Source organism: Hymenobacter mucosus, from assembly GCF_900188255.1.
Classification (GTDB): Bacteria; Bacteroidota; Bacteroidia; order Cytophagales; family Hymenobacteraceae; genus Hymenobacter; species Hymenobacter mucosus.
The window spans coordinates 1-461,373 of record NZ_FZNS01000005.1; the positions used below are offsets into that span (position 1 = coordinate 1).

At 54.9% G+C, this 461,373-nt stretch carries 367 protein-coding genes, 5 tRNA genes, 1 other RNA gene, 4 pseudogenes and 1 riboswitch (1 of these 378 only partly in view); of the genes and pseudogenes, 201 read left to right on the forward strand and 176 right to left on the reverse strand.

All coding sequences use genetic code 11. The features are described 5' to 3' along the window. The first annotated feature begins 214 nt into the window (after positions 1-214). Positions 215-1,255: an NAD(P)-dependent alcohol dehydrogenase gene (locus tag CHB83_RS12770; protein WP_045690221.1), complete on the forward strand. Its 1,041-nt coding sequence runs from the start codon at positions 215-217 to the stop codon at positions 1,253-1,255. Positions 1,256-1,313: 58 nt separating this feature from the next. On the opposite strand, the gene CHB83_RS12775 is transcribed toward CHB83_RS12770, so the two are convergent. From CHB83_RS12775 to CHB83_RS12785, 3 genes are all read right to left on the reverse strand, one after another. Next, on the reverse strand, positions 1,314-1,970 hold the full coding sequence (locus tag CHB83_RS12775; RefSeq protein ID WP_089332918.1) for a hypothetical protein: 657 nt from the start codon (positions 1,968-1,970) through the stop codon (positions 1,314-1,316). Positions 1,971-2,011: 41 nt separating this feature from the next. Beyond that, positions 2,012-2,500 (reverse strand): hypothetical protein, encoded by a 489-nt coding sequence (locus CHB83_RS12780; RefSeq protein ID WP_045690126.1) that lies wholly within the window; start codon positions 2,498-2,500, stop codon positions 2,012-2,014. Between the two features lie 174 nt (positions 2,501-2,674). Next, positions 2,675-3,871 (reverse strand): pyridoxal phosphate-dependent aminotransferase, encoded by a 1,197-nt coding sequence (locus CHB83_RS12785; RefSeq protein WP_089332919.1) that lies wholly within the window; start codon positions 3,869-3,871, stop codon positions 2,675-2,677. Between the two features lie 238 nt (positions 3,872-4,109). On the opposite strand from CHB83_RS12785, the gene CHB83_RS12790 reads away from it, so the two are divergent. Together CHB83_RS12790 and CHB83_RS12795 are read left to right on the forward strand one after the other, a co-directional pair. Further along, on the forward strand, positions 4,110-4,646 hold the full coding sequence (locus CHB83_RS12790; RefSeq protein WP_089332920.1) for a DinB family protein: 537 nt from the start codon (positions 4,110-4,112) through the stop codon (positions 4,644-4,646). Positions 4,647-4,943: 297 nt separating this feature from the next. Beyond that, positions 4,944-5,807 (forward strand): SDR family oxidoreductase, encoded by an 864-nt coding sequence (locus tag CHB83_RS12795; RefSeq protein WP_089332921.1) that lies wholly within the window; start codon positions 4,944-4,946, stop codon positions 5,805-5,807. 68 nt (positions 5,808-5,875) lie between these two features. Here the strand turns inward: CHB83_RS12795 and CHB83_RS12800 are convergent, their stop codons facing one another. The 6 genes from CHB83_RS12800 to dnaX all read right to left on the reverse strand — a co-directional run bounded on the left by CHB83_RS12800 (position 5,876) and on the right by dnaX (position 14,260). After that, complete coding sequence (locus CHB83_RS12800; protein ID WP_089332922.1) at positions 5,876-6,250, reverse strand: hypothetical protein; 375 nt, start codon at positions 6,248-6,250, stop codon at positions 5,876-5,878. Positions 6,251-6,468: 218 nt separating this feature from the next. Next, complete coding sequence (locus tag CHB83_RS12805; protein WP_218823177.1) at positions 6,469-6,774, reverse strand: DUF202 domain-containing protein; 306 nt, start codon at positions 6,772-6,774, stop codon at positions 6,469-6,471. A gap of 68 nt (positions 6,775-6,842) precedes the next feature. Continuing rightward, positions 6,843-7,139 carry a DUF3817 domain-containing protein gene (locus CHB83_RS12810; RefSeq protein WP_089332924.1) on the reverse strand — a complete coding sequence of 99 codons (297 nt, stop codon included), beginning with the start codon at positions 7,137-7,139 and terminating at the stop codon, positions 6,843-6,845. A 207-nt stretch (positions 7,140-7,346) separates the two neighbouring features. After that, complete coding sequence (gene icd / locus CHB83_RS12815; protein WP_089332925.1) at positions 7,347-8,609, reverse strand: NADP-dependent isocitrate dehydrogenase; 1,263 nt, start codon at positions 8,607-8,609, stop codon at positions 7,347-7,349. 194 nt (positions 8,610-8,803) lie between these two features. Further along, on the reverse strand, positions 8,804-11,776 hold the full coding sequence (locus tag CHB83_RS12820; RefSeq protein ID WP_245855349.1) for a M16 family metallopeptidase: 2,973 nt from the start codon (positions 11,774-11,776) through the stop codon (positions 8,804-8,806). 312 nt (positions 11,777-12,088) lie between these two features. After that, positions 12,089-14,260, reverse strand: a complete 2,172-nt coding sequence (gene dnaX / locus CHB83_RS12825; protein WP_089332926.1) for a DNA polymerase III subunit gamma/tau — start codon at positions 14,258-14,260, stop codon at positions 12,089-12,091. A gap of 357 nt (positions 14,261-14,617) precedes the next feature. Here dnaX and ssrA point away from each other — a divergent pair. Then, positions 14,618-14,987: a transfer-messenger RNA gene (ssrA, locus tag CHB83_RS12830) on the forward strand. A gap of 186 nt (positions 14,988-15,173) precedes the next feature. Here ssrA and CHB83_RS23835 read toward each other — a convergent pair. Both CHB83_RS23835 and CHB83_RS12835 read right to left on the reverse strand, forming a co-directional pair. Then, on the reverse strand, positions 15,174-15,326 hold the full coding sequence (locus CHB83_RS23835) for a hypothetical protein (RefSeq protein WP_179225527.1): 153 nt from the start codon (positions 15,324-15,326) through the stop codon (positions 15,174-15,176). A gap of 281 nt (positions 15,327-15,607) precedes the next feature. After that, positions 15,608-16,786, reverse strand: coding sequence for a LacI family DNA-binding transcriptional regulator (locus CHB83_RS12835; protein WP_089332927.1), 1,179 nt, complete (start codon positions 16,784-16,786; stop codon positions 15,608-15,610). A 336-nt stretch (positions 16,787-17,122) separates the two neighbouring features. Between CHB83_RS12835 and uxuA the strand changes: the two genes are divergently transcribed. The 20 genes from uxuA to CHB83_RS12935 all read left to right on the forward strand — a co-directional run bounded on the left by uxuA (position 17,123) and on the right by CHB83_RS12935 (position 54,183). Further along, positions 17,123-18,370 carry a mannonate dehydratase gene (uxuA, locus tag CHB83_RS12840; RefSeq protein WP_245855350.1) on the forward strand — a complete coding sequence of 416 codons (1,248 nt, stop codon included), beginning with the start codon at positions 17,123-17,125 and terminating at the stop codon, positions 18,368-18,370. A 28-nt stretch (positions 18,371-18,398) separates the two neighbouring features. Continuing rightward, positions 18,399-20,507: an alpha-glucuronidase family glycosyl hydrolase gene (locus CHB83_RS12845; protein ID WP_089332928.1), complete on the forward strand. Its 2,109-nt coding sequence runs from the start codon at positions 18,399-18,401 to the stop codon at positions 20,505-20,507. 26 nt (positions 20,508-20,533) lie between these two features. Then, on the forward strand, positions 20,534-21,346 hold the full coding sequence (locus CHB83_RS12850; RefSeq protein ID WP_045689786.1) for an SDR family NAD(P)-dependent oxidoreductase: 813 nt from the start codon (positions 20,534-20,536) through the stop codon (positions 21,344-21,346). A gap of 51 nt (positions 21,347-21,397) precedes the next feature. Next, the gene (locus tag CHB83_RS12855; RefSeq protein ID WP_089332929.1) at positions 21,398-24,502 is read left to right on the forward strand and encodes a SusC/RagA family TonB-linked outer membrane protein; all 3,105 of its coding nucleotides are present in this window, start codon (positions 21,398-21,400) and stop codon (positions 24,500-24,502) included. A 59-nt stretch (positions 24,503-24,561) separates the two neighbouring features. Then, positions 24,562-26,463 carry a RagB/SusD family nutrient uptake outer membrane protein gene (locus CHB83_RS12860; protein WP_245855364.1) on the forward strand — a complete coding sequence of 634 codons (1,902 nt, stop codon included), beginning with the start codon at positions 24,562-24,564 and terminating at the stop codon, positions 26,461-26,463. A gap of 537 nt (positions 26,464-27,000) precedes the next feature. Beyond that, a complete protein-coding gene (locus CHB83_RS12865) occupies positions 27,001-28,689 on the forward strand; it encodes a glycoside hydrolase family 43 protein (RefSeq protein WP_245855351.1) in 1,689 nt (562 codons plus the stop codon). A 36-nt stretch (positions 28,690-28,725) separates the two neighbouring features. Beyond that, entirely contained in the window at positions 28,726-30,654 is a 1,929-nt protein-coding gene (locus tag CHB83_RS12870; protein WP_089332932.1) for a glycoside hydrolase family 97 protein, read from the forward strand. A gap of 90 nt (positions 30,655-30,744) precedes the next feature. Continuing rightward, complete coding sequence (locus CHB83_RS12875; protein WP_089332933.1) at positions 30,745-32,052, forward strand: glycosyl hydrolase family 8; 1,308 nt, start codon at positions 30,745-30,747, stop codon at positions 32,050-32,052. 25 nt (positions 32,053-32,077) lie between these two features. Beyond that, positions 32,078-33,667 carry a glycoside hydrolase family 43 protein gene (locus CHB83_RS12880; protein WP_089332934.1) on the forward strand — a complete coding sequence of 530 codons (1,590 nt, stop codon included), beginning with the start codon at positions 32,078-32,080 and terminating at the stop codon, positions 33,665-33,667. 35 nt (positions 33,668-33,702) lie between these two features. Further along, positions 33,703-35,025 carry a family 43 glycosylhydrolase gene (locus tag CHB83_RS12885; RefSeq protein WP_245855352.1) on the forward strand — a complete coding sequence of 441 codons (1,323 nt, stop codon included), beginning with the start codon at positions 33,703-33,705 and terminating at the stop codon, positions 35,023-35,025. Positions 35,026-35,103: 78 nt separating this feature from the next. Next, positions 35,104-37,032 (forward strand): alpha/beta hydrolase-fold protein, encoded by a 1,929-nt coding sequence (locus CHB83_RS12890; protein WP_089332936.1) that lies wholly within the window; start codon positions 35,104-35,106, stop codon positions 37,030-37,032. A gap of 63 nt (positions 37,033-37,095) precedes the next feature. After that, on the forward strand, positions 37,096-38,052 hold the full coding sequence (locus CHB83_RS12895; RefSeq protein ID WP_089332937.1) for a glycoside hydrolase family 43 protein: 957 nt from the start codon (positions 37,096-37,098) through the stop codon (positions 38,050-38,052). Between the two features lie 57 nt (positions 38,053-38,109). Beyond that, positions 38,110-40,188, forward strand: a complete 2,079-nt coding sequence (locus tag CHB83_RS12900) for an alpha-glucuronidase (RefSeq protein ID WP_089332938.1) — start codon at positions 38,110-38,112, stop codon at positions 40,186-40,188. A 181-nt stretch (positions 40,189-40,369) separates the two neighbouring features. After that, entirely contained in the window at positions 40,370-42,382 is a 2,013-nt protein-coding gene (locus tag CHB83_RS12905; protein WP_245855353.1) for a sialate O-acetylesterase, read from the forward strand. A 170-nt stretch (positions 42,383-42,552) separates the two neighbouring features. Further along, positions 42,553-44,736, forward strand: a complete 2,184-nt coding sequence (locus CHB83_RS12910; protein WP_089332939.1) for a glycoside hydrolase family 3 N-terminal domain-containing protein — start codon at positions 42,553-42,555, stop codon at positions 44,734-44,736. 782 nt (positions 44,737-45,518) lie between these two features. After that, positions 45,519-47,042 (forward strand): xylulokinase, encoded by a 1,524-nt coding sequence (locus CHB83_RS12915; RefSeq protein ID WP_089332940.1) that lies wholly within the window; start codon positions 45,519-45,521, stop codon positions 47,040-47,042. After that, positions 47,020-48,351 (forward strand): xylose isomerase, encoded by a 1,332-nt coding sequence (gene xylA, locus CHB83_RS12920; RefSeq protein ID WP_045689571.1) that lies wholly within the window; start codon positions 47,020-47,022, stop codon positions 48,349-48,351. Before CHB83_RS12915 ends, xylA begins: the two co-directional genes overlap by 23 nt. A 225-nt stretch (positions 48,352-48,576) precedes the next feature. Beyond that, positions 48,577-49,671 (forward strand): endo-1,4-beta-xylanase, encoded by a 1,095-nt coding sequence (locus CHB83_RS12925; RefSeq protein ID WP_055562180.1) that lies wholly within the window; start codon positions 48,577-48,579, stop codon positions 49,669-49,671. A gap of 276 nt (positions 49,672-49,947) precedes the next feature. Further along, positions 49,948-52,608, forward strand: coding sequence for a glycosyl hydrolase 115 family protein (locus CHB83_RS12930; RefSeq protein WP_089332941.1), 2,661 nt, complete (start codon positions 49,948-49,950; stop codon positions 52,606-52,608). Between the two features lie 411 nt (positions 52,609-53,019). After that, a complete protein-coding gene (locus CHB83_RS12935) occupies positions 53,020-54,183 on the forward strand; it encodes a serine hydrolase domain-containing protein (protein ID WP_089332942.1) in 1,164 nt (387 codons plus the stop codon). A gap of 106 nt (positions 54,184-54,289) precedes the next feature. On the opposite strand, the gene CHB83_RS12940 is transcribed toward CHB83_RS12935, so the two are convergent. Then, positions 54,290-55,315, reverse strand: coding sequence for an LLM class flavin-dependent oxidoreductase (locus CHB83_RS12940; RefSeq protein WP_055562287.1), 1,026 nt, complete (start codon positions 55,313-55,315; stop codon positions 54,290-54,292). Continuing rightward, a complete protein-coding gene (locus tag CHB83_RS12945; protein ID WP_045687580.1) occupies positions 55,312-56,316 on the reverse strand; it encodes an ATP-grasp domain-containing protein in 1,005 nt (334 codons plus the stop codon). Before CHB83_RS12945 ends, CHB83_RS12940 begins: the two co-directional genes overlap by 4 nt. Positions 56,317-56,693: 377 nt before the next feature. Continuing rightward, a riboswitch (SAM riboswitch) is annotated at positions 56,694-56,785 on the reverse strand. 313 nt (positions 56,786-57,098) lie between these two features. Here CHB83_RS12945 and CHB83_RS12950 point away from each other — a divergent pair. Then, complete coding sequence (locus CHB83_RS12950) at positions 57,099-57,488, forward strand: hypothetical protein (protein ID WP_089332943.1); 390 nt, start codon at positions 57,099-57,101, stop codon at positions 57,486-57,488. 72 nt (positions 57,489-57,560) lie between these two features. Here CHB83_RS12950 and CHB83_RS12955 read toward each other — a convergent pair whose 3' ends face one another. From CHB83_RS12955 to CHB83_RS12975, 5 genes are all read right to left on the reverse strand, one after another. Further along, positions 57,561-57,908 carry a hypothetical protein gene (locus CHB83_RS12955; RefSeq protein WP_052695028.1) on the reverse strand — a complete coding sequence of 116 codons (348 nt, stop codon included), beginning with the start codon at positions 57,906-57,908 and terminating at the stop codon, positions 57,561-57,563. 45 nt (positions 57,909-57,953) lie between these two features. Then, positions 57,954-58,871, reverse strand: a complete 918-nt coding sequence (uvsE, locus tag CHB83_RS12960; protein WP_045687578.1) for a UV DNA damage repair endonuclease UvsE — start codon at positions 58,869-58,871, stop codon at positions 57,954-57,956. A 124-nt stretch (positions 58,872-58,995) separates the two neighbouring features. After that, entirely contained in the window at positions 58,996-59,661 is a 666-nt protein-coding gene (locus tag CHB83_RS12965) for a carboxypeptidase-like regulatory domain-containing protein (protein ID WP_089332944.1), read from the reverse strand. A gap of 160 nt (positions 59,662-59,821) precedes the next feature. Beyond that, entirely contained in the window at positions 59,822-60,505 is a 684-nt protein-coding gene (locus CHB83_RS12970) for a hypothetical protein (RefSeq protein ID WP_089332945.1), read from the reverse strand. A 156-nt stretch (positions 60,506-60,661) separates the two neighbouring features. Continuing rightward, the gene (locus CHB83_RS12975) at positions 60,662-61,909 is read right to left on the reverse strand and encodes a metallophosphoesterase (RefSeq protein WP_045687576.1); all 1,248 of its coding nucleotides are present in this window, start codon (positions 61,907-61,909) and stop codon (positions 60,662-60,664) included. 113 nt (positions 61,910-62,022) lie between these two features. Between CHB83_RS12975 and radC the strand changes: the two genes are divergently transcribed. From radC to rny, 7 genes are all read left to right on the forward strand, one after another. Further along, entirely contained in the window at positions 62,023-62,784 is a 762-nt protein-coding gene (gene radC / locus CHB83_RS12980; RefSeq protein ID WP_082455386.1) for a RadC family protein, read from the forward strand. An 82-nt stretch (positions 62,785-62,866) separates the two neighbouring features. Continuing rightward, positions 62,867-63,484 carry a DUF1684 domain-containing protein gene (locus CHB83_RS12985; RefSeq protein WP_089332946.1) on the forward strand — a complete coding sequence of 206 codons (618 nt, stop codon included), beginning with the start codon at positions 62,867-62,869 and terminating at the stop codon, positions 63,482-63,484. A 174-nt stretch (positions 63,485-63,658) separates the two neighbouring features. Continuing rightward, positions 63,659-66,091 (forward strand): phenylalanine--tRNA ligase subunit beta, encoded by a 2,433-nt coding sequence (pheT, locus tag CHB83_RS12990; RefSeq protein ID WP_089332947.1) that lies wholly within the window; start codon positions 63,659-63,661, stop codon positions 66,089-66,091. 115 nt (positions 66,092-66,206) lie between these two features. Further along, positions 66,207-69,206: a M16 family metallopeptidase gene (locus CHB83_RS12995; RefSeq protein WP_089332948.1), complete on the forward strand. Its 3,000-nt coding sequence runs from the start codon at positions 66,207-66,209 to the stop codon at positions 69,204-69,206. A gap of 126 nt (positions 69,207-69,332) precedes the next feature. Continuing rightward, positions 69,333-69,629 (forward strand): hypothetical protein, encoded by a 297-nt coding sequence (locus tag CHB83_RS13000; protein ID WP_045687575.1) that lies wholly within the window; start codon positions 69,333-69,335, stop codon positions 69,627-69,629. Positions 69,630-69,662: 33 nt separating this feature from the next. Then, positions 69,663-69,953, forward strand: a complete 291-nt coding sequence (locus CHB83_RS13005; protein WP_045687574.1) for a cell division protein ZapA — start codon at positions 69,663-69,665, stop codon at positions 69,951-69,953. A gap of 129 nt (positions 69,954-70,082) precedes the next feature. Next, a complete protein-coding gene (gene rny / locus CHB83_RS13010) occupies positions 70,083-71,780 on the forward strand; it encodes a ribonuclease Y (RefSeq protein ID WP_089332949.1) in 1,698 nt (565 codons plus the stop codon). 165 nt (positions 71,781-71,945) lie between these two features. Here rny and CHB83_RS13015 read toward each other — a convergent pair whose 3' ends face one another. Continuing rightward, on the reverse strand, positions 71,946-73,343 hold the full coding sequence (locus CHB83_RS13015) for a mercuric reductase (RefSeq protein WP_089332950.1): 1,398 nt from the start codon (positions 73,341-73,343) through the stop codon (positions 71,946-71,948). Between the two features lie 151 nt (positions 73,344-73,494). On the opposite strand from CHB83_RS13015, the gene CHB83_RS13020 reads away from it, so the two are divergent. Next, positions 73,495-74,235 (forward strand): hypothetical protein, encoded by a 741-nt coding sequence (locus CHB83_RS13020; RefSeq protein WP_045687572.1) that lies wholly within the window; start codon positions 73,495-73,497, stop codon positions 74,233-74,235. Positions 74,236-74,342: 107 nt separating this feature from the next. Here CHB83_RS13020 and CHB83_RS13025 read toward each other — a convergent pair whose 3' ends face one another. Both CHB83_RS13025 and sucD read right to left on the reverse strand, forming a co-directional pair. After that, positions 74,343-75,062, reverse strand: coding sequence for an HAD family hydrolase (locus CHB83_RS13025; RefSeq protein WP_089332951.1), 720 nt, complete (start codon positions 75,060-75,062; stop codon positions 74,343-74,345). 149 nt (positions 75,063-75,211) lie between these two features. Further along, positions 75,212-76,093 (reverse strand): succinate--CoA ligase subunit alpha, encoded by an 882-nt coding sequence (gene sucD, locus CHB83_RS13030; protein ID WP_089332952.1) that lies wholly within the window; start codon positions 76,091-76,093, stop codon positions 75,212-75,214. Positions 76,094-76,334: 241 nt separating this feature from the next. Between sucD and CHB83_RS13035 the strand changes: the two are divergent. Continuing rightward, positions 76,335-77,309, forward strand: a pseudogene (locus CHB83_RS13035) (PLP-dependent cysteine synthase family protein); the annotation flags it as partial. Between the two features lie 44 nt (positions 77,310-77,353). Continuing rightward, positions 77,354-77,764, forward strand: coding sequence for a response regulator (locus CHB83_RS13040; protein WP_045687570.1), 411 nt, complete (start codon positions 77,354-77,356; stop codon positions 77,762-77,764). A 99-nt stretch (positions 77,765-77,863) separates the two neighbouring features. On the opposite strand, the gene ade is transcribed toward CHB83_RS13040, so the two are convergent. Then, positions 77,864-79,519, reverse strand: a complete 1,656-nt coding sequence (gene ade, locus CHB83_RS13045) for an adenine deaminase (RefSeq protein ID WP_089332953.1) — start codon at positions 79,517-79,519, stop codon at positions 77,864-77,866. Positions 79,520-79,946: 427 nt separating this feature from the next. On the opposite strand from ade, the gene CHB83_RS13050 reads away from it, so the two are divergent. The 5 genes from CHB83_RS13050 to CHB83_RS13070 all read left to right on the forward strand — a co-directional run bounded on the left by CHB83_RS13050 (position 79,947) and on the right by CHB83_RS13070 (position 83,767). Beyond that, positions 79,947-80,339, forward strand: a complete 393-nt coding sequence (locus tag CHB83_RS13050) for a hypothetical protein (RefSeq protein WP_045688870.1) — start codon at positions 79,947-79,949, stop codon at positions 80,337-80,339. Positions 80,340-80,374: 35 nt separating this feature from the next. Beyond that, complete coding sequence (cmk, locus tag CHB83_RS13055) at positions 80,375-81,100, forward strand: (d)CMP kinase (RefSeq protein WP_089332954.1); 726 nt, start codon at positions 80,375-80,377, stop codon at positions 81,098-81,100. Between the two features lie 115 nt (positions 81,101-81,215). Next, complete coding sequence (locus CHB83_RS13060; RefSeq protein ID WP_045688868.1) at positions 81,216-82,100, forward strand: 4-hydroxy-3-methylbut-2-enyl diphosphate reductase; 885 nt, start codon at positions 81,216-81,218, stop codon at positions 82,098-82,100. 173 nt (positions 82,101-82,273) lie between these two features. Next, on the forward strand, positions 82,274-82,828 hold the full coding sequence (locus CHB83_RS13065) for a DUF502 domain-containing protein (protein ID WP_089332955.1): 555 nt from the start codon (positions 82,274-82,276) through the stop codon (positions 82,826-82,828). 147 nt (positions 82,829-82,975) lie between these two features. Further along, positions 82,976-83,767, forward strand: coding sequence for an alpha/beta fold hydrolase (locus tag CHB83_RS13070; protein ID WP_089332956.1), 792 nt, complete (start codon positions 82,976-82,978; stop codon positions 83,765-83,767). 18 nt (positions 83,768-83,785) lie between these two features. Here the strand turns inward: CHB83_RS13070 and CHB83_RS13075 are convergent, their stop codons facing one another. Then, on the reverse strand, positions 83,786-84,358 hold the full coding sequence (locus tag CHB83_RS13075) for an O-acetyl-ADP-ribose deacetylase (RefSeq protein ID WP_089332957.1): 573 nt from the start codon (positions 84,356-84,358) through the stop codon (positions 83,786-83,788). Positions 84,359-84,562: 204 nt separating this feature from the next. On the opposite strand from CHB83_RS13075, the gene CHB83_RS13080 reads away from it, so the two are divergent. The 7 genes from CHB83_RS13080 to CHB83_RS23540 all read left to right on the forward strand — a co-directional run bounded on the left by CHB83_RS13080 (position 84,563) and on the right by CHB83_RS23540 (position 90,243). Next, complete coding sequence (locus CHB83_RS13080) at positions 84,563-84,844, forward strand: 2TM domain-containing protein (protein WP_045688865.1); 282 nt, start codon at positions 84,563-84,565, stop codon at positions 84,842-84,844. Between the two features lie 62 nt (positions 84,845-84,906). Next, a complete protein-coding gene (locus CHB83_RS13085) occupies positions 84,907-86,034 on the forward strand; it encodes a PQQ-dependent sugar dehydrogenase (RefSeq protein WP_089332958.1) in 1,128 nt (375 codons plus the stop codon). 116 nt (positions 86,035-86,150) lie between these two features. Further along, complete coding sequence (locus CHB83_RS13090; protein ID WP_055562282.1) at positions 86,151-86,615, forward strand: ATP-dependent zinc protease family protein; 465 nt, start codon at positions 86,151-86,153, stop codon at positions 86,613-86,615. A 67-nt stretch (positions 86,616-86,682) separates the two neighbouring features. Beyond that, entirely contained in the window at positions 86,683-87,627 is a 945-nt protein-coding gene (gene rimK / locus CHB83_RS13095; protein WP_055562281.1) for a 30S ribosomal protein S6--L-glutamate ligase, read from the forward strand. Between the two features lie 272 nt (positions 87,628-87,899). After that, positions 87,900-89,000 carry a succinylglutamate desuccinylase/aspartoacylase family protein gene (locus tag CHB83_RS13100; RefSeq protein ID WP_245855354.1) on the forward strand — a complete coding sequence of 367 codons (1,101 nt, stop codon included), beginning with the start codon at positions 87,900-87,902 and terminating at the stop codon, positions 88,998-89,000. 123 nt (positions 89,001-89,123) lie between these two features. Next, complete coding sequence (locus CHB83_RS13105; protein WP_089332959.1) at positions 89,124-89,783, forward strand: OmpH family outer membrane protein; 660 nt, start codon at positions 89,124-89,126, stop codon at positions 89,781-89,783. Positions 89,784-89,937: 154 nt separating this feature from the next. Next, positions 89,938-90,243, forward strand: coding sequence for a hypothetical protein (locus CHB83_RS23540; RefSeq protein ID WP_143437131.1), 306 nt, complete (start codon positions 89,938-89,940; stop codon positions 90,241-90,243). An 80-nt stretch (positions 90,244-90,323) separates the two neighbouring features. Here CHB83_RS23540 and CHB83_RS13110 read toward each other — a convergent pair whose 3' ends face one another. The 4 genes from CHB83_RS13110 to CHB83_RS13125 all read right to left on the reverse strand — a co-directional run bounded on the left by CHB83_RS13110 (position 90,324) and on the right by CHB83_RS13125 (position 94,762). Continuing rightward, positions 90,324-90,893: a hypothetical protein gene (locus tag CHB83_RS13110; protein WP_089332960.1), complete on the reverse strand. Its 570-nt coding sequence runs from the start codon at positions 90,891-90,893 to the stop codon at positions 90,324-90,326. A 72-nt stretch (positions 90,894-90,965) separates the two neighbouring features. Next, complete coding sequence (locus CHB83_RS13115) at positions 90,966-91,631, reverse strand: NAD-dependent epimerase/dehydratase family protein (protein WP_089332961.1); 666 nt, start codon at positions 91,629-91,631, stop codon at positions 90,966-90,968. Between the two features lie 227 nt (positions 91,632-91,858). Continuing rightward, on the reverse strand, positions 91,859-92,695 hold the full coding sequence (locus CHB83_RS13120) for a CvfB family protein (protein ID WP_089332962.1): 837 nt from the start codon (positions 92,693-92,695) through the stop codon (positions 91,859-91,861). 180 nt (positions 92,696-92,875) lie between these two features. Continuing rightward, positions 92,876-94,762, reverse strand: coding sequence for a BamA/TamA family outer membrane protein (locus tag CHB83_RS13125; RefSeq protein WP_089332963.1), 1,887 nt, complete (start codon positions 94,760-94,762; stop codon positions 92,876-92,878). A 234-nt stretch (positions 94,763-94,996) separates the two neighbouring features. Here CHB83_RS13125 and CHB83_RS13130 point away from each other — a divergent pair, with 234 nt between their 5' ends. The 6 genes from CHB83_RS13130 (at position 94,997) to CHB83_RS13155 (ending at position 100,299) form a co-directional block, all read left to right on the forward strand. Further along, positions 94,997-96,265 (forward strand): putative DNA modification/repair radical SAM protein, encoded by a 1,269-nt coding sequence (locus CHB83_RS13130; RefSeq protein ID WP_089332964.1) that lies wholly within the window; start codon positions 94,997-94,999, stop codon positions 96,263-96,265. Positions 96,266-96,323: 58 nt separating this feature from the next. Then, positions 96,324-96,509, forward strand: coding sequence for a hypothetical protein (locus tag CHB83_RS13135; protein WP_045688950.1), 186 nt, complete (start codon positions 96,324-96,326; stop codon positions 96,507-96,509). Between the two features lie 49 nt (positions 96,510-96,558). Then, positions 96,559-97,443, forward strand: coding sequence for an alpha/beta fold hydrolase (locus tag CHB83_RS13140; RefSeq protein ID WP_089332965.1), 885 nt, complete (start codon positions 96,559-96,561; stop codon positions 97,441-97,443). A 9-nt stretch (positions 97,444-97,452) separates the two neighbouring features. After that, the gene (locus CHB83_RS13145) at positions 97,453-98,358 is read left to right on the forward strand and encodes a TIGR03915 family putative DNA repair protein (RefSeq protein WP_089332966.1); all 906 of its coding nucleotides are present in this window, start codon (positions 97,453-97,455) and stop codon (positions 98,356-98,358) included. Between the two features lie 88 nt (positions 98,359-98,446). Beyond that, positions 98,447-99,304, forward strand: coding sequence for a dTDP-4-dehydrorhamnose reductase (gene rfbD / locus CHB83_RS13150; RefSeq protein WP_089333156.1), 858 nt, complete (start codon positions 98,447-98,449; stop codon positions 99,302-99,304). A gap of 272 nt (positions 99,305-99,576) precedes the next feature. After that, positions 99,577-100,299: a hypothetical protein gene (locus tag CHB83_RS13155; RefSeq protein ID WP_089332967.1), complete on the forward strand. Its 723-nt coding sequence runs from the start codon at positions 99,577-99,579 to the stop codon at positions 100,297-100,299. A 49-nt stretch (positions 100,300-100,348) separates the two neighbouring features. On the opposite strand, the gene CHB83_RS13160 is transcribed toward CHB83_RS13155, so the two are convergent. Together CHB83_RS13160 and CHB83_RS13165 are read right to left on the reverse strand one after the other, a co-directional pair. Then, positions 100,349-101,563 (reverse strand): MFS transporter, encoded by a 1,215-nt coding sequence (locus CHB83_RS13160; RefSeq protein ID WP_218823178.1) that lies wholly within the window; start codon positions 101,561-101,563, stop codon positions 100,349-100,351. A gap of 180 nt (positions 101,564-101,743) precedes the next feature. Beyond that, a complete protein-coding gene (locus CHB83_RS13165; RefSeq protein ID WP_089332969.1) occupies positions 101,744-102,667 on the reverse strand; it encodes an AraC family transcriptional regulator in 924 nt (307 codons plus the stop codon). A gap of 264 nt (positions 102,668-102,931) precedes the next feature. Between CHB83_RS13165 and CHB83_RS13170 the strand changes: the two genes are divergently transcribed. The 3 genes from CHB83_RS13170 to CHB83_RS13180 all read left to right on the forward strand — a co-directional run bounded on the left by CHB83_RS13170 (position 102,932) and on the right by CHB83_RS13180 (position 106,100). Next, positions 102,932-104,458, forward strand: coding sequence for an aldehyde dehydrogenase family protein (locus CHB83_RS13170; RefSeq protein ID WP_089332970.1), 1,527 nt, complete (start codon positions 102,932-102,934; stop codon positions 104,456-104,458). Between the two features lie 140 nt (positions 104,459-104,598). Further along, positions 104,599-105,012, forward strand: a complete 414-nt coding sequence (locus CHB83_RS13175; protein WP_045688954.1) for a DUF779 domain-containing protein — start codon at positions 104,599-104,601, stop codon at positions 105,010-105,012. Positions 105,013-105,200: 188 nt separating this feature from the next. After that, positions 105,201-106,100 carry a manganese catalase family protein gene (locus CHB83_RS13180; RefSeq protein WP_045688955.1) on the forward strand — a complete coding sequence of 300 codons (900 nt, stop codon included), beginning with the start codon at positions 105,201-105,203 and terminating at the stop codon, positions 106,098-106,100. 85 nt (positions 106,101-106,185) lie between these two features. Here the strand turns inward: CHB83_RS13180 and CHB83_RS13185 are convergent, their stop codons facing one another. Beyond that, positions 106,186-106,653, reverse strand: a complete 468-nt coding sequence (locus tag CHB83_RS13185; protein ID WP_089333157.1) for a YybH family protein — start codon at positions 106,651-106,653, stop codon at positions 106,186-106,188. A 109-nt stretch (positions 106,654-106,762) separates the two neighbouring features. Continuing rightward, on the reverse strand, positions 106,763-107,296 hold the full coding sequence (locus CHB83_RS13190; protein WP_045688957.1) for a YMGG-like glycine zipper-containing protein: 534 nt from the start codon (positions 107,294-107,296) through the stop codon (positions 106,763-106,765). A 196-nt stretch (positions 107,297-107,492) separates the two neighbouring features. On the opposite strand from CHB83_RS13190, the gene CHB83_RS13195 reads away from it, so the two are divergent. Beyond that, on the forward strand, positions 107,493-107,798 hold the full coding sequence (locus CHB83_RS13195; RefSeq protein WP_143437132.1) for a hypothetical protein: 306 nt from the start codon (positions 107,493-107,495) through the stop codon (positions 107,796-107,798). Here the strand turns inward: CHB83_RS13195 and CHB83_RS13200 are convergent. The 6 genes and pseudogenes from CHB83_RS13200 to pbpC all read right to left on the reverse strand — a co-directional run bounded on the left by CHB83_RS13200 (position 107,795) and on the right by pbpC (position 118,308). Then, positions 107,795-108,709 (reverse strand): alpha/beta hydrolase, encoded by a 915-nt coding sequence (locus CHB83_RS13200; RefSeq protein ID WP_089332972.1) that lies wholly within the window; start codon positions 108,707-108,709, stop codon positions 107,795-107,797. The genes CHB83_RS13195 and CHB83_RS13200 overlap by 4 nt on opposite strands. 27 nt (positions 108,710-108,736) lie before the next feature. Then, a pseudogene (locus CHB83_RS24460) lies at positions 108,737-109,519 on the reverse strand (DUF7825 domain-containing protein). A gap of 272 nt (positions 109,520-109,791) precedes the next feature. After that, positions 109,792-113,013 (reverse strand): efflux RND transporter permease subunit, encoded by a 3,222-nt coding sequence (locus CHB83_RS13215; protein ID WP_089332975.1) that lies wholly within the window; start codon positions 113,011-113,013, stop codon positions 109,792-109,794. 102 nt (positions 113,014-113,115) lie between these two features. Further along, a complete protein-coding gene (locus CHB83_RS13220; protein ID WP_089332976.1) occupies positions 113,116-114,270 on the reverse strand; it encodes an efflux RND transporter periplasmic adaptor subunit in 1,155 nt (384 codons plus the stop codon). A gap of 25 nt (positions 114,271-114,295) precedes the next feature. After that, a complete protein-coding gene (locus CHB83_RS13225; protein ID WP_179225528.1) occupies positions 114,296-115,645 on the reverse strand; it encodes a TolC family protein in 1,350 nt (449 codons plus the stop codon). 356 nt (positions 115,646-116,001) lie between these two features. Continuing rightward, positions 116,002-118,308 carry a penicillin-binding protein 1C gene (gene pbpC, locus CHB83_RS13230; protein WP_089332978.1) on the reverse strand — a complete coding sequence of 769 codons (2,307 nt, stop codon included), beginning with the start codon at positions 118,306-118,308 and terminating at the stop codon, positions 116,002-116,004. A gap of 357 nt (positions 118,309-118,665) precedes the next feature. Here pbpC and CHB83_RS13235 point away from each other — a divergent pair, with 357 nt between their 5' ends. Then, entirely contained in the window at positions 118,666-121,425 is a 2,760-nt protein-coding gene (locus CHB83_RS13235; protein ID WP_089332979.1) for a S8 family serine peptidase, read from the forward strand. A gap of 94 nt (positions 121,426-121,519) precedes the next feature. Here the strand turns inward: CHB83_RS13235 and CHB83_RS13240 are convergent, their stop codons facing one another. Together CHB83_RS13240 and CHB83_RS13250 are read right to left on the reverse strand one after the other, a co-directional pair. After that, positions 121,520-122,311, reverse strand: coding sequence for a protease inhibitor I42 family protein (locus tag CHB83_RS13240; protein ID WP_089332980.1), 792 nt, complete (start codon positions 122,309-122,311; stop codon positions 121,520-121,522). Positions 122,312-123,057: 746 nt separating this feature from the next. Next, positions 123,058-128,637 (reverse strand): alpha-2-macroglobulin family protein, encoded by a 5,580-nt coding sequence (locus CHB83_RS13250; RefSeq protein WP_089332982.1) that lies wholly within the window; start codon positions 128,635-128,637, stop codon positions 123,058-123,060. Positions 128,638-128,969: 332 nt separating this feature from the next. Between CHB83_RS13250 and CHB83_RS13255 the strand changes: the two genes are divergently transcribed. Continuing rightward, positions 128,970-130,457: a serine hydrolase gene (locus CHB83_RS13255; RefSeq protein WP_089332983.1), complete on the forward strand. Its 1,488-nt coding sequence runs from the start codon at positions 128,970-128,972 to the stop codon at positions 130,455-130,457. A 228-nt stretch (positions 130,458-130,685) separates the two neighbouring features. Here the strand turns inward: CHB83_RS13255 and CHB83_RS13260 are convergent, their stop codons facing one another. Further along, positions 130,686-131,297 (reverse strand): hypothetical protein, encoded by a 612-nt coding sequence (locus tag CHB83_RS13260; RefSeq protein WP_089332984.1) that lies wholly within the window; start codon positions 131,295-131,297, stop codon positions 130,686-130,688. A 164-nt stretch (positions 131,298-131,461) separates the two neighbouring features. On the opposite strand from CHB83_RS13260, the gene CHB83_RS13265 reads away from it, so the two are divergent. Next, the gene (locus CHB83_RS13265) at positions 131,462-131,992 is read left to right on the forward strand and encodes an RBBP9/YdeN family alpha/beta hydrolase (protein ID WP_089332985.1); all 531 of its coding nucleotides are present in this window, start codon (positions 131,462-131,464) and stop codon (positions 131,990-131,992) included. Positions 131,993-132,149: 157 nt separating this feature from the next. On the opposite strand, the gene CHB83_RS13270 is transcribed toward CHB83_RS13265, so the two are convergent. Both CHB83_RS13270 and proB read right to left on the reverse strand, forming a co-directional pair. Next, entirely contained in the window at positions 132,150-133,400 is a 1,251-nt protein-coding gene (locus tag CHB83_RS13270; RefSeq protein ID WP_089332986.1) for a glutamate-5-semialdehyde dehydrogenase, read from the reverse strand. A 115-nt stretch (positions 133,401-133,515) separates the two neighbouring features. Next, positions 133,516-134,664, reverse strand: a complete 1,149-nt coding sequence (gene proB, locus CHB83_RS13275) for a glutamate 5-kinase (protein WP_245855355.1) — start codon at positions 134,662-134,664, stop codon at positions 133,516-133,518. A 140-nt stretch (positions 134,665-134,804) separates the two neighbouring features. Here proB and CHB83_RS13280 point away from each other — a divergent pair, with 140 nt between their 5' ends. The 4 genes from CHB83_RS13280 to CHB83_RS13295 all read left to right on the forward strand — a co-directional run bounded on the left by CHB83_RS13280 (position 134,805) and on the right by CHB83_RS13295 (position 139,759). Beyond that, the gene (locus CHB83_RS13280; RefSeq protein WP_245855356.1) at positions 134,805-135,782 is read left to right on the forward strand and encodes a M28 family peptidase; all 978 of its coding nucleotides are present in this window, start codon (positions 134,805-134,807) and stop codon (positions 135,780-135,782) included. Positions 135,783-135,884: 102 nt separating this feature from the next. Next, entirely contained in the window at positions 135,885-136,790 is a 906-nt protein-coding gene (locus CHB83_RS13285) for a LysR family transcriptional regulator (protein ID WP_045687398.1), read from the forward strand. A 65-nt stretch (positions 136,791-136,855) separates the two neighbouring features. After that, positions 136,856-138,052, forward strand: coding sequence for a threonine synthase (locus CHB83_RS13290; RefSeq protein ID WP_089332988.1), 1,197 nt, complete (start codon positions 136,856-136,858; stop codon positions 138,050-138,052). Positions 138,053-138,376: 324 nt separating this feature from the next. Further along, complete coding sequence (locus CHB83_RS13295) at positions 138,377-139,759, forward strand: ammonium transporter (RefSeq protein ID WP_089332989.1); 1,383 nt, start codon at positions 138,377-138,379, stop codon at positions 139,757-139,759. A 159-nt stretch (positions 139,760-139,918) separates the two neighbouring features. Here CHB83_RS13295 and CHB83_RS13300 read toward each other — a convergent pair whose 3' ends face one another. The 7 genes from CHB83_RS13300 to CHB83_RS13330 form a co-directional block, all read right to left on the reverse strand. Next, positions 139,919-140,713, reverse strand: a complete 795-nt coding sequence (locus CHB83_RS13300) for a ZIP family metal transporter (protein WP_045687396.1) — start codon at positions 140,711-140,713, stop codon at positions 139,919-139,921. An 83-nt stretch (positions 140,714-140,796) separates the two neighbouring features. Continuing rightward, entirely contained in the window at positions 140,797-141,066 is a 270-nt protein-coding gene (locus tag CHB83_RS13305; RefSeq protein ID WP_179225529.1) for a DUF167 domain-containing protein, read from the reverse strand. A gap of 73 nt (positions 141,067-141,139) precedes the next feature. Next, positions 141,140-141,880, reverse strand: a complete 741-nt coding sequence (locus tag CHB83_RS13310) for an endonuclease III domain-containing protein (protein WP_089332991.1) — start codon at positions 141,878-141,880, stop codon at positions 141,140-141,142. 115 nt (positions 141,881-141,995) lie between these two features. Further along, positions 141,996-142,967 carry a hypothetical protein gene (locus CHB83_RS13315; RefSeq protein ID WP_089332992.1) on the reverse strand — a complete coding sequence of 324 codons (972 nt, stop codon included), beginning with the start codon at positions 142,965-142,967 and terminating at the stop codon, positions 141,996-141,998. 77 nt (positions 142,968-143,044) lie between these two features. After that, positions 143,045-146,746 (reverse strand): DUF2339 domain-containing protein, encoded by a 3,702-nt coding sequence (locus CHB83_RS13320; RefSeq protein WP_089332993.1) that lies wholly within the window; start codon positions 146,744-146,746, stop codon positions 143,045-143,047. 80 nt (positions 146,747-146,826) lie between these two features. Next, positions 146,827-147,237, reverse strand: coding sequence for a response regulator (locus CHB83_RS13325; RefSeq protein ID WP_045687392.1), 411 nt, complete (start codon positions 147,235-147,237; stop codon positions 146,827-146,829). A 45-nt stretch (positions 147,238-147,282) separates the two neighbouring features. After that, positions 147,283-148,782 carry a sensor histidine kinase gene (locus CHB83_RS13330; protein ID WP_052694988.1) on the reverse strand — a complete coding sequence of 500 codons (1,500 nt, stop codon included), beginning with the start codon at positions 148,780-148,782 and terminating at the stop codon, positions 147,283-147,285. A 206-nt stretch (positions 148,783-148,988) separates the two neighbouring features. Between CHB83_RS13330 and CHB83_RS13335 the strand changes: the two genes are divergently transcribed. Continuing rightward, a complete protein-coding gene (locus CHB83_RS13335) occupies positions 148,989-149,795 on the forward strand; it encodes a TrmH family RNA methyltransferase (RefSeq protein ID WP_089332995.1) in 807 nt (268 codons plus the stop codon). Positions 149,796-149,816: 21 nt separating this feature from the next. On the opposite strand, the gene CHB83_RS13340 is transcribed toward CHB83_RS13335, so the two are convergent. Together CHB83_RS13340 and CHB83_RS24215 are read right to left on the reverse strand one after the other, a co-directional pair. Further along, a complete protein-coding gene (locus CHB83_RS13340) occupies positions 149,817-150,551 on the reverse strand; it encodes a YqjF family protein (protein WP_179225530.1) in 735 nt (244 codons plus the stop codon). A 26-nt stretch (positions 150,552-150,577) separates the two neighbouring features. Further along, the gene (locus tag CHB83_RS24215; RefSeq protein ID WP_262490733.1) at positions 150,578-150,709 is read right to left on the reverse strand and encodes a hypothetical protein; all 132 of its coding nucleotides are present in this window, start codon (positions 150,707-150,709) and stop codon (positions 150,578-150,580) included. 144 nt (positions 150,710-150,853) lie between these two features. Between CHB83_RS24215 and CHB83_RS13345 the strand changes: the two genes are divergently transcribed. From CHB83_RS13345 to CHB83_RS13365, 5 genes are all read left to right on the forward strand, one after another. Continuing rightward, on the forward strand, positions 150,854-151,135 hold the full coding sequence (locus CHB83_RS13345) for an acylphosphatase (RefSeq protein ID WP_179225531.1): 282 nt from the start codon (positions 150,854-150,856) through the stop codon (positions 151,133-151,135). 3 nt (positions 151,136-151,138) lie between these two features. Next, a complete protein-coding gene (locus CHB83_RS13350; RefSeq protein ID WP_045687389.1) occupies positions 151,139-151,471 on the forward strand; it encodes a DMT family transporter in 333 nt (110 codons plus the stop codon). A gap of 19 nt (positions 151,472-151,490) precedes the next feature. Beyond that, positions 151,491-152,471 carry a hypothetical protein gene (locus CHB83_RS13355; protein WP_089332997.1) on the forward strand — a complete coding sequence of 327 codons (981 nt, stop codon included), beginning with the start codon at positions 151,491-151,493 and terminating at the stop codon, positions 152,469-152,471. Positions 152,472-152,617: 146 nt separating this feature from the next. Then, entirely contained in the window at positions 152,618-153,949 is a 1,332-nt protein-coding gene (locus CHB83_RS13360; RefSeq protein WP_089332998.1) for a cytochrome ubiquinol oxidase subunit I, read from the forward strand. 84 nt (positions 153,950-154,033) lie between these two features. Beyond that, positions 154,034-155,062, forward strand: coding sequence for a cytochrome d ubiquinol oxidase subunit II (locus CHB83_RS13365; RefSeq protein WP_089332999.1), 1,029 nt, complete (start codon positions 154,034-154,036; stop codon positions 155,060-155,062). A gap of 5 nt (positions 155,063-155,067) precedes the next feature. On the opposite strand, the gene CHB83_RS13370 is transcribed toward CHB83_RS13365, so the two are convergent. Beyond that, positions 155,068-155,619: an HAD family hydrolase gene (locus tag CHB83_RS13370; protein ID WP_089333000.1), complete on the reverse strand. Its 552-nt coding sequence runs from the start codon at positions 155,617-155,619 to the stop codon at positions 155,068-155,070. A 78-nt stretch (positions 155,620-155,697) separates the two neighbouring features. Further along, positions 155,698-157,506 carry a translational GTPase TypA gene (typA, locus tag CHB83_RS13375; RefSeq protein WP_045687385.1) on the reverse strand — a complete coding sequence of 603 codons (1,809 nt, stop codon included), beginning with the start codon at positions 157,504-157,506 and terminating at the stop codon, positions 155,698-155,700. 255 nt (positions 157,507-157,761) lie between these two features. On the opposite strand from typA, the gene msrB reads away from it, so the two are divergent. The 3 genes from msrB to CHB83_RS13390 all read left to right on the forward strand — a co-directional run bounded on the left by msrB (position 157,762) and on the right by CHB83_RS13390 (position 159,726). Beyond that, positions 157,762-158,337 carry a peptide-methionine (R)-S-oxide reductase MsrB gene (gene msrB, locus CHB83_RS13380; RefSeq protein WP_045687384.1) on the forward strand — a complete coding sequence of 192 codons (576 nt, stop codon included), beginning with the start codon at positions 157,762-157,764 and terminating at the stop codon, positions 158,335-158,337. Positions 158,338-158,519: 182 nt separating this feature from the next. After that, positions 158,520-159,308, forward strand: a complete 789-nt coding sequence (locus CHB83_RS13385; RefSeq protein WP_089333001.1) for a DUF3050 domain-containing protein — start codon at positions 158,520-158,522, stop codon at positions 159,306-159,308. A gap of 79 nt (positions 159,309-159,387) precedes the next feature. Continuing rightward, complete coding sequence (locus CHB83_RS13390; protein WP_045687382.1) at positions 159,388-159,726, forward strand: hypothetical protein; 339 nt, start codon at positions 159,388-159,390, stop codon at positions 159,724-159,726. An 89-nt stretch (positions 159,727-159,815) separates the two neighbouring features. Here CHB83_RS13390 and CHB83_RS13395 read toward each other — a convergent pair whose 3' ends face one another. Continuing rightward, a complete protein-coding gene (locus CHB83_RS13395; protein WP_089333002.1) occupies positions 159,816-160,436 on the reverse strand; it encodes a hypothetical protein in 621 nt (206 codons plus the stop codon). A gap of 212 nt (positions 160,437-160,648) precedes the next feature. Here CHB83_RS13395 and metG point away from each other — a divergent pair, with 212 nt between their 5' ends. After that, positions 160,649-162,697 carry a methionine--tRNA ligase gene (gene metG, locus CHB83_RS13400; RefSeq protein WP_089333003.1) on the forward strand — a complete coding sequence of 683 codons (2,049 nt, stop codon included), beginning with the start codon at positions 160,649-160,651 and terminating at the stop codon, positions 162,695-162,697. 100 nt (positions 162,698-162,797) lie between these two features. Here metG and pth read toward each other — a convergent pair whose 3' ends face one another. The 4 genes from pth to CHB83_RS13420 all read right to left on the reverse strand — a co-directional run bounded on the left by pth (position 162,798) and on the right by CHB83_RS13420 (position 165,372). Next, a complete protein-coding gene (pth, locus tag CHB83_RS13405) occupies positions 162,798-163,361 on the reverse strand; it encodes an aminoacyl-tRNA hydrolase (protein WP_045687380.1) in 564 nt (187 codons plus the stop codon). A 192-nt stretch (positions 163,362-163,553) separates the two neighbouring features. Further along, positions 163,554-164,126, reverse strand: coding sequence for a 50S ribosomal protein L25/general stress protein Ctc (locus CHB83_RS13410; RefSeq protein ID WP_045687379.1), 573 nt, complete (start codon positions 164,124-164,126; stop codon positions 163,554-163,556). Between the two features lie 152 nt (positions 164,127-164,278). Further along, entirely contained in the window at positions 164,279-165,208 is a 930-nt protein-coding gene (locus tag CHB83_RS13415; RefSeq protein WP_045687378.1) for a ribose-phosphate pyrophosphokinase, read from the reverse strand. An 88-nt stretch (positions 165,209-165,296) separates the two neighbouring features. Continuing rightward, a tRNA-Gln gene (locus CHB83_RS13420) sits at positions 165,297-165,372 on the reverse strand. 266 nt (positions 165,373-165,638) lie between these two features. On the opposite strand from CHB83_RS13420, the gene atpD reads away from it, so the two are divergent. The 4 genes from atpD to CHB83_RS13440 all read left to right on the forward strand — a co-directional run bounded on the left by atpD (position 165,639) and on the right by CHB83_RS13440 (position 170,327). Further along, positions 165,639-167,144 carry a F0F1 ATP synthase subunit beta gene (gene atpD, locus CHB83_RS13425; protein WP_045687377.1) on the forward strand — a complete coding sequence of 502 codons (1,506 nt, stop codon included), beginning with the start codon at positions 165,639-165,641 and terminating at the stop codon, positions 167,142-167,144. 107 nt (positions 167,145-167,251) lie between these two features. Next, positions 167,252-167,491: an ATP synthase F1 subunit epsilon gene (atpC, locus tag CHB83_RS13430; RefSeq protein WP_089333004.1), complete on the forward strand. Its 240-nt coding sequence runs from the start codon at positions 167,252-167,254 to the stop codon at positions 167,489-167,491. 301 nt (positions 167,492-167,792) lie between these two features. Beyond that, a complete protein-coding gene (locus CHB83_RS13435) occupies positions 167,793-168,914 on the forward strand; it encodes a trans-sulfuration enzyme family protein (RefSeq protein WP_089333005.1) in 1,122 nt (373 codons plus the stop codon). 714 nt (positions 168,915-169,628) lie between these two features. Continuing rightward, positions 169,629-170,327 (forward strand): hypothetical protein, encoded by a 699-nt coding sequence (locus tag CHB83_RS13440; RefSeq protein WP_143437134.1) that lies wholly within the window; start codon positions 169,629-169,631, stop codon positions 170,325-170,327. Positions 170,328-170,485: 158 nt separating this feature from the next. Here the strand turns inward: CHB83_RS13440 and CHB83_RS13445 are convergent, their stop codons facing one another. From CHB83_RS13445 to CHB83_RS13455, 3 genes are all read right to left on the reverse strand, one after another. Next, positions 170,486-171,625, reverse strand: coding sequence for an aminotransferase class I/II-fold pyridoxal phosphate-dependent enzyme (locus CHB83_RS13445; RefSeq protein WP_089333007.1), 1,140 nt, complete (start codon positions 171,623-171,625; stop codon positions 170,486-170,488). 103 nt (positions 171,626-171,728) lie between these two features. Next, positions 171,729-172,415: an acetyltransferase gene (locus tag CHB83_RS13450; protein ID WP_089333008.1), complete on the reverse strand. Its 687-nt coding sequence runs from the start codon at positions 172,413-172,415 to the stop codon at positions 171,729-171,731. Beyond that, positions 172,412-173,065, reverse strand: a complete 654-nt coding sequence (locus tag CHB83_RS13455; protein WP_089333009.1) for a sugar transferase — start codon at positions 173,063-173,065, stop codon at positions 172,412-172,414. Before CHB83_RS13455 ends, CHB83_RS13450 begins: the two co-directional genes overlap by 4 nt. 83 nt (positions 173,066-173,148) lie before the next feature. On the opposite strand from CHB83_RS13455, the gene ispE reads away from it, so the two are divergent. Further along, positions 173,149-173,961, forward strand: a complete 813-nt coding sequence (gene ispE, locus CHB83_RS13460; RefSeq protein ID WP_089333160.1) for a 4-(cytidine 5'-diphospho)-2-C-methyl-D-erythritol kinase — start codon at positions 173,149-173,151, stop codon at positions 173,959-173,961. Positions 173,962-174,034: 73 nt separating this feature from the next. On the opposite strand, the gene CHB83_RS13465 is transcribed toward ispE, so the two are convergent. The 3 genes from CHB83_RS13465 to tgt all read right to left on the reverse strand — a co-directional run bounded on the left by CHB83_RS13465 (position 174,035) and on the right by tgt (position 177,440). Beyond that, positions 174,035-174,970 (reverse strand): DMT family transporter, encoded by a 936-nt coding sequence (locus CHB83_RS13465; RefSeq protein ID WP_089333010.1) that lies wholly within the window; start codon positions 174,968-174,970, stop codon positions 174,035-174,037. A 108-nt stretch (positions 174,971-175,078) separates the two neighbouring features. Then, the gene (locus CHB83_RS13470; protein ID WP_045687372.1) at positions 175,079-176,155 is read right to left on the reverse strand and encodes an LptF/LptG family permease; all 1,077 of its coding nucleotides are present in this window, start codon (positions 176,153-176,155) and stop codon (positions 175,079-175,081) included. Between the two features lie 154 nt (positions 176,156-176,309). Next, the gene (gene tgt / locus CHB83_RS13475; RefSeq protein ID WP_089333011.1) at positions 176,310-177,440 is read right to left on the reverse strand and encodes a tRNA guanosine(34) transglycosylase Tgt; all 1,131 of its coding nucleotides are present in this window, start codon (positions 177,438-177,440) and stop codon (positions 176,310-176,312) included. A gap of 201 nt (positions 177,441-177,641) precedes the next feature. Between tgt and CHB83_RS13480 the strand changes: the two genes are divergently transcribed. From CHB83_RS13480 to rsmG, 3 genes are all read left to right on the forward strand, one after another. Then, positions 177,642-178,742, forward strand: a complete 1,101-nt coding sequence (locus CHB83_RS13480; protein WP_052694983.1) for a glycosyltransferase — start codon at positions 177,642-177,644, stop codon at positions 178,740-178,742. Beyond that, a complete protein-coding gene (locus CHB83_RS13485; protein ID WP_045687369.1) occupies positions 178,733-179,356 on the forward strand; it encodes an RNA polymerase sigma factor in 624 nt (207 codons plus the stop codon). Before CHB83_RS13480 ends, CHB83_RS13485 begins: the two co-directional genes overlap by 10 nt. A gap of 466 nt (positions 179,357-179,822) precedes the next feature. Further along, positions 179,823-180,449, forward strand: a complete 627-nt coding sequence (gene rsmG, locus CHB83_RS13490; RefSeq protein WP_045687368.1) for a 16S rRNA (guanine(527)-N(7))-methyltransferase RsmG — start codon at positions 179,823-179,825, stop codon at positions 180,447-180,449. A 22-nt stretch (positions 180,450-180,471) separates the two neighbouring features. Here rsmG and CHB83_RS13495 read toward each other — a convergent pair whose 3' ends face one another. Continuing rightward, positions 180,472-181,455 carry a YheT family hydrolase gene (locus CHB83_RS13495; RefSeq protein WP_089333012.1) on the reverse strand — a complete coding sequence of 328 codons (984 nt, stop codon included), beginning with the start codon at positions 181,453-181,455 and terminating at the stop codon, positions 180,472-180,474. A 459-nt stretch (positions 181,456-181,914) separates the two neighbouring features. Between CHB83_RS13495 and CHB83_RS13500 the strand changes: the two are divergent. Further along, positions 181,915-182,088: pseudogene (locus tag CHB83_RS13500) on the forward strand (DUF4142 domain-containing protein); the annotation flags it as partial. Positions 182,089-182,283: 195 nt separating this feature from the next. Continuing rightward, the gene (rpsT, locus tag CHB83_RS13505; protein WP_045687367.1) at positions 182,284-182,541 is read left to right on the forward strand and encodes a 30S ribosomal protein S20; all 258 of its coding nucleotides are present in this window, start codon (positions 182,284-182,286) and stop codon (positions 182,539-182,541) included. 180 nt (positions 182,542-182,721) lie between these two features. Here rpsT and pyk read toward each other — a convergent pair whose 3' ends face one another. Both pyk and CHB83_RS13515 read right to left on the reverse strand, forming a co-directional pair. Next, positions 182,722-184,161, reverse strand: a complete 1,440-nt coding sequence (gene pyk / locus CHB83_RS13510) for a pyruvate kinase (RefSeq protein WP_045688384.1) — start codon at positions 184,159-184,161, stop codon at positions 182,722-182,724. Between the two features lie 182 nt (positions 184,162-184,343). Next, a complete protein-coding gene (locus CHB83_RS13515) occupies positions 184,344-184,772 on the reverse strand; it encodes an IPExxxVDY family protein (RefSeq protein WP_045688383.1) in 429 nt (142 codons plus the stop codon). Positions 184,773-184,933: 161 nt separating this feature from the next. Here CHB83_RS13515 and CHB83_RS13520 point away from each other — a divergent pair, with 161 nt between their 5' ends. The 5 genes from CHB83_RS13520 (at position 184,934) to lgt (ending at position 190,426) form a co-directional block, all read left to right on the forward strand. Next, on the forward strand, positions 184,934-185,170 hold the full coding sequence (locus CHB83_RS13520) for an acyl carrier protein (protein WP_019948606.1): 237 nt from the start codon (positions 184,934-184,936) through the stop codon (positions 185,168-185,170). Positions 185,171-185,269: 99 nt separating this feature from the next. Further along, a complete protein-coding gene (gene fabF / locus CHB83_RS13525) occupies positions 185,270-186,517 on the forward strand; it encodes a beta-ketoacyl-ACP synthase II (protein ID WP_045688382.1) in 1,248 nt (415 codons plus the stop codon). Next, positions 186,517-187,266: a ribonuclease III gene (rnc, locus tag CHB83_RS13530; RefSeq protein WP_045688381.1), complete on the forward strand. Its 750-nt coding sequence runs from the start codon at positions 186,517-186,519 to the stop codon at positions 187,264-187,266. Before fabF ends, rnc begins: the two co-directional genes overlap by 1 nt. 165 nt (positions 187,267-187,431) lie before the next feature. Then, positions 187,432-189,366 (forward strand): NAD(+) synthase, encoded by a 1,935-nt coding sequence (nadE, locus tag CHB83_RS13535; protein WP_089333161.1) that lies wholly within the window; start codon positions 187,432-187,434, stop codon positions 189,364-189,366. Positions 189,367-189,421: 55 nt separating this feature from the next. After that, positions 189,422-190,426 (forward strand): prolipoprotein diacylglyceryl transferase, encoded by a 1,005-nt coding sequence (gene lgt, locus CHB83_RS13540; protein WP_089333014.1) that lies wholly within the window; start codon positions 189,422-189,424, stop codon positions 190,424-190,426. An 84-nt stretch (positions 190,427-190,510) separates the two neighbouring features. On the opposite strand, the gene fbaA is transcribed toward lgt, so the two are convergent. From fbaA to yidD, 3 genes are all read right to left on the reverse strand, one after another. Beyond that, complete coding sequence (gene fbaA / locus CHB83_RS13545) at positions 190,511-191,599, reverse strand: class II fructose-bisphosphate aldolase (RefSeq protein WP_045688380.1); 1,089 nt, start codon at positions 191,597-191,599, stop codon at positions 190,511-190,513. A gap of 173 nt (positions 191,600-191,772) precedes the next feature. Then, positions 191,773-192,657: a hypothetical protein gene (locus tag CHB83_RS13550; protein WP_052695184.1), complete on the reverse strand. Its 885-nt coding sequence runs from the start codon at positions 192,655-192,657 to the stop codon at positions 191,773-191,775. Between the two features lie 165 nt (positions 192,658-192,822). After that, positions 192,823-193,044 (reverse strand): membrane protein insertion efficiency factor YidD, encoded by a 222-nt coding sequence (gene yidD, locus CHB83_RS13555; protein ID WP_089333015.1) that lies wholly within the window; start codon positions 193,042-193,044, stop codon positions 192,823-192,825. A 167-nt stretch (positions 193,045-193,211) separates the two neighbouring features. Here yidD and CHB83_RS13560 point away from each other — a divergent pair, with 167 nt between their 5' ends. From CHB83_RS13560 to CHB83_RS13570, 3 genes are all read left to right on the forward strand, one after another. Beyond that, positions 193,212-195,512, forward strand: coding sequence for a S46 family peptidase (locus CHB83_RS13560; protein ID WP_089333016.1), 2,301 nt, complete (start codon positions 193,212-193,214; stop codon positions 195,510-195,512). Positions 195,513-195,789: 277 nt separating this feature from the next. Next, positions 195,790-196,701 carry a hypothetical protein gene (locus CHB83_RS13565; RefSeq protein ID WP_143437135.1) on the forward strand — a complete coding sequence of 304 codons (912 nt, stop codon included), beginning with the start codon at positions 195,790-195,792 and terminating at the stop codon, positions 196,699-196,701. Further along, entirely contained in the window at positions 196,698-198,794 is a 2,097-nt protein-coding gene (locus CHB83_RS13570) for a ComEA family DNA-binding protein (protein ID WP_089333017.1), read from the forward strand. The genes CHB83_RS13565 and CHB83_RS13570 overlap by 4 nt, the downstream gene beginning before the upstream one ends. A gap of 107 nt (positions 198,795-198,901) precedes the next feature. Here CHB83_RS13570 and CHB83_RS13575 read toward each other — a convergent pair whose 3' ends face one another. The 5 genes from CHB83_RS13575 to CHB83_RS13595 form a co-directional block, all read right to left on the reverse strand. Continuing rightward, positions 198,902-202,489 carry a reprolysin-like metallopeptidase gene (locus CHB83_RS13575; protein WP_089333018.1) on the reverse strand — a complete coding sequence of 1,196 codons (3,588 nt, stop codon included), beginning with the start codon at positions 202,487-202,489 and terminating at the stop codon, positions 198,902-198,904. 219 nt (positions 202,490-202,708) lie between these two features. Beyond that, the gene (locus tag CHB83_RS13580) at positions 202,709-204,661 is read right to left on the reverse strand and encodes a DUF3857 domain-containing protein (RefSeq protein ID WP_089333019.1); all 1,953 of its coding nucleotides are present in this window, start codon (positions 204,659-204,661) and stop codon (positions 202,709-202,711) included. Beyond that, on the reverse strand, positions 204,658-206,712 hold the full coding sequence (locus tag CHB83_RS13585; RefSeq protein ID WP_089333020.1) for a DUF3857 domain-containing protein: 2,055 nt from the start codon (positions 206,710-206,712) through the stop codon (positions 204,658-204,660). The genes CHB83_RS13580 and CHB83_RS13585 overlap by 4 nt, the downstream gene beginning before the upstream one ends. 166 nt (positions 206,713-206,878) lie before the next feature. Continuing rightward, the gene (locus tag CHB83_RS13590; RefSeq protein WP_143437136.1) at positions 206,879-208,915 is read right to left on the reverse strand and encodes a hypothetical protein; all 2,037 of its coding nucleotides are present in this window, start codon (positions 208,913-208,915) and stop codon (positions 206,879-206,881) included. Positions 208,916-209,068: 153 nt separating this feature from the next. Then, positions 209,069-210,271 carry an MFS transporter gene (locus CHB83_RS13595; RefSeq protein ID WP_089333022.1) on the reverse strand — a complete coding sequence of 401 codons (1,203 nt, stop codon included), beginning with the start codon at positions 210,269-210,271 and terminating at the stop codon, positions 209,069-209,071. Positions 210,272-210,495: 224 nt separating this feature from the next. Between CHB83_RS13595 and CHB83_RS13600 the strand changes: the two genes are divergently transcribed. Further along, complete coding sequence (locus CHB83_RS13600; RefSeq protein ID WP_045688373.1) at positions 210,496-212,163, forward strand: catalase; 1,668 nt, start codon at positions 210,496-210,498, stop codon at positions 212,161-212,163. Between the two features lie 129 nt (positions 212,164-212,292). Here the strand turns inward: CHB83_RS13600 and CHB83_RS13605 are convergent, their stop codons facing one another. Further along, positions 212,293-213,849, reverse strand: coding sequence for a hypothetical protein (locus tag CHB83_RS13605; RefSeq protein WP_089333023.1), 1,557 nt, complete (start codon positions 213,847-213,849; stop codon positions 212,293-212,295). 350 nt (positions 213,850-214,199) lie between these two features. On the opposite strand from CHB83_RS13605, the gene CHB83_RS13610 reads away from it, so the two are divergent. The 6 genes from CHB83_RS13610 (at position 214,200) to CHB83_RS13635 (ending at position 222,142) form a co-directional block, all read left to right on the forward strand. Then, the gene (locus CHB83_RS13610; RefSeq protein ID WP_045690268.1) at positions 214,200-214,460 is read left to right on the forward strand and encodes a hypothetical protein; all 261 of its coding nucleotides are present in this window, start codon (positions 214,200-214,202) and stop codon (positions 214,458-214,460) included. Between the two features lie 235 nt (positions 214,461-214,695). Continuing rightward, a complete protein-coding gene (locus CHB83_RS13615; RefSeq protein ID WP_089333024.1) occupies positions 214,696-216,573 on the forward strand; it encodes an ABC transporter ATP-binding protein in 1,878 nt (625 codons plus the stop codon). Between the two features lie 363 nt (positions 216,574-216,936). After that, on the forward strand, positions 216,937-217,524 hold the full coding sequence (locus tag CHB83_RS13620) for a DUF4136 domain-containing protein (protein WP_045690270.1): 588 nt from the start codon (positions 216,937-216,939) through the stop codon (positions 217,522-217,524). Between the two features lie 405 nt (positions 217,525-217,929). Next, entirely contained in the window at positions 217,930-218,856 is a 927-nt protein-coding gene (locus tag CHB83_RS13625; protein ID WP_045690271.1) for a hypothetical protein, read from the forward strand. A 91-nt stretch (positions 218,857-218,947) separates the two neighbouring features. Beyond that, positions 218,948-220,015 carry an MJ1255/VC2487 family glycosyltransferase gene (locus CHB83_RS13630; RefSeq protein ID WP_089333025.1) on the forward strand — a complete coding sequence of 356 codons (1,068 nt, stop codon included), beginning with the start codon at positions 218,948-218,950 and terminating at the stop codon, positions 220,013-220,015. Positions 220,016-220,153: 138 nt separating this feature from the next. Continuing rightward, positions 220,154-222,142 carry a peptidylprolyl isomerase gene (locus CHB83_RS13635; protein ID WP_089333026.1) on the forward strand — a complete coding sequence of 663 codons (1,989 nt, stop codon included), beginning with the start codon at positions 220,154-220,156 and terminating at the stop codon, positions 222,140-222,142. A 135-nt stretch (positions 222,143-222,277) separates the two neighbouring features. Here the strand turns inward: CHB83_RS13635 and CHB83_RS13640 are convergent, their stop codons facing one another. Then, entirely contained in the window at positions 222,278-222,619 is a 342-nt protein-coding gene (locus tag CHB83_RS13640; RefSeq protein ID WP_045689761.1) for a cupin domain-containing protein, read from the reverse strand. A 135-nt stretch (positions 222,620-222,754) separates the two neighbouring features. On the opposite strand from CHB83_RS13640, the gene CHB83_RS13645 reads away from it, so the two are divergent. Further along, the gene (locus tag CHB83_RS13645; RefSeq protein WP_089333027.1) at positions 222,755-223,501 is read left to right on the forward strand and encodes a hypothetical protein; all 747 of its coding nucleotides are present in this window, start codon (positions 222,755-222,757) and stop codon (positions 223,499-223,501) included. A 109-nt stretch (positions 223,502-223,610) separates the two neighbouring features. Here CHB83_RS13645 and CHB83_RS13650 read toward each other — a convergent pair whose 3' ends face one another. Further along, the gene (locus CHB83_RS13650) at positions 223,611-226,571 is read right to left on the reverse strand and encodes a right-handed parallel beta-helix repeat-containing protein (protein WP_089333028.1); all 2,961 of its coding nucleotides are present in this window, start codon (positions 226,569-226,571) and stop codon (positions 223,611-223,613) included. 407 nt (positions 226,572-226,978) lie between these two features. Between CHB83_RS13650 and CHB83_RS13655 the strand changes: the two genes are divergently transcribed. Next, the gene (locus tag CHB83_RS13655; protein ID WP_045689763.1) at positions 226,979-227,821 is read left to right on the forward strand and encodes a serine O-acetyltransferase; all 843 of its coding nucleotides are present in this window, start codon (positions 226,979-226,981) and stop codon (positions 227,819-227,821) included. 82 nt (positions 227,822-227,903) lie between these two features. Further along, positions 227,904-228,824 carry a cysteine synthase A gene (gene cysK / locus CHB83_RS13660; protein ID WP_045689764.1) on the forward strand — a complete coding sequence of 307 codons (921 nt, stop codon included), beginning with the start codon at positions 227,904-227,906 and terminating at the stop codon, positions 228,822-228,824. Positions 228,825-228,941: 117 nt separating this feature from the next. Here the strand turns inward: cysK and CHB83_RS13665 are convergent. The 5 genes from CHB83_RS13665 to CHB83_RS13685 form a co-directional block, all read right to left on the reverse strand. Then, positions 228,942-229,015: transfer RNA gene (locus CHB83_RS13665), tRNA-Ala, on the reverse strand. A 167-nt stretch (positions 229,016-229,182) separates the two neighbouring features. Continuing rightward, positions 229,183-232,749: a TonB-dependent receptor gene (locus tag CHB83_RS13670; protein ID WP_089333029.1), complete on the reverse strand. Its 3,567-nt coding sequence runs from the start codon at positions 232,747-232,749 to the stop codon at positions 229,183-229,185. 255 nt (positions 232,750-233,004) lie between these two features. Further along, positions 233,005-233,802, reverse strand: coding sequence for a DUF4397 domain-containing protein (locus CHB83_RS13675; RefSeq protein WP_045687106.1), 798 nt, complete (start codon positions 233,800-233,802; stop codon positions 233,005-233,007). Positions 233,803-233,835: 33 nt separating this feature from the next. Continuing rightward, entirely contained in the window at positions 233,836-237,081 is a 3,246-nt protein-coding gene (locus CHB83_RS13680) for a TonB-dependent receptor (protein WP_089333030.1), read from the reverse strand. 149 nt (positions 237,082-237,230) lie between these two features. Beyond that, the gene (locus CHB83_RS13685) at positions 237,231-237,761 is read right to left on the reverse strand and encodes a C40 family peptidase (RefSeq protein ID WP_089333162.1); all 531 of its coding nucleotides are present in this window, start codon (positions 237,759-237,761) and stop codon (positions 237,231-237,233) included. A 195-nt stretch (positions 237,762-237,956) separates the two neighbouring features. Here CHB83_RS13685 and CHB83_RS13690 point away from each other — a divergent pair, with 195 nt between their 5' ends. Then, positions 237,957-239,366 (forward strand): FAD-binding oxidoreductase, encoded by a 1,410-nt coding sequence (locus tag CHB83_RS13690; RefSeq protein ID WP_089333031.1) that lies wholly within the window; start codon positions 237,957-237,959, stop codon positions 239,364-239,366. A 106-nt stretch (positions 239,367-239,472) separates the two neighbouring features. On the opposite strand, the gene CHB83_RS13695 is transcribed toward CHB83_RS13690, so the two are convergent. After that, positions 239,473-239,970 carry an acyl-CoA-binding protein gene (locus tag CHB83_RS13695; RefSeq protein WP_052694920.1) on the reverse strand — a complete coding sequence of 166 codons (498 nt, stop codon included), beginning with the start codon at positions 239,968-239,970 and terminating at the stop codon, positions 239,473-239,475. 122 nt (positions 239,971-240,092) lie between these two features. Between CHB83_RS13695 and asnB (CHB83_RS13700) the strand changes: the two genes are divergently transcribed. From asnB (CHB83_RS13700) to CHB83_RS13820, 25 genes are all read left to right on the forward strand, one after another. Further along, complete coding sequence (gene asnB / locus CHB83_RS13700; RefSeq protein WP_089333032.1) at positions 240,093-242,000, forward strand: asparagine synthase (glutamine-hydrolyzing); 1,908 nt, start codon at positions 240,093-240,095, stop codon at positions 241,998-242,000. 91 nt (positions 242,001-242,091) lie between these two features. Further along, entirely contained in the window at positions 242,092-242,823 is a 732-nt protein-coding gene (locus CHB83_RS13705; RefSeq protein ID WP_089333033.1) for a glycosyltransferase family 2 protein, read from the forward strand. A 55-nt stretch (positions 242,824-242,878) separates the two neighbouring features. Continuing rightward, positions 242,879-244,216, forward strand: coding sequence for a UDP-glucose dehydrogenase family protein (locus tag CHB83_RS13710; RefSeq protein WP_045687110.1), 1,338 nt, complete (start codon positions 242,879-242,881; stop codon positions 244,214-244,216). A gap of 84 nt (positions 244,217-244,300) precedes the next feature. Beyond that, positions 244,301-245,245: a UDP-glucuronic acid decarboxylase family protein gene (locus CHB83_RS13715; protein ID WP_045687111.1), complete on the forward strand. Its 945-nt coding sequence runs from the start codon at positions 244,301-244,303 to the stop codon at positions 245,243-245,245. Positions 245,246-245,348: 103 nt separating this feature from the next. Beyond that, the gene (locus tag CHB83_RS13720) at positions 245,349-245,759 is read left to right on the forward strand and encodes a sugar 3,4-ketoisomerase (RefSeq protein ID WP_045687112.1); all 411 of its coding nucleotides are present in this window, start codon (positions 245,349-245,351) and stop codon (positions 245,757-245,759) included. Beyond that, positions 245,756-246,691, forward strand: coding sequence for a hypothetical protein (locus tag CHB83_RS13725; RefSeq protein ID WP_089333034.1), 936 nt, complete (start codon positions 245,756-245,758; stop codon positions 246,689-246,691). The genes CHB83_RS13720 and CHB83_RS13725 overlap by 4 nt, the downstream gene beginning before the upstream one ends. Positions 246,692-246,763: 72 nt before the next feature. Continuing rightward, complete coding sequence (locus CHB83_RS13730; protein ID WP_089333035.1) at positions 246,764-247,705, forward strand: glycosyltransferase family 2 protein; 942 nt, start codon at positions 246,764-246,766, stop codon at positions 247,703-247,705. A 17-nt stretch (positions 247,706-247,722) separates the two neighbouring features. Continuing rightward, on the forward strand, positions 247,723-248,835 hold the full coding sequence (locus CHB83_RS13735; RefSeq protein WP_089333036.1) for a DegT/DnrJ/EryC1/StrS family aminotransferase: 1,113 nt from the start codon (positions 247,723-247,725) through the stop codon (positions 248,833-248,835). 163 nt (positions 248,836-248,998) lie between these two features. After that, entirely contained in the window at positions 248,999-249,769 is a 771-nt protein-coding gene (rfbF, locus tag CHB83_RS13740) for a glucose-1-phosphate cytidylyltransferase (RefSeq protein WP_089333037.1), read from the forward strand. A gap of 2 nt (positions 249,770-249,771) precedes the next feature. Continuing rightward, a complete protein-coding gene (gene rfbG / locus CHB83_RS13745) occupies positions 249,772-250,845 on the forward strand; it encodes a CDP-glucose 4,6-dehydratase (protein ID WP_089333038.1) in 1,074 nt (357 codons plus the stop codon). Then, entirely contained in the window at positions 250,842-251,741 is a 900-nt protein-coding gene (locus tag CHB83_RS13750) for an NAD-dependent epimerase/dehydratase family protein (RefSeq protein ID WP_089333039.1), read from the forward strand. Before rfbG ends, CHB83_RS13750 begins: the two co-directional genes overlap by 4 nt. Positions 251,742-251,743: 2 nt before the next feature. Next, entirely contained in the window at positions 251,744-252,148 is a 405-nt protein-coding gene (locus CHB83_RS13755; protein WP_089333040.1) for a polysaccharide biosynthesis C-terminal domain-containing protein, read from the forward strand. 66 nt (positions 252,149-252,214) lie between these two features. Next, entirely contained in the window at positions 252,215-253,162 is a 948-nt protein-coding gene (locus CHB83_RS13760) for a glycosyltransferase family 2 protein (RefSeq protein ID WP_179225532.1), read from the forward strand. A 67-nt stretch (positions 253,163-253,229) separates the two neighbouring features. Further along, positions 253,230-254,006, forward strand: coding sequence for a glycosyltransferase family 2 protein (locus tag CHB83_RS13765; protein ID WP_089333042.1), 777 nt, complete (start codon positions 253,230-253,232; stop codon positions 254,004-254,006). Positions 254,007-254,038: 32 nt separating this feature from the next. Further along, complete coding sequence (locus CHB83_RS13770; RefSeq protein ID WP_089333043.1) at positions 254,039-255,040, forward strand: glycosyltransferase family 2 protein; 1,002 nt, start codon at positions 254,039-254,041, stop codon at positions 255,038-255,040. A gap of 85 nt (positions 255,041-255,125) precedes the next feature. After that, entirely contained in the window at positions 255,126-256,112 is a 987-nt protein-coding gene (locus CHB83_RS13775) for a glycosyltransferase family 2 protein (RefSeq protein WP_089333044.1), read from the forward strand. A 53-nt stretch (positions 256,113-256,165) separates the two neighbouring features. After that, the gene (locus CHB83_RS13780; protein WP_089333045.1) at positions 256,166-257,110 is read left to right on the forward strand and encodes a glycosyltransferase family 2 protein; all 945 of its coding nucleotides are present in this window, start codon (positions 256,166-256,168) and stop codon (positions 257,108-257,110) included. Between the two features lie 186 nt (positions 257,111-257,296). Continuing rightward, positions 257,297-259,072, forward strand: coding sequence for an ABC transporter ATP-binding protein (locus tag CHB83_RS13785; protein WP_089333046.1), 1,776 nt, complete (start codon positions 257,297-257,299; stop codon positions 259,070-259,072). Positions 259,073-259,121: 49 nt separating this feature from the next. Beyond that, positions 259,122-260,264 carry a glycosyltransferase family 4 protein gene (locus CHB83_RS13790; RefSeq protein WP_089333047.1) on the forward strand — a complete coding sequence of 381 codons (1,143 nt, stop codon included), beginning with the start codon at positions 259,122-259,124 and terminating at the stop codon, positions 260,262-260,264. 128 nt (positions 260,265-260,392) lie between these two features. Then, positions 260,393-261,388, forward strand: a complete 996-nt coding sequence (locus CHB83_RS13795; protein WP_089333048.1) for a hypothetical protein — start codon at positions 260,393-260,395, stop codon at positions 261,386-261,388. Beyond that, positions 261,385-262,269, forward strand: a complete 885-nt coding sequence (locus CHB83_RS13800) for a hypothetical protein (RefSeq protein ID WP_089333049.1) — start codon at positions 261,385-261,387, stop codon at positions 262,267-262,269. The genes CHB83_RS13795 and CHB83_RS13800 overlap by 4 nt, the downstream gene beginning before the upstream one ends. A gap of 32 nt (positions 262,270-262,301) precedes the next feature. Further along, positions 262,302-263,228 (forward strand): glycosyltransferase family 8 protein, encoded by a 927-nt coding sequence (locus tag CHB83_RS13805; RefSeq protein ID WP_089333050.1) that lies wholly within the window; start codon positions 262,302-262,304, stop codon positions 263,226-263,228. A gap of 35 nt (positions 263,229-263,263) precedes the next feature. Further along, complete coding sequence (locus CHB83_RS13810; RefSeq protein ID WP_089333051.1) at positions 263,264-264,151, forward strand: glycosyltransferase; 888 nt, start codon at positions 263,264-263,266, stop codon at positions 264,149-264,151. 66 nt (positions 264,152-264,217) lie between these two features. Continuing rightward, positions 264,218-266,074 (forward strand): asparagine synthase (glutamine-hydrolyzing), encoded by a 1,857-nt coding sequence (asnB, locus tag CHB83_RS13815; protein ID WP_089333052.1) that lies wholly within the window; start codon positions 264,218-264,220, stop codon positions 266,072-266,074. A 19-nt stretch (positions 266,075-266,093) separates the two neighbouring features. Continuing rightward, complete coding sequence (locus tag CHB83_RS13820; protein ID WP_089333053.1) at positions 266,094-267,329, forward strand: glycosyltransferase; 1,236 nt, start codon at positions 266,094-266,096, stop codon at positions 267,327-267,329. A gap of 16 nt (positions 267,330-267,345) precedes the next feature. On the opposite strand, the gene rffA is transcribed toward CHB83_RS13820, so the two are convergent. Both rffA and CHB83_RS13830 read right to left on the reverse strand, forming a co-directional pair. Beyond that, complete coding sequence (rffA, locus tag CHB83_RS13825; protein WP_179225533.1) at positions 267,346-268,491, reverse strand: dTDP-4-amino-4,6-dideoxygalactose transaminase; 1,146 nt, start codon at positions 268,489-268,491, stop codon at positions 267,346-267,348. Then, positions 268,488-269,420, reverse strand: a complete 933-nt coding sequence (locus tag CHB83_RS13830; protein ID WP_089333054.1) for a glycosyltransferase family 2 protein — start codon at positions 269,418-269,420, stop codon at positions 268,488-268,490. Before CHB83_RS13830 ends, rffA begins: the two co-directional genes overlap by 4 nt. A 158-nt stretch (positions 269,421-269,578) precedes the next feature. Between CHB83_RS13830 and CHB83_RS13835 the strand changes: the two genes are divergently transcribed. Further along, positions 269,579-270,646, forward strand: a complete 1,068-nt coding sequence (locus tag CHB83_RS13835) for a glycosyltransferase family 4 protein (protein WP_089333055.1) — start codon at positions 269,579-269,581, stop codon at positions 270,644-270,646. Here the strand turns inward: CHB83_RS13835 and CHB83_RS13840 are convergent. Beyond that, on the reverse strand, positions 270,598-271,965 hold the full coding sequence (locus CHB83_RS13840; protein ID WP_089333056.1) for an LTA synthase family protein: 1,368 nt from the start codon (positions 271,963-271,965) through the stop codon (positions 270,598-270,600). The two genes, CHB83_RS13835 and CHB83_RS13840, sit on opposite strands and share 49 nt — an antisense overlap. A gap of 16 nt (positions 271,966-271,981) precedes the next feature. Next, the gene (locus CHB83_RS13845) at positions 271,982-273,235 is read right to left on the reverse strand and encodes a tol-pal system protein YbgF (RefSeq protein WP_089333164.1); all 1,254 of its coding nucleotides are present in this window, start codon (positions 273,233-273,235) and stop codon (positions 271,982-271,984) included. Positions 273,236-273,345: 110 nt separating this feature from the next. Between CHB83_RS13845 and CHB83_RS13850 the strand changes: the two genes are divergently transcribed. The 8 genes from CHB83_RS13850 to dnaJ all read left to right on the forward strand — a co-directional run bounded on the left by CHB83_RS13850 (position 273,346) and on the right by dnaJ (position 282,514). Further along, complete coding sequence (locus CHB83_RS13850) at positions 273,346-274,260, forward strand: M20/M25/M40 family metallo-hydrolase (protein ID WP_055562548.1); 915 nt, start codon at positions 273,346-273,348, stop codon at positions 274,258-274,260. A gap of 52 nt (positions 274,261-274,312) precedes the next feature. Next, positions 274,313-275,491 (forward strand): acyltransferase family protein, encoded by a 1,179-nt coding sequence (locus tag CHB83_RS13855; protein WP_089333057.1) that lies wholly within the window; start codon positions 274,313-274,315, stop codon positions 275,489-275,491. Positions 275,492-275,602: 111 nt separating this feature from the next. Next, a complete protein-coding gene (locus CHB83_RS13860; RefSeq protein ID WP_089333058.1) occupies positions 275,603-277,840 on the forward strand; it encodes a sodium-translocating pyrophosphatase in 2,238 nt (745 codons plus the stop codon). Positions 277,841-277,997: 157 nt separating this feature from the next. Continuing rightward, the gene (locus tag CHB83_RS13865) at positions 277,998-278,537 is read left to right on the forward strand and encodes a phosphoribosyltransferase (RefSeq protein ID WP_089333059.1); all 540 of its coding nucleotides are present in this window, start codon (positions 277,998-278,000) and stop codon (positions 278,535-278,537) included. 122 nt (positions 278,538-278,659) lie between these two features. Next, positions 278,660-279,283, forward strand: coding sequence for an adenylate kinase (locus CHB83_RS13870; RefSeq protein WP_045687134.1), 624 nt, complete (start codon positions 278,660-278,662; stop codon positions 279,281-279,283). Positions 279,284-279,463: 180 nt separating this feature from the next. Further along, the gene (gene obgE / locus CHB83_RS13875) at positions 279,464-280,459 is read left to right on the forward strand and encodes a GTPase ObgE (RefSeq protein ID WP_045687135.1); all 996 of its coding nucleotides are present in this window, start codon (positions 279,464-279,466) and stop codon (positions 280,457-280,459) included. A gap of 175 nt (positions 280,460-280,634) precedes the next feature. Next, on the forward strand, positions 280,635-281,267 hold the full coding sequence (locus CHB83_RS13880; protein WP_236705039.1) for a nucleotide exchange factor GrpE: 633 nt from the start codon (positions 280,635-280,637) through the stop codon (positions 281,265-281,267). 107 nt (positions 281,268-281,374) lie between these two features. Then, on the forward strand, positions 281,375-282,514 hold the full coding sequence (gene dnaJ, locus CHB83_RS13885) for a molecular chaperone DnaJ (RefSeq protein WP_045687433.1): 1,140 nt from the start codon (positions 281,375-281,377) through the stop codon (positions 282,512-282,514). Between the two features lie 107 nt (positions 282,515-282,621). On the opposite strand, the gene CHB83_RS13890 is transcribed toward dnaJ, so the two are convergent. Then, on the reverse strand, positions 282,622-284,889 hold the full coding sequence (locus tag CHB83_RS13890; RefSeq protein WP_179225534.1) for a S41 family peptidase: 2,268 nt from the start codon (positions 284,887-284,889) through the stop codon (positions 282,622-282,624). Between the two features lie 184 nt (positions 284,890-285,073). On the opposite strand from CHB83_RS13890, the gene CHB83_RS13895 reads away from it, so the two are divergent. From CHB83_RS13895 to CHB83_RS13925, 7 genes are all read left to right on the forward strand, one after another. Beyond that, the gene (locus CHB83_RS13895) at positions 285,074-285,577 is read left to right on the forward strand and encodes an RNA polymerase sigma factor (protein ID WP_045687434.1); all 504 of its coding nucleotides are present in this window, start codon (positions 285,074-285,076) and stop codon (positions 285,575-285,577) included. Then, entirely contained in the window at positions 285,577-286,206 is a 630-nt protein-coding gene (locus CHB83_RS13900) for a hypothetical protein (RefSeq protein WP_089333061.1), read from the forward strand. Before CHB83_RS13895 ends, CHB83_RS13900 begins: the two co-directional genes overlap by 1 nt. Before the next feature lie 82 nt (positions 286,207-286,288). Then, positions 286,289-287,236, forward strand: coding sequence for an ABC transporter ATP-binding protein (locus CHB83_RS13905; protein ID WP_089333165.1), 948 nt, complete (start codon positions 286,289-286,291; stop codon positions 287,234-287,236). Between the two features lie 91 nt (positions 287,237-287,327). Next, positions 287,328-288,665 carry an ABC transporter permease gene (locus CHB83_RS13910; protein WP_089333062.1) on the forward strand — a complete coding sequence of 446 codons (1,338 nt, stop codon included), beginning with the start codon at positions 287,328-287,330 and terminating at the stop codon, positions 288,663-288,665. Positions 288,666-288,675: 10 nt separating this feature from the next. After that, positions 288,676-289,422 carry a hypothetical protein gene (locus CHB83_RS13915; RefSeq protein ID WP_089333063.1) on the forward strand — a complete coding sequence of 249 codons (747 nt, stop codon included), beginning with the start codon at positions 288,676-288,678 and terminating at the stop codon, positions 289,420-289,422. A gap of 190 nt (positions 289,423-289,612) precedes the next feature. Further along, complete coding sequence (locus CHB83_RS13920) at positions 289,613-290,491, forward strand: ChaN family lipoprotein (protein ID WP_089333064.1); 879 nt, start codon at positions 289,613-289,615, stop codon at positions 290,489-290,491. A gap of 141 nt (positions 290,492-290,632) precedes the next feature. Beyond that, positions 290,633-291,271 (forward strand): hypothetical protein, encoded by a 639-nt coding sequence (locus CHB83_RS13925; protein ID WP_089333065.1) that lies wholly within the window; start codon positions 290,633-290,635, stop codon positions 291,269-291,271. Between the two features lie 84 nt (positions 291,272-291,355). On the opposite strand, the gene CHB83_RS13930 is transcribed toward CHB83_RS13925, so the two are convergent. From CHB83_RS13930 to CHB83_RS13940, 3 genes are all read right to left on the reverse strand, one after another. Further along, on the reverse strand, positions 291,356-292,084 hold the full coding sequence (locus tag CHB83_RS13930) for an MIP/aquaporin family protein (RefSeq protein ID WP_055562544.1): 729 nt from the start codon (positions 292,082-292,084) through the stop codon (positions 291,356-291,358). Beyond that, complete coding sequence (glpK, locus tag CHB83_RS13935; RefSeq protein ID WP_089333066.1) at positions 292,081-293,631, reverse strand: glycerol kinase GlpK; 1,551 nt, start codon at positions 293,629-293,631, stop codon at positions 292,081-292,083. The genes CHB83_RS13930 and glpK overlap by 4 nt, the downstream gene beginning before the upstream one ends. A gap of 166 nt (positions 293,632-293,797) precedes the next feature. Continuing rightward, a complete protein-coding gene (locus tag CHB83_RS13940) occupies positions 293,798-295,420 on the reverse strand; it encodes a glycerol-3-phosphate dehydrogenase/oxidase (RefSeq protein WP_089333067.1) in 1,623 nt (540 codons plus the stop codon). Between the two features lie 252 nt (positions 295,421-295,672). On the opposite strand from CHB83_RS13940, the gene CHB83_RS13945 reads away from it, so the two are divergent. The 4 genes from CHB83_RS13945 to CHB83_RS13960 all read left to right on the forward strand — a co-directional run bounded on the left by CHB83_RS13945 (position 295,673) and on the right by CHB83_RS13960 (position 301,211). Next, on the forward strand, positions 295,673-296,437 hold the full coding sequence (locus CHB83_RS13945; protein ID WP_089333068.1) for a DeoR/GlpR family DNA-binding transcription regulator: 765 nt from the start codon (positions 295,673-295,675) through the stop codon (positions 296,435-296,437). Between the two features lie 78 nt (positions 296,438-296,515). Then, positions 296,516-297,466, forward strand: a complete 951-nt coding sequence (locus tag CHB83_RS13950; protein WP_089333069.1) for an MBL fold metallo-hydrolase — start codon at positions 296,516-296,518, stop codon at positions 297,464-297,466. Between the two features lie 126 nt (positions 297,467-297,592). After that, the gene (locus tag CHB83_RS13955; RefSeq protein WP_089333070.1) at positions 297,593-299,695 is read left to right on the forward strand and encodes a glycoside hydrolase family 97 protein; all 2,103 of its coding nucleotides are present in this window, start codon (positions 297,593-297,595) and stop codon (positions 299,693-299,695) included. A gap of 121 nt (positions 299,696-299,816) precedes the next feature. Next, on the forward strand, positions 299,817-301,211 hold the full coding sequence (locus CHB83_RS13960; RefSeq protein WP_089333071.1) for an alpha-amylase family glycosyl hydrolase: 1,395 nt from the start codon (positions 299,817-299,819) through the stop codon (positions 301,209-301,211). Positions 301,212-301,302: 91 nt separating this feature from the next. Here the strand turns inward: CHB83_RS13960 and CHB83_RS13965 are convergent, their stop codons facing one another. Next, positions 301,303-303,498, reverse strand: coding sequence for a penicillin acylase family protein (locus CHB83_RS13965; RefSeq protein WP_089333072.1), 2,196 nt, complete (start codon positions 303,496-303,498; stop codon positions 301,303-301,305). A gap of 184 nt (positions 303,499-303,682) precedes the next feature. Next, positions 303,683-304,036: a HesB/IscA family protein gene (locus tag CHB83_RS13970; protein ID WP_045687449.1), complete on the reverse strand. Its 354-nt coding sequence runs from the start codon at positions 304,034-304,036 to the stop codon at positions 303,683-303,685. Between the two features lie 269 nt (positions 304,037-304,305). Here CHB83_RS13970 and CHB83_RS13975 point away from each other — a divergent pair, with 269 nt between their 5' ends. Further along, complete coding sequence (locus CHB83_RS13975) at positions 304,306-304,842, forward strand: DUF7935 family protein (protein ID WP_045687445.1); 537 nt, start codon at positions 304,306-304,308, stop codon at positions 304,840-304,842. 87 nt (positions 304,843-304,929) lie between these two features. Further along, positions 304,930-305,460 (forward strand): 5' nucleotidase, NT5C type, encoded by a 531-nt coding sequence (locus tag CHB83_RS13980; protein WP_089333073.1) that lies wholly within the window; start codon positions 304,930-304,932, stop codon positions 305,458-305,460. An 80-nt stretch (positions 305,461-305,540) separates the two neighbouring features. On the opposite strand, the gene bshA is transcribed toward CHB83_RS13980, so the two are convergent. Continuing rightward, a complete protein-coding gene (gene bshA, locus CHB83_RS13985; RefSeq protein WP_045687653.1) occupies positions 305,541-306,680 on the reverse strand; it encodes an N-acetyl-alpha-D-glucosaminyl L-malate synthase BshA in 1,140 nt (379 codons plus the stop codon). Positions 306,681-306,946: 266 nt separating this feature from the next. Continuing rightward, the gene (locus CHB83_RS13990) at positions 306,947-309,898 is read right to left on the reverse strand and encodes a glycoside hydrolase family 3 N-terminal domain-containing protein (protein ID WP_089333074.1); all 2,952 of its coding nucleotides are present in this window, start codon (positions 309,896-309,898) and stop codon (positions 306,947-306,949) included. A 307-nt stretch (positions 309,899-310,205) separates the two neighbouring features. Between CHB83_RS13990 and mutL the strand changes: the two genes are divergently transcribed. The 3 genes from mutL to CHB83_RS14005 all read left to right on the forward strand — a co-directional run bounded on the left by mutL (position 310,206) and on the right by CHB83_RS14005 (position 314,142). Next, on the forward strand, positions 310,206-312,272 hold the full coding sequence (gene mutL / locus CHB83_RS13995; protein ID WP_089333075.1) for a DNA mismatch repair endonuclease MutL: 2,067 nt from the start codon (positions 310,206-310,208) through the stop codon (positions 312,270-312,272). An 80-nt stretch (positions 312,273-312,352) separates the two neighbouring features. Continuing rightward, positions 312,353-313,138, forward strand: coding sequence for a rhomboid family intramembrane serine protease (locus CHB83_RS14000; protein WP_089333076.1), 786 nt, complete (start codon positions 312,353-312,355; stop codon positions 313,136-313,138). 107 nt (positions 313,139-313,245) lie between these two features. Continuing rightward, entirely contained in the window at positions 313,246-314,142 is an 897-nt protein-coding gene (locus CHB83_RS14005) for a rhomboid family intramembrane serine protease (RefSeq protein ID WP_045687619.1), read from the forward strand. A gap of 72 nt (positions 314,143-314,214) precedes the next feature. On the opposite strand, the gene mdh is transcribed toward CHB83_RS14005, so the two are convergent. Both mdh and tilS read right to left on the reverse strand, forming a co-directional pair. Then, positions 314,215-315,156, reverse strand: a complete 942-nt coding sequence (gene mdh, locus CHB83_RS14010) for a malate dehydrogenase (RefSeq protein ID WP_089333077.1) — start codon at positions 315,154-315,156, stop codon at positions 314,215-314,217. A gap of 192 nt (positions 315,157-315,348) precedes the next feature. Next, positions 315,349-316,677: a tRNA lysidine(34) synthetase TilS gene (gene tilS, locus CHB83_RS14015; RefSeq protein WP_089333078.1), complete on the reverse strand. Its 1,329-nt coding sequence runs from the start codon at positions 316,675-316,677 to the stop codon at positions 315,349-315,351. A gap of 186 nt (positions 316,678-316,863) precedes the next feature. Between tilS and CHB83_RS14020 the strand changes: the two genes are divergently transcribed. The 10 genes from CHB83_RS14020 to CHB83_RS14065 all read left to right on the forward strand — a co-directional run bounded on the left by CHB83_RS14020 (position 316,864) and on the right by CHB83_RS14065 (position 327,901). Next, complete coding sequence (locus CHB83_RS14020; RefSeq protein ID WP_089333079.1) at positions 316,864-318,537, forward strand: OstA-like protein; 1,674 nt, start codon at positions 316,864-316,866, stop codon at positions 318,535-318,537. A 67-nt stretch (positions 318,538-318,604) separates the two neighbouring features. After that, on the forward strand, positions 318,605-319,432 hold the full coding sequence (locus tag CHB83_RS14025) for an outer membrane protein assembly factor BamD (protein WP_045687622.1): 828 nt from the start codon (positions 318,605-318,607) through the stop codon (positions 319,430-319,432). 121 nt (positions 319,433-319,553) lie between these two features. Next, entirely contained in the window at positions 319,554-319,898 is a 345-nt protein-coding gene (locus CHB83_RS14030) for a DNA-directed RNA polymerase subunit omega (RefSeq protein WP_045687623.1), read from the forward strand. A gap of 132 nt (positions 319,899-320,030) precedes the next feature. Then, complete coding sequence (locus tag CHB83_RS24300; RefSeq protein WP_089333080.1) at positions 320,031-320,612, forward strand: flavoprotein; 582 nt, start codon at positions 320,031-320,033, stop codon at positions 320,610-320,612. Between the two features lie 74 nt (positions 320,613-320,686). Then, entirely contained in the window at positions 320,687-321,346 is a 660-nt protein-coding gene (locus tag CHB83_RS24305) for a phosphopantothenoylcysteine decarboxylase (RefSeq protein ID WP_317044791.1), read from the forward strand. Then, positions 321,339-322,262, forward strand: coding sequence for a type IX secretion system protein PorD (porD, locus tag CHB83_RS14045; protein WP_179225535.1), 924 nt, complete (start codon positions 321,339-321,341; stop codon positions 322,260-322,262). The genes CHB83_RS24305 and porD overlap by 8 nt, the downstream gene beginning before the upstream one ends. Before the next feature lie 164 nt (positions 322,263-322,426). Further along, positions 322,427-324,100, forward strand: a complete 1,674-nt coding sequence (recN, locus tag CHB83_RS14050; protein ID WP_089333082.1) for a DNA repair protein RecN — start codon at positions 322,427-322,429, stop codon at positions 324,098-324,100. 139 nt (positions 324,101-324,239) lie between these two features. Beyond that, on the forward strand, positions 324,240-325,070 hold the full coding sequence (locus CHB83_RS14055) for an enoyl-ACP reductase FabI (protein ID WP_045687625.1): 831 nt from the start codon (positions 324,240-324,242) through the stop codon (positions 325,068-325,070). Between the two features lie 361 nt (positions 325,071-325,431). Beyond that, entirely contained in the window at positions 325,432-326,763 is a 1,332-nt protein-coding gene (locus CHB83_RS14060; RefSeq protein ID WP_089333083.1) for a cytochrome P450, read from the forward strand. 187 nt (positions 326,764-326,950) lie between these two features. Beyond that, complete coding sequence (locus tag CHB83_RS14065; protein ID WP_089333084.1) at positions 326,951-327,901, forward strand: pectinesterase family protein; 951 nt, start codon at positions 326,951-326,953, stop codon at positions 327,899-327,901. Positions 327,902-327,919: 18 nt separating this feature from the next. On the opposite strand, the gene CHB83_RS14070 is transcribed toward CHB83_RS14065, so the two are convergent. Then, positions 327,920-329,128 carry a porin gene (locus CHB83_RS14070; RefSeq protein WP_045687627.1) on the reverse strand — a complete coding sequence of 403 codons (1,209 nt, stop codon included), beginning with the start codon at positions 329,126-329,128 and terminating at the stop codon, positions 327,920-327,922. Between the two features lie 72 nt (positions 329,129-329,200). On the opposite strand from CHB83_RS14070, the gene CHB83_RS14075 reads away from it, so the two are divergent. Further along, a complete protein-coding gene (locus CHB83_RS14075) occupies positions 329,201-330,331 on the forward strand; it encodes a pectinesterase family protein (RefSeq protein WP_089333085.1) in 1,131 nt (376 codons plus the stop codon). 24 nt (positions 330,332-330,355) lie between these two features. On the opposite strand, the gene CHB83_RS14080 is transcribed toward CHB83_RS14075, so the two are convergent. After that, positions 330,356-330,763 (reverse strand): hypothetical protein, encoded by a 408-nt coding sequence (locus CHB83_RS14080; protein WP_045687628.1) that lies wholly within the window; start codon positions 330,761-330,763, stop codon positions 330,356-330,358. Positions 330,764-330,954: 191 nt separating this feature from the next. Between CHB83_RS14080 and CHB83_RS14085 the strand changes: the two genes are divergently transcribed. Then, the gene (locus tag CHB83_RS14085) at positions 330,955-331,371 is read left to right on the forward strand and encodes a tellurite resistance TerB family protein (protein WP_089333086.1); all 417 of its coding nucleotides are present in this window, start codon (positions 330,955-330,957) and stop codon (positions 331,369-331,371) included. A 147-nt stretch (positions 331,372-331,518) separates the two neighbouring features. Here CHB83_RS14085 and CHB83_RS14090 read toward each other — a convergent pair whose 3' ends face one another. From CHB83_RS14090 to CHB83_RS14135, 10 genes are all read right to left on the reverse strand, one after another. Next, positions 331,519-332,214 carry a hypothetical protein gene (locus CHB83_RS14090; protein ID WP_089333087.1) on the reverse strand — a complete coding sequence of 232 codons (696 nt, stop codon included), beginning with the start codon at positions 332,212-332,214 and terminating at the stop codon, positions 331,519-331,521. Positions 332,215-332,361: 147 nt separating this feature from the next. Beyond that, entirely contained in the window at positions 332,362-332,763 is a 402-nt protein-coding gene (locus CHB83_RS14095) for an ACT domain-containing protein (RefSeq protein WP_089333088.1), read from the reverse strand. A 45-nt stretch (positions 332,764-332,808) separates the two neighbouring features. Beyond that, the gene (locus CHB83_RS14100) at positions 332,809-333,630 is read right to left on the reverse strand and encodes an alpha/beta fold hydrolase (protein ID WP_089333089.1); all 822 of its coding nucleotides are present in this window, start codon (positions 333,628-333,630) and stop codon (positions 332,809-332,811) included. Between the two features lie 86 nt (positions 333,631-333,716). Then, positions 333,717-334,718: a hypothetical protein gene (locus CHB83_RS14105; RefSeq protein WP_089333090.1), complete on the reverse strand. Its 1,002-nt coding sequence runs from the start codon at positions 334,716-334,718 to the stop codon at positions 333,717-333,719. 48 nt (positions 334,719-334,766) lie between these two features. After that, positions 334,767-335,030 carry a barstar family protein gene (locus CHB83_RS14110; protein WP_045687635.1) on the reverse strand — a complete coding sequence of 88 codons (264 nt, stop codon included), beginning with the start codon at positions 335,028-335,030 and terminating at the stop codon, positions 334,767-334,769. A 196-nt stretch (positions 335,031-335,226) separates the two neighbouring features. Continuing rightward, positions 335,227-336,042, reverse strand: coding sequence for a hypothetical protein (locus CHB83_RS14115; protein ID WP_089333091.1), 816 nt, complete (start codon positions 336,040-336,042; stop codon positions 335,227-335,229). Between the two features lie 62 nt (positions 336,043-336,104). Then, the gene (locus tag CHB83_RS14120; RefSeq protein WP_089333092.1) at positions 336,105-337,916 is read right to left on the reverse strand and encodes an ABC transporter ATP-binding protein; all 1,812 of its coding nucleotides are present in this window, start codon (positions 337,914-337,916) and stop codon (positions 336,105-336,107) included. 167 nt (positions 337,917-338,083) lie between these two features. Next, on the reverse strand, positions 338,084-339,283 hold the full coding sequence (locus CHB83_RS14125; RefSeq protein ID WP_089333093.1) for an acyltransferase family protein: 1,200 nt from the start codon (positions 339,281-339,283) through the stop codon (positions 338,084-338,086). Positions 339,284-339,815: 532 nt separating this feature from the next. Next, a complete protein-coding gene (locus tag CHB83_RS14130) occupies positions 339,816-340,784 on the reverse strand; it encodes a proline iminopeptidase-family hydrolase (protein WP_089333094.1) in 969 nt (322 codons plus the stop codon). A 180-nt stretch (positions 340,785-340,964) separates the two neighbouring features. After that, the gene (locus CHB83_RS14135) at positions 340,965-341,768 is read right to left on the reverse strand and encodes an alpha/beta fold hydrolase (RefSeq protein WP_045687639.1); all 804 of its coding nucleotides are present in this window, start codon (positions 341,766-341,768) and stop codon (positions 340,965-340,967) included. Between the two features lie 398 nt (positions 341,769-342,166). Between CHB83_RS14135 and CHB83_RS14140 the strand changes: the two genes are divergently transcribed. Continuing rightward, entirely contained in the window at positions 342,167-344,392 is a 2,226-nt protein-coding gene (locus CHB83_RS14140) for a xanthine dehydrogenase family protein molybdopterin-binding subunit (protein ID WP_089333095.1), read from the forward strand. Between the two features lie 131 nt (positions 344,393-344,523). Here CHB83_RS14140 and CHB83_RS14145 read toward each other — a convergent pair whose 3' ends face one another. Together CHB83_RS14145 and CHB83_RS14150 are read right to left on the reverse strand one after the other, a co-directional pair. After that, entirely contained in the window at positions 344,524-346,092 is a 1,569-nt protein-coding gene (locus tag CHB83_RS14145; RefSeq protein ID WP_089333096.1) for a SusD/RagB family nutrient-binding outer membrane lipoprotein, read from the reverse strand. 12 nt (positions 346,093-346,104) lie between these two features. Then, a complete protein-coding gene (locus tag CHB83_RS14150; RefSeq protein ID WP_089333097.1) occupies positions 346,105-349,269 on the reverse strand; it encodes a SusC/RagA family TonB-linked outer membrane protein in 3,165 nt (1,054 codons plus the stop codon). A 553-nt stretch (positions 349,270-349,822) separates the two neighbouring features. On the opposite strand from CHB83_RS14150, the gene CHB83_RS14155 reads away from it, so the two are divergent. Continuing rightward, positions 349,823-351,397, forward strand: a complete 1,575-nt coding sequence (locus CHB83_RS14155; protein WP_089333098.1) for a M28 family metallopeptidase — start codon at positions 349,823-349,825, stop codon at positions 351,395-351,397. Between the two features lie 72 nt (positions 351,398-351,469). Here CHB83_RS14155 and CHB83_RS14160 read toward each other — a convergent pair whose 3' ends face one another. The 5 genes from CHB83_RS14160 to CHB83_RS14180 all read right to left on the reverse strand — a co-directional run bounded on the left by CHB83_RS14160 (position 351,470) and on the right by CHB83_RS14180 (position 355,343). Then, the gene (locus tag CHB83_RS14160) at positions 351,470-352,381 is read right to left on the reverse strand and encodes a hypothetical protein (RefSeq protein WP_089333099.1); all 912 of its coding nucleotides are present in this window, start codon (positions 352,379-352,381) and stop codon (positions 351,470-351,472) included. A 292-nt stretch (positions 352,382-352,673) separates the two neighbouring features. Further along, positions 352,674-353,534 carry a dienelactone hydrolase family protein gene (locus CHB83_RS14165; RefSeq protein ID WP_089333100.1) on the reverse strand — a complete coding sequence of 287 codons (861 nt, stop codon included), beginning with the start codon at positions 353,532-353,534 and terminating at the stop codon, positions 352,674-352,676. A gap of 193 nt (positions 353,535-353,727) precedes the next feature. Beyond that, complete coding sequence (locus tag CHB83_RS14170; protein ID WP_045687646.1) at positions 353,728-354,600, reverse strand: hypothetical protein; 873 nt, start codon at positions 354,598-354,600, stop codon at positions 353,728-353,730. A gap of 33 nt (positions 354,601-354,633) precedes the next feature. After that, the gene (locus CHB83_RS14175; RefSeq protein WP_089333167.1) at positions 354,634-355,005 is read right to left on the reverse strand and encodes a cupin domain-containing protein; all 372 of its coding nucleotides are present in this window, start codon (positions 355,003-355,005) and stop codon (positions 354,634-354,636) included. Positions 355,006-355,109: 104 nt separating this feature from the next. Next, the gene (locus CHB83_RS14180) at positions 355,110-355,343 is read right to left on the reverse strand and encodes a Kazal-type serine protease inhibitor domain-containing protein (protein ID WP_045687647.1); all 234 of its coding nucleotides are present in this window, start codon (positions 355,341-355,343) and stop codon (positions 355,110-355,112) included. 266 nt (positions 355,344-355,609) lie between these two features. Here CHB83_RS14180 and CHB83_RS24310 point away from each other — a divergent pair, with 266 nt between their 5' ends. Together CHB83_RS24310 and CHB83_RS14190 are read left to right on the forward strand one after the other, a co-directional pair. Then, positions 355,610-356,044, forward strand: coding sequence for a CsbD family protein (locus CHB83_RS24310; protein ID WP_072144786.1), 435 nt, complete (start codon positions 355,610-355,612; stop codon positions 356,042-356,044). A gap of 146 nt (positions 356,045-356,190) precedes the next feature. Then, on the forward strand, positions 356,191-356,559 hold the full coding sequence (locus CHB83_RS14190; RefSeq protein ID WP_089333101.1) for a YtxH domain-containing protein: 369 nt from the start codon (positions 356,191-356,193) through the stop codon (positions 356,557-356,559). Between the two features lie 558 nt (positions 356,560-357,117). Here CHB83_RS14190 and lysS read toward each other — a convergent pair. The 7 genes from lysS to CHB83_RS14225 all read right to left on the reverse strand — a co-directional run bounded on the left by lysS (position 357,118) and on the right by CHB83_RS14225 (position 365,955). Further along, a complete protein-coding gene (lysS, locus tag CHB83_RS14195; RefSeq protein ID WP_089333102.1) occupies positions 357,118-358,680 on the reverse strand; it encodes a lysine--tRNA ligase in 1,563 nt (520 codons plus the stop codon). 227 nt (positions 358,681-358,907) lie between these two features. Continuing rightward, complete coding sequence (locus tag CHB83_RS14200; RefSeq protein WP_245855357.1) at positions 358,908-359,945, reverse strand: hypothetical protein; 1,038 nt, start codon at positions 359,943-359,945, stop codon at positions 358,908-358,910. A 230-nt stretch (positions 359,946-360,175) separates the two neighbouring features. Beyond that, positions 360,176-362,323 carry a carboxy terminal-processing peptidase gene (locus tag CHB83_RS14205; protein ID WP_052695043.1) on the reverse strand — a complete coding sequence of 716 codons (2,148 nt, stop codon included), beginning with the start codon at positions 362,321-362,323 and terminating at the stop codon, positions 360,176-360,178. Between the two features lie 318 nt (positions 362,324-362,641). After that, positions 362,642-363,466 (reverse strand): hypothetical protein, encoded by an 825-nt coding sequence (locus CHB83_RS24315; RefSeq protein WP_317044792.1) that lies wholly within the window; start codon positions 363,464-363,466, stop codon positions 362,642-362,644. Positions 363,467-363,656: 190 nt separating this feature from the next. Continuing rightward, positions 363,657-364,025 carry a hypothetical protein gene (locus CHB83_RS14215; RefSeq protein ID WP_045687650.1) on the reverse strand — a complete coding sequence of 123 codons (369 nt, stop codon included), beginning with the start codon at positions 364,023-364,025 and terminating at the stop codon, positions 363,657-363,659. 111 nt (positions 364,026-364,136) lie between these two features. Next, positions 364,137-365,333 (reverse strand): proline dehydrogenase family protein, encoded by a 1,197-nt coding sequence (locus CHB83_RS14220; RefSeq protein WP_089333104.1) that lies wholly within the window; start codon positions 365,331-365,333, stop codon positions 364,137-364,139. A 175-nt stretch (positions 365,334-365,508) separates the two neighbouring features. After that, positions 365,509-365,955, reverse strand: coding sequence for a hypothetical protein (locus tag CHB83_RS14225; protein WP_143437137.1), 447 nt, complete (start codon positions 365,953-365,955; stop codon positions 365,509-365,511). Positions 365,956-366,082: 127 nt separating this feature from the next. On the opposite strand from CHB83_RS14225, the gene aroB reads away from it, so the two are divergent. Continuing rightward, positions 366,083-367,123 carry a 3-dehydroquinate synthase gene (aroB, locus tag CHB83_RS14230; protein ID WP_089333168.1) on the forward strand — a complete coding sequence of 347 codons (1,041 nt, stop codon included), beginning with the start codon at positions 366,083-366,085 and terminating at the stop codon, positions 367,121-367,123. 88 nt (positions 367,124-367,211) lie between these two features. After that, positions 367,212-368,474, forward strand: coding sequence for a 3-phosphoshikimate 1-carboxyvinyltransferase (locus CHB83_RS14235; RefSeq protein WP_245855358.1), 1,263 nt, complete (start codon positions 367,212-367,214; stop codon positions 368,472-368,474). 107 nt (positions 368,475-368,581) lie between these two features. Here CHB83_RS14235 and CHB83_RS14240 read toward each other — a convergent pair whose 3' ends face one another. The 5 genes from CHB83_RS14240 to CHB83_RS14260 form a co-directional block, all read right to left on the reverse strand. Beyond that, positions 368,582-369,370 (reverse strand): ABC transporter substrate-binding protein, encoded by a 789-nt coding sequence (locus CHB83_RS14240; protein WP_089333106.1) that lies wholly within the window; start codon positions 369,368-369,370, stop codon positions 368,582-368,584. A 105-nt stretch (positions 369,371-369,475) separates the two neighbouring features. Continuing rightward, the gene (locus tag CHB83_RS14245; RefSeq protein ID WP_055562455.1) at positions 369,476-370,546 is read right to left on the reverse strand and encodes a M42 family metallopeptidase; all 1,071 of its coding nucleotides are present in this window, start codon (positions 370,544-370,546) and stop codon (positions 369,476-369,478) included. Between the two features lie 121 nt (positions 370,547-370,667). After that, positions 370,668-372,236, reverse strand: coding sequence for an acyl-CoA carboxylase subunit beta (locus CHB83_RS14250; protein WP_089333107.1), 1,569 nt, complete (start codon positions 372,234-372,236; stop codon positions 370,668-370,670). A 256-nt stretch (positions 372,237-372,492) separates the two neighbouring features. Next, the gene (locus CHB83_RS14255; protein WP_045689918.1) at positions 372,493-375,111 is read right to left on the reverse strand and encodes an ATP-dependent Clp protease ATP-binding subunit; all 2,619 of its coding nucleotides are present in this window, start codon (positions 375,109-375,111) and stop codon (positions 372,493-372,495) included. 124 nt (positions 375,112-375,235) lie between these two features. Beyond that, entirely contained in the window at positions 375,236-375,868 is a 633-nt protein-coding gene (locus CHB83_RS14260) for a WbqC family protein (protein ID WP_089333108.1), read from the reverse strand. 130 nt (positions 375,869-375,998) lie between these two features. Here CHB83_RS14260 and CHB83_RS14265 point away from each other — a divergent pair, with 130 nt between their 5' ends. Beyond that, entirely contained in the window at positions 375,999-376,874 is an 876-nt protein-coding gene (locus tag CHB83_RS14265; protein ID WP_089333109.1) for a hypothetical protein, read from the forward strand. 3 nt (positions 376,875-376,877) lie between these two features. Then, positions 376,878-377,771 (forward strand): lysophospholipid acyltransferase family protein, encoded by an 894-nt coding sequence (locus CHB83_RS14270; RefSeq protein WP_262490734.1) that lies wholly within the window; start codon positions 376,878-376,880, stop codon positions 377,769-377,771. A gap of 43 nt (positions 377,772-377,814) precedes the next feature. On the opposite strand, the gene CHB83_RS14275 is transcribed toward CHB83_RS14270, so the two are convergent. Both CHB83_RS14275 and CHB83_RS14280 read right to left on the reverse strand, forming a co-directional pair. After that, entirely contained in the window at positions 377,815-378,444 is a 630-nt protein-coding gene (locus tag CHB83_RS14275; RefSeq protein ID WP_045689922.1) for an L-threonylcarbamoyladenylate synthase, read from the reverse strand. A gap of 196 nt (positions 378,445-378,640) precedes the next feature. Then, positions 378,641-380,470, reverse strand: coding sequence for a T9SS type A sorting domain-containing protein (locus tag CHB83_RS14280; RefSeq protein WP_089333110.1), 1,830 nt, complete (start codon positions 380,468-380,470; stop codon positions 378,641-378,643). Between the two features lie 194 nt (positions 380,471-380,664). Here CHB83_RS14280 and mltG point away from each other — a divergent pair, with 194 nt between their 5' ends. The 9 genes from mltG (at position 380,665) to CHB83_RS14325 (ending at position 388,555) form a co-directional block, all read left to right on the forward strand. Further along, the gene (mltG, locus tag CHB83_RS14285; RefSeq protein WP_082455468.1) at positions 380,665-381,741 is read left to right on the forward strand and encodes an endolytic transglycosylase MltG; all 1,077 of its coding nucleotides are present in this window, start codon (positions 380,665-380,667) and stop codon (positions 381,739-381,741) included. Between the two features lie 120 nt (positions 381,742-381,861). Continuing rightward, positions 381,862-382,377: an acyl-CoA thioesterase gene (locus CHB83_RS14290; protein WP_089333111.1), complete on the forward strand. Its 516-nt coding sequence runs from the start codon at positions 381,862-381,864 to the stop codon at positions 382,375-382,377. A 95-nt stretch (positions 382,378-382,472) separates the two neighbouring features. Continuing rightward, on the forward strand, positions 382,473-383,423 hold the full coding sequence (locus CHB83_RS14295; RefSeq protein WP_236704990.1) for a YihY/virulence factor BrkB family protein: 951 nt from the start codon (positions 382,473-382,475) through the stop codon (positions 383,421-383,423). Positions 383,424-383,559: 136 nt separating this feature from the next. After that, a tRNA-Ser gene (locus tag CHB83_RS14300) sits at positions 383,560-383,646 on the forward strand. A gap of 74 nt (positions 383,647-383,720) precedes the next feature. After that, positions 383,721-383,805, forward strand: a tRNA-Ser gene (locus CHB83_RS14305). Between the two features lie 211 nt (positions 383,806-384,016). Then, positions 384,017-384,376, forward strand: a complete 360-nt coding sequence (locus tag CHB83_RS14310; RefSeq protein WP_045689923.1) for a hypothetical protein — start codon at positions 384,017-384,019, stop codon at positions 384,374-384,376. A 31-nt stretch (positions 384,377-384,407) separates the two neighbouring features. Beyond that, on the forward strand, positions 384,408-385,655 hold the full coding sequence (locus CHB83_RS14315) for a PAS domain-containing protein (RefSeq protein WP_089333112.1): 1,248 nt from the start codon (positions 384,408-384,410) through the stop codon (positions 385,653-385,655). A 194-nt stretch (positions 385,656-385,849) separates the two neighbouring features. Beyond that, positions 385,850-388,144 (forward strand): heavy metal translocating P-type ATPase, encoded by a 2,295-nt coding sequence (locus CHB83_RS14320; protein WP_245855359.1) that lies wholly within the window; start codon positions 385,850-385,852, stop codon positions 388,142-388,144. 33 nt (positions 388,145-388,177) lie between these two features. Then, positions 388,178-388,555, forward strand: a complete 378-nt coding sequence (locus tag CHB83_RS14325) for a cupredoxin domain-containing protein (RefSeq protein WP_089333114.1) — start codon at positions 388,178-388,180, stop codon at positions 388,553-388,555. 68 nt (positions 388,556-388,623) lie between these two features. Here CHB83_RS14325 and CHB83_RS14330 read toward each other — a convergent pair whose 3' ends face one another. From CHB83_RS14330 to CHB83_RS14345, 4 genes are all read right to left on the reverse strand, one after another. After that, the gene (locus CHB83_RS14330; RefSeq protein WP_045689926.1) at positions 388,624-389,793 is read right to left on the reverse strand and encodes an efflux RND transporter periplasmic adaptor subunit; all 1,170 of its coding nucleotides are present in this window, start codon (positions 389,791-389,793) and stop codon (positions 388,624-388,626) included. 114 nt (positions 389,794-389,907) lie between these two features. Beyond that, complete coding sequence (locus tag CHB83_RS14335) at positions 389,908-391,044, reverse strand: TolC family protein (RefSeq protein WP_179225536.1); 1,137 nt, start codon at positions 391,042-391,044, stop codon at positions 389,908-389,910. A 190-nt stretch (positions 391,045-391,234) separates the two neighbouring features. Beyond that, positions 391,235-394,396, reverse strand: a complete 3,162-nt coding sequence (locus CHB83_RS14340; protein WP_089333116.1) for an efflux RND transporter permease subunit — start codon at positions 394,394-394,396, stop codon at positions 391,235-391,237. A 285-nt stretch (positions 394,397-394,681) separates the two neighbouring features. Further along, entirely contained in the window at positions 394,682-395,098 is a 417-nt protein-coding gene (locus tag CHB83_RS14345) for a hypothetical protein (RefSeq protein WP_052695473.1), read from the reverse strand. A gap of 312 nt (positions 395,099-395,410) precedes the next feature. Here CHB83_RS14345 and CHB83_RS14350 point away from each other — a divergent pair, with 312 nt between their 5' ends. Further along, entirely contained in the window at positions 395,411-396,682 is a 1,272-nt protein-coding gene (locus CHB83_RS14350; RefSeq protein ID WP_045689943.1) for a zinc dependent phospholipase C family protein, read from the forward strand. Between the two features lie 87 nt (positions 396,683-396,769). On the opposite strand, the gene CHB83_RS14355 is transcribed toward CHB83_RS14350, so the two are convergent. The 5 genes from CHB83_RS14355 to CHB83_RS14375 all read right to left on the reverse strand — a co-directional run bounded on the left by CHB83_RS14355 (position 396,770) and on the right by CHB83_RS14375 (position 403,810). After that, positions 396,770-396,958, reverse strand: coding sequence for a hypothetical protein (locus CHB83_RS14355; protein ID WP_089333117.1), 189 nt, complete (start codon positions 396,956-396,958; stop codon positions 396,770-396,772). Between the two features lie 275 nt (positions 396,959-397,233). Next, positions 397,234-398,661: a TolC family protein gene (locus tag CHB83_RS14360; RefSeq protein WP_089333118.1), complete on the reverse strand. Its 1,428-nt coding sequence runs from the start codon at positions 398,659-398,661 to the stop codon at positions 397,234-397,236. Between the two features lie 51 nt (positions 398,662-398,712). Continuing rightward, positions 398,713-401,796, reverse strand: coding sequence for an efflux RND transporter permease subunit (locus tag CHB83_RS14365; RefSeq protein ID WP_089333119.1), 3,084 nt, complete (start codon positions 401,794-401,796; stop codon positions 398,713-398,715). Between the two features lie 110 nt (positions 401,797-401,906). After that, positions 401,907-403,082 (reverse strand): efflux RND transporter periplasmic adaptor subunit, encoded by a 1,176-nt coding sequence (locus CHB83_RS14370; protein WP_089333120.1) that lies wholly within the window; start codon positions 403,080-403,082, stop codon positions 401,907-401,909. 233 nt (positions 403,083-403,315) lie between these two features. Then, positions 403,316-403,810 carry a YciE/YciF ferroxidase family protein gene (locus CHB83_RS14375; RefSeq protein WP_045689931.1) on the reverse strand — a complete coding sequence of 165 codons (495 nt, stop codon included), beginning with the start codon at positions 403,808-403,810 and terminating at the stop codon, positions 403,316-403,318. 171 nt (positions 403,811-403,981) lie between these two features. Here CHB83_RS14375 and CHB83_RS14380 point away from each other — a divergent pair, with 171 nt between their 5' ends. Next, positions 403,982-404,344 carry an MGMT family protein gene (locus CHB83_RS14380; protein ID WP_089333121.1) on the forward strand — a complete coding sequence of 121 codons (363 nt, stop codon included), beginning with the start codon at positions 403,982-403,984 and terminating at the stop codon, positions 404,342-404,344. 144 nt (positions 404,345-404,488) lie between these two features. Here CHB83_RS14380 and CHB83_RS14385 read toward each other — a convergent pair whose 3' ends face one another. From CHB83_RS14385 to xseA, 4 genes are all read right to left on the reverse strand, one after another. Continuing rightward, the gene (locus CHB83_RS14385) at positions 404,489-404,905 is read right to left on the reverse strand and encodes a response regulator (protein WP_045689933.1); all 417 of its coding nucleotides are present in this window, start codon (positions 404,903-404,905) and stop codon (positions 404,489-404,491) included. Then, entirely contained in the window at positions 404,902-405,714 is an 813-nt protein-coding gene (locus CHB83_RS14390; protein ID WP_089333122.1) for a sensor histidine kinase, read from the reverse strand. The genes CHB83_RS14385 and CHB83_RS14390 overlap by 4 nt, the downstream gene beginning before the upstream one ends. A 413-nt stretch (positions 405,715-406,127) precedes the next feature. After that, positions 406,128-406,355: an exodeoxyribonuclease VII small subunit gene (xseB, locus tag CHB83_RS14395; RefSeq protein ID WP_045689935.1), complete on the reverse strand. Its 228-nt coding sequence runs from the start codon at positions 406,353-406,355 to the stop codon at positions 406,128-406,130. A gap of 17 nt (positions 406,356-406,372) precedes the next feature. Continuing rightward, on the reverse strand, positions 406,373-407,857 hold the full coding sequence (gene xseA / locus CHB83_RS14400) for an exodeoxyribonuclease VII large subunit (protein ID WP_179225537.1): 1,485 nt from the start codon (positions 407,855-407,857) through the stop codon (positions 406,373-406,375). Positions 407,858-408,138: 281 nt separating this feature from the next. On the opposite strand from xseA, the gene CHB83_RS14405 reads away from it, so the two are divergent. Beyond that, entirely contained in the window at positions 408,139-410,253 is a 2,115-nt protein-coding gene (locus CHB83_RS14405; RefSeq protein WP_089333124.1) for a M13 family metallopeptidase, read from the forward strand. A gap of 102 nt (positions 410,254-410,355) precedes the next feature. Next, positions 410,356-410,724, forward strand: coding sequence for a hypothetical protein (locus CHB83_RS14410; RefSeq protein ID WP_045686995.1), 369 nt, complete (start codon positions 410,356-410,358; stop codon positions 410,722-410,724). Positions 410,725-410,741: 17 nt separating this feature from the next. Here CHB83_RS14410 and CHB83_RS14415 read toward each other — a convergent pair whose 3' ends face one another. The 3 genes from CHB83_RS14415 to CHB83_RS14425 all read right to left on the reverse strand — a co-directional run bounded on the left by CHB83_RS14415 (position 410,742) and on the right by CHB83_RS14425 (position 414,102). Further along, positions 410,742-411,491: a peptidylprolyl isomerase gene (locus CHB83_RS14415; protein WP_089333125.1), complete on the reverse strand. Its 750-nt coding sequence runs from the start codon at positions 411,489-411,491 to the stop codon at positions 410,742-410,744. Positions 411,492-411,618: 127 nt separating this feature from the next. After that, entirely contained in the window at positions 411,619-412,524 is a 906-nt protein-coding gene (locus CHB83_RS14420) for a manganese catalase family protein (protein WP_045686996.1), read from the reverse strand. A 348-nt stretch (positions 412,525-412,872) separates the two neighbouring features. After that, positions 412,873-414,102 (reverse strand): zinc dependent phospholipase C family protein, encoded by a 1,230-nt coding sequence (locus CHB83_RS14425; RefSeq protein WP_055562489.1) that lies wholly within the window; start codon positions 414,100-414,102, stop codon positions 412,873-412,875. Positions 414,103-414,351: 249 nt separating this feature from the next. Here CHB83_RS14425 and CHB83_RS14430 point away from each other — a divergent pair, with 249 nt between their 5' ends. Further along, positions 414,352-415,392: a hypothetical protein gene (locus tag CHB83_RS14430; protein ID WP_045686997.1), complete on the forward strand. Its 1,041-nt coding sequence runs from the start codon at positions 414,352-414,354 to the stop codon at positions 415,390-415,392. A gap of 9 nt (positions 415,393-415,401) precedes the next feature. Here the strand turns inward: CHB83_RS14430 and CHB83_RS14435 are convergent, their stop codons facing one another. Further along, on the reverse strand, positions 415,402-415,908 hold the full coding sequence (locus CHB83_RS14435) for a CinA family protein (protein WP_055562488.1): 507 nt from the start codon (positions 415,906-415,908) through the stop codon (positions 415,402-415,404). A gap of 177 nt (positions 415,909-416,085) precedes the next feature. Beyond that, the gene (locus tag CHB83_RS14440; protein WP_245855360.1) at positions 416,086-417,396 is read right to left on the reverse strand and encodes an amidohydrolase family protein; all 1,311 of its coding nucleotides are present in this window, start codon (positions 417,394-417,396) and stop codon (positions 416,086-416,088) included. A gap of 147 nt (positions 417,397-417,543) precedes the next feature. Here CHB83_RS14440 and CHB83_RS14445 point away from each other — a divergent pair, with 147 nt between their 5' ends. Then, positions 417,544-417,804: an acyl-CoA-binding protein gene (locus tag CHB83_RS14445; protein WP_045686999.1), complete on the forward strand. Its 261-nt coding sequence runs from the start codon at positions 417,544-417,546 to the stop codon at positions 417,802-417,804. Between the two features lie 78 nt (positions 417,805-417,882). On the opposite strand, the gene CHB83_RS14450 is transcribed toward CHB83_RS14445, so the two are convergent. Both CHB83_RS14450 and CHB83_RS14455 read right to left on the reverse strand, forming a co-directional pair. Beyond that, a complete protein-coding gene (locus tag CHB83_RS14450; protein ID WP_236705006.1) occupies positions 417,883-418,164 on the reverse strand; it encodes a CDGSH iron-sulfur domain-containing protein in 282 nt (93 codons plus the stop codon). Positions 418,165-418,274: 110 nt separating this feature from the next. After that, the gene (locus CHB83_RS14455) at positions 418,275-418,793 is read right to left on the reverse strand and encodes a GNAT family N-acetyltransferase (RefSeq protein WP_089333126.1); all 519 of its coding nucleotides are present in this window, start codon (positions 418,791-418,793) and stop codon (positions 418,275-418,277) included. Between the two features lie 140 nt (positions 418,794-418,933). Between CHB83_RS14455 and CHB83_RS14460 the strand changes: the two genes are divergently transcribed. Next, entirely contained in the window at positions 418,934-419,611 is a 678-nt protein-coding gene (locus CHB83_RS14460) for a DUF6565 domain-containing protein (RefSeq protein WP_045687001.1), read from the forward strand. A 96-nt stretch (positions 419,612-419,707) separates the two neighbouring features. Here the strand turns inward: CHB83_RS14460 and CHB83_RS14465 are convergent, their stop codons facing one another. Then, a complete protein-coding gene (locus tag CHB83_RS14465) occupies positions 419,708-420,163 on the reverse strand; it encodes a hypothetical protein (RefSeq protein ID WP_052694897.1) in 456 nt (151 codons plus the stop codon). Positions 420,164-420,323: 160 nt separating this feature from the next. On the opposite strand from CHB83_RS14465, the gene CHB83_RS14470 reads away from it, so the two are divergent. Next, complete coding sequence (locus CHB83_RS14470) at positions 420,324-420,947, forward strand: deoxynucleoside kinase (RefSeq protein WP_045687002.1); 624 nt, start codon at positions 420,324-420,326, stop codon at positions 420,945-420,947. Between the two features lie 124 nt (positions 420,948-421,071). Here the strand turns inward: CHB83_RS14470 and CHB83_RS14475 are convergent, their stop codons facing one another. Together CHB83_RS14475 and CHB83_RS14480 are read right to left on the reverse strand one after the other, a co-directional pair. Then, a complete protein-coding gene (locus tag CHB83_RS14475) occupies positions 421,072-421,743 on the reverse strand; it encodes a DUF2461 domain-containing protein (RefSeq protein WP_089333127.1) in 672 nt (223 codons plus the stop codon). A gap of 102 nt (positions 421,744-421,845) precedes the next feature. Continuing rightward, a complete protein-coding gene (locus CHB83_RS14480; protein WP_143437139.1) occupies positions 421,846-422,655 on the reverse strand; it encodes a DUF547 domain-containing protein in 810 nt (269 codons plus the stop codon). Between the two features lie 494 nt (positions 422,656-423,149). Between CHB83_RS14480 and CHB83_RS14485 the strand changes: the two genes are divergently transcribed. Then, positions 423,150-425,072 (forward strand): PAS domain-containing hybrid sensor histidine kinase/response regulator, encoded by a 1,923-nt coding sequence (locus CHB83_RS14485; protein ID WP_089333129.1) that lies wholly within the window; start codon positions 423,150-423,152, stop codon positions 425,070-425,072. 106 nt (positions 425,073-425,178) lie between these two features. On the opposite strand, the gene CHB83_RS14490 is transcribed toward CHB83_RS14485, so the two are convergent. Both CHB83_RS14490 and CHB83_RS14495 read right to left on the reverse strand, forming a co-directional pair. Next, a complete protein-coding gene (locus CHB83_RS14490) occupies positions 425,179-426,039 on the reverse strand; it encodes an MOSC domain-containing protein (RefSeq protein WP_218823179.1) in 861 nt (286 codons plus the stop codon). A gap of 40 nt (positions 426,040-426,079) precedes the next feature. Then, the gene (locus CHB83_RS14495; protein WP_089333130.1) at positions 426,080-427,051 is read right to left on the reverse strand and encodes a YitT family protein; all 972 of its coding nucleotides are present in this window, start codon (positions 427,049-427,051) and stop codon (positions 426,080-426,082) included. A gap of 173 nt (positions 427,052-427,224) precedes the next feature. On the opposite strand from CHB83_RS14495, the gene CHB83_RS14500 reads away from it, so the two are divergent. Next, positions 427,225-427,632 carry a DUF805 domain-containing protein gene (locus CHB83_RS14500; protein WP_089333131.1) on the forward strand — a complete coding sequence of 136 codons (408 nt, stop codon included), beginning with the start codon at positions 427,225-427,227 and terminating at the stop codon, positions 427,630-427,632. A gap of 113 nt (positions 427,633-427,745) precedes the next feature. Here CHB83_RS14500 and CHB83_RS14505 read toward each other — a convergent pair whose 3' ends face one another. Further along, complete coding sequence (locus CHB83_RS14505; RefSeq protein ID WP_089333132.1) at positions 427,746-429,371, reverse strand: S8 family peptidase; 1,626 nt, start codon at positions 429,369-429,371, stop codon at positions 427,746-427,748. Positions 429,372-429,758: 387 nt separating this feature from the next. On the opposite strand from CHB83_RS14505, the gene CHB83_RS14510 reads away from it, so the two are divergent. From CHB83_RS14510 to CHB83_RS14515, 3 genes are all read left to right on the forward strand, one after another. Then, positions 429,759-432,422, forward strand: a complete 2,664-nt coding sequence (locus tag CHB83_RS14510) for a PIG-L family deacetylase (RefSeq protein WP_089333133.1) — start codon at positions 429,759-429,761, stop codon at positions 432,420-432,422. A 140-nt stretch (positions 432,423-432,562) separates the two neighbouring features. Beyond that, positions 432,563-432,694, forward strand: a complete 132-nt coding sequence (locus tag CHB83_RS24220; RefSeq protein ID WP_262489942.1) for a hypothetical protein — start codon at positions 432,563-432,565, stop codon at positions 432,692-432,694. After that, positions 432,691-434,379, forward strand: a complete 1,689-nt coding sequence (locus CHB83_RS14515; protein WP_089333134.1) for a sodium:solute symporter — start codon at positions 432,691-432,693, stop codon at positions 434,377-434,379. Before CHB83_RS24220 ends, CHB83_RS14515 begins: the two co-directional genes overlap by 4 nt. Before the next feature lie 90 nt (positions 434,380-434,469). Here CHB83_RS14515 and CHB83_RS14520 read toward each other — a convergent pair whose 3' ends face one another. The 10 genes from CHB83_RS14520 to CHB83_RS14565 form a co-directional block, all read right to left on the reverse strand. Then, positions 434,470-435,381 (reverse strand): DUF2911 domain-containing protein, encoded by a 912-nt coding sequence (locus CHB83_RS14520; RefSeq protein ID WP_045690182.1) that lies wholly within the window; start codon positions 435,379-435,381, stop codon positions 434,470-434,472. Positions 435,382-435,489: 108 nt separating this feature from the next. Next, a complete protein-coding gene (locus CHB83_RS14525; RefSeq protein WP_089333135.1) occupies positions 435,490-436,038 on the reverse strand; it encodes a hypothetical protein in 549 nt (182 codons plus the stop codon). A 529-nt stretch (positions 436,039-436,567) separates the two neighbouring features. Further along, positions 436,568-438,418, reverse strand: a complete 1,851-nt coding sequence (locus CHB83_RS14530) for an ABC transporter ATP-binding protein (protein ID WP_245855361.1) — start codon at positions 438,416-438,418, stop codon at positions 436,568-436,570. Between the two features lie 138 nt (positions 438,419-438,556). Continuing rightward, positions 438,557-439,045, reverse strand: a complete 489-nt coding sequence (locus tag CHB83_RS14535; RefSeq protein WP_089333137.1) for an energy transducer TonB — start codon at positions 439,043-439,045, stop codon at positions 438,557-438,559. A 73-nt stretch (positions 439,046-439,118) separates the two neighbouring features. Further along, positions 439,119-440,600 carry a sodium:solute symporter gene (locus CHB83_RS14540; protein ID WP_045690185.1) on the reverse strand — a complete coding sequence of 494 codons (1,482 nt, stop codon included), beginning with the start codon at positions 440,598-440,600 and terminating at the stop codon, positions 439,119-439,121. Between the two features lie 142 nt (positions 440,601-440,742). After that, positions 440,743-442,257 carry a TolC family protein gene (locus CHB83_RS14545; protein WP_089333138.1) on the reverse strand — a complete coding sequence of 505 codons (1,515 nt, stop codon included), beginning with the start codon at positions 442,255-442,257 and terminating at the stop codon, positions 440,743-440,745. 7 nt (positions 442,258-442,264) lie between these two features. Further along, positions 442,265-443,638, reverse strand: coding sequence for an HlyD family secretion protein (locus CHB83_RS14550; protein WP_045690186.1), 1,374 nt, complete (start codon positions 443,636-443,638; stop codon positions 442,265-442,267). Then, the gene (locus CHB83_RS14555; RefSeq protein ID WP_089333139.1) at positions 443,631-444,644 is read right to left on the reverse strand and encodes an ABC transporter transmembrane domain-containing protein; all 1,014 of its coding nucleotides are present in this window, start codon (positions 444,642-444,644) and stop codon (positions 443,631-443,633) included. The genes CHB83_RS14550 and CHB83_RS14555 overlap by 8 nt, the downstream gene beginning before the upstream one ends. 307 nt (positions 444,645-444,951) lie before the next feature. Then, on the reverse strand, positions 444,952-445,965 hold the full coding sequence (locus tag CHB83_RS14560; protein WP_089333140.1) for an MBL fold metallo-hydrolase: 1,014 nt from the start codon (positions 445,963-445,965) through the stop codon (positions 444,952-444,954). Between the two features lie 91 nt (positions 445,966-446,056). Then, positions 446,057-446,620 carry a hypothetical protein gene (locus tag CHB83_RS14565; protein WP_055562483.1) on the reverse strand — a complete coding sequence of 188 codons (564 nt, stop codon included), beginning with the start codon at positions 446,618-446,620 and terminating at the stop codon, positions 446,057-446,059. A 142-nt stretch (positions 446,621-446,762) separates the two neighbouring features. Between CHB83_RS14565 and CHB83_RS14570 the strand changes: the two genes are divergently transcribed. The 3 genes and pseudogenes from CHB83_RS14570 (at position 446,763) to CHB83_RS14575 (ending at position 448,243) form a co-directional block, all read left to right on the forward strand. Beyond that, a complete protein-coding gene (locus CHB83_RS14570; RefSeq protein WP_089333141.1) occupies positions 446,763-447,416 on the forward strand; it encodes a hypothetical protein in 654 nt (217 codons plus the stop codon). A gap of 186 nt (positions 447,417-447,602) precedes the next feature. Next, positions 447,603-447,827, forward strand: a complete 225-nt coding sequence (locus tag CHB83_RS24130) for a Bax inhibitor 1 family protein (protein ID WP_245855362.1) — start codon at positions 447,603-447,605, stop codon at positions 447,825-447,827. Further along, positions 447,824-448,243 (forward strand): annotated as a pseudogene (locus CHB83_RS14575) (Bax inhibitor-1/YccA family protein). The gene CHB83_RS24130 and the pseudogene CHB83_RS14575 overlap by 4 nt, the downstream one beginning before the upstream one ends. A 185-nt stretch (positions 448,244-448,428) precedes the next feature. On the opposite strand, the gene CHB83_RS14580 reads toward CHB83_RS14575, so the two are convergent. Both CHB83_RS14580 and CHB83_RS14585 read right to left on the reverse strand, forming a co-directional pair. Then, complete coding sequence (locus CHB83_RS14580) at positions 448,429-450,261, reverse strand: M61 family metallopeptidase (protein WP_245855363.1); 1,833 nt, start codon at positions 450,259-450,261, stop codon at positions 448,429-448,431. Positions 450,262-450,451: 190 nt separating this feature from the next. Continuing rightward, positions 450,452-451,096: a class I SAM-dependent methyltransferase gene (locus CHB83_RS14585; protein WP_179225538.1), complete on the reverse strand. Its 645-nt coding sequence runs from the start codon at positions 451,094-451,096 to the stop codon at positions 450,452-450,454. A gap of 132 nt (positions 451,097-451,228) precedes the next feature. Between CHB83_RS14585 and CHB83_RS14590 the strand changes: the two genes are divergently transcribed. From CHB83_RS14590 to CHB83_RS14600, 3 genes are all read left to right on the forward strand, one after another. Next, positions 451,229-451,945 carry a phosphatase PAP2 family protein gene (locus CHB83_RS14590; RefSeq protein ID WP_052695293.1) on the forward strand — a complete coding sequence of 239 codons (717 nt, stop codon included), beginning with the start codon at positions 451,229-451,231 and terminating at the stop codon, positions 451,943-451,945. A gap of 135 nt (positions 451,946-452,080) precedes the next feature. Continuing rightward, a tRNA-Leu gene (locus tag CHB83_RS14595) sits at positions 452,081-452,162 on the forward strand. Between the two features lie 149 nt (positions 452,163-452,311). Next, positions 452,312-452,953, forward strand: a complete 642-nt coding sequence (locus CHB83_RS14600; RefSeq protein ID WP_089333143.1) for a phosphatase PAP2 family protein — start codon at positions 452,312-452,314, stop codon at positions 452,951-452,953. Positions 452,954-452,998: 45 nt separating this feature from the next. On the opposite strand, the gene CHB83_RS14605 is transcribed toward CHB83_RS14600, so the two are convergent. From CHB83_RS14605 to CHB83_RS14635, 7 genes are all read right to left on the reverse strand, one after another. Next, positions 452,999-455,329 carry a GAF domain-containing protein gene (locus CHB83_RS14605; protein ID WP_045689021.1) on the reverse strand — a complete coding sequence of 777 codons (2,331 nt, stop codon included), beginning with the start codon at positions 455,327-455,329 and terminating at the stop codon, positions 452,999-453,001. Positions 455,330-455,489: 160 nt separating this feature from the next. After that, positions 455,490-456,026: a hypothetical protein gene (locus CHB83_RS14610; RefSeq protein ID WP_045689016.1), complete on the reverse strand. Its 537-nt coding sequence runs from the start codon at positions 456,024-456,026 to the stop codon at positions 455,490-455,492. Positions 456,027-456,171: 145 nt separating this feature from the next. Further along, positions 456,172-457,053, reverse strand: a complete 882-nt coding sequence (locus CHB83_RS14615) for a T9SS type A sorting domain-containing protein (RefSeq protein ID WP_089333144.1) — start codon at positions 457,051-457,053, stop codon at positions 456,172-456,174. Positions 457,054-457,277: 224 nt separating this feature from the next. Beyond that, positions 457,278-458,837, reverse strand: coding sequence for a M16 family metallopeptidase (locus CHB83_RS14620; protein WP_089333145.1), 1,560 nt, complete (start codon positions 458,835-458,837; stop codon positions 457,278-457,280). Between the two features lie 36 nt (positions 458,838-458,873). Beyond that, complete coding sequence (locus CHB83_RS14625; protein ID WP_045689012.1) at positions 458,874-460,265, reverse strand: M16 family metallopeptidase; 1,392 nt, start codon at positions 460,263-460,265, stop codon at positions 458,874-458,876. Positions 460,266-460,458: 193 nt separating this feature from the next. Continuing rightward, the gene (locus CHB83_RS14630) at positions 460,459-461,106 is read right to left on the reverse strand and encodes a hypothetical protein (RefSeq protein WP_089333146.1); all 648 of its coding nucleotides are present in this window, start codon (positions 461,104-461,106) and stop codon (positions 460,459-460,461) included. A 223-nt stretch (positions 461,107-461,329) separates the two neighbouring features. Then, positions 461,330-461,373 carry the 3' end of a dicarboxylate/amino acid:cation symporter gene (locus CHB83_RS14635; RefSeq protein ID WP_045689020.1) on the reverse strand. The gene runs 1,375 nt beyond the window's last position, so only the last 44 of its 1,419 coding nucleotides appear in the window; its start codon lies off the right edge, out of view; the stop codon is at positions 461,330-461,332.

The following is a 461,373-nucleotide window of genomic DNA, read 5'->3' on the forward strand; positions in this document are numbered from 1 at the left end:
TGAACCTGATCGAAATCCTCTGGCACCGCTGCAAGCACTACTGGCTCACCCCGGACGACTATCGCACCGAGCAAACCCTACGCGACAAGCTCGACTACCTCATGCCCAGAGTCGGAACTGAGTATACGGTTACTTTTAGCTGACCACTTACCCTGTGAAACCGTTATTGTGATTCCGTTCTGAAGTTTCAGTTCTCTACAACCAACCCGTTTTCATGTCACAAGCAAAAGGCTACGCTGCTCCCGCAGTGCATGCTCCCCTCGTACCCTTCGACTTCCAGCGCCGTGAAGTGGGAGCCCACGATGTACGCATCGAAATTCTATTCTGTGGCGTGTGCCACTCCGACCTGCACCAAGTGCGCGACGAATGGGGCGGTTCTGTTTTCCCTATGGTACCCGGCCACGAAATTGTGGGCCGCGTAACGGAAGTAGGCGCGCACGTGAAAGGCTTTACTGTAGGCGACCTAGCCGGCGTGGGCTGCATGGTGAACTCCTGCCAGCACTGCCCCGAGTGCAACGAAGGCCTTGAGCAGTACTGTGACGAAGGATTTGTGGGCACGTACGGCGCTACCGACCGCGACGGCACCATAACCTACGGTGGCTACTCCAATAGCATTGTGGTAACGGAGAAATTCGTGCTCCACGTGTCGGATAAGCTGGACCTCTCCCGCGTAGCGCCGCTGTTGTGCGCTGGCATCACCACGTGGTCGCCCCTGCGGCAGTGGAACGCTAAGGCTGGCGACCGGGTAGCTGTTATGGGCCTGGGTGGCCTGGGCCACATGGCTGTGAAATTTGCCGTTGCTCTGGGCTGCGAAGTAACTGTGTTCAGCACCTCGCCCAACAAAGAGGCCGATGCCAAAGAACTAGGCGCCCACAAGTTTGTGGTAAGCAAGGATGCCGACGCCATGAAATCGGTGTCGAATTACTTTGACTTGATCATCAACACGGTGTCGGCTACCATGGACCTAACTCCCTACATCAGCACCCTGCGCCTAGACGGCACCATGGTACTGCTGGGCGTGCCACCAGAAGCCCCACAACTGCACGCGTTCAACCTCATTGCCAAGCGTCGTCGTATTGCTGGTTCCCTCATCGGAGGTATTCAGGAAACCCAGGAAATGCTGGATTTCTGCGCCGAGCACAACGTAATGAGCGACGTGGAAGTGATTCCCATGAACTACATCAATGAGGCCTACGAGCGTATGCTGAAGTCTGATGTGAAGTACCGTTTCGTGCTAGACCTAGCCACCATCTAGGCAAGAGCAGTAAAACAGAAGAGCCCGGCTTCCTCCTTGGAAGCCGGGCTCTTCTGTTTTACTGCTCTTGCTGAGTTACTTGTGCGGTAGCAGAGCGAGTGTTCCAACGTTTGCTGCCCCTTCTTCTCAGCAGTAGCAAAGCCACGCCCCCAGCGCTACCTAGCGTGAGTAGATTGGAGACCCAGCTTACGGTCTCTGAGGCCCGGTGTGCCGCTATGGCCGTGGCAATCTGTTTGTGCTGGTCGGGGCGGAACTGGTCGGCGGAAAGCGAAAGCACAACCTGCCCCCTCTTAAAGTGTCTGCGCTGAAATTGCCAAGTGCCTCCTTGGTACCGGGCTACTACCAATCCGGTGGGGTACAAGTTTTCCGTTTCTATGGTTACTTTTTGGTCGGAGAAGAAAACATACTGCACCCAAAATACCCGCCAGTGGTGGTGCTTACTTGCTCGCAAAAAGTACAGCTTCTCAACGTGATGATGGGGGTTCTGAATAACGACTTCGCCAGGGGAAGACGCCAATGAGGACGGAGAACTCAACAAGAGTTTTATTCCTATTATGGGGAGGCTTAGTAGCACCAGGCCTAGTGCCAGTAGCTTGCGGACAAACGAGCTATGGGGCCGCCGAAAAATAAGCAACGCTAGTAGCAGCAGCAGTACCCCATCGGCACCTAGGATAAAAGCGACTACCAAGTCTAGTTGGTGTAGTTGATACAGCATATAGCAATAGCGCGTTGTGTGTCATGAATAATAATTAATATCTACTCTTTTTCTACGGGGTAGCGAAAGGTGCCTTCCAGTGTGAAGCGCTTGCCCCCGCGGCCCGATTCGCAAACGGTGCACCGGTAGGAGCCGGCCAGCCAGTGCTTGGCGCCGTTGATGGCCGTAATCGTAACGGAACCTGGATTATCGGGGCAAGATTTAGAGTAGGCCGCCGTCTTGCCAAAGCGGTAGGAGGCGTCTCGGTTGCGTCCACTCAAGATTTCCTGAAAGCTATACGTGCCCGTCTGAATCGGAAATCGGTCAATCAGGATGGTGAGGCCCTCCCCATCGGGGTCATCGGCCCGGATGATATTGAGGCGGAGCGTGCGGGTGTCGCTGAGGAAAAAACGCGAACTAATAGTATCGGCAGCAACTGCCTGCCCATTCACGCGCAAGGTTAGCAAGCGGGCCGAATCGGGGGGCGTGTGGCGGACAGTGGGGGCAGCACCCAGCAGCGGTAGGAGTAGCAGGGGTAGGAAGCGGTTCATAGAGCAGCTAAGGGCAAGAATCAGCCCAGAAGATACGTCATGGAATTACACGCCTCAAGCACCTGCTCCTAAACCTGTCCCCTGCCGTCAAATGGCCCTCTCTCTAAAACCAGGAAGCCGAGCCTACGTTGGGTAGGTGCCTCGGCTTCCTGGTTTTACTGACTAAGGGACCTGCTACTCCTCGCGCCCTGGGTATTGCTGCAAGGCTACTTCCAAGCAATCCATAGCTTTATTGATAACATCTTGGTTGACCACGTAGGCCATACGCATTTGCTGGCGGCCCAGAATGGAGGTGGCATAAAAGCCCGCTGCCGGCGACACCATGAGCGTTTGCCCGTTGTGCTGAAACTCCTCCAGCAGCCACTGTGCAAACCGCTCGGCATCGTCTACGGGCAGGTGGCAGAGCACGTAGAATGCACCGCGGGGTAGGGGGCAGCGTACGCCAGGCATGGCCCGCAGGCGGCGCACCATCAGGTCGCGGCGGGCCTGGTACTCGGCTTTGGTATGGTCGAAGTAGTCTTCTGGTAAGTCGGCGGCAGCTTCGGCCAGCAGCTGACCCAGGCCGGGCGGGCACACCCGCAGCTGGGCTAGTTTGAATACTACGTCGCGCAGGGACTTATTTTTAGTCACGAGGGCGCCAATACGGGCTCCGCAGGCGCTATACCGCTTCGAGATAGTGTCAATAAGAACCACGTGTTCGTCAACACCTTCGAGGTGTAGGGCGCTGGTGAACTCTCCGTCGTAGCAGAACTCCCGATAGGCTTCATCGGAAAGCAGGTACAGGTTGTGGCGCAGGCAGAGGTCTTTGAGCTGCTCAAGTTCTTGGCGGCTGTATACGTAGCCCGTTGGGTTGTTGGGGCTGCAAATCAGGATGGCCTTGGTGCGGGGCGTAATCTTACGCTCAAACTCCTCAATGGGTGGCAGCGCAAAATCCTGCTCCAGGTGCGATGCCACGGGTACCACGTGCGTGCCCGTAGACACGGCAAACGCAGTGTAGGGCCCGTAGAATGGCTCCGGCACAATAAACTCATCGCCTGGGTTAAGGCAGGCCAGCAGCGCAAACGAAATGGATTCGCTACCGCCCGTAGTTACAATAACGTCCTCGTAGGTGACTGACAAGCCCAGGCGCTGGTAGTAATCGGCCAGCTTGCGGCGGTAGCTCAGCGTACCTGCCGTCGGGCCGTACTCCAGCACTCGAATGTCCGCCTGCTGCACGGCCGCCAGCATGGCTGGCGGCGTCTCGATATCGGGCTGCCCGATGTTGAGGGGATGCACCGTCAGGCCGCGTTGGCGAGCGGCTTCGGCGTAGGGCGTAAGTCGGCGGTAAGGAGAAGGCGGTAAGGCCAGTCCACGCTGCGAAGGTTGAAGCATGGGCTTAAAGTTAGCTTAGCTGCCTAGAACGAGCCACTTTTCCGCGAAACTTCTAATGCAATTACCGCGGAATGCAATTCGCAAGGGCTAGCAAGATAGCCTGGCAATTTGCTGCGTTGGCGTAGGTATGTTGCCTCTACAACCAACCAAAGCAGAATGTGCAACCGACCACGCTAAGTAGTCTCCGCCTTTAGTGCAAACCCCGCAAACCAGCGCCCACGCTACCGGTTATGTTCCCATGACTCCCTCTTCCCCCCAACCCGAAGTATGGCTGCGCGGTCCACTCCCGGATGTGCTGCCCTTGCTACAGCCCATAGCTCACGCCCTGCTGCAAGCCCGCGAGGAGTTGCAGGTTGCCCTGCGCCACTTCCCCAACCACTTATTGCAGGTTCGGCCAGCGGGCGTGGCCTCAGTGGGTTTCCATCTGCGTCACTTGGCCGGCGTGCTTGACCGCATGCAAACTTACGCTCGTCATGAGCCCCTAAGCCAAGCGCAATTCGAGTTTCTGGCTGCCGAGAAAGAGGGCTCTACCACCTCTCCCGACACCGTTGCGCACTTACTACAGCAGTTTGCTGGCCAAGTAGAAGCCATGCTGGACACCCTGCGTGCCACCCCGGAAGCTACGTTGGCGGAATTCCGGCCAGTAGGCCGGGCGGGGCTGCCGAGCACCGTTATGGGCCTGCTCGTACACGCCGCCGAGCACACCACGCGCCACGTGGGGCAGTTGTTGGTCACGGCCCGGGTAGCACAGGCTGGGGCTGCTGCCTCGGCGTAGATTGGATAAGAAATTTCCTGCTGTTTGCCTTTGCTACGACCAGGGTAACAAAAAAGTAATAGCATACCAGAGAGTATGGTCGGCTAGATGGCCCCAGAGCAAGGCCTGCGTTCTGGTAGCGTCCATATTCCGGTGTTCTGATAGGATTGCTTGCCTGGGAATGTGGGCCGGTGAATGGGAATTTGGATGCTCGGGAGGGGCTGCCAGAAGGCGCTAGCGTCCGGCTTACGGTACGGCTCCTCTATAACCCCTGGGTGTTCATTCCGTTGGTATAAGCTCAATCCTTTACCAACTGCTATGGAAAATAAACCAACTAGCCTGCCCCCTCAAGAGCAAGACCAACAGCCCGGAATCGAGGCGGAAATGACCCCACAGCCGGAATATATCCGGTCGAATTATAAGGGAAGCAACAAGCTTCAGGATAAAGTGGCGCTCATCACGGGTGGCGACTCCGGCATTGGTCGGGCCGTGGCCATTCACTTCGCCCGCGAGGGAGCTGATGTAGCCATTACCTACATGCCGCACGAAGAGCAAGACGCCTATGCTACCCGTCAGTTGGTAGAAGCCGAAGGTCGCCGCTGCCTCACCCTGCCCGGCGACTTGCGCGACCGGGAATACTGCCAGTCTATTGTAAGCCAAACCGTGGAACAATTAGGCGGCCTGAACGTGCTGGTGAATAATGCGGCGCAGCAATTCGTGAGTCAGGACGTCACGGATGTAGAAGACCAGCAATGGGAAGACACCTTCCAAGTGAACTTCTTCTCCTTCGTGCGCGTGACTCGGGCCGCCCTAGAACACCTCAAAGAAGGCGACTCTATCATCAACACGTCTTCCATCAACGCCTACCGTGGCAACCAGCAGCTCGTGGATTACACTTCCACCAAAGGTGCTATTACGGCTTACACTCGCTCAATTGCTCAGCAGCTAGCCGAGAAGAAGATTCGGGTAAACTCCGTTGCTCCTGGCCCCATCTGGACGCCCCTTATCCCCGCTAGCTTCCCCGCCGAGAAGGTAGCCTCCTTCGGGAAAGACACGACCATGAAACGCCCCGGCCAACCTTCTGAGGTGGCGCCTGCCTACGTGTTCCTGGCTTCCGAAGATGCTTCCTACATCACGGGGCAAGCTATTCACCCCAATGGGGGCGAGATTCTGAATACCTAAGCCGGCTACGGCTACTGCATGAGAAAGGGCACCCATGTGGGTGCCCTTTGTTATGGGGGGGGATATGGTTAGGCTGCTACTGAGTTGCCTCGCTTGAAATACTGGTTTATTCCTTTCGAGAACAGAAGCATGAGCACAACCGTCAGGTGCAAGGGAACGAGCAGCCCAAAGCCCAGGACTTTACCACCGTGGGGGATGTTGTAGGATAACACGACGTAGGCCAGGTAGAGCTGCACGCAGGAAAACAGTAGCGTAATGAAATGGGCCGGCCGCCACCGCTGAAAAAGAGATATGCTGAGCAGAGTGGTCCAGAGGAAACTGACGGAAATGTGGCCGGAGCTTTCTACAAACCAATCCGCAAACACGCTTGACAGTAAAGAGGTGAGCAATAGGCACGCCGCTACTACCGCCAACTGCCACACGCCATTCTCTCTCGGATTCATACTAGGTAATACGCCCTGGGGCGGCTGGTAAAGAGTAGATAGCTACTGGCGAAGTATACGCAAAGGGCACTAGCCCGTTTAGAAGCAACCGTAGGTTGGAGGGGGCATCGCAGCTTCTAGGTAGCGAAAGCAAAGCTACTATCTGATGGGTGGTTCCTAGCACGCCAAGCACCAGTTTCTAGCAAGATTTTCGCCCAATAATTACCCCGTGCTGGCTGTTACGCCGATGGGGTGTGCAGGTAGTTTTTTATGCGTACTCGTTTGGCCCGGTACCGAAACCAGCCTGCCACCGTGATACCAATTCCTACAGGCACGAATACAACGCCTACCCACACGTAGAGGTAGTCACGAAAGAAGTTGATGAGGGAGAAACCGGCTACCACCAGGGCCATGCCGGTACGTACGTAGGCCAGCACTGTGCGCTCATTGGCCAAGTGGGTGCGTTCCAGCGCAAGCTTGTCGCGTAGGTCGAGGGGAAGCTCAGAGATGAGAGGCGAAGATGAAGGCATGTCCATCTTACGCATAACGACAGTTGTGGTAGGCACTTCTAGAAATCCAGAATCTAGCTTGCAGCCGCCTTATCTGGACTTAACTACGCCCGAAATAGCTTTTTGTCGGCCCAAAAGGTGCCAAATGGCACCACCGATACTACCAAGGCCAGCAGTGCCTTCCGCCACGACCAGCTATGCTCCAAGCTCGCTTGAAGTACTAGTAATAGGTACAGCACAAATAACACCCCGTGCGCCATGCCCACAATGCGCACCGCTGCCGGTTCGCCAGCCAGGTATTTCAGAGGCATGGCAATCCCCAGCAGCACCAGAAACGAAATGCCTTCCAGAAACCCAACAGCGCGTAATCGGCCAAGCGTGGTACGTAGCAATGCAAGCATAAATCCAACTGGAACTGATAAAGCCGCAAGATACGCCTGCCAGCAGTACAACTAGCCACTAAAAATTACCAATGCTCCCGAGATATTAATCCTAAGGGACAGTATTGCTGTCCGAAATTTGAAAATAGTAAAGTGAAAATTAAACCCCCGCGCCAGCCTTACAGCCAACGCGGGGGTTCTTATGATTAATTGGCTAGTGCCAAGCTACTACATCCGGCTGATAATCTCGTCGCCGAACTCGCTGCACTTCAGCAGGGTAGCACCTTCCATCAGACGCTCGAAGTCGTAGGTAACGCGCTTTGAGGCAATGGCGGCTTCGAGCCCTTTGTAGATCAGGTCGGCGGCTTCCTGCCAGCCCAGGTGCTCAAACATCATGGCACCCGACAGGATAACCGAGCCGGGATTCACTTTGTCTTGGCCAGCATACTTGGGTGCGGTGCCGTGGGTCGCTTCGAAAATGGCGTGGCCCGTTAGATAGTTGATGTTGGCACCGGGAGCAATGCCAATGCCGCCTACAATAGCTGCCAGCGCATCGGAGATATAGTCGCCGTTCAGGTTCAGGGTAGCTACTACCGAGTACTCGGCGGGGCGGAGCAATATTTGCTGCAAGAAGGCATCGGCAATGCTGTCCTTAATCAGGATCTTACCACCTTCCAGAGCTGCGCGCTGCTGAGCATCGGCTACTTCTTGGCCCTGCTTGGCAACTACCTTGTCGTACTGGTTCCACGTGTACACTTTGTCGCCAAACTCGCGCTCTGCCAGTTCGTAGCCCCAGGTTTTGAAAGCCCCCTCGGTAAACTTCATGATGTTGCCCTTGTGGACCAACGTCACCGACGGTTTGTTGTGCTCAATGGCATACTGAATAGCCGCGCGTACCAAGCGCTCTGTACCTTCCTTCGATACGGGCTTGATGCCGAACGACGAGGTCTCGGGGAAGCGAATTTTCTTCACGCCCATCTCATCCTGCAGAAATTCCAGCATTTTCTGGGCCTGCGGCGTGCCGTTCATGTACTCAATACCGGCGTAAATATCCTCCGTGTTTTCGCGGAAGATCACCATGTCGGTCAGGTTGGGCTGCTTCACGGGCGAGGGTACGCCTTCAAACCACCGCACCGGGCGTACGCAAGCGTACAAGTCAAGCTCCTGGCGCAAGGCCACGTTCAGAGACCGGATACCACCACCCACGGGAGTAGTCAGGGGGCCTTTGATGCCCACCAGGTATTCGCGGAAAGCATCGAGGGTTTCGTTTGGCAGCCAGTTGTTGGTTTGCTTGAAGGACTTCTCGCCGGCCAATACCTCTTTCCACACCAGCTTGCGCGAGCCGCCATAGGCTTTTTCTACTGCCGCGTCGAACACGCGGACGGAAGCCGCCCAAATGTCCGGACCCGTGCCGTCGCCTTCGATGAACGGAATGATGGGTTGATCGGGCACGTGCAGCTTGCCGTTCTTGATGGTGATTTTCTCTGCCATTGTTGAAAAGGTACTTAGGTACTATAGGTTTTTGGTGGTGGGCCCCGTCCCTAGCTCCTCCCGGGGGAGGGGTACGTCTAGTTTCTAGCTATTCACTTCGGATTTCTTGCTCTCAGGTGGATAGATGTAGAACTAGAAATAACAGCCCAGGCTAGTGCTCCTATCTTGCTGAGTAGGGGCTAGGGATAGAGTACTTAATAGCCGAAAATCTCTTTCAGCGTAAGTTGCTGGACCTGCCCGTACTTGGCCAGTTCCTTGAAGTTGAGGCGGTCCTTGGAGCCGATAACCAGAATGGTTTGCGGCTGCCCTTTCACGCGAGCCTGCTGGAACTTCTGCAAGTCCTGGAAGCTCATGTTAGGCGTCTGCTCGTACACGTCGCGGCGCACATCATAATCGAGGCCGAGGCGTTTGGCCCGCTCGTAGCTGAAGAGGATGTCCGACTTAGTGATGCGCTCCGTGGCAATGCTGTTGCGGATGGCGTTCTTGGCAATCTGCAGATTGGCTTCGGCCACGGGCATATCGTTGAGCAGGGTGTTCATGCCGGCCATAGCCTCGGGCAGCTTGTCGCTCTGGGTGCCAATGTAGCTGAGGTTGTAGGAGCTGCGCCCTACCTTATCAGCCGAGGCAAACCGCGAGGAAGCCGAGTACGCCAGCGCTTTCGACTCGCGTAGTTCCTGGAACACAATACTGCCCATACTCCCCCCAAAATACTCGTTGTAGAGGCTGGTAGTAGGTATCAGTCCTTTGTCGTACACGGGCCCTTTGCTCAGGAACAGAATTTCGGCCTGTACCATGTTGTAGTCTACCCAATATACTTTGCGGTCCGTCATGGGCTGCTCCGCGAAGTCCTTGTTAGCTGGCACGGGCGTGAGCTTAGCAGGTACGCGGTGGGTTGTATTCAGCGTAGACGCTAAGGCGTCGGTAGCGCGTGGCCCGTAGTACAGCACGCGGTGCTGGTAGGTCGGGAGCTTCTGGATGAGGGCGGTGAGCTGCTCAGGCTTCAGCGCTTTTAGCTCTTTCTCGCTTAGTTGGCTGGTGAAGGGGTTTTTCGCGCCGTACTTGGCGTAGTTCACCAGGGCCTGGTTCAGAATAACTCCTTTGTTGAGCTTGGCATCCTGGCGGGCTTTCAACACCCCAGCCACCATGTTCTTGAGGGCGGCGGCATCGGGCTTGGGGGCGGCAAGCAGACTTTCGAACAGCTGCAAGGCTTGCTCAAAGTTGCTGTCGAGGCCGGAGAGGCTCACGAAGGTGCGGTCCTGGCCGCTTTGCACCGAGAAAGAGCACCCGAGCTTGTAGAACTCCTGCTGGAGCTGGGCGGCGTTGTATTTGCCGGTGCCCAGGTACTGCAGGTAGTCGGTAGCGAGACCAAGCTTGGGGTCATTGTTGGTACCCAAGTCCAGCGCGTAGTACAGGTTGAAGAGGTTGTTCTCCTCGTTGTGGGTGTAGTACACCGGAATGCCCGAGGCCAGCTTGGTTTCCTGAATGTCCTTCTTGTAGTCCAGGAAAACCGGCTGCAATTCGGGCGACGTCTTAGCCGTAACTTCTTTGTAGAACGCAGAGGCCGCTTCGCGGTTTACGGGCACGGGCGTAATGGAGGGCTTCACCACTTTCACCTTGTTGGGGTCCTGGCCGGTGCGCTTGTACACCAGCGCGTAGCCGGGGCCGTAGTACTCGTTGGCCACGCGCATCACGTCCTGCTTGGTGATGGTAGCGAAGTCGTCGAACTGTTTGAGGTAGTCCTTCCAATCTTCGCGGGCCACAAACGCCGCCACAAAAGCGCCGGCACGAGCCTCGTTGCTTTCGTAGCTGCGGGTACGCTGTAACTGCTCGTTGTTGATAATGGCCGGAATCAGCCACTCTGGGAAGTCACCCTTCTTTACCTTGGCTAGCTCGCCCAGCAGTAAGTCGCGGACTTGCGTGAGGCTTTGGCCCTGGCGGGGGGTAGCGTACAGAACGTGGGTGGAGTAGTCGTTGTTGAGGTCGGTGAAAGAAGCCGCACTCAATACCGTTTGCTTCTGATTCAGGTCCAGGTCAATGAGGCCGGCCTGCCCGTTGCTCAGGATCTTATCAATCATGCGCAGCACCAGCGCGTCGCGGGAGGCAGTGCCGGGAAAGCGGAAGCCGAGCATTACGTTTTCAGCATCGGGCCCCAGTATTTGCTTGACAAGGGGCGCCGTGATGGGCGCTTCCTGGGCCGGAGTGAAAGTAGGTACTGGCTTGGCCTGTAGCTTGCCAAAATACTGGTCAATCAGCCGGATGGTCTGGTCGTAGTCCAGGTCACCGGAAAGGCAGAGGGCTACGTTGTTGGGCACGTAGTACTGCCCGAAGTACTTCTTGATTTCTGTAATGGAAGGGTTCTGCAAGTGCTCGATGGTCCCGATGGTGGTTTGGGTACCATACTCGTGCTTTTGGAACAAGCTGCTGTTCAGGGCTTCAAACTCCTTACGGAAGTCACTATCCAAGCTGCGGTTTTTCTCCTCGTATACTGCTTCCAACTCCGTGTGGAACAGGCGGGGCACCATTTCCTGCATGCGCTCGGCCTGCACGGCAGCCCACTTCTCTAGCTGGTTGCTCGGAATATCTTCCTGGTATACCGTCTGCTCCACCGAGGTGTAGGCGTTCGAGCCCTTGGCCCCGATGGCGCCCATTACCTTGTCGTACTCATTTGCCACGGCGTACTTAGCAGCCACGCTCGATACCGAATCTATCTGATGGTAGAGCTTTTTGCGCAATGCGGCGTCGCGAGTACTGCGATACTGCTCGTAAAGCGCCTCAATTTTGTCCAACTCTGGCTTCTCCGCGGCCCAGTTCTGAGTACCCAACTTAGAGGTGCCTTTGAACACCATGTGCTCCAAGTAGTGCGCCAGGCCGGTAGCGGTGTGCGGGTCATTCTTAGAACCGGCGCGCACCGCTATGTACGTTTGAATGCGCGGCGCATCATCGTAGTCCGACAAGTACACCGTTAGGCCGTTATCTAGGGTGTAGATACGCGCTTTAAGCGGGTCGCCTTCCACCGTTTGGTACTTGTACTCTTTCTGTTGCGCAGCTGGCACAGTTGTAGTAGGCGCAGCCGAGGTAGGTGGAGTGGCCGCCGGCTTACTTGTCTGACACTGGGTAAGGCCGAGCGTAGCCAGGGCCGGAAGGATAAGCAGCAGGGGTTTCTTCACGGGCAAATTCGACGCGGAAAACGGAGCAGGAAAGGATTAGGGCCAAAGATAGGCCGCCCCCCTGGGAATAAAAAGCTTGGCGAAGGGCCGCTTCCCGCGAAGTGCGAAAATTTGCGTATGAGAATCATGGCTCAGCGAGAACAGCTAAACTGCCCTGCCCAGCCTTGGTTTTGTACTCATTCGATCAGCGCCCTACCAGTAGAAACACAAAAACTGCCCTGTGGGTAGCAAGCAGAAGTTGAGTTACCCGTTTAAGGTAGCCTACATGCTGTTTGCCAGCCCACAGGGCAGCGGTAAAACGTAGCGGTGATCCTAAAAGTCAGCGTCGAGACCCAGCTTCTGCTTCATGGCCGTCAGCATGGGGTACTTTTCCATCAGATACTCTAGCTTGTCGCTGGAAGTATAGAGCTTGCGGCCGGTATCTACCCGCTCCACTACTTCCACTTGCACATTGATGCGAGGGTAGCCCGTCCGTCGCCGTAGTTCACCTAGGAAGTCGGCCCGAAACTCGTTGAACTGGTCCTCCTGCACCGGATTGTCTACGCGTAGCACAATAACATGCTGGGCGTTGGCTTGGACGGGGCGGTTGAGCAGGCTGTACTGGCTCATGCTAATGGCCTTCCGCTCTTCAATCAGCTCGGCCCATACCCGCTGCAGCACTTCGTCGTTCACGGCGGGTAGGCCGGTTACGGGGCCCGCTGGTTCCGCCTCCGTGGTAGTTTTTCCAGCGGCAGCTTGCTGCTCTAGCTGGGCCTTCATTGCGCTTAGGCTGCCTAAGCCGGGTAGCTTGGTGCCAAGCCCAAGTGGCTTGCCGGTGGGCATGCCGGGCCGAGGAGGGGGCAAGGGCGCCGCCGTAACGGGTACCTGGCCCGGCTCGTGGCCCGCCACGCTGGGCGTACCAATTTCTACGTGCGGCACTGAGTCGCGCAGTTGGGGCGTGGCCGGAACCTGAGTTGCTGCTTCATCCTCAATGCTGGGCGTATCATGAAGCTCTTCTACCCCGCTTTCAATGGGTACGATGGGCTCGGGGTCGGCAGGGCCCGATACTACCGTAAGCGCTACGGCAGGCGGTCCAGCCGGCGGCGGTACGGGCGCGGGCGGCGTATTCTCTGGGGCCTTCGCGTGTGGAGCAGCCGTTTCAATACGGTTGCTGACCGGAGCCAGACTAGGCGCAGGAGTGGCCGGGGGCGTTACGCTACTTTTTTTTTTCGCCTCGTCGTTGCCCGACGAGGCTTGCGCGGTACCGTTAGCTGCTGGGCCAGCACCTAAGTCGCGGGCAAATTGCACGGCACCGTTGAGGTAGGCCAGCTTCATTAGCATCAGCTCCACGTGCAGGCGCTGGTTCTTGGCTTGCTTAAACTCCCGGTCGCACTGGCTGACCAGGTTTAGCGCCGAAAGCAGGAAGGCCAGCGGTGCCGCCTGGGCTTGCTGCACGTAGCGGCTACGGATGTTATCGGATACTTCCAATAGTTGCACCGTCACGGGGTCTTTGCACACCAGCAAGCCTCGCAAGTGCTCAGCCGCGCCCACCACAAAGTTGTGCAGGTCAAACCCGTTCTGCATCACTTCCTCCAGCAGAAGTAATGTCCCCGACAGGTTCTCTGCCAGTAAGGCGTCTACTAGCCGGAAGTAGTACTCATAATCTAGAATGTGCAGATTCTGCACAACGTCCTTATAGCGCAAATCGTGGCCCGAGAAGGTCACCATCTGGTCGAACATCGAGAGGGCGTCGCGCAGGCCACCGTCGGCCTTCTGGGCTAGCAGGTGCAAGGCGTCGTCTTCGGCCTGAATGTGCTCCTGAGTAGCTACATAGCGCAGGTGCCCCCGGATGTCGTCTACCCGAATCCGGTTGAAGTCGAATATCTGGCAGCGTGAAAGAATCGTTGGAATAATCTTGTGCCGCTCGGTGGTAGCCAAGATGAAGATGGCGTAGCTCGGCGGCTCCTCTAAGGTTTTCAGGAAAGCATTGAAGGCCGCATTCGAGAGCATGTGCACCTCGTCAATGATATACACCTTAAAGCGGCCCTGCTGAGGGGCGTAGCGCACCTGCTCAACCAAGCTGCGGATGTCTTCCACCGAGTTGTTGGAGGCCGCGTCCAGCTCGTGCACGTTGAAGGAGGCATTCTCCTGGAAGGCTCGGCAGGAGCTGCACTTACCGCACGCCTCTAGCTCAAATGGGGTATTATCCGGGTCAGCGGCCTGCTGCAGCGCATCGGGTACAATGTCGGGCTGCGTGCGCAGCAGCTCCGAAACCGGGCGGCCTTTGCGCACGTGCTCTTCCACAAACTCGCAGTTAATGGTCTTAGCCAGAATGCGCGCGCAAGTGGTTTTGCCCACTCCGCGTGGGCCACAAAACAGGAACGCCTGAGCCAAGTGCTGGCTAACAATGGCGTTCTGCAGCGTGGTAGTAACGTGCTGCTGCCCAACTACGCTGCGAAACGTAGCGGGACGGTATTTCCGGGCCGAAACAACGAAATTCTCCATAAGTCCTGACCACAAAGATACGCAATACCTGCCCCGAATCCGCCCCTTGCGCTAGGTCTGGCCTGTTAATTCGCGGTAATGTAGGCGGAATTACAAGTGCATGTTCGCCTGATAATTGTATTGATAAATAGCGTTTTTTGCGTGTATAATCACGTTGCTAAAGTGGCAAAGGAACAGGTTGCTACCAGCAGCAAGTAGTCAGAGTTTGAAACGAGATTTGCTCCACGAACTAGGTTGCTCAGTGTTGCAGGGTAAAGCGGTGTAGTGGGAACAATTTCAATCACCAACAACGTTTTCTACTCAACGTGCGTACATTTGCACCCCGCTACTTGTGGCGGGCATCGTTCTTTACCAATTGGGGCTGACCGGAATTGACAGCTTGTGCAGGTCGCGAGTAAGCGTGTCGGGAGTTGGATGAATCTCCCGTTAAAAAGTCGTCCAAACAACAACCGGCGAGTATAGCTACGCCATGGCTGCCTAATCTAGGTATTAGGTAATGTCATCGTCCCGCATCCGTCCTCCTTCTCACGGGTGAGTTCGGGGCGTCGTAAGCAGTTAGGATAGTCTTGGTGGCGCTGCGACGCCAGGGCGAAATCAAGCAGATAAGGGGAGACTAAGGGCCTGATGTGCGCCTGGGCTCCTTCGAAAATTCAAGCATAGATACACACGTAGAAAGCTCGACGGCTTCCTTGTCTGGACCAGGGTTCGAATCCCTGCAGCTCCACCCCTAACCCCGTCCCTGATTCAGGGACGGGGTTTTTCATTTCTATGGTATGTGGAACCACAGTTTTGCATCAAGAAGATACTTCACTCACCTGTGAAAATCACAACGCCCTGGCTATGTCCTATAGTCAGGGCGTTGTGATTTTCACAGGTGAGTGCTTGGGTAGGGCGTGCTCGGAATAGCGGAGTACTAGCCCCAAAACACCAGCAGCCATACAAGTAGGCACAGCATTACCGTGGTAAGAGCTTTTCGCCACCAAGCTGGCTGCATTGTGCTCGTATCGTGGGTGGGAATTGGGGTGTTGTCGGTGTAGTTTTTGTACGTGTAGGGGTGCTGGTCCATATAAAGTATAGCTAAAAAGCCTCGGGGATCCGAGTGGTGGGTGGGAGTAGGAGAGGGAATAGGGCGAAACGTACGGACAACTGCCTAGCTTGGATGGAAGTAGGGGGCGAAACAGCCGAAGTACTCGATCAATGTACAGGATTACTATGTTAATAAATGTGACTTTTCAAGTCAAAATCAATCTGTTAAGCTACCTGCGCCATTCCACCTTCAGCGTGCAGTAGGTGGTTGCTCACCACTGCCGCCTGGTAGCAAGGGGCATAGCCAGCCATACCATGTGCTTATATATCTAACTTAAAAAACTCGCCCTTGGCCTTTAGAGAGGACTGCCGAATGACAAGGTCCCCGGTAATGACGAAGGTGCGCGGCTGGAACGATTCTTTTTCCTGCACTTGCTCTAAAAACAAACGAGCAGCTTGCTGACCAATACGGTAAGGGTGCAGGTTAACGGTAGTCAGGCCTGGCTCAATCATAGAGGCCATAAACTCATCTCCGAAACCTACCACGGCCATATCTTCGGGTACACGCAGGCCGCGGGCCTTTAGGGCTACCAGCAAATCGAAGGCATTGGTGTAGTTGATGGCGAAGATGGCATCGGGCGGGTGGGGGAGAGCCAGCCAGGTATCTAAGGCAGCTACTGCCTGCTCTGGCTTGAAGTTGATATGCGTACGTAGCTCATCGCGCAGGGGCATGCCATACTTTTGCAATGCACTCACGTAACCCGCCAAGCGGTTGCGGCTGATAAGCAGGCTTTCGGGGCCCGCCAAAATAGCAATACGCCGGGCGCCCTGCTCAATCAGATGCTGGGTTACGCTGAAGGCACCATTCCAGTCGTCTAGGATAACCTTGGCAGTATCCACCTCATTACACACCCGGTCGAAGTGTACAATGGGAATGCCGCGGCTGGCGGGTTGCTTTACGTGGTCGAAGTTTTCGGTTTCGCGGGAGTGGCATATCAGCAGGCCGTCTACGCGACTCGCAATAAGGGCCTGCACGTTGCTAACCTCCATCTCGTACGATTCCTTCGACTGGCAGATCATTACCCGATAGCCCGCCTCCGCTACTACCTGCTGAATCCCACTCACGGCCGTAGCGAAGAATGGCCGTTCAATATCAGGTATTACCACCCCAATGGTTTTGGTTTCACTGCTTTTCAGGCTTTGCGCCAGTAAGTTAGGCTGATAGTCGAGCTGGCGTGCTACCTCCAGAATAGCTTGGCGAGTATTAGCATTGATATCGGAGTGGCCATTGAGCGCGCGCGACACCGTGGAGGGCGCTACCCCTAGTTCCTTGGCTACGTCGCTGATGGTAGTTTGGCGGCGTTTTTTCTCTGGGATGGGCAGTGCTTTTTCATCCGTGAAGTGGTAGTTACAGGCTTTGCAGTGGTAACGCTGCCGCCCCCGGATGAAGCCAGCGCGCATTACCGCATCAGCCAACCGACACTTGGTACATTTGATCATGGGGTGGGAATTGAATTATTCCAAAGGTGGGTAGATGCCGCGGAAAAGTAAGGCAGCACTAGGGGTTTTTAATTGAAGGATAATCTACAGAATTTTTTTACTGCTTTAGAACTGTGCTTCACCTACCGAAAACGTTTTCGAAAACGTTTTCGGTATTTTTATTTAGAAATCAGCCGTTTAGGAGGGTTTTTGAAGTGCCAATACACTCGCTTGTTTTTTTATCTTCGGTAGTAAGTACTCCCTAACTGCTCTGCATCGGTAATACGGCTGATGCACTAATAGGGTAGCTGAACGGTAATAAAAATTGCACTTTTTGCTAGAAAGAGTACCTCTTATATGTTGCACACCATGCGCTGGTTTGGTCCCCAGGACCCGGTTTCTCTTTTTACACTTCGGCAGGCCGGCTGCACGGGCGTTGTAACGGCCCTGCATCAGGTACCAGTAGGGGCAGTGTGGAGCATTGAAGCCATTCAGGAACGGCAGCGGCTTGTGGAGCAGGATAATATTCAGTACTCACCTCTGAAGTGGGCGGTGGTAGAAAGCCTGCCCGTCCATGAAGACATCAAGAAGGGTCGCGTAACTCGCGCCGAATACATTCGCAATTATCAGCAGAGCCTGCGCAACTTGGCCGCCTGTGGCATTCACACGGTGTGCTACAACTTCATGCCCGTCTTGGATTGGTCGCGCACCAATCTTACGTACGAAATGCCCGACGGCTCGCGGGCCCTACGGTTTGTGTGGCAGGACTTTGCTTTGTTTGACCTGTGCATCCTACGGCGCCCTGGTGCCGAAGCCGACTACGAAGTAGAGGTAGCGGCCGCTGCCCGCGCGCAGTTCGAGAACATGTCGGCCGCTGAGGTGACTGCCCTGACTAACGTGGTGCTGCTAGGACTACCCGGTTCGGAAGAGGCCTTCGAGCTGGCTGGTTTTCAAGCCCTGCTTGACGAGTATGCCAGCATCAATGCCGCTACGTTGCGCGAAAACCTGTATTACTTTCTGCGGGAGGTAGGGCCAGTAGCCGAAGAAGTAGGCGTGAACCTTTGCATTCACCCCGATGACCCACCGTTTCCCCTGCTGGGCTTGCCTCGCGTAGTGAGTACCGAAGCCGACCTGCTAGGCCTACTACAAGCCTACGACTCACCGGCCAATGGCCTGACGTTTTGCACTGGTTCCCTGGGCGTGCGGCCCGATAATGATCTGCCCGGCATTGTGCGGCGCCTGGGAAACCGCATTCACTTTGTGCATTTGCGTGCTACTAAGCGCGAAGAAAACCCGCGCAACTTCCACGAGGCCGACCACCTCACCGGCGACGTGGATATGTACGCGGTAGTACGCGAACTAGTGATAGAGGAGCAGCGCCGGGCTGCCACCGGCCAGGGCAACCCCGCCCTCCCCATGCGCCCCGACCACGGCCACCAGATGCTCGACGACCTGGAGAAGCGCACGTACCCCGGCTACTCCGCCATTGGGCGCCTGCGCGGACTAGCCGAACTGCGGGGTCTGGAGTTGGGCATCCGGCGCAGTCTAGAGGCGGACTTACAAGAGCCACTGGCTACTTCCATCCACGCTGCGCGCTCCCTTTAACTGTTCTCTTTCGCTGTCCATCCCACCCATGCTACCCCGTTTTTTCCTGCTGCTTGCGTTCCTCAGCCTCGGCATTTATCTGCCTGGGCGCGCCGATGATGGCTACCGCTTGTGGCTGAAATATGATGAGCTGCCCGAAGCCAGCCTGCGCAAGGCCTGGCAGGCGCAAGCACGCGGGATTACGCTGGCATCTGCTTCAACTCCCACCCTGCAAACTGCCGCCCGCGAGCTGCAACTCGGGCTGCAAGGGCTGCTAGGGCGCCCGGTGCCGGTAGGGACGGCATCGGGCAGCAAGGGCCTCATTCGGCTGCGCGTAGCTCCCGACCCTAGCTTGGGTAAGGAAGGCTACCGCATCACTAGCCAAGCCAGCGGGTTGGAAATCACTGGCCCCACCGACGCGGCTGTGCTGTACGGGTGCTTTGCTCTCCTACGGCAGGTACAAACTGGGCAACAGCCCAACCAGTTCAACCTAAGTAGCCAGCCCCGGATTCAGTACCGCTTACTCAACCACTGGGACAACCCCAACGGCACTGTGGAGCGCGGTTATGCGGGCTCCTCTATCTGGAAGTGGCACGAACTACCCGAGCGAATAGACCCGCGCTACCAAGACTACGCCCGGGCCAATGCCTCCATCGGGATTAACGGGGTAGTGTTGAACAACGTGAATGCCAGTGCCCGCTACCTCACCCCCGAGTACTTGCAGAAAGTAGCTGCCCTGGCCGGTGTAATGCGCCCCTACGGCATCCGGGTGTACCTGTCCGTGCTGTGGGCTGCTCCCAAAGTTATTGGTGGGTTGCCTACCTCTGACCCACTCGACCCCAAGGTGAAGCAGTGGTGGGCCGCCCGCACCGATGAAATCTACCGGACTATTCCCGACTTCGGCGGCTTTCTAGTGAAGGCCAACTCTGAAGGCGAGCCTGGCCCCCAGGACTACGGCCGCAACCACGCCGATGGGGCTAATATGCTGGCGGCTGCTTTAGGCAACCACGATGGTATTGTGATGTGGAGGGCCTTCGTGTATAAGGCCAACTCCAAGGGCGACCGGTTCAAGGAAGCCTACCAGGAGTTTCAGCCCCTCGATGGCCAGTTTGCTTCCAAAGTACTAGTACAAGTGAAAAACGGTCCCATCGACTTTCAAGCCCGGGAGCCTTTTCACCCGCTGTTCGGCGCTATGCCTCGCACGCCACTCGTGCTGGAAGTGCAGCTGACGCAAGAATACTTGGGCTTTGCTACCCACCTGGTATACCTGGGGCCGCTCGTGAAAGAGTGCCTGATGGCCGATACGTACGCCCAAGGGCCTGGCTCTACCGTCGCCAAGGTGGTCGATGGTACCCTGGAAAAGCACGCAATCAGTGGCATTGCGGGCGTAGCTAACATTGGCTCCGACCGCAACTGGACCGGGCACCCGGTAGGGCAAACCAACTGGTACGCCTTCGGGCGCTTGGCCTGGGACCACACGCTTAGCCCGGAGGCTGTTGCCGAAGAATGGACGAAAATGACTTTGACGCGGGAGCCGGCTGCGTTGGCTAGCATCCTGCCCGTGCTAAATCAGTCGCGCGACATCTACGTGCGCTACACTACACCCATGGGCCTCCACCATATCATGGGTCAGACCCTGCACTACGGTCCGGAGCCGTGGCTTTCCCAAAGCGCCCGCCCCGACTGGACTTCGGTGTACTACCACAAAGCCGACTCTGTGGGATTGGGTTTTGAGCGCACAGCCCGCGGCTCCAACGCTTTATCCTTGTACTCTCCTGGAGTGCGCCAGCAGTGGAGCAACCCCGCTACCTGCCCGCTCGACTACCTGCTCTGGTTTCACCATGTAGGGTGGGGGCAGCGTCTGAGCACCGGCCGCACCCTCTGGGATGAGCTGTGCACCCGCTACTACACGGGCGCCGATTCAGTACTGTGGATGCAGCGGCAGTGGGAGCAAGCCCGCCCCGCCGTGGATGCCGAACTACACGCCGATGTAGCCGCCCGCCTGCGCATTCAGCACCGCGAGGCTCTGTGGTGGCGCGATGCCTGCGTGCTCTACTTCCAGACGTATGCGCGGCGGCCGATTCCGCCTACGCTCATGCCACCTACCCGCCCCCTGGCCGAAATCAAGCAGCTGGTCGATATCTACCAATTGCGCTAATACTTCCTCTGTTACCCCTTTCTCACATGGCACATCTGGAGCCTTTCGTATCCCCGCATGCCCAAGCCAACGGGCAGCACCAGCCCAATCCATTTTCCTTGGAAGGGAAAATAGCCCTCGTGACGGGCGGTGGCACTGGTATTGGCCTGGAAATAGCCCGCTGCATGGCTACGGCTGGCGCTACCGTCATCATCACCGGTCGTCGCGAATCGGTGCTGCAGGAAGCGGCCACGGAGTTGGGCGAATCGGTGCATTACCTCACCAACGACGTGTGCGAATTAGACACTTTGGAGGACTTGGTTGCTCAGATTGAGGCTACCCACGGCCCGCTGGACATCTTGGTGAACAACGCCGGCATCAACATGAAGAAGCCCGCATTGGAGGTCACGGATGAGGAATTCAGCCGCATCATTCACACCAACCTCAACGCCGTGTTTGCCCTCACCCGCACCTGCGCCAGCCGCATGATGGAGCGCAAGAGCGGCGTAATTCTGATGATTTCATCCATGGCGGCCTACTACGGCATCGACCGGGTAGTAGCCTACGCCGCTTCTAAGTCGGCAGTGGAGGGCATGGTGAAAGTGCTAGCCTCGGAGTTCTCCAAGAACAATGTGCGGGTAAACGCCATTGCACCGGGCTTCATTGAAACCGACATGAGCCGCACGGCCATGAACTCCGACCCCGACCGCCGTGACCGGGCCATGCGCCGCACGCCCATGGGCAAGTTCGGCCAGCCGTCTGACATCGGCCACGCGGCTGTGTTCCTCGCCTCCGAGGCAGCACGCTACATCACCGGGGCTTCGCTGCCCGTGGATGGTGGCAATTCTATCGGCTTTTAGCGCCCTCGCGGGCTACCTGCAACATCCCACATTTTAAAATTCCCACACTCCATGCACGCAACTATACGAAAATCGGCTCTTGGGCTGGGTTGGCCGCTACTCCTTGCTACCGGTTTGCCCCTGGCCGGTACCCTGCTTGCCCCGATGCAGGCGCAAGCCCAATCAACTCGCACCGTAACAGGCCGCGTGACCGAGCAGGCCACCGGCGAAGGTATTCCGGGCGTAACGGTGGTGGTGAAAGGCACTTCCGCTGGAGCTTCTACGGGTGCGGATGGCTCTTTCTCGGTGCAGGCCCCAGCTAACGGCACTACCCTGGTGTTCTCGGCTATTGGCTACGTGTCGGTAGAGCAGCCCATCGGCTCCGGCACAACGTTTAACGTAACCCTTTCCACCGACGCCAAGGCCCTGGATGAAGTAGTAGTAGTAGGCTACGGCGTGCAGAGAGCAGAAGCGGTAACTGGTTCAGTTGCTTCTATCAGTGGAGAGTCGTTGCGCGAAGTGCCATCTGCCAACATCTCACAGGCCTTACAAGGCCGTTTGCCAGGTGTGCAGTTTTCGCAATCTTCCTCCCAGCCTGGTGCGAGCACGCAAATTCGGATACGCGGTACTCGCTCACTTGGTGCCAGTAATGATCCATTGATTGTATTGGATGGTATTCCTTTCCCTGGTTCAATTGGTGACATCAACCCCAACGATATTCAGAGTGTAGATATCTTGAAAGACGCGTCGGCCACGGCTATTTACGGGTCACGTGGGGCAAATGGAGTTGTCCTGATAACTACCAAAGGGGGCAAAACAGGTCAAAAACCGCAAATAACATACGATGGGTTTGTTGGCGCTAAGACCCTCTTCGCCAAATACCCTATGATGAATGGGCCTGAGTTTGTTGCGCTTCGCAAAGCAGCGGGCCTGTATACGAACGCCCTGGATGAAGCCGATGATGTAAATACTGATTGGCAGGATTTGCTATACAAAACTGGCATTCAATCAAACCATAACTTAGGTGTTTCTGGTGGTACTGAAAACGGGCGTTATAATTTCAATGCGGGCTATTATCAGGAAGAAGGTGTAATTCCTACTCAGCAGTATACCCGCTATTCTGTTCGTGGAACGCTTGACCAAGGAGTTGGTAAGTATATCCGGTTAGGTTTCACCACAAATAACACCTACAACCTATCAGAAGGCTCGAATGTAGGTATATATGGTATCCTGAATTCATCGCCAATTGCCAATCCGTACAATGCTGATGGTAGCTTAAAAAGAACCATCAGAATGCCCTTGGATGAGCAGTGGGTGTATACAAGAGATATAGTAGAAGAGCTGAGCGATAGATGGTTAAGTGAAACCAGAGCTTTTGCCACCTACAACACCATATTCGGGGAAGCTAAAATTCCTGGCGTAGAGGGGTTGAAGTATCGGGTCAACCTAGGGGTAAACTACCGGCAGAGCCAGGGTGGTTCTTACACCGGACAGGGAATAACCGCTGTTAACCCTACTACACCTTCCACGGCATCCGTTAGTAACCAGGTTACTAGAGACTGGACTATTGAAAACATTGTATCCTATGACCGCACCTTTGCCCAAAAGCATAATGTAAATGTCATAGCCTTATATTCTGCCTCAGATAACACGTTCAACCAGTCGCGAATTGCGGCCAGGGATATTCCGTCCGACGCCTTCCAATATTACAATCTGGGACTGGCCGCCGGCGAAATCACAGTACCCCCCGGTGACCAGATATACTCCAAAAGTGGTCTGATGTCCTACATGGGACGCGTGATGTACTCCTATGATGACCGGTATTTGCTATCGGCTACGGTCCGTTCGGATGGCTCCTCTAGACTTGCTCCAGGCTACAAGTGGAATACCTATCCTGCTGTGTCGGTAGGCTGGAACATAGCCAGAGAATCGTTTATGCAGGATATTTCTGCCATAAACATGCTGAAACTGCGAGCTGGTTATGGTGTAACGTCGAACCAATCCATTAACCCGTATGCCACTCTGGGCCGTTTAGCTACCAGACCATACAATTTTGGGCCAACCAATTACCAGACGGGGCTATTCGTAAACCAACTGCCGAACGCTACCCTAGGTTGGGAATACTCAAAGACCTGGAACTATGGATTGGATTTCGCTACGCTGAACAACCGTCTTTCGGGTACCGTTGAGTACTACGTTACAAACACCGAGGATATTCTGCTCCCTTTGCCATTGCCTCCAACTTCTGGCGTGGATAGTTATACTGCCAATATTGGATCTACCCAAAACAAAGGGGTGGAGCTGTCTTTGAACGGTGTGATCTTAGACAACCTCAATGGCTGGACCTGGGAGGCGGGCTTTAACATGTATGCTAACCGTAACAAGATTACGGCGCTTGCCGGCGAACAGCAAAGAGACGAAGGAAACTGGTGGTTTGTTGGCAAACCTATCAACGTAATATTTGATTACGAAAAAATAGGATTGTGGCAAGAAGGAGACCAGTACCGAAACATTCTTGAGCCAGGCGGAAACGTAGGTATGATCAAGGTGAAATACACCGGTGACTACAACTCCGATGGTACCCCTACCAGAGCGATTGGCCCGCAAGACCGTCAAATTTTGGATGTAAACCCGAACTTCCAAGGAGGTTTCAACACTCGAGTTGCGTATAAGGGATTTGATTTTAGTACGGTAGGAGCCTTCCAAAGCGGCGGTATCCTTATTAGTACCCTATATGGTTCATCTGGCTACCTCAATCTGATGAACGGTCGCCGTGGCAACGTAAAAGTGGATTACTGGACTCCGGAGAACACGGACGCCAAATACCCTAAGCCAGGTGGCCTTGCGAGCGGCGACAATCCAAAATATGGCAGTACGCTGGGTTATTTTGATGCTTCTTACCTGAAGGTGCGCACCATTTCGCTGGGCTATAACTTTGATAACAACGCGTGGTTGAAAAAAGCTGGAGTTAGCAGACTACGGCTTTATGCGACGGCTCAGAACCCATTTGTGATATTCTCTCCTTATAAGAAAGAATCTGGCATGGACCCTGAGACTAACTCTTACGCCGACCAAAATGTGGCCGTAACTGCGGGCACGCCGAGCCGTCTGCTGACAATAGGTACCAACGCACCTGCAACCCGGACCTACTTGTTAGGCCTGAACCTTACCTTTTAAGAAAGAGACAAATGAGAACCTTTAACATAAAGTTTTTTATTGGGGCGGCCATACTCTCTATGTCCACAGTTGGGTGCTCTGATATCTTAGACGAGGATCCTAGGAGTATTTATACGCCTGGCTTCTTTCAGACAGAAAGAGGTGTTAATGGGGGATTGACCTCCATGTATGCCCACTTGCGCTACATTTACGGTGACGCTTACTTCTATAACACTACCCTCACGGGAACCGATGAAGTAACCTATGGTAGAGATGCCGATGAGAACTTCCTAGCCATGGATTTCTCAGGGAGAGCGGTGCTTAACGCCAACAACAGCCGGGCAGATAGGTTGTGGACGGCTGCTTTTCCTAACATCAACACGGCCAGTGGCGTGATTAAGAATGCCGCCGCGGTAGGATCCATTTCTCCAGCCCTGGTTGCAGAGGCGAGATTTTTCCGCGCCTTCGATTACTTCATGCTGGTACAAACGTTTGGCGGGGTACCTCTAGATTTGGGTGCGGGAGAACTGGAGTTCAACACCAATGCTATTAGAACCTCCGTCCGCAATACGGTACCTGAGGTTTATACAAAAGCAGTTTTCCCTGATTTGTTGCAGGCTATTACTGATTTGCCGGCGACTCCACGGGTTATAGGAGGCGTAACTAAAACCCTGGCCCGTCTTTATCTGGCAAAAGCCTACCTGACCTACGCTTGGTGGCTTGAAAACCCTAACAATATTCCAACCTATCCAGCGGCTCAGAGAGTAGATCCTGCTGGTCGTAACGCCCAGTATTATTATCAGCAGGCGTATGATATAGCAATAGCCGGCATTGAGAACCCAGGCCCATTCCGTTTGCAGGGCACGTACTATGACGTACACGTGGCAACAAATGACCGCAATGCAGAAATGATGCTGTTTGCTGACCATACCGAATCCAGCGAGTTATACAATGGAAGTAGCCTCACCTTCGGTAGTGGCGGTGCCCCTGACAACTTTGCTGGCTGGATGATGACTTGGAACTATACCAACATCAGAAGCGCCACGAATGCTAATGGCACTACTCCAGTATCTTCTGTTCAGCGGGAAGCAGTTCAGGCATTAGGTCGCCCCTGGAATCGCATGGCTCCTACCATCAACGCCGTTGAGAACACCTTTGCCGATAAAACAAACGATTCTCGGTACGACGGTACTTTTACCACGGTTTACCGTGGGAACTGGCCGAAAGGAGGAGTAGCTGCGCAAACCTTATACAATGCCAATAATTTGCCAGTAAACCCGGGGGATCCAATCCTGACTTTCCTGAATGCAGAACCTACTACTGCTATAACTTATCCTACCGGAGCAGGTGCGAGCAATATAGGAGCAGGAGTGCTACCTGGTAGAGCAGATTATGTGGTTTCGCCGCGTGGTATAAGCAGAATTGTTTACCCAGGTCTCTGGAAGCTTGGCCCTTACCGTACTGACAACGGTACCGGATTAGGGCAACCTAATGCTGGCAGTACTCGCCCGTTCAACATTGCCAAATTCTCTGAACTATACTTTGTAGCGGCAGAAGCAGCTGTAAAAGGAGCAACTCCCAAGGCTGGTCAAGGTGCCAGAGAATTGATTAACGTGATTCGTGCTCGGGCCGGTAAGTGGCGTTTTGATAACAACGGCAACGTAGCCAAGATGCAGGATAACAGCGCGGTTATGGTTGCCGCCACGCCGACTACTATAGACATCAACTATATTTTGGCAGAACGTTCGCGCGAGTACTATGGGGAAGGTTACCGCTGGTATGATCTGGTGCGTACCCAAAAATGGAATGAGCTAGCCTCTTCCTACCGTATTGGGGGAAGCAACTACGGAGATCATACACCTGTAACCGTTACGCGTACCATTCAACCATATCACTACCTGCGTCCTATTCCGCAGGTTCAGCTTGACCGTATGGATGTGTCCGCAGACGTAAAAGCTACTTACCAAAACCCAGGGTACTAATATTCTGATGGAAAGAGAAACAGATTGGTTGCGCAATACGAGCAGCCAATCTGTTTACTCCATTCCTTCGAGAATGCATTCTTTGCGTGGAAACAAGGCAAAATGCCGCGTTGGTACGTACCAGCAAGCGAATGGAGTGCGTGAGGAGGTATGCGCCACCATTGATTGGCTCTGGGCCTTCACGTATCCCCCCGGTGTAACGAATAAATAAGGCTGTAACGCTGCCCTTAATATTCAGCCCTTCCACATGTTGCGCTCCATTCCACGCCAGGAAATTGACCACACGGGGAAACCCACGCAGAATCCTGGATGTCCCACAATTGGCTGATTAGTAGCTAGTACGCTAGAATAATGTATTGCCGGCAGTACAACCGAACCCGAATTCGTTCGGCCAAGGTGTACTGTCGGCAATATGTTTACACTAGTGGGTAAGCGCTGGTCATTGTTGGTCTACCTCACAGAAACTTAGCTGTTGCTCCATTACGGCCAGAGTGGCCTAGACACCAGACTAAACACCGTTAATTCTCACCAGAGTATATGAGACAAACCAACATGAAAGCCTTGCTGGGTAGCATTACTACTGCTTTACTCCTGCAAAGCTCAAGTCTATTTGCACAATCGATTGAGTTAGTCAACCCCATTCTGACGGGTTTTTATCCAGACCCGAGTATCACCAAGGTGGGCAAAGATTACTATTTGGTGAACTCCACCTTCTCTTACTTTCCAGGTATCCCGGTCATGCATAGTAGAGACCTCAAAAACTGGAAACAGGTAGGAAACGTGATTGACCGACCCTCGCAAATGACCTTTATGGGCGACCGAATGACCCGCGGGCTATTCGCGCCGGCCATTGAGTACCATAACGGTACCTACTACGTCACCTGCACACTCATTGACCACAAAGGCAACTTTGTAGTCACCGCCAAGAACCCTGCTGGGCCATGGAGTAACCCAACTTTCTTGCCTGAGGTGAAAGGAATCGACCCCTCACTGTATTTTGAGGGCGACAAGGCCTACGTTATCTATAACAGCGACCCGCCCGACAACAAGCCGCTGTATGATGGACACCGCTCCATCAAGATTATCGAGCTGAACCCGAAAACGCTGCAAACCGTGGGTGAGGCTAAAATTGTGGTGAATGGTGGGGTAGACCTGAGCAAAAAGCCCGTCTGGATTGAGGGTCCGCACCTGATGAAGCGCAATGACTGGTACTACCTCTATGCAGCGGAAGGCGGCACCTCGGTCAACCACACGGAGGTAGTATTCCGTAGCAAGGCGCCGTTAGGTCCGTTTGTGCCTTACGAGAAAAACCCCATCCTCTCGCAGCGCGAGTTGCCCAAAGACCGCAAAGACCCCATTACCTCGGCAGGGCATGCGCAGTTTGTGGAAGGGCCAGATGGCAAGACCTACGCCATTTTCCTGGCTGTTCGGCCCTACGAGGGGAATTTCTATAATACGGGGCGCGAAACCTTTATTGTGCCCGTGGTATGGAAAGACGAGTGGCCCGTCATGGACCCTGGGCCCAATGGCGTGCAATACAGCTACAAAGCCAACTTCCCCGAGGTGAAGCAGCCTAGCGCCCTGCCCCAGAGCGGTAACTTTGGCTACACGCTCACCTTCGAGAAGCAGCTGGACCCGGCGCTACTGTTCCTGCGCACCGTAGATAGCACCAATTTCTCCCTAAGTAAGGCGAAGGGCCTCACCCTGAAGCTGAAGCCTGAAACGTGCGCGGAGCTCGGCAACCCAGCCTTCATCGGCAAGCGGCAGCAACACATGGTTGGCAGCGTCGAAACCGAGCTGACCTTTGCGGCAAAGGCCTCGAATGAAACGGCTGGCCTAGTAGCTTTTCAAGATGAGAAGCACTTCTACTATCTCTGCAAATCAGTAGAGAATGGCAAGCCCGTCGTTCAGCTGTTCAGAAGCACGACCGATGCCAAGAACCCCGAGTTGCTGGCGAAAGCACCCCTAAAGGCGGCGGCCGGCAAGGTGCAGCTACGCATCAATGCTGATGGCGACACGTACAGCTTCCGCTTTTCGGAGGATGGCAAGACCTATACATTGCTGAAAGACAAGGTAGACGCGCGGTTTCTGAGCACGCAGGTAGCAGGAGGCTTTATCGGCTGCTTGTACGGCATGTACGGCACATCGGCCGGACAGCCTACTACCAACACCGCCTCCTTTAAGTGGCTGAAGTACGAGGGCCACGACTCGATGTACAAGAAATAATACCCGGCCCGCTAGCTCCGCTTCCATCCTCCTTCTATGCGCTACTACTCACTCATTTGCCTGCTCGTGCTACCACTCGGCGCTGCTCAGGCCGCCAAGCCTATCCGCATTACTAGTCCTAATGGGGCTGTGCAGGTGACCGTAGATGTAAGCCCCCAGGGGCAGCCAACCTACGCCGTGCGCTACCGGCAGGCCGAGTTACTGCGCCCCTCGCGCCTGGGGCTGCAACTCGCCAGCGCCGACCTTACACAGGGCCTTAAGCTGACGAAAGCCGACAAGCAAACGGCCGTAGCCGACGACTACCAACTTGCCACCGACAAGCGGGCCAACTGCCACTACCGAGCCAACCGGCGCGTGGTGCACTTCCAGAGCCAAGCCAGCGGGCCGCAGTTGAGCGTGGTGTTTCAGGTGTCTGACGATGGGGTAGCGTTTCAGTATTTAGTGGAAGGCAAAAGCCAGGAAGTGCAGCACATTACATCTGAGGCCACCACGTTTCACTTGCCGACCAGCGCGAAAGGCTGGCTGCACCCGCATGCCAAAGCCCAGACTGGTTTTGCCAATACGCAGCCCTCGTACGAGGAGTACTACCAGCGTGGTATTGCGGCCAGCATGCCATCTACACTGGGGCAGGGGTGGTCGTTTCCGGCGCTGTTTGAGATGGGCGGGCACTGGGTACTGCTTACGGAGGCCGGCATGGGGCGTACCTATAGCGGCACTCACCTAGGCCACTCTGCGCCCGATGCCGAATACAGCATCGCCTTTCCGCAGGCCCCGGAGCGCACCACGCCCGAGGCCGCGCTGCTGCCCGAAAGCCGTCTGCCGTGGCGCACGCCCTGGCGGGTGCTGGTAGTGGGCAACTCCTTGCGGCCAATCGTGGAATCGACGCTGACCACCGACGTAAGTCCGGCTGCGCAATCGGCTGCCTTGCCTGCTGCACCCGGTAAGTCGTCGTGGTCGTGGGTGTTGCTCGGCGACGATAAGACTACCTACGACGTGCAGCGCCGCTTCATCGACTATTCTGCTAGCATGGGCTGGGGGTACTGCCTGGTGGATGCCCTCTGGGACAAGCAAATAGGCTACGATAAAACGCAGGAGCTAGCCCAGTATGCCCGCAGCAAAAACGTAGGCCTGTTGGTATGGTATAACTCCAATGGCCACTGGAACGAGGCTCCGCAAACGCCTACCAATGTGCTATTCGAGGCCGAAAGCCGTCGTAAGGAATTTGCCCGCATTAAGCAGATGGGGGTTGCGGGGGTGAAAATCGACTTTTTCGGTGGGGATGGGCAGTCTTTTATGAACTACTACCAGGACCTGCTCACCGATGCCGCCCAAGCTGGTCTGCTGGTTAACTTCCACGGTACCACCATTCCCAGGGGCTGGAACCGCACATACCCCAACCTGATGACGATGGAAGCCGTGCGCGGCTTCGAGTTCCTGACTTTCGACCAGGCCAATACCGACCAGGAGCCCACCCATTGCGCCGTGCTGCCCTTTACCCGCAACGCGGTAGGACCAATGGACTTTACCCCTATGGCGTTTTCCGAAATCAGGGGCAAAGAGCGTCGCACCTCCAATGCGTTTGAACTGGCCCTATCGGTACTGTTTCAGTCGGGCATTCAGCACTACGCGGAGGTGCCCGAGGGCATGGCCGCGCAGCCGGCCTATGTGCGGGAGTTTGTGCAAAAGCTGCCACCCCGGTGGGCAGATGTAAAATTTATGGATGGCTACCCCGGTCAGTACGCCGTGCTGGCCCGCCAAGCACCCGGCGGCGCGTGGTATGTGGCCGGCATCAACGGCACCGACGCCCCCAAAACTATTCAGCTCGACCTCAGCCAGCTAGGCCTGCAAAAGGGCACCCTCATAACTGATGGCGCTACCAACCGCAGCTTCAGCACGCAGGCTGTGGCTGGCTCCACCATCAGCGTGACGCTGCCGGCGCGGGGCGGCTTTGTAGTCCAGCCCTAGGCCTATATCGGTGGCTTGCTCACTTAGCCTCTTGCCGCCAGTAGGCCACTCATGGAATAGCACACACAGCCACATTTAGAGGGTTAGTCGATGAACCTACATCTCAAATTTCTGCAACGTAGTAAAGGTATCTGTCTGCTGCTGTGCGTGCTGTATATAGGCCTAGGTAGCAGCACGGCTCAGCGCCTCCCTAAGCAGGCCAAGCTAACCCGGAAAGGAGCGTTTTACACCGGGCAATACCCCAACCTGCTGCGGGAAGCGGGCTACAGCCAGGCCGACATCGACAAGAAGGTAACGCAGGCCTACCATGACGTTTTCGAGGGACCTAGTCGGGTGTACTTTGAAGTGGGTGACTCCATGGCCTACGTGTCGGATTTAAAGAATCACGACGTCCGGACCGAAGGGGTTTCGTATGGGTTGATGGTAGCGGTGCAGCTAAACAAGAAGGAGGTATTTGACCGCATCTGGCGCTGGTCGAAGAAATACCTGCAGCATCAGGAAGGCCCCTTGAAGGGCTATTTCGCCTGGAGCATCAACCCGACTACCATGAAGCGCAACTCCGAGGGGCCGGCCTCCGATGGCGAGCTGTACTTCGTTACCAGTCTGCTATTCGCCTCCAACCGCTGGGGAAACACTACGGGTATCAACTACTATAAGGAGGCACGCAACATCCTGGATGCCATGTGGAAAAAGGATGGCACCGGCGACGTGTACAACCTGATCAACACCCAGCACAAGCAGATATCCTTTGTGCCAGTGGGGAACATGTATAACTGGACGGACCCCTCATACCACCTGCCGGCCTTTCTGGAAGTGTGGGCTGCGTATGCCAAGGATGGGCACGAGCAGTTTTACCGGGCCTGCGCCGATACGTCGCGGGCTTTCCTGCACCGCGCGTGTAACCCCGTAACTGGCCTCAACTACGACTATACCGAGTTCAGCGGGAAGCCTCACGCAACCGAGTGGGCGCCGCCCGCCTTCCGCTACGACTCCTGGCGGGTGCCCATGAACATTGCCATGGACTACGTGTGGTTTGGCAAGGACAAAGCCTGGCAGGAGCAGTACGCCCAGCGTTTTCAGGGTTTTTTACGCAGCAAAGGCCTCACCACCTTTGAAGACCAGTTCAACGTGGATGGCTCGCGGCCCGATTTCATTCTGCAAGCCGGCGACGTCAAGAAGCTCCGGCATTCGCTCGGCCTGGTAGCCACCTCAGCCGCGGCCTCCCTGGCAAGTCAGGATAAACAAAAGCTCGACTTTGTGCACGCCCTTTGGAACGCCAAGCTGGCACCCTACGAAGACGGCTACTTCGACCCCTACTATGATGGCCTGCTGTACTTATTCAGCTTGATGCACTTAAGCGGCAACTATCAGGCTATTAAGCCTGCGCCACACCACTAACCCACTTGCACCGGTAGTTTTTGCCATGCCTTACTCCATAAAGCGAAGTGCTTTATTCTTCGGAATAATCCTCGCCTCAGCTTCTGTTTCGCCGCTCGCTGCGCAAGTGCAGCAGGCGCAAAACCCTGTCATCTTCGCCGATGTGCCAGATATGGCCATGATTCGGGTGGGCAAGACCTACTACATGAGCAGCACCACCATGCACATGAGTCCGGGCGTGCCCATTATGAAGTCTACGGACTTGGTGAACTGGCACCTCGTGAGCTACGCCTCCGATACGCTGGGTAACCAGGATGAGCTAGCGCTCCGCAACGGCAAGAGCACCTACGGCCGGGGCTCGTGGGCGAGCAGCTTACGGTTTCACCAGGGCACCTACTACGTCTCGACCTTCGCCCAGACAACCGGCAAAACCTACGTGTATTCGACCAAGAATATCGAAAAAGGCCCCTGGAAAGTCTCGTCATTTAAGCCCAGCTACCATGATCATTCCTTGTTTTTTGACGACGATGGCCGCGTGTACCTGGTGTATGGCGCTGGTAAGCTGCGGCTACTTGAGCTCACGGCCGACGCCTCCGGCGTGAAGCCCGGTGCCACGGAGCAAGTACTGATTGAAAACGCCAGCGCCCCAGCCGGACCCAATATTAATCTACAAGCCGAAGGCTCGCAGTTGTTTAAAATCAACGGCAAGTACTACCTCTTCAACATTGTGTGGCCTAGGGACGGCATGCGCACCGTGGTGGTGCACCGCTCCGATAAGCTCACTGGACCCTACGAAGGCCGGGTAGCGCTGCAAGACCTGGGCGTGGCACAGGGCGGCCTCATTGATACGCCCGATGGCCGGTGGTTTTCCTACCTGTTCCGTGACTTTGGAGCCGTAGGCCGCATTCCGTACCTGGTGCCCGTGACGTGGGCTGATGGCTGGCCCGTGCTGGGCATCGCCGGCAAAGTACCCCAAACACTTCCCTTACCACCCAGCAAGGGCCTGATACCGGGCTTAGTGGCGTCAGATGAGTTTAACCGGCGTAAGGGTGAGCCCGCCCTGCCGCTGGTGTGGCAGTGGAACCACAATCCCGAAAACTCTCTCTGGTCGCTTACTGACCGCGCGGGCTACCTGCGCCTGAAAACTGGCCGCGTAGACACCACGTTCCTGCTGGCCCGCAACACCCTAACGCAGCGCACCATCGGGCCAACCTGTACGGGCACTACCGCCCTAGATGTGTCGCACCTGAAAGAGGGCGATTTTGCTGGCCTAGCCTTGCTGCAAAAGCGGTACGGCTTGGTAGGAGTGGACTACCGGAACGGCGCAAAATCCATTGTCATGATTAGCGCCGAAACGGAGAAACCCGTGGAGCTGCAACGCCTGCCGCTCACGCAGAACACCGTGTACTTCAAAGCAGCATGTGACTTCACGGAGCGCAAGGACGTGGCTACTTTCTACTATAGCCTTGACGGAAAATCGTGGCTAGCCCTTGGGGCACCGCTCAAGATGGCCTACACGTTGCCGCATTTTATGGGCTACCGATTTGGGCTATTCAACTACGCCACCAAAGCTGCCGGCGGCTACGCCGACTTCGACTATTTCCGCATTGCGGACACCACTGCCGGAACCAAGTAAACTCTAGCCCAATGCTATATCGTAAGCTGCCCTATATGTTGAGCGCGTTTGCACTCCTGCTAGGAGGCACGGCCAAAGCGCAAAACCCGTTTATTACCAATCAGTTCACGGCCGACCCCACGGCCCGGGTATTCAACGGGCGGGTATACGTATACCCCTCGCACGATATTCCGGCCGCGCCCGGCCGGGGGCGGGCCGGCTGGTTTGTGATGGAGGACTACCACGTGTTTTCGTCCGCTAACCTTACCGACTGGACCGACCACGGCGTCATCGTGACTCAGAATAAAGTGCCGTGGGTGAAGCCCGACAGCTACAGCATGTGGGCTCCCGACTGCATTGCCCGCAATGGCAAGTACTACTTCTACTTCCCGACTACCCCCAAGGATACCACCATTAACAAGGGCTTTACCGTAGGAGTGGCCGTGGCCGACAAGCCTACTGGCCCCTTTGTGCCGCAGCCGCAGCCCATCAAAGGGGTGCGTGGCATCGACCCCAACGTGCTGATTGATAAGGATGGGCAGGCTTACCTGTACTGGTCGGAGGGCAACATTTACGCCGCCAAGCTCAAGCCCAACATGCTGGAGCTGGCCTCGGAACCCGTCACGCTGGGCGAGCTGCCCACCAAAGGCTTGAAAGAAGGACCGTTTGTGTTTGAGCGCAAGGGCATCTACTACCTCACGTATCCGCACGTGGAGAATAAGACCGAGCGCCTCGAATACGCCACCAGCACCAGCCCGCTGGGCCCGTTCACGGTGAAGGGCGTCATCATGGACGAGTCGCCGACTGGCTGCTGGACCAATCACCACTCCATTCTGCCGTTCAACAACCAGTGGTACCTGTTCTACCACCACAACGATTTGTCGCCGGCCTTCGACAAGAGCCGTTCTGTTCGGCTGGATAGCTTGTTTTTCGAGCCCAACGGGGCCATCCGCAAAGTGGTGCCCACCCTGCGTGGTGTAGGCCTCACCGACGCCCGCCAGAAAATCCAATTGGACCGCTACAGCCGCCTGAGCAGCCGCGGTGCTTCCATTGCCTTTCTGGACACGGCCAACACTTTCCAAGGCTGGAAAACCGTGTTTACTGATAACCAGGGCTGGGTGCAGTACAATGGCGTAGCTTTTGGCAAGCAGGCTCTTAAAACCGTGACGTTGCGGGTGCAAGCCGCCGCGGGTGCCACGGTGCAGCTGCGCACCGACGGGACCACGGGTCCAATGCTAGCCCAGGTAACCGTGCCAAAGGGTAGCCAGTGGCAGGAGGTAAAAGCACCTGTATCAGCCTTCAAGTCGGGCACGCATGCGCTGGTCGTTTCCTCCAAAACAAGCACGCCCGTGGCTATTGACTGGGTCAAGTTTGACTAGGAGGTGAAGAAGCCGCTCGATTGCTAACCGTCTGATTTTCCCACCCATTACCTGGCCTGCTAGGCCTCTTTCCACGGTATGAGAAACATAGTCCCTGCTATCCTGAGTGTTGTGGTGCTGAGTGTGAGCAGCGCGGTTGCCCAAAAAATGGCAATGGAAGCTCCTAAGGGCTTCGATCTGCCCACCGCCGGTATTGCCACTGGCAGAATAGACAGCATCAGCTACACCTCGAAAACCGTGGGGACGGTGCGCAAGGCACTGGTGTACACACCGCCAGGGTATTCCAAGAGGAAGAAGTACCCGGTGCTCTACCTGCTGCACGGTATCGGGGGCGACGAAAAGGAGTGGCTCAAGGGAGGACGACCACAGGTGATTCTGAATAATTTGTACGCGGCGGGCAAGCTCAAGCCCATGCTGGTGGTGATGCCCAACGGCCGGGCCATGAAAGATGATCGGCCCGTTGGGAATATCTACGAGTCGGATAAGGTAGCCGCGTTTGCCAACTTCGAACAAGACCTGCTGACCGACCTCATTCCTTATATCGAGAAGACCTATCCAGTTCTCAGGAACCGCGAGAACCGGGCCGTAGCCGGCCTGTCGATGGGAGGGGGGCAGTCGCTGAATTTTGGGCTGGGTAACCTGGATAAATTCGCCTGGGTAGGCGGCTTTTCGTCGGCCCCCAACACCAAGCTGCCCGAGCAGCTGGTGCCCGATCCTGCGAAAGCCGCAAAGCAGCTTAAGCTCCTCTGGATTTCCTGCGGCGACCAGGATGGCCTGCTGCCCATCAGTCAGCGTACCCACGACTACCTCTACGAGCACAAGGTGCCGCACGTGTACTACCTAGAGGCTGGCGGGCACGACTTTAAAGTCTGGAAAAACGGGCTGTACATGTTCTCGCAGTTCTTGTTTAAGCCCGTAGATGTAGCCGCGCTGCCTACCTATACGGTGCTAGGCGCTCCTGCCGCCACCAACGTGCGCAACGCCAAGTACCCCCGGATTCTGCCTGATAACCGCGCCGTATTTCGCCTGAAAGCCCCCCGTGTGCAGCAGGCCCAACTAGACCTGGGCCGCAAGTACGACATGGTGAAGGACAGCAGCGGCACCTGGACCGTGACCACCGATACGCTGAGCCGGGGCCTACACTATTATTCGCTGGTGCTCGATGGGCTGCCCGTGGCCGACCCCGCCAGCGACACCTTCTACGGCATGGGCCGTATGGCCAGCGGCATCGAGATTCCGGGTCGTGGCACCAGCTTTTACGCCCTGAAAGACGTGCCCCACGGCGAGGTGCGGATGAAGCGATATTATTCAAAGGTCACTAATTCTTGGCGGCAGTTTTACGTGTACACGCCAGCGGGCTACGATGCTGATACGGCCACCAAGTACCCGGTGCTCTACCTGCTGCACGGCGGGGGCGAGGACGAAACTGGTTGGGCTAAGCAAGGCAAAGCCGACTTGATTTTGGATAACCTGATTGCCGAGAAAAAGGCCAAACCCATGCTTGTGGTGATGCTGGATGGCAACATAGGTGGCCCTGGTGGCCTAGCGGGTTTTAACGAAGGTACCCTGAAGCGTTTTGAAGACGAGTTAAAGCAAACTGTGCTGCCAGTGGTAGAAAGCAGCTATCGGGTGGCGGCCGGGGCCAATAACCGGGCGCTGGCAGGCCTATCGATGGGCGGCCTGCAAACGCTCTACACCGGCATCAAGAACACGGATATGTTTGCTCACTTGGGCGTGTTCAGCTCGGGCTTTTTCGCCAATAATGCGGCCTTGTCTGATCCACAATACGCTTTTATGAAAGCCAATGCCGGCACCATCAATACCAACCTCAAGCAGCTGTGGCTCTCGATGGGCGGGCCAGCCGATATTGCCTACGCGAACAATAAAGTGATGCGGGCCAAAATGGATGAGCTGGGCATCAAGTATGTGTACAGCGAGTATCCCGGCGGCCATACCTGGCCCGTGTGGCGCCACGACCTGTACCTGTTTGCCCAAGGGCTGTTTTAGGCCGCCAGCCCGCCTCGCGGCCTCAACAGGCCTGCGTAGTCTTCCCACCCACTACCTGCTCCAATGAAAAAGACCTGGCTCATTGCCCTGCTTGCCTCCGGAGTTTACTTCCCTTCGCAGGCGCAAAACCCGATTATTAAAGACGTGTTCACGGCCGACCCGGCGCCGCTGGTATACCGCGATACGCTGTTTCTCTACACCGGCCACGATACAGCCTCAGTAACCGAAACAAATTACAAAATGCCCGACTGGCGCATTTATTCCACCACCGACATGGTGCACTGGAAGGATTACGGTAAACGCCTATCGCCGCGCACTTTCGCCTGGGCTACCGGTGATGCCTATGCTGCACAATGCGTTTACCGCAATGGCAAGTTCTACTGGTTCGTGTCTACGTTTCATAAGAAAGACGATAACAGCCAAGGCGGCGCAGCCATCGGGGTGGCTGTGTCAGATAGACCAACCGGGCCGTTCAAGGATGCCATTGGCAAGGCGCTCGTCGTCAATGAAATGACCAAGGACAAGCCCCACGCCTGGGACGACATCGACCCCACGGTGTTCATCGATGACGACAAGCAGGCCTACATGTACTGGGGCAATGGAAGCTGTAAATGGGTGAAGCTGAAGGATAACATGACCGAGCTAGCCGGCCCTGTCACCACCTTCACACCCAAGAACTACATCGAGGGCCCTTGGGTGTACAAGCGGAAGAAGCTGTACTACCTCGTGTATGCCAGCGCCGGCACGAAGCCCGAAATGATTGAGTATTGCACGGCCACCAGCCCCACCGGGCCCTGGACGTACCGAGGCATTATTCAGGAAAATGTGCCCAACAGCTTTACTACGCACCCCGGCATCATCGACTACAAGGGCAAGAGCTACTTTTTCTACCACAATGGTGCCCTGCCCACCGGTGGCAGCTACCGGCGCTCCATCTGCGTGGATTATCTGCGCTACAATCCCGATGGCACCATTCAGAAAATAATGCAGACGACGGAGGGCGTAGCGCCAGCGAAATAGTGGCCTGGCGGCCTTCCTGCCCCGCTTCTCACCCACCTGACCTACATAATTTCCGCTATGAAAACCCTTTTTCTAATCGTTCTGCTCCTGAGCCTCCCCGCCGGTTTGCGCGCCGAAGACGGCCATCAACTGTGGCTCCGCAAGCAACAAGCGGCACCCGTTAAGGTGGTATCCTCCGCGAAAAACTCGGCCATAGTTGCTACGGCCAAGCAGGAGCTACAGCAAGGCTGGCGTGGAAAAGCTGGAGCGTCGGTGGCGCTGACTATTAAGAAAGATAAAGCCATTAAGTTCGATGGATTCCACCTCAGCCCGAACGGGGTGCAGGCTACTACGGAGGCGGGCCTATTGTACGGAGTGTTTGAGTTGCTGCGGCGCCAACAAACCGGGCAGGCGGTGTCAGATGCCCTCTCGAATCCCTCTTATGAGTACCGCCTCTTAAACCACTGGGACAACCCCGATGGGTCGGTGGAGCGCGGGTATGCCGGGCAATCCATATTCTGGCGCAAAGACAACGCTTTGGTGACTACCGCCGAGGATAAAACCCGCTGGCAGGAATACGCCCGCGCCAATGCCTCCGTGGGTATCAATGGTGCCGTCATCAATAACGTCAACGCTTCTCAACTGATTTTGACGCCGGAGTACCTAGGCCGGGTGAAAGCCATTGCCGACGTATTCCGGCCGTATGGAGTGAAGGTGTATCTGGCGGTGAAGTTTACCTCGCCGGCATTACTGGGTGGCCTAAAGACTTCAGACCCCCTCGACCCGGCCGTGGCTACCTGGTGGCAGAGCAAGACCAAAGAAATTTACCGGCTCGTTCCGGACTTCGGCGGCTTTCTGGTGAAGGCCAGCAGTGAAGGTCAGCCCGGCCCCCAGGACTACGGCCGCACCCACGCCGATGGCGCCAACATGCTGGCCGACGCGGTAAGGCCCTATGGCGGAATAGTGATGTGGCGCGCCTTTGTGTACAGCCCCAATGATAAGGACCGGGCAAAACAGGCCTACAATGAGTTTGTGCCGTTGGATGGTAAATTTCGGGACAATGTCATCATTCAGGTAAAAAACGGGCCGGTTGATTTCCAGCCCCGCGAGCCGTTCAGTCCGCTCTTCGGGGCGCTGAAGAAAACCTCCGTAATGCCTGAGTTTCAGATAACTCAAGAGTACCTGGGGCACGCCATTGATTTGGTGTTCTTGTCCACGATGTGGGAGGAGTGCCTGCAAAGCGATACGTACCAAGCCGGGCCGGGCAGCACGGTGGCCCGCTGCACCGATGGCCGCGTGTACCCGCAAAAGCACACGGCCATGGCCGGGGTATCTAACGTAGGCCTGGATACCAACTGGACCGGCCACGATTTTGCCCAAGCCAACTGGTATGCCTTCGGCCGACTGGCCTGGAACAACACCCTCAAGAGTGCGCAGATAGCAGACGAGTGGCTTAAGCTCACGTTTTCTGGCGCCGCTGCTCCGCAAAGCGCCGCCCCGCAGTACGCCGCCGACTGGAATACTAATTTCCTGGGTCCGGTGAAGCAGATGATGCTGGATAGCCGGGAAGCCGCCGTGAACTACTCCATGCCGCTGGGCTTGCACCATATTATGTCGGCCACCCGTGGGCACTATGGCCCCGGGCCGTGGTGGGCACCACCCAAAATGCGCGCCGACTGGACGCCGCCCTACTACCACCAAGCCGACTCCGCGGGCGTGGGCTTCAACCGCACCACCACCGGCAGCAACGCGGTAAGCCAGTACCACGAGCCGTTGGCTTCTCAGTTTAACAATCCCCAAACCTGCCCCGATGAGTACTTACTGTGGTTCCATCACTTGCCGTGGAGTTTCAAGATGAAAAGCGGCCATACCCTGTGGGAAGAGTTGGGCTACCACTACGACAAGGGCGTGCAGCAGGTGCGCCAGTTTCAAAAAGTGTGGGACAAGGCTCAGCCCTACGTAGATGCGGAGCGGTTTGCCGTGGTGCAGTACAAACTGCGGAGCCAAAGCGGTAATGCTGTGCAGTGGAAAGATGCTTGCCTGCTGTACTTCCAACAGTTCAGCCACATGCCACTACCCGCTACCATAGAGCCGCCGGCAAGTAATCTGGATGCCATTATCGCCAATGACATGCACCCAAGGGGGCAAGAGAATTAGCGGCCTGCCAAGATGAGTTCCCTGTCAGAGGTTTAGTCCGCTATACCACCTGAAGCCCGCTCTAACAATCAGGGTGTGGGCACTGCCTAGCCGCTAGGCCTGGTTTACCTGGTTCGCCGTCTGGTTCAGGCCACGGACCACGAGGCAAATCCAACGTTACATGTATTAATCAACCCCTCAAATGATGCATCCCCTTTTTTCTGGCACCTTGCTTCCTGGGCCAGTTACCCTGGGTCGGAAAGGCCTGTTGCTGGCGTTACTCGGCAGTTGTTTGCTGACACCCACCCAAACTACTGCGCAAGTGCGCCTGCCAAAGCTGGTCAGCAACGGAATGGTGCTGCAACGCGACACGAAGGTGAACATTTGGGGCTGGGCCAAACCCAGCGAGAAAGTTGCCTTGAAGTTCAACGGGAAAACCTACCAAGCTACCACTGGTGCCGACGGCAAATGGCAGATCAGTCTGCCTGCACTGAAAGCTGGTGGGCCGTACCAGATGGATATTACAGCCAGCAACCGTATCACGCTGAAGGACGTGCTGGTGGGCGACGTGTGGCTCTGCTCGGGGCAGTCGAACATGGAAACGCCCATGAGCCGAGTACGCGACAAGTACCCGCAGGAAGTAGCCCAGGCCAATAACCCGCGCATCCGACAGTTTAACGTGCCGCTAACCTACGCCTTCAGCGGACCACAAACCGACCTGACGGGTGGTTCCTGGGTGGCCGCCGACCCGCAAAGTATCCTGCAGTTTTCAGCGGTGGCCTACTTCTTCGCTAAGGAGATAAGCGCAAAATACCAGGTGCCGGTAGGTATTATTAAGGATGCAGTGGGCGGCTCACCGGCCGAGGCTTGGCTGAGCGCCGGGGCGCTCAAGCAGTTCCCCACGTACGAGCAGCAGGGCGCTAAGTACCGAGACAGTGCCCTGGTAGCTGGTATCAAGCAGCGGGAAGGCGCCGCCGTAGCCGACTGGTATAAGCGCCTGCATCAAACCGATCAGGGCGAAGCACCAGGTCAGACTAAGTGGTCGGCGGTGGGCTATGATGCCAGCGGCTGGGCTTCTATGAATGTGCCGGGCTACTGGGCCGATCAAACACCGCTGGGCCCTGTGAATGGCGTGGTGTGGTTTCGGAAAGAGGTAGAGGTGCCTGCCAGTATGGTAGGCAAACCGGCCCGCTTAGAGCTAGGTACGCTGGTTGACGCCGACTCTACCTACATCAATGGCCAACTTGTAGGCACTACGGGCTACCAGTACCCACCCCGCAAGTACGACTTTGCGCCCGGCGTACTTAAGGCCGGCAAAAACGTGATAGTTGTGCGGCTGATTAGCAACGGAGGCCGTGGAGGCTTTACGATGGGTAAAAGTTACCAGCTCACCAGTGGCGGGCAGACCATTGACCTGCGCGGACCGTGGCAGTACAAGCTAGGCGCCACCATGTCGCCCACGCCCGGTACTACTACCTTTCAATACCAACCCGGAGGACTGTATAATGGCATGATTGCGCCCGTGCTGCCGTACGCTGTAAAAGGCGTGCTCTGGTACCAGGGCGAGTCGAATGCTGGCCACCCGGAGGATTACCAGTCCCTGCTTTCCTCCCTAATCACCGACTGGCGGCAGCAAATGCGGCGCCCCAACCTGCCCTTCGTGTACGCGCAGCTACCCAACTTCATGGCCGTGAGGAAGGAGCCCAGCGAGAGTGGTTGGGCGGCCCTGCGTGATGCGCAGCGCCGCACGCTGGCCGTGCCTAATACGGGTATGGCAGTGCTCCTGGATGTGGGCGAGTGGAACGATATTCACCCCCTTGATAAGCAGACAGTAGGCCACCGCCTGGCGCTGGCCGCGCAATCAGTGGCCTACGGCGAGAAGAAGATTGTGGGCATGGGGCCCCTGTACCAGTCGATGCAGGTGAACGGCAACAAAGCCACGATTTCTTTCACCAACACGGGTAGCGGTCTGGTAGCAAAGGGCGGCGACAACTTGCAGTACTTTGCTATTGCAGGTGCCGACAAGAAGTACGTTTGGGCTAACGCCAAAATTGAAGGCAACAAGGTAGTAGTCTGGAGCGACCAGGTACCGCAGCCCGTATCGGTGCGCTACGCTTGGGCCGACAACCCCGAGGGCACTAAGCTCTACAATAAGGAAGGATTACCAGCTTCTACCTTCCAGGCCAGCGTGTCGGCAACCGCACCAGCTCAATAAAAACCGGCTACCGCTCCGGGGGGCTACCCCTCTTACCTGTTCGACCTTGCTTGTAGTGCGCTGAATTCAAGCGCGTATCCGCCTTGTGCAGCGCATTCCTGTTGCCGGTTTTTCCGTGTACCTGCTATTGCTACGCGCTGCCTGCCTCATACTTCCACCTTTCCCACCATATGAAGAAACGTTTGCTTTTCTCCGGCTTCCTGGCCTGTCTGAGCTTATCGGGCCAAGCCCAACAAGCCCCAGCCGCCTACCTCGACCCCTCTAAGCCTGTCAGTGTGCGGGTGCGAGACCTGCTTTCGCGCCTCACCCTAGAAGAAAAGGCCGATCAGATGATGTACAACAGCAAGGCCATTGAGCGGCTAAATATCCCGGCGTACAACTGGTGGAACGAGGCCCTGCACGGGGTAGGGCGGGCTGGTGCGGCCACTGTATTTCCGCAGGCCATTGGGCTCGGAGCCAGCTTCGATGATGACTTGGCGCTACGCGTATCTACAGCCATTTCCGACGAGGCGCGGGCCATGTACAATGCCGCCGTGGCTAAGGGCTACCGCCAGCAGTATAGCGGCCTTACTTTTTGGACCCCCAACATCAACATCTTCCGCGACCCTCGGTGGGGAAGGGGGCAGGAAACCTACGGTGAGGACCCAACCCTTACGGGGCGCCTGGGGGTAGCATTTGTGAAGGGCTTGCAGGGCCCCGACCCGCAGCACCTGAAAGTAGCCGCTTGCGCCAAGCACTTTGCCGTGCACAGCGGCCCCGAAAAGCTCCGGCACGAGTTCAACGCAGTAGCCTCGCCCCAGGATTTGCAGGAAACCTACCTGCCCGCTTTCAAGCAGTTGGTGGATGCAAATGTGGAAGCCGTAATGTGCGCCTACAACGCCACCAATGGAGAGCCGTGCTGCGGTAATACCTACTTGCTGCAGGATGTGCTGCGCAAGCAGTGGGGCTTCCGGGGCCATATTGTGTCAGACTGCTGGGCGCTGGTGGATTTTTACCAGGGGCATAAGGTGGTGAAAACACCGGCAGAAGCGGCCGCGCTGGCCTTGCAACGGGGCGTAAACCTGAACTGTGGTAGCGTGTATCCCTACCTGCCCGAGGCCGTGAAGAAGGGCCTGACGACGGAGGCGCAGATGGATAGCTCCCTGGCCATTCTGCTGCGGACCAAGTTCAAACTGGGTCTGTTCGACGCCCCCGGTAGCAGCCCCTACGACAAGCTGTCTACGGACGTCATCAACAGTCCCAAGCACCGTGCCCTGGCCCGGGAGGCTGCGCAAAAGTCTATTGTGCTGCTCAAGAACAACGGCGTGCTACCTCTGCGCAACGACTTAGCGAAATACTTCGTGACGGGCCCCAACGCGGCGAATCTGGATGCTCTGCTTGGTAATTACTACGGCGTCAACCCGGAGATGAAGACCATTCTGGAAGGCCTGGTGGCGGGCGTGAGCCCTGCCAGCCAAATGCAGTACCGCCCCGGCGCCCTACTCGACCGGCCTAACCAAAACGGCGTAGACTGGGTAAGCGGCACGGCCCGCACCTCCGACGCTACGTTTGTGGTGCTGGGCATCAATGGGCTGCTGGAAGGAGAAGAGGGCGAATCCATTGCTTCCCCATCCTTCGGCGACCGGCTCGATTACAACCTGCCCCAAAATCAGATTGACTTCCTGCGGGGCTTACGCAAAAACAATCAGCAGCCCTTGGTAGCCATCATCACCGGAGGCAGCCCCATGAACCTAGCGGAAGTACACGAGCTGGCCGACGCGGTAGTTCTGGCTTGGTACCCCGGCCAGGAAGGCGGCAACGCCGTGGCCGACATCGTATTTGGGAAAGTGTCGCCTTCAGGCAAGCTACCCATTACCTTCCCCAAGAGCCTCGATCAGCTGCCCGCCTATGAAAGCTACGGCATGCTGGGCCGCACCTACCGCTACATGACCCAGGAACCACTGTACCCCTTCGGCTACGGCCTGAGCTACGCCAAGTTTGAGTACGGCACCCTGAAGCTGCCCAAGAAGGCAGCTAAGAACAAGCCCGTAGAAGTGGAAGCCACCGTGCGCAATACTGGCAAAATGGCTGGGGAAGAAGTGGTGCAGCTTTACCTGACGCACACGCCCCGCCAAGGCCAGCAGATTCCGCGCTACGCTCTCAAAAATTTCCGGCGGGTGGCGTTGCAGCCTGGTGCCAGCACTACGGTCAAGTTCACGCTCACGCCTGAGCAACTGGCTCTGATTGATGCCCAAGGCAAATCGGTGGCTCCTACGGGCCCGGTAACCATTGCGGTGGGTGGGTCCCTACCCTCGGCGCGTAGCCAAACCCTTGGAGCTAGCAAGCCCGCTACGGCTACCCTTGCGGTGCGCTAAAGGTGCCCTTTTCCCAAGCTGTCAACTCTTCCTCCATGCTCTTTGCTCGGGTCTTCCGCGCGTCTGGCGGCCACCGTTGCCTCTTCTGCCTACCAGCACTAGCCAGGGTTCCATAGTACTGGCTGGTGCTAGCAGGCCACAACATTGGCGTGCGCAATAACCATACACTTCTGCGCAACCCCTCGGCCAGTAAGTGCTTCACCCTCTGCAGTACCAACCAGCTTACGAAGGTGCGCGTATTGGATGTACAAGGATGCTCGGTGCGAGGGTCATCAAGGAGCTGTGGACTTGTAGTTGTTGGTAGTAGTTGGGGTAAGTGCTAGTCAATTGATTGAAGGACAATGTATTACTACTGAAAAAGTGTGCGCGCAGCAATACAACGAGGCACTGCCGATGATAAGAAATATAGATGACGTCGAATAGAATTTTTCCTTCCAAGGAGTTTGGCGTCACAAAACCGGCAGACCCCGCCGGTTTTTGACTATTTGGATAATAAGTACGAAAATAAATTTGCCTGCCTCTACCTATCGAAAACGTTTCCGAAAACGGTTTCGGTATTTTTATTACGAATGCAAGGCGCTGAAGCCTATTTCGGGTGAAAGGTGTGTAGGTACTTACTGTATATTCGAGAAACAATAGTCTGATCTAGTCCTTGGGATACGCTCAGGTAGCCACGGTTTGAAAACTGTATTGTGTAGGATGAAATAGAATTATTTCGTTCCGTGGTATTGTCCCGACGTTGATGCCCCCGCCCACTTCCTCTCGCCTGAAACTACTCTCTCATGAAATACCTGCTCGGCTATGATATCGGCAGCTCTTCTATAAAAGTAGCCCTGCTGGATGCCACTACTGGCCGCTGCCTGGCCAGCGTTACTTCACCGAAAACGGAAATGGAAATCTCGGCCCCCATGGTGGGTTGGGCGGAGCAGCGCCCGGAGCGTTGGTGGCAGGAGGTTGTAAACGCTACCCACCAAATCAAAGCCGAATACGGGTTCGATACTTCCCTGGTAGCCGGCATTGGCATCACCTACCAAATGCACGGCTTGGTGCTGGTAGATAAGGCCGGCAAGGTATTGCGTCCCGCCATCATCTGGTGCGACAGCCGCGCCGTAGACTTTGGCAACCAGGCCTTCGAGGGGTTGGGGGAAGACTTCTGCCTAAACAGCTTCCTCAACTCGCCCGGCAACTTCACAGCTTCCAAGCTGAAGTGGGTGAAAGAAAACGAGCCCGACCTGTACGAGCAGATTGACAAAATTCAGTTGCCAGGTGATTACATTGCTTTCCAGATGACGGGGCGCCTGTGCACCACCATCTCGGGCCTCTCGGAAGGCGTGTTCTGGAACTTCCGGGAGCAGGCCATTGCGCAAGACCTGCTGGACTACTACGGCATCAGCCGCGACCTGCTGCCCGAAGTAGTAGACACCTTTGCCGAGCAGGGGCGCCTCACGCCCGAAGCTGCCCAGGAACTGGGCCTTACGGCCGGGACGCCCATCTGCTACCGCGCCGGCGACCAGCCCAACAACGCCTTTTCGCTCAACGTACTGCAGCCCGGCGAAATAGCGGCTACGGCGGGCACGTCTGGCGTAGTATACGGCATCAGCGACCAGCCCGTGGTAGATTCCCGCTCCCGCGTGAATGCCTTTGTGCACGTGAACAGCACGCCCTCTCAACCTCGCAATGGCATGCTACTGTGCGTGAACGGAACGGGCATCTTGAACAGCTGGCTGCGCAAAGTGGTGGGCGAAATTTCTTACAACGAAATGAACACCCTGGCCGCTACTGCCCCAGTAGGGGCCGAAGGACTGGTATTTCTGCCCTTCGGCAACGGGGCGGAGCGGGTGCTAGAAAACAGGCCTACTACCGCCGAGCTTCGGGGCCTGAGCTTTAATACCCACGGCCGCCAGCATGTGCTGCGCGCTGCGCAAGAGGGCATCGTCTTCGCCCTGAACTACGGCATGGACATCATGCGTGAGTCAGGAGTACAGGTGCGCAAGGTGCGCGCCGGCAATGCCAACATGTTTCTGAGCCCACTATTCCGGGAGGCCTTCGTGAACTCCGGCAACGTGGAGCTGGAACTCTACAATACTGATGCCGCCCAAGGCGCCGCGCGCGGCGCTGGGATTGGCGCGGGCGTATACGCTAGTGCCGCCGAGGCATTTGCAGGCCTAGAGCGCATTCTCACGCTAGAGCCTAAGCCCAGCTTGCAAGACCAGTACCAGGCCGCTTACGGTCATTGGAACCATACACTACAACAAGTTTTAGGTCACTCAACCACCCAATCGCATGTCAACCAGCACGCTTTCTAAAACGGAATTTTTCAAGGGCATCGACACCATTAAGTTCGAAGGTCGGGAGTCAGACAACCCACTGGCGTTTAAGTGGTACGACGAGAACCGCATTGTGGCCGGCAAAACCATGAAGGAGCACTTGCGCTTTGCCACTTCCTACTGGCACACCTTCACGGGCACCGGGGGCGACCCGTTCGGCCCCGGCACCAAGCAGTTTTCCTGGGACAGCAAGGGCGATATTCTGGGTCGCGCTTACGACAAGATGGATGCCGCCTTTGAGTTCTTCACCAAGCTGGGCACGCCTTACTACTGCTTTCACGACGTTGACCTGGTAGACGAAGGCGCATCGTTGAGCGAGTACGAGAGCAATCTGCAAGCCATTGTAGAGTACGCCAAGGAAAAGCAGCGCGAAACCGGTATTAAGCTGCTCTGGGGCACGGCCAACGTGTTTTCTAACCCGCGCTACATGAACGGGGCCAGCACTAACCCCGATTTTCAGGTAGTAGCCCACGCCGCTACCCAGGTGAAAAATGCCATTGATGCTACGATTGCCCTGGGCGGCGAAAACTACGTGTTCTGGGGTGGCCGCGAAGGCTACATGACCCTGCTGAACACGGACATGAAGCGCGAGCTAGCGCACATGGGCCGCTTCCTGACAATGGCGCGCGACTACGCTCGTCAGCAGGGCTTCAAGGGTAAATTCTTCATCGAGCCCAAGCCAGCCGAGCCCACCAAGCACCAGTATGACTTCGATGCTGCTACCGTTATTGGCTTCCTGAAGGAGTTCGGCCTGCAAGACGATTTCATGCTGAACCTGGAAGTAAACCACGCCACGCTGGCCGGCCATACTTTCCAGCACGAGCTACAGGTAGCCGCCGATGCGGGCCTGCTGGGCTCTATGGACGCCAACCGCGGCGACTACCAGAACGGCTGGGACACCGACCAGTTCCCCAACAACCTCAATGAGCTGACCGAGTCTATGCTCATCATTTTGGAGGCCGGCGGATTCCAGCACGGTGGCATCAACTTCGACGCCAAAACTCGGCGTAACTCTACCGACTTGGAGGATATCTTCATTGCCCACATCAGTGGCATGGATACGTTTGCCCGCTCCTTGGTGGTAGCCAACGACATCCTGGAGAAGTCGCCTTACCGCAAGTTCCGTCAGGAGCGCTACGCTTCGTTCGACTCGGGTGAGGGTGCCGCCTTTGAGAAAGGCCAGCTGACCTTAGAAGACCTGCGCACCATTGCGCACAAGTCGGGCGAGCCCACGCCCCGCAGCGGCAAGCAGGAGTGGTTGGAAAGCATTATTAACCAGTACATCTAAGCGTTTGCCAAACGAAACCGGCTGGCCTTCCATATGGGCGTGGGAACCCTAGGGGAGAGGCTGGCCGGTGCCGTTTGCGCGCCGGATGGGGGTAGCAGGGTAGGGCCTCGCTATCCTGCATGCCCGCAGCCAAAGCCTCCCGCTGTTGATGAATGACGCATCGTCTTATATCGGCCGTGGGGGGCTTTGTATGTGTTTGCCCGAACTGAATCCTTTGTTCTGACTATGAAATCCACCGTTTTTACCTTTCCGAAACTAGCCTTGGGTGCCTTGCTCGTGAGCTGCGCCGGCTTGCTCAGCAGCCAGCACCCCGCCGCCGACAAAGGCCTCAAAGACTATTACAAAAACTACTTCCCTATAGGCGTGGCGGTAGGGCCGCAGTCGATTAAAGGTGCGGAAGCTGAACTGATAAAACAGCAGTTTAACAGCGTGACGCCGGAAAACGCCATGAAGATGGGGCCGATTCATCCGGAGGAAAACCGCTACTTCTGGACCGACGCCGACGCCATTGTAAACTTCGCTCAGGCAAACAAGCTGCGGGTGCGCGGCCACAACTTGCTCTGGCACGAACAAACGCCCAAGTGGCTGTTCAAAGATGCCCAGGGCAAGCCAGTAAGCAAGGAAGTGCTGCTCAAGCGCTTACACGATCATATTTTTACGGTAGTAAAGCGCTACAAAGGCAAAATCTACGCTTGGGATGTGGTGAATGAGGCCATTGCCGACAACCCCAGCGAGTTCCTGCGCAACTCCGAGTGGTACCAGATCTGCGGCGAGGACTTCATTGCCAAGGCCTTTGAGTACGCCCACGAGGCCGACCCCAAAGCCGTGCTGTTCTACAACGACTACAACACGGAACGCCCCGAAAAGCGCGAACGGGTGTACAAGCTGCTCAAGAAGCTAGTAGACGCCAAAGTGCCGATTCATGCCGTAGGGCTGCAAGGCCACTGGTCGTTGCAGGAGCCCACGGAAGCAGAGCTACGCAAAGCCATTGAGCAGTATTCTTCGCTGGGCCTGAAAGTGCAGATTACGGAGCTTGACGTGTCTGTTTATCCTTGGGAAAAGGAGCGTCGTGAGAAGCGCCCCGGCGAGCTGGACACTTACACGCCGGAGGTGGAGCAGAAGCAGGCCGCGCAATACAAGATGTTTTTCCGCGTCTTCCGCGACTACAAGAATGTGCTGACTGGCGTGACCTTCTGGAACGTGTCGGACCAGTACAGCTGGCTGGATACCTACCCGGTAGCTGGCCGCAAAAACTACCCTTTGCTTTTCGATCAGAACCTGAAGCCTAAGAGAGCTTACCAGGAAGTTGTGAAGTTCTAGACGGCACGAAGCTCCCTTCTCAGCTGAGGAGAGGTAGGGCGTAGTTGACCGGAGCGTTAGAGCAGTTTCTAGCCCTGGTCGCCTCACCCCTGGCTAGCTCCTCTCTGGATAGAGGAAGACTAGCGCTAGTTTCGTTTTAAGCCGCTTTAGCCTATCCTGGAGAAGCATATAAACTAGCTCGTTATTTAGCCTTGCATTCCCTTCTGCCTTTTGGGAGAGGGGCTAGGGGCGAGGCGACCAGGGCTAGAAACTACAATGACAGTTTTTTCTGTGCTCATGCCCATTTCACATTCCCATTCAACACGCCCGGCCTTGCTGGCCCGCTGGCTGTGTGCCTTGCTGCTACTGGCCTGTGCCCCAAGCTGGGCCGACACGCCATCTAGCCTAGGCGACACGTATATTTCTGCTAAGAAAAGCAAGGGTAGCTTCGCCCTGGCCGCTTCTGGTAAAGCAGCCCCCCTGTACGCCAGCGCCTCTGAGTGGCCAGGCGTACTGCGTGCCGCCAAAGACTTGCAGGCCGATATCAACCGCGTCACAAAGTTGCAGCCCACGCTAACTACTGACCAGGCACCCAAGGGTAAGGAAGTAGTGCTCATTGGCACTCTGGGCAAAAGCCCCCTGATTGACGGACTTGTGAAAGCCGGCAAACTAAACGGGGCTGCCTTAGCTGGGAAGTGGGAAGCGTTTGTAGTGCAAACCATTGAAAAGCCCATGCCGGGCATTGACCGCGCCCTCGTCATTGCCGGCAGCGACAAGCGCGGTACCATCTACGGCATCTACGACGTGTCGCAGCAGATGGGGGTGTCGCCGTGGTACTGGTGGGCCGATGTGCCCACGAAGGAGCAAAAGGCGTTGTACGTGGCAGCGGGGGGGCATTCGCAGGGCGAGCCAGCCGTGAAATACCGGGGTATCTTCATCAACGACGAAGCACCGGCTCTGCAAAACTGGTCTAAGGAGAAATTCGGCGGCGTCAACTCCAAGATGTACGCTCACATGTTCGAGCTGATTCTGCGTCTGAAAGGCAACTACCTGTGGCCCGCTATGTGGGGCAATGCCTTCAACGATGATGACAAGCAGAATCCGGTGCTGGCCGATGAGTACGGCATTGTGATGGGCACCTCCCACCATGAGCCTCTGACGCGCGCTCATGACGAGTGGCGGCGGTATGGCAAAGGGCCCTGGAACTACCAAACCAATGCGGGCACCTTGCAAGAGTTTTGGCGCGGCGGCATGCAGCGCATGGGCACCCGCGAAAACATCCTGAGCATTGGTATGCGCGGCGACGGCGACGAGCCCATGAGCGAGGAAAACAATATTGCCCTGCTAGAGCGCATTGTGGCCGATCAGCGTAAGATTATTGCCGAGACGACCGGCAAACCCGCCGAGCAAACCCCCCAGCTGTGGGCCCTCTACAAGGAAGTGCAAGACTACTACGACCGGGGCATGCGCGTGCCCGACGACGTAACCCTACTACTCTGCGACGACAACTGGGGCAACCTCCGCAAGCTGCCAAAGCTAGGGGAGAAGCCCCGTAACGGCGGCTACGGCATCTACTACCACTTCGACTACGTGGGTGGGCCTCGCAACTATAAGTGGCTCAATACAAACCCGCTGCCCCGCATTTGGGAACAAATGCACTTGGCCCATGAGTACGGCGCCAACCAAATCTGGATTGTGAACGTGGGTGACCTCAAGCCCATGGAGCTTCCCATCTCGTTTTTTCTGGACTACGCGTGGAATCCCAACCGCATTAAGGCCACCGACGTAGCCGCCTACACCCAGCGGTGGGCCGCTCAGCAGTTTGGCCCCAGCCATGCCGCCGACATTGCCGACATCCTTGCCAAATACGCCAAATACAACGCCCGCCGTAAGCCCGAGCTACTAGACCAAAACACGTATAGCCTCGCCAACTTCCGGGAGTTTGAAACGGTAGTAGCCGACTACAACCAGTTACTCACGCGGGCTGAGGCTATCAACCAAAAGATTCCGGCCGCCTCCCGCGACGCTTACTACGAGCTTGTGCTGCACCCAGTACAAGCCTGCGCCAACCTCAACGAGCTATACTACACCGTTGCCCTGAACCGGGAGGCTGCCCAAAAAGGCCTGTCTAGTACGAATGCGCTGGCCGAAAAAGCCAAGGCCCTGTACGCCAAAGACGGCGAAATTACGCGCCGCTACCACGCAGTGGCGGGCGGCAAGTGGAACCACATGATGGACCAAACCCACATTGGCTACACCTACTGGCAGCAGCCCGAGGCCAACAAAATGCCCGAAGTAAAAACCCTGGCGAATGCCACCAGCCAGCCGACGCCTACTGCGTCGGTAGCGGCTCCCAAGGCTGGTGGTGCAGCAGCGGCCGGAGCTGGCTTTCAGGAGAGCAATGGCTACGTGAGCATAGAAGCCGAGCACTACACCAAGGCCGTAACAACTGGCCCGGTTACCTGGCAACACCTCCCCGATTTTGGCCGCACGCTGGGGGCCGTTACATCATTCCCGGTTACGGCTGCGCCCCAGGCCACGCCCGGGGGGCAGTCGCCCCACTTGGAGTACACCATTACTATGCAGCAAGCGGGGCCGGTTACGGTGCGCGCCTACTTGGCCCCCACACTTGACTTCACCAATGACCAAGGGTTGCGGTACGCCGTTTCTATTGACGATGAAACGCCGCAGGTCATCAACCTGCATACTGGCTTGAAGCCCGACAACGGGAACAGGCCCTGGGAGCAGGCCGTGGCAGAAAGCATCCTCATCAAAACCTCCCAGCATAACCTCGCTACTGCTGGCACGCATACCCTAAAGTTCTGGCGTGTGGACCCCGGCGTGGTGCTGGAAAGGCTGGTGGTAAGCCACGGTGAGTTGCCTGCCAGCTACCTCGGCCCCCCAGAAAGCCCGGCTGCGGTATCAGGCTCGACAAAGGGGAGCGTTGGGCGCCGCTAGTTACTTGCTCCAGCCTTACTTAGCTCTGCGCTGGGGTATTAGTTATCATCTGCTGATAGTTGAGCCTACAGGGGGCACCCAGCGCAGTTGTCTAGGAGTAACAACGACAGTTGCACGCCGCCACTCCGGATAAGCCGGTACAGCAGAAGAGTCTACGCGTGGGCTCAGATAGAAAGTGTACGCATACGCTGCCCTTGCGCACCAACGACGTGTTACTCTTAACGCTCCAGCCTAACTTGTAAAGCAGCACAGGCCAATATCAGGGTTGGCCTGTGCTGCTTGTGGGTTTTGAAGGGGTAGAAGATCTGCAGCCGCTGATATTGGAGCCGGAAGTAGGAGGCCTATCTTCGCTCCGGTGCGCTGCATGCGTCCGCGCTTCAGAACTCTACTTCCGCTTTGCTACTGCTGTCCATGTTACCTAAATCTATACTTCTTCTGGTTCTGCCGGCGTTTGTCGCCTGCACTCGCCCGGCCCCTACCAGTATCAGTACTGCCCACCCTGGTGCCTACTTTCCGCCCTCCGGCGATGCCTGGCAACGCCAAGCACCTGCCGTGGCGGGCTTCGATTCTGTCCGGCTTGCGGATGCGGTAGCCTTTGCCAAAACTCAGGAAACCACCCAAATGGCGCCTGATTTTTCTACCCAGGAGGAGATTTTTGGCAAGTTGCTGGGACCTATTCCCAGCAGCCGCGCCGCTACCAACGGCATCATCCTGCGCCATGGCTACATTGTAGCCGAGTGGGGCGATACTAAGCGGGCCGATCCTACCTACAGCGTAGCCAAAAGCTTCCTGTCTACCATTCTAGGCATTTCCATCGACCGGGGTAAAATCAAAAATATTCATGATCCGGTAGCTACATACGTGCAGGATGGCGGGTACGAATCAGCCCAGAACCGGCCCATAACGTGGGAGTACCACGCCCGCCAAACCAGCGAGTGGGAGGGGGAGCTGTGGGGTAAAAATGCCAACTTTATTGGCCACGAAGCCTTCGGCCGGGGCGAGCGGAAGCCCCGTGCCCTACAAGCGCCCGGCTCCTACTATGAGTACAACGACGTGCGAATCAACCGGCTGGCCCTGTCGTTGCTGCGCGTGTGGGAGCGGCCATTGCCGGAGGTGCTGAAAAAGGAAGTACTGGACCCCATTGGGGCTTCTACCTCTTGGCAGTGGGTTTCCTATCCAAACGCCATAGCTACCGTCCGCGGTAAGATGATGCCCTCGGTAAGCGGAGGTACGCGCTGGGGTGGGGGGCTCGTCATCAATGCCCGCGACGAAGCGCGTTTTGGCTACCTCATGCTGCGGCAGGGGCGGTGGGGCCGCCGCCAGGTAGTATCACCCGCTTGGATTCAGCAAGCCACAACCCCCAGCCCCGTAGGGCCCGACTACGGCTACCTCTGGTGGCTCAATACCACCCGCAAAGCCTGGCCCGATGCGCCAGCTACCAGCTATGCGGCCCTTGGCGCCGGCCAAAACACCATTTGGGTTGATCCAGAGCACGACTTGGTTATTGTGTGGCGCTGGCACAATGGCAGCCCCAACGAATTGATAAAGCGTGTGCTCGGAGCCTTGAAAGCGTAGTGCAACGCAGTTGGCTAACGGCAGTAGGTAGCTGCCCGGCACAGGGCCACAAACAGGAAACCCGGGCACTCTGCCCGGGTTTCTTGTTTGTGGCCCTGTGCAAGATTTAAGCTAGCACCTGAATAACAGCTTCGGAGAACCGCTGCATTTCCTCTAGCTGCGGGCTGCATTGTAGCAAGAACAGATCTACCCCTACGGCCTCGAAGGCAGCAATGCGCTCCGCTACCTGGTCGGGGGTGCCGGTGAGGCCTGACCGAAGGCCACGGTTCGATACCGAGTAGTCTTGCAGAGAAACCTGGTTTTCGAGCTGCGTACCGGCCAGCCACTGCTGGTAGTTCTTGTAGCCAGCCGCCGAGCCTTGCACGTTAGTAATACGCTCCAGCTCCTTTTTCACTTCCTGCTCCGTGTTGCGCACAATGGAGTAGGCGGCCACGCCAAACTTCATGGGTGGCAGTCCTAGTTTTTCCCGGCGCTGGCTCAGGTCCTGAATGCGGCGGCCAATAGCCTCCGGCTCGTCGCCGTGCATTACGTAGCCGTCGCATTGCGCTGCAATAAGGTTCTTGGCCGCTTCCGACTCGCCGCCGGCGTAAATGAACGGCCGGGGGCGCGACACGGGCTTGGGCTGCAAAATAGAGTCGGTTACTTTGTAGAACTTGCCCTCGAAGGTGAAATGATCTTGCTTCCACAGGTTGTCTACCACGTGCAGCCACTCGGCAGTGCGGGCGTAACGGTCGTCGTGCTGCTCAAAGTGCACGCCGTACTTCTTCGCCTCATCCTGCCACCACGATGATACCACGTTCAGCGACAACCGGCCGCCGCTGATGTGGTCGATGTTGGCGGCTTGCTTGGCCAGCAACGCCGGTGAGTGGAAAGTAGGCCGCACGGCCACCATCAGCTCAATCTTCTTGGTGACGGCTGCCAGGGCTGCCGCCGTGCTCCACGCATCCAGGGAAGGCGCTTCCTCACCCTTGATGTCGTTGAGATTCAACTCCGCAATGAGCGACAGGTCATAGCCCAGGTCTTCACTGCGCTGGGCCAACGTTTTTACGTAGTCCCAATCGGCGCGCATGTTCTCGTCTTCTACGTTGCGCAGCCACCCCCCAAAAACGGGCATCCAATATCCGTATCTCATACAAAAGCAACGTGTTGAGCGGCAGGATGCGAAGCCGCGTTGGTGCGAGCCAGCAGTTCCGTTTCTAGGTAGTCAACGAAGCGCGCGTAGGGGTCAAAACCGACCACGTTCACGGCGTCGGCCACGAAGTTGGAGAGGGCGTTGATGTCATAGAACAGCACGTCGCCGTTACGGTCGTCAATCAGGTATTCAATGCCACCCACGTCGATTTTAGCGGCGGCCACAATGCGCTCCACGGCCTCAATTACATCGGCTGGCGGAGTGAAGGCTTCCACCTGAATTCCCTTTTTGGGTGCCTCCGTCAGGCAGAACTCGGCCGATTGCTCCTCCGGAATCTGGCAGATTTCGGCCGGGCACAGGTTAAAGCTTTCCCCAGTGGTATACACTTTCATAGCGTATAGGAACTTGCCGTTGAGCGTTTCTACACGATGAATATTGCCGCCGCGGGGCGTCACGTACTCCTGCACTAGTGCCGTCTGGTCGATGCCCAGGTCGATCTGATTAGCTTCCACGGCCGCCTGTACGCCCTCAATGGTATCAAAGCGGATAATGCCCGCGCCGCTACCACCAATGTTTACTTTCACCACAATGGGGAATTGTAGCTGCTGGGCCGCATCGGCAATGCGCGAAGCGTGGTTTACTACAAACGACTTCGGGTACTTCAGGCCCAGTGAGGCAAACAAGGAAAGCTGCCGGGCCTTGTTGGTTTCGATGCTGGTAGCCACTGACCCATTGATGATGCGCACGCCTAGGCGCTCTAGGTGAGTAGCAAAACCAGCCGTGTGGAAAATGCCCTGCCCATGCCCGCGCAGGTAGGCCGATGAACTCATGCGGTTCACTACCAGCGAGTAGCGGCTTTCCGTTTCCGAAGGATCGTAGAGGTGATGGGCGGCGTCAATTTTCTCGTAGGGCAGGCCCCGACGGTCTAACTCGGCAAACAGCGGCTTAAACCACTCGGGGTGCTCATAGTAAATGCCAATAGGCTTCAATTGCTGTGACATGTGCAAGAGAGGAAAGAAATGAAGTAATTCAGACAGGCAAGGTGCGGTATAAGCAACCTCGTTTTGTAAGCGGGCGAGGCAGTACGCCACGCCGCACGGCGGGAAGTGCCGGAGTGCCGCGCCGCACAGCCCCGGGCGCTACTAGCAGGTGGCTAGCGTGGCCCGCAGGGCAAAGCACAAGTGGCACCCACAAAGCCGATAGTATTATCGGCGGGGGCGAAAGAGAAGGCAGGGATGAAAGTGAACTAGCACCAACAACAGGCTGCTACCGGAAGCCAACACGCCGACGAACTGCGCACAAGGCAACAGGACCCACGGAGAGCAGAAGAGGCAAAACGGAGAGCAGCGAAGGTGTTGGCTAAAGCCACGGCTTGTTGTTTTTATATGGTCAGGACTTGGCACCGTTTCAGATACTCTGAGGGTTGCCGGCGTTTCGTAGAGCCTGTCTCTCCACGCCTCTGTATAAAAACAATCCTTTGGTCAGAAAGAATTGATACTGCAAAGGTATAGCAGCATTACCCACAAAGCCAAGAGTTACTAAATGGCTAGCAGACTAAGGCCTTGCCTTACTGAGCAGCCACCTTCTCTACATGCCTCGTGCAGAGCTTGTACACAGACAATTACGATGCGGTATAGGGTGAAGTGTGTAATATATAATCAATTGAATATCAAAAAATTACACAATGCGCTTGTGGTCGAGCTGCTAGCGTATCCGTATACAGTATGGTGCCCCGTCAGAGCGGCATCTCTATTCCTGTTCATTCATCCACGCCTTCTTTTCCATGAAATTCCATCAGCTTTTATTCGCCGCTACCTTCGTACTAAGCGCCGCTACGGCTACGCAAGCCCAGACTACTCCCACCTCTACTCAGTACGGTGGAGCCGTCAACCAGACTCGTGTACCACCCGTGAATCCCGCTAACCCGGCCACCAACCCCGGCACCATCGACCAGCGGACTCCAACTACCGCGTCGCCCACGCAATCAGGTGTGATGGGTACTATTGACCAAAATCCGGCTACGGTGCCCATGCGCACTACCCCTGTAGAAAACGAGCGGAGTATACGCTTGGAAACACCTGCTACTGCTCCTGGTACGCGCCGCACTACCACACCACAGGGGACCTTGCGCCGCACCACGCCTGCTACCAATACTACTACGCCTCGACCATAGCACGTAACGCTAACAAACAGAAAAAGGCCCCGTACTGATAGTGCGGGGCCTTTTTCTGTAGTAAGAAGTAAGTTATTGCGCTTCTTCAAGTTGGCCTCCAGCCCGAAGTAGCGAATCGGCTAGTGCCGTGAGAGAAGCGCGCAACTCGCTAGGGGCGCTGGCTGCCGCTTGGGAGGTTTGGCTACCGAGCATGCTGAGCGAAGCGCCAATAGCACGAGCATCCATTCCGGCGGAGCCCATGCTAAGCAAAGACTCCAGGTTGCCTAGTTCGCGGCTGATGTCTTGCAAGGCAGGCTCGCCACTTTGCAGCAATTCTTGCTTCCAGGTTCCGGCATTTTCAATGGCGGTGCTGAGCGGAATGCTGGTCAGGCCGTTTTGGAGTGCGTGCGTTGTTGTGGTAAGAAGGTCGGTAGTAGCCATGAGGGAGGAGAAAAAGGTAGGGTGGTGATAGAAGGTAGGGCAGCGTTATTCGGTGGTGGCCCCAGCCAGAATGGCAATGCGTCCTACGTCGCGCAGGATGCCACAAGCCCGCTGCGCACTGGCTTCCTTGTCTTTTATTTCCAGCATGATGTCTACGTCCAGGTCGCCCACATCCACCAAGAAATTGCGGAACAAATCCTCTTCAAGAGTAGCGGTATGCTTGCCTTTTCGCTCGCCCAGCGCTTGGGAGCTATAGTCCATCATCATCACGCCGTCGCGTTCAGGGTGCCAGGTAGCAGCCGCTAGGCGCAGTGCTTCCATCATCGGCTCCCCGTGGTTAAGGCACTCGTGGTGAAAATTGTCGAAGAGGATAGGAATACCCACGGCCGCGTGCACCCGCAGGCAATCTTGCAGGCTAAACAGCCGGTCGTCGTTTTCGATAACTAGGCGGGCCGTTACGGCCGCAGGCAGGCGGCGGTACGTATCGATAAAGCGCGATATGGCCAGCTCCCGGTCCCCGTAGAGGCCCCCCACGTGAATCTGAAGCTTGTGGGTGCTATCGAGGCCCATCAGGTCCAGCATCGAGCCCTGGTACACCAGTTCTTGAATGCTACGCTCCACAATGCCCGCGTCGGGGGAGTTCAGAACCACAAACTGGTCGGGGTGGAAAGACACGCGCATGTGGTGGGCTTTGATGTAGTCGCCTACTGCCCGGAATTCGTCGGCAAAGCGTGTCTGCCACGGAAACACATTGACGGGGTGGGAGCCAAAGGGAACTATGCCCGACCCAATGCGGAAGAAGAGCAGGCCCTGAGCCACGTTGAACTGCAAAATGCGCAGTAAGCAGCCTAGGTTATTGGCTACGGCCAGCTCTACTCGTTCATCCGAGTACGAAGCCAACCGGAAAGTGCTGGTAGCGGTGCAGTCCAAGGACTCATTCACGCAAGGATATCCGATTCTCATACCCTGACTTACGAGAGAACGAGTGAAAGGATAAACCCAGGACTAGATGTAGTAGTGCTTTGCCGGATACGCGCGTGTACTCACGCGGTAGGCATACTAGTACAGAACTCAACAGGGCTGCTTTTTACTCCTCATACCCGCGGTTGTCCTTGAAGTTTTTGTTGTACTTCAGCCGAGCTTTGCGGGCCCGTTCGGCGGCTTCTTCGGCCCTGATTTCTTCCATCTTCCGGCGCTGCTTGCCTTCGCGCGAGAATTGCTCATACAGCAGACTCACGGGGCTAGCGAGGCTAGGAGTAGGAGCCTTGGGCGCAGCCGAATCGACGGGGAATAAGGGCTTGGGGGCCGGTGGGCGCTTCACGGCGCTGGTGGGTGCGGTGCTAGGCCGCTTGATATTGCGTAAGGCCCGGTTGATGGTAGCCCGGTCGGGGCGGCCTTCCTGCACGCGCACCTCACCCAGCCGGATGGTATCTTGCTGGAGCTTGATCTGCACGATAAACTGCGACAGTCCCGTGCCCCCCAAAGGCATCCGTTGGGCCTTAAAGCCCACAGCCCGGAAAATAAGCGTGTCGGTATTGTTGGCTGAGATGCTAAAGTCGCCCTCATTGTTGGCTACTACCCCGCGGCTGGTGCGCTGAATTACCACCGAGGCGCCTGGAATAGGCTTGCGGGTGCTGGCATCCGACACCGAGCCGGTAACGCGTACCTGCGCCGCTGCGGTCCCGGCACACAGTACCAGCACAAACAAGACAAACCAACGGGGCAACAAAAAATCAGGCAAGCGAAACATCATGAGCGTAACAAACTAACGCACTTAAGTTGGGAAAAGTCGCGCAAACCTTTCGGGGGCCGCATTGAATCGACGGATTAACGCAAAAGGGAGACAAAAAAAGCCCGCATCGTTGCAGATGCGGGCTATTTCAGAAGCTACAAAGTGGGTATAAGCACGCTGCTTACTTAATTACCGATTTTTCGCCGTCAGCGGGCTTGGCCTTCATGGTGCCATCATCGGCATCGAGCTTGGCTTTATTGCCCTCAGCATCTTTGATTTTCACGTCGCCGTCGCGCTTAATTTTCATCTTACCGCCATCGGCGCTGCCTTGCATGCCGGAGCTCATGCTGCTACCCGCCGAGCTGCTCATGGTTGAGTTGCCGGTGCCGGATGAGTCCATGCTCATATCAGAAGACGAAGCCGACATGGCATCATCGTCCATATACCGGTCGTCCATGTATTCCGTCCGGCTCGATTCGTAGGCGGAGTACTGGGTAGGGTCGGTAAAGATAGACTTGAACTCCGTGTCGGAACTGGCGTACGCATCGCGCATGGCCGCCGCCCTACCCGCCGTATCACTAGCATACTGCTGCTGCAACTCGCCCAGGCGTTTGCCCCGGTTGATGTAGGCCGTGCGTACTTTTTCGCGGGTAGCCTCGTCAAACTTCATCTTGGCGGCCATATCGGCGGCCATGCGGTCGGCGCGGCGCTGAATAGCATCATCAGAGTACGACGTGGACGTGGTAGTCGTGGTAGTAGTAGTCGCAGCGCCGTCGGTAGTAGCGGTATCCGCTGTTTTGTCTTGTGAGCAAGATGCCATCGTGAGGCCCACGGCGCACGAGAGCAGGAACAAGGTCTTTTTCATGATAATCGGAGGTTGAGAGAGGGTGGAGGGAGAGAGAATAATGGCAGCTATACGCTTCAGCTATATAGCTGGTTACCTACCGATAACCTCATTCAATAAAAAGGCCACCTGTTACTAGCAGGTGGCCTTTTAGAGGTTGTTAATACGCGTTTACGGCTAGGCTCGGCGTAGTTCCAGTACCGTTATTTCGGGCAAGAAACCTACCCGGCCATGGTAGCCGATAAAGCCCAGTCCAGCATTTACATATAAGTACTGTTTGCCGCGTTGGTATAGGCCTGCCCACTGCTTATAGGCGTATTGCACGGGGCTCCATTTCAGGAAGGGCAGGTTCACCCCGAACTGCATACCGTGGGTGTGGCCCGAAAGCGTGAGGTCAATATCGGGGTACTCATGCACCTGACCATCCCAGTGAGAGGGGTCGTGGGAAAGCAGGATCTTGAAGGGCACCGTGGGGTCGGCGGCGGCGTGGGCCTTGTCTAGCTTGCCGTACTGCGCGAAACCCCGAGCACCCCAGTTCTGCACGCCCAGAATGCTGATTTTTTCGCCGTTGCGCTCAAGCGTGCGGGCTTCATCCAGCAGCAGTTCCCAGCCTATTTTAGCGTGGTTTTGCTTGATGCGAGCCAAGTTAGCTTGCTTGGCCGCCAGTCCGCCTTCTTCCATCCAGTTCACATAGTCGGCATAGTCGTGGTTGCCGAGGATGGAGTAGATAGGGTTTTGGGACTTGATGCCCGCCAGGGTGTCAATGTGTTCTTCTACCTCCGTAGCATAGTTGTTCACCAAGTCGCCGGTCATGAACACCAGGTCGGCGTTCTGCTCGTTGATGATTTTTACGGCCCGCTGTAGGGGCTCTTTGGAGTGAAACGAGCCGGTATGCAGATCAGAAATCTGTAGCACCTTGAAGCCATCAAACGAAGCGGGCAGGTTGGGGAAGCGCAGCGTTACGCGCTTCACAGTGTAATCGGTGCCGCCCTTAGCCATACCCCAAATTAGGGACACAAATGGAATGGCACCTAACACCAACGCCAGCTTGCTTACAAACTCGCTACGCGAAATGGCGGGCCCAGTGCCCGGCGTGGTACTGCGCGAACCAGCCTGAAAAGCCCAGCGTGCTACCCGCACTACATCCTCCAGCAGCAGCGGAATGATGATGACAATCTTGGCGGCAATCATAGCCAGCAGCACACCCCCCAAGTACGACTTAAAGGAAGGGTGCTCGTGCCGGTTGCGCAGGGCCCAGAAGCCCATTACCCACACCACCACCGTTACAACCCAGTACAAAACCGAAAAGAGGCGCCGGGTGCCGGGCGCTGCGTGTTGCAGGGCCGTGCGCACTGCTTGGAAGCCGTACCATTCGCCCACGGCCACCAGCGCAAAAAAGATAAAAGGAAAGACAGTTCTTGACATACGTTGAAGGCAAACCCGCGCGGTGAAAATTGGTTTGGTGCAGCTTGCCGCTGCGGCAGACGCGGATGCGGAGTTTTTGCTTTAAATTCCGGGCGTTACAACAACGGTGCCCCATGCAAGAGTTTGACAATCTGACTGAAAATCTATCCGACGATACTATTCCCCCAGTACCCGCTGCTTACCAAACGCCCCCATCTTTTAGCATCAAGAGCTGGGCCGAAGAGGACCGCCCCCGGGAGAAGCTGATGCAAAAGGGCCGGGCTGCCCTTTCCGATGCGGAGCTACTGGCCATTCTGTTGGGATCGGGCACGGCCAAGCTGTCGGCGGTGGATGTGGCCAAGCTAGTGCTGAAAGCGGCCGGCAACGACCTGAACGCCCTAGCGCGCTTCTCTCTGAAAGAGCTGATGCGCCAAAAAGGCATTGGCGAGGCCAAGGCCATTACCATTATGGCGGCTTTGGAGCTAGGGCGCCGCCGTAAGGAGGCCGACGCGGCGGCGCGCACTACCATCACCAGCTCCCGCGACATCTATTACCTAATTCGGCCCCACTTGCAAGACCTACCCCACGAAGAGTTTTGGGTAATCCTGCTGAATCGGGCCAACGTAGTGATGCGTAGCGTGAGCATCAGCCGGGGCGGGGTAGCTGGTACCGTGGCCGACCCGAAGCTGATTTTTAAGGAGGCTCTGGAGCAACTAGCTTCGTCTATTATCTTGGTACACAACCACCCCAGCGGCAACCGCAACCCCTCCGCCGCCGACATTGGCCTCACGCGCAAGCTTAAGGAAGGCGGTCTGCTGCTCGATCTGCCGGTGCTCGACCACCTGATTTATACCGACCACGGCTATTTCAGCTTTGCCGATGAGGGGCTGCTGTAACGCACTGGCCGCAGAAGGGGCGTACCAGGACAGTTAGGCGCAACGCCTGGCAACTACCAACTCCGCTGGTACCTTTGCGGCCATGCGCATCAACCCCAAATTGTTTATCGGCCTTGGGCTGCTTCTGGTTATTGGCTACTTCCTGCAAGAACTGGTGTTTGGCTCTGATCAATACGCGGCTCGCCTAACAAAAGAGCGCCAAACGAAGGACGACAGTTTCCGGCGGGTGCAGGGCTCTCCGCTTAGCCAAGACCAGCGCCAAACGTTCGACAGCCTTAAGTACTTTTCCCCCAACAAAGACTACCGCCTCGATGCGCAGCTAGAAGCGTTTACGCAGCGCGATACAGTGTCCATGGCCCTTACTGATGGCAAAGCGGAAAAGTACCTGCGTTGGGGCAAGGCCGCCTTCATCCTCAACAAGCAGGAGTATAAGCTGACCTTGTTTCTGAAAGCCGACGGGAAGGACTCAACGCTGTTTATTCCGTTCACCGACCGCACCAATGGCTTTGCTACCTACGGCGGCGGGCGCTACCTCGATGCCGCTCTGCCCGCGGCCGAGGACACGGAAATAACCCTCGATTTCAACCAGGCCTATAATCCTTACTGCGCCTACAACAACACCTTTGCCTGCCCCGTACCTCCCGCCGACAACCGCTTGGCCGTGGAAATAAAGGCCGGTGAAATGTCATTTCATGACTAGCTCTGCCCCGCCCAAGGCGTGCACCTACTATGGGTAGCACCTTTCGGGCCGCTGGGCAAATCCCTACCTTTGCCGGACTGATCAGTACCAACTGGCCGGCAGGAGGGGTTTCCTCATTTCTGAAACCCGCCCTTCCCTCGCCCCGGCGGGCTACTACCAACTGATAACCAAGCAATGAAAATATCCCTCGACTGGCTCCGTACGCTCATTCCCACCGACAAACCCGCCGAAGAAATCGGTCAGCTACTCACTGGCTCCGGGCTAGAAGTAGAGGGAATTGAGGAGCTGGAAAGTATCCCTGGCGGCCTGCGGGGCGTAGTGTTGGGCACGGTGCTCACCTGCGAGAAGCACCCCGATGCCGACAAGCTAAGCCTAACCACCGTGGATGTGGGCGACGCAACGCCCCGCCAAATTGTGTGCGGTGCTGCCAACGTGCGGGCCGGTTTGCGCGTGGTAGTGGCCCTAGAGGGTGCCACGCTTTATCCGGCCCAGGGTGAGCCGTTTAAAATTAAGAAGTCTAAAATCCGTGGGGCGGCTTCTGAGGGCATGATTTGCGCCGAGGACGAAATTGGTCTGGGCACGTCTCATGCGGGCATTATGGAGCTGGAAACCGAGCTGCCCAATGGTACCCCCGCCGCCGACTACTTTGGCCTGGGTTCGGATTCGGTATTTGAAATTGGCCTGACGCCGAACCGGGCCGATGCTGCCTCCCACTACGGGGTAGCACGGGAGTTGCGCGCCCTGCTGCGCCAGCCCTGCCACCTGCCCGATGTAAGCCAGTTTCACGCTCCCAGCGAGGCTGCCCACAACATCGGCGTACTGGTGGAGGATGCCGCCGCTGCTCCGCGCTACGCTGGCCTGCTACTCGAAAACGTGCAGGTAGGCCCGTCGCCGGAGTGGTTGCAGCGCCGCTTGCGTAGCATTGGCCTTTCGCCCATCAACAACGTGGTGGACGTCACCAACTTCGTGCTACACGAGCTGGGCCAGCCCCTGCACGCCTTTGATGCCAACCAAATTATGGGCGGGCAGATTCGGGTGAAGCGCGCCGCTGAAGGCGAGAAATTTGTGACCCTAGATGGGGCGGAGCGCACTCTGAAAGGCGAGGATTTAGTTATTGCCGATGCCAACGGCACTCCCATAGCCCTGGCCGGGGTGTTTGGCGGCAAAACTTCCGGCGTATCGGAGGCTACTACTCGCGTGTTCCTGGAGAGTGCCTACTTCAACCCCGCGGTGGTGCGCAAAACCAGCCAAACGCACCAGCTTAAAACCGACGCTTCTTTTCGCTTCGAGCGGGGCACTGATCCGCACATGGTGCTAGTGGCCCTGAAGCGGGCAGCTTTGCTGCTCCAAGAAGTAGCGGGCGCCACCATTGTAGCACCAGTAGTTGATGCGTACCCCACTTACATCGGGCACGCTACGGTGCGCCTGCGCCTGCCGCGGGTAGAGAAGCTGGTGGGCCAGTACATCGCGCCGGAGCGCATTCGTCAAATCCTGACCGACCTCGACATCCTGATTGCAGAGGAAAGCCAGGACGAGGCCGGCCACACCGAGTGGATTCTGTCGGTGCCGCCGCACAAGGTAGACGTGACCCGCGAAGCCGACGTGATTGAAGAAATTCTGCGTATCTACGGGTATAACCACGTCGCCCTGCGCCCCCACAATGCGGCGTCCTTCCTGGCCAAGTTCCCGAACCCCGACCCCGAAATCATTCGCCAGAACACGGCGCGCTTGCTGAGCGGGCAGGGCTTTTCGGAAATTATCACCAACTCACTTACCAACTCGGCTTACTTCGAGAAAGGTGAGGAGCGAGATGAGACGCTGGTGCACATCTTGAACTACAACAGCGCCGAGCTGAACGTGATGCGCCCCACGGTGCTGCATAGCGGCCTGGAAGTGATTCGGCACAACGTAAACCGTCGCCAGCGCGACCTGAAACTATACGAGTTCGGCAAAACCTACCACTTCGTAGGAGGGCAGTACCAAGAGAAAAACAAGCTTGTCATTTACCTCACCGGCAATGCCGCCGCCGAATCGTGGCAGCAGAAGTCGGAGAAAGCCACCTTCCACCAGCTGGCGAGTGCCGTGCAGCAAGTGCTGGCTTCCTTAGGCTTCTCCGCGCCTACCTCGCAGGCAGTGCAGCATCCGTACTTGGCCGGCGGCCTTACACTGTTGGCCCAAAACCAGCCCGTAGCGCATCTGGGTGCCGTATCGGGTCCGGTGCTCAAGCGCCTTGATGTGAACCAGCCCGTGTGGTACGCTGAGCTGGACTGGGATTGGCTGACCAAGAAATACAAGAACAGCTTGGTGGCCCGTGAGCTACCCAAGTTCCCGGAAGTGCGCCGCGACCTATCCCTGGTAGTTGATAAAACCGTAACCTTCGACCAGCTTCAGCAAATTGCCCGCCGCACGGAGAAAAAGCTCTTGCAGCAGGTAAACGTGTTTGATATATACGAGGGCGAGAACCTGGGGACCGACAAGAAATCTTACTCCGTAAGCTTCTTCCTCCAGGACCCTACCCAAACCCTAACTGACCAAGCCATTGACGGCGTAATGCAGCGTCTGATTCAGCAGTTTGAGAAGCAGGCTGGCGCTCTTATTCGGAAGTAATTTTCTGACTACAGAATGTGTTGAGTTTCTTAGTATAAGTCAATAGAAACCAGTTTATTTACCCGTCCTCTCCTGCAGATGACGGGTATTTTTTTAATCCAATTACTACGTGTTTATGTCTCCTCGCTATTTCCTGGGCCTACTAGGCCTGGTGCTGATGGTTGCCCCCGCCATAGCTCAGCAAAAACCAACCAAAGCTCCCATTGCTAAAACTGCCCCTACCTCTTCGTCGGGCACCCGGCTGGTGGAGAAAGTGACCCGCAAGGGCAATGAACTGGTGATTCCGTACGAGAAATACGTGCTGCCCAACGGCCTCACCCTCATTGTCACGGAAGACCACTCCGACCCCTTGGTGCACGTAGACGTGACCTATCACGTAGGCTCGGCGCGGGAGCAAGTCGGCAAGTCGGGCTTCGCGCACTTCTTTGAGCACATGATGTTTCAGGGCTCCGACCACGTGGGCGACGAGCAGCACTTCAAGCTGGTAACGGCGGCTGGCGGCAACCTAAATGGTAGTACCAACCAGGACCGCACCAACTACTTCGAGACGCTGCCTAGCAACCAACTGGAAACAGCTTTATGGCTGGAAGCCGACCGCATGGGCTTTTTGCTGGATGCCGTAACGCAACCAAAATTTGAAAATCAGCGCTCCACCGTGAAAAACGAACGGGGCCAGAACGTTGACAACCGCCCGTATGGTCGTGCTTATGAGATAGTGGGCCGCACCATGTTTCCCTACGGCCATCCATACTCCTGGCCAGTCATTGGCTACCTCGAAGACTTGGACCGGTCGGACGTAAATGACCTCAAAAACTTCTTTCTGCGCTGGTACGGCCCCAACAATGCAACTCTGACCATTGCGGGTGATGTGCAGCCAGCCCAAGCAGTGCGCTTGGCCGAGAAATACTTCGGCCCCATTAGCAAGGGGCCGGCCGTGCGCAACGTCAAGCTGCCTGCTCCGGTGCTTGGCCAGAACCGCTACGTGAGCTACGAGGATAACATTACCCAGCCGATGCTAATGCTATCCATGCCTACGGTGCCAGTATACCACCCCGATGAAGTGGCGCTAGACGCAGTAGCCGACCTGCTTGGGGGCGACAAAAACAGCTTGCTTTACAAGAATCTGGTGAAAAATCAGCTGGCGCCAGAAGCGTACAGCTATCAGAGCAACTCTGAGTTAGCTGGTGAGTTCGTAATTGGGGTAATGGCTTTTGAAGGGCAGCGCCTAGACAGTGCCGAAGCACGAGTACGCCGCACCCTGGCCGAGTTCGAAAAGAAAGGAATTGCCGCGGCCGATTTGGAGCGCTACAAAACCCAGGCTGAGGTTAATCTGATTAACAGCCTGAGTAGCGTAGGGGCCAAAGCCAGCCGCCTGGCTCAGTTCCAAACCCTAACAGGCAATGCTAACCTGTTGCCCGTGCAGCTTCAGCGCTTACGGGCCCTTACTCCAGCTTCGGTGCAAGCAGCTTACAACAAGTACCTGCGGGGCAAACCGGCCGTTATCCTGAGTGTAGTGCCGAAAGGTAAGCCCGAATTGGCAGCCCGTACCGACAACTTCACCATTGACAAAGCGGGCTATAAGGCACCAGCCGACGAATACGCGGGGCTAAAGTACGCGAAGGCCAAGGATAGCTTCGACCGGGGCAAGCAACCTACATCTGGCGCCAATCCCGTGTTAAAGGTGCCGGCCTACTGGCAACAGGAAATGCCGAACGGCCTGCGGGTTATCGGAACCCGCAACGATGAGGTGCCTACTATTACTATGCTGCTCACCATCCAGGGTGGGCAGCGGCTCCTTCAAGCGCACCCAGACAAAGTAGGTCTGGCCGAAATGACGGCCAAAATGGTCAGTGAAAGCTCGCAGAAGTATACCACCGAGGAGCTAGACGCCAAACTAAAGGCGCTGGGTAGCAGCATGTATATCTCGGCCGGCGACGATGACATCAAGGTGTACGTACAAAGCCTGACAAAAAACCTCGACCCTACCCTGGCACTAGTGGAGGAACGCTTATTGCATCCCCGCTTCGACCCCAAAGACTTTGAGCGCCTAAAAAAGCAGCAGCTGGCAATGGTAAATGACTTCCAGAGCCAAGCGCGTGTTGTGGCAGACTTGGTATTCAATGGCCTGGCCTACGGCCCCGGAAACGTAACTGGCCTTGCCGTATCGGGTACGCCGGCCAGTGTCGCCGCCATTACGCTCGATGATGTAAAGCAGTTTTATCAGCAAAGCTTCGCCCCCAATGTGAGCCACCTGACCCTGGTAGGTGACGTGACCCAGCAGCAGGTGCTCCCGAAACTGGGCTTTCTACAGGCATGGCCGCGCCATGAGGTGCCCGCATTAGTAGCAGCACCAGCTGCTGCCCAACCCGATAAAACTAAGCTCTACTTTGTGGCGAAAGAGAATGCGCCCCAATCAGAAATTCGGATTGGCTACCTTACCTCCCTGCCCTATGATGCCACGGGTGACTACTACCGCGCCACTCTGGCCAACTACCTGCTGGGTGGAGCTTTCAATTCCCGCGTCAATCTGAACCTGCGGGAAGACAAGGGCTACACCTACGGCGCCTTCACTGACTTCAGTAGCACCCGTTATGCTGCGCCTTTCACGGCCCAGGCCGGCGTGCGCGCTGATGCCACCGCCGCTTCAGTACGGGAAATGATGAAGGAGTTGACCAACTACCGCAACGGTATTTCCGCCGACGAGCTACAGTTCCTGCAAGCCTCGGTAGGCCAAAGTGAGGCGTTGAAGTACGAAACCGGTGGCCAGAAAGCCCAGTTTTTAAGCCGGATGTTGGAGTACAACCTCAAGCCGGATTACGTAGATCAGCAGGCCACCATCCTGCGTCAGCTCACCGTTGCCGATGTGCAAGCTGCGGCCCAGAAAAACCTGCCCGTTGACAATATGTACATCGTGGTAGTAGGCGACCGGAAGTACCTGCCGGAGCTACAGCAGCTCGGCTACGAAGTAGTAGAAACCAGCTTTGCCAACAATGTGGTGGCCACGACTACGGCCACTACCGCTAGCCCGGCGCCAGCCGCCCTGCCAGAAGGCAAACTGAAAGTTGAGGATACGGAAGGACGGAAAATGAAGGTAAAGCGTAAGTCAGGCAAGTAAGAAAACGGGGATAGTACTGAACACTCTCTTTGGGTTCGGCGTTTTCTTGCGGGAACAGCCAAATCCGAGGAGAGTGTTTGTGCGGTTGAGGTTTGTTACCTTCACCAAAAAAATCTCTTCACCCGCATGGCCTCTTCTCAGCAGCTTGCTCAACTTGACCGCCTAGAGCGGCAGGTAACCACCTTAGTGGCTGCCTATCAGCAGTTGCGCGAAGAACTGGCCGATTCGCAAACCACCATTCAGCAGCTCCGGGCCGATGTGCGCGACCGGGAGCGGCAGTTGAAGGATTTCCAGAATCAGGAGAATATCACTAAACTTGTCAATACCATAGCAGGAGAACCTGCCAATGTCAACGAGCTGAAACTTCGCCTTAACGAATACATCCGCGAAATAGATAAGTGCCTTGCCTATTTGAGGGAGTAACGACCACCCAAACCCACCGCCCACTGGCTACTGATGTCTGAGCTGTCCATTAAAATCCGCGTTGCTGACCGGGACTACCCTATGCGGGTAAGCCCCCAGGACGAAGAGCGCCTGCGCCTCGCGGGCCGGCTGCTCAATGAGCGGCTAAAGGAATTCCGAGACCAGTATGGCATTCAAGACAAGCAGGACCTGCTGGCCATGATTGCGCTATCGACAATGGCTGACCGCCTGAAGGTCAGCAAAGAAAAGGACGGGACCGATGCGGCCCTCACGGAGCGCCTCGCGCGCCTGGATGAGGTGTTATCGGGAGTGGTGCTGGGCTAACCCAAACGAGGGGTAGCGCCGGCGCGAAGTGGAAGCCTGTAGCGGGGCAGGGCAGTCGGCCCCGCCCACTGCCCGGCCTTGGATTGTGTTTTCATGCTGTGGGTTACCCTTTCTTAAACCCCATAGCTCATGTCCACCTCTCTTTATATTGCCCTAGCCGCCGTGCTGGCCCTCGTGGTCGGCGTCGTGGTAGGGCGCCTGCTGGCCGGAAAGGCCCGGCAGGACCACGAAGCCGATGCCAAGGCCCGCGCTCAGCAGCTACTTGCTGATGCCGAACTGCAGGCTACTCGCACCCGCGACGAGCGGATTCAGCAGTCAAAGGATAAATTCCGCACCCTCAAGCAAGAGTTTGAGCAGGAAAGCCGCCGCCAGAAGCAGGCCCTCGATCAGGAACTGACGGAGCGCCGCGCCGCCGTTGTGGAGCAGGAACAGAGCATTAAACAGCTCACGCTTACAACCCAAAAGCAGCTGGAGCAAATTCAGCGCAAGGAAAAAGAACTAGAAGCTACCCGCGAGCGGATAGAAACTCAGGCCCAGCAGCAGCGCGAGAAGCTGGATGCCCAAGAAGAAAAGCGCCGCACAGTGCTGGAAAACCAACTGGCCAAGCTAGAGCAGCGCGAGCAGGAGGTAGAGCAGGAACTGGAAGAACGCGGCCAGGAGCTGAGCTCTAAGCTCCAGCAGGTGACGGCCCAGCTTGAAAGCATTTCGGGTCTTACGGCTGCCGAAGCCCGCGAGCAACTAGTAGAGTCGCTCAAGAATGAGGCGCAGATTCAGGCGTCTTCCTACATTAAGGACGTAGTAGCTCAGGCCAAGCTATCGGCCACTAAGGATGCTAAGAAAGTAGTGCTGGAAACCATTCAGCGCACCGCCGCCGAACACGCCATTGAGAACTGCGTGTCGGTGTTCAACATCGAATCAGACGACGTTAAGGGCAAAATTATCGGCCGGGAAGGACGCAACATCCGGGCCTTAGAAGCTGCCACTGGCGTTGAGATTATAGTAGACGATACTCCCGAAGCCATCATCATCTCTGGCTTCGACCCCGTGCGCCGGGAGGTAGCCCGTTTGAGCTTACACTTGCTGGTGAAAGACGGCCGTATTCACCCGGCCCGCATTGAGGAGATTGTGGCCAAAACCCGCAAGAACATTGACGAAGAAATCGTCGAAATTGGGGAGAAGACCATCATTGATCTGGGCATCCATGGCTTGCACCCCGAGCTTATCAAGATGGTAGGACGGATGCGCTTCCGTTCTTCCTATGGTCAAAACCTATTACAGCACAGCCGTGAGGTAGCCAACCTTTGCGCTACCATGGCGGCCGAGTTGGGTCTGAACGTGAAGCACGCCAAGCGGGCAGGCCTCCTGCATGATATTGGCAAGGTAAGCACGGAGGAACCTGAACTGCCCCATGCCATCCTGGGCATGGAGATGGCCAAGAAATACAAGGAACACCCCGACGTGGTAAATGCTATTGGCGCCCACCACGACGAGATTGAAATGACGGCCATGATTTCGCCCCTGGTGCAGGCCTGCGACGCCATTTCTGGCTCGCGCCCCGGTGCCCGCCGCGAGATGATGGAGAGCTACATCAAGCGGCTTAAGCAGCTAGAGGAAACTGCTAATGGCTTCAAAGGCGTGAATCAATGCTTTGCTATTCAGGCTGGCCGGGAGCTGCGCGTGATGGTAGACGCAGAGAACGTAACTGACGAGCGGGCCCAGGAACTGAGCTACGAGATTTCTCAGAAAATTGAGAAGGAAATGCAGTACCCAGGTCAGATCAAAATCACCGTTATCCGCGAAATGCGCGCTGTCGCTTACGCCAAATAACACGCCAGCAACTGCTGATTTCCCAAATACAAGAACTGCCCCCGTCGCCTAGGCTGCGGGGGCAGTTCTTGTATGTAGTAAAGTCCAGCGAGCCAGGAGTAGTCGGAGTAGAAAGAGCTTTACAGGTGCAGCCTTTCGCTTAGTAGTAATTGCGGTAGGGGCGGTTTAGCTGGGCTTTTCAAGCTTAGCAAATAGGTTATTTAAAGCTTCGGCCCAGGTAGGGTGCGCAAATACGGTATTCTGTAAGTCGTCGCAGGTTAAGCCACCCGCCATGGCTAGCTGAATCATGGACATGATTTCGCCACCTTGTTCACAGAAAATGGCAGCTCCCAGCAAGCGGTTGCGTTGGTCTACCAGCACTTTCATAAGGCCGGTGGTGTGGCCCGTTTCCCGCGCCCGCCCCACGTACTGCACCGGCATCACTGCCACCCGGTAGTCTACTTTTTCTTCCTGCGCCTGCTTTTCCGACAAGCCAATACGGCCTAGTTGAGGCTGAGTAAATACTACGTAGGGGAGAGGCCGGGCCTTGGCGGAGCGGCGGCGGCTGTGCAAAATAGAGTCGCGCACGACGCGGTAATCGTCGTAGCTGATGTGCGTGAACTGAGGGCCGGGGTGCACATCGCCGAGGGCGTATACGCCCCGCACGTTGGTTTGCAGACGCTCGTTTACCAAGATATAACCTTTCTCATCGATTTTGATGCCGGCAGCTTCCAAACCAAGATCATCGGTGTTGGGCTCCCGACCAGTGGCTACCAGCAGGTGGGAGCCGCGCAGGCGCCGCTCTCCGGTGCTTGTATGGGCCGTGAGGGTATAAATGCCATCGGCATTGCGCGATACTCGGCGTACCTCCGCGCCCAACACAAACTCCACTCCATCCGACTCCAATTGTTCTTGCATGGCCGCGCATACGTCATCGTCTTCGCGCTCCAGCAACTGTTCTGATGTTTCGATGATAGTAACCCGGCTCCCAAAGCGACGGAACATTTGGCTGAATTCCAACCCAATGTATCCGCCCCCCAAGATGATGAGGTGCTCGGGTATTTCTTTCTGGTCGAGCAGGTCGTTGGTGGTCAAAAAGCCACTTTCCGCCAAGCCTTCAATAGATGGAATACTTGGCCTAGTACCAGTGTTGATAAAGATAAGCGGAGCCGTTAGTTGCTGGGCGCTGCCGTCAGATAAGTCAACGCGAAGCGTACGCGCCCCAGTGAAGGTGGCATGACCGTGTAGTACTGTAATGTTGGTGGCTTCCCGGGTGAGGTTCTTCTCCACTCCGGCCCGCATTTCCTCAATGATGCGGTCCTTACGGCCCACCACAGCTTTAAAGTCGATTTCGAGACCCTTGGTTTTGATGCCGTACTCGGGCGCGGTGGTGATGTGGTGAATTCGCTCGGCAGAGGCTAGTAGGGCTTTGGTAGGAGAGCAACCATAGTTGATACAAGAGCCGCCCAGTAGGTACTTTTCTATCACTGCTACCTTGCGGCCCGCTTTCGAAAGAGCAGTAGCTAGCGGGTTGCCGGCTTGGCCAGAGCCAATAATTAGTGCATCGTAGCGGGAAGTAGGCATAAAAAGCGGAACTTGAGGGCAACAGGTTTACGGAACATAATGGTTGCGAAGCTGAACCATACTGTACTGCTATACGGCCTCGTCCCGTCTGCGGCTATGCAACGAAAGAACGGGATTGTCGTTCTGCCCCAAAATTCCCCTATCTCCCAGCATGATTTCTGTTCGTTTCTTACGATTACTCTTACTAGTAGGTCTCGTGGGCCTGCTGGGTAGCTGCTCTTCACTCTACTTTCCGCCACCCCCGCAAGTGCCGCTGCTCACTCAGAAAGGCGAATGGAGCGGTAATATACACACTAACTTCAGCCAGAATACCAGCATTCAAGGGGCCTATGCCGCTACCAATCACTTGGGTGTGATGGGGTCTGTATCTTTTCTGCACTCCGATAAAAAGAAAAGAGCCGAGGACCATGACTTTGGCGAAGTGGGCATAGGGTACTATACCCGTATTCGCGATACCCGGGTGCTGGAGCTATATGGTGGGTACGGCTTCGGCAACACGCGGCGCATAGAGCGCACGCCTTCAGAAGGCATTACCCGCACGCTAGAAGGCGACCTGACCAAGTATTTCGTGCAGGCCAACTATACTTCTAAAGAGCGCAAAACTTACCACGTGCTGGGCCGCGACTGGCCCGTAAGCTATGGTACGGCGCTGCGCATGAGCTACGTACAGCTTGATAATTTCCGCCTCGACAATGCCGCGCACGCTCCGGAAGACAATGTATTTTTGGAGCCCATTACCTATACCCGCGTGCAACTGGTAGGCCCTGTGCAATTTCAAGTCATTAGCGGTAGCAATTTTGGCCTCCGCCACCGCAAATACCTCAAGGCTGCTAACGCCGTGTTTCAGTTTGGGCTGATAGTAAACCTAGGCGGACAAGCGGGCGACAAGTAAGGCTGAGCACTTAGCAAGGGCTGGCAGGCGCTTTGCGTAAAATTGCTGTGTAGACCCTGCAAATACCTATTAGAGGTACTAATAGAGCTCAGCAAGAGTAGCTGTCATTACGATGGGGGAGTGGAGCTAACTAGTACTTGTAGTGTATAGGCTAGCGGCTCTAAACTGTTGATCTCGACAACTCCGGGGTCGGGTGCCACAGCACCAAAACGATTAAGCCACACGGGCCGGATGCCTACGGCTTTGGCCCCTTCCACATCAGCCAGCCAATTGTCGCCGACGACTACTGTTTGCTCAGGCTGGGCCTGCAGACGTTGTAACGCCACCTGAAAGATACGCGGGTTGGGCTTGGTAACGCCTACCTCTTCCGAGGTGATAAGGGCATCTATTAGCCCGTCCATTCCTAAAAAACGGAGTTTATCTTGTTGCTCGGCCGTGCGGTTGTTGGTAATGATACCAACACGGTACTTAGGCTGCAAGGCCTTCAGTAGGGATAAGGCGCCAGGTACGGGGTGGCGCAGGCGCTGGTAATGGGTGTAGTGAAAGCTAGCGAATTGGTCAGCTTCAGACTCGGTAGAGAATACGTTGTAGGGCGCTAACAGGCGCTGAAAGCGTATGCGCCTAGCCTCCTGGTAGCTGTACTGCCCGGCCAGTACCTGCGGGTGCATTTCTTCGAGCAACTCACTGTAGCGCTGATATAGTTGCTCTAGCTCCAGGGGTAGCTGCAGGGCAAGTTGCGAGGTGCTGGCCGCCAGCGCCGCCCGGGCCGTGTTGGCATGGTCGAAGAGTGTATCGTCGAGGTCGAACAGGACGGTAGTAACAGGCATGGCTGCAAGGGGTAGGGTTAGCAGAAACGGAAGAGCGAACAGTTTCTAGTGAGGGAGTAAAGCCACCAGTTCACTATGCAGTTGACGGGGTGAGGCCTACAAAAAAAGCCCCGACGAATGCCGGGGCTTCTCTTTTCAAGGGCGCAAAATTAGTTGCTACCCAGTACGCGCAGCATCGTGTCACCGATTTCAGCGGGCGAGTCTACTACGTGAATGCCGCACTCGCGCATGATGGCCATCTTGGCAGCCGCCGTGTCGTCGGCGCCACCTACAATAGCCCCAGCGTGACCCATGCGGCGGCCGGGAGGTGCAGTTTGGCCGGCAATGAAGCCTACCACGGGCTTCTTGTTGCCAGTTTCTTTGATCCAGCGAGCAGCTTCAGCTTCCATGCCACCACCAATTTCGCCAATCATTACGATGCCCTCGGTTTCGGGGTCGTTCATGAGCAGTTCTACGGCTTCTTTCGTGGTAGTACCGATGATGGGGTCACCGCCAATACCAATGGCCGTGGTCTGACCCAAGCCCGCTTTCGTGAGCTGGTCTACGGCTTCGTAAGTCAAGGTACCCGATTTGGACACGATGCCCACGCGGCCTTTCTGGAAGATGAAGCCGGGCATGATGCCTACTTTGCACTCACCGGCCGTCATTACGCCAGGGCAGTTAGGCCCAATCATGCGCAGGCCTTCGCGGCCTTTGAGGTACTCTTTTACCGCAATCATATCCTTGGTAGGAATGCCTTCGGTAATGGTAACTATTACTTTAATGCCGGCGTCGGCGGCTTCCATGATGGCATCGGCGGCGAAAGCCGGGGGCACGAAGATGATGCTCGTGTCGGCGCCGGCTTGCTCTACGGCCTCAGCCACGGTGTTGAACACGGGACGGTCGAGGTGCTGGGTACCACCCTTACCGGGGGTTACACCACCTACTACGTTGGTGCCATACTCAATCATCTGTTGGGCATGGAACGAGCCTTCGGAGCCGGTGAAGCCCTGCACAATCACTTTGGAATCCTTGTTGACCAGAACACTCATAGAAGCGGGGTTAGAAGAAAATGCACGTTGAGGGTGGGGACTGGCCACCGGCCAAGGTCGGCGGCCGGGCAAAAGTAGGCTTTTTTGCATGTAGGGCGAAGCCCCGCCCGGTTTGAGTCCGGTAAAATCTATTAAAACCTTCCGCAGACGCTCAGATCAGGTACGAAAGCGGCGCCTCCCCCTACAAATCCGTACCTTTGCGGCCTCTCTCCCAAAACCACCTCCTCTCACGTCACCACCCATGTATTTAAATAATATTGTTGAGGCCATCGGTAACACGCCGCTCGTGAAGCTCAACACCGTTGCAGCCGGAATACCCGGTACCATCCTCGTCAAAGTAGAGTACTTCAACCCCGGCAACTCGGTGAAGGACCGCATGGCTGTGCGAATGATTGAGGACGCAGAAAAAGCAGGCCTGCTCCAACCCGGCGGTACCATCATTGAAGGTACTAGCGGCAACACCGGCATGGGCCTCGCCCTAGCTGCCATTGCCAAAGGCTACAAGTGCATCTTCACGATGAGCGACAAGCAAAGCAAGGAGAAGCAGGACATTCTGAAAGCAGTAGGAGCTGAGGTAATTGTGTGCCCCGTGGACGTAGCCCCCGACGATCCGCGTAGCTACTACTCCGTGGCCCGCAAGCTGAACGCTGAAATTCCGAACTCTTTCTACCCAAATCAGTACGACAACCTCTCTAACACCGCGGCGCATTACGAAGCGACCGGCCCCGAGATTTGGCAGCAAACGGAAGGGCGCATCACCCACTTTGCGGCCGGTGTGGGTACGGGCGGTACCATTTGCGGTACGGCTAAGTATCTGAAGGAGCAGAACCCCAACCTTGTGGCAGTAGGATTGGATACCTATGGTTCCGTCTTCAAGAAATACAAGGAGACGGGAATATTCGATGAAAACGAGATTTACCCGTACAAAACCGAAGGAATCGGCGAAGACATTCTGCCTAAGAATGTTAACTTTGACCTAATTGATCTTTTTATCAAGGTGTCTGACCGAGATGCTGCCGTCATGACGCGGCGCTTAGCCAAGGAAGAGGGGTTATTTGTCGGCTGGTCATGCGGTTCGGCGGTATACGGCGCGTTGGAATATGCCCGGGAGCACCTCACGGCAGATGATACGATGGTTATCATTTTGCCGGACCATGGTACCCGCTACTTGGGCAAAATTTATAATGATGACTGGATGCGCGAACAAGGCTGGTTATAAGCTGTTGTTCACGTTCGCACTTACTAAAACTCAACTGCGATATGGCTCACAAACTGCGTAACGTCGTGCTGGTAGACGACAATGAAACTACCAGCTTCCTCAACAACCGTCTGCTGAGCCGCTTGAATATTGCTGAGCAGGTGCACACGTTCTCTAAAGCCGACCAAGCATACGAGTTCTTGTGGGGCAGCCGCGAAACCGAAGCCGCTGGCAAGGAAGCCCCCGATTTGGTGTTTGTGGATCTGAAAATGCCGGGTATGGATGGCTTTGAGTTCTTGAAGCTTTATAATGAACTCCCCACCCAGGCCCGCGAAAAAACGGTAATGGCGGTACTCACGACCTCCATGCATGCTGCCGACACTGCCCGGGTAGCTCAGTACGAGGGGGTAGAGTACTTGGCTAAGCCTCTCACGGAGGAAAAAATGCAAAAACTGTTAGAAAAGCGCTTCTAACAAGCATACCAAAAGCACTTGCTGCTTATAGAGAATGGAGAAGGCGGCTCTACAGGGTAGAGCCGCCTTCTCCATTCTATGTGGTTTCAGCCTATCTGGCTACACTACATTCTCTACAAAGCGGAAGGCTTCGCCGTCGAATAGCCCTTTGTCGCTGAGCTTGAGGCTAGGGATGACCAGGAGGGCCATGAACGAAAGCGTCATGAAGGGAGCCTGCAGAGTAGAGCCCAACTGCTTGGCCAGCTCATCGACGCCGGTATAGGCCTTTGCCACTTGGTCGCCTTCTTGGTCTGACATGAGCCCTGCTACGGGTAACGGAAGAACTAGCTCTTGTCCGTCGGGGCCCACAACGGCCAATCCACCGCGGGCTTCAATTACCAGATTGACGGCGCGCGCGAGGCTTTCGTCGTCGCAACCAACGGCAGTGATGTTGTGCGAGTCATGGCCGACACTACTAGCCAAGGCGCCCCCTTGGAGTCCAAACCCCCGAATGAACGCTACTGCTGGCGGAGCAGGATGGTATCGGTTCACAACGGTCAGCTTTAATATATCCTGCGCCACATCGGGTACTACGAGGCCTGCTTCTGTAGGAGCCGGTACGTCGTGGCGGGCCGTGATAAGCTGCCCGTCAAAGCACTCAATCAACCGGATGGTAGCACTTCCTACGGGAGCGGGTAGTTGGAAGGCGGGAGCAGCAACGGGAGTAGTATTGAAGTTATTGACCACGGCCACCGGTACGGGTGGTAGCAAAGTCTTGCCGTTTTCGGCTACTAGCTCGCCATTGAGGTAGGTTTGGCGAATAGTGAAGTTGGAGAGGGAATCTAGCACAATAAAATCGGCGGGGTCGCCCTCCCGGAGCAAGCCCACGGGCAGGCGGTAGTGTTCTACCGGATTTCGGCAGGCCACTCGCAGCACTTTAAATAGATCCTGGCCCCGGTCCACGGCCCGCTGCACCAGTTGGTTTATGTGGCCCAGCACCAGGGTGTCCGGATGCTTGTCGTCGGAGCAAAACATCATGTGCTCGAAGTGCTCCGGTAGCAAATCAATAAGCGCATCGAAGTTGCGGGCTGCTGAGCCTTCGCGCACCAATATTTTCATGCCCACGGCTAGCTTATCTACGGCTTCCTCGGCCGTAAAGCACTCATGGTCGGTGCTGATGCCAGCCTCCGCGTAGCGCTGGGCGTCGGCGCCACGGAGGCCAGGGGCGTGCCCATCTACAGGGCGGTTGTACTGCTGAGCCAGGCGAATCTTTTCCATTACTAGCTCGTCGCGGTTCAACACGCCGGGCCAGTTCATCATCTCGGCCAAGTAGCCGATGGCCGGGTAGTTCTGAAAAAGCTGCTCAATATCCGCCGCCGTTATTTCAGCACCGGCCGTTTCAAAGGGGGTTGCTGGTACGCAGGAGGGGGCGCCAAAGCAAAACTTAAAGGGCACCTGCGCACCGTTTTCTAACATGTACTCTACTCCGGCCACACCCAGCACGTTGCCAATCTCGTGGGGGTCCGACACGGTAGCTACCGTGCCGTGTACTACTGCAAGGCGGGCAAACTCCGATGGGACCAGCAAAGAGCTTTCCACGTGCACGTGGGCATCCACGAAACCAGGCAGAGCATAGGGCAAGTTGGGGTCGGGAGAAGAAGCACCAGTAGGCTCAATAGCCCGGATTCTTCCTTCTGCCACGTGGATGGTAGCCGGCTGTATTGTGTTGGTAAATAGATTGATGGCGTTGGCTTGGAGCTGAAATTCGGCGGGCATAGGGCAGGAGGGAAGCCGGGGGAAAGTTACAGTGGAGCCGCGGCTAACGGGTAAAGAACCGTATATTTGCCGAAAATCCGCGCCGTGAGAAAGATTGTGACTTTACTGCTGGCTGCCCTGCTCGGGAGTTCGGGCCTGCTGGCTACGGGGTGCGCCAGCCGCACTCCCCAACAGAAAAAAACTGCGTCTTTCAAGCGTAAAGCCAAATTCGGCAAAACGCCCTGCCCGTGCGAGAGTCATTAGTAGCTAGGGTAGTTAGCCCTGCGGTATGGCCGCCTTGGCAAGCGCTACGCTGCGTCTGATTGTAAGTGAATACAGCGACGTTTCTTTCCTCCACAATCTGCCTTGCACCAGCCTGCTCTTTTGCTTTGAAAGAACTGGGGCGTACTAGTCCTGCCTTCTTCGCTTATTCATACACCCCGTGCCCATGTCCGAGTCGCCCTTAGCTGCCCTCCGTACCGCCGCCGAATCTGTACGCCAGCAGCTGCAGGTTAATGCCTTTGATGCCTTTGCCGTGCAGCGCCTCGCCGAGTTTATTGAAGGCCAACGCGCTAGCATTAAGGCGCCTGAGGAGGAGGGTGTTATCATGGGCCTGGGCTGCTTTTTGGGCCAATGCTTGGTGGATACCTACGGTGGTACGTGGGCCAAGGGCCCAGATGGCACCACGGGTATCGGCATCAACCGTACTACTTTTTTTAACCCCTTTTATCGCGTGGCACAGCACCTCCGCCGCGGCGAGTCCGAATCGGTGGTGACGTTCTTCGCCCAGATTCCGGACCGCTTGGCCGCTACGCCGACCCGCAAAAACTGGATTTCGTGAGCCCTGTCAGCCCTTCCGCCCCGAACGACCTCGTCATGCAGAAAATCGTCATTGCCATCGATGGCTACTCTTCCTGCGGTAAAAGCACGACGGCAAAGGCCGTAGCCGCCGAATTAGGCTACGCCTACATTGACACCGGCGCCATGTACCGGGCCGTGACGCTGTACTTGCTGGAACACGATATCCGTTTTGATGACTTACCCCGCGTGGAGCAGGCCCTGCACGAAATGCACATCACCTTCAAGCGCAACCGCAAAACGGGCCGCAATGAACTCTGCCTCGATGGTACTATCCGGGAAGATGAAATTCGGCAGATGCGCATTTCCAACTTGGTAAGCGAGGTGTCGGGTATTCCGGCCGTGCGGCACGCTATGGTTAGTCAGCAGCAGCGCATGGGCCGCAAACGAGGGGTAGTGATGGACGGGCGCGACATTGGCACAACTGTTTTCCCCGACGCGGAGGTAAAGGTATTTATGACGGCCGATGTGCTGACGCGCGCCTTGCGCCGTCAGGAGGAGCTGGCAGCCAAGGAAGAGCACGTGCCCGTGGAAGATATTGTGGAAAATCTACGCAAGCGCGACCACCTGGATTCCACACGTACTGAAAGCCCCCTACGCCGCGCGGCCGATGCGGTACTGCTCGACACTACCCACATGATGATTGACGAGCAGGTTGACTTTGTTCTCGAACGGGTGTCTGCTACCTTATTTGCTCAAGCCGTGAGCAGCCAGTCACAAAACGGCAGTGGCGCCGGTATATAATACAGTTTTAAAGCGCTACGCTGACGGCTTAGGCACTAGAATTGCACGCACGATTGTTTACTTGCTGACTACCGGCTATTCGATCCGGCGGCCCTAGGCATAACGCACTACGTTCATGAACGTCACTATAGATAAGAATTCCGGCTACTGCTTCGGCGTCGAGTTCGCCATTCAAATGGCGGAAGACGAGCTGGCGCAGGAAGAGACCTTGTACTGCCTCGGCGATATTGTGCACAACCGCATGGAGGTAGAGCGCCTGCATGCCCTCGGGCTGCGCATCATCGACCGGGAACAACTGCAGGAGCTGCATAATGCCAAGGTGCTGATTCGGGCGCACGGTGAGCCTCCCGAAACGTACGAGTTGGCGTTGCGCAACAATATTGAGTTGATTGATGCTTCGTGCCCGGTGGTGCTCAAGCTGCAAAACCGGGTGAAGCATGCTTTTGATAGCACGACCCGCCAAAACGGACAAATCGTTATTTACGGGCAGCCGGGCCACGCAGAGGTTACAGGCCTTACCGGACAGACGCGCAATCAGGCCATTATTGTGATGACCGAGCAGGATCTTGACCAGATTGACTTCGCCCGGCCCGTGACCCTATTCAGCCAAACAACCAAGAGCACCGCGGGCTTCTACCGCATGAAGCAGGTGATTGAGGAGCGCATTGCCGCCGCAGGAGGCTCAGTAGAGTCGTTTGACGCCAATGACAGCATCTGCCGGCAGGTAAGCAACCGGGAGCCTGCTTTGGCCCGGTTTGCAGTGGAGCACGACGTAATCGTGTTCGTGAGTGGCCGCAAAAGCTCCAACGGGAAAGCCTTGTTCTCCGTGGTAAATAAAACCAACGCGCGCAGCTACTTCGTGGAGAATGAGCAGGAGCTGGACGACGAGTGGTTTCACGGTGCATCCTCGGTTGGCATCTGCGGCGCCACTAGCACGCCTATGTGGCTGATGCAGCGCGTGAAGGAGCGCATCGAAGAAGTAGCAGAGCACGTAGCATAAGCTGCTCCCACGCTTATTTCTTTGGTAGTTGATACGCTACTACTGGCAATACAAGCCCAACACACAAGCTACCGCCGATTTGGTTTCAGCCAGATCGGCGGCTTTGTTTTCCGGTAGCTGGAATATCTTGCGGCCTAAGGTAGCCGTCACCAAGGCTACCCAACCCATCGTTCATGCGGCGTCTTCTCAACTATTTCCTTAGCGGCTTTCTCATTGTAGCCCCCATTGGGCTGACGGCGTACATTCTGTACGCGCTACTAAGCTGGCTTAATGACCTGTTTGCGGGGCTCAGCTTTGACGTGCCAGGGTTGGGGCTAGTAGTGGCCGTGCTGCTGGTGACGGTAGTAGGCTTTGTGGCCAAGTCGTTTATGGTGCGCCCGTTTCTCATTATCACGGAGCGCCTACTGCACCGTACGCCCTTGGTGAGTATTATTTATTCCAGCCTCAAGGATTTGTTTGATGCTTTCGTTGGCGACAACCAGAAGTTTAACCGGCCGGTGCTAGTGCGCATGAGCAGCTCCGAGCAGCTGTTCAAAATGGGCTTTGTGACGCAGCCCAGCATGAGCGCAATTCAGCGCGATGACTTGCTGGCTGTGTACTTTCCTCACTCCTATAATTTTTCGGGTGAACTGGTGTTGGTGCCCATCCAGAACGTAACCTACCTAGAACTACCTAGCAGTGAGGTTATGAAGTTCATCGTTTCCGGTGGCGTGTCGCGGATGGGGTAGGGGCGGAGTAGGCAGTATCTTCGGGTCAGCGCTGGCCGTGTTCTACTGCTTAAGGTATAAGCACAGGGTAGAAAAGCACGCGGGAAAGAACATGCGGCAGCTCACGGGAGTACAAGTGCGGAAGCAACGTTTCGCGCATCGGCTCTCATGACAACCTACTGGCACTTCCAAAAATACGGCTCGGGGCCGCGCGTGGTACTGGCCTTTCACGGCTATGGGCAAGGCGAAGGGCACTGGCGTACTATGGTAGGTGTGCTGGGCCCAGAAGTGACGGTGTACGCCATTGACCTGTTTTACCACGGCCGTAGCCGGCTGGCAAAGGCCGATGCCCCCCTAACTAAAAGTCGGTTAGGAGAGCTGCTGGGGGATTTTTTGCGCGCTCAAGGGATTGGGCAGTTTAGCTTGCTGGCTTTTAGCATGGGGGCCAAATTTGCGCTTACAGCCGTAGAGGCCTTTCCTGATCAGGTAGAGCAGGTGTGGTTGATTGCGCCCGATGGGTTGCAGCGGCAATTCTGGTATTCATTGGCTACGTACCCGCCCTGGATGCGCGGGGTGCTCGGCCGGGCCGTGCTACGCCCTCAGCGCTTGTTACGCTTCCTGGACAGCCTGCACGAGCGGCGCCTCGTAGACGGCAACCTCATTCGCTTTGCGCAGTGGCAGCTAGACAGCCGCGAGAAGCGCCTGCGCGTGTACCGCAGCTGGGTAGGCTTCCGCCACCTCACGTTTAGCCTGAAACAGCTAGCTACAGTGCTCAACCGCCGCCCAACTCCAGTAACGTTCTTCCTCGGCCGCCACGACCGGGTAATACCTCACGCTGGTCTTCAGGGCTTCATAAACTCATTGCAGCACAAGCGCACAGTGCTGTTAGATGCGGGCCACGCCGGCCTGATTTATGATGTGGCTTCCTACCTGCGCCGCCACCCCGAAGTGCGGCTGTAGGCAGTTTAAGTCAGCCGGCTAGGGTTGCTTTTCGAGTTCTTGTTCCAGGGTGCGGTACCCGTCTTCATCAAACGCCACAAGTACTACCTCCTGAGGATGCTGGTGCTCTGCCAGAAACTGCCGTATCTCCCGCACGGCAATGCCAGCCGCCTCGGCTTTGGGGTAGCCGTAGATGCCGGTGCTAATGCCCGGAAACGCTACGGTGGCGGCGTTATACGCTGCGGCTAGGCGTAGGCTGTTGCGGTAGCAATTCGCTAAAAGCTCCGGTTCGTGTTGTTGGCCTCCGTTCCACACGGGGCCTACGGTGTGAATAACGTGGCGGGCAGGTAGGTTGCCGGCAGAGGTAATAACTGCGTGGCCCGTGGGTAAGCCGCTACCATAGTGCTCGGTCCGCAGGCGGCGGCACTCCTCCAAAATAGCGGGGCCACCCGCCCGGTGGATAGCTCCATCTACCCCGCCTCCACCTAATAGGCTGGAGTTGGCCGCATTAACAATAATTGTAGTGTCGAGCTTAGTAATATCACCACGGTATAAGAAAAGGCGGCCGAAAGAGCGGGCGTGGGTGCACCAGTTGGGAGGGGAGGAAGCCATTGCACAGAAGCAAGCGTAGGGTTAAACCTGTCATCAAGAGTAGGCTGGGCCTTCGTACGCAAAACACTCCCCAAGGGCTGCTACGCCTCAGTCTAAAAATCCAACGGTTCAGTACCCATAAGCAGCAGTTGGGTAAGGTTTGATTGGGGCCGGTTGCGGGCCGCTATATGTTTGGGCATCCTTTCACCCTAGCCTCTGACACTCATGGAAACTACCCGCAACCCCCAGCTCTGGCGCTTGGCCAAACAGCGCGCTAAGTTCAAGTCACACCTCTTCACCTACTTATCTGTGAATGCCTTGTTGTGGATAATTTGGGCGATTACTGATCGTCAATCCTCGCCTCTGCCCTGGCCTGTTTGGTCCACCGTATTCTGGGGAATTGGGGTATTTCTGAACGGGCTGGGCGTATACGGTGGCCTTGATAGGGGTAACCTCTCGGAGCGGGAGTATGAGCGGCTGGTTCGCCAGCAACAAGAGAAGCGGTAAGAAGCGGCGGGCATTCTACTGGGCGGTGCAACCTTCCGGGTAAGGAGGTAGTTTGTGGCAGTATGAAAACCCGCCGTTTCCTTCCCCTGCTACTGCTGGCTCCGCTGGCCTTCACCGCTTTCATTCCTGGTCCGCCCGCGCCGGCTGCCGATGCCAACTTGAGCAAAATCAAGCTGCCGGCCGGCTTTACCATCAGCTACTTTGCCCAAGGCGTGAAAAGTGCCCGCGAACTAGCAGTAGGCCCCGATGGCACCGTGTACGTGGGCACCAAAGACGACAAGGTATTTGCCCTGCCCGACCGTAATAAGGACGGCCGCGCCGATGAGGTAGTAACAATTGCTACGGGCCTGAACGCGCCCAACGGGGTAGCCGTGCGCAATGGGGCCCTCTACGTGGGCGAAATTAACCGCATCGTGCGCTTTGATAACATTGCCCAGCGCCTGCGTCAGAAGCCCAAGCCGGTGGTCGTGTACGATAAGCTGCCCAACAAGGACTGGCACGGCTACCGCTACATTTCCTTCGGGCCCGATGGCAAACTGTACGTGCCCGTGGGGGCGCCGTGCAACAGCTGCCTACCCGAAGATCCAATTTATGGTACTATCAACCGGCTAAATGCCGATGGTACGGGACTGGAAATATTCGCCTACGGAGTTCGTAACACGGTTGGTTTCGACTGGAGCCCCAAGGACAAGGCTCTGTGGTTCACGGATAACGGCCGGGATATGCTGGGCGACAACCTGCCGTCCGACGAGTTGAACCGCGCCCCCAATGCTGGACTGCACTTCGGCTTCCCCTTCTTCTTTGCCGGCGACGTGCCCGACCCTGAGCTAAGCAAAGGTAAGTCGGCGGCTACCTATGCCAAGCCCGCCCGCAAGCTGGGGCCCCACGTGGCGGCACTAGGAATGAAATTTTATACGGGTAGCAAGTTTCCGGCCCAGTACAGAAACCAGATTTTTATTCCCGAACACGGCTCCTGGAATCGTAGCAACAAAATCGGGTACCGCATCAGCCTCGTGAAGCTCGATGCAACGGGCAAGCAAGCCGTGAGCTATGAAACCTTTGCCGACGGCTGGTTGCAAGGACAGAAGCCCTGGGGCCGGCCTGTGTGCCTGCTGGTGCTCCCCGATGGCTCCCTACTGGTGTCTGACGACCAGAACGACGCGGTGTACCGCATCAGCTACAAAGGATAAGTAGTACCCAAGTGCGATGGAGAAAAGAGAGCCTACTGGATGGGTGCGCTAGTGGCGCAGCCTCGGTGGTAGGTTCTTATTTCTCCATCTCACATTTTCGGCTTTACTTGCCACTCATGAAAACGCAGCGCGCATCCAAGCGGACGGTAGGGCGTCGGGAGTTGGTAGACTTTCCGCACTTTCACCTGTGGGGGGTAGAAGCCAAGATAGATACCGGTGCCTACACCGGTGCCATTCACTGCAGCAACATCCACGTACAAACCGGTCCCGACGGCCGGCCACGCTTGCACGTGCTGCTGCTAGACCCCTCGCACTCCAACTTTGATGGCACGCCCATGGAGTTTGCGCAGTTTTCCTTACGCGACATCAAAAGCTCCAACGGCGACGTGCAGGAACGCTACGTTATCCGCGCTGCAATTCGGCTATTTGGTGAAGATTTCGACACGGAGTTTTCGCTTTCCGACCGTTCTGATATGCGTTATCCAGTGCTCATAGGGCGGGTATTGCTGCGGCAGGCCCGTTTCGTGGTCGATGTGGCCCGGCGTAATGTGTCCTATAAAAGTCAGCTCGCAAGCCGCTAAGGCGGAGGTTTTGCCCCGTATCTTTGTGCGCGCTTCTGCTCCTTCTATCCTTCAAGCACCCTCTCTAATGAAACTGGCGATTCTATCGCGCGAGCCGAAGCTTTATTCCACTACCCGTTTGGTAGAGGCTGCCGAGCAGCGTGGCTACCAAGCCGTGGTAGTAGACCACTTGCACTGTAACCTGGTTCTTGAAAAAGGCAAGCCAGGTATTATTTACGAAGGCCAAAAGCTCGAAGGCTTCGACGCCATTATTCCTCGTATCGGGGCTTCCGTGACGTTTTATGGCTGCGCGGTAGTGCGGCAGTTTGAGATGATGAAGGTGCGCACAGCCGTCGAAAGCCAAGCCATTGTGCGCAGCCGCGACAAACTGCGTTCCATGCAAATCCTCAGTCGGGCGGGCGTGGGTATGCCCAAAACAGCCTTCACTAATTACTCGGATGAGGTGCCGGAAATGATTCAGCAAGTAGGTGGGGCTCCGGTCATCATCAAGCTGCTGGAAGGCACCCAAGGCCTCGGCGTGGTGCTAGCTGAGTCGGCCAAAGCGGCACAATCGGTTATTGAAGCGTTCCACAACCTGAAGGCCCGCATTATTGTGCAGGAGTTCATTGCGGAAAGCAAGGGTGCCGACCTACGGGCCTTCGTCGTCAATGGTGAGGTAGTAGGGGCCATGAAGCGCCAGGGTAAGGAGGGCGAATTCCGCTCCAACTTGCACCGGGGCGGTTCGGGCACGCTCGTCAAGCTAAGCCGGGCCGAAAAGGCAGCGGCCCTGCTGGCCGCTAAAGCCCTGGGCCTAGGTATTGCCGGCGTCGATATGTTGCAAAGCCAGCGGGGGCCCCTAGTGCTGGAGGTAAATTCCTCACCGGGCTTGGAAGGTATTGAGAAAGCAACCGGCCTCGATATTGCGGGCAAAATCATTGAATATACCGCCGAAATAGCTCAGAAGAAGAAAGTAAAAAAGGCCACTACCAAGCCCCAGAGCTCGGAAGTGCTGCCCGATAGCCAACCCGACTAACGGTACTAGCTGCTTACTTTTTCGTTAAGAGAGCCATCCTTTACAAAGCACGTTTGCACTGTGAAGGATGGCTTTTTCGGTTGCAAACGAAGGCCGCGAATGACCCGCTTTTCCGTTCCAGCTTTGCTCGGTGTTTGGGCGCGTTCTTATTCTTGGCTGGCTTACGTGCAGGGCGAGCCCAGGAGACTAGTGGGAGGTGAGGTGTAAGAGGAACACTATATAGTCGGCCGGGTTTTTGCTAAAGTGCAGGTTTGAAGCCATTTCGTACTGCCTTGCCTGATTCCGTAACTACTGCCCTTGCCCCCGTCAACCTGCTGCTGAATGGCTTAACCATCAAACCCGGCGAACAGGTGCTGACGCGGTTGGTAATTTCGCGGCTCCCTTCGGGGACGGTAATCGATATTCCGGTGCACGTGTTTCGCTCCCAGCAGCCCGGCCCCACGGTGCTGCTTATGGCTGGTATGCACGGCGACGAAGTCAATGGCATCGAAACGATTCGCCGCCTCATTCGGCGGGACATGCTGCAGCCCCTGCGCGGAACCATTATTGCCATTCCCATCCTCAACATCTACGGGTTCCTGAACTTTTCACGAGAAGTTCCGGATGGCAAAGACGTCAACCGTTCGTTTCCCGGTAACCCCCGCGGGTCGTTGGCTAGCCGGGTTGCGCACCGGTTCATGCGCGAAATCATGCCCTTGATTGATTACGGCATTGATTTTCATACGGGTGGCGCCACGCGCGCAAATATTCCCCAGATCAGGTGCCTCCTGCAGCAGGATGCCGAAACCGATGCGCTTGCGGCGGCCTTCTGTGCTCCGTTCACCTTGCACGCGGCGTTGCGGCCCGGCTCACTACGGGAAGCGGCTATGCAGCTGGAAAAGCGCATTATCGTCTTCGAAACTGGGGAGTCGTTGCGGCTTGATGAAAACGGTATCGACGAAGCCATTGCGGGCACGTTCCGGCTGTTGCAGCATTTAGGGATGGTAGCTGAGGCAGCCCTTCCCGCGCGGCCTAGCGTGGTATGTATGCGTTCTTCCTGGCTGCGCGCCCGCTACGCTGGGCTATTTCGTAGCCACGTGCACTTGGGCGACTACGTAGAGAAAGGGCAAGTGTACGGCACTGTATCGGACCCGTACGGAGAGCGGTCGGTGCGGCTGGAAGCACCAGTAGCGGGCTACATCATTGGCCTCAACCACATGCCAGTGGTCAACCAGGGAGATGCGCTTGTACACGTGGGTCGCACCGACGTGACGCCTACCCGCCTGGATCTGGCGGCTCCATACGATGAGAAACCCGCTCTCCCCACTGATGCCGAGCCCGATGAGGAGGAAGACGAGCTGGATGGCGAGGACGAACTCAACCACGGCGAGTAACCGTCCTACTACCAGTCTATTGTTGCGGAGTGAGTGATATAGTCGGCGGGGCTTTGTTTCTTTGGGTTCTGGTTGGGCTCAGAACCTACGAGCCGCTAGACGTTTCTTTCTTTTTGCATTTCGATGAAAAATTCTCTCCAACTGGCTATCAATGCCGTGCTGGTCATTGCCGTGGCCGTGTTGTTTTACCTGCACTTTGCCAACCAGCCTACTGCCACTACCCCAAAGAAGCCGGTAGCTGCCACCGCACCCTCCGACTCCGCTACTTCTTCTGCCATAGCTACTGAGGACCCCGCTGACCTGACTGCCGCAGCCGATACCGAGAAAGTAGCTTATGTGGAATCCAGCAAGTTACTAGATGGGTACCAAGGTATGAAGGATGCGCGGCGGAGCTTTGAAGCCAAGGCCAAGCGCTGGGAGGCGCAAAACCAAAAGATGGTGCAGGGCTTTCAGGGCGCTGTGCAGAAGTACCAGCAGCAAGCCGCTAGCCTGACCGCCGAGCAGCGCGCTGCTACGGAGCAGCAATTGCAAGGACGCCAGATGCAGGTGGCTCAAGAGCAGGAAAAGCTGCAACGCCAGGCCCAAGAAGAGGAAGCTAAGATGACCCAGCAAGTGCTGGAGCGCATCAACAAGCAGGTGGAAGTGTACGGCAAGCAGAACGGCTACCGTCTGATTCTGATAGCGGCTCCTAGCGGTACCATTGCGTATGGCCGGAAGGACTTGGACATTACAACTCCCGTGCTCAAGCACCTCAACACGGAATACAGCAGCAAGAAAAAATAGCTTTCTGCCCGTTACAGTACGGTATAGAAAACGGCCTCGTCGAGATACTTCGACGAGGCCGTTTTTGTGGTGGGAGTGAGCAACCATGCACTTCGGTTGAGGACGAATTACTTGCTATGGGTAGGGTAGGTGGTATTAAACCTAGGCCTTGGAAATGCGTCAAAGAAACGTAAGCACTACCAACCTAGTAGCTCTCCGACCCCTGAAAAACTACCTGAAATTTCCCTTTTTCCTCTTCGTACTTCTGTTGGCCGCGGCTTCGCTTTCTGGTTGCGTAACCTCTGCGGGCACTGGCGTTGTTGTGGGCCCCGACCCATACTACCGGCCCTATCCTCGCCCTTACTACCGCGCCTACCCGCGGCCTTATTACCACCCACGTCGGGTTATTGTGGCACCCGCACCTCGGCCTTACTATCATGGTCATCCAGGGCGGACGTACCGCGGCAGCCGACCCAGGTAAGAATACCCGCGCAATCCTACGTAAGCAAAGAGGCCCCGCTGCATTGCAGTGGGGCCTCTTTGCTTACGTAGGATTGCTACTTAGAAAGCAAACCGCAGGCTGACGGCTGCATCGTTGTAAAGGCCGGTGTAACCATCAAACACCTCAAAGAAAGGTTTGTAGTCAACCCCAATAACGAAGGGCAGGTCTTCCATTTTGTATTCTAGACCTAAGATAAGGTCGGCGCCTCCTACAATGTAGTTGGTATCATCGTACCAGTAGCGGTTGTAGAAAGAGTACTTTTTGCCCCGGCGGAAACGTACATCTTCAAAGTAGTAGCGGCCCTGGTAGGAGCCGATATGGGCACCCGCACCGTAGTAAAATTGCAGGCCTTTAAAGTCGGATACTGGTAGGTGCTTTTCCAGTAATAGGGTGACACGGCCACCCCGTGCGGCATATTCTCGGGTGAGTAGGCCTTCAAATGCCACATTGTTCTTACCACTCAGGAAGTGCTTTACCGTGAGGCCCGAAGACCAGCCTCCGCCCCGTAGGCCGATACCGGTAGTATAGCCTGAGCCGCTGCCACCACTTTTCTTTTTGCTCTGTGCATGTGCCCCCTCAACTGAGCTTAGCAGCCCTAAGCACAGCATACCAAAAACTAAACGCTTCATGCGCAAACTGGAATGGATAAAAATTAGTGTCTGGCAAAAGTACAAACAGGCTGGGAATACGGCTAGTCTTATTTATAATCCGCTGGAAGCTAGGCGTGCTGGGGTAGAGGAATGCACTTGTGTGCCTACGCTAGATGCTTCGGCGGCGCTTAGCATAGCATGCGCTACGGTATCGGCGCCCACAGCGCGGTACTTGCGTAGTGGTCCTTGCAAAATAGGCCCTAGGGTGCGCAATATGAAGGCCCCTATTCGCTCACCAGTGCGTGGCCTGGCGCGCTGGCCCAGCAGCAAAGAAGGCCGGAAAATATGAATAGCCCGAAAGGGGGCTTGCTGCACTGCCTCTTCCATTTCGCCCTTTACCCGGCTGTAGTAGAACCGGGAGTGAGAGTTGGCGCCCAGGGCCGATACGACCAGAAACTGAGCCGCAAAATTGCCGGCCGTAAGGGCGGCTAGCTTCACAACGTATAGATAATCAACCGTGTAAAAGGCCTCCTTGGAGCCAGCTTCGCGCAGAGTAGTACCTAGGCAGCAGAACACGTCATCGGCGATAAGCTGGAAGCGGTGGTCTTCGAGGTGGTCGAAATCGAGGAGGCGCTGCTCTAACTTGGGATGAACTACCAATACCGGCCGCCGGCCCACTACAATAACCCGGTTATACCGGTTGGAAGCGAGCAGCAAGGGCAGCAGCTGGCTCCCGATAAGGCCGCTGGCACCAGCAATGAGTGCGGTTTTCTGCATACGGAGACTGCATAGATCAGCAAAAAGCAAAGACAGGAAACGGCAGTAGCGCTTAAGTTGGTACGTGTACCATTCTGCTGTTGCCCACCTGCTAGCTAATGGATGCGGAAAGTTCTGTGGCAGTTGCCTACTCAGGCCAGGGTAGTAGCTAGAAAGCCCTGCAAACACCTCCGGGCTGCCAGCACAGCGCGCCAGCAGCCCGGAAGTAGAAATCTAAGCCGAAAACACTATTCGCCCGGAGTTACAAGGGTGGTCTTCTCTGGTGCCAGCTCTACTACGCCTTGCTTGTAGAGAGAGCCTAGTGCTTTTTTAAACACCTTTTTACTCATGCCCAACCGACGATACACATCGTCGGGCTCGCTCTTGTCGCCCAGTGGGAGGGAGCCACCTGCTTGGCGCAGAGCAGCAAGTAGGGTGTCGGCGGCGGCTAAGGCTTCATCGTAGCCGGGGCGCTGCAGGCTTAGGTCCAGCTTGCCGTCGGGGCGCACCTGCCGGATGTAGCCCGTGTGCACATCGCCAAGGCGCAGGGGCTTGAATACCTCATTGTGGTAGAGTAGGCCCTGATGCGTACCATCCACAATGACTTTGTATCCCAAGTCAGTTTCCTCGGCCACAAACAGGTCGGCAGAGTCACCGGCTTTGCCCGGGAATGGGGCCTCGCTTAGAAACCACTCCCACTTGGCCGAGGCCACGATGCGGTCAGTGGTTTCATCCAGATACACGAATACTGTAACCCGCTCTCCGGAGCGCAAATTGCGGCGCTGGTTGCGGTAGGGCAGGAACAGGTCTTTTTCCAGGCCCCAATCGAGAAAAGCGCCGTTCGGCGTTACATCGCGCACGGTAAGCGCCGCAAACTGGCCTACCCGAGCATAGGGCTCTAAGTTCGTAGCAATGAGGCGGTCTTCCGAGTCGCGGTACACAAATACGCGCACAATGTCGCCCACATGGGTTCCCTCGGGAATGTATTTGCGCGGCAGCAGCAGGTCGCCATCGTCGGAAGTCAGGTACATTCCGAAATCTACCTCGCGGGCTACCTCTAGGTCGTTGAAATCACCAAGGTTCATCTGCAATCAAAAAAGAGAAGTAAGGATCAAAAGGCTGCACTACCAGGGGCAGGCGGCGTTTACCGAAGCCAGGTGGGCGCTCTGGTACTGTGCCCAGTCTTGTATACGTGGTGTAAAGGTGAGAAGAACCCGCGCGAAGCCAGCAATTTTTCGTCCTCTTCCTGGGGTTCTTCCCGGGGCCTACTGGTAGCGCACTACGCCGGGCGAGCTAAAGCTGAAGTCGCTGAAGTCGTAATAGGCACGGGAGTTTTCAAAAATACGGATGCCATTGGGTGCGCTCATGCCGCGGGGGTAGAAACCAAAGCTGATTTGGAAGGTGCGCACGGCCGCGTACTCATTGCGGAAGCGCAGCCCCAAGCCAAAACCCATGTAGGGAGCATCGTAGAACGGGAGGGCTTGCTTGAGGTTGTTGGAGTTAAGCCAGGCAACATCGGCAAAGGCAATGCCCGCCATCCGGAAACCCAGGAACGAGACGGGTGTGAACAGCGTGGCCTCGTAATTGAGCGTAACGCGGCTGCTGCCCAGCAAAATAGTGCCCGGCTGAAAGCCGCGCAGCCCCCGTTCCCCATCAATGGACAAGGGCCGCTCGTCGGGAAGGCGGTTGAGGCCAATGCTGCTGCGCTGCCAAAAAAAGTGGCGCCACTGGTAGTTACCCGTATGGTACAAGCGCGTGAACAGCAGTACCTCGCCCGTGAGTACGCCCTGCTGCCAACGCCCGTCGCGGCGGTAGCTGCCAAATTCGCCGTTCATGTACAAGTAGCCCCGCTGGGGGTGGTAGCCGGCATAGCCCAGCCGGAAACCATAGTAGCGCCGGTCGCCCTGCTCATTGAACTCGTAGCCCGTAGTGAGGCTAGCCAGCGTGCCCGTTGGTATGTCCTCCGTTCGGCCAAAGCCAAACAGATATTTGTCCTTGTAGTACCGGCGTACACTGTAGCCTACGGTGGCCAGCATCAGGTTGGCATTGTGCAAGTCGAGAGCAGGCTTAGCACTGTAGAAGGTGCGGATGCTACGCGCCGAAACAATGAAGCGTCCTGGGTTCTCGTAGCCTAAGTCGTAGCTTTTGAGACGTAGCGCCCGGCCTACCCACACGTCCTGCTCGTTGTAGCGCATAGGGCTGAATATGTACGGCTCAGTTTCTGAGCCCGTGCCTCCCGTTGCCAGTAGGCGGTCTACATATCGGTAGCTTATGGCCCCGGCGTACCGCGTGTTTACCGAGAAGAAGTCGCGGGAGAAACGCAGCGTCGATTCCTGATTGCGCGTTTCGTTGCGGTACTGAGCTTGGCCGTAGAAGAAGTTTCGGAAAGGAATCAGATAACTGCCGTTGTAGCGCCAAGTTTGGGCCCCGGGCCCAACATCCGTCCGGCCGTACTCATAGCGGTTTCGGATTTGGTGGCCCTGCCCGAGGAAGTTCACGTCGCGCAAGCCTATTACGCCGGCCCCCACATCGCGCAGCTGAAACGAGCCGCTGATGCTGAACACATCCTTGGTAATGATTCGGATATCGACGCTATCGGCGGTAGTAGTACGCTCGTTTACGAACACGCGGGCATCTAACAACTCCGACGTCTGACGGAGTAAGCGTTCTGACTCCGCCAGGGCTTGGGGCTCCAATTCTTCGCCTATGCGAAACAGCAGCACCTGCCGCACCCGCGACCGAGTGGTTTTGATGTGCAAAGTGTTGCCGGTTTTCTCCATGAAGTTGCGCGGCCGGCGGGTGGAGTCGGAGATGCTGAACCCAAAGGCATCGAGCGTCTGAATGTCGATGCTGCGTACAATCTTGTAGCTGTGCCGATCAAACTGTCGGTCGAGCAGCACGGCGTCAAGGCCCGCCCGGTCTTCGCGCCGTTCAGTGAAATTGAACAGCGCCGACGCGGCTTTGCCCGCTATGGTTTTGCGCTTGGTGTACGCCTTCAGGCCGTTGAGCAAACGCTCTTCATCGAAGCGGCGGCGTAGGGAGTCGGGGCGAGTTGTTAGGCGGGTTGTGTCGGCCTGTTGAGCTATGACAGGGCTAGCCACAACCAGCAGGCCGAGCCACAACAACCAATAAAAGGGTACTAGGTACCGCATATTCGGGAAAAAGCCACTACCACTTGCTACTGCAAGATACGCCAATAGCGCGTTTTTATGCGCAATTGCACGCATAGAAAGGCCCTGTGAAGCAGAACAGGAGGGCCTAGACTAGGAGTTGATAAAAGGGGTGGATAAATCTGCGCGCAGCGGAACATTTCTAACGAATTTAGCCTTAGTAGATATTGCGTAAGTGCGCGCATAACTCTATTTTTAAGCCAATAAATCGGCCCAATGAACGACCAGCGCATTCAGGAAAAGCTAAGTATTTTGGCAGACGCCGCGAAGTACGATGTATCGTGCTCTAGCAGTGGGGGCAAGCGCAAGAACGAGGACAAAGGGCTGGGCAATGCCGAGGGCATGGGGATTTGCCATAGCTATACCGAAGACGGCCGTTGCGTGAGCCTGCTCAAGATCTTGCTCACCAACCATTGCATCTTCGATTGCGCTTACTGCGTGTCGCGCCGCTCCAATGATGTGAAGCGCGCTGCCTTCACGGTAGACGAGGTAGTGGATCTGACCATGAACTTCTACCGTCGCAATTACATCGAAGGGCTGTTCCTAAGTAGCGGTATTTTCTCCTCGCCGGATTATACCATGGAGCGCTTGGTGCGCATCATCAAGAAGCTGCGTACTGAGCACAAGTTCAACGGCTACATTCACGTAAAGGCTATTCCTGGTGCTTCTGAGGAGCTGATTCAGGAAGCCGGCTTGTACGCCGACCGTTTGAGCGTGAACATTGAGCTGCCTTCGGAAATGAGCCTGACGACGCTGGCTCCGGAGAAAAACTACCAGGAGATTCTGACTCCAATGGCCCAAATCCGGGACGGCATTGTGCAGAATAAAGAGGAGAAGGCACTATTCAAGAAGGTACCGCAGTTTGCTACCGCTGGCCAAAGCACCCAGCTCATCGTGGGAGCGTCGGCGGAAAACGACCTGCAGATTATCAACCTTACTGATTCGCTCTACAAAGGCTACGGCCTGAAGCGGGTGTATTACTCCGGCTACATTCCCGTAACCGATGATGCACGCCTACCACAGGTGACGCAGCCCCCGCTGATACGGGAGCACCGCCTCTACCAAACCGACTGGCTTATGCGTTTCTACGGCTTTCAGGCCGACGAAATCCTGGACCCCGCGCATCCCTTCCTCGACTTGGAGGTTGACCCCAAACTGGCCTGGGCCCTGCGCAACCGCCACGTGTTTCCGGTGGATGTAAACACGGCCGATTACGAGATGATTTTGCGCATTCCGGGGGTCGGAGCGCGCTCGGCCAAGCGCATTGTGGCCGCGCGCCGGTTCTCGCCCGTCACCCTCGACCATCTGCACAAGTTTGGGGTAGTGCTCAAGCGTGCTAAGTTCTTCCTGACTTGCCGCGGGCAAGCCCTGGAAAAGCGTGATTACGACGAGCAAACTATTCGGCGTCAGATTCTCTTCGGAGCAGGTTCCGTCCGCTCTGCTCTCGTTACGCAACAACTCGATCTATTTGCCCAAGCTTCTTAACCTAGGGCCGGCGGTACAATACTAGTAAGCCGCCGGCTCCTGTCAACTGACTTCCGTCATGACTATTTCTCATCGCGCCGCCGACGCGTCGGCCGCTTCCTTCGACCCACAGAAACCCCAGAAAGTAGCCCGGGTAGCGTGCTGCTGTAAGCTCTCGGACCTGTTGCCGCTAGTACGGCAGATGCACCAAGAGGCCGCCCGGCGTAATGCGGCCCGCAACGGCCAGCAGTCGGAGGCGGCCTAGTGCCCCAAGAAGCCGCAACCTTGTACTGCTGGACTGGGTAGGGTAGAAGGTGGAACACGAGTTAGAACACCATTTCGTCCAGACCAACGGCATTACTTTGCACGTAGTACAAAGCGGACCTGCCCAGGGGCCGCTGGTAGTGCTGCTGCATGGTTTTCCTGAGTTTTGGTACGGCTGGCGCCACCAAATTCAGGTGTTGGCGGCGGCTGGGTACCGCGTATGGGTGCCAGACCAGCGCGGCTATAATCTCAGCGAAAAACCACCACGAGTAGCCGACTACCGCATTCATCAGCTCGGGGCAGACATTCTGGGGTTGCTGGATGCAGCGGGCCAGCAGAAAGCGGCCCTGGTTGGTCACGATTGGGGTGCGGCCGTCACGTGGTGGCTTGCGGCCAATCATGCGGAGCGACTCACGCGGGTTGCTATCCTGAACGTGCCCCACCCGGCCGTACTGGGGCGCGCACTCAGGCGCACGCCACGCCAGTTGTTGAAAAGCTGGTACATTTTCTTTTTCCAATTGCCTTGGCTGCCCGAGCGACTTTTCAAGCGAAAAGGCTTCCGATTTGGTCGTGGCGCCCTGCGCGGCACCAGTCGGCCGGGTACGTTTTCTTCTGATGACTTGCGGCAGTATGTGGCGGCGTGGTCGCAGCCTGGGGCCCCTACCGGTATGATTAATTGGTACCGAGCTGCCTTTCGCAAGGCGGGGCAGGTAGGGAAAGCCGGCAAGATTACGCTGCCAGTGCGCATCCTCTGGGGCCGTAAAGATGCCTTCTTAGAGCCAGTGTTGGCCCAGCTGAGCGCCGAACAATGCGAGCAAGTGGAGCTAACGTACGTTGACCATGCTACCCACTGGCTGCACCAAGAAGAGCCTGATGCAGTAAACAGCTTGCTACTCCGTTTTCTGCAAGCTGATTTGGATACCTTTTCCGCCTGACGCACTCCAATGAGTCATTCCCTCACTCCTGTTCCTTCGGGAAAAGCGGCTACCTCTACCGGGGCCGTTAGAACGCAGGCGAAAGCGCCTCAGCTCATTAACCCACCACTGGATTACGCCTACGACGGCTCGTTTGAGGGACTATTAACGGTACTATTTCAGGTCTACGACCGGAAGTCGGCCCCGAATAGCATTCAGCCGCTGGGTGCCGTACAAGGTGGCCTGTTCGCGCAGCCCGTGCAAATAGATACCGATGAGGCCATGGCCGCGCGGGTGTGGGAAGGCCTGTTGCGCTACATGGATAAGGAAGCGCGCACGCGGTTATTTCATGCTTTTCTGAGCGAACAGCCGGACCGAGAGCTTCTGATTTTCCGCTATGCTGACCTTGCCATGCGTGCCGGCCGCGACATTGCCGAAAACTATGCCGACGACAATGTGCGGCGCATAGCTGGCATTGCCCAGCAAATGTACCGCGAAAAGCACCGGATGGAGGCCTTCGTGCGTTTCGAGAAAACTAGCGACGGGCTATTCCACGCAACCATCGACCCAGACTTCGATGTGCTGCCCCTGATTGCGCCGCACTTCACCAAACGTTACGCCGACCAGCGTTGGCTGATCTTCGACCAGCGCCGCCGCTACGGGCTGTACTACGACCTCACGCGCACCGATATAGTAGAATTTGAAAGTAGCGGCCCCCAGCGCAATACCGATATTTCTGCCACCGTGCTCGATGAGCGGGAGCCGTTGTTCAAGTTGCTTTGGCAGTCCTACTTCGACCACGTGAACATACCAGAGCGCAAAAATATGAAGCTGCACCGCCGCCACATGCCCCTGCGTTACTGGCGCTACCTCAGCGAAAAACAGCCGCGCGAGCAGCGCTTCGAGCCCATTAAGAACAAGAAACCCATTGGATAAAGGCACTGACCGTACGACAAAAGAGGTAATTTGCGGCCCTTAACCAAGGCACACAACGAGTATGGTGTGCCTCCACTTAACGCAGTATATGGGTAGCACACTCGTTTTCGGGGCTTCGGGCCAACTTGGGCAATGTTTAAAGCACGTGGTGGCCGAGCGCAACACGGCAGAGCTAGTTTTCTTGCCGGAGGAGCAAGCCAACATTCTAGATATGGGAATGTTGCAAGCGGCTTTTGCCCAGTACAAGCCAGCCTATTGCATCAACTGTGCCGCCTATACTGCTGTAGATAAAGCGGAGGATGACATAGATATTGCCCGCAAAGTAAACCGCGACGGCGCCGAGAATCTAGCAAAGTTGTGCGGCGAATATGGTACTACCCTCATCCACATTTCCACCGATTTCGTGTTTGCTGGCACTGGCAATCAGCCCCTCGTCGAAACCGATGAAGCTGCTCCTATTAGCGTGTATGGCCTCACCAAACTGGAAGGTGAGCAAGCTATTCCAGCCCATACCAATCAGTATTTCATTTTGCGCACTAGCTGGCTGTACTCCGAGTACGCCAACAACTTCGTGAAAACCATGCTGAAGCTGGGTCGGGAGCGGGAAGAGCTGCGCATTATCTGGGACCAGGTAGGTACGCCTACCTATGCCATTGACTTGGCTGGCTGCATTATTAGCATCATCGAAAGCCAGAGCCAGCAGTATGGCATCTATCATTACAGCAACGAGGGCGTTACATCCTGGTACGATTTTGCCCACGCTATCTTCGAGTTAGGCAACGTAGCAGTTCGTACGGTACCCATCCGTACTGCCGAATATCCTACCAAAGCCACGCGGCCCGCGTATTCCGTGATGGATAAGACCAAGGCTAAAACTCAGCTTGGCGTTGCCATCCCCCATTGGCGCGATAGTTTGAAGGTGTGCATCAGCCGATTAGAAGCATAGCCTCTCTTGCTAGGTAACTACTAAAACTAGCAAACGGCTGTAAGCCTGATAGATATTGCCAAGCGAAAAGGCCACCACTACTCAGTAAGTAATGGTGGCCTTTTTGCGTGAGAACAGCTTGTATTGCTATGCTACAAAACCGCAGCAGTGCTACTAATGCTAGACATATTATATTGATTGACATAATGATTATGCCTGTTAGGTAGCTATAATTACAAAGAACAGAGTAGTGAAAGCAAGTCCTTGTTCATTACACTCAAACCATTGTTACTATGTCCCGATTTGCTACTTCAAAATACGATTACTGGCCTATCTATGAGCATCTTAAAAAATACTATCCACTAGGAATCACTATTCAATACGATGATATAGCAGAATTGTGGAGCTACCCCGGCTACAAGGAATTGGGGAATCAAATAGTTACTGCTATCCAAGATGAGGCTCAATACGCTAAATGGACTCAATTTACGGCACAGATAGCGGATACCGTAGGATTTCCTAGTATGAGTACTACCTACGGTCAGCATCCATGCTATAGTGCTATTCTAAAAATAGATGAAGTTGCAGTGGGGAACCGGTTGCTAGTTAAAGAGCTATTTTTCGCTGTAAGCGTAGTCGGTCCTTTTTACACTGTATTGGGTCAGGATCAGGTTGTTACTACACTTATCGATCAACCCGTGCGGAGTACATCTTACTTAACCCTTTCCCCACAGGACGAATATAAAGAGGCATTTGAGGCAACGTGCCAAGCAATTGAGCAATACTTTACTGGATACCGGTTCGTGCCTTTTTCTATTGCTACTCGACGTTTGCAAGGATTATATTATGGAGTAAATGAATCAGACCACAACCCTATCTTCTATGGCCTCTTCAATGACCAAGTAGATATACACGCGGCAACTGTGGGAAGCCGCTCCTACAAGAACGGGGACTGGATTCGTAGTGACTGGAAGGATGATGGTGGTAGATGGGAAATATGTCCACCGATGATGTAATTGTAATAAGGCCTTGCTCTACTTGCTAGCCATAGAATACTAATGGGTACTATGCTCGTCCGTAGAACCGGTTGAGTAGGTAGGCTAGCACCACAAAGCTTAGTCCCACAGAACACACGCCCAGCCACTGAAAATGGTCCCAGGCAATGCCGCCTAGCAAAGACCCCATAGAAGCACCAATGAAGCAGCAAGTCATGTACACGGTGTTGAGGCGGCTCCTGGCCTCTGGACGCAAGGTGAAAATGCGGGCTTGGTTGGAAATGTGCGCCATCTGCTGACCCACATCCAGAAGGATGACCCCTACTACGAGGCCCAGCAGGTAGTAGCCTCCAAAGCTTAAAAGCAAGTAAGCTCCAAGAAACAGGAGAATACCCAGGTTCAGGGCGTAATCGGCTCCTTTCGTGTCGGCTGATTTACCGGCGAAGGAAGCCGCAAAGGCTCCACTAGCACCAATCAGCCCGAATAGGCCTGCTACGTCGCTGTGGTAGTGATAGGCATCGCTCTCCAAGAAAAACACGAGACTAGTCCAGAATGCACTGAACCCGGCAAACATGCAGGCGCCCACTACGGCCGAGCGGCGGAGTATCGGCAATTCACGCGTTAAGGTGCCAAGGGATTTAAGCAAGCTCCCGTAGCTGCCCGTAAACTGAGGCTGATTGCGGGGTAGCATGCGAGACAGAATTCCCGTGAGAACTACCATCAGGCCCGCGCCCACCCAGAACATAGTCCGCCAGCCGAAGTGTAGTCCCACGTAGCCACTTACGGTGCGCGAAAGCAGAATTCCAATTAGTAGTCCGCTCATTACTTTGCCTACTACCCGGCCACGTTCTTCGTCGCTGGCCAAGGACGCGGCCATTGGGATGAGAAGCTGGGGTACGGCTGAAAATACGCCAATTAGCAAACTGGCTGCTACCAGTAGCCCATACGTGGGAGCATAGGCCGCGCCGGCCATGCACACGGCGGCGCAGAGTAGCAGGCCCAGCGTTAGGCCTTTGCGCTCCCGCTTGTCGCCGAGGGGAACTACAAACAGCAACCCTAGTGTGTAGCCTACTTGCGTGATAGTAGCCACCAAGCTAGCCTGGCTTTCCGACAAGCCAAACGTGTGGCTGATTGCTACCAGCAGGGGCTGATTGTAATAGATATTGGCTACTACCAGGCCGCAGGTTACGGCCATAAGCCATACCAGGGAGGCCGCAAGGGGGGGAGTAGGGGCGGGGGTAGGTGCTGCTGATAAATGAACGTCAGCAGAAGCGGTTTCTCTCATGCAGTGAAATGCGCCACAACCTGTTGGCTACGGCGTAGGTGTGTGCAGAGAACCGCTAAATACAAAGAAGGTTGCTTAGCCCCACTATGAGTTTACTGTCGTTGGTGGCGGCCTAGTTGTTTTCGACGTAGCAAGAGCAGAAGTACACGGGGATATTTCTATAGGCTAAGGGGGCAAGTTCTAGCTCACACACTGCTTCTTGTATACGCCCGGTGTTACGCCTTCGTACTGTTTAAAGATCTTCTGAAAATAGCCCGTGTTGTTGAAGCCAGCCCGGAAACACACATCCGCCACGGTTATTAGGGGCTGCCGTAGTAGGCGCTTCGCTTCGGCCAGCCGCTCCCGAATAATGTACTCAACGGGTGTAATACCCAGCTCCCGCTTGAAGATGCGGAAGAATGTAGCCTTGCTCATGCAAGCTAGCTCCGAGAGCTTCTCTACCGTAATCTGCTCGGTGAGGTGCTGCTTGATGTAGTGAACCACGGCCGCAAACCGGTGGGAGGTAAGGTGCTGGGTGTAGTTGTGGAAAAGAAGCTGACGAGCCTGGGTTTGCATCAGGCGTACTAGCATCTCCTGAATGGTAAACGACGCCAGCACGTCCTTCACCCGTCCCGTGTCGCGGGCCGAGAGCTGTACCAGCCGTTCCAGCGTGCCCGTCAGTTCCGGAGTGTTTTGGAAGTGCGCATGGTCGAGTAGGTCGAGGTGCCAGGGGTGAGTTGCTTCCGCCAGGGGCTGCTCCTCGTTCAGCAAATCCACCGTTTGGCGAATAGTATCGGTCGGAATAGCCACGGCTAAGCACTGAGTGGGACGCTCCTCGGCAGCCTCGGGAAAATCAATAACCATGGTTTCGTTCTCACCCACCACCACCGACTCGCCGGGCAGGTACTCGAAGGCTGGCCGGCCTTGCAGGTGCATCACTTTCTTACCGCGTAGCATCGTCGTCAGTACCACGTGGCCCATGCTGAGCGGCACTTGGTGGGCCATGCGGTGGGTCTCAAATACGTTTAGCTCGAAGGCTTCCAGGGAATAGACCGTACGGTTTTCCACCAGGGTAGTAAGCTGCTCGGGGCGATGCAAGGCAATGGAAGCGGGCAGATGGGACATAGGAGCGAGGAGGCAGAAAGGAAGAGAACAAGTGCACTGCTTGCAGCCTTGCTACAGCTACGTAGCAAAGTGCCTAGAAAAGAACCATGCTAAGGGTAGAACGTTGCAAATCACCTGCGTAGCATGTTGCGTGAAGATAAGTTATATGTGAGTAAGTGGTTACAAATTGAGATAATACCTTGCTTTTGTGCGAGAATAGTGGAGCTATGAGGCGTCCACAGAAGGGTACCTTGCTAGCATCAACAACAGCCAAGCTTCTCACCCATGGAAACTCTCGAAAAAACCACCACCTTTGTTGAGCGCCCCAAATTCAAATCTCACTATGATAACTTCATCGGCGGCAAATGGGTAGCGCCAGTTAAAGGGCAGTACTTCGAAAATATCTCTCCTATTGATGGGCAGGCGTTTTGCAAGGTAGCCCGCAGCTCGAAGGAAGACATTGAGCTGGCACTTGATGCGGCGCACACGGCCTTTGCCACCTGGAAGCAGACCTCGGCCACGGAGCGCAGCAATATGCTGATCAAGATTGCGGATATCATGGAGAAAAACCTCCCGCACCTGGCCGCCGTGGAGTGCGTGGAGAACGGCAAGCCCATCCGCGAAACTACGCTGGCCGACTTGCCCTTGTGCATCGACCACTTTCGCTACTTCGCCAGCGTTATCCGGGCCGAGGAAGGCTCCGCCACGGAACTGAATGCCACTACGCTGTCGCTGAATATCCATGAGCCTCTAGGGGTAGTAGGCCAAATAATTCCGTGGAACTTCCCCCTGCTCATGGCTACGTGGAAGTTAGCGCCTGCCCTGGCCGCTGGCTGCTGCGTAGTTATGAAACCCGCCGAGCAAACGCCGGCCTCTATTATGGTCCTGATGGAATTGCTGCAAGATGTGATTCCGGCCGGGGTGGTGAACGTTGTAAACGGGTTCGGCCTGGAGGCGGGTAAACCCCTGGCTTCCTCGCCCCGCATTCAGAAAGCCTCGTTCACGGGCGAGACTACTACGGGGCGCCTCATCATGCAGTACGCCGCCGAAAACCTGATTCCCGTAACTATGGAGCTGGGTGGCAAGTCGCCCAATGTGTTCTTCAAGAGCGTGATGGACGCCGATGATGACTTTCTGGACAAGGCCATTGAAGGGGCTGTCATGTTTGCCCTCAACCAGGGAGAAATCTGTACTTGCCCCTCCCGGATGCTCGTACAAGAGGATATTTACGATGAGTTTATTGAGCGCGTAATTGCCCGCGTAAAAGCCATTAAGCTGGGCAACCCGCTAGATATGGAAACCATGATGGGGGCCCAGGCTAGCAACGACCAGTTTGAGAAAATCTTGAGCTACCTGGAAATAGGCAAAGCGGAGGGCGCAGAAGTGCTGACCGGCGGCGACGCCTACTCGCAGGAGGATGGCGCCTTGGCCGAAGGCTATTACATTCAACCCACTATGTTCCGCGGCCACAATAAGATGCGCATCTTCCAGGAGGAAATCTTCGGGCCCGTAGTGTCCGTGACGACGTTCAAAACTGTGGAGGAAGCCATTGAACTTGCCAATGATACGCTGTACGGTCTCGGGGCCGGCGTATGGACCCGCGATGCTCACGAACTTTACGAAGTGCCCCGCGCCATTCAGGCCGGCCGCGTGTGGGTAAACTGCTACCACGACTACCCAGCCGGGGCCCCCTTTGGTGGCTATAAGGCTTCGGGCTTCGGTCGCGAGAACCATAAGATGATGCTCTCGCACTACCGCCAAAACAAAAACATGCTCATCAGCTACAGCCAGCAGAAGCTAGGTTTCTTTTAAACGGGAGCCGGTGCGCTAGTGAAAATGGTGAGTTGACGTTTTGCCAACAGCAAAATGTCAACTCACCATTTCGCTTCCCGCCGGAGAAGCAGTACGTAAGCTTCCCCGTATCACCAATGAGTTGTACTCTCCATAAGTATATGTCTGCAGAACCTACCCCCCGCGTGCTCGCCACGGCCGCCGCCGAAGCTACCATTGATGTGCTACGCGATGAGCACGGGCCGCTTATGTTTCACCAAAGCGGCGGTTGCTGCGACGGCTCCTCGCCTATGTGCTTCCCCAAAGGGGAGTTTCGGGTGGGAACAAATGACGTGTGGCTAGGCCAAATTCATGGCTGCGACTTTTTCATGAGTGCTGCGCAGTTTGCGTACTGGAAGCATACTCAGTTGACAATAGATGTAGTGAAAGGCCGGGGCGCTAGTTTCTCTCTGGAAATTCCGCTGGGCGTCCGGTTCCTCATTCGCTCGCGCCTGTTTACGCAGGAGGAATCGGGCAGCTTAGCGCCTGTGTATGATGGAGAGGAATACACGACGCGCCCCGCAGCTAGGCATTGATAGAATACGGAGGTGGTTGTATTCTTGGAAGCTGGGTAGGTATTTACCCCCATGCGAGATGGGGTTTATCGGTAGCTAAATCCGTATTTTCTGAGCGGTTTAGCGGAAAGAAGAAGCGTATACCTAAGGGCTGCCCCAGTATAGGGGCAACTTTATTGCTCTCTTTTTTCACTACAACCCTTCACCTAATGTTCTATCACGATAGAGAACTTCAGTACAAAGTACGAGTAGATAAGCCCAATCCCCTGTTTGCCCGCATGCTTCAGCAGGCCATCGGCGGTATAGAAGGCGAAATTCGCGTGTGTCTTCAGTACCTGTTTCAAGCATGGGGCTCCCGTGGCCCCGAGAAGTATCGGAACATGCTGCTGGAAACCGGTACCGAGGAAATGGCTCATATTGAGATGCTGGCTACGGCCGTGGCCCTTAACCTAGAAGGCGCACCTACTAGCATGCAAGATGAGTTTGCGAAGGACAAAGTGGTAGAAGCCGTATTAGGTGGCATGGATGTTCGTCACATCCTCTCATCGGGTATGGCGGCGTTGGCTTCCGATGGAAATGGGGTGCCATTCAATGGCTCCTGGATTGTAGGAAGCGGCAATATTGTGGCCGATATGTACACCAACGTAGCAGCCGAATCGACGGGCCGCACGTTGGCAACTCGCCTCTGGCACATGACTGATGACCCCGGCATGAAGGACTTCCTTTCCTTTCTGATTGCCCGCGATACCATGCACCAAAACCAATGGCTAGCAGTAATTGAAGAAAACGGTGGCCTGAACGCTACCCCAGTACCCAACAGCTTCCCACAAAGCGAGGAAGTACAAGGTTTCAATTATGCATTTGTCAGCACCTATATTGGGAATGACATCACAACCGGCGGCCGCTGGACCCAAGGTCCATCGGTGGATGGCAAAGGTGAATTCCATGTAGAGAAGGCAGCGCCGCTCGGTGGTATTCCTAAGCTGTCGCCGCCAGTGCCTGGTGCATTTGCCCAAAAAGAGCAAATGACTACTGTAGATTCGGTCATCGGCACCGTGCAGTCAAAAATAGAAGGCACCCTAAATAGCCACCACGACAGCAACTCGTAAACGGGTGCAGGATGCTATTGTAAATACAAGGCCCCGGCTACTAAGTAGCCGGGGCCTTGTACTGTTTGTGCTAGTAGGAAAGTGCTTAGTTGCGCAGCTTCACGGGGAGGCCCTCCAACTGCACGTAGCTCAGCTTCCAAGAGTTGTTCTTTTGCTTTTTCCAGAGCAGGATGAAGTTGCCTTCGCCTTCGCCGTGGGGCTGGCCCGGAGCGTCCGGCAACACGTCGGTAGAGAAAGTGCCAGCTTCATAGGCAATGTTTGCGTCGGTGCCGGTAGTGGTGGTGTACGTTTTCAGATCGGAAATAGTACCCATCGTGGCACGCACCCACTTATCCGCTACTTCCGACTTGCCATTGAAGCGGGTTTCGCCCTGGGCGTACTGCACGTCGTCGGCCAGCAGCGTATCTAGCTGGGCAGTGTTTTTGGCATTCCAGGCGCTAATGAACTGCTGATTGAGGGTTTGTACGTTTACAGCAGCGGCATCGGTAGCCTTAGGGCCCGAGCAGGAAGCTAGCAAGGCGCTTCCGATCAGAAGACCAAACAAGGGTTTCATGAGAATAGGGTTTAGGTAAGAAAGCTGAAGGGGCAATCGAGGAAAAGGTGAAGTAGCAGAAAGCCCAGGTGGAATGGCCTGGGCTTTCTGTTACAAAATAAGAGGGGGGTTACCAACTCTTGCGACGTACTTCGGAAGAGGGGTAAGCCGTGGTACGGTCGCCGTACGACGTGTTGCTCAGGTAAGCACCGTTAGAGGCAAACGTAGCCGAACCAGCAGGAGCAAGGCTGTTCATGCCAGCAGCGGGCGAAGCAGCTTCAGCAGCGGCAATAGCCGCCATAGCGTTGGCGTTGCCCGTGCTGTTGGCTTTCGCCGTGGCCGATCCTTTCGCCAGACCAGCGCGGTAGGCGGCTACCCGGCGCTGCTCGGCCCGGCGGGCGGCGGCTACGCGAGCGGCTTCGGCTTTGCGCTTGTTGTCGGCGTTTTTACCAATGGCGTAACCTAAGCCAGCACCAGCGGCGCCACCCACGGCACCACCTACTACGCGGTTGCGCTTGTTGATGAGGGCACCAGCGGCGGCACCACCCAAGCCACCAATGATGGCACCTTTAGCATGGGAGCTAACCTTGCGGTCTTGAGCAAAGCTGCTGGCAATTGTGGTGAAAAACATCACCAGGGCGAGAAACAAACTTACCTTTTTCATGAGAATAGAAATTTAGGTTCAGTGGGCCGAGGACCGGCAGCCCTGAACTGGGTTTTGCAAGCACCATGCCAATACGGAAAGCCAACTCTTCAAGTTGAGCTTGCCAAGTAGGCAGCACAGGAGCGGCCCTACTAGTGGCAGATGCTGAAAAATGTACGTAAGCGGCAGCCAGCGCGGATTTTTCGTACTACACCAGATGAAAGATCAACTCTTATTTCGGGTAACTGAATGCGTGCCGCTCACGGGCCTTGGTGTACTGCTGCTGGGGGCCGAGGTAGCCCCATTGCTTGCCAGCCTCGCCCTGCATACTGCCTTGGCGCTCACGCTACGGTACTCGTCGGGCCGTTCGGTAGCGGCCGTAGCTACGGTGGAGGAGGTAGCCCGGCCCGGCGAATTGCCAGTCCGGGCGTTGCTGCTCACCCAGGAAGCGGCTGGTCCTGTGCCGGTTGGTACGGAAGTATGGTGGTCGGGCACCGAAATAGGGTGGGAGCAGCTGCTTTAGCGCAGCCAGCCGCCGGCATCCAGCCAGTTTTGGAGGCGGTCAGTCCAGTTGTCTTTGGTGGTTTTGTTGAGCATCCCAAAACCATGGCCACCCTGCGGGTATAAGTGCATTTCTGCGGGTACTTGGTGGTGGAGGCAGGCCTCGTAAAAAGCTAAGCTGTTCTGCACCTTCACGGTTTGGTCATCGGCGGCGTGCACCAGAAACGTAGGTGGAGTCTGTGCCGACACTTGAAGCTCGTTGGAATAGAGCCGAATTTGGCCCGCGCTTGGCTTCTCCCCAATAAGGTTGGCGCGAGAGCCCGCATGCATGAGCGTATCTGAGAAGCTAATAACCGGATATAGCAGCATCAGAAAATCGGGTCGTACGGAAGTATTGTCGTTAGTGGCGCCGGCTGGCTTGGCGAAATGCGTGCCCGCCGTGGACGCCAAGTGCCCGCCCGCAGAAAAGCCCATCAGCCCTACCCGCGCTGCATTTATACCAAACTCCGTGGCCCGCTGGCGCACCATCCGAATAGCCTGTTGGGCATCTAGCAGCGGGGCAATTGATTTATCGACTTGGCTTTGGTCGTTGGGTAGGCGGTACTTAAGTACGAAAGCCGTGACCCCCATTTCATTGAGGCGCTTGGCTACGTCGTAGCCCTCGTGGTCGATAGCCAGCCGTGCATAGCCGCCACCAGGACAGATAATAATGGCCGTGCCGTTGGCTTTGGCGGGTTTGTACACCGTAAGCGTGGGCTGTATTACCTGAGCAATGCGGATGCTGCCGTTGGCTTGCTTATCCACTACTTCCTGCACCTTACTTGCCTTAGAAGCAGGAATAGGACCAGAATAAAGGGGTATGACTGGCTGGGTTTGCGCCATCAGGAAAGAGGAAGGAATGCTGAAAAGAACAGAAAGTAGGAAGGCTCGCATCAGAAGCAGGAAGTAGTGTGCAGCAGATTACGTGGAAAGTAGGTGGGTAGCTGCCTTTTTCAGCGCTGCCGACTGACTCCACGTTTGCAACTGCGTGGCCACGGCGGCAGCTACGGCTCTCCGCGTACGGCTTTGCACATCGGCGTAGCCCTCAATCAGCTTGCGCGTGTTGCGCAGGGGCACGGTTGACAGCAGCGGAAGTAGCTTTTCTAACACTTGGCGCACGGCATCATCTATGAGGGGGCTGATAGTGCGGGCCTGTACTAAGATGTCGGCGAGGCGTTGTACGGGCACAAAACCTGCGTGCAATAGCTTGCCAAGCGTTTGTCCTAGCGCATGCGGCACCAGGCGGCTAGTCTCTATTGACGCCAAGAGCGCCTCTATCGCCACAGCCCGGCAGGCCGACGCACTATGCGTGAGCCTCAAGGCCAGAATAAGCGTGGCGGGCGCGGAGAGACCAGGGCCAACCGATAAAAAAGAGTGCAGTACCGTTTATAGAGCCTCCTGAACTGTGGAATCGGCCTGAATTGTTTTGCAGCCCAAGCGGATTAGGTGCCAGTATACTTGGTCGGCATTATGTGGCAGTAGGGTAAGCAGAAAGGGTAAATCAGTTTGTAAGGAGCACAGCGAGTCCCAGCCGTTGTCCTTAGGAAGCGGCACGTGGTGGGAGTATAGCAACAAGTAGTTCGGTAGGCGCTGGCGCTCAGAAACGGTAGCGGTTACTTGCAATTCCAACCAGGTGTTGGTCACTTCAGGCTGTTTGCTCCAGCTTTGTTTGTAGGTCTGCGACAGAGACCTAAAATATGTCAATTAAACTTATTATTACTAATGAAATTAGCTAAAAATAGAAACGGATGAATGTATGGCGGATAACCATGTTAGCGAAGATAAAATGTGGTTTGATCTGTAAAGGGGGCGTTATTTCTTAAAGCTAAGAACCAATGTATTCTAATACTACTAGCTAAATGAGTAGCAGTTATAGGTATGCTAAAAAAATGAGACTTGCAGACTGATTCCACAGGAATCAGTCTGCAAGTCTCAACACGCGGGACCATCTAACACGATAGCCGCTACCTTACTACTTAGGCGGGACTTGGCGCAGGATGTTCGCCTTGGCCAGGAGCGTCAGGGTGGCCGCCGTGCTCTTCATCAGGCTTATAGTTGGCTTCTAGCTCAGCTAGCTTCTCCTTGCCATAGGCGAAGCGGGTGATAAGCACATACAGCACAGGCACAATGAAAATAGCTAGCAACGTAGCCGAAATCATACCGCCAAGTACCGTCCAGCCAATAGTTTGGCGGCTTTGAGCACCAGCCCCGGAGGCAAACACCAGGGGCAATACCCCCAGAATGAAGGCCAACGACGTCATGATGATAGGACGCAGACGGAGACGCACGGCTTCCAGCGTGGCTTCTACCAGCGGCATTCCTTTATCCACGCGCTCCTTCGCAAATTCGATAATCAGAATGGCGTTCTTTGCCGACAAACCAATCAGCGTGATCAAGCCAATTTGGGCGTACACGTTGTTGGTGAGTTTGGGTAGGAAAATGAGCGCCACAATAGCTCCGAACGCGCCCAGCGGTACGGCCAGCAGCACGGAGAAAGGTACCGACCAGCTTTCGTACAGGGCAGCCAGGAACAAGAACACGAACGTGAGCGACAGGGCGAAGATGTATACCGTTTGACCACCTGCTAGCTGCTCTTCTCGGCTCAAGCCCGAGAACTCAAACCCGTAACCCGCGGGCAACGACTGGGCCGCCGTTTCGCGCAGGGCGTTGATAGCATCACCGGAGCTATAGCCAGGGGCCGGGTTTCCGTTGATTTCAGCGGAGCGGAACAGGTTGTAGTGCGAAATAAGCGGGGCCGACTCTGTGCGCTGGTAGCTGGTAAGTGTGCTCAAGGGCACCATACCGCCGGAACTGTTGCGTACGTAGTACTGGCCCAGGTTGCTGATATCGGCACGGTACATGGAGTCGGCTTGGGTTACTACGCGGAAGTTTCGGCCGTACACCGTGAAGTCGTTCACGTAGGCCGAGCCTAGGTAGGTACGCAGGGCCGTGCCAATATCAGAGATGGAAACTCCTAGCTTCTTGGCCTTTTCCCGGTCGATGGTGAGCTGGTAGCCGGGCGTATTGGCGGTAAAGAAGGAGAAGGCCCCCGTAATTTCTGGTCGCTTGCGCAGAGCACCCAGGAAGTTCTGCAGTTGAGCATCAAACTTCTTGATGTCGCCGCCTGCCTCACGTTCCTGCAGTACAAAGGAGAAACCGCCCGTGTTGCCCAAGCCCGGAATAGCCGGCGGTGAAATAACCACCACGTTGGCTTCCTTAAGGCGGCTGAGGCGCTGCTGAATGGTAGCAATAAGACCTTGCAACTGTACCTCCTTGTCTTTGCGCTCTTCCCAAGGCTCAAGCTGGCAGAACACCGTACCACTGTTCGACTTGGAGGAGAAGTTTACCGCATTCAAGCCACCAAGACCGGCATAGTGCCGGATGCCCTTGATCTTACTCAACTCCTTCATAATCTCGTTGAGCGTGTTTACCGTGCGCTCCGTGGAGGAGGCTTCGGGCAAGTTGAAGGTTACGATAATTCGGCCCTCATCTTCAGTAGGAATAAAGCCGCCGGGCTTTTTGGCAAACAGGAGGCCCGTGCCAGCAATAATGCAGACCAGAATAATAACCACAAAGCGCGAGTTCTTGATGCCGCGCTGCACGCCGTTGCCGTACTTGTTGGTTACCTTATCAAACCAGGTGTTGAACTTGTAGAACAGGCGGTCAAGACCGGTAGAGTTTTCATCGCGCTTGTGCGGCTTGAGTAGGAGCACGCACAACGCAGGCGTGAGCGAAAGCGCTACAAAGGCCGAGATGATTACCGAAATGGCAATAGTAATAGCGAACTGCTGGTACAAGCGGCCCGTGATGCCCGGAATGAAGCCTACCGGTACGAACACGGCCGCCAGAATCAGGGCAATGGCAATAACCGGAGCCGAAATTTCGCGCATGGCCGCCAGGGTGGCGTCCAGCGGGCTCAGGCCCCGTTCGTTCATGTTGTGTTCCACGGCTTCCACCACCACAATGGCGTCGTCGACCACAATACCAATGGCCAGCACGAAGCCAAACATGGTGAGCGTGTTGATGGTGAAGCCCAGCGGAATAAACATGATGAACGTACCCACAATGGACACCGGAATAGCCAGCACCGGAATCAGGGTGGAACGCCAGCTTTGCAGGAACAGGAACACTACGATGATAACCAGCACCAAGGCTTCCACCAGCGTGTGCAGCACTTCCTCAATAGACACCTTCACCACGGATGCGGCCTCAAACGGTACCACGTAAGCGAGGTCGGCGGGGAACTGCTTTTTGAGCTGCTCCATGGTGTTGTTCACGTTCTCGTAGGTTTCGAGGGCGTTAGCACCAGGCGCTTGATATACCAGCAGGTAGGCGGCGCGTTTGCCGTCCACAAAAGAGTTGTTGGCGTAGTTAAATTTGCCCAGTTCCAAACGAGCAACATCCTTCAAGTAGACTACCGAGCCGTCATCGGGCCGGGTTTTTACAATGATGTTGCCGAACTCTTCTGTATCGGTTAGGCGGCCCTTCACAAACACGATGTACTCAAAGGTTTGCCCGGTTTGGGCCGGGGGAGCACCAATGGAGCCGGCCGCAATCTGCGCGTTCTGCTCCTGAATGGCGGCCGTTACTTCCTGGGCCGTAACCCCTAGCTGAGCCAGTTTATCAGGCTTGATCCACACGCGCATGGAAAAGTCATCGGCGCGCGATACAATGTCGCCGACACCTTTGGTGCGCAACAGGGCGTCCTTAATAAAGACGTTAGCGTAGTTGTCGAGGAAGGTAGTGTTGTGGCTACCGTTAGGAGCGTAGAGTGCTACCAGCATCAGAATGCTGGGGTTACGTTTCCGCACAATCAGGCCGAGGCGCTGCACTTCCTGTGGCAGGGTAGGCTGGGCAATGCCTACCCGGTTCTGCACGTCGAGGGCAGCAATGTTGATGTCGGTGCCTACCTCAAAGTTCACCGTCATGCTCATCTGCCCATTGCTGGTGCTGTTGCTTTGCAGGTAGGTCATGCCCGGCGTGCCGTTCACCTGCACTTCCACGGGCGTGGCTACGGTCTGCTCCACCGTTTGGGCGTCGGCGCCGGTGTAGGTGCCCGAAACGGATACCGTGGGGGGCGTAATTTCCGGGTACTGCCCAACGGGCAAATTCAGGATGGCCAGCACCCCGACCAGCACAATCACCAGGGAGGTGACAATGGCCGTGACGGGACGCCGGATAAAGGTTTCTGCAATCATGATGGGGCGTTTAGCTGTGCGCTTGGTTCAAGTAGCCCTAGCTCCTTCCTCGCGCTGCGTGGGAGGGGAGTTAGCCTTCTAATCCTAGCCACTCGTTAGTTCTTATTTCGCGGCTCCTTGAGCCGGGGCACCCGCTTGGGCTTGCGCTGGTGTGCCCGTCTGGATTGTGCCGCCATCACGCAGGCGCTGAATGCCTTCGGTTACTACCTGGTCGCCTTCTTTAATGCCGCTGATAATAACAATCTGGTCGCGCAGGCGCGGGCCGAGCTGCACTTTGCGCTGGTAGGCTTTGCTGCTGTCGCCGGCAATAAATACAAAGTTCTCGCCCATTTGCTCGGTTACGGCTTTGTACGGAATTACAATACGGCGGCCCGACTGGCGGTTCAGCACGTTCAGTACGGCGCTCATACCGTCCTTCAGCTCGCGTTTGGGGTTGGAGAACTGCACCCGAATCTGTACGGTACCGGTTTGCTGGTTTACGCCCCGGTCAATAGCTAGTATCTTACCCGGCTGGTTGTAGCGCGTGCCATTGGGCAGCACCAGGCGGAAGGTAGAGTCGGCGCGGCTGCCGGTTTGGCGCTGCAAGTCCACAAAGCGGCTCAGGTCGGCTTCGGTAATCACGAAGTCTACGCCCATAGGGTCCTCCCCGCTGATGGTATTGAGCAAGGTACTGCCGGGGCTCACCTGAGAACCCAGGCGCACTTGCGAAATGCCAATGCGACCCGTGAAAGGCGCGTTGATGATGGAATAATCAAGATCGGTGCGCGCCGCCGATACGGCGGCCTGGGCCTCGGCTACCTGGCTTTGCGCCGTAGCGTACGAGGTGGCTGCGTTGTCCACAATCTGGCGGGCAATAGCGTCTTGCTTGGCTAGGCGCTCGTAGCGGTCCAGGTTTACCCGGGCGTTCTGCACAGTGGCCTGGGTGCTACGCAAGCCGGCTAGGGCCTGCTGGTAAGCCGCCTGGTACTTGCGCCGGTCAATCTCGTAGAGCGGCTTGCCTTTCGTGACCACATCCCCTTCTTTAAAGTAAAGCTGGGTGATGAAGCCCGCGACTTGGCTGCGCAGCTCTACGTTGTTGATGGCTACGACCGTAGCCGGATACTCATCGTAGTACACGGCGTCGGAAACTTGGGCGGCCATTAGCGTCACGGGCGTAGCCGGCGGCGGACCAGCCGGTTTGTCGGCTTCTTTGTTGCCGCAGCTCACAAGGGCGTAGAAGCCCGCAGCGTAAGACAGGGCTAGAATAGTCTTCTTCATATAGGTACTGGAAGCGGCGGAAGGCTTAGTAGGACGTGGGCAGATTGCCCTGAGCGCGCAGCAAGTCTACCTTGCTGCTCAGCACCTGAAACAGGGCGCTGTAATAATTGAGCTGGGCGGTGCGAAGGGTGCTTTGGGCAATGATGACGTCGAGGTAGGTTTTGATGCCCTCGCGGTACTGTAGGTTCACCACCGAGTACACCTCCTTCGACAAGGCTAGGTTGCGCTGCCCAATGAGGTAATCGGTGTAATACCCTTTGTAGGTAGATAAAGCCTGCTCAAACTCCGTGTTGATGCGGTTGCGCGTAGCCAGAATATCCTGGTCGATGCGCTGATCGGTGAGGCGTTCCCGCCGTAGGTTTTGCAGGCGCCTAGTGCCCTGGAAAATAGGTAAGCTCAGCTGAAGCCCAGCGTAGGAGTTGGGGAACCGCTGGCTGTATAAGTCGCCGAAGTTGTTGTTCTGAAATACCGCGTTGTAGTTGCCGAAGGCCGATACGGAGGGCAGGAAGCCCCAGCGGTAATAGCTAATCTGGGCCGACTGCAGTGCTTTCTGCGTCTGCAGCTGTTGAAACTCAATGCGGTTGGTGGGGTCGAGCGCTACGGCCGTGTCCACTACCGCTTCGCGCATCAGCCGGATGGTGTCGTACTGCAAGGTGAGCGGCTGCGGACCAGCCAAGCCCATTAGTTCCTTTAAGTAAGCGCCCTTGGCCTTAATGGCTTCAATGGCCTGCTTGCGCGCTACAATGGAGTTGTTAAGTAAAATCTCGGCCTGCTTGAAGTCTGTTTTGTCAACGATACCTGCATCGTAGCGGGCCCGCGCATCCTGAAGGCTACGCTGCAGGCGCACAATGTCCTCGTTTAGCACGTCTAGCTGGCGCTGGGAGAGTAGCACGTCATAAAACGCTTTGCTCACATCCGTCACCACGTCGATGCGCACGCCAATGGTGTTCTGCTGGTAGAACTGCCGCGAGGGCCGGGCCGTGCGTAGGGCCAGCCGCACATCGTTGTTGTAAATAGCTTGGGTAGCGCCCACGCCCACCGTGGAAGTATTGCGCAAGCCAATTTGGCGCGGCGTGTTTACCCCATCAATCGGAATTACCGAGTAGGGCAGCTGAAAATAATGCTGACCCGTGGCATTGAGGTTTACTTGGGGCAGCCAGCCCGACAACCCAATGCGAATGGTGGCCTCGTTGGTTTCTTCATCAATGCGAGCTTGGCGCAGGGCAGGCTGGTTTTGCAGCGCGTACTGAAGGCACTGTTCCAGCGTGAGCTGATTGCCAGATGGAGGAGGAGCCGTGGGCTGGGCCCGCGCCCACACGGGGACAAGCCAGACAAGACCTAGCAGTAGCCGAAGCGCCCGTTTCATGTGTTTCATATCGTAAGTAAAGCAGCTACTACACGGCATAGCTGATGCACTGCTGACCATCCTTTGGGCCAGTCACCATTCCAAACATCAGGCGCAAGGACGCAGCTATGTGCCTGCACGCTGCCTGAAGTCGGCCGTATTCTGTGAAAAACCTGACCTCCCAGTTGGCTGTCAGGGTAGTACCTAGTCAAGAATATTCAGGGCTGAATAAAATTTTGTCCTTGGATTACAAGGGTGGTAAACCACGCACCGGGCAAAAGGTTGTGGGCCTTTCAGAGAAATACTTTTTGCTGACCGGCGCCGAAAGGCTTACTGTCGCGGTTGCTATTTTCTTACTGTTGAGTAAGCTCAGAGCCAGTGTGGGCTTACTCCAGCTCCGTTACGGTCACTAGCACGTTGGTATTGCGGCCGTGGTCGTCGGCGCAAGAAATCTTGAGCGGGCCAGGCGTTGGCCGGAAAAAAACTCGCTCGGTAGCCCCGGCTGCACGCAGAAACTGGTCGTTGACGTACCAGTACACTTGTTGCACCTCGCTGTTGGTTGTGCAGCTGAGCAGAAGTTGTTGCTGCTCGCGGGCGTTCAGCACGTACTCAGTATTAGGTGTGGGCGAGGTGATAGTGGGCGCTTGTTCTGGCCCACCGCGCACTAGCTGGCACAGGGGGGTGTGGGGGGGCAGCCGACGGTACGGAATGCCCTGGGCCTCCTTGTAGGCTGCTACCTCCGGGAGTAAATTGGGGTACAGCTCCCGCCGGTACCCCGCCGCGGGTGCGCAGGCCCGGCAATAGGTAAAGGCGCCGTCGGCCGCTACCAGCACTTCGCGCAGGTGCTGGCAGTGCTGGCCGCTGGAGATACTCGGCAGGAAATAGTCTATCACTTGGTTTGGGCAGTTCTCGCCCGGCACTAGGCCTGTTTCGGCACACACCAGCCGAAAGTCGAGGGCCGCTGGTGGCGCAAACCAGTCATTGGGCGAGTTGTAGGCTACCGCGTTAAACAAGTCGAAGAGTAGGGGCGTGGCTACATCGGCCCCGGTAAGGGCCGGGCTACCCTGACCACTGAAGTTGCCCACCCATACCCCAATGGTGTACTGCCGGTTGTAGCCTATGCTCCAGGCGTCGCGGCGGCCGTAGCTAGTACCGGTTTTCCAGGCAATCTTGGGCAGGCGCATGCTGCTGGCCGCCCCCAGGGGCAGGTCGGGGCGCGTGAGCTGGGCCAGGATGTCGGTGGTGAGGAAAGCCGCTTCCGCCGATACGAGCCGGGTGCTGGAAGCTTGTTTGGCGGTGGAAGTTAGGTGCAGGCTTTGATGCCGTCCACCGCCGGCCAGGGTCACGTACAGGTTGGTTAGTTCCTCCAAGGAAGCCCCACAGCCCCCTAGAATGCTGCTCAAGCCTAGGCGGGCGCGGTTGCGGGTTATGTTATGGAAGCCTGCCTGGCGGAGCTTGTCGGTGAAGGCGGGTACGCCCAGTTGGTTGAGCACTCGCACCGCCGGAATGTTGAGCGAGTAAGCCAGCGCCCGTTCCAGAGTCACCTCGCCGTTACAACGCTTATCAAAGTTCTCGGGGCGGTAGCCCTGGAAGTTGGTGGGTACATCGGGCAGCAGCAGCTTGGGCGTGACGAGGCCACGGTCCATGGCCAGGGCGTACAGAAACGGCTTGAGCGTACTGCCCGGCGAGCGGACGGCCGTAATGCCATCGTTCTGGCCTTGATTAGCGAAATCCCGAAAATCAGCTGAGCCTACGTAGGCCTCTACCTGGCGAGTGTGGTTGTTCACCACCAGCACCGCCGCCTGCGTGATGCCCAGTTCATATAAGCGCCGCACGTAATTGCGGGTAAGATCCTCTGTTTTGTATTGCTTGCTGCGCTGCAACGTACTGTGAATAATAGCCTGCCGCGGAAACTGCCGTACCAGCCGCCGCGAGAGGTGCGGGGCCAGGGCAGGGGCGGCATGGCGCTCTACCTCCAGGGGCTCTAGCAAGGCATCTTCCACATCTTGCTTCGGAAACAGGCCCGAGGCCCCAAAGCGCCGGAGCCATCGGTTGCGCTCCTGCAGCACAGCCGCATTATTCTTTCCCAGCACCAAGCCTCTAGGCCTGTTCGGGATGATGGCCAACGTGACGGTTTGAGCCAGTGAGAGGTAGTCGGGCGTTTGCTGAAAGTAGAGCAGGGCTGCCGACTTCACGCCTTCCACATTACCGCCGTAGGGCACCAGGTTTAGGTACAACTGCAGAATTTCCTCCTTGCTGTAGTGCAGCTCTAACTGGGTGGCACGCAGCATTTCTAGCAGCTTATTGCCAAAGGTGCGCTCCTTAGGCTCTAGCAGCCGGGCCACCTGCATGGTAATGGTGCTGGCCCCGGTAGTGCGGCCCGTGCCAAACACATTGCGCCCGGCTGCCTGCACCAGAGCTATCGGGTTTACGCCCATATGCCACCGAAACCACCGGTCTTCTTTCTCCATAATGGCCTTGCGCAGCACCGGCGTAATCTCGTGCAGCTCGGTTTTCATCCGCCACTTCTGGGTGGGGTTGAGGTAGGCGTGCAGCACGGTGCCATCGGCGGCAAGTACAAGGGGCGAATACTGCGGCGCGGGCGGCAGCGGAAACCACCAATCTAGGCCTAGCAAAAGCAGCAGCACTAGGCCTAGGGCCGCTAGGCCACGCGAAATAACACGCCTATTCATACACTCAAATATACCGGCTACCCAATAACAGTGCAGGCTATTTGGCAAAACAACAACAGCCAGCTAAGCACGCCTGTAAACGTCAGCGAAGAGCATGTGCGCAAGAGTGTGTGTTGCATATATGATAGTATTTAGCTGATATAGGTGCGATTATATCATCCAAACTAGGCTATGGTTAAAAATATTTCAAAAAAGGCAAATCCGCTTTGTGAATACTGTTCGTAGGTATTCCGTGACAGTGCGGTGCAAGTACCAACTGTTGTTGATTGCCTATGGGCATTCAGTCAACGACATGTATGCGGCGCTGCCTTTCTTCCTTTCCATCCTCTTACTCCTCCCTTATTCCACAACCGCTACATGAAACGTAAACTTTTTCTCTCCCTCGCGCTGGCTGGTGTCAGCATCAGTGTGTCGTTCGGACAAGCTACTGTTGACCCAGAATTGCGGTCGGCATTGGCTACCAATCCTACGGCGCAAGTAATTGTTACTTTCAAGGGGAGCGGCGCTCCTGGCCTTACCCAGCGGGGGCTGTTGCAGCGGCTGGGCATTACGCGCGGCGTTACCCTGCAGGCCCTGCCAGTAGCGGGTGTTATTGCCACCGCCGCGCAGGTAAATGCGCTGGCGCAAAGCCCCGAAGTTCGCTCCCTCTACATCAACAAGCGGCTGGAGTATTACAACTTCGACGACACGCACCTGACGGGTGTGAAGCGCCTGCGCACCGACCAACAGATGACGGCTCGTAATGGCGGTCTGCCCGTTTCAGGCAAGGGGGTGGGCGTACTCATCAACGACAGCGGCGTAGACGGCACGCACGAGGATATAAAGTTCGGCACGCACCTGGTTCAGAATACGCTGGGCTCCACCAACCTCAACTCGCTAAGCACCCTGCTGCCCGTTACGTACCTAGAAGGAGTGCCGAATACGGATACTAACTCGGGCCATGGTACGCACTGCGCTGGTACCGTGGGCGGCACCGGGGTTCGCTCAGGAGGAAAGTATGAAGGCGTAGCGCCGGGTGCCTCATTGCTGGGCTACGGCTCTGGAGGAGCTCTCTTGGTGCTCGATGCCATGGGCGGCTTCGACTACGCGCTTACTCATCAGTTTCAGTACAACATCCGGGTTATCAGCAACTCATTTGGCAGCAGCGGCGACTTCGACCCCAACGACCCGCTGAACGTGGCTACTAAAAAGTGCTACGACCGCGGCATGGTGGTGGTGTTTGCCGCCGGCAATGAAGGTCCCGGGGCTGATACGCACAACCCATATGCCATTGCACCCTGGACCATTTCAGTAGGCGCTGGTGACCGAAACGGGCTGCTGGCGGAGTTCTCCTCGCGCGGCGTGCGGGGCGAGCAGGGCACTTTTACGGTAGACGGCGAGACCTGGACCTTTAAAAACGAACCCGTGATTGTAGCGCCCGGCGTAGATGTGGTTTCTACCCGTGCTATTGCGCCGGTATCATCATTGGGAGCCCAGCAAGACATTGAATTGTTGCAACCCAGCGAAGTGCCGTTCTATACCCACAGCAGCGGTACTTCTATGGCTACGCCCCACGTAGCAGGCATTGTGGCGCTGTTGCTAGAAGCGAAACCCACATTGAATCCGGCGCAGGTGAAAGAGCTGCTGCAGAAAACGGCCACCAACATGCCCGGCCGTGAGTCGTGGGAGGTAGGTGCCGGTTACGTAAATGCCTACGCTGCCGTAGATCAGGCCTTCCGCTCCTCTACCTACGGCTCTACGGTGAATGCTAGCCGCCGCTTCAACAGCAGCGTGAATGCACAAACTGCCACGGTACCTTTCACCATCAACTACAACCCCGCCCTGGCCGCTGGCAACCAGTTTACCTTCCCGGTAAGTGCTGGCACTAACAGCTTGGAAGTGAAAATTTCCTCGAGGGGGCTGCTAGGCGAAACCGGTAACCTGACCAACCTGATCCTGGTTGACCCTAACGGGGTAGAATACCGCTCTGGCACCCCCGTTACGTTTACGCTCTCAACGGACCGCAGCGTAGCGGTAGCCGGGCCGGTAGCTGGTACCTGGACGCTGAAAGTAGATGGCCTACAAGGCGTGGCCCTACCTGAAACCATCAGCGGCAGCATTACCGCCCTAACAGCCACCGGCACCACTAACCTCTCCGACATTGTAGGCCACCCTGCTGAAGCCTCCATCAAGATGGCCGTTGCTAATCAACTGGTTGATGGCCTAAGCAACGGTTTCCGTCCCGACGCCCCGCTTACCCGCATCCAGCTGGCCGACTACCTGCTCATGGGCCAAGGCATCCGGCAGCTGCTGCCCTTCAGCGGCGCCCGTACTTTCTCCGATGTGTCTACGCCCGCTGAAATTCTGCTGACCGAATCGGTGGTGGCTAAAGGGGCCGCCCAGCGCGACCGGTTTCACCGGGCCGCTGGCGTGATGCTGCCCACCGCCACTGGCACATTCTCGCCGAATGGCCAAGTGAACCGGGCCTCCCTGGCCTACTCGCTGGTGCAGAGCCTGGGCTTCCAGGAGCAGGCGCTAGCCCGCAACAGCCAGCCCCTGACGGTGCAGGTAAACGGGCAAACCATTCCGGTAGATGATGCCGCCAACGTGCCGGCTGCTCTGAAAGGCTACATAAGCATTGCGCTGGAGCTGAATCTGATTAATGCCTACTACTCGCTCACCCAAGGCCCCTACGACCAGCAGCCTACGCTACACGCTACCTTTAAGCCAAGCCAAAACGTTTCGCGCGCCGATTTTGCCGTTATCGTAAGCCGGACGTTCCCGCAGTATGATGCCGTAACGCAACCCACAGCAGTAGCCAGTGCAAACGCCAGCACTACGAGTCTGTTGCCGGCCGAAGCGGGTGCTAAATCTGGCGTGCTTTTGCAAGAGACGGCGGCCTATCCAAACCCCTTCACGGCGGCTACTACCATCAGCTACTACTTAACTCAGCCAAGTCCCGTAAGCGTAGAAGTTTATAACGCGCTCGGCCGCAAAGTTCAGACGCTAGTATCGGGTATAGAAGCTGCCGGCAACCACCAAGTACAGTTTGATGCCAGTAACCTGGCACGCGGCACCTATCTCTACAAAGTAAAAACCGGAGCCTCAGTAACCACTAAGCGTTTAGTGCTGCAATAAGTCTGCTCAAGCTGCTTCAATACAAAAGGCCTGCTTCACGGAGCAGGCCTTTTGTATTGAAGCAGCTTGAGTAACTACCCTTGATTTCTACTGCTTATTTAGGAGGCTCGGGCACTTCTACTTCCAGCTCAAAGTCGCGCTTGGGTGGGGCTTCGTTATTAGCGGCGTTGCGGTAGAGGAAGCGGAGCGTGGTTTTGCCGGGGTTCAGGGCCTTGAACTGAAAAGTAACATCCTCGTCACTGCCTACTTTGGCTTTCTTCTTGGGCTTCTTTAAGCTTGAGGTGGGCGCAGCTGTCACTAGCTGCACTACTTGGTTTGCAATGGGCATTACCTCCCACATGTACTGCGAGCCGACAGTAGTATCAAGCCGAATAGCGAGCTGGTCGCCCTGGTTAACTTTCACGCGGCTGCGGTTGCCGTACTCCGTAATGTTCACGTTTTTGGCCACGCCAGGCTTATCAATGGTAATAAACACCCGAAAGAAGCCGCCCAGTGATGCGTAGCCGGTGCCAGGCTGAGCCGAAACCAGCGTCAGATCAAGCCCACCCGTGCCGATGGCCTGGAAATGAATTTCGAACGTGGCGGGCGCGCCCGGTACTCCGCTATTCACACCGGGCAAGATGTTCGTGATGGTGGGCGTCAGCTGGCCAGGGTAGGTCTGGGTTAGGCGCCAGCCGAAACGAGGAGAAATGGTAGGCAGCAAAATTGTAAGCTGGTCGCCCACGTTCAACTGCACCTGCTTGCCATTATCATTCGCATTGAGCGTCACAATGTCGGCTTGGGCAAGAGTAGGGCGTAGGAAGGCAATAGGTATCAACAAAGTGGCTAACCAAATGCCTAGCCGGAGGCGAGGACGAAAGCCAGGAATAAAAGGCAGTAGCTTCATCACGTATGAACACAGTAAGTTTCATGAACAATACAGCCGGCCACTGAAGAAGCGCCGGCTGCGTGAAAAACAGTTAAGAAGGTATACGAAGGGCTAGAGAAAGGGCTGTTGTTGAGCTAGTGAGCCCAAGAGATATTACGTCTCGTGTATCAAGTAACGAACCACTTTACCATTGCTGAATTGCAAAGACAGAGCGTCACCATCAATAGGAATGAGTCTGGGCGTCATCCCTATGTAGTACTGCCAAAATTCCTCGCCTTTATAGTTAGGTTCACTTAGTAATACAGTCACTTCATTTTGCGTAAGGCCAACAAGCCGGTGGGAGTGCTGTACGTCCTCCACCATCTCATAGCGCTTATTTATATCAGAGGTCCATTTGTCTTTCTGAAATTCCGATGTGGATAGTACAAGTAAATGGCTAATGCCAAATACACACCCGCTACGCAAAGGCAAGGTGTCGCGACAACCGATACGAGAGTAGCAACCCGTTTCGGTTGTTGCAGCCCCGGCCAGAAACGACGAAGTAGGGCCCGCGTAGCTGCAAACACAAGAATGAACCCTGGAAGGGAGAAGGGGGCTAGGACTGCATAGAACAGCAGATCACTCCAGAATTTCACGGCTAGATAGTGTGATTGGTGGTAGACATCAGCACCAGTGCCATGTCTACCGAGGCATGTGTACCTTTTAGGTAAGAAGCTGTCCGGAATTAAATGCTTCTACAAGCTCTCTACGATAATGCATCGGCTTTACCGCACCCGCACCACGCCGGAGCCGGCGTAGCTGTGGTACTCGGCATTGTACATGGCATCGGCGCTGACGGGGCCTAGTTTGAACGTGCCTTTGCTCACGGCGCGGCAGAGGTAGTAAAACGACTTGGCCGTGGGCGTAGCAGTAGTAAACAGATTGATCCGGTCGTCGCGCACGTCGAGGTAGTCGGGTTGAGCGGCGTCCTTGGCCCAGGTTAGGTCCCGGACTGCTCCGATGCGTGGGTTCTCAATTTCCAGGCCGGCGGGCAGCAGGTCCGTAATAGCCACGTTCTTGACTTCGCCCGCGGTTTCAGCCGACTGGATAGTGATGCGTACCACTACCAAGTCGTTTTGCTTGAAGGAGGTAGAACCAACCGGGTTGCCGTTGCGGTCTAGGAACTGACGGCGCACTTGCAGGTAAGCATCTTCCTCACGCACCTGGCCGGTGGGCGAAATACCTTCGGTTTCCCAGAAGTAGTAGAGGCTGCCTTTGCCGCTAGTACGCAACTGGAGTTGGCGGTTAGCCACGTTGCTTACCGTAAGGTCTTTGCCCGTGAAGTTGCCAATAGCCATGCCATCCGCTAGCAGGCTAGCTACTACGGTGCTACCCGCATTCTTCTTTGCCAGCTTACCGAGGGCCAGCAGCGCAAATGACCGTTCCTGGGTGTTGAGCCAGCCGGCTTGCTTTACCTGGCGGCTGAGCTGACGGGCCAGGGTGTTCACCTGAGCATTGGCCGGGTCGGCGGCCAGCAGGGCGTTGAGTACTAGAGCTTCGTCGCGGATGGGGGAGGAGAAGGCCCCGTCGAGCTGGCGGCCGGCAATGTTGGGTGCAGCGCCGAAGCGGGTGGGCACGGTACTCTGGTAGCCGCGCTGGTTGCCGCTCAGGGCGAAGGCTGCCGCCAGCAAGTAGCGCGAGTCTTCGGCCAGCTGAGGCCGGTTGGCTTTGTAGTAGTTCAGGCCCACGGCATCGGGCCGGCCGGCCAGGGCCAGCACGTAGAGGGAGTAGGCTACTTCCTTCTTGGCCAGCGTCACAGGCTGAATCACGCCGCCGGTCTGGATGATGTTGTAGGTGTCAGTTTCGCGCTTGCGCACGCGGGCTTGTAGGTAGCGCAACACTCGGTCGAGCACGTTCTTGTTTACATCGAAGCCGGCTTGCTGGGCTTCCAGCAGGAAGTGGGCGGCGTAGGCGGTGGCCCACCAGTTGTCGTAGTCGCCGCCGGGCCAGTAGCTGAGGGAGCCGTTGTACATCTGCTGGGCTTCCACCTTCCGGATGGCTTCCTGCACGTGGTAGTTGGGGTTGAACAGTCCCGCCTTGCCGGGCTTGCCGGTTTTCTGGCCTAGGGTGGCGGCCAGATCACCGTAGTATAGCTGCGGGAAAGCGGCCGATACGGTTTGCTCCAGGCAGCCGTAAGGGTATTGCAGCAGGTAGCGCAGGTCCTTGGCAAACTCCGTCATGGGCGAGCGGCTCACCACCAGCTGGCTCCGCAGCGACGAAGGCAGGAAGTCGGTTTTCAGGTTCAGCTGCTGGGCCGCGCCACCCGCTACCACACCTGCCCCCGTGCGCTTCTGCAGCGGCGAAGCGGGACGGATGGGTAGTTCTACTTTTTCATTCAGAGTATATGCTGGTTTTGCTGCATCAGCATCAGTCTTATTACCTGGAACGTTGGGCGACCTACGCCTGTAGGCTTTAACTTTTATGTCAATAGACGCAGAGCCAATTGCCGTTGCTGCATATCGGTAGAGTACTCGCTTCTCTGTATTTGGACTCAAAGGCATCATATCAACCCGGTAACCTAAGTCATTAGGAGAGGAACGGGGAAGGTCAGCTATGCGCTTTAACAAGGTGCTACTTGGTTCTACAAATACATCTATGACTTTCCCCGTCGTATTCGTCAGCGTTACGGGTACGTCAATCGTGTCGCCGGGGCTGAGGAAGCGGGGGAGGGCAGTGCTGATGACTACTGGGTCGGCAACGCGCATGGTGTGCTCGGCGGAACCGAAGGCGTCGTTCTTGTAGGCCACTGCCATGATGCGCACGGCCCCGCTGAACTGGGGCACTTGCAGCTTGTAGCGCACCTTGCCGCTGGCATCGGCGGTGAGGACGCCACTCCATTTGGCGAGGAGCTTCACGCGGCGGTTGGGCACAGGCGTGGTGCGGCGCGAGAGGTCGTAGCCGTCGCCGCCGGTGCTGCTGGTCCCAAGTTCGGGCAGCAGGAAGGGGTATACATCGTAGGCCTGTACTTCTAGGGCGCGCTTCTGGTAGAAGTAGCCGTAGGGGTCGGGCGTCCGGTAATCCTTCATCTGCAGAATGCCCTCATCCACCATGGCCAGCGTCACCTGGGCACCGGGGGCGGTGGTTACTTCAATGGTCTGGGCGGTTTGGGACCGGCTTTGCGCGGGGGCTTTAATAGCCACTTGCAGCTTGGCGCCGGGCTTCTCCACCGTCAGCGGCACGAAGCCGCGAGCTACTGTGAGAGGTAGTCGGTTGTCCCTGATTTCGCGGATGGCGGTGGCCGTTACGTACACGTTGGGCACGTGGCCGGTGCGGATGGGAATGCTCACGCGGGCCGATTTCTCGTCGGTGTTCACGTAGAAGTGGTCGAGCACGCGGTTGCGCTCTACCGTCACGAGCACGCGGCCGGGGAAGGGCGTTTTCAGCAGCAGGTTGGCGGTTTCGCCGGGCTCGTACTTGGCCTTATCGGCCTCAATGGTCACCTCGCCCTCGTTGTTTACCTCGAAGGAGTTGCTCTGGGTATCGCCGTAACCGTAGGCGTACACGCGCTGAGCCACGTAAGTCACGGCCCCTGGCCTAGAAATCCGGATTTCGTACTCGCCGGAGTAGGTCGGCGTGAAGCCCAGGCTAGCATCAGAGCCGCCGCTTGCTACCGTCACGGTGCGGCTCAACACCACCTGCTCACGCTTCTGCGAGTTGTAGATGTAGCGCCCGCCCTGACGCTCAATCACCGTTTCCCAGAGCAGGCGCACCACGCGCACCGTGGCCTGGGCTGAGGTGGGCGTGCCAGCTGGCGTGAGAGCCACCAGTCGCACCGGCAGGGCCTGACGGGTTTGCACCAGCTCATCCATGTTCTTCACCCCAAACAGCACAGGCTGGGTCTGCACCTCGAAGGTAGCCAGGCGGTTCACGGGGCGGCCGGTTTCATCGAAAACGGTGGTGAAAGCGGCGCCTTCCAGAATGCCGAGGTCACTGTAATCGGGTACCTCGTAGGTGGCGGTGCCGCGGCCGGCGGCATCGGTGGTGCCTTCGCGGGTGGTCTTCTCGAACCGGTCTGAAATCGGGGTAGAAACCTGGTCGCCATAGCTGCCCCGCTGCCGCTCACCGCTATTGATACCAAAATTGTAGTCGGCGTAGTTTTTCGGGGCGAAGGGTTTTTCCTTCAGCGAAAATTCTACCTCAAACTTGCGGTCGGCGGCGGGCGGACCAAACAGGTTCTGGGCCGTAATTTGGGCCGAAATAGCTTGGCCGGGTTTCACGACTGGCCTAGAGGCTTTCACCGTCACCTTCATGCGGTCCGGAATAAACTCCTCCACCGAAAGCTGGCGCGAGGTCAGCAGCACGTCGTTGCCGGTTAGCACTTCCATTGTGTAAAGGCCAGTCATCACGGCGGGAGGCAGCAGGAAGCGCGCCTCAAAGGAGCCAGCCGCGTTCAGGGTTTTCTGCAGGCTGGCGTACTCCTTGCCGGTGGGCAGCAGCAGCCGAATTTTCACCGGCAGGCCCTTGGGCGGTGCCTGCCAATCCTCGGTGCGGATAACGGTGTTGGTCTGGATGGTGTCGCCGGGGCGGTACAGGTCCCGGTCGCCGTAGAGGAAGGCCTGATAGCGGGCGGCGTTGCTTTGTAGGCCACCCACCTCGAAGCGGGAGGTTTCTACGCGGCTGCGGCTCAGGTCGAGGAAGGTGAAATCGTTGCCCTGTTGAGCCATCACCATGCCCAGCTTGAAGCGGCCATTTTGAGCGGTGCTGTCGAATTTTGCTACCCCGTCGCCGTTGGTGAGGCCGGTACCCATCACCTGGTTGTTGGTGCTGATAAAGCGCATTTCCACGCCGCTCAGCGCCTTGGCGTTCCGAATGGAGTTGGCGAATACCAGCGTGCTGCCAGCCTTGCCCTGCTTCACAATCAGCCCAATGTCCGACACGGCCACCAGCTTGCTCACTTGCAACCACTGGCGCTCGGTGTCCTGCACCTTAATGATGTAGAGCCCTTTCAGGCCGCCCGCAAACTCCAGGTCCTTAAGGTTTAGGTTTAGCAGCCGCAGCCCCTGCGCCTTCGGCAACCCCGACACGGTGTAGGTGCGCTCCGTGAGCACGTTGCCCAAGTTCTCCACTTCGTAGTACTGGTAGGAGCGGTCCACGTACCCGCCTTCCTCACTTTCCTCTTCCTCACCTTCTGATTCTTCCCCGTCGTAGCCGGGGTAGCCGTACTGGGTGCCGCTGCGCAACAGCTGCTGGATGTTATTAGCGTACACTTTAGCAATGGTCACTTTCACCTGACCTACCTCATTTATGCGCACGCCCAGGTTGCGCGAACCCAGGGCGTCGAGGTACATGGCCTTCTCGGCGCTGGCAAAGCTGATGGTGGGCCGCTCGTCGGAGAAGCTCACCGTTTGGGTGAAATCTTCGCTGAGGTGTCCGCCTAGGCCACCCCGCAACCCCTGGCGCAAGCTCACCTGGTAGCTTTTGCCTACCTCAAAGCCGCCCTTGAGCCGGAAGCCACTTTCCAGCTCCTCTACCTCGTAGGCCACCTGCGGCGACACCGACAGTGCATTCTGCAAGTCGCCCGTGGTTACCGGCTGGCTGGTCAGGATGGTAATGACCGGGTCGGCCGCTTGCAGGGTGCCCGTGATGGCGCGTATTTCCAGCTCCTCCGGGTCAGGTACCTGAACTTGTTTTTCGTAGTCGGAGGTAGAGGCCTGGTCGCTGCCCTGAGCCCGCAAACCCTGGCCCAGCGCCACCGTGAGCGGGCTGCCGGGGCGTACCTGTTGGTTGAGGCTTACGCGTACCACTTGGCCCGGCTCCCCGCTCACCTCAAAGGCCACGGGCTGCCCGTCCTGGGTTACGCGCAGCAGGGGCTTCACGTCGGCGGGCTTCACGGCGTAGTTGAAGGGTAACTCCACGCGCATTTCGGCCGTGCCCGCTGCTCGCTCCGAGCGGCCCCAGAATGCCTGCGGCTCCTGCAATTGCAGGTAGGGGGTGTGGAATTTCTGACGATTCTCGGGTAGTTCTACGTTGCGTTTGCCCTCCGGCAGGGCTTCTTTGCGCAGGGTGGCCGTGAAGGCGGTGCTAGGCTTAAAGGGGGTGGTAGGCGAGAAAATCAGTTCTCTATCCGATGTCCACTTGAACTTGCCGCGCATAGCCGGCTCGAACTTTACTACTTGCACCGTATCCCAGCGGTCCTGCTGCTCGGGGCTGGCCACGGCATCCGCAAACTGAAACACCAGGTTCTGGTACGGGTCAATTTCCTCGCCGTTGGGGTCCTGGCCGGCATCGGAGCCCGACTTAGAACAGGCACATAGCAAAGCCAGCAGCACCAGCAGCGGCAGGCGAGAAAGAGAGCGGGGTAGCATGGATAGGGAGGAGCTAGAAAGGACGCCGGAAGGTATAGAAAAACGTTAATGTATAGTGCAGTCCTAGTGTAGTATGCTTCGGTTTACTCTGCGCTAGTAGGAGTAAGGTTGCTGCCTCAAAGTTAACAGTCACGCATTATGCTATTCCGTGAAATTGCTAGTGAATACCTCCGCTAGATGGCTCACAAAGGGTAAATTTTATTTTTGCATACTACCTTGTATAACAAAGTAGTGCTTATATATTTGGTCCGTTCGGGTCGGTAGTCAGTTGCATCTAGCTGCTACACGCGTAGACTGGCCCCTTTCTGCCTCCCTTCTTATTCCTTCCACGCATGAAGAACTCACGGTATTCTTTTTGGCTGCGCACTGTGGGCGCGGCGCTGATTCTCCTGTTTAGTGTTGCGTCAACCGGTCAAGCCCAATCCGCTCCCGACAGCGTTGACCAACTGGTGCAACGGGCCATGCGGCAGTTACGCATTCCGGGCGTGCAGCTAGCGGTGGTGCGCCACGGTCAAGTTATTAAGCTAGGCAACTATGGCTTGGCCAATGTGCAGGACTCGGTGCCAGTAACTACACAGACACGCTTTTTTCTCAATTCCATTACCAAGGCGTTTGTGGGCGTAGCCGTAATGCAATTGGTGGAATCTGGTAAGCTAGACCTGGCCGCGCCAGTAGGGCGCTACCTGCCCGAACTGCCTGCAACCTGGCATCCGGTCACCGTCCGGCAACTGCTCACGCACACTTCTGGTCTACCTAATATTATGCCCGAGGATGCGCTAGTGACGGAAAACAACGAGAAAGAGGCTTGGGTCCAGGTGCAAACACAGCCACTGGACTTCCCTGCCGGTCAGCAATTCGCCTACAACCAAACCAACTACCTGTTGCTAGGTCGCCTCATCGACAAACTCAGCGGTCAGCCCTTTGCGCAATTTATCCGGCAGCGGCAGATTGAGGTGGTGGGGATGCCCCGCACAAGTGCCGGCGACGCTCATGACGTGCTACCCCACGGCGCCCGCGGCTACACGTACACGCAGTACGTTGATGGGAAACGGCGCCGGAGCCCGCAGCTACAGAACCTGTTCGAAGTATTTCCGCCTTCCTTGCGTACGGCCGCAGGCATGAGCTCTACCGCAGAGGAAATGGCCCGCTGGGTGCTGGCCTTGCAGCAAGGCAAACTGCTCCAACCCCAAAGTCTCTCGACGCTCTGGACGCCAGGCCGCCTCAACGACGGCTCCCAGCGCGGTTTTGGGGGCAAGCTCACCGGCTACGCCCTGGGCTGGCCCACCGTTACACGGCCCGAACACCCGGCCGTGGCGCCTGTGGGTGGTGGCCGCTCTGCCGTGTTTCTCTACCCCCAAGACGAGTTAGCCATCGTGGTGCTGACCAACCTGCAAGGTGCCAACCCTGAGCGGTTCATTGACGCGCTGGCTGCCTGTTACCTACCCGATATGCGCGTGGAAGACGGTTTCGGTTTGCCACCGACCCTGCGTGCCCTGCACCGCACATTGCGCCAGCGTGGGTTTTCGCACCTAGAAGAAGAAGTTAAGAAAGCCCGCCGCCGCGACCTAGCCTACGCCTTGCCCGAAGAGGCCATCAATGCCTGGGGCTACTCCCTGGTTGAGCAGGGCCAACTAGATAATGCGCTGGCTGTATTTCAACTCAATGTGCGCCTCTATCCCAATAGCACCAACACCTACGACAGCCTAGCCGAAACCTATGCCGCCCTGGGCAACAAGAAAATGGCCTTTCAGCACTACACTCGTGCTCTGCAACTGAACCCTAAAAATCGCACGGCAGCAGAGTACCTCCAGAAGCCTTGAGCCGTAGCATGCAAGCAGGATATTTAATAAGGAAGTTTACTACGACGCCTGGCTTTAGAACAAGCATATAGCAAAGCCAGCAGCCCTAGCAGCGGCTGGCGAGCAACAGAGCGGGGTAGCATGGATAGGGAGGAGCTTAAATAGATGCCGGAAGGTATATAAAAGATGAATTATTTATCCTGTAGCGGCTTATAGTTACTCAGAAGAGCTGCTGAATAAATGCGGGAACTAAGCTTCGTCGTATGATAAACCGAATTCTGTGTGACGAGCAAACGGATCTACATTGTCAGCAGTCCAATCCCAGCCATTAGGCATGCATGAATTGTATTTTCTTAGCAATATATCGGTCTCATGAGTCACAGGCCGCTGACCTGCTTTAGCGTATAGAAATAGCAACTTGTCAAGAGTGGTTGTGTTATTGTGTCTAATCATATCAATCATTCTTTTAACAACAAAGGCACACGGAATTACATGCTCCCATCTGTACAGCTTCTTTCCCTTCCGTGGCGCTGCCTTTCTAATTACTTGATTTTGTTGTTTGCTCAGTTCAGATAATAGTCTAGCAGTAAACTCTATTTCAGAATGATTTATCAGTAATTCTACATAAGCTTTAATCATGTCAATTTTACTTTTGTTAGATTTTACTTTTACTATAATATCACCGTAAAAAGGCATACAAACCATCGTTTTTAAGTCACGCTTAATAGAGTAAGCCACGTCGGGTTCGGCATGTTTTAAAAGTAAAAGTATTTTTTCTTTAAAATCAGCTGTTTCCTCGCTATTTCTACGCTCTACACGCCTGATGGCACTTTTGCTTTGTGATTTGTTCACAGTATTCATAATGGTGAGGTAGTATGTCTTGTTAAATTTATTAGTAGTGTTTTACCTATATGTTTAAACCTCATCAAAAATATCCGTCTACTCAATACTGAACTCCCGTCGCGTGTGCATCTGAACGTGGCTGCGCATATATAACTTTCTGCGCGCTTACTACTTTCCCGTACATGTCTTCACCTACCATCCTCATCGTGCCCGGCCTGGGCAACTCTGGCCCCGAACACTGGCAAACTTACTGGGCGCAGCACTACGGCTACCCGCGCGTCCAGCAAGGCAGTTGGGACCAACCAGTTCGCGCAGATTGGGTGCAGAACTTGGAAGACGCGGTGGCCGCCACTGGGTCTGATGTGGTATTGGTTGGCCACAGCTTAGGCTGCATTACTATCGCGCACTGGGCCAGTACTACGCGGCACCGCATCAAAGGTGCCCTGCTGGTTGCCCCCGCCGATGTAGACCGTTCTGATATGCCATCGGAGATAGTAAACTTTGCGCCCATACCGCTGGCGCGCCTGCCGTTTCCAAGTATTGTGGTAGCTAGCACCACCGATGAGTACGTGACGTTGGCGCGGGCGCAAGAGCTAGCGGAGGCGTGGGGAAGCCGATTCGTAAATGTGGGTGCACTAGGCCACATCAACTCCGAGTCTGGTCTGGGGCTGTGGCCGGAAGGGCATGTGCTGCTGCAGGAATTGGTAGGGTAGCGGTTATTGCAAACCAAGGTTAACCTAATCTCCCCTGCTCATCTGAGGAGGGGTGGTTGAAAGGTTAGAATTAAAAAATAGAGCTAGTTATCGTTCAACGGCTGGTCAACCACCCCTAGTCCTCCTCATCTGAGGGGAACTGGTTCACTAGCTTAGGTTAGCTAGCCCGTACCTGCCCATTGCCGCGCACCTGCCACTTGTAGCTAGTGAGTTCTTCTAGGCCCATGGGGCCGCGGGCGTGCAGCTTCTGGGTGCTGATGCCAATTTCGGCGCCAAGGCCAAATTGGGCGCCGTCGGTGAAGGCGGTGGAGGCGTTGGCGTACACGGCGGCGGCATCTACCTGGTTGAGGAACTGCTCGATGTGAGTAGCATTTTCGGAAATGATGGCCTCGCTGTGCTTGGAGCTGTGGGCGGCAATGTGGTCAAGGGCTTCGCCTAAGTCGGCTACCGTTTTCACGGCCATTGCCAGGGAAAGAAACTCAGTGCCGAAGTGTTCGGCAGCGGCCGGGTGTAGTAGGGCGGCGGGGTACAAACCCCGTAACGCAGGGTAGGCCTGAGCATCGGCGTAAATAGTGACGCCAGCAGTAGCTAGCGGAGCCGTTAGGGCTGGCAGGTCGGCGAGACGGGCTTGGTGTACCAACAAACAATCCAGGGCGTTGCAGACGCTCACACGGCGAGTTTTAGCGTTGGCCACAATGGCGCGGCCCTTGGCCAGGTCGGCCGTTTCGTCGAAGTACGTGTGTACAATGCCGGCTCCCGTTTCAATGACGGGTACTTTGGCATTTTGGCGCACGTAATCGATGAGCTGCTGGCTGCCGCGCGGAATGAGCACATCTACGTAACCAATGGCGTGGAGCAGAGCCTCCGTTGCCTGCCGATCTGGAGGAAGCAAGGTCACGCTGGCCCCGTCAAGACCGTGCCGTTGGAGGACGCCCTGCATTACGACACTGATGGCCTGGTTGGAATAGGCCGCGTCGGAGCCACCCTTCAGCAGGCAGGCATTGCCGGTTTTCAAGCATAGCGCTGCCACATCGAAGGTCACGTTGGGCCGCGCCTCATAGATGACCCCTATCACCCCCAGCGGGACGCGCACCTTGGAAAGCAGCAAGCCATTCGGCAGCGTCTGTTGCAGCAGGGTAGCGCCCAGCGGTGAGGGTAGATCCGCCACGTTCCGAATATCGGCCGCAATACCTTCCAGGCGGGCCATGGTTAGTTGCAGGCGGTCATACTTCGGGTCATCCGGCGACATGCGCGCCAAGTCTTTCTCGTTTTCGGCCAGCAGGAAAGGCGCCTCGGCGGTGGCCGCAGCGGCTAGGTCGAGCAGTACGGCAGCAATGGTTTCTGCCGGGAGCCGGCCCAGCGCGCGGCTAGCACGTTGGGAGGCCTGGAAAGTGTCGTGAAGATGCATACGATGCGGTGGTGCCGGCCCCGGAAAGTGCGGCAGCGTGGTTGGGAGGCGGTGCGAGCAAAGAGGCCGAGCCCGTAAGAAAGTACTCGGCCGACTACCCGGAGGTAATAGGCAGCTAGCTAATATCAGCCGTTAGAAACAGGTAATCATAGTGCACCAGGGGCTTTTGGTTTTGATGCCCGAGGCGTTCCAGGGCCTTATCGGAGCCGTATTCGGCTAGGCCCAAGCCAAGGGCTTTGCCCGTTTCGTCTAGAATCCGAATAATGTCGCCCTTCTGAAAGGTACCCGTGATGCCCAGCACGCCTACGGGCAGCAGGCTGGTAGCCCGGCCGGCAGCCGTGAGAGCCTCCTTTGCGCCGCTGTTGATGTGCACAGCCCCTTTGGCGGCTAAGTCGGAGTGGGCAATCCACTTTTTCTTGCTCGAGGCGTTCTTGTTTGGTTGGAAGCGCGTATTGGCTACCTCCTCCGCCAGCAGGCGCGGTAGCACGTTTTCAGTTTTGCCATTGGCAATGTGCACGGCTATACCCAGCTGCGCTACCTTGTGGGCCATATGGCACTTCGTAATCATACCGCCCCGGCCAAACTGGGAGCGTTGGGTGGTCACGAACGACGAGAAGCTGTTCATAGTCGGCTCGATTTCCGGAATCAGCTCGGCCCCGGGGGCTTTCGGGTCGCCATTGAAAATGCCGTCTACATTGCTCAGGATGAGGAGGGCGTCGGCGTTGAGCATGGATGCTACTAAGCCAGCCAGCTCATCATTATCGGTGAACATAAGCTCCGTTACGGAAATTACATCATTCTCATTCACGATGGGAATAATGTTGTTTCGGAGCAGCGCCCGGAAGCAGTTCTGCATGTTCAGGTAGTGCACCCGGTCGCGGAAGTCTTCCTTAGTCACGAGCACTTGGGCGCACAGCAAATCGTGCTCCGCCAGCAACTCGGCGTAAGTAGCCAGCAGCTTTACTTGTCCCACGGCGGCCAGCACCTGGCGGCTCGTCACGGCATCAGCTTTGGTAGGTACCTGCACCAAACTACGCCCCGAGGCTACCGCCCCCGATGACACCACAATGACCTCCTTACCCTCCTTTTTAAGCGCCGCAATCTGGGCCACTAAGTGACGGATGCGGGCCAGGTCGGGAAAGCCATCGGGTTGGGTTAAGACGTTGGAACCGATTTTTACGATGATTCGATGGTAAGGAAGCGCCATAATTGCCCAGTTGGTTCTGCGGCGTAAGGTAGGGCAGAAGCGTGGGTCGAGCGCCATAGCACAGGTGCAGAAAGTGCACTTCAGAATGAAATAGATGAGCTTTTACAGGTTCAGCTTACCCCAGTGCCGCTTTTGCAGGGCTGGAAAGAATCTGAAAATCAGATGATCCTCCGGCGCCCGCAGCCGTTTAGAAGAGCATGTTTCTATTGCGAAGCGGTATAAAATGGGTAGTGCTCGGCCTGCTAAGCCTCGGGGCTTGTGACGCCCGCCGCTCTGCGCAAACGGCTGCTTCCTCCCTTAACCCCACCGCTACCATGGGTGCCGATCAAAACCGCCTGTACGCCGACGTTAAGTTTCTGACTTCCCTGCAGCCCCCGCGCCACTACCGCAACTTGGCTTCTCTAAACCAGGCGGCCGACTATATCAAGGCAGAATTTGAAAAGCTGGAGGGGCAGGTAACAGAACAAACCTTCCGCGCCGATGGCCGGCAGTACCGCAACATCATCTTGTCCCTGGGCTCGCCCACGGCACCGCGCATCGTAGTGGGAGCCCATTACGACGTGTTCGATGACACGCCCGGCGCCGATGATAATGCCAGCGCCGTGGCGGGGCTGCTGGAAACCGCACGCTTGCTTCACCACCTGGGCTCCAACCTGAAATACCGCATAGACCTAGTGGCCTACCCCAATGAGGAGCCGCCGTATTTTGCCACGGAATACATGGGTAGCGCCGTGCACGCCAAGTCGTTGTACGAGGCCGGGGTAGAGGTGCGCGCCATGCTGTGCTACGAGATGATTGGCTACTTCAGCGACGAGCCCGGTTCGCAACGCTTCCCCAACGAGCAGCTAGCGGCCCGCTATCCGAATACGGGCAACTTCATAACGGTAGTGGGGCGCACGGGGCAGGAGGAGCTTACCCAGCAAGTGCAGCAGCTTATGCAAACCAAGGCCGCTCTTGATGTGCAGCGCATCAACTTACCCGCCGATATGGGACTAGCGGGCCTTTCCGACCACCGCAACTACTGGAAATACGGCTACCAAGCCCTCATGATTAACGATACGGCCTTCCTACGCAACCCCAACTACCACCAAGCTTCCGACACCATTGACACCCTGGATTTCAAGCGCATGGCCGAGGTAGTAAACGGCGTGTACGCTGCGCTGCTCGGCCTGTAAGTTTCTGCCATCTGGTGCACACCACCACGCCTGCAAGCGGTAGCAGAAAATGCCTTTCCTTTGCTGCTACCTTGCTTTTCTCCGGTGCACTAGGTTCGAGCTATGCTTTCCCATCCTCACGAAATATTTCTGGAAGTAGCTCGCCAACTGAGCTTCACCAAAGCCAGCCAAACACTTTTTTTGAGTCAGTCGGCGGTAAGCAAGCAGGTCAAGGCTTTGGAGGAACACTACAAAACCGGGTTGTTTGAGCGTTTAGGGAATAGCGTGGTGCTCACGCCCGCCGGCGAGCTGCTGTACCGCAAGCTGCTGGTAGCAAAGCAGCTGCAACACGAGCTGCATCAGGAGTTCAGTGCGCTTAGTCCCACATTCTCGCCCCAGGTGCGTATGGTTATTGGGGCCAGCACTACCATCTCCCTCTACGTCATTCCGCCGGTCTTATCGGCCTACTTGCAGCAGTACCCAAACACGCAGCTCACGCTTAAGAACCGCAATAGCGAGAATATTCTGAAAGCCCTGCTGGAGCACGAAATAGACTTGGGCATTATTGAAGGGATTCACAAAGTCAGCAACGTAACCTACACGCCGCTGCTAACCGATGAGGTAGTGGCCGTGTGCTCGGCTCGCAACCCCCTGCACCAGCAGGCATTGGTAGCGCACGATTTGCTTCGCCTACCCGTGGCCTTGCGCGAAACCGGCTCGGGAACCCTGGCGGTGCTGGAAGAGGCCTTAGCGGAAAAGAACATCAAGCTGACGGACCTGCCCGTGAAGGTGCGCTTGGGGGGTACGGAGGCGTTGAAAAACTTTGTGCGCGTAGATACGTGCCTGGCCTTTTTGCCGCGCCAAGCCGTCATGAAGGAGTTGGCTTCCGGCGAGCTGGTGGAGGTGCCAATTCATGACCTGCACTTAGTGCGCCACTTCGACTTCGTTCAGCGCAAGGGCACTGAAAACAACATGCCCTATAAAAGCTTCGTGCAGTTTACCCGTCGTCATTATTCCAAAGTGGAATAGGCTATTCCGAATCGCCGTTAGGTTTAGGAATACACCTAGGGGAGTTTTGCGTTAAAATCCCCTCTATGACAACCCTCCAAGCCACGTCCTCACGCCTGCAAGTTCTCAACTGTGCTGCCTGCGGAGCCCCTCATACAGCTTTCACCCTTCAGCGGGTTTCGGAATGCTGTGCCCAACCTCTATTAGCTCATTATGCGCTGCACGAACCCCTTTCCAGGGAGCAAGGCATTGACACTGCCGAAAATTCCATGTGGCGCTATCATGCCGTGCTACCGCTGCTGGATGAGGCTAACCGGGTGAGCCTGGGAGAAGGCTGGACGCCTTTACTACCCTTGCATCGCCTGGGGGCGCGCTACGGCCTCGCCGATTTGCTGCTTAAGGATGAGGGACAAAACCCAACCGGCTCTTTTAAAGCACGCGGCCTGAGCATGGCCATTTCCAAAGCCAAGGAGCTGGGCGTTACGGGCTGCATTATTCCTACTGCTGGCAACGCGGGTGTAGCTATGGCGGCGTACTGCGCCCGGGCCGGACTGCGAGCGGTAGTCGTGATGCCTCGCCACACCCCCAAGGCTTTTAAGGAGGAATGTTACTGGTACGGTGCCGATGTCCACTTGGTAGATGGCCTCATCAACGATTGCGCGGCCCGCGTGCGTGAGCTAAACGCCGATGGTGCCCTGCTCGATGTCTCGACATTGAAAGAACCCTACCGGCTGGAGGGTAAGAAAACCATGGGCTATGAGCTGGCCGAGCAACTAAACTGGACGCTGCCAGACGTGCTCCTGTACCCTGCCGGCGGCGGCACGGGCCTCATTGGCATCTGGAAGGCTTTCCAGGAAATGAAGGCCATGGGGTGGCTACCCGCCACGGCCCAGTTGCCGCGCATGGTAGCCGTGCAAGCGGCCACGTGCTGTCCCTTGGTCGAAACGCTAGCCGGCCACCAAGCCAACTGCCACAGCTACGTGGGTCAACCTACGATTGCCAACGGCTTGGCCGTACCCCGCCCCCTAGGCGAGCCGCTCATGCTTCAGGTGCTGCAAGAGTCCCAAGGAACAGCCATAAGCATAACCGATGAGCAGATGCTGGAAGGCATGCGCGAGCTAGCCCGCTTAGAGGGCCTCTTTGTGGCGCCCGAAGGTGCTGCCGTGTGGATGGCGGCCCGAGAACTGCTTCAAACGGGTTGGTTGCAGCCAAATGAGCGCATGGTTCTGCTCAACACCGGTTCAGCCCAGAAGTACCTCGACAATGTGGAAGGCAGGTACTAGACTGCTCATAAGCCTAGTAAACAGGAGTATGTGCCAAGTAGCTTGTAAGTAGCAAAGCTGGATTACCACTGCGGGGTGGCTGCTTCAACTAGACCTTCTAGTTTGAGTAGTTACCCCGCTTTTGTATATGTGCTGCACAGGTAATTATCGAAAGCCTCAAAAAGATGATAAAATGTGCCCTTGCCTATCGAATTTAGGGTGTATAATTAGTTTGGTTAGTAATTTTTGAACATTTGGCCCTCAAATTACTAGGGGTAGGTCGGGTTGTTGTGCATATTTGCGTAATTTGGCTAGTGAAATCGAGGAAGCCATTATTACAACATCATGACTCCGAAAGCTGATTCAATCCGTCCGAGCTACAGCCTGTTCACGCTGGGCGCTCTTATTGTACTGGCCCTGATAGCTGCTTTTGTGCGCGTGCCCCATCCGGCCGCCGCTGCTGGCGCCCTAAATGCGGCCGACGTGGCCTGGATGCTGACAGCTACCGCCTTCGTGCTGATTATGACGCCTGGCCTTTCCTTTTTCTACGGTGGAATGGTGCGGCCTAAAAACGTCATCAGCACCATGCTACAGAGTTTTGTGGCCCTGGGGGTTATTTCAGTGGTGTTTTATTTCGTGGGATTCTCTCTGTGCTACGGCGAGTCTTGGCACGGCATCATTGGTAACCCTTTTACCTATGCTCTGCTCCGCAACGTGGGTACAGCGCCCAATCCCACCTTTGCGGCTAGCATTCCATTTATTCTCTACTTCGCTTTCCAGCTGAAGTTTGCCATTATCACCCCGGCGCTTATTACCGGCTCCTTTGCCGAGCGGGTACGCTTCAAGGGCTACTTGGCTTTCATGGTGTTGTTTAGCCTGTTCATCTACTGCCCCCTGGCGCACTGGACCTGGCATCCTGAGGGGTTCTTGCACAAGTGGGGCGTGCTGGACTTTGCCGGTGGCACGGTAGTGCACATTTCTGCGGGTGTAGCGGCTTTGGCGGGTGCTATGGTGCTGGGCCGCCGCTCGGCCCACCTGCGGCCTTCATCTTTCTCTACGCCCAATGTGCCGTATGTCATGCTGGGTACCGGCTTGTTGTGGTTTGGCTGGTTTGGCTTCAATGCGGGCTCTGCGCTTGGGGCCAACGAGCTAGCGGCCCTGTCTTTTGTGAATACGAACTTGGCCTCGGCCTCGGCACTTATTGCCTGGATTCTGGTAGAAATTGTGCGGGGTGGCAAGCCTACTGCCGTGGGTGCTTGCACGGGGGCAGTGGTTGGCTTGGTAGGCATTACCCCCGCCGCCGGCTACGTCGACTATGGGCAGAGCATCCTAATTGGAGTGATTGCCGCCCTTATTAGCCACGCGGCAGTGCACTGGCAGAACAGTCGTACCACTATCGACGACACGCTGGACGTATTTCCTTGCCACGGTTTAGGCGGCATTGTGGGCATGCTGCTTACGGGCGTCTTCGCGGCCAATGATGGCTTGGTGAATGGTAAGACGTCCTTGTTCGGCTACCACGTGCTAGGGTTGGTAATTGTTGTGGCCTTCTCCTTTGTCGGCTCTTGGGTTTTGCTGAAGGTGACGGACCGCATCTTCGGTCTGCGCGTGAAGCTGCAGGAAGAAGAACTGGGCCTCGACCTGAGCCAGCACGAGGAGTCCACCTACCACATCGACGAAGAATTTGAGCGGACCTATCGCCGCGAACAGGTAGTAGAAAACGCCTAAACCGGCTGGTTACCGCCAGTCAAGGGTAGAAGCCCTATGTAAAAGGCCGCTGGTAGTACTACCAGCGGCCTTTCTAGTTGCGTGTGAAGATGAGGAAGTTTGGCTAACTGCTCAAACCTGCAAGTACCAATTCCTGCTTAATTACGGGCGTGTAGCTTCCTAGCCCATTTTGCTAAGTACGAAGGATACTAAGAACCCAAGCACGGTAATGAGGCCGGTGAAATTGTGTGCCACCTCAAACGCCTCAGGAATCATTGTGTCGGCAATCATGGCCAGCACGGCCCCGGCCGATACGGCAGTAGTGGCCGCTACTACATCGGCAGAGAACCCACTGAACACCGTGTAGCCAAGTAGGGAAGACAGACCCGAAATGACGGCAATACCGGCCCATAGTAGCAACACGTACTGGGGAGTACGTCCAGCCTTTTTCATACCCGCCGCGCTGGATAGTCCTTCCGGCAGGTTGCTCAGAAAAATGGCTACTACGGCCACCATGCTTACCGTCCCGCCTGCCAGCATACTTAGCCCAATCACAATGCTTTCGGGAATACCATCAAGCAGTGCGCCAATGGCCAGAGCCATGCCGTTATCGGCCCCGCTTTTGTTGCCGGGGTTTTGGCCCTGCTGTACCGCAGTGCGCTCAGCGTGTTGCTGGTGCCCAGAGCGTTTGCGGTGCTTGGCACCGTAGCGCGCTAATAGCCAATTGGCGAAGGTGTAGGCCGCCGCACCGCCCACAAAGCCGAGCCCAGTGGAGTCGAAGCCACCTTTTTCGTAGGCTTCCTCCATCAGTTCCAGAGAAAGAGTGGAGATAAGCACCCCACTGCCAAACGCCATGATAGCGGCAATGAGGCGTTGCGGTACGTTCAGAAAGTAGCCAGCTGCTGCACCCAGCAGCAGAGCGGAGCCAGAAACCAGGCCCCAGAAGCCAGCAACGGCCCAGGTAGGAAATAGCATCGGAAGAGGGGAAAAAGAGGCGGCTAAGCAGCCGGTAGGAACAGGTCAAACGAGCAAAAATGCCACGTGCTACCCGATACGGACTACTGGCGAAAAGGCTGCAAAGCCGCCTGAAAGGCTTGCTCGGTGAGGTCCGTAATTTCCACCTTCTTGAAAGGCGCGGTATGCCCGCTGAGCAGCGTAACGCTGGATTTCGACACGCCAAATACCTCCGCCAGGTAGGCTAGGAGGCAGGCATTGGCCTTACCATCGTGGGCGGGGGCTTTGAGGCGTACGGTTATGCTGCCATCTGGCCCAACCACTAACTGAGTGGTGCGGGCATTAGGCTTGGCTTTGAGATGCAGAACAGGCACCGAAAGAAGGAGTGATATGGAAGACCATCGGCCCTGCCCGCAGAAAACGAAGCGGGCTCGCGCGCCAGCAAAGTTACAGGAGTGTCAGTTGGGCCGCCGTACCCAGGCGGGCCTGCCCGAAGGGGCAACGGGCCGCTACCACGCAACGTCCACAAGCGGGGGTGTGGAAGTAACAGCATTTTTGGCCATGAAACATTAGGGCTTCGTGGTGGTCGTACACCTGTTGGGCGTCCCAATCCGGGGGGAGCAAGGCGTCCAGTAGCGCATGCGCAGCCTCCGTGCCCACCTTCGGCCCAATCAGTCCTAGGCGTTGCGCCACCCGGTGATGATGACTATCGACGGGCATGGCCGGGCGACGTAGGGTGCTGAAAAGTAGCACGGCGGCACTGGTTTTAGGACCCACGCCGGGCAGTTGCTCTAGCCACGCCCGCGCCTCCGGAATGGGTAAGTCGGCCAGAAACTCTAGGTCGCAGGGGCCGCCGCAGCGCTGGCCTACTTCGCGCAAGATGTGCTGCAGGCGGGGCGCTTTTTGCTCGGGCCACGTGCAGGGACTGATGGCTTCTTCTACTTCGGCCGTAGGGGCATCGCGCACTTGGTCCCAGGTAGGAAATCGAGCCCGCAACTGCTGGTAGGCCCGGTGCGAGTCTTGGTTGCGGGTGCGGTGAGAAAGCAAGGAACTGATCAGCTCACTAAGCGGGTCTTTCGTGCTGAAAAAAGGAAAGGGCGCACCATATTCGGCGCACAGCCGCTCATGCGCCCATAAGGCCAGGTCGCGGCGCTGGGCTAGTGTGTCGGGGGAGAGGGCAGGCTTCACCTTAGCGCTTACGCGCAGCCCTGGCCTCTAGGTTGAGGTTGGCGCAAAAAGAAATCCCACCCGGCGCGGCGGCCAGGTGGGACTGAAAAGGGCAACATTGGGAGGGTATCAGAAATTACTGACCTCGGTTGTAGAGCATGATGGCCTGCTTGACGCTGTTTTGCTGTTTGCCACCAATAACCAAGGGTACAATAGCCAGCGGAATAGCGGCGTACATCAGCGGGGAGATATTGAAGCCATTGTTGGAGCTGGTGCTGAAGCTAGACAGGACCCCCGCCAGCAAAAGGCCACCGGCGCCTACGTAGCTCAGGGTCGTGAGCGTTTGGTAGCGGCGGGCGTTGCTGAGTAGCTGGCTGCTGCCAGGGTTGTCGGACACGGCCAGCTGCAAGTTGCGGATGGTCATGTTTTCGATGGGGCCGTTGTCTTTGCTGAAGTACTCCGTTTTCACGGTGCGGTAGCCGCCGTACGGGAAGCCACCAAACCCACCGTAGCGCCCGTAGCCGTAGGGGCTGTAGCCATAGGGGTTGTTTACGTACTGCTGGCTGGTGATGGAATAGAGGCTAATACGACCCACCCGGTCGCGGCGCAGCGTGGTCTCGCGCTTGCTGCGGCCCGGTAGGGTAGTGCGCACATAAAATCCTGTTTCATCTTCGTAGTAGCGTACCTGGTCCATTTCAAAACGCTGCTGCCCATCGAGCAGCAAAAACGTGCGACCAAATACGGGCTGCTTTATTTCCACGTCATAGGCGCGCATCACCTGCCCCGATTTCAAGCCCACTGCAAACCGGGTGGTATTGGCCGGGGGAAGCACCGCTTGCCGCTGCCGGCGCTCTGCTTCTGATACGGCGGGTGGTTCGGCAATGGTGCGGGGAGCAGTCTGAACCGTCCGGCGGGTAGTATCGGCGGGAGCCGGCGCCACGGATACCGGCGTTTCGGGCGTTGGGCTGGGAGCAGGAGTAGTAGCCGGTGGGGGCGTGGTAGGGACAGGAGCGCCTGGCAGGGTGTTGAGCTGGCGAGGCGTCTGTTGGGCCAAACCCGGAACAGCAAGCGTGCAGAGCACGGCCATCAGAAAGGAGCGGAGCTGCATAAGAGGTGTAGATAAGAACGTATGCCGGAATAGGGCCGGTGCCGAGTGGAAATTAGGTGAAGAAGAAGCCGCCAAGCCTAGGCTACTGGCGGGTCAGCGGCGGGCGGCACTAGTGAGTCGGGGATGTCGGCGGCCTCAAAGCGAGCTTTGAAGCGCGAGTATAACCCGTTCATACCCAGTAAGAGCAGTCCCATGAAAATGAATACCAGGGCGCGGGTGAACGTATCGCGTTGGCTGAGGTCGAAAAATACGAGCCGTACCAAACATACCAGCACACCTGCCAGGGCTACATAACGCATATCGCGCCGCCGTAGTGCAATGCTGGTCCCAAATACCGCCACGCATTCCAGCGTGAGCAAAACCGTAAGCACGGACCGGTCGAAGGACTGGATGAGCAGCAGGGACAGCACCACAAATGCCGGGTATAGGAGCGCACTCAGTAGGGCTTTGGGAGCAATATGAGTGAGAGGCCGCAGCCACCCAGCAGCGGGCGGCAGGCTGGGCGGCACCAACTGGCTGGGTACCAGCGTTAGGGCGGCGTAGCCAAACATTCCTACTGCGGTAAGCGCCACGGCCCACCAGTCTAGCGTGAGAATAGCGGCGGGCGATAAGTGCCTCAGGGCAGCTATAGCGGCCGCTCCTGCTGCTAGCCAATAATAGAGGCGGCCGTAAGCCCACATGCGGCGTACCCGCTCGGGTAAATGACGAGCACCACACGTGAGCAGGAAGGCCGTGAGTAGCAAGAACGGCCCGTACCAGGGGCCCCGCAACTCCTGCAACAGGGTGAGCGTCCAGAGGCCCAAGGCTGCTTCGGGCAGCCACGGATGCAGCACCCGCCACGAGCGGTACTGCGGTAGCCCCATGGGCGGCCGCAATGCCGCCACGCCCGCCAAGGCCACCAACATGGCTAGGGCCGAAAGACGGTGCTCTGGGATGCCCGCCGCCGTGCCCGTTGCCGGCATAATGCATCCTACGTGCACACACAAAGCCAACCCCAAGAAAGCGTATCCTAAGTGCAGCAAATAGCGGTCGGGGTAGCCCTGGCGCGCAACTTCTGCCTCGGTGGGGGAGGAATGCCGGAATCCTATGGCCGCTATACAGGCCACGCCTGCTAGACCTAACCATAAGAGCATCGTCAGGAAATAGTAGTGCGCCGGGCCAGGGAGTAGTGAAGTGAGCACCAGCAGTTGGGCGCCCAGTAAGTACAGCCACGGCCAGCGGACATAGCGGCTTTGGGCCGCTACCCAGCTCACCCGCAAACCTACTGCGGCTACGGCTACCAGAGGGACTAGGTAGCGCAGGGCCAGCACTCCTTGCAAGGCGTTGGGGCGGTGTATATCGAAGGCTACGCTCCACTGCATAGCTGTAAGCCCCAAAGTTGCTAGCATAGCTCCCGCCCATACGCCGGGTGCTGCTACATAGCGCCGGAGTACAAGCAGCCCTGCCAGCACTGGGGCCGCCGCCCAGCCCAGCCACGCGTGCGAGTAGTAGTAGGCGCAGCTAGTAAGCAGCAGCCACCCTACCGACGCACCTACTAGGCGCACTTTGTACGTGGGGCCTACGGGCAGCTCATCGAAAGCCGGAAAGCGGCGCGCTGCCACTAGCTGCCATACCAACGTAGTGAAGGCGGCAACGAGCAGCACCGTTGCGCGGTGCCAGGTAGGAAGTGCGCTTCTGGTAGACTCATGCACCACAATAGGCAGCACCAAAGTCCCGAGCAGAATGGCCTGCACGTGGAGGCGGAGCAACAGTCGTTCTTGCTTCCAGCCCAGCACGGCCGCTGCTACCAGCAGTTCCAGATACAAGATTAGTCCTACACTAGGCCAGTTCATACCAGCTTGGTGCAGCCCCATGATAGTAAGCAGCAGTACTAATTGACCCGTGCCTATGTGCACGCGCGCCAGCCAGCCAGCCACGGGCCGAACCCATGCTGCCAGCCCCAATAGTCCTGCTCCTACAAGGGTGGAGGCTACTAACAGTGCTGTAATCGGAGGCTGGGGCCACTGGTGCAGGGCATAGGAAAGCAGCCCGGCTGCGCCAGCAGCCAGCAGGCTGCCCGCCACGCCTGTAGTATTCAATACCTCGCTCGCAAATCCGGATAAGGTAACATCTGCTTCCTCACCGGTAGGCCGTGGGCGAGTACCAAGCCAGCGGAAGTACGCCGTAACTAGCCCTGCGGAGAGCAGTAGCACACCCACGTGACGGTAGAGTTCTGCGGGGGTGTAGGTAGAAACTAGTGCCGCGTTCAGCAGAATCTGTCCGGCTGCGGTCAGGAGCAAGCCAATAGACGCTACCTGGAAGACTACTGGCTCGTTTTCGCGGGCCATCACCACGGCTACCACCATCATTTCTAGGAGCACAAATAGCAACATCACGCTGCCCGATGCCTGCCAGCCCTGCAAGGACAGGGCCGTAGCCAACGCCAGGGCCAGCGAAATCAGGGTGTCGGTGCGGAAGAGCCAGCGGATACCAAGGCGGCGGGCATGACGGGCCACGAAGAAGGTAGCAATGGCTCCTAAGCCCAGCGGAATAGTTTTCCAGCGCGAGCCAGTGCTATATAAGTACAGGTTAATACCTAGGAAAGTCCAGTTGAGTAGGTGCGCTACAAACAGCAAAGGCACGAAGCCTGCCTGTGCGTAAATGCGCCGATACTGCACAAGGGCGGCGGCAACACCTACCAGCAGCACCAAGCCCATGGCCACCAAGCGCAACGCCGGGCTGAGTGCTACGACTTGGGCGTGCCAGTAGAGGTGGAAGCAGAAAAAGCTCACCAGCGTGAGGAGCAACTGATATTTCCACCGCTCGCGGTACGTAATGCTGATGCTGAACACCGTGACGCCAGTAGCGGCGGCCAGGGTAATAACTGTGGGTGGCAGCACCGCCAGCGACACCAAGCTCAACACCCCGTGCAGCGTGGCTACTGACTCGCGGCTGGCCGTCCAGGCAAGGTAAAGGTTGAGGGCTACGCCCGCAAACAGCAGCAGGTAGTCGAGGGGTGGCTCGGCCCAGCGGAGCCCTGCAATACTGACAGAACCCACGCAAGCAAACAGGAAAATAGCCGCCGCGCTGCTTTGCAGCCACACACTTAGTTTTTCGGCAAATGCAAAACGCCGCAAGTACACCCGAGAGCCCAGGAGCGCGACCGCCAAGCTAGTAATCAGCAGGAAGCGGTAAACCGGGGCGAGCCGCAAGGCGGTGTATATGCCCAGAAATCCTACCCCTGTCACGAGTACTACGGCTCCCAGAATACCGGTCCAGTTCTCAAGTAACAAACGCTCGACCCGGTCCCACCACGTAGGGCCGGCTGGCATGGGTGGCTTGGGTGCTACCACTGGTGGAATTGCCACGGGCGGAGCAAGGTGCCGGGCCACCTCAGGCACTACCACGGGTGGTGCCGCAGCAGCAAGGGGCGCGGCTACTGGCGCCGGAACCGGAGTAGGAGCAGCCGGGCGCGGAGCAGGAGGTAGTACCGGTACTGCTGGCACTATGGGCGGTGCCACAACGGGGGGAGGCGCCGTCACTGGCGGGGCTGGGGCTGGTGGGGCCGCCGGGCTAGTAGCCACTACCAGTGGTGGCTTGGGCAGTGGTGAGGCCGCTGCTGGGAGAGTAGTGTGGCGGAGGGTTTCTTCTAGTAGCTGAAGCCGCCTTTCTAGCTGCGCCTGGGTGTCGTCGCGCTTGCGTAAGTCGCGGCGCAAATCGTCAAGCTGCTGCTGAAAACGGCTGTAATACATGTAGCCGACGCCCGCAACGATAATTAATATAAACAACGCAATATCCATGACTCCCAAATAGCAAAAAAACCTGCGGAGCATCCCTATAAGGAAACTTCGCAGGTTTAAAATTGTGCTGTTGGCTTCGGCTACTTCAGCAGCTTTTCCAGCAAGTTCATGCTGTCTACCATGTCGGGGCTGCTCTCAAAATCCAGGGGCTTGAGGATGTAGCCGCTCACCCCCAAGTTTTGCGTGTTCAGACGGTCCACATCCATGCTGGAGGTAGTGGTAATAAACACCGGAATGTCGCTAAGCTCCGCCGTTCCTCGCAGCTCGGCCAGAAATTCATGCCCATTCATTTTGGGCATGTTCAGGTCCAGCAAAATTACCTCGGGCAGGGGCCGGATGGGCTCCGCACCATTACGGCCCAGCAGCAGGTCTAAGGCTTCCAGACCGTTGAAGGCCGTGTGTAGGGTGTGAGGTACGTTAAACTTTTCGAAGGCCTTCTTGGCCGTCATGGTATCAAAGAAATCGTCTTCGACGAGCAGTACTGAGCGCATAGGGGAGGGGTATTTGCGGAAGAAAGTAGTGCTAGGGTAGTGCCGCTAGGAACTGGCTACTTCTTTTGGCCACGTGAAGATAAATGCTGCACCGTCGCCTTCCGTCGATTCTACGTGAATAGTGCCTTTTTGCTCATCAATTATTTTTTTGACGATGCTAAGGCCAATGCCCGTACTCTCGGCCGTGTGCCGGTCGCGTAGGGTCTGGAACATCAGGAAAATTTTCTCGTGAAACTGCGGCGCAATGCCGGGCCCGTCGTCCTGCACCCGAAACTCGTAGCACTGGCCCACATCGCGGCTGGTGACGGTGATGGTGCCCGCAGCCTGGTGATGATACTTGGCCGCGTTGCCCATCAGGTTGGTGAATACCTGTTGCAGGCTCAGGCGGTCGGCAATCAGCGTGGGCAGGGGCTCGGGCGTGAGCACCTGAAAGCCAACCGGCACCACTAGTTCCTTCACTTCGGCTACCAGTTGCTGCACATTGACTTCCTCTACCTGGCGCTGGGTGCGGCCGGCGCGGGCGTAGGCCAGCAGCCCGTTGATGAGGTCTTCCAGCCGATGCAGGCGGCCCTTCATCATCTCCAAGTATTGGCGCATCTGGTCACTGAGTTCGTGCGGCAACTCGTCCTCAATCCACTTCATCACCGTAACCACGCCCCGCAGCGGAGCCTTCAAGTCGTGGGAGGCCACGTAGGCAAACTGGTCGAGCTCCTGGTTGCGCTTTTCCAGCGCCGCAAAGCTTTCGTCCAAGGTTTGGGTCATGCGGTTGAGGGAAGAGCTTAAGTTGCCTAAGCTGTCCTGCTCCTGGTCACTGATCTTAACCGTGTAGTCGCCCTGTACCACTTTGTTGGCTAGCTCCTCAATGATGTGAATGCGGTGCGAAACGGCCGCGTTGGTATTGGCCAGCTCCAATTGCAGCGCTTGGTTGGCCCGCAGCTCCTGGCTGATCTTGGTGAACAGCCACAGCACAATGAGTATGGCCAGCACCGCCGATACGACAATGGCCAGTGGGGTGGTGTTTTCGTAGAAATCCTGATTTTTGGCCCGGCCCTCCAGCAAGGTATTCTCGGTGTTCCGAATGCGCAGAACGACGGCACGTAGCGTCCGCAATACTGAGCGGTCGGCGCGGGTCAGGTCGCGGGCAGCGTAGGGGGAAGGGGGCACTTGGCGCCACTTCTCCAGCAGCACCTTCTCGCTTGCTACTATCCGCCGTAGCGTATCTAGGCGGTCAAGCTGCTCGGGGTTGTCACGCAGTAGAATCTGCAGGGCATCAAAGTCGGTATGCCACGCTTCTACTGCCTCAAGGTAAGTGGGCAGGAAGGTTGAATCATTCAGCAGCAGGTAGCCCCGCACGGAAGCCTGGGCGTCGCGCACTTTGGTGCGCAGCTCCGAAGTGTGCTGAATAACCTGGTAGGTGTGCTCTACTTGGCGTGTATAGAAGCTAAGCTGCTGAATGCTACGGTAGGCGGCAATGGAAGTGAGCAGCAGCACGAGTAGCGCAATACTGAAGCCCAGAATAATTTTGGTGTTGAGTTGTAACCGCATCAGGAAAAGCGTGGCTGAACAGAGGGCAGGCAGGGCGCCTACGCGAATGCAAGAGTACGGGTTGGGCTCCACAGTTGCGGTACTTTGCCTCCGGTTGCTTTTGTCTGCCCGGCGTAGCCTGTGTGGGGCTGCAAGTTCCTGGGGGCGCATCGGAGTAGCTGCCGTATCTTCGCGCTGCCGGAGTTGCCCCCGCCCGGTTTTTCCCCATGCCCGACCTCATTACCAGCCCCCAAAATCCGCGTATCAAAAACCTGCTCAAGCTCCAGCAAAAGTCCTCAGAGCGGCGGGCCCAAGGACTCACTATCATAGAGGGGCTGCGGGAGTTGACCATTGCGCACGGCGCGGGCGTAGTGGTTCCGGCGCTTTTTGTGTGCGCCGAGCTAGCCGGGGCCGAGCGTCAGCAGCAGCTGCGCGACTTATTTGGGCGCGGCACTACGGAGTGGTTTGAGGTATCGAAGGCCGTATTCGAGAAAGTAGCCTACCGCGAAGGGTCCGATGGGGTATTGGCGTTGGCCCAGCCCCCAAAGCGTACACTGGATGCACTGCCCTTGCCCGCGGCCCCGCTGCTGCTGGTGCTGGAAGCGGTGGAGAAGCCCGGAAACCTGGGCGCCATCTTGCGGACTGCCGATGCCGCGCAGGCTACTGCCGTCATAGTCTGCGACCCGCGTACCGACTTATTTAATCCCAACGCTATTCGGAGCAGCATTGGGTGCTCATTTACGGTGCCGACCATTGCCACCACCCGCGACGAGTTGCTGGCCTGGTGCCGCCACCACGGCATTCGTACCTACGCGGCGGCCCTCACCGAGCACGCCGTTCCGTACACTACCTGCGACTTTCGCGGCCCCACAGCCCTGGTGATGGGCACCGAAGCCGACGGCCTTACGCCTGCCCTACTCCAGGCCTGCGACCAGACCATTATCATTCCTATGCGCGGGGCCATCGACTCGCTTAACGTGAGCACCGCTACGGCTATCCTGACCTTTGAGGCCGTGCGCCAGCGCGAAGCTTAGAAAGCGCAGATAAAACAGCTGCTACACCCGCCGGAGCCCCAACACTCGAACATCTACCGGCTCGGCGGCCAGCAGGTGTGGCTGCCCCTGCGGCGTAGGCAGCCCATGGCTTTCAACGAGGGTAGACTCCCACGTATGTAAGGTGGCCTGGCGCAGCTGCCAGGGCTCGTGCCAAAGCGTACCGCGCCACAAATGCGGGCTCTGTATAGCTTGTGGTAGTGTGGGACCGGCGGTGTACAGGTGGTAGCGCTCAGTGAGAAAGTACTCCAAGGAGCCAGGCTGAGCCTGGGGAAGGGCCGCACCGGGCGTCCAGCTAGCGGCAAACGTAGCGGGAGGCATGTGCCGATGCGTGCGCGTGCTAGCAAAGTGCAGGGTGCCGTCCTGCTGGGTAAACTGCATACGAGCGTGCAAGTACGGCAGGTGGAAGAGGGCACGAGCCAGCTCCACGGCCAGAAAGCTGTCGGCATCCAACGATAGAAACCACACGCCCGGAACACCATCGAGGCAGGCGTAGGTGCGCACGTTTAGCTCGTGCAAGGTGCGCAGCCCCGGCACGGTAGGCAGGCCGGGCGGGCGCACGCCACTCATGGAAAACGGTACCACGCCTAGCCATGCTTGGCCTGCAAACACATCAAGCGCAAGCCGGGGTGGGAGGTAGGGCCGGAGCAAGCTGGGCGCCACGGGCCAGTGAGCAAACAGTAGCTGGCTCCAGCGCTGGTGCAGCAAGGGTAGGCCAGAAGGGCGGGAAGAAGACATAGAACAGAAACAACGCCAGCGCTCCATTAGCTAGCTAAAATGAAAAGCCAGCGGCGCTGCCCAGCATGCTCTTCGTGCCAGGGCAGGCGGCCGTTGCGGGCAGTGGCATGCATTTGCACGTTGCCATCGGACAGGCAGCGGTGGAGCAGGTAGCACATGACGTGATGAACTGAAGAAAGCAGCGTAAGCAAGCATATGGATAGGTGCACCTAACTGAAAACCGCCCGAGCAAGTTATACGAAGCAATGGGCCCGCCCGCGGCCTACCTTCGTACCTATTACCAACCATCAAACTGCTTTTTCATGTCCATCGAACACCGAACTCTTCAGGTGCACGGCCGCGTGCAAGGCGTTTTCTACCGCCAAAGTACCCAGCAGGAAGCCAGTCGTCTTGGACTTACGGGCACCGTACGCAACAACGAGGATGGCACCGTAAGTATTGAGGCGGAGGGGTCTGCCGAAGCCCTGGATGCGCTGGAAGCGTGGTGCCAGCAGGGCCCGCCTGCGGCCCGCGTAGAGAAGGTAGTTGTTCGGGCGGGTGAGGTGCAGGGCTACCGCGAGTTCGCCGTACAACGAGGAAAGTAGGCCATGAAAAACTGGCTTATTCTGCTGCTAGCTATTGTGTCAGAAACTATTGCTACCTCCGCCCTCAAAGCTTCCGAGGGTTTTACGCGGCTGTGGCCTAGTGTCATCGTCGTTATCGGCTACGGGGTAGCATTCTACTGCATGAGCTTGACCATTAAGGTAATTCCCGTGGGTATTGCCTACGCCATCTGGTCGGGGGTAGGTATCTTACTGATTACGCTGGTAGGCGTGGTGCTATACAAGCAAGTGCCAGATGCCCCTGCTATACTTGGGCTGCTGCTCATTCTGAGCGGTATTGTGGTTATCCAGGTCTTTTCTAAAACAGCTTCTCACTAACCAAGCCGCTACATCTCTCATGCCTGCTGTGCGCATTTTGGTGGCTGGGGCTGCCGTTTTTCTCCTGCTTGCTTGTTCGGCCGCGCCGGAGCAGCCCACTACCGTTTCTCCCAAGCCTGTCTCAGCAGAGTTTCAGCGCTATTGGTACGCGGGAAAAGCAGAGCTCAGCCGCTACCAGCTCACCCAAAACCGTTACGACGACTTGCACCCTGGCGAAGCCGTGCTGGTATTTGTAACCGAGGATTTCTTGCCTCAGCAGCAAGTAAAATTTGAAGGTGGCTCAAGCACTGAGCAACCTACTTCGGTGCTGAAGATGAACCAAGTGCGGCGCTTCACGACGGGCATCTACGACTACTCCCTCGCTACGTCTGTGTTTACCCCCGTAGCGGTACAGCAGTTTCCGCGCACCCTCAAGGTAGTAACCTCGGTGCAGGAATGGTGCGGGCAGACGTATAGCCAGCTGAACCTACGCGGTGCACGCTACCAACTGGAGGCACACTCCTACTTTCAGCAAGAGGCCGACGAAAGCCGGACGCTGGAAGCGGTGGTGCTGGAGGATGAGTTGTGGGCGCGGATTCGGCTTACCCCGCGGGCACTTCCATTGGGGCCGCTGCGCATTATTCCGGGTACGGTGGCGGCGCGGCTGCGCCATCGGCCGCTGGGAGTAGAAAAAGCCACGGCTACGCTTGCTCCGTACCATGGGGCGGCGTTCAAGCCCGCCCAGCCTGGTACACCGCTGCTAGCCTACACGCTCCTATATCCTGATGCCCGGCGTGCGCTTACCATTGTCTTCGAAGACCAGTTTCCTTACCTGATTGCGGGCTGGGAAGACACCTACAGCGGGCAAATGCAGCTTGGTAACCACACATACGGGAAAGATCAGCAACTTACCACGCGAGCTACCCGCACCCATACACTTCAGTCCGACTATTGGCAGCGCCACACGCGCCCCGATTCTGTACTGCGGCAGCAACTAGGCGTCACCGGGTTCAAAAATTGACAGGATACTACAGCCAACCATAGCAAACCGCCACTACTTTCGGGTGTTGTATCAGGTGGGCTGCTGCCGTAGCTGACGCGCCACGCGGCCTCTCTGGCTTTCTGCCGCTCCGGTTGGGGCGGCTTCACGCGTTAGGTGTTCGTGCTATGGACGATTTCTTTGCCGCCCGCTCCCAAATGGCGTTGTCGCTGGGCTTCCACATTATCTTCTCGTGTATCGGCATGGTGATGCCGTTCTTCATGGCCGTTTCGCACTTCCAGTGGTTGCGCAGCGGCGACGAGAACTACAGGAACCTAACCAAGGCCTGGAGCAAGGGCGTGGCTATTTTCTTTGCAACCGGGGCCGTATCAGGCACGGTGCTCTCGTTTGAGTTGGGCTTGCTCTGGCCCAAGTTCATGGAACACGCCGGCCCTATCTTCGGGATGCCGTTTTCATTGGAGGGCACTGCTTTCTTTATCGAAGCCATTGCCTTGGGCTTTTTCCTGTATGGTTGGGGGCGGTTCAATCCGTGGTTTCATTGGTTTACGGGCGTCATTGTGGGGGTCAGTGGGCTAGCTTCGGGCATTCTGGTGGTAGCAGCCAACGCCTGGATGAACAGCCCCGCTGGCTTCGACTACGTGAATGGGCAGTACCTGAATATTGACCCTATGCGGGCCATGTTCAACAACGCCTGGCTTTCTCAGGCGCTTCACATGTCGTTGGCAGCCTTCGCAGCTACGGGTTTTGCGGTGGCTGGCGTGCACGCACTCATGATTTTGAAGCACAAAAACGTGCACTTCCACACCCGGGCTTTCCGCATTGCAGCCATTTTTGCAACGGTAGCCGCGGTGCTCCAGCCCCTTAGTGGCGACTTTTCGGCCAAGGATGTGGCTAAGCGCCAACCAGCCAAGCTAGCTGCTATGGAAGCCCACTTTAAAACGGAAAAATCGGCCTCCCTTGTTTTAGGTGGGTTGCCCGACGAGGAAGGCAAGAAGGTGGACTACGCCATTAAGATTCCGGGCATGCTTAGCTTCCTGGCCCACGGCAACTTTGAGCAGGAAGTAACTGGCCTCGACCGCATACCAGCTGCCAACCAGCCACCCGTGCTGGTACCCCACCTTGCGTTCCAGACGATGGTAGGACTAGGCATGTTTATGATGGGGCTGTCCTTTCTATACTTTGTGGCGTTGTGGCGCCAAAAGCGTTGGCTTCGTAGCAGTTGGTTCCTCAAGCTCTTTGTGGCGGCTATTCCGGCTGGCTTCATTGCAGTAGAAGCCGGCTGGACCGTCACCGAGGTAGGTCGCCAGCCTTGGATTCTGTACGGCATCATGCGCACCGCCGACGCTGTAACCCCCATGCCCGGTATTGCCTACTCGTTCTACTTGTTTTCGGCCGTGTATGTGTCGCTGAGCCTCGTGGTTATCTTCCTGCTCTACCGCCAAATCAAGATGGTGCCCGAGCTCTACGACCGCCCGGCCCAGCAACTGGTAGCCGCGTAGCCCAGCACAGGACTAGCCCCAAGGCTGGAAGCTTAGGTGGTGCCTAGCCTAGAAATGAAACCTCCCGTACGAAGGCCTTTTCCCATGCAATACGTTGTAATTACCTACCTCTGCCTGGCTATTCTGCTCTACTTGCTACTAGGTGGGGCCGACTTCGGGGCCGGCATTATGGAACTGTTCACGCGCAGTAAAAACCGCCGCGCTGCTCGCCAAACCATGTCCCACGCCATTGGGCCTATTTGGGAGGCCAATCATATGTGGCTCATCATTGCGGTAGTGATTCTATTTGTGGGCTTTCCACGCATCTACAGCGTCATGTCGGTGTATCTGCACATTCCACTGCTCGTTATGCTACTGGGCATTATTGCTCGTGGCACCGCCTTCGTATTTCGGCACTACGACGCGGTAAAGGACCAGATGCAGGTGCTATACAACCGCATTTTTGCTCTTTCCAGCGCCATCACGCCCTTCTTTTTGGGCGTTATTGCAGCTAGCGTGCTGGCTGGCTACATCAACCCCGCAGCCACCGACTTCTTGGCCGCCTACGTGTATAGTTGGCTGCACTGGTTTGCCGTGGCGGTAGGCATTTTCACCGTGGCACTCTGCGGTTACCTTGCCAGTGTGTACAGCATCGGCGAAACTACGAATGAGGAAGATAAGCGCTACTTCATTCGCAAAACCCGCACCATGACCCTGATTGCCTTTGCAGCGGGGGGCCTTGTCTTCTTAGCCGCCAAAGTGGAAAATATTCCGCTTTGGCAGTGGATTTTCGGTAATGTGGTTGGTACTGTAGCCGTAGTACTGGCTACTCTTTCACTAGGCGTGCTAGCCTATGCTATCAACCAGGGCCAAACTATATTGCCCCGCCTGATGGCCGGCTTCCAGGTGACAATGATTCTGTTGGCTATCAGCTACCAGCACTTCCCCGATTTCATAGTGTTGCAACACGCGCCCAATCTTTCACTGCTGAATGACCAAGCTCCCCAGGCCACTATGAATGCGCTGGGTTGGGCTTTGTTGCTGGGGAGTATCTTTATTCTGCCAGCTCTTTACTATCTCTACTATAGCTTCCAGCACGAAGCCGAGGAGAAAGCGGAAACCGCTAGCGTGTAGCGCTTTTAGCCGGCTGATAGGCGCCGCAGCCAGTCGCGCTTTTCCACTCGGCGCACATGATGCACGTGTGCAAACGGCCGCAAATACGTGAGCAGTTGTGCAAGCACTTTGTCCTCTTCCTGCCCTTCAAAAGGTGGGATGTGCACGGCATTACCGTAGTTGGTGCGTGACTTTTCCGACGTGTCATCCACAATGAGGACCCGATCTAGCGAGTAGCCTTTTTTGCGCAGCTTCTGCAACTGCTTTTCCCAGCAGTAAGTGTCTAGCTCCAAGTTGTGCCGGTAGGTGCAGCGGCTGCGTCCCCACACGAAGGCAAATGGAACGGTTGGCGCAAGTTGGCGTACCATATCCTGCACATAGGTATCATCTGCCGATGACCATACGGCCACGTCGAACAGGGCTACTGCTTCCGCCAGAAAGGCTTCCACCATGGGCCGCTTGTACACAAAGTACTCCTCGAAGCGCATGTCTGGTTCGCGGCCTAATGGGGTAGGAGAGGCATGCAGCAAGGTTTCATCCAGATCCAGGACTAGTAATAAGCGGGGTAGGGGCAGCATGAGTTAGGTAAGGCCGGATAAAGAAAAAGGGGAACAGCCAGTTGGCCATTCCCCTTTTTTCAGGCTAGCTGTGAAAGACTAGTCTACTTTCTTAGCTGAGCGCAAACGCTCGTTCTCGTCGAGCAGAATCTTACGCATCCGCACCGATTTTGGGGTTACTTCCAGGTACTCATCCTTCTGGATGTATTCCATGGCTTCTTCTAGGGAGAACTGACGCTTAGGAACGATTTTCACGTTTTCATCCGAGCCCGAAGCACGCATGTTCGTGAGCTTCTTGCCTTTTTGGATGTTGATGGTCAAGTCGTTCGGGCGGGTATGCTCGCCGATAACCTGGCCAGCGTACACTTCTTCACCTGGATCCACGAAAAACTCGCCACGGTCTTGCATCTTGTCGATGGTGTACGCGGTGCCGGGACCCGTTTCCATCGAAATCAGCGAACCAGAGATACGGCCCGGAATTACACCTTTGTACGGCTCGTAGGCCGAGAAGCGGTGGTTCATGATAGCCTCACCAGCGGTAGCCGTCAGCACGTTGTTGCGCAGGCCAATCAGGCCACGAGCAGGAATGTTGAACTCCAAGTGCTGCAAGTCGCCCTTCGGCTCCATGATAGTCAACTCGCCTTTGCGCATGGTCACCAGTTCGATAACCTTACCAGCAGTTTCCTCCGGTACGTCTACTACCAAGTGCTCGATGGGCTCCAGGCGGTTCCCATCTTCATCCTCACGGAACAGAACCTGGGGCTGGCCTACCTGCAACTCAAAGCCTTCGCGACGCATGGTCTCGATGAGCACTGACAAGTGAAGAATACCACGGCCGTACACCAGGAAGGTATCTTCACGGTCGGTTTCCTTCACGCGCAGCGCCAGGTTTTTCTCGGTTTCCTTGAACAGACGGTCACGCAGGTGACGCGAAGTCACAAACTTACCTTCCTTACCGAAGAAGGGTGAGTTGTTGATGGTGAACAGCATGTTCATCGTTGGCTCGTCGATGCTGATCGTCGCCAGTGCCTCGGGGTTTTCAGCATCAGCAAGGGTGTCGCCGATGTCAAAGCCTTCGATGCCGGTTACGGCACAGATTTCGCCGGAGCTAACTTCCGAAACCTTGTTTTTACCCAAGCCTTCGAATACCTGCAGTTCTTTAATTTTTACTTTCTTGATGGTGCCGTCACGCTTAATCAGGCTCATGTTGGCGCCTTCTTTCAGCGTACCGCGGTGCACACGGCCGATGGCAATACGACCTACGAACGAAGAGTAGTCGAGGGAAGTAACCTGCATCTGAGGAGTGCCATCCAACTGGGGCGCGGGCGGGATAGAAGCCACCACAGCGTCGAGCAGCGGAATGATGCTGTCGGTCTTTTCCTTCCAGTCGGTGCTCATCCAGCCCTGCTTGGAAGAGCCGTACAGGGTCACGAAGTCCAGCTGGTCTTCGTTAGCCCCGAGGTTGAACATGAGGTCGAATACCTGCTCATGCACCTCGTCGGGGCGGCAGTTTTCCTTGTCTACCTTGTTTACCACCACAATAGGCTTGAGGCCCAAGTCGATGGCTTTACCTAGTACGAAGCGAGTTTGGGGCATGGCACCTTCAAAGGCATCGACAAGCAGCAATACGCCGTCGGCCATCTTCAGTACCCGCTCCACCTCACCGCCGAAGTCGGCGTGACCAGGGGTGTCGATGATGTTGATTTTAACGTCCTTATAACGTACCGATACGTTCTTCGAGACGATGGTGATGCCCCGCTCACGCTCCAAGTCATTGTTGTCGAGGATCAGGTCGTCGAACTGTTGGTGCTCGTCGAAAAGCTTCGAGGCGTGAATGATCTTGTCCACGAGCGTGGTTTTGCCGTGGTCAACGTGCGCAATGATGGCGATATTCCGAATGTTCTGCATACAAAGGTTTTTCCGGGCGCAAAGGTACGGAATGTTTAGCGCAAAAACGTGCAGTAATCAATTGTGACTGAGTGAGGAAGAAACTGCGCGCGGGAAGCAATACAACTCATTGGGTTGCTGAGGTTCCCGAAAGCATAGCCAAATAGCTATTCAGCAGGGTAAGACCGAACTGTAGCTCGACTGCGTATGTTGTAGTAGCAGCCCACCCAAGCGGCGCGGCGCTGTTCTGTTTCCCCTTTTTTCTATTTCCGCCTCATGCGTTCTTCTCTTTTGCTAGTGCTGTTATCCGTGCTGACGCTGAACTCTGCTTGCTCGCAGAAAAAAAGCGCCCGCGACGCGAAAATGGACTTGTCTGATTCTCCGCGTCCGGTAACTGCCGGCTCGGCGGCCGGTAAAGCCTATCCGAAGCCGAAAGTTGTAACCGGTAAGCCCGATGAATTTCCGGTGCGCAAGACCGATGCCCAGTGGAAAGCACAGCTTACACCCGCGCAGTATTTCATCTTGCGTCAGCAAGGTACGGAGCGCCCCTTCGTGAACAAGTATGCCAACAACCACGAAAAGGGTAACTACTACTGCGCCGCCGACCACAACCTGCTGTTCTCCTCAGAAACCAAGTTTGAGTCGGGCACTGGCTGGCCTAGCTTTTGGGCGCCCGCCACGGAAGCTAGCCTGAAAGTAACGGCCGACAACAGCTACGGCATGAGCCGCGACGAACTAGTGTGCGCCAAGTGCGGCGGCCACCTCGGCCACGTCTTCGATGATGGTCCCAAGCCTACCGGCCAGCGCTACTGCATGGATTCCGACGGAATGATTTTCGAGAAGACGAAGTAGCCGCCTCGCCTATTTGCCTTACGCAGAAGCGCATTAGAGAAATAGTCTCGGTGTTTGCTTCGCCCACTGTGTTAGCACACGAGTAATTTTGTAGCGGCCCGCTGGCAATCCAAGCCAACGGGCCGTTGCGTTTGTTGTGGGGTAGTAAAAGCTCCACAGTATATTTTTCCCTTCGTTGTCTTATGACCACTCAAGTTCATTCTGATTCCATTGCCAAATTGCAGCAAGCACTGGCACCCGCCCGCCAGCAACTGGTAGCCCACGAGGTGTACAAGTCGTTGCATTCCTTGGACGACCTGCGCGTATTTATGCAGCATCACGTGTTTGCCGTGTGGGATTTTATGTCACTTTTGAAGGCCCTGCAACGCGAGCTAACGTGCGTAGAAGTGCCTTGGGTGCCACGCGGTAATCCGGCCACGCGTCGTTTGATCAACGATATTGTGCTGGAAGAAGAAACTGACGTAGACCCCGAAGGAAACCCAGCCAGCCACTTTGAGCTTTACCTGCGCTCCATGCACGAGTGTGGCGCCGATACCGCACCCGTTGAGCAGCTACTAGCTGCCCTGGCGCAAGGTGCTTCCGTAGCCGATGCCCTGGCGCAGGCCAACGCCCCGGCTTCGGTGCAAGCCTTTGTGCTCGATACGTTCCGTATTATCGATTCTGGCAAACCGCACGCCGTAGCTGCTGCTTTCACATTCGGGCGGGAAGATGTCATTCCTGATATGTTCCGTCACCTTGTGCATGACCTCAACCAGCGCTTCCCCGGCCAACTCGATACGTTCACGTACTACCTCAACCGCCACATTCAGCTTGACGAGGAAGTGCATACGCCCCTGGCTCAGCAAATGGTGCGCGACTTATGTGGCGACGACGCCCAGCGGTGGGAGGAGAGCCAGCAGGTAGCCGTAGGGTGCATGCAGGCCCGCGTGGCGCTGTGGGACGGCATCCGGGCAGATCTAAGCAAAGCATAAGGGTAAGACCAACTTCCGCGCCGCCAACTCGTTAGCAAAGAAGCCAGCCCGCGCCGGACTGGCTTCTTTGTTTTTAATCATGAAATCCGCCGCTACCCTTTATCTCGCGCTGGCTACGCTGCTAGGCGCGTGCACCACCTCGCAAGAAACATCTACCGAAGAAAACGCCGTGCGACGGACGCCAACCCGTATCCTAACGGACGCCGACCGCCAGGCGGCGTACAATAGCAATGCTGGCTATGGGGGCTCCGTGCCAGATGCAACGCCGGGGCGAGTACAGCTAGGCCAGCAAGCCAGTGGAATCAACTCCCGCAAGCGTCCTGAAACATTGAATACCAACGATAACAACACTAGCACCCCCGAAACTCGCCTGCGGCGGGTGAACGGTGCGCCTATTGATACGCTACAGTTGCCATAGCTACAGCTTGTAGTAAGTGGTTCAAAACGCACAAGGCCCGCCATCTGAAAGGATAGCGGGCCTTATAGTTGTTTACTAGCTGCTAGCTACTACGCATTGGTGTCTTCAGGGACAGCAGCGCCGTTCGACGATGGCGTCGCGTCGCTCGATGCCACGGGGGTACTTGCTTTACGCGCTGCCGCCGACCGATTGCGGTTGCGTGGGGCGGTTGGCTTGGGTGGATTGGCTACCGTAACGCCAGTAGGTTTGGCGTTAGCCACTCCTGCGCGCCGGGCAGCTGGCTTGGTGGGGCTGCTCGGCGTCGTGTCGGTAGCTACTACCGGAGCCGTAAGTGAAGAAATGCTGTCAGAAGCAGCCAGCGTACCATTCTCATGGTGCCCAACGATAGAATGGAGTGCCTGCTCAAATAGTTGCTCCATGTCTACATCGAGGCGACGAGTAGCATCTTTCACTACTTCCTTCAACTTAACTTTGGTATCCTTGCGAATGCGTTTCACCACTTCTTTGATGCGAAGGTCCAACTCCTTTTGAAGTTGCTTAGCAGCTGCCTTGAGAGCTTTCTTTTGGCTAGACTTCTTAGCCGTGCCTTTGTCGGAAAGGGTTGCTGATGTAGATGCAGCGGCTTTAACAGCTTTGCGCTGAGCTTTTTCGCTTGGGTCTTTTTCCTTCTTCGCCTTCTTGGCTACTAGTTCCTGATCTGTGTTTTTCATGGGCGTATGAAGTGAGGGGGTAGGGAAGTGCTACTGCCAATACGAATAAACTCCACGGTAAGCTGCCCAAATATAGCAGTATTCACTTCCTGCCTCGTCCGTTGGAGGGCTCCCTGCACCTTTCCTCTTTTTTACTCGTTCCTTTGTGTTCGGCTGGCCCGCTGGGTTAGCCTGTTTCTGTGCTTACTTCGGATTATCCGACTTCCTCTCTCATGCCTGGTACCCCCCAACGCTACACGGTTACGGCTGCGCTGCCTTACGCCAACGGCCCCGTTCATATCGGCCACCTGGCCGGCGTCTACTTGCCCGCCGACATCTACGTACGCTACCTGCGCGCTCAGCAGCGCGATGTCAAGTTTATTTGCGGCTCCGATGAGCACGGCGTGCCCATCACCATTCGGGCCCAGAAAGAAGGCGTTACGCCCCAACAAGTGGTAGATAAATACCACGCCATTATCCGCGACTCGTTTCAGGAATTTGGCGTTTCCTTCGATATCTATTCCCGCACCTCGTCGACAACGCACGCCGAAACGGCCAGCGGCTTTTTCAAGCAGCTTTACGAGGACGATAAGTTCATTGAGCAAACCTCAGAGCAGTACTACGATGAAAAGGCCGACCAATTTCTGGCCGACCGTTACATCGTGGGTACCTGCCCGAACTGTGGCAACGACAATGCCTACGGCGACCAGTGCGAGAAATGCGGCACTTCCCTCAGCCCCACGGAACTGATTAATCCGCGCTCCATGCTCTCCGGTAACTCGCCAATTTTGCGCGAGACTAAGCACTGGTACTTGCCCCTCGACCAGTACGAGCCTTGGCTGCGCGAGTGGATTGTGGAAGGCCACAAAAACGACTGGAAAACCAACGTGTACGGGCAGTGCAAAAGCTGGATTGACCAGGGCCTGCACCCTCGCGCCGTAACCCGCGACTTGGATTGGGGCGTGCCCGTGCCTGTGCCAGGCGCCGAGGGCAAAGTGCTGTACGTGTGGTTCGACGCGCCCATTGGCTATATATCGGCCACTAAAGACTTGCTGCCCGGCGACGCCTGGAAGCCGTATTGGCAAGACGCAGGCACCAAGCTAGTGCACTTCATCGGTAAAGACAACATCGTGTTCCACTGCATCATCTTCCCGGCGATGCTCAAGGCACATGGTGATTACATCTTGCCTGATAACGTACCCGCCAATGAGTTTCTAAACTTAGAGGGCGACAAAATCTCTACTTCGCGCAACTGGGCAGTGTGGCTGCACGAGTACTTGCAGGACTTTCCCGGTAAAGCCGACGTGCTACGCTACGTGCTGTGTGCCAACGCTCCTGAAAATAAGGACAATGACTTTACCTGGAAGGATTTTCAGGCCCGCAACAACAACGAGCTGGTAGCCAACCTGGGCAACTTCGTGAACCGAGCTTTGGTACTCACGCACAAGTTCTTCGCGGGTAAAGTGCCGGCGGCCGTTGGGTTTACTACTGAGGATGAAGACGTACTGCGCCAGCTCGGCGAGTTTCCTGCCCGCATTGGGGAGCTTATTGATAACTACCGCTTTCGTGATGCGCTCAATGAGCTAATGAACCTCACTCGCCTCGGCAACAAATACCTCGCCGATACGGAGCCTTGGAAGCTTATCAAAACGGATGAGGCCCGCACGGGCACCGTGCTGCACGTAGCTCTGCAACTGGCCGCTAGCTTGGTTACCCTTATGGAACCCTTCCTGCCTTACTCGGCCGAGAAGCTGGGCACCATGCTGAACCTGGAAAAAGGCGCGTGGTCTGCGGCAGGCCGCCCCGATTCGCTAGCTACGGGACACCAACTGGCGGCAGCAGCACTGCTCTTCGACAAAATTGAGGACGCTACCGTGGAAGCTCAGGTGCAGAAGCTTCTGGACACTAAGAAGGCAAATGAGCTGGCGGCGGCCGTAGCTGCCCCCGCCAAGGACGACGTGAGCTTCGAGCAGTTCCAAACGATGGACCTGCGCATTGGTACTATTGTGGCAGCCGAGAAGGTAGCTAAAACCAAGAAGCTGCTGAAGCTAAGCGTAGATTTAGGGTTTGATGAGCCTCGCACCATCGTGTCGGGTATTGCGGAGCACTTTCTCCCAGAGGCCCTAGTAGGCCAGCAGGTGCAAGTACTGCTCAACCTAGCTCCGCGCGAAATCAAAGGCATTCAAAGTCAAGGCATGCTCCTGATGGCTGAAAACGCCGATGGCTCTCTGAGTCTGATGCAGCCTAGCAGCCACGTACGCCCCGGTTCGAGCATCGCATAGGTCTGTTCTTATTGGCACGGCGCCTAACTCACCTGCTCCTGACAGTACACCGTCAGGAGCAGGTGAGTTAGGCGCCGTGCTATTTCCTGTCGATAAGGAGCTACTTTACATTAACTACGTTCATGGCTCGCTCAAGGCCTACCGTACCGAACAGCAGCACCGCTTCGGCTGCTTTTTCTAGGCGAGTAGCTAGTTCAATCTTTTCATCGTCGGAGAAAGGGCTGAGCACATAGTCTACCTGCCGGCCTTTGCTGAAGGTAGCATCAATACCAAAACGGAGCCGGGCGTACTCGTCGGTGCCAATGGTTTCTTGAATGTGCTTGAGGCCGTTTTGTCCACCGGCCGAGCCTTTGCCTTTCAGTCGTAACTTCCCAAAAGGAAGAGCCAAGTCATCCGTTACCACTACCATCTGCTCCTTCGGAATTTTGAGGGTACTAAGCCAGTGCGCTGCTGCCTTGCCGCTCAGGTTCATGTAGGTGGTAGGCTTAGCCAGCACAAACGTGTGGCCTTTGTGCTTAATTTCGGTAGTGAAAGCGTGGCGCCCAAGCTCAAAGCGCGCTTCGTGTTTTTGCGCCAGGTAGTCGCCTACCATAAAGCCCACGTTATGCCGCGTATCGGCGTACTCTGGCCCAATGTTGCCTAGGCATAGAACAAGAAACTTCATATCACGGAGTTAAATGGAGTGTTGACGGGTACGGGCGCACTAGCCCAGCATAAGCACGCGAGGAATAGAGTAGCCTTGCTGTAAACCCTGTATAAAAAAAGCCGCCCTGCAAGCAGGACGGCTTTTTCGGTAGCGGAGAGAGCAGTAGGCGCGAGTTGCGTAGTCCCTGCTGCATCCCAGCCATTTCGTGCTTTATTTCTCTGCCTGCAGCGTGCCACGCAGACCACGTGGAATGGTCACAGTAGCAATAGGAGCCAGCGGGTTGGTGAGGATGGTGTAGCCTTGTGCTTCTACCTTGTTTACTTTGATCGACTTGCCCAGGGCCAGGTCGGAAATATCAACGGGAACAAAGTCGGGCAGGTTATCAGGAGCCGCCTTCACTTTCAGCTTACGCAGCTTGCTTACCAGCTTACCACCAGCCAATACGCCGGGTGATACACCTACGAAACGTACTGGTACGTCCATTTTCACTTCTTTGCCTTCCTGCAGCTCCAGGAAGTCAACGTGCAGTAGCATTTCGTTCACAGGATGGAACTGAGCGTCTTGCACGATAGCGCGACGGATGTCGCCTTCGATGTTCAGCTCTACGATGTGTACTTCGGGGGTGTACAGCAGTTCGCGGAACAGAATGGCCGGAGCCGAGAAGTGCACTTGCTCGCCAGCGCCATACAGTACGCACGGTACGTAAGAATCCAGGCGTAGCGCTTTGGCATCCTTCTTACCGAGATTCGCTCTTTTAAACCCTACAATCTCGAGGCTTTTCATAAACGTGTTCGTTTGAAGATAAAAATGCTTACCCACAGCAGGTAAACGGGCCGCAAAGATAGCCTTTTTGCATTAGACTACCTACCCACCTCTATTGAAAGATAGTTTAGCAGGTAGCCACTACCCAATACAACTAGTTGGGTAGGTACAAACTAGACGAACAGTGAGCTTATAGACTCGTGCGTTACTACGTTGCGGATAGCTTGGGCAAACAGGCCAGCAACTGAAATAACTTTGATCTTGGGGTTCTCCTCCTTGAGCGGGATAGTATCCGTAATTACTAGCTCCTCCAGGGCCGAATTACGGATGCGCTCATGTGCCGGACCGCTCAGCACGCCGTGGGTAATCACCGCCCGCACTGACTTCGCGCCGCGCTCCATCAGGAGTTCAGCAGCCTTGCAAATAGTGCCAGCCGTGTCCACGATATCGTCCACGAGCACTACGTTCATGCCAGCTACGTCGCCAATTACTTGCATTGAAGCAATTTCGTTAGCCCGCAAGCGCATTTTGTCGCAGACCACGATTTCGGCCCCGAACTTCTTAGCGAAGGCGCGGGTGCGCACTACTCCGCCCACGTCGGGTGAAGCAAAGATGAGATTATCCAGGTTGAGCGACTTAATGTAAGGCGCCGTCACAGTGGCACCGTCCAAATGATCTACGGGAATATCAAAGAAGCCCTGAATCTGGCCTGCGTGCAAGTCGCAAGTCATGAGGCGGTCGGCTCCTACGCTCTGAATAATGTTGGCTACTACTTTGGCCCCGATGCTTACCCGTGGTTTGTCCTTCCGGTCTTGCCGAGCGTAGCCCATGTAGGGCATTACTATGTTAACCTTATAGGCGGAGGCTCGCTTAGCTGCATCTACCATCAGTGCTAGCTCCATCAGGTTTTCGGCTGGTGGGTTAGTACTCTGAATCAGGAATACGGCGCAGCCCCGAATGCTCTCGTTGAAACTAGGTCCGAGCTCAGTATCGGCGAAACGCTGAAGGCTGAGGTCGCCAAGTGGCGTACCGTAGGCGGCGGCAATCTGAGCACCCAGTTCGCGAGAGGCATTGCCCGCGAAAATTTTTACCTGCTGTGACATGGGAAAGTAAAAGGGAGAGAAACAGAAAAAGCGAAAGGCGCCGATTCTTCCAAGAAGGAAGACTCAGCGCCTTTCGCAGGTGTGGTAGTGGTTGTCCGACCAGGGCTCGAACCTGGACTTTCTTGAATCAAAATCAAGCGTGTTGCCGGTTACACCATCGGACAATTTCCCGTACGGTTCCGGTGTGGGAGTGCCGTTTGGTTCTGCAAATGTACGGCGGCTTTTATTCCTGGCAAGTTTTCGGCAAAAAAAATTTCTGGTTGAGGAGGGCATAGCAGGGGTGAAAAGAGGGTTTTTGCCTGATTTTCAGGCGAAAAAAGTGTAAAAAAAACTTGCAAAGCCCCACCGTGGGTACCCTTGGCAATGCAAGGATTAAGCCGTAGTTTTGCGGCCTGAAATGTTGCAACCCATCCCATACAAATAAGACGTAATGGCGAATACCGGCAAAATCACCCAGGTTATTGGTCCCGTTGTGGACGTGAGCTTCGCGGGTGAAGGCTCTAAGCTGCCCAACATCCTCGACGCCCTCGAAGTGACGAAAGACAACGGCCAGGTGGTAATCCTGGAGTGCCAGCAGCACCTGGGCGAGGACCGTGTGCGTACCATCGCTATGGACTCGACCGAGGGCCTGACCCGCGGCGCAGAAGTACGCGATTTGGGCGCTCCTATGTCGATGCCCACGGGCGAAGGCATCAAGGGCCGCCTATTCAATGTAATTGGCCAAGCCATTGATGGCATTCCCCAGCCGAAGAGCGACGGCGCCTTGCCTATTCACCGCTTGGCTCCCCCCTTCGAAGATCTGGCTACCTCGTCGGAAATTCTCTACACGGGTATCAAAGTAATTGACTTGCTCGCTCCGTATGTGAAGGGCGGCAAAATTGGTTTGTTCGGTGGTGCTGGTGTAGGCAAAACCGTACTGATCATGGAGCTGGTAAACAACATCGCCAAGGCCTACGCTGGTCTGTCGGTGTTTGCTGGCGTGGGCGAGCGTACCCGCGAAGGCAATGACTTGCTGCGTGAATTCATTGAGTCGGACATCATCAAATACGGTGAGGAGTTCAAGCACTCGATGGAGCAAGGTGGCTGGGACCTCACCAAAGTTGACGAGAATGAGCTGCTGAAGTCGCAGGCTACCCTCGTGTTCGGTCAAATGAACGAGCCCCCCGGAGCCCGTGCCCGCGTAGCTCTGTCGGGTCTGACAGTAGCCGAGAACTTCCGTGACGGCGACGGCACTGGTGCTGGCCGCGACATTCTGTTCTTCATTGACAACATCTTCCGCTTTACCCAGGCTGGCTCAGAAGTATCGGCTCTGTTGGGCCGTATGCCTTCGGCCGTAGGTTACCAGCCCACGCTGGCTACCGAAATGGGTGCCATGCAAGAGCGTATTACCTCTACCAAGCGTGGTTCTATCACCTCGGTACAGGCTGTATATGTACCTGCCGATGACTTGACTGACCCGGCTCCGTCGACGACGTTTGCCCACTTGGATGCTACGACCGTACTGAGCCGCAAAATCTCCGAGCTGGGTATTTACCCCGCCGTAGACCCTCTGGACTCTACCTCCCGCATTCTGGACCCTGCCGTTATCGGTAATGAGCACTACAATGCTGCCCAGCGTGTGAAAGAGATTCTGCAGCGCTACAAAGAACTGCAAGACATCATCGCCATCTTGGGTATGGACGAACTCTCGGAGGAAGACAAGCTGACGGTAACTCGCGCCCGCCGTGTGCAGCGCTTCCTGTCACAGCCCTTCCACGTTGCTGAGCAGTTTACCGGCCTGAAGGGTGTACTGGTTGACATCAAAGAAACCATTATCGGTTTCAACGCCATCATTGATGGTAAGTATGACCACCTGCCCGAAGCTGCTTTCAACCTCGTTGGTAACATTGAGGACGCGGTAGCCAAAGGCGAGAAGCTGATGGCAGAAGCCAAGTAATTTCTTCTAGTGTGGGGAATGTGCTACCGAGACAAGCCTAGTTGGCTTCAACGCTGCCTACTCAGTAGTACATTCTGCACCTTGCTACATCTCTCACATTAGAAAAGATGCATCTGGAAATCATCACGCCCGACCGGAAAGTATTTGAAGGCGAGGTTACGTCGGCCCGGTTCCCGGGTGTCGATGGGTTGTTTGAGGTTTTGAACAACCACGCTCCGCTGATTTCAGCTTTGCAAGCTGGCGACGTAGTGCTCAATGGTGGCACCGACTCTTTCCGCATCGAAGGCGGGGTAGTAGAGGTGCTTCGCAATAATGTTATCGTACTAGCTGAAGGCGCTTCCGTTTAAGCAGTTCGATTGAATACCTGACTTGTAAAAGCCCCGTAGCCATTCTTGGCTGCGGGGCTTTTCGCGTCTGATGGGAAATGCTGAACACGGAGGAAACAGCCAGTTTTCAGTTGTATTAAGTGGTTAGTGAGACGCTACGAATGACTTTCCTTGGGAGTAACTACACCAACTGCCGCAGTCAATCGGTGGATAAGTGTGCGGTAAACTTTAGCTTGCATCGTCGTTGAGTCTGGGACGCTTTCCACATCAAAGGGGACACACATGTTGCCCGACTCGCGTTGCCAGCTTACCTGCCCGCCTCATGGAAATTCATCCTAAGATTACCCCCATTTACCAAAGCTCTGTTTTCAAGTTTGAAGACCTAAATGAGCTGGAACAGTATTTCGGCGAGCCGGGCAGTCGGTACATGTATTCTCGCAACGGCAACCCCAATTCCGACGAGCTAGCAGCGGCCGTTAACCGTCTGGAAGGCGGGGCGGGGGCCGTAGCGACGGGCTCGGGCATGGCAGCTATTTTTGCCGCGTTTATGGCCTTTTGCCAAGCCGGTGACCATGTGCTCTGCGCAGCCGACATCTACGGAGGCTCGTCTAGCTTACTGAATGCCGAACTGAGCCGGTTAGGAATTAGCGTCACCTACGTTCCTTTCGAGCAACTCAACGACCTAACCTCTTTTGTGCAGCCTACTACCCGGCTGCTGCTAGTGGAGACGCTGAGCAACCCACTGCTGCGGGTGGTTGATTTGCGCCAAGTAGCCGCCGAGTGCCACCGCCACGAGTTGAAGCTGGTCGTCGATAACACGTTTGCTACCCCAGTGCTAACTCGCCCTCTGGAACTCGGCGCCGACATTAGCCTGCATAGCGTAACGAAATACATTGCGGGCCACTCTGATGTGACAGCGGGCGTAGTAGTGGCAGCTGACGCTGATGTAGCTGCCCGCCTCAAGCAAATAAGTACTTTTTATGGTCTTACGCTAAGTCCTATGGAAAGCTGGCTGGCGGTGCGCGGATTGAAAACGCTACGCCTGCGGGTGCGTGAGCATAGCCACAATGCGCTGGCCGTTGCTACCTTTTTGGCTCAGCACGCAGCAGTACGAGCGGTTTATTACCCGGGACTGACCACACATTCACAGCATGAGCTAGCCGAAGCGCAAGGAGCAGGGCTCTTCGGAGGGATGCTGTCTATACTGCTGGCTGACGACGCCGAAGTTGTGAATGGCTTTATGCGCCGTAGTCAACGTTTCCCTTTTGCGCCTTCGCTGGCCGGCGTCGATTCGTCTATGTCCTATCCGCTTGGTACCTCACACCGCTACCTTACCCCGGAGCAGCAGGCCGATTTAGGTATCAGCACGGGCTTGGTGCGCCTATCGGTGGGTATCGAACCAGCAGAAGAATTGCTGGCTGACCTAGCGCAAGCTCTGGCCTAGCAGCGGGCACATAAGCAAGCTTATATTCCATAGCACTGCAAGCTGATGGGCACGCTACTGTTTATAGTGATTGTATGGTTTCTTAGCCAAAAGCACTACAGGGATAACCTCAAAGAGAACAACATCTATTCAGCTGTAAGGACACTTGTTGAGATACTCCGAGTTGTTACCGTTGATCGATTTCCAGTTATTGAAAGGATCGGCAACGGAGTAGAAAATGGTAGGAGCGCTATTGCTGCTTTCATTGACAAAGGCACAGCTTACCTGACTTTCTGTTTAGGTTGGCTTTGGGTGCTATGTCTCATCTTTACGGTAATCGAAGTCCTCACTCCGCTTGAGTTTACTAGATCCTATGTGCGTAGTGCGGTGCATTGCGGGCTTTGGTTACTGCTGCTCTCCGCCGCAAGTCATTTCGGGTGGTCCTCTACATGGCCAATCCGATTGTGGCTTGGTTCTTTCCTGATAGTAGGCTTTGCTATCATGCTAGCGTTAGTACCCGGCGGCCTCGCGTTGGTTTACCAGGGAGCTAACTTCTTCCTCCCCTTAAAAAGCTGGCGCACTTCGTACGTGTACTTTCGGCGGGGCAATGAAGTGCTAGTAGATCAAAAAAAGTGGGGATGGGGAATAGGAGATACTACCTACCGCCGTGTGGTATTGCATCCCATATCCCCTCTTTTTAATAAGGTAGAGCAGTGGCCCTATCCCACAAGCACTATGCCACCGCAGCCAGATGGGGAAGGGTGGGCGGTAGTCAATAAAAAGGCCGCTGATTTCAGCATCGACCCAATGGAGCAGCGCAACCTGGATGCTGCCAAGGAACTAGAGCGGCAGTGCTGGGCAGACCGGCGCCGGGTTGATAGTCTGGCTCTACGTGGGCAATTGCCATTGCAGGCCCGAATATTACCTGCGGTTACTCGGCAGGGTGCCAACACCGTTGGGTGCTTAGCTGGCGAGGAAGTGTGGTGCAACTACTTAGTTTTGGCTAAGCCGGGAGAATGTCGGCAAGCAGGTGCCGTGGGGGTAGTAGGCGAGAAGCCGGCCGATCAGAAACACTTTTCATTTATGCTATCGGCCATCATGCGGGTTGGTCGTACTTACCGCACCATCAACTTGGTACTACCAGAAGTGCATGGGCTAGGTACCTATAAACTAGGTAATGACAAGTATGAAACCACCTCACCTATGGCTGCCCACTTAACGCTGAGCGATACTAAGCAAGTAGAATATTCCACCACTACCGACCACTACACCACTGTTCGGCGCTTTCCCAGCACCCTAATCATCACCCGATTTGATACTACAGCACGAGTAATTTCCGGCATCTTCCGAGGCAGCGTGTGTGATATAAGTAAAAACGGTGACCCAATCCCCGTGACGCAAGGCCGCTTCGACGTTCACTATTATAAAGAATAGCTAATTATAGACTGAGTTCTTGATGATAGGGAAGAAAAAATAGCCTCACCGTGACATAAAAGCACTTTTGCTTTATACTAGGCGAAAGCAGTTTTGTGCGTTTAAAACTATCAAATGAACCTTTTGTACTAATTAGGCGGCTGACTAACAGTAGAAAACTAGACGATGGCTTGGATAGCGTGGGCAACTCGGCGCAAATCGGCCTCTTCCATAGCGGTACCGGAAGGCAGGCATAAGCCCCGTTGAAATAGATTGGTACATACCTCGCCGCCGTGCATAGGAGCAGTAGTAAAAAGTGGCTGCAAATGCAGGGGCTTCCAAAGAGGCCGGCTCTCAATGTTATGGTTCTCGAGGTGCAGACGGAGTTGCTCAGGGGTGACCTCCGTTTCAGCTGGGTTCAGCAGGATGGTAGTGAGCCAGCGGTTAGAACGGCCGCCAGTGGGCTCCGTGGGGCCAAAAGTCAGGCCTGGCACAAACTTAAGTTGCTCCCGATACCAGGCGTAAATTTCGCGGCGTTTCTTCACGCGGTCCTCCAGCAGCTCCATCTGGCCCCGCCCAATGCCAGCCAGTAGGTTACTGAGGCGGTAGTTATACCCAACTTCGGAGTGTTGGTAATAAGGGGCTGCATCCTTTGCCTGCGTGGCCCAGAAACGGGTCTTTTGTGCCCACGCGGAATTGTTAGTAACCAAGGCGCCGCCCCCGCTAGTGGTCAGGATTTTATTGCCGTTAAAAGAGAAGACGCCTACATCCCCGAAGGTGCCGAGGGGGCGCCCATCGTAACTAGCACCGAGGGCTTCGGCCGCGTCTTCCAGTACGGGTATTTCGAATTCAGCGGCCAGGGCCAGCAATTCACGCAACTTGGCGGGCATGCCGTAGAGGTGCACCAAGAGGAGGGCTTTGGGGCGGCGGCCTTGTTGGCATAATTGCTCTAGGGCTTCCCGGAGCCGCTGAGGGCACATATTCCACGTATCAGCCTCGCTGTCGATAAATATGGGAGTAGCACCCAGGTACAGCACAGGATTTGCTGTAGCCACGAACGTGAAGGACGGACACAGAACTTCGTCGCCGGGGCCAACTCCCAGTAGCCGCAGGCCCAAGTGGATGGCTGCTGTGCCAGAGGTGAGGGCTACGCAGTGTTCAGCGCCCGTAAATTCGCAAATATCACGCTCGAATCCATCAAGGTTTGGGCCGGCCGGAGCTACCCAATTGTCCTCAATAGCTTTGTGCAAGTAGTTGAGTTCGTGCCGACCAAGGTGAGGAGGCGAGAGATACAGTCGGTCGTAGTCCTGGCTGCGCATGAAATAAAGGGAATAGAGTAGCGCAACCTGCTGCTTACTAGGGGCGCCTAAGCACAAAAGAATGGGTATGAACTTGCCGTGTGAAGCCCACGGAGCAAGGTGGCTATGCGTGCTGCTTGATTGATTGGGCAGGCACTCCTACGGCCGTGCAGTTCGCAGGTAGGTCGCGCACGGCTACTGCGCCGGCGCCTACCACCGTGTTCCTACCCACCCGCACTTGGTTGATAACTGTGGCATTGGTGCCTAGGTAAACACCGGTTTCCAAGTGCGCTTCGCCGCCCACGTTGGCGTGGGGCATCAGGGAGCAGAAATCATTCAATACCGCATCGTGGCCCACCGTGCAGCCCAAGTTGAGTAGTACATGCTGGCCCAGATGAATATCACAAGTCAGGATGCATCCCTGGCTGATGATGCTACCTTGCCCGATGCGTATGTGCTGATAGTCGGCGCGGGCGACGCTGGGGTGAATCAGCGTCGCAAACGTGAGATGCCTGGATGTGAGGCGTGCTACTACTGCGGCCCGGCTACGGCTGCTACCCACGGCCACCACCACGTGCAGCGGTTCCGTTTGGGTATTCAGTGCAGCAACGGAGCCCAGGTACGGCAGACCATGAATAGTAGGAGCAGTTGGGGTGCGGTCGTCGTAGAAGCCCTCTATATTCCAGCTGGGAAGCACTTGGTTGATTTGCCGGGCCAGTACGAGCACTTCGCGGCCTAGCCCGCCCGCCCCAACAATAGCCAGGCGCGGTAGAGCAGAAGCGGGGCTAGATCGGGTAGAAAATATACTCATGCAGTAGGTGACTGATCGGGCGGGGAAGAAGAACCCGTGAAGGCCGTGGTAGTAGCCTGGCCGGGTGCAGTAATGCCATGGGCCCTAAACACCCCCCCAATGGTGCGGGCCAGAATGCGTAGGTCCAAGGCAAATGAGAGATGATCCACATACCACACATCATAGGCAAACTTTTGCTCCCAGCTGATGGCATTGCGCCCGTTGATTTGGGCCCAGCCAGTGATGCCGGGCCGAACAGCGTGGCGGCGAGCCTGCTCCGGTGAGTAAAGCGGTAAGTATTGCTCTAGTAGGGGCCGTGGGCCAATTAGGCTCAGGTCGCCGCAAAGAACGTTCCAGAGCTGGGGCAGTTCATCAAGGGAGGTGGTGCGCACCCAGCGGCCGAGGGCAGGTAGGCGTGCCCCATCGGGTAGGAGTTGGCCCTGTGCATCGCGCTGGTTGGTCATGGTCTGGAGCTTATAGAACATGAATACGCGCCCGTGCAAGCCAGGGCGCTGCTGCCGAAACAGCCAAGCACCGTTGTTTTGCACGGCTAGGGCTGCGGCTAGTGGTAGCAGCAAGGGTACGGCCAGCAGGAGCAAAGGAGCTGCCAACGCTACGTCGAGTAGGCGCTTGCCACGGCGGGCGTACCAAGAAGTTGCGGCGGCAGACATGAAAGCAAAAATACGGGGAAATGTGCTGGGCATTTGACTTCGGCAAACGGGGCTTTAGCTTGCGCTACATTCTGCTTATTCTTATGCTCGTCTTCCCCAACGCCAAGCTCAACCTCGGCCTCTATATCACTAGTCAGCGCCCCGATGGTTTTCGGAACCTGGAATCGGTGTTTGTGCCTTTGCCCTGGACGGATGCCCTGGAGGTAGTGTCGGCCGCTGAAACTACCCTAAGCTTAACGGGCATACCAATTCCTGGTGAGCCAAGCACAAATCTGTGCCTGCGGGCCTATGAGTTACTGAAGGCCGATTTTACTCTGCCGCCGGTGCACCTGCATCTGCACAAAGTAGTACCCATTGGAGCGGGCTTGGGTGGGGGGTCCGGCGATGCAGCCTTCGCCCTGCGCGCCCTCAATGAGTTGTTTGAACTGGCTCTACCTCCCGAAACGCTGGAAGCCTACGCGCGCCGCCTGGGCTCCGACTGTGCTTTCTTTGTTCGCAACAAGCCGGTATTTGCTTATGAGAAGGGCGACGTTTTCGAAGACATCAGCCTCAACCTGACCGATACGGCCTGTAAGGTGGTGTATCCTAACATGCATATTAGCACCGCCGAGGCGTATGCCCGCGTGCAGCCCCGCACGCCCCGTCATGATCTGCGCGCCGCTTTAGTCCAACCCGTAGAAACCTGGCGCGAAACAATCAGCAATGATTTTGAGGATGCCTTGACGCCCTACTACCCCGTGCTAGGCGAGATCAAGCAGGCGCTGTATGCGGCAGGTGCCGCCTACGCTAGCCTTTCCGGCTCGGGTTCGGCGGTGTACGGGCTGTTTCCGGGCCAAGAGCAGCCCCCATTGATGCAGCTGCCAGCGGCGTATCAGGTCTGGGACGGAAGGCTGTAGTAGTGGTGCGTGTGTCAGCCGTAGCCTGCCACGTAGGCAACTGCCCTCGCACACGCACCGGCTTACGCCATTCTTATCCTACCAACACGTCAACAGCCTCTTTCCGGCGCAGGCGGCGCTGATTCCACTGGTCCAGTACCGGATGAATCAGCACGCTCAGGAGAATAACGATTGTGCCGAGGTAGAAGCCGGTAGAAAGCTTTTCTTGGCCGAAGCCGGGAATGCGCAGGCTGTACATGATAACGGCTAGCACAATGCCATACACGGGCTCTAAGTTGATCGTCAGGTTTACAACGAAAGCCGAAATGCGCTTCATCAACTCCACCGAAGCGGAGAAGGCATATACCGTGCACACACCCGCTAGTAGTAGCAGCCACAGCCAGTCGTATTGGTGCAGGGCAAGTTGGAGGCCAACGCCTTGGGTAAAATAGCGGCTATAGATGGGGAAGAACAGCGCCACGCTCAGGCAGGCTCCCGCCATTTCGTAGAACGTAAGCCGCAGCGGCGAATGGCGCTGCACCAGCTTGGAGTTGAGCACGCTAAACAGCGCCGATAGCCCCGCGGAGCCAATGGCAACGAGTAGTCCTGCTAGTTGTCCAAGTTCAGCCTGCGACACCAGGTAGAGCCCTACCATGGTGAGCAGGCCCAGGCCTACCTCGTAGAACCGCACCCGGCGCCAGAGCAGCAACGGCTCCAGCAACGACGTCCATAAAGCTAGCGTGGCCAGGCCAGCCAAGCATACACTAACGGAGGAGAGGCGGGCCGCCAGGAAAAAGGTAATCCAGTGCACGGCTACTAGTGAGCCCACACCCAATAGCCGCAACGCTTCGCCCGCCGGTATGCGCCAGCTTTGCCCCCGAACCATTAGCAAAGCTCCCATGCCCACGGTAGCCAGCAACGTCCGCCAGAATACTAGCTCCACCGGCGGCACTGAAATGAGCTTACCCAAAATGGCTGTGAAGCCCCAGAGCAACACAATGAAATGCAACCGTACGTAGTCTTTGAGCATAGGGGAGGAGTAAACGAATCAGGATAGCGGAAAAGCCCGTGCCTGGGGTAGCACAGCTAGCAAAACTAGCCTACCAGACTTCCCCGCGTGTGGTCTTAGGTCGCTTGCCTAGCGTGGAACAACCCGGTACAGCACCAAGCCAATGGCGGTAAATACAATGCTGGGAACCCACGCCGCCAGAAGCGGCGGTAAGGAGCCTACCTGGGCTAGGTTGCGACTCAGAATTACAAAGATGATGAAGACGAAGGCCAGCACGAAGCCCAGCGCAATTTGCCCGCCCACGCCGGCGCGGCTTTTTCGGGAACTCATAATCACCCCGATGATGGTGAGGATGAACATGGCGTAGGGATAAGCGTAGCGCTCATACTTGTCGCTAAGGTAGACCTGCGTGTCGTCGGCCCCACGGTCTATTTTCTGCTGAATGTAGTCGTTGAGTTCTGGTAGCGTTAAGGTTTCGCTCAGGCGGTAGGTGCTGGCAAAATCCTTGGGGTAGAGATTTAGAGTAGTATCGCGAGCGGGAATGCTCAGCAAAGTTTCTCTCTCGCCCTTGAAGGTGCGTACCAGTTGGGGGGTAAGATGCCAGGCATGTTTGGTAGAATCCCAAGTAATGGCCTCCGCCGTCATACGTCGTTTCAGTAGGGTGCCTTCTACCGTTTCCAGCGCAAACTTGTACCCTATATTATTCACGTTGTCGTAGCTTTCCATGAAGGCGTAGGCGTTCGGCCCAATCTTCATGTGCACGTTGCGGCCGCTAAACCGGTAGGGGTTTTTGATGTACGCCTTCTCGAATGCCACCCGGGTTTTATTGGCAATTGGAATCAGCCAGCCCGTCATGGCCATGGTAAGAGCGCCCAGAATGGCACTACCCATAATGTAGGGTAATAAAAAACGCTTGAAGCTAATGCCCGACGCCAAAATAGCGACTACCTCGGTGCGCGAAGCCAACTGCGCCGTCACAAACACTACGGCAATAAATACCGTGATTGGGGAGAGTAAGTTGGCGAAGTACGGGAACAGATTGACGTAGTACTCCGATACTATTTGCCACGCTCCCAAGTCGTGCTGAATAAAGTCGTCGTTTTTCTCTGTGAAGTCAATCACGCAGATAACCGACACCAGTAGCACCACCGTGAAGAAAAACGCGGTGAGAAACTTCTTAAGAATGTATTTATCGAGCAGCTTCATGGAAGGCAGATTACTGCTGTTGTAACGAATGGTGCAGGTGTAACGTGCGCGGCGTGCGGAGCTATATATACCGGCCGGTCAGTAAGGCCAGCAACGCCTAAACCAAGAGCATGGGCACCTTAGCCGACCAGCACAAGGCCATTCTATCTGACAATTACAACCGCGTCATTACTTGCTTTACCATCCGCTCTTTCCACTCGCGGAAGGTACCGGCCAGAATCTGCTGGCGGGCTTGCTTCACGAGCCACAGGTAGAAGGTGAGGTTGTGGATGGAGGCAATCTGCGGGCCCAGCATTTCTTTGCTGTGGAAGAGGTGGCGCACGTAGGAGCGGGAATAAAACGTGCTCACGTAACCGCCTAGCTCCTCGTCAATAGGCGTGAAATCATCGGCCCACTTTTTATTGGCAATGTTTATAATGCCTTGGGTTGTGAACAGCATGCCATTGCGGGCGTTACGAGTGGGCATCACGCAGTCGAACATATCTACGCCCAGCGCAATGTTTTCGAGGATGTTGGCCGGCGTGCCTACCCCCATCAGGTAGCGCGGCTTATCCTGGGGTAGGATGTCGCAGACGATTTCCGTCATCTCGTACATCATCTCCGCTGGCTCGCCCACGCTCAGGCCACCAATGGCGTTGCCCTCACGTCCTTGTTCGGCAATAAACTCTGCCGACTTCACGCGCAGGTCTTTGAAGGTGCTGCCCTGCACAATGGGGAAGAGGGTTTGCGAGTAGCCGTAGTGGCCCTCCGTGCTGTCGAAGCGCTGAATGCAGCGCTTCAGCCAGCGGTGCGTCATATCGAGGGAACGAGCCGCGTAGTCGTACTCGCAAGGCCAGGGCGTACACTCATCGAAGGCCATGATGATGTCGGCCCCGATGGTACGCTGAATATCCATTACACCCTCCGGCGAAAACAGGTGCTGCGAGCCGTCGATGTGGGAGCGAAACTTTACGCCTTCCTCCTTGATTTTGCGCGTGCCGCTAAGGGAATACACTTGGTACCCGCCTGAGTCGGTAAGGATAGGCCGGTCCCACCCGTTGAACTTGTGCAGCCCGCCCGCTTTCTGCAGCACATCTAGGCCGGGGCGCAGGTACAAGTGGTAGGTATTGCCGAGGATAATTTGCGCCTGTATATCGTCTTTCAGATCGCGCTGCTGCACGGCCTTTACGGTGCCTGCAGTGCCTACAGGCATAAAAATGGGCGTTTCAATGGCGCCGTGGTCGGTGTGTACTACACCAGCGCGGGCCTTGGTGTGCGGGTCCTGGGTTACTAAATCGAAAGTCATGCGCTGAAGAAGGTTTCCGTAGTGGGTTGCAGCAGGCGGTAGCAGAAGAACAGCGCTGTTTGCAGGCCTATAGTGCTCCTACTGCCGCCGACCGGGCGAAAACCGGCGTTAGAAAACACAAAGGTACTCTGCCCACCCCGAATGCCTACTTTTGTAGACTAATTCACCTCTTGCGCTTTGCCCTTCCACCTTTCCCCAGCTGTGTGGCTGCTGTTACTGTGCACAGCCGTGCAGCTTTACTACGCCGCCTACTATTTCTTGCCTTTTGCCCGGCGCCCACCTGAGCCCACCACTAGCCCTGCTGCCGCCGAGCCTTTGTCTGTGCTAGTGTGCGCCCACAACGAACTAGAAAACTTACGCCGCCTGCTGCCCTTGCTACTGCAGCAAGACTATCCGGCGGGCTTTGAGATAATACTCATTGATGACCGCTCTACCGACGATACATTCCTGTATGTACAGCAACTCACGCAGTACTACCCGCACGTCCGATTGGTCACAATTACGAACACGCCCCATGGGTTGTCGCCAAAAAAATATGCGCTTACGCTGGGCATCAAAACCGCCCGCCACGCGTGCATGCTATTCACCGATGCCGACTGTATTCCAGCCACCAATCAGTGGCTCAATCACATGCAGCGGGGCTTTCGTCGGCCCGCCGATGTAGTACTCGGATACTCGGCCTACGTCGCTGAACCGGGCTTTCTAAATCAACTCGTCCGTTTTGAAACCTTGCTGACGGGTGCACAGTATCTGTCTTTCGCATGGCGTGGTCGGCCTTATATGGGCGTGGGCCGCAACCTTGCCTACACCCGACAGGTCTTTCACCAAACGAAGGGGTTTGCCTCACACATCCGAAGCCTTGGCGGCGACGACGACCTGTTTGTGCAGGACGCCGTGCAGCAAGGTGCGCGGGTGGCTGTGGTGGCCGAGCCAGGGGCTCACACCCTCAGCGAAGCCGCCCAAACGTGGGGAGCCTGGTGGCGCCAGAAACGCCGACATTTGTCGGCGGGCAAGCGCTATCGGTGGGCCGATCGGGTGCGACTGGGAAACTTTATTGGTACTAATCTGCTTTTTTATTTCACGGCAGTTAGTCTACTGTTTTCCCAACCCGATTGGATACCTTTGGCTGTGGTATGGAGTGTACGCACCGTTGCCGTGACGGCAGTGTACTACCAACTCGGCCGTCGGCTCGATGAGCGGTTGCCTGTAGCGTGGCTGCCCATCCTCGACGTCGTATATTTTTTTAATTATCTCGCTCTGGGAATTTCGCTGTTCCTCTACCGCACTCTCCGATGGAAGTAAACAATCAGGAAATACAGAAGCAGTTTTCTGCGAAGGCCAAGCACGACTTTAAGCTCATTCGGGCCGCCGTGGAAGATGGCAATGAAAAGGCATACGCCGAGCTCATGCAGATCTACAAGAAGCCGGTGTATCACGTCGTCTTGAAGATGGTGCGTAACCCTGACGATGCCGAAGACCTGACCATCGAGGCATTCGCCAAGGCTTTCAAAAACCTGCACAAGTTCAACCCAGAATTTGCCTTTAGCACCTGGTTGTTCCGCATTGCCACCAACAACTGCATCGACTTTATTCGCAAGAATAAAATCAAGACAATGTCGATTGACTCGGCCATCAAGATTGATAACGGCGACGAAATCACCATCGACTTCCGGGACCAGAACCTGAACCCACAGGAGTCGGCCATCAAAAACCAGAAAATCGAAATTATGCAGCACGTGGTATCCCGGCTGCCCGAGAAGTACCAGCGCCTGGTTACCCTCCGCTATTTCGATGAATTGAGCTACGAAGAAATTGCTCAGGAACTGAAAGCGCCGCTTGGCACCGTGAAAGCCCAACTGCACCGCGCCCGCGAGTTGCTCTATGACATGGTGAAGAACAAGAAGGAAATCATCTAAGCAAAAAAGCCCCGGCGCAAGTCGGGGCTTTTTTTATAGTCAATAGCCGAGAAGATTGAGCGGTTTAAGCAATACTATTTGTGCTGCTCATGTGCTGCACCTCTGCTCGGCCTCACGATGCAGTAGGGAGTAAGTTAAATTGAATGCGCTTGTAAGTGATTGGCTCACCTGAATGCTCCTGTTTTTTAGTAATAACTACTAATGAAAACTAGGTGCTGGACTTGTCAACGAGTTGGCTCTTACAGTGATTCGAATGACGTCGTGGGGTATGCTCTACCTGTTGCTTGTGGCATTGGGCAGGATGCTGATGCTTGCCTTACCTACGAGAAAGGTAAGCGGGCTTTCTGGCTGCTACCGCAGGGTGCACAGAGCCCGCATGACGCACGTAGTGCTGCTGACAATGCTTGCCCTTATTCGCGTCGTTATCCAGCAGCACACGCCAATGCGTTGTTATCTTTACCCCGCAATGGATATTCTGAACCACTACTTCCCCAACCTTACCGACCACCAGCGCCAGCTTTTTCAGCAGCTCGAAACCGAGTTTCGGGGTTGGAATGAACGTCTGAACTTGGTTGCCCGCACCGACGTGGACAACTTAGCCGAGCGGCACTTTCTGCATTCCCTGGGTATTGCGAAGGTGATTGAGTTCGTGCCGGGCTCTTCGGTGCTGGATGTAGGTACGGGCGGCGGCCTGCCGGGCCTGCCCTTGGCTATTCTATTTCCGGAAGTGAAGTTTCACTTGGTAGATAGCATTGGTAAGAAAATTCGGGCTGTGCAGGAAATGGCTCAGGCTCTGCATTTATCCAACGTCACGGCCGAGCAGATTCGGGCCGAGCAGTTGCGCCCCAAGTACGACTACGTGGTGAGCCGGGCCGTAGCTCGCTTGGCTACTTTTCATACGTGGATTGCCCACCGCTATAAGCCCCACGGCAATGCAACCACGGGTCTCTACTACCTCAAAGGCGGCGACTTAACAGAAGAAATTCAGGAAGCAGGCCTTCCAGCTACGGAGTACAACCTGAAAGACTTTTTCACGGAGGAATTTTTTGAGACTAAAAAGGTAGTGTTTGTGCCCGCTACTGCCGCCAAGTAACAGCCCACTCACACGGCCTGGGTTAGCCTGGCTGGGCGGCCGTCAGAAATTGCACTGCGCGCCGCTCCGAGTAGTAAGCGCCATCGGGCGCACCTTCGGCAAACCCTACATGACCACCGTCAGCAGGCGTTTCCAGAAACACATAGGCGCTTTGCGCCGCTACCTCACGCGGAAAGCAGCTGGGAGGTAAGAAGGGGTCGTTCTGAGCATTAACGAGCAACGTGGGCACACGGATGTTACTTAAGTAACGCCCGGAGCTAGAGTGCTCGTAGTACTCATCCGCCGACGTGAAGCCGTGCATAGGGGCCGTGAATCGATTGTCGAACTGGGGAAAGTCTTGCAATGCCTCCAAATCATTGATGTCCACTTGACCGGGCAGGAGGGCTGCTTTCTCTCGCATCTTAGCCCGCAGCGATTTTAGAAAGCGGCGCAAGTAAATGCGGTTTTGAAAGCGCGCAATGTGGTAGGAGCTAGCCTTGAGGTCGGTGGGCACGGAAAACACCGCCGCGCGTTGTACTTCTTGTGGCACGCGCTCAGGCTTCTCGCCCAGATACTTCAGCGTTACGTTGCCACCCGCCGAAAAGCCAGTGAGGTAGATGCGATGGTAGCGCTTGGTAGCCAGAGCGTACCGTACTACAAAATCCAAGTCATCCGTGTCGCCCAGGTGGTAGGAGCGGAGCAAACGGTTCATTTCGCCGCTGCAACTGCGGTAGTTCCAAGCCAAGGCATCCATACCGGCCTGGTTAAGCGCCCGTACCATGCCGCGGATGTAAGGCCGGCTAGCATCCCCCTCCAATCCATGCGAAACAATGGCGAGAGTATCCGTCGTGCTATCCGCCACGCGTGACCAATCTAGGTCCAAGAAGTCGTCATCTTCCGTTTCCACTCTTTCGCGCTGGTAATGCACATCCGGCACCGTGCGCCATAAACTGGGCACGATGGTTTGAAGGTGCCCATTGAATAGGTAAAATGGAGGCTGGTAGGGGGAGTGGGCAACGAGCGGCATAAACAACAAGCTAAAAAGTGCCTGCAAATTCCAATAAGCAAAGTACGGAAGTATAAGCGTGCCCGCACGTGGATTGTTGCCAGCTAAGGAGATGGTAGTTCGCTACTAGTAAGTTAGGCTAGTACAACAGTTGCGAGCAGTACCTCAACCACTGGTAGTGCTCCTGGCACCGATATGACAGCTTTCATGGGGACATTTGCCACAATGCAAGACCCAGTTTTTCTGATGACTGCCGCGGGCAGCAGCCTCTTGGAGATTCAGTTGGGCAACGTGGCCGCTTAGCAGGCAACAAGTGCCGACGTGAAATAAAAGAGTCAAAAGATGACCTACTACCACACAAAGGCTCCCTAAAAGCTAAAGTCGGGGGTTACTCTGTTGGGGGTAACTCTGCCGCAAATTAGGATGCCTGTGCACCCTGTTACGGCCGGCCGATTGATAGCGAAGTAGGGCAAAGACTTTGACAAGGAATACCTAGACCTGATGCAAACGGCTCCCAAGCTAGATATTGCCATGCTTGAGGTAAAAAGCAAAGCTGCCGAAATTCCAACCGTCAAGGCTTTTGCTACCAAAACGCTGCCCATGCTACATTCCCACAAGAAAATGGCCGACAAAATCGAGAAAAAGGTTGATTAACCTGCTTAAGCAGTAGTAAACCTGTTTCCACGAACTGAGGCACTCCCATGGCGTTAGTAGGGGCGAGCTTTAAGGTTAATTATAACGCTTTCTTCCCGCCTACCTTTGACATAGTGTTTGCTATTTAAAAGCAAAACCTTACCTTTGCCAACCCAATTGAATTGATTTCGAGCAGAAGACCATTTTTCTCAACCCATGGCAAATCATAAGTCGGCCCTGAAGCGCATCCGTTCTAACGAAGCGAAGCGCGTGCTGAACCGTTACCAGGCTAAATCTACCCGCACCGCCGTTAAGAAACTGCGTGCTACCACCGACGCTACGGCTGCTCAAGAGCTGCTGAAGAAAGTATCGTCGATGCTGGACCGTCTGGCTAAGAAGAACATCATTCACAAGAACAAAGCCGCTAACAACAAGTCGAAGCTGGCCAAGTTCGTGAAGTCGCTAGCTGCCTAAACGGCAAAACTGGCGTTTCTGCTCTTTATAGATAAAGGCTCCGTGCTCCAGCACGGAGCCTTTTCGCGTAGCAGGTAGCTCAGCCTGTACTTATGAGGTTTCCCGTAGAGTACGGAGCAATAAGAAGGCCCGTCCGGTATGGTACCGGACGGGCCTTCTTATTGCTGGCAGTTCTAAGCGTTAGGCTACGCTCACCTTTACCATGTTGGTCTTGCCTTTCTCGTTGATGGGCATAGAGGCGGTGTTGATGAACACGTCTCCTTTCTGCAAGTGTCCGGAAGCCGTCAAAGCATACTTAATATCCGATACGGTGCCATCCGTGCTTACCATACGATCGTAATAGAAGCCACGCACACCCCAAATGAGGCTCAGCGTAGTTAACAGGTTACGATTGTCGGTAAAGATGAAGATATGCGCCTTAGGACGGTACTTCGCAATCTGGAAGGCCGTGTAGCCGCGGTGAGTCATGCCCGTAATAGCCTTGGCACCGGTGTTCTTAGCCAAGTGGCAAGCTGCTGATAGCACGCTATCCACCATAAACGAAGGAGAATCGGGCGTGATAGGGTGCCAGTGGTGGTAAATGCTAGGCATGCGCGTCTCCACGCTCATAATAGTGCCTACCATGGAGCGGATAACCTCCGCAGGGTATTGTCCAACGGCCGTTTCTGCCGACAGCATCACGGCATCTGCACCATCAATTACGGCGTTGGCTACGTCGCTAGTTTCTGCGCGGGTAGGACGAGGCGCCGTAATCATGCTCTCCATCATCTGAGTAGCTACAATAACGGGTTTGCCTGCCTTATTGCACTTCTCCACAATCATCTTCTGGGCCATTGGCACCTCTTCCATCTTCACCTCCACGCCAAGGTCGCCACGAGCAACCATGACGGCATCGGTGAGGGCAATGATTTCATCAAGGTTCTTGAGGCCTTCAGGCGTTTCAATCTTCGCGATTACGCGGGTCGTCTTACCACTTTCGGCAATCAGGCTCTTGATAAAGCGGATGTCCTCGGCGCGACGAGCGAATGATAAGGCAATCCAGTCAACGTCGTGCTCCAAGCCAAATTTTAAGTCGGCAATGTCCTTCTCCGTCATAGATGGGGCCGATACCTCAGAGTCAGGTAGATTGATGCCCTTACGGGGCTTTACCAGGCCACCATAAATTACTTCTACATCTACTTCTTTGTCCCGGTCGGTAGCCAGTACGCGCAGTTCAATCTTGCCGTCGTCAATGAGAATCATGTCGCCAGCTTTCACGTCGCGGGCCAAGCCGAGGTAAATCGTGCTCAGGCGGGTTGCCGTGCTGATTTCCTTCTCGCCGCACACTAACTTAATTTTGTCGCCCGGCTTAATTTCAACGCCTCCGCCTTCTACATCGCCCAGTCGGATCTTAGGGCCTTGCAAGTCTTGCAGCAAGCCCACGTGCGTACGCATATCCTTATTGAGACGACGTACCGTGTTAATAACTGAGAGGTGATCTTCGTAGCTGCCGTGCGAGAAGTTGAGGCGAAATACGTCGACGCCTTCCCGAATAAGCATACCTAGCTTTTCGTAGGTATTGGAAGCGGGGCCAACGGTAGCCACAATCTTAGTTCTATTAAAATGCGGACGGGGTTCCATGAAGTAGGGGTACAGGTGACAGATGAAAGGAAGCACGTACTAGTAGCACGCGGAAAACGTCTGTTATTCAGCGGGAAAAAGAGCTGCAACACGTGCCGTAAGATGCTACCCAAAGGCTAGGTAGCTGATGCAGCGGTGAGAAACTCCCTTGCCAAGCGCAGGATAACAGACGTTTTCAAAAGTCAAAAGAGCAGATTTTCTTTGAATTTAAGGTCATTGGGGTCGAACTGACTTATCAGTTGTACCTCCGGTAGGCCCGCCAAGCTGCCCAGCAGTGCCTCTGGGGCCAGCGGCCCAGTGCCATTGCTGACCTGCAACAGGTAGTCGTATTCCTTGATGTCGGGGGCGAGGAAAGGCTTTTTTAAAGCCGATGGATCTATGCTACGGTTGCGAAGTAGCCGCAGCGTAAAGTGCTCGGTGACGTGCAAATAGTTGCTAATAACTAGCCGCCCCCGGCTCAGGAGGTCGTAAATAAGGTCTTGCTGCTTAACTAAGCGCAGATGCAAGGCTCGGTTCAGGGTCCAAGCTAGCGTGTGCTCCCGCGTGGAAGACACGAGCCCGAACAGGTCGAATTCGCAGTCGTATTCGACGTCCAGCGTGAGAGTTTTCATGAGAGAGGGCGAAGAAAGGAAACGCAAAAATAGGCACCGTAGTACCTGCCTGAAACCCCGACAGCCATAATCTTACACCCGGAAGAAACGGGGGGGGAAGTTTGACAATGTTAGGGAAGATGGTGTTATTTGTGCCGAGTTTTCTTCAAACCCCCACGGAAATGTCTGAAATTGCAGAAAAAGTAAAGGCCATCATCATCGATAAACTCGGCGTAGAAGCTTCGGAAGTTACTCCAGAGGCCAGCTTCACCAACGACCTGGGTGCTGACTCGCTGGATACCGTTGAGCTTATCATGGAGTTCGAAAAGGAATTCAACGTATCTATCCCCGACGACCAGGCCGAGAACATTGGTACCGTGGGCCAAGCTATCAGCTACCTCGAAGAGCACGCCAAGTAGTACGCGGCAAGCTCTCACCCTTTTTAGTGCTTACCGGCCGGCCTGCCGCCGGCCGTTTTGCTTTTCTAGTATCTTTCTTTCGCTTCTCTGAGCCAGCCTATGTCTCTTCGGAGAGTTGTCGTGACCGGCCTGGGTGCTATTACCCCGCTCGGCAAAACTGCCCCCGCTTATTGGGAGGGCCTGCAGGCCGGCGTTAGTGGCGCCGCCCCCATCACCCGTTTCGATGCCAGCAAGTTCAAGACTCGCTTTGCCTGCGAAGTGAAGGACTATAACCCGGATTCCTATTTTCCGACCAAGGAAGGCCGGAAAATGGACATCTTTACGCAGTTTGCCCTGATTGCTGCCGACGAGGCCATTCAGGATGCCAAGCTGGAAGGTGTTGATAAGGACCGGGTAGGCGTAATTTGGGGCTCCGGTATCGGCGGTCTTACCTCGCTGCAAGCCGAGTGTATTGCTTTCGCCAATGGCGACGGTACACCCCGCTTCAACCCGTTCTTCATTCCGAAGATGATTGCCGACAGCGCGTCGGGCAACATCTCCATTCGGCATAAATTCCGCGGCCCCAACTTTGTAACCACCTCGGCCTGCGCTTCTTCATCCGACTCAATCATCTCTGCCTTCAACTATATCCGCCTGAACATGGCCGATGTAGTTGTAACGGGAGGCTCTGAGGCCGCCATCACCGAGTCGGGGGTGGGAGGCTTCAATGCCCTCAAGGCCATGAGCGAGCGAAATGACGCGCCGGAACAAGCTTCCCGCCCCTATGACAAGGAGCGTGATGGCTTTGTACTGGGCGAGGGAGCCGCTTCGTTGGTGCTCGAAGAGTATGAGCACGCCAAGGCGCGCGGCGCTAAAATCTACGCCGAGCTGATTGGCGGCGGTATGTCGGCTGATGCCTACCATATCACGGCCCCAGACCCCGAGGGCAACGGAGTGGTACTGGTAATGCAGAATGCGCTACGTGATGCGGGCATTACGCCCGCCGATGTAGACTACATTAACACCCACGGTACTAGCACGCCACTGGGCGATGGTGCCGAGGTGAAAGCAATTCAGAAGGTGTTTGGTGAGCATGCTTACGATCTGAACATCAGCTCCACGAAGAGCATGACGGGTCACCTGTTGGGCGGAGCTGGTGCTATCGAAGCTGTGGCCTGCATCTTGGCTATGCAGCATAACATCGTGCCGCCTACCATCAACCATTTTACCGACGACCCCGAACTGGACCCCAAGTTGAACTTCACGTTCAACAAGGCTCAGGAGCGCGAAGTAAACGTGGCCATGAGCAATACGTTTGGCTTCGGCGGCCACAACACGTCGGTAATCTTCCGTAAAATCCGCGACTAATGCCAAGGCCCGGTCAGCCCTTACCGTTGTTCGGCTTTTTCCGCCGACTATTAGGCCATGACCGGGCCTTTCGGCAAGCCGTGGGCACCGTTACGGGCAGTACACCCGACAACATTCGACTCTACCACTTGGCTTTTACGCACTCTTCCGTGGTGCGCCAACAGCCGGAAGTAGGACGCCATCAGAGCAACGAACGCCTGGAGTTTTTGGGCGACGCGGTGCTTGGTGCCGTTGTGGCAGAGTATCTATTTCGTAAGTTTCCGTACGAGCAAGAAGGCTTCCTGACGGAGATGCGCAGCCGGATTGTAAACCGGGAAAGCTTGAACGGGTTGGCGTTGAAACTAGGTCTCGATAAGCTGGTGCAGCTAGATCCGGCCCAGGGCCGTGCTGCTCGCTCGCGTTCCGTGAATGGTAACGCCTTGGAGGCACTGGTAGGGGCCATCTACCTTGATCAAGGCTATAAGACGGCCCGCAAGTTTGTGCTGAGCCGCCTGATTAAGCCTTTTGTGGACGTAAAGTCCATGACACAGACTACTACCAATTTCAAAAGTAAGCTCATTGAGTGGGCGCAGCGCAACGGCAAAACCATGCGTTATGACCTAACCGGTGAGCCGCGGCCAGGTGGGGTAATGGAGTTTTCGGCTACCGTGGTAGTAGACGAAAGCCCAATTGCTACCGGCATGGGCTTATCTAAGAAACAAGCCGAGCAACTAGCTGCCGAGCGGGCACTGGAAATGCTGGGGGTATAAACTCGGTACGAGTAGAAAGGCGAGGGGTAGCGCACGTTTTTCAATAGTCGCTAAAAGCAAAGCTCCGGCATTCGCCAGAGCTTTTTTGCGTTCTGATCGGCCGTGAGGGCAACCTGATCTGTGGAAATAGAGTTGATTTGCAAAATCAACTACCTACCCAATACCATGCGAATAGCCGGCGCCGCCCTCAATCAGATACCTATTGACTGGACCCATAACCTGCGTACTATCCGGGAGGCTATTGAACAAGCCAAAGAGAGCGGTGTAGAGCTGCTCTGCCTGCCAGAACTGTGCCTCACGGGGTACGGCTGCGAAGATTTGTTTCTGAGCGACTGGCTACCTGAGTCGGCGCTGGCGCACTTACAGCAAGTACGGCCGTGGACCCACGGCATCTGCGTAGTGGTTGGTTTGCCAGTACGGCTCAACCACCGCACGTTTAATACTGCTGCCGTGCTGCGCGATGGCGAGATTCTGGGTTTCGCGGCGAAGCAGTTTCTGGCAAACGATGGGGTACACTACGAGCCGCGCTTTTTCTACCCGTGGCCCGCTGGCGAAACCACCACGGTGCAGTGGGCAGGAGAGGAGTGGACGCTCGGAGACATGATTTTCGAGCATCAGGGGGTGAAGTTTGGGTTCGAAATCTGTGAAGATGCTTGGCGCCCCGACGATGTACGACCCGCCTGCCGCCTTGTGGGCCGGGTAGATTTAATTGTGAATCCGTCGGCTAGCCACTTTGCCATGAGCAAGACCGATGTGCGCTACCACCTAGTAACGGAGGCCTCCCGCACGTTCAACTGCACGTACCTCTATGCCAATCTACTGGGCAATGAGGCCGGGCGTATGATTTACGACGGCGAGATTCTGGTAGCTCGGAACGGGCATTTGCTGCTGCGTAATCAACTCATGAGCTTCAAGGAGGTAGATATGGAGTGCGTGGACGTGGACTTTACCACGGAGCAAGTACGGGCTGACGAAATCCAGCCTCTTCCCGCACCCGACGAGTACCGGGAACTCAACCAAGCCCTAAGCTTGGCTCTATTTGACTACATGCGCAAAGCCCGTAGCCGCGGCTTCGTGCTGAGCCTGAGCGGCGGGGCCGATTCGGTGATGTGTGCCGTGGCCGTAGCCGAGCTGGTACGGCTAGGTGCGGCCGAATTAGGTACGGCCGAGTTCATGCGCCGTAGCGGGTGTTTCACCAGTGAGGAAATTGAGCGGCTAGCAGGGCCCGCTACGCCTACATCTGATCAGAACACGCCTGGTCCCAAGGATGCCTCACACTCTGAACCTAGTGAGCAGCAACTTACCATCAACCAGCAACTCACGCGGCGCCTACTTACCTGTGCCTATCAAGGCACCGTCAATTCTTCCGACGACACCTATAATTCTGCCAAAGAACTGGCTGATTCCATTGGAGCAGTATTCTACGACTGGACCATTGATGATGAAGTGACGGGCTACGTGGGCAAGATTCAGCACGCTTTACACCGGGAGTTGACTTGGAAGACAGATGACCTAGCTCTGCAGAATATTCAGGCCCGGGTACGTGCCCCCGCTATCTGGCTGCTGGCAAACGTGCAGAATTGCTTGCTCATGACGACATCTAACCGCTCAGAAGCTAGCGTGGGCTATTGCACCATGGATGGCGACACCGCTGGCTCCATCTCGCCCATTGCAGGCGTCGACAAGGATTTTGTGAAGAAATGGTTGCGCTGGGCTGAAACGGAGCTCAACTACCCTGCGCTACGCCACGTGAATAACCTACAGCCAACAGCCGAGCTGCGCCCCTTGGAAGACAAGCAAACTGATGAGCGCGACCTGATGCCCTATGTGCTGCTCAACCGCATTGAACGGCTTGCGTTCTACGACCGGCTTAGCCCCCAACAGGTATTTGCGGTGTTGCGGGAAGAAGAAGCCGCTACCGATCCGGAGCTGCTGAAAACCTACGTGAAGCGCTTCTACAGCCTCTGGAGCCGCAACCAGTGGAAGCGGGAACGGTACGCTCCGGCCTTCCACCTCGACGACTATAACGTGGATCCGCGCTCTTGGCTGCGCTTTCCCATCTTGAGTGGAGGCTTTACAGAGGAATTGAACGAACTCTAGCGCGTACGCTTCGCCCTACAAGTTCTACCTTTACCGCGCACCTGCTTTCTTTCTTATGCTTTCTTCTCTAAGCGCCATTCTCTGGAATGCGAACCCCATCATCGCCGAAATAGGGCCCCTTACCTTGCGTTGGTACGGTCTGCTATTTATGTCGGGCTTTGTAGTGGGCACGTTTATCCTGAGCCACGTCTACCGGTCTGAAAAAGTGTCGCCTCACTGGGTCGACGTCATTACCATCTACGTGCTGATTGGCACAGTGCTCGGCGCGCGGCTTGGGCACGTATTCTTCTACGATTGGCCTTCTTACAGCCAGCACCCCGAGGAAATCCTGAAGATCTGGCACGGCGGCCTTGCTTCGCATGGTGCTACCATCGGTATCATTTTGGCCGTGTGGCTATTCAGCCGCAACAACAAGTTTGATGTACTCTGGACCCTGGACCGCATTGTACTGGTAGTGGCCGTAGGCGGGGCCCTTATCCGGATGGGCAACCTAATGAATTCCGAAATTGTGGGTCGCCCTACTGATAAGCCGTGGGCCTTCGTGTTTCCGCGCGACGTAGAGCATCTGCAAGAGGCTCGCCCCGATCAGCCGGTACCAGCCGGGTCCGTAACGGTGCAGCAGGTGAGAAATACCGAGGGTGAAGTTTCGGTGCAAACCCAGCCCGCTACTGCGTCCGTTGCAGCCGGTACGGCCATTGCCGTGCCACGTCACCCCACACAGATATACGAGTCGCTATTCTGCGTTTTCCTATTTGTGTTGCTGTACGGCATGTGGAACCGTACCAAAGAGCGCACACCGCGCGGGCAACTCTTCGGGCTGTTTGTTGTGCTGCTGTTTTCCTTCCGTATTCTAGTGGAGTTCCTGAAGGAAGACCAGGTAGCATTTGAGCAGAACATGACCCTGAATATGGGCCAATGGCTGAGCATCCCCTTAGTGTTTATTGGCCTTTGGGTAGTGTGGCGGGCCGGCAAGAACCCCAACAACCCGTATGGCTACGCCCCGCGGGATTTGGAGGAGCGGGCCGCAGCCGAAGCCGCGGCTACTAGCCGCCATGCCTAATGCGCTTGCGCATCACAACTGTCATAGAAAAAGCCCCGCCTTCATGTGAAGGCGGGGCTTTTTCTATGGCAGCTCTAGCAAAAACTAGGGGCGACGATTCACAGCGTTTAGATCTTCGAAAGCCTGCTTGAGGCGGGTTACGAAGGTTTTTTCGCCTTCACGCAGCCACACGCGCGGGTCGTAGTATTTCTTGTTCGGGGAGTCTTCCCCAGTGGGGTTGCCAATTTGGCTTTGCAGGAAGCCTTCGTTCTTCTGGTAGTAGTTCTTGATACCGTCCCAAAATGCCCACTGCAAGTCCGTGTCAATGTTCATCTTGATGGCACCGTAGCCAATAGCCTCGCGGATTTCCTCCTGCGAGGAGCCCGAACCACCGTGGAACACGAAGTTCACGGGGCGCTCAGCTTCCAGCACAAACTTCTCCTTCACGAAGTCCTGAGAGTTTTTCAGGATAACGGGCTGCAGCTTTACATTGCCGGGCTTGTATACACCGTGCACGTTGCCAAAAGCAGCCGCAATGGTGAAGCGGTGGCTTACCTTGCTCAGTTCTTCATAGGCGTAGGCCACTTCTGAGGGCTGGGTGTAGAGCTTGGAAGAATCTACGTCGGAGTTATCCACGCCGTCTTCCTCGCCGCCGGTTACGCCCAGCTCAATTTCCAGCGTCATGCCGATTTTGGCCATGCGCTCTAGGTATTCCTTGCAGATTTCGATGTTCTCCTCAATCGGCTCTTCCGACAAGTCGAGCATGTGCGAGCTGTAGAGGGGCTGGCCGTGCTCAGCGTAGAACTTCTCGCCAGCTTCCAGGAGGCCGTCAATCCAGGGGAGAAGCTTCTTGGCAGCGTGGTCCGTATGCAGAATTACGGGTACGCCGTAGGCTTCGGCCATCAGGTGCACATGGTGAGCACCCGAGATACCGCCAGCAATGCTAGCCTGCTGCTTGTCGTTGGGCAGGCCTTTGCCAGCGAAAAACTGGGCGCCGCCGTTCGAAAACTGGATAATCACCGGGGAGTTCAGGTCACGAGCGGCTTCCAGCACGGCGTTTACCGTGTCGGTGCCCGTTACGTTCACGGCAGGCAGGGCATAGCCGTTGGCCTTAGCGTGTTCGAAGAGCTGCTGCACTTCGTCGCCGTGCAGCACGCCGGCGCGCAGGCCGGTGAGAGTGGTTAGGTCAGCCATACGTAGGTATTGCAGGGCGCGAGCAGTAGGGTGCCGCGCCAGGTTAGGGTTCTAGTGGGGGTGAAGGTAGGAAAAGAACAGGGCCCATCCACAGTAATAACACGCAACCTGAGCAAAAGCTCCTGCTACGTGCCCACCATGATTAGGCCCTGATGGTACAGAATACCGGGTGGCTAGAAGGTGTAGGTGTACAACGACCCCTGCTCACTGCTGATGTAAAGCGTGTTATTGTCGGTAAAAACGGCCCCTTCGGTTTGCCCCGCACCTTTCAGTGAAATCTGCCGGGGTGTTGCTTTCAGGATTTCAGCGAAGCTATTGCCTTCCAGCACGAACATTTCCTGGCGGGCCAGCAGCACCAGCCGACGACCATTGGGGCTGAGTGCGGCATCCGTCACTTGGCCGGGAATGGCAATGCTAGTTACCTGCTGAGCCGTGTACGTGCCAGGCCGGTCGGGTACGCTATATACTTTGCTGGTTTGTTCCTGGGCCCGGTCCTTCGTAAATAAATATACTTTGCCGTCGTGCCAGAGGGTGGCTTCACAGTCGAAATTACGCTCCTCCTTACTCGGTGGAAAGTCGCGCTGGTCTGGGTACTTCAGGTGAATCTCCTGCACCACGCTCACGTTCTCCGGGTTCAGGCGGTAGAGCACCAGGTCGCGCCGGTCGTTGTTGTTGTTCCCTACATCACCGATATAGATGTTGCCGCTCTGGTCGCGGGTTATGCTTTCCCAGTCGTGGCTTTTTACTGGAATATCTAGCTGGGCCAGCGTCTTACCAGTTGTGCTTACCTTATAGATAATAGGCTGCGTACCATCGTCGCCGTGCGTAAAGAAGGTGCCAGCTTGGCCCGTGAGTGCGAGGCCAGAGCTTTCAGGAACGCCACTGAGCGTCCCTACCTTGGTAAGATTGGGGATGTCGGCGCCATCCTTGCCTTTCTTTCCCTTCTTCTTGCCCGATTTTTCCTGCTTTTGCTTGTCTTCCGAATGTTGGGTTTGAGCCTCGGAACAGCTGCCAAGCAGCGTGCCCGCCAAAGCGACAGCAAAGAATAGAATGCGCATATGCAGCAGTAGCTAACTGAAAAAAAAGCTGCCGCAGCTCATAGCTACAGCAGCAAACACGAGCCTTATACGGGAGAAGGGGGTAGGGCGATGGTGAAAATAGTAGTTTGCCGTCCGAAGCCGACTAGGGGCCGAGGCACTACGTTAGCTGGGTGCCCAAGCCCACTACGGCACAGGGTCATGCCCATGGCCGCCCCACGGATGGCAGCGGCTAATGCGGCGTAGCGCCAGGTGCCCGCCCCGCCAAGGGCCGTACTTCGTGACGGCCTCTACGGCGTAAGCTGAACAGGTAGGGGTATAGCGGCAGCTGGCCGGCGTGAGCGGCGAAATCAGGTGTCGGTATATCCAGAGCAAGCCCAGCAAGAACTGGCGGAAGAGGTAAGACATGGTGAAAACAAAGATCGGAAAAGATAACCCGACTATGCGCTAGGCAGCTTCGGACAAAGGATTGTGCTGGTGAATGGTAGTGCTGCAAACCAGAGGGGAGGTGCAACCGCAAGGCCTGGCTGCGTACCTTTGCGCCTAGATTTTCACCCATATTACCCACCCATCTTATGCGTAACAACCACTGGGCCGCGGTCCTTTTGCTGACGCTACTACTCCCCTTGGCGGCCCGCGCCGATGAGGGAATGTGGTTGCCCCTTTTCGTGAAGCGCCTAAACGAGGCCGACATGAAAAAGAAAGGCCTTAAGCTGACGGCCGAAGAAATTTATAGTGTTAACAATGCCTCCTTAAAGGATGCCGTCGTGCAGCTGGGCGGCTTCTGCACCGGCGAATTTGTAAGCAGCCAGGGCTTGCTGCTCACCAACCACCACTGCGGCTACGACGCTATTCAGAGCCATAGTACTCCCCAAAACAACATCCTGCAAAATGGGTTCTACGCTGCTTCCCGCGCCGAGGAAAAGCAGAACCCTGGGTTGTTCGTGGATATTCTTGTGCGCATGGAAGACGTAACTAGCAAGGTGCTGGAAAGCATTACGCCTGCTACGCCCGAGGCCGAGCGCATGGCCATTGTGCAGCAGCGCCAGCGGGAGCTGGCCGACAATGCCAAAGAAAACGGCAAGTATGTGGCCTACGTGCGCGACATGTTTGGGGGCAATGAGTACTACCTGTTCATTTACCAGCGCTTCGGCGATGTGCGTTTGGTAGGTGCCCCCCCCGAAGCCGTAGGCAAGTTTGGGGGCGACACCGACAACTGGATGTGGCCTCGCCACACCGGCGACTTCTCCATGTTCCGGGTGTACGCCGACAAGAACAACCAGCCCACCTCGGGGCCCCAGGCGGGCAACGTGCCATACGTACCCAAGAAGCACCTACCCGTAGCCCTGCAAGGCGTAAGTGAGGGCGACTTTGCCATGGTATTTGGCTTTCCGGGCCGTACCCAGCGGTTTATGCCCGCTGCTGGCTTGCAAATGACCCTCGACCAAACCAACCCCGCCCGCATCAAGCTGCGTGATACGCGCCTTAAGTTGTGGAAGGAAGATATGGATCAGGACCCCGCGTTGCGGCTGAAGTACGCGTCGAAGTACGCCAACATTGCGAACTACTGGAAATACTATATTGGGCAGAATGAAGGCATGAAGCGCCTCAAGACCGTGGATGCTAAGAAAGCTGAAGAAGCGGCCCTTGCTCAGTGGATTTCGCAAGACCCCGCCCGCCAGCAGCGGTACGGCGATGCGCTCAACACCATCAAACAGAGCTATGCTGGTTTGCGCCAGTATAACCTGGGCACCCAATACGTAAACGAAGCAGCCTTCGGCACGGAAATTATTACCCTGGCTGCCCGCATGATGCCGCTGGCAAGTGCGCTGAAAGCCTCGCCTACCGATAAGGCCGCTATTGATAAAGCCGTAGCGGACCTAAAGGAGCCGGTAGCGGAGTACTTCAAAGACTACAGCGCTTCCACGGACAAAAAGGTATTCGCGGCTCTAATGGGCCTCTATATGCAGGACGTATCGAAGGATCAGCAGCCCGAAGTATTTCAGACCGTGCAAAAGCAGTACGGGGGCTCTATGCAAAAGTATGCTGACTACGTGTTCAGTAATTCCTTCCTGACCTCAGAGGCCAAAGTCAATGCTTTCCTGGCGGCTCCTACGGCTGCAAAGCTAGAAGCCGATCCTGCCTACAAGACCTACCAGTCGGTGTACTCGAACTACGTGCAGAACACGGTGCCCAAGCTTCAGAACATGCAAGCCGGGTTAGTGCGGGCCAACCGTCTTTACGTGGCTGCTTTGCGCGAGAAAAATACCGACAAAGTTTACTCGCCCGATGCCAACTCTACCATTCGCTTGAGTTATGGTACTGTGCGCCCCTACAAAGGCCGCGATGCAGTGGCGTATGACTATAAAACAACTGCGCAGGGCATCTTGGAGAAAGAAGACCCTACCAACCCCGAGTTTGTGGTGCCGCAAAAAGAGCTGGAGCTGTTGAAGATGAAAGACTATGGCCGCTTTGCTGACAAAAACGGCAACCTACCCGTGGCCTTCATCACCGACAACGATATCACGGGGGGCAACTCTGGCTCGCCCGTTATTAATGGGCGTGGGGAGCTTATTGGTTTGGCCTTCGACGGCAACTGGGAAGCCATGACTGGCGACCTTGCCTATGACCCAGAGCTAAAGCGCTGCATCAACGTGGATATTCGCTACGTGCTCTGGTGCGTTGAAAAAATGGGCGGTGCCAAGCATCTGGTAGATGAAATGACCCTACAGAACAATGGTCCTAACCCCGGCGTAGGGGCAGCCACCGCAGCCGGTGCTGCCGCCGACATGAGTGACATAGAGAAGATGAAGGTAAAAACCGAGAAAGGCGGTAAAACTAAAATCAAGCGTAAGAAAGACGCTGCTATGCTGTAGAATGATAGTTGACTAACTGAACAGCCCCGGCACCTTGCGGTGCCGGGGCTGTTTTGTAGCATTATTCCTTGTGGTACTAGGTTTGTATGTAGTGCGTCTGCATACCTCCCTGGTGCCACCACGCGGCTAGTGGTGGAATAGTCAATTATCTATTACTAGGGCGAAAAGCCTCGATACTAACTAGGGTTAGAGCTTTTTTATGGGATGAAACCAAGGGATATTGTACAATTCGATCTTAGTGTCTATTTTCCAGCACTACAACTACTTATACAAGTGTATGATACAAAAATACGCGTTGCTACTCTTTTTTGCTGGGTTAGGAGCGCATCGTGTGGTAGCACAGGGCAACGGAGCAGGAGTATGGGGTGCCCGTGCGGCGAGTTTGGGGCAAGTAACGGCGGTGCTGGAAGACGATGTATGGGCTAGTGCTAACAATCCGGCGGCGCTTGGGAGTGTGGCGCGCCCAACTATAGGCTTTGCAGCAGCCAATCGGTTCCTGCTACCTTCTCTAAATACCGTGGCGGTTGCAGGCTCGCTACCATTAGGGTATCGGTCAGGAGCACCAGTAGCGCCAGTATCTGGAGTGCCCGCTGCGGTAGCTGCCGCCGAGGCTCCTCGGTACGGTGTGGTAGGAGTTACGGCCGAACGGTTTGGCGGCAAGCTATATTCGGAGCAGCGGGTAGGGGTGGGCTACGGCTACCGGTTGGGTACAGTGCGGGTAGGAGCACGGATGGAAGTGCTCCAAGTGAGTATAGAAGGACTAGGTAGCCGGCGCGTGATGGCAGCCTCGTTGGGCGGCCAGGCTGATATCATTCCAAAGAAGCTTGTCTTTGGGGCCTACCTCTACAATTTCAACCAAGCTCGGCTGGCGCCTTACCAAGACGAACGAGTGCCCACGGTGCTGCGGGCCGCGTTGGCTTGGCGGCCATCGGAAAAGGTGCTGCTACTAGCTGAGACGGAAAAGGATGTAGAGCAGGACGCGGATTTCCGCGCTGGACTAGAATACCATCCGGTAGCTGCGTTAGCATTACGGGGTGGCATTGCCTCGCTCACCCACCAGACAACGGGTGGCGCTGGCTTTCACACCAAAACCCTGCAGATAGATTACGCCGCAGCTTGGCATGAGAAGCTGGGGCTTAGCCAGCAGGTAAGCGTGGCCCTCACTTGGAACAAGCCTGCGCAACCATGAGGCAGTTGTTGCTAGGTGCTCTGCTACTCGGAGCAATGGTGCACGGAGCTCAAGGGCAGGAGTATACCCGGCCGACAGTACCCGATCTGGACCGACTAACCCAGGAGCTATTCGCTGAAATTCAGAGTGACCAGGTTCCTTACGAAGACCTCTACGAAACCCTCCTTCAATACTACCAAACCCCACTCAACCTAAATACTGCAGCCCGCGAAGACCTGCGCGGCCTGCTGCTACTTAGTGAAAGCCAGATAACGCACCTGCTTGACCATCGCCAGAAAAACGGAGCTCTGCTTAGCCTCTATGAGCTGCAAACCATTGAGGGCTTCGACGTGCGCACTATTTATCGGGTAGCGCCTTTCGTAACGGTACAGGCCGACCCCAGCGCCGGGCGCGGGCCGCTCTGGCAGCGTGTATTAAAAGGCGACAACGCTGCGCTGTTTTTGCGTTACGAGCGGGTGCTGCAGGACCGCCCTGGCTATGCTCCCCCAGATACCGTGCGCGGCGGACGCCCGGCTACCCGCTACCTTGGCTCGCCCGACAAGCTGCTTTTGCGCTACCGCGTGAGCCGCGCGAAGGACTTCAGCTTGGGTGTTACGGCTGAAAAAGATGCCGGCGAGGCTTTCACGTGGAGCCCCGCTTCCCGCCGTTATGGCGCCGATTTTTATTCGGCGCACTTTCTGGTGCAGGAGCGTGGGCGCCTGAAGGCACTAGCACTTGGCGACTACCAACTGCAATTTGGGCAGGGCCTGCTACTTTCGTCGGGACTGGCGGTAGGGAAGGGAGCCGAAACGATTACCACTCTGCGGCGTAGTTCGGTGGGTGTGCGGCCGTACTCGTCGGTGTTGGAGAATACGTTTTTCCGTGGTGCAGCTGCTACCGTAGCCGTAACCCCTACGGTGCGGGCTACCGCTTTTGTATCGCGAAAGCGCGTGGATGCTAACCTGGCGCAAACCCAGGATTCATTGGCGGAATTTAATGAGTTCACCTCGGGACTATTGCTGACGGGCTTTCATCGTACTCCTTCGGAACTTGCTGACCGGCAGGCCTTGCGCGAAACCGTGCTAGGTGGAAACCTCAGCTACGCCAGCCGCAGTGGCGACTTAACGGCGGGTATCACGGCCGTAGATACGCACTTTGATAGGCCGCTACTACGCCGCCCCGAGCCGTATAATGCGTATGAACTGCGCGGCGACCATAACCTGGCGTTAAGTGCGCACTACAGCTACGTATGGCGCAATCTCCTGCTATTCGGCGAAACAGCGCGTAGTAGCGGTATTGGTACCGTAAATGGCTTGCTAGCTAGTCTCACCCCGGCTATAGACGCATCTGTGCTCTACCGCAACTACGCTCGTAACTTCCATACCCTTTACGGAAATGCTCTGAGCGAAAACTCGCGCAACATTAACGAGAAGGGGCTGTATTTGGGCGTGAAACTCCGACCCGCACCGCGCTGGGAAGTGTCGGCCTACTACGACCGGTTTGCGTTTCCGTGGCTGAGGTACCAGGTAGGAGCCCCCTCGGCTGGTCACGACTGGCTGGTGCGCGTTACGTTCACTCCCACGAAAACAAGCCTGCTGTATGCTCAACTGCGCCAGCGGACCAAGGCGTATGATGCCGATACGCTACGTCCTGACCCGCTGCCCGTACCTGCCCAACGTCGCAGCTTGCTTGTATTTTATGATGCCAGCCCCACCCCAGTCCTGAGCTTGCGCACGCGGGTACAGGGCACCCACTACCAAGAAGATGCCGGCCCGCAACGGCGGGGCTACGTGCTAGCCCAAGATATTACGGTAGTGCCAATGGCACGCGTGCGCGTATCAGCTCGCTATGCCCTGTTCGATACGGATGATTATGATACGCGCCAGTATGTATTTGAGCAGGATGTGCTGTATGCCTTCTCCGTTCCGGCTTTGGCGGGACGTGGTACTCGCGCCTACCTCCTTACCCAACTTGACCTAACCCGCCACCTAACGCTGTGGCTACGTTACGCCGAAACGCACTACCGCCACCAAGCTACTGTTGGCTCAGGGTTAGAACAAATTCAAGGACCTCGCCGATCTGAGGTAAAAGCGCAGCTTCGCTACCGGTTCTAAGTCGAAGCAGGCAGCCACTACGAGCGAGGCGAAATAAGTGCTGGTCTTATATTGAAAAAGGCGGCTTCCACATCGGAAGCCGCCTTTCTAGTGGTTGCCTAGGCTAGTTATTGCTTGAGCAGTCGCATCACCGTTAGGCCATCGGGCATGTCGAAATGCAGGTTGTATACACCCGTGCTGAGGCTGCTTAGGTCAAGCGTATGTTGGAGCGCTGCCGCCCCTTTGGTTAGGGTTGTAGAGCTAACAGTACGGCCCAGAGCATCCGTAATGCGCAGCGTAATAGGGCCGCGTTGTGCATTGGCTATTTGTACCCTGAAAATGCCAGTACTGGGGTTAGGAAACACTTCCACTCCTTGTAGCAGAGCCGCATTTTGCGTAGCCGTAATGGTCGAAACCGTCTGGCAACTCTCGTTGCTGTAGGCTGAGCTACCTACGGCATTCACTGCACGCACACGGTAGCAGTATCGCGCATTGGTTCTTACTTGGTCCTCATAAAAAACAGTATTGGCACCGAGGGTAGCAATGCGGGTATAGGTACCGTTGTTCGTGGAGCGTTCTAGCTCGAAGCCCGTTTCGTTGGCCGAGTTATCTAGCCACAGCACTTCAAGGTTTGCCGAATTGTTGCCCACTGCTATTGGCGCTGTTGTGGTAAGCGAAGTAGGTGCGGTAGGGGCTTCGGGCACTGTGCACAACTCCAGTGACCAACCGGTAAGGGTGCCGTCGTTGCCAGCGTTGTTATCAGTAATGGTCAGCGTCCAGGTACCGTTGGAAGCACTATTGAGGAAGGTGCTAAGGGGATTTGCGGGACGCACCGTACCGCCCGCTGGGAGCGGACAGGCTAGGGCCGCCGTGGCCGCGTCGTCAAACGACAGGCTCAGGTTAGACGTGCCATTGCACAAGCGAGAGAACAGGACCACGCGCGTGCCAGCTGGGTTTGTGAGGGAAACTTCCAGCTCGCCTACGTTGGGATGGGTAATAGCTAAGTTCCGAATTCGGATGTCGGACACTCGCTCAGCGGTAGTGACCGTAAGGGTAGAAGTTACTGTGTTGGCGGAGCCCGCCGAGATAGTACGCGGTACGGTAGTAGCCGCAATAGTTTGGCAAGTTTGCTGCCCGGTTTGGAACTGCACGGTAGCGGAATATGGCGCCGCCCCACAGATACCCACGCCACGTACCCGCACAAAGTAAGTAGTGTTAGATTGCAAGCCAGTGCTAAGGGTTAGGGAAGTACCCGTTACGCCGCTTTGGCTAAAGACCAGAGTAGAGAAATTTGCATCAGTTGCTACTTGCACATCATAGCTAGATGCATTGGGAACGGGAGCCCAGCTAATGGTAGGGCGTAAAATGGTACGCCCAGAAAATGTGGGTACGCTTACTGCCGTGGCCTGCGACACAATGGGCAGTACCTGGAACCGCACCTGCTGGCTTTGCGTAATGCTGCCGCTCGTACCCGTGAGGGTGATGGTATACACGCCAGCCGGGGTAGCAGTAGTCGTGTTAATTGTGTACGTGGTAGCACTGCCAGACGCTACGGTCGCGTTGCTGAACGTAATGGTAGCGTCAGTGGGTAGACCAGAAGCCGATAGTGCCACGTTGCCCGTGAAGCCCAGCAAAGATCCTACTGACAAGGGCACGGTGCCAGATGCAGTACCCGCGCAGAAAATAAGTGGGGTAGAGGTGCAGGTTTGGGCAAGATAGAAGGTAGGAGCCGTAGGCGTCAGAATCGAGAAGTTCGCATTCGAAATGTCGAAGAAGATTCCTCCGGAAGCTTGCACCCGAATCCGCGCCGTGGATGTGTTGGCAATACCGGTGGGCAGCGTTATGCTTTCACAACCATCATTCGGCGTGCCAGCTAGCAGCGTGGTAGGGTAAGTAAGGCCGCCATCGGTAGAAAGCAGAATATCCACATTGGCAGCATTGATAGGAGCGGCCGTAGTATTGGCTACATCCCACGTCACCGATTGCGGAGCTCCCCCTAACCACGTGGTAGCCGTGTTCGGTGCAGTTACAACAAACGGGCCCGCTGTGCCTACTACCGTTACGTTGGCCGCATCGTAGTCTACCCCACCGCCACCAACGCGGTTGTCGCGGGTCACTAAGCGGAACGTCAGCGTCCGGCCATAAGAAGGTAAAAGCTCCCCTCTCGTTTGGGTATTGTTGATGATATCGCTTAGGCGCGGGAAAGTACGGGAAGGGCTGCTCACCGGCGCGAAAACACGGAACAAGGGTGCATTGCCTGAAGGAGAATTAGGCGCACCTTCGGGCCCCAGGTTGTACTGCTCCCAAGAGTACGTCAGGGCATCACCATTTGCGTCAGTTGCCGAGCCCGTAAGGGTAAAAGGGGTACTGATTGGAATAGCGTAGTCGCTACCAGCATTTACTACCGGGGGCGTATTGTTGGTGGCGGTACTCACAGCACAGTTGCCGGCTCCGGTGATGTGGGCCACAATCTGGTCGAAGCTGCGCGAGTGAAAGTATGGGTCCGAGTTAGCCTGCGTATTGTCGGCCCCGCAAATGCCTGCGTAGGCCATGATAGTAGTACCTGAGCCCGGCTCGTAGGCCGATGCCCCCGCTCGGTTGCCCCCGCCACAGCTACTTGTCACACTGTTAAAGGTATGGTCAGCCCCGAACTGGTGACCTATTTCGTGCGCTACGTAGTCTACGTCGAAGGCATCGTTGCGCGGTGCACCCGAGCCCGTTACGCCCCGCGCTTTGCCCGAAATGCACACGGAGGGCTTTTGCGCAATACCCCCGCCGCCAGTGCTAAACACGTGGCCGATGTCGTAGTTGGCATTGCCAATGCGCGCATCTACCGTGGTCTGGTTTTGGTTTAGCATGGACTCCCCATTATCATTCGTGTAGGGGTCGGTGGCACCATCCAAGTAAATGAGCGTGTCGTTCTTGGGTACCAACACCATGCGCACGGCAAGCTCCTTTTCGTAGATGCCGTTTACGCGGTTCAGCGAAGCTACCATGCCAGCCAAAGCGCCCTCTTTGGTGCCACCATAGTAGGCAGCATATTCTCCAGTGCAAGCCAGCGCCAGCCGATACGTCCGGAGGGTAGTGCCGTTGGCTACATTCTGACGATTTGCTAGGGGCGTCGTCGTAGGCAGGGCGGGGGAATCCGGCGTGTTACACACAAAAGGAATAGCCGTGCGGTTCATAGCCTGACGCTCAAACACTAGGTGCAAGCCGTCAGTGGCACCTCCGCGCTGGGCGGGGTCAATGTATACCGTCTTGTTAGCCGTGAGAATCATGGCGTGAAAGCCAGCCGAGCTAACATCAAGGCGAGCGGTAGCGGTGGGGTCATCAATACCTTGGGCCGCATACGTCCGGATGTTGGGGTAGCGTGCGGCCAACTCCGGCGCCATCACGGGTACTTGCACCACGCGGAAGCGCTGGGAAGTGCCGTCGGGCAAGGGTAAAGAGACTACCGTAGTTGAAGTACGAGCGCGTAGGTTGGTAGCGCTTGGAGCCGTGCTTAGCGCAGAACGCACATTCTGAAGCTGTACCGTTACGGGCCGATAGTGTGAAAGAACCGGCAGCGCCGCTTGGCGGGCAGCCGTAGAAACTGGGGCATCAGCCCATAGTACACGTTGGGCCGACGCCCCCTGTGGAGCGCCTACCGCAAGCAATACTACCCCCAGCGGCACCACCTGCCATGCGCGGTGGAACAGCATAGAAACTTTGAGCATAAAGGGCAAGAAGGTAGAAAAGAGGGATAATAGACAGCTGCGGTGATGAGCGCCTCTAATGTATGATTTTTGCCTGCTACTTCAGGCGGGCGTCATGCGGTTTTTGCTTTGTAACAATTCGTTAAAGCCCTTTTTTGCAAAAGCAGCGGTGCCTTAACACGCGAAGTCCGGGCGCCTATAGGCACCCGGACTTCGCGTGTTTGATAAGGGTAGTAAAGCTTACGCTTCCGTTTTTACAAGTACCACTTGTGCTTTGTCAGCGGCGCTAACTCGGCGGCGGAAATCTAGATACGCTGGGTAGTCAGTGCGTGAGAAGCGGGTATTAGGCATCAGCAGGCGCCGTATGTACAAGATGTTGCCGTCGGGCATCACCTGCACTTGGCTCAGGTAGTCACCGAAGGGAGTGGCAAGCTTCACGGGCGCTGGCAGCTGCTCCGGCCGAAACCCTGCGGGAATGTGCAAGCGTACCGTATCGGTATACGTGTAGGCATGCGACAACCAGATATCCGTGCGCCGCTCGCCTACCGTGGCACGCGGGGCGGAGGTGCGGCACAGCAAATTAGGAGTTATAAATACGCGCTTGCCATTGGGCGGAGCCAAGGCAGGAACGGCAAGCGTCAGGTTCTCGGTAAGAACCGGAACCGCTCCTGATTCATCGGGTGTCAAACTAAACTTCGTGATAGTGAAGCTTGGTAAGGGTAGCCGGTCGCCGAGGCGCTTTTTCTGCTCCGATGGGGCCAAGCCCGTCAGGCCTGCAATAGCGTCGAACTCCAAGCCGGTGTGGCGGGTACGAATGCTTGCCGTGGCATTTCCTTGCAAATCAAAGTGCACATCAGCGCGGCGCTCCCGCCGGTTTTCCGCAGCGCCGTAGCGCGGGGTGGCTACTAAGCGTCCGCCTTGGGGTAGCAGCAGCAGGGCGTGCCGGTTGCCCGTGAAGCTGCTCATGTAGCCAAACGGGTTAGTTTGGTCCGTGCACTCCAGCCATACGGTGTCGGGGCGGGTGCTGGTCAGTGGCACGCACAGCACTACGTGGTTGAATTGGGAGCTTGGGAAATCCGTTCGAATATCCTGGGCAGTAGACCCGGCGCGCACCAGGGCGGCATAGGACGTCACGCCGGCTGCTTGCAGCAGCGCTTTGCAGTAGTTAGTCAACGCTTTGCAGTCGCCGTAGCCATTAGCAGCCACTGAGCTAGCCGGGAACGTTTGCCACCCACCAATGCCAAGCTGAATAGAAATGTAGCGCGTGTTGGCTTGTAGGTATTCGTACACCTTGCGAATGCGGGCGCGTTCGTCCTTCTCGCCCCGCCCCAACGCCGCCATTTGAGCTTGGATGGCTGGCGGCAGCACGTCGCGGCCGGCATTGAGGTCATAGGTCCATTTACTCAAGTCTTGCCAGGAGGAAAGACGCCCATGATACCCTTCCACCTCAAACTCGGTGGGGGCAGTGAGAACCATAGGAGCCAGTTCCGAAACCGGGGGGGAGTCTGCCTCGTCCTCAATAGCGGCCAGGTTGCGTACCTGCCATTGAAACACATCAAGAGCCCCCTGCTTACTGCGGACCAAGGCCCCATCACTAGGAAGATGACGCTCTTGGAAGCGCAAGGGCAGGCTTGTTGGGGTCAGAACGCGAAACGTGGCCTCCTCTACTGCCAGTTGCTCTGCCGGCTGAGGACGCCACGTGGAGTAAAACAACGGGTTGTCGGAAACCACTTCGTATTCAAACTCCACCGTATAAGGATAGCTCGGCTGACGCAGGTCGGCGGTGCGGCCGCGGGCATCAGTAGCAAGGCTAAACCCGTCGGAAAGGCTTATATCGTGAATATCCGCCGTACGAAGTTGGCGCACTACCCGACCTGCCTCATCGTACACGGTGCCGCGGAAATACGTAATCGTATTCAGCTTGTCGTAGTACACTACTTCCGTAGCCCACTGCGAACCAGCCTCATCTAGCACCGTTACGGCGCGGCGGGTGGTTTCTACCGTGCGTCCCACCGATTTTACTGCCAAGCTTTCGTCTTGACGACGGACAACGGCGTGCGCATTCTCGCGCAGCGAAGAAGGCAGGGCCGCCACGGGGTACTGTGGTGTGCCCGCGCCAGCCAGTGCGAAGCTGGGAAACGCTACCCCCGCAACCAGAACAACTCTCTGTAGCTTAGAAAAGAACAGGCTCATGATTTTTTCTTTAGTACCAACTGCTCACCCTGCTTGGTAAGTAGTTGATTGAAGAACTCACGTAGGTAAACATATTCCTCTGCCGAGTACACCGGCTTGAGAAGGTTGAGACGGCTGGTAATCTGAATTTTGCCCGGCGTGGGCTGCACGCTATATAGGAAGCGGCCCCCGCCATTGGGCAAGTCTACGATGCCTGATTTTGGTGTTTCCTCTAGTTCGTAGCCCGTAGGCACGGTGATGTTCATAATCACGGTTTCATCGAGCAGGGCACCAAAGTCTACTGGGAAACGACGGTCCTCGTGCAAGAAGGGGTTTTTGTCCATGCCGAACTGCCGCATCGGGTTGATGTAGAGCGTGCTTGCCGGCGCTTCAGCGCCGGCCGACGTAAACTCATATTCCAGCAGTAGAGGCTGGTGCAAAGCGTCGCGCTGCTGAAACGTGTATTTCGGAATGCTCCAGCCATCATGATCAGCTAGCAACTCTTCTATGTACTTTTTCTCGCCTAGGGTGCGCAGTCTATCACGCTGGCTAAGCGCCCGGTAACCCCCATACTCTTGGCGTACCGTGCCCGCTATGCCACCTTTCTCGTCTAACACAAGCTGTATTTGGCGGTACATCTGCTGTCGTTTAGACGCCGACGCCAGCGGCACCCAGCGTGCATCGGCGTCCTTGGCCGTGACCAAGCGGCCCTGACCATTCAGGCACCGGTACGGAAGCATACCGCACGGAGCTAGCTCTTCAGTAGCATCTACGTACAGCTCCTGGTTTTCCCCTAGGGTCACCATGCCCACCACATAGTTGAAATTGCTCAGCAGGGGCAGCATCTCGTTGGCCCGGCCATGGTCGCGCGTGCTCAGCAGCACGGGATGGGCCGTTAGGCCGGCTTCGCGCAGTAGCGCAATAAGGAGCAAGTTCACATCGGCAGCCGTGCCCGTCTTTTGTTCATATACGCGGCGGATCGGTACCGAACTGTAGACACCAGCCCGGCCATTGTATTTCACCGCCTGGCGCACAAACTGGTGCACGGCCGCGGCTCGCGCGGCTGGGTCAGGATACTTGGTTTTGAGAGTGGCCATTTCGGCCTTCAAGAAGGAGCCTTTGCTTAGTTGGCCGCCAAAATTCTCGTCCTGAATTAGCTCACTGTTAATCTTCTCCCAGCTGTCAATTACGGACTTATATGGCTGACCTGGCCGTGTTATGCCAGCCAGTTCGAAGTCAATGTGCGATACGTAATCGGCGGTAGTAGTCATGTAAGGTTCCTCGCGCAAGGGCACTACATCTTTCATGGCCCACCGGTAGTTTGTAACCCGGGGAGTAAGCGAAGCCGATCCACCTGATTCGCGGCCGCCATTTAAGCCTGGCGTGATGGTAGGAGCCCAGCGCACACTGTACTGGCCCATACCCTCCGTGCGCTCTTGCACCGCGAGGGGTTCGTAGCCCTGGAGCAGCATTTTGTAGTCAAAGTATTCTGGAATACTTGCGCGGTACTCGCTCCACCGCACCGGAATGTCCGACTGAAAGGTCCAGTCCTGAAAGTTGAATATGAAGTCGGAGTTGACGGTGTAGGTAAACTCGATAACGGAGCCCTTCCGGACGTTGGGGAGCGTGAACTTGCGCACGGTCCAATTGGGGCCACTTTCCTCTTTAAAGATGGCATCGCCTTCCAACTTGTCCTTCACTACCTGACCATTCACTACGTTATAGGTGAGGCCGCGCAGGTTGGTTAGCTTTTCCTCCTTACCATTCTTATGGTACAGCGGTACACTTATCGTTGCATGGTCGTAGCCACTTTTTTTAAGGATCTTGATGCGAGCTACGCGTTCAAACACCACCTTGAAATCATCGGAGCCGACATCAAAGCGTGAGCGGCCGTAATCGCACAGCACAACGGCTTCTGCAGCGCTGTCGGCTACAAAATTGGCTTCTGAAAGATCTTTCTCGTCAATCTTACCGAACTTGATGGGGTCGGGAGCTTGGGCTCGTGCCGCAGTAGTGGCCACCCCCAAAAGCAGGCCTGTTAGTACCAGGCGAGAGGGTATGTTTTTGATCATATAGAAAAATTATAGAGGTAGCAGGTTCGGCTCTTTAAGATACTCGGCAGTATGACTATTGCTACTGTGCCACAGTAAATTAGCTGAGTAAATAGGCTGGCTGAAGCTTAGTGTGCAGCGCGTAGCTACGTAGGCACCAGCGAGGTATTCTATAAAAGGCTGAGCGCTACTTGGTCTGTTTGGTGAGAACCAGGGGCTCAGCCATTTTGGCGAGGGCTCTGGCGTAGAGTTCTCGCAAGGCTACGTATTCGTTGGGGGAATACTGCGTTTTGTTGAGAGCCAAGCGAGCCGTGATTTGTAAGGTCTCGGGCGACAGTTGGCTGACACTATATAGGAACCTGCCACCGTCATTGGGGAGGTTGATCAGCGCACTAGTGGGCAACGAAGTAGCGCTGTAGCCGGTAGGTAAATGCAGCTTTACCGAATATTCTAAGCGGCGGCTGCTCGGTAAATCCACGGGAAACAGGCGCTCATCGTGGCGGAAGGGCGACGCACCTGGGCCCAGGTGTTGTAGCGGCCGTACGTACATCGTAGCAACGGCCTCTTCTGCCCCCGCAAGCCGAGTTGTAAATGTAACTACTAACGGCTTGCCCAACTCATTGGTGCCTGCCACATCCGCTCGCTCCACCGTCCAGTCTGGGTGGGTGCTCTGCCATTGCTTGCGCAAGGCATGCTCCGACTCGCGGGCCGTACTCCGTGCCGATGGCGCCGCATAGCCCGCGTATTCCTGACGAATGGTGCCACTTATGGTACTGCGTGCGTCCAAGGTGAAGTCGGCGGCGGTATATACCAAATGCGTTTGGGTAGTTGTAAGCGGTACCCAGCGGCCCGTGGTGCTAAGCAAGCGCCCTTGGTTATTGAGGCAGCGCTCTGGTAGCAGAGTAAAGGGTAGCAGGGGCTCAGTGGCATCCAGCAGCAACTCTTTCCCATCGGGCAGGGTCACGTGGGCTACCACGTAGTTGAACTGGCTCACGACTGGTAAGTCCGTCTGAATGCGCCCGTGGGCACGCGTGCTGAGTAAAAGAGGGTTGGCCGTAAGGCCCGCATCGCGAAGAGTGCGCACCAGCAGTAGGTTTACCTCGCCAGCCGTACCATGCCGCAACTCTAGTAGCTTTTTAGCGGAGTGTTCGGCGTAAAGCGTATTGGTGCCATCATACCCCACTGCTTGCATAACCAAGGTACGGACGGCATCGGCACGTGCTGGCAAATCGTTCGCGTGCAGCGTAGCCAAGGCTGCAGCACCAGACGTCAACGGGGTAGCACGCTCCAGAAATCCCCCAAACTCTTCGTCCTTCAGTAAGTTTTTTTCAATCTGTTCCCAGGTGCCTACTACAAACTGGGGCTCTTGATCTGGAAACTGAATGCGTTCGAGCTCAAAGTCCACCCGGCTGAGATAGTCGCGCGGTGTTGTGAGGAAAGGCTCCTCCCGGAAAGCGGGTGCATCTTTCAGTACCCAGCGCCGGGCTACTGCCTGGGTAGAAATGTTGTATACCTTATCACTGGCGCCAGCGGAGTACCCGCCATGGCCGTCACTTGTTTTGGAGCGGTAGCTGGTTCGGTAAAAAGGCGTTGTAGTCTCGTTGACGGCAAACGGGAGGTAGGAACGAGAAATTTCCTTGTAGCGGAAAAAGGAAGGAACCGTGGTACGGTACTCGCTCCACCGCACCGGAATTTCTTGCTGGAATTGCCAGTCTTGCAGATTAAAGACGAAGTTGGATAGTATAGCGTAGGAAAACTCTATTACTGAGCCCTCACGCACATTGGGGAGGGTGAAGGCATATTCATCAACGTTGGCCGTGAGTTTGCGCGAGAATACAGCGTCGGTCTTCAGCGGTTCCTTCTTCCATTCGCCTCCTACCAGGTTATAGGTAAATCCTTTTAGCTGTTGTAGTTTTTCCTGCTGACCATCGCGGTGATACAGTGGCACTTTTACGGTAGCCCACTCGTATCCCGTGCGGCGCAAAATGTGTACCCGCGTAATTCGGTCAAAACGCACCACAAAGCCATCCATGCCACCCTCAATCTTTGACTGCCCGAAGTCGCAGAGTACTTCGGCTGGTGCTGTAGTGTCTGCAGGAGCGCTTGGAAGCTCTTTTGCCGAGAAGCTACCGAGGTGTATTGGGATGTCTTGCGCTATAGAACGAGTAGAATTGAGCAGAAGCCCAGACAGGAGCGCACACGACCACAGAGTGGCCACTTTCATTGGAGTAGATAACACGCAAATAGGACGTTTTTAATAACAGTGCGCGCCTTGCATCGGCGCAAAAACCTGGATAAAGATAAGGGATTATGGTATAGAACAACGCATATTCTTGCTCCTTATTCTAGCAAAAGGAGTACTCAAACTGCTCAGGCACTACTGCGCTGGTACGGCTTGCTTTTCCCGCACACCCACGAGCAGATAAACTAGCGCTCCTAGGGTGCACGCCATGCTGAGGCCGTGCACGTAAGGCAAATGGGCAGGCGTATTGCTGAACAACCAGCCGGCCAGTACAGCACCCAGCCCAATACCTACTTCAAGGGCAATATACATGGTTGCTACGCCGCGGCCTCGTCGCTCAGGATGGCTGCGGTCAATAGTCCAGGCGTAGAGGGTGGGAGAGTTGAGGCCCGAACCCAGCCCAAATAGAACTGCTGCGCTCAGAAACAGCGTAACGGAAGAACCAGCCAACGCAAGCAACCCCAAGGAAATAGCCATGACGGCGCTAGAGACTCGCAGTACGGGCACCCGACCGTAGGTATCGGAAGCACGGCCGGCCACCAAGCGGATGGCAAGGGAGGCTACGGTATAGTAGGTAAGGAATAAGCCTTTATTGGCCGGGCCGAGACCTAGGGCTTGACTCTGATCGGGGGTGACGGTTAAGATGGCACCAAAAGGGAACAGGCACAGCAGCGTGACTAGAGCCGGCTGGAATACCTGCGGGTCCAGCACCTCGGACCAGTGTATGCGCAGCAAGGACCAAGTGAACCGCTGCCGCTGGGCTTGCGGTAAGGTTTCCGTCATGGTGCCTTGAACAAGCAGGCTCAGCAGGGCCAGCCCCGACGAAAGATAGAACAGCGTGTTGAGGGACGTAGCTGCCGTGATGCGGGGCCCAATGGACGGCCCAAAGGCCATGCCTAGGGTGCCCGCTACGCCAAGTAAGCCCATTGCTTCCCCACGTTTGTCGGCTGGTATGATGTCAGCAATGAATGCCGCTGTGCCCGTAGGCTTGAAGCCCGTGCTGAACCCGTGCAGCAGCCGCAGCCCCAGAAATGCCGCTACGGTGCTGGTCCAGGGGTAAAAGAAGCCACACACGAAACAAACCAAGGAGCCAAACACCATTACTGGAATGCGGCCTACCGTATCGGCCAGCTTACCGCTAAATGGCCGGGAAATAGCGGCTGTGAGGGTGAACAAGGCAATAATTAATCCTTTGTAGTCGCCACCACCTAGCCGGGTAAGGTAGTCTGGCAACTCCGGCAGGAGCATGTTGAAGCTCATGAAAAACAGGAACGACGACAAGCACATCAGCCAGAAGCCGACGGTATATACTCGGGGTGAAGAAGAGGTAGCAGACATTTCGGCCGCAAAGGTAGGGTAGCGTACCCAGGCAGGCGGTATGCTAGGCGTATTTCTGCGTTGAACCCGGTACGGGGCCCCGCTTCCCCCTTACACCTGATAGGCAGCTAGTTTGCCCCGGAAAAGAAAAAATGACAAAATTCTTTCGGAGAAAAATTCTCCACTAGACCTAACCTCCGTTGTACCTTGCCTGTTGTTACACCCACACATAACAAGGTACAGGTATGGCACAAGACCAGCAGAATCAACCGCAAAACGGCGTCTCCGGCGACGGTACGGGCACGGCCGTAACTGGGGCAGGCACTTCCCACGACTCCCGCACTGCGGAAGGAGAAAATGCACAAACGCTGACCACCCGCCAGGGCCACCCTCTCACCAACAACCAGAACCTACGTACCGTGGGCAACCGCGGTCCAGCTACGCTGGAGAACTACCAGTTTCTGGAAAAAATGAGCCACTTCGACCGGGAGCGAGTTCCGGAGCGCGTAGTGCACGCTCGTGGTGCTGGTGCCCATGGGGTATTTGAAGCATACGGTAAAGTAGGCGACGAGCCTATTGAAAAGTACACCCGCGCTAAGCTGTTCAACACGCCTGGCAAGCAAACGCCCGTGTTCGTACGCTTTTCTACGGTAGGCCACGGTGGTCACTCCCCCGAAACCCTGCGCGACCCCCGCGGTTTCGCCGTAAAGTTCTACACCGAAGATGGCAACTGGGACCTGGTAGGTAACAACCTGAAAGTGTTCTTTATCCGGGATGCCATGAAGTTCCCAGACCTGATTCACTCGCAGAAGCCTGACCCAGTACACAACCGTCAGACGGGTGAGCGTATCTTCGACTTCATTGCTAACACGCCGGAGGCCATGCACATGGTTTCCTTCCTGTTCTCGCCTTGGGGTATTCCTGCTAACTACCGCCAGATGCAGGGCTCGGGCGTAAACACCTACAAGTGGGTGAATGCTGCCGGTGAAGCTGTACTGGTGAAATACCACTGGGAGCCGCTACAGGGCATCAAGAACCTGACCCAGCCCGAAGCCGAAGCCATTCAGGCCAAGAACTTCAACCACGCTACCCAGGACCTGTTCGACAACATTAAGGCCGGCAACTTCCCGCAGTGGGAACTGTTCGTGCAGATCATGAGCGACGACGAGCATCCTGAATTGGACTTCGATCCGCTCGACGATACTAAGCTGTGGCCCCAGGACCAGTTCCCATGGCTGCCAGTAGGTAAGATGACGTTGAATAAAAACCCTGAGAACTACTTTGCTGAAGTAGAGCAGGCTGCATTCGGTACGGGCGTACTAGTAGATGGCCTAGACTTCTCGGACGACAAAATGCTGCAGGGCCGTACGTTCTCGTACTCCGACACGCAACGCTACCGTGTAGGTACTAACTACCTACAACTGCCCATCAACGCGCCCAAAAAGCACGTAGCTACCAACCAGCGCGATGGTCAGATGGCCTACCATGTTGACTCGGCGCCCGGCCAGAACTTGCACGTAAACTACGAGCCCAGCAGCCTCAATGGCTTGAAGGAAGCTCCTCGTACGGCACCTGAGCATACGCCCCAATACTCGGGCCGTTTGCTGCGCGAAACCATTGACCGCACCAACAACTTCAAGCAAGCAGGTGAGCGGTACCGGTTGCACGAAGATTGGGAGCGTGATGACCTCATCAACAACATGGTGGGCGCGCTAGCCGACGCAAACAAGGTAGTGCAGGACAAGATGATTGAACTGTGCACCAACTGCGACCCAGATTGGGGCCAGCGTGTAGCTGAAGGTATCAAAATGGCTAAGAGCGGCCAGGATGGTGCTACCCAGGCCAACGAAAGCAAGGCTGCTGAAGCCGTGGCGCAAGCCGAATCAGTAGCGCACGAAGCGAAGCCTTACTAATCTAGACTTCCACGAGTAACAAAAAGGCCCCAGCTTGTGTAGCTGGGGCCTTTTTGCGTGTACTGGCTACCGTGTAGTAGTCAGTGGGTAATGATGTTTAGAAGTCCGATTTCTTGCTCCGGAAGTCGTTTATATATCATCTGGCAATGTCGTGGTGGAGTCCATCACCTCACCTTCTTGGGGCGTGGGGGGTTCTTGCTCAGGAATGACCTCCGGCGCAGATTCTTGAATGGTGTCTTCCTCACGGGAAGCACCACCCTCATCTGTATCCAGAGTGAGCGTATCGGGCTGAATATCGGAGAGAGAAGGCGCCGTTGCTTCCGCCTCTTCCTGGTCTACCGATTCGCGGGTCCTGGTATTGGATTGGGGGGAAGGCTCTGGGTCCTTGAGCTTGTTCGACAGGTGCACTAGGCCCCACGCTCCCATGGCTAAGCCGCCGGCAGCAGCTACTAGCAACGCCACCCGCGGCCAGCGCAGCTGCCAAGCCGACTGACGAGGTAGCAGATTGGGCGCCTTGTGGGGGCTGGCTGCGGGGGGCGCCGGTCGTGAGGGGGCTGGGCGTGGCGCGGGCGCGGCGGCTACCGCCTGCGCCCTAGATGGCGCAGGCGGTAGTGCTGGTGCGGGCAGCGGAGTTGGGGTAGGGGGTTGACTCTGCATCTGCTGAATCAGCTGCCCTAACTGCTGAATTCGAGCGTCCAACTCCTGATTACGCGCGGCCGATTCTTGCCGGGAAGCTTGAAAGGCTTGCTCTAGTAGTTGTTTCTCACGAGTTTCAGCAGCTAAGCGAGCTTGCAGGTCCGTGACTTCGGCAGTAGCAGGCGGGGCTTGCGTAAGCTGGTCGCGTAGCTGCGCAATGCTCCGTTCCCGTTCGGCTTCGCGCGCTTCCATCTCCTGGCGCTGCTGGAGCAGTTCTTCGCGTACTTGCTGGCGCAGTTGCTCCAGGCGCTGCTTTTCCTCTTGGCTGGCCGCTACTACGGTGGTGCCACCATACGGGGCATCGTGCGGAATATCATCGGCGCCGAGCCAGCGCCAGAGCTGCCGGGCCCGCTGTTCCCAGTAGCCTTGGCCGGTGCCGTCTACCTCAGGCGTTTCGCCCGAAGCCGAGTTGTCAGCTAAGTCTTGCCACCACGACGTAAAATCGGCCTCCGTGAGGGCCACGGCTGGGTGCGCCAGCTGTTGCAAGCGCCTAGGTAAGTGCGGCAGCTGGCTGAGCAGCTGAAAGTGGCCCGTATTGCCGGGCAGGGTGCGTAAGTACCGTTCTACTCCCGCATCGAAGCTGACGGTAGCCGCAAACAGCACAATGCCCGACACCTGCTCTGCTCGGACGGGCTCTGGGCTTAGGCTGTCACTTAGCCAGTAGGCCACGGCTAGTTGCTGCCGCTGAAACTGAGCGAAAGGGTTAGGTGCCGTACCCGTCCAGGGGAGCGGGGCGCCTTGGAGCTGCCAAGCCCCTGCAGTAGCTGGAATTTCCAATTGCCCGCCTCCCGGTGCATAGAGTAGTACCGTGATGTTATGAGGACGCAGAATCAGGGCATCTATCTCCTCTTCCTCGGCGCCTAGCACCAAGTTGCCCAGCAGCACTGTGGGCGGGGCATTGGCCTCGGCCTGCAAGGTGTCGTGCACTGCTTCGTACCAGGCTTGCCGGGCCGGATCATCAAAAGAGGCAAACAGGAGGCTATGCAGCATGCGAGAAGTGCGATGACGGGAAACAGGAGGACTTAAAGTAACGCTCGGAACGCGAGCGAAGATACATCCGGGCGCTGGTGCTGGAGTGGGGCTGTATCTCTAGGCAAGGAAGGATAGCTGCAGGGGAAGGTAGCTAGCTCCTACAAAGTGGGCTAGTAACCAACTACCTATTGGTTAGGTAAGCTACTTCTTTCTTGAAATCGAACTAGTAAAACTGCTGAGCGATGGACAGGGCAAAGCATGCGGTAGAGGACCTAGAAACCGCACTAGCAGCTCCTCAGGCAATACTCAACGCTATACCTCTTCCTAAAATAGACCGTACATGTTCATCGCACTAACCATGTTGACCTATGCCTCTGCATCAAGAATTGGATAAGAAACTGAGTAAGATTTACGAGCCGTCTACGCGCGTCGACGATGTGTTTAAGGGCTACGACATCACTTTTCTCACGAACAAGGAAGGCGAACCAGTAACCCTGTTTTTTGGCAAACGCCGCCCCGACGGAACCATCTCCGGCGAACGGTACACCCGCGTTATCAAGCGCAAACCCAACAGTATGGAAGTCCTCTCAAGTCACTGGGACAACCAAGGTAAGATTATGAATCGCTAGCCCGTTTTTGTCCGCCGCCGTACGCGAGCAAAAGCGGGCTAGTAGCGTTGCGGCCTCCCAAAAATGCAGAATGAAAGGAGGAAGGAGTATCTGCGCTAATAAGGGTGGTATTGCTAAGTAACAAACAGACTAGTAGGAAAATGTGCGAAGCTGCAACCCAAGCAACTTTTGCTGGTGCGGACTGTCAAAAAGGCGGCCTTTGCACTTCGGCGCGGCGTGTGTCGTATAGCAGCGCATGGCTCGTTCCGATTCTTTCTTCTCTACTATATCTGCCAAGAAACCTCGTCCTGACGGCAAACCGTCGCTTACGGTACAAGAGCGTTTCTCTGCCCTTAAAAACCTGCCGGAGTTTCTGCGCCTAATATGGCAGACTAGTCCGGCGCTTACCCTTGGCAACGTGGCCTTGCGCCTACTGCGGGCCGCGTTGCCAGTGGCTATGCTGTATGTTGGCCAGTTGATTCTGGACACGGTTGTGCAGCTTAGCCGGCAGCCGGTAGCAGAGCGCGCGTTGACGCCGGTGCTGGTATTAATAGGCCTAGAGTTTGGGTTGGCCATTCTCTCCGATGCGCTTGGGCGTGGAGTGGCTTTGCTGGATTCGTTGCTAGGTGACTTGTTCGCCAACCAGACATCCGTGCGCCTTATGCAGCACGCCGCCGAGCTTGACCTCGACCAGTTTGAGGATAGTGCCTTTTATGATAAGCTGGAGCGGGCGCGCCGTCAGACGCTTTCCCGTACCGTGCTCATGGCCCAGGTGCTCAGTCAAGCGCAGGACTTTATTACCATGGCGTTTTTGGCCGTAGGACTAGTAGCATTCAACCCGTGGTTGATGGGGTTGCTGGTGGTGGCGGTAGTACCAGCTTTCCTAGGCGAGTCGCACTTCAACGAGAAAAGCTACTCACTCGTCCACGGCTGGACGCCCGAGCGCCGTGAGCTAGACTACCTCCGCCAGACGGGGGCCTCCGACGAGACGGCTAAGGAAGTAAAGATCTTTGGACTATCCGGCTTTCTCATCGACCGATTCCGAACGTTGTCGAATGAGTTTTATCAGCAAAACAAAACGCTTGTAATCCGGCGCGCTAGTTGGGGTACCTTCTTTGCTGCGGTGGGGGCAGCTGGCTACTATGCCGCCTACGTGTATATTATTCGGGAGGCGGTACTAGGTCACGTGAGTATAGGGCAGCTCACCTTCCTGGCTGGCTCATTTGGGCGCATGCGCGGGCTGCTAGAAGGCATTCTGAGTCGCTTTAGCTCCGTTGCGGAAGGCGCACTGTACTTACAGGACTTCTTCGATTTCTTTCACCTACAGCCCCGTATCCGTCGCCACGAAGACCAGGTGGTGCGGCCTTTCCCCCGGCCTATTCGCGAAGGGTTTACCTTTGATAATGTAGGTTTCCAGTACCGGAATGCGGAAAAATGGGCGCTGCGCAACCTCAACTTCACCCTGCGAGCCGGCGAAAAGCTAGCCCTGGTAGGAGAGAATGGGTCAGGCAAAACAACCCTGGTTAAGCTGTTAGCGCGCCTGTACGACCCCACCGAAGGGCGCATTCTTCTGGATGGCTACGACCTGCGAGAGTATGACCCTGCCGAGCTGCGGCAGGAAATCGGGGTTATCTTCCAGGACTTTGTGCGGTTTCAGCTACCAGCCGGGCAAAACCTGGCCGTAGGCCGCATTGATGAGAAGGACAACCAGCCCCGTATTGAGCAAGCCGCCGCGCAAAGCCTAGCCGACAGCGTAATTGCCCGCTTGCCCCAAGGCTACGAGCAAATGATAGGCCGCCGATTTAATGGGGGAGTAGACCTGAGTGGGGGGGAGTGGCAGAAAATAGCCCTCGGCCGAGCCTACATGCGCGATGCCCAGCTACTCATCTTGGATGAGCCCACAGCCGCTCTCGATGCCCGGGCCGAGTACGAGGTGTTTCAGCGTTTTAATGAGCTAACCCAAGGCAAAACGGCAGTTCTTATCAGCCACCGCTTTAGCACCGTGCGAATGGCCGACCGGATTCTGGTAATTGAGCACGGCAAGTTTGTGGAAATAGGAAGCCACTCGGAGCTGCTAGCCCGCGGCGGACGGTATGCCGAGCTATTCCAACTGCAAGCTGCTGGCTACCGCTAGCGCACTAACTGATGCTCAACCAGCACGCATGATAATCTTAGGCTAGGTTGAGGTTGAGATAGAAGCCGAGAGTGGGTTGTGTTGGCATTCTTAGGTAAAACTGAGCTATAGTATGCGGCTATAGTTACTGCACTCGAACCTGACCTATAACGGCCGAGGTTGCTGCGCCGAATAAGCCTTGGTACGGTAGTATTTGCGTATAGAGTAGGAATTTTTTGGCCTTCTTGGTGAGTCGGAGAGAGGACTGTTTAGTCAGTGGTAAATAGCTGTTGCTGAGCAAAGTTATCCTTCTGATATCAGTTGATATTTGGAGGGAAGAAACGTATCTTAGGCAGTTCTTTGCGCACCCTTTGATTGCTGACTATGAAATCGTTTCTACCCTTCTTGGCCGGGTGCACCCTGGTATTGTCGGGCTGTTTGGCCTCACGCGAGGCTCGTGTGGAGTCTGACTACAGTTTTGCCGGTCAATTTCGCCGCTACCGGACGTATGAGTTTATAAATGGGGAGGGCCTGGCCTCCGATACAAGCCACCTGGGCGAAGCCGTCCGCGACGCTATTCGTACCCGCATGAAAGTGCAAGGGTACAAGCCCGCCCGCCGCCGGCCCGACCTGCTGGTAAACTTCCGCCTCTTCGAAGGTGACATGCGTTTTCGGGGCTACCAGCAGCCCGATTTCACCCGGTGGATCAAAACGGGCTACGTAGAGGACGAAGAAACGCCTACCGACCAACGCCAGGGATACTCGCCGGTGCGCATGCTGCTTTCGGAAGGCACCTTACTCGTCACCCTCATTGATAACCAAACGAACCGCGCTGTCTGGAACGGCTACGCCTCGGGGGTCAGCGTGCCGCCTGGCCCGCAGGGTGAGGTAGTACTACGCCGCTCAGTGCGCTCTATTTTCGACCAGTATCACGTCTTTACGGAGGGCTACCTCCAAAGCAACGGCGAGTAAGCCAGCAGACAACTTATAAAAACGACAAGCCCGATCAGGACGCAACTCGTGTTTCCTGATCGGGCTTGTCGTTTTATTCGGTCGTGCCAGTAGGCATGTGAATCATTGCGGTTGCGAAGCCGCTAGTACCTATCTACTGCTGCGTACCTGCTCTGCGTACCTGCTGCTATGCTGGTTGCTGCGAGTGGTAGGAAGCTGCAGGGCTACTTTGGTAGGTAGCTACATCAAGCGCCCGTACCCGTATTAAAGTGGGCGTTCAGATACCAGGTAGGGGTGGGTAGCCGTTTTCAGGTTCTATTTGCGAAGCCAAGTGCAAAGGGCAAGCCGGTATAAACAGGATAGGCTCAGTGGCTTTTCCTACTTTCGGCTCGGTTTTGGTTTTGCGCCTGTTTTTCAACTTCCCCTATGACGCGCTTTTTTCCTCTTCGAGCTAGCTCCGGTGTACTTTTAGCAGCGGGTATGCTGGCTGCAGCTTCTTGTACCGCCCCGCGCGCCATTGTAAGCACCGGCAAAGTGACTCCTAAAGGAGAGTTTAAGGTAGGAGGCAACTTAGCCTTCAACATTCCTACTTCCACGATCAGCAAAACGGGCTCTACTCTGGTAGAAGCCGCGAAGGAAGCTGCTAGTAAGGATACAGTGCAGTTCAATGGCACTATTGCCAACCTGCAAGTAGCAGCCCTGGCCTACGCCCTTGACCCCATTCGTCCATCTACCGACTTCTACGTGCGCTATGGTGCCCTAGATCGTTTGGATGTGGGCTACAAGTACGCCTTCGGTTCGCACGTATTCGACGCCATGTACCAGTTCCTCGGGCCCGTAGGCACGCCCGAACGGCCCGGTGGGCAGGCTGGGGCCACGTATGGCAGCATTGGCTTTCAGTACGCTACCCAGCGGGCTAAGCTGCCCAGCATACCCTTTCTAGACAACGTTAGCAGCTTCTTGGGCTTCCGGGCTACCCGCCACGACTTCATTGTGCCGCTCGTGTTCAGCACATCGTTTGGGCCGGAAGAAGAAATTGGAGCCTTGTCGTACGGCCTAGTGTACTCGTATAGCTCCTTACGCTACGGCTTCCAACCGGACAACGTGTACCTGGGCGGTACCAACAGTAAAATCCCGGCCTTGCCTACCAGCAAGCAAGGTTTTTCAGCCTTCGGCACGTTCATCAACGCCAAGTTTGGGTACCGCTACGCTTACGTGATTCCGGCCGTGTCAGTATACTACCAGAACTATGGCCAGTACCAGCTGCTCAACAACCAGCGCACGTCGCTGAAAGGCCTTACTATTATTCCAAGCGTAGGTTTGCAGTTTAGAGTGCCCACCGCCCGCCGCTAGGGGATTTGTCGCCTACATACTAGCCCCATCTTAGCAGGTGGGGCTTTTTAGGGCGCGTATGTGTCGCGTTTACTTCTCTACTTAACTTACTATGAATATCCTGTACGGAGTGCCCGGTGAAGGACTGGGGCATGCAACCCGCAGCAAAGTAGTTATCGGTCACTTGCTCAGCCAGGGGCATAATGTGTGCGTAGTGAGCAGCTCCCGAGCCTACCAGATGCTGGCAGCTAACTTCCCGGGCCGGGTGCACGAGATTCGGGGCTTCCACTTAGCCTACCGCAACCTCACGGTCTCGAAAGCCCGCACTACCGCCCTGACGCTCCGCACGGCCCCAGAAAACCTGGTCGTCAACTTTCGTAAGTACCGAGAGCTTCTGTGCGATTTCGAGCCGGAGGTAGTTATTTCCGACTTCGAGTCGTTTAGTTTCTTCTTCGCCAAGTGGAAGCGGCTGCCCGTGGTCAGCATCGACAACATGCAAATTATTAGCCGGGCCAAGCTGGATGTAACCGTGCCACCCACCGAGCGCGGCAACCTGACCGTGGCCCGGCAACTTGTGCGCGCCAAACTGCCCCGCAGTCATCACTACCTCATCACCACATTTTTCGGCCTGCCTCTGCTAAAGGAGCACACCACTCTGGTGCCACCCATCATCCGACCCGAGATTTTGCGGGCTCGGCCCACGCAAGGTCAGCACGTGCTCGTATACCAGTCGGCTACCACGCAAAAGGACTTGGTGACTCAGCTCCAACAGCTACCAGACCAAGAGTTTCGGGTGTACGGCTTTAATAAGGAAGAAAATCACGGCAATGTGCAGCTGCGGGCATTCAGTGAGCAAGGCTTTATCGATGACTTGGCCAGTGCCCGCGCCGTAGTAACAAACGGTGGTTTTTCCCTGATCAGCGAAGCCGTATTCCTACACAAGCCTATTTGTGCGGTGCCCATTCCGGCTCAGTTTGAACAGTTTCTCAATGCCGCTGAGGTGGAAAAGCTGGGCTACGGACGTCACTTTGAGGCCATTACGCCCGATAACTTGAAAGCCTTCCTCTACGACCTAAGCCAGTTCGACGACGCCCTCAGCACGTACCAGCAAGAGGGCAACGAGGTGCTGTTCAACAGGCTGGGGGAAGTGCTGGATGGGGTAGCGGCGGATGCCCAATAAGGCCACGCCACGTTACGCCGACGACCAGTAAAAGACTGGAATAGATTCTGATTTGACCGGCTGGTAGTAGCAGTAAGGCTTGGGCAAGTTTGTGGAAAGTAGCTTCAGACCGGAGTCATTTTCTTACTTTGGAGCAACATGAACCGAACCGACTTCCGCCGGGCGGCGGCCGTAGTAGCCCTAACCGGTTGCGCTACGCTGCTGGCGTGCTCTACGCAGCCCCCAGCCACTACCACCACGGCCAAGACCCCCAACAAGTTTGCCGCCAATGCCACGCTCCGGCAGATTGCAACGGCACAAGATGAGCGCAATGCCGCCGCCCTACTGCCTTTTCTGGCCCAGCCAGAAGTGCAGTACCGGCGCGAAGCAGCGCTGGCCTTAGCCTCCGTGCAAAGCAAAACGGCCACATCGGCGCTAGTAGCGCGCTTGCAGGACGATGACGCCTCAGTGCGCCACGCCGCTGCGTACGCTCTCGGCCAAACGGCCGATACAACTGCCGAAGCGGCCCTCTACCAACGAATAAATACGGAAACCGACGCCACGGCCCGCCGCTACGAGTTGGAGGCGTTAGGCCGTTGTACTTCCCGAGCCGGTTTGGGCACCTTGGTGCGCCTCCCCACCGTGCTGGCCACCGATACGGCTGCGCTCAGCGGGCAGGCGTGGGGGCTGTACCGGGCGGGCTTGCGTGGGCTGACTTCTGAAGCTGCCGTAAGCCGACTTGTTCAGCTTCTGGGCTCGGGAAATCCAGTGGGTGCACGGCTGGCTGCGGCCAATGCCCTAGCCCGCACCCGCAGCCTGAATCTGGTGCCTTACGCTGCTGCTATTGGTATGGCTGCTCAGCAGGACGTTAATTATGCCGTTCGGAGTGGAGCGGCTACTGCCTTAGGCAAAGCCGCTGCTGCGCCCGCCGTGCCGGCCATACTAGCTACCCTAACCCGCCGCGACCCTGACTACCGCGTGCGCGTGAGTGCCTTGCGAGCTATGAATGCCGCCATGTATACCCAGGTGAAAGAAGCCGCCTGGGCCGCGCTTACCGATAAAAACGACCAAGTAGCGCTGGCTGCTGCAGAGTTCTTCTTGGCCCACGCCACCGACGAATCCGGAACTTTGTTCTTGGAGAAAGCCAACAAGATCACACCCTGGCGGGTGCGCGCTACCGTATTGGCGGCGGCCCTGCATCAGCCTAGCCCCGAGCGAGCCGCCATTCGGGGAGCGGTACAGGAGCGGTACGCGGCATCCACTGACTTTTACGAGAAAGGATACCTATTGAAGGCCCTGGGGGAAGACCCAGCTGCATTCAACTTTGTCAAGCAAGCTACTTTTACCCCAAATCAGCCAGTTGTAGTTGGAACCTATGGCTTGGAGGCGCTAGTTGCCATGCGTCATCAGCCCGACTTTCCGACTAGTCTGCACTCCGAGTTTGCCGTGGTGTTGCGCCAAGGTGTGCTCAGCCACGACGTAGCGCTAATGGGAATTGCGGCGGAAGCTATTCGGGACCCGAAACTGGAACTGCGCCGCCTGCTGCCCGCCACTGATTTTCTGGAACAGGCCCGCGACCAGCTTACCCTACCCCGCGACTTAGAGGCCTGGCAGTCCTTGCAGCAAACCATCGACTTTCTTCGTCGTCGGCCAGCTACGGTTACGCCCGTGGCAAGTGCCGCCACGCATCCTATCAACTGGACGGTTGTGATGGACGTGCCGGCTGGGCAGCGGGCCGTGGTTCGTACCAGCAAGGGGGATATTACATTGCGCCTACTAGTAGAGCAAGCTCCGGGCTCGGTGGCCAGCTTTGTGGAACTTACTCGCCAGGGCTTCTACAATGGGAAGAACTTCCACCGAGTAGTGCCCAACTTTGTGGCCCAGGGTGGCTGCCCCCGCGGCGACGGGTGGGGTAGCTCTGACTACAACCTGCGTTCCGAGTTTGCCGACTTACGCTACGGAGAAGGGGCTGTAGGCTTGGCATCAGCGGGTAAAGACACCGAGAGCTGTCAGTGGTTTATTACCCATGCGCCCACGCCCCACCTCGATGGCCGATACACCATCTTCGCCCAAGTAGTAAGCGGTATGGATGTAGTCAGCCGCCTTGATATTGGCGACCGGATAGACCGCGTAGAATTAGTGCGTTGAGTACTCATGCCGATACAACGCAAAGAGGCCCGGTTTTGCATTGCAAAACCGGGCCTCTTTGCGTTGTATCGGCCTAGTCTTTAGACTAATGCCCGATTGTATATGAGCAGTAGCTGAACCAGGCTAGGTGGTTGCTTATTCCTCTTCGCGACCGTGCACTTGGGCGGGCGGCGTGGTGGCTTCTACCGCCGTGAAGCTTTCTAGAATCTTGTAGGTGTGGCTAGCGCCCTTGGGTACTACCCAGGAGTTGCCTGGCTCTAGTACTACTACTTGTCCTTCCACGTGCAGCTCGGCGCGGCCGGAAATTACGTAGCCTACAGTTTCGTAAGGGCGGGCAGCCGGCTCTTTTGCTTCGGCAGGCGACTCGTTTTCCCACAGGCGCATTGACACGTGAACGCCAGAGGCAAGGTACTTTTCTCCATCGGCACCGGTAGGAGAGTAACGAGAATCAACTTTGGTGATGGTGGTATCGGCCATGAGTGGTAGCAGGTTAGGTAGTCAGAGTAGTTTTATGCTGCTAACGTGGGGCCCACGGAGCAGGTTATGGGTAATTCCTGCTGCTTCGTCTAATCCTTTTGCTGGTTCGGCTATGATTACGCTATTTTACTCTGTATGAATCATGTGCTTTTTACCCGCTCTAGCCTCTTCTTGCTCGTTGGTTTGTGCCTAGGCAGCTTTGGCGCCATTGCCCAAACGGGTCCTACTACCGGCCGCATCGAATCGGGCCAAGATATAGAGCCAGATAGTACCCAGTTTGAAGACCAGCTATTCCGAAAAATCAGCCGGTTTACTCGCCAGCGGGTTGAGGAGCAACGTCTTCTGAAAATAGGGCTTACGGAGTTTCGGCACGCTCGGCAAGACGGTGAACTGCGCGATGCGCATTATGGCCTCAACCTGATATATGAGCAGAAGGTGCGCCCCCAATGGTCGGTACTGGCGGAGTTGTCACCGGAGTTTGTGCGCTACCGCGAGGCTCTGCACGGCCCCGTCACAAACGGCGTAGTACTTGCGTCGCAAGTGGCAGGGCGCTACTACTATAACCTGAACAAGCGCATTCGGCTGGGCAAGAGCGCCAATAATTTCTCAGCAAACTACTTTTCTCTAGCCCTTGGCACTAGTTATGGCAAGCGTGGCTACGGCACGCCACTCACCACCAATGATAACTTACTGCGCGGCGATGCTGTACGAGCCTCTATAGCGGCGCTGTATGGTATTCAGCGGCGCCTGGGTCGCTACGGATTTGTAGATGTATACGCCGGACTGCCGCTGCCACTAATACCGAAGGTGGGTCCTTTAGCTGGCAACAACAATTTTCGGCTACTGCTAGACCTTCGGCTTGGCTTGGCGCTGGGGCAGTAACCCCGTTTCTCCTGTAAACACGGTAGTTATTCGCAAAAATAACCAAACTACTACTTCAGCGGCCCCGCGTAGCCTACGTGCATGTAAGTTACGCGGGGCCGCTACTGATTTATTGGCGTACCCACCGAATAACTTTCTGCGGCTGGGCCGGGCCGCCTACCTGCAGCAGATAATTTCCCGCCGGTATAGTAGCTGGCAACTGTAGGTCAGCGTTTGAGATACCAGCTGGTAGCAGTTGCGTGTGCACAACGCGACCCGTAAGATCTGAAATAGTTATTGGTACCGTGTTTGGCAGCACCGTTGGTAACGTCAGCGTCAGGAAAGAGGCCGAGGCTGGGGCCGGGTTGGGGTAGAGAACAGCCGTGGCTTCTTCCGTAGCCAGAAGGCGTATGGCCGCTACCTGGGAGTAGGTAGCTTTGCCGTTCACGTCCTGCTGGCGCAGGCGGTAGTACAGGGTTGTATTAGCTGCCTTTACTACATCGAGGTGGGTATACTGCTGCTGTTGGGTAGACGTGCCACGGCCTGCAACAAAGGCTACCTGCTGCCACGTTTGCCCGTCGGGGCTGCGCTCTATTCCAAAGCCTTTGTTCTTTGTTTCGGAAGCCGTAGTCCAGCTAAGTTGCACGCTCCCGGGTTGCGTAGCTGCGACCCGGAAGCTGAGTAGCTCCACCGGCAGCGGGTTTACTTGGGGCGAAAGGGACCCAAAGGAGAAAGCGCCGTAGCCACCTACTGCCCCCTCCGACACTACCGAACCCGCGGCCAGGCTGCCTCCCAAGCTGCCATTTCCCTCCGTCAGCCACGTGCTGCCATCGTAGCGGGCTACTTGTAAATCTGCCGAAAACTCGTCGATGCCACTGCGGGTGGCGTCTTGCCAGAAGAGGCGTACGGCTACATCATCGGAGCCAGCACTGCGCGTTAGGTTCCAGTATTCAATCCGGCTTACATTATCCAGCGGTGAGGTAGTGGCAGAAACCGGGTGAGAGGCCGCTATGTATTCGGCCGTGAAGGCGGCCGTTGGTGTTGCCGGTGCCGAAATAGCCAAACGAGCCCACACCCCGTCTTTCCCGAGCGGAAACACGAAAGCAGTGCTGCCAACTTTCTGCACGGGACCGTTTACGTAAGAACCCGCCGAGCCCTCCGTACTGCTAGCCTCAGCAGTAAGTGTAAGTAGGTTGCTGGCCGTAGTAATAAGTAGCCCAGCGTTCAGGGTGAGGGTGCCGCTCAGGTTGAAAGGTGAGCCTAGCGTGATGTTTTTGCCTGTGCCATTGAGGGTTAGCTGCTGTAGCGTAGTAGCAGGCCCCGTGTTCTTTAGCGTGAGGTTTTTGCTAACTGTTACGGCTTCGTCGTACATAGCTTCCGCCACGTTTACGGTGCCGTTTTCCACTACCAACGTCACGCCCTCTTGCAGGCGACCAGCATCGCCCGCCGTGGGGCAGGAGCGGTCTACGTGCAAGACGGTAAGCATGGGCTGAAATCCTGCATTGGTGGTGGCATCGGTTGGGGCATCCAGAAAAGGTGAGTAGTCAATGCGGCCGTTACCATCAAAGGAAGATTGCTCGGCAAAGCCGTTCGGGGCACCAAGGGTTACAACCAGCCCGCCCGTGCCACTAGCGCCCCGCACGGCCGCGAAGGTGTTGTTGCCTAGCCAGTTCAGGCCAGCTTCTACTACGTTGGTCAGGTTAACGCCCCGCAAGGCCGTCGTGCAGCTATCAATCCGATTCTGACGAATGCTGTCGCCAGCTGAAATCAACGGCAGGCCGCGGTCAATGTCGAAAAAAGGAGTGAAGCCTATCGTGGGAGATGCTGGCCTATCCTGAATCTGCACACCGCGCTGGCACTGCGCTAATATGTTGTTGAATACCTTGTTGTTGAGACCCTCTAGTACTATGCCGAAGCCATTAATCTCGAAGCCAGTACTGGAACGATAGCCTCGCATCGTATTACCCTGAATAAACGCTCCTCCCGTTAGTAAATCACCGTTTACACCGGCTCCCGTCGCAATTACATTCCGGTCCCGATCAATGAAGGCAATACCGGCATTGTCCTCTCGGAGCGCGGTTGACTGACTTAGGCTGCGGGCGATGTAGTTGTTGCGCACTACAAAGCTGCCAGCACCGCTAGGGCGCCCCGTACCCGTACACGCCTTCAGTTCCATGCCATTGGAGGCATTGTCGCGAATACCATTGTTTTCCAGCAGTGCTGCTGGGCTTGTGTAAGACCCACTCGCGTTGCGTATTCCTGCGGCGCCCAGCACGGCAATACCCGGCCCTGCGTTTTGGAAAAAGCGGCACCCCCGGATAACTAGGTTGCCCACGCTGCCATCGTTGACGTCAATGCCAGCGCGCCGGTTTTGCTCAAACAAGCCATCTTCAATGAGAATGTTTTCCTTGACGCCATTTACCAAGAAAAGTCCTCGGCCGGCACCGTTGCTGTTTGTATTAGGTGTCACGGCGTTTTGGGCGGCGTGAAGGCGGCGAAATATGATGTTTCTGGTGCCTACCAAGCTGTTCCATTCAATGCCGTGGCGCCGATTGGCTACAGTTTCAATATCCTCCAGCACAAAGTACGCCGTGGGCGTCGAGCCTGCCGTTTGCACACCGTAGTCGTAGTTGCGTACTGTAAAGTCGGCCAGCACTACGGGCGCGGCTGCTGTACCCCCACTGGTAGCAATGTAGATACCGACCTCATTGGCCTGGGCGCCATCTGCTAGTCCACCATTGAAAACGGTGGCAGATGCTGGTACATTTGTGGCTGTGCCAGCACCCTGCAAACTGATGTTTTTACTTAGAACCACGCGTTCTGAGTAAGTGCCCGCGTCAATGTAAATAGTGGTAGTGCCCGCATCGGCGGCGCTTAGTGCGGCCGCCACCGTGGCAAAAGGTGCACTACTGCTACCCGTTCCCGTTGCATCACTACCTGCGGCCGACGTGAATAAGTCGCCCGTTTGGCTTAGGTCATTAACGTACAAGGCCGACGCCGCTACTTTGGGGAGCGGTTGTGCCAGTAGTGGGGAGTAAAGAAGGCCACTACATAACGCAGTAGCAGCATACGAGAGTAAAGAGTAACGCATAGCTCGGGTGGGTTAAGGCAGGCACTTGTACAAAAACCCAGTCTTAGTGGAAGCAAAGAGCTGAGTTACAACTAACACGCACCGAATATGACGAAAACTTTAATGAATTGTTCTATCGTTATCTATGTTTATTACTAGTGTTGTATTATTGCAAAATAGTAGGATTATGCTGCCAGTAAGTAGCCACAACTATTGGTAGCCGGAGCTTGTCTTCGCGGTGCCCGCCGCCGCAATTGAGTAGCACGAAGCCGTACAAAAGCAGGCTGGCTGGCCACAGAACAGTACCCTTTAGCAAGGATTAAGAATAAAACTCCAACCTTCGGGGTAGGAGGGTGGTTGCTACCCAGAACTAGCGTTAGATTCTCTTCCTCTATTTGGAAGAGCTAGTTGCTCTCCTCGCTTGCCTTATGTCTTCTTTCTTTGCCGACGACGCTTTCATTCAGCTGCTCACGCAGGCTCACCAGCAAGCCGCTGACCCGCTACCCGGGCCGGCTTTCTGCGAATTGGCCGAGCACCTGCTTACCCTTCTGTTCCCTGAGCGGGCCGAGCGTCCCCTGCGCAACGCCGACGCCGTGGCCGCTACTCTGCGCCAACTAGAGGATGACTTAGCGGGGCTGTTGCGCCTAGTACCAATGCCTGGTTCTGCCACCGCATTAGCCGCCGACTGTATAGCGGGCCTGCCTGCCCTGCGGGCATTATTACTGCAAGACGCTGCCGCCATTGTAGCCGCCGACCCTGCCGCTCAAGGGCTGGCGGAAGTTGTAGCAGCTTATCCCGGCTTCTACGCCATTGCGATGCACCGCTTCGCGCATGGCCTGCATCAGCGCGGAGTGCCCCGGGTGCCGCGTTTGCTAAGCGAATACGCTCATGCTCGTACCGGCATTGATATTCACCCCGGCGCCCGTATTGGTTCCTCCTTCTGCATCGACCATGGTACTGGTATCGTCATCGGCGAAACCACTGTTATTGGCAGCCACGTGAAAGTATTTCAGGGCGTAACACTCGGGGCCTTGAGTGTTGCGAAACACCTAGAAGGCATCAAGCGCCATCCTACCATCGAAGACCAAGTGGTTATTTATGCCGGAGCTACTATTTTGGGTGGTAATACCGTCGTAGGTAGCCATAGTATAATTGGCGGCAATGTGTGGCTTACGGAAAGCGTACCGTCGCACTCGCGCGTGTACCACCGGGCCCAGATTCACGTCACTCGTTCCCAAGACCCGAGCGAAGAAATTACGTTTTCTATCTAACTACTTTTGGGCAGCTCCGTTGCCATGTTGCTTTCTGCATGCTCACCTGCAGCCTCTCACTCTCACCTCCTAATAGTCAACAATGAAAGCCAACTCCATTCTGGAAACCATTGGCAATACGCCTTTGCTACGCCTAAACCGCCTTTTTGCCCAACGTCCAGACGTAGAAGTGTGGATAAAGCTGGAGCGGGCCAACCCTGGCGGCAGCATCAAAGACCGTATTGCCCTGAGCATGATTGAGCAGGCTGAACAGGACGGTATCCTCACCCCTGACAGCCTCATTGTAGAGCCTACTTCTGGTAACACTGGCGTAGGGCTGGCCATGGTAGCCGCCGTAAAAGGCTACAAGCTGACGCTAGTAATGCCCGAAAGCATGAGCATCGAACGCCGTCGTCTTATGGCGGCCTACGGCGCTAATCTGGAGCTTACGCCCCGCGAAAAAGGTATGAAGGGTGCCATCGAGAAAGCGCACGAACTCGTGCGTGATACCCCAGGTGCCTGGATGCCAATGCAGTTTAGCAACCCTGCCAATATCCGAGTGCACGCTGAAACAACGGCCCAGGAAATTCTACGTGATGTGCCAGAGGGTTTCGATTTTCATATTACCGGAGTAGGTACCGGTGGTCATATCACAGCCGTGACGGAAGTGCTCAAGCCCTTGTTTCCGAACATGAAGACCTTTGCTGTAGAGCCGGAACTGTCGCCGGTTATCAGTGGTGGTGCTCCTGGCCCGCACCCTATCCAAGGTATTGGGGCTGGTTTTATCCCCGAAAACTTGCACACCGACATTCTGGATGGCACCATCCAAGTAAGCCAACAGGAAGCATTTGATATGGCCCGCCGTGCCGCCCGCGAAGAAGGAATCTTTATGGGCGTATCATCGGGAGCTTCACTAGCGGCCGTGGCCAAGAAACTAGGGGAGGTACCGCAAGGGGGCCGGGTTCTTACCTTCTGCTACGACACCGGCGAGCGGTATCTGTCAGTAGAAGGTTTGTTCGTGTAAGCAGCCCATTAGGATGGGTAATTAAAAGCCCTCCTCACGCAAAGTGAGGAGGGCTTTTTTACGTTTTAGACTAGAAATAAAAAAAGCCTAACCGTGAGGTTAGGCTTTCAAAAAGAGTGGAGAATATCGGAGTCGAACCGATGACCTCTTGCATGCCATGCAAGCGCTCTAGCCAGCTGAGCTAATCCCCCTCTTGTAAACTCCATTCGCCAGTTGCGTTTGGTGTGACAAAAGTACTACGCGTTTTGGAATCTGCAAGAGATGCGCTCAAAAAAACGCAAAAAATATATAGACCAGGCTATAAAAAAAGTGGGTTAGCGCTAGCGCTAACCCACTTTTAAAAACATAAACGGTTGGCTTAGTTAAAGATATACCGAACGCCAACCTGCGCTTGCCAGCGCGAGCTGATGGTCGTCACGTTGTCACGGAACGTTCTTGCCTGCGGAACGCCGGGGGTAACCGTAGTAGTACCGTTAACTGTGGTAGCTGATGGGTTCGTCTGATAAGGGAACTGGAATACTGGTTGGTTATTTGTGCTGTAACCAACGAAGCTTACTGGGTTGTTGCGGTTGGTAGCCCGTAGCGTACCCCAATCACTGTTCAGTAGGTTGCCCACGTTGAAGATGTCAAAGCTCAGCTGCAGAGTATGACGGTTTTTATCATTGATAAAGATGTCCTGGAGCAGTTTAGCATCAACCTGGTGCAGCCACGGAAATTCAGCGCCGTTGCGTTCAGCATATTCACCGCGGTGGTCGCTCAAATACTTGTCTTGGTTGATATAAGCATTGAGGTCGTTCCACTGCTGAGCAGCCGAATACACACCACCACCCTGCGCTGCCGTCAGCGTGACGTCACGTAAGAGAATGTCGTTTTGGTCACGGGGGATGTACATCAGGTCGTTAGACGTCTGACCATCGCCGTTCATATCGCCGTTGTACACATAGCTGAAGCGACTGGCAGGGGCTCCAGTGTAGAATAGCGAGAGCGTGGTGCCTAGGTGGCCGAGGTACTCACGGCGGTAAGAAGCAACTGCTACAATGCGGTGACGCTGGAAGAACTGGGAGTAACCCAGCACGTTCGCGTTAGGGTCACCAGACACTTGACGGTCACGCCACTGTGACTGGGCAATTGAGCCGCCATCGTTTACTGAGCGAGCGTCCGTGTAAGTGTACGCCACGCTAGAGTAGAAGCCATTGCTGAAAGACTTCTGCAACTGGCCCGTAACGGCGTAAGAGTAGCCCTTGTTGGTATTGCGCAGGACAATAGCATCCGAAATGTTCGGGCGAGCTACTGTGTTACCCCCCTGGTTGGCCGGAACAGAGCCGTAAATACGGTTATTGGCAATCAACGAAGCCGGCGTTCCGCTAGGTACGCTGGCGGCGTAGTATCCCTGATACAGGGTGCCGGGCGTATAGAAGATTGGGCGGTTATCAGGGCCATTAGCGGTTCTAAAAGGAGCCGACTCAGAGCCTGGTAGGTTGATATTCTGTAGGTATACGGCGTTCAGGTCGCGGGTATAAAAAGCTTCCAGGGTACCAACAATGCCACCGGGCAATTGCTGGTCGATGGCCAGGTTCGTACGCCACACTTGTGGGAATTTAAAATCCCGGTCTGTTACCGCGAGGTTGTAAGCTACGTTAGCCGCTGCTGGGCCCGCCACTGGACCTCCTGAGCCAGGAACGTAGTACGTCGTGTTCGGATTAAACCGGTTGTAGGCTGCGTTAGCACCAGTAAAGTTGGTAATAGACTGAGAGCCAAACAGTACACCGTTGTTACTGGCCTGGTTAGAAATCCACACGAACGGAACACGGCCGGTGAAAATGCCCGTACCACCACGCACCTGCGTAGTTTTATCGTTTTTCACATCCCAGTTGAAGCCGATGCGGGGCGAGAACAGAACCTGGCGCTTTGGCAAACGACCGGTATTAATAGTCTCGCCGTCGCGGAAGGTCAGCCCTGGGTACGTAGTGCCAGTTGCTGGGTCTGTACCACCCGATACAGCGTAGTTCTGCGCTACATCTGACGTGATGATGGGTAAGTCGGCGCGCAGACCTGCGGTGATGCGCAGATTAGTAACAGGCGTATATTCATCCTGTACATACACACCTAGCTGAGCAGCTTGAATGCGCGCGTAGGGAAACTCGTTATTCGCATTGGCTCCGTATTGAATACCGAACTGCGAAGGGTTTGATCGGGCCGCATTAGCAGCTAATGGCGTCAGCGTTTGACCAGCACGGTCGTAGCTGTACCCAACGTTGCTGTAGAAGTCCTCGAGAGAGTTGAAACGGTAAAAGCTGTTGTAGTTGGGGGCAAAACCGTTTTTGAAGCGGTAGTATTCATTATAAGTGCCCACCGTTACGTTATGCTTACCCAGGAAGGCGGTGAAGTTGTCGCCGATCTGATAAACATCTGTATTCAGGAGGTTGCCAGCCGTGAAGGGCTCGTAACCAAACGACGTAAGAGTTGCGTTAGGAGCCTGGGTTCCAGTTTGGCCTTGCAAGCCCACACCATTGCCAATCTCTACGAAGGGAAACAGCGAGGAGAAAGGGGTGCGGTAGTCACGGAAAGCGGTGTAGCCGGCCGTTAAGTTGTTGGAATACCGAGTCCCGAACGTGCTGTTCAATTCAGCAATGATGGAGTTCAGGTTGTTATTGATAGTATAGTAAGCGGACTGATACGGCAGGCCAAATTGGTTACCCGAACGACCAAGAGTTGTGTTAATAGCTCCGCTACCGCTTGGGGGAATATCAGCGTACGACTTTAGGTAGTTATACTTGATATTGAAGCGGTGATTGGCACTAATGTTCCAGTCAATCTTCGCCGTGAGCTTGTCGCTATTCTGGCGCTGACTGTAGCCCTGGTAGGGTCCGGTGCTGTAATTATACTGGCTCTGTAGGAAATCACTCAGGGTATTGAGAATGGGCTCGCTTGCTTGCGAAACACTCGTGCTATTAGCTGGCCGGTCACCACGACTAGCTACGAAGTTACCAGCAGGCGGGTCAGTCCGACGCTCCCGCTCCCCGTTTAGAAAGAAGAAGACCTTGTCCTTAATGATTGGGCCACCTACGCGGAAGCCGTAGTTTTGCAGGCGGAAGTCCGTAATTGGAACTTCCTGGTCGCCCACTTTCCGACCAAGGAATAACTTTCGCTGGTTACGGTTAAAGAAGTAAAGTGAGCCAGTTACTTTATTGGAACCCGAACGAGTTACGGCGTTGATGCCGGCCCCCGTGAATGAGCCTTGGCGCACATCATATGGCGCCAAGTTTACCTGGATTTGCTCAATAGCATCAACCGAAATAGGCTGGGCATTGGTCTGTCCACCAACCGTACCCGACAAGCCGAAAGCGTTGTTGAATACTGCACCGTCAATGGTAACGTTGTTGAACGAGCCGCTACGGCCACCAAAGCTATTGGTAGGGCCGGCTTGGGGTGTAAGACGAGTGAAGTCCGTAAATGAGCGGTTTAGAGTTGGAAGACGCTCAATTTGCTCACGCTGAATGGTCGTTGCTGCCCCCGTCCGACCTGCGTTAATAACTGGGTCTTGACGGCCCGTTACTACTACTTCATTCAACTGCTGGGTGGCCTCACTCAAATTAATATCTAAGCGCTGATTTTGGCCTAGCGTCAGGAAGATATTATCCCGTAGGGCATCCGTATACCCAATGAAGGTTACACGAATGGTGTACGGACCACCTACGCGCATGTTCTGGATGTTGAAGCGACCTTCCGAGTTGGTTGGCGCTACGTATTGCGTGTTCGTAGGTGTGTGCACAGCAATAACCGTAGCACCCGGTAGCCCGGCCCCGTCCTTGTCGGTAATGATACCGTTCATGGCCGATGTAGTGGTACCCTGACCCCAACTAAGGTGCGCCGACAATAGCGCCAAGGGCAGGAGTGCTACATGTGAGTAATTGTGGTGTCTCATGAAAAAGGGGGATTGGTGAAAAACCGGGGGCAAAAGTACTTGGTGAGGTTGCTGTTGGTGTGTTATTAAAATGTTATTAAAACTAAGTTAGAAGTGGATTCGATAAATACCGTCATCAGAATGATCCACCAAAGAGAATTATAGTGAAAAAAATATGGTGTTTAGCTATTGATTGTTAGCAAGATAGATTGGAAAAGGCATAAAAAAAGGCCGGAGAAATTTCTCCGGCCTTTCAGCAATCCAATTAAAGTTGCCCTAGTTGTGCTGCACCACTGAGATGCCTAGAGGTGTAGCGTTGTTACCGGCAATGCCGCGCACATAAAGTGTGTAGCTCTTGCCTTTTGCAAATGTAATAACCTGCTGTGTGCCAACTAGGGGCGTGGTGACAGCACTACGCACATCCAGTGTGTAGGTAGCAGCCGGAACCTCCGTGAAATTCGCAAACGTGACTAGCGAAGCACCGGTACCCGTAGTCAGACCACGGTAGGCCCGAGTAGGAGCTGCCGAGAACAGCGAAGCCTGCGTTATAGAGTTAAAGATGCCGTAGGTGCCAGAAGACGATAGATTGACGAATCGGATCCGGGCATTGTCTGCATTAGCTGGTGCTGCAAGCGAAGTCGTCAGCGTCAGCGTCCGAATGCCACCTACATCAGTTCCTGCTGCCGCACGCGTGGGAGCATCGGTGATGAAAGTAAGGTAGTTTGTGCCACCTGAAAAAGAAGTGCGGCTTGCGGGCACAATCGTCGTACCGCTAGCAGTTTTGATGTTAGTTGGCTCGCTAAACTCGAATAGACGCAGGCCAGCGTTTACGGCGGTAGCGTTGGTAGCCGAGAGATACGGTAATGCAGTACCGAAGGCAGCGTTGTCAACCGTTACAGTAGTACCCGTAGCACCGGGAGAAGCATTTACTACTGTTACCTGCGCCTGACCTACTGTAGAAGTGGTAACTGGGCTCGGCGTAGCGTAATCTGGGTCATCACAACCAACCAAGGCGCTAGCTACCGAAGTAGCCAGCGTTAGTTTGGTGAAAAACGAAGCAAAAGAGAATTTCATGAATGAAGGCGTTTAGCTAAACCTACTGACTGATTAGAACAGGTAACGAACACCAAATTGTGCCTGCCAACGAGAGCTCAACTGGCTAATTTGGTAGGCTACCGTAGGTGTGGTGCTAGCGTAGCTGAAGGTAGGACGGCCAGTAGTGCCATTCTCCAAGCCCTGGTAACGCAGCAGACCATAGTTGCCGTTCGATACGGAGTAGTCGCGGCCCCAATCCTTGTTCAATAGGTTGCCGAAGTTGGTTACGTCAACTGACAACTGAATGGTGTGGGTTTTATCACCCACCTTGGTGTAGAAGTCCTGTAGCAAACGTACGTCGATACGGTGCTGCCAAGGGGTACGGGCACCGTTACGGGCGGCGTACTCACCACGGTGCTTGCTCAGGTACTCATCGTTCTCGATGAACGTATTCAGCTGGTTCCAGATCTGGTCAACCGTACGGGTATCCGAAACGCCATCCGTTACCAACACAATCTCGTTTTGGCTGCGGGGGATGTAAATCAGGTCGTTTGAGTTGCTGGTGAAGCTACCGCCGTCATTGTTGATGTCAGCTCCGTAGTAGCTGTACGAGAAGGGCGAGCCCGACTGGCCGTTATAGAAGGCAGAGATAGTCGTGGCAAAGTGGTTCGCGTACTCCTTGCGGTACGAGAACGAACCTAGTACGCGGTGACGTAGGTCAAAGCTCGAGTAGGAGAGAGGCAGGTTGTTAGGACCAGAAACGTGGGGGTTGAATTCCCAGATCGAAACAGCCGTAGAGCTAGTGCCCGAGTACACGTCACGCGACTGGCCGTAGGTATAGGCCGAAGTAGCGAAGAAGTTCTGGTTCAACTGCTTCTTCAGTTCACCCGTGATGCTATACTGGTAGCCTTTGCTGGTGTTAGTCAGCATAATCACGTTGTTGAAGTCGCGGCTGTTGCGGTAGCGGGCAGTGCCGCTTGGGTACACCGGACGACCATCACCTTGCAATACACCGGTGGGGTTTACCAAGTTGATATCTACTGGCAGCACGTCGTTGAGCGTCTTAGAGTAGATACCTTCAACCGTGGCTACAATGCCGAGGGGCAGACGGTAGTCTACAGCAAAGTTCGTACGGATGAGCTGTGGGTTACGGAAGTCTTTGGCTGTAACAGCAATGCTGCCTTTTGCAGCCGTTGCGGGCGTGCTGCTAACCTGGTCGCGAACCGTAGCGTAGTTGCTACCTAAGCCTAGACCGGCTGCAGGACGGACAGTGCTGTTGTTCGTATCGTAGGTAGCGAAATCGACACCCGTGTTGCCGTACTGGTTGGAAATCCACACGTAGGCGGGGCGGCCCGTGAAGATACCTACACCACCACGTACTTGGAAGGTTTGATTCTTACGCACATCCCAGTTGAAACCGATACGAGGCGAGAATTGCAGACGTGACTTAGGCAGTCGGTCGGTCTTCACATCGTAAGCGTCGCCAGTAGCTGTAGCCATGGCGAACGTAGAGTCTACACGGGGATTGTACGAAGGCTTGTCGAAGTACACGGGCAGGTCTACGCGCAGGCCGGTAGTGAAGCGGAAGTTGTCCGTCACGTTGTATTCATCCTGAGCGTACAGGCCGAACTGAGCCGCACCAAATTTCGCCGTAGGCTTACCGCCGGGCAGGGCAAAGTTTTGACGGTAGCGGAAGCCCTGGTTAGTTATTGTGCCGTTGACAAAATCATTAATGCTTGGGAAGTTATAACGGCCCTGGGTGCTCTGTACAAACAAGTTGTCGAAACGGAAGATTTCGTTGTTGGTACCGAAGGTCAGGACGTGCTTACCCGCGAAGATGTTGAAGTTGTCGTTGATTTCCAGGATATCCTGGTCAAGGCGGTTCGCTACTGAGCTGAATTCCGAGCCAGCAAATATTGTCCCGTTGTTGGAAGTAATCTCAATTGAGGGAAATAGCTCTCCTACTGGCGTACGGCTGTCGCGGATGGTGGAGTAACCTACCAACAGGTTATTGGCATAGCGGTTACCAAAGCGGCTTTTCAGTTCGAGAACTGTCGCGTTGGTTTTGCTTAGGAACTGGTACGCGTTGTTGCCGAAACGGAAGTTGGTCAGGCTGCGGCTGATGTTATCGTCCGAAGCGTCTACGAAGTTGTGGCGCAGCGTAAGCTGGTGGTTCTGGTTGATGTTCCAGTCCAAACGAGCAAAGGCTTTGTTAGAACGGGTCTCGGCGTTGATTTCACCAAATGCACCAGCATCGTAGCCATACTCAGCTAGCTTGTTGGAAATACGCTGCAGGTCTTCCGTGCTAACAAAACGCACCAGGTTTGATGCGCCCGTGTTGCCACTGATTTCAGCGCTGCTACCCGTTTGGAACAGCAAAGGAGCCGTACGGCGGGTAATTTCGCCGTTTACAAAGAAGAACAGCTTGTCCTTAATGATTGGACCACCCAGGCGGAAACCAGCCTGGTAGTCGTTGAACTTGTCGAGCTTGGTACGCTCGCCCGCCGCGTTTGGCGTGGGGCTCTTACCAGCCGTGTTCTGGTTACGACCGAAGGCAAAAACGGACCCCGAGAAGTCGTTGGTACCCGAGCGGGTAATAGCGTTTACGCCACCACCGCTGAAGCGGCCCTGCCGCACGTCGTAGGGAGAAATTACAACCTGGAATTCCTGGATAGCGTCCAGTGAAATTGGGTTGGCTCCTGCCTGTCCACCAGGAGTACCGGTGCTACCTAGGCCGAACAAGTCGTTGTTCGAGGCACCGTCAATTTGAATGTTGTTGAAGCGGCTGTTACGGCCTCCCAGCGAGTTGCCATTGGCTTGGGGAGTCAGACGCGTAAAGTCGTTGAACGAGCGGTTGATGGTAGGCAAACGCTCAATTTGCTCGCGCTGCACGTTGGTAGCAGCACCGTTGCGCTCCGAGTTTAGCGTTGGGTCTTGGCGGCCACGTACTACTACCTCCGTCAGCTGTTGCGTAGCGTTGCTAAGGTTGATGTCGAGCTTTTGGTTCTGACCCAGAGTAAGGAAGATGTTCTCCCGTACCGCATCCTGATACCCAATGAACGTTACGCGGACCGTGTACGGACCACCTACGCGCATGTTCTGGATGTTGAAGCGACCTTCCGAGTTGGTTGGCGCTACGTATTGCGTGTTCGTGGGCGTGTGCACTACAATAACCGTAGCACCCGGTAGCCCGGCCCCGTCCTTGTCGGTGATAACACCGTTCATGGCCGAGGTAGTAGTACCCTGTGCCCAGCTTACATGCGCCGACAAAATTGCCAAAGGCAGCAAGGCCACATGGGCGTAAAGGTTTTGTCTCATAGAATGAGTAAGGTTGATGAAAAAAGGTGCTCTTGAAAGTTTAAAAAGCGGCGCAAAACTGCCGTGTTGACAACCGCATCACATTACTTCAGTGTTACTAGAGAAACTTTGCCTTTGAGGTCTTTTCGGCGCAAAGGTAAGAGGGAATTTCACAATCTTGGTCTTACTGCCTTAATGAATCTGCTTAGATAATAATCAGACTCCAACGCATTTTCTACTACACCTAAAGAACTGGAAGAGTGGATAAACTGTACACTCTCGTTGGACGCTTCCGTTATTAAACCCACATGCGTTATGGTATTGCTACCAGGTGAAGCACCGAAAAATACTAAATCGCCCGGCCGTAAATTCTGCGGTTTTACTGGGTCGCCCCATGCCGCCTGCTCGTTGCTAGAACGGGGAATAGTAACGTTGATAGCTGCAAATGACATGAAGAGTAGCCCAGAACAGTCCATGCCTAGCCGGTTAGTGCCACCAAACCTGTAGGGCGTTCCTTCGTATGACCGTGCCGTTTCAATCACGGAAACCACATTGCGCGGAACATTGGCTGGAAAGGGGTGGCGTACTGCCGGGCGTTTGACCGTTACCTTGCTTTTGCCAGCAGGAGTAGCCACTTTGGTTTTGGATTTGCTCACGGGTGCGCCGCCCCGGCGCCGCTCAGCTGCCTTGATACGAGCCATATCCCGGGCCGAGTGGTATCGGCCATTCCGATAGTTTACTTTCTTGGTGCCACTGCATGAAGCTAGCCAGCCTACACACAGTAGTAACAGCATCGACAACCAGCAGCGCCACTGCCCTGAATGCCGTACCTTCGTAACGTCGTGTTCCCGCATCGGGGCAAAGATACGTGAAGTGCTCATTTCGCTCCTCTATATATGGAATATCAAGTTTTGACCCCCACTCTCGTCACCGCTTTTGAGGCCATTGTGGGGCCGGCTCATGTGCTAACCGCGCAAACCGTTGAAGCCGATGTGTACACTGACTATGGTCGCGACCATACCGAGGACTTCCACTTCGCTCCCGACGTGGTTGTGCGCCCCGCTAACGCCGAGGAGGTAAGTCAGATTGTTCGCCTCTGCTACGAACATCATATTCCCGTTACGCCTCGCGGTGCGGGTACCGGCTTATCGGGGGGGGCGCTACCCATCCATCATGGGGTAGTGCTCAGCACTGAGCGCCTCAACAAAATCATTGAAATAGATGAGCGCAATCTGCAGGCAACTGTGGAGCCGGGCGTAGTAACGGAAGTATTTCAAAATGCTGTTAAGGAAGTCGGGCTATTCTACCCTCCAGACCCAGCCAGCAAAGGAAGCTGCTTTTTAGGGGGCAACTTGAGTGAGAGCAGCGGTGGCCCCAAAGCGGTAAAATACGGCGTAACGAAAGACTACGTGCTTAATATGCAGGTAGTGCTGCCTACCGGCGATATTATCTGGACCGGGGCGAACACGCTCAAAAATGCCACGGGTTATAACCTTACCCAGCTCATGGTCGGCTCGGAGGGTACATTGGGTATCATAACTCGCATTGTCTTTAAGCTCCTGCCTTACCCGCAGCAAAACTTACTGCTGCTAGCTCCTTTCCGCAAAGAGACGGAGGCTGCCGCTGCCGTATCTGCTATTTTCCGGGCTGGTATTGTGCCCTCCGGGCTGGAATTTATGGAGCGGGAAGCCATTGAGTGGTCGTCGCGCTACCTTAACATTCCGCTAAGCTTACCCGAAGATATCCGGGCCCACTTGCTGATCGAGCTCGACGGCCAAGACCTCGACCAGCTTTATAAGGAGGCCGAAGCTGTGTATGGAGTGTTGGAGAACTACGACGTAGATGAGATTCTGCTAGCCGATACAGCTGGGCAAAAAGACGACTTGTGGCGCATCCGTCGCAACATTGGTAATGCAGTGCGCTACAATTCGGTGTATAAAGAAGAGGATACGGTAGTGCCTCGCGCCGAATTGGCTACTCTGTTGCAGGGAGTAAAGGAGATAGGACAACGCTATGGATTCAACTCCGTGTGTTACGGGCACGCTGGCGACGGAAACCTGCACGTCAACATTATCCGGGGTGATTTGGATGACGAAATGTGGAACCATGGTCTGCAAGAACCCATCAAGGAACTGTTCCGACTTTGCGTACGCCTCGGTGGTACTATTTCCGGTGAGCATGGAATTGGCTTGGTGCAGAAGCCGTACATCGGTATTGCACTGGGAGAGCCGCAACTCAACTTGATGCGTGGAATCAAACAGGTATTTGACCCCCGCGGTATCATGAATCCTGGTAAGATCTTCTAGTCAGAATACCGACTAGGTAAATGGTGTAAAACCGCTAGCTGCTTACGGCAAACAAAAAAGCCTCGTATTCAACGAGGCTTTTTTGTTTAGCAAGAGAACTGGCAGACTACTGCTGTTCGCCTTTTAGTTTGTCTTCGCCGCCGTAAGGGGCACCGGCAGTAATATCGCCCTGTAGGCCGCCCTGTGAAATACCTGGAGCGCTATCGGGTTGCTGAGAGGTAGTAGTGTTACCATCCCCCGACAGTTGGGAGCCGGTTGCTGGCTGGCCGTTGCCGGTTATAATGGTGGTTTTCTCACCAACCGGCCCGGCTATTTCAGCCACTTTCTGGACGTATTGACGTTTGGCGTCGTCTTCGCTAACGCCTTTGAAACGGCTCCACGAATCCCATTGTGCCTGCGACATTCCCTGGGGGCCGCTTGGGTTATCAGGGGTATCATCGCCTACTTCGTCACCACTAGTATCATGGTCACCCTCAGTGGCTTGTTTATAGAGGCCGTACAATTCGGTCATATGGGCAGCAGCTTTGTCGCCGGGCAGTGCGTCCACGCGCGATACAGCGGCTTCAAACTCTCGTTGCAGGCTAAGCTGGTCTTGCAAATTCATAGAGGTGGCGGGCTAGAAGGGAAATTTTACTGGGTGTACTAACGTGGCACGGCTTTGGTTGCGAGCCGCGGCCGGAGTTTTTCAGAACTCAAGTCCTGATAGTTCGTACTTTTGCCCGCCCTATGTGTGGAATTACTGGAATATTCGCCTTTACTGAAGCGGGCCGTAGCTCGCTGGCCTCCTTACGAGCCTCAACTGACGCCATCTCCAGCCGGGGGCCCGATTCGCAGGGCCATTTCGTCTATGATCGGTGCGGGTTAGGCTTTCGTCGTTTGGCCATCCTCGACCTCACCGCCGATGGCAACCAGCCCATGACGGATGAATCGGGACGCTATACTATTGTATTCAACGGCGAGATTTTCAACTTCAAGGAGTTGCGCCAGAAGTTGATCAGCAAAGGTCACCGCTTCCACTCCCAAACGGATACGGAGGTAGTACTACAGCTATATATTTCGGAAGGACGCAACTTTCTTAAGAAGCTGAACGGTTTCTTCGACTTTGCCATTTATGACAAAGAAGAAGATTCTATGTTCTTGGCCCGCGACCGGATGGGGGAAAAGCCCTTACTCATCTACCGCGACGAGGACAAGTTGATGTTTGCTTCTGAAATGAAGTCGTTGCTGGCCCTCGGGATTCCGCGCAAATTAGATTATGTGTCGTTGAGCCACTACTTGCAGCTCAACTACATTCCAGGTCCAGCCACTATTTTTCGGGGAGTAAAGAAGCTGTTGCCCGGCCACTACTTGTACATGAAAGGCAAGAAAGTGGTGCGTAAACGCTGGTATAAAATTCCTTACGATCCCAAAAAGGTTGATAAGATCAAGCTCAGCTACGAGGAGCAGCAGAAGAAGCTCGTTGATTTGCTCGACGACGCTACAGCCCGCCGTTTGGTAGCCGACGTACCCCTGGGTGCTTTTCTCAGTGGCGGTATCGACTCTAGCGTTATTGTTGCTTTGGCTTCGCGCCATACCCAGCATCTGAATACGTTCAGCATTGGTTACCGCGACGAGCCTTTCTTCGACGAAACGAAGTATGCTAAGCTGGTTGCAGACCGCTACAAAACCAACCACACCGTTTTTTCGCTTACGAATCAGGACCTCTACGACCACATCTTTGATGTCCTGAACTATATCGACGAGCCGTTTGCCGATTCCTCCGCGTTGGCTGTATACATCCTCAGCAAGCGCACGCGCGAGAAAGTAACCGTTGCGCTGTCTGGCGATGGTGCTGACGAACTATTTGGGGGCTACAATAAGCACATGGGCGAGTTCCAGGTGCGGCAAGGCGGTTTCAAGGCTGAAGCAGTAACTGGCCTGAACTTACTTTGGGATGTGCTGCCCAAGTCGCGCAACTCCTTCTTCGGCAACAAAGTCCGGCAGTTTCAGCGCTTCTCTCGCGGTATGCTTAGCGGCCCCAAAGACCGGTATTGGGATTGGGCTTCTTTCGCTTCGGAAAAGGATGCGCGAACTTTGTTGAGCCCGGCTGCTCGCCGCAAAGTAGGTAAAAAGCTGGCCGACAAGCGTCGTAAAGACATTCTGGAAGATTTGCACGCCGATGGCGACCTGAACGAGGTGTTGCTCACGGATACCAAATTGGTGCTGCCTTATGACATGCTCACCAAGGTAGACCTGATGAGCATGGCTAACTCCCTGGAGGTACGCCCCCCTTTCCTCGATCCTAACGTGGTACGCTTTGCCTTTTCACTGCCCGTCGAAAGCAAAATCGACGCGAACATGAAAAAGAAAATCGTGCAGGATGCCTTCCGGCCAATGCTCCCTGAGGAACTGTATAAACGTCCGAAGCACGGATTTGAAGTTCCGCTGTTGAAGTGGTTCCGTGGCGAGCTACGCCCCCTAATTGAGGATGATTTGCTTTCTGATGCTTTTGTTGAAGCCCAAGGGGTATTTGATGTAGCGGCTATTCAGGCGCTGAAAACCCAGCTTTTTTCGCGTAGTCCTGGCGATGTACACGCTCGCATCTGGGCACTGATTGTCTTTCAATGGTGGTGGAAAAAATGGATGATGGCCTAAGCTCAGCCGTGTTCATCATGGCAAAGGCATAGTAGATTCTTTCCTGTATTGAAATAACTTGCCGGCCGATTCCAACTTCCATATCCGTTTGATGAGCTCTATAGGCCCGCCGCGTAAGCTTTCTATCGTTATTCCAGCCTATAACGAGGGTGCTACTATTCACTTGATTTTAAATCAGGTGAAGGCAGTAAAGCTTTTAGCAGATATTGAAAAAGAAGTCATTATTGTAAACGACTGCTCACAGGATAACACGGAAGAAGCGGTGCAGCACTATATGGCTGCAAACCCGGATCTTCCTATTAAATATCGGAAACATACTGTAAACCAAGGAAAAGGCGCAGCACTACACACTGGTATTCGAGAAGCAACTGGTGACTATATTGTCATCCAGGATGCTGACCTTGAATATGATCCGGAAGAATACAACGTCCTATTGCGTCCAGTACTCCGTGGCATGGCCGATGTCGTGTATGGTTCGCGCTTTATGGGTGGAAAACCCCACAGAATCCTGTTCTTTTGGCACAGCATCGGTAACCACTGGCTGACAATGCTGTCAAATGCCTTTTCCAATCTTAACCTGACGGATATGGAAACGTGCTATAAACTTTTTCGTCGGGATTTAGTACAGGGGTTGCATTTAGAGGAAAAGCGCTTTGGCTTTGAACCCGAAGTAACCCTTAAAATCGCGCGTATTCCTAATGTTCGTATTTATGAGGTAGGAATTAGCTACTACGGCCGCACATACGCAGAAGGCAAAAAAATCGGCTGGCGCGACGGCTTCAGGGCTATTTACTGCATCATTAAATATGGCCTTTTCACTTAACCGCAGGGTATTTGAAACACCTTTTCATCAGTAACACCATACTCTTTCTCTCCATATGAAAATTGCAGTAGTAGGTACCGGGTACGTGGGCCTTGTAACAGGCACTTGCTTTGCCGAGGTAGGCATTGATGTCACTTGTATCGACATCGACCAGAAAAAAATTGACAACCTCCACAAGGGCATCCTACCCATTTATGAGCCGGGCTTGGAGGAAATGGTATCACGCAACGTGGCTGCCAACCGTCTGCACTTCTCTACCAACATTGCGGAAGCCATTCAGGGCTGCGATGTTGCATTCATTGCAGTGGGCACGCCTCCCGGCGAAGATGGGTCTGCTGACCTGAAGTACGTGCTGGCAGTGGCGCGTAGCATCGGCGAAAACATCAATAACTATTGTGTTATTGTTACGAAAAGCACGGTTCCCGTTGGTACTGCTGCTAAGGTGCACAAGGAAATTGCGGACGCTTTGGCTAAGCGCAGCGCCGACATCGAATTTGATGTTGCTTCTAACCCCGAGTTCCTGAAAGAGGGTGCTGCCATCGATGACTTCCTCAAGCCTGACCGTATTGTGGTAGGCATCTCTTCGGAGCGTGCTGAAGAGGTAATGAGCCGCCTCTACAAGCCATTCCTGCTCAATGGTCACCCCATCATCTTCATGGACATTCCTTCGGCCGAGATGACGAAGTACGCAGCCAACTCTATGCTGGCTACCAAGATTTCGTTCATGAATGACATTGCCAACCTGTGCGAAATCATGGGTGCTGATGTAAACATGGTGCGTAAAGGCATTGGCTCCGATGCTCGTATCGGCACTAAGTTCATCTATCCTGGTATCGGTTACGGCGGCTCTTGCTTCCCCAAGGACGTGAAGGCCCTCATCAAAACGGCTTCTGAGAACGGCTACCAGATGCAGGTACTGCAGGCGGTAGAAGGAGTAAATGAGGCCCAGAAAGAGGTGCTGTTCAGCAAAGTGAAAAAACACTTCGGCAACGACCTCAAAGGTAAGAAGATGGCAATCTGGGGTCTGTCGTTCAAGCCCAAGACAGATGATATGCGCGAAGCTCCTTCGTTGGTTATCATTGAAAAACTGTTGGCTGAAGGTTGCACCGTATCGGCTTACGACCCAGTGGCAATGCCCGAGGCAAAGCACTCCCTTGGTGATAGCATCACCTATGCGAAAGACCAGTTCGATGCATTGGTAGATGCCGACGCTCTGCTAGTTGTAACCGAGTGGCCTGAGTTCCGCTCACCTTCCTTCGATGTAGTAGGCCGCTTGCTGAAGCAGAAAGTTATTTTCGACGGTCGTAACATCTACGACCCAGCCGAAATGAAAGAAGCCGGTTTTGCTTACCACTGCATTGGTATCCGGACGGCTCACCACGAGCCAGCATAGTTCTCGGTTACTACGCTAATAGCCGAAAAGGAGCTGCCCTACCAAGACTAGCTCCTCCATTCAAGAGATTCAACGTTTTACACTATGTCTGACAAAAAACGCGTCTTAATTACCGGCGGTGCGGGCTTTCTAGGCTCTCACCTCTGCGACCGGTTCCTGGCGGAGGGTTACCACGTCATCGCCATGGATAACCTGGTTACGGGTGATCTGAAGAACATCGAGCACTTGTTCGGTAAGGAGGACTTCGAGTTTCATCACCACGATGTATCGAAGTTTGTGTTTGTGCCCGGCAAGCTGGACTATATCCTGCACTTCGCCTCGCCAGCTTCTCCAATCGACTACCTCAAAATTCCAATCCAGACACTGAAGGTAGGCTCACTCGGTACGCACAACCTGTTGGGTCTGGCGCGCGTGAAAGGTGCTCGTATGCTGATTGCCAGCACTTCAGAGGTATACGGCGACCCCGAAATTCACCCCCAAGTAGAGGAGTACTTCGGTAACGTAAACCCCGTAGGTCCGCGCGGCTGCTACGATGAAGCCAAGCGTTTCCAGGAGGCTATTACCATGGCCTACCATAACCACCACGGTTTGGAAACCCGCATCATCCGCATCTTCAATACCTACGGCCCTCGTATGCGCCTCGATGACGGCCGCGTACTGCCAGCGTTCCTGTCGCAGGCGCTGCGCGGCGAGAACCTGACGGTGTTCGGTGATGGCATGCAGACGCGTTCTTTCTGCTACGTGGACGACCTCGTAGACGGTATCTACCGCCTGTTGCTGAGCGATTACCACCTGCCCGTGAACATCGGTAACCCCTCCGAAATCACGATCAAGGAGTTCGGTGAAGAAATTGCTCGTCTAACCGGCGTAGAGTTCAAGCCCGACTATCGTCCGCTACCCGAAAACGACCCCATGAAGCGTCGTCCGGATATCACCAAGGCGAAAGAAATCCTTGGCTGGGAGCCGAAAGTTGACCGCGCAGAAGGTCTACGTCGTACCCTGGAGTACTTTAAGGAGCACGTGAAGTAAAAGCCGCACATGTTCTGAGTGATGGAGAATCCTTGCCTGTTATCATACGGGCAAGGATTTTTCTTTTACTTCGTGGGCTACTTGTTCTGTTGCCTTACTTACTATGCCGCCTGATCCTGCCCTGAAACCCCATTTGATTACCTTCCCAACCACGGGAGAATCAGGAACTGGGTACATAGCCGTAGCAGAAGCAGGCGCTAGCATTCCATTTACCACGCAGCGCAGCTACTGGACATACTTTACGCCGGAAAGTATTGTGCGTGGCCGCCATGCGCATTACCGTACAGAGCAAGTGCTAGTAGCCGTAGCTGGTCGTATTGTAGTGCTCACGGAAATGCCAAATCAGGAGCTACAGACGTTTGTACTGGAAAAGCCTAACGTAGGCGTGTACATTCCGCCCTATTGCTGGCACACGATGCAGTATTCGCACAATGCGGTGCAACTCGTGTTGGCCTCCACGCTCTATGAGGAAGCGGACTACATTCGTGAATACGCGGAGTTTAAGCGGCTATGAACTCGCTAGCAACAGCTGTAGCAGCTCGCAGGGCGGTGCTGCCTTTCTACTCCCCGTATCATTTCATTTATCGTAAGTCGCTACCTAGCCCTACGGCTGGAGAGCAAGAAGAACAGCGTCTCCTACACTTTGGAGCGGCAGTTGATGAGCGGCGGTGGGATGATTCAGCTACTGCTACCAGCTTTCTATACCAAATACTTCGGTGGGATAGCCAGATAGCAGGGGTTCCTACGGTTAAGGTGCGTGCCATCCTGTTTGCTACTCCTGCCTTGTCCCTAGAAAGTGTAAGACGGTTTGTACGTGAGTTGGAGGCGCAAGGCATACGGTACGCTGTAATGGAAGTGCCCGTTGAGGATATTCGGGTCCTGCAAGGGTTGAATGAAGCCGCTTGGCAACTACTAGAAACCCGACTGCACTACGTGCACGATGCGTTAAATACTTTAGCTGAGGCGCGCTACCCAGTACGTGCTGCTACACGTGCGGAGCAGTCTACAATCGGGGAAGTTTCGCGCAACAATGCCAACCCCTACGATCGATTTCATGCAGATCCCTTTTTTACGAAGCAGCAAGCCGACACATTTTTAGCCGAATACGCGGCCGCAGCAGTTGCCGGCTATTGCAATGAAGTACTAGTACCAAATGACCCCGACGTGGTGCTAGATAGCTTTCTGGCCCTGAGTTACTTCGCCTCTTCCAGCACCTCAGGGCTAGACGTAGCTCGAGCCGTGTTAGCGGCGGTAGGACCCGCCAATAAAGGGTGGCATCGGAAGCTACTGAGTGAGGCGCTGTACCGTGCGAAAGACAACCATGCCAGCGTAATGCTGATGACAACGCAGGCTACTAACCGGGCCGCCGTGCACAATGCCGAGCAATTGGGGTTCCGATTAGGGACCGTTACGCATACCATCCGTTGGGCCACCTCAGGTGGGTAAAACCTTTTATTTCGCGCCATTTTCAGGCAAGGTGCGTGTGCTGCACCAGCCGTCATCCACTACCTTGTGCGCATGCCCAAGCTGTCCATTATCATTCCCTGTTATTTCAACGAAGCCAATATTCCGGTTACTACCGAAGCCCTGCTGCTCAATGAAGCTCGCTTTCCATCGGAAGTCACCTTCGAGTATGTGCTGGTAGATGATGGCTCCGGGGATGGGACAGTAGCCGCCTTGCGCGCCTTTCAAGAGCGCCAGCCGGGTAAGGTGCGGATAGTAGAACTAGCGGGCAACGTAGGTTCTTACAACGCTATTGTGGCAGGTATGGCTCATGCTACCGGCGACTGCAACGTCATTATCACCGCCGATATGCAAGACCCTCCTGAGCTAATGGTAGCCATGTATCAGTACTGGCAGCAGGGAATTAAACTCGTTATTGGCAATAGGCAGGACCGCCAGGAAGATGCCATTACGAAGCTATTGGCACGGGTATTTCACGGCTTGATGCGCCGCTTTGCCTTGCGAAACATTCCCCGCGGCGGGTTCGACTACGTGTTCTTCGACCGGCAGATACGCGAGCAGATTGTGCAGTTGCAGGAGCGCAACAGCAATGTCTTCTACTTGATGACGTGGCTGGGTCATGCTTATGTCAACATTCCCTATGTGCGCAGCCGCCGGGAGATAGGCCGCTCCCGCTGGACGCTCTCCAAGAAGGTTAAGCTGTTCCTGGATTCTTTTCTGTCCTTCTCGTTTTTTCCCATTCGAGCCATTTCGGCCGTGGGAATTAGCCTGGGAGTTATTGCCCTGCTCTACGGTTGCTATTTGGTATTGCTGCGCCTAAGTGGTGTGCAGGAGCCCGCCGGCTGGACCATGCTCATGGTCGTTCTGCTGTTCGTGTCCGCCTTTCAGATGATGGCCCTTGGTATCATTGGAGAGTACGTGTGGCGTAGTTTGGATGCCGCGCGCAATCGGCCATTATACGTAGTAAAGGAAGTACGCGAGCCTTCCAACTCATAAATCAAGTAGGGACGTTCATGCAAATTCCGTTTCTCTCGTTTGCCGGTCAGCACGACCCTATTCGGGAAGAAGTAGTAGCGGCTATGGCCCGAGTCTACGACAGCCATTGGTATGTACTAGGGGAGGAGGTAAGACGGTTTGAACAAGACTATGCCGCCTTCAACCAAGTAGGCCACTGCGTGGGGGTAGCAAACGGGCTGGATGCGCTCCACCTATGCTTGCGGGCCCTGAATGTGGGGCCTGGTGATGAGGTGCTAGTTCCCAGCAATACGTACATCGCCACCTGGCTGGCGGTGTCGTACGTAGGGGCTACCATCGTGCCCGTTGAGCCGCGTATCGATACCTATAACCTAGACCCAGATCGGCTAGAAGAAGCCATTACGGCCAGAACGAAGGCCATACTGCCAGTGCACTTATACGGGCAGGCTTGCCAGATGGACGCCATCATGCAAATTGCCCAACGCTACAACTTATGTGTAGTGGAGGACAATGCCCAGGCTCAAGGGGCAAGTTGCCAGGGCAGGCTTACGGGTAGCTTTGGGCAGGTAAACGCAGTAAGCTTTTACCCCGGCAAAAACCTGGGTGCCCTGGGGGATGCCGGGGCCGTAACAACGGATGATGCATTCCTGGCGGCGCAAATCAGAACCTTGCGAAACTACGGCTCCCAGCAGAAGTATCGGAATGAAGTGGTGGGGTACAACTCCCGCCTCGACGAGTTGCAGGCCGCTATTCTAGGGGTTAAGCTACCCTACTTAAACCACTGGACCCAGCAGCGGCAGCAGCTTGCAGCGTGGTATACCCAGCACCTAACCGGCATTCCAGAAATTGTATTACCACAAACGGCCACTGCCTGTACGCACGTGTATCATGTGTACGTGATTCGTACCCGGTACCGCGACGAGTTGCAGCAGTACTTAACGCAACACGGAATCGGTACGCTCATTCATTATCCAATTCCGGCCCACCTACAGCCTGCTTACAAACACCTGGAATTTCAGGCAGGGCAATTTCCAATTGCCGAAGAGCTAGCCCGTACTAGCGTAAGCCTTCCGCTGTGGCCGGGTCTGACGTTGGAACAGGTTGTTTTCGTGTGTGCGTGTATCAGGCGTTTTTTTGCTGCTGCGCGCTAAGGTGAGCTGCCGCCCGTAGCGGGCGTTGGCAGGTGTGGGCTTACTGTCTGTGGGCTTATTGTGTAACTGATAAGCTGATAATAGCTAGCTTTGCAAGGTAGATTGGAATAATGCTGCTCCTCTGACAAGGTGTGGTTGATAGGTAAACTTTATTCATGCTCCTGTGAAAGTTGTGATTCTTGCTGGTGGCCTAGGTACTCGTCTTTCCGAAGAAACGGTGCTCAAGCCCAAACCAATGGTAGAAATTGGTGATATGCCCATTCTCTGGCATATTATGAAAATCTATTCGGCACATGGCTTCAATGACTTCGTTATCTGCCTCGGTTATAAAGGCTACGTTATAAAGGAATACTTTGCCAACTACTTCCTGCACAAGTCAGACGTAACCATAAATCTGAAGGAGAACTCCTTGCAGGTGCACGACAGCTTCGCCGAGCCCTGGAATATTACCCTCGTAGATACCGGCATGGAAACCATGACGGGTGGGCGCATAAAGCGGGTAAAGCAGCACATCGGCAACGAAACCTTCTTTCTAACCTACGGCGACGGAGTTGCGGATGTAAATATTCGTGAGTCGTTGGAGCAGCACCAGCAGAGTGGCAAGCTGTGCACAGTTACGGCGGTGCAGCCCAGCGGCCGTTTTGGAGCACTCAACTTTGGTGAGCAAGATGCCGTGACTTCCTTTACGGAAAAGCCCAAGGGCGACGGTGCCTGGATTAACGGCGGATTCTTCGTGTGCGAGCCAGCCGTAATAGACTACATCGAAGACGACGCAACCATTTGGGAGCGGGAGCCGCTGGAGCGTATTGCCGCTGCCGGTCAGATGCAGGCCTACAAGCACCACGGCTTCTGGAAGCCCATGGATACCCTACGCGACAAAATAGAGCTGGAAAACGACTTGCGGAACGGAGTGGCAAAGTGGAAAACGTGGTAGGTATGGACCTGAAAGCAGTTTACCAGGGTAAAAAAGTGTTCCTGACCGGGCACACCGGCTTCAAAGGCGCTTGGCTATTACAGTGGCTACACATGCTGGGTGCTCAAGTAAAGGGCTATGCCCTGGCTCCCGAGCAAGAGGAAGACCTGTACAACCTGATTCAGGGCGACACGCTGTGCGAATCAGTCATTGCCGATTTGCGCGACCGGGAAAAGCTGGAAGCGGAAATTGTGGCGTTCCAGCCCGACTTTATATTTCACTTGGCAGCCCAGCCGCTCGTGCGCCTTTCTTACGAGATACCCGCCGACACCTTTGCCATTAATGCAATTGGTACGGCCTACGTACTGGATGCGGTGCGCCAGCTAGAGAAGCCCTGCACCATCGTTCTTATCACCACCGATAAGGTATACGAGAATAAAGAGTGGGTATATCCCTACCGTGAAACCGACCGGCTAGGTGGTTATGATCCGTACAGCGCCAGCAAGGCCTGCGCAGAGCTGGTTATCAACTCCTATGTGCAATCCTTCTTTAACCCAGCCGCATACGAGCAGCACCGGAAAGGTATTGCCGTTGGGCGCGCGGGCAATGTGATTGGCGGCGGCGACTGGGCCAAGGACCGTATTATTCCGGATATAGTGCGGGCTCTGCGAAACGACGTGCCTGTTACTGTTCGGAACCCGAAAGCTGTGCGGCCTTGGCAACATGTTCTTGAGCCAATAAGTGGCTATTTATTGCTAGGGGCTAAACTTGCAAATGAGCCTAAGCAATATGGAGGTGCTTGGAATTTTGGCCCTCAGGCAGAGGATAATAAAACTGTTGGAGAAGTAGTTGAAACAGCTATTGCGGTTTGGGGCAGTGGCAGTTATGAGTCTTCTATATTGGCTAATCAGCCACACGAAGCAGGGTTATTAAAACTTGATATCAGCAAGGCAACAAGCCAGTTACATTGGGTGCCAAAATATAAATCTGAGGAGGCTATACAAGAGACTATAAATTGGTATAAGATATTTTGTGCGGAAAGCTCACAAATATTGGAGTATACGATAAAAACGATACAACGGTATTCTACGATATGAAAATTTCTATAATAGGATCTAATTCACTTCTGGCTTCTTACATAATTGAACAATTATGTAAAGATGATGCCCATTACATTCGTCTTTTTGGTAAAGAAGCGCCAAGTAATAAAAAGGCAAACATAGCCTTTGAGTACTTTAGATATCCTGAGAATGGGTTTGATTTATCTTCTTTGCTTGACCAAGATGTTGTTATTTATTGTGCTGCTACAGGCGTTCAAGCGAATAAGGCTTTTGACGTTTCACTTATATATGAGATTAATGCCTTTTTACCGATAAGGATAATTAACTATTTATCTGAGAAGAAATTTTCTGGTAAATGGATAAGCTTTGGATCTTATTTTGAAATAGGTGACAATGAACATGTGCATGCGTTTAACGAAAGCGAAATAGTTAATAGCGAACGTAAAATACCAAATCATTATTGTTCATCTAAAAGGCTGTTGACTAAATTTATTAGCAATAGTTTATATTCAGTAAAAGCCTTTCATTTAATTCTACCAACAATATACGGTAATAAAGAAAATGACTCTCGTTTAATACCTTACATAGTTGAAGCCTTAAGTAAAGGAAAACCAGTACAACTAAGCAAAGGCTTACAGGTAAGGCAATACCTTCACTGCAAGGATGTTGTATCCTTGGTGCAACTGCTTGCTTCAAATGATTACCCGCAAAGTATTTATAACGTAGCGAATGAACCGCCTATCCAGATAGCAGAACTCATTCACTATATATATGCCCTGTTCAATGATAGTGCTAATAGCGCCCTAGGGACGCTTAGTACAAGAGATGAAGGCATGAAATACCTTGCTCTTAACACTGAGAAGGTTGGTAAGCATATTTCTCAGTGGAAACCCACCATTGGAATTAAAGAAGGAATAAAAGAATACTTGTAAATATGGGACTTTCTGAGAAAATACAGTTGATTGACAGACGTATTCTTGTTGATAGTAGAGGCTATTTTTTAAAAGTGCTGACTGGAACTGAGGAAGGGTTGCCTGCATACACAGGTGAGATTTACCTTACTTCAGCAAAACCAGGTGAAGCTAAAGGAGGCCATTATCATCCCAAAGCGAATGAGTGGTTTACTCTTATTCAAGGAGAGTGTGAGCTTAAACTTACAGATATTAAGACTGGCGAAAAGCTTGCGAAAACTTTGCACTCTTCCGAACCTTGTACAGTCTATATTCCTAACAATGTAGCGCATACATTCCTTAATACTAGTAATGCAAATGATTTTCTCCTATTAGCTTATACAGATCAGCTATATGACCCTATTGATACTATTCCATTCGCTCAATAATTGATAAATGCTGTAAAAACTGAAAAAACATTTATGCAATACAATGACACTACTCTTCTGACAATCATGATTCCGACTTATAATCGGAATCATAAAGTTTTGCTTTCAGTAGAAAGGTTAGTTTCTCAACTAAATAATAATGTTAAATTAATAATATTTGATAATTGCTCTGATATTGCGGTTAGTGAGACAATTGGTCATATAAAGCACGAAAATATTGAAGTAGTTAGGCATAGCAGTAATATAGGCATGTCTGCTAATTTTATTTCTTGCTTTGAAGCCTGCCAGACAGAATGGATGTGGTTATTGGGCGATGATGATCCGCCAGCGTTAGATGCTGTTGATAATATTATTTCTGATATATGCAGTTATAATGATTATTCATTTATTAATTACAAAAATCCTTATGCAATAAAAAGGCAAAGTAATTTTACAACCCAAGGACTTGAAGGCCTAATTGAAGGCATGGATGACTTTGGAAACATATTATTTATATCTGTTGGTTTGTATCATCTTAGTAAATTAAAGCCTAACAAAAGATTTGCTAACCAGCTATCATATTCTTTAGCGCCTCATCTAGTTTATCTTTTTACTGGGCTTCAAGAAGATGCTAAAGTTCTGTTCAGTAATAAGGTATTACATGATTTCTCTCTTAGAACTACTACTCCCGACGAGGATTGGTCTTGGCTATCATTAAGCTTAAGTATACCTGTTTTATATGAAATACCTTTAAATATAGGTCAAAAGGCGAAAGAAAAATTTGCTGAATTAGTGCTGACTCATGTGAAAAAACCAAGTCAAATTTATGGAATAATTGAGCAGCCAAACACTATTAATATGCCCTTGTATGAGAAAAGATATCTGTTAAGACAAATATATTTTAGATCTCTCCTGTACAAAGGATTTGATAGATATTTTTTATCGTGGTTATGGTGTGATTTAAAATTGAGAATAAAGTATGCTTTAAAAAAGCGTGATTCTACTTATAATATAGAGAGATATAAGAGAATATAATGTTTGTAGCATTTAATTATGTATGCTGTAAACACAGTCAATTTTTTGGCTCACAGAGGTGTTATAAATGAAGGTTTCAGTTGTAATACCTTGCTTTAACCATGGTCAATACATACAGGAAGCACTACAAAGTGTCGAATGCAATGTAGGTAACATCCCGTATGAAATAATCATAGTTGATGATGGCTCAACGGATGCCCATACCTTAATGGTGATGGATGTACTTGAGCAGGGTGGGTACACTGTTATACGTCAGACAAACCAGGGTTTGGCAGCTGCTAGGAATGTTGGTATCTCTTTGGCAAGAGGGAAGTACATTATTCCTTTGGATAGTGACAACAAGCTGCATAGTAACTATTTAACCAAAGCGGTACAGTTACTAGATGATAATCACGAGGTAGAAGTAGTGTATGGCAAACCCATGTTCTTTGGTGAAGAAACTGGATTAAGAGAGGTTGGAGAGTATGATTTTTTTAAAATCATTCAATGCAATTACATTGATGCTTGCGCTCTGTTCAGGCGTGAAGTTTGGCAGAAAGTAGGCGGATATGATGGAGCTATGCCAGCTATGGGAAATGAGGATTGGGAATTTTGGATTCATAGCTTTCTGCTCGGTACAAAATTCATGTACCTAAACGAAATATGCTTCTACTATCGAGTTTCACCTAACTCGATGTCTGTCTCAGTTACTAGGCCCGGCTTTGAGCAGAATAAAACATATATATATACAAAGCACGGCTCCGCTCTTATTAAAAGACTACTAGATGAGCTACACACTCTAGATTATATAAGGAAAAATAAATTTAGAACTGTAGCTAAAATTATACTAGGTGTTAATTTATAATACAAATTTGTCACTTTGTTTGCACGCACCTGATGCCTAAAGTCACTGTCATAGTTCCAAACTACAATCATGCACGGTATTTGCCTTTGCGCATTGAAAGCGTATTGCAGCAAACAGAGCAGGATATAGAGGTGTTGTTGCTCGATGACTGCTCACCCGATAACAGTAGAGAAATTCTTGAGCAGTATGCTGCAAAGGATTCTCGCATTACACTAGTGTATAACGAGCAGAACAGCGGTAGCACTTTTCATCAGTGGAATAAGGGGCTATCCTTGGCTAAAGGAGAGTACATATGGATTGCGGAGAGTGATGATTATGCTGAACCAAACTTTCTAGAAACCTTATTGCGCCCCCTTCAGCAGGACTCAGCAATTGGATTAGTGTATTGTGAATCACAAACAGTTGATGAGGATAACCGTGAATTAGGTATACATCATATTATGCCGAAGGAACTGGAGGGGGCCTTATTAAATCAGAACTTTGTTGTTCATGGTATTGATTTAATTAAACAGTTCATGTCTTTCTGCAATATTGTACCTAACGCAAGCGGGGCAGTCATGCGGCGTAGTGTCTTGAAACAAGCGGGACCTGCTGATGCAAATTATCGCTTGGTAGGAGACTGGATATTCTGGGCCAAGATTATGGCGATATCAAAAGTGGCTTTCATCTCTACACCTTTAAATTACTTCCGGCAGCATACAAACAACGTACGCAGTAATACACTTCGTAGTGGCCTAGCACTCGTAGAGGAAGCTAGGGTTATGCAGGCTATCAAGGCATTTGGAGAGCCTAATAAAGCTAATTACGAAAAGAAAATAAATAATATTCTTGGCAAATGGTTTTATGCTTTTGTGGCTAATCACGAGATGCCTTGGAGCTTGCACCGCCAATTATATAGAGAATTGTGCGCTCTTGAGCCTACATTTCCTAGACGATTTACTAAATACTTTTTTTCGACAATGATCGAGAACAAATTCAGTGGTTTACGTCAATTAATCGGAGATGGATTGCTCAAAAGGATAGTTTCCAAGTAATACGAACAATAGGTTCAATATTGGGGGCTTACATTTCGTATTTTTCCTAAATTCAGCTTAAGTAGCTGACATAACCGAAACAGGCATGCCAAGAGTAACTGTCATTATTCCTAATTATAATCATGCCCTGTATTTGCCAAAACGCATTGATAGCGTTTTGAAGCAAACAGAGCGTGATTTTGAAGTACTACTTCTGGATGATTGTTCTCCTGACAATAGCCGAGAAATAATTGCCCATTATGCTGCTCAGGATAAACGGATTAAGGTAGTTCTGAACGAGCAGAACAGTGGAAGTACTTTTCATCAGTGGAATAAGGGGCTATCCTTGGCTAAAGGAGAGTACATATGGATTGCGGAGAGTGATGATTATGCTGATCCACGCTTGTTAGAAACCCTTGTGGCGCGGCTCGAAGCCGACCCTCAGGTTGGCATAGCGTACTGCATGTCTATCAGTGTTGATGAGAAAAGCCAGCCTGTTGGCAATCATTATGCATACTATGAAGAAGTAGATGCTCAGCGCTGGGCCCATGACTTCACCATTCCTGGGATTGAGCTTGTGCAGCGTTACATGCCCTTCCGTTGTATCATCCCGAACGCTAGCGCCGTAGTCGTTCGGCGTAGCGTAATTGAACAAACCGGCCCGGCAGATGAAACGATGCGACTATCCGGGGACTGGGCATATTGGTCGAAAATCCTGGCCTCTTCTAAGGTAGCTTTTGTTGCTGAGCCCCTAAACTACTTTCGTCAGCATACCAATAATGTGCGCAGTAAAGCATTGGTCACGGGTCTGGCTTTAGCGGAAGAAGCACATATTCTGAAATTCTTGCAGCAGTTCGGACCACTGGATTCAGCAGTCTATCAAAAGAAAATAGACAGCCTCCTGCAACGCTGGTTTTACGGCATGGTGAATTACAACATCACGCCTAAAGTGCACAAGGAAATTTACGCTCGGCTTGCACAAGTAGACCCTCACTTTGCACGTCGTTTCGCATCCGCTTTCAGCCGTTTCTTGTTCGGTAACAACATGAGCGGTATACGGCAGTTTATTGGCGACAAACTGCTAGCTCGCTAAACTAAAAAGAGCGGCTCTATAGGGTCGCATTTCTACTTGTTTTCTTGCTTTACATGCTTTCACCTAAGTTAAGCCTTATTATTGCCTCGAAAGACCGAAAGGCTATTTTAGCAGTAACGCTAGAAAAAGTACATCGAGCGTTGCAGGGAGTGCCAGCAGAAGTGCTGATTATTAATGACTCCAAAACAGAGAGTATTTCTCTGCCCGCCGAGTATCAGGATAAAGTGCGGGTTATTGATAATCCTAAAAGCGGAGTTGCTTCAGCGCGGAACTTAGGTGCGAAAAACGCATTGGCCCCATTGCTAGTCTTTATGGACGACGATATGTGGGTAACAGCTGAGAACATTCAAGTAACAGTGGACTTATCTCAGCAATATTCGCAAGAGCCGCGTTGCTTCAACTTAAATTGGGTGTATCCTCCTGATTTACAGAAATATGTTCAAAGCACTCAGTTCGGGCGCTACTTACATCATTATGGGTTTGACTCATTAAAAGGGTGGTGCCGTGGTTTACCGTGGAATGACAATGAGTTGTTTGCCACTCCGGGCATTACGAGTCAGTATTTAGCTATTCGCAAGGTAGACTTTGAAAAAGCTGGGGGCTATAATGAGAATTTCCCACATGCTGGTTTTGAAGATCATGAATTTAGCCAGCGCTTAGCCGAGCATCAAATACAGCCATACATTTGTCCTACCAGCATTATGTATCATAATGAGGCAGACCGAATGAATTTAACTGCATGGCTAGCTCGGAAAAAGCGGGGTGGTGAAACGCGAAGGGTCGCTGTTGAGCTTGGTCACCAAGAGCTGGTGTATGATTATGGTCTTCTAAAAGGCAGCGTTTATCAAGTTATAAGCCTCATACGTCCAGCGGTGATGGGGATGTTGACGCTTATACCCAATAAGAAGGCTTTTGATAAACTCTATTTTGGTCTTACAAATCTGCTGCTAGGGGCTGCCTTATATAGCGGCTATCAGATGGTTCCGTCGCGTGCGTAGCCGCTTAAGGGAAGCTTAATGTAAGGTGCACCAGATAGGTTTACCTATCTTTGTGGTTTCATACTGCGTGCCACACGGCAAAAGCGTCACTCTGTTTCTAACCTGCAGCCGTGAGTAACTGCTGCTTTAGCGCGTCTAAGGAAGTTTAGCTACCAAGCGCTTTTCTAGAGTATTAAGAACAAAACAATGAATCAAGGTATTATCAGCGAAACATTACGTAATGTACTGTTTTACTTGTCCGACGCGGACCGGCGGAAAGCAGTATGGATGTTTTTATTGCTGATCTTCTCCTCAGTGCTAGACGTTTTTGGTTTAGCGTCATTGGTTCCAGTAATTATGGCTGCCTCGCAGCCTGGATCTATATTCCGTAACCAATATTCCAATTGGCTTTATCATGCACTAGGTTTTCAATCGGAAACAGCTTTTTTAGTTGCACTTATAATTCTGCTTGTGATATTCTTTCTTATAAAGAATTTATTCACAACCCTAGTGAATTATCAGCAAGTCCGATTCACTGCACAAATTGCTTTGAATGTAGTAGGTACCCAAATAGATAAATATAATAATTTGTCTTTTTGGGACTTTAGCAGGTTGGGTTCATCTAACTTAGTCCACTTTACGGTAGGTATTCCGCAAGCTTTTGTTAATGGTATTATTCGTCAGTTGTTTGTTCTGCTTTCAGAAGCTGTTGTCATTCTCGTAATTATTGTTGCTATCCTAGTTTATCAACCCGTTTTATTTATGGTGTTGGCTTTAGTGCTAGCTCCAGCTACTGTCTTTACGTACCGCCTGTTGCGTAATCGCTCTATGCGCATCGGCACCCGGGTTGACGCGCTACGACCAGTAACCTATTTGTTGCTTTCGGAGGCTTTTGCCGGCTATATCGAGCTTAAACTTGCTGGTAAGCAATTTCAAGTAAAGGAAAAAGTAATCGAGAATCAGAACGAATTACAGGACCTAGAAGCTGTTTCTTATCTCTATGGACAGCTACCTCTCAAAATGATTGAAATGGTGGCTATACTAGCAGTGGCCACTATCTTTTTATACTCCCTTCTATTATCAAAAAATCCTGAAAATCTAGTAACGATAATTGGACTATTTGCAGCAGCAGCATACCGCCTGATGCCATCAGTCAATCGTCTAATTATTGCGATGGTTTCGTTAAAGCAACACCGATTCACATTTGATAATTTAGGCAGCCATCGGGACCTAGTGCATCAAGTACTGCCCCCTCAGCAACCCTTGGTATTCAAGAATTCCATAGAGCTGCGAAACGTATCTTTTACATTCCCAGAGACAACTAAGCCGGTATTAAATAATATTTCTTTCAAGGTTAATAAAGGAGAAAGAATAGGCCTTATCGGTTCCTCCGGCTCTGGTAAGACTACCTTAATGAATCTGTTGCTGCGGTTTTATGAAGAACAGCAAGGGAAGCTACTTATCGATAACCAACCATTAACGGAGCACAATCTCGAAGCTTGGTATAAGCTAGTAGGGTATGTAAAGCAGGATACCTTCTTGATGGAATCATCTATCCGGGATAATATCACCTTGGCAGATCAAAAGGTAGATGAGCAACGGTTGCAGTACGCTATTGAGCAGGCCTCATTAACAGACTTTATTCAATCACTACCCGATGGTATTGAGACATTTGTAGGCGAACGAGGGTCGCGTCTTTCCGGAGGCCAGCGCCAACGAATTGGTATTGCTCGTGCATTGTATAAGCGCACGGAGGTACTACTTATGGATGAAGCCACGAGTGCATTGGACAACGAAACCGAGCGGGAGGTAAATGAAGCAATCAGTCGCCTTGCAACTACTGATATTACCATTTTCATCATTGCTCACCGCATCACGACTCTGCGCGACTGCACGCGTATTTACGAGTTGAAGGATGGGGAATTAATTGCAGAGCGGACTTACGAGGAGTTGGTAAGCCGTACGATGGCATCTAGCAAGTAGGAGGGAAGAGACTTGTATAGCTGGCTTTGCTAGCACTCAGTTGTTGTTTATGGCTGCTTCTACAGTACCCGGCGCCCCTGTTCGCGTCACTTACGTCATTTCTGCTGTCAATAAGGCACTAGCTTTTGAATGGATTGCCAAACACTTGAACCCAAGTAAGGTAGCCTTATCCTTCATTTTGTTGAATCCTGGAGACAGTGAACTAGAGCAATATATCCGGGGTCTGGAACTTCCTGTAGCACGGGTTATCTATCGTGGAAAAGCTGACCTACTACGCGCCATACGTGAAGTGCGTAGTCAGCTCAAAACCTGGAAAAGTCAGGTAGTGCATACGCATCTGTTTGATGCTAATGTGGTAGGACTGTTGGCAGCTTGGTCGGTAGGCGTACCGCGTCGCATATTGACGCGTCACCACTCTACCCTGCACCATCAGTATTTCCCCCGCGCTGTGTACTACGACCGGTTCACGAATACTCTTACAACCCATATTGTTGCCATCACGGAGATGGTCAAGCGGATATTGGTGGAAAAAGAGGGCGTGAAACCACAAAAGATTCGCCTGATTCATCATGGCTTTGACTTGGCTACTTTCATGCAGCCAAAGCCGGAGCGGGTAGCTGCTTTGCGGCAGAAATACAAAACGCAGGATGCCTACCCGGTTATCGGTGTTATTGCCCGCCAGACCGAGTGGAAAGGAATTCAGTATATTATTCCTGCCTTCGCCACACTACGTGAGCAGTATCCCTCCGCCAAACTACTGCTGGCTAATGCTCACGGCGACTACCAAAAGGAAATCCAAGCCCTCCTGCAGCAATATCTGCCAGCCGAGTCCTACGAGCAAATCCGTTTTGAAAACGATCTGGGCTCGTTATATCAATTGTTTGATGTGTACGTGCATACGCCCATCGACGACCACAGTGAGGCTTTTGGGCAAACCTACGTGGAAGCACTGGCAGCTGGTATTCCAGCAGTATTTACGCTTTCAGGCGTGGCACCAGAGTTTATCCGTCACGAGGAAAATGCCTTAGTAGTTCCCTTTGCCGACAGTGCTGCCATTGCTGCCGCCATGCAACGCTACCTGACTGACCCTACGTTACGCGCACACGTACAAACCACCGGGCAGGCCGTTGCTACTCAACGTTTCGGGTTAGATACTTATCTTTGCGCATTGGAAGATCTGTACTGCGGTTAGTAAGTAAATGTGCTGCGGCTTTCAGTCCTAACTTCTCATCGACATCTGGTTTTCATTGCGGAACTGAAGGGTGGTACTGCCCCACGGCTGTCTGCTCGTTGATTCCGTCTCTCAAGCGTTCTGTTCCCATGCATTTGCTCGTAACCCAATCGTTCGGCCGGGAAAGTGAGTACCGGCGGGCTTTGCTCACCATTATGAGCTTTTGGGCGTGGTATAGCGGACCTGCCAGTCAGGTTAAGACTGTACTGTTCACGGATGCCCCTGATTTCTTCCGACAATATCTGACGGACGTGGAGGTAGATTACGTGCTGCTTACTCCCGAGAAAATAAAGGTAATGCGAGGGCAGATTGACTTTCTGCACCGTATGAAAATCGCGCTGATCGAAGAGGCATTCCAGCGGCACCCAGGGGCTGACATGCTGTATGTTGACTCCGATACCTTTTTTACGGCCGATGCTCTGCCTTGGATGCAAGACTTCCGGCCGGGGCGCAGCTTTATGCATCTGCTAGAGTATACCTACGAAGAATGCCGTAAGCTGCCTCTGCCCATGGGTGTTACGTTTCACGCGTTTTTACATCTTATTGAGCAGCAAAGCTTTCAAACTACGCGGGGCACAGAGCAATATACTGCTAGGCAAGAATCGTGGAATGCCGGCGTAATGGGCCTTCCGGCCGAAATAGTTGCTATGATCCCGGATGTGTATCAGCTCACGGACCAATTTTATCCTCCTACGCAGAACCACGCCAGCGAGCAGTATGCCTTTTCTTTAGTACTGCAAACTCGTACGGAGCTTCACCCTTGTGACCAATACGTGTATCACTACTGGTACCGTGTGAAGAAACAGGTAACAGATTTGGTACTAGCTGATACTATCACAGCTGAATTCAAGCAGCAAACGTGGGCTGATAAGCTAGCAGCAGTGCGGCGGTTAACCCAACAACTGCCAGCTATTTATGATACGCATCCTTTGATGCTTCAGGACAATGCCGTGCAAGCATTCAACGAGAACCGCTTTAAGGAGGGGTATCAGCATGCCTGGATTGCTTTGCGCAAATCGCCTTTCACGCCTTCATTTCTAAAAGACGTGTTGTACCATGCTAAGCGTCATATTACCCAAGCATGAGCCAAGCTATAAAAATTGGGTTCTGCGTAGCCTACGACTGGTACTTTCTGGAGCACTCTCTGCCACTGGTATATGAGCAGGCTGACCGTATCTGTTTGTCGCTGGATCAGGACCGTATTAGTTGGGCTGGCAAGCCCTTCTCCTTCGACGACGAGGCCTTCTTTGCACTAGTCAAACGACTAGATACCAAGAACAAGATTGAGATCTATCAAGACGATTTTCATCGGCCGGAACTGGCTCCTATGGATAACGAAGTCAGGCAGCGTCACCTGATTGCGGAGCGGTTAGGAAAGGGCGGCTGGCACGTGCAGCTCGATGCCGACGAGTACTTTCTCAACTTTGCAGGGTTTGCTAAGTGGCTGCGCGGCTTTAATCCAGCACGTCCTGTCAATGTTCGGTGCCCGTACGTTACCCTGTTCAAGCAACTAGATACTGGGTTTCTGGCCGTAGACCGGCAGCAGCAACTCTGGGCCGACGTATCCAACCCAGTGGCTACTAACGATCCTGCCTACTACCACGGGCGAGTTAGTCATTGGTTTAACATTTATGCCCCCTACTTTATTCTGCATCAATCCTGGGCGCGTGATGAACAGGAGATTCGTGAGAAGATCAGCAACTGGGGCCACGCACACGATTTTGATACGCAAGCTTACCTAGACTTCTGGCTTAAGCTGAGCTCGGATAACTATAAAGAGGCAAAAAATGTCCACCCTCTAGATAAAGAGGCATGGCCCTTGCTACAGTTTGTGCCCGGGAAGCACATTGCTGACTTGGTTCCGTTTTATACAGCGCATCCACCACAAACCCCAAGCACGCTACGGCTGATGTGGGAGAATTCGTTGTGGGCCTCGCGACTACGGCGGGTACTCCGCCTTAAGTAAGATATATAACCCGTTTAGCTGACTTTTGCAGTATGTCCGCCTCGTGCGCTTTCCATCTAGGTATAACATTTGATCAGAACTATCTGGATCAATTTTATGCCCTGACTACCTCCATTTTTGTCAGCAACCCTAACAAGCCAATCGCAATCCATGCTATTGCAACCGGCATTCAGCCTGCAGATAAAGCTAAGATTGAAGAACACGTACAGGCTCATAACTCAACAATCTCCTTTTATCAAATTGACGAAAGTTTAATTTCTCAATTCGTATTAGGCAGCAAGTGGACTGTTGCCGTCTACTATCGGCTCTTCTTTGCATTTCTAGTACCTGAATCAGTAGAGTATCTGCTTTATATTGACAGCGACACGTTGGTAGTGGGCGATTTAAGTCTGTTTACTCAGATTGATCTAGGTACCTGCCCTGTGGCAGCGGTATATGACAACTGGGTAAAGACACAGCCTTTGTTAGGTATTACGGAAGAAGGGCAATATTTCAATTCGGGCGTACTCTACATGCACATGAAAGAGTGGCGCCGGCAGCGAATTTCTGAGCAAGCACTACAGTATTTGCAGCAGTACCCGGAGCGCATTAAGTATGTAGACCAATGTGCGCTGAATGCAGTGTTGCGTAACAACTGGAAAAAAGTCGACAGCCGATTTAATACCCTACACTCCTATATACCGGAGATGCTGCCGCGCCAGGAATTTGAAACGTACCTAGCCGATAAGGTGATTTTGCATTTCACCTTACATAGGCCCTGGGCCATGTTGTGTCAGAACCGTTTTCGTTATCTGTACCACCGTTATCTACAACAGTCACCTAGTAATCGAAAAGAACTTTACACTGATTTTGCTCTGAATAAGGTGCCATCTTTGCTGCGCATTCGTCTTCGAGAGCTATACATCGACAATCCGGCTCTAGGCAGACAGTGGCGGCGCCTCAAAGCTAAATTACGCTAGGTAAGGTAGCCCATGCCTAAAATTAATCTGTGAGAATGGCCGTAGCTTCGTTGGTATCAGTAGTAATTCCGTGCTATAACGCGGAGATGTATATCGCCGCTACCCTGCAATCAGTTCTGCAACAAACCTACCCAGCAGTGGAGGTAATTGTGGTAGATGATGGTTCAAAAGACGGGTCGGCTAAAATTGTAGCGGATATTGCCCGCGCTGACCAGCGAGTACGTCTGCATTCCAAACCAAACTCGGGTGTGGCCGATTCGCGTAATGTAGGTATTACGCTGGCTCAAGGGACATACATCGCCTTCTTGGATGCTGATGATTTGTTTGAGCCGGAGAATCTTGCTCGCAAGGTGGCGTATTTGGAGCAGTACCCGCAAACCAGGCTGGTTCATTCGGCGGAGGAGCGGTTTCAATCCGAAACCAATCAAACAGTAGAAATTATTCAGGGTAAAGGGGGGCACGTGTTACCCCTGCTGCTGGAAATGAGCACTACCGTTATTCACAGCCCTTCTAGTGTAGTGGTGCACCGAAGTGTGCTGGATGAAGCCGGATACTTTGATACCAAGCTCTCAACCTCGGCCGACTGGGAAATGTGGGTGCGCCTAGCGCGGTGCACAGAGTTTGGTTACCTACCTCACACCCTAGTCCGCTACCGTATTCATGGCCAGCAGATGCATAATAACATTCCATTGATGGAACGGGATATGCTCTATGCTTTTACGAAGCTACACCAAGAAGGAGCGTATTTCCCGTCGGAAACGTACTACCGGCAGTGCTTGGCTAACTTGTATTTGATTCTAGCTGCCTGCTACCGCGGCGATATGCATGACAACGCGCGGTTTCTACGCTTTCTAGCCAAATCCATTTCCACCGATATGCGTCCGCTGTGGCGGCGGCTGTGGCGGTCTGGCACAGCGGCCTAATTCATCTGTCACCTGGGTAGAACAGCGGCCTAGCTGTTTCAACCAGGCATAACCTTTTCATTGCCCATGTGCGGTATTGCTGGTTTTCTGAATCGTACGTCGGCATCTCCTCTCACCGAAGAGATGCTGCGCAATATGACTACGTGTCTGGCCCACCGCGGCCCTGATGCCGACGGTTTCTACTTCGATGGCCAAGTAGGGCTGGGCCATCGACGCCTAAGTATACTTGATCTTTCTTCGGCGGCAAACCAGCCAATGTTTTCGCACAATGATCGGTTTGTAACTATATTCAATGGTGAGGTCTATAACTTCCAGGAAATAAGAGACCGACTAGGCTTGCAAATGCGAACTACTTCCGACACGGAAGTAATTCTGGAGGCGTTTGTGAAGTTGGGACCTGACTTTGTGCAGGAGTTGAATGGAATGTTTGCTATTGCAATCTACGACAAGCAAACTGGGCAGTTGGATGTGTTCCGGGACCGGCTGGGAAAAAAGCCGATCTACTATTACCTGGACGCCAACACGTTTGGCTTTGCTTCTGAGCTAAAGTCACTGGTAAATCTTGCGCCCATCCGGCAGAGGTTAACGGTTGATAAAGAAGCAGTCAATCAGTTTCTGTACCTAGGCTACATTCCCCGGCCTCGATCTATTTATAACGAAATAAAGAAGATGGACTCGGGTGCGCATATCCGGGTGAATGCCACTGCGTTTAAGGAGTCCAGGTATTGGAAGTTAGAAGACAAGGTCAGGGCGGAAGTGCTGAGCGACGAACAAGAGGCTAAAAAGCAGCTGCACGACCTCATTCGCACCTCGGTACAGTACCGCATGATTGCAGACGTACCCTTTGGTACGTTCCTAAGCGGTGGTATCGATTCTAGCCTAGTGACTGCTATGGCGCAGGATGTGTCTGCTACGCCGGTGAAGACGTTCTCTATCGGCTTTGACTCGGCGAAGCACAATGAGTCGAGCTATGCTGCTGCAGTGGCCACACATTTGGGTACTGACCACCATAGCTTCACCGTAACAGAACGTGAGGCGCGCGACAGCATGGCGGAGCTGGCGACCATTTACGATGAGCCCTACGCCGACTCCTCGGCAGTGCCGACGCTGATGGTATCAAAACTAGCTCGGCAGCACGTCACGATGGCTTTGTCAGGGGACGGCGGCGACGAGCTATTTCATGGCTACGGTATGTATACTTGGGCAAACCGGTTGGCCAAGGGTAGTGTAAACTTACTGCGCCATCCGGCTCGATTGGTGATGCAGCAGATGAGCAACCGCTACAAGCGCGTGGCCGACCTGCTGAATTATCCGGCACAAGCGCGACTTCGCAGTCACATCTTCTCGCAAGAACAGTATCTGTTTTCTGAAAAGGAAATTGAGAAGTTACTGCAACCAAGCATGAGCAACCTGCCAGCTTTGCCAGAGCAATGGCCTAGCCCCCGCACCCTTACGCCTGCTGAGCAACAAGCCATCTTTGATATGCAGTACTACCTGCAGGATGACTTGCTGGTAAAAGTGGACCGGGCATCAATGCGCTATTCCTTAGAGACAAGAGGGCCCTTGCTGGACTACCGCATTGCTGAGTTCGCACTCAACCTCGATCCAGCGTTGAAGGTAAAGAACGGGGTTAGTAAATACCTGCTTAAACAAGTGCTGTACGACTATGTGCCGGCACACATTTTTGATCGGCCTAAGTGGGGGTTCTCTATCCCACTCGGCACTTGGCTAAAAAAGGATCTTCATTATCTCATTGATGAATACCTGAGCCCGCAGGTCCTAGAGAAAGTAGGCTTCGTGCGTCCCAACGTTGTACGAGAGCTAGTGCAGCGCTTTGAAGCCGGCGAAGACCATCTTTACAATCGAGTATGGCTTCTTATTGTATTGCATCAATGGGCTGTCACGCACCAGTTGGGAGCTTAAGGGCCTTTTACTTTTTAGCATGAATTCTTCCGCCCCCCGCGTTCTGTTTATTTCCTACGATGGGATGACTGACCCATTAGGTCAGTCGCAAGTGCTACCCTATCTAGTAGGTCTGTCTAAAGCTGGCTACCAAATTACTCTGCTTTCCACAGAAAAGAAGGATCGGTACGCTCAGCACGAGAAAACCATTCGAAATATTACTGAAGGGGCTGGTATCCGTTGGGAGCATATCTTCTTCACGCGTAAACCACCGGTTTTGGCTAAGTTTTACGATCGGTACCAACTGCGAAAGAAGGCGCTAGCTCTGCATAAGGAGCTGCACTTTGACATGACTCACTGTCGTAGCTACGTAAGTGCTGAGGTAGGCTTGTTGCTGAAACGCGAGTTCGGAGTGAAGTTCCTGTTCGATATGCGCGGGTTCTGGGTAGATGAGCGGGTAGAAGGAGGTATGTGGAATCTTGAGAGTCCTATTTACCGCCGGGCATATCGTACTTATAAGCGTAAGGAAGCAGAATTCATAGCGGCAGCCGATGGTATTATCAGCCTTACCGAAAACGGTAAAGGAGAAATGCAAACGTGGCTATCCTATCCTGGTACTCCTATTACAGTGATACCGTGTAGCGCTGATTTTTCGGTATTCCCACTGCTGACACCTGAAGACCGCAAGACGGCTCGCCAGCAACTAGGATATGATGAAAATACATTGGTGGTGAGCTATTTAGGTTCAATCGGTGCTTGGTACTTGCTGGATGAGATGCTGGCTCAGTTTGCGGTAATCAAGCAACTCAATCCTGGCGCTAAAATGCTTTTCGTTACGCAAGAACCGAAAGCCATGGTGCTTGCAGCAGCCAGGAAAATAGCTGGCCTGGAAGAAACTGATTTTCATGTTCTTCCTGCTACCCGTAAGGAGGTACCCAAGTTAGTTGCAGCCTCTAACTTGAATCTGTTCTTTATTAAGCAGAGCTACTCGAAAAAGGCCAGTTCGCCCACGAAGCTTGGCGAAATATTGGCAATGGGGCTTCCTGTAATCTGCAACGATGGTGTGGGAGATGTAGCAGACATTATCCGTCAGACAGATGGCGGCTCGGTAGTATCTACCTTGGATGCTGCTAGCTACGAAGCAGCGGCGCGCAGTATTCCTGAATTATTGCAAAAAGATGGAAGCCAACTGCGGCAAAAAGCACAGGAATATTACGACCTAGAAACAGCCATTGGCAGGTATACAAACGAGTACAAGCGGCTTCTCGGCAACTAATTTGCCTCTGTATATTCTATTGTTGATAGAAAGCCAAAACCTGTTCAGCAATACATACTTGTTGCTCCTCGCTTAGCTCGTAGTACAGCGGTAAACGAAGCAGGTGCTGAGCATAATACACTGTATTAGGCAAAGGAGGCCCCGTATACGCGTGCTCGAAAAAAGGACTTGTATGCAAGGGCTGGTAGTGAAAAATGGCTAGAATATGGTGCGCACGTAAATGGTGGATCAAAAGATCACGCTCTTTAGGTGAACGGCAGAGTAGGTAGAAAATGTGGGCGTTATGTGCTTGAGCATAACTGGGTATAAGCGGTAGCTTAACCCCTAGGCTCATTAAGGGAGCCAATGCCTGTTGATATACATTCCACTGTTGTAACCTGCGTTTCGATATTCTAAGCCGATTGTCCAATTGTGCGCAAAGGAAAGCTGCCGTTAGTTCAGACGGTAGGAAAGAAGAGCCAATATCTACCCACTCGTACTTAGCTGTTTCACCCCTGGAAAAGGCGGCCCGATTAGTCCCTTTCTCCCATAGGATTTCAGCTCTTTCCGCGAACTGATTATCATTTATAGCCAACAATCCACCTTCACCCGCACTGATATTTTTGGTCTCATGGAAAGAGAAAGCTGCTAAGTGACCAATTGTCCCTAAACGACGACTTCCATGGTATGATTCTATAGCTTGGGCAGCATCTTCAATTAAGATCAGGTTATGCTGGCTCACTAGGCTCGAGATGAAATCCATGTCACAAGCGACTCCAGCGTAGTGCACTACAACGATTGCACGGGTACGAGGTGTGATCAAACGAGCAATTTCAGCAGGATCAATGTTGGGATGTTCAGGGCTGCTATCAGCAAACACCAACGTAGCTCCACGTAGCAGGAAGGCGTTGGCCGTAGAGGTGAAAGTGAATGATGGTAGAATAACCTCGTCGCCAGGTTGTAGATGTAACAGCAGAGCCGCCATCTCCAGCGCCGCAGTACCACTGTTGGTTAGCAAAGCACGCGCAAACCCATACTCTTCTTCGAAGAAGCGATGACACCGCTGAGTGAAAATTCCGTTGCCGGAAAGCTTACCAGCTGATACTGCTTCTGCAATGTTATGCAGCTCAGACCCGGATAAATAGGGTTTATTAAAAGGGATGAGAATATCGGACGGGATCATACCGGCGTGGTGGTTTCTGCTACCACGAATAAAGGGCGTGCACGGACGCCTTCGAATGTTTTTCCTACGTACAGCCCGACGACACCCAGCACCGTGATTAGTATGCCGGAGAAAAAGCTTATGGATACAATAAGACTAGCGTACCCTAACACATCAATCTTACCAAGCAGCGCGCGAGTGAGCATTATTAATCCTAAAAGAAATGCGCCGCTAGCGAGCAGCAAACCAAAGTAGACCGTTAGCCGCAAGGGTTTATCAGAATAGCTAAGCAGAATATCAAGACCTAGTTGCAGCCGACGTGCTAGGGTATAGGAAGTGGGGCGCCCACTGTGCCCGTGTGCCACGGGCAAGGAGGCTTGTTTGAATCCTGCCCACCGAACCATAGTAGGGAAATACCGAGTGCTTTCGCGTAACTGTAAAACAGTATCTATTAACTGACGATGGTATATACCAAAATTGCCCACCTCCGGATCTTGACTCTGGCCAGTAAGGTAGCTGAGTAAACTGTAGAACATCTTGGCCCGCCAAACGGTGAAGGGATGATCGGTCCGTTGCCCGCGACGAGCCAGGACTGCCTGAAAACCTTCTTGCGCTTTTGCGTAGAGGCGGCCTATTTCTTCCGGTTGATCTTGGAGGTCGCAGTCCATCACGACTATCCACTCCCCACTACATGCTTCCAGACCTGCTGTAATTGCATGGTGCTGCCCGAAGTTTCGGGATAGGCGAATGCCACGTATTCGCGGATCATTAGCAGCATGCTGTTGAATAACTACCCAATCCTGTCCGGGGCTTCCATCATCAACCAAGATGATTTCATAACTAATGTTCAACGAGGTGAGTGCCTGCCTGACCCTGTTCAGCAACTCGCTTACAATACTCTCGGCCCTGTACACAGGGCTAACTACAGAAAGTATGGGTTTGGGAGCCATGGAAAATAAAAAGCGGCACTTTAGTTGTCGAAACAGGCATCAAAGATAAGAATGCTGGCTTGCTTCCCTTGGCGCTAATTGGAGCAATACGTTCAAGTAGGTTGACGTACCTTTGTTTGCCTGCTTTGAAAGCTTTGTAAAGTGGGCTTATAACTCCTATGCGAATACTTTTCATTGCCCCTTACCCGTATGGAAAGGCGCCCTCTCAACGGTTTCGATTTGAGCAGTATCTCGATTTGCTTAAGCAGGAAGGACATGAATGGGACCTAGAGCCCTTCATCAATGAGAAAACGTGGGATATACTGTATCGTCCGGGTCATACCGTGGACAAGGTAGCCGGCATTGTAGGAGGCTTTCTTCGCCGTGTACTCTTATTATTCCGGGTTAGGCAGTATGACTATGTTTTCATTCACCGTGAGGCTTCACCTATTGGTCCACCAGTGTTTGAGTGGATCATAGCGCGCCTGTTAAGAAAAAAGGTGATTTATGATTTCGACGACGCTATTTGGATTCCAAACACATCTGAAGCGAACAAGATTGTAGCTGGCATAAAGTGGCATCAGAAAGTAGCCAATATTTGCCGATGGGCCTACAAGGTGAGTTGTGGTAATGACTATTTACGCAGTTATGCTCGGCAGTTTAACCCCCACGCTGTGGTTAATCCAACAACCATAGACACTGTGCATCTGCATAATGAGGTAAAGGATCAGCAGGTAGTTGAAACACCAGTCATTGGTTGGACAGGTACTCATTCTACGCTCAAGTATTTACATCAGCTAGTGCCTGTGCTGGCAAAATTAGAGGAGGAGTTTCATTTCACTTTCAAGGTGATATCGAACCAGCCTCCAAACTTGCCTTTAAAGTCACTGGTATATCAGCCGTGGCGTAAAGAGTCTGAAATACAAGATTTGTTAACTTTTCACTTAGGAGTGATGCCTTTGGAGGATGATCCTTGGGCTAATGGAAAGTGCGCATTTAAAGCGTTGCAGTATATGGCATTGGGAATGCCAGCATTAGTATCACCAGTTGGTATGAACAAGGAAGTTGTAACGTCTGATTACAACGGGTATGTGTGTACTACACCAGTTGAATGGGAAGCAGCTTTACGAAAGCTTTTACAACAGCCCGCCCTTCGTACTGAGTTGGGGAAAAATGCGCGGTATACTATTGAGCAGCGCTACTCTGTTATAGCAAACTGTCGCAACTTTTTAGAGCTTTTCAGCTGAATTGCACGTGCGGGCTTTTTTCGCATCGCTTGAGCTTTGTGCTGCATAATATAGAGTGCACCCAGGTAGAAAGGCATCAACGGTATTTTATAGCGCACCAAAGTGCCAAAATTTCCACTGTTTACCCCAACACCAATAGCAAAGATCAGCGAGAAAATAAAGCAGAATGTTAGAATTGGTTCTGCAGCTATAAGTCGAAAGCTTTTCAAAAGCCCTGTTTTATAAAATAAACTAACTGTTAAATAAATAAACAAAGTAGCCTCTAATGCTGAAAGGAGCATAACTGGGTTACGAGCCTCAAACAAAAAAGGGCGGTACAGAGAAACAACAATTGCTTGTGGTGCAACTTTGACGATGGACGATGCTGAGCCATCAAACTCACCAATGTTATACGCTGATCCGCTTACTACCTGTTGTGTTAAATAATAATTATTAATCTTGCTTCGCTCACCTATTTTATCAATATCATACTTTTCATCGCCTGCAGTAAGCTTCGTTGCACCAAAAGCTCCAACAATCAACCCTAGCACAATAAATAAGGGCTTTAATATTACTCTAAGAGCAGCAGATTTTATTTTTTGGCTATATTCATTAAACACCCAAAAAAGTGCCGGTGGAAGGAAAGATAATAAGATATATATTTTAACTGAAGCAATTATATATGCACCTATTGCTCCTAATAGTGCAGCTGTAAAGATCCCGCGTGGACGAATTATTGCATTATAAAATCCATAAAAAACCCATCCTAATGCTCCCATACAAATAGAATCTTTCATTAAGCCAGATCCCCAAAAAAATACAGATGGAAGGAAAAAGACTGCTATGGCTAATTTCTTATAGGCAAGGGGAAAAATTCTTATAAATGTGAGGTACATAGCCCACATGCCTGAAAAGCTAGTGATGGCAAAAAACAGTCCTATAACAGTGTAAGTATTAAAACAAAAAAGAGCGAAGAAAGAGGCTACTTTGATAACGAAAAACTCAGTAGGAGCGCGGTACCATTCCATCATAACCGCATACTTATTGGTCTCCGGGTCATATTCTCCGTGTGACAATAATAACTTAATGCCGATGATGGGGGAATCGGTGAAAGCACTATAGACTGTTTTTACGTGATTGAAATAATTAAACGTATCACCGCCTCCGTAATAGAACTGATAGATTAAACCTAACCCAATAGCACCTACAAACTTTACGGATAACGCTGGTATAAAATACTTTTTTGTCAGAGCGTTAGTAAAACGCTTACGCACGGCAAATGCTATTCCGTAGAAAATAGCTAAGTAAAACGGAGTAAGAAAAAGATCTTTGAGTTCCATGCGTAGCGGGGCGTGTCTACTTCTTGTTTTTCTTTAGATACGCTTTTGCTTCTATGTATTGTTCCGTATCGTGCTCTGATACATCTCGTACTACTGTGTAGTAACGAATAGCGGCTTTTTTGTCCTTGTCCTGATCGGCTAGGCGAGCCAGCGCTAGATTTGCGTACACGTAAAAGCCACCATTCACTTCTCCTGTGCTTTCGGCAAAGACTATACAGCGCTGGTAGTACTCTTTGGCCTTGGCTATATTTTTATACTTGTTTTGGGTCAGCCAACCTAAAAAATAGGTTGCGTATCGCCCGCTGATAGCCTCGTAGCCAGGCATGCCCCGGTTAAGTTTATCGAGAATATCTCGGCTGATTCGCTCGCATTCTCTAAACTCACTTTGGTTAAAGCAGACTAGTGCGTAGAAACGCTGACAATAGGCGTTGTCGGGATAGGTGGAGGCCATATACCGTGCAATTGGCAGGGCTGCTTCGGGTTTGTTCTCCTCGTTGAGCAGAATCTTCATCAGAAATACCCTCGCCTCAGGGCCTACGTAAAAGCCATTGTCGGCTACGTTGCGCAACTGCTGTAATCCTAAGGACTTATTCCCTTTTGGGAAAAAGAGGAGCACTGGTTTCAGCAGGGCATAATTCTCAGGAATCCAGACGGCGTAATAATTGAAAAGAGCCTGCCCAAACAAAAACTCGGGGCTCAGTCCGTTGGCCTCTTTGCTAATCTCCAGATAATCAAGCGCCCGTTTGGCGCTGACAGTTGCTTTCCGCCAATCGCGTCGGTCAGCGTGTAGGCGGCCATCAAATCCATACGCCGCTGCCAGAAAGAAGCAGGCTTCGTAGTTACGGTTGTCGGCTTCGTACAAGGCTTCGCCCTTAGTGATGGCCGTATCCATGTACGCAAAGAAGAGCTTGTCGTACTGCTTCGTTTGATTATTGGTTGGCATGATCTTCCACCAGGTACTGAGGCCTAGTAGAAAGTAGGGCATAGGATGATTGGGATATCGTCGGCGTAGAGAGCGGAACTGGCGTTCTGCCTTGTCGTACTTGAAGTTATATAAGTTATAAACCGCCCCTTCCAATTCCGTCTGAATATCCTTGTCGAGTAGCAGCCAGCCTTCCGTATCCACAGCATTGGGTGCTATGTCTACGTTATCTAACTGTACTTGGCGCGAGGTATCAATAGGAGCAACCCTGGTAGATTCCGGTTGCTGCGCTAGCGCCGCCAGCGGCAACAGCACCATCAACAGGACAAAACGGAGTTTTTGAATCATAATCACAGCTACTTGCGGCTTCATCCTAACGGAGAATATCTGATGAACCCACCCACGAAAAGGCTAAACTAGGACTTTTATCCTAATTTTGGACAAATAATATACACCTCATGCAGCTTTTAGAAACCTTATGCCGCGTAGCTGCGCCTTCCGGCAATGAAGCACCTCTAACAAAATTCTTGCTAGACTACATTCAACGGTATCAGTCGAGCTGGCGCACCTTGCCAACCCTCCTGCAAGGTGAAGAGTTTCAGGATTGCATTATTCTAGTATTTGGTAAGCCTAGAACGGCTGTTTTTGCTCATATTGACAGTATCGGCTTCACGGTGCGCTATGGCCGCCAGCTAGTGCGCATTGGCGGGCCTGACGTGGAAACTGGTTACCAGCTAGTAGGACAGGACACGGAGGGGCCAATTTTATGCCGCTTGGTAGTAGATGAGAATACCGGCGCACTTAGCCACGATTTTCACCGGGAAATTGAGCGGGGTACGGAGCTTACGTTTCAATGCGACTTCCGAGAAACTGAGACGACAGTGCAAAGCTGCTACCTGGATAACCGGCTGGGAGTATGGAACGCCCTTCGGCTTTGCGAAACACTGGAAGATGGTATCATCGTTTTCTCTTGTTGGGAGGAGCACGGCGGTGGCTCGGTGGCCTACTTAGCCAAGTACATCTATGAGACCTATGGAGTACGCCAGGCGCTTATTTCGGATATAACGTGGGTGACAGAGGGAGTTCAACCTGGTCTAGGAGTGGCTATTTCTATGCGCGACTCGCTAATCCCGCGACGTAGTTACGTGGAGCGCATTCGCCGCATTGCCCAAGAAGCCGGGATTCCTCATCAGCTAGAGGTCGAAAGTAGTGGTGGCTCTGATGCTAAAGAGTTGCAACATGGCGCTCAGCCATGGGATTGGTGTTTTGTGGGTGCACCGGAGGATAATGTGCATTCACCAAACGAAATCGTAGATAAGCGTGATATAGCTAGTATGCTAGTGCTATACCAAGTGTTATTGAAGAGGCTATAAAATTACTATTGCATAGTACCTTTGTTTTGTTTCCACAACCACATTCTTTTTTGTGCACTCCGTAAGCAAACGAAAGGACCCTGCTGCTCTTAAGCATCTAACATATCAAGAATTAGACGTTCTTCACTCATTACGTGGTTTCTGTGCTTTTTACGTAGTGATATTTCACGCTAAATACCTTGTTTGGTCAGGGGGGCGTCAGTTCTTAGATGTGCACCCTCGTAGCTCTTGGAGTGTATTAGACTATATATTGTTTGGCCTCGATATGCTCAGCTCAGCGGGCTACGAGATGGTTATATTGTTTTTTGTGTTATCCGGGTTTTTTATTCGATATGCACAATTACGTAAACACCGTAAGCCTTTGCCTTTCTATATTAATAGAGTAGCCCGAATCTATCCGCCTTATCTATTCGCATCGGTTCTTGCAGTATGCGTTCTATGGTGTGTTGCTACATTAGTACCTGCTGCGTTATCTGTGTCTAATGGCAGGGAGCTGAATATAACATTAAATCAAGCTTGGTATGAACTACAAGCTTTAAATTTACACGGGATTATAAGTACGTTAGGCTTTATGCCTATAGGTAAAATTTATATTGGCTATAATGATGTATATTGGTCGTTATTGCCAGAGGCAATATTTTATCTTATGGTTCCTTTATTTTTATGGCAAGTAAGAATTTATTATATCGCATCTGTCGTTTTACACATAGTAGGGCTTGTTTTGTCCTATGAAGTGGGGCTTAATCCTTTCATTGATTACTTTTTTACATATAATTTATATTTTGCAATAGGTGCTTTTGTTTATGATATAGTAATTGAAACAAGGTGGCTCGTTTCGTTTCAACGTGTTTCAGGTTGGATATTAACAGTTGTAGTAGGAATATTATTTGTATTGCTATTAGTACTAGCCGTGCTAAAGTTGAAACCTCTATCTGGTATAGTAGCAGCTTTGTTAGCTGTTATAAGTATATCAGCGTTGCTGGTGGGTAAAGTATCTCGTCAAAACATCTTAATGCGCGCGTTACACAAATTAGGTGTATTTAGCTTTTCTCTCTATCTCTATCACTTTCCACTCCTACTTCTGTGTTATGGGGGAATGGTGTATTTGACGGGCGAAACGATATTCTATGAGCGCTACTACTGGCTAGCAGTACCACTAGTAACAATCGTAGCTTATGTGCTATATCAGGTTACTGAGCGAGTTTCTGTCAACTATTTTCGGAAAGTGTAAGCTTTAGGTTATATAACTATCTGTCAGGGGCTTGGAGTTACTGGTAAAACTTTTATTTTACTAGCAACTCCAAGCCCCTGTTTTTATCATTCAGCTCAAACCCCACCGTTTATGATGATGATTCTCTATGTCGTGCCAGCACTGGGTGTGCTGGCGTTGGTCTACACGTGGCTTCGTTCTGGGTGGGTGAGTCGCCAGCCGGCAGGCGAGGAGCGCATGCGTACTATTGCTGGCTACATTGCTGATGGTGCAATAGCCTTTTTGAAAGCGGAGTACCGGGTAATGGTCCTCTTTGGCTTGATGGCGTGTGCGTTCTTGTTTTATTTGGGTAGTACCGGCGAGAAATCGAGCCCGGTTATTGTCATTGCCTTTCTCATTGGGGCAGTCTTCTCGGCTTTGGCTGGCTTCATTGGGATGAAGATTGCCACCAAGTCCAACGTGCGGACGGCCCAGGCGGCGCGTACTAGCTTGAGCCAAGCGTTAAATGTGTCCTTCTCGGGTGGCTCGGTGATGGGTATGGGCGTAGCCGGTCTGGCCGTACTAGGTTTGGGCTCTTTGTTCCTAGTGTTCTACCAGCTATTTGTAGTTGGGAAGGGTAGTGCCAATGGAGTGGAAATGGAAACCGCTTTGGAGGTGCTAACGGGCTTTTCTTTAGGAGCCGAAAGTATTGCCCTGTTTGCCCGGGTAGGCGGCGGCATTTATACCAAGGCTGCCGACGTTGGGGCCGACCTAGTAGGAAAAGTAGAAGCGGGTATCCCAGAAGATGACCCGCGCAACCCCGCTACCATTGCCGACAATGTAGGCGACAACGTGGGCGACGTAGCAGGCATGGGGGCCGACTTATTTGGCTCTTACGTAGCTACTATTTTGGCTACCATGGTGCTAGGGCGGGAGGTTGTAGCGCGGGGCGATGAGTTTCAAGGGCTCTCGCCTATTCTGCTGCCTATGGCCATTGCCGGACTGGGTATTATCGCCTCGTTGATTGGGATCCTGACCGTTCGGGTGCGGGAGGGAGGGAATGTGCAGGCTGCACTCAACCGCGGTAATTATGTCTCTGTGCTGGTATCAGGTGCATTCTCCTATGCGCTTATTCGCTGGATGCTGCCTCCCGAGGACCTTACGATTCGTGGGATTACCTTTAATGCAACGGGCGTATTCTATGCAGTGGTAGTTGGCCTGGTCGTAGGCACGCTAATGAGTATTATCACGGAGTACTACACTGCTATGGGCAAGCGCCCGGTGCTTAGCATCGTTCGGCAAAGCTCAACGGGGCATGCTACCACCGTTATTGGAGGGCTGGCCGTAGGTATGGAAAGTACCGTGCTACCCATTATAGTGCTAGCAGCGGGTATCATTCTAAGCTACGAGTGTGCTGGATTGTATGGCGTAGCCATTGCCGCGGCCGGCATGATGGCTACTACGGCCATGCAACTGGCCATTGATGCCTTCGGGCCTATTGCCGACAACGCTGGCGGTATTGCCGAGATGAGCGAATTGCCGAAGGAGGTGCGCGAGCGGACTGATATTCTCGATGCTGTTGGCAATACGACAGCAGCCACGGGGAAAGGCTTTGCCATTGCTTCGGCGGCTCTCACGTCGCTGGCTTTGTTTGCGGCCTTTATGGGTACGGCCAACATCAGCAGCATTGATATCAGCGACGCACGCGTGCTAGGTGGGCTTTTCGTTGGAGCTATGATTCCGTTTATTTTCTCGGCGCTAGCTATTTCCGCCGTAGGGCGCGCTGCAATGAGCATGGTGCAGGAAGTGCGGAGGCAGTTCCGGGAAATTCCAGGAATAATGGAAGGTACGGGCCGACCCGAATACGAGAAGTGCGTGGCTATTTCCACCCATGCCGCTATTCGGGAAATGATGTTGCCGGGGGCTATTGCCCTGCTAGTGCCAGTAGTAGTAGGCTTCACGATGGGGCCGGAAGTATTGGGGGGTACGCTGGCTGGCGTAACCGTGAGCGGGGTGCTAATGGCCATGTTCCAAAGCAATGCCGGTGGTGCCTGGGATAACGCCAAGAAATCCTTCGAGAAGGGGGTAGAAATTGACGGCAAGATGGAGTTCAAGGGATCCGACGCGCACAAAGCTTCCGTTACGGGAGATACCGTAGGCGACCCCTTCAAGGATACCTCTGGGCCTAGTATGAACATCCTCATCAAGCTCATGAGCATCGTGTCACTGGTAATTGCCCCGCACATTGCGGCTCCTGAGCGGGCAGTAGCCCAACAGAACACCAGTGTTCAGGTGCACAAGCCAGAACTGAAAGCTCAACTGCGTAGGGCTACTCCTCGAGAAAATTTATTCTCTGCGGAGGCTTTTTTTCACTTAATGCGACACTTGTAGAGGTAGCGCCTACCGCCTCGTTAGTAATAGGAGTAGCAAGTACTTCCCTGGGCTGAATAAGCTATAGCCAAACGCAACGCCGCCGTTCCGAGCCCGGACGGCGGCGTTTTTGTGCTACCTTTGCCCACCCGCACAACCACGGCCCTACCTTAAACGGATGAATTCGGACCATATTTCACTGCACAACAAGCAGTTTGAGCCGTACCTGACTGCCGACCAGCTCGCTACTGCTATCGGCGCAGTCGCCGCCCGCCTCAACCAGGACTACGCTGGGCAGCAGCCCATTTTCGTGTCTGTTCTCAACGGCTCGTTCATGTTCACTGCCGATCTGCTTAAGGCCGTGACGCTCGACTGCGAAGTGTGCTTCATCCGGGTCGCTTCCTATGAGGGTACTTCTACCACGGGTAAAGTGAAGGAAGTACTTGGGCTGACCGAGGAATTGGCTGGCCGTCCCGTAATTATCCTGGAAGACATCGTGGATACAGGTCATACCATGCGGATGCTCCTGGAAACCCTCGGCGCTCAAAAGCCTGCGTCACTGGAAGTAGCTACGCTGTTTTTGAAACCCGATTGCTTACAACACCCCCTCGAGATTCGCTACGTGGGCCTGAGCATCCCCAACGATTTCATTGTGGGCTATGGCCTTGATTATGACGGCTTGGGGCGCAACTACCCCGATGTGTATAAAGCAGTCTGAAAAAGGGGCAAGTTGCTGGCTAGCTAAAATTCGCTGGCGACCATAGAGGCTTTCCTGTTCGTTGCGTATCTTTCCAGAACCCCACTCATTTTCCCCTACCTCCGCGTAACTCCCCGCTACTCATGCTGAACCTCGTGCTCTTCGGCCCACCCGGCGCCGGCAAAGGAACGCAAAGCCAAAAGCTAATTGCCCGTTACAACCTAGTTCACCTTTCAACGGGTGATTTGCTGCGCGCCCAAATTACGCAGGGTACCGAATTGGGCTTGCGCGCCAAAAAACTCATGGATGAAGGCCTGCTCGTGCCGGATGAAGTAGTGATTGGCATGATTGACAGTGCTCTTAATGACAACAAACAGGCTGCTGGCTTCATCTTCGACGGTTTTCCCCGCACTGTACCCCAGGCAGAAAGCCTAGATCAGCTACTGGCCAAGCACGATACCAAGGTGTCCTGTATGGTAGCGCTAGAAGTAGCCGAAGAAGAACTAGTGAAGCGTTTGTTAGAGCGTGGGAAGACTTCCGGCCGCCCCGACGATCAGAACGAGGAGAAAATCCGCAAGCGTGTAACGGTGTATAACACCGAAACTGCTCAGGTGGCTGGCTATTACGCCCAGCAAGAGAAATTCCATGCCCTCAATGGCATTGGGGCTATCGAAGATATCTTCGGTCAGATCTGCACCATCTTGGATGAGCAGCTACCTGCCACTTCGGAAAGCAGCCGTCAGGCAACCGACGAAGTAAAAGCGTAACTTTGCAGCTACTACCCATTGGGGTAGTGGCAGAACTATCTGTCATCCTGGGCATCGCAAAGAACTCCCCGCGCATTTGTAATGAATGCGGTGGTTGTTTTTGCAATGCGCAGGATGACAGTTGTTTTTAGGCAGCGCCAGACGCTTCATCCTAACTTTCATTTTTCATTCTTTCCCACTGTGGCTTCTAATAACTTCATCGACTACGTCAAAATCAACTGCCGCTCGGGCAAGGGAGGAGCGGGCTCGCACCATTTCTTCCGGGCTAAAGGCCTCCCCAACGGTGGCCCCGACGGTGGCGACGGCGGCCGTGGTGGCCACATCATTCTAGAAGGCAACTCCCAGCTCTGGACGCTGCTGCACCTACAATACCAGAAGCACCTAATTGCTAAGCCTGGCGAGAATGGTGGCGAGAACCTGCGCACGGGCGCCCAGGGCGACGATATCATCATTCAGGTGCCTCTTGGTACCATTGCTCGTGATGCGGAGACTGGCGAGAAAAAGCTGGAAATAACAGAGCACGGCCAGCGTCTTATCCTTACGCCGGGCGGCCGGGGGGGGCTTGGCAACGACCACTTCAAGTCTGCTACCAACCAAGCCCCGCAGTATGCCCAACCCGGCGAGCCTGGTATTGACGAGTGGGTAATTCTAGAGCTCAAGCTGCTGGCCGATGTTGGTTTGGTGGGCTTTCCTAATGCTGGTAAGAGCACATTGCTGTCCGTTGTATCGGCGGCTAAGCCCAAAATTGCTGATTACGCTTTCACGACTCTAACGCCTAACCTCGGAGTAGTAGCCTACCGCGACTATAAGTCGTTCGTGATGGCCGACATTCCCGGTATCATTGAGGGGGCCGCAGAAGGTAGGGGCTTGGGGCATCGGTTTTTGCGGCACGTGGAGCGCAACTCCATCCTTCTGTTCATGATCAGCTGCGATTCGCCAGACATCAACGCCGAATACGAAGTGTTGCTGAATGAATTGGAGCAGTTCAATCCGGAACTGCTGGAGAAAAAGCGTTTGTTAGCCATTACCAAATCAGATATGCTAGACGACGAGCTGGAGGCAGAAATCCGGGAGTCTCTACCTACTGAGCTGCCGACCATCTTTATTTCTAGCCTCACCAACAAAAATATTCAGCCGCTGAAGGATATGATCTGGCAAGCGCTTCACGCTGAATAAGTAGTACAGCCGCCTAGCATGAAGCAACGCTGCCAGCAGTTCTCTGCGAGTGTTGCGGACTCTACTAAGGATTTGCGCCAGTGCGTCTGAACTAACTACCTGGCTTTCGGAGTTTCTGTGCCACAATGACAGCTGACCTGGCTTTGGCAAACTCCTTGTGACGCGACTTGGCTCTATGTCTTCCCGATTCAACCCATTCCGACGATTTCAAGCGAAAATGGCTGACGATAAAACTCCCCAACCCGAGGATACCCAATTCGACCAAGTTGACGCTGCCGCTGACCACGTAGCCGGCGAGCTTCCCCAAGAACCCACTGCGCCTGAACTAGGAACAGTGGAAAGCGCCGATACGGAACCTGCAGCCGGATCAAAAACCGATGCCGAATTGGCTGACCTGAAGGATAAGTACTTGCGTCTGGCTGCCGAGTTTGAAAACTACAAGCGCCGCACCACCAAGGAGCGCGCCGACCTGTTTAAAACTGCCAACCAGGAGTTAATGGTTGCCCTGCTGCCCGTCCTCGACGATTTCGACCGGGCCCGCCATCATACCAAAGACACTGACAACGCAAGCGCGGTGCGTGAGAGCATCGACATCATTCAAAACAAACTTCAGAAGACGCTGAGCCAAAAAGGTTTAGCTTCTATGGAGGCCAAGGGCGGTGCTTTCGACCCCGAACTGCACGAAGCCATTACGCAAATTCCGGCTCCTTCTGAGGATCTAAAAGGTAAGATTGTGGACGAGGTAGAAAAAGGCTACTATCTCGGCGACAAAGTGATCCGCCACGCCAAAGTGGTGTTGGGTCTGTAATAAGAAGTTGTCATGCTGACGAAGGAAGCATCTCTACCGCTTGCTTCGAGTAAACCACTCTGGTAGAGATGCTTCCTTCGTCAGCATGACAGACGAAGTACAACGAGATGGCAACGAAGCGAGATTATTACGAGGTGCTAGGCGTAGCCAAAAACGCTTCGGGCGACGAGATAAAGAAGGCCTACCGGAAGGTGGCCATCAAATATCACCCCGATAAAAACCCCGACGACCCCACGGCCGAAGACAAGTTCAAGGAAGCCGCAGAGGCCTACGAAGTGCTGTCGGACGCCAATAAAAAGGCCCGCTACGATCAGTATGGGCACCAGGGCATGGGCGGTAACGGCGGTGGCCCGAACATGGAGGATATCTTCTCCCAGTTCGGTGACATCTTCGGTGGCGGCGGTTTCGAAGGCTTCTTTGGCGGCGGTGGCCGTGGCCAAGGTGGTCGGCGCGTACGCAAAGGCTCTAACCTGCGCATCAAGCTCAAGTTGGACCTCGAAGAAATAGCCAACGGCGTTGAGAAGAAAATTAAGGTGAAGCGCTATGTGGCGTGCAACACCTGCTCGGGTACCGGTGCCAAAAATGGCACTGATCTCAAAACCTGCGGTACGTGTAACGGCCAGGGCCAGGTGAAGCGGGTAGTAAATACCATGTTGGGTCAGATGGTAAGTGCTTCTACTTGCCCTACCTGCGAAGGCGAAGGCAAAGTAGTCACTAGCAAGTGCGATGTATGCCAAGGCGAGGGCCGTCAGTTGCACGAGGAAGTTATTCCGATTAACATTCCGGCAGGTGTAGCCGAGGGCATGCAGCTAAGCATGAACGGCAAGGGTAATTACCCCGAGCGTGGGGGCGTACCCGGCGACTTGCTCATTCAGATTGAGGAGGAGCCGCACGAACTACTGAAGCGCGACGGCAACAACATCATGTTTGAGCAGTATATCTCGTTCGTGGATGCAGCCTTGGGCGCTAGTATTGAGGTGCCTACCATTGAAGGCAAAGTAAAAATCAAGGTAGAGCCAGGCACCCAGCCCGGTAAAATCTTGCGCTTGCGTGGTAAGGGTATCAAGGACATCAACGGCTACGGCCGTGGCGACCAGCTTATCCACCTCAGTGTATGGACGCCCAAGAATGTAACCAGTGAGGAGCGGGAGTTGCTAGAGAAACTACGCGACGCCCGCAATTTCACCCCGAACCCTGGTAAGAACGAGAAAGGCTTCTTCGAGAAAGTGAAAGAGTATTTTCAATAAGCACGTGGCAACTTAGCTCTTCGTGAGTTTTACGGTTGTTAAAACGCCCACCTTCTTCGCTGGAGGTGGGCGTTTTGTATGATAAGGGTTAACTACTGGCGTATGGCCTAGCCTTGATCAATGAGCTCCAGCGCTTTCTCTAGTAGCTCGTCGCGGCCAGCTTGTAGGCCTTGCACGGTGGGGTGCATTTCTACATCCGGTACAATGCCTACGCGCTGGGTTTCGCGGCCATCTGGGTAGTAGATACCAATGCCGGAAATCATAGTGGACAGGTTGCCGGGCAGGGCAAACCGCGACACATTGCCATCGGCGCCGGCGGTTGTGCTGCCCAGCACAGTGGCGCGTGGCGCGGTACGTAAGGCCATCGTTGTGTATTCGGCTTGGCTTTGCGTTTCCTCATTTACCAAGATGACTACCTTGCCGGGGTAAGCCTGGCCTTTACCGGGGCGCACGTGCAGGGCGTTGGTCCAAGTGAATAACCCAGGTTGGCTAGGAACCGGGATGGAGAACTTGACGAACGGAGTGGGCCTTGGCACTAGGTACTGTGACAAAGTGAACACCACAAACTCGGCGGGGTAGTTTCGGATGTCGATTACCAAGCCTTTGGTTTGACTGAACTCGGACATGATGCGGGGCAAGCTTTTCGTACTGATCTGCCCTAGCGTGAGGTAGCCCACATCGGGCCGCAGGAAGCGGTGGCTACTATCGGTAGCGGCGGTCTGGGTAGGTGGGGTGAGGGAGGAGAGGCTAACTCGGTTTACGTCGAGCGTGCTGGCTTTACCGTTGCGGATAATGCCTAGGCGCACCGTGGGGGTATTGCCGCGCAGTAGCATTCCGGCCATGTTGCGCAACTGGGTAGGCTGGTTGGAAGCAGGAAAAATAGGCTGGCGTGCTTTCACCCAATCTGCCACTATTTCCCCGTCTACCGTCGTGATAATGTCGCCGGGTTGTAGCACAGTGGGCGCGGCTTGCGTTGTTGGGCGCAGCTTGGCTACTACGGCCTGCTGCTGCACAAACTGAATGCTAACGGGCACGGTATAATTGCCACGGTAGTCGGTGAGCACCTTGTCGGCCCCCCAGAGGTTAGCGTGGGTATCATGAACGCGCGCAATTAAGCGTAGCGCCGCCAAGCGGTAGTGAAGTGCATCCGGTGCGTTGGCGAATTGTGGAATGAACTCCGAGAGGACGGGCTGCCAGTCTTCCCCAATGGCATACTTGTAGGGAAAGAAATACTCAATGATGTTCCAATAGCGGAATAGACCCAGCAGGCGGTAGCCCGCATCGGGATAGGCCATCTGGGCGTAGGCATCTTCGTGCAGAAACGCCAAGTTGCCGGCTTCGGCTGGCCCCACGTAGTAGTGGGCTGTCGCGGCTGCGGGGTGCGCGCGCAGGTACAACAGCTGCTGCTGCAGTTCCTTGCTGAGTTGCTTCCCGTCGGTCAGCCAAGCAAGGGTGGGCTGCACCCGAATTTTACTTGGAGAGACGGTGGCAGCCACGGGGCTAGTAACGGGGCCCAGGCCAGTAAGCCACGTGCTGAGCACCCGGCTACGGTCTGCCTGGTTTTGGCTGGCTAGCACGGCCGGCATGATGCGAAATAGCTCCTTATCCCAGTTGTAGTCGCCCCGGGCTACGGCGGGGTGGTAGTATTTCACAAAGCCCCACACCTGACCCAGCACCGCTAGGTTCTCAACTTGCTGCGCGCTAAGCTTGCTGAACGCAATACCGGAGCTTTTCTGGAAGGCCGTATCCGCGTCGGCTTTGTACACTGTCGTGGCTTTGGGGCGGGCTTGGGTGAGCGGTTTGCCGTCGATAGTGAGGCTTAGATTATCAAGCCACGCGCTGCCAGTACCTACCAGCAGGCCACCTAGGTAAATAGTTTTTGCCTCGGGCGCCAGGGGCAGCGTTATAGAATACAGCTGCCAGTCGTGCGTGCCTTGGAGGTTGGCTTTCTGCATGTTGTCGAACCCTAGCGTGCCGTTCGGGCCATCCAGGCGCATCCAAAGTCCCGCGAAGCCATTCTGAACGGCCTCCGTTTTTAAGTAGCCGCTGAGGGTGATGGACTTACCCTGGTAACGAGCCGGTATGGCCCAATGCGCGGCCCCAAAACTGTTCGTGCCAGCATCATAGGAGGACTGGAGGCGCACGGAGTAGCGGCCCTGTTGGTGCACCACGGAATCGGTTTGCACTTGGTAGCCGGGAGTGGGGGCACCGGGGCTATGGATGCCGGGCGCCCAGCCGGCAGGTAGGTGGCGGGCTTTGTCTTGAGTTTCTAAGTCAAGATTAATGGAAGCAAGGGTAGTGGATTGGGCTTTCACCCAAGAGCCGCTGAGCAAGATGCCGCAGCCAAGAAGCCAAGTAGTATAACGGGTAGGCACAGAACAAAAGAATAGAGGATGAATAATGCTACCGATAAGATGCATAAAAGCCCCTTAAGGTGGCAGATAGAAACTAGAAAATGGTAGCAACGGGCCGCCGTCAGAAAATAATTTTAGGTTGGGCTGTAATGCTGGGCTCGGCTCGGCGACTCATGTTGCGTTACTCTATTAGCCTATTGTACTCGTGTCAGCCTCTGCTACTTCTGCGCCGTTCGTGGCCCACCTTGCTGCCCATCAGTTGCTACTGCAACGCATTTGCCGGATGTACTCTGCCAATGCCGACGACCGCCAGGACTTGTACCAGGAAATTGTGCTGCAACTCTGGCGCGCCTACCCCAGCTACGAGGCCCGGGCTAAGTTCAGCACTTGGCTTTACCGCATTGCCCTAAACGTGGCTATTTCCGACTTGCGCCAACGTACCCGCAAGCCGGCCGCCGAACGGTTCGGGCCCACCGTGCCGGACGTAGCACCTCCCCCCGAGCCGGGGCCCGACGCCGAGGATCTGGCTCAGCTCTACCATGCCATCGGGCGTCTTTCCGATGTGGAAAAGGCCTTTGTGCTCTTGTATCTCGAAGAACGCACCTACGAGGAAATGGCCGACATCCTTGGCATTACCCAGAACAATGTGCGCGTGAAAATGCATCGCGTGCAAGACAAGCTTCGCCACCTACTAACCCAACCCGCCTAATGGACCTCGATAACTTCCGCCGCCAGTGGCAACAGGGTCAGCCCTCCGAGACATTGGATGCAGCTGCTCTTTCTCAGTTGTTGACTCGCCGCTCTACTAGCCCGGTAGCGAAAATGCTGCGCAATGCGTGGCTAGAATCGGGGTTTAATGTGCTGTGCTTTCTGATCTTCGGCTCAGTACTAACGGCACCAGCAGCTACCCAAAGTACCTTGGGGTTGGCTCGTAGTATATCTGCGGCTATGCTGGTGCTGTGTGTGGTAGCCGGGTACTACTACTACCACAAGGTGCAGGTGCTTCGGCAACTGCGCCAAGCCAACGGCCCCCTCCGAGACCATGTGGCACGCCAGCTTCGCACGCTTCGGCAATTGATGCACTTGTACAACCTTGGTACGCTATGGAGCATTCCGGCCGTCTTTCTGATAGTCTTGGGCTTTTTGGGTGTTCAGCTTTCCCAGAAGCTAGCGGGCCAGAAACTACTACTTAGCCTGGTCATCACGACCGGGATAGTTCTGGTAGTAGGGGGAGCTACTTTTCTGCTGATGCGCCAAACTATGCGCTGGTACTTACAGCACCTCTACGGTCAGTACCTCGACCGGCTGGAAGCGGCCCTGCACGAGTTGGGGGAATAAAGCAGCCGGTTGGTTGAAAGACCATGTTTACGACATAGTAAAAAAGCTACATTCGCTAGTACCAAAACCAACTCACCTAGCTGTGCAACCCATCCTTCAAGCTATCAACGTACGCAAGGCCTATGCCGCGCACGTTGCCCTCGATGGCGTGAGCCTCGACATTCCGGAGCGTAGCATCTTCGGCCTGCTCGGCCCTAACGGGGCTGGCAAAACGTCGCTGATTCGTATTATCACCCAGATTACCGGCGCCGACGAAGGCGAAATCCGGTTCCGGGGGGAGCGGCTCAAGCCCGACCACATTGCCCAAATTGGTTACTTACCCGAGGAGCGTGGCCTCTACAAGAAGATGAAGGTAGGTGAGCAGCTACTCTACCTAGCCCGTCTGCGGGGCCTAAGCCGCGCCGATGCTACCCAGCGCATCAAAGGCTGGCTTACCCGCTTCGACATTAAGCCCTGGGCCGAGAAAAACGTGGAGGACCTTTCCAAGGGCATGCAGCAGAAGGTGCAGTTTATTGCTACCGTGCTGCACGAACCCAGCCTTATCATCCTCGACGAGCCTTTCTCGGGCTTCGACCCCATCAATGCTAACCTAATCAAGGACGAGATTCTGCGCCTGCGTGAGGAAGGTGCTACCATCATCTTCAGCACCCACCGCATGGAGTCGGTGGAAGAAATGTGCGACAGTATTGCCCTCATTAACCGCAGCCGCAAGGTGTTAGATGGGCCTGTACGCACCATCAAAGACCAGTTCAAAACTCAGACCTACGAGGTAGAAGGCAAAGGTCGGCTGATGGTAATGCACCCAGATTTTGAAGTGCTCAAGCACCAGGAGCGCGAGAATGGCTTCTTCTACGACCACATTAAGCTGCACGGCGGCACTACCCCCAACGACCTGCTGCGCTACCTCATTGGGAGCGTGGAAGTACACGCATTCCGGGAGCTGATTCCGAGCATCAACGACATCTTCATTCGCCGCGTGCGCGAGACCATGCCCGAGAGCTTGGTAGAGGAATTTGAAGTTACGAGCTAAGGCCATGCTGGTCCCGTACCGGCTACCCTTTGCTTTATTCCAATCACCCATTACTTGACGCCTACTTCCTGACTTTTACATCTTCTTACTCATGGATAAAATCTGGCTTATCGCGCAGCGCGAATACCTCACGCGGGTGCGCAAGAAAAGCTTTATCATCATGTCGCTGATTGGGCCCTTGCTCACGGTAGCCCTGTTTGCAGTGCCCATTCTGATTGCGAGCCTAAGCGACAAAGACAAGACCGTGGCAGTGGCCGATGCGGGCAATCTGTTCAGCCAACAGCTCCCGGAAGCCAAAGAAGATCTGCGCTTTGTGCGCGTGTCGCCGGAGCTGGCTAAAGCCAAGCAGGAGTTCAAAGCGGGCAAGTACGAGGCCCTGGTTTACATCCCTAAGCTAGATTTAGCCAACCCCACCGGCTTTCAGGTGTTTTCCCGCAAGGGTCTAAGCGTAACCCTGGAAAGAGATATCAACCGCGTTATCAACCAAGAGGTGGAAAACCAGCGCCTGGCCCAATCGGGTATTGCCCGCGCCACCCTGGACCGCCTCAAGGCCGACGTGGACCTGCAAACTGTCAGCCTCAGTGAGGATGGGGAGCGGAGTTCCAGTACGGGTGTTAGCACGGGCATTGCCTACCTCTGCGGGTTTCTGATTTACATGTTCATCTTCATTTACGGCGTGCAGATTATGCGCGGGGTAATGGAGGAGAAAACTAGCCGCATTGTGGAGGTAGTAATTTCCACGGTGAAGCCATTTCAGCTGATGATGGGGAAAGTGCTGGGCATTGCTGGCGTGGGCCTCACGCAGCTGACGTTGTGGGTGGTGCTGTCCATTGGCATCAACTCCGCAATAGCCGGCTCCATCAGCCCGGAAAAGATTATGCAAAGCCGCGTAGACCGCACAACGGCTATGGTGCGCACCGATACGCCCGCGGAAAAGGCCGCCAAGAAGGAAACGAATGTTGCGGCCAAAATGGTCACGGCCTTGCACAATGCCAATCTGAACGTGCCGCTTCTGGTGGGATGCTTTCTGTTCTATTTCCTGGGCGGCTACTTGTTCTACGGGTCCCTGTTTGGGGCCATTGGTTCGGCCGTGGATAATGATACCGACACGCAGCAGTTCATGCTACCCGTGACGATGCCATTAATTCTTACGTTCGTGGTGTCCCAGGCAATTCTGACAACCAACCCGAACGGAACCGTAGCAGTTTGGATGTCTATGATTCCGTTTACCTCGCCCATTGCCATGATGATGCGCCTGCCATTTGGTGGGGTGCCCATGTGGCAGCTGGGCGTATCCATGGTCTTGCTTGTGGCTGGTTTTGTGGCTACTACTTGGCTAGCGGGCCGCATCTACCGGGTTGGCATTCTGATGTACGGCAAGAAAGTAACCTACGGCGAGCTGTCGAAGTGGATGTTTTATAAGGGCTAGACCACCTGCAATGCTCAGCTCGATTCAGGCACCAGCCAATTTGTACAGTGCTCCACCGGCTGGCCTGGCCGTGGCGTTTGCCCTAATCACGCTCTTGGCGGTGCTGTGGTTTTGGGTGGCCGCGCGCCGTAGCAACCCCAAGCAGGCCCGAGTGCTATTGGTAGGGCTGCTGCTGTGGATGGCCGCGCAAGGATTTTTTGCGAGCCTAGGCCTGTACCAAGACCTAGCTGCGCGGCCGCCTCGGTTATTATTGCTCGCCATTTTACCTGCACTGTTGGCTATAGTAGCTGCCTTTACCACGGCGCGCGGCCGTCGGTTTATCAATGGTTTGCCATTAAGCACGCTAACCTACCTAAATGTGGTGCGCATACCGGTGGAGCTGGTGCTGTATGGCCTGTTCTTGGCGAAAGAAGTGCCCGAACTCATGACTTTCATGGGCCGCAACCCCGATATTCTGGTGGGACTTACCGCGCCGTTGCTTGGCTTGTGGGGATTTACGCGCCCGTGGCTGCCGCGGGAGGTCGTGCTGCTGTGGCACGTATTGGCCCTGCTACTGCTACTGAACATTGTCTTCTGGGCAGTAGTGGCCTCTCCGGTACCATTCCAGCAGGTGGCCTTTGCCAATCCGAACGTGGCGGTGCTGAAGTTCCCGTTTGTGTGGCTGCCCGCCGTGGTGGTGCCCATTGTGCTGTTTGGGCACTTGGTTGTGCTGCGGCAGTTAAGCAAGGCCCCGGTGCCCGCCAGCCCAGCAACCTAGGTAGCAGGTAGCACCTCTATACGCCGCACTTTCAGTGGCTGCTTCAAACAAAAGCAGCCCAATTAAGGTCATTACCCTGAACGCAAAGGCCCCGACGTACACGCGCGTCGGGGCCTTTGCGTTATGAATTGCCCGTACCTTTGAACACGCCTGCCGCCCTTGGTAACGCCGAGTGCTGGGCCATCCACCGATGAAAAAAGTATTCCTATTTCCTCTGCTTTTCCTGCTGCTTAGCTTGGGGCTGCGCGCCGACGATAAACCGGCTTATCGCCTGTTTACGGCCACGGGCAAGCCGGCTACCTACGATAAGATGCTGAAAGAGCTGGCTGCGGCAGACGTAGTTTTCTTCGGGGAGCAGCACAACGACCCGATTGCTCACTGGCTGGAGCTACAGCTTACCAAGGACCTGCTGCGTGTAAAGCAAGGACAGCTGGTGCTGGGCCTGGAAATGTTTGAGCGCGACGTGCAGCCCCTGGTAGACCAATACACTACAGGCGAACTGTCGGATAAGGACTTCGAAGAACAAAGCCGCCCCTGGCCTAACTACGGTACCGACTATAAACCACTGCTGCACTTAGCCAAGCAGCAGAAGTTTCGGGTGGTAGGTACTAACGTGCCGCGTCGGTTTGCCTCTCAGGTAGCTAAGGGTAGCCTCACGGCGCTCAATGACCTGCCCAGTGCCGAAAAAGCCTGGGTGGCTCCGCTTCCCCTGACCGTTGATTACGAGCTGCCGGGCTACAAGAATATGGTGAAAATGTTTGGTGGCGACGCGGCCCACGCTGCCGGTGTGCAGAACATCATCCAGGCCCAGGCGCTAAAGGACGCTACTATGGCCTACTTCCTCAACCAAGCCCGCCCCGCGGGGCACTTGCTGCTACACCTCAATGGCGCCTACCACTCCGACAACCACGACGGCATTCTGGCCTACTTGCGCCAGCAAAACCCCAAACTCCGCGTGCTGACCATCAGCACCGTGTCGCAGGAGCAACTGGGAAGGTTGGACAAGGACAATGAGCAAAAGGCTGATTTCGTGCTGGTAGTGCCCCAGGACATGACCAAAACCTACTAGGCCGCGCCTACGCTGATTTCTTGTCGCCAAGGCAAACTACATCGTGCAAGGAAACGCGAGCCGTTGAGAAAAGCCACTTATAAACGTACCGGCCCTACTTTCGGGCCGTACAAGGGCACTGGCTCTTCTCTCTTCACTCGTATGATCTCCACGCAAGACTTCACCGCCCTGCCCGACGCAGCCACCTTACAGCGCCTCTGCCAATCCTTGGCCGTTCTCGATGCCATCAACTCTCCGGATCCGGAGTACCGCTACTATACCTACAATTCCGACTGGGATGAGCAGGAAACCGTGTTTGAAATGAACGACGGGGAAGGCGACCAAATGCTGGTACTGTTTCGGCCGGAAGGCTGCGTAATCAATGGTTTCCTGGCGGAATACGACCAGCCCGACAAATCCCAGGTGACCCGCGGCCTGCCCGACGCGTTTGAAGAATTTATCTTCGGCGAGCCGGTCAACTCCATCGGTACTACATTTTGCCTCTGGTACACGCCCGCCCACGGCTGGCAAACCGGCATTGTTGAAAGTGAAGACGATGGCTCGGAGGAATTGCTTTACATCTTCGACAACAACCCCGAAACCTACGCCGACTGGGCCAATGAGTATTACCTCGATGAAACCGAGCGGGAGCCCATTGAAACAGAAGCCGTAGCTCCCATCTACCAGCACCAGCCGCTGACGAAAGCTGCCGCCCTTGCTATCAACAATGAGTTGGATGACTGGACCCAGCTAGCAACCGATTTAGAAGGAATTGGCTACGCGCACGAGCTGACTAGTTAGACATCTGGTTAGTGCGTATGCTACACTAGCGGGAGTAGGAACAAATCTATAAAGCAGCGGGGCGCCGGGCTGGTTGCGAGGCCACTACCCTAAGAGCAGGTGCAAACCTGCCGCTAGTGCCCCGCCCAGAAGTGGGCCTGCTACCGGAATCCAGGCGTAGGACCACTCACTAGAGCCCTTGCCCCGTATGGGAAGCACTGCGTGGGCAAGACGAGGGCCCAGGTCGCGGGCAGGGTTGATAGCGTAGCCTGTGGTTCCTCCCAGAGCCAAGCCTATTGCCCACACCAGCAAAGCCACGGGTAAGGCCCCCACTGAGCCCAAGCCAATGGCCGCGCGTGTACTCGTAATTTCGGCGCCCGTAATATACAGCACGGTGAACACGAGCACCAGGGTTCCAACCACCTCACTTAGCAGGTTGAAGGGATGGTTGCGAATGGCCGGGCCAGTGCAAAACACGGCAAGCTTCAGCAGGGGCTCTTCGGTGCGGTCGAAGTGGTCTTTGTACAGCACCCATACTAGCGCCGAGCCCACGAAGCCGCCAGCCAACTGAGCAGCTATGTAGCCAGGGGTAAGTTCCCAGGCAACTTTGCCGGCTAGGGCGAGCCCTAGTGTAACGGCTGGATTCAGATGCGCCCCGCTAGCTGGCCCTGCTACTACTACGCCCACAAATACGGCTAAGGCCCAGGCCGTTGTAACAACCATCCAACCGCTATTGTGTCCCTTCGTGTCCTTTAGTACTACGTTGGCAACCACACCATCCCCTAGTAAAATGAGAATAGTTGTCCCAATAAACTCTGCCGCAAGCGGGCTCATGAGGCAACGGCCGTTTCGGGCTGGGCAGCAGTAGCAGTAGCTACGGGGCGGTGGCCGCCCTTCGCCCACACTTGCAGCGCCTGCACGGCCCGGTTCCAGTTGTCGATACCTTCCTCAATACCTGCCCGATTGGCCTTGGGCTCAAACGAAGTATCGGACTGACCTAGGGCTTTAATTTCCTCCACACTCTCCCAATAGCCCACGGCCAAGCCTGCCAAGTAGGCTGCGCCTAAGGCCGTCGTTTCGGTGATGCGCGGACGGGTTACTTTCGTGTTTAGCACATCTGCCTGGAACTGCATGAGCATATCGTTGGAGGAAGCGCCGCCATCCACGCGCAGCTCCGCAATGGGTAGGCCCGAGTCGGCTTCCATTGCCTTTAGCACGTCCATGGTTTGGAAGGCAATAGCTTCTACCGCCGCCCGGGCAATGTGGGCCGACTTAGTAGCTCGGCTCATGCCAAAAATGACGCCTCGGGCGTAAGGGTCCCAGTAGGGCGCGCCCAGCCCGGCAAAGGCAGGCACGAAATACACACCATCGGTGCTGGTTACCTGGCGCGCTAGCTGTTCAACTTCCGCTGAGGTTTTGATAATGCCCAGGTTGTCGCGCAGCCACTGCACCACGGCGCCCGCAATGAAAATACTACCCTCTAAGGCATACTGCACCTGCCCGTTTATCTTCCAAGCTACCGTCGTCAGTAGGTTGTTATGGGATACTTTCGGTTCCGAGTCGGTATTCATCAGCATAAAGCAGCCGGTGCCGTAGGTGCTTTTCACCATGCCCGGACTAGTGCAGAGCTGTCCAAAGAGGGCGGCCTGCTGGTCGCCGGCAATGCCCGCAATCGGGATTTTGGAAGCGAAGACGGTTGTTTTCGTTTCCCCATATACCTCGCTCGACTCCCGTACTTCGGGTAGCATACTGCGCGGAATGTCGAATAACTGTAGTAGCTCTTCGTCCCACGCCAAGGAGTGAATGTTGAACAGCATGGTGCGCGATGCATTGGTGACATCGGTGATGTGCAGCTCGCCCTGGGTGAAGTTCCAAATCAGCCAGCTGTCCACTGTGCCAAAGGCTAGTTTACCTGCCTCGGCCTTTTTGCGCGCGCCTTTCACGTTGTCCAGAATCCACTTCACCTTGCTGGCCGAAAAGTAGGCATCTAGTAGCAAGCCCGTTTTCGAGCGGATTAAGTCTTCGTGGCCTTCTTCCCGCAGTTGGTCACAGTATTCGGCTGTGCGGCGGTCCTGCCACACAATGGCGTTATAGACCGGCTTACCTGTTTTGCGGTTCCACACCACTACGGTTTCGCGCTGGTTGGTAATACCTAAGGCTGCAATGCTCTTCCCGTTTTGCCCCGCTTTCACCGTGGCTTCCGCCGCTACTCCCGCCTGGGTCGACCAAATTTCCAAAGGGTCGTGCTCTACCCAGCCCGGCTTCGGGAAAATTTGAGTGAATTCTTTTTGTGCCTTTGACACGATGTGTCCTTTATGGTCAAACAGAATTGCGCGGGAGCTAGTCGTGCCTTGGTCGAGAGCAAGAATATACTGGGCCATAGGAAGGGAAGTAAAGGTGGGAGGGAAGAACGAAAGAAAACGAAACAAGGGCGCTGCCACTGGTCACAAGTAACCTAGCAGCATCTTAGCTGAGGCAGAGTAGCAACTATATACTCTGCCTACTAGCCAGTGGCAGCCCGCTTTGCAAGAGAGCGGCGGTAGCAACCTATGCGGCTGCCGCTTTCACGGGTGCTGGCTGGGATTCTAGCAAGTAGTGCTGTGCTACGGCTGTAAAGGCCGCTACCTGTTGCTGTTCCCAGCGTTGGTCGTGGCCTAGTTCTTGGGCTAGAAGGGCGGCTACCTCCGGTGCCATACGGATGGCGGCGGGCGCATCAAGGAAAAGCACCCGGACGCGGCGGGCCAGCACATCTTCCACCGTGCGCGCCATTTCGTAGCGGGCTGCCCACACTACCTCGGCCTTCAAAAATTCGAGAGACGCGTCAAGTTTCTGCCCTAGCTCGGGTTGCTGAACAATGAGTTGCTGCAGGGCCGGCTGGTCGGTGCCGTACACGTACAGGTGGTTGCTGTGGTCGGGGGTGGGTTGGGCGCCGTGAATGGGCATTTGGGCCGTGGTGCTCTTGGCAGCCGGTAGCTTACCCAGGGCAATAGCTTTATCTACGGTGTCCTGGCCCATGCGGCGGTAGGTAGTCCACTTACCCCCCGTGATGGTGATAAGTCCCGCCTCTGACACCAGAATTTTGTGGCTGCGGGAGATTTCCTTGGTTTTCTCCGAGCCGGCCTGCGGTGCGGCAAGAGGCCGCAACCCCGCGAAGATGCTGAGGGCGTCGCTGCGTTTGGGCGCCCGGGTTAAGTAGCGAGCAGCCGTGCGCAAGATGAAGTCGATTTCTTCCTCTAACGCCTGCGGCTCCTGGCTGTGCTCATTCAGGGGCGTATCGGTGGTGCCAAGCACCACGCGGTTGTGCCACGGCACGGCAAACAGTACCCGCCCGTCGTCGGTCTTGGGAATCATGATGGCATCATCGCCAGGCAGGAAAGACTTGTCGAGCACGATGTGCACGCCTTGGCTAGGACGTACAAGCTTTTTGGTACCAGGCTTGTCCATTTGCAGAATGTCGTCTACAAAAATGCCGGTTGCATTCACCACGGCCTTGGCCGTTAGCTCGTAGGTAGTGCCGGTTTCCTGATCGGCGGCCATTACCCCCGAAATCTTGCCTTGGGTATCTTTCAGCAACCCGCGCACCTCAAAGTGGTTGAGCAGCGTGCCACCCCGCTCTACAGCAGTCTGGGCTAGGTTTACGGCTAGGCGGGCATCGTCAAACTGTCCATCGTGGTACAAAACGCCTCCTTTCAGGCCATCGGCTTTGATATTGCCCAGGCGCCGGAGGGTTTCCGTCTTACTAAGGTGTTTCGAGGCCCCTAAGCTGAGCTTGCCGGCCAGCAAGTCATACATGGTGAGGCCAATAGTATAGAAAGGGCCGCCCCACCATTCGTAATTAGGAATGATGAAATCTTGGTTTTTCACTAGGTGAGGGGCATTTTTTAGCAGTAGCCCCCGCTCGTATAACGCCTCGCGCACCAGTGCTACGTCACCCTGAGCTAGGTAGCGGACGCCCCCATGCACCAACTTAGTACTGCGGCTGCTAGTACCCTTGGCATAATCTACCTGTTCGAGGAGCAATGTTGAATAGCCACGACTAATGCCGTCTAGTGCGACACCCAGGCCAGTGGCCCCACCACCAATTACAATCAGGTCCCAGCTTTTTTGGTTGGTCAGCTGCTGTAAGAGAGCAGAGCGTTGGAAGCGGGTAGTTGTAGTATCGTTTCGCATGGCTTTGTCAAACGGTGTGATTTCGTGCTATGGTGTATAAAGATAAGTAAACGAAACAAAAGGAAACAAGTTTCAAGTCTGCTACTAATCAAAGGCTTTCTTATTATGTTGTTTGTAAATCGGTGTGTTGAGATAATAGGAGGCGATTTTGTAAGCTTTGTTTCGTTTTGTGTAGCTTTTGCTTTCGCAATACGTTTCGTTTCTGCAGGATGGAAGCTAGCAACTCTCATCAAACCGGATACTTTTGCCTGAATGAATCCAAGTGTAAAAAGACACCAGCTAATTTTGCAGCAGTTGCAGGAGCATAAACACGTGGAGGTGCCCGACTTGTGTGAGGCGCTAAATGTGTCGGCCGTAACGATTCGGAAAGATTTGAAACTGCTGGAGGAAAAAGGGCTGCTATTTCGTACTCACGGCGGGGCTGCGCTGGAGAATCCCTACATCAAAGACCGACCAGTAAACGAGAAGGAGCAGCTGTTTGCGGAAGAAAAAGCAGCCATTGGGGCTGCCGCCGCTAGGCTGGTGGGAGCACAGGAGGCTATTATTATGGCTTCGGGTACTTCCATGCTGGCCCTTGCGCGGGCACTGCCCCCCAACCAGCCCCTCACCGTTATTACCTCCGCCCTCAACGTGGGGATGGAATTGCTGCGTCACCCTCAGATTGAGGTAATGCAACTAGGCGGCTACCTGCGGCATAGCTCTTCCTCCGTTACTGGGCCCTACGCCGAGCAAGTGCTGGCCGATATCTCCTGCAGCAAGCTGTTTTTGGGCGTCGATGGCATCGACTTAGATTTTGGTCTTACCACTACCAACATCGGTGAGGCGCACCTCAACCAAGCTATGTTGCGCGCCGCCCAAGAAACCATTGTGCTGGCCGATTCCTCGAAGTTCGGCAAGCGTGGTTTCGGTCGTATTTGTGGCCTCGACCAAGTTCACCGCATCATTACCGATGCCGGTATCTCGGCGCAGGATGTCAGGAAGCTGGAAGAGCAAGGCATTGCCCTGACGGTGGTATAGAAGTTTCACACGTACTGTTCACTACGAAAGAAGTATTGCTGCCAGCCTGCTTCCGGGGCTATCTAACGCACGTATGCTATGCGCACATTTCTGTTTGCTGTTCTCCTGAGTTTCTTCCAGGCGCCAACTACTGAAGTAACCGCGCCCGCCTTCACTGTGGTGCCGCTTGGGGTGAAAGGGGGGCTGGATGAAAGCAACCTCTCCGCCTATTTAGTAGCTCCGACGGGAAGCAGTGCCTACGTGTGCCTTGACGCGGGCACCGTGTACAGTGGGGTAGTAAAAGCCGTTGCCAACAAGGCCTTGGTGGGCCCAGCCGCCGCCGTGATACGTACCCATGTCAAAGGCTACCTGATTTCTCATCCTCACCTCGACCACGTAGCCGGCTTGCTGCTCAACGCCACCGACGATACGTCTAAAACCCTGTACGGGCTGCCCAGTTGCCTTGCTACCGTGCAGAACGACTATTTCAACTGGCGCGCCTGGCCCAACTTTGGGAGCAGCGGTGCCGCGCCAAATTTGCGAAAGTACCAGTTGCGTGAACTAGTGCCCCAGCAGGAAACCCCGCTCGAAAACACCGGCTTAAGCGTGCAGGCCTTTGCTCTCAGCCACGGGAAACCCTACCAAAGCACGGCTTTCCTTGTGCGCAGCCAACGCAGCTACCTGCTCTACCTCGGCGACACTGGCGCCGACGCGGTGGAGCAAAGTGCAAACCTGCGTACCCTCTGGCAGGCTGTTCGGCCGCTGGTGCAGGCTCATCAGCTCAAGGCCATTTTTATAGAGGCCTCCTACAGCAATGCCCAGCCCGAAAAGCAGTTGTTTGGTCACCTTACCCCAGCACTGGTAATGCAGGAACTAGGTGTGCTGGGGGAACTGACGGGGGTAGCCGCCCTGCGGGGGATGCCCGTTGTCATTACCCACATCAAACCCACTGCGGGCAACGAGGAAGTTATTCGCCAGCAACTAGCGCAGGCCAATAAGCTGCAAGTGAAACTCGTGTTTCCGGAGCAAGGGCAACAGCTGACATTCTAGAATCGGGCGCTGCAAGCGGCAATGGACGAATATGCGCTAACCCAGAACTACAACCGGGCAACGGCGACCTAGTAGCTGTGGAGGGGGGCGGCGTAACTTACAGCTGCATTTGCTGCCCCCCTTTCCATGAAAATAGCTGCTCTTCTTCTCGTGTCTGCTGGCTTGAGCGTGCCAGCACTGGCCCAAACCATTCATTCACCCGGCAACAAGCTCACCCTGAGCTTCCAACTTAGCCCTAGCGGCGAACCAACCTACCAGCTGCATTTTGGCGCGAAGACGGTTGTCAACACCAGCAAGCTAGGCCTGCTGCTCCAGAACCAGCCGGGTCTTGACCAAGGGTTTCAGGTAGCACGCATCGACTCCACGGTACACGATGCTACCTGGCAGCCAGTATGGGGCGAGGTAAAAAACATCCGCAACCACTACAAAGAACTGGCCGTGACCCTGGCCCAGCCCGCCGCGAATGGGCACCGCATGGTACTTCGGTTCCGGCTGTTCGATGATGGCGTAGGCTTCCGGTACGAGGTGCCCCAGCAGCCAGGGCTCACGTACTTTGTGGTGCAAGACGAAAAGACGGAATTCAACCTGCCGGCCAACCACAAAGCTTTTTGGATTCCCGGCGACTATGACTCCAACGAATACGCCTATACTACCTCCCGCCTGAGTGAGGTGAACACCACGCCTATTAAGGCCATTGAGAAAAAGGCGGCGCCTACGCGCATCCAAACCCCGCTCATGCTCAAGTCCGACGACGGGCTTTACGTGAACATCCACGAAGCGGCACTCGTCAACTACTCGGCCATGATGCTGAACGTGGACACCAAAACCTTCGGCCTCACCAGCCAGTTGGTGCCCGATGCTACAGGTACGGGGGCCAAGGCCTACTTGCAGGCCCCGGAGCACACGCCCTGGCGCACCATTGTGGTAAGCAACAAAGCTCCGGAAGTGCTAGCCTCTAAGCTTATTCTTAACCTGAATGAGCCCAGCAAAGTAACCGATACCGGCTGGATTAAGCCCCAGAAATTTGTGGGCGTGTGGTGGGAGATGCAGGTAAGCAAGGCCTCCTGGAATTACTCCGACACTACCAACATCAAACTGGCCGGTACTGAGTGGAACAAGCTGAAGCCCAACGGCCGCCACGGGGCTACTACCGCCAACGTGAAGCGCTACATCGACTTTGCCGCCGCCCATCATATTCCGGGGGTGCTGGTAGAAGGCTGGAACGTAGGCTGGGAGGACTGGGTAGGGAACTGGAAAGAAGAAGTGTTCGATTTTGTAACGCCCTACCCAGATTTTGACGTGAACGAACTGCAGCGTTATGCAGCCAGCAAGGGTGTCAACATCATCATGCACCACGAAACCAGCGGCTCCGTCACGAACTACGAGCGCCGCCAGGATGCTGCCTACCGCTTCATGAATGAGCACGGCTATACTTCCGTGAAGACTGGCTACGTAGGCCGCATCATTCCACGCGGGGAGCACCACGATGGGCAGTGGATGGTAAACCACTACGTGCGTACGGCGCAGAAAACCGCCGACAGCCACATTATGGTTGATATGCACGAGCCCGTGCGCCCTACGGGTCTGCACCGCACGTATCCTAACTGGTTAGCCTGCGAAGCTGCCCGCGGCAACGAGTTCAATGCCTTCAGTGAAGGCAACCTGCCCGAGCACGAAACCATTCTCCCCTTCACCCGCCTGATGGGCGGGCCTATGGACTACACACCCGGCATTTTTAAGCTGCAGGGCTACGCTGCCTCCGCCCCGCAACGCCAGGTGCACACCACGCTTGCCAAGCAACTAGCCTTGTACGTAACCATGTACAGCCCCCTGCAAATGGCGGCCGACTTGCCCGAGAACTACAACGAACACCTTGATGCCTTCCGCTTTATTGAGGATGTACCGGTGGATTGGGACGACACGCGCATTGTGGCCGCCGAACCCGGCGACTACCTAACCATTGCCCGGCAGGCCAAAGGCAAGAACGAGTGGTATGTGGGGAGCATCACCGACGAAAAGGCCCGTACCCAAACGGTAAAGCTCGATTTCCTGACGCCCGGTACCACCTACGAGGCTACCATTTACGCCGATGGCAAAGGAGCCTCCTGGGATAAGAACCCCACGGCCTACCAAATCCGCAAGCAAAAGGTAAACAGCAAAACCACACTGAAGCTACAGCTAGCAGCCGGTGGTGGCGCCGCCGTGAGCATTAAGCCAGCCGGAAAGTAACCAGCTAAGTACTAATGCACTCCAGGCTAGTTGCAGAAACTGCATCAGCCCGTTTTAAATAAAGAAGTAAAAGTGGGCGCTAAGTAAGGCGCCCATGATATATACCTCATAGCTCCACAGAATGTCTTTCCTTAAACTAGCTATTCAGCATAGCTTGGCCCTTACTATTGCAGCAGTTGGCACGCTAGCTGGCTGTAAAAAAGATAACACGAATACTACCTCCGTTAAGCCCACACAGCCTACGATAGAGCAGTACGGAACTCCATTTGCGGGCGTGCCCAACCGCGAGGATGTAGTATTGTACCAAGTAAACATGCGGGCCTTTAGCCAAGCCGGCAACTTTGCGGGTGTAACAGCGCGCTTAGACTCTATCCGGGCACTAGGGGTGAATGTGATTTACTTGATGCCCATTTACCCAGTAGGCGCGGAAAAGTCGGTGAATTCTCCGTACGCCGTGAAGGACTACTCGGCTGTTAATCCGGAGTTCGGCACCTTAGCTGACTTGCGGACGCTCGTAGATGCGGCCCACGCCCGTGGTTTGAGTGTTATGCTGGATTGGGTTGCCAACCACACCAGCTGGGACAACGCCTGGGTCAAAACGCATCCCGACTGGTATTTGCGGAATGCTGCTGGCGTTATTCAAAACCCACCTAATACCAACTATACCGACGTTGCCCAGCTGAACTTCAATAATTCGGCTATGCGCCTGGCTATGATTGCGGCTATGAAATCGTGGGTATACACGGCCAATATAGATGGCTTCCGGTGCGACTATGCCGATACGCAGCCCTCGGACTTCTGGAAGCAGGCAGTAGATACGCTACGCAACGTGAAGACCCATAAGCTGCTATTGCTGGCGGAAGGCACGCGTGGCAACCACTTTGGGGAGGGATTCGACTATACATTCGGGTTCAACTTCTACGGCGGCTTTTGGGACGTATACCGGCGAGGTGCTGCAGCCACTACCTTCGACGCGCTGAATGCTAGCGAGTATGCGGGCGCTACGGGCACCCAGCAAGTAGTCCGGTACATCACCAACCACGACGTTAATGGCTCCGATGGAACACCCGTAGCGCTGTTTGGTGGCGAAGCCGGAGCAATGTCAGCCTTTGTTATTGCTTCTTGCTACAAAGGAGTGCCCATGATTTATAACGGTCAGGAGGCTGGTATGACTACGGCCATTACCTTTCCCTTTACTACTGTGAAAGTGGCCTGGGGTGCACATCCTGGCGTAACCCGCGCCTATAAGCAGTTGCTGGCCGCTCGTGCAAGCAGTGCTGCTCTGCGGCACGGAACGCCCACCGCGTACAGCACTACCGACGTATGCGCCTTTACCAAAACGGCCGGTAACGAGCAGGTGCTGGTGCTCGTGAACGTGCGTAATCGCACAGCTCAATATTCTGTACCCGCGGCGTTGGCCAACACTACCTGGACTGATGCGTTGCAAGGGGGCGCAGTAGCGGTAGGTACTCAGGTAGCATTGCCAGCGTATGGCTACCGAATACTGAAGAAGTAAGAGCTAGCTACACGAGCCTTCGTTCTACTATACGAAACAACAGCCCCGACCGCAAGGCCGGGGCTGTTGTTTTCTAGCCACGTATAGGCTACTACTGCCCCGGGGAATATGTGCGCTCGGAGTGTTGCTTCACGTCCTCAGGGTAGAAAAACACATCCTTAAAGTTCTCTTCGGCGTACAGCCCCGCCTGATCGGTGAAGTGGGGAGAGGTAGGCTGGTTGTTGTTGCCGCCGGCCAGCACGGAGCGGGCCTTGATGCGCGGGCCAAACTCCACCACCGCAATAAAGCTGTTGCCAACGCTGCCGTAGCGCTTTTTGGTGTCGGGGTAGGTACGGGAGCCAAAGGCAGCCAGAGAACCCCAGGCCGAGGAGGTAAAGGCTACCGGCAGGCTGGGCTTCTGGTCGTCGTAGGTTTCCTGAATATTGCCGGTAAGGCGCTGAAAGCGGTTTACGTCGCCCCAGGGCATCTTCCAGGTGCCGAAGTCGCGGGTGAGTTCCTCCAGGGTTTCCTGGAGGGCAGCAACTTTCTCTTGCGGGGAGGTTTTCGCAATGGCAAACTTGGTCAGGCTAATGTAGTCTAAGGGTTGGTTAGCAGGTACGCGGGTGCGGGCCAAGCGCAGAATTTTCTCGGCCCAGTAGGTAGCCAGCGTTTGCCCAACCGAGGCTTTGCCATAGCGCTTGTCCCAGGCCTGCACAACTTGCATAGCCTCTCCTACCTCACCCGTGGGTGGATTGGAGCTATCTACCACAAACTGGAAGTCCTTAGCCAGGGCTGGAATCAGTTCCTCAAAACCAGCTAAGTAGGGGTCCTTGGCGGCGGCAATGAGCGTGTCGAGGGTGAAAACTGATTTGCTGCTAAGCACGCGCACGGCATTAATACCACGGTAGTTTTCGGCATCGGGGGCCATGTAGGCGGGGTACTTACCGGGGGCGGGGCTACTGGGCCCGGAAACGGTAAAGGGCGTAGAATTGCAGTTTTGAATCCAGCCGCTACTGGGGTTTTTCACTTGCACCAGGTCTGCAACCTTGTGCAGGCCTTGCCACTCGGTTTTGGGGTTGCTGCCATCTACTGGCTGGCTCCAGTCAAACTGCGAGTCGCGTTTGGGCATGAAGTTGCCGTGCCAGTAGGCAATGGTACCTTTACTATCAGCAAACACGGTATTGTTCGAGGCGTTGCCGTTTAGCTTCATCACCTTCTGAAAGCTGGCGTAGTCGGTAGCTTTTGTGCGCAAGTAGGACTGCTCTAAAGCTTCCAGAGGCGTATCCATCATGCGCACCGTCACCCATTTGTTGTCGGCTTGTTGACCAACCACGGGGCCGTGGTGAGTGCGATACGTAGTAAATTGCTTCCGCTGAATTTTGCCGTCCTGGAGGTAGGGAATAGAAACGGTAGCCGTTTGCATGGGCCGCAGCTTGGTGCCGTAGCGGTAGTAATACTTACCATTCTTCTGCTCAACGGTCTCCAAGTACTCGTCCATGGAGTCGGCATAGCTAGAAGTGTGCATCCAGCCGCAGTGTTGGTTGAACCCTTGGTACACGAAAAACTGACCCCACGTCACGGCGCCGTAAGCATTCAAGCCAGCCTCGCTGGTTACTTGCACCTCAGGGCGGAAGTAGAAAGACGTGTGCGGGTTGATGAGCAGCAGGGCATGGCCGCTGACGCTTTTGGCGGGCGCTACCGCAAACCCATTAGAGCCCACGGGTTCCCGTTCAAACTTCTCGAAGTCGGGCCTGACCCAGGAAGTGGATTTGCGGCTGCCGTAGAAATCCTTTAGACGCTCCAGGGGCACCACGCTGATGTTGCCGCCAATGCTGCCCTCGCTAAATAGCAGGGGCATCCAGGGCTGAAAGCGCCGCAGCAGCTTGGGCTGTACGGTGGGGTGGGTGTAGAGGTAGTAATTGGTGCCATCGGCAAAGGCCATGAGCAACTGCTTCATCCAAGCGGGGCTCTTGCGATATAAACTGATGGCTTGGGTACTATCCATAAACAGGCGGGCCCGCAAATCGTGATAAATAGCCGACTCACCTTCTACCTCCGCCAGCCGCCCAATGGCATCGAGGTAGTTCATTTCAACGCGGGCAAAGTCGTCTTCGCACTGGGCGTAAAGCAGTCCAAACACGGCGTCAGCGTCTGTCTTGCCCTGCACGTGCGGTACGCCCCAAGTGTCGCGCGTGATGGTTACGTGCTTGGCTTGTTGCTGCCAGCGGGCAATTTCGGCGGGCGTAAAGGCCTGCGCTTGCACGCCAGTTGCCGCCAGGATGAAACCAAGGGTAAGGAAAAAACGCATAGGGGAGCAGGGAGCAGAGTGAAAGAACCGCGCCTAAAATAGCCAGCTCTACTCACATACACCGCCCCCGGCCGGCTAGCTGCACCCATTTCTGCCAAAAGCAAAAGCCCCGGCCGGAGGGCCAGGGCTTGGTAAGCTAGTTATGCAAACTACCTGCTCGGCGTGCCAGCAGCTAGGGGCAGGCTTACGCCGAAAACGAGGAGCCGCAGCCGCAGGTGCTTTTCGCCTGGGGGTTGTTGAACACGAAACCACGGGCGTTCAGGCCATCCTGGAAGTCAACTTCCATGCCCAGCACGTACATGGCATGTTTCTTATCCATGATGAGCAGCACGCCATCTAGGTCGAATGTTTCATCCTGTTCTTTGGCTTTGTCAAAACCGAGGAGGTAGCTCATGCCGGAGCAGCCGCCCCCCTGAACACCCACGCGCAGGCCGTATTCGGCGGGCACGTTTTTCTCGATCAGTATATTCCGAACCTCTTCCAGTGCGCGTGGCGTGAGGCTAATGGGAGCAAGTTTCGTGGAGACGGCCGTTGCCATAGTGTGTTCGTCTTTAGAGAAGTAAGGCGGCAAATATACGAAGCCTACGGTAGTCACCTCACATTCCTGGTCAGGACGTAGGCACTACACGAAACACAAGCTTCGTTTGGGGGTATAACAACGGACACGGCCCTGCGGTTCACGCTATATTTGCGTAAGCGCAGCGGCGCGGCTGGCAAGCTTGTGGCTTCGCAGCGCTTCTTTCTCTCACCGGTGGCATGCACTTCTCACAAGTGACATGCTGTTTTCTGCTTGGCCTACTCAGCCCCATGGATTCGACAGCGTATTTTTTCGAACTGCTCAAAATTATCTTGCCCGCTCTTATTGTAGCGGGAGCCATTTATTTTCTGTTTCAGCAGTTTCTGGAGCGCGAGCAGCAGCGTCGCCTCATTGAGATGCGGTTGGAAGCAAGCAAAACGACGTTGCCCCTGCGCTTGCAGGCGTTGGAGCGCATTACTTTACTGCTAGAGCGCATCACGCCCAACAACCTGCTAGTGCGCGTAAGTAGCGCAGGTATGTCGGCTGCTGAGTACCATCGGCTTCTGCTTCAAGAAATTCGGGCCGAAGTAGAGCATAATTTAAGCCAGCAGCTGTATATGCAGCCTGAAACCTGGGCTGCCGTGAAGCAGGCTCAGGAAAGCGTAGTCAACCTGATTAGCACCCAGTTTCGGACCCTGCCAAATGCCGCTGAGGCGCGCGGCCCAGAACTCGCCCGCCGCATTCTGGAAAGCCTTATGACCGACCAGCCCGACCCTACGGCGGGCGCATTGCTGGCCGTGAAGCGCGAGGCCGTAGCCATGTTCTAACTCACTTTTAATTTCTTGTACCCCTTAGTCGTCCTGCAAGTGCTGCCCGCAGCGCTGCAGGATGTTCTTTTCTAGCCCAGGTAGCCCATGACGAAAAAACGCATTGCCGTAGATATGGACGAGGTCATTGCCGACTCCATTTCCCGATTTCAGGAGTGGTATGGCATCGACTTCCAACTGACGCTTTCGCTTGAGGAGCTGCGGGGTAAAAATTTTCATGAGGTAGTAGCGCCCGAACACCAAGAAGCGTTGCGTGGCTACCCCAACCGGCCGGGCTTTTTTAAGGACTTGCCCGTAATTGCGGACAGCCAACGCATTCTGAGCGAAATAAACCAGCGCTACGAGTTGTTCATTGCCACCGCCGCCATGGAGTTTTCTAACTCCTTTCTCGACAAGTACAACTGGCTGCAGCAGCACTTTGATTTTATCCCGTGGCGCAACTACGTGTTCTGTGGCGACAAGAGCATTCTGAACGCCGACTACCTTATCGACGATAACGCGTTCAACTTTGAGCGTTTCCGGGGTGAGGGTATCCTGTTCGACGCCCCTCACAACGTTAATGAAACGCGCTACCGCCGGGTCAACAGTTGGCAGGAGGTAGGAGAAATTTTTCTGTAAACTACCACGGCTCAACCCGCAACGAGCCCGGCAACCGCAGTTGCCGGGCTCGTTGCGGGTTGAGCCGTTTTGTCAGCTTCCTAGGCCGTAACTAGGGTAGCATCAATAGCGCGCTGGTAGCAGGCTTCGTATAAGGGCACAATCTTTTCCACTGCAAAGGTTTCTGCGTGGGCGCGGGCAGACTCCTTGAAGCGGGGCAGGTTTTCATCGTCGAGAACGAACAGAGAGTTTTTTACCATGTCTTCTACGTCGCCGATGTTGCTTACCATGCCGGTAGTGCCGTGCTCATTCAGCTCGGGAATACCGCCGGCGTTGGTACTAATAACGGGTACTTCGCACGCCATAGCTTCGAGGGCCGCCAACCCAAAGCTTTCCTTTTCCGAAGGCATCAGGAACAGGTCGGCAATGCTGAGCACTTCCTCCACGGCTTCCAGCTTACCCAGGAAGCGCACGTCGTTGCTGAGCAGGCCCAGGTCGCGGCAGATTTTCTCAATGCGCGGGCGGTCAGGACCATCACCCACCAGCAGGAGCTTGGCCGGAATCTGCTTGCGTACCCCGTCAAAAATGTGGACCACATCTTCCACGCGCTTCACCGAGCGGAAGTTGGACGTGTGCACTAGAAGCTTTTCGCCCTCTGGGGCAATGGCCGCTTTAAAGTGACCCTTATTCTGCTTCTGAAAACGGGCCAAGTTGATGAAGTTCGGGATTACCTCAATGTCCTTTTCAATAGCGAAGTACTCGTAGGTTTCCCGCCGCAGGTCTGCCGATACCGACGTGACGCCGTCGGACTGGTTGATGCTGAATGTAACCACGGGTTCGTAGCTAGCATCCTTGCCCACCAGCGTGATGTCGGTGCCGTGCAGGGTGGTGATGACTGGTACGCGAATGCCCTTGGTGATGAGTATTTGCTTAGCCATGTAGGCCGCCGATGCGTGCGGAATGGCGTAGTGCACGTGCAGCACGTCGAGGTTTTCATTCTGCACAATGTCCACCATCTTGCTGGCCAGCGCCAACTCGTAGGGCGGGAACTGGAACAGGGGGTACGGCGGGATGTATACCTCGTGGTAAAACAGGTTCTCGTTGAAAAAGTCGAGACGTACGGGCTGGCTGTAGGTAATGAAGTGTACGCGGTGTCCGCGCTGGGCCAGGGCCTTACCAAGTTCAGTAGCTACGACGCCGGAGCCGCCAAAGGTGGGGTAACAAACAATGCCAATATTCATGGGTGGTAGCGTGAACTGGGTGCTGAGCTGAGAGGCACGCACAAGCAAAGAGGAGGAAGGGAAGAACAGAAACTAAGCGCCGCGGCAATAGGCAACTGACACCAAAGGTGCCCAACCGTTGCGGTTACTGGGCGAAGCGCGACATTAAATTCTGGTTACGCTGACGCTAGTGGCGGGTAGAATCATAAAAAACCGGCGGCAAGTCATCCCATTTGGATGCCTTGCCGCCGGTGCGGTCTAGTGAAGTACGGAAGTTTGACAACACATCATGTTTTCTGCAACGACTTGTAAATCACGTCGTGAATGCGGGTACGGATGTTATACTGACGTAGCTTGTTGTTGCCAGCGTCGGGGTACACGCGGTTAGAAAGAAAGATGTAGAGGATTTTGTTTTCGGGGTCCATCCACACGCAGGTTCCCGTGAAGCCCGTGTGGCCAAAAGTGCTGGCTGGCGACAGATTGCTCGTGGGTCCTTCGGGCTTCGAGGGGTCGCCCCGGTCCCAGCCCAAGCCGCGACGGTTACCAGCTTCTTTGTTGGTAGCAAACTCCGTTACAATCGGCGACTGGAAAAAGCGCTGCCCTCCATAGCGGCCGTTCTGCAAATTCATCTGCATCAGGATAGCTAGGTCGTTGGCGTTGGAGAACAGTCCGGCGTGGCCGCCTACTCCGCCAATCATGGCTGCCGTCTGATCGTGTACTGTGCCCTGCAATTGGGTGCGGCGGAAGTACGTGTCATTCTCCGTAGGGGCAATGCACGACTTGGGAAATTTCGTCAGCGGGTTATACGTCATCGTACCAAGTCCCAAGGGCTGGTAGAAGGTCTTTTGCAGGAAGTCCTCAATGGGCTGCTTCAGTACCTTTTCAGCCACGCGCTTCAGAATGATAAAGCTGAGGTCGGAATACTCCACGGGGTACTTGCCCTTTACCTTAGGCAGTAGCGTAGAGCGCTGCACCCACAGCCAGACAGAGTCTTCCGACGTGCTTAGGCTGTACAAGTCGGGTGTTACTTCTTTCGAGAATTGGGGCGACTCAGTACTGGCGTAGAAGGTAGGCTTGGGCCCCGTCTTGGTAATGGTCTTTTCCCAGGTAGCGATGCCAGGCTTGAGGCCCGCTTGGTGCATAAGTACCTCGCGCACCGTCATGTCTTTCTTGTTGGTGCCCTTCAGCTCCGGCAAGTAGGCCGCTACCTTGTCATCCAGGTTGAGCTTGCCCTGATCTTTGAGGTACATAATAGCCTGCAGCGTCCCCGCTACCTTGGTCACCGAGGCCAAGTCGTAAAGCGTGCTGCTGTTGACGGGCTGCGATTTATCATAGGTGCAGTAGCCGTAGCTTTTGTCAAACACCACCATCCCATCTTTAGCTACCAGCACTTGGCAGCCTGGTGCAGCAGCATACGCTACCGACTCCAGCGCGATATTGTCAATCTGAGCTAGGGTACGAGAGTCGAGGCCGGCTTCTTCCGGGGTGCCATAGCGTAGGCGCCGCAAATCAGGCGTAGGCAGGCCCGTACCGGCTTTTAATGTTTCGGATATGGTGACGGGTAGGCGCCCCTTCGCCGACAATGCCCCGAACAGGATTTGCGGCATCACTAGCTGGGACGCGTAGTTGTCCTCATAACCGCACACAAGGGTACGGGCTGTTTCGAGGTGCTTCAGCGAGTAGGCGTTGCCAAAAGCCACAACCACCGTTTTGATGTTCTTATTTGCTTGAAGCTCCTTCAGGAACTTCAGCGCGCCCTCCCCAATGCCGTAGCTATGGGTGGGCGTATTGTTCATGTTATGCAAGCTCACCACTACCACGTTGTAGGGCGTGAGGCGGCTGCTAATCCGGGCGAATGTGGAATCGACGGCGTAGCGGTTGGGTACGGCGTACACAGGGCCGCTTTGGTACTTACCCATAATCTCCCGGTAGGTAGGCGCATCAGAGCCGATAGTCACGGCGGCTATGCGCAACGTGTCCAAGCGGTTGAAGGGGAGGAGGCCGTCTTCGTTCTTGACGACGGTAGTCGCGTGCTCGTATATCTGCTGCTGTACCGTCCGGCTCAGGGGGCGGTTCAGGTTGGTCATCAGATTGGGCACATCAATGGACTGGTAATGATTCAGGCCCGCCCAATACTTGGCCCGCAGAATTTTACGCACCCGCTGGTCTACGTCAGCCTGATCTACTTTGCCGGCCGCGATGCTCTCTTTAATCTTTTGCAGAGCCACGGGCACATCTTCCGAAAACAGAAGCACGTCGTTGCCGGCGGCCAGGGCTAAGGCATCCAACTCGCCGGGCTTGTAGAGGTCCGACACGCTTTTCATGTTCAGTGCGTCAGTAAACACCAGGCCTCGGTAGTTCATCTTTTCCTTCAGTAGGCCCGTCACTAAGTTCTTCGAAATAGTGGCCGAAAGAGTGCGGACAGTATCGAACAACGGCATGTAGAGGTGACCCACCATCACGCCCATTACGCCCTGCTCAAACGACTTCTGGAATGGATACAGGTCTACGTTTGTGAGGCGGGCCAGATCGGAGTTGATAACCGGTAGGGCCACGTGGGAGTCAACATCCGTGTCGCCGTGACCAGGGAAGTGCTTGACCACGGCCACAATACCGTGGTCCTGTAAGCCGCGGATGTAGGCAATGCCGCGCTTGGCTACTTGCTCCTTATTCTCCCCAAACGAGCGGTTGCCAATAACTGGATTATCTGGGTTGGAGTTGACGTCGATGACGGGCGAAAAGCTCACGTGCACGCCCATAGTCTTCATCTTCAGGGCAATTTCGCGGCCCATCTGATAAACGTACTGATCATCGTCCATGGCCCCTAGCGTCATTTGCTTAGCAAAGTGCATGCTGGAATCAAGGCGCATATCCAAGCCCCACTCAGCATCCATGGCTACTAGCAGGGGTACTTTGGCTGCGGCCTGGTAGCGGTTGGTCAGCAGGGCCTGGCGGCGCGGGCCACCCTGCAAAAACATTAGGCCACCGATATTGTAGTTCTTAATCAAAAACTCGGTGTACTGGGCGTGCTTGCGGTCCTTGTTGGAGTAGGCCGCTACCATAAACAGCTGACCCAGACGCTGATCGGGCGTCAGGGAGTTAAACACGCTGTCTACCCAATTCTGCTCGGCTACTGACATTGGCCGCTCCCCTTCTTCCCGCGGTGAGGAAGACGAAATAAGCAGACCCGTAATGGCCAGTACTAACAAAAATATTCCAATCCGAAAGTCTTTGAGCATCGGCTCCGGTGGTTCGTGCTGAGGGGTAATGAAAGATGGAAGGCGAGTTGAAAAGCCCTACTTTTGCCCCTCCAAAAAGGGTGCCGGGCCGCGACGTCGGTGGGGCGTCGGACCACAGTTGCGGACCGTTTAGCTCCTACCTTCTACACTTCCCAACGCAGGAGCCGAAGATTCCGTCTCATGCAGCGCCCACAAAAGTTGGCCGCAAACTTACGGATTATTTCCCGACGCCGGTTGTTATCAGGCGGATAGCTGCTCATAACAGCCGTGCGGCTTCCCGCATTTTTTCTTCGATTTTAGCTTCTGTATGGCGGATATCATTCAACTGCTTCCTGAATATTTAGCTAACCAAATTGCTGCCGGTGAGGTAGTGCAACGCCCCGCTTCTGCCGTAAAAGAACTGCTAGAAAATGCCGTAGATGCTGGCGCCACCCAAGTGCAGCTCATTGTAAAAGATGCCGGCAAACAGCTTGTGCAAGTGGTAGACAATGGAGCCGGTATGAGCCCCACTGATGCGCGCATGAGCCTGGAGCGTCATGCTACCAGTAAAATCCGCACCACCGACGACCTGTTTCGCATTCGTACTCTGGGCTTTCGTGGGGAGGCCCTGGCCAGTATTGCGGCCGTAGCTCAGCTAGAGTTGCGCACTAAGCAGCGCGACCAGGATACTGGCTCACTGCTGCTGGTAGAAGGTTCTCAAATCAGTAGCCAGCAGCCCGTAGCTTGCCCCGATGGTACGAGCATTGCCGTGAAGAACTTGTTCTTTAATGTGCCCGCTCGCCGCAATTTCCTCAAAAGCAACGCGGTGGAGATGCGCCACATTCTGGATGAGTTTCAGCACGTGGCATTAGCTAACCCAAATATTAGCTTCTCGCTGTTTCAGAACGATTTAGAGGTGTTCAACCTGCCGGCGGGCAAGCTGAGCCAGCGCATTGTGAGCTTGTTGGGCAATGGCTACAAGGAGCAGCTTGCGCAGGTGGAGGAGGTAACGCCCTTCATTGCCGTGCGTGGGTTTATTGGCAAGCCGGAGTCGGCCAAGAAAAGCAGGGGCGACCAGTTCTTCTTTGTCAACAATCGGTTCATTCGCTCAGCCTACCTCAACCATGCCGTGCTGGCTGCTTACGAGGGGCTCCTCCCCAAAGACACCCATCCGTTCTACGTGTTGTTCTTGGAGCTTGACCCCAAGACCATCGACATCAATGTGCATCCCACCAAAACCGAAATCAAGTTCGAGGACGAGAAGACGGTATACGCCATTGTGCGGGCAGCTGTGAAGCAGAGCCTGGGCCTGCACAACATGGCGCCCTCCTTAGACTTTGATGGCAACGTGAACTTCGCACCCATTCAACCTTTGCGTCTGTCGGGGGCGGAGAAAAATCCTTTTGCTCAGGACTTCCAGCCGGATGCCCTAGCCTCAGCCGCCTCGCGAGCTGCCAGCACGCCGGCCCCGCGCGAAAAAGGCGACAAGAGCGTGCGGCCCGAAGCATTCGAGCGCCAACTGCCCCCACGACCTACGGAGCAAGCTAAGCGCGACCTGGAGGACTTTTACAAGAGCCTCAGCCAGCTGAGCGTGCCCGATGTGGAGCACGAAGCTACTGCGGTAGGGGTACCCGTGCCCTCCGCGGCGGCCCTGGTAGCCGCACAGCCCACAGACGACGAAGCAGGGCGGCCTGCCAAGCCAATAGCGTCAGAAGTACCCGCGCCTGCTCCCACGCCAGCACCTCCCGCTTTTGCGAGCAACGCAGCCCCAGCGGCAGTGGCAACCTCGCCGGAATTACCTTTGCGGGAATCCTCCACGGGGCCCGGTAACAAAGTATTACAACTGCACCAGCAGTACTTACTTGTGCCCGTGAAATCGGGGGTAATGCTGATTGACCAAGTGGCAGCGCGGGAACGGATTTTGTTTGAGCAGTACGCCCAGAGCCTAGAGCGCGAAAATAGCGCTTCGCAAACTCTGCTGTTTCCGCGTACCGTCACGTTCACGCCCCAAGACTTTGCCATTCTGCGTGAAGTAGAAGAAGCCCTGAAAGCTTTGGGCTTCCGCTTCTCCGATTTTGGCAAGTATACTATTGCGGTGGAAGGCATTCCAACCGACGTGCCCGCCCGCGACGAGAAGGAGCTGCTAGAAGGGCTTATCGAGCAGTTTCGCAACCATGCTGGCCCCGTAAAGCTGGACCGGCGTGAGCAGATGGCTCGGGTGTTGGCCCGGCGCGTGGCAACCAGTGCTGCGGGCGCCCGCTTGTCGGAACTAGAGATGACGGCGCTGGTGGACAAGCTCTTTGCCTGCTCCGTACCCAACTACACGCCCGATGGCCGCCGAACCTTGGTGCTGCTTGAATTAAGCCAAGTGCAGGACTTTTTCCGTAGGCCTTAGCGCGCTCACGCTCTACTTGCTCTAGCGGCAGCAGAGGCGCGTACGTCTCGTCCACCTTTTATCAGCCAAACTGGTACGTAATGTTTCAGCTTACCCCCACGGTCCGAAATCTGCTAATTGCCAACGTGCTGGTATTTTTTATCAGCCTGCAGCTGCCCAATCACCTGGGGTTTCTGGCGTTGTACCCATTCGCCTCACCTCTGTTTCAGGTGTGGCAGCCGCTTACCTACATGTTTATGCATGGAGGAATTGGGCACTTGTTCTCCAACATGCTGGGCCTGATTGTGTTCGGGCCGCTGCTAGAGCAGCGCTGGGGCGGCCAGCGCTTTCTCACCTACTGGCTGATCTGCGGGCTAGGGGCGGGCCTGTTGTATAATGGGTTACGTACCTATGAGTTAAACCGCATGTACCACGACATCGAGGTGTTTCGCCAGGACCCTACCGATATTCATTTGCTGGATTTTGTGGAGCATAACACACCCGAAGCGGAAGATTCCTACGCACCCATCATGCGGCAGCTCCATAAAACTCCCGACGATGCCAGCCTGATTTCAGGAGTTCTTACTAGCATGGAAACGGTATACGCCCGGGGAATGGTAGTACCTATGGTAGGCGCCTCCGGGGCATTGTTTGGAATCTTGCTGGCCTTTGCCTTTTTCTTTCCCAATACTACGCTGTTTATGTTCCCGCTGCCTTTCCCCATTAAGGCGAAGTACATGGTGGTGCTCTATGGATTATATGAGTTCTACACGGGCGTGGAGCGGACGCCGGGTGACAACGTGGCACACTTTGCTCACCTGGGGGGAATGCTGGTAGGCTTCATCGTGTTGATGTTTTGGCAGCGTAACCGGGCCCGCCTATACTAGCCCGGTAGGGAGTTGGCAGGACCGAGGTAGATTGCATGAAAATTGCAGTACTTCCCGCCACAGCCACGTCTCCTTTCTTCGTTGGCTGCTTCTAATTCCTGTTCTTCATGAGTATCGCAAACGATATCCGCACTGCTTTCAGCCGCCGCGACAATGCTCTCAATCAGCTGCTGCTGATAAACGTGCTGGTGTTTGTAGTGTTGGTGCTAGTAAAAGCCGTCATGACGCTCTCGAGCGTGGGGCCCTATTACGACAACGTAATTCGGCAGTTTCAGCTGCCATCGGCACTGCCTAGCTTGCTGCGCCACCCCTGGACGGTGCTCACCTATGCTTTCACCCACGAAAGCTTTTTTCACATCCTCTTCAACCTACTCAACCTGTACTGGTTTGGTGCCCTCATTCGGGAGTATCTCGGCGACCGGCGCCTCGTAAGCTTATACGTGCTGGGCGCCCTAGCCGGTGCACTGCTGTTCATAGTAGGCTTCAACCTAATACCGGTGCTACGGCTGCACCTAGGTGCCACGCTGATTGGGGCCTCGGCATCAGTAACGGCTATTATTATGGCGGCCGCTACCCTGCTACCCGACTACACGTTCAGCTTGTTTCTCTTTGGACCAGTCCGTATCAAGTACATTGCTGCCGTTGTTATTCTGTTGTCCATCATGGCTATCAATGAGGGCAACCCCGGCGGGGGCTTAGCTCACATTGGCGGGGCAATTCTCGGTTTTGCATTTATCAAGCAGCTCCAAGCGGGCCGCGACCTTGGCCGTCCGGTACAAGCCGTCGGCGACTGGTTTGTGCGCTTGGCTACGGGCCGTCCTAACCTCCGGGTTACGCACCGGAATGCTACCCCAGCCGAAGCTGCTGCCTCGGCCAAGAAGGGTTCTTTCCCCAAGCCCGAGCAGGATGAGATTGATGTGATTCTGGATAAGATTTCCCGCTCCGGCTACGAGAGTTTATCTAAAGACGAAAAGCAAAAGCTATTCCGGGCCAGCCAGAAGTAGGAGTTTGTTAGTAAGACCAAAGGCCCGCCGAAGAACTTCGGCGGGTCTTTGGTCTTACTAGCTAGTGGTAGCCTAAGCGCTAGCCTTGCTCATGTTATCGAGGGCATCCATTACTTCTTTCACGTGGCCGCGGGAGGTTTCCAGGAGGGCTTTTTCCTCGTCGTTGAGTTGTAACTCTAGTACTTTCTCAATGCCATTCTTGCCCAGAATAACCGGAGCGCCTAAATACACGCCGTCGATGCCGTACTCGCCTTCTAGCTTGATGCATACGGGGAACACGCGGCGTTGGTCACGCACAATGGCTTCAACCATCTGAGCCGCCGCCGCACCGGGGGCATACCACGCGGAGGTGCCCATCAGCTTTACCAGCTCGCCACCGCCCACGGCCGTGCGCTGCACAATGGCATCTAGTTCTTCTTTGCCAATTAGCTCCGTTACGGGGATACCTCCTACCGTGGTGTAGCGGGGAAGGGGTACCATCGTGTCGCCGTGCCCACCCATGAGTACGGCCTGAATATCCTTGGGGCTCACGTTGAGAGCTTCCGCCAAGAAAGCCCGGTAGCGGGCCGTATCTAGAATGCCTGCCATGCCAAACACCTTCTCGCGGGGCAAGCCGGAGGTGAGGTGAGCTTGGTAAGTCATCACGTCCAACGGGTTGCTTACGATGATGATGATGGCATTGGGCGAGTACTTTACCACCTGCTCCGTTACCGACTTTACGATGCCTGCATTGGTCGAAATCAGGTCGTCGCGGGTCATACCGGGCTTACGAGGTAGGCCAGAGGTAATTACCACCACATCTGAATTGGCGGTGCGGCTGTAGTCGCCCGTGACACCCACGGTGCGAGAGTCGTACCCAATGATGGGGGCCTTCTGCCAGATGTCGAGGGCCTTGCCTTCGGCAAAGCCTTCCTTGATATCCACCAACACGATTTCGTTGGCAATTTCGCGGGTGGCCAGTACATCGGCGCAGGTAGCGCCCACATTGCCAGCTCCAACTACGGTAACTTTCATTGGGTGAGGAATTAGGGTGAGGTAAGGAATGGTTCGGGTAAAAGTAACCGAAAACGCGTGGCTCGGTAGCCCTTTACCCGGAAAGTTCTTCACCACTTCCTAATCTTATTCAACCCCTGCTATTGTGGCCTTCAAACAGGATGAGCCGTAGTCATAACGCGGCTTGAAAGCGGCGCGCGGCCCGGAAACAACCTACATCCGTTTCACTACCAGCACCCGCTCCGTTTCCTCGGTCACCTTAAACCGGTCATCGGGGCGGAAGCCAATAACCCAGGCAATCTTGCCGTCGCCTGATACGAGTACCTGCACGTTGTCTTTGAGGTTAAGGGGTACTTTTTGGTCGATGAGAAAATCGGAGAGCTTTTTCTTGCCCTTCATCCCAATGGGCATAAACCAGTCGCCCTCCTGCCAGGCTCGTACCGTGAGTGGAAACTTCAGGGCATCGGCGTCTAGGGCGGCCACGGCCTTTCCTTTCGGAATGTCAAAGCCTTCTGCTACCTCGTGCAGCTCCGTGCGCAAGTGTAAGCCATCAATCTTAAGTACTTCCTGCCCCGCCGCAAGTTGGTGGGTGCCAAATTTTGAGAGGTTCTTAGGCGTGATTACCAACTGCTCCCGGTCCTTCACCAACCGGTGCGTCGGCGACTCAAACCGGCGCCCCGGCTCGGCCCCAAAGCTGTGCACAATGTCTTTCACTACCACGTAGGAAAACCCGAAAGGACGGAGCAGCTCATGCAGTACCAGCGTGGTAGCCGCCGTTTTTTGCAGGGTGCGAATATCGAGGTAGGTGGCCTCGGGGTCGTCGCGGCGTGCCTGGGTGGCGGTTTCTTCCACGTACCGGCGCACAATTTCCTCGGCCCCACCCACGCGCTCCGCCGTGATGTGAAGCGTCTGGTCGAGGCTGGGGTTAATCTCGCGCAATACGGGCAGCACTTCTATGCGCAGAAGATTACGCTGGTATACGGGGCTGTCATTGGAGGCATCTTCCCGCCAAATCAGGCGGTTTTCTACCAAGTAGTCGTACAAGTCTTCGCGGCCCACGGCTAGTAGGGGGCGCACGAGGTAGCCATTCTTGGGCCGAATGCCGTGCAGGCCGGCTAGGCCAGTACCATGGGTGAGGTTGAGCAGCATAGTTTCGGCAGCATCGCGCTGGTGATGCGCTGTCACGATATAGTCGAAGCCTTGGGTGCTGCGCACTTCTTCAAACCATTGGTAGCGTAGGGCGCGGGCCGCCATTTGGGTAGAAATGCCTTCCTGCTCAGCAAACTTCTTGGTTTGGAAGAACTCAGCGAAGTAGGGCACATCGTACTGCTTCGCCAGCTTGCGCACAAACTGCTCATCGGCATCGGCTTCCTCGCCACGCAAGCCAAAGTGACAATGAGCAATGGCGAACTGTGCGCCCAGCTTGCGCAGCACGTGAGCCAGCACCACCGAGTCGAGGCCGCCGCTAACGGCTACCAGCAGCTTGTCCGTAGGAGTGAAGAGGGTATGTTCCTGAATGTAAGATTGAATGCGGTCGAGCATGGGGAGAGGGTGTTCTACAGAACAGATGAAGGCAAACAAAAGGGGCGCTCTTTACCTCAGAAGAGGGAATAGCTGCGTTCTAATTTCTAGCTTTAATGCCGGGTTTTTCTGTTCTCAGAATGCTTGGCATGTACTATCCTGCAAAGATGGCCGTTAGCGACGGGCCTTCTGTACCTTTGTGCGTAAATGTCGTTCCCGAAGTCTCTATTCCTCCTGCTTCTTGCGCTGCTGCCTCTGCTCGCCGCCGCCCAACAACGCCCTGCCTCGCGCGCCGAAGCTCAAGCTACCCCCCTCCAGAAAGGTGAAAAGATTCAACTGCTGGAAGGCACGCAACGCCTGGTAGGGGGTACCTTCAACGGGGTACAAATCCGCAAGCTCATTGGCAACGTGGGGTTCCGCCAAGGAACCACGCTCCTGTACTGCGACTCGGCCTACCAGTACGTAGACCGCAATGCGTTGGAAGCTTTCAGCAACGTGCGCATTATCCAGAATGACACCATCACCATTACCGGCGACCGGGGTTTCTACGATGGTGATACCCGCACGGCCCGCATGACTGGCAACGTGACCATGCGCGACCCGCGCATGACTCTAACAACCCAACTGCTCGACTACGACCTAAACCGTAACCTAGCCTATTATAGTACGGGCGGCCACTTGCAAGACCCCGAAAATACGCTGGATAGCCAGTTCGGCTACTACAATACCGTGTCTAAAGTGTTCAGCTTCAAGCGCAATGTGAAGCTAGTTACCACCGAAAACAAGATTGACACAGATACTCTGCAATACAATACCATTACCAAAATCGCCTACTTCTTTGGGCCTACCCGTATTGTTGGCAAGCAGGGCAACCTCTACGCCGAGAACGGCAATTACAACACACTGACTAAAGTATCGAACTTCGCTCGCAACGCCCGCATCGAAACCCCAAACTACTTGCTCGGCGGCGACAAATTGTATTACAACGAAGCCCAGCAGTACGGGGTGGCTACCGGCAACGTGTCGATGACGGCCAAGAAGGACAACATTGTGATTCGCGGCGACGTGGGCAAGTATTGGCGCGTTCAGGGCCGGGCTAAGGTGTATGGTACGCCCGTAATGCGCAACATCAACGACAAAGACACGCTGTACCTAGCCGCCGATACGCTCGTGAGCTTGGAAGGACGGCCGCCGAAGAATGTGGCTGGCGTTATCTACGCCTACCGCAAGGTTCGCATCTTCCGGCCCGACTTGCAGGGGCGCTGCGACTCCTTGACTTACGACCGCCAGGACTCCATCATCTACCTCAGCCACGACCCGGTTCTCTGGAACAACAAAAATCAGCTTACTGCTGATAGCATGGAGATTCAGCAGCGCCGGGGAAAAATTGACCAAATGCGCCTATTTGGGCACGCCTTCATCATCGGTCAGGACACGCTACTGAACTACAACCAGGTGAAGGGCCGCAATATGGTGGCCTGGTTTAAAGAAAATAAAATAAAAAAAGTAGACGTGCTTGGCAACGCCGAGAGCCTCTACTACGCTCTTGAGGGAGATACGGCTGTTTCCGGTATGAATAAAGCGGTATCGGCCAATATGGTATTGCGCTTCGGCGAAAGCACCCTGCAAACCATCACTTTCCTCACCAACCCCGATGCCAGCTTTATTCCGCCCAAGGAGCTTAAGCCTGAAGACCAGCGCTTGGCCAACTTCAATTGGCGCCCCAAGGAACGCCCCACGCGGCGACAAACGTTAGGAACGCGCTTTGCACCGCCGCGCAAGAAGAAAGCCACCCCCAAATCCAAATCCACTACCCGCTCGGCAAAAGGGGGTACCAAACGCCCCGCCGCTAAGCGAGCGGCCCCCGCTACAAAGAAATGACAGGCATTTCGCCGCCCCAACTTGCCCGTTTTTGATTCGGCTCTGTAATCGTTACCTTTGCGCCCTTATGCACTTCTTTCGTCCTACATTTTTCGTCCTGTTATTGAGCGCGTTGCTACTTGGCTCGTGCAGCGGCTATCAGAAGCTGCTCAAGAGTAGCGACGTCAATAAGAAGTACGAAGCCGCTACTCAGTATTATGAGAAGGGGGATTACTTCAAGGCTGGTAGCTTACTAGAAGAACTGCTGCCCTTGCTCAAAGGCCGCCCGGAAGCAGAGAAAGCGCAGTTTTACTTCGCCAATACCAACTTCCAGCAGCGTAACTACACGCTGAGCGCGTACTACTTCCAGCAGTTCTACGACACGTACCCGAATTCTACCTTGGCTGAGGAAGCCATGTTCCTGCACGCTAAGTCGCTGTTTCGTGACTCTCCGGAGTTTCAACTCGACCAAACCAATACGCTTTCGGCCCTGGAAGGCATTCAGGAATTCCTGAACCGCTACCCCGAAAGCAAATTCCGCTCGGAAACCGAAGGAATGTCGCAGGAGCTACAAAAGAAGCTAGAGAATAAAGCTTTCCGTAGCGCCCGGTTGTATTACGATCTGCGCTACTACCAGTCCGCCGTGACGGCATTTACGAACTTCCAGCAGCAATATCCTTCCTCGGCTTACAACGAGCAGGCTGCCTTTCTTAAGCTAAACGCGCAGTACGACTTGGCGAAGGAAAGTGTAGAGCAGAAGCAGCGGGAGCGTTACTTAGAAGCTATTGCCTTCTACCAGAATTTCATTGACACGTACCCGCAGAGCAAGAACCTCAAAGACGCCGAGCGTATGTACGACTTTGCCCGCGACGAAGTAGCTAAACTAAAGCCTACCGAGCCAACAGCAGCTAAGTAAGGCAAACAAGACCTAGGATGTGCCTAGAGCACGATGAGCTACCGTCAGTAGCGGAAAGTGCCCTACTCCCTAGCTCGTTTGCATATATCTTTCATTTGCACCTCAACACACACTACATAAGATGAAGACTCCAAATAGCGTCCCTGCTTCTATCGTGACCCGCAACATGTCGGACTTCGCGGCTGCAACTGGCAACGTGTACGAGAGCATTGCCATCATCTCGAAGCGCGCCAACCAAATTTCCGTGAAGCTGAAAGAGGAGCTGAATGGTAAGCTGGCAGAATTTGCTACTACCGTCGACAATCTGGAGGAGGTATTCGAAAACCGTGAGCAGATCGAAATCAGCAAGCACTACGAGCGTCTGCCCAAGCCGACCAACCTCGCGGTAGAAGAGTTCTTGGAAGGCAAAGTACACTTCCGCACTCCGGCTGAGGAAGAAGTAACCGAAGCGCGCAAGCCCGAGTAAACTGCACAGTACTCCCTAAAAACGGATTACATAGATACCGCTCCGAACGGGTCTGTGTAATCCGTTTCGTTTGTGGGGGGAGCTTGTTGCTGAACTGTAGCCGTCCTGACCACCTTACTTCTGTATATTTCGATGAGTACACCGGCATCTTCCTTGCTCGGCCGAAAGATTCTGCTGGGCGTGTGCGGTAGTATTGCCGCCTACAAAGCGGCGCTAGTGGTGCGGCTGCTTGTGAAAGTCGGGGCGGAGGTACAAGTAGTACTTACTCCCTCAGCGCTAGCCTTCGTGACGCCGCTCACGCTAAGCACGCTTTCGAAAAAGCCGGTGCTGCAAGGCTTTCTGAAAGATGAAGTGGCAGGCGAGTGGCACAACCATGTGCATTTGGGCCTGTGGGCGGATGCGCTGGTAGTGGCTCCTGCTTCGGCCAACACACTGGGCCACCTCGCCAATGGCCTCTGCGACACCCTGCTGGATGCCGTATACCTGTCGGCGCGCTGCCCGGTATTTGTGGCGCCAGCTATGGATCTGGATATGTATCAGCACCCAGCTACGCAGGCTAACCTTAGACACCTGCGCCAATATGGTACTACTGTGTGGGATTCGCCAGCGGGAGAACTAGCCAGTGGCCTCAGCGGACCCGGTCGCATGCTAGAGCCAGAGGCCATTGTGGCATCCCTAGAAGACTTTTTTCAAGAGAAAAAGGAGCAGCAATAATCTACCTTTCCGAGCTACTTAGCCGCGGGCATTAGTTTGCTGCTAAAGTGGCCTCGGCTACTTTTTAGTATCTCATGCAACACATGCGCGTCCTCGTTACTGCGGGCCCCACCTACGAACCCCTGGACCCAGTACGATTCATTGGCAACCATAGTACCGGCAAAATGGGCTACGCGCTGGCCGAAACCTTTGCCGCGGCCGGGGCTGACGTTACGCTGGTTAGCGGCCCAACAAGCTTGCCCAATCCAGGGCATCCCCGCATTCATACCCAGCGCGTACAAACGGCCGATGAAATGTACGCTGCCGCCGCCGCCGTAGCAGGCACTGCCGATGTGTGGGTTTTTGCCGCCGCCGTGGCCGACTACAAACCCGCCCACGTAGCGCCGGAAAAAATCAAAAAGGCTGGTGATACGCTCACGTTGGAACTAGTAAAAAACGTGGACATTGCCGCCACGCTGGGGAAAACCAAGCGGCCCGAACAATTTTCTGTAGGTTTTGCGTTGGAGACTACAAACGAAGAAGCTCACGCCCTCGACAAGCTGCAGCGGAAGAACTTTGACCTCGTGGTCTTAAATTCTCTGCGCGATGCTGGGGCTGGCTTTCGGCACGATACCAACAAGGTAACCTTACTGGAAGCAGGAGGCCAAATGACTACCTTTGAGTTGAAGCCCAAAGCCGATGTGGCTCGCGACATTGTTCAGACCATCTTTGCCCGCTTGTCTCGCCATGCGTAATTCTATGCTGCCGCTGTTCTTGGTGCCCGCACTGCTGCTGGCTCGCCCTACCAAGGCCCAGGAGTTGCTGGCCGAAGTGCGTGTCACTACCGAAAACGTGACCATCTCGGACCGTCAATTGGTGCAGCAGTTGCAGAACGATATTCAAACATTCCTTAACACCCGTCCCTTCACCAACATTACCTATCGGCCGCAGGAACGCATTCGGTGTCGCTTTTTCGTGGGCATTACGGAGATACCAGAGAACGGCACTTACCGCGCCACAGTGCGTGTGCTCAGCACGCGTCCGGTGTATGGTACCGGCTACGAAACTAATCTGCTGAGCTACGCCGATAAGGGCTGGATTTTCAAGTACTCGCCTCAAAACCCGATTGACTACTCGGAGAATACCTTCGTCGGCAACCTGTCGTCGCTGCTGTCCTTCTACGCCTACACTATTATTGGCATGGACCAAGACAGCTTTGCTCCATTGGGAGGCTCTCCGTACTACGACCGCGCCCGCGTTATTCTCAACAACGCTTCGTCGCAGGGGGCTGCCGTAACGGGCGAGGCAGATAATGGCTGGACAGACAATGCGGAGCCTAATCGGTACATGCTGCTTAGTAACTTGCAAGACCCTCAGCTAGAGGCCTTCCGGCGAGGAATGTATGCCTACTACCGGCAGGGCATGGATATCTTTATTACGAAGCCGGAGGAAGCCCGCGCCAGCATTGCCACGGCTATTCAAGGGATTCAGGAAGCCGTAGTGCGTCGCCCAAACACGTTGCTGGCCCGTTCTTTCTTCACCACAAAGTCGGAGGAAATTGCCAACGTGTTCCGAACCGGCACGGATCAGCAGCAGAAAGTGCAGCTAGTAAATACCCTTTCGGAAATTGACCCCACCAACTCGGCCCGCTACCAAACCATCTTGCGGTAGAAAATAAAGACCCAGTGCTAAAAAATCTTCAGCGAAAAAAATTGGCAATTAACTAAATGAGTTAGTAGCTTTGTTAAAGCTACTACGCCCGTCATAGAGGCCGGCGTGGTAGCTTTTTCTTTGTCAGCTACGGCCGGCTGCCCGGCCCTCATTCATGGATTGCTATGCTGGTAGACCTGCGCATCCGAAACTACGCCCTGATTGAGCAGTTGCAGCTGCAACCCTCGGCGCTACTCAATATTATTACTGGTGAAACTGGCGCGGGTAAGTCCATTATGCTGGGCGCCATCGGCTTGCTGCTCGGCAACCGGGCCGACTCGCGCATGCTGTTCGACACGGAGAAGAAGTGCGTGATAGAAGGCCAGTTTGACATCAGCAGTTACCACCTGCAGGATATTTTCGAGTCCGAAGACCTGGACTATGATACGCAATGTATTCTGCGCCGTGAGATTAGCCCGGCCGGCAAAAGCCGAGCATTTGTAAACGATACGCCTGTGACGCTGGAAACCCTGCGCAACATTGGGGCGAATCTCATGGATATTCACTCCCAGCACGATACGCTGCTGCTCGGAGATGCCGTATTTCAACTGAATCTGCTGGATTTATACGCTGGCTTAGTGCCTACCCGAGCCCAGTACAGCGGCTCTTACCGCCAGTATCGGAAGCTGGAAGCCGACCTGAAAGCCTTAGAAGATCAAGTAGCCCAGGCCAACAAGGAGCTCGACTACCACAGCTTTTTGCTAAATGAGTTGGAGGATGCCCGCCTCGATAACGAACGGCAGGACGAGTTAGAGCAGGAAGTGAAACAGCTGGAGCACGCCGAGGAAATCAAGTTCAAGCTCACGCACGCTCTGCAAAGCCTCTCGGAAAGCGAATACTGCGTTACTAGTGGCCTCAAGGAAACTGCGTCGTTGCTTGGCCAAGTAGCCGCCTACTCCGATTCGTTTAAGGAGTTGAAAGAGCGCCTCGATTCCTGCTTGATTGAGCTGCACGACATTGCCGATGAGATAGAGGCCGCCGAGCGCCGCACAGAAGGCGACCCCGCCCGCATTGATGAGCTGCAAAGCCGCTTGAACGTGCTCTATAACTTACAGCGCAAGCACCAAGTACGCGACGTAGTAGCACTACTAGCCGTGCGCTCCGACCTGCGCGAGAAGGTAGGCTCGGTATTAAACCTAGATAAGCAGATTGCCCGCCTCCGCCGCGACGCTGATAACGCCTTGGTTACGGTGAAAAAGCAGGCGACGCGCCTTTCGGAAGCCCGGCGTAAAGTGTTTCCTAAGTTCGAGAAGGAGTTGGCCGGGCTGCTGGTTGATTTGGGTATGCCGCACTCGCGCATTGTGGTGCAGCACCAGGAAAGCCTGCCCGCTACCAGTGGCATTGATGTTATTAGTATTTTGTTCACGGCCAATAAAGGCGCCCAGCCCCAAACGCTCAGCAAAGCCGCTTCGGGCGGGGAGTTTTCGCGCCTGATGCTGTGCATCAAGTACATGCTGGCCGATAAAACGGCGCTGCCTACCATCGTATTCGACGAAATCGATACGGGTATCAGCGGGGAAATTGCGGTGAAAGTGGGTAGAATGATGCAACAGATGGCCCGTAAGCACCAACTCATCACCATCAGCCATTTGCCCCAAATGGCCGCGGCCGGCGATGCGCACTACTTTGTATATAAAGAGGACCGCGCCGACCGCACTGTCAGCCGTATTCGCCCCCTAAACTTGGAGGAGCGCATTCACGAAATTGCGCAGATGATTTCTGGGGCAAACCCCAGCCAGCACGCGTACCAAAGTGCCCGTGAGCTACTAGCCATGCGAGGCGAAGAGTTGGTAGGATAAGGAAATAGAATTTTGTCATTCCGACCAAAGAAGGAGGGTAGAGCGGCTTCTTGCGGGGCACTCACACTCCTTCTTCAGATCGGAATGACATTTTTTTACCTCTTTTGCACCTCCAAGTCTAATTTTCCCAACTCACCATATGGCCAATAACCTACTTGCTGGCAAAGTCGGCATCATCTCCGGGGCACTAAACGAAGAATCCATTGCTTGGAAGGTAGCCCTGAAAGCACATGCCGAAGGGGCCCGCTTTGTACTGACCAATGCCCCGCTTGCTATGCGCATGGGCGAAATCAACAAGCTTTCGGAGCAGTGCAACGCCCCCATCATTCCGGCCGATGCCACCTCTATGGAGGACCTAGAGAAGCTGTTCAGCGGCGCCCAGGAGCAGCTCGGCGGCAAGCTCGATTTCGTACTGCACAGCATTGGCATGAGCGCCAACATTCGCAAGGGCAAGCACTACGGTGAGCTGAACTACGAGTGGTACCAGAAAACTCTGGATGTATCGGCCCTGTCGTTGCACAAGATGCTGGCCGTGGCCGAGAAGCAGGACGCCTTCAACGAGTGGGGCTCGGTAGTAGCCCTGAGCTACATTGCCGCCCAGCGGGCCTTCCTCGACTACACCGATATGTCGCAGGCCAAAGCCGTACTCGAAAGCATTGCCCGTAGCTACGGCCAGCGCCTAGGCAAACTGAAGAAAGTACGCGTGAACACGGTGTCGCAGTCGCCCACCAAAACCACGGCCGGCACTGGTATCAGCGGCTTTGATGCCTTCTACACCTACGCCGATAAACTGTCGCCCTTGGGTAACGCTCCGGCCGAAGCCTGCGCCGACTACTGCATCAGCCTGTTCTCGGACCTGACCCGCTACGTGACTATGCAGAACCTCATGCACGACGGCGGCTTCAGCACCACTGGCATTTCAGAGGAAATTGTAGAGGTCATCACCGCTGGCACGTCGCAAAACTCATAGGAGGTTTGCCCTCATTATAAATACAAAAGCCCGGCCTTCTGGTCGGGCTTTTTCCGTTTTGTCTAATGAATCGGGCGCAATTTGTGGCCGGTGATTGATCCAGAAGAAGCATCATTAGAGGAAAGGACTCCTTGCTGTATGTCAGATGGCAAGTAGCTGGGCTAATAAGCAAGTAAAGATTCAGCTACTCCTTGGCTAGGTCAATGTTGCTGGAGAGATGTGAAAAGGTAGAGAGTGCAAAGCAGACAGGTAGGCCAGGATATCTATAAGGCACACTAGTCTTTCTTCAACTCATCAGCATCCTCCACATCAGCGGCCCGTAGGTATAGGTCATCCGTTTCGGCAATATATTCTACCTGCCATGCCCAAGATTTTCCGCGACCCAAGTTTCGACAGTACCCTGGACGTACTGCGCGAAGGCTACCCTTTCCTATACAACCGTAGCCAGCGCTTCGACTCCGATATTTTCCAGATTCGGCTAATGGGCCTACCGGCCATTTGTCTGCACGGAGCCGAGGCCGCCGAGCTGTTCTACAACCCCAAGCTATTCATCCGGAAAGGGGCCGTACCGCGCCGAGTGCAAACCACGCTTATGGGCGTAGATGCCATTCAGACCCGCGACAATGGGGAGCACCGCTGCCGCAAGGAAATGTTTATGGCCTTAATGGGGCCCGCCAGTCGGGAGCGGCTCATGAGTCTGTTGGCCGGAGAGTGGCAGCGCTATGCCCACCGCTGGGAGCAACTAGATAAGGTTGTGCTCTTCCGCGAAGCCCAGGAGATTTTGTGTCGGGCGGCCTGTGCCTGGGCCGAAGTTCCTTTGGCAGAGGACGAGGTAAGCAAGCGCGCCCGCGACTTTGGCGACATGGTGGATGGCTTCGGTGGTGTAGGGCCTCGGCACTGGCGCGGCAAGCAGGCCCGCAGCCGCGGCGAGAAGTGGATGCGCAGTATTATCCGGGCCATTCGGAAGGGGAAATTGCCGGTGCGGGAAGGCTCCCCGGCGCACACTGTGGCCTGGTACCGGGATGCAGACGGCGAACTACTGGACGTGCAAATGGCCGCCATTGAGCTACTGAATGCTACCCGGCCCATTGTGGCTATTGCTACCTATATCACCTTTGCAGCTCTGGCCCTGCATGAACACCCCGCCTACCGCCAGCTGCTGCGCAACCCCGCCGACGACTATGCGGAGGTATTTGTACAGGAAGTACGTCGGTACTTCCCCTTCACCCCCTTTGTGGGTGCAATAGTGCGCGAGGATTTTACCTGGCACGGCTTCCAGTTTCCGAAGGGGACAATGGTGCTGCTGGATGTGTACGGTACCAACCGCGACGAGCGGCAGTGGCCGGACCCCGAGGTGTTCTGGCCCGAGCGGTTCCGGCAGTGGCAGGATAATCCCTACGATTTCATTCCGCAGGGCGGCGGCGAGTACCTCACCGGCCACCGCTGCGCCGGCGAGTGGATTACCATTGAGGCCATGAAGCAAGCCGTAGCCTTCCTCAACGATGGTATCCGCTACGATGTGCCGGCCCAGGATCTGTATTACGACCTGACGCGCATGCCCACGCTGCCCGCCAGTGGCTTTGTGCTAACCAATGTGCGCGCCACTGGCAAAGGTGCCTTGGCGGCACTGCCTATGCCGGCCGCCGGCAGTGAGAAGGCTGCCGCAATGGGCTGTCCATTTCACAAGGGGTAAGAAAGGTTGCCTAATGTCGAAAAGCCACCTCCCGTTTGGCACTGCGCCGGGCGTGAGGTGGCTTTGCTGCTGGCTGGGAGGTAGGGAGTGGCAACGTTCCCGACAACGTTTGCGCGGAAAAAACCAGGTGAATGCGGTCGAATCCAGCGGATTTCGGATAAGTTGCCGCACTACCCACCCGCGCGCTATGAAACCCATCCTGCTTTTCTTTTTGCTTGCCTGGCTGACGCTGGGCCGGGCCCTTGGCTACGATTTTGTAGTAGCCCAAGACGGTACTGGTCAGTTCCGCACGGTGCAAGAAGCCTTCAATGCCGTTCCTGATTTTCGTAAGAAGGTTACTACCATCTTCATCAAGAAAGGGATATACAAAGAGAAGCTCATTGTGGCCGGCTCCAAGAACTTGGTCAAGCTCATTGGTGAGGACCGCGAGAAAACGGTGCTGACCTATGATGACTACAACCAGAAGAAAAACATCTTTGGCGAGGACAAAGGCACTTCCGGCTCGTCCAGCATCTACATCTATGGCGGCGACTTCAGCGCCGAAAACCTCACCTTTCAAAACACCTCCGGGCCGGTAGGGCAGGCCGTGGCCGCGTGGGTAGCCGGCGACAAAGCCCGGTTTAAAAATTGCCGCTTCTTGGGTTTTCAGGATACGCTGTACACCTACGGGTACGGCAGCCGCCAGTACTACCAAGATTGCTACATTGAGGGAACCGTAGATTTCATCTTCGGGAGCAGCACAGCCTGGTTTGAGGGCTGCACCATCTTTTGCAAAACCAGTGGTTTCGTAACGGCAGCCTCTACTCCCGATACTACGCGCTACGGCTACGTGTTCAACCGCTGCAAGATTACGGGCAATGCGCCCGCCGGCAGCTTTTACCTGGGCCGGCCCTGGCGCCCTTACGCCAAAACCGTATTCCTGAACTGCGAACTAGGTAAGCAGATTCGGCCCGAAGGCTGGGACCATTGGGACAAGGAAAGCAACAAGCAAACGGCCCGATACGCTGAATATCAGAGCCAAGGCCCGGGAGCGGCCCCCAAGCAGCGAGTAGCTTGGTCGCGCCAACTGCCCGCCGCCGAGGCTCAACAGTATACGCTTGCTACGGTGCTACGCGGCTGGGACCCCACCAAGGAGTAAGAGCAAGTAGTTGCAGCACTAGAAGTTGACTTGTGCTTGTAACCGTAGCAAGCCGCCGCGCTGCTGGTTGTCTTGGCGCTGAAAATCCTCGAAGCGCCGCGACGAAAGCGTGTACATGGTTACTAGCTCAAAGCTGGGGAAGGGCTGCCATTCTACGCCTAGCTCCGCTTCGCGCACCGTGTAGCTGCGGGCGTCTCGCTCGTGCTTTTTGCCTCCATCGTAGTACTGAAAGCGCAGAAAGGGGTATAGCTGGTGCTGCTTGTACTGAAGCCGGTAGTTGAGCAGCACGTAGCCTCCGTGCAGGCGCTGGGTAGTAATGCTATCCGTGCTTGGGTTGAATTCCGGACCCCGGCCCACGTTGTATTCGGTTTGAATGCCGAAGGGCTGGGGATAGAGTACGAAGGTGGCCGCCACTCGCTGGTCAGGGTAGCGCAGGTCGGGGCGGTGCTTGGTGCCGGTCGATAGTTGGTCTCGCGCTATCACGTACTCACCGGAGTAGGCCTGCAAACTGGGCTCGATGATGTGTTGCCCAATAGTCAGGGGGTAGCTGACGCGGGCTACCACGTGGCGCTGGTTGTTAAGCTCAGGCCGGTTGGCGGTTTGCCCGTTAAATACGCCCAAGCCCACTACCCCATAGTCGCCGGAGCCTTTCAGGCCTTCCTTTACTAGGTTGCTGAAGCGCTTGCGAATAGCTGGGGGCGCCCAGTATACAAAGGCACCCAAATCCCGCTCGTTGGAAAAAGCACTGTTGATGGCGTCGTTGCGGTCCAGGGGAAGGCGGTTTTGGCTGGATTGCATGTTCTCGAAGCCAAAAGGAATTTTGCTTTGCCCCACCCGCACCCGGAAGCTGTTGCTTTTGGTAAGGCCCACGTCCATGTAGGCATCGCGTAGCAACGTGCTGTTCAGCGAGGTACTACCGCTGAGGGTGCTGGCAAAGTCGGGCTGCAGGTAAAAATACACTCGTTCGTGCAGCTGCCCGTATAAAATCACCCGGATGCGCCGGAAAGAAATGCCGCCATTGCGCCCCCACGACCGGTCGCACTGCTCGCAGGTTAAGTCGGGGTTGGTTTCCAGGAGACGGTTGTAACGTGCTTGCAGGTAGCCCCGAATAGCAAACGTTTCAAACCATTTCTTAGCCGCTGCCGGTGCCTTGTGTACTGAGTCATTGACCTGTCCGTGGGCATAGCCACCTACTAAGATCAACAGGCTGGTTAACAGTTTCTTCATAAAATGGTAATGCTAACGCAAAGTGCGGCATTACCTATTACTTAAATGTGACCGTCATATTACCTCAATGTTATGAATCTGTATTGGGCCCGCCCTTTTACTCACAAGCCTGCTACGCACCGCTACCTAGCAAGCGCCAATGGCAACGTTGCTGACATCGTGTGCGCAGAAATTGCTGCGCTAAAGTTTGTACAGCGGGCTTGGGGGCGCATAAGTTGCACCTGTGCGCCGTTCGGCTACCTTCTGAAGTACAGTTTGTTAAGTCTCCTGCTGACCTGGTTTGCGCTGGGGCAGGCCTGGGGAAAGGGTGCCACCTTGGTTGTGGCCCAGGATGGCAGCGGGCAGTATCGCACAGTGCAGGAAGCCGTAGATGCAGCCCCCACTAACTCCGTCACGCCCGTTCTAATTATAATCCGCCCCGGAGTGTACCGGGAAAAGCTAGTAGTGCCAGCCACCAAACCTAACCTGGTGCTGCGGGGAGAAGACCGGGACCATACGGTGCTCACCTTCGACGACCACAGCGGAAAGGGTACTATCAATACTAATACTTCCCACTCAGTGCTGATAGAAGGGGCCGGGTTCGGGGCCGAGAACCTTACGTTTCAAAACACGGCGGGTCGCACGGCCGGGCAAGCGGTAGCCCTGCACGTAGCCGCCGACCGGTGTTACTTTCGCAATTGCCGCATCCTTGGCGACCAGGACACGTTGTTTCTCGCTAAGAATCACTCGCGGCAGTATTTTCTGCGCTGCTTCATTGAAGGCACCACCGACTTCATATTTGGGTCCAGCACGGCCGTTTTCGACCATTGTACCATTCACAGCAAGAAGAACTCCCACATAACAGCCGCCGCTACCCCGCCAGACCAGGCATATGGCTTCGTGTTTCGCTCCTGCCGGTTAACCGCTGATACTACCCTGGCTACGGACGTGTCCTTAGGCCGACCCTGGCAACCCTACGCGCAAGTAACCTACCTGCGCACTCGAATGGGAAACCATATTCGTGCTACGGGCTGGGACAATTGGAAAAAACCCGAGAGCGAGAAAACGGTACGCTACGAGGAGTACGGCTCCTCCGGGCCCGGCGCCAAGATGGCGCAACGTGTAGCGTGGTCTCGGCAGCTGACTGCGCAACAAGCCCGGCAATATACGCTGAAGCGCGTGCTGGCTGCCCCAGAGCCTTGGCTGCCAAAGCTTCCGCACTAGAAAGCGCGTGCTAAAACAAATAAATTAAGGCTGTATGCGCAGCCAGTTTTGCGTAGTATCCAGGCTATCAAACAGATAAATATCTAGTTGGTCGCCAATGCGGTACTGCAAATCTTCAATGGATAGTTGACCGAAAATATCGGAGGACACCACCTGACCGATGTAGCGCAACCCCGCCGCGCAAATCAGCGGAGTCCAGACCTGTTGAATCCACTCGTTGGCTTCGGTGAAGGTGCCTACCAAGTCGCGGTGGTCGTTCAGAAGCTTGGGGCAGGGCGTTTGCCGCAACATTTCCAGGTAGGTGAGGCCACCGTCCATTACTGTGCTTAGGGTCTGACGGCCATACCAATGCGCATGAATCCAGTTTTCGTAGTGGTTGTGTTCAACGGTGAGGTATACACTGCCGTCTCCTCGTCGCAACGAAGTAATCATGCATTAGGGCTAAGTTCGTGGTCTACTGAGGGCGTCGCCTGGCAGGGCTAGGCGTCGGCAAATAACGCGACGCGAATCGTATTGTTTGTTGGCTCGACACTAGAAATGCGCGAGAAACCTTCCGGAAAGGGCGTCGTTGATAGCTACATACCGTGCGGAACGTGCCGGCTGACCCTTAGTTTTTCAACGCTATGCAGCATCAACATAACCTCGAAGACGTCCTGAACACCCAGCAAAAGAAGCTGGCCTTTTTCCAAAACCTAGTGCTTCTGGCTGCGGCCGATGGGGAGGTAGGCGAAGAGGAAAGCGGCTTTTTGATTCAAATTGGCAACCGTCTGGGGCTGAAGCCGGAAGAAGTGCAGCCCATTGCCGATAACATTGGCATCCTGAGCTTTGTAGTGCCCGCCGAGGGACTACAGCGGACCTTGGAGCTCCAAACCCTAGTGCAAATGATGCTTCAAGATGGACAAATTGACCCGCGTGAGTACGGGCTATGCATGGAGTACGCCAACCGTATTGGCTATAGCAAAGCCATCCTCGACGATATGGTGTCCCAACTGGCCGGAGCGGGCCCTATTAGGCACCCTAACCCACCTACGGTAAGCTAGCCAACTACCTTTTAGTCGTTCTGGGTAGTAGTGCCAGAATACCCGTTGCGCACCGCTACTAAGCCATAGCCCCATCCTGAGAAAACCTTTGTGGCTGTCTCGGGATGGGGCTATAGTCTGTAATCATTTAACTGAAACAGATACCGGTTAGTGTTCTTCTACCACGGTATCGGCCTGGGTGGTTGCTTGGTAGGTGTCGGCGTACTTAAAGTCATCTAGCCAGTAGGCAGAGCTCACCACATCGAATACTAAAGACGTGTCGTTGGGCTTACTGGGCTGTAGCTGCCAGATGATGGAAGCCGCTTCGGGAAAGCTGGTGCCATCGAGTTGCTCGTGAAACAGGCGCTTGAGCAGGGTGTTGTCGGGCATGCCCTGCGCCAGTAGCCGCAGGAGTGGTGCTTCCGGGGTAGTGTCGAACACCTGAAAGAACTCCGGGCTGTCGGCCGTAAGCTGCACCTGAAACCGGACGGCTTCGGCGCGCGGAAATTTGCCGTTGTAAGCGGTGTAAAGTAGCTGGGTGGCTTTGAAAAAGCCCTCGTGCTGCCCTAAGTTCGGGTTTTCTTCCCACAGCTTTTCCGTGAGCATCTGGTGGGCGAGGTTTTCTATCTGGCCTGGGGTCAGCTCGTCTGCAAAGAGGTGTTCCAATACCAGTTGCGCGGCCTCCGCGGGTTCCAGGTCCGTGAGGCCCATAAGGCACATCTCTTTCAGCTCATCGGGGCCTAGTTCCTCGGGGTTGTCATACCCGGTTTTAAGCAACAAGGCCTTGTAGTTCTGCGCTTGCCAAGCGTGAGGAAGTTCAGTAAGCGTATCGAAGGAAAGGCGTTCTACGGTGAAGTTCTGCATATTCAAGTAAACTGTACGGGTAGCCAAGGGCAGCTACGTAGGCCAGCGGCCCTATCTGTTCAGTTTACGAGGACTGGGCGCAAGCAACTATGAAATACACGGAACAATTCTGATAGAATGTTGCAGCGCGTTTTTCCCGAGAAGGAGCTAGCCGTTTGCCTCCGTTAAGTGCTGCAAAAGGTGCAGTGCCGTATCCGCCGCGTGTGCAGGCACGAAAAGATGATCGTGGTAGTAGGCTGCCACTACGTTGCAACTCACCCCACCGCGCGCCAGGCCTTGAGCTACGGCAGCCGTCAGGCCAACTGCCTCTAGCGCCGAGTGCACAGTGAGGGTTATCCAGGCTGCCACGTATGAGTACGGTAGGTGCAGACGGTCGGCAGTAGGCTGGGGAAGAATCAGGGTGAATCCTTCCCGCTCCCGAAAGGTGCCAAGGCAATCTGTCAGGGCCAATCCTTCCAATGAGGCAACGGTGCAAAACACGTAGGTGCCGGCTTGGCGCTCGGGTTTCATGGTGCGCAGTAAGTGAGCAAGGTCGGTTTCGCCGGGCATGATGCTAGTGTGTGGAGATAGTACGTTGGCGGGCTGTATTCGGCTCTAGTGCGTAACGGGCGAGATTTGCTTGGCTCGGAAAAAGGCATCCACCTTGCGGTTGAACGCGTCGGCGTGCTCATGCAAGGTAGCGTGGCTGCTGTTGGGCAAAATCCACAGCCAAGCGCGGGGTAGGCTCTGGTAGATAGCCAGCGTGTGCTCGGGCCGAATCACGTCCTGGTCGCCGGCTATGATGAAGGCCGGTGCCTTGATATTGGCTAGAGCCGCCAGCGAAATATGGGGTTCCTGCCAGTCGAGTAAGAATACCTTCCAGTCGTTTTTGCGCTTGGGGTCGGTGAAGGTTTGGTTCTTGCCTTCTTGGTAGCCCCGCTGCATCTGGTGCCACAGCTCCGGCATGAGGGCCGTAGAGTCGGGCCACAGGTTGGCTCCGGTAGCAGCTAGGCGTTTTACCTTTTCCGGGTGGCGCAGGGCTAGCACCAGCGCCGTGATGCCGCCGTCGCTCCATCCCAGCACGTAGGCCGAGTCGAGATGCAAATGCGTGAGCAGGGCCGCGCAGTCGTCGGCCATCATCTCAAAGCTCAGCGAATCGGCCGGGTCCGTGGACTTCCCGTGGGCGCGGCTGTCCAAGGCCACAACGTGGTAGCGCTGAGCGAAGTAAGAAATGTTTTTCTGGAAGTCCTGGCTGGTACCGCCGTTGCCGTGCACGAGCAGTAGGGGAGCCCCTACGCCGTAGGTTTCATAGTAGAGCTTCACGCCCCGCACCGTGGCGTAGTGGCCGGCTTTCGGATTGTTGCCGTACGGTACTGCTTGGCCCGAAGCTAGGTAGCTGAGCAACAAAAGCGAAAAAAGCAAAGCGCGGCAGAGCATAACAAGAAAGCTAGGTGCGGCGGTAATGTTACTGGTAAACACTAAAGTTCGCTATTGCCAGCTGCCTCGAAAGCGGCCGGAGGCGCTTACTTTTTTTGCAAATACAGCAAAGTCGATTGGCCCGACGGACCGTACTTGTCGTTGATTAAGAAATACCCGCGCCGGTACGCTGCTAAGCCTTCCCAGTTGTAGGTCATATACTCGCGGGGAAGCTCTATGAGGGGCTTCCAACTCACCTTACCACGCCGGTACCGCAGCCGAATAAGACGGCAATAATTTTGGTAGGTAGTGCCATTGCGGATAAACCGGCTATTAGGGTCGGTAGGGGCAGGGCGGTATACGCTGTCCTCGGCTCCGGTGTAGAAATAGTTGATGGCCGTGAAGCGGTTGCGGCCTTCGTAGGTTAGGTCGGTAAGGCGGAAAGGGAGGCGCTGCACCGGTATCTGCTGCGGGATATCGGGCAGGCGAATCACACTAGGCAGGCGCAATGCGTAGTTGTCGTGCCGGAAATAGTTGTACTCGAACAGTAGCAGCAAGCTGCCATTGTACCCAGTAGCAGCCTCAAATCCTGCGTTATGGATGTGGTCGCCATCAGTCAGAACTGGCTTGCTCAGGGGCACCAGGTAGTGGGCATCTAGGGTGATGGTAGTATCCGTGTCCAGCCGGCCCCTGATGAGGTAGCAATAAGCTGAGGACGTAGCTGTTTCAATAGTGAAGTAGGCCGTGTCGCCCAGCATGGTGAGGCCTTCCAGCCCTTCGTATTCCTGCCGAGCGCTATCTAGGCGCGCCCTGATAGTGCTAAGGCCCCGGATAGCATACTTCCGGTACGCTATGTCCTGCGCCTTGCCGGCCAACTGCTTGTCTATGGTGTTCAGGTTAAGTGCGTACACTTTGGCCTCGGCGCGTTCCTGCAAGCGGCTTTCCGACAGTAGCAGCAGTTCGTCTTTATATAGGTGCAGCCCGGAAAACTGGTTGTTACGGTCTGCAATTTCCAGTGGCAGGGGAATAGTTTGGAAGGAGTACGGGGCTTTTTGGGCGTAGCTGGCAAAACTAGCGCTCAGCAGCGCAGTCAAGAGGAAATACTTCATCGGGCAAAAGGCAAATAGGCTGCCCAAATGTAGCCGTTGCTGGTTGCTCTATCCCAGTACAATGCGTTTCGGCGCCATTTCTACTTCATAGTCCTGCATTACCTGCCGCAGAATTTCCATATCCCGCGGGCAGCAGCGGGCAAATTCCTCCCAGTTGGTCAGCGTCAGTACGGGTGGCATTTCCACAATGGCTATAATGGAATCCCAGAAAGCGTCCCAACTCGGGCCGTACCAGTCTTCAAAGCCCAGCTTTTCCTTAAATAGCTGATGGATGGCGGCTTTGCTGGTAATGCCGGTCAGGTCGAGGTTCATGATATTTTTTTATTGTTTGTAGCACTAACGGCGCGAGTTTAGCGCAGCGTGAGTCATGCCAGTGTATGACACGCATTTTCAACTGTTCCGCCAAAACGACGCAGTATCTGCTTGCTACTGGCGCGGCCCTCTTTCGTAGCCCGGTCACGAGCTATAGTACTCCAAATTCGCATCATTTAGAGCCATCTGAGGAGTATTATACTCTTTTACTGAAAACCCACCACCCCATTGAAGTTAGCGCCCAAATGAAGAACATGCCAATGAAGCAAATTGCGACGACTGCTTGATGTGGCATAAAAAAATCGTCGAAGTCTGAGTTGGGATATATTCTATTGCAGATGCTAAAGATCAAGGTAGAAAAAATAGCTACAAAGAATATGGTGTTGTATAATAATGAAATTAATCTTCTGCCAATTAAATTAGAATTATTGCTCCACTTGTATCTAAAATATATTTTGTCTTCTTCATAAATTGACATAGAAGTATGTTTTATTATAATAATAAATAAAAATAGCCAAGCTATAAAGAATAGTAATCCGATAACCATTCGACCAAAATTCCTGTCTAATACCCTTGATGTTAATAATTCATACTCTTGTTGTATATGTACTCCATAGAATTCAGGGATAGAAGTAAATTGGTTTTTGGGTAATATGTCATTAATAAAATTGGATTTTGATAAAAAGTATAAACATTCAAGATCTAGCCTTTGGTTAATACTTCTTGCTTTTCTTCTGTCTAGAGTAGAGCTGTACATGCCACCGGGCATTATGATATTGGGCTCTAGCAAAGAGTTGATACTGTCTAAAACTACATTGGTAGTTAAAGTAGTGGTAGTTCCATACAAAGAAGGTAGCTCAAGACTGCTAGTGTGTGTTTGAATATAAGTGTACAATTCTTCTTCGTCAGTATTGATTTTTTTGGATACGTAATATCCATAAATACTATACAATAGGCTGCCGAAAGTGGCAATGAGTGCTATCAATGCTAAGGAGCGTACAAGTATTTTCATATGGTTGGGCTTGAGGTGGTAAAGTTAAAGAAGCTGATACATCGTACAGCTACTAAACCTCCTCACGCCACCGTGTCGCCTACCTCGTCCCCGTCATCCACCAGCACGCGGGCCAGCTTCTCGATATTGAGACTGCGGGCGGAGGCGTCGAAGATTTCGCGGTAGGTGCCGCGCAGGTCGTAGAGCTGCTCGTGGGTGCCGCTTTCCACCATGCGGCCCTGTTTCATCACGTAAATGCAGTCGGAGTCCACAATCTGGGCGAGGCTGTGGGAGATGATGACTACCGTGCGGCCCTGCTTGATGGCGTCGAGGGAGTTCTTGATTTGCTCGGTGGCAATGGCATCAAGGGAAGCGGTAGGCTCATCGAGGAAGATAATGGGCGGATTTTTCAGGAATAGGCGGGCAATGGCAATGCGCTGCTGCTGCCCACCCGAGAGTTGCTGGGCGTCGGACTGGTAGCCTTTCGGCAGCTCCATAATCTGCTCGTGCAAGTAGGCTTGCTTTGCAGCTGCCTGTATTCGCTCCAAACTGGCGTCCATCACGCCGTAGCGGATATTCTCCTCGATGGTGCCCTTAAAAATGTGATTCTTCTGGAGCACCAGCCCAATTTGCTGGCGCAGGGCGTGGGTATCGTAGTCGGCTAGGGGCCTGCCATCGAGCAGCATCTTACCGTGGTCGGGGGCGTAGAACTTGCAGAGTAGGTTGATGATGGTGCTCTTACCAGCTCCGCTCAGGCCCACTAGGGCAGTAGTTTTGCCGGCTTCGATGGTCAGGCAAACGTCGTGCAGGGCTTGGGTACCGCTCGGGTAAGTGAAGTCTACGTTGCAGATGTCGAAGGTGCCGCGGAGGTGGTCGGGCTTGAGCGGGCCAGTTGGCTCCTTGGCATCGGCCGCATCAAGAATGTCAAAGAAGCCCTCGGAGTAGGTGAGGGCGTCGTTCATTTCATCGTAGATGCGGTGCAACTGCCGGATGGGCGCCGACACGTTATTGAACAGTAGAATGTGAAACATGATGGCCCCAATGGAAATCTGCCGGTCTAGCACCAAATAGGCCGTTAGGATAATAATAAGTACTACCCCAATCTGCTCAGTAAATGTCTTAAGCCCGTCGTACAGGAAATTGGTTTTGCGGGTTTGAAGTTGAGCTTCCTGTAGGTTTTGCTGAGTCTGGGCCTGCTTCTGTTCCTCGTAGTCTTCGCGCACAAAGCTCTTGATGACCACGGCCGAGTCGATGAGATTGACGAGGCCCTGGCTGCGGGCTTCGCGCAGGCCGCGCAACGCCCGACGGGTGCCGTTCAGCTTATCTGCCTGGCGGTAGCTCAGCCAGAAGTATCCTGGTAGCACCGCTACGGCTACTAGCCCCACGTACACGTTAGCCGTGAACATGACCACCAGCGCCACAATGGAGTTGGCAAACAGCGGCAGGATGTCAATGAAGAAGTTCTGCACCAGCTTCATTAGGCTCTCCACGCCCCGGTCAATGCGGGTTTGGAGCTTGCCGGTTTGGTTGCCGCTATCGGAGTAAAAGCCGAGCTGGTAGCTGAGTACCTTGTGCACAGCATCTCGAATGAGAGTGCTGGACACATTGATGCGAATTTTCTCCCCGTAGAACTTCTGGCCGAACTGAATAAACGTGTTAATGATTTCCTTACCTAGCAGCAGCCCGCTCACCAGTAGCAGCATGGGCAGGCCCGCCGCCAAAGTAGCATCTCGGTTGAGTAGGCCCTGTACCGTATCCACAGTGTAGCGCAGCACAAACGGGTTTACCTGGGCTGCCAACGAACCTACCAGCGTGAGCAGCAGGGTGGCAATAACCAGCCCCCGATAAGGGCGTACGTACGGAATTAGGCGCTTGATAATTTCCCAGAGGCTCATGCAGAATCGGCTAGGTACAGAGTAGCCGGTTAGACGAGCTTTCGGGAGACGGGGTTATCTGGGTGGGGTAGCGCCCGTAAGCACTATCTCACCCTACGTACTGGCACGAATGCAACCCACCGGACAGCTATCCAACGCGCATAGCTGCTTTCCTATAGCTAGCTACTTTAAACAGCGTGTTGTAGCACTGGGATAGGGGCCGCAACGGGTTGGCGCTTGGTCATAAATGGCTTTTCGCAGAGGACAAAGAAAACATAGGACACCGCAAGAATTACGAGGAGGCCGGCGGAGCTAAGCACTACGAAGTTCATGAATGGACTCAAGTGCAAGGGCACTAAAACGTACTGCCACAGAACTTGCAGCAGCGGAGCATGAATTAGATACAAGCTGTACCCAAATTTGCCAATTGACACTAAGGGTTTCCAGTTTAAAATCGTTTTCATTCCAGTGTAGCGGCCGTTTTCAGTGCGCCGAACCATATCACACAGAATGAGCAGGCAGACGCCCCATACGCCCGCAGCTACATCCAGCAGCTGCCACGGAATGCTTGGTATATAGTGCTCACGGGCCGTGGAAAGCGCGAATAGAAGCACGGTAGACAGCACTAAGCCACTGGTCCAGTGGCCGATTTTCCAACGGGAGAAAAAGCCAGTCTTGGAAAAGGAAATATCGGCACCCAACATTCCCAAGGTAAAGAGCAGCAAATAATGCGGCACAACGCCCCCTGGGGTATTATTCACCAGGGGATATACTTGGTGCATATACTTGAGCGCAGCCAGCAAGAAGATAACGGTGGTTGCAACAACTAATATGGCTCGCCCGGGGCTGGTTTTTCGCCACAAAAACAGGATGAGCGGGAAAGTGAAGTAAATTCTCCACTCTACTGATATTGACCAGAATGCATGATTTATTTTACCGCCCGTGCTCGTGAGTACATCCTGAATTAAAAGCAGATGCGTTACTAAATCCAACTGGTTGACGGGGATACTTTTGTCCCAATGCGTGCCGGTTTCCTCGCCAATAAGAAATGATATCAGCAGTAGGGAAAGCGCCATGGCGAGATAATACGGCGGTAGTATTCGCCTAGCCCGTTTTTGGAAGAACTGCAAAACCCCTCCCGGTAGCGTATAATTTGATCGGATAACGGGTAGCATCAAACAGTACCCTGATAGCACGATAAAGAAGTTGACCGGATAATGGCCATTCTGAAACATACCCAGTAAAAGCTTTTGGGCCGTGTTCAGGTGATAATCGCCAAAATCTATTTGTAGTAGTGCATGATGTGCCACCACAAATATGGCTGCCAATGCGCGTAGGCTGTCTAGGTACAGCAATTGAATTTTTCCAGGCGTATAGGTTCCCTTCATAGTATGTGCTTTATGCTTGTGTATGATGTGTGCAGCACGAATAGAAAAAAGACGGCTTTCGCATTCTGATAAGGTTCAGGCGGTAGCGAAGGCAATACAGTATCCTTCGCATTGCTCATCGGCAAAGGCTAGCGGGTAGTAGGCAAACTGATTCGGGGTTAATTATGGTACAATTAAAGTAATTAATTATACATATAGAAGTATTTCGCTGTTCTGATTGCCAAAAAATTATGAAAACCTTACTCAGACTAATGTACACGCAGAATGCAGCATTGGCGAAAGAATGGACGTAACGGCTACTGGCCGTTTGTCAACGCCGAAACAAACCACATCTCACTGATACGCATGTGTATAACAGCGTGCCTAAAGGCCTCAGCCGCACGGGGCCTTTAGGGCCGCAACCCCATAGCTGCGAGCATACCAGTAGCCGGTAGCGTGCCGGGGGCACCTACAGAGCAGAAGTAGACTGCATCTTTCCGATGCATGCCAGCCTATTAGGTTGTTGCGTGTTGGAACTAGCGTGCGTACCGAATTACCCTTTCCGCTCGGTCTTCTTCAAAAACTTGATCAGGGCCGGGAAATAATGCTGCGGGTCGTCCCACATGGCGTAGTGCGAGCCTTCTGGGCAGATGTACTTCTGGCAGTTCGGAATGTGGCGCTGCATGTAAGCAATATCTTCCGTGGGCACGAAGTCATAGGTCGAGCCAATAACCAGGGTGGGGATTGTGATGGAAGTCAGGCGGTCGGAGAAATCCCAAGCAACCATTGTGGGCAGTATATAGCCTGCGTATTTCCGGATGATGTGCGCTTGGCTGCGCGTAAAGGTGGCCGGTTCCGGGGTTAGGCGCATCATGTGTAGCTGCCGAAATTCCGCCTGCACGGCCGGGGTGATAAACGTAGACAGCGTTTTCAGGCCCATTGTGTCGAGGCCCACTACAGTTTTGCCTTCCTTCGCCGCATGTCGTCGAATAATGTTGGCGTACAGCTGGTAGCGGTGCTTGTTGAACACGGTGGCTTTGTAGCCAATATCGGAGGTGATAAGACCTTTGAGGTGCTGGGGATATTTGGCGGCGTATTCCAAAGCTAGCATTCCACCCCAGGAATGCCCCAGAAGGTAAAAATTCTCCAGCCCCAGGCCCCGACGCACTTGCTCTACCTCTTCCACAAAGCGGGGAATATTCCAGACGTCTTTGTCTTCCGTCTTGTCGGAATGGTAGGAGTTGAGTTGGTCGTAGTAATAGATTTCAACGCCTTCCTTAGCTAAGTGCTCTGGGAAGTTCTCGAAATACTCATGGGTGTTGCCGGGGCCGCCATGCAGCAGCAGCAGCTTTATGTGGCCCTGGCCGATCTTCTGCGTCCACACGTTGTACTTGCCATCCACCCGAATCATCTGCACCCCTGGGGCCGCCAGCTTGGCGGCATAGCTACTATCGGTAGTTTGGGCAACGGACCAGAAGGAACCTAGAATAAAACAAGCAGATACAAGCAGGCGCAGTAGCACGACGGGCAGATCGTAAGAAGATGATGGGTAGCAGGCTAGGCATACCGCACCTAGCCCAGTAGGGTCCTAAGATGCGTAAAGTTTGGGGCTCCTGCTACTCCTCCCCGGATGCCAGGCCTAACGTTACCTTTCGCCTTCCGGTGAGGTAGCGCACGAGAAGCGCCCGGGCGTGTGCCGACCCTAACGGCTCCCATCTTCCAGCGCCGATTCTATAACATCCAGTGTTTCGCGGGGGGCGCTGATGTGGGGGCAGTGGCCTGATACGGGTAGGGTAACGAGAATAGCCCCCGGAATAGCTGCTTGCAAATACTCGCCGACCTCCTGCGGGGCAATGATGTCCTCGGCGCACTGCACGAGCAGGCAAGGGGTGGTCAGGCGCGTGGCATCCAGTCGGTTATCAGATAGCAGGGTGACGCGTGCAAACTGTTTGGCAATAGCGGGGTCGTTCTGGCAGAAGCTATGCACCAGTTCCGCGGCCAGGGAAGCACGCTCGGGGTTGCCCATCAGAAAGGGCGCGAAGGACTCGGCCCAGCCAACGTAGTCGGTTTCCATGAAGGCCAGCAAGGAGTCAATATCGGCCCGGTCGAACCCGCCGTGGTAGCCGGCCTCGTTGAGGTAGCACGGCGACGGACAAATCAGGAGCAGCTGCTGGAAGCGGCTGGGCTCCTGAATAGCAGCTAGCATGCCAATAGTAGCGCCCACCGAATGCCCTACCACGGTTACATCGGTTAGCCGCAGTGCCTCGCAAATCTCGAGTACATCTTGCGCGTACCCATTCAGCGAGGCGTATTTAGCAGGATCGTAGGCCGACGTATCCGAAAGACCCGCGCCAACGTGGTCGAAGAGCACCAGGTGAAACTGATCGGTGAGCGGGGGCAATATGTAGCGCCAGATGCTTTGGTCGCAGCCAAACCCGTTTATAAAAAGTAACGTCCGGGTTCCGTGGCCCAGCACATGCACATTGTTGCGTTTTAGCACGTTCATGGGTGGGATAGAATAGTATTTGCTTAGAATATTTAGAAATAATACTGGATAAATGCAAGTGTTTGTCATAAAGGGAAACGCCCTAACGAATAATGTTTTATAGGTGAAGTGATTAATAAATTACAAATCAAAATGGGATGAGTTTACTTCAGGGTAGAGTTTCCATGAGAGCACAACCGTAGCATTTGCCCATGAAACTGTAAGAAGCAAAGTAGCAGGAACGGCAATTGCCAAGGGAGCTTGACTCAGTTGGTGGGGTAGGGCGCAGCAGCCCGCAAACGAACAAGATGTGGTTATGCGTTGGCGTCGTGAAGCCAAACGGGGAGGGCTGCCGTACACCAACGCACCGCACGACGGAGGAGCGGGAGAAGAACTGCCGGAGCTGCATACCCTTGTTTATGAAAGATACCCCTGTTACCGACCTCAGTATTGGCAAGCCCCTTAGCCGAGTTGATGCCCGTCAGAAAGTAATGGGGCAAGCCCTATACGCCGCCGAGCATGCGGTACCGGGCGTGGTGCACGGCGTACTTCTGACCAGTTCCATTGCCAAGGGCCGTATGCGCACGCTAGACACAAGTGCGGCGGAAAAGGCACCGGGCGTGCTAGCCATTCTTACCCACCGCAACTCACCTGGCGTGCCCGCCTACCAAGACACTAAAGCCAACAACAACCCCCGGCTAGAAGGGCAAGAGCTGCGCGTTTTCTACGACGACCAGATTCACTTCAGCAACCAGCCCGTAGCTCTGGCTATTGCCGATACCTTAGAGCATGCCCAGCACGCGGCCACGCTCGTGCGGGTGCAGTACGATGCCACACCACCCGAGACAAATTTGGCCGCTCACCGCAACCGCGGCCAGAAGCCCAAAAAGGCCGACGACTACCTGCGTGGCCAGGCCAATGCCTATCAGCAGGCCCCCGTGCGCGTGGAGCAGGAATACCGCACCCCCGTACAGGTACATAACCCCATGGAGCCGCATGCTGCCATTGCCCGTTGGGAAAGCTCCCAGAAACTCACAGTATACAATAAAACCCAAGCTCCGGCCCTAGCCAAACAAGATCTGCGGCGCATGTTTCAGCTACCCGAAGATGGGGTGCAGGTGCACTCGCCGTTCGTGGGTGGGGCTTTCGGGGGAGCTTCCCGCATTTGGCCCCAGGAGGTAGCCGCCATATTAGGAGCCAAGCTGGTGGGGCGACCGGTGAAAGTAGTGCTGCAACGCCAGCAGATGTTTAACCTGGTAGGCTACCGGCCCCATTCGTTGCAAAAGGTAGGGCTGGGGGCCACCCCAGATGGGCAGCTCGTAGGCATCACACACGAAGCTTTTGGGCAAACGTCGCGCTACGAGGAGTTTGCCGAGCGCATTGTGGACCCTACCAAATCGGCCTACCGCAGCCCCAATCTCAACACTCGCTATCAATTAGTGCCCCTGGACCTAAGTACCCCCGCCTGGACGCGCGGCCCCGGCGAATCAAGCGGCTCTTTCGCCTTGGAATCGGCCATGGATGAGCTGGCGTACGCGCTCAATATGGATCCGCTGGCGCTTCGGTTGCAGAACTTCGCTTCCGTAGACCCGGTAGGTGACAAGCCCTGGTCGAGCAACTACTTGCGGGCGTGTTATGAACAAGGAGCCGCCCGGTTTGGATGGAGCAAGCGCCCGGCCCAGCCCCGTGCCACTCGCGACGGGGAGTGGCTGGTAGGCTGGGGAATGAGTATGGGCATCTATAAAGCCGAACGAAGCAAAGCAAGCGCCCGGGCCCAGCTTTTCGCCGATGGCCGCTTGGTAGTTCAGAGCGCTACCGCCGATGTTGGTCCGGGTACGGCCACCATTATGAGCCAAATTGCGGCCGATGCTAGTGGTATCCCGGTGGAGAATATACGCTTCGAGTTAGGTGATTCTTCCCTGCCGCCCGCCCCCGGACAATTTGGGTCGCACACGGCTGCCTCGGTAGGATCGGCGGTGCATGCCGTATGTACTGCCTTGCGCCAGCAGTTGCTGGAACTGGCGCTGCGGGCTCCCGAGTGGGCCAAGCGCCAGCTAACGGCCCCGGAAGTAGTGGCCGAAACGGGCGGCTTTCGCCAAGCGCGCCACCCGAAAAACCACCTGACTTACGCCGCTATTTTGCGCCAGCACAACCTAATGGGCCTTGATCTTACCCGCGACGCCGATAAAGGGCCGGAGCAGGAAAAGTATTCTGGGAAGTCCTTCTGCGCCAACTTTGTGGAGGTGCGGGTGCACGAGAATACCGGGGCAGTGCGCGTGAGTCGGGTAGTATCGGCTTTGGATGTAGGACGGGTGCTCAACCACAAAACGGCCCGCAGCCAGGTATATGGTTCCGTAGTATGGGGCGTTGGAATGGCCTTGATGGAGGACGCACGCATGGACCACCGCTATGGCCGTTTCGTGAACAACCAACTGGCCGAGTACCACGTGCCGGTCTGCGCAGATATTCCACCCATTGAGGTAGTATTCGTGGACGAACCCGACCAGCATCTTGACCCCATGGGAGCCAAAGGCATGGGCGAAATAGGCCTTATTGGTTTTACCGCCGCCATTGCCAATGCGGTATATCACGCCACCGGCAAACGTATTCGGGAGTTGCCCATCACCCCCGATAAGTTACTGTAAGGAAGCTTTTGGTAGCAAGCACGCGAGGCTTACAATAGGTCTGCGCCCACTGAGCAGTGGCCCTACCACACAACGGGGCGGTAGTGACCATGTCACTACCGCCCCGTTGTGTGGTGGCTGCAAGCAGCGTCTTAGTCTGTTACGTCCCAGAATATCTTGGTAGTAAACTGGCTGACGTTGCCGGGCAGGTTGCTGGCGTTCGTGCTGACCTCCGTTTGCGGGTAGAGTAGCCGAACGGGCAGTTTATCGGCGCGGGGCGAGCTGGACTGCAACGATGCCGGGAACTTGGGGAAGGCCGTTCGGCGGTAGTCGTTCCAGGCTTCAATGGCTGTCACGGAGTTCATAGCCAAGTACTTCTGGTAGATGATCTTCTCCAGCTTAGAAGCTCCCGTAGCTTCCCAGCTTACCAAGGGATTCGCAGTGTTGTCGGCCAAGTACTTCGTATAGTCCGGCACGGCGTTGGCCGACACGTTGTTAGCGGTAGTCGATTGGCTAGGAGCGGGCGTGTAGTAGTACACAAAGGAAGCCCGAATGCCGTTATTGAAGTCGGTTTTGGCGGCGGCGTCGCCCCCAGTTAGGTAGCCTCTCGATTTGGCTTCTGACTGTAAAAAGTAGCTCTCGGCGGCCAGCATCAGTGGCACGGGCGCATCGTAGCCTTTCAGGATGCCACCGTAGTCTTTCCAGCGGGATATTTGCGTGCTGCCGGGTAGGGGGTTCGGGTCGCCCAGTACCACCCCTTTGTAGGTGCCCTTGAAATCGCCATCCGTAGCCAGGTAGTATAGCTGGGCCACCCGAGGGTCTTTATTGTTCACGTACTGGTCAATAATGTACTGCGTACCCGCCTGCCAGTTGCGCGACGAAGCACCCGTGCCAGCAGCCGTAGCGCGGTACTGGTTCCAGAAGGGGTTCTGCTTGCCAGTAGTTTGAGCATACCCAGGCTGCACTTGTACGTCGGTCGTTACAAACCCATCGGGCGCCGCTTGCAGCTTGGTCATCTCGGCCCGCACATAGCCGTCGAGCGAGGTTACAAAAGACTGGCGCAGCAGAATGCGCAGCTTCAGGGTGTTGGCAAATTTCACCCAGTTGGTCATATTGCCCCCAAACACCACGTCCTCGCTACCCACGCCTTGAGTTGTAGAGGGGGCACCTTTGATAGATGCCACGGCTTGCTCTAGCTGTAGGCTTAGGTCTTTGTAAATATCTTCGGCCTTGTCGTACTGGGGCGAGATAATAGGGGTAGCCGCATCGGCCTGAAACGCCTGCGAATAGGGAACATCCCCGTACTGATCTACCAATAGCTGAAAGTTAAAGGCTTTCATAATCCGCGCAATGGCGGCATGGTAGAGCAAGCCTTGGGCAGAAGCTGCCTTGTCAATGTTGTCGTAGTCCTTTAGGTTATCATAGGTGCTGCCCCAAAAACCCTGCTGGTAGGTACTGCTGTAGGTATAGGTGCGCTCCTCGTTGTAGCCGTTCACCGTACCGGTTTTGCCCCAGTAGCCGGCCGTCCAGCTGCCGTAGGTATTCAGGGTAAGGCCATAAGTGTCGCCGGTCACTTTAAGCGCCTGCGCCAACACGGCCGATGGTACTACTTGGTCGGGCGTAACGCTGTTGGGGTTGTCATTGACGTCGAGAAAAGATTCACAGCCCGTTGTGAGAGAAACGAGGGCCAGGGCAACCAAAAGCTTTGCTATAGAATTCATAACTGCGTGGAATTAGAAGGTAGCCGACAGACTAGCGCCATAGAAGCGGGTAGGGGGCGTCTGATCGGTGTTGTTAATACCGATGGCATTACCCGTCTGATTGCTGAATTCTGGGTCGGTCCACTGGTTTTCTTTGGGCACCCAGGTGTATAAGTTGCGGCCGTACAGGTTTAAGGATACGCCTTTGATGTAGCGCGTATTAGCCAGTAGTGCCGCCGGCAGTGCGTAGCTCAACGACACTTCGCGGAGCTTAAAGAAGTCGCCCTTGGTCACGTAGTTGGCCGCAATGTTTCGGTTGTAGGAGCTGTTGGCCCAGAACTCGGCACCGCCTGGCGTCAGCTTGTCGGTGTTCTCCACGTATGTGGTCCCGTCAGACGACAGCACCGACGAGTTGGGCAGCAGGAAGGGCAGGCGTCCGTACTCCGCGCTACGTGCCGAAGCACCCGTAAAGTCCATGGTAGAGCCAATACCGTGGTACACATAGTAGCCCGTGCGGTACTCGGCTTGCGCCGCCAGTGTGACACCCTTGAAAGCTAAGCTGGTATTGAGGCCGTACTTGTGTTTGGGCAGCGTGTTGCCAAAGTTGGTGAGCTGGCTGGCCTGCGAGGGCACCCAACCGTTGCGCGGATTGCCAGAAGCATCGGGCCCCAGGTTCAGATAAGTCAGGATGATGCGGCCCTGGTCGTCACGCTTGTAGTCAGAGCCCAGCAGCACGGGGTAGGGCTGGCCCTCAATGGCGTATACCTGCGCGTTGTCTCCCGAAGACAGGGGCAGCTGCTTGGCTTGCTCCGTAATCTTCAGCACCTTGTTATTGTTGTAGTTGTAGTTAGCCCCCACTTTCCAGGTAAAGCCACCAAGTGTTTCGATGGGCGTCACGTTTAGGTCTACTTCCACCCCGTTGTTTTGCACCTTACCCGCGTTCAGCAGGAAAGAGCTGTAGCCGCTGGCGTTGGATATGCTGGCCGCAATGCTTTGGTTGATGGAGCGCTGGTAGTAGTAGGTGGCCGCCAAGTTGATGCGCTGGCGCAGAAAGCTCAGCTCCGTGCCTACTTCCGTGGAGTGCGTAAACTCCGGCTTCAGATCGGGCGAAACTACTTGGTTGCCCAACGTAAGCGAGGCTTGAGAGCCGAATGGGAAGCCGCTACCGGTGTTATATACCGAGGACAAGCTGTAGGCTCCGAAGGTGCTAGCTACCCCCGGCGCCGAACTTGGCAAGTTCACTTGGCCCACCTTGGAGTAGCCGCCGCGCAGCTTGCCGTAGTCGAAGAAGGAAAACTCCTTCAGGACCGGAATGGCTTCGGAAAGTACCAGCGAGGCATCCACGCTGGGGTAGAAGTAGGAGCGGTTTTCCTTGCTGAGAATGGAAACAGACTCTTGGCGGGCGGAGCCGTGCAGATACACCAAGTCTCGGTAGCCCAGCGTTAGGTCGCCGAAGAAAGCTACCTGTCGGTACTTGTACCGTGCTTGTCCTCCCGCCAGCTCGCCTACCCGGTTTGCTAGGTTGAACACGCTAGGTACGAATAAGGCGTTGGCGCTGGCAGATAGGTAGTTGGCGTTGTTCATCTGTAGGTTCTGGCCCACAATGGCCTTCACCGAAACCGGCCCGAAGTTCTTCGCGATGTTGAAGAAAAGGTCGGAGTTGAGCCGGTTGAGGGTGCTGCTCTGCTCGGCTACGCCCCCGGCAATATTGTTGCGGGCATTGATGCGCCGACCCAGCGTGTAGGCGGTAAAGTTGAACTTGTCCTGCCAGCTCTTATTGTCTTCCGTAATGCTCGTCAGACCAATGCGATACTGGGCCGATAGCCACTCGGTAATCTTATAGCCTAGGTCGATGTTGCCAACCAGGGTGCCGCGGTTGATGTTGCGGCGGTTGTTGTCGAGGGTGTAGTAGGGGTTGGCGTAGTACTCGTTGTAGTACCCGTTGGGGTTAGCAAATTCGTTGTTCTGCCAGTCCTTGTACTGGGTCAGTGGAATAAGCGAAGACGTGTTCAGCAACTGCTGATATATCGCGGCCGTGGTCTGATCTACCTTAAAGTTGGAGTAGGATACGTTCAAACCCGCCGACAGCTTGCCCATCTGCTGGGAGGCATTGGCCCGGAACGTGTTCCGGTCGTACTTGTCCTTCGGCACGATGCCTTTGTTGTGCACGTTCTGGTAGGAAACGTAAATCTTGGTGTCGGCGCTGCCACCTGAGAACGACACGTTGTTCTGCATCTGGTAGCCCGTGTTAAAGAAGTCTTTGCGCTCCTGGGGCCGGGCTTCATAGGCAATGCGCTGGATGTTGCCCAACTGCGTGAGGTAGCCTAAGTCGCGCACCGTCCCGTCGAAGCGCGGGCCGTACTGCTGGTTTTCGTAGGGCGTATACTTCTGCACCCATTCATCGGAGCCCGGCCCAAACTCATTTTGCATCTTGGGCCAAAAGCTGATTTGCTCCAGCTGCGACGTGTGGGTATAGGTAACCGAAGGCGTGCTGCTACCCTTCTTGGTCGTAATGATTAGGGCGCCATTGGTGGCCTGCGAACCGTAAAGCGCCGCTGCGTTGGCCCCCTTCAGAATGGTGATGTCGGCAATGTCGTCGGGGTTAAGTGAGGTGAGTACATCCTGAGTAGTTTGCACCCCGTCAATTACCACCAGAGCTTGGTTTTCCCCCGTTATGGAGCGCGTTCCTCGTAGCGTAACGCGCACACTTGGGTTGATGCCGTTGTTTACCGTCTGGATTTGTAGGCCCGAAACTTTGCCAGCTAAGCCATTCGTGACGTTGGTTACGCGAGCTTGGTTGAGTTCCTTGGCACTAATAGTAGAAGTAGCATAGCCAATTTCCTGGGCTTGGCGCTGAATACCTAGTGCTCCGGTTACTACTACTTCGCCCAGTTGCTTGGTATCTGTAGCTAAGGCTACATCAATAGTAGTTGCAGTACCCACGGGCCGTTCTACCGCCGCAAAGCCAATGGAAGAAATGGCAAGAGTAGTTGCCGTTGGAGGCACGCTAATGGAATAGGCCCCATCAGCATTGGTGGAGGCCCCAATGGTAGTGCCTTTCACGAGCACCGTAGCCCCTGGAATGGGCTGGCCCGTGCTCTGGTCCGTGACACGCCCGGAAACCTGACGGCTCTGGGCTACCACCTGCTCTGAGAGCCCAGTAACCACCAGAAGTGTTACGAGTAACTGTTGTTTCATATAAGTGAGCTTAGTGAATAGAAGGCCGTTACGAAACTGAAAGCCCGGTAAGTATAGTGGTGTAGTATGATTAATAAAAAAGCAAACAATACGTAATTGATAGATAATATTGGCAACATAAATGGATATAAATTATAATTAATGCACAATATGTGTACTGCTAATGAAGATATTTCATAAGCAGTAAGTGAGTACTTAGCTCTGCATTACTGCCCATTGCAAGGATGCTTTTGCATCTCTGAGAGCCTTCGTCTACCTACTAATTGCGGTAGAATTTACTGTAGTTTTAATAGGATTAAAAACTGATTAAAATCTGATGAAATTTTTTATCACTTGGCTAATTATTTATACAACCTGTACCTAGGATGCCGCTTTCTTCTGCTTTGTCAGCGCCACAATCGGCGCCTGTACTGTCGTAGACGGCGCCATTTGGAGGCAAGTAGGGAAGCACATAGCAACTGCTTTTAGGTAATAGGAAGTGCCTGCACGCAACGCCTGGTGTAATTCTGGTTCTTTATAGTCCAACTCATTCTCTCTACAACCAACTTTCCGCATGAACACACTTCGACTCATTGCCCTAGCCAGCAGTTTGGCCGTAGCCGCCCCAACATGGGCCCAACAGGGCACCAAAGCCGACCCCTCCATGCTGGCTAAAATTAAGGATGAAGGTCTGAATCGTTCGAAGGTGATGGAAACAGCCTTTTACCTGACCGACGTGTGTGGCCCGCGCCTCGCTAATTCCGACGGGTTGAACCGCGCCAACCAGTGGACCCAAAAGCAACTCACCAGTTGGGGCCTTACCAAGGCAACCATCGAACCTTGGGGTACCTTCGGCCGCGGCTGGGACATTGAGAAGTCGTACGTAGCCATGACGGCACCTTACTATCATACCCTCATTGGGGCTCCCAAAGCCTGGACGCCCAGCACCAGTGGGGTCCTGAAAAAGCAGGTAGTAGTAGTAAAGGCCACCACCGAAGCAGAACTGGACAAGTACAAAGGAAAGCTGCGGGACAAGATTGTGCTGCTGGACGTAACAAACGTTCCTAAACCAAGCTTTGAAGCCGACGCCAAGCGCTACACAGCCGAGGAGCTGCAGAAGATGGCCGAGTACAAACTGGAGGCCCCAGCTGCCAAACCCAACGATGCGGAAATGGAGCAGCGCATGGCGCAGCGCCGTACCATGATGGCCCTGCGCACGAAGATGTCGGATATGATTTTGAGCGAGGGCGCGGTGGCTATCCTGAGCACCCGCGGCGGCTCCGATGGTACGTTCTTCACTTCCAACGGGGCCCCCTACGCTGCTGATGCCAAGCCCGTACTGCCCGAGTTGGAAATGGCCCCGGAAGATCAGTTGCGCCTCATTCGCCTGGCCGACGCTGGTATTCCGGTGGAGCTGGAGCTAGAAACGCGCACCCGTTTTCAAAGCCAAGACTTGAAAGGCTACAATGTGGTAGCCGAAATTCCAGGTACTGATAAAAAGCTGAAAAATGAGGTAGTAATGCTAGGTGGCCACCTGGATTCTTGGCACGCCGCCACAGGTGCCACCGACAACGCCGCTGGCTGCGCCGTAATGATGGAGGCTGTGCGCATCCTGAAGGCTGCTGGCGTGCAGCCGCGCCGCACCATTCGCATTGCACTATGGGGCGAGGAGGAGCAGGGTTTGCACGGCTCGCGTAACTATGTAAAGAACCACTTCGCCGACCCCGCCACTATGAAGCTGCTGCCCGACCACGAAAAGCTGGCTGCCTACTTCAACCTTGACAATGGTGCTGGCAAAATCCGGGGTATCTACGCCCAAGGCAACGAAGCTGCCGCTCCTATCTTCCAGGAATGGCTGAAGCCCTTTGCCGATATGGGGGCTACCACCGTTACGCTACGCAACACCGGCGGCACCGACCACCTGGCCTTCGACGCCGTGGGCTTGCCTGGCTTCCAGTTTATTCAGGACCCGCTGGACTACGGTACCCGTACTCACCACACCAACATGGATACCTACGAGCGCCTACCTGCCGACGACATGAAGCAGGCCTCCGTGGTAGTGGCGTCCTTCGTGTACCAGGCCGCCATGCGCTACCAGAAGTTGCCCCGCAAAACGCTGCCTACCGCCAAGCCCGAAGCTCGGATGTAGCAGTTTATAGTCTGAGATAAAACAAGGGGCCCCACTGATAATTCGGTGGGGCCCTTAGTTTTTATAGATTAACTAGTGAGTAGTAGCAGGGCGGCGGCCAAAAGCTACCTCCGCCTGGCGCAGATAGGCCGATGGTGTAAGCCGCGTAACCTGCCTGGAAGTTTTGTTGTACAGGGCCGGTTGCCCGCCGTAGTGCTGCACCAGCGTGTAAGCCAGCACGACGCCCCATCCTTCCCAGAAACAACGCACTTTGCCACCTGCCAGCACGTCGTTGAATGAGGTGTGGTTTGAGCCGTCAATACAGATGTCAATTTTTCGTTGCTCAAACATATCGGTGAGGTAGATGCGCTCAGCCGTTAGCTGAGGCACGTTGTAGCCGGCGGTGTACAGTTGGTGAAGCGTTTGGTAGTAGCGGGTCTGAAGTTCCGATAACTCGGGCAGGTGATCTACCGTCACGTCGGAATACACTCCCCAAGGCCACTCGTGCTTTTGCCAAACCCAGTGGCTACTGGGCAGAGAACAAGGGTAGCCCCGATCTACGGCCTCCTGCAAATCGGTAAGGGCCGCAAAAATAACGATGCCTGTCTGGTCGTAGGGTGGATGAATAATCTCGAACGTGTGGGTTGGCTGCTGCTCATGGGCAATGGTTTGGAGCATGGGCATTACCTTATCTAAATCTACGTAGTCACCTTCCGCTGAAGTACGAAACTCGTACTGCTGGCCTCGAATGTAGAGCCGGGTAAAGTACTCCTGGGTGCGAGTGTCCAGGCCATCCTCAACACACACGGCTGGAAACTGGCCCAGGTCGCGCACAAACTGTAGCACCAAGGCCGTCAGGTCTTCTTTCGCATAGATACACTCCGAATCAAAGGAGATTTGTCGAATGCGAAACTGAGCGCCAAGATGCTCAGCGTTATCAAGCATGCGCTGCTCAAAGTCTTGAGAGTTGCTGTGGTTGGGCTGCGACGCAAAGTAGCTATTCATGCCATTCGGTTCAGCGCAGCCAAACACTATACAGGTACCAAGTAATAGGAGCTTTTTCAAAATACGTACACGTGAATAGCCGGTGTCGATAATAGCTGAACCGGGTATTAAAGCGCGGTAAAACCAAGCGGTAAAACCAGGCCATAAGGAGTATGGCTGCTAGGAGGCAGTAGGAAAGCCGTTACTATGCAGACCGCCACTAACAGCGAGTTGGGGAGACCACCTAGCCATAGCAGAGGGGTTGTAAGCACCAAAGCCAACACTAGCGGTTTCATCCGGTAAAAGACGAAAGTTAGCCTAGCTGCTTCTTGAACAAGTCTAACGTTCGTTCCCAGGCTTGCTGAGCTGCCCCGGCGTTGTAGCGGGCAGGGGAGGAGTCGTTGTTGAATGCGTGGTTTACGTTGGGGTATACGTACTGCTCATACTGGATATTGCTGGCCTTGAGGGCCGCTTCGTAGGCATCCTTACCAGCATTTACGCGCTCATCGAGGCCCGCATAGTGTAGCAGTACGTGGGCCTTGATGTTGGGAACTTCTTCCGTGGGAGGCTGGGTGCCGTAGTACGTCACAGCCGCATTCAGCTTAGGATCGTGGGTAGCGAGGCTGTTGGCCATGGCTCCGCCCCAGCAGAAGCCTACGCAGCCGGTTTTGCCGTTTGAGTCGGGGCGCTGGCGCAGGTAATCAAGCGCGGCCAGGTAGTTGCTCAGGTTGTGTTGCTTGTCGAGCTTCCCAATGAGCGTTCGGCCCTCATCCTCATTCGTTGGCGTACCTCCAAACACCGATAGTGCATCTACGCCCAACGCCACGTAGCCAGCTTTAGCCACGCGCCGCGTTACATCTTTAATGTGCGGAGTAAGGCCCCGGTTTTCGTGGATAACCACAACTGCGCCGCGCTTTTTCTTGCCTTTGGGATGCACTAGATAGCCCTTCATAGTAACGCCAGCCGCCCCAGGCCAGCTTACGTCCTCGGTTACCAGATCATCGGCGTCGGCGGGAATAGTTGCGGCTTGCGCGTAGCCGGGCTCCAACACAGCCAGCGCGGCTGCGGCCAGGGCCGTGCCGCCCGCTAGCTTCACCAGCCGATCCAGAAATTCTTTGCGGCTGAGTGGTGCGTGGGTATACTCGTCAAACAGATTGATAATGCGCTGATCCATAGCGGGCGGAAGTGAGCAGTGAGAGAAGAAAGGTAATGAATAAGCCGGTGCTGGTGCCAGGCCCACACCCGTTAGCTGACATTCTGGAGGAGCATTCTGATTGTTAGGCAACTCGATTCCGGCGACACAAAGCCCTTGCTCGGTGGCAGTACAGTTGACAACAGATGTAGTACAGGGATAGGCCGACGGGGGCTTACTCCACGTAGCGTACTTGCCGGGGCGGAAAAAGTCGGTCTACCAGTCGTACTAAGCGCCAGCGGGTGTTCTTGAGCTTCTTCACTACGGGTACCGCCTGAAAGTTAAAGTGGGCTACTGCGGCAACATCTTCTGTTACGGAGCGCCCCTTCAAACTCGATTCGAGCAGGAACGATGCAATGGCCTCATTCCACTCCTCCTTGTTACTCCAGTAGTGCCCAATGAAGGGGCGAGCCGGTCGTAGCTCAAACCGCTCCTGTAAGGCCAGGGCTAGGGCAAATTGCTCGATAAGCCGCGGGGTAACCCCAGCCCGGCTTAGGTCGTCGCAGATACGTAGGGCCAGCGCAATGGCCTCGGGCCCGCCCTGGGCTGGTATGCCCACCACGCCTGCGTTCCACATCTGATGCCGCTCGTGCAGAGTAATACCGCCGAAGGTTTTTCTGCCAATCTGCTGCCACATGCGCTTTTCAGTTTTGCTGCCCAACGCGGCTAGGGCGCCCTCCGGCTCGTGCATGTAGGCGTAGCCCGCCGCCAGGCCCTTGTGCAGATCGGTAAAGGAGCCGTGCAGAAAGGTGTCGGAGTCCAGGTAGAGGAGGGGCACCCCAGGATATAGGGCCGCAACGTGCTCCAGCGCTTTGATCTTGATGCGCCAGAAGAAGTCGAACTCGCCGCGCCACGCTTGCAGCGTAGCCGCACTCACTGGCAGCACCGTTACGTGGTCGGCTAAGTGGCGGTAGAAGTCGGGCGCATCTGTCACAACGGTGATGGTGCCCAGCCCGGCCGGCCGGTGGCGCAGAAAGGTGAGAATAGAAAAGTGTGCCTGGAAGTGAATACGCACATTCTCTCCAAACACCAGATACAGTAAGTTCATACACGAAGCCGCGGCGGGCCAGCTACAATTCGGCTATTCTTCTTCGCGGTGCACCGTAGCTGGGCTAAACGCGGGCACGCATACTGACCAGTATTCGCATTCTTCCCCAAACGGATTGGAGTAGCGCACCCGGGCGCCCGCCTTAATCAGCAACGATTCACCGGCACCCAACTCTACTACGTCGCCGTCGATTTCAAAGCGCTTGCGCCCGCGCACTACAATGGTTACTTCATCAAATTCTGGGCGCTGGTGCGGTTCACTCCATTGGGGCGGCGCTACCATATGAGCCACACTATAGCGGGGCGTATTGGTGCTGGCTAAGCCAATATGCTCTTCAATGAGTTTGCCATCGGTAGTGGGAACAACGAATGGATTTTGCTGGCGGAAATAGCGTTTCTCGGACATGTAATGCAACGCGTAGTGGTGGGAAGTGATGGGCAAGGTACTCTGCCCCGTGCGCGGCGTAGCAACCGGCACGATGAATATGGGAAAGACTACCCCGGGAATGATTACTGGCCGGCGCAGGCGCCTTCGGTAAAGCGCGTAACCCCGGCGTTGGTAGCTTGGCATGGGTTGCCATAGGTTTTGCCGTCGCAGCCACACACGGGGTTGTAGTCCATGGTGCATATGGCATCCTTGCGAATCTTGCTCTCATCAATGCAGGGTTGCTGAGCCGTAGTGGCAGGACGCTGGCAGGTGATAAGCAAGGGCAAGGCAACTATGCAGGCAAGAAAGTTTTTCATGAGTGGTAGAGTAAAGTCCAGGTAAAATAGGAGGTGAGCAGAGGCAAAGTACGGTAGCTAGTACTAAACGGGGTCAACCTTGTGAAATATTTAGCCTTGCTAATTTTTGCCCGGATTCTATAACCCCGTCAACTTACCTGCGTATAGTCCCCCAAGATTGATACGTGCTGCTTACCTTGAGCAGCTAGTAATTCCCGCTCCCGGGTAGCTACTACGTGTCACTAAACTAGAACCTCTTTTTTCACCCCATTCTCTCCCCCAATATCATGTCGTATCACGAAGAAGACAACTCCGGTAAAATTCTCCTTGCTGCTCTGGCCGGTGCCGGTGCTGGTATCATTGCTGGTTTGCTGATGGCTCCCGACAAAGGCAAAGCTACGCGTGGCAAAATCGGCGAGGCGGCTACGAAATATAGCGGCCAGCTAGGTGAGCAACTGTCGAAATACGGCGAAGATCTGGATTCTAAATTCAAAGGCTATATAGAGAAGCTGGAAGACCTAGGCCTAACCGGCGCTGGCTCAAAGCTGAAGCTGCAAGGCAACTGGGACGAAGCTAAAGGCAAGCTGAAGCAGCAGTACGCCCAGTTGACCGACGAAGATCTGGAGTACGCTGAAGGCCAGGGCGACGAGCTCGTAGGCCGCTTGCAAAACAAGCTCGGCAAAGCCAAGAGCGAAGTTGTAAAGCTCCTCAACGACCTGTAGGCCTAACCGTCTAGTTCGTATTAGTAAACGCCCTTGTTTTCTTCGGAAGACGGGGGCGTTTTGCTTAACCTCCACGCGAAACAATTCGTTATATCTGGTGCGGGCAATATACGGCCCACTAGTTCACTTCAACTGCTATATCTGCCATGCAAGACACCAAAGGAAAAGTAATCCTCTCGCTTTTAGCCGGTGCCACCGTAGGCGCCGTAGCTGGGTTGCTACTGGCCCCCGAGACTGGTAACGAAACGCGTTCCAGCCTAAAGAAATCAGCCTCTAAACTCGGCGACGATTTAAGCAAGCTGCTGAAAGATGGCAAGTCGCGCCTAAGCTCGCTCTCCGGCCAAGCTACTACCACTGAGCAGCAGTCTTCTGACCGTACTGCCGCCGATAATCTGCTCAGCTCAATGAGTGCTACCGAAGTGGACACCACCTACGGCAGCCATTCCTACGATGATCTTAATTCGGATTATGACGGAACAGGTGGTGATGGAAGGTATTCAGGCCCGGTCCATTAAAAAAAGTTGCACTACTTGTAACCTTAGGTAGCACCCCGCGTTAAAGAATATACAATCGGCTCAAGAGAAGATTGGAGAAGATACTGAAGCAAAATTGCCGACCGTAGAGCTTCTGACAGGATCTGGTCAAACAACCCATCAGTAAAATCGTACGCTGTCCATCGCACATTTCTTCTGTGTTACCCAATCGGAAGGGTGAGTCAATTGTATTATAAGGAAAGCCTCCCGCATTTATTTTAGCGGGAGGCTTTCTGACTTTAGAGGCTTTCGGTTTGAAAAGTTTCGAAGAAAAATCGCGCTTTGGTAACCTTCTTTTAACACGGCCGTTAAAGAAGATATAACCAACTTATTCGAGGTTGGATAAAAACCTGTTGTAAAATTGCCGGCTGTAGAGCTTCTAGCAAGGAATGGTTAATAACCCTTGGTAGTAAAATCGTACATGCCCATCGCAAGCTTCTCCAGGTATTACTATCCTGCCAATTGCTTGAGTTAGTTATAAAAAGAAAGCCTCCCGCTCTTTACTGCGGGAGGCTTTCTGCATGTAAGGCCCAGATATAATTACTCGTCTCCTTCAGGCTTAGGCGCATTCTCCGATTTGGTGTACTCTGGCTTCATCTGAGGGAAGAAGAGCACATCCTGAATCGAGCTAGAGTTAGTCATAATCATGCTCAGGCGGTCGATGCCGATGCCTAGGCCAGCGGTAGGTGGCATACCGTATTCCAGGGCCCGCAAGAAATCTTCGTCGAGTACCATGGCTTCGGTGTCGCCGCGCTTGCCTAGCTCCAGCTGCTCTTCAAAGCGGGCGCGCTGGTCGATAGGGTCATTGAGTTCCGAGAAAGCGTTGCAGATTTCTTTGCCATTGCAAATAGCCTCAAAGCGCTCCACTAGGCCTGGCTTCGAGCGGTGCTTCTTGGCCAGCGGCGACATTTCTACGGGATAGTCGGTGATGAACGTAGGCTGAATTAGCTTCGGCTCCACGTGTTCCCCAAATATTTCGTCAATGATTTTGGCTTTGCCCATGCTAGGGTCAAGACTTACTTTCAACTCCTTCGCAGCAGCTCGTAGCTCGTCTTCGCTCTTGCCGTCAATGTTGAAGCCAGTGAAGTGCTCAATAGACTCGGCCATGGTGAAGCGCTTCCACGGCCGTTGGAAGTTGATGAGGTTCTCCCCTACCTGCACTTCGGTTTTGCCGTGCAGGGCCAGTGCTACGCGCTCTACCATTTCCTCTACTAGGTCCATCATCCAGTAGTAGTCTTTGTAGGCTACGTACAGTTCCATCTGAGTGAACTCTGGATTGTGGAACCGGCTCATGCCCTCGTTGCGGAAGTCTTTGGAGAACTCGTAAACTCCATCAAAACCACCCACAATCAGGCGCTTCAAGTACAGCTCGTTGGCAATGCGCAAGTACAGCGTCATATCCAGCGTGTTGTGGTGGGTTTTGAACGGACGAGCAGCAGCACCTCCGTACAGAGGCTGCAAAATGGGCGTTTCTACCTCCAGGTACCCTTTGTCGTTGAGGTAGTTGCGCATAGCCTGCACCAGTTGCGTACGCTTAATGAAAGCTTCGCGCACGTGCGGGTTCACAACCAAGTCTACGTAGCGCTGCCGATAACGCTGCTCGGGGTCAGTAAACGCGTCATAGGTGATTTTCTCACCCGTAGCCTCATCCACTCGCTCCTTTACAACGGGAAGGGGGCGTAGGCTTTTGCTTAGCAACGTGAAGCCGGTGACATGCACCGACGTTTCGCCCACCATCGTTTTGAACACGTGGCCCGATACCCCCACGAAGTCGCCGAGGTCTACCAGCTTTTTGAATACCGTGTTGTACAGCTCCTTGTCTTCGCCAGGGCAAATTTCGTCGCGGTTGATGTAGAGCTGAATGCGGCCAGAAGCGTCTTGCAACTCAGCAAACGAGGCTTTACCCTTCACCCGAATTGACATCAGACGGCCTGCTAGGCTTACTTCCTGAAAGTTGTTGAGCTCTGGGTGGTAGTTGTCCAGGATTTCCTGGGCGTAAAAGTTTACATCGAACAGTTCAGACGGATAAGGCTCAATACCGAGCTTCTGAAGCTCTTCCAGCTTGTTACGACGAATTATCTCCTGTTCGCTGAGGTGCTGCATGGGGCGAGGCGTAAGTAGAGGACCCGCATGGGGTCGAAAAAGTCAAGCTGCAAAAATAGCGTGGCTCACACACTTATTTGCATAAACCGAGGAAGAGTTAGGTAGTTCGTAGCGAATACCGTAACTGAGCTGCCGTAGCTGAAAAGCAGGAGCAAACAAAAAGCGCTGGCCTAAGAGGCCAGCGCTTACGTGTATATGCGGTCGGATGATAAAAAAGCTCGGGTACCTTAGGCCGCCATATGCATGGTCGGCTCGTCGTCGCGGAGCACTGGCTCAACGCGGGTTTGCAGACGCTCCTGAACAAAGGTGTTCTGCAAGTGCTTAGGCAGGCCTGCTACCAACTGCTGGTAACGCTCCAGGCCAATTGCTTTCGCTACGTAGGTCTCGTGAATACCATTGAGGTAGCTCACAATGTTTAGCAAAGACTGGTGAAAGAGCTTGAAGTCAATCTCGGCTTCCACAAAGCGCTCAATCTCGCGGCTCGTCTGAGAAATACGCAGACGACCTAGTAGATCAAAGATGGTCGTGTAGCCAAGGCGCCACGTAATTTGCTGCCAGTGCGAAGCCGTCCACTTATCCAACGCCTTGCCCGTTTTCTGACTGCGGATGGCGGTATTGGGGTTGGCTTGTACCTGCTGGCGGGTCGAGACGGCTTTGATCTTGCGCGTAGTGCGTAAGAATTGACCAATCTGCGCCTGGGCGTCAATCTCCTTGCCGGCAATGTGCAGGCCTGCCTTGTAGCCAGCCAGTGGCAGGCGGTGGATGCTAAAGTCGCCGTAGGCACCGGCGGCATAGAAGGAAATAGGGCGGGGGTAGGCATTGCGTACGACCAACCGGCCCACCTCACGGCGAATCAACGATGGGTTGTTGCTACGCACCCCAGCCGTGTACAGGAAGGCTTGTAAGCCAGCCATGATGGTATGATACGCCTGGGGGAAGGTCCAGTGTAATGCGTTACGCAGGTAGTCTTCATCGCCTAGCTCTGCCGTAGAGCGTAAGGCATACTCGGTGCTCCAGCAAGCACTAAGCAGTTTAGTTACTGCTTGCACATCAGCATCTGTCAACTCAGCCTGGTGAGCCCGGAAGAAGGGAAGATGCTGTAGGCCACCCTGCGCGTCGTCGCCTTCCTGAATGTGGTAGTTGATGGCAAAGAAGTAGTTCAGGAAAACCTGGGCAGGAATGGATTTGCGCCACGTTTCCTCCGCTTGTTTCTGCTCGTCCGTTACGAGCGGAATAATGGTCGTTTCCATGTTCGTCGTTGTCATGCTTTATAAACCAATGTAGCACTTTCTTAGTTCTTATTTGCTAAAAATATTGACATGTATTTTATGTTTTTAATTATTTGTGATTCAATGTTTTATGCTTTGATGAAAGCACATAAGCAAAATTTATTTTTATGGCTTATTTACTACTGAAGTTAGTTGTATGCATTGGGCAAGAAAAAGCCCCTGTACAAAGTAGGTACAGGGGCTTTTCATTCGTAGCTTTTGGTAGCTTAGATCTGGTCTTTCAATACAGATACAGCCTCCCGCAAGGTAATGTCCTTCTTCAAAGGCTTCGTAAAGCGTGAAGCACGGTTTACTTTGATAGTATCGGTGCCCAGGGCGCGAATGTCAGCCGATAGGGGCGCAATGCTCAAAGTTGGAGCTGTCTTCTGGATGGCTTCGTACTTATCCGACTCCACTTTGGCCTGCTGCTGCTCAGCACGGTAGTTAGTCAGCTTCAATGATACTTTGGTATCATCCTTACGCTTTACCATGCGCTGTACCATGTCCGACAACTGCTTGAAGCTGGCGCTTGAAGCCACGCGGGAAGCACTAGCCTGCTTTAACTTATCGATGGAAGGAGCACCACTCCAAACGCGGTAGCGAGCAGGGGTAATTTCATCCCACTTCAAAGGGTAATCTGACTCTTTCTCACCCTGGTCGAGGTAGCTATACGCGTCGGGAAGAATGATATCAGGTACTACTCCTTTAAACTGCGTAGAGCCACCATTAATGCGGTAGAACTTCTGCGTGGTCAGCTTGAGCGAGCCAAAAGGCTTGATGTTATTAAACTCGGCAGGCATTGCGTCATCCAGATCGAAGATGCGCTGCACAGTTCCCTTACCGTATGTGCTGGCCGAACCCATGATAACGCCACGCTTGTAGTCTTGCATAGCCGCTGCCAGAATCTCAGAGGCCGAAGCACTGTACTTGTTTACGAGCAGCACCAGTGGGCCACTGTATTGCACACGAGGGTCACGGTCGTTGAGGATGCTAGCTGCGCCCTGACCACCACGCACCTGTACTACTGGTCCGCTATCAACGAACAGGCCCGCCATTTCTACGGCATCCTGCAAGGAGCCACCACCATTGAAGCGTAGGTCAAGCACAACTCCTTGCACATTTTCTTGCTTCAGCTTCTCCAGCTCCTTCTTCACGTCGGCTGCTGAGCTGCGGCCGCCATTGTCGTTAAAGTCGGCGTAGAACGTTGGCAGCTTGATGTAGCCAATCTTCTTACCATTGTCATTGATGGTAGCCGACTGCGCAAAGGTTTCCTCAAGCACTACTACATCACGAATGATAGAAATGACCTTGGTGCTTGCATCGGGTTTCTTCACCGTTAAGCGTACCTCCGTGCCTTTCTTACCCTTGATCATCGATACAGCTTTGTCAAGACGAAGGCCTTCAACTGATACCGGTTCAGCAGCTCCCTGAGCCACGCGAATAATAATGTCACCGGCTTTCAACTCGCCCTGACGGTAGGAGGCGCTACCTGGGATGATGTCAGATACCTTGATCTGACCATCCTTCTCCTGTAATGAGGCGCCAATCCCTTCGAAACGGCCAGTCATGGCCTGATCAAAGGTCTCTTTGTCGCGCGGAGCGAAATACTCCGTGTGAGGGTCATAGGTGTTGGCGATGGTATTGGCGTACGTAGCCAACCGGTCGTTTGCATCGTTTTGCTGAAGGTCTTTGAAGTAAGCATCAAAGTACTTCATCACCCGCTTCCGGGCTTCCTCTTCCATTTGGGCTGGCGTGCGCACAGGCTCTGAAGTAGTAGCTACAGAAGGCTGAGCAGAGGTAGAAGCCAGCGGCTTGTCTTTCTTCTTGGCCTGCTCGTCCATCAGCTCTGATACGCGTACCATAGTTTGGTACTTCAGGAACTTGCGCCACTCTTCTCGTTGCGCTGCTGCATTGGCCGCAAACGTAGATTTATCGGGCTCAGTCTCAAACGTCTCGTCCGTGGTAAAGTCGAAAGGCTTCGACAGAATATCGTGGTAGAGGGCCTGCACATCCTTCACACGCTGGTCCATGATCTGCGTGCTCACGTCTAGGAACTCGTGCGTGCCCCGCAGCACCTCGTTGTCAATGTCGTTTTGGTATTTGCGCAGTTGGTCTACGTCCGATTGCAGCAAGAACTTTTTGCTAGAATCCAGACGCTTGAGGTACAAGTCGAACACCCGCTTAGAGAATGTGTCGTCAATCTTCTCAGGCTGGTAGTGGGCCTGAGTGAGAGCCTGAAGCATTGCCTTTACCAGGACTTCGTCCTTCTGCGGCGTGCGGTTGTCGTTGCGCCGGTACAGCTTGTAGGAAGCCAGCACAAACACTGCCATCAGCACCGAGGCATACAGGCCTATTTTAATTCGGGTGGAGGACATGAAGAATCGGGATGAAATGAAAAAGTCAATTGAGAAGGCAACACACGCTAATGCTACGTGCTACCAGAAAGACTGGTTATAAGCAAAAACGCCAAAACCAGTAAAATAAGTGCCCTGTTAGCTGCTTGCCTGAGAGAAAGAAGTAAGTAACCGACTCTAGGTTGCATTTGCTGGAAGGTGAACCATAAGAACCTGAAAGCAGGGGGGTGAGATACAACAGAATAGCCTCCGTAAAGTCCTATGGAATGATCAATATACAAAAAAATAAAGGCCCTTCCACTCAAGTGGAAGGGCCTTCAAGACTAAAAAGCGGTCTGCTTAGTAGTGACGTACTTTCTCGCCATTGTTGCGACGGAATTCTTCTTCAAAGTAGCGAGCATCTTCTTCGCTACGGGGTTTCACACCCATGACGATGTTACCGCTCTTGATGTCGCTTTCGTACTCAGAAGCGTGCTCTTCTGGGATACCCGAGCCTACTAGGGCTCCTACTAAGCCGCCCGTCAAACCACCGGCACCAGCACCCGCCAGAGCGGCAGCAATAGGACCAGCAATTACTAAGCCCAAACCGGGTAGTGCTACTGAAGTACCAATGGCAGCAATTGCACCGATTACAGCACCAGCCGTACCACCGATTGCTGAACCTACGCCAGCGCCTTCCATGGCTTTGTCGCCAAGCTCAGTATCAGGAGTATCGCTGCCGAAGTGCGTCTTGCGGGTGTCGTCCGACATCAATACGTTTACGTCGTCCTTAGAATAACCACGTGACGAAAGCGACTGGTAAGCACGCTCGGCGCTGTCACGGTCGCGGAAGGTTCCATAAGTAGAAGTACCATAGGTGGTGTTGCTACCAGTTACTGCACGTGCTGCGTCACCAGCAGCATTCTGTACTGCGTCTACGCCAGCACCGATGGTTGCGCCTGCTGAACCAGCAATTGCACCGCCTTTTTGCGTGGCGCTGTAGTCATGGTGTGCGCTGTTGTCTGAGCCAGCAACACCTGAGTCGCTGGTGCTAGAGTTGCCCATATTGCCGCTAGAGGTAGTGTTTGCGCCAGTGCCGTAGCCAGTGCCAGCCGAGCCAGTACCGTAGTTAGCGCCTGAACCTGTACCTGAATTAGTCGGATTGATCGAATCGTTAGTGCTCATGGAGTGGGAGATTTAAATGATTGAAAGGAGAGAGTTTTGCTTTCGCCTGCTGGGTTGTACTAGTGGAAAGGGAGCAGCAGGTGATCTGAGTAGCTTAACGGGAGCAGTCAGAATGGGGTTGCAAAAAAATCTGCTTATAAATCTATTTTACCTCCTAGCCTCATCAGCTAAGCAACTTTAGGCCTTGTACTTAGGCGAATTTTTCGTAATTGACCGAATCTTGCCAGAATGTTCTGCACTCGCGGCGCATTGTTTTCAGGAAGTCTTCCTGTTGCTTAAGAGTGCGCCATTCGCCCAGTCCTAGCCGCTCGCACAACTTATAGAAGTTGTCGCCCTGGCCCTTTGAGCCTTCTACTTTCACCAAGCAACTAAGAATAGGACGGCCGGCAGCATGTTCCTGTTCAGAAAGCTCGGCAAGGAGTTCATTGAGTCGAGCTTTCTCGTGGGAAATGTCTAGGTTAAGGCCAAGCTCAGCTTCCTGAACCAAGTTGAGGTAGCTAGTAGTACCCACCTGGGTGCGGGCAAAGCGAATTAAATGGCTGCGTACTCGGCCGATCATGAGGGAGAAAGTATTAGGGGAGCGGAATGTAGCAAAAAAAAGCCCGCCGTCTTTACATCCGAGTAAAGACGGCGGGCGGGCGCTAACCAAAACTGTGCCGGGCTACAAAAACTAGCGTTTCTGCGCTTTACGGCGGTTCATCTCCTTTTGAATTAATAAAAATTCACGGCTGGTTTGGCCGGCAATAGCGGTGTTTTCATCAGCACGCCGCAGGAGATAGGGCATTACCGACGCAACTGGACCATAAGGCACGTATTTGGCCGTATTATAGCCCGCATTAGCCAAGTTGTAGGTGAGATTATCGCTCATGCCATATAACTGCGCAAACCACATGCGTGGGTCATTGGGCTGCAAGCCGTTTTCCTGCATAAGCTCAGTAAGCAGTAGAGAGCTAGCCTCATTATGTGTACCTGCACAAATGCTAATATGATCGGCATGCTCTACGCAGAAACGTAACGACTCATTATAGAGGTCGTCGGTGGCTTGCTTGCTCGGGTTGATTGGGTTTTGGCGGCCCTGGCTAGCTGCTACGCGGGCTTCCTTTTCCATGTAAGCGCCCCGCACCAGCTTGCCCCCTAGGTAGTAACCGCCCTGCACTGCATCCTCGTAAGCCTTTTTGATAGCGTCGAGCCGGTCTTGGCGGTACAGCTGATACGTGTTCCAAACAATGGCCGACTCCCGGTTGTAGCGCTGCATCATCTCGTACGTCAGCTGGTCAATGGTTTCCTGGAACCAGCTTTCTTCAGCATCAATAAATACGCGTACCCCATACTGGTGGGCGCGCGCACAGATGGCGTTAATACGCTTTTTGCTGCGCTCGTAGCTGGCCTGCTCAGTAGGCGTGAGGGCTACCCCGCGTTGCACTTTCTCTAAAATGGCGCTATCGGCTACACCAGTTACTTTAAATACGGAGAATGGAATCGATTCCGAACGATGGGCCAAATCAATGGTAGCCAGCAGCTCGGTGGTGGTTTCATCAAAGCTCTTATCGGTACCCTCTCCTTCCACTGAATAGTCGAGGATGGTACCGATCTGATAGCGGGCTAGCTCCTGGATAACTGGCAAACAATCTTGAATGCTCTCACCCCCGCAGAACTGGTCAAAGATGGAGTTCTTGATCAAAAACTTAGTGCCGGGCACATGCCACTTCAGCGCTGTTTTCATGAGGCCTCCGCCCGTCTTCACAAGGGAGTTGTTATTCATGGCTGCAAACAGGGCGTACATTTTGCGTAGCTCCCCATCCGATTTGGAGGCGAAAGCAACGGCAGTATCCTCGAAGGATAGGGGGGGGGCTTGCGTAAGGGACATTAAGCAGTCAGTTTAGCGACGAGTGGGCGGACTTCGCAGGGCAAAGATAGCCGGTTAACATCGTTTCAAACCGGATAGTTACTTAACTGCAATTTGCTTTTTCGAAGGTTGCGCCTCGCCTCGCCACTTAGGTAGCTTATAGCCAATACCGTCGCTATGCTGCGTAATTCTATACTTACTGAGCGTTAGCTGCTACAGGAGTAGTAGAATTAGCTACGCGGATGTACTGGTGGTTACTAAGCTTGCCGTTGGCGTCCTGGAGATACAACCGGTTGCCGGAGACTAGATAGTATTGACTGCTTTGGTAACCACGGTAAATGATAACGTGACGGTATTTGTTTTTGGCATTGCTACGGGCGGCGCGCCGTACAGAATATGCTGCTGCACCCCGCAAAGTGCCGTCCTCGAAAAACCGAGCCCGCCCGCGCCGGTCAAACTCAATCCGAACCCGGTGCCCAGTAACGGCCGGAGTAAGAGCCGGATCCGAAACAATAGAACTTTCCACCCACTCCCAACGGCCCACTAACTGTTCCTCTGCGGTTGGTAATGAGTCACGGTTACATGCTGCCAAGAATACTGCAGCCCCACCAGTAATGAATAACTGACGTAAGAAAGAATTCATAAAATAATAGAGCTTAAGTTGCGCTACTATGAGTGATATAAAGCTTAAATAGTTGCATCAAAACAAGTGAATTTTGGGCAATTTCACGCTACCAAAGCGCATAAGTTTTTTTGAAACCGACACGACCTTGACAGACACATTATTTTTGGGCGCAGAAGCGCTGCCCGCACTGGCAGAACTGCTCCGCCGTCCAGCTGTAGGACAGGTTTGGGTACTAGCCGATGCTAACACGGCCCGCTTGTGCTACCCCCTGCTACAACCGCATTTGCCGCCTACTCATCGGCTAATTGAAATTCCCGCCGGCGAGGAATTTAAGACGCTTGCTACCTGTGATACCGTGTGGCAGCAGCTTACGGAGCAGAACACAGACCGCCACGCCGTGCTCGTGAACTTGGGCGGTGGGGTAGTGACGGACTTGGGTGGTTTTTGTGCGGCGGTGTACAAACGGGGTATTCGCTTCATTCAGGTGCCCACTACCTTGCTGGCGCAGGTAGATGCTAGTGTAGGAGGCAAAACAGGCGTTGATTTCCTCGGCTTCAAAAACCAACTGGGCGTATTTCAGGAGCCAGCGGCCGTGTGCATTGATCCGCAGTTCTTGCAGACCCTGGACCCGCGGCAGTTGAAGGCTGGTTACGCCGAGATAGTAAAGCACTGGCTGATTGCCGATGCCGACGCCTTCCAGCAGAACCGGAGCATTGGTATGTTCGTGGAGGAGTGGCTGCCCCTGATTCGGGAGTCGGTACTATTGAAAGAACAGGTAGTAGCCCAAGATCCGTTGGAAAGTGGCCTACGCAAAGTGCTCAATTACGGGCATACCGTCGGCCATGCCCTAGAGAGCTATTTGCTACTTCAGCCTGGCCGCGAAATTCTGCACGGCGAAGCTGTAGCTGCTGGAATGATATGCGAGGCTTGGCTGAGCCGCGAAAAGGGGCTTCTGAGCGAGCAGGAACTTGATACGATTGAGACCTTCCTGTTTTCGGTTTTCGAGAAAGTGCAGTTCGTAACACTTGAGACGGAGGCTATTGCGGAGTTTGCTTATCAGGATAAGAAGAACGTGGGTTCCACTATCAACTGCACCCTACTGGAAGGAATTGGCCGTGCCGTGTATGACCAACCCGTAACTCCTGCCGAAATTGCTGCTTCCTTGCGTTACTACCACCGGCTCTGAGTTGGCCGGTATTTCTGTTTGTTGCCGCTGCTATTGAGCCTGCGGTTAGCGTCGGATGCTAGCTAGTACCCGGCCTCATTTTTTTTGCATGACGATTTCTTCCTCCCCTGAGTACCCTGCTTCTCTCCAGCTGACGTGGCCAAGCCAAGTTCTGCGCGGAAGTGCGCAAGTTCCGGCTTCCAAAAGTGAAAGCAACCGCGCCCTGATTATTCAAGCCTTGGCTGGTGGCGGCCAGCTACGTAATCTGTCGGACGCTAACGATACCCAACTCATGGAGCGGCTGCTCCAAGACCCCGCTGCCGCTACTTTCGATGCTGAAGATGCCGGCACGGTGATGCGTTTTTTGACGGCTTATCTTGCTATGACCGGGCGCCAAACTGAATTGGTAGGTACTGCTCGCATGCTGGAGCGCCCCATTGGGGTTCTGGTAGAAGCGCTCCGCCAATTGGGAGCCCGGATAGAGTATGCCGGGCAGGAGGGCTACCCACCCTTGCGCCTGCAAGGGCGTACGCCCCAGCCAGCAGAGGAAGATCCCACGGAGCTAACAGTGCGCGGCGACATCAGCAGCCAGTACATCTCGGCCCTTCTGATGATTGGGCCCACCTTGCCAAGTGGCTTGCGTATCTGGCTTACGGGTAAGGTCGGCTCGCGCCCCTACATCCGTATGACGCAGGCACTGATGCAGCACTTTGGTGCTCAGTGCCGCGACTTGGGCGAGGTGTTGGAAGTGCGCTCCCAGGCCTACCAGCCCACCGATTATACCGTGGAAGGCGACTGGTCGGCGGCTAGCTATTGGTATGCAATGGTAGCCTTAGCACCGGCGGGCTCCCACCTAACCTTGCCCACGCTACGCCGATACTCCTGGCAGGGCGACCAAGCTATTGTGGGTATTATGGCACAGCTTGGGGTCCAGACCGAATTCTTAGCTAATGAATCGGTGCGCCTGACCCAGACGGCACCTGCCGCCGCCGTAGAGCAGGACTTTACCGACTGCCCCGATCTGGCGCAAACTGTAGCCGTGGTAGCAGCTGCTCTTGGTGTGCCTACTATCATGACGGGCCTGGAAAGCTTGCGCATTAAGGAAACGGATCGGATTGCTGCCCTGCAACAGGAGTTAGCAAAGTTTGGTGGTGCCCTCACGGACGAAGGAGAGGGCCGCTTCCGCGTTTCAGCTGATGGCTTCGAAGTTAAAAATCAAACAGTAGCTACCTATCACGACCACCGCATGGCTATGGCTTTTGCGCCCTTAGCCTTGCGTGGACCTCTAACTATTGAGGCGCCCCGTGTAGTGCGCAAATCCTACCCACAGTTCTGGCAGGAATTGGGAAAAATAGGTTTCGAGGTCCGCTAATCTGCTTCTCAATTACCAAACAACTGCGCCCCGCTAGCATACTAGTGGGGCGCAGTTGTTTGGTAATCTATTTTGAAAGAGAAGCGGGCGAAAGTAAACCGCACGTATCAGAGAGTTCGGAAGTAATCCGCTGAGTGTAGGAGCCGGCTGCCATACCAGCTGAATAATTCGCCGTCTACGATTCGAATGGTAGCCCCTGGGCAGATGGCCTGAAACTCCACTCGGTGTTTTTCGCCGAACGGGTAAGGCTCCGAAGAAAGCAAAATCTGGTGTGGTGCAGCCTCTGCTAGTTGAGCAGGGGTAATTTCAGGATAACGCTGTAGCTGCGCAAACACATTCTGAAAGCCCGCCCGCTGCAGCATATCATTAATGAACGTGCCGCTTGCTGCTACCATATAGGGTTTACGCCAAATAAAGTAGGCAGCAGGCACAAGCGAATCAGAAACTTGTAAAGCCGTAAAAGATGCTGCTATTGCTGCGCTTAGCGAATCTGCTTTCGCTTGTCGGCCGGTTATGAGTCCAACGCGCCGGATCATATCCAAGGAGGCCTCCAGGTTTGTGATGTCGCTCATCCAGACCGGGTGCTTACTTGCCAACTCTGTAATTCCCTCTTGATAATTTTCCTCCTTATTACCCAAAATCAAATCGGGCTTTAAGCTGGCAATTCTCGCGAAATCAAAATTTTTCGTGCCGCCTACTACTTGGGCCTGCTGCCGCGCTGTCCGCGGGTGAATACAAAACTTCGTAACGCCTACTACCCGGCTACCCAGGCCCAGGTCGTAGAGCAATTCGGTTTGGGAAGGTACAAGCGACACGATTCGCTGCGGGGGGTAGGGCACTGCCACACGCCGTCCCATTTGGTCGGTAACGGTAAGCGGCGGAAGAAAATCCAGCATGAAATAAAAAGTTGACCTGCTTCAAACGATAGCCATACGCAGAAGAGGCGCCGCTCTGCATACCACAGAACAGCGCCTCTTCGACGGGCAGCCCAACGGCACTACTTAGCTAAAATAGCGGAAGTCCTGCTTGTCCTCAATGCGCAACAGCGTTTCGTAGATAAGCTGCGTTACATGCTCCACATCGTCTTTATGCACGGTTTCTACCGTGGTGTGCATGTACTTCAAGGGTAGCGAAATCAGGGCCGAAGCCACGCCTGCTCCCGAATAAGCAAATGCGTCGGTGTCGGTGCCCGTGGCACGGGTAGCGGCGGCCCGCTGGAAGGGAATCTCCGCTGCCTGAGCCGTCTCAATGATAAGGTCGCGCAGGTTATTCTGTACCGCCGGGCCGTAGGTGATTACGGGGCCTTTTCCGCAGAAAATGTCGCCGGCAGTTTTTTTCTCATACATCGGCGACTGCGTGTCATGCGTCACGTCGGTGATGATGGCAACATCGGGCTTAATGCGGTGAGCAATCATCTCCGCGCCGCGCAAGCCAATTTCTTCCTGCACGGCATTTACCACATACAAGCCAAAAGGTAGCTTCTTGTCGTTTTCCTTTAGCATGCGGGCTACTTCAGCAATCATGAAGCCACCGATACGGTTGTCTAAGGCGCGGCCTACGTAGTACCGGTCATTGAGGACGGTGAACTCATCTTCAAAGGTTACTACCGAACCCACGTGGATACCCAACTGCTCTACTTCTTCCTTAGAAGACGCACCGCAGTCCAAATACACAGTTTCAATAGTAGGGGCTTTGTCTTGCTCTACTTTCCGCACATGAATAGCTGGCCAGCCAAATACGGCCTTCACTATGCCTTTTTTTGTGTGGATGTTTACGCGCTTGCTTGGCGCTACCAAGGGGTCGGAACCTCCGTTTTTACGCAGATACAAGAAGCCCGATTCCGTGATAAAGTTTACGAAATAGCTGATCTCGTCGGCGTGGGCCTCAATCACTACTTTGTACTCAGCTTCGGGGTTGATAACGCCCACTACGGTACCATAAGTGTCGACAAAATACTCGTCGATGTAGGGCTTGATATATTCGAGCCAGAGTTTCTGTCCTTCCTTCTCGAAACCAGTAGGGGAGGGGTTATTTAGGTACTTCTGTAGGAAGTCAAACGATTCTTGACGCATACGGTAGGTGTCATCCTGGGCTATGCGAAGGACCTTTTCGCACCAGGTTGTTTTTCTAGGTCAGAACAGGGTAACTCTCAGTCCTTCGCGCTACCTCGCTCGATCGTAACAGGGACTTTATTTACAAGGGGATGTTGCCATGCTTCTTGCGCGGCAAGGTGTCTACTTTATTTTCTAACATCTTAAACGCCCGAATTAGCTTCTGGCGCGTCTGAGAAGGTAAAATTACTTCATCTACGAAGCCGCGGTGGGCCGCGCGGTAGGGAGTAGCAAACTTTTCCTGGTACTCATCTACCTTCTCTTGCAGCTTCGCTTCCGGGTCAGCCGCCTGAGCAATTTCTCGCTTGAAGATGATTTCGGCGGCTCCTTTGGCGCCCATTACGGCAATTTCGGCAGTAGGCCAAGCGTAGTTCATGTCGGCTCCAATGTGCTTGGAGTTCATTACGTCGTAAGCTCCACCGTACGCCTTACGGGTGATAACCGTGATACGCGGTACCGTAGCTTCGCAGAAGGCATAGAGCAGCTTTGCACCATTGGTAATAATGCCCCGCCATTCCTGATCGGTGCCCGGTAGAAAGCCTGGTACATCTTCCAGCACCAGCAGCGGAATGTTAAACGAGTCGCAGAACCGTACGAACCGCGCCGCTTTGGTCGAGGCATTAATATCGAGCACACCGGCCAGTACTGCCGGCTGGTTGCCTACTATTCCAATGCTGCGACCACCAAGGCGGGCAAACCCGACCACAATGTTCTCAGCGAAGTTCTGATGTGCTTCTAAGAACGAATCAGTATCGACTATGCCCTCAATTACTTCGCGGATGTCGTACGGCTGGTTTGGGTTGTCAGGGATGATGGAGTCCAGTACCGGCCGCGACTCATCCAAGCCCGTTTCGTAGGGTACTGCGGGTGCCGTTTCCTCGCAGTTCTGCGGCATGTAGCTCAGCAGGGCCTTGAGTTGGTTAATGCACGCTACCTCGTTGGGTGCTGTGAAGTGCGTCACGCCGCTCTTGGTAGAATGCGTGCTAGCACCGCCCAACTCCTCACTCGTAACGGTTTCATGGGTCACCGTCTTCACTACGTTGGGGCCGGTCACGAACATATAGCTCGTATCTTCCACCATCAAAATGAAGTCGGTAATGGCGGGCGAGTACACCGCGCCGCCTGCGCACGGCCCCATAATAGCCGAGAGCTGAGGTACTACGCCTGAGGCCAGGGTGTTCTTGTAGAAGATATCAGCGTAGCCACCTAAGCTTACTACTCCTTCTTGAATACGGGCCCCGCCTGAGTCATTAAGCCCAATCACGGGGGCTCCGTTCTTCATGGCTAGGTCCATGATTTTTACAATTTTCTCGGCGTGGGTTTCGCTAAGAGAGCCGCCGAAAACGGTGAAATCTTGGGAGAACACATATACCAAGCGGCCGTTGACGGTACCATAACCCGTTACTACTCCATCGCCTAGGTAGTATTCCTTGTCAAGACCGAAGTCCTTAGAGCGGTGCATTACAAACTTTCCTATCTCCTCAAACGATCCTTCATCAAGTAACAGATCAATCCGCTCGCGGGCAGTAAGCTTGCCTTTCTTGTGTTGGGCGTCGATGCGGGCTTGGCCGCCGCCCAATAAAGCTTCCTGGTTTTTGCGTTCAAGAATTTCGAGTTTACTCAGGTGGGCTTCAGCGCGTGAATCAGACATTGGGCGGGAGTAGGAAATGCAGAGTGTACTAGTTAGGTCAGGAAACCAAAGGTAACGCACCAACAAAGAAAAGCCGCACCAGAATTGTGGGGCGGCTTAGCAATGGCTAGGATATCGAGGTGCTGTTGTTGACACTTGTATATTGAGAGTATTAAGGTTAATAAGTTAGAACCTGTACTAACAACGGTTAGCTTATTAAGCTACAAAAAAGGCCGGCTCCTAGGTGGGAGCCGGCCTTTCTCATATTGAATGACGATTACTCGCCTTTCTTCTTAGTGTCTGGCTCGTCATCGTTGGGCTCGGGAGTTTCTTCCGGGCGCTCATCGCTGGCAAGGTTGGGCATTTCACCGCTCTTGCTTACGGAGAAGGTTAGCTCCTCAGCATCGGCAGTGTAATCGGCCGTGATAACATCGCCCTGGGCGATTTCGGCTTTTAGAATTTCCTCCGCAATCGGATCTTCAATGTACTTCTGGATGGCCCGGTTCAGCGGACGTGCACCATACTTCGGATCGTAGCCTTTCTCGGCTACAAAGTCCTTAGCAGCATCGGTCAGCTCCACTCGGTAGCCCAGTGTCTGGATGCGGTTGAGCAACTTCGACAGCGAAATGTCAATAATGCGGTGGATGTCGTGCTTCTCAAGCGAGTTGAACACGATAACATCGTCCAAACGGTTGAGGAACTCTGGTGAGAAGGTCTTGCGCAGAGCATTAGTGATAGTGCCCTTCGTAATCTCGTCCATGTTCTCCTGACGAGCCTTAGTGCCGAAGCCAATGCCAGCCCCGAAGTCCTGCAAGTCACGAGCTCCAATGTTAGAGGTCATGATGATGATGGTGTTGCGGAAGTCCACCTTGCGACCAAGGCCGTCGGTCAGAATGCCGTCATCTAGCACTTGCAAAAGCAGGTTGTACACGTCGGGGTGAGCTTTTTCAATCTCATCCAGCAGAATAACCGAATATGGCTTGCGACGAATCTTCTCCGTGAGCTGACCGCCTTCTTCGTAGCCTACGTAGCCGGGAGGTGCGCCCACTAGGCGCGAGATGCTGAATTTCTCCATGTACTCCGACATATCGATACGCACGAGCGAATCTTCCTTATCGAAGAGGTAGTTAGCCAACACCTTCGCCAGTTCCGTCTTACCTACACCAGTTGGGCCTAGGAATACGAAAGAGCCGATTGGCTTCTTAGGGTCTTTCAAACCTACGCGAGTACGCTGAATAGCCTTCACAAGCTGAGCAATGGCCTTATCCTGACCAATCACCTTGCCCTTCAGCTCATCACCCATTTTCAGGAGCTTAGAGCTTTCGTTCTGAGCTACGCGGGAAACAGGAATGCCAGTCATCATGGCAATAACCTCAGCTACGTTCTCCTCTTTTACGGTGTAGCGCTTTTTCTTGGTCTCCTCTTCCCAATCCTTTTTGGCTTGGTCGAGTTGATCGATCAGCTTTTTCTCCGTGTCGCGGAGCTTAGCAGCTTCCTCGTACTTCTGCGATTTTACAACGCGGTTCTTCTCCGTCTTGATATTCTCAATCTGCTCTTCAAGCTTGAGGATATCTTCGGGTACCACGATGTTGTTGATGTGGACACGGGCACCAGCCTCGTCAAGAATGTCGATGGCCTTATCGGGGAGGAAACGGTCCGACATGTAGCGGTCTGACAGTTTCACACAAGCCTCAATTGCCTTGTCGGTGTACAGAACGTGATGGTGGTCCTGATACTTGTCCTTGATGTTGTTCAGGATTTCAATCGTCTCTTCTGGAGTGGTAGGATCTACCATTACCATCTGGAAACGACGGGCAAGGGCGCCGTCCTTTTCAATGTACTGACGATATTCGTCGAGCGTAGTAGCACCAATGCATTGAATCTCGCCACGAGCCAAGGCAGGTTTGAACATGTTGGAAGCATCTAGTGAACCAGATGCGCCACCAGCGCCCACAATCGTGTGCAGCTCGTCAATGAACAGGATAACGTCGGGCGACTTCTCCAACTCATTCATTACGGCCTTCATGCGCTCCTCAAACTGGCCGCGGTACTTGGTACCAGCCACCAGTGAAGCAAGGTCAAGCGTAACTACGCGCTTACCAAACAGTACACGAGATACCTTCTTCTGGATGATGCGCAGGGCAAGGCCTTCAGCAATAGCCGTCTTACCAACACCAGGCTCACCAATCAGAATAGGGTTGTTCTTTTTGCGGCGCGACAGAATTTGGGCAACACGCTCAATTTCTTTTTCGCGACCTACAATAGGATCAAGCTTGTCCTCTTCAGCTAGCTTAGTCAGGTCGCGGCCGAAGTTATCGAGCACCGGAGTGCGCGACTTTTCGTTGCCCTTCTTTGGAGTAGCGCCGGCGCCAGCACCGCCGCGGCCTGCACCACCTCCAAAGAGGCGGTCGTTGTCATCATCGTCGGCCTCAGGGCCGTTAGTAGGGTTGTTCGCCGTGTTACCGTGGTAGTCCAGCGAATCGCGCACGGATTCGTAGTTCACGTTGAATTTGCTGAGGATTTGAGACGAAATGTTGTCTTCATCGCGCAAAATCGACAGGAGCAGGTGCTCGGTGCCAATGATTTCGCTTTTGAAGATTTTAGCTTCGAGGTAGGTAATCTTGAGGACTTTCTCGGTTTGCTTCGTCAGTGGGATAGAGCCAGTGATGCTCGTGCCCTGCGTGGCCGTGTTGCGAGTGGCCTGCTCAAGGGCATACTTCAGCTCGTCCACCGAAACACCCAATTTCTTGAGCAAGCCGATGGCCGTGCCTTCCCCTTCGCGAATCATGCCCAGCAATAAGTGTTCGGTACCGATATAGTCGTGCCCGAGCCGGATGGCCTCTTCCCGGCTCAGGGAGATGACCTCCTTGACTCGATTTGAGAATTTAGCTTCCATGCAGATAAGGTAGTGAAGAAAAACGGAACCCCGCAAGTGTAAGTGGAGGCAGCAAATGCGGGTTTTGGCCGTTGTTATCTGAAAACAGATTGTGACGGGCGAAGGTTCGGAGGCGGCAAGTACACTACGTAAGAAAACTGCCGGCGGCCGGTCCCTGCATGAATAGCAGGTCTAAGATGCTGAGTCCCGGTACAAAATCTTTACCAAACGTTTGGCGATACGACTTACCCGACTTCCTGTCAGGTTCGGCAGTTTTCGGTGTCAGCCAGTCGCGGCGGTCTAGCACAGATGCAGTAGGAACGTGAGGGAGAAAGGAGGGATAAGAGGGCAAATATTCAGTAGTAAGCTGAAGGGAAAGCGGCAGGCGTAAGCAGCGTAAGTAGAAACGCAGAAAAGCCAGATTAAGGTCAAAAAGCAACCTAGGCTTCTGTACGTAAATATCGTGCAGATAGTCGGCGTAATATTCAAAATACGGTGTGCCACCGTAAGCGGTTTGCAATGTGCGCCAGTGCTGATGAATCCAGTTCTGACGATAATCAATCTCTACGGCGTTAATCAGCACTTTTTCGCTGCGGTTGCCATCTATTACTGGCACGGTAAGAGGCTTTACTCCTTGTGCAGTGAGAATAAGGCAACGGTTCCGATAGGTTTGTTTACGGTAGTGCTCCTGGGTTTCCAGCCATAGTGTCTGGTTGCCAATTAATTCACCAAAAAATGCAATAGGTGGATGGTAGTGAGTTTCAAACAGAACGGGCATACGAAAGGCGATTATGGGCTCTGAGAAACCATTAAGCGGTAAGGAAGAGCATTCTGCCGAACGAACCGAACCATTATCCTGCCGAAAGGCATTTTAAGGAAAGCAATATCTTTGAACCCGACAAGCTGACATGATGCGTGCTGCACTTACTCTATTATTCTTTCTTCTACTAGGTGCAGCACAAGCTGCCGCTCCCCCGCAACTGGTGTTAGATGTTGCACGCTTTCGCAATGAAAACGTGGCTGTAAAAGGCGCAGTGGTGGAAGTATACGCTACGGTTTCGGGGCAGTCGTTGACGTACAAGCGCCGCGGTCCTAAGCTCTTTCAAGCGGCAGCCACTGTTACGCTCGAACTCATTCGTCCTGACGGGGCAGCAGTGTACCAGGAAACAGTACTATTGAAGCCCCCTGTGCTGCGCGACACCACTGCGGTTATTAAAAACCCCATTAGCTTTCAAAAGCGCATTGTAGTGCCTGATGGAAGCTATGTGCTGCGAGGCCAAGTCCGTGACCAGTATAAAGGAGGTACCGCCAACATTGTGGAAGTCCCGCTTGTCCTGCAATCAACCTCTATTAAGCCTGTTTTAAGCGATATTGTGCTGCTAGCAAAACCTGCCTCGCGCACTATAGCCGATGGCAACAATTTTATTCGGAACGGCTTTAGTCTAACCCGTGCCCCCGGTGGGTTGTATGCTCGTGGAGCCGATAAGGTGTACTTTTACTCCGAGCTACATAATGCCACATCCGATCAGCCGCTCACGTTGCGGTATCGATTACGAACTCCTACTGCTACGAAAGACTTGGTGACTAGTACTGGTAGCGTCACGGGCGCTTCGGGCAAGCCTACTGTAGTGTCAGGCGAAGTAGATATTAGCAAGGTGCCGGCCGGCGAGTACGTGCTACTTGTGGAAGTGCGTAATGCCAAGAATCAACTGCTTGCCTCTCAAACAGCCAAATTAAGTCGTAACCCCGACGATTACGCGCCTGCCGGGGCCGTAATGCCCTAATGAATGAGAAAAAAGAAGTCAGCGTCTTGGTACTACCGCCCGCTAGAGTGGCTACTGGTAGGTATAGCTAGCTTACCCTTGTCTGCGCTGTATGCTGTAGCTGGGGTGCTGTATGTCCTTATGGCGTATGTGCTACGCTACCGGCAGCGGGTAGTACTACAAAACCTGCGCAATTCCTTTCCGGATAAAACTGAAGCCGAAATCCGCCGCATTGGGAAGAAATTCTACTGGCACTTCGCCCAGGTTATCGTGGAGATTTTGAAACTGCGTGCCATATCTGAAACCGAACTACGGCACCGAGTACGCTTCACCAATCCAGAAGTACTCAGCAATTTATTCGCAAAGAAGCGGCAGGTGCTGACCCTGGGTTCTCATGCTGGCAACTGGGAATGGATTCTGGCGGCGGCAGCACTAAACTACCCGGGGCAGGCTGGCGGAGTGTACAAGCCGCTGATGAACCCCTTCTTTGAGGATTTCATGCGCCGCCTGCGTAGCCGCACCGGAGCCCATCTGGTCCCTATGCTAGCTACCCTGCGCGACTTAGTGCAGTATAGAGGTACTGGCCGTACCTTGAGCTTACTCACTGACCAAGCTGCTGGCCCCGAAGATCATCCGTACTGGACTACCTTTTTACACCAAGACACGCCCTTCTACACGGGAGCCGACAAGTTGGCTGCTCAACTGCATTGTGCAGCAGTGTACGTAGGAATTCGGCGTGTACGTCGTGGCTACTATGAAATTACGTTTACTGAGTTCCACGACGGTGAAACATCGCTTATAAAAGGCTCCCACGTACTCACGGAAGCCTTTGCTCGGCAGCTTGAACGAGATATTCAGGCTAGTCCGCCCGACTACCTCTGGTCGCACCGCCGCTGGAAGCACAAGCGAAACTTGTAACTGGCTAAGCATAGCCCGTTTACTTAGGTTGCCTAGTTCTGAGTTACAGATACTGCTCTATATCGCCGGCACCTTGACGGATGATGTCAAAATCTTCGTTTGTGCAGTCGACGACAGTGCTGGCAATGTTATTACCAAAACCCCCATCAATCACTAGGTCAACCAAAGGCCGGTATTTCTCGAAGATCAGGTCTGGGTCGGTGCTGTATTCCAGCAATTCGTCGTCGTCGTGAATGGACGTGGACACGATAGGGTTGCCTAGCTCTCGCACGAGGCTCGTGCATATGTTATTGTCGGGTACCCGAATACCAACGGTTTTTCGCTTCACGCCGCCGTATCGCGGCGCTTTGGGGCTAGCTTCAAAAATAAAGGTGAACGGGCCAGGCAACGCCTTTTTTAGCACTTTATACACCGGCGTAGTAATGCCATGAGCGTAGTCGGTGATGTGCGAGAGGTCGGAGCAGATAAAGGATAAATTAGCCTTATCGGGATGAATACCCTTAATACGGCATAGCTTCTCCACGGCCTTTGCATTGTGGATATCACACCCCAACCCATACACTGTATCGGTTGGATAGATAATAACGCCACCGTTGCGAAGTACGTCTACGGCCTGTAGGAGGCGGTTCTGAGGTGGATTATCGGGGTGAATGCGAAGCAGCGTAGCAGCCATAGCGAAACAGGAAATTTGGGTGAACAGGGCCCTCCGCGCTAAGAAGCAGCGGGGCGGTCAATGTACAAGGAGAGGAGTAAACCTGCTACTCTTTCGATAAAAAGACGCGTAGAGTTGCCTTTATCTGCTATTTGAGAACATAAAAAAGGCTCCGGCGCATTGTGCCGGAGCCTTTTTTATGCGGAATTGGTAAAGTTTATTGCTTCACGAACAAGCGAGAAACGCTACCTGCTTTGGTAGTGAGGCGAACAGAATATACCCCACTCTTCAGTGCCGATATGTCTAGCTGCGATTCATTTGTCAGTACTGACGCTTGCTGTACGCGCTGGCCCAGGCTGTTAAATACCTCCAGCGTGGCCCCACGACCAGCCGCGCCTACCTGCACGGTGAGTTGGGTAGTAGCCGGGTTCGGGAAGACAGCAACGGTAGCGGCAAACGCAGCCTCACGACGCCCGAGCGCTAAGTCAGACAAGCCACGCGGAATGATCTGGTAGCCTTCCGTGTAAGGCGATGAATTGTCGAACTGGGAGCCAACGCCCGTGAGCGAGAACGGACCGGCCGGAGCTGGCTGGTTGTATAAGGTAGTGCCGTTGTTGATACGAATCTGGTAGGTTACGCCGTTAGCATCTGCTACTGTTACGTTGTAGCCCGTAGTTGTAGCAGGCGAGTTCGTTAGCCACTGGCCAGGGTTGGTAGCCGTAAGTGGGCCTGGAATACGTACTAGCTCCGACTCTTCGGCTTCCGTGAGGGCCGTGGTGATAACGCGGGGCTGGTAGGTGCGACGGGCGCGGCCGGCGGGCGTGATGCTGGTAAGGGTAATTTGAGTAAGGCCATTAAACTGACCCAGGGTGCCAGCTACTTCCACCGAATCACCTTCTGCCAGCACAATGGTGCCAATAGCAGTAGAAGAGAAGATGCCAATACCGCCGGTGTTGTCGATAACCGTCAGTTGGTAGCCCGTCGTGCGGGTATTTGTGCCGTATACCGTGCCGCGAACGGCTACGGCAGCACCATTTTGCATGGGCACACCCGTCGCATCGTTTACCGTGAGAGTGGCAATAGGCGAAATAACAGGAGTAGGTGCAACATCATTATCGGTGATGGTGAGGGTATAGGAGCCGGCCGCAGTAGCAGCACCAGCTGGCAACACATTCCGCAACGATAGAACAACAGTTTCTGCTGATTCAAACGCAGCGTCGTCCACAATGGTCAGCGTAGCGTTTTGAGCGGCCGTAGAGCCGGCCGGAAACGTCAGCGTTTGCGTCGCAAAGGTGTAATCAGCGGGAGAGGTAGCTGTACCCCCAGCAGTTGCAACGGCTACCTCTACAGTAATAGCCTGAGTGCTGGCTGCACTTAGCGTAACAGGTAGTTGCACGGTGCCAGCGTTTTCGGCTACCGTAGCAGCAGTAGCTCCAAAAGTAATCGTAGGTACAGTAGTGGAGCTAGCCACCGCCGTGCCAAGTACCCGCAGATCATCAATACGCCAACTTCCCGCAGCAGCCTCAGCATTGTAGCCATAAATGCGGAACTCTACCGGCGAGGCCACTGCCGCAAATGCAGCTGGTAAAGTTACCAAAGTGTTGTTGCGGGTATCGGTGTTGTCGGGCACATTGACTGCCAGAAGGTTAGCAGTGAAGTTGTCGAGGCTGGAACGGATGGCCCAGTCGCGAATACCAGTGCCGGAGCGGCGCTCATCTAGGCGCAAGCTGTCTAGGCGGAGAGTATACCCAGCACTAGGCGTTACAGAAAAGCTGAAGTAGTCGGTAGCATCAAGAGCAGCAGTGCTCCAGTCAGTAGCAGCGAAGGTATTTGATCCGGCAGAGGCTACTACACCGGTTCCACGGGTAACGGGGCTGAGCTGGGCATTAGTAGGTTGGGCATCCGCATTAAAAGTGGCTTCTGAGCCGGTGGCACCCGTGAAGGAGTACTGGCCTAGTAGCGTTTGAGCGTGAGCTACCGAAGCAAAACTCAGTAACGTGGCAACCACAGCTACGCGGCGCGGCCAGGAAGAGTATGTGTGTTTCATCAAGAATAAAATAGGAGGGTGAAAGGGTACTAGGGGAGTAGGACAAAAGACGCTGATGAACCAAAGAGGCTGGACTATACTTCCGCCGCAGATTCCGCGTACTTTTGGAGGCCCAAAGCTACCTCAAACCCCTTGGTTACCCAAAGGGTTTGTCCTAACCCCCTCTGTACCTGTTTGCTTTCTACTTGTCATTCATGGCCAAAACCCGCATCGACTACAAAGCTAAAGCCACGAAGCGCCGCAACCGCTTTGCGTATACCACGGGCATTATCGGGCTGCTGCTCATTACGTTCTCGTATTATTTCTATCAGATATTCTTCACCCCGAACGTAGAAACCAAAGGCCGTCCTACGTACGTGGTAGTGCGCCGCGGCGAGACGGCCAAGCAAGTGCTGGACTCCATTGACGCCAGCGGAGTAATTATCGATAAGCTGAGCTTACACTTCGTGGCTCGGCTTATGAAATACGAGAAGCTGGTGAAGCCAGGACGGTACGAGCTGAAAGACGGCTACACCAACCGCCAGTTGATTAACGACCTACGCACTGGAAGCAACAAGCTGCCCCTCATGCTGACGTTCCAAAACATCCGTCTCCGTGAGGACTTGGCTCGCAAGCTTAGTACCACCATTGATGCTCGCCCTAGCCAGTTCGATTCCTTGCTGAACTCCCCAGCATACACTAAAAGCTTAGGCTTCGACACCACGAGTATTCTGACGATGTTCATCCCGAACACGTATGAGTTGCTATGGAATACGTCCGCCGACAACCTAATGCAGCGGATGAAAAAGGAGTATGAGAAGTTTTGGACGCCTGAACGCGACGCCCAGCGTAAGAAATTAGGCCTTACTCGCACGGAAGTGAGCATTCTGGCTAGCATTGTGGAAGCTGAGCAGCAGCAGCACCCCGACGAGCGCCCCCGGGTAGCGGGCGTGTACCTCAACCGGCTCAAGCGCGGAATGAAACTCCAGGCCGACCCCACCGTCGTATACGCCAACCGCGACTTCACTATCAAGCGTGTGCTGAATGTGCACTTAGCCAAAGACTCGCCCTACAACACGTATAAATACGCGGGCCTGCCGCCCGGCCCTATCAACCTGCCCAGCATTGCCAGCATTGACGCCGTGCTGAACCCCGAAAGCCACGATTACCTCTACTTCTGCGCCAAAGAAGACTTCAGCGGCTACCATGCGTTTGCCACCAACGAGGCGGGGCACTTGGTAAACGCGCGCCGGTACCAGGCGGCTCTGAGCCGGGCTGGCATCATGAAGTAACTCCAGCTACTAGGCAGCATGTAGCCGACGCCCGACGCGCCTAATGTGCTGTAAAATATATTAGCTGAGCTTGTTCTTACTCTATCTGTAGTTCTCCACCCTAGCACCCTGTTGCAATTCATGTACACTTCCGATACTAACATCCGCGTGCGGTATGCCGAAACCGATCAAATGGGTTACGTGTATCACGGAAACTACGCGGCGTACTTTGAAGTATGTCGCACCGAAGCGTTCCGGCAGCTAGGCATTAGCTACAAAGATTTGGAAGCCGAAGGAGTAGGGATGCCCGTGGGTGAAATTCGTACCCGTTTCCGCCGTCCTGCCCGCTACGATGACCTGCTGACGGTGCGGTTGCTATTGAAGCAGCCTGCGGAAGGGTCGCGGATTCTTTTTGAGTACGAAATCTACAACGAAGCTAAAGAGCTACTCACGGAGGGGCATACGCTTATGGTGTTTGTGAGCATGGCTACCGGCCGGCCGGTACCTATTCCAGGGCACATACAGGAGAAGCTAGTTGGGTATTTCTCCGACGAGGAAACGGCGGGCCCGCTTACACCACCGCACGAAAAACGGCCCGCTACCGCCCCCGCACCTGCCGCCTTCTTGAAGGGCACGGAGCCCGAGACTGGAGAGTAGGAGGGACCTTATTTGGTAAAACTTGATGTTGAGGTGCTAGCCGGCAGATACCCCGTATCAGCGGCCTTTATCACTCCTGCTTCCTTTGTTGGCCTATGAAAACTATGCGCCTTCCTGTCCGTCGCTACCATCTTCCAGATGTGCGCCGCCGCCGCAGCTACCGCAAGTTTATCGTGTGGCTTAAGCGGCTACGGTTTCACAATGGAAAAGCGTCGGTCTACGACGTGGTGGACCGCATTATGCAGGAAATTAAGCTAGATGGTGTAGCAAAGCGGGCCAGCTACATGGCTTTCAACTTCACTATTGCCATCTTTCCCACCATCATCTTCCTGTTTACGCTGATTCCGTATATCCCTATTCCAAACCTGAATCTGGATATTCTACAGTTCCTGGCCGATCTAATTCCTCGAGAAATGTACGTGGCCGTTTCGGGTACCATCGAGGACATCGTAAACATCCCCCACGGTGGTTTGCTCTCGTTTGGTTTTGCTACTGCTCTAGTGCTTAGCTCCAACGGCATCATGGCGCTGCTCGATGCTTTCGAGAAAAAATACCCTTCGTTCAAGAAACGCACTTACGTTCGTAAACGGGTTATTGCTACGCTGCTCACCGTGGTCCTATCATCGGTACTACTGTTCTCCGTAGCCAGCATCTTCTTCGGAACCTACATCATCGATGCCCTAGTGTACCACGAGATTGTGCCGGAGGCCATGACGGACCAGCTCACGGCTGTGCTGCGGTATGGGTCAGTGGTAGGACTGTTTCTGCTTACTACCTGCTTGGTGTATTATTACGTGCCGCCCGTGCACGACAAATGGCCCTTTATCTCAACGGGAGCAATAGTGGCTACCCTCTTGATATTTCTGGTGTCCTTCCTGTTCATCTTGTACGTCAAAATCTTCGATAGCTATAACCACTTTTATGGCTCTATTGGCACGCTAGTAGGCTTCATGGTATGGCTAGATTTCGTGTGCATGACCCTGATTCTAGGGTTTGAGGTAAACGTGAGCATTGATGCCGTAACAGGCCGCCTGCGCAAACCCTAAGTGGTAACCAGTAAATACTTTGTGGCTGAAAATGAGCACACAAGATCGTAGCGAAGAAAAAAATGCTGCTGGTCTATTGCGCCTTACTAAATGCTCTCTACTTTTGCCATCCCAAACCACTGATTTGGAACCTTACAGAGAGGTGGCAGAGTGGTCGAATGCGACGGATTCGAAATCCGTTATACCGGCAACGGTATCGGGGGTTCGAATCCCCCCCTCTCTGCACTAAGTACTTCTCATAACAGGTGAGAAAGTGTGTTTTTACAAATTTTTTCGCACCTTCGGGTACGAATTGCCAGAGGAGTGGCAGAGTGGTCGATTGCGGCGGTCTTGAAAACCGTTGAAGGTTAAACTTCCGGGGGTTCGAATCCCTCCTCCTCTGCAAAAAGCCCTGCTTCAGCTAGAAGCAGGGCTTTTTTATTGCGCCTAGGCGAAGAACAGTGCTTAGAAAGTGGCAACTTCAGCAACTTTTCATGTTGGGGTAGTATCTTCAAAACGTAGCGTACCAGTAACACTAGCTGCCAGCACATGCCTTATCTTTGAGATAGTAAGCTCAACTATACTAGGCGAGGCTGCGTTTAACTGCTCTACATATGTCCGACTTGCTTTTTGATGTCAATCTGCAGCAGTTGCCTGATGAGTATCTCACCGGTGAATGGCGCGTGGCAGATCGGGTGCTGAACCGCACCGAGCCGGGAAGTGTACTCGCACAGGCGGAGCGGTTTTACCTGGAACCCGGCGCCGTGCAAGTCCAGACTCCTAACCAACGTGATAGTGGGCACTGGTCGGTGCTCCGCGATGCGCTGCTGAACCGGCCGTATCTGGAACTTAGCCTAACCTGGGAGCAAACCCGCGCCTTGGTAACACGCCTGCGTCGTTCGCGCAGTGGCAGTGAAAGCTTACTTAATCTATATTTCCAGTCAGGAATGGAGATGCAATTGGCGCGTCCTTGAGGTGCTTCAGACGCCAAACCATTTTTCTTACATGGCTATAGCCGATTTGAATACAGAACAACCTCTTCCTGCCAGCAGTAGTGTATCGGCTGCTGGTATGCTAGGCACCACCGATGCGAGCGGCAGAGTAGTGTATGCCAGCCCGCAGCTGTTGCACTTCCTGGGTTTGTCGCTGAGCGAGGTGCAGGCGCAGTGGCTGTCACTCGTGCATCCCGACGACCAGAAGCGCCTGAGCGAGCAATGGAAGGCAGCTTTAGCAGCCAACCAGATATATCAGGTCGAATTTCGTATTCGCCGGCAGGACGGCCAGTACCGGTGGGTTTGGAGCACGGGCTATCCGCAGATGAACGATGTCGGCATTGTGCAACAGTGGATTATTAGCACAATCGACGTAGAAGTGTCGCGCCAAAGCGCGGGCGGAAATACGGGCGCAGAGGCGGACTTTTCCTTTTTGGCCGAGTTGATTCCTCAGCTTGTCTGGACCACGGACCCCACGGGCTTTCACACTTACTTCAACCAGCGCTGGACCGACTTCACGGGCTATACTTTAGCGGATAGTGTGGGTCCCGATATGTGGAACAACCTTCTGCATCCTGATGACCGGCAACGGGCCCGCGAGATTTGGGGACATTCCTTGGCTACCGGCGAATTCTACGAGATAGAATACCGCTTCAAAGCCAAGGACAACACCTACCGCTGGTTTCTGGGGCAAGCCCTACCAGTGTATAGCAGTGAAGGGCAGATAGTAAAATGGTTTGGCACCTGCACCGACATTCACGACCAGAAGATGAACGAGCTAGCCCTGCGCAAGCGGGAGCAGGACTTCACTACGCTGGCAAATGCCATTCCGCAGATGGCATGGATGGCCGACGAAGCGGGTAGTATTTTCTGGTTTAACGACCGGTGGTTTGCGTACACGGGCACCTCATCCGAGCACGTGCATAACCAAGACTGGCAGCACGTACACCACCCAGACTACGCCGAGCAGGTCCGAACGAAGTTTCAAACCGCAATTCGAACGGGTGAGGCCTGGGAAGATACCTTTCCGTTACGGCGCGCAGACGGCGAGTACCGCTGGTTTTTAAGCCGGGCCCTACCTGTTTTGGACGACGCTGGCCAGATTGTGCGGTGGTGCGGTACCCATACCGACGTGACCGAGCAAAAGCAGCTACAAGACCAACTGGAGCGCGCCTACTCCGATCTGGAAGCCAAAGTAATGTTCCGCACGCTCGACTTGGAGCGAGAAGTGCAGGAACTACGCCAGCGGCTCAGCAACTAGCTACTTCTCATACGCACGCATCCTATTTAGCGCCCCGCTTTGCCACTTCCACTGGCGAGGCGGGGCTTTTAGCTGTAGGAGGCTGTAGCGGCGGAATTTCGTACAGTACCCACCTAAATCCCGCACTACCAGCGGCCCTACTTGGTTGTTACTTTGATGGTAGTAAGCACCTAGATGCCTACTGCTCCAAAACTATGAACGACACTCTTTCACCTATGGAACCCCAGGCCGCGCAGGAAGCTGCCAAAACCAGCCTGGATATTATGGGCATGAGCTGTGCCTCCTGCTCTGCCGCCGTAGAGCGTGCCCTCAAGCGTGCTCCCGGCGTGCAGGATGCTCGGGTAAATCTCGCCACCGAAAAGGCTACTATTGACTACCTGCCTACTGCCACCAACCGGGCGGTGCTGAAGGAAGTGGTACGACAGGCCGGATTCCAAGTAGCAGAGCCCCGCCCCGATACCAGCGCCCAAGAGCGCCAAGCACTGCTGGAAAGCCAAAAAGCCACTGCTTACGCGCATCTTAAGCGTCGGTTGTGGGTAGCCGTGGGTCTCACGGTCATCATCATGCCCTTATCTATGCTAATGCTCTGGCCTACGCTTATGCACCGCATTAGCATGCCGGTGCTGAACTACGGGCTACTGCTGCTGACGCTGCCGGTGCTGCTCTACAGTGGACGGGAGTTTTACATTTCAGCATGGAATGCTTTCCGCCACCGCTCTGCCAACATGGACACACTGGTGGCAGTGGGTACCGGAGCCGCGTTTTTGTACAGCTTAACTGCTACGGGAGTGCCTAGTTTTTTCACCAGTCGGGGTTTGACCCCGGAGGTGTACTACGACACTACGGCAACCATCATTGCTCTTATTCTGCTTGGTAAAGTGCTGGAAGCGCGGGCCAAAACCCGCACCTCAGCTGCTATTCGGGCATTGCTGAACCTGCAAGCCCGTACGGCCCGCGTAGTGCGCCCAGACGGACGGGAGGAAGATGTGCCCGTAGAGCAGCTTGACCTCGATGATGTAGTGCTGGTGCGCCCGGGTGAAAAGGTAGCCACCGACGGCGAGATAATAGAAGGCAAGTCGGCGGTAGATGAAAGCATGCTCACAGGAGAAAGCCTGCCCGTTGCCAAGTATCTAGGTAGTTCCGTGTACGGGGCCACCCTCAACAAAACCGGTTCGTTTCGCTTTCGGGTAACCAAGCTAGGTGCCGACACTATGCTGGCCCGCATTGTGCACCTGGTAGAGGAAGCCCAGGGTAGCCGGGCGCCCATTCAGCGCCTCGCCGATCAAGTTAGCGCCATTTTTGTGCCCACTGTAGTCTGCTTGGCTCTACTCACGTTCGTGGTCTGGTTTGACTTTGCTGCAAGTGACCAGCGCTTACCGCTGGCGCTAGTGCACTTCGTGGCCGTGCTCATCATTGCCTGCCCGTGCGCTCTGGGGCTGGCAACGCCCACCGCTATTATGGTAAGCACTGGGCGAGGAGCGGAGCAGGGCGTGCTTATCCGAAATGCTGAGGCCCTCGAAAAAGCGTACAAAGTAGATACCATTCTGCTCGATAAAACCGGTACCATCACGGAAGGGGAGCCGGCCGTGACGGAATTTACGCTAGCCCCCGGCTACCCCGATGTGGCGGGCCTCCTGCGTCGCGTGGCCGTAGTAGAGCGGCAATCCGAACACCCCTTGGCGGCGGCAGTAGTGCGCTACGCCGAGCAGCAGGGAGCAGTGATAAGGGGTAAGACCACCGAGTTTCAGGCCCTGGAAGGCCGTGGAGCAGCGGGTACAGTTGAGAGCAAGGCTCTGCTAATTGGTAACCGCCGCTTGCTGACGGAGCACAACATACCTCTACCAACCGCCTTGGCTGAAGCAGCTACTGCTCTATTGGCCGCTGCGAATACCGTGCTGTTTGTGGCTGAAGAAGGCCAGGTGGTGGCAGTACTAGCGGTGGCAGATACTGTGCGGGCCACCGCTGCCGAAGCCATCCGGCGTTTGCAGCGGCAAGGGCTGGAAGTCGTCATGCTTACTGGCGACAATGCGCAAACTGCCGCAGCTGTAGCGCAGCAAGTAGGCGTACAGCGGTACTTTGCCGAAGTACTACCTCAGGACAAGGCCAGCAAAGTGCAGAAGCTGCAAGCCGAGGGCCGCGTGGTAGCCATGGTGGGCGACGGTATCAATGATGCTCCCGCGCTAGCCCGGGCTGATGTTGGTCTGGCAGTAGGTACGGGCACTGACGTAGCGCTGGAAGCGGCCGGTATCACCCTCATGCGCTCCGATTTGCACGGTGTAGCCACGGCCATTGAGCTGTCGAAGCAAACTATCCGCACCATTCGGCAGAACCTGTTCTTTGCTTTTGTATACAACGTGCTGGGTATTCCCGTGGCGGCGGGCGCGTTGTACCCCCTATTCGGTATCACCTTGTCGCCGATGCTGGCCGCCGGTGCTATGGCGTTAAGTTCAGTCTCGGTGCTTACAAACTCTCTGCGCTTGCGGCGCTAGCTCGCAGGCACCTACTCTTTTTCAATTACAGCTATGGATACTGCAGAACTGTTTGTAACAAGTGGCGGTCTTTTGTTGATTGGACTGGTAGTGTGGTACTTCTTCTTTACCCATCAAACTAGCGCGCAGGCCGTGGCCGCTGATGGAGGTGTGCAAGCTATAGACATTCAGGTGCAGGGTGGCTACTCTCCTGCAGTGGTAGAAGTTGAGCACGGCCGCCCCGTACAGCTACGATTTCACCGCGCCGAGGATAACAGCTGCTCTGAAGAACTGCTACTACCTGATTTTCGCATCCGCCGGGAGCTGCCAGCTTTCCAAACTACTACCATTGAGCTTACGCCTGCGCAACCGGGCACGTACGAGTTTACCTGTGGCATGCACATGCTGCGCGGCCGGCTGGTAGTGCGCTAGCTTGGGGGTTTGGCTCGCCAACCGGCAATGCTAGATACGAAGCTGTTATACAGTTCTTTGTTCAATGCTTACTCTTCTGCGTCCATGCCTTTCTTAAGCTCGGCATCTAGGAAGTAAGCGCCATGACGAACTAGGCGCATTGTGTCAGGAAGCTGCTCTAGCAGCGTCACGGCCACGTCGCCGTTTTCGGCAGGGCCGGTTTTTACTTTGTAACGCTGGAAGGTGTGGCCACCCGTTGCAGCTTGGGCGAAGATGTAGCTAAACTCCCCAGCTTGGATAACAGCATCTTCGGGTAATGTGCGCTGGCGTGCACCAGCGGTTTGAATGTGGGCCGCCACGTACTGGCCAGGCAGCACATCGTCGCGCTCGGGCTCCAAGTGGGCATGCACGCTCACCGTGCGGGCGTCATCATTGAAGGCCTTGCCCACCAGAAACACGCGGGCCGTCAGATCTTCATTGGAGCCGCGGCTAGGAATTTTAAATAGGATGCGCTGGCCCTTTTTCACCCGTACAATATCCCGTTCGAACACTTTTAGCTCCAAGTGCAAATCGGAGCGGTCCACCACTTCTACCAGCACAGCCTGAGGATCCACAAACTGGCCGGGGTTGATGTTGACGGATTTCACGTACCCGCCGATGGGCGAGACAAGGGGCACCGTGGGGGAAATAACGCCCCGGTCAAGCTGGGTCATACCAATTCCTAGCATGCGCAGCTGGCCGGCCGTAGCTCGCAGTATCGCCTGCTCCGACTGATAATCGCTCTGGGCTTGCTGTAGTTTGCGCTTGGCGCCCACATCTTCCGCGTCCAAGGTCTGTTGGCGCGTCAGCTCCTGCCGCAGAAACGTGACTCGGGCTTTGCTCTGCAAGTAGTCTTGCTGGAGCTTCAAATAATCAGGATGGCGCAGCACGGCTACCGTTCCGCCCCGGCTTACCTGCTGCCCCGGTAGCACGGCCACCGACTGCACATACCCGCCCATCACCGCCGAAATAGACGCCTGATTTTGGGGAGGTACGTCAATGCTGCCATTGGCCTGCACATCGGAGGTCATGTTTTTCCAGGCGAAGGAGCCCGTCTCAATACCGGCTGCCTTGGCCTGCGCCGGGCTGATGCTAACCTGGTCGGGGTTGGTGGGGGGAGCGGGCGTAGCGGCTGGGGCCACCGTCTTGGTTTCGGGAGGGGTATCACGGCCGCAGGCCGTTGCCAAGCCAGCTAGCAGTAGGAGAAAAGTATATTTCATATGAAAAGGCCGATTTGTTGTCACCGTCGGCGCGTAGCCGGAATGCCGTGTTGCAAGCGCCGAGGAAGCGAAGCCCGTAGGTTGAGTTGCTATGGGTTTCTTATAGTGAAAATGTTACAGGTCGGGGCCAGTTAGTGCTTGCAGCATCAAAACCAGCTCGTTGTATTGGCGCACTTGGTCGAGGTAGGCCAAACGAATTTGCCAGGCTGGCTCGGTATTGACGACGTACTCCACGTATTCAATGTCGCCGGCGCGGAAGCTCTTCTCGGCAGTATCCAAGATGAGGCGAGCTTGGGGTAGGGCCGTTTGCTCGTAATACGTGAGGGAGGTACGCGCCTGGGCCAACTGCTGACGCATGCCCCGGAGTTGGCCCGCCAGCTGGGCAGTGGCGTACTGAAGCTGAGCCGCCGCCGTTTGCTCGCCAATGCGGGCGGCCTGAATGCGGCCTTTCTGCACCCCACCGAGCAGAGGCAACGCCACCCCAGCTTGTGCCACCTGAAATCCTCGCTCCTTATTGATGGTCTGGTTGAAATACCCCACGCGCACATCGGGCAGGCGCCGCAACTGCTCCACGCGGGTTTGGCGCCGGCTTACCTCTGCTTCCTGTTCCAGCAAGGCCAGGGTAGGGTTAGAGCCAACGGAAAGCCCGGCCGTATCAGTGGGGGCTAGCGGAGCCACTAGGGCAGCCGCCGTGTCAATGGTAGCGGGTTGGCCTAGGTTGAGTAGTGTGCCAAGCTGCTGCCGCTGCACTAGAATGCCGGTGCGGGTAAGCGCAAGGCGGTTTTGCAGCTCCCGCGACCGGGCCTCTGCCGATACTTGTTCCAAGCGGTTGGTTTCGCCGGTCTGGTAACGGATTCTGGCGGCGCGGGCGGCGCGGCGGTATAGGCTGTCTTGGCGCCGAAGCAAGGCCGCCCGCTGGTAGCTCAGCAGCAACTCGTAATACGTGCTGCCAATGGTGCGAGCCAACTCCCGCCGCTGGCTCCGCACCCGCTGCTCGGCCGTTGATACTTGGCTTTCTAGCAAGCGGCGAGTAGCTGAGTACACCCCTGGCAAGGCCGACTGCTGCACGATATTCACGCTTTGGTCCGCTAGGGGACCTGAGATTTGACCGTATTGGTAGTCTATTACCGTGCGGGGTACATCGTAGCCCGTGCGGCTTAGAGCGCGTTGGCGCTGTACTTCCAAGGTTCCGGTTTGCACCAGCAAGCTTTGCCCCAGGCCTGTTTGCAGGGCCTGTTGTAAGGAAAGCACGCTGTTTGGTGTTAGTGGGGCGGAAGTACTAGATTGGGGCGGTGGTAGTGTGCGGGGAGTAGTCTGGGCCCATACTAGGCTGGGCAGCAGCAAACATGCACATACGAGACGATAGAGCATTGCAGTAGTTTCTTGGGTTCGGCCGTTGGCCTCCTCGTCATATCCAGGGGAAAACCGGGTAGGGCAGGGCTTACAGATGATGCGCTTCCTTGGCTTCTTCAACTGCTTCGGGCGTTACCGCAATGGGGCTTGCCTCGCCATCTTTGGTGAAGAAGGTGTAGAGCACGGGAAGTACTACCAGCGTAAGCAGGGTAGCCGAAATCAGCCCCCCGATAACAACGGTGGCTAGAGGCTTTTGCACCTCGGCTCCGGCCGAATTGGAGAGGGCCATTGGCAGAAAGCCTAGGGAGGCCACGGCGGCCGTGAGCAGTACCGGTCGGAACCGCTCGGCCGTAGCGCGAAGCACCCGTTCTTCCACCGAGCGTACACCGGCCACGGCCAGCTCATTGAGACTGGCTACCAATACGATGCCGTTTAGTACTGCTACGCCAAACAAGGCAATAAAGCCCACCCCGGCCGAGATACTAAAGGGCATACCCCGCATCCAAAGGGCCAGTATCCCCCCAATGGCTGCTAGCGGAATCCCCGTGAAAATGAGCACAGCTTGTTTCACCGAGCCGAAAGAGAAATAGAGCAGCGCGAAAATTAGCCCCAGTGCTACTGGCACTGCTACCGCCAAGCGTGACTTTGCCTGCTGCAGATTCTCAAATTGGCCGCCGTATTGGAGCGTATAGCCGCTGGGCAACCGCAACTGGGTGCTGAGCTGTTGCTGAATTTCTTCTACCAGGCTTTCTACGTCGCGGTTGCGCATATTCACCCCAATGTTGATGCGGCGGCGGGCATTGTCGCGGGATACTTGGGTAGGCGCATTGCGGAACGACACATCGGCTACTTCTTCCAGAGGTACTTTTTGGCCGTCGGGCAAGTCAACGTAGAGGCCGCGCAGGTCGTCGAGGCTACGGCGGCGGGCCGAATCGAGGCGTACCACCAGGTCGTAGCGCCGCTCTCCCTCGTACACCTGCCCCGTAATGTCGCCGGCAAACGAGGCCCGCAGCAGTGTATTCAGCTCCGACACCCGCAGACCGTACTGGGCTAGCTTAGTGCGGTCGTAGGTGACGCGCAGCTGGGGTAGGGCGGCAATCTGTTCTACTTTCAAGTCGCCTACCCCTGCCAGTGGCCGAATGAGGGTAGCGGCTTCGTTGGCCTTTTCATACAGCAGATCGAGGTTGTCGCCGTAAATCTTGATGCTGATATCCGACTTTACTCCTGAAATCAGCTCATTGAAGCGCATTTGGATGGGTTGCTGAAACTCTAGGTTTACGCCCGGAATACCAGCCAGCGCCTCACTCATTCTGCCGGCCAGTTCCTCCCGGGAGTCGGCGGACGTCCACTCGGCCCGGTCTTTCAGCACCACAATCTGGTCGGAGTCTTCCAGCGACATCGGGTCGGTAGGAATCTCCGACGTGCCAATCTTTCCTACTACCTGCAACACCTCCGGGAACTGCTTTAGCAGCACCTGTTGCACTTTGGTAGTAGTAGCAATGCTTTGGGTGAGGGAAGAGCCCGGCGCAAGGGTCACGTTCACGGCAAAGTCGCCCTCATCCAGCTGCGGAATAAACTCGCCGCCCATACGCGTGAACAGCCAGCTAGCAAGCAGCAGCAGGCCTACCGCTACGGCTGCCACCAGCACCCGCGCCCCCAGCGCTGCCCGAATAAGCGGCCGGTAGCCTCGCAGCAGAAACTCCATAATGCGGTAGGCCAGGGTACCTTCTTCTTTCATTTCTTTGCGGAGGGCCCAGGCAGCTACGGCTGGTACGTAGGTGAGGCACAGCAGCATGGCGCCCACAATGGCAAAGCTCACGGTGAGGGCCATGGGCCGGAACATCTTGCCCTCAATGCCGGTGAGGGCTAGGATGGGCAGGTACACGATAAGAATGATAAGCTGCCCAAAAAGAGCGGAGCGCATCATGCGGGTAGCTGCCGTTTCGGCCACCTGGTCCATAGTTTCATTGGCGGCCCGCTCCCGGAAATGCACCAAGTGAAAAATCATGGCTTCCACAATGATGACGGCCCCGTCCACAATCAACCCGAAGTCCAGCGCGCCCAGACTCATGAGGTTGGCCGACACGCCAAAGAGGCGCATGAGGGCTAGTGCAAATAGCATACACAGCGGAATCATGGAGGCTACTACCAGCCCGGCCCGTAGGTTGCCGAGTAGCACCAGCAGTACCACCACCACGATAACGCCGCCTTCGATCAGGTTTTTGGAAACCGTGTGAATGGCCTTGTCGATAAGCTTGGTGCGGTCTAGGAACGGCTCTACCACAATGCCAGGCGGCAGCGTCTGCTGAATCTCAGCTACCTGGGCCTTCACTCCTTTGATGGTTTGCTCCGAGGAGGCTCCTTTGAGCATAAGCACGATGCCGCCCACGGTTTCGCCGCGGCCGTTGCGGGTCATGGCGCCGTAGCGTACGGAGTGACCAAAGCGCACGTCGGCAACGTCGCGCACTAGCAGTGGATTACTACCCACTCGCTTCACTACAATGCTGCCAATGTCTTGCAAGGAAGCCGCCCGGCCCTCGCCCCGAATAAAATAGGCATTGGGGCCCCGCTCTAAGTAAGAGCCGCCAGTGTTGGCATTGTTGTCTTGGAGCGCCGTGTAGAGCTCAGGCAGGCTAACCCCCGCGGCATTCAGACGCTCTGGGTTTACGCTCACTTCGTACTGGCGCACGTAGCCTCCAAAGCTGCTCACGTCTACCACGCCGTGCACGCCCGCCAACTGACGCTTTACTACCCAGTCCTGCACATCGCGCAAAGCGGCCAGGGAGTATCGGTGCTCGTAGCCTGGCTTCACGCCCAGGGTGTACTGGAAAATCTCGCCCAAGCCGGTGGTGATGGGGGCCATAGTAGGCGTGCCGAGGCCACTACCCAGGTCGGCCTCAGCGGAGCGCAGCTTTTCGGCTACCAGTTGCCGAGTTTCAAGCGTGCTGACTTCGTCCTCGAATACTACGGTGATTACCGAAAGGCCGACCCGGGAGGTAGAGCGGATTTCGGTGACGCCGGGTACGGTACGCAGCTGCAGCTCCAACGGCACGGTGAGCAGTTGCTCTACCTCCTGGGCCGCCAGGGCTGGCGATTGGGTAATTACCTGAACTTGGTTGTTCGTGACGTCGGGAATGGCATCGAGGGGCAGATGAGCTGCTGAGTAGCCACCCCAGGCCACCAAGGCCAGCAGGAGCAGCGCTACTACCAGCTTGTTGCGGATACTAGCCGCTATGATTCGGGAAAGCATAGAGAAAGGAGGGTCTGGAATGCCCGCGGGCACTCAAGGCAAATGTGCTGCGGCCACGCACGCGAATCGGACCCAAAAGGCGTGTTGGGACGATGCGCTTCAGCTGTTACTCCGCCAAAGAGTAGTAACGGCATGCATCAGAGGCTAGCTGATCAGCTATGCACCTGCGCGGCAGAACAAGAAAAGAATAGGAGGGGCTCTTGAGAGCCAGATAGGCCAGTAGCCGTATGAGTGACAGTGGCCTAGGTTGCGCGGGGCGCACTACCGCCTGGGGCGGCACACTACTTACGCTCGAGGCGGCTGCAATAGGGCTGCATGCACGCTAAACGCATACAAAGAGCCCGGGGCCATGTGGTACAACTCGGTGGGCCACTCGGCTGGGCTTGGCAAAAGCAGAAAGCGCAGGGTGGGTAGCATAAAGCTCACCATCACGCAGTCGTGGTGGTGCTGTTCCAGCGGAAGGCTGTGGTGGCCCTCGGCGTCGCGAGAGGAGTAGGGGTGCCGGCGGTGGTCGGAGCCGTGCGGGCCGTAGTGCAACACCAAGAAAGCAAGTGGCGAAAGGTGCCCACCTGCTAGGGCGCGGTGAAAACGGTAGTGCTCCAGCAACTGGGGCAGCTTGCCCAGCTCGGATAGGTCGCTCTGCGGAATCAGGCTACTGATCAGCATAAGTACTCCCAGAAATAGCGACACCACCGATTTCATGGCGGCAAAAATAACTTCGCAGCGGAGGAGTTGTGTTATAAAAAGAGGATAAAGCTGAAATTTGGAAACATTATGAATTCAGACGAGTCTTAAAGCTGCTCTGGAGCGGCCAGGGCTGCGTAGTCTACAACTAGGTGGGGTTCTTAGTTATGACAGTAGTAAATAGTTGATCAAGAGGATTTTGTGTCTGCATGCTGGCGGTCAGGGAAAAACTAGCAAAGTTCTAATGTGCATGCCTACAACCAGGGCACTGCCCAGCGCGTAGAGTCAGGGCTTGTGGCCGAGCTACGTAGGCCGACCAAGCTCTTTACTATGCTAAAATGGATTTTTGGGCTGGCAGCCATCCTGCTTGGGCTCACGGCCCGTCCCGCCGCCGCGTACTCTGTTCTAACTCACCAAGCCAACGTCGACTCCTGTTGGCAGCCGTGCTTAGTGCCACTCTTGCAACAGCGCTACCCCGGCGCTACGGAAGACCAACTCAATGAGGCCAAGAGCTATGCCTACGGTGGGTCCATTATTCAGGACATGGGTTTTTACCCATTTGGCTCCGAGTTGTTCACCAACCTAACTCATTACGTGCGTACCGGTGACTTCGTCCGCAACATGCTCGACGAGGCACACGATCGGAATGAGTACGCTTTTGCCCTGGGTGCCCTAGCGCATTACGTGGCAGATATCAAGGGCCATCCGGAAGGTACCAACCGGGCCATGCCCAGCGTGTACCCCGATCTGAAAGCGAAGTTCGGCAGTAACATCACCTACGAGGAAGCCCCTATTCAGCACACCCAGCTAGAGTTTGCCTTCGATGTAGTACAAGTAGCCGCCGGCCGCTACCGCACCAGCGACTACCAGCGCTACATTGGGTTTCAGGTGAGCAAGCCTGCGCTAGAGCGCGCCTTCCAGAAAACGTATGGGCTGGAACTGGGCCAGATCATCTTCAATGTAGACCTGGCTGTTGGCTCTTTCCGGTTTGCGGTGCGCCAGCTTATTCCCATTGCCAGCCGAGCAGCTTGGCAATCCCAGAAAAAAGAAATTCGCCGGCTTAGCCCCCAAGCGCGCCGCCGCGAGTACATATACAAGGAGAGCGAGCGGGAGTACCGCAAACGCTACGGTACTGGCTACGAGCACCCAGGTACGGGCGCCCGCGTTCTGTCTTACTTTGTGCGTGTGCTGCCTAAAATAGGCCCCCTGCGTCCGTTCGCTTTCAAATTGCCTACACCAGAAGCGCAAGAACTATTTAAAGCCAGCTTCCGGTCCGTGATGCGCAACTATTGCACAATTATAGAGAAAGAGCCCCGAGACACGGCCACTGTTAGCACCCAGCGCCTACCCAATACCGATTTTGATACAGGCAAACCCACCAAGCTCGGCGAGTATGCCTTAACAGATGAAACCTACGGTGAACTGCTACGCAAGCTGGCCGACAAAGACTTTGCGGGTCTCACACCGCCCTTACGCGAAAACATCTTGGCTTTCTTTAGCGGCCCGGCCCGTGAGCCTGTTGATGAAGATGAAAAAGAAGCAGCTAAGCGTAAGGAAACGATAGAAGCACTGAAAGAGCTTCAAGCTCTACCGCAGCAGTAACACGTACATGCACCGAGGGCCGGGCATGCAGCGTAACTACTGCGTGCCCGGCCCTCGGTGCATGTATAGATTTTACTACTCTACGGCCTAGCGGTGGCGGTATGGCTTGTAGGCACGGTAGATAGGACGATGTACGATCTGTTGGCCTTTCATCTTAGCCCGCACCGTGGGCATGAGACGGTTAAACGGACTAGCTTGAGCAGTAGAAGAGGCAGCAAGAGCAGTAGTTACTACCAATACAACTAACAAAAACAGGCGGTAGAATGAGCCTTTCATAAACAGAGCGTGAAGAGGATTGCAGTAGGAGAGTGAAGCTTTTTTGGCAAACCGGTAAGCCCGTTCGCCGTATTTGTGATTCAAACTTACTGGACAGATATAGCCGTTTTCAGCTATTTCGGTCGGTGCGGTGCCAATCTCTTCTAATGGTACTATTTCCTAGGTGAATAAAAATAACAGGCGGCTACCAATCCCCTTTAGGATTAGTAGCCGCCTGTTTAGCTAGTAGACTGCGTATTGCCCGATTGAAGCGTAATACTACGCTTGCTTATTGATTACTCGCCCTGCTGAACGAGGCCGCTGCTGAGGCGGCGCAATACTATTTCAGCTTGTTTGGCCTGGTAGCGAATATCAAGCAGCCGTACTTCAGCGTCGAGCTGGGTGCGTTGTGCTACCCGAAGGTCTAGAGGGGTGAGCAGGCCTAGGCGGTAGCGTTCCAGGGCAATAGCTACGTTTTCGCGGGCCAGCAGAATGTTACCTTCTTCCAATTCTAGTAGTTGCAGGCGGTTCTGATACTGAGCATATGCCTGCTCCGCTTCGGCATCGAGCTGCAGTCGGGTCTGGTCGAGGGCTAGGCGACTTTGCGCCTCGGCAATGCGGGCGTTCTGTTCCAGACGGGTGCGGTTGAACCCATCAAAAATTGGTACTGAGGCAGCAACGCCATAATTCGGTCCGTACACCCGGTTAACGTTGGAGCCTAATACACTACCAGTAGCTGTATTGATGAGGAAAGCATTATTGATGTTACGGTTTAGTCCGTAGCCGCCTACTAAGTCAACCTGTGGAAAACGGCTGGCGCGCACTAGCTTGCGGTCAAACGTGGCTACTTGGGTGTTAATCTTGGCTTGCTGCAAGCGCGGATTGCTTTGACGAATGGCTTGCCCTACTGTGGTTCGGTCGAGGGTGCGGGCTACCACAATGGAGTCAGCCGGCAGAAAATCAATGCTTGGTGTGCGGCCTAGTAGATTATTGAGATTCACCTTAGCCGTTTTCAACACTTCCTGCTGCTGCACCAATAAGGAGCGGTCGGCATTATAATCGACGCGGGCGGTGAGTACTTCCACCTTAGCGGCCACGCCTACATCCACGCGGGCCTGGGTCAGATCAATACGAGCTTGCCCAATTTTGAGGGCTTCCTCTAGAGAGTTGATTTTGCCAGCTTCCCGCACCACGGCATAGTAGGCATCCATGATGTTGGCTACCGTTTCCTCCATCGTAGCTCGGGTCAACTGCCGCTGGCTTTGTTCCAGTGCGCGCAGTCGGTCGTAGGCGATAAACATGCCCAACCCATCGAAAATGGTCCAGTTGGCCGTTACATTGGTGTTCAGCGCATTTGCCCGCCCCCCGTTGATAACAACCGGGTTAGACTGTTCCCGCTGCTGTCGGGTGTTGTTGACGTTGAACGTGCGGGTAAAATTGCCAGCTACCGTGGGTAGCTGCCCGGCGTTGCCCCGGGTGACATTGTTTTCCGCAATGCGCACATCCTGCTGCGAAAGGCGCACATCGTAGTTATTCTCTATCCCAATACGGATGGCTTCGGCCAAGGTAAGCTGAGGGGCAGAAGCCACTGTTTCGGGCTTTTCCGTTTGGGGCTTCGACTGGGGCTTTTCAAGTGGTGGGGCCGTGGGCTGGGTGGGTTGCTGGGCCCATGCTGCCAGGGGGCTAGCCAGTAGGCAACAAACAAGTAGGCGGAAGCAGAGCATTCTGAAAGGAAACAACTTCTTAGGAGTAGCAGGAGCGGAAAACGGTAGTTATTAGGCAGCTAAGGCCTCTTGTTTCTTCTCCACCTTCTGGCTGTGCTTTTTGGCCGTGGCGAAGTAAGAGTACATAACCGGCACCACGTACAGCGTGAGGGCGGTGGCGAAGAACAGGCCGCCTACTACCCCAATACCCATGGCCCGTCGGCTTAGAGCGCCCGCGCCCGTAGCAACGGCAATGGGTAGGATGCCCAGAATGGCGCACAAGGAGGTCATCAGAATGGGACGGAAGCGGGCAGTAGCGCCCTCAATCAGGCCCGTCATGTAGTCTTTGCCGTTTTCTACCTGCTGGTTGGCAAATTCCACGATGAGGATACCGTTTTTCGTAACCAAGCCCACCAGCATGATAATGCCAATCTGAGAGAACAGGTTGAGCGTCTGGTTGAAGTACCACAGGCTAAGCAACGCGCCCGAAAGCGCCAGCGGTACCGTCACCATGATGATAACGGGGTCGCGGAAGCTTTCAAACTGTGCCGCCAGTACCAAGTAAATCAGTACAAGCGCTAGGCCGAAAGCAAATACCAGAGAAGAAGAGCTTTCCTGGAAGTCGCGGGAGGCACCAGATAATTCGGTGGAGAAAGTATCATCGAGGGTTTTGTCGGCCAGGGCCTGCATGGCGGCAATACCGTCGCCGAGGGTACGGCCAGGAGCAAGAGCTGCTGAGAACGTAGCAGAGTTGTAGCGGTTGAAGCGGTAGAGCTGGGGAGGCGTGCTGCTTTCTTCCAGGCGAATCACGTTGTCAAGCTGAATCAGCTCGCCATTGGCATTTTTCACGGATAGCAGGCGCACGTCTAAGGGCTGGCTGCGGTCTTCCCGCGCTACCTGCCCGATAATCTGGTACTGCTTGCCCTCCCGAATAAAGTACCCGTAGCGCTGCCCACTCAGGCCCGACTGTAGCGTTTGGCTGATGCTCTGCACCGACACGCCCAGGCTTTGCGCCTTTTCCCGGTCGATGTTTACGCGCAGCTCGGGCTTGTTGAACTTCAGGTTCACATCCACAAACTGGAACGTGGGGTCTTGGCGGGCAGCATCCAAGAACTTTGGTACGGCCGTGCGCAGCTTATCAAAATCCTGAGTCTGGATTACGAACTGCACCGGTAGGCCTCCGCCTCCACCACCTATACTCTGATCCTGGGACACGGAGGTACGAGCGGCCGTGAGCTTCTTCACTCCACTGCTTAGCTTATCGGAAATCTGCTGCTGGCTAACCTTGCGCTCATCCGCATCGAAAAGCAACACGCGGGCGTTACCCGAGTTAGAACCGCCACCAAAGCCCGGCGACGTCACGGCAAATACGCTACTCAGGTTTTTCTCCCCGGCCGTATCCATAGCCAGTTTGGTAAGCTGGGCCATGTAAGCATCCATGAATTCGAAGGAAGCACCTTCGGGGCCGGTAGCATTGATATTTATGCGGCTACGGTCTTCCACTGGGGCTAACTCCGAAGGAATAGTTTTCATGAAAAACCAGATGCCCACGCCCGTGCCAGCTACTACCAGCCAAGCCATCCACCGGTTGCGCAAGAAGGTTTCCAAACTGTGTTGGTAGCCCCCAATCATCCTCTCGAAAAAAGGCTCCGTTTTGCGGTAAAACCAGTTGTGCTTTTCTTGGCGCTTGAGCAGCACCGAGCACATCATGGGCGTCAAAGTCAGCGACACGAAAGCTGAAATCAATACCGAGCCAGCCACCACAATGCCAAACTCCCGGAACAAGCGGCCCGTGATACCCGTGAGGAACACTACCGGCAGGAACACCGCCGCCAGTACGATGGTAGTGCTGACAACGGCCATGAGAATTTCCTCGGAACCCTTGATGGCGGCAGTTTTGGGGTCCTCGCCCTCTTCGATGCGGGAGTAAATATTTTCCAGCACCACAATAGCATCGTCTACTACCAGACCAATTGCCAACACCACGGCCAGTAGCGTGAGCACATTGATGGAAAAGTTCATCAAGTACATCACGAAGAAGATACCCACCAACGACACTGGAATGGCAACCACCGGAATGAGGGTAGAGCGCCAGTCGCGCAGGAAGAGAAAGATAATAATTACTACCAGCACGAAGGCCTCAATGATGGTATGCTCTACCTCATTGATGGATTTGCGGATAAAGACTGAGTTGTCGAAGCCCGGCTTGAGCACTAAATCCTTGGGTAGATCCTTGCCGTAGAGCTCAATACGCTTATTGAACTCATCAGCAATGTCAATCTGGTTGGAACCCGGCTGCGGAATAACGGCCAAGCCAACCATTGGCACGCCGTTCACCTTAAAAATCGTCTGGTCGTTTTCAGGGTAAAGCTCCGCGTACCCGATGTCGGACAAGCGCACCAAAGACGAGGCGTCTTGCCGAATAATCAGGTTGTTGAAGTCCTCCACGGAGGTAAGGCGGCCCATGGTGCGGAGGGTAAGCTGGGTGGCTTCGCCTTGCACCGAGCCGCTAGGCAGTTCTACGTTTTCGCGGGTAAGAGCTGCTTGCACGTCCACGGGGCTTACACCCAGCGCCGACAGCTTCACGGGGTCTAGCCAGAGGCGCATCGAATACTTCCGCTCTCCATACACCCGCACTTCCGATACGCCCGGAATAGTTTGCAGGCGCTCCTTCAGGGTATTGTTGGCGTAGTCCGTCAGCTCCAGCAGGTTGCGCTGGCTAGAACTGAGGTAGGTCATCACAATGGGTTGAGAGTCGGCGTTGGCCTTGCTCACTACTGGCGGGTCAATGTCGCGGGGTAGGCGGCCCTGAGCCCCCGACACTTTGTCGCGCACGTCATTGGCGGCCGTTTCCAGGTCGGCATCCAGGTCAAACTCTACCGTAATCTGAGTACGGCCGTCGCGGCTGTTCGACGTGAGGTTTTTGATACCCTGAATACCGTTCAGCGCTTCTTCCAGCGGTTCTGTTACCTGGCCCTGCATTACATCGGCAGAGGCACCAGTATAAGAGGCCGATACAGTAATGATGGGTGGGTCTACGCTCGGATATTCCCGGACGCTGAGGTAGCGAAACCCAATCACCCCGAAAATTACAATGACCATACTCATCACAATGGCGAGTACTGGCCGGTTAATACTAGTGGAGGATAAGCTCATACGTTGTTTTCACGCAGTGATTCGCGGTGGGAAGCCTACTACGCAGCAGCACGGCGCGCACCAGCATAAAGCACGTGTACGCCCGCTGACTCGCCGCAGGTAGGGTTGTATTACTTAGTGACGCGTACGGCGTCACCAGGTTTAACCTGGAGGATACCAGTACGGATAATTGAGTCTCCAACGGCGACGCCTTCAGTAATCTGGATCAGGCGTGTGGAGCGCACGCCAATCTTCACCTTCTTGGGCACCATCTTGCCTTGCTGCACAGTGTACACATTGTAGCCGGCAGCCTCGGGAATAACCGCCTCAGTGGGTACCTGCAAAGCCTCTGACGTTTGGCCGAGTTGCAGGTTAACCTTCACAAAGGCACCGGGGCGCAATTCATTGTTGGTATTAGCGTAGCGGGCGCGCACCGTTTGGGTGCGGCTCACGGGGTCAATCTGCGGGTCGAGGGCGTACACCTTAGCTTCGTACTTCTTGTTGGAAGCCTCGTCGGTGACGGTGATGGGGTCACCGGTACGCACTAGGTTAGAGAAACGGCTAGGCACGGTGAAGCTGATTTTCACCGGTTTCACACGCGAAAGGGTCGTGATTTCGGCCCCGGGGCTCACATACGTACCTACTGTAATCGTCGATAAACCCAGGACCCCATCAAAAGGCGCCCGGATGTAAGCCTTGGTGAGCGAAGCGCGCAGAGCCTGCAAATCGGCCTGAGCCGTCAGGAGTTGATTGTTGGCCTGTTCGTATTCCTGGGCGCTGATGTATTCCTTATCCAGAAGGGTGCGCTGGCGCTTCTCCTGGTCGCGGAAGAGTTTGATATTGAACTCCTGCTTGCGCAGCTGAGCCTGAATTTCGTCGGCATTAATGGTCAGCAGGAGCTGGCCTTTGCGTACCGGTTGGCCTTCCCGAATGTTGAGGCTAGTGATTTTACCCGAAATTTCGCTTTTCAGTACTACCGATTCCTCGGCCAAGATGGAGCCCGTAGCGGCTACTTCATCAGCCAGGCTGGTAGCTTTCACTACGTACACTTGCACCGGCAGCTTCTGCCCACCGCCTTTACCGCCCGCCCCGCTGGGTGCGCCTTTGCCGCCGCCTGCACCCCCTTTGCCGCCGCCTTTGGCCTCCGCATTTTGGGAAGGGAAGTACTTCATCTTCACGAAGACAAGTGCACCAATAATACCAAGCGTAACCAGCAGCCACAGGATGCGGCGGCTAGCCCCGCCGGAGCGTTGAGGGGTAGGGCTAGCGGTAGTAACTTCCAGATCTTCTTGTTCTTGAGTTTGCATGCAAGCGAGAGGGTGGGCGCCCGGTAAAATAAAATCCGTCCGGGGGCAGACGGGCAAAAGTCCACAACGCTAACCAGCGAATTTGGGTTTACTTCGCAAGCAAGGTTGGGGGGAAACAATGCGGTTAAGACACAAAAAAAGCCTGCGGGTTGCAGGCTTTTTAATGGAAGTGAAGCACTGAGCCGGTAGAAAGAAGAGTAACTTCCCTTTCTCTCTGCCTACTCAAGGTGTCACTACATGGCTTTCTGGTTGATATAGCTTTTAGCTAAGTCGTTGAGCTTGGTGTCCGTCAATTGCTCTTCATCCAGTGTCTGACGCAGAAGCTGAGCAGCTTCGTCGTAGCCCAAGCGCTCAGCGTAGTGAGCAGCCGTGCCGTAGCCTGAAATTTCGTAGTGCTCAATACGCTGGGAAGCAGCAATGATGGCCGCATCCATTACTTCGTCGGTAGCATTTTCCGACAAAGTTTTTTGGCCCTCTTTTACGAGGCCTTCCATTGCCTTGCAGGTTTCGCCGTCCAGATCAATGTCCAGCGACTTGCCAATGCTCTCAAGGCGTACTATTTGTTGCTCGGTTTCTTGCAGGTGGCGCTCAATGCCAGCGCGCAGGCGCTCATCTTTTGCAGCAGCAGCCATTTGGGGTAGTGCTTTTACCAGTTGGTTTTCGGCACTGTACAGGTCTTGCAATTCGTGTTGGAATAAGTCTTCCAGGGTTTCTAATTTGTCGGACATAGCTTTTTAGGTAAGAGAATGGGTGGAACGTAGCTGAGTGCCGCTAGGGCCGCCAAGCCTTTGTCCTTACGGGTAGCTATCCTGGTAGGTTGATATAAAAAATTAGTTTTTTGCTAGTGTTGAGCTTGTTTAGCCACATCGTACCCGACCGGTTCCCCGTATCAGGTACGTATGAAAACTGCCGCTCCCTCACCCAAAACCGAACGTAATTTCTTTCAGGACGTGCATGAGGTAGTGCGCCTGATACCAACTGGCCGCGTGAGCACCTACGGAGCAATTGCGCATTACCTCGGAGCCCGCCATGGTGCCCGCATGGTAGGCTACGCGCTCATAGCTGCGGCCCCGGCATTGGGCCTAGAGAACGTGCCGGCTCAGCGGGTAGTAAACCGCAACGGCCTACTCACGGGCCGTCATCACTTTGCTACCCCCACGGCTATGCAAGAAGCCTTGGAGGCGGAAGGCGTACGCGTGGAAAACGACCAAGTAGTGGAATTCAAGAAGCTGTTCTGGGACCCCGCTACGGAACTGGAATAACACGCCTTGGCGGGTAAAGGCCAACTTACAGGTGCTTGCTGAGGTAGGTACGCCAACCGGTAAAAACCAAGCGGGGCTGCTTCAGAGTAGAAGCAGCCCCGCTTGATTCATAGCCGAATCGGGAGTAGGTAAAATAGCGAAAGACTAGATAGAAGACTTCTGCAGGCGGTAGGGCGAGGGGCGGCTGCTCACCATGCTCAAGATAGCCGAATGCACTTCTTCTGGGCTAGCGTTTTTGAGCAGGTAGCCATGAGCGCCTTCTGAGCGCAGGCTGTCAATTAGCTCTGGCTCGTCGTGCATGGAAATGATGATGGTGCGCACCTGGGGATACTGTACGCGTAGAAGCCGTACGGTTTGCAGGCCATCCAATACGGGCATTTGCAAGTCCATGAGCAGCACGTCAGGTACGAGGCCCTGGTCGAGGCGCTCCAAGGCTTCTTGGCCGTCGCCGGCTTCGAAGAGGACTTCCATGGTTGGGAAGCCGCTGATGAGGGCGCTTAGTCCCTTCCGAAAAAGGATGTGGTCGTCCACCACAGCTAAGCGAATTGCAGGTGTGTTCATGCGTAAGAGGGGGTAGCAGGCTGATTTTTAGAAAGATAAGGGATAGGTAAAGAAATCCAAACCCGGCTCCCCTGCCCCGGCGCCGACTCGTGGCGCAGGCCCCCCCGCAATACGGCTACTCTACTGCGGAGGTTGGTGAGTCCCAGGCCGGTACGATTTCCCGGAAGGGGAGGCTGGTCGGTGGCAGTTGGGTCGAAGCCCACGCCATCATCAGCGTAATACAATGACAGCGTATCGACCCCAAACTCCACCTGAATGTCGATGTGTGCCGCGTGGGCATGGCGGAGCCCATTGCCAAGTAGCTCCTGCACCACCCGATACACAATTAGCTCGTAGTGAGAATCGAGGCGACGGGGGGTGCCGTGCTGCTCAAGGGTAATATGCGTGGGGCCATCGGCGGGCATGGTGCGGGCCAGCGCATCAAGGGCAAAGGGCAGCCCAAACTTTTGCAGGGCTGCTGGCAATAGGTTCCGGGATATACGACGCACTTCCCCAATTGCCTGGTCGAGGAGTAGGGATGCCTCTTGAGTTAGCTCAGGTTGGGCCAGTGTACTCAAGTGAAGCTTAACAATAGCCAAGGTAGTACCCACTCCATCGTGCAGGTCGCCGGCAATGCGCCGCCGCTCTTCCTCCTGAGCTAGTAGGGCCGCTTCTAGGGCTTGTTGTTGCGCCATTTCCCCCATTTCCCGCATTTGTTCCTGTTGGCGTAGCAACCGGCGCTGGTAGCGCAGTACGAAGGCTACTATGCCCAAGGCAAGGAGCAGCAGCACTGGAGTAGCCAGTAAAACGGGAAATAGCCGACTGTCCATACGGTAGAGTACCCCTGCTGCTAGGAGAATAAATAGTCGGCTGTAAATGAACGTCTGCTTGACATAAGCGACAGAATAGCACTCTTGCTTTTAAAACGGTTTCTTCCGTGAATGTCTGCCCATACCAGCCACCTGCGCCTCAGCTATTTTGTATAACTGAGCCTGCATGCTAGAGTATAATCAGTGGAAGAGGGTAGTAAAATAAGGAGAATAGCTTGGAACATCCATATACTGAGTTTTTTCTGTGGCCTCACTTGCTTTCCTACGCGGCTATGCTGGTTGCCTAAATGTGCAGCGGTAGGTAAGCTGAAGTAGTAAAACGCTCAGTTGAGGGCAGAGCTTAACAGTTGAAAAACAAGCCTATAAAAGAGCTACTGCCTCAGAGAGACGAGCGACCAGCTAGAGGCTATACTCTATTCTTCATCTGAATATGCAGCATCATCTTCATCGTCCAAATTTTCGAAAACTTGGTCAATAGCCGATTCAGCGGAGCGGAGTTTCTGCTTGCAAAGGCGAATCAACTCAGCGGAACGCTGCACGCGGGCCGTGAGGTCGTCTACGTCTACAGCATCGGTTTCCAGAGCGCGCAGAATGGTCTCTAGCTCTTCAATGGCTTGGCGATAGGTAGTGTTCTGAGGCATGAGAGTAAAGCAAAAACTTAGGGGCGAAACAGCGGAAGCTGCCCGCCAATACGGGCAGGAACGACAGCGTCGGGTAGGCGTAGTAGCACTTCGTCGCCGGCACGTAAGGCTTTGATGATGGGCTTGCCAGTAGGAGTGAGCAGGCGCACTGTGCCCACGGGACCAGTAGGCATTGCCTCCAAGCGGGCTAACCGCAGGGCCGCCGCGTGCAGCAGGCGCTGAGTAGCAAGCTGTAACTGGTAGCGCCGGTGCAGAAGCTGTTCCCGCCGCCGCCGATGCAGATGGCGGAAGCGGCGCGCCAAGGCGCGACCCAGCGTACGCAACCGGCTTTCCTGCTCCCGGAGCCCGCGCCGCGCGGCCCGGTGCAACTGGTGTCGTCGCCGCGACAACTGCTGCTCGAGTTGGTGCAATTGGGCGCGAGGAGCAGCCGCAGCTACGCGAATGCGGGCGTGCAAGGCGTCGCGCTGCTCCTCTAGTTGCTGGCGAGCATGTTGGTGCGCCCGTCGTGCCAGGCGGCGTAAGTGGTCCTGAGCATCTTGTACCCGGCTTAGTGCCAGCTCACGAATACGGCTACCGTAGCCATCGAGGGCGGCCTCTAAGCGCGCTAGGCGCTCAATAAGAAAGGCGGCCACGGCCGTTGGGGTCTTTAGTGCAGTATGGGCAGTAAGGTCTACTACCGCCTCGTCGCGCTCGTGACCAATACCAGTGAGTACCGGCAATGGGAAAGCTCCAATGGCTGCTGCCAGCCCATAGTCGTCGAAGGCTAGCAAATCGGTTTTGGAACCCCCGCCCCGGATAACTACTACCGCATCAAACTGGCGTCGGCGGGCTCGAATGGATGCTAGCGCTGCCCGAATGCTGGCAGGGGCATCGTCGCCCTGCATGGTGGCCGGAAATAAGGTAAGAGCGAAATCGTAGGGTGCCTCTCGCAACTGCTGCACAAAGTCCTGCCAGCCCGCCGCCGTGGGCGAAGAAATGACCGCCACGCGCTGCACCCCAATAGGTAGTACGAGGCGGCGCTGGCGCTCTAGCAACCCCTTGGCTTCCAGCTTCCGCAGTGTTTCAAGGCGCTGGCGTGCTAAGTCACCCACGGTATACGTAGGGTCAATGCTCAGCACATCCAAACTTAAGCCAAATTGCTCGTGAAACTTCACTTGTACCCGCAGCATCAACTTGAGGCCAGGGCGTAGGGTAAGGCCCGTATGTTCCTCGAAAGCAGGGGCGAGCTGCTGGAAACGCTGGCTCCAGATGGTAGCGCGCGCCTGGGCCTTCAGCTGGGCACCGCGGCCCGTGGTATGCTGGTCAGTGAGGGTGAGGTAACAATGGGCGCCGTCGAAGCGAGGAAGGGTGAGGTCGGCAATTTCAGCTACTACCCAGTAAGAATCAGCAAACCGCTCACTTAGCGTTTGCCGCACGCGCGCCAGTAGCTCGGCTAGGGGCAAAGCGGCAGGTGGAAGAGCGGAGAGCCCTGGTTCTGGGCGGCGGTTGTACAGAGGCGGCATGTGGGTGCAAGTTACGCAGAAGGCAGGCATGGGCACCACAACCCAGGACGAAGGAAGGGCAATGATACCAGACGACGACGACACGCCCGCTACCGTACGCAGGGCCTAGTGTGCTAGGCGCTAGTGGCGCATTCAACGCGGATAAGCAATGCAACGTCCCTGGTAGGCAAACGTCTTTGCGGTCCGCAAACGGCCATACGAGAGCACAAAGCTGAACGTAGCCCCCGCGGATTTTGTGTTTACCTTGCTTCCCATTCCATTCCCCTAATCCATTCCTTTGCATGAAAAACCGTAATAACCTGACGCTGGCCACCGTGGCAGCTGCCGGTTTGGCCCTGGCTGGTTGTGCTTCCAGCAAAACGGCGACTCCCACCGCTGCCGCCACAACCGCACCTGCTCCGGCCGCCCCAGCCCAGGAAGCTACTACCCCAGGCGTAGGCATCAGCGTGGCCAATATCGACCCCTCGGTATCGCCCTGCGACAACTTCTTCCAGTACGCCTCCGGTAGCTGGCTTAAAAACAACCCTATTCCAGCGTCGGAAGTACGCTGGGGCTCTTTCAATTTGCTGGCTGACCAGAATAACGCTGTGATGCGGCAAATTCTGCAGGAAGCAGCAACCAACACCTCGGCGGCGAAGGGCACCAACGCCCAAAAAGTTGGGGACTACTACGCTTCCGGTATGGATACGGTGGCTATTGAAAAAGCCGGCTTGAAATACCTCCAGCCCGAGCTAGCCCGCATCAACGCTATCAAAGACTTGAAAGGCGTGCAGAATGAGTTGGTGCGTCAGCAGCTGTATGGCACCGGTGCCTTTTTCTATGTGGGCGTGGGTCAGGATGAAAAGAAAAGCACTGAGTATGCCGTGCAGTTCTATCAGGGCGGCCTCAGCTTACCCGACCGTGACTACTACTTGAAAGACGATGCCCGCTCTAAAGGCATCCGCTCGGCATATACCACTTACCTCACCAACACCTTCAAGCTGTTGGGCGACAGCCCGGCCGCAGCCGCCAAAAATGCCGCCACGGTGATGCGCTTGGAGACGCGCCTGGCCAAAGCTAGCCGTACCCGCGTGGCCCTGCGCGACCCCCAGGCTAACTACAATAAAATGACCGTGGCCGAGGCCAATAAGCAGTTCCCCAACCTGGGGCTGACGGCCATGCTGCCCGCCATGAAGCTGGGCGCGGCTAAAACGGTAATTGTAGGCCAGCCGGAGTTTTTCAAAGAGGAAAGCACCATGCTTAAGCAGGAGCCAGTGGGCGACCTGAAAACCTACCTGCGGTGGCACATGGCTTCCTCTCTCACGTCGGCGCTGCCCAAGGCGTTTGGCGACGAGCAGTTCCGCTTTTCGCAGGTACTCAGTGGTGCCAAGCAGCAGCAGCCCCGCTGGAAGCGCATGAATGCCGCTACCGACCGCGCCCTGGGTGAAGCCTTCGGTCAGCTCTACGTGGACAAGGCTTTCACACCCGACACCAAGGCCAAAGCAATGACGATGGTGCAGAACATTCGGGAAGCCATGGGGGAGCATATCCGCAAGGCTGACTGGATGAGCGAAACCACCAAGCAGGAGGCGCTGAAAAAGCTGAACGCCTTCACCGTAAAAATTGGCTACCCCGACAAGTGGAAGGACTACTCGGCCCTGAATATCTCGCGCGAGTCGTACTTGCAGAACGTACTGGCGGCTCGCAAGTGGGCCATCATGGACAACAACAGCAAGTTTGGTAAGCCCATCGACCGTGCTGAGTGGGGCATGACGCCGCCCACGGTAAATGCTTACTACAATCCGCCGATGAACGAAATCGTGTTCCCGGCCGGCATTATGCAGCCCCCGTTCTTCGACCCCAAGGCCGATGACGCGGTAAACTACGGCGGTATGGGCGCCGTGATTGGTCACGAAATCACCCACGGCTTCGATGACCAAGGCCGTCAGTATGACTCGGAAGGCAATCTGCGCGACTGGTGGACCAAGGAGGATGCTGCCAAGTTTGAGCAGCGCGCCGATATGGTAGGGAAGCAGTATTCCGCTTTCTCACCTCTCGACTCCGTGTTTGTAAACGGGAAGCTGACCATGGGTGAAAACCTAGCTGACCTCGGGGGGTTGAACATTGCTTACTCAGCCCTGGAAAAGCAACTACAGAAAACTTATGGCAACGGAGCGCGACCTAAGTTCGATGGTTTTACCCCCGAGCAGCGCTTCTTCCTGGCCTGGGCTCAGATCTGGCGTACCAACGCCCGCCCCGAGTACCTGCGCCAGCAGGTAATGACGGACCCACACTCCCCCGCGCAGTTCCGTACGAGCGGGCCGCTAATGAACATGCCCGAGTTCTTCGAAGCCTTCGGCTGTAAGGACGACGCCAAGATGGTGCGCGCTCAAGCCGACCGTGCCAAAGTATGGTAGTCTAAGCACGCAGCAGATGCTACTACACCCAAAAAAGGCCGATCCGCATGTGCGGATCGGCCTTTTTTGGCGTAGTACCTACCCACCTACTTACTTTACTTTATGCAAACCATCTTTCGCCTGCTCAGTGGCCTTGTATTAGGAGTGACCCTGCTGACTGCCTGCAAACCCAACTTGGAAGAACAGCTGCAAAATCCTCGCGTGGGGGATGTATATGTAGTGCAGTTTCAGCCAGTGAATACTCAGCTGCAACGTTACTACTTTTACCAAGTAGCGGCCGTGCGGCCCGATGCGGTAGACCTGCACCCAGCCCGCCAAGAAGCCACTGATGCCCAAGCAAGTACCGCCGCGCCCAATTTCTTTTCTGATAATACTCTTACCTACACCCGGGCGGAGGCGCTAGAGCTATTGCAAGAGCAGCCCGGCGACGTGCAGCATACGCGCTTAGTGCAGGTGCGCAGTGCCGACTAGCTGGCCTAACCAACCTGCTACTTCACGACGGTTAGCTTGATGTCGACGTCCTTTTTGGGCCACTGGTCGGTGTCTACGGGTTCGTTGGCAATCTTGTCGATGACGTCGAAGCCCTCTACTACCTCCCCAAACACGGTATACTGCCCATCAAGTGAGGGTGTGCCTCCCACAGTAGCGTATGCCCGCTTTTGCTCGGGAGTGAGTTGGCGGCCAGCATTGGCCTGAGCTTGGTCAGGCGTCAGCTTTTGCCCCTGCACAATGTAGAAGTCGTGGCTGGAGGAGAGGTGCCCTGGGTTTTGCTCGTCGTCGTAGCGGGCCATGCCCAGGGCGCCGCGCTTATGAAAATGGCGAGTAGATATTTCAGGAGGGAGGCGGTAGCGGCTTAGCTGAATGGTGAAATGGTCGGACGTGCCTCCCTGAATGGCAAAGCCTTTCACTACTCGGTTGAACACAGTCTGATCGAAGTAACCTTTGCGCGTCAGCAGCAGAAAGTTGGCGGTGTGTAATGGGGTGTCATCATACAGCCGAATGCGCATATCGCCGTGGCGGGTGTGCATAATCAGTTCCTGACCAGGATACTGGCGCCCATAGTCAGTAAGCAACGTGACAGCATTACTGTCGGCCAACGATGTGAGGGCGGGCCCTGGGGCCGTGGGAGGCGGGAGCGCAGTGCTTACATCTGCAGTTTCCGGCTGGGTGCGGTTGCAGCCAACGAAACTACTTAGAAGACCTACGAAGAGAAAAAAGCGAAGCTGGGTAGGAAGCATAGTGCGGGATATTACTGGCTGGGGCCAAACGCAAAAAGGCGGCTGCCCGCGTGGGCAGCCGCCTCAAACATAACAGCTAGCAACTAATCAACGCCATTGCGTAATTAAGCTGCGTTGCCGCTGTGTATTACATCTTGATACCCATTTTTTTGGCGATGTCCATAAACATCTGGGGGTCGTAATCATCGGCACCGGGCGAGTTGAGCTGGGGCTCCTCTTCTAGTACGGGGTAAGGCACGCCCTCAAAACCACCCTGAATTACTTCCAGGGGCTGGCCGTCCTCGGGGTGAGTACCATTCCAGATGATGCCCGCTTGCTTGTAGTCGTCGGGGCTGAAGGTGTACAACTTCAGGTGTAGCTTCTGCTGGTCCTGGAGCTTTTTGGCTTCGGGGAAAGCATCATTGCTTAGCTCTGGCACGGGAACCAGCTTGCTTACTTCTACACCCGTTAGCTTTTCTAGTGCTTTGGCATACGCCACTACGTGCAACCCACCGCGTACCAGCAAGTAGCCTACCATGGTGCGGGCGCAAGGGTCCGATACCATTTCGTACACTCGCATTTTATTGGCACGAGCACCGCATTCCAGGAAGAAGTTGTGCAGCAAGTCTAGCTTTAAGTTGCCGCTGCTGTGCACGTACTGGCCAGTCCAAGGGTTACCCATGGAATCGTATGGTACGGCTGTTTGGGCACTGCTGAGGAAATGGTAGCTGTTGCGCGCATCAGCTACGCCCGCCAGTGGAGCTGGTACGGGGTCTTTGCCCCGGGGCGTTTGGCCGGTTAGGAGCAGGTTGATAGCGTATGATACGGCCTCAATGTGGCTATATTCTTCGGCAGCAATGCTGCAGGTAAGATCGTAAAAGGGGCGGAGGCGGTTTCTGCCACGGAAATTGAACGACTGGAATGTGTAGTTCATCAGCGTCGACATCTCCCCATACTTGCCACCTAGCAACTCCTGAATAGCAGCAGCATCGTTAGGTGAAGGGTTTTTAGGCTTGGGCAGCTCCACGGCTAGCCGGTCATACCGTAAAATCATAGCAATTGCTGTTGAGGTTGAAAAAGTGCTTTCGCCCGTCGTTCCGGGGCGCAATTTCTAACGTCAGAATTGCAGACTAGTTGAGGTACGCCCAAATCTTGTTGAGGGTATATACTATTAATTATGAGATAGTTATTGAGCGCAGTCGGCCGTTGATATAGCACTTAACCGGCACTAGCCTACCCGCTAGTGAGCTGCGGAGTCAATACGATACACAAGGTGAATAGTGTCATTAATAATTAGATACTAGCTAGAAAAGAATGACTTACAGTTAGAAATCCGTCAGCAAGGCACAAAAAAAGGTGCGCCCCTCGGCGCACCTTCCAATTGCTGTTTCTCCTGATCAGCTTACCAGCCTGAGCCGCTTGGGGTATCCCAGCCGTCGGAGGCAGGTTTTTTCTTTTTAACGGGCTTATCCGTTTTTACTTTCTCTTTCTGAGCTGGAGCCGCTGCCGGTTTCGATTTTACTTTCACCTTGGTAGTGCCTGCTGGTACGGGCGGTGCGCCAGGAATGGGAGAGGCAGCCGGGGCAGCTTCTTCCTGGATTGGGGCCATGTCGGTGGCAGCGTTGATGAGGTCGGGACGTTCTACCGCTTTTTCCTTTTGCAACGCAAGGAGTAGTTGCTGATCTACCAGTTCGTTCTTGCTCCAAGCCTTCAGTTCCACATCCATCTTTTCCTTCTCTTCCTTGGATGGCTTCTTTGCTAGCATCCCATCAAGGTCAGGGCTACCGGCATCCTTCCAGGCAGTCAGCCACATAGAAGCTACCATAGTGGGGGCTAGCTTGAGGCGGAATGCTACTTGGCCACCTACCTTTTCGTGGTAGGAGTCAGCGAAGGCATCTGAGTACGCACGGCGGGTTTTGCCGTACTTATGGCTGAACACGTACTTGGTTTCTGGGGTGTAGCGGCGCGTTATAGCTTCTTCTTGGTCGAAGGTGTCGCCCAAGAAGCCGTACGACTCCTGCACTACCTGCCAAATTGCCGCCTGGGGGTCTTTCAGGTACTTTGCAGGGTCGCAATCCAGTTTATACTTGGCAATGTGGCGCTCTGGGAGCTTACTTTCCCACAGAGAGTGAAGCCCTTGCTGGTTGGTTAACTGCCCGTCGTAGTTCTCCGTGGTGTGCAGCGGTACAAAAGCATCCCCAATGTAGTGGCCCAAGTCGGCGGAAAGGTTGATAATGGCTACTGTGTCGCGCTTCTTGAAGGCTTCGGTTAGCTTTTCCTTAATCTCTACCACCGTCCATGGCACGGTACCGTACTTGTGCAGGGTATCGGCGGTGTACTTGGCCGTGGCCTTCTCCCAGGCTTTGGGCATGGCGCCGAAGGGGTCCTCACCGAAGTGGTCCATGTCGATGAAATGCTTGCTTGCCTCGCTTGGGTCCTGGTCGCGGCGCTCATCGGGGGCAGTACTGAGCTTCACTAGCTCGCCCATGTGCCGGTAATAGAAGCCCCGCATGGAAGAGGGTAGGGCGTATACGGCTAGCTGGGCGATAGTACGGTGAGCAAAAAAGCCCCAGCCCGGCGACAGTAGCGGGCATAGCAGCACAATGAAAAGCGTGAGAAACAGTTTTTTCATAGCAACAAGAGAAATCCGCAGACCGCGGGTCCGTAAAGTTCGGAAATTGTTGCGTATCAAGTACCAAATCCGGTTTAACACTTGCGGTACTGCTGTACTATTCCAAGTAGGCTAGATGGCCAGCAAGTGGAGGAGGAGCGCTTGCTTATAGATGTGTACTAGGTGTAGCCCGCCAGTGCTTGGCTGAGCGCGTAGCTTAAAAGCAAATAGGCTACTTTGCCTGCTCTCACCTTCTTCTGCTGAAAAGACGTGCCCAGCATTTCCCGCAAGAAACTCAACTACACCATTCAGCCGCCCCTGCGCGAGTACCTGCACCGCTACGACCGAGAAATCGTGCTACCTGTGTCGTACCGCGACTTGCTGCACATCAGCGGCGCTTTTCCGCTGACTGACCGGCAGGGGCGCGATACGCTATGGGAAACTGTGTTTTACGAGCCCCAAACGCTACGTGAACTCAGCCAGGGACTTGCTGAAGTATATGCTCTGCTAAAAACGGCCGGCGACTTATCATTCACAGAGCACCTACTAGCCGACCGCATTGACTACTGCCGTTTCGGAAATAGTAATCCGTTTCGGGTGCGCATTGTCAATCAGCTGAACGACAACTACGACTACTTTTATATCAAGCAGGCCGATGCGTCTCGGGTGTATGGGTTAGAGCTAGAGCACCTGCTCTCTCCCAACCGCCTGAGCTACTTGGTGAGTGGTGATACGCTGGTGGAAGAGCACATAGCCGGCGTGCCCGGCGACGATTTTATTCGGACCCGGTTGCCCAAGCTGCAATTCAACCAAGTACGCTTGGCCAAGGAGTTTGTGAAGTTTAACGAGCGGTGCTTTGCTCGCCTACTTGGGGATATGCGCTCCTACAACTACGTAGTAGACATCACGCCCGACTTTGAGGATGAGCAGTACCGCGTGCGAGCCATTGACTTCGACCAACAGAGTTACGAGGGCCGCAAGTCTATGTACTTGCCTCAGTACTTCAAGGACAACCGCCCGGTAGTGGATTTGTGCAGCCGTTTCCTCAAGCCCGAGAGTATTCGGCAGTACCAAACCGAGGAGCGGGTGCTCATGCTGCGCCGGGTGCGCTTGGAGCGCTACCGCCTCAAAGCCCTCATGGACTGCATGCGAAGAGATGACCTAGCCCCAACAGAAAAGCTGCAGCAGCTTCGTCTGGAGCTAAACCACCACCACGGCACCACTAAGTTCGACCACTGCCACACCATGGGCGATATGGTGCGCCTGAACTTGCAGTTGATGCTGAGCCCCTTGGATATCCGGCAGCGGTAGGACGCTGGCTTAAGCCGAAGCGGGCGCTACTTGGTGGCGGTCTAGCAACTCAGCTAATTTCTGGTAAATAAACTCCGTGGCCTGCTGGCGAATAGCGTCGCTGGAGCCATCAAACTGCTGCCGGTATTCGTGAGCGTGCTCCAGGAACAGAATCGTGACGAATACCGTGCCCACGGGCTTATCGGGCGTTTCTGATTGCCCCGGCCCGCACAAGCCCGTCACGGCCACGCATACATCGGCCTTAGGCAAGTTCTTGTGCAAGCCCAGTACCATCTCGTTGGTAGTTTGCTGGCTTTCAGCGGAGTAGGTATCGAGGGTAGCTGGTTTAACCCCCAGTAGCTGCTGCTTGGCATCGGTATGGTACGTAACGACGGAGCCGAGCAAGACTTCACTCACGCCTTCTGCCGGAGCTAGCTGGGCTGCTGCTAGGCCGCAGGTGCAGCTCTCGGCCAGGGCTAGCGTGAGCTTGTGCTTGATAAAGTCTTTGATGAGAGCAGTAGGGGCAACCTTTTTCATAGCGAGGGATAAACAGCGAAGTCCCAACAGTACGCGCGATGCAAGAGCATGGGTATAGCTCAGCTTACGAAGTAGTAGGGCTGATTTGTAGTATAAAGCAGATGATCAGCAGGTTATAAAGAATGAGTTGGGCTGCTAAGGCGAAAGTTTTCTGCAAATAGCCTTATTGTATTCGCTCTATTCTTGCCGGTATACTACTCCTTGCTTCATCACAAAGCGCACCTTCTGCATGGCTCCTATATCCTGTAGCGGGTCGCCCTCCACCGCCACTACGTCGGCGAGCTTGCCTGGCTCTAGCGTCCCCAGGGAAGAACTCTGCCCGAGTAGTTCGGCGGCGTGTACGGTGGCACTGCGCAGAGCTTGCAGCGGCGGCATGCCGGCTTCCACCATGTAGCGAAACTCCAGAGCATTCACTCCGTGCCGGAATACGGCGGCATCGGTACCAAACGCAATTTTTACTCCTGCTTTGTAAGCCCGCCCAAACGTTTCTTGGAGCTTGGGCCCGATGGCTAAGGCCTTGGGTGTCACCAGGGGCGGGTAGTAGTTTGGGATTTTGGCAGAGTCTGCCACCGATTTGCCGGCTGTGATAGTGGGCACGTACCAAGTGCCGTATTTCTTCATTAGCTTCATGGTCTCGTCGTCCATGAGGGTGCCGTGCTCAATGCTGGTCACACCCGCCCGAATGGCCCGTTTCATGCCTTCCGCTCCGTGCGCGTGGCAGGCTACTTTGAGGCCAAGGTCGCGGGCGGTTTCCACAATGGCCCTGATTTCCTCTTCCGTCATTTGGGCGCCGCTTCCATCCTTCGCCACGCTCAGAACCCCGCCCGTGCTGGCAATCTTAATGAGGTCGGCGCCACGTTTGTACTGTTCGCGCACAGCCTGCCGGCACTGGTCGGGGCCGTTGGCTACGCCTTCACTAGGGCCCGGAATGCCCATTAGGTCTTGGCGGTACCCATTGGTGGGGTCCATGTGGCCGCCGGTGCCCGAAATAGCCTTGCCTACGGTAAAGATGCGCGGCCCCACTACTTCGCCCCGGGCTACCGCATTGCGTAGGGCCAGGTTTACCCCCGAGCCACCCAAGTCGCGCACGGTGGTAAAGCCAGCCATGAGTGTCAGGCGCGCATGGCTAAGGGAGCCGAATGCCACATCGGCGGGATTCTGGGTAAACTCCTGCAAAAATTGGTCTTTGCTGGTTTCGCCTTCCAAGTGCACGTGGCAATCGATGAGGCCAGGCATCACCGTGCGGTTCTTCAGGTCAATAACCTTGTCATTCCCAGTGGTAGGGGCAGTGTAACCACGCTCCACGGCTACTACCCGGCCGTTTTCCACCACCAGGGTCATCTCCGGCTGCAGGCGGTCCTGGCGCATATCCAGCAGGCGCCCGCAGTGCATATAGGTTTTTTGCGCTAAGGCCGGCGTGGTTGTCAGCAGGGAGAAGCCTACCCACATGGCGGGGAGTAAGCACAGGCGGGTACAGGTAGCAAGCATATGTAGCAAGTGAAGAGGAAGTGATAGGGCGGAAGATACAACGGAAAAAAACGCTGCATGCAGCACAAAACCCCACCGAATACGTACCTTCCGGCCAGCGGCCCGGCGGCCGTTTGCGTACTCGTTATCTTTTCACTTCCTTCTCTTATGGCTACGCCCGAAGAATTCGAAGCCGCTGCCCAGCGTGCTCAACAGCTCCCTAGCAAACCTTCCAACACTGTGCTGCTCCAACTATATGCCTTGTATAAGCAAGCCTCCGAAGGCGACGTAACCGGCGACCGGCCGGGCGGTTTCGACTTCAAGGCCATTGCTAAGTACGACGCTTGGAGCGGCCTGCGCGGTAAGGCCCAGGATGAAGCCCGCCAAGAATACGTAGAGCTGGTGACTTCCCTGTTCCAAAACGCCTAGTTGGCACTAGCCCGCCACTACAAAGGCCCGCTTCCAGCAGTTGGAAGCGGGCCTTTATGCTATGTATTGAGCTGGCATCTAGCCTAGCGGCTGGGCTCCAGCATCGGGAGCAGCCGGGGGCGGGGTGGGCTTTGCCGGAGCGGCGGGCGTAGGCAGGTCGAACGCTACGGCGTTGTGCTCAAAGTGGCCTTTGTGGGAGCCGTCGCAGAAGGGCTTGTTAGACGAGAGGCCACAACGGCAGATGCTTACCCGCTCGCGGCCACCTAGGCCGTAGGGCTGGCCTTGGGCGTCCACAATTTCGAAATCTGTGCCCTCTACGCGAAGAGAGCCGTTGCTGAGAACAGTGAGCTTAGTAGCCATGAGATGCGGTGCTGGTAGAAGATATGATGGATGCAAAAGAAAGTAGGAAGCCCAGCCGGAAGTAGCATATAGCCAGGCTTACTTGAGCCAGAAGAATGCTGTACGACTGCTTAGGCGTGCAGCTCCTTACGTAGTACGTAATCATTCATCCAGTAGGGGCCAATGGGAATATCTTCCTCCCGGTGCTGCTGGAACCCCAGGTGCTCATAGAACGCCAGCGCCGGGTTGTGGCGGTTTACGTTCAGCTCTAAAGTATGGCCGCCAGCTTGGCGCACGGCTGCCTCCACGGCCCGCACCAGATGTTGCCCGAGGCCTTGCCCTTGGTGAGAGGGTAGCACATAAATCTTGTGCAGCTTGTAAAGGCCATTGGTAGGCTGGGCGGAGAAAGAGGCGTACCCACTGGCTTCATCCTCAGTGTAGAGGAGCAGGAAGGTGTGGCCCTGTTCCGTCATTTGCCGAGTGAGCGAAGCCGGCGTGTAAATCACCCGGTACATGTACTCAATTTGCTCCCGCGAAATGATGAACCGGTAGGTAGGTTCCCAGGTAGCTTCAGCTAACCCAATGATGGTGGGAATGTCCGCCAGCGTAGCGGGTTGGATGTGCAAAGAAGCGGCGGCAGAAGCTGACATAGCCTGCAAAAAACGGTATAATTTAACGTAAAACCGAACCCTAATCGGGCTTGGCTTCGTTTTTGGGCCGGATATTGCCTGTTCTGCTAGACGACAGCAACTGCGTTTGCCGTTGTACTTCATTCACCCACCCTTGCCACATGAAACATTTCCTGCTTTTACTTACTGCTGGCCTGTTTACTGCCTCTGCCGCCTTTGCGCAGCAAACTCCCCCTGCTTCCCGGCCCCGCACCACCACCACGAGCAAGACCACTACCACGAGCAAAACAACGGCCTCCGTGGAGCGCGACTTGCGTGACTTCAGTGACTGGGTAAACGCTAAGCTAGATCAAGCGGAAGTAAGTGTACGACGTGAGATGCCCCGTATTACCGCCGAGTACGACCGGCAGAGCAAGCGCCTTGACCAAGCCGTGGATAGCCTATCAGTAGAAGGGAAACGGGAATACGCCACGCAGAAAAAACGCTATGCCAACTGGTCGGCGCGTCAGGATAGCCTCAATAAAGCAGCCCGGCGCCCCGAAACAGTTCAGCAAAGCCAGCGCCGCCTGCTTGGTGAAGATGTCGTCATCAGCCGGGCGCGGGCCACGGAATTACCTGACCTCTACTTCCGGCTGGTAGAAACCATGCGTACCGAGCGCAAAAACTGGACGCAGACCGACTGGAGCGCTGCCAGCGCCGTATTAACCAACCTGAACGCCCGCTACGAACAGCTCCGCGACCAACTCCCACTGGAAGAGCGCCTGCGTATTCGGAGCCTACAGGGTGAGTTCCGGACTTTAGAGAAAGCGCGGGACGTAAAAGACGTCATGAACGAATAGGCAGGCTGGTAGTACTTCACTAGCTCTTGGTAGAAAAAAGCCCGCTGGTTTGCCGTTTAAGTGCGCAAAGCCAGCGGGCTTTTTCTGTCCGGCACGTTACAGCGGGATGGGCCCGTGCTGGGAGCGGTACTGTAGGCGCAGCCACTGCCACGCCGTGGGCACATCATGAAACAGCTGAATAGGAAGGTATTGCTTTACCCGCTCAAAAAACTGAATGCTAGCCAGCTGGTTGTGCATGTCGGGCGAGAAAACATAGGCTATGGCTCGTAAGCCCTCCCCGGTGGCATCAGGTAGCCACTCGTATTCCAGCCACGACATGGCTTCGCTCCAGTCGCCGGTGGCATGGCTTTTATCATTGAGCAGGAGTGGATAATGCAGAACACTTTCATACGTAAGATAGCCTTGGGCGCCAGTTATTACCTCGCGGCTAGTAAGATTGCCGTACCAGGTGGCATACATCAACTGATGGGTAGGGACCTGCTCCAGCTTTACTAATAGGCGGCCGTGCGAATCTAACAGCGTGCCTAGGGGCTGCAGGGGAATGGTATGCATTGGGAGGGGAGAAGTAGGTTATAGTAGTGCGTTGGTTGTAAGGAGTATATATATCTAATATAGGTATTTATATGCCACCACCTAGGGAAGCAGCATCGTTCCGGAGGAACCGTTACTTTTGCATCCCCCAATCCTTTTTCTCGTCTTCCGCGCTTCACTCATGCATATTGCAATCGTCGGCAACATTGGCGCCGGCAAGACCACGCTGGCCAACAAACTGGCGCATCATTTCAACTGGGAGGTGTTCCTGGAAGATGTCGATCATAATCCTTACCTCAAGGATTTCTATGACGACATGCCCCGCTGGGCGTTTCACTTGCAGGTATATTTCCTCAATAGCCGTTTTCGCCAAACCCAGCGCATCAAAGAGCTGCAGCAGGCAAGTAAAGGCGTCATTCAGGACCGCACTATTTACGAGGATGCCCACATCTTCGCGGCCAATCTGCACCAATCGAGTCTGATGGCGGAGCGGGATTACCTGAATTACCTGGGCTTATTTGAGTCCATGATTAGCATGGTAGAGCCCCCCGACCTGCTGCTTTATCTGCGGGCCGATCTGCCGAAGCTGGTGTCGCAGATAGAAAAGCGCAACCGCGACTATGAGAACAACATCAAGATTGAGTACCTGCGCAACCTCAACGAGCACTACGAGCACTGGATCAGCAACTACAAGCATGGTAAGCTGCTCATCGTTGATGTAAACAACCTTGACTATGTGCACAACCCCGAGGATTTGAGCGTTATCATCGAGAAAATCAACAGCACCTTGTTCGGGCTGTTCTAAGCAGCTTACATGTAGCGACCAGTAGGTAACTAACAAACTGCCCCTACCTCTCTCGAAAGCAAACGCCCCGCTGTGCACAGGCACAGCGGGGCGTTTGCGCATAGTAAGGCGTTGTGCTGTAGCGTTAGTCAGCGGCCATGGCTTCGTTGAGAAAGTGTACAAGTGGTAGTGCAGCTCGCCAAGCGGCCAAGACGTGGGTGGGAAAGTCGGGGCGCAACACTTCGGCGTCCGGTACAGGTTGCCACACAAAGAAGCTCTTGAGGCGGAGCCACTCCACATCGGGGTCAGCGCGGTCGTAGCCTTTGGGAGCTGTTTTGAGCGTTTGCGTCATGTCTAGGCCCGCGGGAAAGTAGCGCAACAGCTCTGACTCTTGGCGCATTGCGTGGAAGGCCTCGGGATTGTAGTGGATTTCCTGACGCACGCGGGCCAGTTGGGCGGGCTCGGGCAGCCAGCGCCCCGCTCCAATATAAGTTTCGCCGCCGGGCTGCACAGCCACGAAAAAACCAGCCCACGGACTGTGACGGCCGCCACGCTTGATGCCCGCTCCCATGTGGCGCTTATAGGGCTCGTCGCTCTGCTGAAAACGGTCGTTCTTATTGATGCGAAACATAACGTCTTGGGGCTTAATGCCCGTAAGGGCAGACTCTAGCTGCGTAGCTCCACGAAGCAGCTCTGCCACAAAGCCCGTGTACTCAGCCCGGGCGCGCTGGTAGTCGGCTCGGTGGGCATCCATCCAGGCTTTGTTGTTGTTGGCGGCCAGGTCCCGCAGAAAGGGCAATACGAAGTCTAGTGGCATAGCAAAAGGAAAAAGCGCCGATAACAGCACGGTCCAAATAGCACCGCCCCGCACCGGGGTAACGGTACGGGGCGGATAGCAGGCGGGTTCTGAGTGTAAAAGCTAGTGTTGGCCTAGGGCTTGTGCATTACCAATGGGGGTGCGGTCATTTAAAGCCCAGCTAAACGATTGGTATTCAATGGTAGCTGTGGGTTGAATAGGGGTGCGGGCATAGCGGTTCAGGAAAGCAATGAGGGCTGTTTCCGTACCGAACTCTGCCGAGTAAGCATCAAATAACCCCGACACCTGTACTTGCCCCGAGGCAAGCTGATTGAAGGTCGGGTCGTTGATAAAGCGCCGCGCCTGAGCGTCCAGCTGCTGATTGATGCGGGTGCCGTCGTAGGCTTCTGCTAAGGGCGCCGGGGCCGATGCGGCCGTGTAAAGCAAGCCAAAATGCACGCGCGGGTCGTGAAATTGTGCCGTAAGCATCTGGCGCTCAATCTGGTTGAGCGAGTAGGACTGGCCGCCTACTTCTACTACTGGTGCGTCCCAGGGCGACTTTTGGCCGCCTACTGTCTTCACCCGGATGTCGTTGATGCTGCTAATAGGGTAGTACTGCAATACCAAATAGGTAGCAGCAGCATTGTAGGTATTCAGCCAAAACGCCTTCGTGTCGTTGGAAGACCAAGCCGGATTACGCGGATTCACTTTACGCAGACTCAGCAGATAATCCAAAAGTTTATCCTCTTCTTCAAGCATGCCTTGGTAGTCTACGTGACCATCAAGGGTGGAATGTTGCATGAGCAAGGCGTTCCACGGCTCGTGTAATAGTTCCAATGCATTGTTATCGTCGGCTTGGGCGGCAAAGCAAGGGAGCATGAACAGGAATAGTCCTCCCAAGAAGCGGTACAGTAGGCGTGATACGGTAGGCATGCAGTAGATGAGGGCAAACAAGGACAGAAGCAGGCACTTTTACAGGCATATGTAAAAAGCACAAGCTGGGCAGAGTGTTCCTGACCAATGAAGCAAGGTGGTCAGGAATGGATTATCTGATGAATCAGTATTACAAAAGTATAATGAACATTCTATGTTTACAAATGGCAATTGTAATTTGCAGCTATAGTATTGCAATATGTGTAGTGACATTAGTTTGATTAGCAAAATCAAACGCCCTTGCGGGGTGCTAGCAAGCCTTTTCGTTGGGCTAACCCATACACAAGCGGTTATAGTCTCTGATATAATTTTTAACAAAAACGTAAAGAGTACAGTAACTGTCTCTAGAGGGAGTTGTTGATTAATTGCACTTAGCTGGTGTTTTGGTTGTAAGTGAACAGGGGTTTATACTGTGTATAATGCTCGAAAAATCCGATATTTGATGTTGCTTAGCTGCCAGTAGGCTATTGAGTATTTACCTTACGCCCAGTAGTATGGATTCCGTTTCAGCCCTTTCTCCCGCTTTGCCTGCTACCCTGGCAGAAGCACATGCTGAAATTCAGTTGCTCCGTGAAAAGCTAGCCGAGCAACGCATGCTAGCGCGCATACCGGCGCAAAATCCGCATCCCATCTATCGGCTTGGGCCTAATCAGCAGCGGTTATATGCTAATCCTGCCGCCGACCGCCTAGCCGCAGGATTGACGGAAGAAGAGCTGGAGCAGGCGCGTGAGCAAGCCTTCGGGTGGGCCATGGATGCGCTACTAAATGGCCAAGATGCCCGGCATGAACTGCGCATCGGAGCCCGTCAGTTTCAGGCTTGCATTGTGCCCTTCCCCGAGGAGGAATACGTAAACTTGTACTTGGTAGAAGAAACTGAGCGAGTAAAAGCCCAACAACTGCGCGCTGCTCAGCAAGAGTTTACTCAGCAGGTGCTGGATACCGTTCCTATCCTGGTGTACGTGCGCGACGCCGAGGGTAAATTCATATTCGAGAACAAAGCAACAAGTGAGCTAGGCGAGCAATTGGCCGCAGCTTCGCTGATATCCACAAATGTGCGGGCCGCTCAGCGCCAGCAACAGGAGCATTACAAAGCCAGCGACGCCCAGGTGCTCTTGACGGGTAAGGAGCTTATTGTAGAAGATCCATTAACGCTGCCCTCCGGCGAGCAGCGTTGGCTGCACACTATCAAGCGGCCGCTGCAATGGAGTGATGGCAACGTACATGTGCTGGGCGTAAGCACCGACGTAACTGAGCTGAAGCAGGCCACGGAAGCTGCCCGCGCTGCGGCCCGGGCGCAAGAAAACTTCTTGGCCAACATGAGCCATGAAATCCGCACGCCTTTGAACGGCGTGCTCGGCATGGCGGCACAGCTCAGCAAAACTCAGCTCGATGTACGCCAACAAGAGCTGCTTACTATCATTCGCTCGTCCGGTCAGCACCTGTTGGGGGTTATCAATGATGTGCTGGACATGGCCAAGATCAGCTCGGGCAAGCTGGAATTTGCCCAGGAGGCCTTTAACCTTTGCGATTCTATGGGCCAAGCAGTGCAGCCGCTTGCCCTACAGGCCCAGGAAAAAGGCATCAACTTCGAAGGTACCCCGCTTCGTAATTCCTGCCCGTACCCCTGGGTTATTGGAGATGCCCATCGGCTCAACCAAATTCTGATTAATCTGGTTAGCAACGCCATCAAGTTTACCCCAGTTGGGGGACGTATCAGCGTAGGAGGCTACCTGCTAGCCGAAACCTCGGACTATATTGAGGTAGAATTCCGGGTTACGGATACTGGGGTTGGCATTGCGTCAGATAAGCTGACGCGCATTTTCGAGAACTTCACCCAAGCCTACGCGGATACAGCCCGGCACTTTGGCGGCTCTGGTTTGGGCCTGAGTATAAGCCGCGCCCTTGTGGAACAGATGGGTGGCACGCTACAAGTAGAAAGCCAACTGGGTAAGGGCAGCACCTTTACTTTCCAGTTGATGCTACCCCGCTCTACTCCCTCGGCGCCGGTAGCCTTTGCTCCTAGCTACGACACGGGCGCCCTGCGCGGCAAGCGCGTACTACTAGTAGAGGACAATGAAATTAACCGTTTGCTGGCCGGCTTGCTCCTTGAAGAATGGGGCGTGACAATGGACGAAGTGGAAGATGGCCCCACGGGCATCGAGCAGCTCCAACAGGCCGCCTACGACGCCGTGCTGATGGACATACAAATGCCCGGTATGAGTGGCTTGGAGGCAACGGCCGCTATTCGCCAGCTTCCCAACCCGCATCATGCGCGAATACCTATTGTGGCGCTTACTGCCAACGCTTTCGCCAATGACGCGGAGCAGTACCTAGCTGCTGGAATGAATGCATGCGTGGCCAAACCCTTTGATGAGGCTCTGCTCTTCAACACCCTGGCAAACTTATTTGGCCACTAAGCTCCGAGTAGGGAAAGCCAACAAGAAACAACGCCCGCGTACTTGCTGCCAAGCACTGCTGCATTATTAGCAGTGCTTGGCAGCAAGTACGCGGGCGTTGCAGTAGTTAGACGCCGGCGTACTCGCTAGCAACGGCTGATTTATAGCTAGTGACAGTCAAGGTATCCCCGACGCGGATGGTACCGGAGGTAGGGCCCGTCACGTTTTGCCCAAACATGACTTTCCCTCTTTGGGTGCGGTAGGAGGCCAAGGTGCGCAAGGGTTCCGCAGCAGGATGCTTAGTGGCCGTGCGTTGATCAATAGTTGTGAGAACACAGCGCCCGCAGGCGCGCACAGCTCGGAAGGCTACGTCGCCGATGTAAAATTCCTGCCAGCTATCCTCAGCGAAAGCCTCACCGCCGGCAAATACTAGGTTGGGCCGGAACCGGTCCATTCCCACAGGCTCAGCCAGACGGGCGTTCAGATCCGTCAACGATTTCTGTCCAATGAGCAGGTAGGGGTATTGATCCGCAAAGCTCACCAACTGTCCCTCGGGATTTAGCTCGGGCTCCACATCGCGCCGCACCATATCCGACATGTAAACGAGCTTACAGGGCTGGCCTAATGCTTCGGAAAGCCACTCGTCGCATTCCGGACGCGCGCGTGAGGCAAAGACCATGTCGTCCCAAATAGTCACGAACAGTGTTTTATCCGGTGTAGCCGCGAAGGGCACAAAGAGCGGTAGCAGATCGGGCCGCGCTTGGTGCCGAAGCAAAAAGCCGTTGTAGGCGGGCTCTACCTTCAAGTGAACCATGGCGGCTGTTTGCCGTTGGGTCATGAACTGGTTGCGCTCATTCACAATCAGCCAGCGCCGGTCGTGACAAAGACCGCGGGCTCCTACTGCCGCTTCGGTAAGCCGGATGCCGCCGAGTGATTTAACCGGATAAATGTACAGGTCGGTGAGGACGAGGGGAGAAGCAATAGACATACCCCAAAGGTAGGGGGTCTTCCTGTTTTATGCGCGCCAATTAATGCAGGGGACGCTTTTTGATCATACCTCCCTTCGTGTCCTTTACCGAGTGCATCACCATGAAGGCTTGGCGGTCGATGAGTTCGACCTCTGTCTTCAGCTGGCTGATTTCCAGACGGGTAATTACGGTAAACACGATGTCGATGGGGTTGGGCTGCTGGCCGTGCGTACCAAAACCGCGCTTACCATTGTACACCGTAGCACCACGGCCGAGCTTTTCCGTAATCATGCGCCGAATAGCGTCGGAGCGCCCCGATACGATAGTTACCCCCGTGTACTCTTCCAAACCATCAATAACGAAGTCGATGGTTTTGGCTGCCGAGAGATACGCCAGAATGGAATACAAGGCAGTTTCAATGGATAGCACCCAGGCGGCTACGCCAAAAATGAGAATATTAAATACCAGAATGATATCACCCACGCTGGCGCTGGACTTTTTACTGAGGTAGATGGCCATTATTTCGGTGCCATCGAGTACACCGCCGCCGCGCATGGCTAGGCCAATACCAGCGCCCAGGAAGAAGCCGCCAAATACGGAAATCAGCAGTTTGTCGGACGTGACAATGGGGAAAGGGACGGTAGCCAGCACAATAGCCAGCCCAACGATGCCTAGCAGAGTACGAATAGCAACACTGGGGTCAAGCTGCCGCCACGCCATCAGCACGAAGGGCAAGTTGAGCACTACAATAAGAACCGGGAGCGGCAAGTGAAAAATGCGCGTAACCAACAGGGAAACACCAGTTACGCCGCCATCCAAGAATCCGCTGGGTAGTAAAAAGCTTTCGAGCCCGAACCCGGCCGAAAAGACGCCCACCACCATCAACAGCGTATTGGTAATCTGCCGTCTCAGCCAGTTTGGATCGGCGTTTGTCTCGTCATCGCCACCGGGCTGCGGAGGACGTGGGGGAAGGGAAGTAGGGGTATTAGACTTTCGTAACTTATTGAGAAACATGAGTTGGGGAATGAGCATAGGCAGCAAGTAAAGTCATGGTTTAATCTATATCCTGTACGACCCCGGAGCTGTAATGTTAATACTAGACAAGTGTATTGGCAGAGGATTGCGCCGGTTGGCGCGGATTTTGGTCCGAAATAGTCAGCGAATATTGTTCTGGTTTCTAGGAAAGCGTATCCGCTGTTTAGAAGATGCCCTCCGTTAGTTTTCCACTATCTCGTCCGCCGCGCCGATTAACCCAGTACGCTTTTCTGAGAGGCTGTCGGGGGCGCGCTCAGTTTGCTGCCACTGTGCTTCCCGTGGCTGGTATGTTGGCTGCATACCCCGTGCTAGCCTCGGGCGAAATCATGCAGCTCGTACTAGCCGCTGGGCTCATCGTCATCTGCACCACCGTGCTGGCCTTACTTGCTGTGCCTCGTTTTCACGATGTGGGCCTGAGTGGGTGGTATACCCTGTTGCTGTTGATACCCGGCCTGAACATCCTGGTATTAGGGGCCTTACTTATCTGGCCGGGGCGCCCGTCAGGAAGGTGGCAGCAGGAAGTGAAAAAAGTGGCCTACCCATTGCACAGCACCCAGCAAGTGCAGTCAGCAACCTAACGAAAGACTACGCAGTAGCTGCACAGTAAAGCTGTAAACCAACTCAGGCCCGCATATGTAACCTATGATAGGTAACACATGCGGGCCTGAACTGAATATTGGGCTAAGATGGTTTACTGCGCTACCTGCTGGCGGGCTAGCTCCACGGCGCGGTACAGATTTACTACCCCGCCAGCCTCCGACAACTCCCGAAAATCAACGGTCTTGTTGGTGCCAGGCTGCTGCACTTGGGTATGTACTGGCGTAGCCGACGCCATAATGATGGACTTGAGCTGGGTGGCCGTTAGGGTAGGGAAATAGGACTTGAGCACTGCCGCAATACCCGATACCACCGGGGCAGCCATACTGGTGCCGCTCTTGTTGCCGTACTGGCTGCCGGGAAGGGTAGAGTAGATCTGGTTGCCGGGCGCAAATACGTCCACCGCATGGCGGCCGAAGTTGGAGAAGTCGGCGGCTAGGCCTGCGTCATTGGCGCGGGAAGATGCCCCCACCGTTAGCATGTTCGGAATGCGCTGCCCGTTCTGGAAGACTGGTGCGGGGTACTGCATGGTCTGATCGAGGTTCTTGCTCTCATTGCCAGCAGAATGAACGAGTAGCACTCCCTTAGAGCCGGCGTATCGGATAGCCTCTTCTACCGCTGGGCGCTGAGGCGAGTAGTACTTGCCAAAGCTCATATTGATAATGCTGGCCCCGTTGTCTACGGCATAGCGAATGGCATTGGCCACGTCCTTGTCCCGCTCGTCGCCGTTGGGCACGGCGCGCACAGCCATGAGCTGCACGTTGTTGCTCAGGCCCATGATACCAACAGTATTGGTGCGGTCGGCCCCAATAATGCCGGCTACGTGGGTGCCGTGGCTGGGGTCGGGTCCGTACAGGTCGGCGTTGCCATACCGGCGCTCCTTCACATCATCTGGATGATCTTGCACAACAGTGCGCGGATCAAATTTCAGATTCAACGAGTAGTCGAGCTGGTTTTTGGTGTCCGTCACGGCTTCTTTGATTTCGGCTAGTACCGCATCAAGGGAAGGGTAGCCTGCCTCACGCAGGTTTTCGTAGAGCCCAGCCGTGACGCGCAGCAAGTTGGGGTCTTGCGTGGGTGGGTGGTGGAGCGTGGCCGTGTCGAGTTGAGTAACGTTCAGCGCCTGCTTGAGCATGGAAATGCCTTGGGCATTCTCGTCGTAGGCTTTCTGCATGTCGGCCAGGCGCTGCGTGTTCTCCTTTAACTTTTCGTCGTAGCTCTTTTTCACCTTCACGTAGAGGTCGTAGTCGGCACGCTGGGCTGCGGGTACGCTGGTGCGCGCTTTGCCTTGGAAGCGGGGTTGCAGCTTAGCTAGCACGCGGGTGTCCTCGTACGTGTCAATGTCCACGTTGCGGCCGTCGGGTCCGCCCAGAAAGCTCCAGCCGTGCACGTCGTCCACGTAGCCGTTCTGGTCATCGTCGCGCTTGTTGCCGCTAGTTTCCTTAGTGTTTTTCCACAGCAAGCGCTTCAAATCCACGTGGGCGGTGTCAATGCCGGCGTCAATGATAGCCACGGTTACCAGCGTAGGTACCCGGTCTTTCAGAAGCTCCTGGTAAGCCCGGCGGGCACTCACACCCATTACGCCGTCTTGCTGAGGATCAAGTAGGTACCACTGCGGGTCGTTGGTGGGTGCTGAGGTAGGGGTTTGTGCTACGGCTAGTGTGGGCAGCAAAAACGCCAAACCCAACAGGTTCCGGCGAAAGGAAAGGGGAAAGGACATTGGGAGAAATAAGAGGCGAGGGGTAAAACGGCCTATACGAAGGCCGGAAGAGGAAAGGCTGATTCGAACAACGTAGATTCAAGGTGTTTGCTACAGACGCATATTTCAGGCCATAGACGCATTCAAATCGGATTCTAAGGGGAAACCCTGTATAAGCTGATGAGTTAGGCTAGGTTAGCCAGCGTAGGGCATCAAGACAGTGCTACATTAGCTTTACCGCTTGGTCTCGATAGCCACGAGAGCTAAACAAATGCCGCCGCCGCTGTTTATGCTGCAGTGGCGCCGGGAGTATGCCCTGGGTAAGCCACCCTCTCCTGACAAGAGGGGCTGCAACCTGCCGCCACGGCCTGTATCTTTACCGCTCTGCTACCTTCCTGACTGAACCGAATGCGCCTACGTTCCATTGTTGCGGGGGCTTTGCTGGCCCTGCCGCTGTTGCCGGCTGCTGCCCAAGCGCCCAAAACGTATTCTTCCTCCGAAATGCTATTAGGGCTCAAAAAGCTCAATGTGTTGGGCTCGGTGCTCTACATGGCAGCTCACCCCGACGACGAAAATACGCGCCTCATTGCTTACATGGCCAACGGCCGCCTGCTAGAAACGGGTTACCTCAGCTGCACCCGCGGCGACGGGGGCCAGAACCTCATCGGTCCGGAGCTGCGCGAGCAGCTCGGCGTTATCCGGACCCAGGAGCTGCTGGCTGCCCGCCGTATTGATGGAGGTCGGCAGTTTTTTACTCGCGCCAATGATTTTGGCTTCTCTAAAACGTCCGACGAAACCTTTACCATCTGGGACAAAGAGCAGGTATTGGCCGATATGGTGTGGGTGATCCGGCAGCGGCGGCCCGACGTGCTCATCACCCGCTTTCCACCCGACCCCCGCGCCGGTCACGGCCACCACCAGGCCAGCGCCATTCTGGCCGCCGAAGCCTTTGATGCTGCCGGTGACCCCAAGCGCTTTCCCGAGCAGTTGAAGTATGTGCAGCCCTGGCAGCCTAAGCGCCTGCTCTGGAATACTGGGAGCTTCTTCGTGAAGCCGGGCGAAAACATGGATGGCTACCTGAAAGTAGATGCCGGCGGCTACAACCCACTACTGGGGCAGAGCTACGGCGAAATGGCCGCCCGCAGCCGCTCCCAGCACAAAAGCCAGGGCTTCGGCTCCGCTGCTACCCGTGGTGAGGCGCTAGAGTATCTGCAATACGTGAAAGGAGACAAGCCTAAGTCCGACCCCTTCGAGGGCGTTGATATGACTTGGAACCGGGTGCCCGGCGGGGCGGCCGTGGGCAAGCTCGTAGACGAGGTGATTCGGAAGTACGACCCGGCAAATCCTTCGGCAAGTGTAGCAGGGCTGCTAAAGGTAAGAGCAGGAATTGTGAAGCTTGACCAACAAGCCAAGGTGTTGGGAGGGTCAGTAAGCTCTAAAAAACCAGACTATCACTGGCTCAAAAGCAAGCAGGAACAGATAGAAGAACTGATTCGGGCTAGTTTAGGCCTCTACCTTGAAGCTACTATCTCGGAGCCCACGGTTGCTCCCGGTCAGGCAGTAGCCGTACGCCTCGATGTGCTCAGCCGCTCAGTCGTACCTATAACTGTGCGTGGCGCAGGCGCCCTAGGCTTCGGCCGCGACACTACGGTGAATGCTACGCTGAGCGCTGAGAAGGTGCTCTCCCTGCGGTTGCCCATCCGATTTGCGTCCCAGCTTTCAACTTCACAACCCTATTGGCTTCGCGAAGCAGGTACGGTAGGAATGTACCGTGTGCCAACTGAATTGCTGCTTGCGGCGGGAGGAGAGCGGAAAGCAACACAACTACCTGGTGTGGCTGCAGCGCCTTCTGAGCATGTACCAACTGGGGGAGGAGGTGCAACAACACAGGAGAGCAACGCTATGCTGCTGGTCAATCAGCAGAACCTCATTGGGTTGCCTGAGAACCCAGCGGCTGCCTACATAGGACTACAGATAAATGTATTGGGAAGTCCGTTGTTCTATAGTGTGCCGGTCCAATACAAAAGCACCGACCCGGTAGAAGGGGAGAAATACCGCCCACTGGCCGTGGTGCCACCTGTGGCAGTAAATATTGGCGGGCGCGCCTACGTCTTCGCCGACAACCAACCCAAAATCGTTCCGGTAACACTGCGGGCTGGTAAGGCCGGGGTGAAAGGAGCAGTGACCCTTACGTTGCCCAACGGCTGGAAGTCGGAGCCGGCGAGCTTCAACTTCGACCTCGCCAGTAAAGACGCCGAGCAAACTGTGCAGTTCCGGGTGCAGCCCGGCGCGGGCGCCGCGGAGGGCAAAACGGAGTTGCGCGCCGTAGCCACTGTGGATGGACAGCAATACTCGCGCGGCTACCAGGCCATCGAGTACAACCATATCCCAACTCAGGTGCTTTTTCCCGAAGCTATAGCTCCGCTGGTGAAGCTAGACCTTAAGCGCAAGGGCCAGGAAATTGGCTACCTCATGGGGGCCGGCGACGAGGTGCCCGACGCCTTGCGCCAGATTGGTTACAACGTGACCTTACTGAAGCCCGAAGACATCACCGACCAGAACCTGCGTCGCTTTGATGCTGTGGTGCTGGGCATACGCGCCTACAACACCCTCGACCGACTCAAAACTCTGCAGCCAACGCTGTTGAAGTATGTAGAGAACGGTGGCAATATGGTGGTACAGTACGTGGTGAACCGCGGCACCGTCATCCCCCAAATTGGCCCTTACCCACTTACCCTGTCTTCCGACCGCGTGACGGTAGAAAATGCAGCCGTCACGTTCTTGAAGCCCCAGCAGCCCCTGCTGAATACGCCTAACAAGATAACTGCCAAGGATTTTGAGGGTTGGGTGCAGGAACAGGGCCTGTACTACCCGTCGCAATGGGACCCGAAGTACCAGACAGTGCTTAGCTCCCACGACCCCAACGAATCGGCTAAGGAAAGTGCCATCCTGGTGGCCGACTACGGCAAGGGCCACTACATTTATACCGGTCTTAGCTTGTTTCGGGAACTGCCTGCTGGCGTGCCCGGTGCCTACCGCCTGCTTACCAACATGGTATCGTTGGGTAAGTAAGCCAGCGGCCGATAGTTAAGCCATAGTCACTACGTGCGGCAGGGCTGCCTTTTGCTGCCGCACGTAGTGGTGTATCATCGAGTAGCCTCATGCCTTTGTTGCAGGAATGAGGTGTTGTTTGTTGCTCTACGTACTGCCTCATGCCCACCCACCCTGAAACCGATGATCAACCGCCGCTGCTTCCCTCGTGGCGGGCGTGGTACTGGCTGGTGCTAGGCGCCTTGACGGCTGAAATTGGCTTTTTTGTGTACCTGACGCGGCTATTCGCATGAGCACACTCGATTGGCTGGTGCTGGGTAGCACGTTGGCACTCATCATTGGCTACGGTACTTGGCGTACTCGTCGCGAAGGGCAGTCGTTGGACGGGTACCTGCTGGGGCAGCGGCAAGCGTGGTGGGGCATTGGGCTCAGCATCATGGCTACCCAGGCCTCGGCCGTTACGTTTCTTAGCGTGCCCGGCCAAGCCTACGCCGATGGCATGCGCTTTATACAGTTCTACTTTGGGTTGCCGGTAGCCATGGTGCTCATTGCGGTGGTAGCCGTGCCCATTTACCACCGCCTGAAAGTATATACTGCGTACGAGTACCTGGAAGGCCGATTCGACCGGCGCACGCGCACGTTCACGGCCCTCCTGTTTCTGGTGCAGCGGGGCCTCAGCAATGGTCTTTCGCTCTACGCACCCGCCTTGGTGCTATCGGCTATTCTGGGCTGGAATATTACCCTGACGGTGTGGCTAATGGGCGGGCTGATGATTGCCTACACCGTATCGGGTGGCACGCGGGCCGTCACGGTAACCCAACACGGCCAGATGGCCGTCATTTTTGCGGGCATGTTGGCTGCTGGCTACTTGCTGGTGCACTACCTCCCAGCCGGCGTAGGCTTCACGGAAGCTATGCAGCTAGCCGGTCATCAGGGCAAGCTCAACTTGGTTGATTTTCATTTCGACCCCAAAGACCGCTACAACTTCTGGTCGGGGATGACGGGCGGCTTGTTTTTGGCCTTATCGTACTTCGGCACCGACCAAAGCCAAGTGCAGCGCTACCTAGCGGGGCGCAGCATCACGGAAAGCCGCTTGGGCTTGCTGATGAACGGATTACTCAAGATTCCTATGCAGTTTGGTATTCTGCTAATTGGGGTGCTGCTGTTCGTATTTTATCAGTTCAATGCCCCACCTGTTTCCTTCGACCAAGCCCTTTTGAATCAGGTGCGTAGTAGCCGGGTAGGGGCGACTATTCTGCAGGATGCCCAGGAAAACCACGATGCCTTATTTGCCGCCAAGCGTGCCGCTACCTTGGATATGGTAACCGCTCTGCGTTCGAGTGACCCTGGCTTGGTTGCCGCAGCTCAAACGCATACCCAAGCTGTAGATGCTGCCTTGGCTGGGCAGCGAGCGGCCGTTTGGGAAGCTCTTAAACGCGTTACTGCCACCAAGGAAGGCCCAGCTACCGACTACATCTTTCTCACCTTCGTGCTCAAGTACCTGCCGCGGGGCGTGGTAGGCTTGCTCATTGCCGTAGTACTATCCGCCGCTATGGGCTCGGCGGCGGCTGGGCTTAACTCTCTGGCTTCTACGTCGGTCATTGATATGTACCAGCCCACCCGCCCCGGCCGCTCCGATGCGGAGTACGTGCGCGTCTCGCGGTGGGCCGCCGTGGGGTGGGGCGTGCTGGGTATTGGCTTTGCTACCTTTGCCGCCCGCCTCGAAAACCTCATTCAGGCCGTCAATATTCTGGGTTCTCTCTTCTACGGACCTATTCTGGGTATTTTTGTGGTGGCGTTCTTCCTGAAAAACGTGGGTGGCCGCGCCGTGTTTTGGTCCGCGGTAGTGGCGCAGGCCCTAGTGCTACTCCTGTTTTGGCGCACCGATATTGCTTACCTCTGGTACAACATCATTGGGTGTGTGCTGGTGGTAGTAGGCAGCGTGCTAGGAAAAGCTGACCAGCCAGCCGCAGCCTAAACGTAGCGTGGCATCTACCGCCCGCCGCAATGCAAACGCGCCCGATTCCAACTGGAATCGGGCGCGTTTGGTAGCTAGGAAGCCAGAAGGCTACTTCTTCTTGCTGGCGTTGTTAGCGCTTACGATCAGCATCTCGTTCATTTTCACGTAGTCGGTGTTTTTGGCTTCTGTTGCCAGCTTCTTTGACTGCTCGGCGGCGGTTACGGCACCCTTGTAATCCTTCATCTTCATGCGGATTTTGGCTTCCGTGTGGAGGTTCCAGAACTTAGGGTCAGTGGCGTTGGCCTTTTGCATCCAGGTCAGGGCTTGCTTCAGGTCCTTATCGTTATCGAAGTAGTACACGGCGGCGGCGGCCAAGTCACCATTGGAAGGGCTAGCACTCTTGGTCACCTTCTCATCAATCTGCGCCATCACCTTCGACTCCACGTCCGTCATAATGCGGAACTTGGCGCTGGTGGTTTCCCACTGCATATCCACAGTGGCAGTAGCGGGCGTGAGGTCGGTGAAGTTGATGGTGAAGGTTTCTACCTTGGTTGGCAACTTGCTGGGCTTCACAGTGAAGCTGGCCACGTTTTCGTCGTCTTTGAAGCTGGCTACGTCGGCACCGGCTTTGGTGCTTTTGTTGAGTACTACCGTCCAGGAGGCCTTGCCCGGAATGGTATAGATGCCGTACTCGCCCGCGGGTACTTTCTTGCCTTCGATGGTTACATCATCCGAAAACTTAATGCTGGTAGTGGCATTGGCACCCGTGCGCCAGCGCTGCCCAAAAGGTACCACTGCGGCAGTAGTGCCCTCGCCGAAGCCTACGCGGCCCCGGAGGCTAGGACGTGAATACGTGATAGTAACATCCGTAAGGCCTACGCGCTGCTGTATGGTGCTCTTGGGAGAGGCCTGAGGAGTAGCAATTTGAGCGTGGGCACTGCTGGCGAAAAGCAAACCGCTCACGAGCAGCGTAGCGCCCAAAGAACGGAAAGAAGATGTCCGGGAAGTGGTGGTCATCATGAGGCAAATACGATGGAAAAGGGTGAATTGCGGTAGTAAAAATAGGTAAATCCTCACACTAGAGTGGTAAGCAAGGGGCAGTGAGAAAAGCTGTGAGCCGCTTACCCACTACACTCGGTGCTGCGCAATGTGGTGCTGGGTGAGGAGTTGCGCCACCATAGCCGGGGTAGCCGGAGCCTGCAAGCAGCGCATGTTGAGGTAATAACAGGCCGTTTCGGTAGGATAGAGTAGGAGCCAGTCAGGCTGCACCCACACTGCCCGCCGAATTAGGCCCCACTTACCCGAAAATTGGCCCAATGTGTTGCGGCCGCTAATTTCGGTATCCGTGAGGGTAAAATCGGTAGGCTGGTGGGCAGCCGTGTTCCTCGCGTACCCCCGGCGTAGCTGGTAGCGCACTAGCCCAAAGCGCAACAGCGCGTATAGTACCGCTACCGCCAGAAGAATAAGGGAAGAAGATGAAGGGAACTGGCCGTTCTGGTACACCTCCAGCCCCACTTTCAGGGCTAGCAACCCTACCGCCGCACCCAGAATCCAGTGATTTAGGCGGGTGCGGGGCCGGGCGCGCCAGAGCCGAAAGTTCAGGGCTACGTAGTCGGCCTCCGAGATGCTCACGGCTGCCAGGTGTAGAGGGGATAAGGAAGATGCGGAAGGTACCATAGTCCCGCGAAAGTAGCTCAGGCTCCGGCAACTTCATGGAGACGCAACATGTTCAGCACGTCGGTGGGGGTACCCGGCTCAGATCAAGGTAGTAGCAGTGCTCTAAGGAAGTGTAGAACAGTAGCCAATTATCAATGCGCTGGATATGGTAAAGGCTGTTTCAAGGATAAAATTGCCAGCCCGGAGTCGAAAGTGGCTGGCCGGCGCGGATTCGGCCGGTCCGGTTAGTGAGGTTGCTGGCTTTGGTGAATTAATTGGTATTCGACAAAGAAGCGGGAGTAGCTAGAAGGTTAAGGCTGGATACGCGGGGATTATTTGAATTCAGTTAATAGAGAGAATCGATGGATTCCATGTTGTCCTAGTATACTGATCAACTGTTTTACTCGTGCACTAGATAGCCTTTCGTTCAAACGTAAAAAGCATTGAGGGCGAAAGGGCCCTAGGCCAGCAGCATGTATCCTGCCCGCCTCAATATTGGCGGCATCTAAGTACTTCTGTGTAATCCGGAAAACCAATCTGAATCTGTGCCTTATGTTAGCTCAAACTGTAGCTTTAGCAGGTTGGCGTAGAGGCCGTTTTCATCGTTGCTAAGTTGCTCGTGGGTGCCTTGCTCCGCAATGCGGCCACCCTCAATAACCAGAATTTTATCCACCTTCCGGATGGTGCTGAGGCGGTGGGCAATGATGATGCTGGTGCGGTTCTGCATAAGCTCGTCCATGGCCTGCTGCACCAGTTTCTCGCTCTCTGAGTCGAGGGCAGAGGTGGCTTCGTCGAGCAGCAGGATGGCCGGGTTTTTCAGGATGGCCCGCGCAATGGCAATGCGCTGGCGCTGCCCGCCCGAGAGTTTAATGCCCCGCTCGCCCACCATCGTGTCTAGCCCCTCAGGGAAGGATTGGATAAATTGCCAGGCGTTGGCCCGGCGGGCAGCATCAACAATATCAGCCTCCGGAGCGTCGGGGCGGCCGTAGAGGATGTTCTCGCGGATGGTGCCGCCGAACAACATAGTTTCCTGGGGCACAATGCCGATGTGCTGACGCAGCTCCGTCAGGTCTAGGGTATTAATGTCGCGGCCATCAACGCTGATGGTGCCGCCACTGAGCTCGTAGATGTGCATCAACAGCTGCACAATGGTACTTTTACCGGCCCCCGAGGGCCCCACCAGAGCTACCTTCTCGCCCGCTTCAATACGGAAGCTAATATCCTTGAGCACCGTAAGGTCCGGCCGGGTGGGGTAGCGGAACTGCACATTCTCGTAGCGGATGTCGCCGTACACCTGTAGGGGAGTTGCACCAGCCGGCCGGGGCTGATGCACTGGTTCCGATTCCTCGTCCAGGATTTCGAGAATGCGCTCCGAAGCGCCGAGGCTGCTCTGAATCTTGCCGTACATCTCACCCAGGCCACCCACGGAAGCCCCAATAAACATGGTGTACAGAATAAACGACACTAGGTCGCCCATGTCCAGGTGGCGCGGGTCGGCTTTGGGTAGCTCCACATAGGTAGCGCCGCGCCACAACACCAGAAAAATGCCACCGAAGATGGCCACAATAATGAACGACACAAACGCGCCGCGGTAAATGCTCGATTTCAGAGCAAACTGCACGGTACGGTCTAGGCCGGCCGCGTAGCGGCTTACCTCGTGCTGCTCACTGGTGTAGGCTTTCACGGAGTTAATGCCTTGCATCGTTTCCTCCACTACCACGTTGGTTTTGGCTAGCTCATCCTGGGTTTGTTTGGAGAACTTGCGAATGCTGCGCCCGAACAAAAAGGCCAGCAACACCAGGGGCGGAAACGTAGCCAGCATAAACAGCGAGAGGCGCCACGACTCCCACATGATAAAGGCCACGCCAGCCAACAGCGTCAGAATCTGGCGCATAAACTCAGCCAGGGTCAAGGTGAACGTATCCTGAATGTTAGCTACGTCGGACGTCAGGCGGGAGGTGATTTCGCCCACCCGGCGCTGCTCAAAAAACGGAATCGGCAGCGTTACCAGCTTCTGGTAGAGCGTGCGCCGAATGTCGCGCACCGTAAATTCGCTGACCCGTGAAAAAAAGAAAATTCGCCCGAAGGAGAACAGGCCCTGTACTAGCACTACCCCAAATAACAGCAGCGCCACGCCTGTAATGGTGCGAGGTAGGTAGGCCGGTAGCTTGGTAGTTTGGTGATTAGCGATGTTGACCAGATAGCCCAGCATCTTGGGCATTACCATGGTGGAAATGCTGCTAAGCAGCAATAGCAGCAGCCCCGCAATAAATGGGCCTTTGTACGGCAGTACAAAGCGGAAAATCCGCAGTCCACGTTGAAAAGTCTCTTTCGTAAGCTTGACCTTGGGGGCATCAGCCTCCGTTTGGCCACTGGTATTCATTCCGCTTCTGGCTGCCATTTTTTTATAGAAGCGAGAAGTGAGCAGTAGAAAGCGGTAAGCAAGAGGTGAGAAGTACAACCAAGTGCTACATGAGCCTGATTCCTACTTCTCACCTCTTATGCTTAACTTCTAGATACTCACTTCTCCATCAATTCATTATTCAAATTTGTTTTTGCCCTGTTCTACTTTTACATCAGTAGAGTTGCCGAAAGGTACGGGCAGGCGCACCTGCACGGCTACCGGCTGCCCCTTGCGGGTAGCTGGTTTCCAGGCGGGCATTTGGCCCAGCACCCGCAGGGCCTCCGTGTCGCACTCCGGGGAGAGAGGTTGCAGCACGGTGGGGTTGGTGAGGTGGCCGTCGGCTTCCACGGTAAAGGTCATGACCACGTTGCCGCTGATTTGCTTGACGCTGGCCGCTTCCGGATACTTTAAGTTTTGCTGAAAAAAGGTGTTCAAGCCCTGGGCACCGCCCGGAAATTGCGGGGGCGCGTCGGGGCGGTTGGCGGCCGGTTTGGCCTGGGCCTGCATGCGCCCAGCCCGCAACTCAATGGGCTGCTTGGCAGGAGTAGCAGGTGGCTGGGTTTGGGCCTGTGCCCCGCCGGCGGCCAAAGCTACGAGCCCGAAAATGAAGAACAGATGTTTCATAGGGTAAAGGAAGGTAGCGCCCGGTGCGAAAGCTCCGTGCGGGGGTGTAAAGGTACACCTCCCTAAACAACGCCTATGCTACGGGGTTCAATTCTAGGTTGCGCGGACGCGAAATAGCCAGCAAGCCCAGGAATGTAAGTAAACCGTTCAGTATCAGGATTTCGAAGCCGAACTCGTACCCCCACCAGTCTTTGGAGTTGGCATTGATGAACCAGGTCAGCAAGGGCGCCACCACGCAAACGGGTAGCACCAGCTTGTCGTGGAGGCCGCGGCTAGTGAAAATGCCGAAGGAATACAGGCCCAGCAGCGGCCCATAAGTATAGCCCGCCGCCTTAAATACTGAGGTAATCACGCTCTGGTCGTTGATGGCCCGGAAAATCAGGATGATAACGATAAGAACTAGCGAGAAGCCAAAGTGCGTGAGTTGGCGCACGCGCTTTTGCTGGGCCTCCGGGTACTGCTTAATAGTAAGCATATCTACACAGAAGGAGGTGGTCAGGGCCGTAAGGGCCGAGTCGGCGGAGGCGTAGGTAACGGCAATAATGCCCAGGATGAACACAATGCCCGCGAACAAGGAAAAGTGGCTGGTAGCCAACAGTGGAAACACGTTGTCGCCAATAACTTTACCAGTAGTTGGGTTGGTAGGCAGGCTGATGCCTTTGGCCGCCGCAAATTGGTAGAGCAGCACGCCCAACGACAGGAAAAACACGTTTACTACCACAATGGCAATAGTAAACCAGAACATATTCTTCTGGGCATCCTGGAGGTTGCGGCAGCTTAGGTTCTTCTGCATCAAGTCCTGGTCGAGGCCGGTCATGACAATAGTAATGAAGGCGCCCGATGCAAATTGCTTCCAGAAAAACTTGTCGTCTTTGGGGTCGGAGAAGTAAATCTGCGACATGGTGCTTTCCTTCACCGTTTTTACCAAGCCCGCAAAGCCCAGGTTCAGCTCGTTGGCCATTAGGTAAATACTCACAGCTACGCACACCAGCATAGCCAGCGTCTGGAAAGTATCAGTCCAGAGGATGGTCTTGAGGCCGCCGCGGAACGTGTAGAGGTAGATCAGGAAAATGCTAACCGTCACTGTTACGGCAAACGGTACGTTCAACTGGTCGAACACCGCAAACTGGAGCACGCCCGCCACCAGAAACAGCCGAAAGGCCGCCCCCACTGCCCGTGAAATAAGAAAGAACAGGGCCCCGGTTTTGTAGCTCCAGAACCCAAACCGCTGCTCTAGGTAGGTATAGATACTCACTAGGCGCAGGCGGTAGTAGAGGGGCATTAGCACCGTGCCAATGACTACGTACCCCACCGTGTAGCCTAGTACTACGGCCATGTAGCTCCAGCTCTGGGAAGCCACCATGCCGGGAATGGAAATGAACGTGACGCCCGACAGGGAGGTGCCAATCATGGCGAAGGCCACCATGTACCAGGGCGCGTTGCGGTTGGCAATGAAGAACGACTCGCTCGTGGCCTTGCGCGAGGTGAGGTAGGCAATGATGATGAGGACGACGAAGTAGCCCGCAATCAGGCTCAGAACGAGGGTAGGAGACATTGCTAGTGCTTGGTGGTGTGAGTTCAGGTTGAGGTCAGAGACCAGGAAACCAAAACTTCATACCTCAAAGCTACTCTCCCCCGCTGACAATAACGCACCCACCTCGTTGGCCACCACCATCGTGCCCTACACGCCACGCCCCCTAATTTGTGCCTAGCGTGCGAGTACCCGCGTAGTAATACAGCTCAGCCAAGGTTTTCTCGTAGCTGGCCCGCATGCTTTCCTGCTTCAGGCGCAAGTCAATAAGCTTGGTTTCGCGGCTGTTGATAAGGAAAATAGTGCTTTCCCCTAGTTCGAACTTTTGAAGCTCGGCCTGTAGCAGAAGCCGTTGGTTGGCAATAGTTTGAGCTTGCACAGCAAGTTGGCGCTCGTAGGCCTTTAGGGTGTTGTATACCGCGCTTACTTGGTTGAGAATGGTGCGGCGGCTCTGTTGTTGTTCCAAGGTGGCATCCTGCACCTTGATGCGCGTTTGCTGCAGCTTGCCCCGTTCCTGGCGTAAAAACAACGGAAAGGCAAAATCCACCCCCAATTTGTAGTTGTCCCATCCGAAATCGTAATAGGCTGGCACCTCGGAGCGGTAAAAGTCACCGCGGCTCAGGAGCGTACCGCTTACGTTTATCTTGGGCTTGAGCAACTCACGACGGTAGCGCTCCTCCACACCCAACTGCCGAATTTTGGCGTCGAGCTTAATGAGGGTAGGATGACGAGCCCCGGCCAAGGCCACCAACTGCTCAAATTCCGTGGAGTGTACTGACCCAAGGAGGGGGCGTTGGGGTACGGCATAGGTAGGCAGCTCTACCGGCTGGGCATCCTTGTTCCACAAGTGGTTCGAGAGTACTAGGCGGGCATTTTGGAGGTCTACTTGCAGTTGCTCGGCTTGCACCTGCCGGTCCTGCACCGTAATCTGTGCTTCCACCGAGTCGATGGGAGCTTGGTCGCCGAGGAGGGCGCGCCGGCTGATCCCGCGGAAGCGGGTGTCCGCCAGCTCTACCCCTTCCCGAATGAGAATAGACTGCTGGTAGGCATAGTACCAGTTCCAATAATCCTTGGAAGCCTGAAGCCACACCTCGTTGATTTGCTTTACCTGGTCAGCCTCGGCAGCCGTTACCAAAATGCGGGCTTGGCGCAGGGTGCTGCGGCGGGCATCAATAAGCAGTCCCTGCCCCAGCGGTACCGACAAGCCCACGCCCGCCAGTCCGTCCAGAGGGGTGCGGTATTGGGGGTTGACGTAGGTACCCACCATACGGTCGTAGCCAGCTTTCAAGTCGATGCCGCCCGGCCAGAGGGGTACTTTCAGTTCGTTGGACCAGTTGTTATAATAGTCGGTACCCCCGAACAGCTTCCGGTCAAAGCCAGACCCTACTTTGGGGTCGAAGCCGCCGCGGGCTGCCAGCACCTGCGCCTGCGCATCGGCGCTGAGCAGGGCAGCTTGCTTGACCACGGGGTGGTTGGCAAATACCAGGTCGGCGAGGTCTTGTAAGGAAAAGATACGGGCCGTATCCACGGGAGGTCGGTCGGCGGCTAGCTGCCGAGTTTGCACTGGTGCGGGCTCCAGGCGGGGAGCTTGGGTAGGGAGGCGCGGCGTCTGGGCCGAAGCGAAGAAGCTAGCCAGCAGCAGTACTACACCCAGGCTGCCCGTAAACGAAGTTTTTATCATCGTTCTACTACTTCTTTTCGGCGGTTGCTTTCACGGGAGTGTCCTTGGGTTCGGCCTGTAGGCTAGGGGGGAAGCCATTGAGCTCCCGCCAGATTTCGTACCACACTGGCACAGAATCCAGAATTACCCAGCCGTACACGCCCGAGCCTAGGCGCAACTGTGCGGGCCAATCCCGGTCCTTTTCGTGATGCTGGTCGGGGCGTACCAGCAGGCGGTAGCGCCCATTGGTGCTGCTCACTACGTCAATCACCGTTACGGTGCCGCCAAAGGTGCCCACGGCTACCGATGGCCAGCCCGAAAACTGCACGGCCGGCCAGCCATCGAACTGCAAGCGCACCTGGCGGCCCGGCTGAATCAGTGGCACGTCCATGGCTCGTACGTACAGCTCCACGGCCAGTACGGGCGCGTCGGGCTGTAGCGTAACAATGGATTCGCCTTCCTTGATGGTTTCACCAATACCAGCCTTGAGCGTGCGTACCACATAGCCCGCCTGCGGGGCCCGTACTACGTACAAGCCGCGGCGCACCTCTACGTTGCTGATCTTGTTGCGCAGTGCGGCCACTTCGCCCTCCGAAGAAGCGCGGCTTGATACGGCAGAGCTGCGGTCCGATAAGGTTTTAGCCAAGTCTTGCTCGTACTTAGCTCGCAGGTTGGCTAGCTCAATTTGGGCATTTGCCAACGACTGCTTGGAGTTCAGTAGCTTGTTGCGCTGAGCCGTTACCTTGGCTAGGTCTTCTTGCAGCTTCAAGCGGCGCGATTCAATGTCCGTCAGGGAAAACAGGCCATTCTTGTAGCCATCTTCGTAACGAACCAATCGGGCCTGGGCTATTTGGTAGGAGTTGTTGACAGCTACCAGGTCAGCATTGTCGATGGAAACCGTGTTACGGGCTTGTTCCACCCGGTTGCGAGCGGCTTCTAACTGAACGCGCAGGGTGAGCTGCAGCGCTTCAATCTGCTGGTCGGTAGCTTGTATTTTGGCCGCGTTTGCCGATACATTGCCCTGCTTGGCGGCAAGCTGCTCGCGCAGACGCTCGGGTAAGTTGGGGTCAAAGTATTCGTCTTTGATTTCCGAGATAGTCAGCAGCGTATCGCCTTTGGCTACCAGCTGGCCTTCCCGTACGGCCCAGTGCTCAATGCGGCCCGCAATGGCGTTCTGCACGGTTTGGGGGCGGTCCTGAGGGCTCAGGGTCGTGAGCGTGCCGGAGCCCTCAATGGCTTGGCGCCACGGCAAAAACAGAATAATAAGGAAAACGATGGCTACGGCCATTAATACGCGGCCCAGCAGTCGGCTGCCTTTGGGCTCGAGAAGCTCTTTATGGGAGCGTTGCAACTCCTCTTCCCACACCGCGTCATCTACGTTCTGGTTCGATAGATTAAGCATGAGTTCCAGTAGTTTTTTTCTCGTCTAGGGGTAGGTCGGTCACGGCAGCCAGCTTTTCCGTGCCCGTCAGCATATCAAACACAGTGCTCACACCGGTCATCAGCTTTTCAATAGAGCCGCTGATTTGCACAATAAGTACTTCGGCGGCTACAAACTGGCCCAGCGTCATTTGCCGCGACACCACAAACAAGGTGCCCGCAATGAGCAAGCCTCCTGTGAGAATGGTGCGCAAGGCCACGGCCCAGCTAAAATACTGGCGCAGCACCCGGAAGTGGCCGTTGCGGGCCCGCAGATAATCGGCCGTCAGCTCGTCGGTGCGCTCCAGGGCCCGGTGCTGCTCGTCCGGACTGTCGCGAAACTTGGGCAGTTCGCTGGCTACTTGTTCCAGCCAATCTACCGTCTCGTACTTGTGGGCTGATTCCTCGATGCTGGTGCGCAGGGCCCGCCGGTAGTTTATCACATAAATGAACCCTAGCATCAGCAAGGTAAACAAGCCAAAGCCAATGAAAATGGGGTGGTAGAAGGACAGTACAATAACCCCAAACAGGATCTGGATGCCGGCAAACATCAGGTCGATCAGGAGCTTGGTGAGACCTTTCTGTACCGTCAGGATATCGAAGAAGCGGTTAACTAGCTCAGGCGGGTTCTGACCTTCCAGAGCCTTGGGCTCAATGCGGGGTAGGCGGTAGGCAAACTCAATGGCTGCTTTGGCGAATAAGCGTTGCTCAATGGCTTCCACCAATGTAAGCTGGCCCACTAGCAGAACGCCACTCAGTAGCACACCAAGCACTACAACTGCAATCAGGATGTACGTGGAGTTGAATACAGCTCCCGTTGATACCAAGTTGAACACGGCCTGCGTGCCCAACGGCAGCGTTAGGCTAATGAGGCCCGTGGCAATGGCGTAAAAAAGAATGTAGCGGATAGAACGCCGTTCCGTATCGAGCATACGGGTAAGGCGCTGCCAGGGGGTAGGTGGGGGGAGCGATGCAGAATGTGATGCCATGGGGGTACTGGGTAGCGTGACTACCGGAGGCGCTGAAAATGATTCGGACGGCTTATTACTGTCGAGCTAGTACGTGAAAAGTACTAGAAAAGCTGACTCGAATGGTTTCCTCCAGTGCTGCTACTCTGTTGAGTTAGTTATTCTTCAGAACTGAAATGGCAACACTAGCAAAATTGTTCTCAAATTTATAATTAAAATCGTATTAAATATAACTATAACAAGTTTGTATTGAACTAATATATAATATTTAATGCTATTTTAACAATTTTGTTAGACCCGGACTTCCTTCTGCACGTCTTGGAGGCCTTTATTCCCATTCTTGCCAGCGAAGTACCTCGCCCACGGCTGGTGCGTGCAGTTCTCCGCGCAGCATGCTACCATTGGCTACTAAGTGCAACTCTCGCAACGGTTCGGAGGCCGGCTCATCACTCAAATCGAAGGTGCCGTAGTGCATGGGCACGATGTGACCAGCACGCAGAATATTTACGGCCTTAGCGGCTTCGTGCGGGTTCACGTGGCTTTGGCTCATCATAAAGGCCGGCTTGTAGGCACCAATGGGCATTAGCACAACGTCGAGAGGACCAAACTGCTTTTCAATTTGCTCGAAGTGGTCGGCCATCGACGTATCGCCGGCGAAGTAGATGGTCCGGCCGTCGGGCAGGCGTAGCAGGAAGGAGCCCCACAGCACCGTGTTCAGATCGAAAAGGCCCCGGCGGTGCCAGTGCGAGGCAGGCAGGTAAAAGAGTTCAAATGGGGCATCGGCTCCTAAATCGAACTGCTGCCACCAGCCAGCCTCCTGCACAGGCAGGAGCTTAGCCATACCACGTACCAGGCCGGCCATACCCAGCGGCCCGAAAGCACGCAACAGCGGATTCTGCCGCGCCACCAGTTGCACCGATTTCTCGTCCAGGTGGTCGCGGTGACCGTGGCTGAGCAGCAGGTAGTCGATGCCGGTGAGATCTTCAAGGCGGCAGGGGAGGGCGTGGCGGCGGCGCAACCCCAAAGACGAAAACAACACGGGGTCGGTGAGCAGAAGCTTGCCGCTCACGCGTAACAGAAACGAAGCGTGCCCAAGCCACACCAGCCCATCTTCTTGGCTTTGTAAAAAAGCGGTGCAGTCTACTACGTCTGGCGCCCACGTATCAGCCTTCTTCTCTTGCTTCTGAGGGTTTTCGTTGAGTTGCCACCGAATGACCGTCTTGAAGCTGGGCTCGTACAACGCTTCGCCGTTGCAGTACTCATTGCCAATCATCTTGTTGCCCGGGTAGTTGGGCTTGATGATGGGCAGGCTTGGGTTGGAAACGAAGCGAGGAGAAGCCATGAAACAGTCGTGAAAATGAAGGGGCCTTCAAAGAAACAAGAAAGCCCCGGAAGCTTCCCGAGGCTTTACAAAAAGTAGTAGAGCAATGGGGCTACCAGCCCACGCCCGGCCCATACAAGGGAGAGTAGGCCCCGGGGTAAGCCGTAGCACCGTTGCTCACCCGCACTCCACCCGAAACCGAGAAGTTCTCAGTAATATGGTAGTCGGCGCGCAGGTTCACCCCCGAGCCCAGGTTGCCCCCGAAGCCCGCATAAGGATTTACCGTTAGCCCATTGGTAGGCGTCAGGTCTTTCCAGGCGGAGCCCGTAAGGGTAAGGCGGGGCGAAAGAGCGTATTGCCCGCCACCTTGAATGAGGTAGCGGTTGCTCACGGAAGGCAAACCAGCATAGGCGCCCTCAGTAGTCCCAAATGGGCGCGCAGTGCCGGCCACGGTACGCAAGTACGTAACGCCGCCAAACACTGAGAAGCGCGGCGTCAGGGGTAGCGACACCATGGGGCTGAGGTAGGTAGCTGAACCGTAGCGGCCCGCAAAGGTGGCGCCTGCGTTTAAACTATACGAAGGGTGTAAGCCCAAGCGGGACGCTACTGGAGCCTGCGCCTGCACAGAACCAGCCAGCAGTAGCCCTAGAGAAACAAGAAAAAACGAACGAAGCATAGCAAGCCGGCCGCAGCCGTAAGGTAATGGAACACAAGATACGCAACAGCACGGGAGAAGCTACAGTGCCCGGCCTCTACCAGTAGAGTAACGCGCAGTGTCCGAAAAGTTGCACCTTCACCACACTTTCCTTTGTAGCCTGATGTCGGAATTTCAAGCTTACCAGCGCTTTCCCAACGTGGAAGTAGCCCAGCCCCTGCTGCACCTGCTTTACCAGCACGGCATTCCCTACGAAACAAAGCTCGACCAGCCCAGCATCGACCCTTCGTTTGCGTTCAATGCCACCAGTACTTACTTCCTGGTGCTGGTGCGCCCCCACGATTTTGAGGCCGTGCGCAAGCTAGAGCTAGACACCGACGAAACTCTCACTGCCCAAGCCCCTGCCAACCACTACCTGTTCACCTTCTCCCACGATGAGTTGATGGAGGTCTTGCTGAAGCCCGATGAGTGGAGTAGCTTCGATGTAGCATTGGCTCGGCGTATCCTGGGCCAGCGCGGCCACGAGGTACACCCGCCCTTGTTAGAGCACCTGCACCAGCAGCGTCGCCTCGAGCTGGCCCGGCCCGAACCACGTCAGCAGGCATGGGTAGCGTTGGGCTACCTCGCAGTAGTAGGCGGTGGTATTTTGGCCGTACTCATTGGCTGGCACTTGTATGCCCACCACAAAACCCTACCCGACGGTCAGCAAGTGCCCAGCTTCCAAGCGCCAGACCGGGCCTCCGGGCTGCGCCTCATGGTGCTGGGTAGTATAAGCTTTGTTGTGTGGCTAGCCTACCGGTTTTATCAGGAGCAGTAGCAAACTGAACTAGCACAGTAGTCTATATAGGAAACTAACGCATTTCTATATTTTGCTGAGGTAAATCATATTCTCAACTACTTACCTATTTCTTTCACGGACGAATTTGTACCTAAAAAGCACGGCACCGCGCAACCCCAGATAAGCATCAGTGCTGAGGATGCATCTCGCATTCAGGGAGCCTTTATGCGGCAGGTTTATGGCTGGATGGCTGTTGCCTTGGCTCTTACTGGTGGGGTTGCTATGCTGGTTAGCTCCTCACCAGAAATTATTGAGCTGGTAGCTGGCCAGCGCTTCGTGTTTTTTGGGTTGCTGCTGCTCGAAATGTTTGTGGTCGGCTACATCTCGGCCCGCGCTTTCGATATGTCGGTGGGGCGGCGACGGGCGCTTTTATTGCTTACTCCCTGTTGAACGGCATCACCTTAAGTATCATTTTCTTGGTGTTCACCCAAGACTCCATTGCCTCTACCTTCTTTGTTACCGGTGGTACGTTTGCCGTTATGAGCTTGTATGGTTACTTCACCCGGACCAACCTGTCTCATTGGGGCAATGTGCTCCTGATGGGCCTTGTAGGTCTGTGCATAGCTTCGGTAGTAAACCTGATCTAGCTAAACTCAGCGTTATACACCATCACCTCTTTCATCGGGGTCATTTTGTTTGTGGCTCTCACGGCGTATAATAATCAGAAAATGAAAGAATTATCTTTTATAGGAATAGGAAACGAAGATACCGACCGTAAAGCAGCCATACTCGGCGCCCTCACGCGCTACCTCGATTTCGTGAACCTCTTCTTGTTCTTGCTGCGTCTTTTTGGTCGTCGTCGCTAGGTGCAGTGCCGCTATGGTTTCCTGCCCCGCGTAGGTGTACAAACCATAGTAGCGCGCTAAGCTAGAGCAAAAAGCCCCCGGCTATTGGCCCAACTTACAATCTAGTTGGACCAATAGCCGGGGGCTTTTTGCTCTGATACAGGTAAAACGGCGTGGGCGTAGTCGACGCTTAAGTTAAGCTGGGCTTATTTAGCCTTGCCATTGAGCCAGGCCGCCCGAAACTTCTTCTGAGCCTTAGTGAGCGGGCGCCCAGCCAGTTCGTAGGGTACTACTTCAAGATCTGAGTTTTCCTGGAGGGTGATTGGTACGGTTCGTACTCCTTCCCGGGCGCGAACTTCTACCTGTAGAACGTCGCCGGGCTTGTGGGCGGCCAAGCGTTGCTGCATTTCCTTGGCATTCGTAGGCTTCTTGCCGTCTACTTTCAGCAGTACGTCCTCTCGGTCGAGGCCAGCTAGGTAGAAGGGGCTACCCAGCAGGGTAGTACCCAGAGTGGCACTGCTATCGGGATTAAACTGAAGACGGGCTTCTAGCGTGGCCTGGCCAGCATGCGCCCGGCGTACCAAGAAGCCGGCCGGTGCCATCAACTGTTCATAGTTGGGTAGCTCGTGGCCGCTGATATGCTGGCGGAAAAACTGGCCGGCAAAAGCCGTATCCTTAGTCACTTCACCAAGCACCCGTTGCAGGTCCTGCAGCGTGTAGGGCTTGGCTGGTGCGTAGTTTTGCTGCTGCCCGTGCTGTTTCCAGAGCGTACGCATGTAGGTATCGAGGTCGGTTTTAAAGCGCTGCCGCAGCTCCAGATCCAAGGCCAGGGCGTTGCCCGCCCCAATGTAATAGTAGCTCAAGTAAGTATTCGAGCGGTTATTGGGGTCAATAGCAGCAGCAGCGTCTACGAAAGGTGCCTGCTGGCTCATGTACACCGGCGAGTAGCGCTTGGGCCCCGGCATAGTGATCATGGCATCAACTATGCCGCTGAGAGCTTCCTGGCAGTACTGCTCATCGGAATACACGCCCGCCCGGCGAAGCAGCAGTTCCCCGTAGTACTGGGTGAAGCCTTCGGCAAACCATAAGTTGCTGCTCATATTGGCCCGCTCGAAGTCAAACGGCTCCAAATCCTGGGGGCGGATGCGCTCCACATTCCAGCTGTGGAAAAACTCATGCGAAACGGTGCCCAGATTGTCGAGGGTGCCGGTGCCGCGCAGGGGGCGGTTGCTGGTGAGGGAGGTGGAGTTACGATGCTCCATACCGTCGCCGCTGGTCTGGGGCAGATGGTTTGCCACGAAGGTGTAGCGGCCAAAGTCGTACTCGGGCAAGCCGCCGAAGATGGCGGCAGCTTCCTTTACTACCTTCTTGGTTTGCCCCACGTACGCGTCCAACTCGGCGTCGGTACCCTCGTGCAGGACTTGCATTTCAATAGTGCGGCCTTGCTCCTGCCAGCTGCGCACCTTTTGTGGGCCCAAGGAAGTAGGCGAATCCATTAGGTATTGCAGGTGGGGCGCGTAGTAGCCTCCGGCATCGGGGCGCAGTTGCGATGCTACTGTCCAGCCCGCGGGTAGTTCAAACTTCACCTCAGCGGGGCGCTGCTCCAAGCCACGGGCAAAAGCCAGCGTGGCGGGCATATTGAGGTGGGCATGGCGCTGGTCGATACCAGCGTAGGTGCCGTCGGTTCGGTCGCCGAACAAGGTATAGGTGAAGGTAACGGTACCGTCATGACCGGTCACATCCCAGCCGTAAGGGTCTGGCTTTACCACGCTCAGGGGTTTGCCCTGGGCAGAAGTGGCCTGCACATCATACACGTTCTTCGCAAACTCATGAAGGGCATAGCGGCCGGGAGAGGAGCGGGCCATGCGCACGTGCAGGGGGCCGGCCGGTACGTCGCGAAACGTTACGGTTATGCGGGCTTCGTGGTGCGCAGCATTGGGGAAGGCTACGGTGTAGTGTACGGGGGCCTGAGCTGCGGCCGGCCGGCTTAGGGCCAGCGGCAGGCTCAGTAGCAATATGGCGGCAGATTTCCGCATCATCAGCATAGCGAGGAGTAGAATGGAAGAGGCCTAAAGGTAGCGTCGAGGCAGGAAATACCGCTACCCCAACTATGGACCTCTGCACACTAGGCAGGTTGCACAGCCAGAAATAATGGTGCCGCACGTGCCCGCTACCACTCTGGGAATTTTGCTTGAGCTAGCCCTTAGCTTAGTAGGCGCTCTACTTACCTCATTCCTGCGTCCACTCTGCTGCTTCTACCATCGCCCCGAAGAAGGTGCCTACTACCCGCCGCTGCATTCCCAGCTGCCCCAGTGCCGCCTCAATGGGTGGGCGCTGGCGTGCACTGATGCCAGTGGTCAGACCAAAAAACCGATACATCGTAGCAAGCAAGACCCGGTGCCACCACGTACGAGGAACCCCAAAGTCGGCTACCAACCACGGCGCGGCGCGGTGGCGCGCCGCGTACAGCCGACTAGTTAATAGGCGCAGGCGGCCAGGCTCAAACAGATCGAGAAAGAAAAAGGTAATGATAGCATCGAACTGCTCCGTAGTCTGCAGGGCTGCTTCGGTACCCAAGCGGAACTCTACCTGGGCGTAGCGAGTAGGCGCTTGGCTCCGCAAAAACTCTTGGCTTCGCGCTATCATTCGGGGCGAAGCTTCCAAGTAAACTATACGGGCCTCAGGCCGCCGCTTCAGGATTTCGCCCAGCACCCAGCCCGTTCCACCGCCAATTACCAGCACCTGTGGCGCCCCCTTCGGTAGGGCAGTCAGCGCAGCTTCTTGGGCCCGTTGCAAGGCCCGCCCGTACACCAACCGGGCCAGCGGGTCGTAGAAGGCCGCTACAACATCGAAACCTGAATCGGGGAGGGGCATGTGTGCTGATGGGTACCGGGTTGTGCTTAAGTAAAGCGCAGAGTATACGGTTGCGCGTTCATCTTGTGCGCTTGAACTGAAAAGTTGAAGCTTCTGGCGCAGTTTTTTCGTACGTAATAGTTTTCCACGCCTATGACGAGTCATTTGCAGCGCCTACTGGCGGGCCTGACCTTATTTATTACGGAGTTTGCCATTACGCTGGTGCTGGGTGCGCTGGGCGTGGTGGTGTTTCTAGCCATTGGGCGCGAAGTGTTTGACCAAGATGCTGCTTCTTTCGATGCGGCTGCGTTTCGCTGGACGCGGGATTTGTTTGGGTCAGGTCGGCAGCAATGGGTTGAGGGCGTCACGTTTCTGGCCTCGCGCAACTTCATTACCATAACCGCAGGCATCCTGGTCAACTGGTTTCTGCTAATGCGGCGGCACCGCTGGTACTCCCTGCTGGTGCCCGTAGTAGCTTTAGGCAGTATTACGCTTAATCTAGCCCTCAAATACCTGTATCATCGGCCTCGGCCATTGCTGCCCCTTGTGTCAGCTAGCGGCCTGAGCTTCCCTAGTGGGCACGCTATGATTTCGGCCTCTTTCTATGGCTTGCTTATATACTTAGTCCAAACCCACGTGCGGCGCCCTCTCTGGCGCTGGACGCTCACCGCCGCACTCGTAGTGCTCATTGCGCTCATTGGCCTCACGCGGGTGTACCTGCGGGTGCACTACGCCACCGACGTACTTGCTGGCTTCACGGCAGGGGTAGTGTGGCTGGTAGTGGCCATTCCCCTACTAAAACAGCTGGAAAAACGAGTGAAAAACAGATTTAAAAAGCCACTACAATCAACTGAAAAACAGCCTATATAGCGCAGAAATGACTTTTTTGTAACGACTTTTTTGCGGTTTTTTTACGTCGAAGCTTGACACACGTCGAAAAAGGCGCCTATCTTTGCAGCATCAAATGGCACTCCAAACGGGAAATTGGCATTTGAACGATTACTTGCGCTTGTGGCGAAATTGGTAGACGCGCTGTCTTCAGGCGGCAGTTCCGAAAGGTGTGAGAGTTCGAGTCTCTCCGAGCGCACGAAAGCCGATCCAGAAATGGGTCGGCTTTTTTGTTTTCCTACCTTCCCGGAATATCAGGCAGTACACCGTTGCGAGGAGCTGCGTTATAAGTAAAAAACCATGTAGTCTGTGAAGAGGAAGTCATTTTCAGCGCGCTTAACCACTCTGGTGAGCTTCCTAACCGTGGAAATTCTGCTGGTAAGCGGGGTGTTTGTAGCTGCTGCGCTGCTCTTTTTCTACCTCACCCGGGTCGTGTTTGTGCAGCACTCCGTCACATTTGATCAATGGGCTTTTCAGCAAGTAGATAGAGCGCGAGCCGCATGGCCCGCGTTAACTGAGGTAATGCGGGTAGTTACGTTTTTTGCTTCGCTGCCTTTCCTAGTGCTGGCCGGTGTGGGTATTCCCTTAGGGCTCCGAATGCGCGAAAAACGCCGCGAAGCAGTAGAGGTATTTTGGGCCGTGGCTGGGGCGGCGTTATGTAACCAACTCCTCAAAACTCATTTTCACCGCCTACGGCCCAGCTCGGCCTTATTGCCGCAGGCTGGCTTGAGCTTTCCCAGCGGGCACGCCATGATTGGGCTAGCTCTTTATGGGTGCTTAGCGTGGCTGCTCTGGCGCCACCGTCGTCATCCTGTGTGGGCTACTCTGCTATTACTGTGGGCTCTTCTAATCGGTTTGAGCCGGGTGTACTTGCACGTACACTACGCCACCGACGTATTGGCCGGGTTTGCGGTTGGCTTGGTGTGGCTTATTCTGCTGCGCACCGCATTGCGGTTGTGGTGGCGGGAGAAACAGCAAGTAGAAGGGTGAAAAAGCCGCTTACAACCTTCTGGGAAGGCATGCAAGCGGCTCTTTTTAGTTAATTCTCACTTTTACACGCAAGGCAAGTAGGCCCTTCACGCCTTGCAACTCTTCTAGCTCCAAATGCTCCAAGCCAGGTTCCAACAAGTTTCGGTCTTGGAGGTAGTCGATGTACTCCGAGTATTCGTCGGCTTCCCGTTGCTGGGAATACACCAGCGCGATGTAGCCCGGCTGAGTAAGCCGCTCGCCAGTGCCTTGCACGGTAGCCTTATCAATTCGCTTCTTAATAATCTCGTAGCGAATGTTGTAGGCTCCATCCACGTCAAACTGGCGTTCGTCTTGGCGGAAACGGATGCTCAGCGGCTGGCTATGAATTAGAATAAGCTGGGTAGTATCCAGGGGTACGGGAAGCTGGGACTTGAGGGCCGCAGTGCGCCGCGTAATCTCTACCATCACCAGCAACTGCCACAGCCGCAAGTTTTTCAGGAACACCAAGTCAAAGGGCTTGTGCTCAACCAGAGAAGCGCCCACGTAAATATTGTGCTCCACGCCATCGGTTTTGAACCGCTGGAAGTAGTGCGGGAACATCTGCTGAGCCAGCTCCTCCTGCTCGTCAAGGTAATCACTTACGGTGTCGTTAAGAATGGTAGTGCTTTCCTCAAAGGCCTTGCGCCGCTTGTACAGCACCCCCAGCTCCGGGTCAATGTTGCTCCAGTACTCATTGATGATGGCCCGTAACTCCGGGTTGTTTTGGCCCAGGTAGGCAAACAGCGGTTCTACTTCCGTCCGCAACGACTCGAAAATGCTGACCTCGTCGCCCGTCAAAATACCTTGACGCAAGCGGCGTAGGTTTTTATTGACGTAGAACTTCAGCTCGTCGATGATGGGTAGGTGCTGCAGCTCAGAAGCCTTTTTCAACACCTTGTTAGCCAAAGTTAGGTGCTCAATCAAGTCGCCCTGAATGGCTTCGTTGCGGGCCGTGCTACTACCCCGAATATCGGAGGAGCCGTGCAGCGGGTACACTTCGTGGAAGACGATATCCTCCATCACGGCGTTTTTGTTGCCGTCGTCGAGCTGCTGAAGCAGGTTTTGGGCCGCGTCGGTGAAGCGCCACTCCATGGTGGGGTGAATAGCCGTGAACTTCTCCTTGATAATGGCCTGCACCCGGGTTTGAATTTCCTCGGCGTTGCGTTTCACTGCTACCGCAAACAGAGGTACAAACTGGTTTACGTTTTCCAGGCTGAACTCGTCCAGGTCGCCCACATTGGGAGAGCCTAGCTCCAAAAGGCCCACCGTATCGTCGCCGTAGGGAAGTAGGGCCAAGATGGCCGACCGGATGCCTAGGCTCATGATCTGCTGGCGCAAATCCTCGGGTATGGCAGCTTTTTCAACGTCTTCGAGTACCAAGGGCTGGCGGTCTTGCCAGAGCTGGCTGTAGATCTGCCGAAAGCCCGAGCCCGCATCTTGGTGGTGAAGCTGCTTGGTCAGGAAGCTGTGGTTGATTTTACGGCCAAAATCCACGAACGCCCGCTTCTTTTCGTCGTAGGCGGCAATGCCCAGTTGGAGGAAAGGGCGGCCAAATAACACCCGTAGCTTTTCCTGAATCTGCTCTAGGCGGTCGGAAGCTTGCAGCACGTCCCGCTCCAACAGGTCGTATTTTAGCTCCGAGAGGATTTCCTGCTCTGTTACATCCACCAAGTGCAGAATGTTGAAGCCTTCCAAGGAAAACTTCTCGGGAGGTAGGAGTTGCTGCCACAAGTCGGAGCGGTGCGGATTGCGGGCCAGATACTCCAGCTGCTCTGGGGCTAGTTCTGGCTTTTCACCCTCTACCCGAACTTCCAAAAAAGTAGACGTAAATTCTACACTGTAGTGCCGGTAGAGACCAATGCTGTAGTCGGGCACGGTGAAAATGATATTGCCCTGCAAGGGAAGCTTCACCCCGTACACCTTCTCTAGAATGAGCTGATAAGCCATTCGAGTGGTGTAGGTGTCCAGCATCCGCATATCAATATTAAGCGGCTGCTTAATAGTTTTGCTGGCATTCAGCAGCACGTCGGAAAAGCGTGGCGTGTGGTAGAAGCTATAGCGCTGAAACGGCGGAATGGCGCCAATAATGTCGTTGTTGAAAGCGGCAGGGGAAAACACCGCCATCATGAGCGTTTCTACCAAGTCGCAGTTACACTCTAGCTGGGCCATGTCCGTGATGGGGCCACGCGCCCAGTCTGCTGCAGCTACCTGCTCGCCGATAAAGCGAGCGAGCTGTGCTACGCCCACATTGGCATCTTGTTCGCGCGTTTGCCAATACGTTATGAGCGGCTCGAGGCTGAGCGTGGTGCGAAACGGGAAAGTGACAGTGGCAGGATGGGCAATAGGTTCTTTTACCATGGGGCCAGGGAAGCGGAAGCTCACATAATCCGGTGGGGCAATGGGCCTCAAGCAGGAGCTACGCCAATATACGTAACACCAACGCGCCTGGGTACGTGCCACTAAGTGGTTTATGCTCGAGCTTACGCAACCGTGCTACCTAACACCGCAACCGGCAACCTTAGCGCCGGACGGGAATGTATACGGCTGTGTTTTCGCCGGAGGGGGCCGTGGCTACGAAGGGCGTGCGGCTACCATTGAGGTAGACTTCCTTCTTGGTGTTCTGATAGCAGGTGCAACACCCATCAGCTTGGTACTTGTTATCTAGATTGGTGCTGTCAACTACAAACCGAAAGGTGGGTGTTCTGCGCGTGCCTAGCAAGAGCTGATAGCCATAGCGGTCGACCTTACGCCCGCTCGATTGCACAAAAGGGGTGTTGTTGTTGATGATAACAGGATCATACGCCCGCGCTAAGGTACGGCTAAGGGCTACCGTGTCGCGGGCAGGCACTCTGGCCGTGTCGTTAAGCAGGGTGCGGACCAGGTACACCGCCTGTAGCTCTGGCCGGGTAAAACCAGTAGTAGCCAGCGTGTCGAAGCGCAGAAAAAGAGCGTCGGCGTACTCGTCATTGCAGTCGCACGCTACGGAGCCGCAGCAGGCAGACAGGAGAGCAGCAGTGACTAGGAGAACAAACCAGGTAAAGAGGGGGCGCAACATAGGGCGTAAAGATAGTCAGGTAGCGCATCTGCACTTGTCAATGCCGGAGCACGCGCGCAAAAAAGCCTACCTCGCGCGGAGGTAGGCTTTGTAACGGTAGTAAGGAGAGTATTATTTCCTTGCCTCAGCTAGCGCGCAGGCAGTGCTACTCCTTCACGAAGCGGCGCGTTTCTGCCCCGTCCTTAGTAGTAATCTTGAAGTAGTAGGTGCCATTGGGTAGGTCGGCAACGTTGATGGCAAGAGTGTGGGGCCCTTTTTCCTGCTCGGTCTGTTGCGCTACGGTACGGAGCGTATTGCCGCGGCTATCAAGAAGCTCCACAGTAACGGAACCGTCCTTTTTCAGGTCGTACTCAATCTGGCTGACGGCGGTAGTTGGGTTAGGATACACGCTCGTGGTGCTGGTGCTGCGGGCCGCGGGAGCAGGCTTATTGGGGTCTAGCAACAAGAAGGCGCCGGGCCGGAAGTAGCGTGCCATGGTACCAGCGCGGTGCAGCTTGCGGTCCTTGCGACGGCCCAAAGCTTCCGACTGCTCGGGTGTGAGGGTGCGCGCTAAAATGGTTTTGGTATCGGCGGCCCACTTTTCCTTCTGGGGCTGCACTTCCTGGGCGAGCTTGGCAATTTCAGTCTGATACTTCAGGCCTAGCTGTTCTACGTTCTGCAAAATAGCTTTGGTTTCGGCCCGCAGTTGCTCGGTTTGTTGCTTCTGGGTTTCGGTGAGGGTAGAGGTAGTTTCACCGGAGGTAGGGCTGCGGAAGCTGCGCCGCAAGGCTTGGCTTTTCTGGCGGGTTTCACGCAGTTGGGTGCGGTAAATGGCCAGCTGGGCCTTATCGGAGGTGGTGAGTAGGGCTTCCAGCTTCTGGCGCTGCTGGCGCACTACTGGTAGTACGTTCTGCTGTACGTAGGCGCGTAGCTCTTGGCGGGCGGGGGCCGTGGAGCTTTGCGCAGGAGCGGTTTGTAGATTCTGTGCTACTGCAGCTGGGCCAACTAGCAGGGCGCACAAAGCTAGGGTACAGGTAAATGCTTTCATTCGGCGAGCTAACGTTGGTAGGGTAACGAAGGAATACCAGGTTTCAGTCTCATAGATGTAGGCCGTACACTAAAGTTTAATCAGAAAATAGAAAAACCGCTCTGGTTAATAACCAAAGCGGTTTTTCTATATAGAAGCAGGCCCAGCGTACTACATGCAGTTGGAGCTAAGCGTAGCCGCAATAGGACCAGAGTGCGCGGCTAAACAATACCAAAGACACTTGCCTAGCGGAAGGTGTCTTTGGTGTCAACCACCTTTACGTCGGTTACATTTAGCTTGTAGGTAGCTACTTGCGCGTCTTCAGCCACTACCTCCTGGGGCAAGCCCGCCTTCACTACGTTGGCGTAGCTCATGGGAGAAGGAGCGTTAGTTTTTAGTACGTCGGCTAGGGGTTGCGCCTCGCTGTCATCCGTAACAATGGTTACGTACATGTTTTGCACTTGCCAGTATTTGCGAATGGCACGGTTCACATCGTCCACGGTGAGCTTGGCTAGCTGACCATCCACATCGTTGAGCCAGTCTTTACGGCCGTAGAAGCGCGAGTCGAGCAGGAAGCCGAGCTGCTTGGCCGGCGTGGTGCCGTAGAGCTTCACGTAGGAACGCAGGAAGGTGCGCGTACGCTCAAAATCTTCCTTGCTCAGGCCATTCTTCACAACGTTGTCCATCTCCCGAACGGCTAGGCGCAAGGCAAACGGAGCATGGCCCACCTTCAAGTCGCCTAGTTCGGTGGGGTACTGCTTGCGTAACCCCTCGGCAATCTGCACCGGGCGCAGCCACAGGCTGGTGTAGTTGGCGTGGCGCGGCACGCCCGGTACGGGTAGCATATTGGAGCCCCCAGCCTCGTACCACTCCACGTAGCTGTAGTCGCCGTAGTTCATGGAGCGCGTCGTCCGAATCTTGTCGTAGAGCTTGCCGTAGCTTTTGCGGTGCTCGCCCAGCCAAGAGTTGGCTACCATCAGTGCCGCAAAATCGTCCTGGGCGCGAGTAGTCTGAATGGGGAAGCCCGCATACACCGCCGAGCCCAGGGCATCGGGCTTGCTAATGATTTCTACGTGCACGCCGTTGGGCATGGCCGCCACGGGTACCGCCGTTTTAACCGAGCTTTTGGGTAGCTTCTTCAGGTCGGATTCCACTTGCTTGGCAAATGAAGTTGGGTAGTTGCCGGCCAAGCCAATGGTGAGGTTATCGTTGCCAAAGGCCGTGGCGTAGTGCTTTTGCACATCGGCCAGGGTAATGCTCTTGACGCCCGCCGCCGTGCCGCGCGTCATGTGCTGGTAGCGCGTACCCCGAAACAGCTGGTCCTCCAGCGCAAACTTGCTGTAGTCCTCGTCCGAAGAAGCCCGAATTACTTGCTCTACATAGTTAAGCTGGTTGCTTTTGAGGCGGTCAAAGTCTTCCTGGGTGAAGCTCGGCGTGAGCAGCAGGCCCCGCAGCACTGGGTAAAACTTAGCAATGAAGTCGCGGTGAAACTCAAAGGTGAAGGTGGTGACTTCCTTATCGGTAGTAGCGTAGTAGCGCGCCGCCATGGGGTAGAGGAAGTTCTTCAGCTGAGCCGAGGTCATGTCCTTGGTGCCGCCCTCGGTGAGCAGTTGACTGGTCAGGAAGGTAAGACCTTCTTTGCCCACCGGGTCGGCGGCAGAGCCATTGCGGAACTGTAGCTTCACGACCACCTTGGCGGCGTTGGGCTGGCGCAGTTCCACTACCTCGGCGGCATGTACCGGGGCGGCCACTGCCGGCCCCAGCAGCGCAGTAACCAGCAGAATGCGAAAAAATGTATGTTTCATGGAAGAAAAATCAACGAGAAAGAAAAGCCAGGAGCCCTATAGCCCGCCCGTAGCATTGGGGCCAATGGTACCTACCGTAAGGTGCTCGGGCACGAAGTACTTCTGGGCCGCTGCCTGAATGTCTTGGGGCGTCACTTGGTCGTAGAGGGCGTAGTAGCGGTTCAGGGAGTTGGCGTCGCCGGTAAGCCAGATAAACTGGGCCAGGGCATTGGCTACCTGGTCAGGGGCGTCTAGGCCCATTAAGAAACCATACTTGAGCGCCGACTTGGTATCGGCAAGGCGCTTGGCATCTACGGGTTTAGTCTTTAGCTCATCAAGGGCCTGTACAATCTGGTCGCGCACGTAGGCCATGTCGGCTGGCTTTACTACCGAGGCCCGCATGGTGAGCAGGTATGGGTCGCGGGTATAGTTGGGGCCGCCGCCCACAAAGCGCACTTTCTGCTCCTTCACCACCAGCTTTTCGTACAGCGGCGAGTTCTCAGCAAACAGCATGGTAGTCAGAATGTCCAGGGCCGGAAAGTCTTTCTGCTGATCGGAGAAAGCCGGGGCGCGGTAGCTCAGGCTCACCATAGGTGGAAAGTTGGCGTTCTGAATGTGCACACTCCGGGTGGCCGTTTGGGCAGGCTCCGGCTGAATGCTGGGCTGGTAGCTACCCCGCTTCCAATTTGCAAAGTACTTGTCGGCCAGCTTATTCACTTCATCCGGCTTCACGTCGCCTACTACCAGCAGCGTAGTGTACTCGGGGCGGTAAAACCGGTCGAAGAAGGTGCGCGAGTACTCATACTGATTGGGCATGTCCACGATGTCTTTGAAGAAGCCCATTGTGGTGTGCTCGTAGGTGTGCTTGTCAAAAGCGGCGTCGGCTACCTTCTCGTTGAGCTGAGTGTAGAGCGAAGCGGAGTTCTTGGTGTACTCGCCCTTCACAGCCCCGGCTTCCGCTTTGAAGTCGTGCTCTGGGTACTTTAGGTTTTGAAACCGGTCGGCTTCTACCTCAAACATCTTTTCCAGCATGCGAGCGTTGCCCGTCATGTGGTACACGGTGCGGTCTAGGGAGGTGTTGGCGTTGGCGGAGGCCCCAATGCTTTGCAGCACATCGTTGTACTGGTCTTTGGAGTACTTCTCCGTGCCCCGGAACATTACGTGCTCAAAGAAGTGAGCAAAGCCCGTGTGGCCCGGCTCTACTTCGTCGCGGGAGCCCGCGCGCACTACGAGGAAAAAGGAAGCGAGGCCCGGCGAATCGAAGGGCACCGTTACCACCTGTAAGCCGTTGGCCAACTGCCGTTGCTGAATAGGGTAGGGAAAGGCCGGGGCCGCGGCCGCAGTAGCAGCCGGGCTCGTGGCTTTGGTAGCTGCCTTCTTCTGCGCCTGTGCGGCGGGCGCAGAAAGCAACGCCGCGCCCAGCAGCAAGGCCGGTAAGGAGTGTCTCATGCAGAAATAAAATGAGCGTGAATACCCTCTTCCCCGCGGGAAGGGGGTGCGGCAAAGTAACCAGATTCGCTTGAAAGGTTGCCTGCAGCCCGCTAGCGGCACCTGGTAATAGTCCCCAATGCAAACCGCCTGTCATCCGGCCCAGGAGGCAAGACGACAGGCGGGATAAAAGCCTGCGTGGGCGTTGTAGTTCTTATTCTGCCGAAGATGTTTCGATGACCTCCTCCGAGGGGCCTGCCGCGCGCAGCAGCTGGCGGAGCGTGTCGGCGTCGGCGTCAAGTTGAGGCCGAATCTGGTCAAGAGCGAGGCGCAGGCCCTGCACATCGGAAAGGCGGGGTGCCTTGCTCTGGCCGTAGCCGTGGTACATGGCTACCCGCACTTTGCTGCGGCCCTGCCCAGCGTAAGTGCCAATTATTTCACCCTTGGAATTGATGATTTGAACCTCCGCTTTTACATTGGTACGGTACCATTCCAAGGGAATGCCTAACAAGCTGGGCGTCATCATTGTAATCATCTGGAAAGCCTGCAAGGCCTTGCCAGGGCGCGTTACTTCGGCTTCGGTTACTACCAGCTTCGCGTACCCGAAACTGAGGCTATCCTGGGGCTCAGCCATATGGTAAGCCAGCTCCTGGCGGAACACTTTGGGCGCATCGTCGGGCTGGGCGCCTTCCGTACTGCTCAGCGGCCCCTGCTCTATTACGGGCTCTAAGCGCGGCAAACTGCCAATTGCTACCGAGTGGTTGGCATGAACAAGGCCATAGATTGCTTTCTCACTAGACTTGCAGCCAGCTAACGCTACGGAAGCTAGCACAACGAAGAAGAAACGATACGCAAGCGTCATATGGATTAGGATCAGATGATTAAGGTCTGAGCTGAACTTCAAAATTAGCTGCTTGGGTTCCGTAAATATAGAAATAGGTGTATAAACATTCTTTAAAGATATAGTACATAATTTATGCCTAGCCGCGCGCTATCGTTAGGAGCCTGTTAGATATTGACAGAATGCAAAAAGGGCACCAGGCCCCCTCCGACCCGATGCCCTTTTCTGAGGGTGCGCAGCGCAATTAATGCGCCGATTGAGCTAACACGCTGTCAGGTTCGGCTAGCT

What these genes read in the sequence shown, in the direction of transcription:
- CHB83_RS12790 (WP_089332920.1), top strand. Translation starts at nt 4,110, where the DNA reads ATGACTCCCTCTTCCCCCCAACCCGAAGTATGGCTGCGCGGTCCACTC.
- CHB83_RS12875 (WP_089332933.1), top strand. Translation starts at nt 30,745, where the DNA reads ATGAACCTACATCTCAAATTTCTGCAACGTAGTAAAGGTATCTGTCTG.
- rnc (WP_045688381.1), top strand. Translation starts at nt 186,517, where the DNA reads ATGCCAAGGCCCGGTCAGCCCTTACCGTTGTTCGGCTTTTTCCGCCGA.
- CHB83_RS14155 (WP_089333098.1), top strand. Translation starts at nt 349,823, where the DNA reads ATGAACACACTTCGACTCATTGCCCTAGCCAGCAGTTTGGCCGTAGCC.
- CHB83_RS13440 (WP_143437134.1), top strand. Translation starts at nt 169,629, where the DNA reads ATGCCACCGCAGCCAGATGGGGAAGGGTGGGCGGTAGTCAATAAAAAG.
- CHB83_RS14385 (WP_045689933.1), bottom strand. Translation starts at nt 404,905, where the DNA reads ATGAACACACCTGCAATTCGCTTAGCTGTGGTGGACGACCACATCCTT.
- CHB83_RS13085 (WP_089332958.1), top strand. Translation starts at nt 84,907, where the DNA reads ATGAAAACCCGCCGTTTCCTTCCCCTGCTACTGCTGGCTCCGCTGGCC.
- CHB83_RS12925 (WP_055562180.1), top strand. Translation starts at nt 48,577, where the DNA reads ATGAAATCCACCGTTTTTACCTTTCCGAAACTAGCCTTGGGTGCCTTG.
- CHB83_RS12855 (WP_089332929.1), top strand. Translation starts at nt 21,398, where the DNA reads ATGCACGCAACTATACGAAAATCGGCTCTTGGGCTGGGTTGGCCGCTA.
- CHB83_RS14060 (WP_089333083.1), top strand. Translation starts at nt 325,432, where the DNA reads ATGCCCAAGATTTTCCGCGACCCAAGTTTCGACAGTACCCTGGACGTA.
- CHB83_RS14275 (WP_045689922.1), bottom strand. Translation starts at nt 378,444, where the DNA reads ATGGCTGCTACGCTGCTTCGCATTCACCCCGATAATCCACCTCAGAAC.
- CHB83_RS13980 (WP_089333073.1), top strand. Translation starts at nt 304,930, where the DNA reads ATGACGAAAAAACGCATTGCCGTAGATATGGACGAGGTCATTGCCGAC.
- CHB83_RS14375 (WP_045689931.1), bottom strand. Translation starts at nt 403,810, where the DNA reads ATGTCCGACAAATTAGAAACCCTGGAAGACTTATTCCAACACGAATTG.
- CHB83_RS14140 (WP_089333095.1), top strand. Translation starts at nt 342,167, where the DNA reads ATGAAAGATACCCCTGTTACCGACCTCAGTATTGGCAAGCCCCTTAGC.
- CHB83_RS13285 (WP_045687398.1), top strand. Translation starts at nt 135,885, where the DNA reads ATGCTTTCCCATCCTCACGAAATATTTCTGGAAGTAGCTCGCCAACTG.
- CHB83_RS14630 (WP_089333146.1), bottom strand. Translation starts at nt 461,106, where the DNA reads ATGACGCTTGCGTATCGTTTCTTCTTCGTTGTGCTAGCTTCCGTAGCG.
- CHB83_RS13940 (WP_089333067.1), bottom strand. Translation starts at nt 295,420, where the DNA reads ATGCGAAACGATACTACAACTACCCGCTTCCAACGCTCTGCTCTCTTA.
- CHB83_RS13965 (WP_089333072.1), bottom strand. Translation starts at nt 303,498, where the DNA reads ATGCGTTTTTTCCTTACCCTTGGTTTCATCCTGGCGGCAACTGGCGTG.
- CHB83_RS14405 (WP_089333124.1), top strand. Translation starts at nt 408,139, where the DNA reads ATGAAAAACCGTAATAACCTGACGCTGGCCACCGTGGCAGCTGCCGGT.
- CHB83_RS12945 (WP_045687580.1), bottom strand. Translation starts at nt 56,316, where the DNA reads ATGTCACAGCAATTGAAGCCTATTGGCATTTACTATGAGCACCCCGAG.
- CHB83_RS13800 (WP_089333049.1), top strand. Translation starts at nt 261,385, where the DNA reads ATGAGCCAAGCTATAAAAATTGGGTTCTGCGTAGCCTACGACTGGTAC.
- CHB83_RS12805 (WP_218823177.1), bottom strand. Translation starts at nt 6,774, where the DNA reads ATGCGTAAGATGGACATGCCTTCATCTTCGCCTCTCATCTCTGAGCTT.
- CHB83_RS13180 (WP_045688955.1), top strand. Translation starts at nt 105,201, where the DNA reads ATGTTCTATCACGATAGAGAACTTCAGTACAAAGTACGAGTAGATAAG.
- CHB83_RS12950 (WP_089332943.1), top strand. Translation starts at nt 57,099, where the DNA reads ATGAAATTCCATCAGCTTTTATTCGCCGCTACCTTCGTACTAAGCGCC.
- CHB83_RS14550 (WP_045690186.1), bottom strand. Translation starts at nt 443,638, where the DNA reads ATGCTTAATCTATCGAACCAGAACGTAGATGACGCGGTGTGGGAAGAG.
- CHB83_RS14215 (WP_045687650.1), bottom strand. Translation starts at nt 364,025, where the DNA reads ATGATCGGCCGAGTACGCAGCCATTTAATTCGCTTTGCCCGCACCCAG.
- CHB83_RS14440 (WP_245855360.1), bottom strand. Translation starts at nt 417,396, where the DNA reads ATGCTTGCTACCTGTACCCGCCTGTGCTTACTCCCCGCCATGTGGGTA.
- CHB83_RS13000 (WP_045687575.1), top strand. Translation starts at nt 69,333, where the DNA reads ATGGCCTCTTCTCAGCAGCTTGCTCAACTTGACCGCCTAGAGCGGCAG.
- CHB83_RS13960 (WP_089333071.1), top strand. Translation starts at nt 299,817, where the DNA reads ATGTCTTTCCTTAAACTAGCTATTCAGCATAGCTTGGCCCTTACTATT.
- CHB83_RS14025 (WP_045687622.1), top strand. Translation starts at nt 318,605, where the DNA reads ATGCACTTCTTTCGTCCTACATTTTTCGTCCTGTTATTGAGCGCGTTG.
- CHB83_RS13920 (WP_089333064.1), top strand. Translation starts at nt 289,613, where the DNA reads ATGAAAAAAGTATTCCTATTTCCTCTGCTTTTCCTGCTGCTTAGCTTG.
- uxuA (WP_245855350.1), top strand. Translation starts at nt 17,123, where the DNA reads ATGTTGCACACCATGCGCTGGTTTGGTCCCCAGGACCCGGTTTCTCTT.
- CHB83_RS13415 (WP_045687378.1), bottom strand. Translation starts at nt 165,208, where the DNA reads ATGTCACAGCAGGTAAAAATTTTCGCGGGCAATGCCTCTCGCGAACTG.
- dnaJ (WP_045687433.1), top strand. Translation starts at nt 281,375, where the DNA reads ATGGCAACGAAGCGAGATTATTACGAGGTGCTAGGCGTAGCCAAAAAC.
- CHB83_RS14545 (WP_089333138.1), bottom strand. Translation starts at nt 442,257, where the DNA reads ATGATAAAAACTTCGTTTACGGGCAGCCTGGGTGTAGTACTGCTGCTG.
- metG (WP_089333003.1), top strand. Translation starts at nt 160,649, where the DNA reads ATGCCTGGTACCCCCCAACGCTACACGGTTACGGCTGCGCTGCCTTAC.
- CHB83_RS14220 (WP_089333104.1), bottom strand. Translation starts at nt 365,333, where the DNA reads ATGTCCCTTACGCAAGCCCCCCCCCTATCCTTCGAGGATACTGCCGTT.
- typA (WP_045687385.1), bottom strand. Translation starts at nt 157,506, where the DNA reads ATGCAGAACATTCGGAATATCGCCATCATTGCGCACGTTGACCACGGC.
- CHB83_RS14495 (WP_089333130.1), bottom strand. Translation starts at nt 427,051, where the DNA reads ATGCTCATTCCCCAACTCATGTTTCTCAATAAGTTACGAAAGTCTAAT.
- CHB83_RS14355 (WP_089333117.1), bottom strand. Translation starts at nt 396,958, where the DNA reads ATGAAAGGCTCATTCTACCGCCTGTTTTTGTTAGTTGTATTGGTAGTA.
- CHB83_RS13250 (WP_089332982.1), bottom strand. Translation starts at nt 128,637, where the DNA reads ATGCTACCCCGCTCTCTTTCTCGCCTGCCGCTGCTGGTGCTGCTGGCT.
- CHB83_RS14315 (WP_089333112.1), top strand. Translation starts at nt 384,408, where the DNA reads ATGGCTATAGCCGATTTGAATACAGAACAACCTCTTCCTGCCAGCAGT.
- yidD (WP_089333015.1), bottom strand. Translation starts at nt 193,044, where the DNA reads ATGTCTTACCTCTTCCGCCAGTTCTTGCTGGGCTTGCTCTGGATATAC.
- CHB83_RS14260 (WP_089333108.1), bottom strand. Translation starts at nt 375,868, where the DNA reads ATGCCCGTTCTGTTTGAAACTCACTACCATCCACCTATTGCATTTTTT.
- pbpC (WP_089332978.1), bottom strand. Translation starts at nt 118,308, where the DNA reads ATGAATAGGCGTGTTATTTCGCGTGGCCTAGCGGCCCTAGGCCTAGTG.
- CHB83_RS13040 (WP_045687570.1), top strand. Translation starts at nt 77,354, where the DNA reads ATGGCTCACAAACTGCGTAACGTCGTGCTGGTAGACGACAATGAAACT.
- mutL (WP_089333075.1), top strand. Translation starts at nt 310,206, where the DNA reads ATGGCGGATATCATTCAACTGCTTCCTGAATATTTAGCTAACCAAATT.
- CHB83_RS14095 (WP_089333088.1), bottom strand. Translation starts at nt 332,763, where the DNA reads ATGCCCGGCGAAACCGACCTTGCTCACTTACTGCGCACCATGAAACCC.
- CHB83_RS14455 (WP_089333126.1), bottom strand. Translation starts at nt 418,793, where the DNA reads ATGTCAGCTTCTGCCGCCGCTTCTTTGCACATCCAACCCGCTACGCTG.
- CHB83_RS14150 (WP_089333097.1), bottom strand. Translation starts at nt 349,269, where the DNA reads ATGAAACAACAGTTACTCGTAACACTTCTGGTGGTTACTGGGCTCTCA.
- CHB83_RS13260 (WP_089332984.1), bottom strand. Translation starts at nt 131,297, where the DNA reads ATGAATACTGTGAACAAATCACAAAGCAAAAGTGCCATCAGGCGTGTA.
- CHB83_RS13390 (WP_045687382.1), top strand. Translation starts at nt 159,388, where the DNA reads ATGAAATCCGCCGCTACCCTTTATCTCGCGCTGGCTACGCTGCTAGGC.
- CHB83_RS14175 (WP_089333167.1), bottom strand. Translation starts at nt 355,005, where the DNA reads ATGTCCGAGAAACGCTATTTCCGCCAGCAAAATCCATTCGTTGTTCCC.
- CHB83_RS13165 (WP_089332969.1), bottom strand. Translation starts at nt 102,667, where the DNA reads ATGTCCCATCTGCCCGCTTCCATTGCCTTGCATCGCCCCGAGCAGCTT.
- CHB83_RS14110 (WP_045687635.1), bottom strand. Translation starts at nt 335,030, where the DNA reads ATGAACCTCGACCTGACCGGCATTACCAGCAAAGCCGCCATCCATCAG.
- CHB83_RS14615 (WP_089333144.1), bottom strand. Translation starts at nt 457,053, where the DNA reads ATGAAAGCATTTACCTGTACCCTAGCTTTGTGCGCCCTGCTAGTTGGC.
- CHB83_RS12785 (WP_089332919.1), bottom strand. Translation starts at nt 3,871, where the DNA reads ATGCTTCAACCTTCGCAGCGTGGACTGGCCTTACCGCCTTCTCCTTAC.
- CHB83_RS13335 (WP_089332995.1), top strand. Translation starts at nt 148,989, where the DNA reads ATGCCCGACCTCATTACCAGCCCCCAAAATCCGCGTATCAAAAACCTG.
- CHB83_RS14005 (WP_045687619.1), top strand. Translation starts at nt 313,246, where the DNA reads ATGAGTATCGCAAACGATATCCGCACTGCTTTCAGCCGCCGCGACAAT.
- CHB83_RS13135 (WP_045688950.1), top strand. Translation starts at nt 96,324, where the DNA reads ATGACTATTTCTCATCGCGCCGCCGACGCGTCGGCCGCTTCCTTCGAC.
- CHB83_RS13350 (WP_045687389.1), top strand. Translation starts at nt 151,139, where the DNA reads ATGAAAAACTGGCTTATTCTGCTGCTAGCTATTGTGTCAGAAACTATT.
- asnB (WP_089333052.1), top strand. Translation starts at nt 264,218, where the DNA reads ATGTGCGGTATTGCTGGTTTTCTGAATCGTACGTCGGCATCTCCTCTC.
- CHB83_RS14270 (WP_262490734.1), top strand. Translation starts at nt 376,878, where the DNA reads ATGAGAAAAAAGAAGTCAGCGTCTTGGTACTACCGCCCGCTAGAGTGG.
- CHB83_RS13080 (WP_045688865.1), top strand. Translation starts at nt 84,563, where the DNA reads ATGGAAACTACCCGCAACCCCCAGCTCTGGCGCTTGGCCAAACAGCGC.
- CHB83_RS12780 (WP_045690126.1), bottom strand. Translation starts at nt 2,500, where the DNA reads ATGAACCGCTTCCTACCCCTGCTACTCCTACCGCTGCTGGGTGCTGCC.
- CHB83_RS14390 (WP_089333122.1), bottom strand. Translation starts at nt 405,714, where the DNA reads ATGGACAGTCGGCTATTTCCCGTTTTACTGGCTACTCCAGTGCTGCTG.
- CHB83_RS13395 (WP_089333002.1), bottom strand. Translation starts at nt 160,436, where the DNA reads ATGAAAAACACAGATCAGGAACTAGTAGCCAAGAAGGCGAAGAAGGAA.
- CHB83_RS13730 (WP_089333035.1), top strand. Translation starts at nt 246,764, where the DNA reads ATGCCCAAGCTGTCCATTATCATTCCCTGTTATTTCAACGAAGCCAAT.
- CHB83_RS13780 (WP_089333045.1), top strand. Translation starts at nt 256,166, where the DNA reads ATGCTTTCACCTAAGTTAAGCCTTATTATTGCCTCGAAAGACCGAAAG.
- CHB83_RS13025 (WP_089332951.1), bottom strand. Translation starts at nt 75,062, where the DNA reads ATGCCTGTTACTACCGTCCTGTTCGACCTCGACGATACACTCTTCGAC.
- CHB83_RS13750 (WP_089333039.1), top strand. Translation starts at nt 250,842, where the DNA reads ATGAAAATTTCTATAATAGGATCTAATTCACTTCTGGCTTCTTACATA.
- CHB83_RS13470 (WP_045687372.1), bottom strand. Translation starts at nt 176,155, where the DNA reads ATGAAGCTGCTCGATAAATACATTCTTAAGAAGTTTCTCACCGCGTTT.
- CHB83_RS13770 (WP_089333043.1), top strand. Translation starts at nt 254,039, where the DNA reads ATGCCTAAAGTCACTGTCATAGTTCCAAACTACAATCATGCACGGTAT.
- CHB83_RS13345 (WP_179225531.1), top strand. Translation starts at nt 150,854, where the DNA reads ATGTCCATCGAACACCGAACTCTTCAGGTGCACGGCCGCGTGCAAGGC.
- CHB83_RS14490 (WP_218823179.1), bottom strand. Translation starts at nt 426,039, where the DNA reads ATGTCTATTGCTTCTCCCCTCGTCCTCACCGACCTGTACATTTATCCG.
- CHB83_RS13620 (WP_045690270.1), top strand. Translation starts at nt 216,937, where the DNA reads ATGAAATCGTTTCTACCCTTCTTGGCCGGGTGCACCCTGGTATTGTCG.
- CHB83_RS14620 (WP_089333145.1), bottom strand. Translation starts at nt 458,837, where the DNA reads ATGAAACATACATTTTTTCGCATTCTGCTGGTTACTGCGCTGCTGGGG.
- CHB83_RS14090 (WP_089333087.1), bottom strand. Translation starts at nt 332,214, where the DNA reads ATGCAGAACTTCACCGTAGAACGCCTTTCCTTCGATACGCTTACTGAA.
- CHB83_RS14075 (WP_089333085.1), top strand. Translation starts at nt 329,201, where the DNA reads ATGAATCTGTATTGGGCCCGCCCTTTTACTCACAAGCCTGCTACGCAC.
- CHB83_RS14380 (WP_089333121.1), top strand. Translation starts at nt 403,982, where the DNA reads ATGAAAACTGCCGCTCCCTCACCCAAAACCGAACGTAATTTCTTTCAG.
- CHB83_RS14555 (WP_089333139.1), bottom strand. Translation starts at nt 444,644, where the DNA reads ATGGCATCACATTCTGCATCGCTCCCCCCACCTACCCCCTGGCAGCGC.
- CHB83_RS13290 (WP_089332988.1), top strand. Translation starts at nt 136,856, where the DNA reads ATGACAACCCTCCAAGCCACGTCCTCACGCCTGCAAGTTCTCAACTGT.
- CHB83_RS13830 (WP_089333054.1), bottom strand. Translation starts at nt 269,420, where the DNA reads ATGGCTCCCAAACCCATACTTTCTGTAGTTAGCCCTGTGTACAGGGCC.
- CHB83_RS14180 (WP_045687647.1), bottom strand. Translation starts at nt 355,343, where the DNA reads ATGAAAAACTTTCTTGCCTGCATAGTTGCCTTGCCCTTGCTTATCACC.
- CHB83_RS14510 (WP_089333133.1), top strand. Translation starts at nt 429,759, where the DNA reads ATGCGCCTACGTTCCATTGTTGCGGGGGCTTTGCTGGCCCTGCCGCTG.
- CHB83_RS13155 (WP_089332967.1), top strand. Translation starts at nt 99,577, where the DNA reads ATGTCCCGATTTGCTACTTCAAAATACGATTACTGGCCTATCTATGAG.
- rsmG (WP_045687368.1), top strand. Translation starts at nt 179,823, where the DNA reads ATGGATATTCTGAACCACTACTTCCCCAACCTTACCGACCACCAGCGC.
- CHB83_RS13765 (WP_089333042.1), top strand. Translation starts at nt 253,230, where the DNA reads ATGAAGGTTTCAGTTGTAATACCTTGCTTTAACCATGGTCAATACATA.
- lysS (WP_089333102.1), bottom strand. Translation starts at nt 358,680, where the DNA reads ATGCAGCACCTCAGCGAACAGGAGATAATTCGTCGTAACAAGCTGGAA.
- CHB83_RS13520 (WP_019948606.1), top strand. Translation starts at nt 184,934, where the DNA reads ATGTCTGAAATTGCAGAAAAAGTAAAGGCCATCATCATCGATAAACTC.
- CHB83_RS13075 (WP_089332957.1), bottom strand. Translation starts at nt 84,358, where the DNA reads ATGGCTTCCTCCCCTCCCAACTGGTGCACCCACGCCCGCTCTTTCGGC.
- mdh (WP_089333077.1), bottom strand. Translation starts at nt 315,156, where the DNA reads ATGAAAGTTACCGTAGTTGGAGCTGGCAATGTGGGCGCTACCTGCGCC.
- CHB83_RS14515 (WP_089333134.1), top strand. Translation starts at nt 432,691, where the DNA reads ATGAGCACACTCGATTGGCTGGTGCTGGGTAGCACGTTGGCACTCATC.
- CHB83_RS13615 (WP_089333024.1), top strand. Translation starts at nt 214,696, where the DNA reads ATGGCTCGTTCCGATTCTTTCTTCTCTACTATATCTGCCAAGAAACCT.
- proB (WP_245855355.1), bottom strand. Translation starts at nt 134,664, where the DNA reads ATGGCGCTCGACCCACGCTTCTGCCCTACCTTACGCCGCAGAACCAAC.
- CHB83_RS13600 (WP_045688373.1), top strand. Translation starts at nt 210,496, where the DNA reads ATGGCACAAGACCAGCAGAATCAACCGCAAAACGGCGTCTCCGGCGAC.
- CHB83_RS12940 (WP_055562287.1), bottom strand. Translation starts at nt 55,315, where the DNA reads ATGAGATACGGATATTGGATGCCCGTTTTTGGGGGGTGGCTGCGCAAC.
- glpK (WP_089333066.1), bottom strand. Translation starts at nt 293,631, where the DNA reads ATGGCCCAGTATATTCTTGCTCTCGACCAAGGCACGACTAGCTCCCGC.
- CHB83_RS14345 (WP_052695473.1), bottom strand. Translation starts at nt 395,098, where the DNA reads ATGAAATCGGTGGTGTCGCTATTTCTGGGAGTACTTATGCTGATCAGT.
- porD (WP_179225535.1), top strand. Translation starts at nt 321,339, where the DNA reads ATGCGTAATTCTATGCTGCCGCTGTTCTTGGTGCCCGCACTGCTGCTG.
- CHB83_RS13450 (WP_089333008.1), bottom strand. Translation starts at nt 172,415, where the DNA reads ATGAGTATATTTTCTACCCGATCTAGCCCCGCTTCTGCTCTACCGCGC.
- CHB83_RS13330 (WP_052694988.1), bottom strand. Translation starts at nt 148,782, where the DNA reads ATGCGGTTACAACTCAACACCAAAATTATTCTGGGCTTCAGTATTGCG.
- CHB83_RS13485 (WP_045687369.1), top strand. Translation starts at nt 178,733, where the DNA reads ATGGAAGTAAACAATCAGGAAATACAGAAGCAGTTTTCTGCGAAGGCC.
- CHB83_RS14200 (WP_245855357.1), bottom strand. Translation starts at nt 359,945, where the DNA reads ATGACAACGACGAACATGGAAACGACCATTATTCCGCTCGTAACGGAC.
- CHB83_RS13015 (WP_089332950.1), bottom strand. Translation starts at nt 73,343, where the DNA reads ATGCCTACTTCCCGCTACGATGCACTAATTATTGGCTCTGGCCAAGCC.
- CHB83_RS13850 (WP_055562548.1), top strand. Translation starts at nt 273,346, where the DNA reads ATGCAGCTTTTAGAAACCTTATGCCGCGTAGCTGCGCCTTCCGGCAAT.
- uvsE (WP_045687578.1), bottom strand. Translation starts at nt 58,871, where the DNA reads ATGAGAATCGGATATCCTTGCGTGAATGAGTCCTTGGACTGCACCGCT.
- recN (WP_089333082.1), top strand. Translation starts at nt 322,427, where the DNA reads ATGCTGGTAGACCTGCGCATCCGAAACTACGCCCTGATTGAGCAGTTG.
- CHB83_RS13775 (WP_089333044.1), top strand. Translation starts at nt 255,126, where the DNA reads ATGCCAAGAGTAACTGTCATTATTCCTAATTATAATCATGCCCTGTAT.
- CHB83_RS13325 (WP_045687392.1), bottom strand. Translation starts at nt 147,237, where the DNA reads ATGCGCTCAGTACTGCTCGTCGAAGACGATTTCTTTGATACCATGACG.
- CHB83_RS13860 (WP_089333058.1), top strand. Translation starts at nt 275,603, where the DNA reads ATGATGATGATTCTCTATGTCGTGCCAGCACTGGGTGTGCTGGCGTTG.
- CHB83_RS13235 (WP_089332979.1), top strand. Translation starts at nt 118,666, where the DNA reads ATGAAACGTAAACTTTTTCTCTCCCTCGCGCTGGCTGGTGTCAGCATC.
- CHB83_RS13580 (WP_089333019.1), bottom strand. Translation starts at nt 204,661, where the DNA reads ATGAGCCTGTTCTTTTCTAAGCTACAGAGAGTTGTTCTGGTTGCGGGG.
- CHB83_RS13160 (WP_218823178.1), bottom strand. Translation starts at nt 101,563, where the DNA reads ATGAGAGAAACCGCTTCTGCTGACGTTCATTTATCAGCAGCACCTACC.
- CHB83_RS13340 (WP_179225530.1), bottom strand. Translation starts at nt 150,551, where the DNA reads ATGTCTTCTTCCCGCCCTTCTGGCCTACCCTTGCTGCACCAGCGCTGG.
- CHB83_RS13355 (WP_089332997.1), top strand. Translation starts at nt 151,491, where the DNA reads ATGCCTGCTGTGCGCATTTTGGTGGCTGGGGCTGCCGTTTTTCTCCTG.
- CHB83_RS14135 (WP_045687639.1), bottom strand. Translation starts at nt 341,768, where the DNA reads ATGAACGTGCTAAAACGCAACAATGTGCATGTGCTGGGCCACGGAACC.
- CHB83_RS14505 (WP_089333132.1), bottom strand. Translation starts at nt 429,371, where the DNA reads ATGTCCTTTCCCCTTTCCTTTCGCCGGAACCTGTTGGGTTTGGCGTTT.
- CHB83_RS14360 (WP_089333118.1), bottom strand. Translation starts at nt 398,661, where the DNA reads ATGCTCTGCTTCCGCCTACTTGTTTGTTGCCTACTGGCTAGCCCCCTG.
- CHB83_RS14320 (WP_245855359.1), top strand. Translation starts at nt 385,850, where the DNA reads ATGAACGACACTCTTTCACCTATGGAACCCCAGGCCGCGCAGGAAGCT.
- CHB83_RS13720 (WP_045687112.1), top strand. Translation starts at nt 245,349, where the DNA reads ATGCCGCCTGATCCTGCCCTGAAACCCCATTTGATTACCTTCCCAACC.
- CHB83_RS14365 (WP_089333119.1), bottom strand. Translation starts at nt 401,796, where the DNA reads ATGAGCTTATCCTCCACTAGTATTAACCGGCCAGTACTCGCCATTGTG.
- CHB83_RS13050 (WP_045688870.1), top strand. Translation starts at nt 79,947, where the DNA reads ATGTCCGAGTCGCCCTTAGCTGCCCTCCGTACCGCCGCCGAATCTGTA.
- CHB83_RS14570 (WP_089333141.1), top strand. Translation starts at nt 446,763, where the DNA reads ATGTCGGAATTTCAAGCTTACCAGCGCTTTCCCAACGTGGAAGTAGCC.
- CHB83_RS14160 (WP_089333099.1), bottom strand. Translation starts at nt 352,381, where the DNA reads ATGAATAGCTACTTTGCGTCGCAGCCCAACCACAGCAACTCTCAAGAC.
- CHB83_RS14350 (WP_045689943.1), top strand. Translation starts at nt 395,411, where the DNA reads ATGCTAAAATGGATTTTTGGGCTGGCAGCCATCCTGCTTGGGCTCACG.
- CHB83_RS13650 (WP_089333028.1), bottom strand. Translation starts at nt 226,571, where the DNA reads ATGCGTTACTCTTTACTCTCGTATGCTGCTACTGCGTTATGTAGTGGC.
- CHB83_RS14435 (WP_055562488.1), bottom strand. Translation starts at nt 415,908, where the DNA reads ATGAAAAAGGTTGCCCCTACTGCTCTCATCAAAGACTTTATCAAGCAC.
- CHB83_RS14450 (WP_236705006.1), bottom strand. Translation starts at nt 418,164, where the DNA reads ATGGCTACTAAGCTCACTGTTCTCAGCAACGGCTCTCTTCGCGTAGAG.
- CHB83_RS13755 (WP_089333040.1), top strand. Translation starts at nt 251,744, where the DNA reads ATGGGACTTTCTGAGAAAATACAGTTGATTGACAGACGTATTCTTGTT.
- CHB83_RS14070 (WP_045687627.1), bottom strand. Translation starts at nt 329,128, where the DNA reads ATGAAGAAACTGTTAACCAGCCTGTTGATCTTAGTAGGTGGCTATGCC.
- CHB83_RS13495 (WP_089333012.1), bottom strand. Translation starts at nt 181,455, where the DNA reads ATGCCGCTCGTTGCCCACTCCCCCTACCAGCCTCCATTTTACCTATTC.
- CHB83_RS13645 (WP_089333027.1), top strand. Translation starts at nt 222,755, where the DNA reads ATGAATCATGTGCTTTTTACCCGCTCTAGCCTCTTCTTGCTCGTTGGT.
- CHB83_RS13115 (WP_089332961.1), bottom strand. Translation starts at nt 91,631, where the DNA reads ATGCAGAAAACCGCACTCATTGCTGGTGCCAGCGGCCTTATCGGGAGC.
- CHB83_RS13640 (WP_045689761.1), bottom strand. Translation starts at nt 222,619, where the DNA reads ATGGCCGATACCACCATCACCAAAGTTGATTCTCGTTACTCTCCTACC.
- CHB83_RS14290 (WP_089333111.1), top strand. Translation starts at nt 381,862, where the DNA reads ATGTACACTTCCGATACTAACATCCGCGTGCGGTATGCCGAAACCGAT.
- CHB83_RS14605 (WP_045689021.1), bottom strand. Translation starts at nt 455,329, where the DNA reads ATGGTAAAAGAACCTATTGCCCATCCTGCCACTGTCACTTTCCCGTTT.
- CHB83_RS13410 (WP_045687379.1), bottom strand. Translation starts at nt 164,126, where the DNA reads ATGAAAAGCCTCGAGATTGTAGGGTTTAAAAGAGCGAATCTCGGTAAG.
- pheT (WP_089332947.1), top strand. Translation starts at nt 63,659, where the DNA reads ATGAAAATATCCCTCGACTGGCTCCGTACGCTCATTCCCACCGACAAA.
- CHB83_RS13790 (WP_089333047.1), top strand. Translation starts at nt 259,122, where the DNA reads ATGGCTGCTTCTACAGTACCCGGCGCCCCTGTTCGCGTCACTTACGTC.
- CHB83_RS12890 (WP_089332936.1), top strand. Translation starts at nt 35,104, where the DNA reads ATGAGAAACATAGTCCCTGCTATCCTGAGTGTTGTGGTGCTGAGTGTG.
- CHB83_RS14610 (WP_045689016.1), bottom strand. Translation starts at nt 456,026, where the DNA reads ATGTTGCGCCCCCTCTTTACCTGGTTTGTTCTCCTAGTCACTGCTGCT.
- CHB83_RS13320 (WP_089332993.1), bottom strand. Translation starts at nt 146,746, where the DNA reads ATGGATATTGCGTTGTTTATATTAATTATCGTTGCGGGCGTCGGCTAC.
- CHB83_RS13090 (WP_055562282.1), top strand. Translation starts at nt 86,151, where the DNA reads ATGAAAACGCAGCGCGCATCCAAGCGGACGGTAGGGCGTCGGGAGTTG.
- CHB83_RS12935 (WP_089332942.1), top strand. Translation starts at nt 53,020, where the DNA reads ATGTTACCTAAATCTATACTTCTTCTGGTTCTGCCGGCGTTTGTCGCC.
- CHB83_RS12865 (WP_245855351.1), top strand. Translation starts at nt 27,001, where the DNA reads ATGAGACAAACCAACATGAAAGCCTTGCTGGGTAGCATTACTACTGCT.
- CHB83_RS13715 (WP_045687111.1), top strand. Translation starts at nt 244,301, where the DNA reads ATGTCTGACAAAAAACGCGTCTTAATTACCGGCGGTGCGGGCTTTCTA.
- CHB83_RS12860 (WP_245855364.1), top strand. Translation starts at nt 24,562, where the DNA reads ATGTCCACAGTTGGGTGCTCTGATATCTTAGACGAGGATCCTAGGAGT.
- CHB83_RS14225 (WP_143437137.1), bottom strand. Translation starts at nt 365,955, where the DNA reads ATGAATTCTTTCTTACGTCAGTTATTCATTACTGGTGGGGCTGCAGTA.
- atpC (WP_089333004.1), top strand. Translation starts at nt 167,252, where the DNA reads ATGCATCTGGAAATCATCACGCCCGACCGGAAAGTATTTGAAGGCGAG.
- CHB83_RS13110 (WP_089332960.1), bottom strand. Translation starts at nt 90,893, where the DNA reads ATGAAGCGTTTAGTTTTTGGTATGCTGTGCTTAGGGCTGCTAAGCTCA.
- CHB83_RS13360 (WP_089332998.1), top strand. Translation starts at nt 152,618, where the DNA reads ATGGACGATTTCTTTGCCGCCCGCTCCCAAATGGCGTTGTCGCTGGGC.
- CHB83_RS13595 (WP_089333022.1), bottom strand. Translation starts at nt 210,271, where the DNA reads ATGTCTGCTACCTCTTCTTCACCCCGAGTATATACCGTCGGCTTCTGG.
- CHB83_RS13005 (WP_045687574.1), top strand. Translation starts at nt 69,663, where the DNA reads ATGTCTGAGCTGTCCATTAAAATCCGCGTTGCTGACCGGGACTACCCT.
- CHB83_RS13070 (WP_089332956.1), top strand. Translation starts at nt 82,976, where the DNA reads ATGACAACCTACTGGCACTTCCAAAAATACGGCTCGGGGCCGCGCGTG.
- CHB83_RS13220 (WP_089332976.1), bottom strand. Translation starts at nt 114,270, where the DNA reads ATGAAGAAGACTATTCTAGCCCTGTCTTACGCTGCGGGCTTCTACGCC.
- CHB83_RS14065 (WP_089333084.1), top strand. Translation starts at nt 326,951, where the DNA reads ATGAAACCCATCCTGCTTTTCTTTTTGCTTGCCTGGCTGACGCTGGGC.
- cmk (WP_089332954.1), top strand. Translation starts at nt 80,375, where the DNA reads ATGCAGAAAATCGTCATTGCCATCGATGGCTACTCTTCCTGCGGTAAA.
- CHB83_RS13820 (WP_089333053.1), top strand. Translation starts at nt 266,094, where the DNA reads ATGAATTCTTCCGCCCCCCGCGTTCTGTTTATTTCCTACGATGGGATG.
- CHB83_RS13170 (WP_089332970.1), top strand. Translation starts at nt 102,932, where the DNA reads ATGGAAACTCTCGAAAAAACCACCACCTTTGTTGAGCGCCCCAAATTC.
- CHB83_RS13385 (WP_089333001.1), top strand. Translation starts at nt 158,520, where the DNA reads ATGACCACTCAAGTTCATTCTGATTCCATTGCCAAATTGCAGCAAGCA.
- rny (WP_089332949.1), top strand. Translation starts at nt 70,083, where the DNA reads ATGTCCACCTCTCTTTATATTGCCCTAGCCGCCGTGCTGGCCCTCGTG.
- CHB83_RS13130 (WP_089332964.1), top strand. Translation starts at nt 94,997, where the DNA reads ATGAACGACCAGCGCATTCAGGAAAAGCTAAGTATTTTGGCAGACGCC.
- CHB83_RS13990 (WP_089333074.1), bottom strand. Translation starts at nt 309,898, where the DNA reads ATGCTCAAAGACTTTCGGATTGGAATATTTTTGTTAGTACTGGCCATT.
- CHB83_RS13455 (WP_089333009.1), bottom strand. Translation starts at nt 173,065, where the DNA reads ATGTCTGCCGCCGCAACTTCTTGGTACGCCCGCCGTGGCAAGCGCCTA.
- CHB83_RS14420 (WP_045686996.1), bottom strand. Translation starts at nt 412,524, where the DNA reads ATGATTTTACGGTATGACCGGCTAGCCGTGGAGCTGCCCAAGCCTAAA.
- CHB83_RS12885 (WP_245855352.1), top strand. Translation starts at nt 33,703, where the DNA reads ATGTTGAGCGCGTTTGCACTCCTGCTAGGAGGCACGGCCAAAGCGCAA.
- mltG (WP_082455468.1), top strand. Translation starts at nt 380,665, where the DNA reads ATGGCCAAAACCCGCATCGACTACAAAGCTAAAGCCACGAAGCGCCGC.
- CHB83_RS13840 (WP_089333056.1), bottom strand. Translation starts at nt 271,965, where the DNA reads ATGGAACTCAAAGATCTTTTTCTTACTCCGTTTTACTTAGCTATTTTC.
- msrB (WP_045687384.1), top strand. Translation starts at nt 157,762, where the DNA reads ATGCGTTCTTCTCTTTTGCTAGTGCTGTTATCCGTGCTGACGCTGAAC.
- CHB83_RS14340 (WP_089333116.1), bottom strand. Translation starts at nt 394,396, where the DNA reads ATGCTTTCCCGAATCATAGCGGCTAGTATCCGCAACAAGCTGGTAGTA.
- CHB83_RS13125 (WP_089332963.1), bottom strand. Translation starts at nt 94,762, where the DNA reads ATGCGGTACCTAGTACCCTTTTATTGGTTGTTGTGGCTCGGCCTGCTG.
- CHB83_RS14170 (WP_045687646.1), bottom strand. Translation starts at nt 354,600, where the DNA reads ATGAACTTACTGTATCTGGTGTTTGGAGAGAATGTGCGTATTCACTTC.
- CHB83_RS14590 (WP_052695293.1), top strand. Translation starts at nt 451,229, where the DNA reads ATGACGAGTCATTTGCAGCGCCTACTGGCGGGCCTGACCTTATTTATT.
- CHB83_RS13570 (WP_089333017.1), top strand. Translation starts at nt 196,698, where the DNA reads ATGAGGCAGTTGTTGCTAGGTGCTCTGCTACTCGGAGCAATGGTGCAC.
- CHB83_RS14585 (WP_179225538.1), bottom strand. Translation starts at nt 451,096, where the DNA reads ATGCCCCTCCCCGATTCAGGTTTCGATGTTGTAGCGGCCTTCTACGAC.
- CHB83_RS14165 (WP_089333100.1), bottom strand. Translation starts at nt 353,534, where the DNA reads ATGGATCAGCGCATTATCAATCTGTTTGACGAGTATACCCACGCACCA.
- CHB83_RS13865 (WP_089333059.1), top strand. Translation starts at nt 277,998, where the DNA reads ATGAATTCGGACCATATTTCACTGCACAACAAGCAGTTTGAGCCGTAC.
- CHB83_RS14245 (WP_055562455.1), bottom strand. Translation starts at nt 370,546, where the DNA reads ATGCGTCAAGAATCGTTTGACTTCCTACAGAAGTACCTAAATAACCCC.
- CHB83_RS13065 (WP_089332955.1), top strand. Translation starts at nt 82,274, where the DNA reads ATGCGGCGTCTTCTCAACTATTTCCTTAGCGGCTTTCTCATTGTAGCC.
- CHB83_RS13805 (WP_089333050.1), top strand. Translation starts at nt 262,302, where the DNA reads ATGTCCGCCTCGTGCGCTTTCCATCTAGGTATAACATTTGATCAGAAC.
- CHB83_RS13710 (WP_045687110.1), top strand. Translation starts at nt 242,879, where the DNA reads ATGAAAATTGCAGTAGTAGGTACCGGGTACGTGGGCCTTGTAACAGGC.
- CHB83_RS12795 (WP_089332921.1), top strand. Translation starts at nt 4,944, where the DNA reads ATGGAAAATAAACCAACTAGCCTGCCCCCTCAAGAGCAAGACCAACAG.
- CHB83_RS12895 (WP_089332937.1), top strand. Translation starts at nt 37,096, where the DNA reads ATGAAAAAGACCTGGCTCATTGCCCTGCTTGCCTCCGGAGTTTACTTC.
- CHB83_RS12995 (WP_089332948.1), top strand. Translation starts at nt 66,207, where the DNA reads ATGTCTCCTCGCTATTTCCTGGGCCTACTAGGCCTGGTGCTGATGGTT.
- CHB83_RS13735 (WP_089333036.1), top strand. Translation starts at nt 247,723, where the DNA reads ATGCAAATTCCGTTTCTCTCGTTTGCCGGTCAGCACGACCCTATTCGG.
- CHB83_RS13975 (WP_045687445.1), top strand. Translation starts at nt 304,306, where the DNA reads ATGGATTCGACAGCGTATTTTTTCGAACTGCTCAAAATTATCTTGCCC.
- CHB83_RS24305 (WP_317044791.1), top strand. Translation starts at nt 320,687, where the DNA reads ATGCAACACATGCGCGTCCTCGTTACTGCGGGCCCCACCTACGAACCC.
- CHB83_RS13550 (WP_052695184.1), bottom strand. Translation starts at nt 192,657, where the DNA reads ATGCGCATTCTATTCTTTGCTGTCGCTTTGGCGGGCACGCTGCTTGGC.
- CHB83_RS14565 (WP_055562483.1), bottom strand. Translation starts at nt 446,620, where the DNA reads ATGCTTCGTTCGTTTTTTCTTGTTTCTCTAGGGCTACTGCTGGCTGGT.
- pyk (WP_045688384.1), bottom strand. Translation starts at nt 184,161, where the DNA reads ATGGAACCCCGTCCGCATTTTAATAGAACTAAGATTGTGGCTACCGTT.
- CHB83_RS13610 (WP_045690268.1), top strand. Translation starts at nt 214,200, where the DNA reads ATGCCTCTGCATCAAGAATTGGATAAGAAACTGAGTAAGATTTACGAG.
- fbaA (WP_045688380.1), bottom strand. Translation starts at nt 191,599, where the DNA reads ATGGCTGACCTAACCACTCTCACCGGCCTGCGCGCCGGCGTGCTGCAC.
- rpsT (WP_045687367.1), top strand. Translation starts at nt 182,284, where the DNA reads ATGGCAAATCATAAGTCGGCCCTGAAGCGCATCCGTTCTAACGAAGCG.
- CHB83_RS24130 (WP_245855362.1), top strand. Translation starts at nt 447,603, where the DNA reads ATGCGGCAGGTTTATGGCTGGATGGCTGTTGCCTTGGCTCTTACTGGT.
- CHB83_RS14265 (WP_089333109.1), top strand. Translation starts at nt 375,999, where the DNA reads ATGATGCGTGCTGCACTTACTCTATTATTCTTTCTTCTACTAGGTGCA.
- CHB83_RS12880 (WP_089332934.1), top strand. Translation starts at nt 32,078, where the DNA reads ATGCCTTACTCCATAAAGCGAAGTGCTTTATTCTTCGGAATAATCCTC.
- xseB (WP_045689935.1), bottom strand. Translation starts at nt 406,355, where the DNA reads ATGCCTCAGAACACTACCTATCGCCAAGCCATTGAAGAGCTAGAGACC.
- ade (WP_089332953.1), bottom strand. Translation starts at nt 79,519, where the DNA reads ATGCCCGCCGAATTTCAGCTCCAAGCCAACGCCATCAATCTATTTACC.
- CHB83_RS14330 (WP_045689926.1), bottom strand. Translation starts at nt 389,793, where the DNA reads ATGAAATATACTTTTCTCCTACTGCTAGCTGGCTTGGCAACGGCCTGC.
- CHB83_RS13675 (WP_045687106.1), bottom strand. Translation starts at nt 233,802, where the DNA reads ATGAAATTCTCTTTTGCTTCGTTTTTCACCAAACTAACGCTGGCTACT.
- CHB83_RS13515 (WP_045688383.1), bottom strand. Translation starts at nt 184,772, where the DNA reads ATGAAAACTCTCACGCTGGACGTCGAATACGACTGCGAATTCGACCTG.
- CHB83_RS14485 (WP_089333129.1), top strand. Translation starts at nt 423,150, where the DNA reads ATGGATTCCGTTTCAGCCCTTTCTCCCGCTTTGCCTGCTACCCTGGCA.
- CHB83_RS13930 (WP_055562544.1), bottom strand. Translation starts at nt 292,084, where the DNA reads ATGAGCCCGCTTGCGGCAGAGTTTATTGGGACAACTATTCTCATTTTA.
- CHB83_RS14410 (WP_045686995.1), top strand. Translation starts at nt 410,356, where the DNA reads ATGCAAACCATCTTTCGCCTGCTCAGTGGCCTTGTATTAGGAGTGACC.
- CHB83_RS13630 (WP_089333025.1), top strand. Translation starts at nt 218,948, where the DNA reads ATGAATATCCTGTACGGAGTGCCCGGTGAAGGACTGGGGCATGCAACC.
- CHB83_RS13605 (WP_089333023.1), bottom strand. Translation starts at nt 213,849, where the DNA reads ATGCTGCATAGCCTCCTGTTTGCCTCTTTTGATGATCCGGCCCGGCAA.
- CHB83_RS14460 (WP_045687001.1), top strand. Translation starts at nt 418,934, where the DNA reads ATGAAACATTTCCTGCTTTTACTTACTGCTGGCCTGTTTACTGCCTCT.
- CHB83_RS13560 (WP_089333016.1), top strand. Translation starts at nt 193,212, where the DNA reads ATGCGTAACAACCACTGGGCCGCGGTCCTTTTGCTGACGCTACTACTC.
- fabF (WP_045688382.1), top strand. Translation starts at nt 185,270, where the DNA reads ATGTCTCTTCGGAGAGTTGTCGTGACCGGCCTGGGTGCTATTACCCCG.
- CHB83_RS12850 (WP_045689786.1), top strand. Translation starts at nt 20,534, where the DNA reads ATGGCACATCTGGAGCCTTTCGTATCCCCGCATGCCCAAGCCAACGGG.
- CHB83_RS12930 (WP_089332941.1), top strand. Translation starts at nt 49,948, where the DNA reads ATGCCCATTTCACATTCCCATTCAACACGCCCGGCCTTGCTGGCCCGC.
- CHB83_RS13175 (WP_045688954.1), top strand. Translation starts at nt 104,599, where the DNA reads ATGTCTGCAGAACCTACCCCCCGCGTGCTCGCCACGGCCGCCGCCGAA.
- CHB83_RS13190 (WP_045688957.1), bottom strand. Translation starts at nt 107,296, where the DNA reads ATGAAAAAGGTAAGTTTGTTTCTCGCCCTGGTGATGTTTTTCACCACA.
- CHB83_RS14020 (WP_089333079.1), top strand. Translation starts at nt 316,864, where the DNA reads ATGTCGTTCCCGAAGTCTCTATTCCTCCTGCTTCTTGCGCTGCTGCCT.
- CHB83_RS13315 (WP_089332992.1), bottom strand. Translation starts at nt 142,967, where the DNA reads ATGCAGCTCCGCTCCTTTCTGATGGCCGTGCTCTGCACGCTTGCTGTT.
- CHB83_RS13880 (WP_236705039.1), top strand. Translation starts at nt 280,635, where the DNA reads ATGTCTTCCCGATTCAACCCATTCCGACGATTTCAAGCGAAAATGGCT.
- CHB83_RS13955 (WP_089333070.1), top strand. Translation starts at nt 297,593, where the DNA reads ATGAAAATAGCTGCTCTTCTTCTCGTGTCTGCTGGCTTGAGCGTGCCA.
- CHB83_RS13370 (WP_089333000.1), bottom strand. Translation starts at nt 155,619, where the DNA reads ATGCTGCCCCTACCCCGCTTATTACTAGTCCTGGATCTGGATGAAACC.
- CHB83_RS12965 (WP_089332944.1), bottom strand. Translation starts at nt 59,661, where the DNA reads ATGATGTTTCGCTTGCCTGATTTTTTGTTGCCCCGTTGGTTTGTCTTG.
- CHB83_RS13970 (WP_045687449.1), bottom strand. Translation starts at nt 304,036, where the DNA reads ATGGCAACGGCCGTCTCCACGAAACTTGCTCCCATTAGCCTCACGCCA.
- CHB83_RS12985 (WP_089332946.1), top strand. Translation starts at nt 62,867, where the DNA reads ATGCGCATCAACCCCAAATTGTTTATCGGCCTTGGGCTGCTTCTGGTT.
- CHB83_RS14115 (WP_089333091.1), bottom strand. Translation starts at nt 336,042, where the DNA reads ATGAAAATACTTGTACGCTCCTTAGCATTGATAGCACTCATTGCCACT.
- CHB83_RS13120 (WP_089332962.1), bottom strand. Translation starts at nt 92,695, where the DNA reads ATGAACCTTGGTGATTTCAACGACCTAGAGGTAGCCCGCGAGGTAGAT.
- CHB83_RS14415 (WP_089333125.1), bottom strand. Translation starts at nt 411,491, where the DNA reads ATGCTTCCTACCCAGCTTCGCTTTTTTCTCTTCGTAGGTCTTCTAAGT.
- CHB83_RS12915 (WP_089332940.1), top strand. Translation starts at nt 45,519, where the DNA reads ATGAAATACCTGCTCGGCTATGATATCGGCAGCTCTTCTATAAAAGTA.
- CHB83_RS12770 (WP_045690221.1), top strand. Translation starts at nt 215, where the DNA reads ATGTCACAAGCAAAAGGCTACGCTGCTCCCGCAGTGCATGCTCCCCTC.
- CHB83_RS13900 (WP_089333061.1), top strand. Translation starts at nt 285,577, where the DNA reads ATGGACCTCGATAACTTCCGCCGCCAGTGGCAACAGGGTCAGCCCTCC.
- CHB83_RS13925 (WP_089333065.1), top strand. Translation starts at nt 290,633, where the DNA reads ATGATCTCCACGCAAGACTTCACCGCCCTGCCCGACGCAGCCACCTTA.
- pth (WP_045687380.1), bottom strand. Translation starts at nt 163,361, where the DNA reads ATGAAGTTTCTTGTTCTATGCCTAGGCAACATTGGGCCAGAGTACGCC.
- xseA (WP_179225537.1), bottom strand. Translation starts at nt 407,857, where the DNA reads ATGCCGCCTCTGTACAACCGCCGCCCAGAACCAGGGCTCTCCGCTCTT.
- CHB83_RS13280 (WP_245855356.1), top strand. Translation starts at nt 134,805, where the DNA reads ATGTTTCTATTGCGAAGCGGTATAAAATGGGTAGTGCTCGGCCTGCTA.
- CHB83_RS14480 (WP_143437139.1), bottom strand. Translation starts at nt 422,655, where the DNA reads ATGCCTACCGTATCACGCCTACTGTACCGCTTCTTGGGAGGACTATTC.
- CHB83_RS13020 (WP_045687572.1), top strand. Translation starts at nt 73,495, where the DNA reads ATGATTTCTGTTCGTTTCTTACGATTACTCTTACTAGTAGGTCTCGTG.
- CHB83_RS14000 (WP_089333076.1), top strand. Translation starts at nt 312,353, where the DNA reads ATGTTTCAGCTTACCCCCACGGTCCGAAATCTGCTAATTGCCAACGTG.
- tgt (WP_089333011.1), bottom strand. Translation starts at nt 177,440, where the DNA reads ATGACTTTCGATTTAGTAACCCAGGACCCGCACACCAAGGCCCGCGCT.
- CHB83_RS14055 (WP_045687625.1), top strand. Translation starts at nt 324,240, where the DNA reads ATGGCCAATAACCTACTTGCTGGCAAAGTCGGCATCATCTCCGGGGCA.
- rimK (WP_055562281.1), top strand. Translation starts at nt 86,683, where the DNA reads ATGAAACTGGCGATTCTATCGCGCGAGCCGAAGCTTTATTCCACTACC.
- CHB83_RS13915 (WP_089333063.1), top strand. Translation starts at nt 288,676, where the DNA reads ATGCTCAGCTCGATTCAGGCACCAGCCAATTTGTACAGTGCTCCACCG.
- CHB83_RS13060 (WP_045688868.1), top strand. Translation starts at nt 81,216, where the DNA reads ATGAACGTCACTATAGATAAGAATTCCGGCTACTGCTTCGGCGTCGAG.
- CHB83_RS12835 (WP_089332927.1), bottom strand. Translation starts at nt 16,786, where the DNA reads ATGATCAAATGTACCAAGTGTCGGTTGGCTGATGCGGTAATGCGCGCT.
- CHB83_RS14205 (WP_052695043.1), bottom strand. Translation starts at nt 362,323, where the DNA reads ATGTCCTCCACCCGAATTAAAATAGGCCTGTATGCCTCGGTGCTGATG.
- CHB83_RS14190 (WP_089333101.1), top strand. Translation starts at nt 356,191, where the DNA reads ATGCAAGACACCAAAGGAAAAGTAATCCTCTCGCTTTTAGCCGGTGCC.
- CHB83_RS12800 (WP_089332922.1), bottom strand. Translation starts at nt 6,250, where the DNA reads ATGAATCCGAGAGAGAATGGCGTGTGGCAGTTGGCGGTAGTAGCGGCG.
- lgt (WP_089333014.1), top strand. Translation starts at nt 189,422, where the DNA reads ATGCTTTCTTCTCTAAGCGCCATTCTCTGGAATGCGAACCCCATCATC.
- CHB83_RS13565 (WP_143437135.1), top strand. Translation starts at nt 195,790, where the DNA reads ATGATACAAAAATACGCGTTGCTACTCTTTTTTGCTGGGTTAGGAGCG.
- CHB83_RS13725 (WP_089333034.1), top strand. Translation starts at nt 245,756, where the DNA reads ATGAACTCGCTAGCAACAGCTGTAGCAGCTCGCAGGGCGGTGCTGCCT.
- CHB83_RS24300 (WP_089333080.1), top strand. Translation starts at nt 320,031, where the DNA reads ATGAGTACACCGGCATCTTCCTTGCTCGGCCGAAAGATTCTGCTGGGC.
- CHB83_RS13435 (WP_089333005.1), top strand. Translation starts at nt 167,793, where the DNA reads ATGGAAATTCATCCTAAGATTACCCCCATTTACCAAAGCTCTGTTTTC.
- ispE (WP_089333160.1), top strand. Translation starts at nt 173,149, where the DNA reads ATGCTCGTCTTCCCCAACGCCAAGCTCAACCTCGGCCTCTATATCACT.
- CHB83_RS13870 (WP_045687134.1), top strand. Translation starts at nt 278,660, where the DNA reads ATGCTGAACCTCGTGCTCTTCGGCCCACCCGGCGCCGGCAAAGGAACG.
- CHB83_RS14475 (WP_089333127.1), bottom strand. Translation starts at nt 421,743, where the DNA reads ATGCCACTAGACTTCGTATTGCCCTTTCTGCGGGACCTGGCCGCCAAC.
- CHB83_RS14120 (WP_089333092.1), bottom strand. Translation starts at nt 337,916, where the DNA reads ATGAGCCTCTGGGAAATTATCAAGCGCCTAATTCCGTACGTACGCCCT.
- CHB83_RS12975 (WP_045687576.1), bottom strand. Translation starts at nt 61,909, where the DNA reads ATGTCAAGAACTGTCTTTCCTTTTATCTTTTTTGCGCTGGTGGCCGTG.
- CHB83_RS23835 (WP_179225527.1), bottom strand. Translation starts at nt 15,326, where the DNA reads ATGGACCAGCACCCCTACACGTACAAAAACTACACCGACAACACCCCA.
- CHB83_RS14530 (WP_245855361.1), bottom strand. Translation starts at nt 438,418, where the DNA reads ATGGCAGCCAGAAGCGGAATGAATACCAGTGGCCAAACGGAGGCTGAT.
- CHB83_RS13635 (WP_089333026.1), top strand. Translation starts at nt 220,154, where the DNA reads ATGAACCGAACCGACTTCCGCCGGGCGGCGGCCGTAGTAGCCCTAACC.
- CHB83_RS13585 (WP_089333020.1), bottom strand. Translation starts at nt 206,712, where the DNA reads ATGATCAAAAACATACCCTCTCGCCTGGTACTAACAGGCCTGCTTTTG.
- CHB83_RS13200 (WP_089332972.1), bottom strand. Translation starts at nt 108,709, where the DNA reads ATGCGAGCCTTCCTACTTTCTGTTCTTTTCAGCATTCCTTCCTCTTTC.
- CHB83_RS23540 (WP_143437131.1), top strand. Translation starts at nt 89,938, where the DNA reads ATGCGTCAAAGAAACGTAAGCACTACCAACCTAGTAGCTCTCCGACCC.
- xylA (WP_045689571.1), top strand. Translation starts at nt 47,020, where the DNA reads ATGTCAACCAGCACGCTTTCTAAAACGGAATTTTTCAAGGGCATCGAC.
- nadE (WP_089333161.1), top strand. Translation starts at nt 187,432, where the DNA reads ATGCGAATAGCCGGCGCCGCCCTCAATCAGATACCTATTGACTGGACC.
- CHB83_RS13185 (WP_089333157.1), bottom strand. Translation starts at nt 106,653, where the DNA reads ATGAAACCCTTGTTTGGTCTTCTGATCGGAAGCGCCTTGCTAGCTTCC.
- CHB83_RS13255 (WP_089332983.1), top strand. Translation starts at nt 128,970, where the DNA reads ATGAAGAACTCACGGTATTCTTTTTGGCTGCGCACTGTGGGCGCGGCG.
- CHB83_RS13590 (WP_143437136.1), bottom strand. Translation starts at nt 208,915, where the DNA reads ATGAAAGTGGCCACTCTGTGGTCGTGTGCGCTCCTGTCTGGGCTTCTG.
- CHB83_RS14500 (WP_089333131.1), top strand. Translation starts at nt 427,225, where the DNA reads ATGCCCTCCGTTAGTTTTCCACTATCTCGTCCGCCGCGCCGATTAACC.
- CHB83_RS14080 (WP_045687628.1), bottom strand. Translation starts at nt 330,763, where the DNA reads ATGATTACTTCGTTGCGACGAGGAGACGGCAGTGTATACCTCACCGTT.
- CHB83_RS13145 (WP_089332966.1), top strand. Translation starts at nt 97,453, where the DNA reads ATGAGTCATTCCCTCACTCCTGTTCCTTCGGGAAAAGCGGCTACCTCT.
- CHB83_RS13445 (WP_089333007.1), bottom strand. Translation starts at nt 171,625, where the DNA reads ATGCGCAGCCAGGACTACGACCGACTGTATCTCTCGCCTCCTCACCTT.
- CHB83_RS13705 (WP_089333033.1), top strand. Translation starts at nt 242,092, where the DNA reads ATGAGCTCTATAGGCCCGCCGCGTAAGCTTTCTATCGTTATTCCAGCC.
- CHB83_RS13670 (WP_089333029.1), bottom strand. Translation starts at nt 232,749, where the DNA reads ATGAGACACCACAATTACTCACATGTAGCACTCCTGCCCTTGGCGCTA.
- CHB83_RS14085 (WP_089333086.1), top strand. Translation starts at nt 330,955, where the DNA reads ATGCAGCATCAACATAACCTCGAAGACGTCCTGAACACCCAGCAAAAG.
- CHB83_RS24315 (WP_317044792.1), bottom strand. Translation starts at nt 363,466, where the DNA reads ATGAGCACTAACGATTCGATCAATCCGACTAATTCAGGTACAGGTTCA.
- CHB83_RS13685 (WP_089333162.1), bottom strand. Translation starts at nt 237,761, where the DNA reads ATGGCTCGTATCAAGGCAGCTGAGCGGCGCCGGGGCGGCGCACCCGTG.
- CHB83_RS14310 (WP_045689923.1), top strand. Translation starts at nt 384,017, where the DNA reads ATGTCCGACTTGCTTTTTGATGTCAATCTGCAGCAGTTGCCTGATGAG.
- CHB83_RS14145 (WP_089333096.1), bottom strand. Translation starts at nt 346,092, where the DNA reads ATGAATTCTATAGCAAAGCTTTTGGTTGCCCTGGCCCTCGTTTCTCTC.
- CHB83_RS14560 (WP_089333140.1), bottom strand. Translation starts at nt 445,965, where the DNA reads ATGGCTTCTCCTCGCTTCGTTTCCAACCCAAGCCTGCCCATCATCAAG.
- CHB83_RS14625 (WP_045689012.1), bottom strand. Translation starts at nt 460,265, where the DNA reads ATGAGACACTCCTTACCGGCCTTGCTGCTGGGCGCGGCGTTGCTTTCT.
- CHB83_RS13950 (WP_089333069.1), top strand. Translation starts at nt 296,516, where the DNA reads ATGCGCACATTTCTGTTTGCTGTTCTCCTGAGTTTCTTCCAGGCGCCA.
- CHB83_RS14280 (WP_089333110.1), bottom strand. Translation starts at nt 380,470, where the DNA reads ATGAAACACACATACTCTTCCTGGCCGCGCCGCGTAGCTGTGGTTGCC.
- rffA (WP_179225533.1), bottom strand. Translation starts at nt 268,491, where the DNA reads ATGATCCCGTCCGATATTCTCATCCCTTTTAATAAACCCTATTTATCC.
- rfbD (WP_089333156.1), top strand. Translation starts at nt 98,447, where the DNA reads ATGGGTAGCACACTCGTTTTCGGGGCTTCGGGCCAACTTGGGCAATGT.
- CHB83_RS13465 (WP_089333010.1), bottom strand. Translation starts at nt 174,970, where the DNA reads ATGCTCAAAGACTACGTACGGTTGCATTTCATTGTGTTGCTCTGGGGC.
- tilS (WP_089333078.1), bottom strand. Translation starts at nt 316,677, where the DNA reads ATGCTCGACCGCATTCAATCTTACATTCAGGAACATACCCTCTTCACT.
- CHB83_RS14250 (WP_089333107.1), bottom strand. Translation starts at nt 372,236, where the DNA reads ATGTCTGATTCACGCGCTGAAGCCCACCTGAGTAAACTCGAAATTCTT.
- CHB83_RS13680 (WP_089333030.1), bottom strand. Translation starts at nt 237,081, where the DNA reads ATGAGACAAAACCTTTACGCCCATGTGGCCTTGCTGCCTTTGGCAATT.
- CHB83_RS12900 (WP_089332938.1), top strand. Translation starts at nt 38,110, where the DNA reads ATGAAAACCCTTTTTCTAATCGTTCTGCTCCTGAGCCTCCCCGCCGGT.
- sucD (WP_089332952.1), bottom strand. Translation starts at nt 76,093, where the DNA reads ATGAGTGTTCTGGTCAACAAGGATTCCAAAGTGATTGTGCAGGGCTTC.
- CHB83_RS14520 (WP_045690182.1), bottom strand. Translation starts at nt 435,381, where the DNA reads ATGATGACCACCACTTCCCGGACATCTTCTTTCCGTTCTTTGGGCGCT.
- CHB83_RS13365 (WP_089332999.1), top strand. Translation starts at nt 154,034, where the DNA reads ATGCAATACGTTGTAATTACCTACCTCTGCCTGGCTATTCTGCTCTAC.
- icd (WP_089332925.1), bottom strand. Translation starts at nt 8,609, where the DNA reads ATGGCAGAGAAAATCACCATCAAGAACGGCAAGCTGCACGTGCCCGAT.
- CHB83_RS13655 (WP_045689763.1), top strand. Translation starts at nt 226,979, where the DNA reads ATGTCTTCTTTCTTTGCCGACGACGCTTTCATTCAGCTGCTCACGCAG.
- CHB83_RS13270 (WP_089332986.1), bottom strand. Translation starts at nt 133,400, where the DNA reads ATGCATCTTCACGACACTTTCCAGGCCTCCCAACGTGCTAGCCGCGCG.
- CHB83_RS14100 (WP_089333089.1), bottom strand. Translation starts at nt 333,630, where the DNA reads ATGCTCTGCCGCGCTTTGCTTTTTTCGCTTTTGTTGCTCAGCTACCTA.
- CHB83_RS14240 (WP_089333106.1), bottom strand. Translation starts at nt 369,370, where the DNA reads ATGCTGGATTTTCTTCCGCCGCTTACCGTTACCGACCAAATGGGACGG.
- CHB83_RS14525 (WP_089333135.1), bottom strand. Translation starts at nt 436,038, where the DNA reads ATGGTACCTTCCGCATCTTCCTTATCCCCTCTACACCTGGCAGCCGTG.
- CHB83_RS14030 (WP_045687623.1), top strand. Translation starts at nt 319,554, where the DNA reads ATGAAGACTCCAAATAGCGTCCCTGCTTCTATCGTGACCCGCAACATG.
- CHB83_RS13690 (WP_089333031.1), top strand. Translation starts at nt 237,957, where the DNA reads ATGGAATATCAAGTTTTGACCCCCACTCTCGTCACCGCTTTTGAGGCC.
- dnaX (WP_089332926.1), bottom strand. Translation starts at nt 14,260, where the DNA reads ATGGAGAATTTCGTTGTTTCGGCCCGGAAATACCGTCCCGCTACGTTT.
- CHB83_RS24310 (WP_072144786.1), top strand. Translation starts at nt 355,610, where the DNA reads ATGTCGTATCACGAAGAAGACAACTCCGGTAAAATTCTCCTTGCTGCT.
- CHB83_RS14535 (WP_089333137.1), bottom strand. Translation starts at nt 439,045, where the DNA reads ATGAAACATCTGTTCTTCATTTTCGGGCTCGTAGCTTTGGCCGCCGGC.
- CHB83_RS13215 (WP_089332975.1), bottom strand. Translation starts at nt 113,013, where the DNA reads ATGATTGCAGAAACCTTTATCCGGCGTCCCGTCACGGCCATTGTCACC.
- CHB83_RS12845 (WP_089332928.1), top strand. Translation starts at nt 18,399, where the DNA reads ATGCTACCCCGTTTTTTCCTGCTGCTTGCGTTCCTCAGCCTCGGCATT.
- CHB83_RS13225 (WP_179225528.1), bottom strand. Translation starts at nt 115,645, where the DNA reads ATGAAACACATGAAACGGGCGCTTCGGCTACTGCTAGGTCTTGTCTGG.
- CHB83_RS12905 (WP_245855353.1), top strand. Translation starts at nt 40,370, where the DNA reads ATGATGCATCCCCTTTTTTCTGGCACCTTGCTTCCTGGGCCAGTTACC.
- CHB83_RS14370 (WP_089333120.1), bottom strand. Translation starts at nt 403,082, where the DNA reads ATGCAAACTCAAGAACAAGAAGATCTGGAAGTTACTACCGCTAGCCCT.
- CHB83_RS24220 (WP_262489942.1), top strand. Translation starts at nt 432,563, where the DNA reads ATGCCCACCCACCCTGAAACCGATGATCAACCGCCGCTGCTTCCCTCG.
- bshA (WP_045687653.1), bottom strand. Translation starts at nt 306,680, where the DNA reads ATGAATATTGGCATTGTTTGTTACCCCACCTTTGGCGGCTCCGGCGTC.
- CHB83_RS12775 (WP_089332918.1), bottom strand. Translation starts at nt 1,970, where the DNA reads ATGCTGTATCAACTACACCAACTAGACTTGGTAGTCGCTTTTATCCTA.
- CHB83_RS14470 (WP_045687002.1), top strand. Translation starts at nt 420,324, where the DNA reads ATGCATATTGCAATCGTCGGCAACATTGGCGCCGGCAAGACCACGCTG.
- CHB83_RS14445 (WP_045686999.1), top strand. Translation starts at nt 417,544, where the DNA reads ATGGCTACGCCCGAAGAATTCGAAGCCGCTGCCCAGCGTGCTCAACAG.
- CHB83_RS13845 (WP_089333164.1), bottom strand. Translation starts at nt 273,235, where the DNA reads ATGATTCAAAAACTCCGTTTTGTCCTGTTGATGGTGCTGTTGCCGCTG.
- CHB83_RS14580 (WP_245855363.1), bottom strand. Translation starts at nt 450,261, where the DNA reads ATGATGCGGAAATCTGCCGCCATATTGCTACTGAGCCTGCCGCTGGCC.
- CHB83_RS13295 (WP_089332989.1), top strand. Translation starts at nt 138,377, where the DNA reads ATGACTCCGAAAGCTGATTCAATCCGTCCGAGCTACAGCCTGTTCACG.
- CHB83_RS13810 (WP_089333051.1), top strand. Translation starts at nt 263,264, where the DNA reads ATGGCCGTAGCTTCGTTGGTATCAGTAGTAATTCCGTGCTATAACGCG.
- CHB83_RS13575 (WP_089333018.1), bottom strand. Translation starts at nt 202,489, where the DNA reads ATGCTCAAAGTTTCTATGCTGTTCCACCGCGCATGGCAGGTGGTGCCG.
- CHB83_RS12870 (WP_089332932.1), top strand. Translation starts at nt 28,726, where the DNA reads ATGCGCTACTACTCACTCATTTGCCTGCTCGTGCTACCACTCGGCGCT.
- CHB83_RS12955 (WP_052695028.1), bottom strand. Translation starts at nt 57,908, where the DNA reads ATGGCTACTACCGACCTTCTTACCACAACAACGCACGCACTCCAAAAC.
- CHB83_RS13105 (WP_089332959.1), top strand. Translation starts at nt 89,124, where the DNA reads ATGAAAAATTCTCTCCAACTGGCTATCAATGCCGTGCTGGTCATTGCC.
- CHB83_RS13625 (WP_045690271.1), top strand. Translation starts at nt 217,930, where the DNA reads ATGACGCGCTTTTTTCCTCTTCGAGCTAGCTCCGGTGTACTTTTAGCA.
- CHB83_RS14105 (WP_089333090.1), bottom strand. Translation starts at nt 334,718, where the DNA reads ATGAAGTATTTCCTCTTGACTGCGCTGCTGAGCGCTAGTTTTGCCAGC.
- CHB83_RS13835 (WP_089333055.1), top strand. Translation starts at nt 269,579, where the DNA reads ATGCGAATACTTTTCATTGCCCCTTACCCGTATGGAAAGGCGCCCTCT.
- CHB83_RS14295 (WP_236704990.1), top strand. Translation starts at nt 382,473, where the DNA reads ATGAAAACTATGCGCCTTCCTGTCCGTCGCTACCATCTTCCAGATGTG.
- CHB83_RS13195 (WP_143437132.1), top strand. Translation starts at nt 107,493, where the DNA reads ATGAAAGATCAACTCTTATTTCGGGTAACTGAATGCGTGCCGCTCACG.
- CHB83_RS14255 (WP_045689918.1), bottom strand. Translation starts at nt 375,111, where the DNA reads ATGGAAGCTAAATTCTCAAATCGAGTCAAGGAGGTCATCTCCCTGAGC.
- asnB (WP_089333032.1), top strand. Translation starts at nt 240,093, where the DNA reads ATGTGTGGAATTACTGGAATATTCGCCTTTACTGAAGCGGGCCGTAGC.
- CHB83_RS14425 (WP_055562489.1), bottom strand. Translation starts at nt 414,102, where the DNA reads ATGAAAAAACTGTTTCTCACGCTTTTCATTGTGCTGCTATGCCCGCTA.
- cysK (WP_045689764.1), top strand. Translation starts at nt 227,904, where the DNA reads ATGAAAGCCAACTCCATTCTGGAAACCATTGGCAATACGCCTTTGCTA.
- rfbG (WP_089333038.1), top strand. Translation starts at nt 249,772, where the DNA reads ATGGACCTGAAAGCAGTTTACCAGGGTAAAAAAGTGTTCCTGACCGGG.
- atpD (WP_045687377.1), top strand. Translation starts at nt 165,639, where the DNA reads ATGGCGAATACCGGCAAAATCACCCAGGTTATTGGTCCCGTTGTGGAC.
- CHB83_RS13945 (WP_089333068.1), top strand. Translation starts at nt 295,673, where the DNA reads ATGAATCCAAGTGTAAAAAGACACCAGCTAATTTTGCAGCAGTTGCAG.
- CHB83_RS14465 (WP_052694897.1), bottom strand. Translation starts at nt 420,163, where the DNA reads ATGCATACCATTCCCCTGCAGCCCCTAGGCACGCTGTTAGATTCGCAC.
- CHB83_RS12970 (WP_089332945.1), bottom strand. Translation starts at nt 60,505, where the DNA reads ATGAAAAAGACCTTGTTCCTGCTCTCGTGCGCCGTGGGCCTCACGATG.
- radC (WP_082455386.1), top strand. Translation starts at nt 62,023, where the DNA reads ATGCAAGAGTTTGACAATCTGACTGAAAATCTATCCGACGATACTATT.
- CHB83_RS14125 (WP_089333093.1), bottom strand. Translation starts at nt 339,283, where the DNA reads ATGAAGGGAACCTATACGCCTGGAAAAATTCAATTGCTGTACCTAGAC.
- CHB83_RS13795 (WP_089333048.1), top strand. Translation starts at nt 260,393, where the DNA reads ATGCATTTGCTCGTAACCCAATCGTTCGGCCGGGAAAGTGAGTACCGG.
- CHB83_RS12810 (WP_089332924.1), bottom strand. Translation starts at nt 7,139, where the DNA reads ATGCTTGCATTGCTACGTACCACGCTTGGCCGATTACGCGCTGTTGGG.
- CHB83_RS13910 (WP_089333062.1), top strand. Translation starts at nt 287,328, where the DNA reads ATGGATAAAATCTGGCTTATCGCGCAGCGCGAATACCTCACGCGGGTG.
- CHB83_RS24215 (WP_262490733.1), bottom strand. Translation starts at nt 150,709, where the DNA reads ATGTGCTACCTGCTCCACCGCTGCCTGTCCGATGGCAACGTGCAAATG.
- CHB83_RS13240 (WP_089332980.1), bottom strand. Translation starts at nt 122,311, where the DNA reads ATGAAGCTACTGCCTTTTATTCCTGGCTTTCGTCCTCGCCTCCGGCTA.
- CHB83_RS13695 (WP_052694920.1), bottom strand. Translation starts at nt 239,970, where the DNA reads ATGAATTTGCAAGACCAGCTTAGCCTGCAACGAGAGTTTGAAGCCGCT.
- CHB83_RS14325 (WP_089333114.1), top strand. Translation starts at nt 388,178, where the DNA reads ATGGATACTGCAGAACTGTTTGTAACAAGTGGCGGTCTTTTGTTGATT.
- CHB83_RS13760 (WP_179225532.1), top strand. Translation starts at nt 252,215, where the DNA reads ATGATTCCGACTTATAATCGGAATCATAAAGTTTTGCTTTCAGTAGAA.
- CHB83_RS13785 (WP_089333046.1), top strand. Translation starts at nt 257,297, where the DNA reads ATGAATCAAGGTATTATCAGCGAAACATTACGTAATGTACTGTTTTAC.
- CHB83_RS13300 (WP_045687396.1), bottom strand. Translation starts at nt 140,713, where the DNA reads ATGCTATTTCCTACCTGGGCCGTTGCTGGCTTCTGGGGCCTGGTTTCT.
- CHB83_RS13265 (WP_089332985.1), top strand. Translation starts at nt 131,462, where the DNA reads ATGTCTTCACCTACCATCCTCATCGTGCCCGGCCTGGGCAACTCTGGC.
- CHB83_RS14540 (WP_045690185.1), bottom strand. Translation starts at nt 440,600, where the DNA reads ATGTCTCCTACCCTCGTTCTGAGCCTGATTGCGGGCTACTTCGTCGTC.
- CHB83_RS14235 (WP_245855358.1), top strand. Translation starts at nt 367,212, where the DNA reads ATGACGATTTCTTCCTCCCCTGAGTACCCTGCTTCTCTCCAGCTGACG.
- CHB83_RS12910 (WP_089332939.1), top strand. Translation starts at nt 42,553, where the DNA reads ATGAAGAAACGTTTGCTTTTCTCCGGCTTCCTGGCCTGTCTGAGCTTA.